Origin of the sequence: Thermomonas sp. S9, assembly GCF_024704365.1 — a bacterium.
GTDB lineage: Bacteria > Pseudomonadota > Gammaproteobacteria > Xanthomonadales > Xanthomonadaceae > Thermomonas.
The window spans coordinates 2,471,469-2,844,569 of sequence record NZ_JAJDFY010000001.1; the positions used below are offsets into that span (position 1 = coordinate 2,471,469).

Sequence of the window (373,101 nt, forward strand, 5' to 3'; positions counted from 1 at the left end):
ACTGGAAGCTGTCCGGGCGATCGGTCATGGCGGGGAACTCGGCGCGATTCCGCTAAACTGGGCCGTTCAGTTTACGCGAGTTCCCCCTGCCCCCACATGAACGCCGAACGCATCCGCCAATTGATCGAAACCGGCCTGCCCGGCGCCCGCGTCGAGGTGCGTGGCGACGACGGCGTGCATTTCGAAGCCACCGTGGTCTGCGCCGCGTTCGCCGGCAAGCTGCCGCTGGCGCGCCACCGGATGGTGTACGCCACCCTGGGCGAGCGCATGGGCGGCGAAATCCACGCCCTGCAGCTGAAGACCCTGACCCCCGACGAGGCGGCCGCCTGATGCAGAAGATCGTGGTCGAAGGCGGCCCCCGCCTGGCGGGCGAAGTCCGCATCTCCGGCGCCAAGAACGCAGTGCTGCCAATCCTGTGCGCCACCCTGCTGGCCGACGCGCCGGTGCGGATCACCAACGTGCCGCGCCTGCACGATGTGCTCACCACCGCCAAGCTGCTGGCCGGGCTGGGCGCAGGCGTCGTCCACGAGGGCGATGCGATGACGGTGGATCCGCGCAGCGTCAACCGCCACGTGGCGCCGTACGAGCTGGTCAAGACCATGCGCGCCTCGGTGCTGGTGCTGGGGCCACTGCTGGCACGCTTCGGCGATGCCGAGGTGTCGCTGCCGGGCGGCTGCGCGATCGGCTCGCGCCCGGTGGACCTGCACATCAAGGGCCTGCAGGCGCTGGGCGCCGAGATCGTGGTGGAGCACGGCTTCATCAAGGCGCGCAGCGCCGGCCGCCTGAAGGGCGCGCGCCACGTGTTCGAACTGGTCAGCGTGGGCGCCACCGAGAACGTGCTGATGGCGGCCGCGCTGGCCGAGGGCACCACGGTGCTGGAAAACGCGGCGATGGAGCCGGAGATCGTGGACCTGGCCGACTGCCTGAACGCGATGGGCGCGCGCATCCGCGGGCACGGCACGCCGCGGATCGAGGTCGAGGGCGTGGCGCGCCTGCACGGCGGCGAGCACGCGGTGATCGCCGACCGCATCGAGACCGGCACCTTCCTGGTCGCCGCCGCCATGACCGGCGGCCGCATCACCGCCACCCACACGCGCCCGGACACGCTGGACGCCGTGCTCGGCAAGCTGCGCCAGGCCGGCGCGGAGATCGCCTGCGAGGGCGACCGCATCCACCTCGACATGCACGGCCAACGCCCGCGCGCGGTGGACATCACCACCGCGCCGCACCCGGCGTTTCCCACCGACATGCAGGCGCAGTTCATGGCGCTGGACTGCGTGGCCGAGGGTGTGGGCGTGGTGACCGAGACGATCTTCGAAAACCGCTTCATGCACGTCAACGAGCTGCTGCGCCTGGGCGCGGACATCCGGGTGGACGGGCATACCGCGGTGGTGCGCGGTGTGCCGCAACTCAGCGGCGCGCCAGTGATGGCCACCGACCTGCGCGCCTCGGCATCGCTGATCCTGGCCGGACTGGTGGCCGAGGGCGAGACCACCATCGACCGCATCTACCACCTCGACCGCGGCTACGAGAACATCGAGGCCAAGCTGTCCGCGCTGGGCGCGCGCATCCGCCGGGTGGACTGAAGGCCCGCCGGCCGCGCGCCTGCCTCAGCGCGGGCGCGGCCTGGCCGGGCGCGGCTTCGGCGCCGGTGCCGGCACGTCGCGGCCCGGTACCTGCACCACCCGCAGTTCGTCGGTATCCAGCTGCAGCGCGGTGAGCTTGCCGCTCCAGACCGCGCCGGTGTCGATCGCGTGCACGCCGTTGCCGATGAACAGCCCCAGCGTGCTCCAGTGCCCGCACACGATCTTGAGGTCGCGCGCGGCATGCCCCGGCACGCAGAACCACGGGTACAGGCCCGGCAGCTGGCTGCCCGGCGGGCCCTTCTGGTCGAACGCGATCCGCCCGCGCGGGCTGCAGTAGCGCATGCGGGTGAAGATGTTGATGATCGCGCGGTCGCGGTCGTTGCCCTTCAGGTGCGGCCCCCAGTCCGGGCCGTCGCCGTACATGTTGCGCAGCAGCCGCGGGTAGTGCTCGCCGCGCAGGCGCGCCTCCACCTCGCGCGCGTGCTTCTCGGCCATCTGGGTGGTCCACTTCGGGGCCAGCCCGGCATGCACCATCATCCAGCCCAGGCCGCGGTCCACGTGGCACAGTTCGCGCCCGCGCAGCCAGGCCAGCAGCTCAGGGGCGTCCGGCGCGGACAGCACGCCCTGCAGGTCGGGATTGACCCGGCGCTGCTCCTCGGGGGTGCGCTCGGACACCGCCAGCAGCGACAGGTCGTGATTGCCCAGCACCACCTCGCAGTGGTCGCGCAGCGAGTGCACCAGGCGCAGGGTCTCCACCGACTGCCCGCCGCGGTTCACCAGGTCGCCGCAGAACCACAGGCGGTCCACCGCCGGGTCGAAACGCAGCTTCTCCAGCAGGCGCTGGGTGACGTCGTAGCAACCCTGGAGGTCGCCGATTGCCCAGACGGCCATGCGTGCGGCCTCAGTGCAGGGTGCGCGGGACGGACAGCGTGAACGCCGGGATCGGCGCCGCGAAGCGGGTGCCATCATCCGCCAGCATGTCGTAGCTGCCGCGCATGGTGCCGATGTCGGTCTCCAGCACCGCGCCGGAGGTGTACTCGAAGCCCTCGCCGGGGCGTAGCCACGGCTGCTCGCCCACCACGCCCTCGCCCGTCACCTCGCGCACCTTGCCGTTACCGTCGGTGATCAGCCAGTGGCGCCCCAGCAACCGCGCCGGCACCTTGCCCTGGTTGCGGATGTGGATGGTGTAGGCGAACACGTAGCGCCCTTCCTCCGGGGCCGACTGGTCGTCCAGGAAGCGGGCGTCCACATCGATGTCGAACTGGTAATCGTTGCTGCTCATCGGCACATTCTAGCCGCGGCCGCCTGCACGCGGGGCGCGCGCGGCGGGCGCGCAGCCGCGCCGCATGCGCAGGACGCGGGCGCAGGGTGGGCAAGCCGGGGGGCCGCGGGCGATAATCCGCCGCACGTGTCTCGCCCGACCCGGCCCGCGCCCATCGCCGCGCGCCCGGTCCTCCCCTCCGCCCGGAATCCCGCATGGCCGAAGCCGTCCGCCACGACAAGACCGCGCGCCAGCTGCGCCTGCTCAGCGATGCGCTGGACAGCGGCCGCCTCGGGCCGGTGCGGCGGCTGGTCAACACGCTGTCGCCGGCGGAAATCGGCAACCTGCTGGAATCGCTGCCGCCGGGCAAGCGCTCGGTGGTGTGGGGGCTGGTGGACCCGGAGGATGACGGCGAGGTGCTGGTCCACGTCGGCGAAGAAGTCCGCGAGTCGCTGATCGCCGACATGGACGAGGACGAACTGGTGGCCGCAGCCTCCGACCTCGACATCGACGACCTCGCCGACCTGGTGGAAGACCTGCCGGACACGGTGATCGAGGAAGTCCTGAAGTCGATGGACCGCGAGAACCGCGAGCGCCTGGAACAGGTGCTGTCCTACGAGGAGGACACCGCCGGGCGCCTGATGAACCCGGACGTGGTGACCGTGCGCGCCGACACCACGGTGGACGTGGTGCTGCGCTACCTGCGCCTGCGCGGCGAGCTGCCCGACCACACCGACCACCTGTACGTGGTGAACCGCCGCCACCACCTGATCGGCTGGGTGGCGCTGCAGGACCTGGTGACCCACGATCCCGGCACCCCGATCAACCGCCTGATCGACGACGATCTCACCGCGATCCACGTCAACGAACCGGCCGACGCGGTGGCACGCAAGTTCTCCGACCACGACTGGATCTCCGCGCCGGTGGTGGACGAAAGCAACGTGCTGCTGGGCCGCATCACCATCGACGACGTGGTGGACATCATCCGCGAGCAGGCCGAGCACCAGGCGCTGTCCGCCGCCGGCCTGGACGAGGACGAGGACCTGTTCAGCCCGGTCTGGCGCGCCACCCGCCGGCGCATGCTGTGAGCTGGGCATCAACCTCGCCACCGCGTTCCTGGCCGCCAGCGTGGTGGGCCAGTTCGAGAACACCATCCATGTCCTCACCGCGCTCGCGGTGCTGATGCCGATCGTGGCCGGCATGGGCGGCAACGCCGGCACCCAGGTGCTGGCGCTGATGGTGCGCGGCATCGCGCTGGGCCAGGTGGGCGCCTCCAACATCCGCACCCTGCTGTGGAAGGAATCGCGGGTGGCGCTGCTCAACGGCCTCGGCCTCGGCCTGGTGCTGGCCCTGGTGGTGCTGCTGTGGTTCCACGACATCGGCCTGTCGCTGGTGATCGCCATCGCCCTCACCTGCAACCTGCTGTTCGCCGCCCTCGCCGGCGTGCTGGTGCCGGTGACCCTCAAGCGCATGGGCTACGACCCCGCGCTGGCCAGCAGCATCTTCCTCACCACCGTCACCGACGTGATGGGCTTCTTCACCTTCCTCGGTCTGGCCACACTGCTGCTGCTGCGCTGAAGGCAGCGCGCCGGATGCCAGCAGGCATGTCAGACCCCGGTGGCTGGCGTTGCGCTGGCCCATGCGCTGGCCAGGGCACCGCTATGGCCCAGGGCACCGCGTTTGATAGCGTTCGTTGCGGCGGACATCTGGTCTCTCCAGCGGCTTGGAACGGTGTGGTAAGCACCAAGTCTACCGAAGGCCAGGTGTCCACCCCTCTCAGGGGCTACTGAAGGGGCGGACTGTCGGGGAAATACTCAACGCAAACGATCCAGGGTTCCGCGCCGGCCTGTCAACCGAGCAGGGCCTCCAGCGCCGCCATGCGCACGGCGACGCCGTTGGCGACCTGGGCGAGGACGCGCGACTGCGGGCCGTCGGCGACGGCGTCGGTGATTTCCACGCCGCGGTTCATCGGGCCGGGGTGCATGACGATGGCGTCCGGCGCGGCGCGGCGCAGGCGGGCTTCGGTCAGGCCGTAGGCGCGGTGGTAGTCGTCCAGCGAGACGACGAGGCCTTCGGCCATGCGTTCGCGCTGCAGGCGCAGCATCATCACCGCGTCCACGCCGTCCAGCGCGGCGTCGAGGTCGTGGCGATGGCGCAGCCGGCCAGGGTGTCGTCGTCCGGCAGCAGGGCCGCCGGGCCGCATATGCGGATCTCGCCGCAGCCGAGGGCGCGCAGGGCGTGCAGGTCGCTGCGCGCGACCCGCGAGTGCCTCACGTCGCCGACGATCACCACTTTCAACTTGGAGAAATCCTCGCCCTTGGCCTGGCGCAGGGTGAGCATGTCCAGCAGGCCCTGGGTGGGATGGTGGCTGCGGCCGTCGCCGGCGTTGAGCACGGCCACCCCTGGCTGCGCCGCCTCGGCCAGCGCCGCCACCGCGCCGTCGGTCTTGTGGCGCACCACGAAGCCGCGCACGCCCATCGCCTGGATGGTGCGGAAGGTATCGAGGTCGGTCTCGCCCTTGGTAGTGGACGCGGTGGAGGCGTCGAAATTGAGCACGTGCGCGCCCAGCCGCTGCGCGGCGAGCTGGAAGCTGAGGCGGGTGCGGGTGGAGGGCTCGAAGAACAGCGTGCACACCGCCGCCCCGGCCAGCGCGGCGGGCGCCTGCGCGCCCTCGGCGAACATCTGCGCGCGGCGCAGCAGGGTGTCGATGCGCGCGGCCGGCAGGCGGGCGAGGTCGAGCAGGTGGCGGGGGCGGTCGGCGGCGGGCGAATGCATGCGGGCGCGTGGTCGGGGCTGCGGGGAGACGGAAAAATCAGGAAAGCGGGCGGGCATCGCGCGGGGCAGCCAGCCAGCGCTCGACGATCACCGCCGCGGCCACCGCGTCCAGCACCTCGGCATCGCGCCGCTTGCGGCGGCCATCGGCGCGGGCGGCGGCGAACCGGCGCGCGGCCTCCTGCGAGCTGTTGCGTTCATCGACCATCACCACCGGCAGCCCGCTGCGGCGCTGCAGCTCCTGCGCGAAGGCGCGCGCGGCCTTGCGGATCGGCTGGTCGCCGCCGTCCAGGGTCATCGGATCGCCGACCACCAGGCCGTCCGGGCGCCACTGCCGCAGCAGGCGTTCGGCCTGCGCCCAGTCCGGGCCGGCGGCATGCACGTCGATCACCGCGACCGCGCTGGCGTTACCGGTGAGGGCGTTGCCCACCGCCACGCCGATCCGGCGCATGCCGACGTCGAACCCCAGCACGGTGCCGTCGGCGCGGATGGCGGGCGCGGCGGTGGGCGGCGTGCTCATGCGTGCCCGCTGTGGCTGGCGTGGTTCAGCAGGTCGATGCCGATGCCGCCCGCGGCGGCCTGCCAGCGCTGCGCCAGCGGCAGCTGGAACAGCACGTCGGCGCGGTTGGGTGCCAGCAGCCAGCTGTCGTCCAGCAATTCCTGCTCCAGCTGGCCGGCACCCCAGCCGGCGCAGCCCAGGGCCAGCAGCGCCTGCGGCGGGCCTTCGCCGCGCGCCATCGCCTCCAGCACGTCGCGCGAGGTGGTCAGGTACAGGCCATCGCCCACCGCCAGGCTGGAATCGTAGGGCTGCCCGCCGTCGTGCAGGACGAAGCCACGCTCCGGGTGCACCGGGCCGCCGGCCAGCACCGCCTGCGCCTGCAGCGCGGAATCCTCGCTGGCGATGCCCATCTGCCGCAGCACCTCGCCCACGGTGTATTCGGAGGCGCGATTCACGACGATGCCCATCGCCCCGTCGGCATCGTGCTGGCAGATCAGGGTGACGCTGCGCTCGAAGTAGCGGTCGCGCAGCGAGGGCAGCGCGATCAGCAGGTGGTTGCCGAAGTTCTGGCGGGGCGGTTCCATGCGCGCATTCTAGCGCGCAGCTGGCGCCCGCCCGCGCCCGCGGGCCGCCTTCAGCGCCCGACTTCAGCCACCTCCACCCCGTCCAGACCCTGCGCCAGGGTGCGCACGTCGCCGCCCTGCGCCAGCTTGATGCGCAGGCGCACCTCGTTGGCGGAGTCGGCGTAGCGCAGCGCATCCTCGTAGCTGATCTCGCCGGCCTGGTACAGCTCGAACAGGCTCTGGTCGAAGGTCTTCATGCCCAGCTGCACGGATTCCTTCATCACTTCCTTCAGCTTGTGCACCTCGCCGTCGCGGATGTAGTCCTGCACCAGCGGGGTGCCGAGCAGGATCTCCATCGCCACCCGGCGCCCCTTGCCATCCGGGGTAGGAATCAGTTGTTGCGCGATCACGCCCTTGAGATTGAGCGAAAGATCCATCAGTAGCTGACTGCGACGGTCTTCCGGGAAGAAGTTGATGATGCGGTCCATCGCCTGGTTGGCGTTGTTGGCATGCAGGGTCGCCAGCACCAGGTGGCCGGTCTCGGCGAACGCGATCGCATGGTCCATGCCCTCGCGGGTGCGGATCTCGCCGATCATGATCACGTCGGGGGCCTGGCGCAGGGTGTTCTTCAGCGCGTTCTCCCAGTTGTCGGTGTCGATCCCGACCTCGCGCTGGGTGATGATGCAGCCGTCGTGCTTGTGCACGAACTCGATCGGATCCTCGATGGTGATGATGTGGCCGGTCGAGTTCTGGTTGCGGTAGCCGATCATCGCCGCCAGCGAAGTGGACTTGCCGGTGCCGGTGGCGCCCACGAACAGGATGATCCCGCGCTTGGTCATCGCCAGGGTCTTGATGATCGGCGGCAGGCTCAGTTCCTCCACCGTCGGGATGCGGGTCTCGATCCGGCGCAGCACCATGCCCACCTGGTTGCGCTGGTAGAAGCAGCTCACGCGGAAGCGGCCGACCCCGGCCACGCCGATCGCGAAGTTGCATTCGTGGGTCTTCTCGAACTCCTCGCGCTGCTGCGGCGTCATCACGTTGAGCACGAGGTCGCGGCTCTGCTGCGAGGTCAGCGGGTTCTGGGTGATCGGGCTGATCTTGCCGTTCACCTTCATCGACGGCGGCATGCCGGCGGTGATGAACAGGTCCGACGCCTTCTGGTGCGCCATCAGCTTGAGGAACGAGGTGAAATCGATGCTGCTCATCGGAATGCTCCTGCGCGGGGGCGCTTATTCGAACAACCGCTTGTCCTTGGCGTATTCGCGGGCCTGCTGGCGGCTGACCACGCTGCGCTTCACCAGCTCCTGCAGGTGCTGGTCCAGGGTCTGCATGCCCTGACCCTGGCCGGTCTGGATGGCCGAGTACATCTGCGCCACCTTGTCCTCGCGGATCAGGTTGCGGATCGCCGGGGTGCCAACCATGATCTCCCACGCCGCCGTGCGGCCGCCACCGATCTTCTTCAGCAGCGCCTGGCTGATGACCGCGCGCAGCGACTCCGACAGCATCGAGCGCACCATCGGCTTCTCGCCGGCCGGGAACACGTCGATGATGCGGTCGATGGTCTTGGCCGCCGAGCTGGTGTGCAGGGTGGCGAACACCAGGTGGCCGGTCTCGGCCGCGGTCAGCGCCAGGCGGATGGTCTCGAGGTCGCGCAGCTCGCCGACCAGGATGTAGTCCGGGTCCTCGCGCAGCGCCGAGCGCAGGGCCTCGTTGAAGCCGTGAGTGTCGCGGTGCACCTCGCGCTGGTTGATCAGGCACTTCTGCGAGGTGTGCACGAACTCGATCGGGTCCTCGACCGAGAGGATGTGCGCATATTCGTTCTTGTTGATGTGGTCGATCATCGCCGCCAGCGTGGTCGACTTGCCCGAGCCGGTCGGCCCGGTCACCAGGATCAGGCCCTGCGGCTGCTCGATCAGCTCCTTGAACACGCGCGGACAGCCAAGATCTTCGAGCGTCAGCACCTCGGAGGGAATGGTGCGGAACACCGCGCCGGCGCCGCGGTTCTGGTTGAAGGCGTTGACGCGGAAGCGCGCCAGCGAGGGGATCTCGAACGAGAAGTCCACCTCGAGGAATTCCTCGTAGTCGCGGCGCTGCTTGTCCGACATGATGTCGTAGATCAGCGCGTGCACCTGCTTGTGGTCCAGTGCGGGGATGTTGATCCGGCGCACGTCGCCGTCGACGCGGATCATCGGCGGCAGGCCTGCGGAAAGATGCAGGTCAGAAGCCTTGTTCTTGACCGAAAATGCCAGAAGTTCGGCGATATCCATGCGTAGCTCCCCAACGCGTCCTGATCGGTAGTCGCCGCCGTGCGGCCCAGCGCACGGTAGCATCGGTGGCACCCCGCAGGCAGTATGAGCACCATCCGCGCCCGCATTCAACCTCCGTGAGCACTTCCGCCGCCGTCCCGCCGCTGCAGGCGATCCTGTCTGCGATCGCCAACGCAAAACCCCGCCCTGGCAGGCCAGCCGCCCGCCTGCTGGCGGTGTCCAAGACCCGCGGTGCCGAGGCGGTGGCGGCGCTGGCGGCACAGGGCCAGCGCGCGTTCGGCGAGAACTACGTGCAGGAGGCCCTGCCCAAGATCGCCGCCCTGCGCGGGCAAGGGCTGGAATGGCATCTGATCGGCCACCTGCAGTCGAACAAGGCGCGCGAGGCCGCGCAGGCGTTCGACTGGGTGCAAAGCGTCGACCGCGCCAAGCTGGTCGAGGCACTGGCGCGCCACCGCCCGCCGGAGGCCGGTCCGCTGAACGTGCTGATCCAGGTGAACATCGACGATGAAGCCAGCAAATCCGGCTGCCGGCCACAGGACGTATCCGCGTTGGCGGAGGCGGTCGCTGCCCAGCCCCGGCTACGCCTGCGCGGGCTGATGGCGATCCCCGCCCCGGACCCCGACATCGCGCGCCGGCGCGCGGCGTTCCGCGCGATGTCCAGCCTGTTCGACGCCCTCGCCGCGCGCCACGCCGGGGTGGATACCCTGTCGATGGGGATGAGCGAGGACTACCTGGACGCGATCGCGGAAGGTGCGACCATGGTGCGCATCGGCAGCGCCCTGTTCGGGCCGCGCGCCCCCAAGAAGGAAACGAACGCATGACTTCGACGATCGCTTTCATCGGCGGCGGCAACATGGCGCGCAGCCTGATCGGCGGGCTGGTCGCACGCGGGCACGCGCCCGCCGCGATCCGCGTGGCCGAACCCGTGGCGGCGCTGCGCGAGGCGCTGCAGGCCGATTTCGGCGTGACGGCCTGCGAACATGGCGCGCAGGCGGTGGCCGGAGCGCGGACCTGGGTGCTGGCGGTCAAGCCGCAGGTGATGCGCGCGGTGTGCGAGGCACTGGCGCCGCAGGCGCAGGCGCAGCGGCCGCTGGTGGTGTCGATCGCCGCCGGCATCACCACCACGCAGTTGGAACGCTGGCTGGGCGGCGCCCTGCCGGTGGTGCGCGCGATGCCGAACACGCCCGCCCTGCTCGGCGCCGGCGTCACCGGCCTGTTCGCCAGCCCCCGCGTGGACGCCGCCGGCCGCACCTCGGCGCAGTCCCTGCTCGACGCCGTGGGCAAGACCGTGTGGATCGACAGTGAGGCGCTGATGGATGCCGTCACCGCGGTCTCCGGCAGCGGCCCGGCCTACGTCTTCCTGCTGGCCGAGGCGATGATCGACGCCGGCCTGCGCGAAGGCCTGCCACCCGACGCCGCGCGCGCCCTGGTGCTGCAGACCGTGCTGGGCGCGGCGCGCATGCTGACCGAATCGGATGCCGACGCCGCCGAACTGCGCCGCCGTGTCACCTCGCCCGGCGGCACCACCCAGGCCGCGGTCGAGACGTTCGAGGCCGGCGGCCTGCGGGCGCTGGTTGCCGATGCCATCCACGCCGCGCGCATGCGCGGCGCCGAGCTGTCCGCCGCCAACGATTGACAGGGGGTGCCATGCCGCGGTCGTGCCTCGTCCTCCTGATGCTGAGCCTGCTCATGACGACCGGCGGCTGCAGCCGCCCGGCCACGCCCGCACCTGCCGATGGGGTACTGGCCACCAGTGCCAATCTGGTGCGCGCCCGTGCGGACGATGCCGTGTTCCAGGCCTCCGCCATGGATGTCTCCCGCCTCGATCCGGCCATCGCCGCCCGCTACGGCCTGAATCCGGGCCGCGGCGGCGCCCTGCTGCTGGTGACTTTGCGCGACGCCAACGGCGATGCGCTGGCGCCCGACGACCTGGTCCTGACCGCCACCGCCAGCGTGCTGCCGGATCCGCCGCGGGCGCTGACGCTGCAGCCGATCCGGGTGGACGGCCTGACCGACTACATCGGGGTGTTCGCCGCGCGCGCCCCGGCCAGCGTGCAGTTCCACGTGAGCGCCACAAGCCACGGCCGCCGCGCGGAGCTGGACACCAGCGCGCAGCTGTATCCGCCCTGATCCGCACCCGGCCTTCCGCCTCCGTTTGCGGAATCGGCGTGGCGGGTCGGCTAGGATGAAAGGCCGGGGAGATCGACGACCGGGAGGAAACGCATGGGGCCGCGCCCGGCATCCATGACAGCGCCAGATTCCGATGCCGCGCTGCTGGCGCAGCTCGTCGCGGGCGATCAGCAGGCGCTGCGGCAGGTTCTGCACGCACACGGCCAGGCGATTTTCGCCTATGCGCTGCGGCGTCTTGGCTCCCCCGAAGAGGCCCAGGACGTGGTCAACGACACCCTGCTGGCGCTGTGGCGGCAGGCGGTGCGCGCGCAGGCGCAGGCGTCCTCGCTGCGCGCCTGGCTGCTGGGCATCGCACGGCACAAGATCGTGGATGTCCTGCGCACGCGCGGGCAGGCATGGCGGGAAGTCGCGGACGAGGAAGGCACGCTGCTTGCCAACGCGGCCGACCCGGACCCATCGCCCCTGGAACGGCTGTGCCTGGAATGCGACGAGGCTCGACTGGCCGCCGCGCTGGACCAGCTTCCGGAAGTGCAGCGCGAAGCGCTGTATCTGTTCACCTATGAGGGCCTGTCATTGGCCGAGATCGCGTCCATCCAGCAGACGCCGCTGGCTACCGCCGGCACCCGCGTGCATCAGGCGCGGCAGCGGTTGCGCCGCCATCTGAGCGCCACCGGACAGGCCCTGCGCTGAAAATCCCTCCTTCCCTCTCCGATTCGGATCACATGAACTCCCACGACTCCCCGCCTTTGCCCTCTGACGATGCGCTGGCGCAGCGCTTGCAGACGCATTGGCAGGCCAATACCCCGCCGCTGAATCAGGACGCTGCCTGGCATCGCTTGCAGGCGCAGCTCGCACCCGCGCCAGCGCACGCGCCTGTGCGGCACGGACTGCGGCTGATGACCCGACTGGCCGAATGGCGATCCTGGTGGATGCCAACCCTCACCTTCGCCACCGGTGGCGCCTGCGCAGCACTGGTGATGGCACTGCTCGCGCCGATGACATTGGCTCCGTCGCCCCCTTCCACGCCTTTCGTGGCCCTGTCCGGCCCGGCCACGCCGGTTCCGACGGCGGGCGCCCGCCTGCAGGTCGCCTTCGCCGCAGATGCGCGCCTGGCCGACATCAACGCCCTGCTACTGCAGCTCGACGCCAGCGTGGTGGCCGGGCCGAGCGCCCTGGGGCTGTACACCCTGCAAGTCGCGCCGGACACCGCCGCGCAGGCGCTGCAGAGACTGCAGAGCAGCCCGCTGGTGGACAGCGCGGCCCAGGCCCCGGCGATGTGATCGCATGCCGCGCGCCCGCCGTCTACGCATGCTGCATCGTCCCCTGGCCCTGCTGCTGACGCTGGCCAGCCTGCCGGCGCTGGCGCAGACCACGCCCGGCGCGCCTCCCAAGCCACCCGCGCACCCCCGACCTTCCCCAGGGCGGGCATCGCGGCAGCGCCGTGGGCGTCGGCGTCGGCGTCCAGGTCGACCTGACCCAACTGTTCCGCGCGGGGCGTCGCCTGCTGCAATCGGAACCGCCCCCTGCCTATGCGCCTGGCCGCGCGCTCGTCAGTTTCGAAACCGGCAGCGGGCTGTCGGCGCAGGCGCTGGCCGCGGAATCCGGCCTGCGGCTGATCGAGAGCACCACGCTGGACGCGCTGGGCCTGACCGTGGCAGAGCTGGAAGGCGCGCCCGCGCAGCTGCCGGACGCACTGCAGCGCCTGCGCACGGCGCATCCCGAACTCACCGCCGATCTCGCGCCGGTCTGGCGCGCGCAGGACGCTGCGCCGGCGCTGGCTTCATCCTGGCCCGGCGCGCGCGTCGGCCGTCTGTACGCCACCGACCTGCTGGGCATCCGCCAGCCGTTGCCGTTGCCACTGCCGGTGCGGGTGGCGATGCTGGATGGCGCGGTCGATCCGGCAATCGGGCTGGATCTGGCCGGCTTCGAGCAAGTCGAAATCGCCAGCAACGGGGATCCCGATCCCGGCCAGCACGGCACCGCCGTCGCCTGCCTGCTGGCCTGCCGGCCGCGCGGCCCGGCGAACGCCGCGTTCTTCGGCCCCAGCCCGGGGCTGGTCCTGCTCAATGCCGCCGTGCTCGGACGCGACGCTCAGGGCCGCCCGCAGGCGCGCGCGCTGGACGTGCTGCGCGGACTGGACTGGTCGCTGCGCCAGGGCGCGCAGATCCTCAACGTCAGCCTGGGCGCGGCGCCGGATGCGGTCACCGCGCGCGCCTTCGCGCTGGCCCGGCCCAGGCTGGGTGCGATCATCGCCGCCGCCGGCAATGGCGGCGCGGACGGCGGCCTGGTGTATCCGGCGGCGCTGCCGGGCGTGATCGCAGTGACCGCGGTGGACGCACGCCTGCGCCCCTACCGCGACGGTACCCGCGGCAGCTGGATCGCCCTGGCGGCGCCTGGTGTCGATGTGTGGACGCCGATGCGCAACGACGCCCACGGGCGCTACCTGACCGGCACCTCGTTCGCCGCCCCGTTCGTCACCGCCTGGGCCGCGCAGCGCCTGGCGCGTGGCCTGCCGGTCGATGCCCCTGCGCTGTGCGCCGGCGCGCGCGACGTTCCGCCCGCCGGACGTGATGTCCAGACCGGTTGCGGGCTGCTGCAGTGGGGCGATCTTCCGCGTTGACCTGGGCCATCCCGGCGCACCGGTCACTGGCAGCTGCCGCGCATCCTGAACGAAACGCCACCTGGAGGGCCGTGTGCAGCAGGCGCGAAAAAAACACCCGCCCTGCCCACGATCTTTCCCATCGTCGGTAGCGCGATCCGGCCTGCCGGCAGAGGCCATCGACCCACACTTTCCCTGGATATCGCCATGCGTCAGTCCACCCTCGTTACGCTGTTGCTCGGCGCCAGCTTCACGCTGACCGGCAACCTCGCCCTCGCACAATCCGCGTCCACACAGGACGAAGGCAGCGCATCCGCGCAGCGCATCACCATCAAGCAGAAGAGCAGCAACGTCAAAGGCGCCACCGATCCCCGGAGCCGCGAAAACGGCGCGTGTGATCGTCCGTATGTCTGGAGCACCCTGCAGCGCAAGTGCGTCCTGCCGATCAAGCACCAGGAGATGGGCATCGATGCTGCCGCCAGCACACGCGAGGCCGCACCGGGCAATCGGGATCGTGGCTCAGGCCTGCCAACTGGCAAGCGCGCCTACCCTGACCCTCTGCAGGCTCCGGCCGCGGATGGCCGCAGTCGCCCCGGCGCCAGTGGCGGCACCGAGCCGGGCGGGATCATGGGGCCGGCGGGTTCGCCGGTGCCCCCGATGGGCGGCATCAAGCCGCCGCCTGGCAGCGCATTGCCTTCCCGCTGCCCGGTGGGGTCGCACTGGGTCGGGCCCGACCCGCGCAGCAACAAGCAAGGCCATTGCGAGCGCGACAAGGTTCCGACTGAGTGAGCTTCGGGGAGGGGTGTGATGCCGGCGCCGGCCGTCATCGCACGCCACAACGGCGCCGGAACCGCGTCGTTCGGGGGCAGGGACGCCCCACCTTCTTCGGCGATGGCCGCTGTTGCAGCGGCCGGATGCCTGCCGCGATGGACCATCCCTGCGCCGAACGCGCAGGCCGGGCAGGGACGCCCACGCTTGCCCACCCCTGTTCCGGGTGTGCGCGATCACTTGATTTGAGACAGATGGGAAGACGCGGGATAAGGCGGGAAATTTCAATCGTGACAGTGAGTTAGGGAGTTTCACCTGTCTCAAATCAATGGAAGCGATCGGACGCTGAATGGGCGCTTCCGTGGTCGATTTCTCACCTGATTTGAGACAACTACAGCCGGCGAGGCGCGCGTTCGAACAGCATTGAAGGCTGTGCAATCGGAGCCGACGTGATCTTCTGAAATCCGCACAGCAGTTAGCTTTTATGAGGGTGCATGGCTTCCTTGTCGGTGCCTGAGGACGGAAGATGAATGGCCGTTCAGGGCGACCAAGCGCGTGAAACTTCCGCATCCGAAGCTTCACGTCGAAGTTTCACTCACCGCCGAAGTTTCACTCGGGGTGCCTCGCCCGAATCAGCCCTTCTGCCGCTTCCTGGCCACCGCCTGGTAGACCTGGTTGAGCTGGTCGTCGGTCAGCTCGGTCAGGCTGCTGGCCTTGAAGGCCCGATTCAGGTAGCCGGCCAGCCAGTCATCCAGGCCGCCCGCCTGGGTGTTGATCTTGATGTAGGCGTACTTGCGCTTGCGCCAGGTCTCGTTGTCGGAGATGGCCGCCGTCGGCATGGCGTTAAGCCGGCCCAGCCACTTCAGCAGGTAGGTTTCGGCCTTCTCGAATGTTGCCGCCGGGATCAGGCGGTAGCGGGTGACGCCGCAGTGACGGTTCAAGCTGCTCCAGACGGCCCGGTGGCCCTTGGGGCGCTGCTTCAGGCGCTGCTCGTGCTCCACGATGTCGTTGACAAGGGCCGTCAGCCGGGCGGCCTGCTGCTCGGTGATGTGCTCGTCGCCAGGTTTCACCTCGGCCTTGGTGGTAGTGACGTGCCGCTGGGTGGTGATCTGGGTGATGTTCGACCCCGCCTGCGGGAACTGGACGATGTTGGCCGCGCCGGAGACCGAGATCGCCGGGGACGCGGCTGCTTCCGCCTTCGCGGAATTCGTGGAGCGCACTCCGGTGAGGACGTACTGCACGTCGATGCCGTAGCCCGCGGCGACGGCCAGGAACTCGCCATTGATGCTGCGCTGGCCGGTCTCATAGAGGCGCAGGCCCTCGCGGGACATGCCCGTCTTCTGGGCAAGGTCGGCTTGCGTGTAGCCAATTCGTGCCCGCTCTTCCACCAGGCGTAGGGCGATATCTGCGCGATCCATAGCAACACCTGTTGACAGGCCAACAATCGTTGGCATAATCAACCTGACTAATCGGATTGCAGAGGGTAGCGCAATGGCGATCGTCCCGCCTCCCGGACGTGATTTGCTGCAGCAGGTCCGCGCCGGCTTCGTGATGCAGGGCACCAGCTACAGCCGCTGGTGCAGCGAGCGCGGCATCCTCCGCTCTAGCGCTACCCAGGCCCTGCTCGGGTCATGGAATGGTCCCAAGGCACAGCGCCTGCGCGCGGAGATCGTCCGCGCCAGCGGGCTGCAGTCGGAGGCAGCATGACTTCCGGGCATTGGGTGACGGCTGCGGCTCTCGTGGAAATCCCCGGCATGCCGCGCACGCTGCCTGCGTTGCGCAACATGGCAGTTCGGAAGGGCTGGATCTGCAGGCGGCGCGCCGGCCGCGGTGGCGGGTACGAGTACGCACTCGAAAGTCTCCCAGCGGACGTGCAGGCCCGCCTGATCCTCCACCTCACCCAGGAGTCCACCCATGCAAGCCATCTCCCATATCCTGGCCGGCCCGGTGCTGGTGGCCACGGTCCTGCGGACGGGCAACGGCCGGCCGGCGAGTCCGGTGCGCTTCCGCGTGTATTGGTCGCAGGTGGCGGAGCGGATGGGGGCGCCGATGCCGCCGCCACAGTTCGCAAGCCGCTACGAGGCCGAGGCGATGGCGGTGGGCTGGGCCACGCAGCGGACGGGGTACGCCCCGCGCGTGGAGCGCGCCCGGCGCTGACCGAGGAGGCCCGCGCGGCGCTATGGCGCTGGTTCGACGGCCGCCCGGAGCCGGTGAAGGCCGAGGCGCGGCGCCGTCTGCTGCCGGTGCAGACGGTGCGCCGCCTGATCGACAGCGGCCTGCGGGCGCGCCAGGCCATCCGCGAGGCGGCGGCGGCGCACGGCGTGGCGGAGGCCACCCTGCGCCGCTGGTGGTACGGCGGCGGCAGCTGCCCCGGCGTGGACCACGCCGCGCCGGCCGACTACCTGCCGCTGCTGGCGCCGCGCCACCAGGGCAGCGGGCATGAGGCCGAGATGAGCCCCGAGGCCTGGGAGGTCATCAAATCCGACTACCTGCGGCCCGAGCAGCCGGCGCTGTGGGCCTGCTATCGCCGTCTGCGCGAGGTGGCCCCGAACCACGGCTGGGTGGTGCCCAGCTACGCCACCATCGCGCGCCGGATCGAGGCGCTGCCGTGGCAGGTGCGGGTGCTGGCGCGCGAGGGGCGCGAGGCGCTGGCGCGGCGGCTGCCGCACATCACCCGCACGAAAGACCACCTGCACGCGCTGGAGGCGGTGAACGCCGACGGCCACGTGTTCGACCTGCGCGTGCAGCTGCCCAGCGGCGGCATCGGCCGCCCGGTGCTGGTGGCCTGGCAGGACATCTACAGCGGCAAGATTCTGGCCTGGCGGGTGGCGGAGACGCTCTCCGCTCACCTGGTGCAGACCACCTTCGGCGACCTGGTGGAACGCTACGGGATCCCCGCGCACGCCTATCTGGACAATGGCCGGGAGTTCGCCGCCAAGCTGCTGACCGGCGGCAGCAAGACCCGCTACCGCTTCCGCATCCGCGAGGAAGACCCGCTGGGGCTGTTCCCGCAGCTGGGCGTGCAGGTGCACTGGACCACACCGTACCACGGGCAGGCCAAGCCGATCGAACGCGCCTTCCGCGACCTGTGCGAGGGCATCAGCAAGCACCCGGCCGCCGCCGGCGCCTACACCGGCAACAGCCCGCTGGCCAAGCCGGCCAACTACGGCAGCCGCGCGCTGCGCTGGGAGGAGTTCACGGCGCTGGTGGAGGCCGGCATCGCCGCACACAACGCGCGCGGCGACCGCCGCACGGCCACCGCGCGCGGGCGCAGCTTCGATGCCACCTTCGCTGAGAGCTTCGCCGCCAGCGTGATCCGCCGCGCCAGCCCGGAGCAGCGCCGGCTGTGGCTGCTGGCGGCCGAGGGGCTGAAGGTGCGCCGCGAGGGGTATGTGGTGCTCGCCGGCAATGCCTACTTCGGCGAGGCGGTCAGCGCCCTGGCCGGCCAGCACGTGGTGGTGCGCTTCGACCCGGACCGGCTGGACCAGCCGGTGCACGTGTACACCCTGGACGGCGCCTACGTCGGCGCGGCCGAGCGCACCACAGCGCGGTTCGACGACATCGACACCGCGCGCGAGCACGCCCGCGCGCACCGGCAGCGCCAGCGCGCCGCGCGCGAGCTGCGCGACGCCACGGTGCGGATGGAGGCGCTGGAGGCCGTGGCCCGCCTGCCGGTGCCGGACAGCCCGCCTGGCGCGCCGCCGGCGCCGGCGGCCGTGCAGCTGGTGCACGGGCCGCGGCGTGGCCGCAGGGCGGCCGCGGCAGCGGCGCTGGACACGGCGGAGTACGTGGCCGCCGCCGACCGCGCGGTGCTGGCGGCGCTGGCCGCACGGCCGCGGCCACTGAAGGCGATCGACTGACGAAAAACACCCGCCCCGCAGCTCACGGGGCGGGCGGTGCAAACGGGCCTTGCAGGCCCCTCAAACCAGGAGAAAGGGTACATGAACGACAACGTGATTGCGATGCAGGTGGATGCGGACCCGGCCGAGGTGCTGGTCCGGGTGCGCGAGGAGAGATCGCGCGCCGCGGGCTGACCCAGGCACAGGTGGCGCGCGAGGCGGGCATCAGCGCCTCCAGCCTGACGCAGGTGCTGGGCGGCCATTACGCCGCCGACCCGCGCAAGCTCGTCACGCGGCTGGCGCAGTGGCTGGCGCGGCTGGCGCAGCAGCAGGCCATGCCGGCGATGCCGGCGGCGCCGGCCTGGGTGGCCACGCCCACCGCAGAGCGCATCCTGGCCGCGCTGGCCTATGCGCACATGGCCGGCGATATCGCGGTGATCTATGGCGGCGCCGGCGTGGGCAAGACCACCGCCGCGCGCGAGTATGCGCGGCGCTACCCGAACGTCTGGATCGCCACCATGACCCGGCCACCGCCGGGGTGACGACGGCGCTGGAGGAGGTGTGCCTGGCGCTGGGCTTCCGCGAGCTGCCCGGCGGCGGCGCGCGCATGCAGCGCGAGCTGATCGCCCGGCTGCAGGGCAGCGAGGGGCTGCTGGTGATCGACGAGGCGCAGCACCTGGGCGTGGCCGCGCTGGACGCCCTGCGCGCGCTGCACGACGCCACCGGCATCGGGCTGGCGCTGATGGGCAACGAATTGATCTACGCGCGGATGACCGGCGGCACCCGCGCGGTCTGGCTGGACCGGCTGTTTTCCCGCATCGGCCGCCGCCTGCGGGTGCAGCGGGTGGCGCGCGAGGATGTGGCGCGGCTGGCCGCGGCGCACGGGGTGGAGGATGCCGGCGCGGTGCGCCGGCTGGTGGAGATCGGTGCCCAGGCCGGCGCCCTGCGCGGCGTGGGCAAGGTGCTGCGGCTGGCGCGGATGATGGCCGCCGGTCAGGGCAGCGTGCTCGGCACTGCCCACATCGAGGCCGCCTGGACCGACCTCACCGGGGGGCGGCATGAACGCGGCCATCCACGTCGACCCCGCCCGCCTGTTCGTGACCCTGCGCGCCGCCGAGCTGTTCGCCGACCGCCACGGCCTCAGCCGCCCGCATGCCCGCGCGGTGGTCGCGCTGGCGCTGCTGCGCCAGGTCAGCCCGGCGCGCGCCCTCATGGAACTGCGACAGGAGGCGCGTCATGCACGCCTGGCTCGCTGACCTCACCCCGCCGACCGCCGCCGAACGGCTGGCCGACTACTACCGCCGCGCCATCGCCGCCGGCGCCTGGCAGCCGCTGGAGGCGCACGCGCGCGGCCAGCTGGCCGTGCGCCACCTGCGCCGCTGGTGCGGCACCGCCATGCCCGCCGACCAGGACGACGACGAACTGTCGCCGTGGCTGGGCGAGCGCTACCTCGATCTGCTGCACGACATGCACCGCCGGCTGTTCCCCGCCTACCCCTACCCGACACCACAGGAGCCCGACCATGAGCGCCCCCGCTGAATCCCTGACCCCGCTGGCCGAGAGCATGGCCCTGGAGGCGCAGGCCGCGTCCCTGCGCGCCGCACGCGACCGTCTGCGCGACGTGGCCAATGCCATCCAGCAGGACATCGAGACCATCAAGCGCGCGCACCTGCCGGCGCTGCGCGATGCGCTGGCCGCCTGCGCGCAGGCGGAGACCGACCTGCGCCAGACGGTGGAGGCCAGCCCCGCCGAGCTGTGGCGGCGCACCCGCACGCGCCTGGTGCACGGCATCCGCGTCGGCTGGACCAAGAGCCGCGGCAAGGTCGAGTGGGACGATGAAGCCAAGGTGATCGAGCGCATCCGCCGCCTGCTGCCCGCCGAGCAGGCCGCCCTGCTGATCCGCGTGCGCGAGGCCGTGCACAAGCCGGCGGTCTACGACCTCACCGCCGGCGACCTCAAGCGCCTGGGCATCCGCATCGAGGACGACTGCGACGTGGTGGTGGTCAAGGACGTGGCGGGTGAACTGGACCGCATGCTGGAGCGGCTGCTGGCCGACCTGAGCGAGGAGGCCGCGGCATGAACGGCATCTGGCACACCGTGAGCGCCACCGAGCCGACACCGCTGGACGACGTGCTGGTGGTGGTCGAGGACGACCTTGGCACGTGCGTCTGGATGGCCTGGCGCCGGCACACCGAGCCGGGCCGCTGGTGCTACAGCGGAGGTGACGACGAGATCAGCGGGCGGGTCACGCACTGGATGCCGGTGCCGGAGCCGCCCGAGGAGGTGCGCCATGCATGCGGCGCGGATCGCCGCGAGTGAGCGGCTGCAGCGGGTGGCGCGGCTGCTGGCCGACGGCCGCCCGCGCACCACGCTGGACATCGTGCGCGAGGCCAACGTCTGCGCGGTGAACAGCATCGTCGCCGAGCTGCGCGCCAACGGCCTGCGCATCGCCTGCCAGCGGCAGGGGGATACCTGGTGGTACTGGGTGGAACGGGAGGGGGCATGAACGTGATCGGGAAAATGGAGCGCGGCCTCGCGGATATGGACGACGCCGCGCGCGTACAGCAGCTGCTGGCAGAGGTAGCCATCGTGCTGAGCCTGCCGGATGAGTGCTGGGAGCAGTCGCCGGGCGGTCCATCGTGCCGCATCCGCCTGGCGCGCGCGCTCGCGCGCGTGCTGGAGGACACCTGGCGCGCGGATGCGCAGGAGGGGGACGATGCCAGTGCGCCCTGACCGCCGCCGCCTGCTGGCCGCCATCCACGCCGAGGCCAAGGCGCTGGGCCTGGACGAGGACACCCGCCGCGCCCTGCAGCAGCGGGTCGGCGGGCATGCCAGCTGCGCGGCGATGTCCGACCGCCAGCTGCGCGACGTGCTGGCCGAGCTGCGCCGGCTGGCCGGCAAGCCGGCGCAGCCGCCGCGCCACGCCGACGACCGCGCGCGCCTGCTGTGGCGGATCGAGCGCGACTGCGCCGCCGCCGGCTATCCGCATCCGGCCTATCCGCTGGGGATCAGCCGCAAGATGTTCGGCGCGCTCAGCCCGGCGCGCCTGGAGTGGCACGCCCCGCGCCAGCTGCGGGCGCTGATCGCCGCGCTCGCCTACGATGCCAAGCGCAGGCCGCGCCCGGCAGGCGGTGCCGCATGAGCCAGGTCATCGAGGACCTGCTCGCCGCCGGGGTCAGCGCCGACCAGGTGGAGCGGCTGGTGCGGCAGATGGGCGGGCTGTCCGTCTATCTGCCGCGCCAGTACGACCCCGACCGCAGCGCGGTCTGCCGCGAGCTGGCCGAGACCGCTGGCGATCTGGCCGCACGCACCCTGGTGCAGCTGTACGCCGGCTGCCGAATCGTGATCCCGATGGGGCGGCAGTTCATGCGCCAGCGGCTGGCCGCCCGCATCCACGCCCTGCGCGCCGCCGGGCAGTCGGTGCCGCAGATCGCGCGGGCGCTGCATGTGCACGTGCGCCAGGTGCAGCGCCTGCTGAGCGGCGGCGCGCCAGACGCGCCATGACCAGGACGCCCAGGGCGCCTGGATGAGACGATGACACCCCCGGCCATGCGCCGGGGTTTTTCGTGCGTGCCCGACCCGGGTCGGCCTGTTGCCGCGCGCCGCAGCGCACCACGCTTGCGGCATGTCGCTCCGCCCACGCCTGCTGCCGGCGTTCCTCACACTGTCCGCCGCCGCGCTGATCGGCGTGGCGGTACACGAGGGCTATCGTGAGGCCGCCTATCGCGATCCGGTGGGCATCCCCACCGCTGGATTCGGCTCCACCGTGCATGCGGATGGCGCCACTCCGGTGCAGCTGGGCGACCGCCTGCCGCCGGTGCGCGCCCTGATCACCCTGGGCGCGCATGTCGGGCGCACCGAGGCGGCGCTGCGGCAGTGCATCGGCCCGGTACCGCTCGCCCAGCACGAGTGGGATGCCTACGTGAGCCTGGCCTACAACGTGGGCGCAAACCGCATTTGCAGCAGCAACATCGTGCGTTTGCTGCACCAGACGCCGCCCGACTACGCCGGCGCCTGCCGCCAGATCGGGCGCTGGGTCTATGCCGGCGGGCGCCGGCTGCCGGGGCTGGAGGCGCGCCGCGCCGCCGAGATGCGCCTGTGCCTGGGCGAGGAGGCCGCACCGTGAGCCTGCCGCGCCTGCTCCCCGCCTGGCCGCTGGCCACCTATGCCGAGATCGCCGTTCTCGCCGCCGGGATCGGCGGCGGCCTGCTCGGCTGGACCGTGCGCGGCTGGCGCGATGCCGGGCAGCTCGCCGGCCTGCGCACGGAGCTGGCCCGCACCCAGGCAGGCGCCGAGCGCGTCCGCGCCGAGGCCATCGCCCGCGCCCGCGCGGCCGATGCCGCCGCCATCACTGACCTGCAGCAGCGGCTCACCCGTGCCGCTGCCACCACCGAGGACCTGCGCCATGCCCTTGCCACTGCTACGACTGGCCGCGTGTGCCTGTCTGCCGATGCTCGCCGCGTGCTCCACCGTGCGCCCGCCTTCGCCGCCGTGCCCGCGCCTGCCGCCGGCCCTGCTGCAACCGGCCCCGCCACTGCCGCCGATCCCGGCGAGCGCGCCAGCACCGATGCCGACATCGCCGGCTGGGCGCTCGATGCCGCCGCGCTCTACGAGCAGTGCCGCGCCCGCATCGACGCCATCCGCCAGTGGGACGAGCAAGTGAACGGGGGAGCGCATGGAAGGTGATGTGCTGATCGGCGCGATCAACTGGCCGGCCATGCTGGCCATCGGCGGCGCGCTGCTGGGCGGCATCTTCGCGCTGCTCAAGTGGTTCGCCGGGCGGCTGCTTGCCGACATCGAGGCGCGGCTGACCCGCATCGACGACCTCGAAAACCGCTTCGAGCGGCTGATGGCCGAACTGCCGCTGCACTACCAGCGCCGCGAAGACGCCATCCGCGAATTCACCGCCATCAACACCAAGCTCGACCGCCTGTACGAGCTGCTCGCCCGAGGGGGGAACAAATGACCGAACGCCGCATCGACGCCGCCATCGACATCGCCCGCGCCGAGCGCGAGGCGCTGCGCTGGATCATGCTCACCGCGCTGTGGCACGCGCGGCCCTACGGCACCACGGAGACGGTGCTGCTGTCCTGCGCGCATGAGATCCCCATCTACGCCACTTCCGACCTTGTACGCAGGGAGCTGGGGTGGCTTGCAAGCCACAGCCTCGCAGAAATCGAGCGCGACAAATCGCCGGTGTGGGCGGCGCGGCTGACCGCCCACGGCGAAGACGTGTACGACTACCGCGCCGACGCCCCGGCGGGGCTGGCGCGCCCGCCGAGGTGGTGAGATGGCCCGGCGCAGCAAGGTGGACAGGCTCCCGCAAGGCCTCAAGGCGCAGCTGGAACGGCTGCTGGCCGACCGTAGCCACGGCGGCTACGAGGCGCTGGCCGCCTGGCTCAAGGAACAGGGCTACGAGATCGGCAAGAGCAGCCTGCACCGCTACGACCGGCGCGTGCAGGCCGTGATGCTGCGCATCAAGGCCAGCACCGAGGCGGCGCGGCTGATCGCCCAGTCCAGCCCGGACGAGGCCGACGAGCACTCGGCCGCCGTGCTGCGCATGGTGCAGTCGGCGCTGTTCGACGCCATGAGCCGGGTGGCCGAGGCGTCGGAGGAATCCGACCCTGCCGAGCAGGTCAAGGTGCTCTCGCTCGCGGCGCGGGCGATCGCCGAGGCGAGCCGCGCATCCATCGGCCAGAAGAAATGGGCCGACGAGGTGCGGTTGAGGCTCGACGAGGTGGAGCGCGTCGCGCAGAAATCGGGCAAGCGGCTCGATGCCGAGACGTTCAAGACGATCCGGGAGTGGTTGTATGGGGGGTGATCGCGTCGTGCCGTTTTTGAAATACGCAGGCGGCAAGCGCTGGCTGGCGCGGCGGATCATCGAGCGTCTGCCGCCGCACGTGTTACGTGGAGCCCTTTGGCGGCATGGGCGCGGTGCTGCTGGCAAAGCCCAAGAGCAAGGTCGAGGTGTGGAACGACATCGACGGCGGCCTGGCCAACGTCATGCGCTGCGTTAAATACCACCCGGACGCGCTGGCCGATGAGCTGGGGATGATGCTCGTGCACCGCACAGAGAGGCTGCGGTGGTTGCACGAACATCCGGGCGAGACGGACATCCAGCGCGCCGCGCGCTGGATCATGGTGCGACATTCCGGGTTTCAGGGGGGCTGGCAAAGGGTTCTTTGTCGGCCGCGCGACTGGCATTAAACCGGTCGGCACGCTCATCGAGCAGATGCGGGCGGTGGCCCGCCGTCTGTCTGGTGTGACCATCGAGCATCTGCCGTGGCAGCGCGTGTTCGACCTCTACGACGTCCCGGAGACGACGTTTTTCTGCGACCCGCCCTATGCCGATGGCGACCAGTCGATCTACGACCATGCGTTTGCGGAGGTCGACCACCGCGCCCTGCGCGAGCGGCTGCGCGCCGTCAAGGGGGGATGGATCGCAACTTATGGCGATCACCCGCTGATCCGCGATCTGTATGCCGACTGCCGCATCGAGGAGGTGCGCCGTGTGCGCGCCATCAACCAGGCGGCGCGGCGCGAATACGTGGAGCTGATCATCACGCCATGACCGCCCCCATCCTCTACCCCTACCAGCGCCGCTATCTCGCGGACAAAAGCCGCTGGAAGGCGGCGTGCTGGAGCCGCCAGACCGGCAAGACCTTCACCACCACCCTGGAGGCGGTGCTGGACGTGCTCGAGTGCCGAGGCCGAGGGCCGTATTGCCCGCTGGACGATCCTGTCCATCTCGCGCGATCGGGCGCTGGATGCCATCCGCAACGGCGCGGCGCTGCACATGCGGGCGATTGGTGCGGCCTACAAGATGATCGAGGCTGAGGACATGGGCGCCGAGGAACAGGCCGCCAGCGTGCGCCTGCCGGGCGGCAGCTACATCCGGGCGATTGCCGCCCGGCCCGAGACGGCGCGCGGCATGAGCGACAACCTGATCCTCGACGAATTCGCCCACCACAAGGACAACCGCGCGCTGTGGCGCGCGCTGGTGCCGGTGGTGAGCCGACCCGACCTCAAGCTGCGGGTGATTTCCACACCCAACGGCGTGGGCGACATGTTCCACGAGATCATGACGGCAGACGACGGGCTGTTTTCCCGCCACATCGTGACCATCCATGACGCGGTGGCCGACGGCCTGCCGCGCAACATCGACGAGCTGAAAAAGGCCGCCCGCGACCCGGACACCTGGGCGCAGGAATACGAGTGCACCTTCCTGGATACCGCCGGGCGCGAGTGGCTCACCTACGAGGAGATCCTTGCCACCCTGGAAGCGCCGCCCCTGCCGCCCTACGACGGGCGGCCGGTGTATGTGGGCATGGACATCGCCGCGCGGGGCGACCTCTCCGTGATCGCCGTGCTCGGAGGACGTGGGCGGCGGGGTGCTCGCCCTGCGCGAGATGCAGGTCATGCGCGGGGAGAGCTTCGCCGCGCAGCTGGCGCGCCTGGACGCCGTGATGCGGCAATACCGCGTGGCGCGGGTGGCCATCGACCAGACCGGCATGGGCGAGATGCCGGTGCAGGAGGCGCAGCGGCGGCATGGGCAATACCGCGTTTCCGGTGTGATCTTCACGCAGGCTTCCAAGCTGGACATGGCCGTGGCGCTCAAAGACCGGATGCAGGCCAGGCGGCTGCTCATGCCTGATGTGCATGGCAATGCACGTGATGCATTGATCGACGACCTGCGCGCCGTGCGCATGGAGCCGGGCGCGGGCGGGGTGCCCAAGCTCATGGCCGAGCGCGACGGACGGGGCCATGCCGACCGTTTTGGCGCTGGCGCTGGCCGTGGCCGCCGCCGGCGAAGGCGTGCCGGTGTATCGGTATGAGAGCGTGGCGCGCAGGAGCTTCGCGCCGCGATTCGATGATCTTGACGGGCGCGGACGCGCCCAGGAGTGGGCCGGATGGTGACCGTGAGAAAACAGGATTTGACCGGCGAAATCGCCCGCCCGTCGCAGACGGGGCTGCGCTCTGTCTGGCAATGGCGGCCGCTGGCCAGCATGACCCCGGCCATGGTGGCAGACGTGCTGCGCCGGGCGGCGATGGGCGATGCGCATGACTTCCTGATCGCCGCCGACGACATCCGCGAAAAAGACTTGCACTACCGCGCCGTGCTGCAGACCCGCGCGCTGGCGGTGGCGGGCCTGCCGGTGGACATCCAGCCCTGGGACGACTCGGCCAAGGCCAAGCGCGCCGCAGATCTGGTGCAGGATGTGCTGCGAGATGGCGACTACAGCCGGATCATCGCGCACCTCATGGACGCGGTGGCCAAGGGCTATGCCGTGGCCGAGATCATCTGGGAGACCGCTGGCGGCGTGTGGTACCCGCGCGAGATCGTGCCGCGCGAGGCGCACTGGTTCGCCTTCGACCGCGATACCGGGCGGCTGTTGCGCCTGGTGGATGGCAGCGCGGAAGGGGCCGGGATCCCGCCCTACCGCATGATCGTCCATGCCCCGCCGCTTTCCGCCGGCATTCCGCTGCTGGGCGGGGTGGCGCGCAGCGCGCTGTGGGCCTGGGTGTTCAAATCGTATGCAATGCGCGATTGGGCCCGGTTCTGCGAGCTGTTCGGCCAGCCCATCCGGGTGGGCAAATACCACCAGGGCGCCAGCCCCGACGACGTGGCCGTGCTCAAACAGGCGGCCTTCAGCCTCGGCAGTGATGCCGCCGCCGTGATCCCGCAGGAGATGGCGCTGGAACTCATCGAGAGCGGCAGCAAGTCCGCCAGCGCCGACCTCTACCACACGCTGATCGACTACCTCGACCGTCAGGTCAGCAAGGCCGTGCTCGGCCAGACCATGACCACCGACGATGGATCGAGCCTGGCCCAGGCCAGGGTGCACGCCGAGGTGCGCGCCGACATCCTGCGGGCGGATGCGCGGGCCATGGCCGCCACGCTCACCCGCGACCTGATCGCGCCCATCGTGCGGCTTAACGTTGGCGAGGACGCGCCGCTGCCCATCCTCACCCTGCGCGTGGACGAGCCGGAGGACATGGCGGCGCTGGCCGATCAGGTCGTCAAGCTCACCCAGGCCGGGCTGCCGGTGCCGCAGTGGTGGGTGCGGGAGAAGTTCGGCATCCCGGCGGCGGCGGCGGGCGAGGCGGTGCTCGTTCCGGCTCAATCCGGTCAAACCGGGTTAAACCCGACTGGCGAACCATTGGCGAACCGAATGGCGAACCGCGCCGCAACTTCGGGCTCGCCAATGGCCGTGTCCGCATTCGAGGCGACGAAACACAGTGCCGACGGCGCGCCGGACGCGCTGGACGAGCTGGCGGGCGAAGCGCTCGCGGACTGGGAGGCGCAACTTGCGCCGGCCGCCGACAGCCTGCAAGCGCTGCTCGATGAGGCGGCTGCGCGCGGAGCAAGCGCCGCCGAGCTCATCGACATCCTGGCGCAGCATCTGCCCGAGATGAATATCGACGCACTGGCCGAGCGGCTGACGCGCGCGCAGTTCGCGGCGCGGCTGGCCGGTGTGCATGGCCTGCAAGCCGCGCGGGAGAGTGAGTGATGGACGAGGCCGACATCGCCGCCGAGCGCATCGAACGCGAGATGGCGAGCCTGCTCGCTCTGCGTCGCCACACCGGCCCTGCGCCTACCGGCGCATGCCTGTGGTGCGGCGAGCCGCTCGCGCCCAGCCTGAGATGGTGCAGCGCCGAATGCCGCGACGACTGGGAGCGCAAGCATGCCCGTGCGCATCGCCGCTGATCCGATTGACGCGCCCATCATGGCGCCTGCTGCGCCGGACGAGTTCGCGCGCGCATTCCTGCTGCCGCCAGAGGAGGCGGTGCGCTACATGCAAGGGCGCGACGCGGTGCGCATCACCTACGACTGGCACGAGCTGTGGCATGACGAGCATGCGCGCGCCTTCACGGTGAGCCGCCTGGCGCGCGCCGACCTGTTGCAGTCGCTCCATGAGCAGCTCGCCCGCTCGGTGGCGGGCGACCTGACCCGCCGCGACTGGATGCGCGACGCGCGCGCTGCTCGACAGGCGGGATGGTGGGGTGAGAAGACCGTCGTCGGGCCAGAAGGCGAGGCGCGCAAGACGCGCTTCAATCCCCGCCGCCTGCAACTCATCTACGACGTCAACACCCGCATGGCGCACGCCGCCGGGCGCTGGGAGCGCATCCAGGCGGCCAAGGCGAGCCACCCATATCTGCGCTATGTCACGCGCGCCGACGAGCGCGTGCGCCAGTCCCACCGCCCGTGGCACGGCGTGACGCTGCCGGTGGACGATCCGTGGTGGCGGACGCACTACCCGCCCTGCGGCTGGCGCTGCCGCTGCGTGGCGGTGCCGATGCGGCGCGAGGAGTATGAGGCGCGCGACGATCTGAAGAAGTCCGCGCCGCAGGAGCCGGATGTGCAATGGACCAACCCGCGCACCGGCGAAGTCCGGCGCGTTCCCTGGGCCATCGACCCAGGCTTCGGCTACAACGTGGGCGACGCCAGCCTGCGCTGGCGGGGACTGATCGATGCCGCGCGCGATAAGGTGGCAGGCTACGCCGCCGCCATCGGGGCGCATATGGCCGAGGACCTTGCGCCGCTCATCGAGCGCGACTGGCAAGCCTGGGTGGATGCGGCGCTGGCCGGCACGGAGCGCAACCGTCTGGGGTGGCTCGGGGTGATCTCCGCGCGCGATCTGGCGCATCTGGCGGCCGCCGGAATCGCACCGCAAAGCGCCGAGGTCATGGTGCGCCCCGGCCTGCTCTACGGACCGAAGGCCGGCCGTCATCGCGACGACGGCAACGCGCTCGCCGATGCGCAATGGCGCGAACTGCCCAGCCTGTGGCGGCAGGCCGTGGCGCTCGTGCTCGATCTCAAGAGCGGCAAGCCATTGTGGCTGCTGCCCGGCGCGGATGCACGCACGCCGCAGTTAGCGGTGGAGGTGGATTTCGTGACAGGCCGCCCCAAGCGCGTGACCAATGCGGCCAAGTCGGCCTACCTGCAATCGGTGGATGTGCTCAACCGGCGCCTGAAGGCCGGGGAGCTGCGCGTGTTGTGGGGGGCTGGTGATGCGCGGTGGGACTCGAACCCACACATTCTCCGCTGGCGCGGTCCCGTTACCTGTCAGGGCGCAACGCACCACCACCACGGCTCAGTATAGCCTACCCGCCCGCGCGTCAAAGCGCGCCGTCTGGCTGGCATGATGGAGGCGCCATGATCAGGATCGACATCGACGACCGCGAGGTGCGCCAGGCGCTCGAGCCGCCTCCAGCAGCGCGTCTCCGACCTGACGCCCGCGATGCGGGAGATCGCCATGGAGCTCGAGGCACGGGCGCTCAACCGCTTCGAGACCGAGCGCGACCCGGCGGGCCGCCCGTGGCAGCCCCTGTCGCCCGTGACGCTGGCCAGGAAAAAAGGGCGCGGCGGCATCCTCTACCAGACCGGCGACCTGCTGGACAGCGCAACGAGCCGCGCCGGGCGCGACGTCGCCGAGGTAGGCTTCGGCCTGCGCTATGCCGTCTTCCACGAGTACGGTACGAAGAAGATGCCAAGGCGTGGCCTGCTCATGGCCGACCCCGAGGCGCGCACCCTGGGCGAGGATGACAAGCGCGCCATCCTGAGATCATCGGCGAGCACCTTTCCGGCGGCTGAGACGCAAACCCGGCGCGGCGCTATCTGCCTATCACCGAGGCTGGCCGGATGGACGAGCAGGCGCGCGCGCTGGTGCTGGAGGCCGTCCGGGCATTCCTGGCCGACGCCTGACCGCCAACCGCGTAGAACGCGCTGTGCGCGCATTTCATGCGCCGCCGCTACCAACGTACCACCCGGATCGACTAAAACGCGCCAGCGCCCGTTTAAACGCACTTCAAACGCGGTCACGGGGTGGCGCCATGGCCGGCCGTTGCCCATGGCGCACGTGGCCTGACCGCAACCCCCGTTGGCGCCCCTTCAAAGGCCGCGCCTGCGGCCTTTGTCTTTGCGGGCCGACCCGGGTCGGCCTGTTGCAGGTCGCGGCGGCACCGGATTCTGGGCGCATGGCCACGCCGTCCCACGTCCGTCCCCGATCCCCTGCCCGTCTGCTGGCGCGGGACGTGCTGGCCATGTCGCTGCATGCAGACCCTGATCCCCAGGGTGGGGCGGTATCCCCGCCGGAGTGGGTGCATCTCATCCCGGCGGGGGTGTTTTCCGGGCGCGACGGCCGCGGCCCCTACACCCTCGACGCCGCCGCCGTGCTGGAGGCCTTCGCCCGCCACGGCGCCGACCTGCCGATCGACTACGAGCACCAGAGCCTGACGGCCACCGACAAGGCCGGCCCGGTGCCGGCCGCGGGCTGGATCACGGCGCTGGACATGCGCGAGGACGGCCTGTGGGCGCGCGTCACCTGGACGCCGCAGGCGGCCGCCCTGCTGGCCGCGCGCGAGTACCGCTACCTCTCGCCGGTGTTCATGCATCGCCAGGACGGCGCCATCGTCGAGCTGGTCGGCGCCGGCCTGACCCATACCCCCCAACCTGCACCTGCGCGCGGCCGCCGCGCGCCAACTGGAGGCTCATGCCGTGGATGAACTGCTGGAACGCCTGATCTACATGCTCAACCTGCCGGTCACGGCGACCGCCGACGAGGTGGCCGCCGAGCTGCAGAAGCTGATCGACCGCCTCACTGCCGCCGAGGCCGCCGCGCAGGCGGCGCAGTCCGCGCAGCCGGCCGCGCCGGACCCGGCGCAGTGGGTGCCCATGAGCCAGCACAAAAGGGTGGCCGAGGAGCTTTCGAAGCTCCAGATGGATGTCGCCGCGGAGAAGGCCGAGGCCGCAGTGAGCGCCGCCATGAGCGCGGGCAAGCTCGCCCCGGCACTGAAAGACTGGGCCATCGCCTACGCCAGCCGCGACCCGCAGGGCTTCGCCGCCTGGGCCAAGGCCGCGCCGGTGATCGTCGCCGCCGACAAGGATGCGCATTCCGTCGCCTCGGCTGCGAGCACGGATGCCGGGCTCACCGAGGAGGATCGCATCGCCTGCCAGCTGCTCGGCATGAGCGAGGCCGAGTTCGCCGCGCACAAGCAGGAGATCGCCCGTGCGTGAAATTCTGCGCGACAACGACGCAGGCCGCCGCCTGATTCTAGAGCGGCTCTACGTCGAGCGCATGGCCGCCAGCCAGCAGGAGGTGGGCGGCTTCATCCCGCGCCGCGCGCTGGCCGATCTGGCCGCGCATGTGGACTTCCTGCTCGCCACCCTGGCCGAGCAGGGGCTCGTGCGCCGCGACGGCGACCGCTACCGCATCACCGGCGCAGGCTGCGCCCATCTCGAATCCACCGCAAAGGAGTAAACAGGCATGGCCATCATCACCCCCGCGCTGATCACCAGTCTGCGCACCGGCTTCTCGAAAGCCTTCCAGGACGCGCTGGCCGCGACCCCCACCGATTGGGAGAAGATCGCAACCCGCGTTCCGTCTTCAAACACCTCGAACACCTACGGCTGGCTCAACCAGTTCCCGAAGCTGCGCGAATGGGTGGGCGACCGGGTGGCCAAGGACATGGCCTCCAGCGCCTACCAGGTGCAGAACAAGCTCTACGAGGGCACCGTCGCGGTCAAGCGCACCGACATCGAGGATGACAACGTCGGCGTCTATACGCCACTGTTCGCCGAGATGGGGCGCGCGGCGAAGGCGCACGCCGATGAACTGGTCTTCGCCCTGCTGGCCGCCGGCGAGACGACGCTGTGCTTCGATGGCCAGAACTTCTTCGACACCGACCACCCGGTCTATCCGAACGTGGACGGCACCGGCACGGCGGCGCTGGTTGCCAACCTGCAAGCCGGCACCGATCCTGCCTGGTATCTGCTCGACGCCAGCCGGGCGCTGAAGCCGCTGATCTTCCAGGAGCGCACCACGCCGGAGCTCGAGGCCATGACCAGCTCCCAGGACGAGGGCGTGTTCATGCGCGACGAGTACCGCTACGGCATCCGCTATCGCTGCAACGCCGGCTTTGGCTTCTGGCAGCTGGCCTACAAGAGCAAGGCCGCGCTCGATGCCGCCAACTTCAACGCCGCGATGGCCGCGATGATGGGCATCAAGGCCGACGGCGGCCGGCCGATGGGCGTCAAGCCCACGCATCTAGTGGTGCCGTCCACCCTGCGCGCGCAGGCGCTCTCGCTCATCGAGGCGCAGCAGATCACCGGCGGCGAGAGCAACCCGAATTACCGCGCGGTCGAGGTCATCGTCTCGCCGTGGCTGAGCTAAGGGGTGACGCATGGCCCGCGCCGATAAAACCGCCGCCCAGCCCGCCGCCTCCACCGTGCGCCTGATGGTGCGCACCGTGGCGGCGCTGGGCGATATGCCGCGCTACCGCGCCAATCTCGGCCCCTTCGGCCGCGAGCCGAAGCTCATCGAGGCCGAGCCCTGGCAGGCCGAGGCGCTGCGCGCAGATCCGATGCTGGCCGTGGCCGAGGTCAAGGATTAAGGCATGGCCTACGCCACGCTCGCCGACCTCATCACCCGCTACGGTGAGGATGAGATCGCCCAGCGCACCGACCGCACCGGCTCGGGCGTGGTCGATGCCGCCGTGGCCCAGCGTGCGCTCGACGACGCGCAGGCCGAGATCGACGGCTATATCGCCAGCCGCTACAAGCTGCCGCTGCCGACCGTGCCGGCAGCGCTCGCGCGCATTGCCTGCGACATCGCGCGCTACCGGCTGTGGGAGGACGTCGCCTCCGACGAGGTGCGCCGCCGCTACGAGGATGCGCGCAAGCTGCTGGAGGCGATCGCCAAGGGCATCGTGAGTCTGGGCCTGCCGGCCGTTCTTCCGCCCGCGAGCCAGCCGGCGCTGTCGCTCGCCGCCGCCAAGAGCGGGCCGGCGCCGGTGTTCGGACGCGACGGCATGGAGGGCTGGTGATGCTGGCCATCGAGCGCCTGATCCGCGACCGCCTGGCCGCCATCCCGGACGTGCCGGGCGGCGTGTCATCGGTCGCCGAGCTGTCCATGGAGGCCGTGGCAGGGCGGCGCTTCCCGGCCCTGTTCGTCGGTGCCGACGGCTACCGCGTCGAGGACGACAAATCGCCCGGCGCCATCGCCGTGGCCAGCCGCTGGCTGGTCATCGTGGCCGTGCGCCATGTGGGCGACGCCAGGGGCGGCTCGGCCGCGCGCGATGCGGCCTCCGATCTGGCGACCGAGGTCATGGCGCGCCTGTACCGCTGGCAGCCGCCAGGCCACAAGCCGCTGATGGCAGCCGCTCCACCGAAGCCGGACTACGCCACCGGCGTGCTGCTCTACCCGCTGGCATTCGAGGCCATCCACATCATCAACCGCAAGGAGTAAGTCATGAGCTACTTTTCCGGACAGGGGCGCGTCTATCTCGCCGCCCGCGATACCAACGGCAACCCGCTCGCCTTGCGCTGGGTGGGCAACGTGCCGGATCTGAAGGTCTCGCTCAACGTGGAGACCATCGAGCACAAGGAGTCCCACTCCGGCCAGCGGCTCACCGACTTGCAGCTGATCAAGAGCAAGGACGGGGAGTTTTCCTGCACGCTCGGAGGAGATTTCCACCGAGAACCTGGAGCTCTCGCTCTTCGGCCAGACCTCCAGCGTGACCGCCGGCACGGTGACCGACGAGACGCTGCCGACCGGCATCGTGGCGGGCGATGGTGCGGCTGCTGGCCAATCAGTTCGTGTCGGCGGTACTGGTCACGGATTCGGCGAGTACGCCGGCGACCCTCGCGGCCGGCACCGACTACAAGGTGCATGCCGCGCAGGGCGCGATCGAGTTCCTCAACGTCACCGGCTTCACCCAGCCGTTCAAGGTCGATTACAGCTTTGGTGCGGCCAAGCGCACGGCGATGTTCAAGTCGCCGCAGCCGGAGGTGTGGCTGCGCTTCGACGGCATCAACACGGCGGACGGCAACAAGCCTGTCGTCCTCGATCTCTACCGCGTGGCGCTCAACCCGACCAAGGACCTGTCGCTGATCTCGGATGAACTTCAGCGCTTCGAGCTCTCCGGCCGGGTGCTGGCGGATGTGAGCAAGGATGCCGCAGGCCCGCTCGGCCAGTTTGGCCGGTTGATCATGCAGGGATAAGCGATGGCGACGCTCAACGTCCCGCTGCCGGATAGCGGCTGGGTGCAGGTGGCGGCGGATACCGATGCGGGGTTCCTGGCGCAGGGCGGCGGATCGTATGCGCTCGAGGGCCACCACCGATGCGCCGACGCCGCCGTCCGTGCGCGGGTTCGTGCTGCCCGCCGCGCAGCTGGTCGGCCGTGGGCTGCTGGGGCCTGGGTATGTCTGGGTGCGGCAGTACCCCACCGACACCGGCTATGCGGTGACCCTGACGGTATCGAGGTGACCCATGGCCCTCTACGATCTGGCAGGCAGCCTGTACGGCCCCGGCAGCGCAGGCGGCGCCACCGGAGTCGGCGTGCCCGTGGGCGGCGTGATCGCCCATCCTGGTCCACAGCCATCGGGGTATGCGCCGATGGCCGGCCAGTATCTGGACCTTGCGCAGTATCCGGCGCTGACCGGGTGAACGATCCGCCCCTTGGCGCGGTGTTCACTACCCGCAGCGTGGGCGCGTCGATTTATTCCGTGATCAAGGCAGGGGCGCTATATGTGGCGACCGGGGGTGCCGGCGTCGTGCGCACCAGCGCGGACGTCGTGACCTGGACGACCCGCACATCGGGGACCAGCTATAACCTCTACGCCACGGCATGGTCGGGTGCGCTGCTGGTGGCGGTGGGCAACAATGGAACGCTCGTCACCAGCGCCGACGGCATCACCTGGACGGCGCGCAGCAGCGGCACGACACAGACGCTCTACAGCGTGACGTGGTCGTCGGCGCGTGGGCTGTTCGTGGCCGTGGGCAGCGCAGGAACGCTCATCACCAGCCCCGATGGCATCACCTGGACGGCGCGCAGCAGCGGCACGACGCAGACGCTCAACAGCGTGGTGTGGGTGGCGGGCCTGGGGCTGTTCGTGGCCGTGGGCAGCGCAGGAACGCTCATCACCAGCCCCGATGGCATCACCTGGACGGCGCGTAGCAGCGGCACGACGCAGACGCTGCAGGCCATCGCCTGGTCGGGGAGCGAGCTGATGGCGGTGGGGCAAAACGTGGCGTGTGTCAGCCCCGACGGCATCACCTGGACGGCGCGCAGTCATACGCTGGGGTACATGACCCTGCTGACCTATGCGGACGGGCGCTGGGTGGCTGGCGTCAGCATGGCGTACACCGCCAGCAGCGACAGCGGTATCACATGGTCACTGCCGATGTCGGTGGGCGGCACCGTCGCCTACCAGCCTCTCGTGGAGGAGGCGATGGTCTGGCTGCCGTCAGGCACATCGCTGATTGGACTGCCGCGCTCGCGGCCGGGCTACAGGTATCTGCCGGCGCTGTCTGCAGCGCCAGGCACCACGTATTACATGCGGGTGGCGTGATGGCTGTGTACAGCTACGATGATTATGGATTCCTGTCCGACCAGCCGATCGCGGGCCGCCAGACGCCCATCGCCCCACCACCGGCCCCGTGGCCGGACGGACAGCGCCCCAATTGGACCGGCGTGGAATGGACCATGCTCGCCTACCCGCCGCCGCCAGCGCCCGTCCCGGTGCCGGATGCCGTCACGCCGCGCCAGATCCGGCAGGCGCTGAACCGTGCTGGGCTGCGGGATGCGGTGGAGGCGGCGGTCGCCGCGGCAGGCCGCGACGTGCAGGACTGGTGGGAGTTCGCACTGACCATCGAGCGCGCGCACCCCATGGTGGAGGCTATGCTGCCAGCGCTCGGGCTGACGCCGGCGCAGGCGGATGACATCTTCAGGCTTGCGGGGACGCTATGAGCACACCCTTTGCAACGCGCGTCCAGCACCTGCTCATCGCGATGGATCAGCTGCTGTGGGTGGCGCTCACGCTGGGCGATGGTCTGCCGGACGAAACAGTCAGCGCGGCTGCCTGGCGGATGGAGCGCCAAAGGAAGCTCGCCGGCCGCATCCTGCGCCCGCTGATCGACATGATCTTCCGGCCGATCGAGCGTGACCATTGCCGCGCCAGCTTCGAGGCCGAGTGCCGGCGCAGCCAGCCACCACACATCTACGACACGGAGAGCACATTGCATGACTGACATCGCCCCCGTCACCGTCCGTGACCTGCCCGCGTTCCTGGCGGCCATCGAGCCGATCGCGCGCGAGCTTGCCAGCGGCGATATCGCTGGCGCGCTGCTGCGCCATGCCGATGCGGTGATCGAGGCCACCGCCATCGGCGCGGGCGTCGATCGTGCCTGGCTGGAGGCGCAGCAGACCGATGTGCTGGTGGAACTCGCGGCGAAGGTGCTGGAGGTGAACGCGGATTTTTTCGCGCACCGCGTGCTGCCGGCGCTCCATCAGGCCGCCGATCGCCTGGCGCTGATCGCCTCTGGTGGCACGTATGGATCGCCCGGCTCGTCGGAGCAGGCTTCGGCTACCGCGACGTAATGGCCATGCCGTGGCCGCAGGCGCGGGACTTTCTCGACGCGGCGGCCCGGCTGGAGCGCGAACGGCTGATGCAGTCGGCGGTGGCCGCCCGCGCGGCGCAGGCCGACGAGAAGGGGTGGAAGGCGTGGGTGAAGGAGATGTGCCGTGGCGAGTGAGCGCCTTCAGCGCGAGTTCGGCCAGAACAGCACGGTGCGAACGCGCTTGGCCCATCGCGCACCAAGCCCTTCGGCCACGCCCAGCACCACGCACAGCACCAGAAAGGCCGCCATCAGCACCAGCCACCACCGCGGCATGAGGAACACTGCCAGCACGGCAGTGAACGCCAGGCCGAGATAAAAGAAGTACCGCACGAAGAGCGCCAGGACGTCCGCCATGACCAGAGACCTCAAAGTCGCGCTGCGGATCACGGCCAGGCGATAGCACCCAGGGGGTGCTCGGCAAGACGCGCGCCGGTCTGGAGTCGATCTCGCGCCAGCTGGAGGTGGCGCGTAATGCGTTCGTGGCATTCCAGGGTGCACTGCAGCTCAGGGCCGGCATTGCCGGCCTGGCGGCGCTGGCCGACCAAGTGCAACAGGCCAATGCGCGGCTCAGACTTGCGACCAGTTCCGTGCAGGAGTTTGCCGCCGCGCAGGCGCTGGCCTATCGCGTGGCGGCCCAGACGGGCGCAGGCTATGAGGCGGTATCGACGCTCTATACCCGTCTGGCGCAGGCCGCCGGCGGCCTGGGCATCACCCAGGCGCAGGTGGCCAGGACCACGGAAGCCACGGCGCTGGCGCTCAAGGTGTCCGGGGCGTCGGCCGGGGAGTCCGCCGCGGTCATCACGCAGCTGTCGCAGGCCTTGGGCTCCGGCGTGCTGCGCGGCGATGAGTTCAACTCCATCATGGAGAACGGCGGGCGCCTGGCGCAAGCGCTGGCCGACGGTCTAGCCTGCCGGTGGGCCGGATGCGTGAACTCGCCGAAGCTGGCTTGCTGACCACGGATGTGGTCGTGCGCGCTCTGGAGTCTCAGTCCGGCAGGCTCAAGGCAGAGGCTGCCACGATGCCTGTGACCATCGGCCAGGCGCTCTCGCAGGTGCGCGATGAGTTCGGGCGGACGATCGACAGGATCAACCAGTCGGTGGGCGCGACGTCGGCTGTGTCCAGCGCGTTTACGGCGCTGGCCCGCCACATGAAGGACGTGATCGGGGGTGTCGCCGTTGCGGCGGTGGGTGCACTGACCGTGGCGACGTTTCGCGGCGGGCAGGAGGCCGTGGCGTATGTGCAGAAGCAGCTGGCCAAAATTGCCGCAGACCGGCAGGCGGCGATTGCGGCACAGGCGGTGGCCGCGAATGAAGTCGCCAAGGCGCAGGCCATGCTGGCCGCGGCGCAGGCGGCGGTGGCCTCATCCAGCGGCATGGCGCGTCTGACGGTCGTGCAGACGCAGTTGGTGCCGGCCCAGCAGAAGCTGGCGGCCGCGCAGAATGCCTTGAACGCGGCGCAGGCGGCCGGAACCGTGACCGCCCGCGCGCTCTCGGCGGCGATGGCGGCGATCGGCGGCCCTATCGGGTTGATCCTGACGCTGCTGACCGCCGGCGCCACCGCCTGGGTAATCTGGGGCGACAAGGCGGCCGAGGCTGGCGACAAGGCCAAGGCGGCCGCCGACAAGGCCCGCGATGCCATCGAGCAGGCCAATGCGGCGCGCGACCGCCTGGCGCGCGAGCAGCGCTTCGGCAGTGGCGATGCAGGCGCGCTGCGCGAGGGGATCGCGGCCGCTGGCGCGGAGATCGCCGCCAAGACCCAGGCGCTGATCGCCGCCCAACGCGACGCCGAGAGCGCACGACAGAGAATCCTCTACGCGCAAGAGCGGGACGGGCTGGCCGCCGTGGCGGCGTATCAGCGCCAGATCGACAAGATCAAGGCGCTACGCGCGGAGATCGCGGGCCTGCAGCGCGACCGCGAGGCCAACATCCAGGCGCTGGCCAGACTACCCGCCAGTGGGGAATCTGGGGGTATGACGGCGCTGGGCCGGGAGGTGATGGGCAAGCAATTCGACGCATTCCTCGAGCAGTACCGCGCCAAGATCGACCCGCTGGCCGCCGCGCTCAAGGACCTGCGCGAGCAGGCGCAGCGCGCCGGGGTCGCGCTCGACTCTCCGAAGTTCAAGGACGCCGAAGCGCTGGTCCGGAAGGCGTTTGCCAGGAAAAGCGCGGCCGATGGTGCCTCGCCTATGGCCGCGCGCGAGCAGTTCGATGCCGAACTGACGCTGCTCAAAGACGCATTGCAGCGCCAGCAACGCGCGCTCGACGCGGCGCTGCAAGACCGCCTGATCTCGCTGCGCGACTACTATGCGCGCAAGACGGCGCTGGAGCAGCAGGAAGTCGATGCCGAGATCGCCCGCAAGCAGCAGGAACTCGCCCGCAGCCGGCAGGTCGCCGCAGGCGCCGGCAACGAGAACGAGCGCCTGCGCGCACGCGGCGAGGTCGCGCGGATCGAGGCCGAGCTGATCGTCCTCAACAACAAGCGCGCCGACATCGAGCAGGCCAACGCTAGAGCCGCCGCCCAGGCCGAGCGCGAATTGGCCGATGCGCTGGCACAGGCACGCGAGGAACTCGCCCAGCTCACCGGCACCGACACGGCGGAAGACCTGCGCGCCGCGATCGAGCGCAGCTACCGGGATCTTCGCGCACGCCTGGCGGCCGAGAACGACGCCGCGGGCGTGGCGCTGATCGACCGGCTCATCGACGTCAAGGCCGCACAGGCCAACCTCGAGGCGATCGAAGCCCAGTGGCGGCAGGTCACGGAGCGGCTGCGCAACGCCCAGGAGGCGATCCAGATCCAGACCCAGGCCGGCTTGCTCACCGAAGCCCAGGCCCGGAAGCAGATCGTGGCCCTGCAGCAGCAATCGGCGGCCGAGATGCAGCGCCTGCTGCCCGCGATGCAGCAGGCCGCGCAGGCGATCGGCCCGGAGGCGGTGATCCGCGTGGCGGCCTTCCGCAACGAGCTGGAACGCACGCGGCTGGTCACCGATGAACTCGCGCCGGTGTGGAACCGCATCGGCGAGGCGTTCGGGCAGGCGGTGCAGGGGATCGTCAGCGGCGCGCAAAGCATGCGCGAGGCGCTCTCCAACATCTTCCGCGCCATTTCCGATGCGTTCTTGCAGGAGATGGTCATCAAGCCGTTCCAGGCGTGGGTGGCGGGGCAGGCGCGGATGCTGGCGGTCAAGCTTGGCTTGCTCCAGCAGGAGCAGGCCGCCGAGACCGCCGCGGCCGCGCAGTCGGTGGCCACCAAGCAGGCCGAGACGGCGGCCAAGGTCAGCGCCAGCGCCGCCGAAGCCGGCGCCGGGGCGGCCGCCTCGCAGGCGTCGATTCCGGTCGTGGGCCCGGGGCTGGCGATTGCCGCGATGGCGGCGATGGTCGCGGCCGTCATGGCGCTGCTGGGCAACATCAAGAAGTTCGCCGCCGGCGGCTATGTCACCGGCCCGGGGACCGGCACCTCCGATTCCATCCCCGCGCGGCTGTCGGCCGGCGAGTACGTGGTGCGGGCCGCGGCCGTGCAGCGCGTGGGCGTGGCGTTTCTGGACGCCATCAATGGCATGCAGGCTCCGCCCGCCTGGGACGGCCAGCGTTTGGCCTTCGCTGCCGGTGGACTGGTGCCATCCGTGCAGCCGCCGCCGGCCGCACCGCAGGTCAACACCGCCGTGCGCATCGTCAACGCCATCGACCCGGGCGTCACCCACGACCACCTGCAAACGCCCGCCGGCGAGCGGGTGATCCTCAACATCATCGGGCGCAACGCACGCGCGGTGCGCGCCGCCCTCCAGGGATAAGCCATGGCCTTGCTCTTCATCGACGGTTTCGACCACTACGACCCGCAGACGCTGGACCCCTTCGGCCAGCCGTGGCCGGCGCGCGGCAAGGCGGCGTATCTGTCGCCGCAGGCCACGCGCATCCCAGGCCGGCGACCCTCGTCCTATGCCTTGCGCCTGCCGGCCGGTGGCGGCGGCGGGTATGTGAAGAACCTGGAGACCGGGCGCACCAGCCTCATCGTGGGTGCGGCGCTGCGCGTGGCGCCGTTCGAGAACACCGGTGAGGAGCCGGTGCTGCTCGGCGTGCGCGACGCCTCCGCGCAGGTCGCCCACCTCGTCAAAATCGGCGAGGACGGGCGGCTGAAGCTCTACCGTCGGCAATCCGGCTATGACCAGTGGATCGCGACCTCGGTCGCGACCGCCCCGCGCGCGGCTGGCACTACGTCGAGCTGCAGGTCGTGCAGGGCACCAGCGACGGCGTGCTGTCGGTGCACCTCAACGGGATACTTGCCATCCAGCTCACCGCGCAGAACACGCTGCAAGGCGGCGGCCAGCTGCTCACCGCCTTCGTGGGTGCCGTGCCGGGGCAACCCTGTCCGATCACGGTCGATGTGGACGACCTGTACCTGGCCGACACCTCTGGCACGCTCAACACCACCTTCCTGGGCGATGTGCGGGTCGATGCGCTCGAGGCGCAGGCCGATGGGGTACTGAACCAGTGGACCGTCGAAGGGGCGGCCAGCGCCTGGCAGGCGGTCAGCGACGGCGATGAGGCCAGCGGCATCCGCGCGAACACCGCCGGCCTGCGCCAGACCTTCGACGTCGAAGCGCTGCCGGTGATGGCCACGCCCGCCCTCCACGGCGTGCAGGTGACGATGCTGGCGCGCAAGACCGATGCCGGCGCGGGGGCGGTCAAGGGGCTGGTGGACAGCGCTGGGCAGACCGCCGTGAGCACCGATGTCGTCCTGCAAGAGCAGCTGGCCTGGCACACGGCGCTGTTCGAACGCGATCCGAACGGCGATGTCCCCTGGACCGAAGCCGCCTTCAACGCGGCCGAGTTCGGCGTGGAGTCGGTATGACGGATCGGCGTCTCGCCACCGGACTGACCGAGACCGCCGCCGGCCCGCAGCCGGGCGCGGCGCTGGCCCTGCTGCGCGCCGAGGCGCTGGCGCGGCCGGATTCCGGGAGCGGCGTGACCCATCTGGCGCCGGAGACGCTCGCCCGGCCGGCGCCCGGGGTGGGGCTGGCCCGGGCCGTGATCGAGGTGCTGCGCCGCGACACCGCCGCCGCGGCGATGGTCGCCGGTGCGCTGGAGGCCTTCGGCGAAGCGCCGTGGCCGCAGGCTCCGCGCGGGGTCTTCGCCTTCCGCCACGACTGGGCCGAACCCCTGGTGGAACGGCTGGAGTGGCAGACGGCCGTCACCCGGCTGGCCAGCGGCAACGAGGCGCGGCAGGCGCTGCGCCTGGTGCCGCGGCGACTGCTGACCTACCACGTCGGCCACGGACGCGCCAGCGATGCGCTGGTCGCCGACTGGCTCGCCGACCACCTCGGGCACATGGCGCTGTGGCCGCTGCCGCATCGGGCGCTGACGCTCAGCCGCCCTGCAGCGCAGGGCGATGATGCACTCGCAGTCGCATCCGTCTCCATCGTCGCCTGGGAGCGCCCGGCGGCCGATCTGCACCTGACCTATGCCGGCGTGGAGGATTGGGGAGACGATGCATGGCGGGCGCTCGTGCTCGCGCCTGACGGCTGGCAGCTGGCTCCGCTCGACTCGGTCGAGGCTGGCACGCTCTGGCTCGCCGCCCCGCTGGCACGCGCGGTGCCGGTAGGCGCGGCCGTCATGCCGCTGGTGTGGGGCATGGCCAGCGAGGCGGCCGATCTGGCGCAATGGGTGCCCGGCGTGGCCGGCGGCCGCGTGACCGCCTCCCTCACGCCCGCGCCCCTGCCGGACATGGACCTGCCGGGCGACCCGCTGCTCGACGGACTGCCGGTGTGGCCCGAAGGCAACTGGCGCGACGACCCTTCCGTCACGGCGCAGGGCATGGTCACCCGGCAGGACCTCTCACCCGCCGACCCCTGGGTGCGGCGTGACGACCCGTGGCCGACGACGACCTTCCAGCGCCGCTATTTGGCCACAGGCCCGCAGAACATCGAGCGCTGGCGGGCGCGGCTGTACCGCGCCCAGGGGCGGCTCGGTGCCTGCTGGCTGCCCGATGGGCTGGCGCCGGTGCTGCGGGTGACGGCGGAGGCCGATCCCGGCGACGGCTTCCTGCGGGTGACGGGCGAGGACATTTCTGCGTTCTGGCACCGCCCGGCGGGCGCGCTGATCCTGCACCCGGACGGCAGCCGGCAGCATGTGCTGACCGCGACCTGCCACCGCGACCAGGGCGGCGTGCTGGTATTGCGCTCGGGCCTCGATGCCGCGGTGCCTGCCGGCAGCCGCGTGGTGCGCCTGGCGCGCTGCCGGCTCGACCACGACGCCGTCGATCTGTACTGGCACACCCCCGCGCTGGTCGAGATCCCCTGACCCTGCGCCAGCTGCCCGAGCCGCGCGGCCAGCAGCGGCCCCCCGCGAGGAATACTGATGGAGATCGACCTGTACGACGTCACCCTCGGCACGCGCGTGTTGCACCTGACGCCGCACGAGACGGTGGTGCAGCTGGACGGCCCGCGCTACCTGCCGCTGCCGATCCGGCGCAATGCGCTGGCGCTCGGGGCCGAGGCGGCCAAGGCGGCGCTGGAGCTGGACGTGCCGCCGGACTGCGAGCTGGTGCGCCAGCTGCTGGCCGCCGCCGTGACCGGCGAGACCTCCATGCTCCGGCTGCGGACCGCACAGCCGGATGCCTATGGTGGCTGGACATTCCTGACGCGCTGGATGGGCCGCGTGCTCGGGGTGGAGGTGGCCGACGACTCTGCGCGCATCCGCGGCGAGTCGGCGCAGGTGAGCCTGAAGCGCATCGGCTTGCGGCGCCTGTACAGCCGCGCCTGCGCGCACGTGCTGTACTCGGCCGCGTGCGGGGCGACGCCGATCGTGGCCAGCGCCGTGGTGAGCAACAGCGCAGGCCGCACCGTCGATCTCGCCGGCGGTGTCCCCGCGGCGGTGGCCGGCATGCTCTCCGGCGGCTGGCTGGAGACGGCCAGCGGCGTGCGCCACATGATCGTGAGCGAATCGACCGCGGGCGTGGAACTGCTGTATCCGGCACCGCTGGCGCCCGGCGACGGCATCACGCTGACGGCCGGTTGCGACCACAGCACGGCCACCTGCGCCGCGCGCTTTTCCAACCTCGACAACTACGGCGGCTTCCCCTTCATCCCGACCAAGAACCCGTTTGCGACCGGAGTGTTTTAACCATGTGGTACGTCGTCGCGATCGTCGTCACCGCACTGCTGTCGGTGGCCCTGATGCCCAAGCCGCCGGCCCCGAAGCCGGCCGCCCTGGAGGATTTCGAGGCGCCCACGGCCGAGGAGGGCCGGCCGATCCCGGTCGTCTTCGGCGCGGTGCTCATCCGTGGTGCCAACGTCGTCTGGTACGGGGACCTTGCGGCCGAACCGATCAAGAAGAAGAGCGGCAAGAAGTGAGCCAGGACGTGACCGTCACCATCGCCCACGTGCGCGCCGCCGGGATGTGCGTGCACGGCGCGCGCACCTGGTTCGCGCGTCACGGCCTGGACTTCCGCGCCTTCCTGCGCGAGGGCATCCCGGCACAGGTCATGCTGGCCACCGGCGATGCGATGGCACTGCGCGTGGTCGAAGTCGCCCGGCAGGGGCATGAGGAGCCGCACTGATGGGCGGCAAGAGCAAAAAGCAGACCGTCGGCTACCGCTACCGGATGGGCCTGCACCTGGTGCTGTGCCAGGGGCCGGTGGACGCGGTGCAGGAGATCCAGGTGGGCGACCGCACCGCCTGGGGCGATGCCAGCCGCGCACCGCTGCCGTCCGGCCACGGGCTCGGGCGCATCCGGATCGATGCGCCCAGGCTCTTCGGCGGCGACGAACGCGAAGGCGGGGTGGTGGGTGATGTGGACGTGATGGGCGGCGCGCCCACCCAGGGCCGCAACGACTACCTGATGGGCCGCCTCGGCGCGGCCATCCCGGCCTTCCGCGGCGTGCTGTCGCTGGTGGCGCGCAAGATCCTGCTGGCCACCAACAACCCGTATCTGAAGCCCTGGGCGGTGCGGGTGCGGCGCTTCACGGCGGGCTGGCACGATACGGGATGGGGGCTCACCGAGGCCGAGGTGAGAGCCTGGGATGCCGACACCGGGGCCTTTGTCACCGTCGGCATGAACCCGGCGCACATCCTGGTACAGTGCCTGACCGACCCGCACTGGGGCATGGGCTATCCGCTGAGTGCCATCGGCAATGGCTTTGGCCAGGCCGCATCGGTGCTGGCCAGTGAGCAGTTCGGGCTGAACCTGATCTGGACGCGCCAGCAGCCCATCGAGAGCTTCATCGCCCAGGTGCTCGACCACATCGGCGGCATCCTCTACGTCGATCCGGAGCGGGGCACGTTCGAACTGAAGCTGCTGCGCGACGATTACTGGATCGATGACCTGCCGCTGCTGGGCCCCGACGAGATCGTGCGCATGGAGCGCTTCGAGCGCGCGCAGTGGGGGGAGTTGCCCAACGAGATCACCGTGGTCTACACCGACTGGGCCACCGGCGGCGAGGCCACCGTCTCGGTGCAGAACCTCGCGGCCATCCAGCTGCAAGGCGGGGTGATCAACCAGCGCCGTGACTATCCGGGCGTCAACTTTGGTCCGCTGGCCGCGCGGTTGGCGCTGCGCGATCTGCGCACCCTCGGCTCGCCTTTGGCGCGCATGACGTTCACCATCGCCCCTTCCGCCCTGGAGCGCCCGCCCCTGCCGGGGGACGTGTTCCTGCTGCATTGGCCGCGTCTTGGCATCGAGCGCATGGTGGTGCGCGTGACCGGCATCGACACCGGCGCGCTGGGCGCCATCGAGTGGCGCATCGAGGCGGTGGAGGACGTCTTCGGCATGACCGACACCGTTCTGTCGCCCCCGCCGCCGCCGATCGAGGAGCCGCCGCTCGCGCCGCTGCCGCCCGCCCTGGTGCTGGCGGTCGAGGTGCCGTACTGGGAACTGGCGCGCAACCTGAGCCGGGCTGACCTGGCCCAGATCACCGACACCGACACCTATGTCGGCGCGCTGGCCGCTGCGGGCGGCCAAGGGCAACTCAACTGGCGGCTGGCCACCGGCCCCGGCAGCGCAAGCCTGGAGGCGGTGGCCACCGAGGATTACGCGCCGCTGCTGCGGCTGGAGGCCGCCTTGCCGGCGAGCGAGGCCGATGCGCTCACCGTGCCGGTGACGGCCCTGGCAAGCCCCGAGCGCCTGAGCATCGGCGACTACGCCTACCTGGTCGATGCCGCAGGCCAGATCCGCGAAGCCGTGGCGATCCTCGCCTTCGATGCCACCGCGGGCACAGTGGATCTCGCCCGCGGGGTGCTCGACACCACGCCGCAGATGCATCCGGCCGGCACGCGGCTGGTGGGCGTGGGCGAGTGGCTGGCCGCCGAGACCGCCGAGCGCGCGCCGGGCGAGTCGGTGTTCGTGGCCGCCATCCCGCGCACGACCGGCGCCGAAGGGGATGCGGTGCTGGCTGCCAACGGTGCGCCCCTCGTGCTCGCCGGCCGCCAGGCGCGGCCGTACCCGCCGGGGCGCGTCCGGCTCAACGGTCAGCAGGAACCCGCCGTGATCGCCGGCGACCTGATCCTGACCTGGGCGCACCGCGACCGCACCCAGCAGACCGCCTACCTCGTGCGGCAGGACGAGGGTGACATCGGCCCCGAGCCCGGCACCTCCTACACCGTGCGCCTGCGTGACCGCAACGGCACTCTGGTGCGCACGCAGAGCGGCCTCACCGGCAACACCTGGACCTGGGACGTGGCCAGCGCCGCCGTGGACGCGGGTGCCGAAGGAGACCTCATCACCATCGAGATCGAAGCCGAGCGCGAGGGGCTTGTGAGCTGGCAGGCGCAGGTGCGCAGCGTCGAGCGCGCCGGCTACGGCCTGCGCTGGGGCCAGTACTGGGGCGGTGGATAACCCCACCGCGAATCCGGTTTGAACGCACCGCAAGGAGACATGTCATGGCATTGACCGATCCGAATCTTGGCCTCGCCTACGGATGGACCCTGGGCGAATCCGGCTGGCACACCGGGATGGACGCCAACCTCAAGCGCCTGGGGGCCATCGTCGGCCTGTCCGTCAAAGACCGCGACCTGACCGCGCCGCCCGCCAGTCCGGCCGATGGCGACCGCTACATCATCCCTGCCGGCGCGACCGGCGCCTGGAGCGGCAAGGCCGACCAGATCGCGCTGTGGATCGACGGCGCCTGGGAGTACCACGCGCCCAAGGTCGGGTGGCTCGCCTACATCGAGGACGAGGCTGTGCTCTCGGTCTGTAAGGCGACCGGATGGAGCATAGGGGCCGCAATCTGACCAAAATGCGGGTGTACCCCTGTCTCAAATCAGGTGCAAAACTGTCTCAAATCAGGTGCGCAATTACACCGGGACGAGGCGCCGCCGGCGGACGCTCCCCCTCATGCCGGCACCGGCCGCCGCGCCCAGTCGCGCACGATGCGGGCGATATCCGCCACGCCATCGGTCAGCGCGGCCGGGCCCGGCTGCAGGATGCGGGGCGACTTGATCTCGAACAGCTGCCCGTCCCGCACGGCCGGGATCTCCGCCCAGCCGGGACGGGCAGCGACCTTTTCCGGACGGAAGCGCTTGCCGCACCAGCTGCCGAGGATGATGTCCGGCGCGCGCCGCACCACTTCGCCCGGATCCTCCAGGATGCGCGCCTTCGCCAGCGATTCCTGCGCGCGCTCCGGGAAGACGTCGTCGCCGCCGGCGATGCGGATCAGCTCGGCCACCCACTGGATGCCGGTGATCGGCGGCGCGTCCCATTCCTCGAAATACACCTTCGGCCGCCGCGGCAGCGCGGTGGCCTGCGCGGCGATCGCCTCCAGCCCGCGCTGCAGTTCGACTGCATAGGCATCGGCACGCGCCGCGGCACCGACCAGCGCGCCCAGCCGGCGCACGTAGTCGAGGATGCCGTCCACGCTGCGGTGGTTGCTGATCCACACCTCCACGCCGCGGCGGATCAGCGCCTGCGCGATGTCGGCCTGGATGTCGGAAAAGCCGATCGCAAAATCCGGGCGCAGCGCCAGGATCGCCTTGATCTTCGCACTGGTGAACGCGCTCACCTTCGGCTTCTCGCGGCGCGCGCGCGGCGGCCGCACGGTGAAGCCGCTGATGCCGACGATGCGGTTCTGCTCGCCCAGCGCGTACAGGACTTCGGTGGGCTCTTCGGTCAGGCAGACGATCCGGCGCGGCCCGCTCACGGCAGCGCCATCCAGCACTCGTCCACGAAGATCGCCGGCACCTCCCACGGATGATGGGGGCGGATACCCAGTTCGATCACCCGCGCCAGCCGCTGCGGATCGCGCGGCAGGGCGAACACCAGGCGCACGCTCGCCACCTTCGCCACTTCGCCAATGCTCCCGTATGCCGGATTGGCGCCCGGCAGCGGGCGGAACTGCTCCTCGCCCACGGCATCGATCCACAGCACGCGGTCGTAGTGGCCGGCCTGCAGCGGCTCCACCGCGCAAATTCCCTCCTGCACCGCCTGCACGTGCTCCGGCGGCACCTGCACGCTCACCCGGTAAGCCGGCTGCAGGGTCACGGGTAGAGCATCCGCTCGGACCAGGCACCGTCCGCACCGCGCGCGTGCAGATGGCGCTCGTGCAGGCGGTATTGCGCGCCGTACCAGAACTCCACCGCGTGCGGCACCACCCGGAAGCCCGTCCAGCGCGGCGGACGCGGCACCTCGCGACCCTCGAATTCGGCCTCGAACTTCGCCAACCGCGCCTCGAAGGTCTCACGTGCCTCCAGCGTCTCGGACTGCTTCGAGGCCCAGGCGCCCAGCTGGCTGCCGCGCGGCCGGGTGGCGAAATACGCATCGGCCTCGGCGTCCGACACCTGCTCCACCGCGCCCTCGATCCGCACCTGCACGCCATTGCGCACGCGCGGCCAGTGGAACAGCAGCGCCGCGCGCGGGTTGGCCTGCAGCTCGCGGCCCTTGCGGCCGTCGAGGTGGCTGTAGAACACGAACCCGCGCGTGTCGTGCGCCTTCAGCAGCACGACCCGCGCCGACGGCGCGCCGTCGGGCGTGGCGGTGGCCAGGGTCATTGCGGTGGGGTCGGGCTCCCCGGCCGCCGCGGCTTCGGCGAACAGGGCATCGAAGGTGTGCAGGATGGCGTCGGGCAGCGTGCTCATGCGCCCATTGTCGCGCAGCCGAACGCGCGCCGCACGGCTGCTAGCATGTGCAGCCATGCGCGCGCGTCCACACATTCTGCTGATCGGCCCGATGGGCGCCGGCAAGACCACCATCGGGCGCCTGCTCGCGGCGCGCCTGGCGCGCCCGTTTCTGGACCTGGATGCCGATATCGAAGCCGCGGCGGGCCGCTCGATCGCGGCCCTCTTCGCCGCCGAAGGCGAAGCCGGCTTCCGCCGCCGCGAGGCGCAGGCGCTGGCCACCGCGCTGACCGGAACGCCGGCGGTCATCGCCACCGGCGGCGGCGCGGTGCTCGACGCCGGCAACCGGGCGGCGATGCGCGCAGCCGGCACGGTGGTGTACCTGACCGTCGATCCGGTGATCCAGCTGGCGCGGCTCGGCGGCGACACCGGCCGGCCGCTGCTGCAGACCGCCGATCCGGCCGGCACGCTGGCCGCGCTGCAGGCGCAGCGCGAGCCGCTGTACCGCGACGCGGCGCACCTCGTGTTCGACGCCGGCGCCCCTCGCACCGGACGCGGCCGCCGCCGCGCTCGCCGCGCGCCTGGCACAATGCGAGGCGATGCCGGCATGAGCGCGCCGATGCGCACGGTCGAGGTCGGCGGCGCCGCGCCCTACCGCATCCACATCGGCGCCGGCCTGCTCGCCGACGGCGCACTGCTGGCGGACACGCTGCGCGGCCGCCACGCGCTCGTGGTCAGCGACAGCCACGTGGCGCCGCTGTATGCGCAGGCGGTGGAGGACGCGCTGCGCGCGGCGCGGCCGGACCTCAGGATCGGCCACCACGTGCTGCCCGCCGGCGAGGCGGAAAAGACGCTGGCCAACTTCGCCGCGGCGATCGACGCCCTGGCCGCGCTCGGCGCCACCCGCGACGCCTGCGTGTTCGCACTCGGCGGTGGGGTGGTCGGCGACCTGGCCGGCTTCGCCGCCGCCTGCTGGATGCGCGGGATCGACTGCGTACAGCTGCCCACCACGTTGCTGGCGATGGTGGATTCCTCGGTCGGCGGCAAGACCGCGGTGGACATCCCGCAGGGCAAGAACCTGGTCGGCGCCTTCCATCCGCCGCGCGCGGTGGTGGCCGATACCGCCACGCTGCGCACGCTGCCGCCGCGCGAACTGCGCGCGGGGCTGGCCGAGGTCATCAAGTACGGCGCGATCGTGGATGCGCCCTTCCTCGCCTGGCTCGACGCGCACGCCGGGGCGCTGCTGGACGGCGACGACATCGCGCTGGCCGAGGCCATCGCCCGCAGCTGCGCGCACAAGGCCGCGATCACCGAACGCGATCCGCACGAGCGCGGCGAACGCGCGCTGCTCAACTTCGGCCACACCTTCGCCCACGCCATCGAGGCCGAGCAGGGCTACGGGCGCGGCCTCAATCATGGCGAAGCGGTGGCGGTGGGGATGCTGCTGGCGGCGCGGCTGGCGGCCACGCTGGGGCTGGCCTCATGGGCCGATGCGGAGGCGCTGCGCATGCTGCTGCTGCGCTTCGACCTGCCGGTGGCGCTGCCTGCCGGGCTGGCGCCCGACGCGCTGCTGGCGCGCATGCGACTGGACAAGAAGGCGCAGGCCGACGGCCTGCGCTTCATCCTCTGGAACGGCCCCGGACTGGCGCACGTGGTATCCGGCGTGGATGAAGCCGCAGTACGGTCGGTGCTGGGTGAGGACTGAAGACCGCGCCGGCCGGGGACGCGCGGGTGCCGGTCCCGCACCTTACAATGCCGCCCCATGCGCCTGCTGCTGCAACAACGCCCCGACGGCCGCGAAGCCCCACGCTTCGTCCAGCTCCAGCTCCAGTCCGACCTGCTGGGCGGCTGGGAGCTGCTGCGCGAAAGCGGCCAGACCGGCGGCCGCAGCACCCTGCGGCGCACGCTCTATCCCGACCAGGCCAGCGCGCTGGCGGCGCTGGAGAAGGAGCGCGACGCCCAGCTGCGCAAGGGCTTCCAGCTGATGTTCGCGCAGGGCGCCGATGCACCGAAATGACCGCTGCGCGGTGGCGGCTGCCCGCCGTCCCACGCACCACCGGCCTGCGCCCGCGGGCCTGCCATTCCTTCCGGAGACCCATCCGTGTCCACGCCCCTGAAGAACGATCGTTTCCTGCGCGCGCTGCGGCGTGAGCCGGTGGACTGCACGCCGGTCTGGCTGATGCGCCAGGCCGGCCGCTACCTGCCGGAATACCGCGCCACCCGCAAGGCCGCCGGCAGCTTCCTGGCGATGGCCAAGACCCCGGAGCTGGCCTGCGAAGTGACCCTGCAGCCGCTGCGCCGGTTCCCGCTGGACGCGGCGATCCTGTTCTCCGACATCCTCACCGTGCCCGACGCGATGGGGTTGGGGCTGCATTTCGTCGAGGGCGAAGGCCCGAAGTTCGAGCGCCCGCTGCGCAGCGTCGCCGCGATCGACGCACTCGCGGTGCCCGACATGGAAACCGAACTGCGCTACGTGATGGACGCGGTGCGCCTGATCCGCCGCGAACTGGACGGCGCGGTGCCGCTGATCGGCTTCTCCGGCAGCCCGTGGACGCTGGCCTGCTACATGGTGGAAGGCGGCGGCAGCAAGGAGTGGGGCAAGGTCAAGGCGCTGGCGCTCAACGAACCCGCGGCGATGCACACGCTGCTGGGCACGATCACCGACGCGGTGATCGCCTACCTCACCGCGCAGCACGCCGCGGGCGCGCAAGCGCTGCAGGTGTTCGACACCTGGGGCGGCACCCTGGGCCCGGCGATGTACCGCGAGTTCTCGTTGCCCTACCTCACCCGCATCGCGGCGGCGCTGAAGGCGCTTGGGGTGCCGGTGATCCTGTTCGGCAAGGGCAACGCCCCGCACCTCGACGCGCTGTTCGCCAGCGGCGCGGATGCGATCGGCGTGGACTGGACGGTGACGCTGGAAGATGCCGCGCGCCGCAACGGTGGCCGGGTGGCGCTGCAGGGCAACATGGACCCGGCGATGCTGTACGGCAGCCCCGACGCGGTGCGCGCGCAGGCGCGCGCGGTGCTGGACAGCTACCGCGACGGCAACGGCGGCAGCCGCGAGGGCCACGTCTTCAACCTCGGCCACGGCATGGCGCCGGACATGAACCCCGACCACGTCGCCGCGCTGGTGGACGAGGTGCACGCCTACAGCGCGCGCTGACCTGCCCCAACACAGCCCTGCGTCGCGACGAGCGCGCGGCGCGACCAGGGCAGTGCAACCGAGCGAGTATCGGGGAGCGGCTTGCGCTGCCCCGGCCGCACCGCGTGCGCGGCCGCAACCAAGCCCGCTTGCCAGCGCAGGTGCACGCATCGCGTGCCCGACACCACGAAGCGCTATGACGCCTCCGCCATCAGCGCCGACAGCGCCCGCCCCAGCATCGCGCCGGTCACCGGCTTGCGCAGGAAGCCGTCGAACCCGGCGGCGCGCGCTTCCGCCTCGGCCTGCGCATCGGAGCGCGCGGTGACCGCCAGCAGCGGCGCACTGAAGCCCTGCGTGCGCAGCATCCGCGCCAGTGCCAGGCCGTCCATCCCTGGCAGGTCGAGATCCAGCAGCGCGGCATCGAAGCGGCAGGCCGCCGCCTCCGCCAGCGCGCCCAGCCCGTGCCCGACGTGTGCGACCGCATGCCCCTGCGCCTGCAGCAGGCCGGCGATCGCCTGCGCCACGATCGGGTCGTCCTCCACCAGCAGCAGTTGCAGATCGCGTACCGGCACCACGGGTTCCGCCGGCATTTCCTCCGCTGGCGCGGCGACCGCCGGTGCCAGCGGCAGTTCCACCACGAACCGCGTGCCCTGCCCGGGCGTGCTGTCCACGGTGATGCGGCCACCCATCGCCGCCGCCAGTTCCTGCGAGATCGCCAGCCCCAGCCCGCTGCCGCCGTAGCGCGCCGCGGTGCGCGCACCCTCGGCCTGCTCGAAACGGCGAAACAGGCGCTCGCGCTGCTCCGGGTTCAATCCCGGCCCGGTATCCGCCACCACGCAACGGATGCCCTGCGGCTGCAGCGCGGCCACCTCCAGCGTCACCTGCCCGGCCTCGGTGAACTTCACCGCGTTGCCGAGCAGATTGAGCAGGATCTGCTGCACGCGGGTGCGGTCGCCGCGCAGGCCCGCAGGCACGTCATCGCCGACATGCTCGATGAACGCCAGGCCCTTGCGCGCGGCCAGCGGCGCCATCAGCGCGCCGATTTCCTCCAGCAGCGGCCGCAGGGCGAAATCGGCGGGCGCCAGTTCCAGCTTGCCGGCCTCGATCCGCGCCAGGTCCAGGGCATCGTTGACCAGCCGCAGCAGATGCTCGCCGGCGCGCCGGATCGCCTGCACGTAGCCGCGCTGCAGTTCGTCCAGCGGCCCCTCCTGCAGCAGTTCGGCCATCCCCAGCACGCCGGTCATCGGCGTGCGCACCTCGTGGCCGAGGGTGGCCAGGAAACGCGACTTCGCCTGCGAAGCCTGCTCGGCCAGCATCCGCTTTTCCTCGGCCAGCTGCCAGGCATGCCGGCGCTTCAGACGCAGACGATAGGCGCGCGCGGCCAGCACCAGCACGATCAGTCCGGACAGTACGTACGCCGCCAGCGCCCAGCCAGTGCGCCACCACGGCGGCGGGATCTCGAAGGTCAGCCTCTGCTCGGCCGCCGGATTGCCGGCGGCGTCCTGCGCGCGCATGCGCAGCACGTAGCGGCCCGGCGTCAGCCCGGCGAATACCCGCTCGCCGCTGGCACCCAGCGCGACCCAGCCGCGGTCGAAGCCCTCCAGATGCGCCCAGTAGCGGTTCGCGGCCGAATCGTCGAAATCCAGCAGGCGCGCACGGATGCGCAGCTCACGATCCTGCTGCGCCAGCTGCACACCGGCGCGCGCCGGCAGTTCCTGCCAGCGTCCGTGCCGGCGCACCGCAATGCCGTCGAAACGCAGCCGCGGCCGCCGTGGCGGCGGGTCGCCCATCGCCGTGTCCACCATGCGCAGGCCGCCGTCGGCGGTGGCGGCCACCAGCAGGCCGTCGTCGCGCAGCAGGGCCGCGCGGTCGAGGTATTCCTCGCCGCCGGCATCGTCGCGCACGCCGGCGTGGGTCAGCCGCTGCTGGGACGGGTCCCAGCGGTACAGCCCGCGGCTGGTGGTGATCCAGACCCGGTGGCGGGCATCCACCAGCAGCGCGGCCGCCGCCACCGCAGGCATGCCGTGACGGGTGTCGATGCGGGCGACGCGCTGCCACTGTTCGCCCTGCCGGCGATAGCCTTCCAGCCTCGCCAGGCGCTGCAGCCACAGGGTATCGTCGCCATCGAACGCGAGCGCGTACACCCGGCCCTCACCCATCGCCGGCACCGGCAGGAAGCGGCCGGTCGCGGGCGCGAAGCGCAGCACGCCGGTGCTGGTGGCCAGCCATGGCGCGTCATCCGCCGCCAGCACCATGTCCTCGATGTCGGCCTCGCCCAGCCCGCTGTCGCCGTCGGCGCGCAGGTCGCGCAGAACCGCGCCGCTGGCCGGGTCGCGCTGCTGCACGCCGCCACCGATCGCCGCCAGCTCACAGGCTGCCGTCGCGCGCGGGCAGCACGAACCCGACCTGGCCGGGCGGCACCGGGGCCCTGGCGTCCTCGGCCGTCCACTCATCGACGGCATCGCCGGTGATCCGGATCAGGCCGCCGCGGTGGGCGATCCACAGCCGGCCTGCGGCATCCTCCGCAATGGCTGCCGGCTTGACGCTGCGCAGGCGCTCCAGCAGGTCATCGGTCAGCGGCGCGATGCGGCCGTCCGCGCCGAGGTGCTCGACCACGCCGCCCAGCCCGCCGAGCCATACGCCGCCGTCGCCCGCGCGCCCGAGTGCGCGGTACATCGCCCCGTGCAGGCCGTCCTCCGGGCCTTGGAACAGCGCCATCTGGCGCCAGTCCGAGCGCAGGTAGCCAAGGCCGCGCCCGAGCACCGGCACCCACAGCGCATCCCCTTTCTCTCCCAGCAGGGCGCTGATCGCGCGCGGAATGGCCGGCCCGCCCAGCGGCACCGGGACCGGCGCCTGTTCGCCCTGCTGGTACCACAGGCCGCGCTGGCTGCCGATCCAGTGGTCGCCCTGGGCATCGGTGACGATCGCCAGCAGCGCGTTCGGGCGCTGGAACATCGGCGCCCACGCCGGCTGCGTCCAGCGCCCGTCGGCATGCCGCCATACCCCGAGCGCACTGCCGACCCACAGCCCGTCCGGCTGCGCGGACAGGGCATACACCATGCCCGCGCCTTCCGCGCCGGGCAGCGGCACCGCCTCGAACCCCGCCCCGCGCTGGCGCGCCAGCCCCTTGGTGGTGCCCACCCACAGCCCGCCGTCGGCATCCACCGCCAGCGCCAGCACGGTCGGCGCAGGCAGGCCCTCCGCCACGCCGTAGTGGCGCATGCCGCCATCGGGCGCGACCCGGGTCAGGCCGCCGTCGTAGGTGCCCGCTTCACACCGCATCGCCCTGGCGCGCCATCGCCCACACGTCGTCGCTGCCGAGCTGCGGATGGGTGGCCTTGCGCAGCGCGCGGAAGTGCTGGCGCGCGGCATCCAGCACGCTGACGCCCTCGCCTTCCACCGCCACCCACACCCGGTCCTGCGCGTCCACCAGCAGCGCCTGCACGTTGTTGCCGGGCAGGCCGTCGGCCACGTCCGGGTCATGCCGCCAGACGCGCATGCCGACGCCATCGTGGCGGGCCAGGCCGTCGGCGGTGCCGATCCACAGATAGCCATCGGCATCGCGCGCCAGCGCCTTGATCTCGGTCGAGGGCAGGCCCTGCGCCGGGCCCACGATGCGAAAGCGCGGGCGCTCGGGCGCGGCGGCCCAGACGCAGGCGCAGGCCAGCCACAGCAGCAGTGCAAGGCGTCGACGCATGGCGTTCTCCCGGATGGGGCGATGCTGGCAACCCTGGGCCGCGCATGCAAGCGCGGCCGCTGCCGGCACCCGCTATCCCCCCGAGCCAGCGCCGCACCGCAACCGCATCGAACGGCCAGTCCAGCTCGCGCCCGCTGCGCGGCTGGCGCAGCACCGGCACCCGCAGACCGTAGCGCGCTTCCAGCGCCGGATCACCGTCGATGAACACGCTGGTGAACGCCGGCGCGCGCGCCGCCGCCAGCGCGGCCAGGGCCTGGTCGCACAGATGGCAGTCGTCGCGCTGGTAGAGGGTCAGGCCCATACGCCCGCGTCCTATCTCGCCTCGCCTGGCGCCTAGAATACGCAATCCCCCAGCCCGGCAGCGCGCATGGCCGTCTCCACCTTCGACCTCTACAAGATCGGCATCGGCCCGAGCTCCTCGCACACGGTCGGCCCAATGCGCGCGGCCGCGCGCTTCGTCAGCCACTGGCTGGAAGAGAACGGCGTGCTGGAGCGCACCGCGCGGGTGCGCGCGGAGGTGTTCGGTTCACTGGCGCTGACCGGCCGCGGCCACGGCACCGACAAGGCGATCCTGATGGGACTGGAAGGCCACTGGCCGAACGCGATCGATCCCGACCTGATCCCGGCCGCGCTGGAGCGCATCCGCACGAGCAAGCGCCTGCGACTGGGTGGCAAGCACGAGATCGCCTTCGACGAGAAGCGCGACCTGGTCATGAACAAGCGACAGAAACTGCCCTTCCATACCAACGGCATGCGCTTCACCGCGTTCGATGCCGACGGCGGCGAACTCGCCACCCGCGACTACTACTCGGTCGGCGGCGGCTTCGTGGTCAACCAGGACGAGGCCGCCGAAGACCGCATCGTCGCCGACACCACTCCGTTGCCGCATCCATTCGCAAGCGGCGCGGAGCTGCTGGCGCAGTGCCAGCGCAGCAACCTGACCATCGCCCAGCTAATGTTCGAGAACGAGCAGGCCTGGCGCAGCGCGGAAGAGATCCGCACCGGGCTGCGTGAAATCTGGCAGGCGATGCAGGACTGCGTGGCGCGCGGCATCCGCCACCCGGGCGAGTTGCCGGGCGGACTGCACGTACCGCGTCGCGCGCCGGCGCTGCAGGCCGAGCTGGCGGCCAGGCCCGAGGCCGCCATGCGCGATCCGCTCACCGTGCTCGACTGGGTCAACCTGTACGCGCTGGCGGTCAACGAGGAGAACGCCGCCGGCGGCCGCGTGGTGACCGCGCCCACCAACGGCGCAGCTGGCATTCTGCCGGCGGTGCTGCACTACTACCACCGCTTCTGCCCCGGCGCCAGCGAGCAGGGTGTGTTCGACTTCCTGCTCACCGCCGCCGCGATCGGCATCCTGTACAAGGAAAACGCCTCGATCAGCGGCGCCGAAGTCGGCTGCCAGGGCGAGGTCGGGGTGGCCTGCTCGATGGCCGCGGCCGGGCTCACCGCCGCGCTCGGCGGCACGCCGGCGCAGGTGGAGAACGCCGCCGAGATCGGCATGGAGCACAACCTCGGCCTGACCTGCGACCCGATCGGCGGGCTGGTGCAGATCCCCTGCATCGAGCGCAACGCGATGGGCGCGGTGAAGGCGATCAATGCCAGCCGCATGGCCCTGCGCGGCGACGGCAGCCACAAGGTGTCGCTGGACAAGGTCATCAAGACCATGCGCGACACCGGCCGCGACATGCAGGACAAGTACAAGGAAACCAGCCGCGGCGGGCTCGCGGTCAACGTCATCGAGTGCTGACTGCGCCATCGCGGTCAAGTCCGCAGCCTGCCGGCCGCTACCGGTTTCAGGGTAATCTGGCAACAACCCGCTTCGGGGAGAGACGGCGATCGACCGCGCATCCACCACCCGTCATTCGGGCTGGACGCAGCAGGCGGTGCGTCTGCTGCAGGGCCTCGTGCTGCTGTTCGGCCTGGGCATCGGTGCTCCGGTGCTCGCCCTGGATCCCGACAAGCCGTATCGCGACTTCGTGGTCGATACCTGGGACGTGGCCCAGGGACTGCCGCAGATCAGCGTGATGGCCATCGCCCAGGGGCCGGACGGGCAGCTCTGGCTGGCCACCCAGGCCGGGCTGGCGCGCTTCGACGGCGTGCGCTTCCATGCCTACCCGCGTACCCGCCGCCTGGGTCTGGACAACATGATTCAAACCCTGCTGCCGGATCGGCAGGGGCGCGTCTGGCTCGGCACCGCCAACGGGCTGCAGGTGCTGCTGCCCGACGGCCGGCTGCGCGTCCTGTCCACTGGACAGATTCCCGCCATGCGCCGCTTTCCGGTCCGGGCGCTCGCCCTGCAGGGGCAGAGCGTCTTGGTCGGCGGGCCGGATGGCCTGTATGTGGTCACGGGCGAGCGGCTGCGCCGCCTGCTGGCAGTGGGCGCCGAGGTCAGCGCGCTCTCAGTGGAGGCAGACGCGCTCTGGATCGGCAGCCGAGGCCGGGTGATCCGGCTCGACCACGGCGGTCGCCGCCAGGAGTATCCCTTCCCGGACGCACTGGCCACCGCTGCGCCGGTGGCGCTGGCACGCTTCGACGGCAGGCTGCTGGCGGCGACCCGCAGCGGCCTGCTGCGCCTGCGCGGCAATGGCCTCTGGGAAACCCTCCCCGAGCGCAGCAACGGAGAGCACCGCGCCATCGACGCCATGACGGTCACCCGCGACGGCACGCTCTGGCTGGCCACACCGCGCGCTCTGGAGCGTCTGGTGCCGGGCAGGCCAGCGGAGCGCATCAGCGACCGCCCCGGTAGCCGCAACCTGCGCGCGCTCTACGAGGATCGGGAAGGCAATCTGTGGACTGGCAGCCTGACCGATGGCCTGGCGCGCATCTGGAACGGGCGCACCCGCCGGCTCTCGATGGCCGAAGGGCTGCGCGTACCGCTGCTGTGGACGATCGTGCCCGCGCCCGACGGCAGCGTGCTGGTCGGCGGCAGTGACGGTGTGGCGCGCTGGGATGGTCTGCGCTTCACTCAGGTCGCGGCAGGCGCCACGCTTCCACATCCGGATGCCTACAGCCTGCTGGCCGAGCCAAATGCGCTCTGGGTCGGCACCCGCGCCGGTGTCGCCGTGCTGCCCCGCGGCCGGATGCACCCCGATACCCCACCATGGCTGACCCCGCTGGCAGGGACGCAGGTGCACGCGATCCTGCGCGCCCGCGATGGCGCGCTCTGGTTCGGCACCACCAACGGCGCCTTCCGGCTGGCCGCTGGCCGCCTGCAGCGCTATGGCGAGGCGCAAGGGCTGCGCGATCCGCGCGTGCGCATCCTGCTGCAGACCCGCACCGGACGCCTGCTGCTGGGCACGACCGATGGCCTGTACGAATGGCGCAACGGGCGCATCCTGCCATTCGGGCGACAGACCGGATTGCCTGCCGGGGTGGGCGTCACCGCGCTACTGGAGTTGAACGATGGCCGCCTGGTGCTGGGGGGCGATGGCCAGCTCTGGCTGTACGCCGACCGGCGCTGGCATGACCTCGCCCATGGCCGAGGGCTGCCGGGAAACGTCCCCACCCATCTGGCGGAAATCGGCAACGATCTGTGGGTGGCCGGCACCCAGGGGTGTACCGCCTGCCGCTGGCGGCACTCGCTCGCATGGGACAAGGTGCCGACACCCCGCTGCGCGCGCGCATCGTGGTCAACTCCGGCTTCGCCCAGCCCGGCGGGCAGCAGGACAAGTGCTGCAACGGCGTCGGCAACGGCCGCGGCCTGCTGCGCGACGGCCTGCTGTGGCTGCCCACCCGCGACGGCGTACTGCAAGTCAGCGCGCAGCCTGCACCCATCGGACCGCCCTGGCCGCTGCGCATCGAGGAGGTTCGCACCGGCCAGCAGGCATTCGCCACCAGCGCGGGCGCACTGAAGCTGCCGCTGGATGCGCGCAAGATCCAGATCCGCTTCAGCGCGCCGATGCTCGATCCCGCCCGCCAGCCGGATCTGCGCTATCGCCTGATCGGCCTCGAACGCAGCTGGACGCCGCTGGAATCTCCCACCCAGCGCCAGATCGACTACACCGGACTGGCCCCCGGGCAGTACACCCTCGAACTGGCCGATTTCGATCCGGACGCGCCGCTGTCCGGACCGGCGCGACTGGCCCTCACCGTGCCGGCGCACTTCTACGAAACGGGCGCGTTCCGCATCGCGCTCGGTCTGCTGGGTCTGCTGCTGATCTGGCTGGGCTATCTCTGGCTGCGATATCGGCATGCCCGCCAGCGCGCCGAGCTCGAACGCCTGGTGGAAGCGCGCACGCGCGAACTCCAGGCCGCCAACGCCCGCCTGGAACAGCTGAGCCTCACCGACCCGCTGACCGGTCTGCACAACCGTCGCTACCTCACCCAGCAGATGCCGCTGGATCTATCCTTCTATGCCCGCGAGGAAGCCTTCCGCGACGGCCGCGAGGCGCTGGTGCTGGCGCTGCTGGACGTGGATCACTTCAAGCGCATCAACGACACCTGGGGCCATACCGCCGGCGACCTGGTGCTGAAGCAGCTGGGCCGGCTGCTGAAAACGCTCATGCGCAGCGGCGACTACGCCGCGCGCTGGGGCGGCGAGGAGTTCCTGCTGATGATGCGGCCGCTGCCGCGCGGCCAGCTGGCCGAGATCGGCCAGCGCCTGTGCCGGCAGATCGCAGCGCATGTGTTCGACCTGGGTCATGGCCAGACGCACCGTCTGACCGTCTCGATCGGTCTGATCGAATGTCCGCTGTTCCCGGATCACCCGCAACTGCTGGCGTGGGAGCAGCTGGTGACGCTGGCCGACCGCGCCCTGTACGCCGCCAAGAACGCCGGCCGCAACCGCTGGATGGCCTACCGTCCGGCCGCAGACGTGGCGTTCCCGGACGACATCACCGTGATCACCGGTGACCCCGGCTGGCTGGTGGAAAACGGCCTGCTGGAACGGTTTGGCACGACCGCGCCGACGCCACCGCCCGCAGGCGATGGCCGGCCGCCGCCCAAGCCAGCCGCCCCTGCCGCCGATTGAAGGAGCCGCCCATGCGCGACCTGCCGGCAATGCTGTCCAGAGGCGCGCTGCTCGCCGCGCTGTACTTCGCCGGGGCGGCGATGACCATGCTCTACCTGCAGACGCCGGCCGACGTGGCGTTGTTCTGGCCCGCCGCCGGCATCGGCTACGCGATGGTGCTGCGCTTCGGCAAGCCCTATGTGCTGGCCATCGCCGCCGGGCAGGCGCTGCTGCACCTGCTGCTGGTGCCGGCGCCGCCGCTGTTCCTGCCGTTCTCGATCGGCAGCAATGCGCTCGCGACCTGGCTGGCCGCGCTGTACGTCGGCGCGCACACGCGCCAGCTGCGCCTGCGCACCAGCGACGGCTTCCTGCTGATGCGTGGCGCCGCCCTGCTGTGCCTGGTCAGCGCCGGGATCGGCAGCAGCGGAATGCTGGTCGCCGGCATGATCCCGGCGGCGGACTGGCCGCGGGCCTTCCTGCAATGGGCGCTGGGCGACCTGCTCGGCGCCGCCGCCACCACGACCAGCATGCTGCTGCTGTTCGGGGTGCCGCGCCAGGAACAGACTCGCCTGGCACCGCCCCTGGCCGGTCGGCGCGAGCGCCTGCTGTGGTCGCTGCTGATGGCCCTGGTGCTGGCTGGCGCAATCGCGGTCGCGCATCGCGGCAGCATGTATCCGCTGGCGATCGCCACCCTGCCGCTGGCCCTGCTGCTGTGGTCGGCGGCGCGCTTCCCGCCCACCTTCACCGCGGTCGCCACCACCGTGGTGACCATCACCCTGGCCCTGATCCTGGGGCTGGGCATCGGCCTGGACGGCGTCCAGCGCCCGGAGTCGCTGCAGGACACCGCACTGCTGATGAGCTCGCTGGTGGTGGTTTCCACCATCCCGATCCTGCTCGCGGCGTCCTACCGCGAGCGCTTCGTGGCGATGGCCGCGCTGCATGAGCGTGCGACGATCGATGCGTTGACCAACCTGCTCAACCGCGATGCCTTCGAGGAACACGCGCGCCTGCGCCTGGCCGCCAACGCCGGCCCGCTCAGCCTGCTCTACATCGACCTGGACAATTTCAAGCTGGTCAACGACGCCGCCAGCCATGCCGCCGGCGACGAGATGCTGCGGCACGTGGCGCGCCTGCTGCAGGCGGAATTCGCGGCCACCGATGCGCTGATCGCGCATAGCGGCGGCGACGAGTTCACCGTGCTGGCCACGCTGCCCGGCGAACAGGCCGTGGCCGCGGCGCGCCGCCTGCTGGACGCGATCGAGGCGATGCGGGTGGCCTGGCAGGGCGGCAACCTGCGGATCACCGCCAGCATCGGCCTGGCCGGCAGCCAGCCGCCGCACACCAGCTTCGACGAACTGCTGTCGCAGGTGGACGCCGCCTGCCACGAAGCCAAGGACCTTGGCGGCAACCGCGTGCTGGCGACCGCCGAGAACGCGGAAAGCCTGCGCAATCGCAGCCGCATGATGCGCAGCGCGCTGGATGCGCGCGAGGCGCTGGACCAGCGGCGGCTGGAGCTGTGGTGCCAGCCGATCGTCCCGCTGGCGCAACCGGCGCCACCGAACCGGGTGCATTTCGAAGTGCTGCTGCGCTGGCGCGATGGTGAAGGCCTGCTGCGCCCGCCGGCCAACCTGATCGCGGCCGCCGAACGCTTCCGGCTGGGCCCGCGCCTGGACCGCCACGTGCTGGATGCCACCCTGGCGTGGCTGGAATCGCATCCGGACGCGGCCGCGCGGGTCGCGCAGTGCAGCATCAATCTCGGCGCCGCGACCCTGGTGGACGAGGAATTCGGCGAGTATCTGACGGCACGCCTGCGCCGCAGCGCGCTGCGCGCCGGGCAGCTGTGCCTGGAAATCACCGAGACCAGCGTGGTGCGCGACATGACCCGCGCCCGCCGCTTCATCCGCCGCATGCGCAACCTCGGCTGCCGCTTCGCGCTGGACGATTTCGGCACCGGCTTCTGCTCCTTCAGCTATCTGCGCGATCTGCAGGTCGACTATCTGAAGATCGACGGCAGCTTCGTGTACGGGCTCGTAAACTCGCCGCTGTCGGAGGCGGTGGTGCGCTCGATCACCGAAATCGCCCACCTGCTCGATATCCGCGCGGTGGCCGAACACGCCGAGGATGCGGCGCAGGTCGAACGGCTGCGCGCGTTGAAGGTGGACTATGCCCAGGGGTTCGCGTTCCAGCGCCCGCTGCCGATCGCGGAGTTCTTCGGAGTGAAGTCGTAAGCACAGGCCGCCTGGATCGCCAGCGCATCGTCCAGCAGGGCGGCGGCGGTGACCTCGGCGCCGGCACCGGGCCCCTGCACCACCAGCGGCTGGTGCGGATAGCGGTCGCACCAGATCGCCACCCGGTTGTCGGTGCTGCTGCCGCCGGCCAGCGGATCGTCCGCGGCCAGCGCCTCCAGCCCGACCGTCGCGCGGCCATCGGCGTGCAGACGGGCGATGAAGCACAGCACCTGCCCGCTTTTGTAGGCCGCGGCATAACGCGCGCGCAGCGGTGCATCCAGCACCGGCAGGGCCGCGTCCAGCGCCGCGCGCGGCACGCCTGCCAGGGATTCCGGAACCAGCGACTGCACGCGCACGTCCGCCGCCTCCAGCGGCACGCCGGCGGCGCGCGCCAGGATCAACAGCTTGCGCCGCACGTCCTCGCCGGACAGATCCTCGCGCGGGTCCGGCTCGGTGTAGCCCGCCGCCTGCGCCTGACGCACGAAACCGGAGAACGGCCGCAGCCCGTCGTAGTGGTGGAACAGCCACGCCAGCGAGCCGGACAGCCCCCCGGCGATCGCGTGGATGCGGTCGCCGCCCGCCTGCAGCGCGCGCAGCGTGCGCAGCAGCGGCAGCCCGGCGCCGACCGTGGCGCTGTCACCATAGAACGCCCCGCCGGCCGCGGCCGCCTCCCGGATCGCCCGCCAGCGCGCCAGCGATGTCCCCTGTCCCAGCTTGCAGGCGGTCACCACGTGGAGGCCCTGCGCCAGCCAGTGCGGGTGCCGGTCCGCCACCGCGTCGGAGGCGGTGGCGTCGATCACGATGCGGGTGCCGGCGCCCGCCAGTGCGGCTTCCACCCGCTCCAGCCGGCTCGACTGCGGCGAGTCGCCCAGCAGCTGCTGCAGGTCAACACCCGACGCCAGCGGGGCGGCCTGCGCGGTGCGCGAATTGGCCACATATGCCAATTGCAGACGATGCCCCAGCACACCGTCCTTCCAACCCGCCAGCCGCGCCCACACCGCGCGCCCCACGGTGCCGCTGCCCAGCAGCGCCACCCGCGCTGGCACCGGCTCTGACAGCGGAAATGCGCCGGCACAGGCGTTCATCGCGCGGCGCGCCGTTCGACTGCACACGCCACCTGCGCGCGCCCGAGCGCGGCGGCGAGGTCGGCCACCAGGTCGTCGGCATGCTCGATGCCCACCGACAGCCGCAGCAGGCCATCGGAAATCCCGGCCTGCGCGCGCGCCTGCGCGCTCATCGCCGCATGGGTCATGGTGGCGGGATGCGCGACCAGGCTTTCCACCCCGCCCAGCGACTCGGCCAGGGTGAACCAGCGCAGGCCGTCGAGGAAGGCGCGCACCGCCGCCTCGCCGCCCTCCAGTTCCAGGCTCAGCATCGCCCCGAAGCCATATTGCTGGCGCGCCGCGATGGCATGGCCCGGATGCGCCGGCAGCCCCGGCCAGTGCAGCGCGCTCACAGCCGGGTGGCCGTCCAGCAGCGCCACCAGCGCCTGCGTGTTTTCTTGATGCACGCGCAGGCGCGCCTCCAGCGTGCGCAGCCCGCGCAGGGTCAGGAAGCTGTCGAACGGCGCGCCGGTCAGGCCCAGCGCGTTCGCCCACCACGCAAGTTCAGCATGCAGGCCGGCATCCTTCGCCACCACCGCGCCACCGACCACGTCGCTGTGGCCGTTGATGTACTTGGTGGTGGAATGCACCACCGCGTCCGCGCCGAAATCGGCGATCGGCCGCTGCAGCAGCGGCGACAGGAAAGTGTTGTCCACCACCACGCGCGCACCGGCCGCATGCGCAGCGGCGATCGTCGCGCGCAGGTCGGTGATGCGTAGCAGCGGGTTGGATGGCGTCTCGATCCAGACCAGCGCAGGCTGCCGTGCCAGCGCCTCGGCCAGCGCGCGCTGATCGGTGAGGTCGCAGGTCAACAGTTCGAACGCGCCCTTCGATGCCAGCGCGTTGAACAGCCGCCAGCTGCCGCCGTAGCAGTCATGCGGCACCACCAGCACGTCGCCCGGCCGCAGCAGCGCGTGCAGCACCACGGTCACCGCCGCCATGCCGGTGGCGGTGACGACGCCGCCCGCGCCGCCTTCCAGCGCGGCCAGCGCCTCACCCAGCAGGTCGCGGGTGGGGTTTCCGCTACGGGTGTAGTCGTAGGTGCGCTTGTCGTTGAAGCCGGCGAAGCTGAAGTTGCTCGACAACACCAGCGGCGGGGTGACCGCGCCGAAGGCGGTGTCGCGGTCGATGCCGGCGCGCACCGCGCGGGTGGAGGCGCGCGCCGGCGCGGCGGAAAGGGAATCGCTCATGCAAGGGCTCCGTGCGGCAGTGGGGCGGAATCGGGATCAGGGGCGCGCCGGCAGCGGCGCGGCCAGCTCGCTGGCCAGCAGCGCATCCATGCGCGCGGTGTCCTTCAGGAAGGCGTCGTGGCCGTACTCCGAACGCAGCACGCGCAACCGGCCGTGGCAGCCGAGGCCTTCCTGCAGCGCCACCGCATCCGCCAGCGGCACCAGGCGGTCGCCATCCACCGCAATCACCGACACCGGCAGCCGCACCTGCGCCGGGTCCACCCGGTGCAGGTCGATGGATTCGGACAGCCGCAGCCAGGCGGTGGCGGGCATGCGCGCGACGAACTTCGCGCCGGCCGCGTCCAGATAATCCTCGGCGGCCACCCGCACCTGCCCGTTGCACAGCACCGGCGGCGCGTCGAACCGCTCGGCGAACTCCTCCGGGGTGCGGTAGCTGAGCATGGCCAGCTGGCGCGCCAGCGACAGGCCTTGCTCATCCGCACATTGCAACTGCCCCAGCGCCACCACCTTGCGCTGCAGTGCGCGCCAGGCCGCGGCATACGGATGCGGGCGATGCGCGCCGCTAACGGCGATCAGGCGCCGCAGCCGCTGCGGATGGCGCACCGCCAATTGCAACCCGACCAGTGCGCCGTAGGAATAGCCGACGAAGACCGCCAGCTGCGCGATGCCCAGCGCATCCAGCAGCAGCGCCACCGCGTCGGCCTGGTCGGCGGTGTCGATCGGGGCGTCCAGCGCGCCGTCGGCACCGACGTAATCGAACGCGAGGATGCGCCAGCGCGCCGGGTCCAGCGCGCGCCCGGCGTCCAGCAGGCCCTGGGCCCAGCCCGGGGACGGGTCCAGCACGTTCGCCGCCACGTGCCGGTGCGCGGAAATCCCGCCCGCCACCAGCGCCACCGGCGCGTCCTCGGGGCCGGCCAGCTCGTACTGCAGGTGCAGCCGGCGGGTACCGGCATAGCGGGTGGCCAGCACCGCATCGATGCTGCCGCGGCCGGCGGGAATGGCCGGGCGCGGCGGCGCGTGGGCCGCCTCCGGCGCCGGGACGGGGCGGGAAGGGGCGACGGCGCTGCGTTCGGCGGGGGAAGGATGCATGGCGGACTCCGGGCGGTGGACGGGCCATCGGAGTCGCGCGGGGGTGCGGGAAGAGAGCCGACACGTCGGCGTCGCGCGCCGCGCGTGCGGCTTCGCAACCATCTTCCGGCAGACGCTCAGGTCCCCGCAGGATTTGGCACCTCGCGGCGGCTTGCGCCGCCCGCAGGTTGCCCCGGCATCAAAGGGCCTGTCCCTCCGCCGGTCTCGATGGATGCGCGCAGTCTGCGCAGCCGCCGGCGCCGTGTCAATCGCTTCATTCGGATAAAGCGATTCATATAACGCATCGTCATGTCCCTGGCTCCGGCATACTCGCGCCGATGCCGTCCCTGCCCCGCCCTCTGCGCGCACTCCTGGTGGCCAGCCTGCTGGCGCTGCTGCCGCCCGACGTGCCGGCGGCCGACCCGCCCGCCGCCGCGCCCGGCCCGAACCCGGCCTTGGCCAGCCTGCGGGTGGAGCCGAATGGCAGCGAATACCTGGTATGGGCAGACAACCATCTGGCCGGGCCGATCGAAGTGCGGCTGGACAGCGCCGGGCCGCCGCCGGCCTGGAGCCAGCCGCCGCTGCCGGCGCGCGCCGGGGTGCCCGCCGGCGGCAGCGCGCTGCTGGCGCACCTGCGCATGCCGCCAGGCAACGGGCTGCTGCGGCTGCGGCTGGAGGCCACGCCCGGCAGTTCCAACGCGCGTCCGCGCGACGTGGCCTACCTGTTGCCGCTGGCCGACCCGCAAGCGCGCATCGACCAGGGCTTCGAGGGCGGTTTCAGTCCACCAGGACCCGGAAAACCGCTACGCGATCGACTTCGCCACGCCCGAAGGCACCCCGGTGCTGGCCGCGCGCGGCGGGGTGGTGATGCAGGTGCAGGACGGTTTCAGCGGCCACGGCCTGGACCCGCACCGCGATGCCAGCCGCGCCAACCTCATCCGCATCCTGCACGACGACGGCAGCATGGGCCTGTATGCCCACCTGGCCAACGGCGGCGCGCGCGTGCGCGTCGGGCAACGGGTGGAGGCCGGCCAGCGCATCGGCCTGTCCGGCAATACCGGCTACAGCACCGCGCCGCACCTGCATTTCGCGGTGCAGGTCAACCGCGGCATGCAGCTGCTGTCGATCCCGTTCCGGCTGGCCGGGCCCGCGCAGGGCGCAAGCGCGCCAGATTGAAGCGATGCGGCCCCCGAATGCGCCGGGTCCGAACGGATGCGGCCTATGCCTCGTCCTCGGCGACCACCGTCGGCTGCACCCATTCGCGCCACTGCGGCAGCCGCTCCAGCATGCCCACCGAGCGCAGGTAGGCCTCGTCGGGCTCGCGCCCGGCCACCAGCGCGGTGGCCACGTGCACCGCACCGGCCACCCAGAACCCGGCGGCACGCAGGTGGCCGGGACGGTGCTGGTAGGCCACCGCCTCCACGATCGGCATCGGCAGCCCCCACAGGCCCATCAGATAGGCGCCCGCTTCGGCGTAATGCGGGCCTTCCTCGCCCGGCTCGCCCGAGGACACGCCCGGCAGCAGGCGCCCGACCTCGGCCAGCAGGCTGGCGGTGGCGGCCAGCTCGGCGCTGGGCCCGGGCAGCAGGCGGCGGGCCAGGTTCGACGCGCGCAGGGCGCGGTCCTGCATGGCCTCGCGCTCCTGGCTGCTGGCCAGCTTGGGGCCGCCGAAGGCCTCGATGGTGAGCACCATCCGCAGCAGGGTCTGGTGCCCCAGGCGGGTGACCGCACCGCGCATGTCGGTGATCTCGCGCCCACCGGAGAAGTACGCCGAGTTGCACAGGCGCAGCACCTTGGCGGCGATCGCCGGGTCCTGCGACAGGGTCTGGGCGATGGCGGCGTTGCTGGCGTCCGGGTCGCGCAGCAGGCGGGTCAGCTGCAGGTACAGCCGCGGCGGCGGCGGCAGCGAGTTGATCCGGCCGAGCACCCGCTTCAGGGCTTCATTGTCGAGCAGCTCGCGCAGGTCCACCACGCTTTCCACCGCGGCCACCAGCTCGGCCGCATCCAGCGGGCGCGCCAGCACCCGGTGGGCGCCATCCAGGCCCTGCGCGATGTCCACGCTGGCTTCGTCCGGGTTCTGGTCCAGCAGCAGGATGCGCACCGCCTGCGGGTACAGCGCGGCCACCCGCGCCAGCAGCTCGGGGCCGCCGATCGGACCGGGCCGCAGCCCGCACACGAACACGTCGAAGGCGGACATCGCCGGATCCACGGTGGTGCCGGCCGGCAGCCAGTCGATGGTCCAGTCCAGGCCGTAATCGGCCAGCAAGGCGTCGAACTCCGCGGCCCGACCCGCGTCTTCCCCGGCAATCACGATGCGCACTGCGTCACCCTTTCCCTTTGGCGTACCCGTTTGGCGTGCCCGTTTGGCGTACCCCTGCCGCGCCTGCCGACGGCCGGCATCCGCCCCACCGCGCAGCCACGCCGCCCAGAGTACACCGCCACACCGGCGGGAGCGACGGCCCGCGCCCGCGATCGCGGCGGCCGTCACATCCGGGGCCACGCGCGGGGGCCGGCTATAATTCCGCGATGACAGACGTTGCAACCGAAGCCGCGCGCCGGCGCACCTTCGCCATCATCTCCCACCCCGACGCGGGCAAGACCACCCTCACCGAGAAGCTGCTGCTGTTCGGCGGGGCGATCCAGATGGCCGGCAGCGTCAAGGGCCGCAAGGCCGCGCGCCACGCGACCTCCGACTGGATGGCGCTGGAGAAGGAGCGCGGCATCTCGGTCACCAGTTCGGTGATGCAGTTCCCGTATGCCGGGCGCATCGTCAACCTGCTGGACACCCCCGGCCATGCCGACTTCGGCGAGGACACCTACCGCGTGCTCACCGCGGTGGATTCGGCGCTGATGGTGATCGATGTGGCCAAGGGCGTGGAGGAACGCACCATCAAGCTGATGGAGGTCTGCCGCCTGCGCGATACGCCGATCATGACCTTCGTCAACAAGCTCGACCGCGAGGGCAAGGACCCGGTCGAACTGCTGGACGAGATCGAATCGGTGCTGGGCATCCAGTGCGCGCCGGTGACCTGGCCGATCGGCATGGGCAGCCGCCTGAAGGGCGTGGTGCACCTCATCACCGGCGAAGTGCACCTGTACGAGCCGGGCCGCAACTTCACCCGCCAGGATTCCACCATCTTCCCGTCGCTGGACGCGCCGGGCGTGGAGGAAGCGATCGGCGCGGAGCTGCTGGCCGAGCTGCGCGAGCAACTGGAACTGGTGCAGGGCGCCAGCCATCCGTTCGATGCCGAAGCCTACCTCGCCGGCCGGCAGTCGCCGGTGTTCTTCGGCTCGGGCGTGAACAACTTCGGCGTGCAGCCGCTGCTGGACTTCTTCGTCGAGCATGCGCCGGCGCCGCGTGCGCGCACCACCACCACCCGCGAGGTGCTGGCCGACGAACCCAAGCTCACCGGCTTTGTGTTCAAGATCCAGGCCAATATGGATCCGCAGCACCGCGACCGCGTGGCCTTCATGCGCATCTGCTCCGGCAAGTTCGTGCCGGGTATGAAGGTGTTGCACGTGCGCAGCGGCAAGGAGATGAAGCTGGCCAATGCGCTGACTTTCATGGCCTCCGACCGCGAGATCGCCGAAAGCGCCTATCCGGGCGATGTGATCGGCATCCACAACCACGGCACCATCTCGATCGGCGACACCTTCAGCGAAGGCGAGCCGCTCAGCTTCACCGGCATCCCCAGCTTCGCGCCGGAGCTGTTCCGGCGCGCGCGCCTGCGCGATCCGCTCAAGCTCAAGCAGTTGCAGAAGGGCCTGGCGCAGCTGTCCGAGGAAGGCGCGACCCAGTTCTTCAAGCCGCTGATGAGCAACGACCTGATCCTCGGCGCGGTCGGCATGCTGCAGTTCGACGTAGCCGCCTACCGCCTGAAGGACGAATACGGGGTCGAGGCCGCGTTCGAGCCGGTGCAGGTGGCCACCGCGCGCTGGATCCGCTGCGACGACGCCCGCGCGCTGGAGGAGTTCCGCGAGAAGAACGCGATGAACCTGGCGCTGGATGCCTCCGGTGCCCTGGTCTACCTCGCGCCCTCGCGGGTCAACCTGCAGCTGGCGCAGGAGCGCGCGCCCAAGGTGCAGTTCCTGGCCACCCGCGAACACGCGCAGGCGGTCGCGGTCTGAGCGCCCGCACCGCCACCCGCTCGTGGTGCTCCCACGCCGCGGTCCGTTCGCGGTGAACCTGCGTCGCAGTCCGTTCGTGGTGAGCCTGTCGAACCATGAACGGGCTGCGCCGTGCGGCCTATCGACGCCCGCACGGGCGCATCGCGGTCAGGACGCGATGTAGCGCTGCAACTGGTCGAGGGTCTGCTGCTGCTCCTCGATCACCGCCTTGACCAGGTCGCCGATCGACAGCACGCCCACCACGCGGCCGCCGTCCAGCACCGGCAGGTGGCGGATGCGGCGGTCGGTGACCAGCTGCATGCAGTGCTCCACCGTATCCGTCGGTGCCACCGTGCGCACCTGCGCGGTCATGATCTCGCGCACCGGGGTGTCCTTCGAGGCGCGCCCCTGCAGCACCACCTTGCGGGCGTAATCGCGCTCGGACACGATCCCCACCAGCGCGGGGCCCTCCATCACCAGCAGCGCGCCGATCTCGCGCTCCGCCATCCGACGCAGGGCCTCGATCACCGGAGCATCGGGGCCGATCGAGACGATCTCAGCCGGTTTCGCGTCCAACAGCTGCCGTACCGTGCGCATGGCCGACTCCTTGCGGTCTGGGGCGATGCGCCGAGGATACTCCGTCCGCCGGCCGCCAGACATCCACCAGGTACAGCGGCCGCTGCTTGGATTCCTCGTACAGCCGGCCGAGGTATTCGCCGATCATGCCCAGCGCCATCAGCTGCACCCCGCCCAGCAGCAGGATCACCGCCATCAGCGACGGCCAGCCGGCCACCCGGTCGCCCCACAGCAGCGCGCGCACGACCACCCAGGCGCTGAACCCGAACGCCAGCAGCGAGGTCATCAGCCCCACGTACGTCGCCAGCCGCAGCGGCGCGGTGGAAAAGCTGGTGATGCCCTGCAGCGCGAAGTTCCAAAGTCGCCAGAACCCGAACTTGCTGCGCCCGCCCACACGCGCACCGCGCTGGTAGGGAATCTCGGCCGCGTTGAATCCGATCCAGCCGAACAGGCCCTTCATGAAACGCTGGCGCTCGCGCAGCTGGCGCAGCGCGGCCAGCGCGCGCGGCGAGAGCAGGCGGAAATCGCCGGTATCGCGCGGCACCGGGGTGGCCGACAGGCGGCCGATCAGGCGGTAGAACAGGTGCGCGCTGGCGCGCTTGAGCCAGCCCTCGCCGGCGCGCGCCACGCGCACCCCGCGCACGTCGTCGAACCCTTCCCGCCACTTCCGCACGAATTGCGGCAGCAGCTCGGGCGGGTCCTGGCCGTCGGCATCCAGCACCAGCGCCGCGCCGCATTCGACGTGGTCCAGCCCGGCGGTGAGCGCCGCCTCCTTGCCGAAGTTGCGCGACAACCGCAGCAGCGCCACCCGGGCATCCTCGCGCGCATAGCCCTGCAGCAGCGCCCAGGTACCGTCGCGGCTGCCGTCATCCACGCACAGCAAGCGCGCGCGCAGCCCTCGCGCTCGGCCGCATCCAGCGCCGCGCGCAGGCGCGGCCACAGCGCGGGCAGGGCTTCGGCCTCGTCGTAGGCCGCCACCACCAGGGTCAGCTGGCGGTCTTCGGGCGGGATCTCGTGCATGCGCGCAGTATGCCAGCGCACCGCCCGCCGCCCGTCCTCATTCCGGCGCGCTCATTCCAGCGTGCGCAGGAACCCGGTGCCGCCAAGCGCCGCCATCTGGCCCTGGATCGCCTGCGCACGCCGCTGCACATACGGCCCGGGATGCGCCGCATCGTAGCGCTTGGGACTGGGCAGCACCGCCGCCAGCCGCGCCGCCTCGGCCGCCGACAGCGCCTGCGCATCCTTGCCGAAGAAGCGCCGCGCTGCCGCCTGCGCGCCATACACGCCATCACCGAACTCGGCAATGTTCACGTACATCTCCAGGATCCGGCGCTTCGGCCACAGGGTTTCGATCAGCACCGTGTACCAGACCTCCAGCCCCTTGCGCAGCCAGCGGGTGGGGCCGCTGCCCTGCCACAGGAACAGGTTCTTGGCGGTCTGCTGGCTGATGGTGCTGGCGCCGCGCAGGCGCCTGACCGGCGTGCCGCGCCGCTCGGCCCGCGCGAGCATGCGCTCGTTGTGCGCCTGCGCCTTCTCGATGGCGTCGAAGTCGAACCCGTGGTGGCGCGGGAAGTTCTGGTCCTCGGACGCGATCACCGCCAGCGGCAGCTGCGGCGAGATCCGCGCCAGCGGACGGAAGTCATAGCGCACGCGGTAGCCGGGGTCGCCCTCCAGCGCGGCCTGCCCCCAGCGCGCCAGCATGAACGCCGACAGCGGCGGGTCCACCACCCGCAGCAGCAGCACCTGGGCCACGCTCAGGGCGATGCCCAGCAGCGGCAGCTTCCACCACCAGCCGCGCAGGCGGCGTTTCCAGCCGCCGCTCATGCCGGCCGACCTTGCGATCGCGCCGCGCGCGCCCCATGTCGTTGCATCATTTCCCTCCCCGTCGGCGCCGCCATTATCCGCGCGCGCCCGCCACCACGGAACCGCCATGCCCCAGACCCAAGACACCCTGCTGCGCTTCCTGCTGCCCGACGCCGGCGTGCGCGGCGTCGCCGTCCACCTGGACGCGGCCTGGCAGGCGATCGCCGGCCGCAGCCACTACCCTGAGGCGGCCGCCACCCCTGCTGGGCGAGGCCGCCGCCGCCGCCGCCCTGTTCACCGGCCATGCCAAGGTGGACGGGCGGCTGTCGGTGCAGCTGCGCAGCCCCGGCGCGATCGGCACCCTGTTCGCCGAATGCACCGCCAGCGGCGGCCTGCGCGGGATCGTGCGCCTGCGCGAAGACGCCGGCGCACCGCCGCAGGATCTGCGCGCGCTGGGCGAGGGCGCACTGCTGGCGATCACCATCGAGAACCCCGCGCTGGGCGATGCCGAACCGATGCGCTACCAGGGCCTGGTCAGCCTGCAGGCCAGCCGCCTGGATGCCGCATTCGAAGGCTATTTCCAGCAGTCCGAGCAGCTCCCCACGCGCCTACTGCTGGCCTGCGACGGCACCCGCGCGGCCGGGCTGCTGCTGCAGAAGCTGCCCGGCGCGGAGGGCGACGAGGACGGCTTCCGCCGCGCCAGCGCCCTGTTCGACACGCTCGGCCGCGAGGAGCTGCTGGCGCTGCCGCCGGCCGAGGTCGTACACCGCCTGTTCCACGAGGAAACCCCGCAGCTGCTGGGCGAGAAGCCGCTGGCATTCGCCTGCTCGTGCTCGCGCGAGCGGGTGGAGGCGATGCTGGTCTCGCTGGGCAGCGAGGAGGCCGACGCCGCGGTCGCCGCCGGCGACGGCGAGGCCCGGGTCACCTGCGAGTTCTGCGGCCAGGACTACCGCTTCGATGCCGCGCAGATGGCGACCCTGTTCGCCCAGGCCGCAGCCGCCCACCCCAGCCCCGCGGCCCTGCAATAAGCCTGCGCCGGCCGCACCGCGGCGCGGATGTGACGGCGCGCACGGGGCGGCGTCCGGCCAGTTGTTAAAGAAACATAAACACGCTAACCTGCTTCCCTGCCCCTTTGCGGGAACTTTGCCGTCCGCGGTCAGTCCATCTTCTACGCCATGCCGTCGCGCCTTACGCCCATCGCCGCCGCCGTGCTCGCCCTGGCCTTCGCCAGCGGCGCGGCGCACGCGCAGGCGAAGCAGGACAAGCGCAGCGATACCCGCATGGTGCCGGTGCTGAACAAGGCCAACGGCAAGCTGGAGGCGGTGCTGATGCTGGAGCCGGCCGCGGGGGCCAACGGCAACCGCTGGCGGTTCGGCAACACCTCGCTGGAGGCCACGTTCGGCCTGCAGTCCGGCAATTCGCTGGCGCTGCTGTGCGACCGCCGCGGCGGCATGGCGCCGGCGATCGGCCAGCTCGCCAGCAACTGCGTGCTCGCCTCGCTGGAAGGCGACGGCAAGAACAACGGCATCAGCCGCCATGCCAGCGCCGGCCTCAACCTCGTGCGCCCCGGCGCCAAGGCCGGCCTGAGCGTGGGCAGCGGCCACGACACCCTGCCCGCCTGGCTGAGCCCGGGCACCCTGGGCGGGGCGCGCTATACCCAGAACGACGTCTCCCTGTTCGCCGAGAAGTCCCTCGGCGGCGAAGGCTTCGTCAGCGTCGGCGGCACCGTGGCGCGCGCGCGCCTGATCCCGGCGGCGGACGTGCCGCAGCTGGCCGACCAATGGAACACCCGCAGCCTGAGCATCGGCGGCGGCTACGGCAACTTCGGCGCCAGCATCATCGGCCGGATCGTGAACGTGCCCGGCGAGAGCGAGGTGTGGAAAGGCGTGGGCCTCGGCCTGACCTGGCGCACCCCGTGGAACGGCCAGCTCAGCGTGGGCGCGGACAACGTGATCACCCGCGGCAAGAACCCATTCGCCTCGAAGAACGGCGAAAGCGACGAAGGCACCGTGCCTTACGTGCGCTACCAGCAGGACCTCTGATCCCGACGCGCCAGATACAGACGCGTACAGTGCCCCACTGCAGAAAGCCGCATCACAACAAGATGCGGCTTTTGTGCTTTCAGGGCAGGAAGGCCAGACTGGCGTCGCCGGAGAAGGTCTGCATGCGCACCTCGCCCTTGCCGGCGCCGTAGCGGGCGCGCAGGCTGGAGCCGGGCCCGAAGCCCTCCTTCTTCGGCACCGCGCCCGGGGCGCTGAGCTTGCCGCTGAAGGTTTCCGCGGACAGGTTCGCGGAGAGCGTCGCCGGCAGCTGCAGGCGCAGCTCGCCGCTGACCGATTCCAGTCGGATCTCGCCATCCTCGGCCAGTGCCGCCTTCAGCTGCATGTCGCCGGACACGCTGCTGGCGGACAGCCGCCGCAGGCGCTCGCCGAGGGTGTCCAGGCGGATGTCGCCGGACACGCTTTCCAGCGAGACCTCGCCGTTCAGGCGCCCCTGCAGGACGAGGTCGCCACTGACGGTCTCGACCTTGAGCTGCGGCGTGTTCATCGCCAGCTGCACGTCGCCGCTGACCGCGCTGATCCGCGCGCGCTGGGGGGCGCCGTTGGCGCTGATGTCGCCGCTCACCGCCTGCAGCGACAGCTCGCGCGGGGCCACGCCGCTGACGCGGATGTCGGCGCTGACCGTGTTCACTTCGAGGTCGGCCAGCCGCGGCACCTGCAGCACCAGCTGGCTGGGCTCCGGGTTCTTGCTGCGCGGCGGGTACTGGATCTTGATCCGCAGCACCCGCGCATCGCCTTCCACCGAGAGCTTGTCCACGCCGGTGCCGAGGGTGCCGGACAGCTTCACCTCCGGGCGGTCCCAAGCGATCACTTCCACCCGGCCGCGGGCGTTTTCCACTTCCACCCGCCCGCGCGGGTCCAGCGGGCGGGTCTGGTCGATCGGGGTGCCGGCCAGCGCCGGCAGGCTGGTGGCCAGCAGGGCCAGCGACAGGAAGGGGGCGAACAGGCGCATGGTCGGTGTCCTCAGGCGTAAAGGGCGCGCCGCGCCAGGGCGATGCGGCGGGCGTAGGTCTGGCGCAGGCGTTCCAGCAGCAGGCGCGAATCCGGCTGCGCGCGCAGCGCCTGGCGGATCTGCTCGGCGCTGCGGTCGAGCGCCTGCATGCCCGGCTGCCAGCTGGCCGGGACCTGGCGCAGGCCGATCTCCGCGAGCGCGGCTTCGTAATGCCGGGTGAGCAATGCTGCCTCCGGTGGCAGCGTCGCGTGCGTGTCGGCGGCCACAGTGGCGGTCGACGCGGCGGCCGACGCGGCCTGCGTCGCCGATGGCGGCGAACCTGGCCCGACCGGCGCGCCCGGGCGCAGCTGCCAGGCCAGGCCGAGTGCCAGCGCCAGCGAAGCGGCCAGCGCCAGCGGCCACTGCCAGCCGCGCCGGTGCGGCGGCAGGCGGGTGGGTGGCGGCGTGGCAGCCGCCTGCGCCGGCAGGCGCGCGGCGATTTCCGGCCACAGGTCGCGCCCGGGCTCGATCTCCCGGCGCAGGCCGCGCAGGGCCAGGCGCAGGGCGGTGTCGTCGGTATCGTGCGGGTTGCTCATGTGCAATCTCCGATGCGCGCGCGCAACAGGCCGCGGGCGCGGTGCAACTGGGCCTTGGAGCTGCCCACCGCCATGCCGAGCTCGGCGGCGATCTCCTCGTGCTTCCATCCTTCCACGTCGTGCAGCACCAGCACCGCGCGGGCGCGCGGCGGCAGGCTGGCGACCGCACGGTCGAGGTCGCGCCCGAGCTGGGCGCGGCTGGCGGTGTCGGGCGTGGCCACCGCGTCCAGCGCCGCGTCGTCCTCGTGCCAGGGCCGGTTGCGGCGGCTGCGCAGCTCCATCAGCGCGGTGTTCACCGCCAGCCGGTGCAGCCAGGTGGACAGGGCGCTGTCGAAGCGGAACGTGGGCAGGGCCTGCCAGGCGCGCACGAAGGCTTCCTGGGTGAGATCCTCGGCGCGCGCGCCGGCCTGCCCGACCAGCCGCACGATCACCCCGTGCAGGCGCCGGTGGTGGCGGCGGTAGAGCTGCTCGAACGCGGCCACGTCGGCCTGCGCGGCGCGACGGGCGAGATCGGCGTCGTCATCCTCCAGCGGAGCTGGCGGCAGGGCCTGCGGCATCGGCATGGTGGACATCAGCATAGCCACTGGGATGCCGCGCCGGCGCAAAAGGTTTAGGGACGGTCTGAACAACGCCATCCAGGCGTTGTCAGCCCACGCCGAGTCCGGCACAGGTCCGGACTCGGCTCACACGCATCCATCACTTACGTGATGGATGCGTGGCCGGCCATCCATGGCCGGCAGGAACCTCTGAGTTGTTCAGAGGTTCCTTAGACCGCTCCGGCCGGGAACGTCCCGGCCGGGCGGTGGTCTGCGGCGGGCCGGCTCAGGCCAGCAGCGGGTTGGGCTTGTCCGCGTCCAGCTTGTACAGCTTGAGCGCGCGCGCCACGTCCTTGGCGGTCAGCTTGCCCTCGGCGGCCAGGGCCGCGACCGCGGCGTGGGCGACGTGGAAGCGGTCCACCTCGAAGTGCCGGCGCAGGTTCTCGCGGGTGTCGCTGCGGCCGTAGCCGTCGGTGCCCAGCACCGTATAGCGCATCGGCACGTACTCGCGGATCTGGTTGGCGAACGCGCGCACGTAGTCGGTGGCGGCGATCGCCGGGCCCTGGCGGCCTTCCAGCTGCTGGGTGACCCACGGCTTGCGCGGCGCCTTGGCCTCGGGATGGAAGCGGTTCCAGCGTTCGGCATCGATGCCGTCGCGCGCCAGCTCGGTGAAGCTGGGGCAGGACCAGATGTCGGCCTTGATGCCGAAGTCGGCGTCCAGCAGCGCGGCGGCGGCGATCACCTCGCGCAGGATGGTGCCGCTGCCGAGCAACTGCACGCGCAGCTCGCCCTTCTTCGGCTTGCCGGCGTCCTGCAGCAGGTACATGCCCTTGATGATCCCCTCCTCGCTGCCGGCCGGCATCTCGGGATGGGTGTAGTTCTCGTTCATCAGGGTCAGGTACCAGTACTCGTCGTGCTGTTCGGCCAGCATCCGCTGCATGCCGTGCTGCACCAGCACCACCACCTCGTAGGCGAAGGTCGGGTCGTAGCTGCGCACATTCGGGATCAGCGCGCTCTGCACGTGGGAATGCCCGTCCTCGTGCTGCAGGCCCTCGCCGTTCAGGGTGGTGCGGCCGGCGGTGCCGCCGAGCAGGAAGCCGCGCGCGCGCATGTCGCCGGCCTGCCAGGCGAAGTCGCCGATGCGCTGGAAGCCGAACATCGAGTAGTAGATGTAGAACGGCAGCATCTGCAGGTCGCTGGTGCTGTAGGCGGTGGCCAGCGCCATCCAGCTGGCGAACGCGCCGGCCTCGGTGATGCCTTCCTCCAGCACCTGCCCGGCCGCGTCCTCGCGGTAGAACATCAGCTGGTCGGCGTCCACCGGCTTGTACTTCTGGCCCTGCGGGGCGTAGATGCCGAGCTGGCGGAACAGGCCCTCCATGCCGAAGGTGCGCGCCTCGTCGGCCACGATCGGCACGCAGCGCGGGCCCACCTGCTTGTCGCGCAGGATGATGTTGAACATCTGCACGAACGCCATCGTGGTGCTGATCTCGCGCTCGCCGGTGGACTTCAGCAGGCGCTCGAAGGTGGCCAGCGGCGGCACTTCCAGCGGCTTGCTGGCCTTGCGCCGGCGCTGCGGCAGGTGGCCGCCGAGCGCGGCGCGGCGCTCGCGCATGTACTCCATCTCGGGCGACTTCGCGTCCGGGCGGTAGAACGGGATCGCGCCGTCCTTCAGCTGGGCGTCGCTGATCGGCAGCTGGAAGCGGTCGCGGAACGCGCGCACCGCATCGTCGTCCAGCTTCTTGGTCTGGTGGGTGGGGTTCAGCGCCTCGCCGGCCGCGCCCATGCCGTAGCCCTTGACCGTCTTCGCCAGCACCACGGTGGGCATACCCTTCGTGTTCACCGCGGCGTGGTAGGCGGCATACACCTTGTGCGGGTCGTGGCCGCCGCGGTTCAGGCGCCAGATGTCCTCGTCGCTCATGTTGGCGACCATCGCCAGCGTCTCCGGCGACTTGCCGAAGAAATGCTCGCGGGTATAGGCGCCACCGAAGGCCTTGCAGTTCTGGTACTCGCCGTCCACGGTCTCCATCATGATCCGGCGCAGCGCGCCGCTGGTGTCCTTGGCCAGCAGCGGGTCCCAGTAGCTGCCCCAGATGGTCTTGATGACGTTCCAGCCGGCACCGCGGAACTGGCCTTCCAGCTCCTGGATGATCTTGCCGTTGCCGCGCACCGGGCCGTCCAGCCGCTGCAGGTTGCAGTTGATGACGAACACCAGGTTGTCCAGGCCCTCGCGGCCGGCCACGCCGATCGCGCCCAGCGATTCGGGCTCGTCGGTCTCGCCGTCGCCGAGGAAGCACCAGACCTTGCGGTCGGTCTTGGGCATCAGGCCGCGCGCCTCCAGGTACTTCCAGCTGCGCGCCTGGTAGATCGCCGCCAGCGGGCCCAGGCCCATGCTGACGGTGGGGGTCTGCCAGAAGTCGGGCATCAGCCACGGGTGCGGGTAGCTGGAGATGCCGCGGCCATCGACCTCCATGCGGAAGTGGTCGAGCTGGGATTCGTCGATGCGGCCCTCGAGGAAGGCGCGGGCGTAGATGCCCGGCGCGCTGTGGCCCTGGATGTAGAGCAGGTCGCCCGGGTGGCCGTCGGACGGGGCGCGCCAGAAGTGGTTGAACCCGACGTCGTACAGGGTGGCGGAACTGGCGAAGCTGGCGATGTGGCCGCCCAGCGAGCCGGGCTTGCGGTTGGCGCGCACCACCATCGCCATCGCGTTCCAGCGGATGATCGAGCGGATCCGCCACTCCATGTGCGCATCGCCCGGCATCGGCGGCTCCAGGTGGGCCGGGATGGTGTTGACGTATTCGGTGGTGGGCGAGAACGGCAGGTGGGCGCCGGCGCGGCGGGTCAGCTCGACCATGCCTTCCAGCAGCTGGTGCGCGCGCTGCGGGCCGTCATGGTCGATCACCGCCTTCAGCGATTCGATCCACTCGCGCGACTCCTGCGGATCGGGGTCGTTCTGCAGCATCTCGTTGAGCCAGTTCATCGCGCGCGTCCTCGCCGGAAACCTAAGTCGAGGGCGCAGTCTAACAAGCCCGGCGCGGCGGAAGTTGCTGCATCGCAGCTCAAACCATGTTTTATCCGGGTTTTTCAAAATCGGCACGGATGCCACCTGCGAACACACGCGCCCGGCCCGCGGGCAGGCCGGAGCGGGCGCAGGGAACAGGCGTGGCCCGGACGGCACCGACACCGGGTGCCACCCACAGGGGCGGGATACCGCGCAGACCGGCGCAGCCTCAGCCGGCGCGGGCCTTCATCTCGGCGCGGATCTGCGCGTCCACTGCGGCGAGTGCGGTCATGTTGACCACCCGCCGCGAGGACGAGGCCGGGGTGAGGATGTGCGCCGGCTGGTCCAGGCCCATCAGGATCGGGCCGATCGCCACGCCGCCGGTGGCCACGCGGATCAGGTTGTAGCCGATGTTGGCGGCGTCCAGGTTCGGCATCACCAGCAGATTGGCGCGCCCCTTCAGAGTGGTGTTGGGGAACATGCGCTGGCGCAGCGCCTCGTCCCAGGCGGTGTCGGCCATCATCTCGCCGTCCACCTCCAGCTTGGGCGCGCGCTGGCGCAGGATCTGGTAGGCGCGCGCCATCTTCTGCGCGCTGGCGTCGGTATGGCTGCCGTAGTTGGAATGCGACAGCAGCGCCACCTTCGGCTCGATCCCGAACAGCTTCAGCCGATAGCTGGCCTGCAACGTGGCCTCCGCGATCTGCTCGGCGCTCGGGTCCACCTGCACATGGGTGTCCACGAAGAACCACGCGCCCTGGTCGTTGAGCACGCCGGTCATCGCGGCGGTGCCGGTGATGCCCGGCTCGAAGTCGAACACGCTGCGCAGGTAGCCCAGCTTCTTGTGGTAGCGGCCCACCAGGCCGGTGATCAGCGCATCCGCCTCGCCGCGCTCGACCATCAGCGCCGCGATCAGGGTCGGCCGCGAGCGCATCAGGTTCTTGGCCGCGTCCGGGGTGACCCCGCGGCGCTCGGTCAGGGCGTGGTACTGGCGCCAGTACTCGTCGAAGCGCGGGTCGTCGTTGATGTTGGTGAGCTCGAAATCGACCCCGGCGCGCATGCGCAGGCCGAGCTTGGCGATCCGGCTTTCGATCACCTCGGGCCGCCCGATCAGGATCGGGAAGGCCAGGCCCTCGTCGATCACCGTCTGCACCGCGCGCAGCACCACGAACTCCTCGCCCTCGGCATACACCACGCGCTTGCGGTCGGCGCGCGCACGCTCGTACACCGGCTTCATCATCAGGCTGGTGCGGTGGATGAACTGGCCCAGCTTCTCGCGGTAGGCGCCGATGTCGGCCAGCGGGCGGCTGGCCACGCCGGAGTCCATCGCTGCCTGCGCCACCGCCGGCGCCAGCATGGTCAGCAGGCGCGGGTCGAACGGGCGCGGGATCAGGTACTCGCGGCCGAAGGTGGGCACCTCGCCGCCGTAGGCCGCGCCGAGGTCGGACGACTCCATCCGCGCCAGCTGCGCGATCGCGCGCACGCAGGCCAGCTTCATCGCCTCGTTGATGGTGGTGGCCCCCACGTCGAGCGCGCCGCGGAAGATGTAGGGGAAGCACAGCGCGTTGTTGACCTGATTCGGGTAGTCGCTGCGGCCGGTGGCGATGATCGCGTCCGGGCGCACCGCGCGCGCCTCGTCCGGCAGGATCTCCGGGTACGGGTTGGCCAGCGCCAGGATGATCGGGTTCTCCGCCATCGTGGCCACCATCTCCGGCTTGAGGATGCCGCCCGCGGACAGGCCCAGGAAGATGTCGGCCCCGGCCACGATCTCGGCCAGGGTGCGCTTGTCGGTGTCGCGCGCGTAGCGCGCCTTGTCCGGATCGAGGTTGGCGCGCCCGGTGTGGATCACGCCATCGCGGTCGAACGCCAGGATGTTCTCCGGCTTCACCCCCAGCGCCACCAGCATGTCCAGGCAGGCGATGCCGGCCGCGCCGGCGCCGGTGGTGGCCAGCTTCACTTCGTCGATCTTCTTGCCCGCCACCTCCAGCGCGTTCAGCACCGCGGCACCGACGATGATCGCGGTGCCGTGCTGGTCGTCGTGGAACACCGGGATCTTCATGCGCTCGCGCAGCTTGCGCTCGACGATGAAGCATTCCGGCGCCTTGATGTCCTCGAGGTTGATGCCGCCGAAGGTCGGCTCCAGGCTGGCGATGATGTCCACCAGCTTGTCCGGGTCCTTCTCGGCGACCTCGATGTCGAACACGTCGATCCCGGCGAACTTCTGGAACAGCACGCCCTTGCCTTCCATGACGGGCTTGCCGGCCAGCGGACCGATGTCGCCCAGGCCCAGCACCGCGGTGCCGTTGGAGATCACCGCCACCAGGTTGCCGCGCGCGGTGTATTCGCTGGCCTTGGTGGGATCGGCGGCGATCTCCTCGCAGGCGAACGCCACCCCCGGCGAATACGCCAGGGCGAGGTCGCGCTGGGTCACCATCGGCTTGGTGGCGGTGACCCGGATCTTGCCCCTCGGCTCGTGCCGGTGGTAATCGAGTGCGGCCTGCTTCAGGTCGTCTTGGGCGGCGTGGTCGGACATCGAAGCGTGTTCCCTGCTTGCGGTTGCGTGGCGGCAATTGGGGGATGATACCGGCTTCCCTCCGCCCGGTTCCCCGCGTGCCGCCCGCCTCCGCGCCTTCCTCCACGCCTTCGCGCCTGCCCCTGCCCGCGGCATGGCCGCTGCTGCTGGCGATCGCGGTGCTGCTGCTGTCGTGGCCGCTGCTGCGCAATCCCGGCTATTTCAGCCATGACGAGCTGCAGTGGGCGGTATTCGCCACCGACGGCAGCGCCGCGCCCTGGCGCGACACCCACGCCTTCCAGTACCGCCCGCTGGCGTTTTCGACGTGGATGGCGCTGTCGCGCGCGCTGTTCGCCACCCCGATGCAGTTCCACCTGGTGCTGGCGGCCTGGGGCGCGGCCAACGCGGTGCTGCTGGCGCTGCTCGGGCGCGGCTTCGGGCTGCGCCGCTGGCCGGCCGCGCTGGCCGCGCTGGGCTTCGCGCTCGGCCCGTTCGCCGCCTACGTGCACGGCTGGGTCGGCTGCATCGCCGACCTGCTGTGGCTGTCCTGCGCCCTGCTGCTGGGGCTGGCGGTGCAGCGCGCGCGCCATCCGTGGCAGGCGGCACTGGCCGCCGCCGTGCTGACCGCCGCGGCCCTGCTGGCGAAGGAGGCGGCGCTGGCGATCCCGCCGCTGCTGTGGCTGGGCGGGTGGTGGCAGGGGCGGCCGCGGGCATGGCGGGCGGCGTGGCTCGCCGCCGCAGCGGTGGCGGCGGCCTGGCTGGCCTGGCGCTGGGATGCGCTGCTGCACGCCCCGCAGGCCGGCGCGCCCTACGCGCTCTCGGCCTGGCATGTGCCGCGCCGCTGGCTGGAGTACCAGCTGTTCCCGCCGCTGCTGCCCACCTTCGAAATCGGCAACAGCCTGCGCCGGCTGCCGCTGGCGCTCGCCGCCGCGCTGGTCTGGCTGGGCGTGCTGGCGGCGCTGTGGCGCGCCGGCCGGCGTTGGCCAGCGCTGTGGCTGCTCGGCGGGCTGGCCACCCTGCTGCCGGTGCTGCCGCTGGCCACCAGCGCCAACCAGTACGGCTACGGCTATTCGGCGCTGGCCGCGCTGGTGCTGGCCGGCGCGTGGCCGCGCACGTCGCGCGCCGGACGTGCGGCGATCGCGCTGCTGGCGGTGCTGGCGGCACTGCACGGGGCGCTGGTGATGCGCCAGATCCGGCAGGTGGGCCGCATCCAGGCCGTGTTCTCGCCGGCACTGGCCGCCGCCGTGGCCGCCCGCGGCGACGGCCCGCCGCTGCGGCTGCGCCCTGCCCCCGATGCGCCGGACTGGGTATTCCGCCGGCTCACCCACGAAATCCCGCGCTATGCGTGCGTGGCGATCGGCGAGCGCGTGCAACTGGTGGGCCTGGATGCCCCGGCCGAGTTCGAGATCACTCCCGACGGCCGGTTGCATCGGCTGGGCGGAGATTGAGTGAAATGCGGGCCTTGTGCGTTATGGGCGATCAGGAAGTGAACCTGAAAATTCATATCGCCGCCTCCTGGCGATGGCGGTACGTTCGTGGTTCCTACCCTACGAGCGTGCGCCACGCACCAGGAGACGACCATGGCACTGTATGCCGCTTGCGATCTGCATTCCAATAACACGGTGCTGGCGGTGGTCGATGACGTTGGCGCGCTGCGCTACCGCCAACGCCTGCCCAACGACCTGTCCCTGCTCGACGCCGCATTGACGCCCTTCCGCGAGGAGTTGGCGGGCGTGGCGGTCGAGTCGACCTACAACGCCTACTGGCGATCGATGGTCTGCAGGCGCAGGGGTATCCGATGCAGATGGTCAACACGCTGGCGGTGCCGCAGTACGCCGGGCTCAAGCACGGCGACGACGACAGCGATACCCGTCATCTGGCCGAGCTGATGCGGCTGAACCTGCTGCCGACGGCCTACATCTATCCACGTGAGCAGCGGCCATTACGTGACTTGCTGCGACGACGCATGTTGCTTGTGCAGCAGTCGGTTCGGCTGCTGCAGTCGGTGCAGGGCTATTGGGCCCGGGCCACCGGGCAGCGGCTGTCGGCGAACGGGTTCCGTCACCTCACGCGCCAGCAGTTGACCGATACCTTCCAGGATCCGACCGAACTGTTTGCCGTGGTCAGCCTGATCCAGATGTGGCGCGCGTTGCAGGCGAAGGTGGCCGAGATCGAGACCTGGTTGGCCGAAGACACGCGCCGTCGGCGGGAGTTGATCGCGCTGCGCACCGTGCCGGGCATCGGTGCCGTACTCGGGCTGACGATCTGAGCGGAAAGTGGCGAGATCACCCGCTTCGATGCGGTCGGCCAATACACCTCCTACTGCCGCCTGGTGCCGGCGCTGCGGTTCTCCAACGGCAAGAAGAAAGGTACCGGCAATCGTAAATGCGGCAACCGATACCTCGCCTGGGCTTGGATGGAGGCGGCCAACTTCGCGATCCGCTTCGATTCCGACATCAAGCGCTGGTACCAGCGCAATACGGCGAAGAAGCCGCGTCTGGTCGCGCTGAAGGCGGTAGCGCACAAGCTGGCCCGTGCCGGCTACCACCTGCTCCGCGACGGCGGCACGTTCGACGTCCATCGCGCCTTTGCCTAAACCTGCACGACCGCATCCTGGATCAGGGGTCTGGTGCAACCATCCAATCTGGAGAGGAGCGGTCGTGCAACCAATTCCCACCGCCCGTCGTCCGAGCCAAGCAAGGGTGGTCTTCAAGACCGCGACTCTGAGGCGATCATGCCTGTGGACGGCACGACGGCAGACCGAACGAGTGTTGGGCGCAAACCGCGTGGGCCGCGCAAGCGGCTAGATCCCGAAGGGTGACGGAGGCGGTGGTCCCGCCTCGACCACGAACACAACGGAAGCCGGTGGACAGGTCAAGGCGATACCTTCAGCCCGGGAGCGGGAGAATCTTTTTCGTGCCTGTTGACACGAGCGGCGAAATGGTGACCTCTGTTTTCCCCGTTATTCCGTATGTGCTTGTTTTCGTAATTGCAGATCATTATCAGACGGCATGACTCCCTCGTGAAGACGCGAACAAAGAATCTCCATCTGAGCTTGCTGCAATTCCCGATAAGGTTTGCTTTTCATGCGGACATCTGCGTCAGCCAGGTAGTGCCATAAGAAATGGGGAATATCTGAAGCCAATCCTCCCTGCTTAAGCAGTTCCTGCTCTACGCGAAACGCCATACTGTTCCATCTCTTAAGCTCAGCCTTGTTCGCAGGCTGGAATGTTGCCAGTGGGGCAAGAAGAGTGGCCAGCAGTCTAATTTTTTCTTCAATTTCCATTTCCGCCCCTGAGCCATCGAGGATCGAAGATGACTATATGACCGGCCTCACCTCTACCGAGCGGGCCAATATTCAAATGAAGAATTGGCGTACCTGATGACCCTTTGAGGGGATGAAAATCGAGCCTCACTCCCCACTGACTTTCTTTCCATCTTAACCCTGCCACCCTTCCATTTGCATGCCATACGCCTGCACTCGGTCCATCCACGGAAGTATTTTTAGCGACGTAGCGACCACTCACAACCGCACCAACTATCGCAACTCCGGCTAGCGCTCCATATCCTTGTGCCTCATAGACATCATCAAGCTGCTCCCTGGAAATTTCGCCATTTGAGTAGCTTTCCTGTGCAGCTATTGCGGCGCAATCGGCGCGACTTTCGCAGAATCTTGGGATATTAATTCGCCCTGACGTTCTTGTACGCTCCTGTCGATCGCGTTGGGCTCTTTCTTCTTGAGATCTTCGAGCTTCATCCATTCGACGCTCTTTGTCAGCGGGGTCTTCTCCTGCTGCAAGGCGTCCATCCGGATCGGTAAACCGATAAGGATTGTTGTTGGCATAAGGTCTGTGACCCGTCGCGGCTTTCCATCGCCGACGGTGCGCTGCCTTGATGCGGCGCGGTTCTGCGATGGCCAACAGCCCTGACACGCGGTTTCCGCCCCTCGTCGAAGTCCCTTGATGCGACTTTCGACCGGCAGCACGGCGGCGTCAAGCAGGGGTTCGCCGCGTCCCGATTATCCGGTTCGGCTTCAGCCGGGATCGTGTGTCGGCTCCGGCGACATTCGGGTCAGCAGGGGAAGGGGTAGGCCCGCTAACGGGGTGTCGGGGCGGAGCCCCGACGGCGACGCTCTTCCTCGCGCCCTGGCCGGCGCCGATCCGCGTTCCAGGGCGGCGATGTTCGGGGCGCGATGACACTTCCTCCCTGCTGACCGGCGCGTGGCCGATGACCTGGCCGAAGCGACGCGCTGCCTCCACGCGCAACGCGGCGAGCCACCCGAAGGAACACGGGAGCCCCGAAGCGGCTTCGGCTTGAACCGCGCAGCGGTTAAGCCGAGCCGCCCGCAGACGATCCGGTCGCAGGCGTGGGCGCGCAGCGCGCACGCAGCTGTGTGGGCGTGCGGCAGCACGCGCACACGCGACGCGAAGCGGCGCATCAACATGCCGTGGGCGGGTGTGCGCAGCACACGCGCCCACACCCACGGTTACTTGATCTGGCTCTTGCTCTTCCGGGGGCGCCAGACATGAACGCTTGTTACGCGAAGCGCCGCGCTGGCGCGGCGCTTGCCTGCGAACACGCCACGGCCCCTTGCAGCTATGCAAGCGCCGTGACAGCGCGGCGGTTTGCGTAACGCAGCGTTATGTTAAATCGCCGAAGGCGATTTACCCCGGACAAGTACCGCCCAGCGCGCCGCGCAGCGGGGCGCTGACCGACTCGATTTCCGTTCCGATTGCGGCCCTGTTCGGCGGAGCGACGCTGTTGCTGTTCGTGTCCGCTTGCCAGAAGGTTCGGCGCAGCGATCCGGCTTCGGCTTGAACCGCGCAGCGGTTAAGCCGAGCCGGCGCGGGTTCGCGTTGTGTTTACACATCCCGGCAACGGCCTATCCTGCAATAGACCGTGTTCAGGTCATCGCATCGGTGTTTCTTCGGTTGTGTTCCCGCCGCGTGCCCGCTAGCCCGCGTCCTCCAAGCCCTCACGCCCGCGGTCGTGCAACAACTGCGCCGCCGGGTGCGTGGCCGCGTGCACGGCTTTCAGCTTGCCGATCGACACGTGCGTGTACCGCTGCGTCGTGGTGATGTCGGCATGCCCCAGCATCTCCTGCACGTGGCGCACGTCCGCGCCGTTGTCCAGCATCGCCGTCGCCATCGTGTGCCGGAACAGGTGACATGCCCCTTCCTTCGTCACCCCGGCGGCGTCGAGGTACTGGCGGATGCGCCAACTCATCGAGTTCACCGACAAGCGGCTGCCCTGCGGGTTCAGGAACAAGGCCGGTTCGTTTGGATCGTCCAGCAAGGCCGGTCGCGCCTCGCGCTCGTACTTGTCCAGCCACGCCAGTGCCCGTTCGCCCAGCGGCACGAACCGGCCCTTGCCGCCCTTGCCACGCCGCACATGCAGCGTCCCGCGCTCGCGATCGATGTCGGCCCCGTTCAGCGCGCACAACTCGAACCGGCGCACGCCGGTCGCGTAGAACAGTTCCAGGATGGCCCGGTCGCGCAGCCCCTGCGCATAGGCCAGATCGGGCAGCGCCAGCACCGCCTCAACCTCGGCCAGCGTCATCGGATCGCGCAGCCCCTTCGGCACGCGCGGTAGATCGAGGTCGGCCGCCGGGTTCGATGGCAGGTGCCGATGCTTCACCATCCAGCCGAAGAACGTGTTCACCTGGCCCAGGATGTGGCTTTGACCGCTGGCCGACAGCGGCACGCCGTTGGCCCGCCGGTAACGGAACAGATGCGTCTGGAAGGCTTCCATGTGCGCATGCGTCACGTCGTGTGGCCGCTCGATGCCGCGCTCCACGCACCAGGCGTTGAAGTGCGCCAGTTGGGATTTGCGCTGCTTCAAGCCCGGCTCCCGGATCTGGCGCACCGCCAGCGCGTCCAGATAGCGGTGGATCCACGCCGCCACGCTGTCGGGGGTGCGGATCACCGCCAGTTCCTCCGACCGCGCCGTGGGCCGTCCGGGCATTCGCAGCGGCTTCATGGCGTCACCGCCGCGCCGTTGTGGCGGGTCGTCCTGCTACGTGCGTTTGCCGGTGCGGACGGTGCCGAACGGGCGCGGGCCGCTGTTTTCAAGGGGATTTCGGCGGATTCACCACCCCGCGAGGGGGCCGCAGGGTCCCCGCAAGGTGACCGCAAGGTCCCCGCAAGGTCGGGGGTCGCACCCCGCAAGGTCGGCGTTTGACCCCGCAAGGTCGGGCCCTCGCGCAGGCCCATCAGTTGCGGCGCATCGCGGTCGCTGGCCCCGTCAAAGATCAGGCTGTAGGTGTACAGGCTGCCGTTCTGGCCGCTGTGCAGGCGCACGTATTCCAGCGCCACCAGCCGTTCCAGGTGCACGCGCAGCTGCGTGTCCGACAACCCCAGCGCCCCACGCACGCCGCGCCGGGTGAAGCGCACCGCGGGCCGGTCGAGGCCCTGCAACGCCGCCTGCGCGCTCACCCACGCATCCAGCGCGGCCAGCACCCGCCGCGTCTGCGGCGGCAACTCGTCCAGCGACCGGCCCAGCACCGCATGCGCCAGCCGGTTCGCCAGCGCGATGTCCTCACGCGTGACCTCGATGTACTCGACCGCCGCACCGTCCACGTCGAGCGTGCGCACTTTCCGCTGGTGCTGGTGCAACAAGGCGATGGCGTCGATCAGCGCCAGGTACTTCACGTGATCGCGCCGCAACCGCACCCGATCCGAGGCGAAGGTCAGTTCCTCGGCGAACGGGTTGACCACGGCCAGCGGACGCAACAGCGTTTGCGCGGCGCGGTGCGCCGCCAGCACGTGATCGCCGCGCACCCGCGCCTGCAAGCCCGCCAACGTGCGCGCCTGCCGTTGCCGCTGCTGGATCGCGGCGGTCTGTTCGGCGGTCTCGTTGATCGTCAGCACCAGACAGCGGTTCAACAATTCCTCGTCGATGTCGATGGCCGTGGTGGTCAGGCACAGCATCACCGGGCCTTCCACCCGGTATTCCGCCGTCACCAGCTTCCCGGTCGCCGGGTCTTTCCCCGTGCTGGCGATGGTCAACTCGCCCTGCGACTGCAGCAGCTTCAACGCATAGGCGGCTTGGCGCACGCCTTCTTCCTCGGCAATCGCCAGCACCTTGTGCTTCAAGTCCTTCTCGCCCAGGTAGAACAGCGATTGCCCGGTCATCGCCGAGTAATGCACGCGCTGGCTCTCCGGCAACAACGACAGCAGTGCCTCCATCAGCGTCGATTTGCCCGCCGCACTGGTGGACTGGATCAGGATGGCCAGGGGCCGATCCAGCAGCCGCGACACCATCGCCAGATAGCCCACCAGCGCGTTCGTGTCCTCGCCGATCACGCCGATGGCGGCCACGTCGGCGACGATGCGTTCGACCAGGTTTGGAGCGCGCAGCAGGGCGAGGCCTGCGGCTTCCTCGGCCTCGGTCAGCGCCGGCAGCGCCGTCGTCGTGTCCGGCTGCAACGCGCCCCGGATCGCCGCCTCCTGCAGCGGCTCCAAGGCCAGCAGCAGCGCGGTCAGGTCGCCCGTGATCGTCGTCTCCGGCACGCCCAGCGCCAGCGCCGCCGCCTTCACGAACGCGCCACGGGCGCGGGCCTGATACAGGTCGAGCGTATCCAGATGCAGGTGATCGCCCGCCGACACCCGCAACGTCACCTTCAACACCTCGGCCGACAGGTTCCGCGCCAGCCCCCGCACCCGGTAGCTGCGCGGGCCGCGCGTAAAGCGGATGTCGTCCTCGCCGACCAGCTGGGCGGTGTCCGCTGCCGGCGCAGGCAGCGGGGCGGACAGGGCAGACGTTTCCGGGGTCACGGCCATCGCGGGGTCTCCAAAACGTGTCAAGAGGTTTTTGGAAGAAAAACCTCAAAACGAATATACTCCGTTTCGGAGATTGCAGGCAAGCACACCAAAAACCGGGCCTACCGTATGCACAACATCCACGCTCCCCACCCGCACGGCATGGCCATTTCCGACGACGAGCGCGCCTTCTTCATCGCCCTGGGCCAACGCATCGCCGCCCAGCGCAAGGCGCAGGGCATCACCCAGGTCGAACTGGCCGAGACGTTGGGCGTCTCGCAGCAGGCCATGAACTCGTTCGAGAAGGGCCGGCGGCGCGTGCCGGTGTCGCTGCTACCGGTGATCGCGCAAACCTTGCAGACCACGCTCGATGCACTGGTCGCGCAGGACGCCACACCGACCCCGACCGCCGCGCCGAAGAAGCGCGGGCCACAGAAGAAGATCAGGCAGCAGCTCGAACAGATCGAAGCCCTGCCGCCGGCCAAGCAGCGTGTCATCACCCAGTTGATCGACTCGGTGATCGCGGCGCATCAGTGACCATAAGCAACAAGCCCCGCCGGAGCGGGGCTTGTGGTCAATGAACGAGCAACTGCAACGTCATCGCTAATCCGACGTGTAGTACTCAACGATATATATGGCTGAGAACATGTCTCGGCTCACTGAGAACTTCACCGATTCATATCCTGCAACCTCGACCTCTTTCGTGAAACTCTCTGAGTGCCGAGAAGCCGCTATCGATTCCCTTAACCAATCGCGCAATTCCTTGTCTACAAGAGGGAGAGCGGCTTTTGTGACACCGGATGCCGAATCTTCTTCTTGTGGAACCACGATCAGCAATCGCTTACCGAGCCTAGAACAGGACCACGAGTTGACGTGAATGTATATGCCATTTTTAAGCATGTAACTGCTGAACTCACTCCCATGAGTTTCAGCAACCGTGCTCGCCGGCTTCACCTTCGCCTGCTCCTTGAATAAGCAATCCCCTCCTGCAGCCGATGCATTGGAGATGCTTAAAAGAGTGGCTGCCAAGATGATGCCTTCAGCGAGGCTCTTTTTTCTGCGGGATTTCCACATGGATAGCAGGGTCCTTGGGAGGTGTGAGTACGTTGCTTATTCTGGAGTCCGACTTGAACTCGTTGATCAAAGAAGATTGGCTTCCTTTCACGCTAGCCGGGCTTATATCTGCGGTATTCATCTTGGCCGGGTCTTGCGAGTGCTTGTACAAGTCCGGATTACCCTCCATCTGGTTGGTAATAACGCCAGCCATCTTCGCAATCGTATCGCCGCGGTTCAGACCTTCCTTCTTTGCGTCGGCGTAGCTTTGAATAACCTCTCTACCAGATGCGCCATACAACTTCATCTGATGTTTGACGCCGTACTTTTCAGTATTTTGATACATCACCCTAGCCTGATTCTCGGGTGACCTGTACGTGCTTGTTACCGTCATGCCGGAAACGCCCGCAGCGCGCATGTTCTGACGAAGAACCTCCTCACTGTAAGAGGAAAGCGGGATCGCCTTTGGGCCGTATTCGATTGATTGCCGCCCATCCGGGTCGAAGAAACGATAGGGGTTGTTATTGGCGTAAGGTCTGTGACCCGTCGCGGCTTTCCATCGCCGACGGTGCGCTGCCTTGATGCGGCGCGGTTCTGCGATGGCCAACAGCCCTGACACGCGGTTTCCGCCCCTCGTCGAAGTCCCTTGATGCGACTTTCGACCGGCAGCACGGCGGCGTCAAGCAGGGGTTCGCCGCGTCCCGATTATCCGGTTCGGCTTCAGCCGGGATCGTGTGTCGGCTCCGGCGACATTCGGGTCAGCAGGGGAAGGGGTAGGCCCGCTAACGGGGTGTCGGGGCGGAGCCCCGACGGCGACGCTCTTCCTCGCGCCCTGGCCGGCGCCGATCCGCGTTCCAGGGCGGCGATGTTCGGGGCGCGATGACACTTCCTCCCTGCTGACCGGCGCGTGGCCGATGACCTGGCCGAAGCGACGCGCTGCCTCCACGCGCAACGCGGCGAGCCACCCGAAGGAACACGGGAGCCCCGAAGCGGCTTCGGCTTGAACCGCGCAGCGGTTAAGCCGAGCCGCCCGCAGACGATCCGGTCGCAGGCGTGGGCGCGCAGCGCGCACGCAGCTGTGTGGGCGTGCGGCAGCACGCGCACACGCGACGCGAAGCGGCGCATCAACATGCCGTGGGCGGGTGTGCGCAGCACACGCGCCCACACCCACGGTTACTTGATCTGGCTCTTGCTCTTCCGGGGGCGCCAGACATGAACGCTTGTTACGCGAAGCGCCGCGCTGGCGCGGCGCTTGCCTGCGAACACGCCACGGCCCCTTGCAGCTATGCAAGCGCCGTGACAGCGCGGCGGTTTGCGTAACGCAGCGTTATGTTAAATCGCCGAAGGCGATTTACCCCCGGACAAGTACCGCCCAGCGCGCCGCGCAGCGGGGCGCTGACCGACTCGATTTCCGTTCCGATTGCGGCCCTGTTCGGCGGAGCGACGCTGTTGCTGTTCGTGTCCGCTTGCCAGAAGGTTCGGCGCAGCGATCCGGCTTCGGCTTGAACCGCGCAGCGGTTAAGCCGAGCCGGCGCGGGTTCGCGTTGTGTTTACACATCCCGGCAACGGCCTATCCTGCAATAGACCGTGTTCAGGTCATCGCATCGGTGTTTCTTCGGTTGTGTTCCCGCCGCGTGCCCGCTAGCCCGCGTCCTCCAAGCCCTCACGCCCGCGGTCGTGCAACAACTGCGCCGCCGGGTGCGTGGCCGCGTGCACGGCTTTCAGCTTGCCGATCGACACGTGCGTGTACCGCTGCGTCGTGGTGATGTCGGCATGCCCCAGCATCTCCTGCACGTGGCGCACGTCCGCGCCGTTGTCCAGCATCGCCGTCGCCATCGTGTGCCGGAACAGGTGACATGCCCCTTCCTTCGTCACCCCGGCGGCGTCGAGGTACTGGCGGATGCGCCAACTCATCGAGTTCACCGACAAGCGGCTGCCCTGCGGGTTCAGGAACAAGGCCGGTTCGTTTGGATCGTCCAGCAAGGCCGGTCGCGCCTCGCGCTCGTACTTGTCCAGCCACGCCAGTGCCCGTTCGCCCAGCGGCACGAACCGGCCCTTGCCGCCCTTGCCACGCCGCACATGCAGCGTCCCGCGCTCGCGATCGATGTCGGCCCCGTTCAGCGCGCACAACTCGAACCGGCGCACGCCGGTCGCGTAGAACAGTTCCAGGATGGCCCGGTCGCGCAGCCCCTGCGCATAGGCCAGATCGGGCAGCGCCAGCACCGCCTCAACCTCGGCCAGCGTCATCGGATCGCGCAGCCCCTTCGGCACGCGCGGTAGATCGAGGTCGGCCGCCGGGTTCGATGGCAGGTGCCGATGCTTCACCATCCAGCCGAAGAACGTGTTCACCTGGCCCAGGATGTGGCTTTGACCGCTGGCCGACAGCGGCACGCCGTTGGCCCGCCGGTAACGGAACAGATGCGTCTGGAAGGCTTCCATGTGCGCATGCGTCACGTCGTGTGGCCGCTCGATGCCGCGCTCCACGCACCAGGCGTTGAAGTGCGCCAGTTGGGATTTGCGCTGCTTCAAGCCCGGCTCCCGGATCTGGCGCACCGCCAGCGCGTCCAGATAGCGGTGGATCCACGCCGCCACGCTGTCGGGGGTGCGGATCACCGCCAGTTCCTCCGACCGCGCCGTGGGCCGTCCGGGCATTCGCAGCGGCTTCATGGCGTCACCGCCGCGCCGTTGTGGCGGGTCGTCCTGCTACGTGCGTTTGCCGGTGCGGACGGTGCCGAACGGGCGCGGGCCGCTGTTTTCAAGGGGATTTCGGCGGATTCACCACCCCGCGAGGGGGGCCGCAGGGTCCCCGCAAGGTGACCGCAAGGTCCCCGCAAGGTCGGGGGTCGCACCCCGCAAGGTCGGCGTTTGACCCCGCAAGGTCGGGCCCTCGCGCAGGCCCATCAGTTGCGGCGCATCGCGGTCGCTGGCCCCGTCAAAGATCAGGCTGTAGGTGTACAGGCTGCCGTTCTGGCCGCTGTGCAGGCGCACGTATTCCAGCGCCACCAGCCGTTCCAGGTGCACGCGCAGCTGCGTGTCCGACAACCCCAGCGCCCCACGCACGCCGCGCCGGGTGAAGCGCACCGCGGGCCGGTCGAGGCCCTGCAACGCCGCCTGCGCGCTCACCCACGCATCCAGCGCGGCCAGCACCCGCCGCGTCTGCGGCGGCAACTCGTCCAGCGACCGGCCCAGCACCGCATGCGCCAGCCGGTTCGCCAGCGCGATGTCCTCACGCGTGACCTCGATGTACTCGACCGCCGCACCGTCCACGTCGAGCGTGCGCACTTTCCGCTGGTGCTGGTGCAACAAGGCGATGGCGTCGATCAGCGCCAGGTACTTCACGTGATCGCGCCGCAACCGCACCCGATCCGAGGCGAAGGTCAGTTCCTCGGCGAACGGGTTGACCACGGCCAGCGGACGCAACAGCGTTTGCGCGGCGCGGTGCGCCGCCAGCACGTGATCGCCGCGCACCCGCGCCTGCAAGCCCGCCAACGTGCGCGCCTGCCGTTGCCGCTGCTGGATCGCGGCGGTCTGTTCGGCGGTCTCGTTGATCGTCAGCACCAGACAGCGGTTCAACAATTCCTCGTCGATGTCGATGGCCGTGGTGGTCAGGCACAGCATCACCGGGCCTTCCACCCGGTATTCCGCCGTCACCAGCTTCCCGGTCGCCGGGTCTTTCCCCGTGCTGGCGATGGTCAACTCGCCCTGCGACTGCAGCAGCTTCAACGCATAGGCGGCTTGGCGCACGCCTTCTTCCTCGGCAATCGCCAGCACCTTGTGCTTCAAGTCCTTCTCGCCCAGGTAGAACAGCGATTGCCCGGTCATCGCCGAGTAATGCACGCGCTGGCTCTCCGGCAACAACGACAGCAGTGCCTCCATCAGCGTCGATTTGCCCGCCGCACTGGTGGACTGGATCAGGATGGCCAGGGGCCGATCCAGCAGCCGCGACACCATCGCCAGATAGCCCACCAGCGCGTTCGTGTCCTCGCCGATCACGCCGATGGCGGCCACGTCGGCGACGATGCGTTCGACCAGGTTTGGAGCGCGCAGCAGGGCGAGGCCTGCGGCTTCCTCGGCCTCGGTCAGCGCCGGCAGCGCCGTCGTCGTGTCCGGCTGCAACGCGCCCCGGATCGCCGCCTCCTGCAGCGGCTCCAAGGCCAGCAGCAGCGCGGTCAGGTCGCCCGTGATCGTCGTCTCCGGCACGCCCAGCGCCAGCGCCGCCGCCTTCACGAACGCGCCACGGGCGCGGGCCTGATACAGGTCGAGCGTATCCAGATGCAGGTGATCGCCCGCCGACACCCGCAACGTCACCTTCAACACCTCGGCCGACAGGTTCCGCGCCAGCCCCCGCACCCGGTAGCTGCGCGGGCCGCGCGTAAAGCGGATGTCGTCCTCGCCGACCAGCTGGGCGGTGTCCGCTGCCGGCGCAGGCAGCGGGGCGGACAGGGCAGACGTTTCCGGGGTCACGGCCATCGCGGGGTCTCCAAAACGTGTCAAGAGGTTTTTGGAAGAAAAACCTCAAAACGAATATACTCCGTTTCGGAGATTGCAGGCAAGCACACCAAAAACCGGGCCTACCGTATGCACAACATCCACGCTCCCCACCCGCACGGCATGGCCATTTCCGACGACGAGCGCGCCTTCTTCATCGCCCTGGGCCAACGCATCGCCGCCCAGCGCAAGGCGCAGGGCATCACCCAGGTCGAACTGGCCGAGACGTTGGGCGTCTCGCAGCAGGCCATGAACTCGTTCGAGAAGGGCCGGCGGCGCGTGCCGGTGTCGCTGCTACCGGTGATCGCGCAAACCTTGCAGACCACGCTCGATGCACTGGTCGCGCAGGACGCCACACCGACCCCGACCGCCGCGCCGAAGAAGCGCGGGCCACAGAAGAAGATCAGGCAGCAGCTCGAACAGATCGAAGCCCTGCCGCCGGCCAAGCAGCGTGTCATCACCCAGTTGATCGACTCGGTGATCGCGGCGCATCAGTGACCATAAGCAACAAGCCCCGCCGGAGCGGGGCTTGTGGTCAATGAACGAGCAACTGCAACGTCATCGCTAATCCGACGTGTAGTACTCAACGATATATATGGCTGAGAACATGTCTCGGCTCACTGAGAACTTCACCGATTCATATCCTGCAACCTCGACCTCTTTCGTGAAACTCTCTGAGTGCCGAGAAGCCGCTATCGATTCCCTTAACCAATCGCGCAATTCCTTGTCTACAAGAGGGAGAGCGGCTTTTGTGACACCGGATGCCGAATCTTCTTCTTGTGGAACCACGATCAGCAATCGCTTACCGAGCCTAGAACAGGACCACGAGTTGACGTGAATGTATATGCCATTTTTAAGCATGTAACTGCTGAACTCACTCCCATGAGTTTCAGCAACCGTGCTCGCCGGCTTCACCTTCGCCTGCTCCTTGAATAAGCAATCCCCTCCTGCAGCCGATGCATTGGAGATGCTTAAAAGAGTGGCTGCCAAGATGATGCCTTCAGCGAGGCTCTTTTTTCTGCGGGATTTCCACATGGATAGCAGGGTCCTTGGGAGGTGTGAGTACGTTGCTTATTCTGGAGTCCGACTTGAACTCGTTGATCAAAGAAGATTGGCTTCCTTTCACGCTAGCCGGGCTTATATCTGCGGTATTCATCTTGGCCGGGTCTTGCGAGTGCTTGTACAAGTCCGGATTACCCTCCATCTGGTTGGTAATAACGCCAGCCATCTTCGCAATCGTATCGCCGCGGTTCAGACCTTCCTTCTTTGCGTCGGCGTAGCTTTGAATAACCTCTCTACCAGATGCGCCATACAACTTCATCTGATGTTTGACGCCGTACTTTTCAGTATTTTGATACATCACCCTAGCCTGATTCTCGGGTGACCTGTACGTGCTTGTTACCGTCATGCCGGAAACGCCCGCAGCGCGCATGTTCTGACGAAGAACCTCCTCACTGTAAGAGGAAAGCGGGATCGCCTTTGGGCCGTATTCGATTGATTGCCGCCCATCCGGGTCGAAGAAACGATAGGGGTTGTTATTGGCGTACCAGTACCGGTTGAAGTTCCCACCGACGCTCGTCGCACTGACGGGATCGGCGCTATCGAAGATTCCCAGCTGTGGATCATAATAGCGCTGCTGCATATACGTCAGCCCGGTCGCGCTGTCCATCACGTGCCCGGTGTACCCGGGGCGGTCGTCGTTGGCGCGGTTCAGCAGCAGGCCGTAGGGCTCGTACTCGCTGGTCTCGATGACCGCGCCGGCGGCATCGGTCTTGGCAATCGGGCTGCCCAGCGGGTCGGTGTGCAAAAAGCCCACGCTCGCATTGGCACCGGACAGCGGGCGGCGGTACTCCGCCACCAGGCTGCCTGCGAGGTACACGTTGACGCTGCGCGTGCCCGCCACCTCATCGCGCTGCCACAGCAAGCGCCCGTCCTGCGCGTAGAAGCTGTACCTGCGCTGCACCCCGCCCACGTCGCTGCGCACCCGCCGGCCCTGGGCGTCGTAGCGATACCCCCTGGCCAGCGGCGCGGCGCAGGCGGTTGCCGTCATCGAACCCGTACGTGCTGCCGTTCTTGAACGCCAGATTGCCCTGCGCGTCGTACCCCAGCGCCATCACCGCCGGGCTGCCGTTGCAGTCCGGACCGCTGCGCACGAACTCCAGCTGGTTGCGCGCGTTGTAGCAGTAATAGTGATCCCGCGGCTGGCGGCCGCCGGTCACCTGCACCCGCATCAGGTTGTCCTGCGCGTCATACGCATAGGCCGCCGCCCCGAACATCGGCGAGGTGGCCGTCACCAGCCGGTCCAGCCCGTCATACCCAAGACTGCGCGTCTGCCGACCGCCGGCCGTGCCGTCGGTGATCGCACTCACATTGCCGTTCCCGTCATACGCCAGCCCCAGGTCCAGCACCGCCCCGTCCGTGCTGCGCGCCGGCAGCTGGCGGGCATTTTGCGTCATCGTGTGCACGATCCCGTTGCCATAGGTGAACTGCGCCAGCGCGCCGTTGGGATAGTACCGCGCCGCGCTCACCGTCGGCTGCTCCGCCCCTCCGTCCAGCTGGGTGGTGATCGCCGTCACCTGGCCCAGCGCGTTGCGGGTATAGCGCACCGTCGCCGCGTCCGGGTAGGTCTCCACCACCACCTGCCCCTGCCGGTCATACCCGTACCCCAGCGTGCGCGCGGGCAGCAGCGTGTCCGGCGTCATCGTCTCCGCCGTCAGCAGACGCCGCCGGTTGTAGCTGTAGGTGTTGGTGACGCTGGACCCGGCATTGGCCGTGGTCACCACCGCCGGCAAACCGTCGGGCGTGTAGGTCCAGGTCTGGTCGCCATTGCCGTCAGGAAACTGCAACCCAACCAGCCGGTTGCGTGCATCGTAGCTGCGGTTCACCGTGCGCGTGGTCGGCGTGCCGCAGGCCGTGCCCGCCGGAAGCCCCGCCGCCGTGGACGTCAGATTGCCCGCCGCATCGTACGTATACAGTGTCGTCCCCGTCTCCGGTTCCTCGCTGCGGCATAGCTGCTGCTGGCTGTCATAACCATATGTCCGGACCGTGGACCCGCGGGCTATCGCCAGCGGCTTGCCGTACGGATCGCGGGTGATCGTCGTCAGCTGCCCCTCCGGTGCGCTGATCGCCACCGGCCAGTCCGTCGTCGGCTGGTCATAGGCCTGATAGCTGGTGACCGTCTGGAACCCCCGCGGATTGGTGACCCGGGTCTGGAACCCCTGCAAATACTCCGTGGTGGTCACCAACAGCCCCTGCTCGCTGTCCTGCGCCACCGATGTCACCCGCCCCAGGGCGTCGTATTCCGTCCATGTGCCGGTCGTCGGGGTGCTAGATGTGGATGGGTAGGACTGGAACACCACATGCCCGTCCACATCGTAAGCCATACGGGTAAACCGCTGCGTCCCCTGCACATCGGCAGCATCGTACTCACGCACCAGTAGCGGCCGCCACAGCGCATCGTAATACGTCGCCTTGACCGCATTGCCCGTGGCCTCGGTCAGGCGCCAGTGACCGGCCGCAATCCCGTATTCGTCGGCATTCACCTGCACGAAGCTGCGGCTGGTCGGCGCCCACGCCGTCGTATCGCAGACCCCCCGCCACCGCTTCCGAGGGATAGGTGATCGACGACACTCGCCCCATCGGGTCATAGCCATAGCAGGTCTTGCTTCCCGCCTCATTGGTGACCGACACAATCCAGCCATTGTCATCCACGACTGCCGACTGGGAGGTTCCGTCGGCATACTGGATCGACTGCGGGATACCCCGCTTCCAGCCGCCGAACGTCGTGACATTGCCACGGCCATCGCGCCATGTGGCCAACGTGCCGTCCGCGTTGTACGTCATCGCCGATTGCAGCTTACCGAACGCATACGTGGCCACCGGCAACGCCGTCGCGGGATCGTAGGCCGTCTGCGACATCACATCATCGCCGTCGCAACTGGCACTGGCCGGCACCGAAGCAATGCAGGTCACGCTGGCGGTTTGGCCGAGAACCCATTTGCTGGTGTTGTCGTGGTAGGAAATGAGTTCCGTGCGGCGGTAGGTTTGCGCCGCAGCAGTGCCACTGCACAGCCCGCCCGTGACTAGTAAACACGCAGAAAAAGCAATACCAGTCTTCTTCATGGCGTACTCGACTTGACGATTTTGGTCGGCCGGGCCAGTGTGTCAAAGCAGTACGGCATCCCACTGCAGTCGGCAGCCACTTGCCAAGTGAATGTTTGACCTTGCTGCACCACCGTCACTTGGCGCTGTGGACGCAAAAACCCGGTAATGTCGTAATCGCCCATGTGGCGAAGGCTCCGCCCGTTTGATGGGGCATAAGGTGCCGCTTCGGGATCAGCGTAGTCAATTGTCACTGTGCGCTCAGCTGCAGCGCCATTCCAGCCATATTCTGTCTTTAGCAGCAACCCTTCGTTGACTTTGTAGCGGTTGCCAAAAGTGTGCCGCGTCACATGACCGTCGGGATCCGTGACAGCAACCGTTCGCGTCGATGGCGAATCACTACTGCATGCGACACCTCCGCCAACTGTACCTTGCGGAATTATCCAACAGTTATTGGGTGGCCCATAACTGTAATTCCAGACTTGACCAGCCGCCAGCAACCCCGGACCAGTGATAGTTCTCGATATAACCGCAAAGCCGCCAAACAGATAAGGCTCCACCGGATATTCTTGATTATCAAGCAATTTAATACATTCGCGATAAACGCCCGATCTACCAAACAATACCTGCTGCATTGCTATGGTCAGGGTCGCTCCAGATGGAGCAGTAATGCTTCCCGTGTAGACAGACCGATTCGGAGTGCTAGCGCTATCGCACGAAGTGGACAGACCTGGACTTGCCAGACTGAGCCGAGCCAGCCGGTATACCCAGACAGAGCCATCAGGTAAAGTCAATGTGTCAGGACTGTCAGTCCAGCCAAGATCGGAAGTATACGAGTAGACCCAAGTGCGACTGCCATCCGTGATCTTACTGACGCGCGCACTTGTGCCGCTCAGATAAGTGAAGTCCAGATGACGCCCATCATCAGCCTCAATCCTCAGGAGTTGCCAGGGATTGGCCGGATTCCATATGTATCTGACACTGTTTCCAAAGCGATCCGTCACCCTTGTTGGATACAGCAAAATTTCTTTACGTGGCAGATTATAGCCTGCCGACAACTGCCGATTCCCGCCATTTCCAAAGTTATAGATGCTCGCACTTTCTTTTTCCACGAGCTGCCCAAATCCGGACGACCCAACCGCGCCGGCCGTCAACGACAAAACCGGATCAGGATATGATTTACTCAAAGTGCGCTCATAGCGGGACACGTATTGATTGAGAGTGTAAATAGTGCCTTTCGTATCTACAACTTCGAAACCTTCACCACCAACAGCGCTAGACTCACTCGTTTGCGCAAGCGGGACGCAGCGTATGGCATTGCCAGATTTGGTCACAACTGGATAAACTTTCCCATCATTCGGGGCAGGCGCACCCGCCCTTTCCAGCAATTCCTGCTCCCCTTCCCCGGGCAAATAAAGAAAGCTACCACTCCAATACTCGTCTGCGCTGAAAGAACCACCCTGAACGACGACATCGGGGGGCGCGGAAAACTGCGAACAACGCGCCCCCTCGCACCCCAACCCGGCCACCCAACGGATGCAGAAAATGTGCCATGGATATGAGGCAAATCAATATCCCAGTATCGAAACAGACCTTCACCATAAGCATCGCTAGGGCGATAACGACGGCCCACTCGCATATCAGGACCGATACCCGGCAATACCACATCGGTCTGTACGATCTCCAGACTTCCAGAATTCAAATCAACTCGATCCCCGAACTGATCCTGGGCTGCCTGAATGAGGCTCCTTTGCTGTATGTGCCGCCAGTATTCAGCGGGATATGTAGTAGTATCTCCCGCATGCGATAGTCCGGCAAAAGCAATCGCCGCCGCGATAAAAGTTCGCCTAGCCAAGGAATTCATAATCACATGTCCCATAAAAATTCCCACTCGATTCAAGCTGGCAGCCATAAACTTGAGGCTGCGTCCCCGCCAACCTGTTCAAGGAAACCTGAACTCCCCGCCAGCGACGGTAGCACAACGCGATCGGGATACCAATCGATGCCACTGAGATTCGGTGACGCCGAAGCGCTGGGGCTTCGCCAGCAGACACGGCGCAAGGTGTTTCTGATTGAGATCGAGCAGGTGGTGCTGTGGCATGCGCTGCTGGCGCCGATCGCGCCGCATTACCCTAAACATCGAGCACGCCGCCATCGGTGCCCAGCTGTTCCAGCCGGATGCGGCTGGCGAACGAGGAAAACGCGAGCATCCCCGCCAGGGCGCTGGCGCGCGCCACCCAGGCCGGAAGCCAGGTGGGTTCCAGCAGGTCGCCGCTGTCGAACAGCGGCTCGAAGCGCTGCACGTCGGCCAGGGTCATCTTGCCGGCGAACAGGCGCCGGCACAGGCGCAGGCGGCCCTGCTTGAGCGCCCAGCGGAAGAAGGTGTGCACGCCGATCAGCCCGCGCAGGTACACGGTGTCCTTGGTGAACGCCGCGCCGCCGGTGGTGGGCACGCCGCGGAACACGCGCTGGGCGGAGGTGAAGCTTTCCACCTCGCTCTGCCCGGATTCGAGGAAATAGCGGAACACCTGCACGAAGTCGGCGCCTTCCAGCGCCATTGCCACCGCCTCGATGCGCAGGCTGACGCGTTTGAGGCGTTCGATATCGATGCTGCCGGTGATCTGCTCGGCGAATACCGCCAACCCCTCCTGGGTGGCGGTGATCCGCGGCGAGGACAGCGCCAGGCTGGGCAGGTTGGGCTGGCGCTGGCCGTTCAGCGCGGTCAGCGAGTGCACGTAGGCCTCGTGTTGCAGCAGCTGCTGGTAGTCGTAGTCGGAGAACGCCGCGCCCGCGCGCAGGCGGATCCGGCTGGCGCCGGCGGCGGCCTTGGCGATCAGATCCGGGTCCAGCTCCACCGCGATCACGCGGCCGCCGAAGAACTCGTCCAGCGCGGACTGCAGGCGCAGTGCCAGGGCTTCGGCCGAGACCTCCACCTCCTGCGCGTCGGCTACCAGCTCGCGGTCGAGCTCGTCGGCCACGCGCAGGAAGTGGTTGGCCGCCTCGCGGGTGGTGGCGCCGCCCGGCAGCGCCTGGTCGGGGGGTGCCGAACAGGGCGATCGACAGGTCGGTCACCTGCGGCGTGCCTAGGTGCTCCAGCAGCTCGGCCGCCAGCACCCAGCCCTGCGCCGATTCGACCAGGTACTGGCCGAGCGGATGGGTGGGATCGGCGGCGGCGGCGATGGCCGACAGCTCGCGCCGTGCCTCTGCGAAATCCAGCCTCGGATACTGGTACCGCGGCAGCTGCGGGTTGCCGCGCGCCCACCCGGCGAGGAACGCCTGCTGCTCGCTGGCCGGCCAGCTGGCCAAGCTGAGCAGCCGGATCGGCTTGGCCGCCCGCGCCAGCCGCGCATCCAGCGCTGCGTGGTGGGCGATCGCGTCAGCGCCGGCCATGCGGGCGCTCCGGCGGCCGGCGCGCGGGCTTGCCCGGCGTGCGCGCCTCGGCTTTCTGCGCCAGCCGCTGCGCGAGGCGGTCGGCGGCGCCGGCCACTTCCGCCGACAGCTTGAGGAAATTCGCCACCCGGCGGCCGTCCAGCTCGCCGCGCTCGACCGCGGCGCGCACCGCGCAACCGGGTTCGCGCGCATGCCGGCAATCACGGAAGCGGCACTGCGCGGCCAGCGCCTCGATGTCGGAAAAGCTCTCGGCCACGGCCTCCTCGCCGGTCGGCTTGAGTTCGCGCATCCCCGGCGTGTCGATCAGGCAGGCGCCGGACGGCAGCGCGATCAGCGCACGATGGGTGGTGGTGTGGCGGCCGCGCGCATCGTGCGCGCGCACTGCGCCAGTCTTCATCTTCTCGATCCCGAGCAGGGTGTTGGTGAGGGTGGACTTGCCGGCCCCGGAACTGCCCACCAGCACCACGCTATGCCCGGGCTGCAGCCAGGGCTGCAGCAGCGCCGCGCTGGCCGGGTCCTTCGCGTTCAGCGCCAGCACCGGCACCTCCAGACCGCCGAGCTGGGCCCGCGCCGTCTCGGGATCGGCGGCGTCCTTGTCCGCCTTGGTCAGCACCACCACCGGCTGCACGCCGTGACCGGCCACCAGCAGCAGGTAGCGCTCGATCCGGCGCGGGTTGAAATCGGCATCCAGCCCGCAGACCACGAACGCGGTGTCGATGTTGGCGGCGATCACCTGCTGGCGGTAATGCTCGCCGGCGGCGCCGCGCTTGATCGCCGACCGCCGCGGCAGCAGCGCCACGATCCGCAGCGACTTCGGCGCATGGCCTTCCACCAGCACCCAGTCGCCCACCGCGGGGCGCTGCTCGGGCGCCAGCTCGCCCTTGCGGTAGCTGCCGGCGCGCTGCCATTCCGGCAGCGATTCGGCCGGCTGCGCCTGCTCCGGCGCCTCGGCCACCCGATAGCCGCTGCGGTGCTGCTCCACGATCCGCGCCGGGCGCGCCTGCGGGTGCGATGCCATCAATGCCGTCCAGTCTGGCGGCAGGGTGGCGGGCGTCCAGCGCCAGCCGATCGCGGAGAGCGCGGCAGGCGGCGTCATGCAGGGCGGGTTGCGGTCATCGCCGGATTCATCGCCGGATTCTAGGCCTTCCCTTCCACCGGCGGGAAACGCGACCCGGGCGGGGCGGCCGGCAGCAGCACCCCGGCAGGCGCGGCGCAGGCCGCCCGACCCCGTATTCCCGCGGGTTTTCCGCTAGGCTTTCCGCTCCATTCCCCGCCCGCACCGCCGATGTCGTCGTTCAACCCCCGCCACAAGATCGCCACCCGCACCCGCCTGACCGAGGTCCGCTACGAGATCCGCGGCGAACTGGCGCGCCGCGCGCGCGAGCTGGAGGCCCAGGGCCGCAAGCTGATCAAGCTCAACATCGGCAACCCCGGCGCGTTCGGGTTCCGCGCGCCGGAGCATTTGCAGCGCGCGATCGCCGATCACATCCAGCGCACCGACCCCTATACCCACCAGCAGGGCCTGCCCGAGGCGCGCGAGGCGATCGCGGCGTTCCACAAGGCGCGCGGCACGCCGAATGCCAGCCCGGAGCGGGTATTCGTGGGCAACGGCGTGTCCGAGCTGATCGACATCGCCCTGCGCGCGCTGCTGAACCCCGGTGAGGAAGTGCTGGTGCCCTCGCCCGACTACCCGCTGTGGAGCGCGGCCACCATCCTCAACGACGGCCGCCCGGTCTATTACAAGCTGGACCGCGACAACGGCTTTTTGCCCGATCCCGAGCAGATCGAGTCGCTGGTGTCCTCGCGCACCCGCGCGATCGTGCTGATCAACCCCAACAATCCCACCGGTGCCAGCTATCCGCGCGCGCTGCTGGAGCGGATCGTGGAAATCGCGCGCCGCTACCGCCTGCTGCTGCTGGTGGACGAGATCTACGACGGCATCCTGTACGACGACGCCACCTTCCAGCCGGTGGCGCCGCTGGCCGGCGACCTGCCCTGCCTGAGCTTCGGCGGGCTGTCGAAGGTGCACCGCGCCTGCGGCTGGCGCATCGGCTGGGCGGTGCTGTCCGGCGACGCCCTGGCCTGCGGCGATTTCCACCACGCGATGGACCTGCTGGGCGCGCTGCGCCTGTGCGCGAACGTGCCCGGGCAGTTCGCGATCGAGCAGGCGCTGCACGGGGCCGACACCATCGGCGCGCTGGTCCGTCCCGGCGGCCGGCTGTACGAGACCCGGCGCGCGCTGATCGAATCCTGCGCGGCCAGCGAGCACCTGGCGCTGGTGCCGCCGGCCGGCGCGCTGTACGGCTTTCCGCGGGTGGTGGGCGCGGCGGCGCGCGACTTCGACGATCACGCCTTCGCGCTGGAGATGCTGGAGCAGGAGGACGTGCTGATCGTGCCCGGCACCAGCTTCAACGTGCCCTACCGCGACCATTTCCGGGTCACCCTGCTGCCCGAGGCGGACGTGCTGCGCGAGGTGTTCGCGCGGATCGAGCGCGTGCTGGCGCGCCGCGCCGAGCAGGCCGAGCGCCCCAGCGCGGTGGCCTGAGCGGGCCTGAGCGGGCCTCGAGCCCCGGCGGGCGCCCCCGCCGGGGAATGTCGCCGGCTCAGTGGCCGGCGCTTTCCGCCTTCACCGGCACCAGCCGCAGGTCCTGGAAGTCGAAGCTGAAATCGGTCAGCGGCGACACCGGCTGCATGCGCAGTTCGCGGATGCGGCCGTCGGGATCCAGACTGAAGCTGGCAAAGGCATCCGCGTTCAGGCTGCGGTCGCGCCAGCGCACGATGAAGGTGTCGTGCTGCCAGTGCTGCAGATCGCCCAGCAGCTGCGCGGTCTTGCTGAACTGCATCTCCAGCCCGTTCTTGCCCTGGCGGATGCTGACATCGCCATACCACGGGTCGCGGTAGGTGCCGGCGTACTTCGCCAGCGGCAGCGACGGCGTGCTGGCGGCGTCGCGCGCGGCGACGTGCTTCTTCCAGTCCGCATCCGCATTGCCCTGGGCCTTGGCCTGCGCCGCCGCGTAGGCGTGCAGCCAGTCGTGGCCGTCCTGGCCCAGCAGCATGTCCAGCGCTTCAAAGGTGATCGCGTTGAACGCGGCCCCGACCTCGGCGCTGGTCAGCACCACGATGCCGACGCGCTCGTCCGGCAGCAGGGTCAGCCGCGACACCTGCCCCGGCCAGCCGCCGGTATGCCAGACCAGGCGATGGCCGGCGTAATCGGACAAATACCAGCCCTGCCCGTAGCCGAGGAAGTTCGGCACCGCCGGGGCCAGCGCGGGCACCGCCGGCTTGCCGACCGGGATCGGGGTCAGCATCGTCCACATCTCGCGCTGGCGCTCCTCGGAGAACAGCCGTTTGCCGCCGCTGCCCGGGATCTCGCCGCCGGCCAGCTGCAGGTTCATCCACTTGGCCAGGTCGTGCACGCTGGAATAGATGCCGCCGGCACCGGACACGTTGCGCCAGCTGGTCGGGCTCGCGATCGGCCGCAGGTCCTTGAAGTCGTACAGCGCGTTGCCCACCGCGACGTTGTCGCCGGGCACGAGGTCATCGCTGTTGTAGCGGGTCTCGGTCATCCCCAGCGGCTGCCAGATGCGGGTCTGCAGGAACTGCCTGTAGGGCATCCCGGACGCCTGCTCGATCACCAGCTGGGCCACCCCGAACAGGATGTTGTCGTAGGCGTACTGCTCGCGGAAGCCGCCGGTCAGCGGCACGTCCTTCAGGCGCTCGGCCACCTCGCGCGTCGTATAGGTGGTGGTGGGCCAGTACAGCAGATCGCCTGCCCCCAGGCTCAGGCCGCTGCGGTGCGCCAAGAGGTCGCGGATGCGCATCTCGTGGGTGACGTACGGATCGCTCATGCGGAACCACGGCAGGTGGTCGATCACGCGGTCGGTGGTCTTCAGCCTGCCGTCGTCCTGCAGCATGTTCAGCGAGGCGGCGGTGAACGCCTTGGTGTTGGAGGCGATCGCGAACAGGGTGTGGGCATCCACCTTCGCCGGCTTGCCCAGCTCGCGCACGCCGTAGCCGCGCTCCATCACCACCCGGCCATCCTTGACGATGGCCACCGCCACGCCCGGCACCTGGAACTGCTGCTGCACCGCCTGCACGAACGCATCGAAGCGCGCCAGCCGCGCCGCGTCCGGCAGCGGCGCCGTCAGCCGGGCGCGGGTGTCGTCGATCAGGAACGGCTTCGATGCCGTGCGCTCGGCCTGCTGCGCGTGCAGCGGGAAGGCGACGGCCAGGGTCAGCGCCAGAGCAACGGCCAACGGGGCGATGCGCATGTCGGGGGTTCCTTGCGAGGGGAAAGCCCGAGTATGCCGCGTCACACCCGCGGCGCGACCGGCCATCGGTCACGCCCCGCCGCACGCGGTGGCCGCCGATAATGCGCGGATGCGAACGCCCGACACCACCCGCGCCCTCTGGCAGATCCACTTCTGCGTCCTGCTGTGGGGCTTCACCGCCATCCTCGGGAAATTGATCACACTGCCGGCGCTGCCGCTGGTGTGGTGGCGGATGCTGATCGTGGTGGCCGCGCTGGCGCTGCTGCCGCGGGTGTGGCGCAGCCTGCGCGCGATGCCACCGCGCACGCGCTGGGCCTACGCCGGGATCGGCGCGCTGGTGGCGTTGCACTGGCTCACCTTCTACGGCGCGATCAAGCTGGCCAACGCCTCGGTGGCGGCCACCTGCATTGCGTTTGCCACCCCGATGACCGCGCTGGTGGAACCGGCCCTGACCCGCCAGCGCTTCCGCCCTGGCGACCTGCTGCTGGGGCTGGCCGCGCTACCGGGAATCTGGCTGGTGGTCGGCGGAGTGCCGGCCGGGATGCACGCGGGGATCGTGACCGGAGTGGTATCGGCGTTGTTCGTGGCGGTGTTTTCCAGCCTCAACAAACGCATGGTGGAGGCTGGCGATGCGCTCACCGTCACCGCGCTGGAGCTCGGCGCCGGCGTGCTCACCCTGAGCCTGCTGGCACCGCTGATGCCGCACCTGGTGCCCGCCTTCGCCGGGCCGCTGCTGGTGCTGCCGGCCGGGCTGGACGTGCTGTGGCTGCTGGTGCTGGCGCTGGCCTGCACCCTGCTGCCGTTCGCGCTGTGCCTGGTGGCGCTGCGCCACCTGTCGGCGTTCACCGCGCAGCTGTCGATCAACCTCGAACCGGTCTATGCGATCCTGCTGGCGGCGCTGCTATTCGGCGAGCAGCAGGAGCTCTCGCCGCGCTTCTACGGCGGCGTGGCCATCATCCTGGCGGTGGTGTTCACGCAGGGCCTGCTGGCCGGGCGGCGGCAGCCGGCGCATGCCGAGCAGGCGGCGATCAGCGAAGCCCACCACGTGGCCGACTGACCCAAGCACTGCAAGACATGGCAGGCTAACGGCATGTATCTGGCGTATTACGGCCTCACCGAGCCGCCATTCTCGCTCACCCCCGACCCGCGCTTCGTGCACTTGAGCGAACGCCACCGGGACGCGCTGGCGCACCTGCTGTACGGGATCGACCAGGGCGGCGGCGGCGGCTTCGTGCAGCTCACCGGCGAAGTCGGCACCGGCAAGACCACCCTGAGCCGGCTGCTGCTGGAACAGCTGCCGGCGCACACGCGGGTGGCGCTGGTGCTGAATCCGCGCCAGACCCCGGTGGAACTGCTCGAAACCATCTGTGAGGAACTCAAGATCCCGATCGACGTCCGCCGCGGCAGCGCCAAGGCGCTGGTGGATGCGCTCAATGCCTATCTGCTGGACGCCTATGCGCAGGGCCTGCGGGTGGTGGTGCTGATCGACGAGGCGCAGAACCTGCCGCCGGACACCCTGGAGCAGGTGCGGCTGCTGACCAATCTGGAAACCGCCACCCAGAAACTGCTGCAGATCGTGCTGCTGGGCCAGCCGGAGCTGCGCACCCTGCTGGCGCGCCCGGAGCTGCGCCAGCTGGCGCAGCGGATCACCGCGCGCTATCACCTGCTGCCGCTGGATCCGGCCGAAACCGAGGCCTATCTGCGCCACCGCTGGCGGGTGGCCGGCGGCACCCGCTTTCCGTTCGATGCCGGCGCAGTGCGCCGCCTGCATGCGCGCGCCGGCGGGGTGCCGCGGCTGCTGAACGTGATCGCCGAACGCGCGCTGCTGGCCGGCTATGCGCGCGATGCGCTCACTATCGACCGCCGCCTGGTGGATGCCGCTGCCGCCGAAGTGCTGCCGCCGCCGGCGCGCCCGCAGCGCCTGCGCACCGGCGCGATCGCCGCCGGCGTGGCGGTGATCGCACTGGCCGCGCTGCTGCTGGCGCTGGCCTGGCGCCGCCCGGCGGCAAGCCCCACCGCGAGTCCTGCGCCGACCGCCGCCGCGACGCCAGCTGCACCCGCCGGCGCAACGCCTGCCGCAGCGCGCATCCCGCGGCTGGAAGCCGGCGCGCTGGCGATGCGCCTGCGCGCTGCCGAGGCCAGCCCCGCACCGGCCTGGCAGGCGCTGCTGCAGCTGTGGGAGCTGCCGGCGCGCGCGGTCACGGTCGCCCCCGACGGCCCCTGCACGCCCGCCACGGCGACGCCGGACCTGCACTGCGTGCAGGGCCGCGCGCGGCTGGACACCCTGATGGCACTGGATCGCCCGCTGCTGCTGCGCCTGCGCGACGGCACCGCCGGCGCCTGGGCGGTGCTGCTGGGCGCGGATGCCCGCAACGTGCGCCTGCGCCTGGGCGCCACCGTGTTCGACCTCGACCGCAGCCTGCTGCAGGCGCACTGGGACGGCGAGTACACCGGGCTGTGGCGCGGCCCGGCCATGCTCGAAACCCCGCCGCGCCCGGGCGCCCGGGGCGCCGCGGTGGACTGGCTGTGGCTGCGCCTGCTGCCGCAGGCCGCGCAGCCTGGCGCGCCTTACGATGCCCGCCTGCGCGCGGCGGTGCGCGAGTTCCAGAGCGCGCACGGCCTGCCGGCGGACGGCGTGGCCGGCAGCCTGACCCTGATGGCCCTGGCCAATGGCTTGCCCGGCCCGCGCCTGCAGCGGGCGCTGGAGTGATGCGATGTCGCTGATCCTGGAAGCCCTGCGCAAATCCGAAGCCGAACGCCGCCGCGACCGCGCGCCCGACCTGCGGCTGGAGCTGCCGCCGGCACCGCTCTCGCGCGCGCCCACCGCCCGCCCGCTGCCATGGCTGGGCGCGATCGCGCTGGCCGTGCTGGCGCTGGCGCTCTGGCTTACCTTGCGCGAACGCGCACCGGCCGCCAGCGCACCGCCGACCAGCGCGCCCGCCGCCCGACCCGCAGTCGAAACACCGGGCCTCGCCACGCCGCTGCCGCAGGTGGTCGCGCATCCCGCGTCCACCGCCGCCACAGCGACGACCGCACCGGCCGCACCGGCCGCGCCGATCGCCGCCGCCTCGCTCCCGTCGCCGCCATCACCAGCACCTGTCGCCCCGCCATCTCCCGCACCCGCGCCCGCACCCGCGCCGGCGGCGGATGCCATCCCCGACATCGCCAGCACCGGCCTGCCGCCGGTGAAACTGAGCATGCACGTGTGGGACGCCGACCCCGCCCGCCGCTTCGTCATCCTCGACGGCCAGCGCATGGGCGAAGGCGACCGCAACGGCAGCCTCACCGTGGTGGCGATCGACCGCAAGGGCGTGGTGATCGAACGCGACGGCCAGCGCGCCCGCATCCCCCCTGCCATGACCGCCATGCCCACCATCGACTTCACCCTCGAGCCGCGATTTCATCGAACTCAACCAGCTGCTGAAACTGGCCGGCCTATGCGCTTCCGGCGGCGCCGGCAAGCAGCTGGTGGCCAGCGGCGCGGTGCAGGTGGACGGCACGCTGGAACTGCGCAAGACCGCCAAGATCCGCGCCGGCCAGCGGGTGCGGGTGGGCGCGATCGAGATCCGGGTGGCGGCGATGGACGCCTCGCCCTGAGGGCATCGGATCCGTGTGAGGAACACCGCGCCGGTGCGAATCATGGGGCGAGAAACGCACCGACGTGCGCACCGGGAACTCCATGCACACCTCCGCCGCCATGACCGATGCCCAGCGCCGCAGCGACTTCCAGGCGCTGTTCCAGCGTCACCGCGGGATCGTGTTCAAGGTCGCGCACACCTATGCGCGGCATCCCGAGGACCGCGCCGACCTGGTGCAGGAGATCGCCGCCCAGCTGTGGCGCTCCTTCCCCGAGTTCGACCCGCTGCGCAGCTTCACCACCTGGATGTACCGGGTGGCGCTGAACGTGGCGATCAGCCACGTGCGCACGCAGGCACTGCGCCACCGGCACGACGGCGGTTCACTGGAAGCGGCGCCGCAGGAGATCGCCGATACGCAGGCCCGCGAACCCGATGAACACCACGCGCAGCAACAGCAGATCGCGCTGCTGCAACGCTTCATCCAGCACCAGCCACCGCTGGAACGCGCGTTGCTGCTGCTCTATCTGGACGAGCGTCCGCAGCGCGAGATCGCGGCCGTGCTTGGCCTGAGCGAAACCAATGTCTCCACCCGCATCGGCCGGCTGAAGCAGCGCCTGCGCGACGCGACCTGACCACGACGAATCACGGGAGAACGGGCGATGGAACCGGATGAGATCAAGGCGGCATGGCAGGCTCTGGACGCGCGCCTCGCGCGGCAGGAAGACCTGCAGCGCGAGCTGCTGCGCGGGCAGCACCAGCAGCAGGCGCAGCGCCAGCTGCGGCCGCTGCGGATCGGACTGCTGCTGCAGGCCCTGCTCGGCGTCGGGCTGGTGCTGCTGGGCGTCGGCTGCTGGCGCACCAATCCGGGCATTCCCGGCCTGCTGGCCACCGGCATCGCGCTGCACGCCTTCGGGGTGCTGCACATCGTGTTCGCGGTGGCGGTGCTGACGCTCACCGCCGGCATTCGGCCATCGTCCGCGGTGCTCACGATCCAGCGCCGGCTGCGCGCGCTGCTACGCCTGCAACGGCTCAATTCCGCCGTATGCGGAGCGCCCTGGTGGATCGGCTGGGTGCTGGTGGTGGTCGGCGTCGCCGGGCAGACGCCGGTCGCGCCGGGAACGCCGACCCCGGCCTGGGTCTGGGCCAGCCTCGCGCTGGGCCTGGCCGGCACGCTGGCGACCTGGGCCTGGATGGCGCGCTCGCTGCGCCGCCCCGACACTTCGCGCGGGTGGCTGGACGATGGCGCCGACGGCATTCGCCGCAGCCTGCGGCTGTACGAGGACGTGGCGCGCTTCGAGCGCGACTGAGGCGATGCCGGCCTAGTGCGCCGGCGATGCACCCTCTCCGCCGACGGCGTGTTCGGCCACACCGGCGCCGGCAGGCGGCGCATCCGGGATGGCCGGTGCGGGCTCCGGAGGCGGTGCGGCAGGCGGGATCGCCAGCACCGCACCGTCGAGCTCGGCCATCGGGCTTTCGATCGGGCACTTCGGGTCGGGGAAGCCGTAGCGTTCGCGCAGGGCCAGGCCGCACGCGTTGATGTCGGCGACGTCCTGGTGCGCGGCATCGGCCGGCTGCAGGCACTGCTGCTCGAAGGCGCGCCGGAAGGCGTCGCGGCGGCGCAGGAACGCGGTGCCGCAGGTCTGCGCCAGGCGGATGCGACCGAGGTCGTCCTCCACCGCATTCGCACCGGACAGACCAAAAGCCTCCAGTTCCTCGTCGGTCAGGATGCGCAGCTTGCGGTTGGGCACGGTGGTCATCAAGTCGTAGACCTCGATCGAGGCGCCATTGCGTTCGAGGTAGTTGCGCAGCTCGTCACTGATCCGGCGCAGCGCCTCGCCCAGCTCGCGCCGCGAGCGCACCAGTGACTGCAGCGCGATCATGCGGTGGATCCCCACCGGTCCGACGATCACGCGCATGTCGCCGGCGGCCAGGATCAGCACGCAGGCGCTGTAGCAGACCGAATCGCCACGCACCCAGATCGTCCAGTCGTTCTCGCCGATCGCATCGCCGGCGCGCATCGCCGCCTCCACGCTGCCGCCGCTGGAGTCGATATCGAGGATGCGCTTGCCGATCCCCAGATCACCGGCGACCTTGCCGGCGCGCTCGGCCAGCGCGGCGAAGCTGGCGGTGACCTTGCCCTTGTAGCGCAGCCGCATCAGGCCGGTGGCGCGGCAGTCCTGCATGGTCTTGCGCAGGTCGAGGTAGGCCAGCGAGAGCACCGGGCGGCCGTCGCCCTGGTGGTAGTCGGCGCTGCAGTCGATCCACGCATCGCCCGCCTCCAGCCGCTGCGGCGACCAGTCGATCTCGGCCTGCGGCTTGCGCTGCACGCGCGGAGCCGGCGGTGCGATCGGCGTAGCAGCGGCCTCGGGGGCGGGTTCCGGTGGACGGCTGCAGGCAGCGGCCAGCAGGCAGGACAGGGACAACAACCAGCGCAGGCGCATCGCGGGGATCGGTAGGAGGTCGCGGCCAGTCTAGTGGCCCGGCGCGGCGCTGCCCACAACCGCGGGTGAACCCGGCCGCGGCCGGCCTGCGCTGCAAACCTGCGATCATGGGCCATGCAGACCCCCGCCACGTTCGCCGACCTCGCACTGCCGCCCGCGCTCGCGCCCGGCCTCGACGCCCTCGGCTACACCGCGCTCACGCCGGTGCAGGCGCAGGCCCTCCCCGCCATCCTCGCCGGCCGCGACCTGATCGCGCAGGCGCCCACCGGCAGCGGCAAGACCGCGGCCTTCGGGCTGGGCCTGCTGCAGCGGATCGACCCCGCAACCGGCGGCACGCAGGCGCTGGTGCTCTGCCCCACCCGCGAGCTGGCCGACCAGGTGGGCAAGCAGCTGCGCAAGCTGGCCACCGGCATCGCCAACCTCAAGCTGTCGGTGCTGTGCGGCGGGATCCCGCTGGCGCCGCAGCTGGCCTCGCTGGCGCATCCACCGCACGTGGTGGTGGGCACGCCCGGGCGCGTGCTGGAACTGGTGCAGAAGGACGCGCTGGATCTGCGCGGCGTGCGCGTGCTGGTGCTGGACGAGGCCGACCGCATGCTGGACATGGGCTTCGACGAACCGATCCGCGCGCTGGCCAGGCGCACCCCGAAGGACCGCCAGGGGCTGTTGTTCTCGGCCACCTTTCCCGACGCCATCCGCACCCTGGCCACCGCCATGCTGCGCGCGCCGGTGGAAGTCAGCGTGGGCGGCGGCGGGCAGCCGGCGACGATCGAGGCGCGCTTCTTCGAGGCCGACCCGGCGCGGCGCGCCCCGCAGCTGGCCGCGCTGCTGCTGCAGTTCAACCCGGCCTCCACCGTGGTGTTCTGCAACATGCGCAAGGACACCGAAGAGGTCGTGGCCTCGCTGGCGCACTACGGCTTCGACGCGCTGGCCCTGCACGGCGACATGGAGCAGCGCGACCGCGAGGAAGTGCTGGTGCGCTTTTCCAACCGCAGCTGCAACGTGCTGGTGGCCAGCGACGTGGCCGCGCGCGGGCTGGACATCGACGACATCGGCGCGGTGGTGAACTTCGAGCTTCCCACCGACGTCGACACCTACCTGCACCGCATCGGCCGCACCGGCCGCGCCGGGCGCGACGGCCTCGCCCTGAGCCTGGTCGCCGAGAAGGAGCGCGGACGCGCCACCCTGATCGAGGAACGCCAGGGAACCCCGATCCGCTTCGAACGCATCGCCGCGCTGGACGGCAAGCCGCGCGGCGTGCCGCAGGCGGCGATGGCGACGCTGCGCATCGATGCCGGCCGCACCGACAAGCTGCGCCCCGGCGATATCGTCGGCGCGCTGACTGGTGAGGCCGGGCTGCACAAGGACGCGATCGGCAAGATCGACGTCTATCCCACCCGCAGCTACGTCGCCATCGCACGCGCGCAGGCCGACCGCGCGCTGGAGCGCCTGCGCGCCGGCAGGATCAAGGGCCGCCGTCTGCGCCTCCACCGGCTGTAGCCGGCGAAGGCGGTGCTCACTGCGACTGTGCGGCCAGCACCCGCCGCACCAGTGCCAACGACGCCATGGCCACCAGGCTGGCACCGGCCACCATCACCACCTCGAACGGCCACAGGTTGTGCGAGGTGGGGTCGCGCGCGGTGTCCAGCACGATGCGCAGCAGCACGAACGCCACCGCGGCCGCCGGCACCGCCGCCAGCCAGCGCCATCCGCCGCGCCAGCGCCAGAGGGCCCAAAGCGGCCAGCCGATGCCGGCCCCCGCCAGCCCGAGCATCAGCAGCATGAAGCCGCTGAACCACACCATCGCCCCGGCCGACGGCGGCACCTGCGCCGCCTGCGCACGCAGCTGGTCGGCGCGCGCATGTTCCTGCGCACGCAGCGCCGCCACCCAGCCCGGTGGCGCGCCCGGCGCCGGGGCATCGGCCTCGACCGTCACCGACAGCGGCCAGCGCGCGATTTCCGGGGTGCTCGCGGGGCGGCCATCGCCGGCACTGACGCGCACCTCGTCCACCTGCCCCGGCTTGAACAGGAAGAAGAACCCGAGCGCCTCGCCATCGCCGGAATACTGCAGCGACGGGCTGCTGCCCGCCTCCACCGGGCGTCCACGGAAATACGGACGCGCCCACAGGTGGACCGGCGCCGGCGCGGCATAGCCGATGCGCAGGTACACCGCCTGGTTCGGCGGCACCCGGATCTCGGGTCCAGGCGGGAAGGTCTCGCGCAGCTCCACCACAGGCGTTGCCGCGGCCTGCGCCCGCACCGGCCCCGCGAACACGCCCAGCAGCACCAGCCACCCGGCACACGCCACCCCTTTCCATCCGCGCATCCGCGTCCCCTCCGCCCTGCGTCGGCGCGAGTCTAACCCCGCCCGGGCCGGGTGCCTGCAGGCCGGCCGCCGCGCGACTGCCTCAGTACGGCCGGCCGTCCTTGTGGGTGAACACCCAGCCGCCCGTCGCGGTTCCGACCGCCACGAGGTCGTCGTCGGGATACACGACCGAATCGTTCGGGGGTGCGGTCGCCCACCTCGAGGTACACCGCCTCGCGGTCGCTCTCGTTGACGAGGTGGTGGGCATCGCCGCTGCCGGCCTTGAAGCCGGCGCACATGCCCGGCGCGAGCCGGGTGCGGCCGGCATCGGTGACCAGCGTCGGCTCGCCTTCCAGCACGTAGATGAACTCATCCTGCAGGGCATGCGCATGCCGCAGCGCGGACACCGCGCCGGGCGCCAGCCGGGTCAGGTTGACCCCGAAATTCGCAAGCCCGAACAGGGTTCCAAGTGGCTGTTGACCCGGCCGGCCATGCGCGCGGCGAACGGCGGCGGATACAGGGATAGCGCATTGCGCGGCGGCGCGTCGTGGGCCGCGATGGCAACGGGAGGTGTCGGCTCGCTCATGGGATGCACTCGGAAGAAGGGATTGGAAACACTGCGGAGGGAGCGAGCATCGCTCGCCGCGAGGGCGATGCCGAAGGCAGCGCCTGTCCACACCACGGGTTCACTGCGTCGCGATCTCCCCGCAGCGCGCGTTCGAACACCTCCGGCGGCTGGCCGCCGGAAATCAGGTGCCTGCGCTCCACGATCACGGCGGGCACGCTGCGGATGCCCAGGTTCTGGAAAAACTGCTCGGCGGCACGCACCGCATCTGCGAACTCGCCGCCGTCCAGAACCGCGCGCGCGCGCTGCGCGTCCAGGCCCACCCCGGCCGCGATCTCCGCCAGCACCGCGCGGTCGCTGATGTCGAGGCCCTCGCTGAAGTTGGCCACCAGCAGCGCGCGCTTCAGCGGCAGCTGGCGCTCCGGCGCTTCCACTTCCGCCCAGTGCAGCAGGCGATGCGCGTCGAAGGTGTTCCAGGTGCGGCTGCGCGCGTTGAAGTCGAAGGTGAAGCCCAACTCGGCGCCGCGCTCGCGGATGCGCGCCTGGTTCTCGGCCAGCTGCGCATCGTCCATCCCGTACTTGCGCTTGAGGTTCTCGGCCACGTCCATGCCGCCGGGCGGCATGTTCGGGTCCAGCTCGAACGGCTGGAAGTGCAGCTCCGCCGCCACCTCGCCCTGCAGCCGCCGCAAGGCCTGCTCCAACGAAGCCAGCCCCACCGCGCACCACGGGCAGACCACGTCGGAGACGAAATCGATGCGCAGCGTCTTCGGCATCGGCGCGCTCATGGCAGCATCGGCAGCTTGAGGCCCTGCTCCCGCGCGCACGCCTGCGCGATCTCGTAGCCCGCGTCGGCATGCCGCATCACGCCGGTGCCGGGGTCGTTCCACAGCACGCGGGCGATGCGCTTGTCGGCGGCATCGGTGCCGTCGCAGACGATGACCACGCCGCTGTGCTGCGAGTAGCCCATACCGACGCCGCCGCCGTGGTGCAGGCTGACCCAGGTCGCGCCGCCGGCGACGTTGAGCATGGCGTTGAGCAGCGGCCAGTCGGAGACGGCATCAGAGCCGTCGCGCATCGCTTCGGTCTCGCGGTTCGGCGAGGCGACGCTGCCGGAATCCAGATGGTCGCGGCCGATCACGATCGGCGCCTTCAGCTCGCCGTTGCGCACCATGGCGTTGAACGCCAGGCCCAGCTTGTGGCGCAGGCCCAGGCCCACCCAGCAGATGCGCGCCGGCAGGCCCTGAAGCTGATGCGCTCGCGCGCCATGTCCAGCCAGCGGTGCAGGTGCGGATCGTCCGGAATCAGCTCCTTCACCTTGGCGTCGGTCCTGTAGATGTCCTCCGGATCGCCGGAGAGCGCCACCCAGCGGAACGGGCCGATGCCGCGGCAGAACAGCGGCCGCACGTAGGCCGGCACGAAACCGGGGAAGTCGAAGGCGTTCTTGCAGCCCTCGTCGAACGCCATCTGGCGGATGTTGTTGCCGTAGTCGACGGTGGGGATGCCCTGCGCGTGAAAGGCCAGCATGGCCTCGACATGCACGCGCATCGACTGCTTGGCCGCGTCGCGCACCTTGTCCGGGTTCGACTTCTGCGCGTCCAGCCACCGCTCCACGCTCCAGCCGACCGGCAGGTAGCCGTGCACCGGGTCGTGCGCGCTGGTCTGGTCGGTGACGCAATCGGGGCGCACGCCGCGGCGCACCAGCTCCGGCAGGAGCTCCGCCGCGTTGCCGAGCAGCGCGATCGACTTGGCCTCGCCCGCCTTGGTGTATTTCCCGATGCGGGCCAAGGCGTCGTCGAGGTCGGTGGCCTGCTCGTCCACGTAGCGGGTGCGCAGGCGGAAGTCGATGCTCGACTGCCGGCATTCGATGGTGAGGCTGCACGCGCCGGCCAGCGAGGCCGCCAGCGGCTGCGCGCCGCCCATGCCGCCCAGGCCCGCGGTCAGGATCCAGCGCCCTTTCAGCGAGCCGCCGTAGTGCTGGCGGCCCATCTCCACGAAGGTCTCGTAGGTGCCCTGCACGATGCCCTGCGAGCCGATATAGATCCACGAGCCGGCCGTCATCTGGCCGTACATCATCAGGCCCTTGCGATCGAGCGCGTTGAAGTGCTCCCAGGTCGCCCAGTGCGGCACCAGGTTGGAGTTGGCGATCAACACCCGCGGCGCGTCGGGATGGGTGGGGAACACGCCCACCGGCTTGCCGGACTGTACCAGCAGGGTCTCGTCGTCGCCGAGGGTCTTCAGTGTTTCAAGGATCTTGTCGAAACACTCCCAGTCGCGCGCGGCGCGACCGATACCGCCATACACCACCAAATCTTCCGGACGCTCGGCCACGTCGGGGTCGAGGTTGTTCTGCAGCATCCGGAACGGCGCCTCGGTCAGCCACGAGCGGCAGGTCAGCGTGCTGCCGCGCGGTGCGCGGATGCGGCGGGAGGGATCGTGGCGGTTGGACATCGGTAGCGGCTCCTGGAACGAAGCAGTAATTATCGCATCGCGCCCGCCACCGGCCGGTCATGGTCGCCGGCTATCATCGACGGATGCGCGCCGTCCTCACCTCCCTGCTCACCACTGCGCTGCTGGCCGTGGCCGGCTGCGCCAGTCCTCCCGCTCCCCGCCCCGCGACCGCGGCGACCACCGCTGCCACGGCTCCCACCCGCGCCGTCGCGCCGGTGCTGTTGATCTCGATCGACGGCCTGCGCCCGGACGATCTGGCCGATGCGCCCACCCTGCAGGCACTGGCCGCGACCGGCGTGCGCGCGCAGTGGATGAATCCGTCGTTCCCGACGCTGACCTTCCCCAACCACTACACCCTGGTGACCGGGCTGCGCCCCGACCATCACGGCATCGTGAACAACAGCATGCGCGACCCGGTACTGGGGCGGTTCGCGCTGAACGACCGCCAGGCCGTGAGCGATGGCCGCTGGTGGGAAGGCGGCGAGCCGATCTGGGTCACCGCGCACAGGGCCGGGCTGCGCACCGCCACCATGTTCTGGCCAGGCAGCGAAGCCGCGATCCACGGCGTGCGTCCGGACGAATGGCATCCCTTCGACGCCGGGATCACCCCGGCCCAGCGCGTGGACACCGTGCTCGGCTGGCTGCGGGCGCCGCCTGCGCAGCGGCCCGCGTTCATGACCCTGTATTTCGACCAGGTCGATCATGCCGAGCACGATGCCGGCCCCGGTAGCCCGCCTGCGCGCGCCGCGGTCGCCGAGGTGGACGCCGCGCTCGCGCGCCTGGTCGAGGGCTTGCGCCAGCGCGGGATGCTGGACGCCCTCAACATCGTGGTGGTCTCCGACCACGGCATGGCGCGTGTGCCGGACGGCCAGGTGGTGACGGTGGACACGCTGGTGCCGGCGGACATCGCCGAGGTGGAAACCGCCGGCCAGGTGGTCGGCATCCGCCCGCGGCCCGGCCATGCGGCCGAGGCCGAGGCGCGCCTGCTCGGCCGCCATCCGCACTACGCATGCTGGCGCAAGGGCGAACTGCCGGCGCGCTGGCACTACGGCACGCATCCGCGCATCCCGCCGATCGTGTGCCTGATGGATGAAGGCTGGGACGCACTGTCTCCCGGCTGGAAGACCAAGCGCCGCCCGGGCGACCGCGGCTCGCACGGCTTCGACCCGGCGCTGCCGTCGATGCGCGCGGTGTTCATCGCGCACGGGCCGGCGTTCAATCCCGGCACGCTGCTGCCACCGTTCGACAACGTGGACGTGTACCCGCTGCTGGCGTTTCTGCTGCACCTGCCGCCGGCGGCGAACGACGGCGACCTGGCACCGCTGCGGCCGGGGCTGCGCGAGGCGCGCTGAAGTTCAGCCGCCGCGCGCCCGCCAGGCCGCGTGGGTGACGCGGTGGATCAGGCGCGCCGCCACCCGCGCGGTGGCCGCGTCGCGATCCAGGCGCGGGCACAGCTCGGCCACGTCCAGCAGGCGCAGCTTGCCGCTGGCCGCCACTGCATCCAGCAGCGGCTCTGCCACCTCCAGCGGCACCCCGCGCGCGGCCGGCGCGCTCACGCCCGGCGCCACCGCTTGTGGCAGCGCGTCGATGTCGAGGGTGAGATACACCGCATCGACGCCAGCTCAGCTTCGCCTGCAGTTCGGCCAGCCGCTGCGGCAGATCGAGCAGCCCCAACTCGTCATCGCGCACGTAGTGCACCCCGAGGGCGTCGGCGGTGTCGAACAGCACGCGCGTGTTGGCCGCAACGCTGATGCCATAGACCCAGTACTCGAGCGGCAGGCCATTGGCGCGCGCGTGTTCGATCGCCTGCAGGAACGGCGTGCCGGAACTGCCCTGCGCCTGCCGGCGCAGGTCGAAGTGGGCATCGAGGTTGACGATCGCCAGCCGCGGCCGGCGCGCGCCGACGTGCCGCGCCAGGCCCAGATAGCTGGCATAGGCGATCTCGTGGCCGCCGCCCAGGCCCACGGCCAGATGCCCCGCGTCCAGCAGGCCGGCCATGGCGTCCGCATAGCGCGCCTGCGCGGCTTCGAGGTCGCCATCGGGGCAGGCGATGGTGCCGGCGTCGTACAGCGGCGCCTCGTCCAGCACCGGCAGGTTGGACAGCATCCGGCGCAGCGCGGCCGGCCCCTCCGCCGCGCCCACGCGGCCGTGATTGCGGCGCACGCCCTCGTCGCAGGCGAAGCCCAGCAGCGCAACGCCCGGTGCGGCATCCGCCGCCATCGCGCGCACCCACTGGTGCCAGCGCCGGGTGCTAGCGTCTTCAGGCAGATCGACGCGCCCCCCAGCCTTCCAGGGACGCGGGACGGGCCGCGCTGGCGGCGTCTTGCATGGCAAACCTCCGGGCGAGGGAAGGCCGTCATTCTAGGCCTGCCTTTGCCATAATCGGGCGTCACACGCGCCCCACGGAACCCGCCGATGCCCGCCCAGCGCTGGGACCTGCTGCTGACCCACGCCACCCTCGCGACCCTGGACGGCGATGCGCCGTTCGGCCTGGTCGAGGACGGCGCGCTGGCGGTGGCCGCCGGCCGCATCGCCTGGGTCGGCCCGCTGCACGCACTGCCGCCCGGCGATGCCCTGCACACCGAGGACCTGCAGGGCCGCCTGCTGACGCCCGGCCTGATCGACTGCCATACCCACCTGGTGTTCGCCGGCCACCGCGCGCACGAGTTCGACATGCGCCTCAACGGCGCCAGCTACGCGCAGATCGCACGCGCCGGCGGCGGCATTCTCTCGACCGTGCGCGCGGTGCGCGCTGCGAGCGAGGGGACCCTGCTGGAACAATCGCTGCCGCGCGCGCGCGCTGCTGGCCGATGGCGTCACCACGCTGGAGATCAAGTCCGGCTACGGCCTGGATTTCGACAACGAGCGCAAGCTGCTGCGGGTGGCGCGCCGGATCGGCGAGCGGCTGGGCATCACCGTGCGCACCACGTATCTGGGCGCGCACGCACTGCCGCCGGAATTCGCCGGCGATCCAGACGGCTACATCGACGCGGTGATCGCCTGGCTGCCGCGCCTGCAAGCGGAAGGGCTGGTGGATGCGGTGGACGCCTTCTGCGAGGGCATCGGCTTTTCGCCCGCGCAGACTCGGCGCGTGTTCGAAGCCGCGCGCATACTGGGGTTGCCGGTGAAGCTGCACGCCGACCAGCTCAGCGACCTTGGCGGCGCGGCGCTGGCCGCCAGCTTCCAGGCGCTCTCCGCGGATCATCTGGAATACACCCGCGCCGATGGGGTGCAGGCGATGGCCGCCGCCGGCACGGTCGCGGTGCTGCTGCCCGGCGCCTTCCACGTGCTGCGCGAGACGAAGCTGCCGCCGATGGCGCTGCTGCGCGAGCACGGGGTGCCGATGGCGGTGGCCACCGACTGCAACCCGGGGACGTCGCCGCTGCTGTCGCTGCGCCAGGCCATGCAGCTGGCCTGCACCCACTTCCGGCTGACACCCGAAGAAGCGCTGCGCGGCGCCACCGTGCACGCCGCGCGCGCGCTCGGGCTTTCCGACCGCGGCCAGCTGCGTGCCGGGCTGCGCGCCGATTTCGTGCTATGGAACATCACCCATCCCGCCGAGCTGTGTTATTGGCTCGGCGGCCCGCTTGCCGAGCGCGTGTACGTCGCCGGCCGGCTACCCGACTGACCCCCGGAGATTCCCGATGCGCCTTGCCCTGCTCGCCGCCTGCCTGCTCGCTCTCCCGACCGCACATGCCCAGACCGGCAAGACCGCCGGCACCGGGGCCAGCGACGCCGCGCGCAAGCTGGCGCAGTCCGCGATCATCGTGGACACCCACATCGACGCGCCCACCCGCCTGCTGGAACACTGGGCCGACCTCGACCGCGCGCAGCCCGACCGCGAGTTCGACTACGTCAAGGCCCGCCGCGGCGGCCTCGACGTGGCGTTCATGTCGATCTACACCTCGCCCGCACAGGACGCCGACGGCAGCGCCTGGCAGGTGGCCAACGAGATGATCGACGCGGTGCAGGCGCTGGTGCAGCGGCATCCCGACAAGTTCGCGCTGCTCACCTCGCCGCGCGACGTGGCGCGCCTGCGCGCGGGCGGGCGGGTGCTGCTGCCGCTGGGCATGGAGAACGGCGCGCCGCTCGGGGACGATCCCGGCAACGTCAAGTTCTTCTTCGACCGCGGCGTGCGCTACATCACCCTGGCGCACAGCGCGGCCAACCGCATCGCGGACTCCTCCTATGCGCAGGAGAAGCGCTGGAACGGGCTGAGCCCGTTCGGCCGCCAGGTGGTGGCGGAGATGAACCGGCTGGGCATGATGGTGGACGTCTCGCATCTGGGCGATGCCTCGGCGCTGGAGGCGATCCGGCTGAGCAAGGTGCCGGTGATCGCCAGCCATTCCGCATTCCGCCACTTCACCCCGGGCTTCGAGCGCAACATCAGCGACGAGATCGCCAGGGCAGTGGCGGCGCGCGGCGGCGTGGTGCAGATCCCGTTCGGCACCGGCTTCATCAGCCCCGAGGCCGCACAGGACATGCAGGCCTTCTTCCGCGCGCGCCAGGCCTTCAACCAGCACAATGCCGAGCTGATCGCGCAGGGCAAGCCGCCGCTGGACCGCACCGCGTTCGACCGCGACTGGGCGCCCAAGCACCCGCCGCGCACCAGCACGCTGGCGCAGGTGCTGGACCAGATCGATTACGGGGTGAAGCTGATCGGCATCGACCACATCGGCATCGGCTCGGACTTCGACGGCGTGGATGGCGAATTGGCCGACGGCCTGACCTCGGTGGCCGACTACCCGAACCTGGTGGCCGGGCTGCAGGCGCGCGGCTATACCGACGCCGACATCCGCAAGCTCCTCGGCGGCAACCTGCTGCGGGTATGGGGCGAGATCGAGGCCGGCGCCAATCGCTGAGCCGCGCCTACCCCCAGACACACGAAACCCCGCCGCGGCGGGGTTTCGTCGCAAGCCTGCGATGCGGAGGGATCAGGCCGCCGACTTCTTCACCGCCTTCTTGACCACCGCCTTGCCGGCGGTCTTCTTCGCCACCGGGGCGGCGGCGGTGCCGGCCGACTTGGTGACGGTCTTCGGCCGCGCATTGCCATAGCTGGCGTTGTAGCGCTTGCCCTTGGCGGTCTTGCGGTCGCCCTTGCCCATCGTGCTGCTCCTGGATCGAATCGTGAAAAGTGGTTCGCGCCGCGCGCGAGGGGCGCAAGTCTAGCACGCGCCGTGCGCGCACGCCCGGCAATGGGCCTGCGCGTGGTTCAGGCGCAGGTTGGCCCAGTGCGCCAGTCCGACCAAGGTTCCGCCCGTGGTCATCACCACCGCATGCGGCCAGGTCGAGGCGTGCAGCGGCGGGTACAGCACCGCCCACCACAGCAGCGCCAGCCCCGGCACCAGTAGCGCCAGCGCGCGCAGCGCGCGGTGCCGGCGGTAGCTCCAGCCCAGCACCAGCAGCGCGAACACGCTGGCGAAGGCCACGAAGCCTTGCTCGAAGCCATCGCCCGCCAGCACCGCCACGCCCAGCGACGGCAGCAGGGCGATCGCCAGCGGCAGCAGCGCGCAATGGATCGCGCACAGCAGCGAGCCGGCGGCCCCGAAGCGATCCAGCCAGTGCAGGCGTTGCGGTGACATGACTTTCGGCAGATCCTCGCCCACTCGATTGATACTGTATAACATATCACATCTCCCTTCCTCCCGCCATTCACCCCATGCCCCGTCAAACCCTGCTCGCCCTCGCCCTCCTCGCCGCCCTGCCGCTGCACGCCCAGCAGGCTCCGCAAACCAGCGCGGCGCAAACCACGCCTCCCAGCAGCGACACCCGCCATCAGGAGGAGTCCAAGGACAAGCACGTGAAGGACCTGGCCGGGGTCGTGGTGACCGCCAGCGCGCTGCAGGACACCGCAGACACCCTGAGCAAGCCCGTCGAGGTGCTCGCGGGCGCGCGCCTGGACGAAAACCGCGCGGCCACCCTGGGCGAGACCGTGTCCAGCGTGCCCGGCGTGCAGAGCTCCAACTTCGGGCCCGGGGTCGGCCGCCCGATCATCCGCGGCATGGACGGCCCGCGCGTGGCCATCCTGTCCGGCGGGCTGTCCAGCCAAGACGTGTCCACCGTCAGCCAGGACCACGCGCCGGCGATCGAGCCGTTCCTGGCCGACCAGATCGAGGTGCTGAAAGGCCCCTCCACTCTGCTCTATGGCAGCGGCGCGGATCGGCGGCGCGGTGAACGTGGTCGATGGCCGCATCCCCAATGGCCCGGTCGACAACGGCTTCAGCGGTCGCGCCGAGACCCGCTTCTTCGGCGGCGACCAGGGCGGCAACACCACCATGGCCCGCATCGATGGCGGCAACGACCGCGTCGCCCTGCATGCCGACGCGGTGTACCGCCACGCCCCCGACTACACCACCCCGGACGGCCGCCAGTACAACTCGTACATTGACACCCGCAGCGGTGCGCTGGGCGGCTCGCTGCTGGGCGACTGGGGCTACGTGGGCCTGTCCGCCTCACGCTTCAACGACGAATACGGCAACCCGGGCGAGCCCGGCAATCCCGTTCTGGGCGAACGCGGGGTGTACCTGAAGATGCACCAGGACCGCTACGAAGCCAAGGGCGCGCTGCGCGACCTGTGGGGCGCGGGCAACGGGCTGCGCTTCTCGCTGGCGCACACCGGCTACGAGCACACCGAATTCGAGGGCGACCAGCCCGGGACCCGCTTCCGCAAGAACGCCAACGAAGGGCGACTGGAGGCCACCTTCGGCAACCGCGACGGCTGGCAGGGCGCGCTCGGCACCCAGCTGTCGGCCAGCACCTTCCTGGCGATCGGCGAGGAGGCCTTCGTGCCGCAGACCAGCACCCGCGCCTGGGGCGTGTTCGGCGTCGCCCGCCGCAGCTGGGACGGCTTCCAGCTCGACCTCGGCGCGCGCGTGGACAGCGTCAAGTCCAGCCCGGTGGATGCCGCCAGCCGCACGTTCCGCCCGCTCAGCCTGTCGCTGGCCGGCGGCTGGAAGCTGTCCGACGCGTGGAAGCTGACCCTCAACCTCGACCGCGCCGAGCGCGCGCCGGTGGAGGAGGAGCTGTTCTCCGACGGCCCGCACATCGCCACCCTCGCCTACGAGATCGGCAACGCCGGCCTGCGCAAGGAAGCCGCCAACCAGCTGGAGCTGGGCCTGCAGTACCAGGCCGACTGGGTGGAGGCCAAGGTGTCGGCCTACTACAACCGCTTCGACAACTTCATCTACCTGGCCGACACCGGCAACACCTGGTACTGGGCGGAAGGCGACCAGGACCTGCCGGTGCGCCAGTGGACGCAGGCGAATGCGCGCTTCCGCGGACTGGAGGGCGAGGCCAGCTTCCACCTCGCCCGCAACGACAGCGGTGACTGGGACCTGCGGGTGTTCGGCGACAGCGTGCGCGCCACCTTCGCCAACGGCGGCGGCAACCTGCCGCGGATCGCGCCGGCCCGGCTCGGTGCGCAGCTGCGCTGGCAGCATGCAGGCTGGCGCGCCGCGCTGGGCGCCACCCGCACCAGTCGCCAGAGCGACGTGGCCGCAAGCGAAACGCCCACCGCCGGCTACACCCTGGTGGACGCGCACCTGTCGCGCCACTTCGACAGCGGCAACCTCAGCTGGGAGCTGTTCGCGGACGGCAGCAACCTGACCAACCAGGTCGCGCGCGTGCATACCTCGTTCCTCAAGGACAAGGTGATGCTGCCCGGGCGCAGCGTCGGCTTCGGCGTGCGCCTGTTCTTCTGATGCCGCCGCGGCCACCCGCCGATGCGGCGGGTGGCGCGGTTTCGTCGCGGGGCCTGCTCAACCCCCTGCGGTGGCGCGTTCCTCCGCCCGTGCGCAGCGCGCGCACAGGCCGTGCACTTCCAGGGTCTGCGCCTGCGGCGCGAAGCCCAGCGCACGCGCGGCCGCGTCGAGCTGGGCGACGATGCTGGCGTCCTCCAGCTCGGTCGCGGAATGGCAGCGGTCGCAGATCAAAAACGGCACCGAGTGCTGGGCCGCGTTCGGATGGTGGCAGGCCACGAACGCGTTGATCGATTCCAGCTTGTGGATGAAGCCGTTGGCCAGCAGGAAATCCAGCGCGCGGTACACCGTCGGCGGCGCCACGCTGCCGGCGTCGTCCAGCGCGCGGAAGCGGTCCAGCAGGTCGTAGGCCTTCACCGGCTGCCCGGCCTCGGCGATCAGGCCGAGCACGCGCGCGCGCGGCGCGGTGAGGCGCAGCCCGCGCTCGCCGCAGGCGCGCTCGACCGCCGCCACGAACCCACGCGCGTCGTGCACGTGGTGGCGGGGATCGGTGCAGGCGTGCGGCTTGGCCATGGCCTTGATTTAGGTTGCCGCGGGGATCTTTGCAAGAGCGGCGTCGATCCGCGCCAGTGCCTCGGCACGCCCGCATAGATACACCGTCCAGCCGATGTCGGGGCTGACCTGGGTGCCGGTGATGGCCACCCGCAGCGGCTGCGCGATCTTGCCCATGCCGATGCCCTGCGCCTCGGCGACCGCCTTGAGGGCCGCCGTGATCTCCTCCGGGGTCCAGTCCGCCAGCGCGGCCAGGCGCGCACGCACCTCCGCCAGCGGTGCCTGCGCGGCGGGCACCAGGTGCTTGGCCACCGCCGCCACGTCGTAGTCGGCCAGCGGCTGGAACCACACCGCGGACTTCTCCGCCATTTCCTTCAGGGTCTGCACGCGCTCGCGCAGGGCCAGCACCAGCTCGGCCGGCTGCGGCCCCTTGGCGAGGTCGTAGCCGGCCTGCTGCAGGTGCCAGACGAGATGCCTTGCGACCGCCTCGGGATCGTCCGACTTCAGGTACTGCTGGTTGAGCCAGCCGAGCTTGGCCGGATCCAGGCGCGACGCCTTGGCGTTCACATCGGCCAGATCGAACAGGGCCTGCATTTCAGTGATCGAAAACACTTCCTGGTCGCCATGCGACCAGCCCAGCCGCACCAGGTAGTTCAGCAGTGCGTGCGGCAGATAGCCGGCGTCGCGGTACTGCATCACGTCGGCCGCGCCGGTGCGCTTGGACAGCTTGGCGCCGTGCTCGTCGAGGATCATCGGCAGGTGCGCGAACACCGGCACCGCCGCGCCCAGCGCCTGATAGATGTTGATCTGGCGCGGGGTGTTGTTGACATGATCGTCGCCGCGCACCACGTGGGTGATGGCCATGTCGATGTCGTCCACCACCACCGCGAAGTTGTAGGTCGGGTATCCATCGCTGCGGAAGATGACCAGATCGTCCAGCTCGCCGTTGGCGATCTCGATCCGGCCCTTGACCGCATCGTCCCAGGCCACCGTCCCGTGCAGCGGATTCTTGAAGCGGATCACCCGGTTCGGGTCGTCGCGCCAACCGGCGTTGGTGTCGCGGTAGGCGCCGTTGTAGCGCGGCTTCTCGCCGCGTGCGATGGCGGCCTCGCGCATCGCCTCGGAGTTCCTCTTTCGTCTCGTAGGCGTAATAGGCATGGCCGGAGGCGACCAATTGCTCGGCCACCTCGCGGTAGCGGTCGAGGCGCTGGGTCTGGTAGATCGGGCCCTCGTCGTAGTCCAGCCCCAGCCAGTCCATCGCCTGCAGAATGGCGTCGATCGCCGCCTGCGTGCTGCGCTCGCGGTCGGTATCCTCGATCCGCAGCACGAACTGCCCGCCGTGCCGGCGCGCATACAGCCAGCAGTACAGCGCGGTGCGCGCGCCGCCGATATGCAGGTAGCCGGTGGGGGACGGGGCAAAGCGGGTGCGGACGGTCATGGGCTGCCACGGGGCGATCGACAAGCAGGCGATTTTACCCCGCCGCCCGCAGCGGGGCTGGACGCTGCCCTACAATTGCCGGATGACCACGCTGTTCGTCTCCGACCTCCACCTCGATCCCGAGCGGCCGGAGATCACCGCGCTGTTCGGCCGCTTCCTCGATGGCGAGGCGCGCCATGCCGATGCGCTGTACATCCTCGGCGACCTTTTCGAGGCCTGGGTGGGCGACGACGACCCCTCGGAGGCCGGCGCCTTCGTGGCCGCGCGCCTGCGCGCGCTGGTGGTATCTGGCGTGCCGGTCTACTTCATCCGCGGCAACCGCGATTTCCTGCTGGGCGAGGCCTATGCCACGCGCTGCGGCATGACCCTGCTGGACGACCCGACCGTGGTGAACCTGTACGGCACGCCCACGCTGCTGCTGCACGGCGACCTGCTGTGCACGGATGACACCGCCTATCAGCAGTTCCGCGCGCAGACCCGCGACCCGCAGTGGCAGGCGCAGTTCCTGGCACAGCCGCTGGCGGCGCGGCTGGCGTTCGCGGCGCAGGCGCGCGCGGCCAGCCAGGCGCGCTACGGCGAGCTGCTGGCCCAGGGTAAGGCCGAGACCATCGGCGACGTGGCGCCGGCCACGGTGCAGGCCTTCTTCGAACGCCACGGCGTGCGCCGCATGATCCACGGCCACACCCATCGCCCGGCGATCCACGACGCAGGCCACGGCCGCACCCGCATCGTGCTGGGCGACTGGTACACGCAGGGCTCGGTGCTGCGGGTGACGCCCGACGGCTGCATGCTGGCGGCCCTCGCCCCGGCCTGACGGCGGCTGCGGTCAGTCCGCTACGGCCAGCAGGCGCTCCAGTTCCTCCGGGTCGAACCCCGCCTGCAGCCGCGCCTCGGTGTTGAACGGCCCGTGCAGCACGCCGCAGGCGTATTCGCCCAGCAGCTCGCGGAAACGCGCACGCGGCTCCACCCCGGCGCGTTCGCAGTGCCAGCGGTACCAGCGGCTGCCGGCGGCGACGTGCGCCACCTCCTCGCGCAGGATGACCTCCAGGATGTCCGCGGTGGCGGCGTCACCGAGCGCGCGCAGCTTCACGATCATGCCCGGGGTGACATCCAGTCCGCGCGCCTCCAGCACGCGCGGCACCAGCGCCATGCGGGCCAGACCGTCGTGCGCGGTCTTCTCGGCCATCTCCCACAGGCCGTTGTGGGCGTCGAAGTCGCCGTAGTCGTGGCCGAACTCACGCAGGCGCGCGCGCAGCAGGTTGAAGTGGCGGGCCTCGTCGCGGGCCACCGCCACCCAGTCCGCGTAGAACGCGGGCGGCATGCCGCGGAAGCGGTACGCCGCGTCCCAGGCCAGATCGATGGCATTGAACTCGATGTGCGCCACCGCGTGGATGAAGGCGGCGCGTCCTTCCCGGCTCCCGAAGCCACGCCGCGGCAGGTCGCGCGGATGCACCAGGCGCGGGCGCGCGGGGCGGCCCGGCATCCGGATCGGCTCCGGCGGCGGGGCGTCGCCGTCCAGCGCCAGCTCGCCGCGCGCGAACGCTTCCGCCATCGCCAGCGTCAGCGCGGGCTTTGCGTCCGGCGTGGCGGCGTCGAGGCAGGTACGGGCGGCGGTGAAGAGGCTCTTCATATCGGCAACCAGGAATGTCGCGAGGCGTGTGGCGGGGGATGCGTTTCAGTTCGCTCCCCGATACTCGCTCGGTTGAAACGCATCCGGCCACTCCCCACCAGACACTGCCGCAAGGCGACGGAGGGCAAGCCCCGCAACCAAGCGAGTATCGGGGAGCGACTTGCGGGGCTTGCCCTCCGTCGCTCCGCGATGAAACGCATCATCCGGCACGCCGTTTCTTCTTCGCCTCGTCCGAGCGCAGCTGCTTGATGCGCTCGAAATAGCCGGGATCGATCCCGGTGACGTATTCGCCGTTGAAGCAGGACGAATCGAACTTGCGGCCCGGGAACTTGGGCCCGGCGACCGCCGCCTCGAGGTCGGCCAGGTCCTGATAGATCAGCCAGTCGCAGCCCAGCAGTTGCTCGACCTCCTTCTCGCTGCGGCCGTGCGCCACCAGCTCCTCGCTGGACGGCATGTCGATGCCGTAGATGTTCGGATAGCGCACCGGCGGCGCGGCCGAGGCCAGGTACACCTTGCGCGCGCCGGCATCGCGCGCCATCTGCACGATCTGCTGTGAGGTGGTGCCGCGCACGATCGAATCGTCCACCAGCAGCACCACCCGGTTGCGGAATTCCAGCGGGATCGGGTTGAGCTTGCGCTTCACCGACTTCGCGCGCTCGCCCTGCCCCGGCATGATGAAGGTGCGGCCAACGTAGCGGTTCTTGATGAAGCCCTCGCGGTACTTCACGTCCAGCACGTTGGCGAGCTCCAGCGCGGAATCGCGGCTGGTATCGGGGATCGGGATCACCACGTCGATGTCGTGGTCGGGCCGCTCGCGCAGGATCTTCTCGCCCAGCGTCACGCCCATGCGCATGCGCGCCTTGTGCACCGAGATATTCTCGATCATCGAGTCCGGGCGCGCGAAGTACACGTACTCGAAGATACACGGCGCATGCGGCATCTCCGGCGCGCAGGCACGCGCGTGCAGCTCGCCGCGCGCGGTGATGACGATGCCCTCGCCCGGCGCCACGTCGCGCACGCGTTCGAAGCCCAGCACGTCCAGCGCCACCGACTCGGAGGCCACGATGTATTCCTCGCCGCCCGCGCTGGCGCGCCTGCCCAGCACCAGCGGGCGGATGCCGTGCGGATCGCGGAACGCCACCAGCCCCAGGCCCAGCACCGTGCACATCACCGCGTAGCCGCCGCGCGCGCGCCGGTTCACGCCCGCGATCGCGGCGAACACCGCATCCGGCGTCAGCGCCTTCTGGGTGTCCAGCTCGTGCGCGAACACATTGAGCAGCACTTCCGAATCGGATTCGGTGTTGATGTTGCGGCGGTCCTGCTCGAACACCTCGCACCGCAGCGCCTCGGTGTTGATCAGGTTGCCGTTGTGCGCCAGCGCGATGCCATAGGGCGAGTTGACGTAGAACGGCTGCGCCTCATCACTGCCCTCGCTGCCGGCGGTGGGGTAGCGGCAGTGGCCGATCCCGATCCGCCCGCGCAGCAGGGCCATCGCATGATCGTCGAACACGTCGCGCACCAGGCCGTTGCCCTTGTGCACGCGCAGCCTGCCGCCCTCGGCGGTGGCGATGCCGGCCGCGTCCTGGCCACGGTGCTGGAGGACGGTCAGGCCGTCATACAACAGCCCCGCCACTTCGCTCTGGCCGACGATACCGACGATGCCGCACATGCTGGGGATTCCTTGGGGATGCCGTGACGCTGGAAAACGGGATCGGGGCGGAGCTGGCTCCGCGGCTCAGGGATGCGGGCGCACCATGCCGTCCTTGCCGATCGCCTTCAGCCTGGCTTTGAGCGCCTCGGCCTCGGCGCGGGTGAGCACCGGCCCCACCCGCACCCGGGTGAGGGTGCCGTTCGCACCGGGCACGGTGTCGGTGAAGGCATTGAACCCGGCCTTGCGCAGGGCATCGCGCTGGGCCAGCGCATCCGGGTTCGAGGCGAACGCCCCGATCTGGACCACGAAGCCGGTGCTTGCGGGATTGGCCGGCGCGGTGGCAGGCGGCTCGGCCTTGGGCGTCTGCGCGGCGCTGGATGCGGCGGCCGGTTTGTCCGCCGTCTTCGGCGCGGGCTTGTCGGTGGACTTCTCGGCGGGCCTGGCCGGCGCGGCGGCGGTCGTGGCGGCCGGCTTGCCGACCGGCGTCGGGGCCGGCGGCACGGCCGCAGCGTCGGGTCGCACGGGAGCCGTCGGCGCAGGCGCGGCAGGAGCCGTCGTGCCGGTGGCCGCAGCGACGGCATCCAGCGCCACCACGCGGGTGTCCACGTCGGTGCGGACCTGACCGGCGCGCAGACGCGCGGACTCGGCCACGGCGCGGTCGGCGAACGGGCCGATGCGCACGCGCTGGGCCGGCTTGCCGGCCAGAGTCACCGGCTCGCGGTAGCCGGGCAATCCAACCGCGCGCAGGGCGGCGATGACCTTGTCCGCATCCGCCTCGCTGGCGTAGTTGCCGAAGCTGACCGCGTAATCGCCGGCGGCCACCGCCGCCAGCGGCGCCGCGGCGGCGGGCGCGGTGTCGGCGGCCGGCTCGCCCGGCGTCACCGGCGGCGCATCCGGCATCCCGGACACCCCGCTTGCGGGCGCCTGTCCGGGCACCACCAGCGGCAGGTCCTGGGTCAGCGTGCCGCTCTCCGGCTTCGGCTCTGCCGGCACCTTCATCGATACCCCGGTGACGCCACTGTCGGGGGCCGGGCCCTTGACCAGCATCGGCAGGAAGATGACCGCCAGCGCGACCAGCACGGCCGCGCCGACCAGGCGCTGTTTCAGCGAAGCATCCATCGGCATTCCGCGGGGCCAGGCACGGTGGGAGCGCGATTATACCGGCTTGCGCCCGCCATCGCCGGACCGTTCAGGCGTCGCCAGCCAGCAGGCGCAAGGCTTCGGCCGCGGCATGGAAGGAGCCGAACACCAGCACCCGCCCGTCCGGCGCAGCCTGCGCCAGCGCCGCGCGCAGCGCACCGGCCACCTCGAAATGAACAGCGGCATCCGCAACGATCCCGCGCAGCCGCTGCCGCAGCGCATCGCCAGTGATCCCGCGCGTACCCGCGGCCTGAGTCCCGGCCAGATGCCAGGCCGCGATGGCCGGCGCGAGCGCTGCCGCCACGCCGGCCGCATCCTTGTCGCCCAACGCGGCATACACCGCCAGGGTGCGCCGCGCAGGCGACGCGCGCAGCCAGCCGGCCAGCGCGCGCGCCGCCTGCGGGTTGTGGCCGACGTCCACCAGCACCTCCACGCCATCGTGCTCGAAGCGCTGCAGCCGGCCCGCCACCGCGGCATCGGCCACGCCGCGCGCGATCGCGGTATCGTCCAGCGGCAGGTCCAGCGCGCGCAGCGCGGCGATCGCGCAGGCGGCGTTGCGCAGCTGCACCGGCGCGCCCTGCCCGCGCATCGGATACGGCAACAGGTACTCACAACCGACCTCGCGCCAGCGCCAGTGCACCGCGTCCACCGGCTCCGCGAAGAAGTCGTTGGCGATCCGCCAGGCCGGCGCGCCGATCGCATAGGCATGCCGCAGCACGCTGGCCGGGGATCGTCGTCGCCCAGCACCAGCGGTTTGAACGGGCGCGCGATGCCGGCCTTTTCGAAGCCGATGGCTTCGGTGTCGTGGCCCAGCCAGTCCTGGTGGTCGAGGTCCACCGTGGTGATCACCGCGGCCTCGGCATCCACCAGATTGACCGCGTCCAGCCGCCCGCCGAGGCCCACCTCCAGCACCGCCAGGTCCAGCCCGGCGCGCTGGAACAGCCACAGCGCGCACAGGGTGGCGTATTCGAAATAGGTCAGCGGCACGTCCTCGCGGGCCGCCTCCACCGCCGCGAAACCTTCGATGAGCGCGGCGTCCTCGACCTCGTCACCGTCGATCCGGATGCGCTCGTTGAAGCGCAGCAGGTGCGGCGAGGTGTAGGCGCCGACCGTCCAGCCATGCGCGCGGGCGATCGCCTCGAGGAAGGCGACCGTGGAGCCCTTGCCATTGGTGCCGCCGACGGTCACCACCCGCGCCGCCGGGCGCAGCAGGCGCATCCGCGCGGCCACCGCGCGCACGCGCTCCAGGCCCATGGCGATCGATTTGGGGTGCTGGCGCTCGATGTAGGCCAGCCAGTCGGCAAGCGTGCAGGGCATCACGGGATCGCAGGAACCGGGGTGGCGCAGCTTACAGCGCGCGATGCTTGGCTTCGCCGAACAGCGCGCTGTGATGGGTGGCGTCGTTCAGGCGCACCACCTCCAGCGCGTCCACCTGCGGCCCTTCGAGCAGATTGAGGGTGGCCGGCGCCTGCCGGAAGCTCCACAGGCGCGCCAGCGGGATGCCGAGGATGCGCGCCAGCAGCACCCGGTTGACGGCGTCGTGGGCGACCACCAGCAGCACATCGTCCTCCGTCAATCCTGCGCAGGCGCGCGCCAGCGCGGGCCAGGCGCGGTCCTGCACCTGCCGTAGCGATTCACCGCCGGGGCCCGGCATCTGCACGCGGTCGGGCGCCTGCCGCCAGGCGGCCAGCCGCTGTGGGTCACGCGCGGCGATCTCGGAGGTCAGCAACCCCTCCCAGCTGCCGTGGCCGATCTCCAGCAGGCCGTCGTCGAAGGCGAGCATCCCCGCACGCGCCTCGCCCAGCGCCAGCCGTGCGGTAGTCGTCGCGCGCGCCAGCGGCGAGGCCACTGCACGGTCGATGCGCACATCGGCGAGCCGCCGCCCCAGCGCCTGCGCCTGGGCGATGCCTACCTCGGACAGCGGAATGTCGGTGCGGCCCTGGTAGCGGCCTTCGGCGTTCCACGGGGTTTCGCCGTGGCGGGCGAGCAGGATCTTCATGCGTGGGGCAGAGACGGGCTGATGACGGCGCGACAGCCTAGCAGGTCGCCCGCGCATGGCGGGCTGCGCCCAACGCAAACGCCGGCGCGTGGCCGGCGTTCGCGGGGTCACTGCATGCGCCGCGTTTACTGCTGCGGCGGTACGCCCAGCTCGCGCAGCAGCTGCGGCGCCGGCATCACCTCCTGCATGATCCAGCGCATGTAGCGCTGATCGACCGAGATCATGCGCGTCAGCACCGGGTCGAACACCCAGTTGCTGGCCACCGACTCCAGGGTGCCGTCGAACGCCAGCCCGACCAGCCGGCCGCGGGCATTCAGCACCGGCGAGCCGGAATTGCCGCCGGTGATGTCCAGATCGGCCAGGAAATTGACCGGCACCGTGCCCAGGCGCGCATCCGCCAGGCCGGCGTAGCGCTTGGCCGCCACCGCATCCAGCAGCGCCTTCGGGTTGTCGAACGGCTCGGCGCCGGTTTCCTTCGCCGCCACTTCCTCCAGCCTGGTGAACGGGGTGTAGACCTTGCCGTCCAGCCCGGTGTAGCCCTTGACGTGGCCGAAGGTGATGCGCAGGGTGGAATTGGCGTCTGGATACACGGCCTGGCCCTTGCTGCGCTTGTAGTCCACCACCGCCTGCAGGTACTGCGGGCGCGCCTGCAGTGCGATGCCGTAGCGGGCCTTGGCCTGCTGTTCCATCGCCAGCAGGGTGGGCATCACCGCCACCGCGTACTGGATGGCCGGATCATCGCTGGCCTCGAACGCGGCCCTGCCGGCCTTGAACCACTTCAGGCGCTCGTCGAGATTGCCGAGCTTGCTGCCGTCCAGGCGCGCCAGTGCGCGCTCGGCGGCGGCCTTGTCGCTGCCGCCCAGCCAGGCGTCCACCGCCGCCACCCGCTGGTCGGCCGGCAGCGCCACGTAGCGGTCCAGCCAGTACTGCCGCAGCTGGCGGTCCATGGCCGGGACGTAGCGGCGCTCCATCTGCTTCAGACCGCCTTCGATCACCGGCAGATCGCGCTGCTGGTAGCCGCTCTCGCGCTCGGCGTCCGGCTTCTGGCGCTCGATCGCCAGGCGGTAGAGATTCACCGCAACGCCAATCACCCCAGTGCGGTCGAAGCTGCCGAGCACCAGATCGCGCTCCTGCGTGCGCTCACCGTCCTCGACCAGCTTCACCAGCGTGGCGTGCGCGTCCAGCGCCGGCTTGCCGGCAGCACCGCGCTTGCGCAGCCAGTCCAGCACGGCGGCCTCCTCGCGCTGCTTGATCGCCAGCACGTCGTTGCGTTTGAAGCCTTCCAGCTGGCCTTCGAAGTTCTTGCTGGTGTTGTTCCAGCCGGCCAGCGCGCTGGCGTACTTCACCGCGATGTCCGGGTTGTCCCTGGCCGCGGCCTCGACCAGCGCGATCTGGTCATTGAAGGCCTTGACGATCGCGGGATAGCGCCAGTCCTGGGTGTTCTGGAACTCGGCGACCAGCGCATAGCGATCGGTGCGCCCGGGATAGCCGGCCACCATCACGAAGTCGCCTTCGCCCAGCGGCGTGTCGGCAATCTTCAGCCAGTGCTTCGGGCGGTAGGGCACATTGTCCTTGCTGAACGCGGCCGGCTTGCCGTCCTTGCCGACATAGGCGCGGTAGAAGGCGAAGTCGCCGGTATGGCGTGGCCACATCCAGTTGTCGATGTCGCCGCCGAATTTGCCAACGCTGGACGGCGGCGCGTACACCAGGCGCACGTCCCGGATTTCCAGGTTCTTGAACAGCCGATAAGTGATGCCGCCCATGAAGCTGTACACCCGGCAGCGGTAGCCGGGCTCGGCCTCGCAGTCGGCGGTCATTTTCTTCTCGAACGCCTCCAGCGCGTCGGCGCGCGCCACCGGGTCATTGCCGGCGGCCGCCATCGCCGCCCTGGCCTGCGCGGTGACGTCGGTGATCGCCTCCAGCACGTAGATGCGCGCATTCGGCCCGGCCGAGAGTTCGTCCGCCGTGGTCGGCGCATTGAAGCCGTCCTTGATCAGGTTCTTCTCCGCGGTGGAGTTGAGCTGGATCGCGCCGTAGGCGCAGTGGTGGTTGGTGGCCACCAGCCCGTTCGGCGAGACGAAGCTGCCGGTGCAGCCGCCGAGCGAGACCACCGCGCCCATCGGGTCGCCGGTGAGGTCGGCCAGCTGCTTCGGGTCCAGCTTCAGCCCGGCCTGTTTCAGCGGGCCGGCGATCTCCGGCAGCTGTTGCGGCACCCACATGCCCTCGCCGGCGCGCGCCGTGCCCAGGCCCATCGTCGCCACCGCCAGCGCCACCGCGGCGGCCATCATCGTCTTGCGCATGTTCTCTCCCTCCGTGCGTTCGGTCATTGGTTCGAAACGGGCGGCCATCGGCTCATTCGGCCGGCAGCTGCATCTCGTGCAGCAGGCGCGGCGCGGGGTACACCTTGGCCAGGATCCAGCGCAGGTAGCGCATGTCCACGTGGATCGCGCGCTTGTAGCGGGGGTCGTACATCCAGCTGGCGCTGACCGCTTCCCAGTTGCTGTCGAAGTTCAGCCCGATCAGGCGGCCCTGCGCATCCAGCACCGGTGAACCGGAGTTACCGCCGGTGGTGTCGAGGTTGGTCATGAAATCGACCGTCTGCGTCTTCAGTTCCGGATCCATGGTGGTGCCGAAATCGCCTTTTGCGATCGCCTCGCGCAGCGGCGCGGGCGCATCGAACGGGGCCTTGCCGGTGTGCTTTTCGAGAATGCCCGCCACCGTGGTCAGCGGGCGGTAGTCGATGCCGTCGCGCGGCGACAGCGGGCTGACCTTGCCATAGCTCACGCGCAGGGTGGAATTGGCGTCCGGGTACACCGCGCGGCCCTGCGTCTTGCGGTAGGCGATCAGAGCGCGCATGTAAGCCGGGCGCAGCCGTAGCAGCTCGCCGGCGCGCTGCTTGGCCGCGTCTTCGAGCCGCAGCAGCGCCGGCTGCAACGTGGCGGCGGCGCGCAGCAGGCTGTCGTCGGAGGCGGCAAGCTGCGCGGCATCCTGACGCATCGCCCCCAGCCGCACGCTTTCGTCGCCCTGCCGGGTGCCCGCGTACAGGGCGTCCAGCCGCTGCGCGGCCTCGGTCATATTGCGGCCGAATACCGCATCGAACTCCGGCACCCGCTGCGCGGCCGGCAGCGCGAAATAGCGCTTAAGCGCATAGCGCAGGGTGGCCTTCTCCACCTCGGGATCGAAGCGCTTCTGCAGCTGCCTCAACCCGCCCTCGATCAGCGCCTCGTCGCGCTGCTGATAGCCGGACTCGCGCTGGGCATCCGGCTTGGTGCGCTCCAGCGCCAGCCGCTGCAACTGCACCGCCGCGCCCAGCAGCCCCGGACGCAGGAACGGCAGGAGGAAATCGCGCGCGCGGGTGGCGTCCTGCGCATCCAGCTGCGCCTGCAGCGCGCGGATCCCGGCCTGCGCCGGCTTGCTGCCCGGCTGCCGCGCCAGCCAGGCCAGCATCGCATCCTCGTCGGCGCGGCGCACGCGCACCGCATCGCTGCGGCGCAGGCCGTCCAGCTCGCCCTGCGCGCGCTTGAGGTTGTTCTTCAGCGAGGCCACGGTGGAGGCGTAGCGCACGCGCTTCTCTTCGCTGCCGGCGGTGGCCGCATCGATGGTGCGGATCAGGCCGTCCAGCATCTCCACCCGCTGCGGCAGCAGTCAGTCCACCTGGGTGGCGAACTCGGAGGCGGTGCGCAGACGGAAGGTGACGCCGGGGTAGCCGGCCACCATCGCGAAGTCCCCCGCCTTCACCGGCGCGGTGGACACCGGCAGCACCGCGGGCGGCACGTAGGGCACGTTGTCCGGCGCGTATGCGGCCGGCTTGCCGTCCCGGCCGACGTAGGCGCGGTAGAACGCGAAATCGCCGCTGTGGCGCGGCCACATGAAATTGTCGATCTCGTCGCCGTAGTTGCCGATCGCCTCCGGCGGCGCGTACACCAGCCGGATGTCCTTCAGTTCCAGCTGCTTGATCAGGTAGAACTCGCTGCCGTAGTACATGTCGGCCACGCTGCAGCGGTGCCCGGCGTCCTGCTCGCATTCGGCCACCGCGGCCTTCTTCGCGGCCTCCACCGCATCGAAGTAGGCGCGCCCGGTCTTGCCGCGGGCATCCGCCAGGATGCGGTCGGTAATCGGGGTGAAGCCCACCGTCACCCAGGCCCGCGCGGCCGGCCCGGCGGAAACCTCGTCGGCCAGGGTGGCGGCGTTGAAGCCGTCCTTGATCAGGTTTTTCTCGGGCGTGGAGTTGAGCTGGATGGCGCCCATCGCACAGTGATGGTTGGTGACGATCAGCCCCTGCGGCGAGACGAAGCTGGCGGTGCAGCCGCCCAGCGAAATCACCGCCGCCAGTGGATCGGCGGTGACATCGGCAAGCCGTGCCGGATCGCCCTTGAAGCCCGCGGCCTTCAGCTGCGATGCCAGCTGCGGCAGTTGCGAAGGCATCCACATGCCCTCGTCGGCATGGGCGGCTCCGCCCGCGAGGGTCAGGGCCAGGGCGGCGGTCAGGCGGCGTTTACGCATGGGCGGCTCTCTAAAGGGCGGCAAACCGGTATTAGACCATCCCCGCCCGGCGGCGACCCGTGCCCATGGTCAGGCCCGGGCGGCACGGGGAACGGCGCTAGAATGGCCGCTTATTCCCACGGGTCACGCATATGTCGCAAGCCACCACCATGCGCGCGCTGGTCAAGCGCGAAGCCGCCAAGGGCATCTGGATGGAGGAGGTGCCGATTCCGGTGCCCGGCCCGAACGAGGTGCTGATCAAGCTGGAGAAGACCGCGATCTGCGGCACCGACCTGCACATCTACCTGTGGGACGACTGGAGCCAGCGCACGATCCAGCCGGGGCTGACCATCGGGCACGAGTTCGTCGGCCGCATCGCCGCCCTCGGCGCGGCCGTCACCGGCTACGAAGTCGGCCAGCGCGTCTCGGCGGAAGGCCACATCGTCTGCGGCCACTGCCGCAACTGCCGCGCCGGCCGCCAGCACCTGTGCCCGAACACGGTCGGTATCGGCGTGAACCGCAACGGCGCATTCGCCGAATACATGGTGATGCCGGCCAGCAACCTGTGGCCGATCCCGGACCAGATCCCGTCCGAGCTGGCGGCGTTCTTCGATCCCTACGGCAATGCCGCGCACTGCGCGCTGGAGTTCGACGTGGTCGGCGAGGACGTGCTGATCACCGGCGCCGGCCCGATCGGCATCATCGCCGCCGGCATCTGCAAGCACATCGGCGCGCGCAACGTGGTCGTCACCGACGTCAACGACTACCGCCTGAAGCTGGCCGCCGACATGGGCGCCACCCGGGTGGTGAACGTGGCCAACACCTCGCTCAAGGACGTGATGCAGGATCTGCACATGGAAGGCTTCGACGTGGGCCTGGAGATGAGCGGCAACCCGCGCGCCTTCAACGACATGCTCGACTGCATGTACCACGGCGGCAAGATCGCCCTGCTCGGCATCCTGCCCAAGGGCGCCGGGGTGGACTGGGACAGGATCATCTTCAAGGGCCTGACCGTGCAGGGCATCTACGGCCGCAAGATGTACGAGACCTGGTACAAGATGACCCAGCTGGTGCTGTCCGGCTTCCCGCTGGGTAAGGTGCTCACCCACCAGCTGCCGATCGAGGAGTTCCAGAAGGGCTTCGAGCTGATGGAAAGCGGCAAGGCCGGCAAGGTCGTGCTGAGCTGGAACTGACGAGACGGGTCGTGCATTGGGTGGCCGGGGCTGCCTGTGCACGACCATCGGCGGCATGGATGCCGCCGATGAGCCTACATGGACGTATTCACGGCGTGTCGGGCACAGGCAGCCCCGGCCGCCCAATGCGCACGGAACCCCCATGTCCCTGACCCAACGCTACGCCGATACCCTCGAGGAAATCCGCGCCGCCGGCCTGTTCAAGTCCGAGCGCATCATCACCAGCCCGCAGTCGGCCGAGATCACGCTGGCCGACGGGCGCACCGTGCTGAACTTCTGCGCCAACAACTACCTCGGGCTGGCCGACCATCCGGACATCATCGCGGAAGCCAAGCGGGCGCTGGACACCCACGGCTTCGGCATGGCCAGCGTGCGCTTCATCTGCGGCACCCAGGACCTGCACAAGCAGCTGGAACAGACCATCACCGGCTTCTTCGGCACCGAGGACACCATCCTCTATGCCGCCTGCTTCGACGCCAACGGCGGCCTGTTCGAGCCGCTGCTGGACGAGCACGACGCGATCATCTCGGATGCGCTCAACCACGCCTCGATCATCGACGGCGTGCGCCTGTGCAAGGCCCGCCGCTACCGCTACGCCAACTGCGACATGGCCGACCTCGAGACGCAGCTCCGGCAGGCCAGGGCCGACGGCGCGCGCACGATCATGATCACCACCGACGGCGTGTTCTCGATGGACGGCTTCATCGCGCCGCTGGACGAGATCACCGCGCTGGCCGCGAAGTACGGCGCGCTGGTGCACATCGACGAATGCCATGCCACCGGCTTTTTGGGCGCCACCGGTCGCGGCAGCGCCGAGGTGAAGGGCGTGCTGGACAGGATCGACATCTTCACCGGCACCCTCGGCAAGGCCATGGGCGGCGCGCTGGGCGGCTTCACCACCGCGAAGAAGGAGGTGATCGAGCTGCTGCGCCAGCGCTCGCGCCCCTACCTGTTCTCCAACTCGCTGCCGCCGCACGTGGTGGCCGCCGGGATCAAGGCGTTCCAGATGCTGGATGCCGCCGGCGGGCTGCGCGAGCGCCTGCGCGAGAACACCGCCTACTTCCGCGAGCGCATGACCGCCGCCGGCTTCGACCTCAAGCCGGGCGTGCACCCAATCTGCCCGGTGATGCTGTACGACGCACCGCTGGCGCAGCGCTTCGCCGCGCGCCTGCTGGAGGAAGGCATCTACGCGATCGGGTTCTTCTTCCCGGTGGTGCCCAAGGGCCAGGCGCGCATCCGCACCCAGATCTCGGCCGCGCATACGCGCGCGCATCTCGACCGTGCCATCGACGCCTTCACCCGCATCGGCCGCGAACTGGGCGTGCTGAAAGCCTGAGGCTCAGCCGCCGCCGAGCGCGGTGATTTCCTCCGCGGTCAACTCCCGCCACTGCCCCTTCGGCAGCGTGCCGAGGGCCAGCGGCCCGATCGCCACCCGCACCAGCCGCAGCACGCCGATGCCGAACGCCGCCAGCAGGCGCCGGATCTGGCGGTTGCGGCCCTCGGCGAGCACGATCTCGAGCCACGCGTGCTTCTCCCCCGGCGCGCAGCAGCACCGCCGACAGGGCGCGCAGTCGCTCACCGTCCGCCTCGACCCCGGCGCGCAGCGCGGCCAGGGTGGCATCGTCGGGAATGCGGTCCACCTGCACGTGGTAGGTCTTGACCGGCCCGGTCGCCGGGTCGGTGATGCGCGCGGCCCACTGCGGATCATTGCTGAACAGCAGCAGCCCCTCGCTGGCCTTGTCGAGCCGGCCGACCGGGGCGATCCAGCCCAGCCCCGCACCGTCGAAGCAGCGGTAGACCGTGTCGCGCCCGCGCTCGTCGCGCGCAGTGGTGACCAGGCCACGCGGCTTGTTGAGCATCAAGTAGCGCGGCAGCGCGGCGACCGGCTCGGCGCCATCGATGGCGATGCGCGCGGCCACGGCGTCGACGGGGTGTTCGGGATCGCGCACCACGCGCCCTTCCAGCCGGACGCGCCCAGCGCGCACCAGCCGTTCCGCTGCGCTGCGCGAGCACAGCCCGCGCTTGGACAGCACGCGCGCCAGGCCATGCCGCGGCCCGCGCACGGACCGGCTCACTTCTCCGGCGCGGCCGCGGCAGGCGCGGCGTCCGCGCCCGACTCCTTCTTGCCGACCACGCGCACGCCGCGCGCCTTCATCCAGGCATCGAACTCGTCGGCGGTCATGCGCTTGCCGTTCTGGGTCATGTTGAAGCGCCAGGGCGTATTGTCGAACGCGGTCCTGGGCTTGTACGCCGCAGGATCGGGGCCTGCATGCGCCAGCGCCGACGCCGCTTTCTTGAGCATCGCGCGGCAGCCATCGATGCGGATGCGCGCCAGCACGTTGTCCACCGACAGCGCCTCGTCGAATGATTGCGCCAGCACCCCGTCGGCACTGCCCAGCTGGGTCAGCGCAGGCGCGAACTCCGCCGCCACCGGCGCCAGGACACCGACGCGCACGGGAGCAGGAGCCTCGAGTTCCATCTGGCAGGTATCGCCCGCGGCATGCGCCATGACCGGCAGGAACAGCAGCGGCAGGACTGGGACGGCACGGATCGACGGCATGGCGGCAACTCCCCGGAAAACCGCGCACAGTGTAGGCCGCAGGCCGTCGCGCCGGCAATGTACTGCCGCCCCGAATCCGCAAGAAAGACGCATCGTCCACCACCGGAAAAACGAAGCCCGGCAATGGCCGGGCTTCGCGTGAGCACCAGACAGCTGAAATTACTGGCTGTTGAGCTCGGTGCGGCGGTTGATCTCGCTCTTGCAGGCCGGGAACTTGAAGCCCTTGTCCTCGAGCGGACGGCTGAAGCCGTAGCCGATCGGGCCGGCCAGACGGCTGGCGTCGATCCCGTTGCTGGTCAGGTAGTCATAGACCACCTTGGCACGGCGCTCGGACAGCTTCTGGTTGTAGCCTTCCTTGCCGCACTGGTCGGTGTGGCCGGCCACTTCCACCTTCAGCTCCGGATAGCGCTTCAGGATCTCGACCGCCTCGTTCAGGATCGCCACGGCGTCCGGACGCAGGGTAGCCTTGTCGAAGTCGAAGTTCACGCCCTTCAGGTCGATCGAGACCGGCACCGGGCAGCCATCCGGGCCGATGGTCTGGCCGGCCTGCGAGTTCGGGCACTTGTCGTTGCAGTTGTTGACGCCGTCGCCGTCGTCATCCATGTCGGCGCAGGTCTTGACCGGCTCCGGGGCCGGGGCCGGGGCGACCGGAGCGACCGGCTCCGGGCCGAGGGCGTAGGTCATGCCGATCGACAGCAGGCCATCGGTGAACTGATTCTGCTGGTTGCCGATGCGCGCCTGCTGGTCGTCGAAATCGACCCGGGTACCGATCTCAGTGCGCAGGTTCATGCGGCCGAAATCGAACTGCAGACCGGCACCGAGGTTGACCGCCAGGTTGGATGCCTTGTGCCGGCCCGGGCTCGGCAGCGGCGCCGCGTTGTACTCCTCCTCATGGCGCTGCACGCCGACGCCGCCACGCAGATACGGCCACCACTTGGCGCCCGCGTCGCGGAAGTGATAGCGCGCATCCAGCGAAACGCCGTACTGGCTCCAGTGGTAGTTCGGATTGATCTTCTTGTCCGGATTCTGATAGTTCAGCTCGGCATCCAGCGAAACCCGGGGGGTCAGGAACTTGCCGAAGCCCAGGGTGCCGAACAACGAGTCTTCAGTGCCACGATCCTTGTCCTGGAAATTCACGCCGGTCGAACCCGACACGTACCAGCGATCATCGAACTCCTGGGCAGACGCGGCCTGCGCCAGACCCAGACCACCCAGCAGGGCAGCGCAGAGGAGTTTCTTGTTCATGCTTCAGCTCCTTGATTCAGTGAAGAAACTTGCGACGCAAAGGTGTTGGTGTTGCTGTGTACCGGTTGTGTTCGCACACCACCTGCTTCGGACCCGATGGGCATGCGAAAGCGGGTTAACGTTAGCATAACTTCGGGCGCTTGCAAAACGTGTGAAGGCATTGCGGTTGGGACGCACATCACCCATACGCCGCGGTATGCTTCGGTGATGACGACCGCCTATCCGCACCTGCTGCGCCCGCTCGACCTTGGCTTCACCACCCTGCGCAACCGGGTCCTGATGGGCTCGATGCACACCGGGCTGGAAGACCACGCCCGCGACTTCCCCAAACTGGCGGCGTATTTCGCCGAGCGCGCGGCCGGCGGCGTCGGGCTGATGGTCACCGGCGGCTTCGCGCCGAACCTGCGCGGCTGGCTCAAGCCCTTTGCCGGCCGGATGAGCCTGCCCTGGCATGTGCGCCGACACCGCCAGGTGACCGCCGCGGTGCACGCGCACGGCGCGAAGATCTGCCTGCAGCTGCTGCATGCCGGGCGCTATGTCTACCACCCGCTGTCGGTGGCGCCGAGCGCGCTGAAAGCGCCGATCACCCCGTTCACCCCACGCGCGTTGAGCGCGCGCGGGATCGAGCGCACCCTGCGCGACTTCGCCAGCGCCGCCGCGCGCGCGCGCGAGGCCGGCTACGACGGGGTCGAGATCATGGGTTCGGAAGGCTATCTGCTCAACGAGTTCAGCGTGCCGCGCACCAATCATCGCAACGATGCCTGGGGCGGGGACGCGCAGCGGCGGATGCGCTTTGCGGTGGAGACCGTGCGCCGCGTGCGCGAGGCCTGCGGCCCGGACTTCATCCTGATCTACCGGCTGTCGCTGCTGGACCTGGTGGAAGACGGCAATGGCTGGGGCGACATCGTGGCGCAGGCGCGCGCGGTCGAGGCCGCCGGCGCGACGATCATCAATACCGGCATCGGCTGGCACGAAGCGCGGGTACCGACCATCGCGACATCGGTGCCCCGCGCGGCCTTCGCCGGCGTGACCGCCAAGCTGAAACCACACGTGGCGCTGCCGCTGGTGGCGACCAACCGCATCAACATGCCGGACGTGGCCGAGCGCGTGCTGGCGCAGGGCCATGCCGATCTGGTATCGATGGCGCGCCCGCTGCTGGCCGACCCGCAGTGGGTAGAGAAAGCCAGGGCCGGCCGCGCATATGCCATCAACACCTGCATCGCCTGCAACCAGGCCTGCCTCGACCACGTGTTCGAAAACAAGCGCGCCAGCTGCCTGGTGAATCCGCGCGCCTGCGCCGAAACCGAGCTCAACTACATGCCCGCACGCGTGCGCAAATCGGTGGCCGTCGTCGGCGCCGGGCCCGCCGGCCTCGCCTGCGCCAGCGTCGCCGCCGAGCGCGGGCACCGCGTCGTGCTGTTCGACGCGGCCGCGGAGATCGGCGGCCAGTTCAACCTGGCCAAGCGCATCCCCGGCAAGGAGGAATTCCGCGAAACCCTGCGCTATTTCGACCACCGGCTCGTGGAAACCGGGGTGGAGCGGCGGCTGGGCACGCGGGTGGGGGCGGCGGATCTGGCGGGGTTCGACGAAGTCGTCGTCGCCACCGGGGTGACGCCGCGCCGGGTGGCGTTCCCCGGTGCCGACGATCCGCGGGTGGTCGGCTACCTCGACGTGCTGGAAGGCCGGGTGACGGTGGGCGCGCGCGCCGCCATCATCGGGGCCGGCGGGATCGGGTTCGACGTGGCCGAATTCCTGGCCGAGGCCGGGCACTCGCCCAGCCTGGACCCGGAGCGCTGGATGCGGGAATGGGGCGTGGATCCGACATTCGAAACGGCCGGCGGGTTGGTGCCGGCGCAGCCCGCACCGCCTGCCCGCCAGCTTTGGCTGCTGCAGCGCTCGCCCGGCAGGCCCGGCGCCCGCCTGGGCAAGACCACCGGCTGGATCCACCGCGCCACGCTCAAGGCCAAGGGTGTGCGCATGCTGGGCGGGGTGGAGTACCTCGGGATGGACGCGGCCGGGCTGCGCATCCGGGTGGATGGGAGCGAGCAGGTGCTGGCGGTGGAGCACGTGGTGATCTGCGCCGGGCAGGAGCCGCGGCGCGACCTGTTCGATGCCCTGCAGGCGCAGGGCCGGCGCGTGCACCTGATCGGCGGCGCCAAGCTGGCGGCCGAACTGGACGCCAAGCGCGCGATCGACGAAGGCAGCCGGCTGGCAGCCACGCTTTGACCCACGCCGGAATGCTGAACAAATCCACGGGAAATCAAGGGGTTCAATCCACTCGTTCAGCTGACGTTGTGGAATCGCCCCCTACCGTGCGCCGACTTTTGGCCTGAGCGGACGCGCCCCTGCGTCTTGCTCAGGTAAACCGGCACGCCGCCCGCCCATCCCGACCGATGCGGGCCGCGCGCCCGGGCAAAGGCCGCCACAGAGCAGCCGCCCTCCCCAGTACGCCATGACGCGAATGCGCGGCATCCGCTCCACTGATGCCCCGCCCCGCGCCGCAACGGAGCAAGGAGTACGACATGAAACTGGCGTGGATCCTCTGGCTGTCGCACGTGCTGCCGCAGCCGGCCGCAGACTCGCTCTGCCTGTCCACCACCGTCTACCTGGAAGCGCGCGACCAGTCCGCGCTGGGCCAGCAGGCCGTCGCCGAGGTGGCCCTGCGCCGCCGCGACAGCGGCCTGTGGGGCAACAGCCTGTGCCAGGTGGTGACCGCGCGCAAGCAGTTCGCGCCCACCCTGCTGTCGCCGCAGACCCGGCTGTCCAACATCCAGGCCTGGACCGAGGCGGTCAGCGTGGCGCTGGATTCCGAGCGCAACTGGGCCCTGCCGCGCGACCAGCGCAAGCTGGTGGTGCCGGGCGCCAGCCACTTCGCGGCGCATGCCATCGCCAGCCCGGCCTGGAGCAATGCGGCCACGGTGGCCACCATCGGCGACCATACCTTCTACAAGGTACAGAGCCTGAAACCGCGCCGCGGCTGAGCCGCGCGCGGGCGGGCGCTCATTCCGGACCGCCGCGGTCCTGCCACAGCCGGGCCATCTCCAGATAGGTGAAGCTGGCCGACCAGGCGATCAGCATCAGCCCGGCGATCGCCTCCATCCCGGCCATGACCCGCAGCGCGCCGTCCGGCGAGATGTCGCCGAAGCTGACCGTGCTGTAGGCCATGGCCGACAGGTAAACCCCGTCGAACAGGGAGATGTCCACCGCGCCGCGCGCCAGACCGATTCCGGGCAACCGGTCCAGGCCCCAGTACGCAACCCCGTAGCAGGCGATTTCCAGCACATGCAGCCCCAGCAGGGCGAAGATGATCACCAGCATCGCCGAGCGGTGGCGCGGGTGGCGACGGCCGCTGTAGCGGCGCGCCAGCCCTTCCAGGCCGCGGTAATGCATCAGCACCACCAGTGCGGTGACTGCCAGCGTCACCAGCGCGGCCAGCGCATATCCGCCAAAACCAGATACTGGCGGCGCAGGAATCACGATGCTCAGCGCTGGTCGAGCGGCACGAAGACGCGGTCTTCCGGCCCGGTGTAGTTCGCGGACGGGCGGATGATCTTGCCGTCGATGCGCTGCTCGATCACGTGCGCGCTCCAGCCGCTGGTGCGGGCGATCACGAACAGCGGGGTAAACATCGCGGTGGGCACGCCCATCATGTGGTAGCTGACCGCGCTGAACCAGTCGAGGTTGGGGAACATCTTCTTGATGTCCCACATCACCGACTCCAGGCGCTCGGCGATGTCGAACATTTTCATATTGCCCTGCTCGGCCGACAGCCGGCGCGCGACTTCCTTGATCACCTTGTTGCGCGGATCGGACACGGTATAGACCGGATGCCCGAAACCAATGACGACTTCCTTGTTTTCGACCCGGCGACGAATGTCTGCTTCGGCCTCGTCCGGGGTCTCGTAGCGCTTCTGCACCTCGAACGCGACCTCGTTGGCGCCGCCGTGCTTGGGCCCGCGCAGCGCGCCGATGCCGCCGGCGATGCAGGAATACATGTCACTGCCGGTCCCTGCGATCACGCGCGCGGTGAAGGTGCTGGCATTGAACTCGTGCTCGGCATACAGGATCAGCGAGGTGTGCATCGCACGCACCCACGACTGCGGCGGCGGCGTACCATGCAGCAGGTGCAGGAAGTGGCCACCGATGGAGTCGTCGTCGGTTTCCACGTCGATCACCCGGCCGTTGTGGCTGTAGTGGTACCAGTACAGCAGCATCGAGCCCAGGGACGCCATCAGCTTGTCGGCGATATCGCGCGCGCCGGGGTGGTTGTGGTCGTCCTTCTCCGGCTGCACGCAGCCGAGCACCGACACGCCGGTGCGCATCACGTCCATCGGGTGCGCCGACGGCGGCAGCTCTTCCAGCGCCGCCTTCACCGCCGCCGGGATGCCGCGCAGCGCCTTCAGCTTGGCCTTGTAGGCGGCCAGCTCGGCACGATTGGGCAGCCTGCCGTGCACCAGCAGGTGCGCGATTTCCTCGAACTCGCTGGTGGTCGCGAAGTCGAGGATGTCGTAGCCGCGATAGTGCAGGTCGTTGCCGCTGCGGCCGACCGTGCACAGCGCGGTGTTGCCGGCGGCGGTGCCGCTCAGCGCGACGGACTTCTTCGGCTTGAAGCCGGGGGTGGCGGTTTCGCTCATCGTCGTGCTCCTGGACATCGAAAAATCGTGGGCTCACTTCTTCGCCGCGAACAGCGTATCGAGCTGCTGCTCGTAGGCGTGGTAGCCGATGCGGTCGTACAGCTCCTCGCGAGTCTGCATCGTCTCGATCACGTTGCGCTGGTGGCCGTCGCGGCGCACCGCCGCATACACGGCCTCGGCGGCCTTGTTGGCGGCGCGGAAGGCGGACAGCGGGAACAGCTGGATCGCCACGCCAACGCTGGCCAGCTCCTCGCGCGAGAACAGCGGGGTCTTGCCGAATTCGGTGATGTTGGCCAGCACCGGCACCTGCACCGCCTCGACGAAGCGGCGGTAGGTCTGCAGGTCGTAAGCGGCCTCCGCGAAGATGCCGTCGGCGCCGGCCTCCACGCAGGCGATGGCACGCTCGATCGCCGCCTCCACGCCATCCACCTGGATCGCATCGGTGCGGGCGATCAGGAAGAACCCGGCATCGGTCTTGGCGTCGGCCGCCGCCTTCACCCGGTCGACCATCTCGCCCTGCGGGACGATCTCCTTGCCCGGGCGATGGCCGCAGCGCTTGGCGCCGACCTGATCCTCGATGTGACAGGCGGCGGCGCCGGCCTTGATCAGGCTCTTCACCGTCGCGCGCGATGTTGAAGGCGCTGGGGCCGAAGCCGGTATCGATGTCCACCAGCAGCGGCAGGTCGCAGACGTCGGTGATCCGGCGGGTATCCACCAGCACGTCTTCCAGCGTATTGATGCCGAGGTCCGGCAGGCCCAGCGAGCCGGCCGCGACGCCGCCGCCGGACAGATAGATGGCACGATAACCAGCACGCTTTGCCAGCAGCGCGTGATTGGCGTTGATGGCGCCGATCACCTGCAGCGGAGATTCTTCGGCGAGTGCGGCGCGGAAGCGGGCGCCGGCGGAGGAAGCGTTCATGCGGGCTCCGGCAAAAACACCATTTTAGCCGATGCCGGGCGCCGCTCCGGGGCCGTGCTCACGCCGGGCCGCACACCCGGTTGCGTCCGCCCGCCTTCGCCCGGTACATCGCCGCATCCGCCGCACTCGCCAGCGCCGCCAGATCGGGCGTGGCGGCATCGCGCTGCGCGGCGCCGATGCTCACGGTCAGCGCGGTGCCCGCATCGCAACCGGCGAGCAGCCGCGCCTCCTGCACCCGCTGCCGGACGATCTCGCCCAGTGCGCGGGCTTCGGGAAGCGCGATCTGCGGCAATGCCACCACCAGTTCGTCGCCCCCATAGCGCGCGGCGATGCCGTGCCCGCCCACCACCGCCTGCAGCACCGCCGCCACGCCGCACAGCACCTCGTCGCCCACCTGGTGGCCGAAGCGGTCGTTGACCGCCTTGAACTCGTCGATGTCCACCCACAGCAGGCTGTAGGGATGCCCGGCCTCCGCGCAGTCCGCGAAGCGGCGGGCGGCCAGCAGCTCGAACTCGCGGCGGTTGTACAGCCCGGTCAGCGGGTCGTGCACGGCCATCCGCTCCAGCTCGTCCTGCAGCCGCTTGCGCTCGGTGATGTCCTGGCCGATCGCGATGGAGCCGACCTGGCCGCGCTCGTCGAAGAACCGGCGCTGGTTCCAGGCCATGGTCTTGACCTGGCCATCCCTGCACCGGATATGGGTTTCGAAGCCCTCGACCTCGGCGCCATCGTCGAGGATCGCGCGCACCCGCCGCGCGATGTCGGCGCGATAGGCCGGGTCCGGATACAGCCACTCCCAGACCGCATCGCCACCGATCACCTCCTCGCGCCGGTAGCCGCTGATCTGCTCGGCAGCCTTGTTCCAGACCGTGATCCGCGCCTGGGCATCGAGCACGTTGAGCCAGATGTTGGCGTTGTCGATGATGCTCTCGCGGAACTGGTTGAGCAGGTCCAGGTCCTCGCGCTGGCGCTGCTGGCGCAGGCGATGGGCGGCTTCGTCGCGCAGCAGCCGGTACAGCACGGCGTACAACAGCACGGCGGTGGCGGCCACGTACAGCTCAGCCCTTCCAGGTCTGCACCCGGGTCAGCTGGACGGCGTCCTGGAACAGCGCCTCGACCGCGCGGTCCGACCACAGGATCCACGCCATGCCCAGCAGCAGATAGACCAGCGCCACCAGCAGCGCCTTGTTCGCGGCCAGGCGCAGCAGGGCCGCGCCACCCCGCGCAGCCGTCGACACCGCCTCGGACGCCCCGTCCCCCATGCAACTACTTAACGCCCACGCCCCCCTGCCTGCAAGTGCAACGTCCGCACACGGAAAAGGCGGCCAGCGGCCGCCTTTCCGGTGCATGCCGTGCGGGCGCGCGGGTCAGAACAGGTGGGCGACGCCCGCGCGCTCTTCCTCCAGCTCGGCCAGGGTCTTGTCCATGCGCTCGCGGCTGAAATCGTCGATCGGCAGGCCCTGCACGCGGGTATACTCGCCGCCCGCGCAGGTCACCGGCACGCCGTAGATGATGCCCTCCGGGATGCCGTAGCTGCCATCGGACGGCACGCCCATGGTGACCCACTTGCCGTTGGTGCCCAGCGCCCAGTCGCGCATATGGTCGATCGCGGCGTTCGCGGCCGAAGCGGCCGAGGACAGCCCGCGCGCCTCGATGATCGCCGCGCCGCGCTTGCCCACCACCGGAATGAAGGTATTGGCATTCCAGTCGGCGTCGTCGATCTTGTCCTTCAGCGACACCCCGCCCGCGGTGGCGAAGCGGTAGTCGGGATACATGGTCGGGCTGTGGTTGCCCCACACCACGAGCTTTTCGATGTCGGCAACCGGCACGTTCGCCTTGGCCGCGAGCTGGCTCAGCGCACGGTTGTGGTCCAGACGCAGCATCGCGGTGAAGTTCTTCGCCGGCAGGTCGGGCGCGGACTTCATGGCGATGTAGGCATTGGTATTGGCCGGGTTGCCCACTACCAGCACTTTCACCTCGCGGCTGGCCACGGCGTTCAGGGCCTTGCCCTGCACGGTGAAGATCTCGGCGTTCTTCAGCAGCAGGTCCTTGCGCTCCATGCCCGGGCCGCGCGGCATCGCGCCGACCAGCAGCGCGTAGTCGGCGTCCTTGAACGCGACCATCGGGTCGGAGGTGCCGACCATGCCCGCCAGCAGCGGGAAAGCGCAGTCTTCCAGCTCCATCATCACGCCCTTGAGCGCGGCCTGCGCTTTCTCCAGCGGCAGCTCCAGCATCTGCAGGATGACCGGCTGGTCCTTGCCCAGCATTTCGCCGGACGCGATGCGGAACAGCAGGGCGTAGCCGATCTGGCCTGCAGCGCCGGTGACGGCGACTCGAACGGGGGCTTTCATGGACATCTCCGTAGTGCAATGAACGGGGAAAGGATGGACGCCGGCTTACCGCAGCTCGGCGAAGAATTCCTGGATGCGGGCCAGGCCCGGCGCCAGCTGCGGCGTCGGGCAGGTATAACTGATGCGCATGGCGTTGGGCTCGCCGAATGCCGAGCCCGGCACGCAGGCCACGCCCTTGGCATCCAGCAGCGCGCTGCAGAAATCGACGTCGTTTTCGATCTTCACCCCGGCGTGCGACTTGCCGAACGCGCAGCGGATGTCGGGGAACACGTAGAACGCGCCCTGCGGCCGCGGGCAGACCACGCCCGGGATCGCCGCCAGCGCCGCCATGACCTCGTCGCGCTTGGCCTGGAATTCCGCGCACTTGGCCGCCGGCACGTCCTGCGGGCCGGTCAGCGCGGCAATCGCGGCGGCCGTGGTGATCTCCGGCAGGTTGGTGATGTGGTTGGAATTGAGCGTGGTGACGGCCGTGGCCACTGCTTCCGGGCCGGCCATGAAGCCCACCCGCCAGCCGGGCATGCCGTAGGTCTTGGACAGCGAGTCGATGAAGATCGTGCGTTCGCGCAGCTCCGGGCGGACCTGCATGAAGTTCACGTACTCCAGCCCGTCGAACAGCATCCGGTTGTAGATGTCGTCGGTGATGATCCAGGTGTCGGGGTACTTCACCAGCACCTCGGCCAGCGCCGCGATTTCACCGCGGGTGTACGCCATGCCGGTCGGGTTGGACGGGTTGTTGAACAGGAACACCTTGGGCCTGGCCGCCAGCGCCGCCTCCAGCTGCGCCGGGGTGACCTTGTAGTCCTGCGACGCCGGGCATTCCAGCAGCTGCACCTTCGCGTTCACGATCTCCGCGATGTCCAGGTAGCTGGTCCAGTACGGGGTCGGGAACACGATGGTGTCGCCCTCGTCCAGCAGCGCCTCGGCCAGGTTGTAGATGACGTGCTTGGCGCCGATGCCGGTGCTGCAGTTGGCGCGGGTAAAGCCGCCCAGGCCCAGCGCCTCCATGTGCGCGAGGAATGCATCCAGCAGCGCGTCGCTGCCGCGGTTGCTGCCGTACTGCCCGCTGTCCTTGGCCAGCGCCTCGCGCGCGGCGGCATACACATGCTCGCCGGGAAGGAAGTTGGGCACGCCGATCGAGAAGCTGATGATGTCGCGGCCTTCGGCCTTCAGGCGCCTGGCCTTCTCGGCGACCTGCATGATGACGCTGGGCTTGGCGCGGCTCATGCGCCGGGCGAATTGAGGCATCGTGGGGAACCTCGGGACGGGCCGCTGGCGCGGCGTTGAACATGTGGGAAAGCCCCGGGATTCTAGCATGCTGCCCCGCGCCGACCGCCCCGTACGCATGCCCGCGGCCGGACCAGCAGCGCCCGCAAACGCGACGGGCGGCCCGTGGTCGCCCGTCGCGATACCGCTACCGCGCGTTCAGGCCGCCAGGATCCTGTTCCACTCGGCCACGCGCTCGGCCTTGGCGGCCAGCGCCGCTTCGGCGTCGCCCTCGATCGTCACCGACCTGATGCGGTCGCCCTGCTTCACGGCATCCACCACGTCCATGCCCGCGACCACCTTGCCGAACACGGTGTGCTTGCCGTCCAGCCAGCCGCAGGGCACATGGGTGATGAAGAACTGGCTGCCATTGGTGTTGGGGCCGGCGTTGGCCATCGACAGCACCCCGCGCTCGTGGCGCAGGCCGTTGCCGGTCTCGTCCTCGAAGCGGTAGCCGGGGCCGCCGCGGCCGCTGCCTTCCGGGCAGCCGCCCTGGATCATGAAATCGGCGATCACGCGATGGAAATTCAGGCCGTCGTAGAAGCCGCGCCTGGCCAGGTTGACGAAATTGGCCACGGTCAGCGGCGCCTCGGCGGCGGCCAGCTCCACGCGGATGGCACCGCGGTCGGTGTCGAAATTGGCGATCAGGCTCATTGTGGTTCATCTCCGGGGCCAGGATGGGCGCATGAAGCCGATATAATAGCCGGCTTGCCTTCCTCCACCGCGCGCGCCGCCAGCCGATCGGCCGCCGGTGCGGCCCCCACGAGCCCACCGCATGTCCGTCGAACGCCTCCGCAACATCGCCATCGTCGCCCACGTCGACCATGGCAAGACCACCCTCGTCGACCAGCTGCTGAAGCAGTCCGGCACCCTGAGCGAGCGCGCGGTCGTCCCGGAGCGGGTGATGGACAGCAACGACCTGGAGAAGGAGCGCGGCATCACCATCCTCTCCAAGAACACCGCGATCCGCTGGACCAACCCCAAGACCGGCGAGCAGTGGCGCATCAATATCGTCGATACCCCCGGGCACGCCGACTTCGGCGGCGAGGTCGAGCGCGTGCTGTCGATGGTGGATTCGGTGCTGATCCTGGTGGACGCGATGGACGGGCCGATGCCGCAGACCCGCTTCGTCACCCAGAAGGCGTTCGCGATGGGCTTCAAGCCGATCGTGGTGGTCAACAAGGTGGATCGCCCGGGAGCGCGCCCCAGCTGGGTGCTGGACCAGACCTTCGACCTGTTCGACCGTCTCGGCGCGACCGACGAGCAGCTCGACTTCACCACCGTGTACGCCAGCGGCCTGCAGGGCTACGCCGGCCTCGACGAGAGCGTGCGCGGGGGCGACATGACCCCACTGTTCGAGGCGATCTGCGACAAGGTGCCGGCGCCGCCGGTGGACCCGGACGGCCCGTTCCAGATGCGCGTCACCTCGCTGGACTACAACAACTACGTCGGCGTGATCGGCATCGGCCGCATCCAGCGCGGCAAGGTCAAGACCAACCAGGCGGTGACGGTGGTGGCCGCCGACGGCAGCCGCCGCAACGCCAAGGTGCTGCAGGTGCTGGGCTTCATGGGGCTGGAGCGGGTGGAAGTCGGCGAGGCGCAGGCCGGCGACATCATCGCCTTCAGCGGCATCGAGGGCATCGGCATCTCCGACACCCTGTGCGACCCGGCCGCGGTCGAGCAGCTGCCGGTGCTGGCGGTGGACGAACCCACCATCAGCATGACCTTCCAGGTCAACGACTCGCCGTTCGCCGGCGTGAAGGAACATTCGGGCGGCAAGTTCCTCACCAGCCGCCAACTGCGCGATCGCCTGCTGCGCGAGACCCAGCACAACGTCGCGCTGAAGGTCGAGGACACCGCCGACGCCGACAAGTTCAAGGTCAGCGGCCGCGGCGAGCTGCACCTGTCGATCCTGATCGAGACCATGCGCCGCGAGGGCTACGAGCTGGCGGTGTCGCGCCCGGAGGTCATCATCAAGGAAATCGACGGCGTGCTGTCCGAGCCGTACGAATCGCTGGTGGTCGACATGGACGAGCAGTACCAGGGCGGCGTGATGGGCCGCCTCGGCGAGCGCAAGGCACTGCTGCAGAACATGGAACCGGACGGCAAGGGCCGCGTGCGCCTGGACTACATCATCCCGGCGCGCGGCCTGATCGGCTTCCAGACCGAGTTCCGCACCCTCACCGCCGGCACCGGCCTGCTGTTCCACGTGTTCGACCACTACGGGCCGAAGTCGGAGGGCAGCATCGGCCAGCGCCAGAACGGCGTGCTGATCTCCAACGCCACCGGCAGCTCGCCGGCCTACGCGCAGGCGGCGATGCAGGAGCGCGGCCGCCTGTTCATCGAGCCGGGCGAGGAGATCTACGAAGGCCAGATCGTTGGCATCCACAGCAAGGACAACGACCTCACCGTCAATGCGCTGCGCGGCAAGCAGCTGACCAACTTCCGCGCCGCCGGCAAGGACGACGACGAGGGCCTGATCCCGCCGATCAAGTTCTCGCTGGAGCAGGCGCTGGAGTTCATCGACGACGACGAGCTGGTGGAAGTCACGCCCAAACAGATCCGCCTGCGCAAGAAGCTGCGCACCGAAACCGACCGCAAGCGCGCCAGCCGCGCGGGCTGATTCCGCCGCATGCCGCGTCCGTCTCTGCGACAATCGCGCCACGCGCCAGAGAGGACGGCATGAGCCATACCCCGCACTACAACCCGGACCCGCACGCGCATCCGGGCCTGCACGTCATCGCCGTGTTCGAGGCGTTCAAGGGCCTGCTGGCGCTGGTCTCGGCCAGCGGCCTGGCCTTGCTGGGGCCGCAGCCGATCCGCCACTTCATCATCGAGCTCACCTGGCGGCTGCACCTGCATCCCGAGCGCGGCCCGATCGCGCACGTGCTGGATGCGATCAGCCGCAATACCGTGCACCTGACCGCGCTGGTCCTGCTCGGGTACGCGCTGCTGCGCTTCGTCGAAGCCTGGGGCCTGTGGCGGGTGCGCGCCTGGGCCTCGTGGCTGGGCGTGGTATCGGCGGCGCTGTACCTGCCGCTGGACATCGGCGCGATCTTCCGCCATCCGGGCTGGCTGTCGGTGACGGTGCTGATCATCAACCTGGTGGTGGTGTACGCCCTCGCCCGCGACCTGCTGCGCAGGCGCCGGCACTGACCGCCCGCACTTGCCCGCGGGCGCGCCCTGCGCAATGCTCCGCCGGTTGCCCACGCACCGGAGTCCGCCATGCGCCACCTGCCCCTCGCCGCCGCGCTGACCCTCGCCCTGGCCGCCTGCCAGCCCGCCTCGCCCCCGCCGTCCGCGGCCGCGGCTGCGAGCGCCCAACCCGCGCAGACCACCGCGCCCGCGTTCGCCTTCGAGGAGGCCAGCATCACCGACCTGCAGGCGAAGATGGCGTCCGGCGCACTCAGCAGCTTCACGCGCTCACCCAGGCCTATCTCGACCGCATCGCCGCGATCGACCGCGCCGGCCCCGCACTCAACGCGGTGATCGAGCTCAATCCGGACGCGCTCAAGGAGGCCGATGCGCGGGATGCCGAACGCAAGGCCGGCCAGATCCGCGGCCCGCTGCACGGCATCCCGGTGCTGTTGAAGGACAACATCGACGCCACCCCGATGGCCAATTCCGCCGGCTCGCTGGCGCTGGCCGGCAACCGCCCCAAGGCCGACGCCTTCCTGGTGGCGAAGCTGCGCGCGGCCGGCGCGGTGATCCTGGGCAAGACCAACCTATCGGAATGGGCGAATTTCCGCTCCACCCGCTCCACCTCGGGCTGGAGCGGGCGCGGCGGACAGACCAAAAATCCCTACGCGCTCGACCGCAATCCCTGCGGCTCCAGCGCCGGCACCGGCAGTGCGATCGCCGCCAACCTCGCCGCCGCCGGCATCGGCACCGAGACCGACGGCAGCATCATCTGCCCTTCCGCGGTGGCCGGACTGGTCGGGATCAAGCCCACCGTCGGCCTGGTCAGCCGCAGCGGGATCATCCCGATCTCGGTCTCGCAGGACACCGCCGGCCCGATGACGCGCAACGTGGCCGATGCCGCCGTGCTGCTGACCGCGATCGCCGCGCCCGACCCGGCCGATCCGGCCGCCGGCGAGCGCAAGGACACGACCCCCATCGACTACACCGCACACCTGAAGGTCGACGCGCTCAAGGGCGCGCGGATCGGCGTGGTACGCAAGCTGACCGGCTACCAGCCGGATACCGACGCCGCGTTCGAGGCGGCGGTCGCCGCGCTCAAGGCGGCCGGCGCGACCGTGGTGGATGCCGAGATCCCCACCCTGGGCCAATGGGATGACGCCGAGCTGCAGATGATGCTGTACGAGTTCAAGGACGGCCTGAACCGCTACCTGGCCGGCACCGACACGCCGTACAAGTCGCTGGCGGAACTGATCGACTACAACAAGGCACACGCCGCGCAGGAAATGCCCTACTTCGGGCAGGAGCTGTTCGAGCAGGCGCAGGCCAAGGGGCCGCTGACCGAACCGGCGTATCTTGCCGCGCGCGACAAGGTGCGCCGGCTGGCCGGGCCGGAAGGGATCGACGCCGCCCTGCGCAAGCAGAATCTGGACGCGCTGGTGGCGCCGGCGATGTCGCCCGCCTGGCCCACCGACCCGATCAACGGCGACCACTTCACCGGTGCCGGCTACGGCGCGGCCGCAGTCGCGCGCTACCCCAGCCTGACCGTGCCGATGGGCGAGGTGCACGGCCTGCCGGTCGGCATCGTGTTCATGGGCAGCGCGTGGAGCGAGCCGCGCCTGATCGAGCTGGGCTATGCCTTCGAGCAGGCCACCCACGCACGCAGGCCGCCGCGCCTGCTGCCGACGGTGCAGCTGCCGCCTGCCGCGAAGTAAGCCGGAAATGGCCTGGCGCGCCGCCGCGTGCGGCGGCGCGCCTCAGGCCGCGATGGCGCCGCGCTTGCGCACGATCAGCATCGCGATCTCCAGCGCCTGCTCGTAGTTCAGACGCGGATCGACCGTAGTGCGGTAGGCACGCTGCAGGTCCAGCTCGGTCAGCTCGCGCGCACCGCCGAGGCACTCGGTGACGTTCTCGCCGGTCAACTCCAGATGCACGCCGCCCAGGCGCGTGCCTGCGGCCGCATGCAGGTCGAACGCCTGCTCGATCTCGCTGCGGATGTTCTCGAAGCGCCGGGTCTTGTAGCCGTTGCGGGTCGATTCGGTGTTGCCGTGCATGGCATCGCAGATCCACAGCACCCGCCGGCCCTCGCGCCGCACCGCCTCCAGCAGCGGCGGCAGCTTCCCGGCGATCTGCTGCGCGCCCATGCGGTGGATCAGCCCCAGCCGGCCCGGCTCGTTGTCGGGGTTGAGCGCATCGATCAGCGGCAGCAACTGCTCCGGCGTCACCGACGGCCCGATCTTCACCGCCACCGGGTTGCGGATGCCGCGGAAATACTCGACGTGGGCGCCGTCCAGCGCGGCAGTGCGCATGCCGATCCACGGGAAATGCGTGCTCAGGTTGAACCAGCCCGGCGCGCGCGGCACCTGCCGGGTCTGCGCTTCTTCATACGGCAGCAGCAGGGCCTCGTGCGAGGTGTAGAACTCCACCCGGTTCAGGCTCTGCATCTGGCGTCCGGCCAGGGTCTCCATGAAGCGCACGGCGTCGCCGATGTTCTCCACCATCGCCTGATACTCGGCCGCGTGCGGCGACTGCCCCACCCAGCCCAGTCCCCAGTATTCGGGGTGGTGCAGGTCGGCGAAGCCGCCGTCGATCAGCGAGCGCACGAAGTTCATCGTCATCGCCGAGCGCGCATGCGCCTTGATCATCCGCCGCGGATCGGGAATGCGCGCCTGCGCGGTGAATTCCGGGCCGTTGACGATGTCGCCGCGATAGCTCGGCAAGGCGACGCCGTCGCGGGTCTCCATGTCGGCCGAGCGCGGCTTGGCGTACTGCCCGGCAAAGCGGCCCACGCGCACCACCGGCACCTTCAGCCCGTGCACCAGCACCAGGCTCATCTGCAGCAGCACCTTGAGCCGGTTGGTGATGACCTCGGCATTGCACTCCGAGAAGCTCTCGGCGCAATCGCCGCCCTGCAGCAGGAAGCGCCGGCCTTCCTGGGCCTCGGCCAGTTGCTGCTTGAGTGCGAGGATCTCGCGCGAGGTCACCAGCGGTGGCAGCGCGCGCAGTTCCTCCTGGGCCGCCGCCAGCTCCGCCGCATCCGGGTACACCGGCATCTGCAGCGCCGGCTTGTCGCGCCAGCTGGACGGCGTCCACCCTTGCGCGGCCTGCAGCGCGGGGACGACGGGAGCGTGGGCGGGCGCGATGGACATGCTGCAACCGGAACGTGGACTGTTGCGTCGCATCATCCCGCGCGCGCGCCGCCCCTGCAACCGTTATCTGCGGAACCGATAGTTCTGGCGCTGGCGGAATCCGGCGTACAGCGCTCCCAGCCCGAGGCCGAGGAACCACAGGAAGGCCCACATCGGCATCGACAGCCCGAGGAACTGCCAGTCGATGCTGGCGCAATCCCCGGTGGCCTGCAGCACCCTGCGCGCCGCCCCCAGCTCAGGAGTACTGCTCGACGATGAAGTTCAAACCGGGCCCGCAGCTGGGCAACTCGGGCGGATGCAGCTGCACCCAGCTGTGGCGGCCGGCATAGACCAGCCCGCCCAGCGCCGGCACCAACGCCAGCAGCGCCCATGCCTTGCGCGCGCCTGCCCGGCGCGGGTCATGCAGGGCCCCGAACAGGAACACCAGGCCGAGCGCGCCGAAGCAGAGGCGCTGGAAGATGCAGAACGGACACGGCTGGATGCCCAGCTTGAACTGCACGTAGAAGGCATAGCCCAGCAGCGCGGCGCAGCAGGCGAACCCGAACAGGAACTGCGCGCGGAACGACCAGCGGAACGGATTCATGCCTGCCCCTTCATCGATCCGCCGATTATGGTGCAGAACCCGCCAAAACGAAAAACCCCGGGCAGGCCCGGGGTTTTCGTGGATGCACCGCCGTGGCGGTGCCGGCGCGCCTTACTCGGCGGCCTGCGGGCGATCCACCAGCTCGACGTAGGCCATCGGCGCGTTGTCGCCGGCGCGGAAGCCGCACTTGAGGATGCGCAGGTAGCCGCCCGGGCGCTGCGCATAGCGCGGGCCGAGCACGGTGAACAGGGTGCCCACCGCTTCCTTGTCGCGCAGGCGCGAGAACGCCAGGCGGCGGTTGGCCACACCATCGGTCTTGGCCAGGGTGATCAGCGGCTCGGCGACGCGACGCAGTTCCTTGGCCTTGGGCAGGGTGGTACGGATGATTTCGTGCTTGAACAGCGACGCCGCCATGTTCGAGAACATCACCTGGCGATGGGCGCTGGTGCGATTGAACTTGCGGCCGGCTTTCTGGTGGCGCATGGCTTGAATTCCTGAAAATGTTGGAAAGAGTGGAACGCTGAACTTCGCTGTCGCCATCCAGGCGTTGGAACTGCGGACTGCGGGTGGTCCTTGCCGGTCACTCCCTGGACCGGATGCCGCGGGCTTGGCCCGTCGGTGGATCGAGAGCCTGCCGATACCGCCGGGCAATCACCACGGCGGCATCCTGCAGAGGCGCCTGCCTGCGTGCATGGCGCAAGCGGGTGGCCCGGCGATCAGCCGAGCATGCCGTGGGTCGCGGCACCGGCCGGCGGCCAGTTCTCCAGCTTCATGCCCAGCGACAGGCCGCGCTGGGCCAGCACTTCCTTGATCTCGGTGAGCGACTTCTTGCCCAGGTTCGGGGTCTTGAGCAGCTCCACCTCGGTCTTCTGGATCAGATCGCCGATGTAGTAGATGCTCTCGGCCTTCAGGCAGTTGGCCGAACGCACGGTCAGCTCGAGGTCGTCGATCGGGCGCAGCAGCAGCGGGTCGACGCCGGCGCTGGCCTGCGGCTTGGCGCCGCGCTCGCGGTGGGTGAAATCGCCGAACACCGACAGCTGGTCGGTGAGGATGTCGGCGGCGGTGCGCACGGCCTCCTCGGCATCGATCGTGCCGTTGGTCTCGATGTCCAGCACCAGCTTGTCGAGGTCGGTACGCTGCTCGACGCGCGCGGCTTCCACCGCGTAGGCCACGCGGCGGACCGGCGAGAACGAAGCGTCCAGCACCAGGCGGCCGATCGTGCGCGCCTCGTCGTCGGGACGACGGCGGGCGGCGGCCGGCTGGTAGCCGAAGCCGCGGCTGATGGTCAGGCGGATGTTGAGCGCCACGTCCTTGGTCAGGGTGGCGATCACATGGTCGGGGTTGAGCACTTCCACGTTGTGGGTGGTCTTGATGTCGCCGGCGGTGACGACGCCCGGACCTTGCTTCTTCAGCTCCAGGGTATCGGTGTCGCCGCTATGCATGCGGATGGCGACGTCCTTGAGGTTCAGCAGGACCTCGACACGTCCTCCTGCAGGCCTTCGACCGTGGTGTACTCGTGCAGCACGCCGTCGATCTCGACCTCGGTGATGGCGAAGCCCGGGATCGACGAGAGCAGCACGCGGCGCAGCGCGTTGCCGAGGGTGTGGCCGTAGCCGCGCTCCAAAGGTTCGATCACGACCTTGGCGCGGGTGTCGGTGATGCGCTCGATCTGCGGTCCGCGCGGACGCAGGACTTGGGTGGCGGTAACCGTCATTCGGGGAGTCTCCTGCAGGCCTGCGCGCTGGGCGCAGGCCGGTGGCAATGGCTTACTTCGAGTACAGCTCGACGATCAGCGCTTCGTTGATGTCGCTGGGCAGGTCGGCGCGATCCGGCACCGCCTTGAACACGCCGGCGAACTTGCCGGCATCCACTTCCACCCAGGACGGCGACAGGTTCATCTGCTCGGCGAGGGTCAGCGACTCCTTCACGCGCATCTGCTTCTGCGCCTTCTCCGACAGCGCGATCGCGTCGCCGGCCTTGACCGTGTAGGACGGCAGATTGACCAGCTTGCCGTTCACGGTGACGCCGCGGTGGCTGACCAGCTGGCGCGCGGCCGGGCGGGTGACGGCAAAGCCCATGCGGTAGACGACGTTGTCCAGGCGGGTCTCCAGCAGCTGCAGGAGGTTTTCACCGGTATTGCCCTTCTTGGTCGCGGCCTTCTTGTAGTAGTTGCGGAACTGGCGCTCCAGCAGGCCGTAGATGCGCTTGACCTTCTGCTTCTCGCGCAGTTGGGTGGCGTAGTCGGACAGCTTGCCCTTGCGCGCGTTGGCGCCATGCTGGCCGGGCTTCTGCTCCAGCTTGCACTTGGAGTCGAGCGCGCGCGCCGGCGACTTCAGCGACAGGTCGGCGCCTTCGCGGCGGGCGAGCTTGCAGGTGGGACCGATATAACGAGCCATGTTCTTGTGCTCCCGCGCGTCAGACGCGACGCTTCTTCGGCGGACGGCACCCGTTGTGCGGGATCGGCGTCACGTCGATGATGTTGAGGATCTTGTAGCCGACGTTGTTCAGCGAACGCACGGCGGATTCGCGGCCCGGACCCGGGCCCTTGATGCGCACTTCCAGCGCCTTCACGCCGTAGTCCAGCGCGGCCTTGCCGGCCTTCTCGGCGGCAACCTGCGCGGCGAACGGGGTGGACTTGCGCGAACCGCGGAAGCCCGCGCCGCCCGAGGTCGCCCAGCTCAGCGCATTGCCCTGGCGGTCGGTGATGGTGACGATGGTGTTGTTGAACGAAGCGTGGACGTGCGCGATGCCGTCGGTGACGACGCGCTTGACCTTCTTCTTGGTCTTGTTGGCAGCAGCCGGCTTGGCCATGGTCTGGGTTCCTTACTTCTTGATGGCCTTGCGCGGGCCCTTGCGGGTGCGCGCATTGGTACGGGTGCGCTGGCCACGCAGCGGCAGGCCACGGCGATGGCGCAGGCCGCGGTAGCAGCCCAGGTCCATCAGGCGCTTGATGGCCATGCCGACCTCGCGGCGCAGGTCGCCCTCGACCACGTACTTGCCGATCTCGGCGCGCAGGCGCTCGACTTCCGGCTCGGACAGGTCGCGGATCTTGGTCGACGAATCCACGCCGGCCGCTTCGCAAACCAGCTTGGAACGGGTACGGCCAATGCCGTAGATGCTTTGCAGCCCGACCCAGACGTGCTTCTGGGCAGGCAGGTTGACGCCTGCAATACGCGCCATAAGGCGATCTCCGATATGCGTAATGACGCCGAATCACGGGATCCGGCGCGGGAAATATGAAATTGTAGCAAGACCCCGGTCATTCAGGAAGCCCGGGGCGCCTGACGGCGCCCGGACCCGGCATGGGGAGTGTGCCCATGCTCCGGCGACGGCCCCGGGCTGGCAGTGCGCCGGCCTTGCGGCCGCCGCCTGCCCGCGCGCTACTCTGGCGCGCGGATCGGCCTGGAACCACCCTTGCACGGGATCGCTGCAAGGGTCGCCCAGTTGCCGGATCGCGCATCCGTCGATCCGGCGGTTGTTGCGTCCCGCCCGTGGCGGGAGGAAGGCACGCAGTGTGCGCCTTAGCGCGCCCCGCGCCCCTTCAGGTTGGCCTTCTTCAGCAGGCTCTCGTACTGGTGCGACATCAGGTGCGCCTGGATCTGCGCGATGAAATCCATCACCACCACCACCACGATCAGCAGCGAGGTGCCGCCGAAGTAGAAGGACGTGCCCAGCTTGGTGCGCATCACTTCGGGAAGCAGGCACACCAGCACCAGGTACAGGGCGCCGGCAGCGGTCAACCGGGTCAGCACGCCATCGATGTACTCGCCGGTCGCGCGGCCGGGACGGATGCCCGGGATCAGCGCACCCGACTTCTTCAGGTTGTCGGCGGTTTCCTGCGAATTGAATACCAATGCGGTGTAGAAGAACGCGAACCCGATGATCAGCGCCGCCAGCAGGATCATGTGCAGCGGCTCGCCCGGCGACAGCATCTGGCTGACCTTCTGCAGCCACACGGTGGCGGTGCTGCCGGACTGCCCGAACCAGGTCGATGCGGTGGCCGGGAACATGATCAGCGAAGACGCGAAGATCGGGGGGATCACGCCCGACATGTTGAGCTTCAGCGGCAGGAACGAGCTCTGGTTCTGGTAGCCGCCGCGGCCGCCCTGGCGCCGCGCGTAGTTCACGGTGATGCGGCGCTGGCCGCTCTCCATGAACACCACGAACCAGGTCACCGCGATCACGATCGCCAGGATCACGAACACGGTGATCCACTGCATCTCACCGGCATTGGCCTGCTGCAGGGTATGCAGCACGGCGCCCGGCAACCCGGCGACGATGCCGGCGAAGATGATCAGCGAGATGCCGTTGCCGATGCCACGCTCGGTCACCTGCTCGCCCAGCCACATCAGGAACACGGTGCCGGCGGTCAGCGAGACCACCGCGGTCAGCACGAAGCCCGGGCCGGGGTTGTACACCACCGGGATGCCGCTACCCGCGCCCTGGTGCTGCAGCGCGATCGCGATGCCAGCTGCCTGGAAAATGGCCAGGAACACTGACCCGATGCGCGAGTACTGGGTGATCTTGCGGCGCCCGGACTCGCCCTCCTTCTGCATCGCCTTCAGGCTGGGCAGGATCTGCACCATCAGCTGCATGACGATGGAGGCCGAAATGTAGGGCATCACGTTCAGCGCGAACAGGCTGAAGCGCGAGAGGGCGCCGCCGGAGAACATGTTGAACATGTCCACCACGGTGCCCTTCTGCGCATCCATCAGCTGCAGCATGGCCTCGGGATTCACGCCCGGCACCGGGATGTAGCACCCGATGCGGTAGACGATCAGCGCCCCGATCACGAACAGCAGGCGCGAGCGGAGTTCGGTGAACTTGCCCGCACCCATCAGGCCCGACAGTGCATCCGCGGTTCGCGACATGCGCCGGTCACTCCGCCAGCTTGCCGCCGGCCGCCTCGATCGCGGCCTTGGCGCCGGCGGTCGCAGCGATGCCCTTCAGCACGAAGGCCTTGGTCAGCTCGCCCTTGGCCACGATCTTGGCGCGCTTGGCGGTGCTCGGCACCAGACCGGCGGCCTTCAGCGCCGCGAAATCGACATCGCCGGCCGGCAGCGAATCCAGCTTGTACAGCAGAACCTCGGCGGTGTCCTTGGCCATCTGCGAACGGAAGCCGATCTTCGGCAGGCGGCGCTGCATGGGCATCTGGCCGCCTTCGAAGCCGGCCTTGATCTTGCCCTTGCCGGCGCGCGCGAACGAACCCTTGTGGCCGCGGCCGCAGGTCTTGCCCAGGCCGGAACCAATGCCGCGACCGACGCGGACGCGCTCCTTGCGGGCGCCGTCAGCGGGCTTGAGCGTATTGAGCTTCATGCGATTACTCCTCCACCCGCACCAGGTAGTGCAGCTGATTGATCAGGCCACGCACCTGCGGGCTGTCCTTCAGCTCGCGGACGCTGTTGAGCTTGCCGAGGCCGAGCGCCTTCACCGACAGACGGTGGCGCGACTGGGTGCCGCGCAGGCCCTTGACCAGGCGAACCTTGATGGTCTTGCCTTCGTTAGCCATGGATCAGATCCTCCACCTTCTTGCCACGCTTGGCGGCGATCTTGGCCGGCGAGTGCATCGCCTCCAGGCCCTTGACGGTGGCGCGCACCAGGTTGATCGGGTTGCGCGAACCGACCGCCTTGGCCAGCACGTTCTTCACGCCCACCGCCTCGAGCACGGCGCGCATGGCACCGCCGGCGATCACGCCGGTACCCTCGGACGCCGGCTGCATGTACACGCGGGCGGCGCCGTGGCCGGCCTTCACCGCATGGAACAGGGTGCCGTTGTTCAGGTCCACCGTGCTCATGTTCCTGCGCGCGTATTCCATCGACTTCTGGATGGCCACCGGCACTTCGCGCGCCTTGCCATAGCCGAAGCCGACCTTGCCGGCACCGTCGCCCACCACCGTCAGCGCGGTGAAAGTGAACTGGCGACCGCCCTTGACGGTCTTGCTGACGCGATTGACGGCGACCAGTTTCTCGATCATGCCGTCATCGACTTTTTCCTCGCGGGGACCGCGATCGCGGCCGCGGGATTCGCGTTGTTCTGCCATTTCGATGTCTCGATTGATTGAAGGAATTTGCGGCGTCGCCGCTTATCGTTGTGGTGTACCGCGGGTGGATCGCCAACCCCGCAACCGGAGCTGGCGCCCGGCGCCACTTGCGCCGGCAAGCGGGCGGGCGGGCCAGGGCCCGCCGCGCGCCGTCAGAACTGCAGGCCGCCCTCGCGGGCCGCGTCGGCCAGGGCCTTGATGCGGCCGTGGTAACGATAGCCGGAACGGTCGAACGCCACCTTCTCGATGCCGGCGGCCTTGGCGCGCTCGGCGATCACGCGGCCGACCCTGGCGGCGGCTTCGGCGTTCTTGCCGCTCTTCAGGCCTTCCTTGACATCAGCCTGCACGGTCGAAGCCGATGCCAGCACCTTGGCGCCGTCGGCAGTGAACAGCTGGGCGTACAAGTGCTGGTCGGTGCGCAGCACCGACAGGCGCGGGACACCGAGTTCGCGGATGCGCGCGCGGGTGGACTTGGCACGGCGCAGGCGGGCGATTTTCTTTTCCATTGTCTTGGTCTCCGAAAGCTGAAGGACTGGGCATTTCCCGAGGAGCCCGCCGGACAGTGCGCGGCGCCTCCTGCGGGATCAACCATTAGGCCTTCTTGGCTTCCTTGCGGATGATGGTTTCGTCGGAATACTTCACGCCCTTGCCCTTGTACGGCTCCGGCGGACGATAACCACGGATCTTGGCTGCCACCTCGCCGACCAGCTGCTTGTCGGCGCCGGCGACCAGGATTTCGGTCTGGGTCGGAGTGGTAATGGTGATGCCGGCCGGCGGGGTGAACAGGATCGGATGGGAATACCCCAGCGACAGGTTCAGGTCCTTGCCCTGCATGGCGGCGCGGTAGCCCACGCCGACCAGCTCGAGCTTGCGCTCGAAGCCGGCGCTGACGCCGCGCACCATGTTGGCGACGATCGCACGCAGGGTACCGGTCAGCGGCACCAGCGAGGCATCGTTGGCGGAGAGCAGCGCGTGGCCATCCTCCACCTTGACTTCGATTCCGGCCGGCTTGGCGACGCTCAGGGTACCCTTCGGACCCTTGACGCTGATCGATTCCGGCTGGACGTTGACTTCGACACCCTTGGCCAGGGCGACGGGCTTCTTGGCGACTCGGGACATGTGTGCGACTCCCTTAGGCCACGATGCACAGGACTTCACCGCCGACGCCCTGCTGGCGCGCCTGCGAGTCGGTCATGATGCCCTTGGAGGTGGAAATGATGGCAACACCCAGGCCGCCGAGCACCTTTGGCAGCGCATCCTTGCCGCGATACTGGCGCAGGCCCGAGCGCGACACGCGCTTCAGGGTCTCGATCACCGGCTTGCCTTCGAAATACTTGAGCGCGATCTCGAGCTCGGCCTTGGCGCCGACCTGGGTCACGCGGGCATCTGCGATGTACCCCTCGTCCTTGAGGACGTTGGCGATCGCGACCTTGATCTTGGAAGACGGCATCTTCACCGCCGGCTTGCCGACCGCGGCCGCATTCTTGATGCGGACCAGCATGTCGGCGATGGGATCAGTCATGCTCATGTGGTTTCACCTGATGAGTAGCACCGATATCCGCTTTCGCGAAAATCTGTCTGGATTGTGGGCGCCGCGCCCGGCAGGCGAGGCGTTTGCAGTAGCCGCAAGCCCCGCATCGCGGCGGGGCCCGCCCTCGCTTGCGCGGAAGGTAGCTATTTAGTGTAGCAGGTTCCGGTCCGCAGGGGGAGGATCACCAGCTGGCCTTGCGCAGGCCCGGGACGTCGCCGCGCATGGTCGCCTCGCGCAGCTTGTTGCGGCCGAGGCCGAACTTGCTGTACACGGCGCGCGGGCGCCCGGTCAGGGCGCAGCGGGTGGTCTGGCGGGACGGCGAGGAATCGCGCGGCAGCTTCTGCAGCTTGGTCGCCGCGGCCATCTTCTCCTCGTAGGACGCATCCTGGCTGGAGATGACCTTCTTCAGCGCCTCGCGCTTGGCGGCGTACTGCTTGGCCAGCTTGGCACGCTTGGCCTCGCGGTTGATCATGGAAGTCTTGGCCATGACGTGTCCTTAGTTGCGGAACGGGAAACGGAAAGCCTCGAGCAGGGCCTTGGCCTCCGCATCGGTCTTCGCGGTGGTGGTGATCGCGATGTCCATGCCGCGCATCGCATCGACGGCGTCGAAGTCGATCTCCGGGAAGATGATCTGCTCCTTCACGCCCATGTTGTAGTTGCCGCGACCGTCGAACGAACGCCCCGACACGCCGCGGAAGTCGCGCACGCGCGGCAGCGAGATGTTGATCAGGCGGTCCAGGAACTCGTACATGTGCGCGCGACGCAGGGTCACCTTGCACCCGATCGGCCAACCGTCGCGGATCTTGAACGATGCCACCGAGACGCGCGACTTGGTCACCACCGGCTTCTGGCCGGAGATCTTGGCCATGTCGGCCACCGCGTTCTCCAGCACCTTCTTGTTGGTGGCGGCCTCGCCCACACCCATATTGAGCGTGATCTTGACGAGCTTGGGGACTTCCATCGGATTGGTGTAACCGAACTGCTGCATCAGCTTCGGCACCACTTCATCCTTGTAGAACTTTTCGAGTCGGGTGGTCATGTCAGATGGCCTCGCCGCTGGAGCGGAACACGCGGATGCGCTTTCCATTCTCCAGCACCTTGGTGGCAACGCGCTCGCCCTTGCCCGTCGCCGGGTTGTAGAGCATCACGTTGGAAATGTGGATCGACGCCTCACGCTCGACCACACCGCCGGACTGGCCGGCCTGCGGGTTGGGCTTGGTGTGACGCTTGACCAGGTTCAGGTTGGCAACGTACACGCGCTCGCCTTCCACGCGCAGCACTTCGCCGGTCTGGCCCTTGATCTTCTTGTTGCCGGTGGTGATCACCACCTGGTCGCCCTTGCGGATACGGTTCATGTTCTTCCTTCCTCCGCTCAGAGCACTTCGGGCGCGAGCGAGACGATCTTCATGAACTTCTCGGAGCGCAGCTCGCGGGTCACGGGCCCGAAGATGCGGGTGCCGATCGGCTCATGCTTGTTGTTCAGCAGCACCGCAGCGTTGCCGTCGAAGCGGATCAGCGAGCCGTCGGGACGGCGCACGCCCTTGCGGGTGCGCACCACCACGGCGTCGTATACGTCGCCCTTCTTCACTTTGCCGCGCGGAATGGCGTCCTTCACCGACACCTTGATGATGTCGCCGATGCCGGCATAGCGGCGCTTGGAACCGCCCAGCACCTTGATGCACATCAGTTCCTTGGCACCCGAGTTGTCGGCAACGTCGAGAAAGCTCTGCATCTGGATCATGGCTGTCTCTCCTGCTTACTCGGCGGCACGGGTGATGATTTCCACCACGCGCCAGTTCTTGGTCTTGGACATCGGCGCGCATTCGGCCACGCGCACCACGTCACCCTCGTTGCACGAGTTCTCGGCGTCGTGGGCGTGCAGCTTGGTCGAGCGGCGGATGTACTTGCCGTACAGCGCATGCTTGACCTGGCGCTCGACGAGCACCGTCACGGTCTTGTCCATCTTGTTGCTGACCACGCGGCCTTCGACCGTGTGCAGCTTCTTGGTTTGTTCGGTCATGGCGCCCGTTCCTTACTTCATCTGGCCAAGCAGCGTGTTGACGCGAGCGATCTCGCGGCGCACGCGGCGGGGCTCATGGGTCTTGGACGGAGGCAGCTGGCCAGTGGCCTTCTGCATGCGCAGCGCGAAGCGCTCCTTCTGCAGCTCGACCAGGTGGGCCTTCAGTTCGTCCGCCGACTTCTGACGCAGTTGCTTGAGTTCCATCAGCGCACCGTCCGGGTCACGAATTGGGTGGTGACCGAGAGCTTGGCCGCGGCCAGGCGGAACGCCTCGCGCGCCACCTCCTCGCTCACGCCCTCGATTTCATAGATCATGCGACCGGGTTGCACCAGCGCCACCCAGTACTCCACGTTGCCCTTACCGGCGCCCATACGGACTTCGATCGGCTTCTTGGTGATCGGCTTGTCGGGGAACACCCGGATCCACATCTTGCCGCCGCGCTTGACGTAGCGGCTGATGGAACGCCGGGCGGCCTCGATCTGGCGCGCCGTGAGCTGGCCGTGGGCGGTCGCCTTCAGGCCGTACTCGCCGAAGCTGACGGCGTTGCCGCTCCAGCTCAGGCCCTCGTTGCGGCCCTTGTGGACCTTGCGGTATTTGGTTCGCTTGGGTTGCAGCATGGTTTATTCCCTCGCTTCGCCGCGCTCGGCGCGGTCGCCACGGTCACGACGCGGACCGCGCGGACGCTCGCGGTCACCACGGTCGCCGCGCGGCGCCGGGCTATCGTCCTGCTTTTCCTGGCCGATCTGGCTGAAATCGAAGATTTCGCCCTTGTAGACCCACACCTTGATGCCGATGATGCCGTAGGTGGTCTTCGCCTCGGCGAAGCCGTAGTCGATGTCGGCGCGCAGGGTGTGCAGCGGCACGCGACCTTCGCGGTACCACTCGGAACGCGCGATCTCGGCGCCGTTCAGGCGCCCGGCCACGTTGACCTTGATGCCCAGCGCGCCCAGGCGCATCGCATTGCCGACCGCACGCTTCATGGCGCGGCGGAACATGATGCGGCGCTCCAGCTGCTGCGCAATGGACTCGGCCACCAACTGCGCGTCGAGCTCCGGCTTGCGGACCTCGGTGACGTTGATGTGCGCCGGCACGCCGAGCACATCGGACACTTCCTTGCGCAGCTTCTCGATGTCCTCGCCGCGCTTGCCGATCACCACGCCCGGGCGGGCGGTGTGGATGGTGACGCGGGCGTTGTTGGCCGGACGCTCGATCAGGATCTTGCTGATGCCGGCCTGCGCCAGCTTCTTGCGCAGCATGTCGCGGACCTTGAGGTCGCCCGACAGGAACTCGGCGAACTGTTTCTTGCCGGCATACCACTTGGAGTTCCAGTCCTTGGCGATGCCCAGGCGGATGCCGATCGGATTGACTTTGTGACCCATATTAGTTGCCCTCGCCCACGACCACGGTGATGTGGCTGGTGCGCTTGGTGATGCGCGTGCCACGGCCCTTCGCACGCGCCATGAAGCGCTTCAACGCCGGACCTTCATCGACCATGATGGTCTTGACCTTCAGCGCATCCGCATCGGCCCCGACGTTGTTCTCGGCGTTGGAGGCGGCAGAGAACACGACCTTGTAGATCATGCCGGCGGCCTTCTTGTCCGAGAACTTCAGCAGGTCGAGCGCGCGCGCCACGGGCAGGCCGCGCACCTGGTCGGCGACCAGGCGGGCCTTCTGCGGGGAGATGCGCGCGGTGCGCAGGATTGCCTTCGCTTCCATCGTCATCTCCTTACTTCGACTTCTTGTCGCCGCCATGACCCTTGAACGTGCGGGTCACGGCGAATTCGCCAAGCTTGTGGCCAACCATGTTTTCGTTGACCAGCACCGGGATGTGGTTCTTGCCGTTGTGCACGGCGATGGTGAACCCGATCATTTCCGGCAGGATCGTGGAACGACGCGACCAGGTCTTGATCGGCTTCTTGCTGCTGCCCGCGGCCTCCACCTTCTTCTGCAGGTGGTGGTCGATGAACGGGCCTTTCTTGAGTGAACGTGCCATTGCCGATTAGCTCCTGCGGTCGCGCACGATGAACTGCTGGGTGCGCTTGTTCTTGCGGGTCTTGTACCCCTTGGTCGGCACGCCCCAGGGCGTGACCGGGTGCGGGTTGCCCTGGCCGGCCTTGGCCTCGCCACCACCGTGCGGGTGATCGACCGGGTTCATGGCCGCACCGCGAACGGTCGGGCGCACGCCGCGCCAGCGCTTGGCGCCGGCCTTGCCCAGCTTCTCCAGGCCGTGCTCGTCGTTGCCGACCTCGCCGATGGTGGCGCGGCACTCGGCCGGCACCTTGCGCATCTCGCCGGAACGCAGGCGCAGGGTGGCGTAGACGCCTTCACGGGCGACCAGTTGCACGCCGGCACCGGCGGCACGGGCGAGCTGCGCGCCCTTGCCGGGCTTCATCTCGATGCAGTGCACGGTGGAACCGACCGGGATGTTGCGCAGCGGCAGGGTGTTGCCGGCCTTGATCGGCACATCGCGGCCAGACATCACCTGATCGCCCGCCTTCAACCCCTTGGGCGCGATGATGTAGCGGCGCTCACCATCGGCGTAGCACAGCAGCGCGATGTGCGCGGTTCGGTTGGGATCGTACTCGATGCGCTCGACGCGGGCGGGGATGCCCTCCTTGTCGCGCTTGAAATCGATGATGCGGTAGTGCTGCTTGTGGCCACCGCCGATGTGGCGGGTGGTGATGCGGCCGTGGTGGTTGCGGCCACCGGTCTTGCCCTGCTTCTCCACCAGCGCGGCGTACGGCGCACCCTTGTGCAGATCGGGCGTCACCACGCGGACCGCACTGCGGCGGCCGGCGGAGGTGGGCTTGAATGTCATCAATGCCATGGACTTGTTCCTCAGGCCGAGACGGTCATGACGTCGATCGCCTGGCCCTCGGCCAGGGTGACGTACGCCTTGCGCCAATCGCCGCGGCGGCCCTGGCGGAACTTGAAGGACTTGGACTTACCCTTCACGTTCACCACGTTCACCGCCTCGACCTTGACGTCGAAAATCTTCTCGACCGCGGCCTTCACGTCGGCCTTGGTCGCGGTCTTGGCGACCTCGAAGACGTATTGGTTGGAGACTTCCTGCAGGCGCGCAGTCTTTTCGGACACGCGCGGCGCACGGATCACTTCGTACAGATTGGCGCTCATGCCAGCCACTCCTCGATCTTCTTCACCGCATTGGTGGTGACCACCACGGTGTCGGCGCCGACCAGCGCAACCGGATCCAGACCCTGCACGTCGCGCACCTGCACGTACGGCAGGTTGCGGGCGGACAGGTACAGGTTGTCGGTCGCTTCCTCGGTCACGATCAGCGGACGCTTGCCCGCCTTCAGGTCGGCCAGCTTGGCCACCAGGCCCTTGGTCTTCGGCGCATCCACGTCGAAGGCCTCGACCACGGTGATGCGGCCCTGGCGGTTCAGCTCGGACAGGATCGCGGCCATCGCCGCGCGGTACATCTTGCGGTTCACCTTCTGCGCGAAGTTGCGCGGCTTGGCCGCGAAGGTGACACCACCACCGACGAAGATCGGCGCGGTCAGGGCGCCATGACGGGCGCCGCCGCCCTTCTGCTTTTTCGATTTCTTGGTGGTGCCGTGGACTTCCGAACGGGTCTTCTGCGCCTTGGTGCCCGCGCGCGCCGCATTGCGGTAAGCAACAACGACCTGATGCACAAGGTCTTCGTTGAACGCGCGATCGAACACCGCGTCAGACACGGCCAGCTTGCTACCGCCGTTGATATTCAGTTCCATGATCAGACTCCCTTGCTCGTCGGGCGCACGATCACGTCGCCACCCGGCGCACCGGGAACCGCGCCACGCACGGCGATCAGGCCACGCTCGGCATCCACCTTCACCACCTGCAGCCCCTGGGTGGTCTGGGTGACATGGCCCATATGGCCGGCCATCTTCTTGCCCGGGAACACGCGGCCCGGGGTCTGGCGCTGACCGATCGAGCCCGGCGCGCGGTGCGACAGCGAGTTGCCGTGGGTCGCGTCGCCCATGGTGAAGTTCCAGCGCTTGATCGTGCCCTGGAAGCCCTTGCCCTTGGTAACGCCCTGGACGTCGACCGTCTGGCCGACCTCGAAGATGTCGGCCTTGATCTCGCCGCCCACTTCGAAGCCACCGATCTGGTCGGCCTCCACGCGCAGCTCCCACAGCCCGCGCCCGGCTTCCACCCTGGCCTTGGCCAGATGGCCGGCGGCCGGCTTGCTGAGCAGGCTGGCGCGCTTGACGCCGGCGGTGACCTGCACGGCGCTGTAGCCGTCGGTCTCCACGGTCTTGATCTGGGTGATGCGGTTCGGCGTGGCCTCGATCAGGGTCACCGGCACAGACTTGCCGTCCTCGGTGAACATGCGGCTCATGCCGGCCTTGCGACCGACGATGCCGAGCGAATACTTCTTCGCGCTCATTCGTGGCCTCCTCAGGTCAACTTGATCTGGACGTCGACGCCAGCCGCGAGCTCGAGCTTCATCAGCGCATCCACGGTCTTGTCGTTGGGATCGACGATGTCGAGCACGCGCTTGTGCGTGCGGGTTTCATACTGGTCGCGCGCGTCTTTGTCGACGTGCGGCGATACCAGCACGGTGTAGCGCTCAATCTTGGTCGGCAGCGGGATCGGGCCGCGCACCTGCGCGCCGGTCCGCTTGGCCGTCTCGACGATCTCGCTGGCCGAACGGTCGATCAGGCGATGATCGAACGCCTTCAGCCGGATGCGAATCTTTTGGTCCGCCATGGGAGGAATGCCTCGTGTCTAAAGAGCGTCAGGCGTGGCGGCGTCATGTGCGCCACGCCCCGTGAATACGACAGGTACCACTGCGTCCTGCCCAGCCCGCCAAGCGACAGGCCATCGTCCAACCAGGCAAGGAGGTTTCCATGAACGCGCCGAAAGGCCCCGCCGATATGCCCCGGACATTTCCGGGGCGGACGAGGCCTTGCCACGCGACATCTCCCTGTCTGGCGAACACGAGGCGCGTCCTGCACCTCATTTCGCTCCCCTCCGCAACTCACATTGCGCAAGGGTCTTGCATTCTAACGGAAGAAATCAGAGCTGTGCAAGCCCTGATTCTGCTTTTCAAGCCCGCGCCCACCGGGAACCACGGGGCTGAACACCCCGGATCCCGGCATGCGCGAGGATGACGCTCGGGCCAGCCGCACGCCGGAGCGCGCGGGGCATCGCGTCACTTGAGGATCTTGGACACCACGCCGGCGCCGACGGTGCGGCCGCCCTCGCGGATCGCGAAGCGCAGGCCCTCGTCCATCGCCACCGGGTTGATCAGCGTCACCTTCATCTTCACGTTGTCGCCCGGCATCACCATCTCGGTGCCCTCCGGCAGCTCCACCGCACCCGTAATGTCGGTCGTGCGGAAGTAGAACTGCGGACGATACCCCTTGAAGAACGGCGTGTGGCGACCACCCTCGTCCTTCGACAGCACATACACCTCCGCCTCGAACTCGGTGTGCGGGGTGATCGAACCCGGCTTGCACAGCACCTGGCCGCGCTCCACCTCGTCACGCTTGGTGCCGCGCAGCAGCAGACCCGCGTTGTCGCCCGCCTGGCCCTGATCCAGCAGCTTGCGGAACATCTCCACGCCGGTCACCGTCGTCTTCTGGGTCGGACGGATGCCCACGATCTCGATTTCGTCGCCCACCTTGATCACGCCACGCTCAATGCGCCCGGTCACCACGGTGCCCCGGCCCGAGATCGAGAACACGTCCTCCACCGGCATCAGGAACGGCTTGTCGATCGCACGCTCCGGCTCCGGAATCCAGGTGTCCAGCGCATCCACCAGCTTGATGATCGACGGCACGCCGATCTCCGACTGGTCGCCTTCCAGCGCCAGGCGCGCCGAACCCGCAATGATCGGGGTGTCGTCGCCCGGGAAGTCGTACTTGCTCAGCAGCTCGCGGACCTCCATCTCCACCAGCTCCAGCAGCTCCTTGTCGTCCACCATGTCCGCCTTGTTCAGGTAGACCACGATGTACGGCACGCCCACCTGCCGCGACAGCAGGATGTGCTCGCGGGTCTGCGGCATCGGGCCGTCCGCCGCCGAGCACACCAGAATCGCGCCGTCCATCTGCGCCGCACCCGTGATCATGTTCTTCACGTAGTCGGCGTGGCCGGGGCAGTCCACGTGCGCATAGTGGCGCGTCGGGCTCTCGTATTCCACGTGCGCCGTCGAGATCGTAATCCCGCGCGCCTTCTCTTCCGGCGCCGCGTCGATCGCGTCGTACGCCTTGAACTCACCACCGAAACGCTCCGCGCCCACCTTCGTCAGCGCCGCCGTCAGCGTCGTCTTGCCGTGGTCCACGTGGCCAATCGTGCCCACGTTCACGTGGGGCTTGGTGCGCTCGAACTTACCCTTTGCCATGGTTTGAAACTCCGAAAATTGGGGATTGGAAACTGGAAATGCGAACCCGGATGCCGGAAGCACGCGCTGCGGCTCCCGGCTGCCGGACGGCGACCCTTACGCCTTCTTGATCACCGCCTCGGCGATGTTGTTCGGCGCTTCCTCGTAGTGGTCGAACTCCATCGAGAAGGTCGCGCGCCCCTGCGTCATCGAACGCAGCGAAGTGGCGTAGCCGAACATTTCGCCCAGCGGGATCATCGCGTTGATGATCTTGCCCGAGGGGCTGTCGTCCTGGCCCTGGAGCACGCCGCGGCGGCGACTCACGTCGCCCATCACGTCGCCCAGGTAGTCCTCCGGACTGACGATCTCGACCTTCATGATCGGCTCCAGCAGGACCGGATCGGCCTTGCGGAAGCCTTCCTTGAAGGCCATCGACGCGGCGAGCTTGAACGCCATTTCCGACGAGTCGACGTCATGGTACGAGCCGAACACCAGCTTCACCTTGACGCCCACCACCGGGTAGCCGGCCAGCGGGCCGCTGGTGATGGTCTCGCGGATGCCCTTCTCGACCGCCGGGATGAATTCCTTCGGAATCACGCCGCCGGTGATCTCGTTGATGAACAGGAAGTCGTTCCTGGTGTCCGGGTTGGCCTTGTCCTCGGCGGTCATCGGCGACAGCTCGATCACCACGTGGCCGTACTGGCCCTTGCCGCCCGACTGCTTGGCGTGCTTGTAGTCGCTCTTCACATCGGACTTGCGGATGGTCTCACGGTAGGCCACCTGCGGCTTGCCGACGTTGGCTTCTACGCCGAACTCGCGCTTCATGCGGTCGACGATGATGTCCAGATGCAGCTCGCCCATGCCGGCGATGATGGTCTGGCCGGACTCCTCGTCGGTGCGCACGCGGAAGGAAGGGTCTTCCTGCGCCAGGCGGCTCAGGGCGTTGCCCATCTTCTCCTGGTCGGACTTGGTCTTCGGCTCGACCGCCATCGAGATCACCGGCTCCGGGAAGCTCATGCGCTCGAGCACGATCGGGGCGTCGAGGGCGCACAGCGTATCGCCGGTGGTGACGTCCTTCAGACCTACCGCAGCCGCGATGTCGCCCGCCAGCACTTCCTTGATCTCATCACGCTGATTGGAGTGCATCTGCAGCAGGCGCCCGATGCGCTCCTTCTTGCCCTTGACCGAGTTCAGCACCTGGTCGCCGGCGTTGAGCATGCCGGAGTAGACGCGGAAGAAGGTCAGCGAACCCACGAACGGGTCGGTCATGATCTTGAACGCCAGCGCCGAGAACGGGGCCTTGTCGCTGGACTCGCGGCTCAGCTCCTTGGTCTCGTCGTCCACGTCCACGCCCTTCACCGGCGGCACGTCCACCGGCGACGGCAGCAGGTTGATCACGCCGTCCAGCATGGCCTGCACGCCCTTGTTCTTGAACGCGGAGCCGCAGAACATCGGCACGATCTCGGTCTTCAGGGTGCGCTCGCGAAGCCCGGCGATGATCTCGGCCTCGGACAGGTCGCCCTCCTCGAGGTACTTGTTCATCAGCTCCTCGGAGGCCTCGGCCGCCGACTCCACCATGAACGCACGCTCTTCCTCGGCCTTCGCCTGCAGTTCGGCCGGAATGTCGCGATATTCGAAGTTCAGGCCCTGCGAGGCGGCGTCCCAATGGATCGCCTTCATCTTCAGCAGGTCGATCACGCCCTCGAAGTTGTCCTCGGCGCCGATCGGCACCTGCATCGGCACCGGCACCGCGCCCAGGCGTGCCTTCAGCTGGTCGCGCACCTTGTAGAAGTTGGCACCGGTGCGGTCCATCTTGTTGACGAACGCGATGCGCGGCACGTGGTACTTGTTGGCCTGGCGCCACACGGTCTCCGACTGCGGCTGCACGCCGCCCACAGCGCACAGCACGAACACGGCGCCGTCGAGCACGCGCAGGCTGCGCTCGACCTCGATGGTGAAGTCCACGTGCCCGGGGGTATCGATGATGTTGAAGCGGTGCTCGGGGAAGGTCTTGTCCATCCCTTTCCAGAACGCAGTGGTGGCGGCGGACTGGATCGTGATGCCACGCTCCTGCTCCTGCTCCATCCAGTCCATGGTGGCCGCGCCATCATGCACTTCGCCGATCTTGTGGCTCTTGCCGGTATAGAACAGGATGCGCTCGGACGTGGTGGTCTTGCCGGCATCGATGTGGGCCATGATGCCGAAGTTGCGGTAACGCTCGATGGGAGTGGAACGGGCCACGGGAGCCTCTCAATGATTTCGGATTTCAGAATGACCGAAGACCGCCTCGCGGCGGCATCCGGAGTGTCGCGCCCCGTCCAGGGCCGCGGCGCGGGCGACGGACGATTCCGCCGCACCCGCAATCCCGCCGGGATTACCAGCGGTAGTGGGCGAACGCCTTGTTGGCGTCGGCCATGCGGTGGGTTTCCTCGCGCTTCTTGATCGCGCCGCCGCGGTTCTCGGAGGCATCGATCAGCTCGCCGGCCAACTTGCGCGGCATGCTGTTCTCGCCACGCTTGCGCGCGGACTCGATCAGCCAGCGCATCGCCAGCGCCATGCGACGCGAGGCGCGCACTTCGACCGGCACCTGGTAGGTGGCGCCGCCAACGCGGCGGGACTTCACCTCGACCGCTGGGGCGACGTTGCCCAGCGCCTTCTCGACCAGTTCGAGCGCGTTCGGGTTCTTTTCGCTGATGACATCCATCGCGCCGTACACGATCTTCTCGGCAACCGACTTCTTGCCGCTCTGCATCACCATGTTGATGAAGCGGGCGATGGTTTCGCTTCCGTGCTTCGGATCCGGCAGCACCGAACGCTGCGGGGTATTGCCTTTACGGGACATGTTGCTTCTCTCGTGGGGCGGGCGCCAGCCCACCGTTGATCTGCGTGGATGAACCTGTCTCCGGACGCTGCCGGGACGGCCCGCCTCTTACGACTTCGGACGCTTGGCGCCGTACTTCGAGCGCGCCTGCTTGCGCTTGGCGACGCCGGCGGCATCGAGCGAGCCGCGCACGGTGTGGTAGCGCACGCCCGGCAGATCCTTGACGCGGCCGCCACGGATCAGCACTACGCTGTGCTCCTGCAGGTTGTGCCCCTCGCCGCCGATGTACGAGATGACCTCGTAGCCGTTGGTCAGACGCACCTTGGCCACCTTGCGCAGCGCCGAGTTCGGCTTCTTCGGGGTAGTGGTGTACACGCGGGTGCAAACGCCGCGACGCTGCGGGCAGTTCGCCAGCGCCGGGGAGGCGCTCTTGTAGGTTTCCGGGCTGCGCGGCTTGCGCACGAGCTGGTTGATCGTTGCCATTTCGGGGCTCAATTGGCGGGCGCAAGGCCCATATGGAGACAAACGCAGCCGGATGCTTGCGCAAGCCGGCCGACCAAAACAAAAACACGGCCGGCGCAGGACCTTGCGGTCAAACGCAGCCATGTCGAAAAACCACGCCTTCCGCAGCAGCGACCGGACGTGATTGATCTGCGATCCCGTCCGTCCTGGACCCAACACGAGGCGCGTCCTGCGTCCTCATTTGGTGATCTGGATGGCGCCAGGCCATCAAAAGCCGCGGAAGCATACACGCTCCGCGGCCCTGAAGCAAGCCCCGCCCAGGATTCCCGGACGGGGCGCGGCGACCGGCCGGCTTACTCGCCGGCCGCCCCGCCCGCCGACGCCTCGGCCTCGACGGTCTCCGCCGCGGGTTCGCCCGCCAGCGTCGCCATTTCGGCCTCGGTCAGCCCGGAGGCCTGCTTGCGGCGCTGGCTGTGGTAGGCCAGACCGGTACCGGCCGGGATCAGGCGACCCACGATCACGTTCTCCTTCAGGCCGCGCAGGGTGTCGCGGGTGCCGCGCACTGCCGCCTCGGTGAGGACGCGGGTGGTCTCCTGGAACGAGGCCGAGGAGATGAACGACTCGGTCGCCAGCGAGGCCTTGGTGATCCCCAGCAGCACCGGCTCGAACTTCGCCGTGATCTCGCCCTTGCGCGACAGGCGCTCGTTCTCCTCGATCGCGCGCTGGCGCTCGACCTGCTCGCCGTTGAGGAACTTCGAATCGCCCTGGTCCACGATCTCGACCTTGCGCAGCATCTGGCGGATGATCACTTCGATGTGCTTGTCGTTGATCTTCACGCCCTGCAGGCGGTAGACGTCCTGGATCTCCTTGACCAGGTAGGCGGCCAACTCCTCGACGCCCTTCAGGCGCAGGATGTCCTGCGGGCTCGGCTCGCCATCCACCACGGTCTCGCCCTTCTCGACGTGCTCGCCCTCGAACACGATGATCTGGCGGTACTTCGGAATCAGCTCCTCGTGCTCGGTGCCGTCGGCACTCTTGATCACCAGGCGCTGCTTGCCCTTGGTCTCCTTGCCGAAGCTGACCACGCCGGAGATCTCGGCCAGGATCGCCGGGTCCTTTGGCTTGCGCGCCTCGAACAGATCGGCCACGCGCGGCAGACCGCCGGTGATGTCGCGGGTCTTCGATGCTTCCTGCGGAATCTTGGCGACCACGTCACCCACGCCGACCGGCGCGCCGTCCTGCAGGTTGACGATCGAGCGTGGCGGCAGCATGTACTGCGCCGGCAGGTCGGTCCCCGGGATGGTGAGGTCCTTGCCGTTCTTGTCCACGATCCGCACCAGCGGGCGCAGGTCCTTGCCCTGGTTGCCGCGGCGCTTGGGATCGGTGATCTCGCGCGACGCCAGGCCGGTGAGGTCGTCGGTCTTCTCGATCACGGTGACGCCATCGACGAAGTCGACGAAGCGGATGAAACCCGCCACTTCCGAGACGATCGGGTGGTTGTGCGGATCCCAGTTGGCGACGGTCTGGCCGGCCTTGACCTCGCCGCCGTCCTGCACCTGCAGGGTGGCGCCGTAGGGCAGCTTGTAGCGCTCGCGCTCGCGGCCGTGGGTGTCCAGCACCGACAGCTCGCCCGAACGCGAGACCGCCACCAGGTGGCCTTCCGCGTGCTTGACGAACTTCAGGTTGTTGAACTTCACCGAACCGGTGGTCTTCACCGTCACGTTGTCGATCGCCGCCGCACGCGACGCCGCGCCACCGATGTGGAACGTACGCATGGTCAGCTGGGTGCCGGGCTCGCCGATCGACTGCGCGGCGACCACGCCGACCGCTTCGCCGTGGTTCACCAGGTGGCCGCGGCCGAGGTCACGGCCGTAGCAGTGCGCGCACACGCCGAACGAGGCCTCGCAGGTGATGGTGCTGCGCACCTTGATCACCTGCACGCCGGCGTCCTCGAGCTTCTGCGCCCACTGCTCGTCGATCAGGGTGTTGCGGGTGATGAACGGATCCTCGTCGTTGCCCGGCAGGAACACGTCCTCGGCCACGATCCGGCCCAGCACGCGGTCCTTCAGCGGCTCGACCACGTCGCCGCCTTCCACGATCGGAGTCAGGGTCAGGCCGGCCAGGGTGCCGCAGTCGGACTCGGTGATCACCACGTCCTGGGCCACGTCCACCAGGCGCCGGGTCAGGTAGCCGGAGTTCGCGGTCTTCAGCGCGGTGTCCGCCAGGCCCTTGCGCGCGCCGTGGGTCGAGATGAAGTACTGCTGGACGTTCAGGCCCTCGCGGAAGTTCGAGGTGATCGGGGTCTCGATGATCGAGCCGTCCGGCTTGGCCATCAGGCCGCGCATGCCGGCCAGCTGGCGGATCTGCGCCTGCGAACCACGCGCGCCGGAGTCGGCCATGATGTAGATGGAGTTCATCGACTTCTGGTCGATGGTCTCGCCCTTGGCGTTGACCACCTTCTCGGTGCCGATGGTGTCCATCATCGCCTTGGCGACGCGCTCGTTGGTGCGCGACCAGATGTCCACGACCTTGTTGTAGCGCTCGCCGGCGGTGACCAGGCCCGACTGGTACTGCTGCTGGATCTCCAGCACCTCGGCCTCGGCCTCGTCCAGGATCGCCTTCTTCTCGAGCGGGATGGTCATGTCGTCGATGCCGATCGACACGCCCGCGCGGGTGGCGTAGGCGAAGCCGGTGTACATCAGCTTGTCGGCGAACACCACGGTGTCCTTGAGGCCCAGCATGCGGTAGCAGCTGTTGATCAGGCGGCTGATCGCCTTCTTGGTCAGCTCCACGTTCACCAGCGCGAACGGCAGGCCCTCCGGCAGGATCTCGCGCAGCAGCGCGCGCCCGACCGTGGTGTCCACGATCGAGGTCTGCTGGCTGCGGCTGCCGTCCTCGGCGATCACGGTCTCGGTGATGCGCACCTTGCACTTGGCGTGCAGCTCGACCACGCGATTGTCGTAGGCGCGCTTCACCTCGGCGATGTTGGCGAACACCATGCCCTCGCCCGCCTTGTTCTCCAGCGCGCGGGTCATGTAGTACAGGCCCAGCACCACGTCCTGCGACGGCACGATGATCGGCTCGCCGTTGGCCGGCGACAGGATGTTGTTGGACGCCATCATCAGCGCGCGCGCTTCCAGCTGGGCTTCCAGCGACAGCGGCACGTGCACGGCCATCTGGTCGCCGTCGAAGTCGGCGTTGAACGCGGTGCAGACCAGCGGGTGCAGCTGGATCGCCTTGCCCTCGATCAGCACCGGCTCGAACGCCTGGATGCCGAGGCGGTGCAGGGTCGGGGCGCGGTTCAGCAGCACCGGGTGCTCGCGGATGACCTCCTCGAGGATGTCCCACACCTCGGCTTCCTCACGCTCGACCAGCTTCTTCGCCGCCTTGATGGTGGTGGCGAGGCCGCGCGCCTGCAGCTTGGCGAAGATGAAGGGCTTGAACAGCTCCAGCGCCATCTTCTTCGGCAGGCCGCACTGGTGCAGCTTGAGGTACGGACCGACCACGATGACCGAACGGCCGGAGTAGTCCACGCGCTTGCCGAGCAGGTTCTGGCGGAAGCGGCCCTGCTTGCCCTTGATCATGTCGGCCAGCGACTTCAGCGGGCGCTTGTTAGTGCCGGTGATGGCGCGGCCGCGGCGGCCGTTGTCCATCAGCGCGTCCACCGATTCCTGCAGCATGCGCTTCTCGTTGCGCACGATGATGTCGGGCGCGTTCAGCTCCAGCAGGCGGCGCAGGCGGTTGTTGCGGTTGATGACGCGGCGGTACAGGTCGTTCAGGTCGGAGGTCGCGAAGCGGCCGCCGTCCAGCGGCACCAGCGGGCGCAGGTCCGGCGGCAGCACCGGCAGGACGGTCATGACCATCCACTCCGGGCGGTTGCCGGACTCGATGAAGGCCTCGATCAGCTTGATCCGCTTGGTCAGGCGCTTGAGCTTGGTCTCGCTGTTGGTGGAGGCGATCTCCTCCTTCAGCTGCACCATCTCGCTCTGCAGGTCGATCGTGCGCAGCAGGTCGTAGACCGCCTCCGCGCCCATCGCCGCATCGAAGTCATCGCCGTGCTCCTGGCGCGCCTTCATGTATTCCTCTTCGTTGAGGAGCGTGCCGCGCTCGAGCGGGGTCAGACCCGGCTCGGTGACCACGTATGCCTCGAAATAGAGGATGCGCTCGATGTCGCGCAGGGTCATGTCCAGCATCAACCCGATGCGCGAGGGCAGCGACTTCAGGAACCAGATGTGCGCGACCGGCGAGGCCAGGTCGATGTGACCCATGCGCTCGCGGCGAACCTTGGCCAGGGTCACCTCGGTGCCGCACTTCTCGCACACCACGCCGCGGTGCTTCATGCGCTTGTACTTGCCGCACAGGCACTCGTAGTCCTTGATCGGGCCGAAGATGGCGGCGCAGAACAGGCCGTCGCGCTCCGGCTTGAAGGTGCGGTAATTGATGGTCTCGGGCTTCTTCACCTCGCCGTACGACCACGAGCGGATCAGGTCCGGGCTGGCCAGCGCGATCTTGATCGCGTCGAAGTCCAGCGTCTGGCGCTGCTGGTTGAAGAGGTTGAGCAAATCTTTCATTGGGATTCTCCGGGTCGGGGGCAATGGGTCTTGCGGTGCGGCGCGGCTTCAACGCCGCGCCGTCGCGAAACTCAGTGCTCCTCGAGTTCCATGTTGATGGCCAGGCTACGGATTTCCTTCACCAGCACGTTGAAGGACTCCGGCATGCCGGCCACCATCTCGTACTTGCCGTCGACGATGTTCTTGTACATCTGGTTGCGGCCCTGCACGTCGTCGGACTTCACCGTCAGCATTTCCTGCAGGGTGTAGGCCGCGCCGTAGGCTTCCAGCGCCCAGACTTCCATCTCGCCGAAGCGCTGGCCGCCGAACTGCGCCTTGCCGCCCAGCGGCTGCTGGGTGACCAGCGAGTACGGGCCGGTCGAACGCGCATGCATCTTGTCGTCCACCAAGTGGTTCAGCTTCAGCATGTGCATGTAGCCGACCGTGGTCTTGCGGTCGAATGCCTCGCCGGTGCGGCCGTCGTACAGCTGGACCTGGCCGGACTTCGGCAGGTCGGCCAGCTTCAGCATCGCCTTGATCTCGGCTTCGGTAGCGCCATCGAACACCGGCGTGGCCATCGGCACGCCGTCGGTCAGGTTCTTCGCCATCGCCAGCAGCTCCTCGTCGCTGAACTGCGACAGATCCACCCGCTCGACGTGGGTCTTGCGGTCGTGGTTGTAGATCTCGTCGAGGAACTTGCGCAGCTCGGCCACCTTGGCCTGCGCGTCCAGCATGCGCTGGATCTTCTGGCCCAGCCCCTTGGCCGCCAGGCCCAGGTGCACTTCCAGCACCTGGCCGATGTTCATTCGGCTCGGCACGCCCAGCGGGTTCAGCACGATGTCCACGGTCTGGCCATCGGCCATGTACGGCATGTCCTCGACCGGCACGATCTTGGACACCACGCCCTTGTTGCCGTGGCGGCCGGCCATCTTGTCGCCCGGCTGGATCCGGCGCTTCACCGCCAGGAACACCTTGACCATCTTCAGCACGCCCGGGGCGAGGTCGTCGCCCTGCATGATCTTGGCGCGCTTGTCGGCGAAGCGCTTGTCGAACTCCTTCTGGTGCGCCTCGAGCCTGCTTGGCGGCGCGCTCGATGGCATCGGCCGCGTCGTCGTCCTTCATCCGCAGCTGCAGCCAGTCGGACTTCTTCAGCCCGTCCAGCACCAGCGACGACACGGTGTCGCCCTTCTTCACGCCGGGACCGCCGTTGGCGACCTTGCCCAGCAGCTGCTCGCGCAGGCGGGCGTAGATGGCATTCTCGAGGATGCGGTACTGGTCGTCGAAGTCCTTCTTGACGCGGCGGATCTCGTTTTCCTCGATCTGGCGCGCGCGCTTGTCCTTCTCGATGCCGTCGCGGGTGAACACCTGGACGTCGATCACCACGCCATCCATGCCCGAGGGCACGCGCAGCGAGCTGTCCTTCACGTCCGAGGCCTTCTCGCCGAAGATCGCGCGCAGCAGCTTCTCTTCGGGGGTCAGCTGGCTCTCGCCCTTCGGGGTCACCTTGCCGACCAGGATGTCGCCGGCGCGGACCTCGGCGCCGATGTACACCACGCCGGACTCGTCCAGGCGCGACAACGCCTGCTCGGAGACGTTCGGGATGTCGGCCGAGATTTCCTCCGGCCCCAGTTTGGTGTCGCGGGCCTGGACGGTCAGCTCCTCGATGTGGATCGTGGTGTAGCGATCCTCCTCGACCACGCGCTCGGAGAGCAGGATCGAGTCCTCGAAGTTGTAGCCGTTCCACGGCATGAACGCGACCAGCATGTTCTGGCCCAGGGCCAGCTCGCCGATGTCGGTGGACGGGCCGTCGGCCAGCACGTCGCCGCGCTCGACCCGATCACCCACGTTCACCAGCGGGCGCTGGTTGATGCAGGTGTTCTGGTTGCTGCGGGTGTACTTGACCAGCGAGTAGATGTCCACGCCGGCATCGGTTTCGCCCGAGATCTCGGCCTCGTTGACCTTGACCACGATGCGCGCGGCATCGATCTGCTCGACCACGCCGCCGCGGCGGGCGTTCACGGTGACACCGGAGTCACGCGCCACTGCACGCTCGATGCCGGTGCCGACCAGCGGCTTCTGCGCGCGCAGGGTCGGAACGGCCTGGCGCTGCATGTTGGCGCCCATCAGCGCGCGATTGGCGTCGTCGTGCTCCAGGAACGGCACCAGCGCCGCCGCCACCGACACGGTCTGCATCGGCGAGACGTCCATGAAGTGGATCTCGCTCGGCGGCTTCAGCAGGTTCTCGCCCTGGAAACGGCAGGCCACGAACTGCGCGGTGATATTACCCTTGGCATCGCGCGGCGCGTTGGCCTGCGCGATCACGTACTCGTTCTCCTCGATCGCCGACAGGTACTCGACCTCGTCGGTGACGCGGCCGTCCACCACCTTGCGGTACGGAGTCTCCAGGAACCCGTACTTGTTGGTGCGGGCGAACACCGCCAGCGAGTTGATCAGGCCGATGTTCGGGCCTTCCGGGGTCTCGATGGTGCACACGCGGCCGTAGTGGGTCGGGTGCACGTCGCGCACCTCGAAGCCGGCGCGCTCGCGGGTCAGGCCGCCCGGGCCGAGCGCGGAGACGCGGCGCTTGTGGGTGACCTCCGACAGCGGGTTGTTCTGGTCCATGAACTGCGACAGCTGCGAGGAACCGAAGAACTCCTTCATCGCCGCCGCCACCGGCTTGGCGTTGATCAGCTCCTGCGGGGTCAGGCCCTCGGACTCGGCCATCGACAGGCGTTCCTTGACCGCGCGCTCCACGCGCACCAGACCGACGCGGAAGGTGTTCTCGGCCATCTCGCCCACGCTGCGCACGCGACGGTTGCCGAGGTGGTCGATATCGTCCACCACGCCGCGGCCGTTACGGATCTCGCACAGCACGCGGATTACGTCGAGGATGTCGGAACCGACGCCGCCGGTCATCTCGCGCAGGCGTACCGACTCCTCGTCCTTGCGGTCGGCGAAGTACTTGGCGTCGAACAGCACCGGCGCGCCGGTGACCTCCTTGCGGCCCAGGCGGCGGTTGAACTTCATCCGGCCCACGGCCGACAGGTCGTAGCGCTCGAAGGTGAAGAACAGGTTGTGGAACAGGTTCTGCGCAGCATCCTTGGTCGGCGGCTCGCCCGGGCGCATCATGCGGTAGATCTCGACCAGCGCTTCCAACTGGGTCTTGGTCGGGTCGATGCGCAGGGTGTTGGACAGGTACGGGCCGCGGTCGAGGTCGTTCACCCACAAGGTGCCCACGCTGGCGATGCCGGCCTTGCGCAGCTTCTCCAGCGTCTCCAGGCTGATCTCGTCGTTCGCATTCGCCAGCAGCTCGCCGGTCTTCGGGTCGACCACGTCATGCGCCAGGATGCGCCCGGCGATGTAGTCGTCCGGCACCGCCAGCGCGGACACGCCGGCCGCCTCGAGTTGCTTGATGTGGCGCGCGGTGATGCGCTTGCCCGCCTCGACGATCACCTTGTCGCCATCCGCCAGGTCGAAGTCGAGGGTCTCGCCACGCAGGCGCTCGGGCACCAGCTCCAACTGCACGCCTTCCGCTTCGATGTGGAAGGTATTGATGTCGAAGAACTCCGCCAGCATCTCCTCGTTGGAGTAGCCCAGCGCGCGCAGCAGCACGCTCACCGGCAGCTTGCGGCGGCGGTCGATGCGGGTGTACAGCGCGTCCTTGGGGTCGAACTCGAAGTCAAGCCAGGAGCCGCGGTAGGGGATCACGCGCGCGGAGAACAGCAGCTTGCCCGAGCTGTGGGTCTTGCCGCGGTCGTGGTCGAAGAACACGCCCGGCGAGCGGTGCAGCTGGGAGACGATGACGCGCTCGGTGCCGTTGACGATGAAGGTGCCGTTGTCGGTCATGAGCGGGATCTCGCCCATGTAGACCTCCTGCTCCTTCACGTACTTGATCGCCTTGGTGGACGACTCGCGGTCATAGATGACCAGGCGCACAGTGACCCGCAGCGGGGCGCCGTAGGACAGGCCGCGGGTGCGGCACTCGCGCTCGTCGAAGGCCGGCTCGCCCAGCTTGTAGCCGACGTATTCCAGCGCAGCATTGCCGCTGTAGCTCACGATCGGGAACACCGACTTCAGCGCGGCGTGCAGGCCCTTGTCCTCGCGCTTGGAGGGCTCGACGTTCTCCTGCAGGAACTCGCGGTAGGAGTCCATCTGGATGGCGAGCAGGTAGGGCACCTCGAGGATCGAACGGCGCTTGCCGAAGTCCTTGCGGATGCGCTTTTTCTCGGTGAACGAATACTGCTTGGCGGTAGTCATGTCGCGTGCGCCTCGTCATGTTCGGCCGCGTATCCGCGGCCGGCGGGGAAATACAGGAACTGACAGTGGGAAGTCGCTGGTATTGCCGGCACCAGCACGCCCTCTCCCGCTACTTCCGACTGCCAACTCGGTGGTTCTGCAACAACGGTTTCCACAACGGCCAAAGGCCGGAGGCTTCCGCCCCCAGCCTTTGGTGGTCGCCAGCATGTGCAGCCCGGCGACGCAAGGACCGATTACTTGATCTCGACGGTCGCGCCGGCGGCCTCGAGGTCCTTCTTCATCTTCTCGGCGTCTTCCTTCGACACGCCTTCCTTCACGGTGCCACCGGCCTCGGTGAGGTCCTTGGCTTCCTTCAGGCCCAGGCCGGTGATGGCGCGGACAGCCTTGATCACCTCCACCTTCTTGTCGCCGGCGGTCTTCAGGATGACGTTGAACTCGGTCTGCTCTTCGACGGCGGCGACCGGACCGGCGGCGGCGACGGCCATCACCGGGGCGGCGGCGGAGACACCGAACTTCTCTTCGATGGCCTTCACCAGCTCCATCACTTCCATCAGCGACTTGGCGGCGATGGCGTCGACGATCTGCTCGTTGGTCAGGGACATTGCGATTACCTCTGGATATGTTTCGTTTGGATGGGGAACGTTGTCAGGATCGGACGCGCATCAGGCCGGCTCGGCCTGTGCCCCGGCTTCCACCGGGGCCACATCGCCACCGCCCTGCTTGTCGGCGACGGCCTTGACCGCGCGGGCGAACATCGCCGCCGGCTCGGCCAGCACGCGGGCCAGCATGGCAAGGGCCTGGTCGCGGGTCGGCAGGGATGCCAGGACCTCGACGTGGCTGGCCGGGTACTGCTGGCCACCGACGACGACGACCTTGGGCTGCAGCTTGTCGTTGCCCTTCGCGAACTCCTTGATCAGACGCCCGGCGGCGCCGGGTTCCTCGGTCGAGAACGCGTACAGCAGCGGACCCACGAGGGAATCCTTCGCCACTTCGTACTCGGTGCCGGTGACGGCGCGCACGGCCAGCGTGTTCTTCACAACCTTCAGGAACACGCCCGTCTCGCGGGCCTTCTTGCGCATCGCGGTCATCTGCTCGACCGTGGTGCCGGCGTACTCGGCCGCGACCAGGGAGTGCGCGGTGGCGGCGACTTGCGCCACCTGTGCGACAACATCCTGTTTCTGGGACAGATTGAGAGCCATAGTCACTCCTCGATTGAACGCCGCCCGCGGCTCCTGCCGCTGGCGGTCCTGGGCAATGCCGGTCCGTGGCATCGGGGATGTAAGGTCATCCCGGCGGTGGCCATCCAGAGCTGTCTTGGTCCAAAACATTCCAGAAGGGCATCACCATCTACGCAGGCCCCCCTCACGGGGGTGGATTAAGCGATCCCGCCTTCGGCAACGGCGATTCCATGCCGTGTGAGCATCCCTGCCCGTCGTTGCCACGCGCGGACCGCACCTGCGGTCTTTGACGGCTTCCGCCGCGACGGATCGCGGCGGGGCCTTCAAAATTTCGAAGCACCGCGCCGCCGGGACGACGCGGCTTGCAGCATTACTTCAGGCTCAGCGAAGCCTGGTCCACGGTGACACCGGGGCCCATGGTGGAGCTGAGCGAAATCTTCTGCAGGTAGGTGCCCTTCGAGGCCGCCGGCTTGGCCTTGATCAGGTCCAGCAGCAGCGCCTGCAGATTGCCCTTCAGCGCATCGTTCTCGAAATTGGCCTTGCCGATGGTGCAGTGGATGATGCCGGCCTTGTCGGTGCGGTAGCGCACCTGGCCCGCCTTGGCGTTCTTCACCGCCTCGGCCGGGTTCGGCGACACGGTACCGACCTTCGGGTTCGGCATCAGGCCGCGCGGGCCCAGCACCTGGCCGAGCTTGCCGACCACGCGCATCGCGTCCGGGGTGGCGATCACCACGTCGTAGTTCAGGTCGCCGGCGGTCATCTTCTCCGCCAGATCGTCCATGCCCACCACGTCGGCGCCAGCGGCCAGGGCCTCGTCGGCCTTGGCGCCCGCCGGGCAGAACACCGCCACGCGCACGGACTTGCCGGTGCCCGCCGGCAGCACGGTGGAGCCACGCACCTGCTGGTCGGACTTCTTGGCATCCACGCCCAGGCGCACGGCCACGTCGATCGCCTCGACGAACCTGGCCTTGCTGTGCTCCTTGACGATCTTCAGGGCTTCATCGATCGCATAGGCCTTGCCGGGGACGGTCGCGGCCTGGATCGCCTTCTGTCGCTTGTTCAGTGCCATCGTCTCAACCCTCCACCACCAGACCCATGGAACGGGCCGAGCCCGCGATCGTGCGCACCGCCGCGTCGAGGTCGGCCGCGGTCAGATCGGGCTCCTTCGCCTTGGCGATGTCCTCGAGCCTGCTTGCGGGTGACCTTGCCCACCTTCTCGGTGTTCGGGCGCTTGGAGCCGGAAGTGATGCCGGCCGCCTTCTTCAGCAGCACCGTGGCCGGCGTGCTCTTGGTGACGAAGGTGAAGGTACGGTCGGAATAGGCCGTGATGATGACCGGGGTCGGCAGACCCGGCTCGAGCTTGGAGGTCGCGGCGTTGAACGCCTTGCAGAACTCCATGATGTTCAGGCCGCGCTGGCCCAGCGCGGGACCGACCGGCGGGCTCGGGTTGGCCTGCCCGGCCTTGACCTGCAGCTTGATGTAGCCGACTACTTTCTTTGCCATTTTCGGGAGTCTCCGGGTGCAAACGCCTGGCGTGCAGGCTCCCCATCGGACCGGGAACGATCATCCAGCCACCGCGCGTCCCGGCATCGCACGGCGGAAATTCCATTGGCGGCAACGGCCGCACGCGGCGGCCGGCTGCGGTTGCTCCCGAGAGGGAGCCGATAAGTATAGCAGCCCCGCGGCAGCGGCGTCCAGATCAGGCCTTCTCGACCTGCCCGAACTCCAGTTCGACGGGGGTGGATCGACCAAAGATCAGCACCGCCACCCGCAGGCGGCTCTTCTCGTAGTTGATCTCCTCGACCACGCCATTGAAGTCGTTGAACGGGCCATCCACCACCCGCACCATCTGACCCGGTTCGAACAGGACCTTCGGCTTCGGCTTCTCGACGCCGTCCTGCACGCGCTGCAGGATGGCATCGGCCTCCTCGTCGCGGATCGGCAATGGGCGGTCGGCGGTGCCGCCGATGAACCCCATCACCTTCGGGGTTTCCTTGACCAGATGCCAGGACTCATTGTCCATGCGCGGGATGCCATCCTCGACATGGGTGGCGATCTGCACCAGCACGTAGCCCGGGAAGAACTTGCGCTCGGAACGGCGCTTCTGCCCGGCACGCATCTCCACCACTTCCTCGGTGGGCACCAGCACCTCGCCGAAGCGATCCTGCATGCCCATCCGCGCGATGCGGTCGCGCAGGGCCTGCGCCACCGACTTCTCGAAGCCGGAATAGGCGTGCACCACGTACCAGCGCTTGTGGACTTCGGTATTGCTCACGGCATTCTCCATCAGGAACCAAGCAGCGTCTTGACGCCAAGCTGGATGACCCAGTCGAAGGCCGCCAGGATCAGGCTGATGGCGATGACCGCGATGACCACGATCCACATCGTCCGGGTCGCCTCCTGACGGGTCGGCCAGACCACCTTGCGCAGCTCGAAGCGGGACTCGGACAGGAACTCGCGCACCCGCCTGCCCGCGCCGGTCAGCAGGAACACCCAGCCACCCAGCCCCAGCCCCGCCAGCACAGCCAGTACCCGCACCACGCCTGGCAGCACACCATCATCGAACCAGTAATAGACGAACACGCCCGCCGCGACCAGCAGCGCGGCCAGCACGTACTTGACGATGTCCGCGGAACCTGCGGACGGACGGGGCAGCGAATTGCTGGTCAAGGCGCGACTCTCTCTGGGCTTACTGGCCCGGAATGCGCGGGCGCTCCGGGAGGTGGCACGCCAGGAGGGACTCGAACCCCCAACCTGCGGTTTTGGAGACCGCTGCTCTGCCAATTGAGCTACTGGCGTATCGAAACTGCACTGTTCCCGAAAAAGGCAACGGCGGCTTGCGCCGCCTGCCTTCACCCCAGCCCGTTCCCGCAGGCGGAAACGGGGGAAACGCAGGGGCTCACTTGAGGATCTTGGACACCACGCCGGCGCCGACGGTGCGGCCGCCCTCGCGGATCGCGAAGCGCAGGCCCTCGTCCATCGCCACCGGGTTGATCAGCGTCACCTTCATCTTCACGTTGTCGCCCGGCATCACCATCTCGGTGCCCTCCGGCAGCTCCACCGCACCCGTAATGTCGGTCGTGCGGAAGTAGAACTGCGGACGATACCCCTTGAAGAACGGCGTGTGGCGACCACCCTCGTCCTTCGACAGCACATACACCTCCGCCTCGAACTCGGTGTGCGGGGTGATCGAACCCGGCTTGCACAGCACCTGGCCGCGCTCCACCTCGTCACGCTTGGTGCCGCGCAGCAGCAGACCCGCGTTGTCGCCCGCCTGGCCCTGATCCAGCAGCTTGCGGAACATCTCCACGCCGGTCACCGTCGTCTTCTGGGTCGGACGGATGCCCACGATCTCGATTTCGTCGCCCACCTTGATCACGCCACGCTCAATGCGCCCGGTCACCACGGTGCCCCGGCCCGAGATCGAGAACACGTCCTCCACCGGCATCAGGAACGGCTTGTCGATCGCACGCTCCGGCTCCGGAATCCAGGTGTCCAGCGCATCCACCAGCTTGATGATCGACGGCACGCCGATCTCCGACTGGTCGCCTTCCAGCGCCAGGCGCGCCGAACCCGCAATGATCGGGGTGTCGTCGCCCGGGAAGTCGTACTTGCTCAGCAGCTCGCGGACCTCCATCTCCACCAGCTCCAGCAGCTCCTTGTCGTCCACCATGTCCGCCTTGTTCAGGTAGACCACGATGTACGGCACGCCCACCTGCCGCGACAGCAGGATGTGCTCTCGGGTCTGCGGCATCGGGCCGTCCGCCGCCGAGCACACCAGAATCGCGCCGTCCATCTGCGCCGCACCCGTGATCATGTTCTTCACGTAGTCGGCGTGGCCGGGGCAGTCCACGTGCGCATAGTGGCGCGTCGGGCTCTCGTATTCCACGTGCGCGGTCGAGATCGTAATCCCGCGCGCCTTCTCTTCCGGCGCCGCGTCGATCGCGTCGTACGCCTTGAACTCACCACCGAAACGCTCCGCGCCCACCTTCGTCAGCGCCGCCGTCAGCGTCGTCTTGCCGTGGTCCACGTGGCCAATCGTGCCCACGTTCACGTGGGGCTTGGTGCGCTCGAACTTACCCTTTGCCATGACTGCGTCTCGTTGGGTTTGCCTGCCGCGACAGGCGTGAGGTTGCGAATAATGGTGCTCACGAATGGAATCGAACCATCGACCTCCTCCTTACCAAGGAGGTGCTCTACCGACTGAGCTACGTGAGCAGGTTTTACGACAGGGCCGTGCAATGGTGGAGCGGGAGACGGGAATCGAACCCGCGCTAGTAGCTTGGAAGGCTACAGTTCTACCATTGAACTACTCCCGCACCGGGAGCCCTGCTTGTTGCATCCCCGGCTGGTAAGGCCGGCGATCTTGGAGCTGGTGGAGGGAGGTGGATGGCGGCGGCGCTACGCGCCTTGGCCCTCCGGGCCGCGCCTTCGGCGCGCTCAGCAAGGCTGACGCCTTGCTGTCGAACCAGCGGTGGCTCTCATCCACCTCCAGTCCGCACCCTGCTACAACCCGACACCTGGTCCAGCGACAATCCCTTGAGGCTGGTGGAGGGAGGTGGATGGCGGCGGCGCTACGCGCCTTGGCCCTCCGGGCCGCGCCTTCGGCGCGCTCAGCAAGGCTGACGCCTTGCTGTCGAACCAGCGGTGGCTCTCATCCACCTCCAGTCCGCACCCTGCTACAACCCGACACCTGGTCCAGCGACAATCCCTTGAGGCTGGTGGAGGGAGGTGGATTCGAACCACCGAAGGCGTAAGCCAGCAGATTTACAGTCTGCCCCCGTTGGCCGCTTGGGTATCCCTCCGTACATCTCTCGATGCGGGGCGGTGAAGCCCCTCAAAGAGCCCGTTATTGTTGCCGCCACTTGCAGCCATGTCAACACGGCGCACCGGGATTTTTCGCGGATGCCCCGCAGGCCGGCCCAGGCGCCTCAGCTGGCCGCGGGCGGCGCACGCACGTAATCGACGAAGGCGAAGGCCAGCGGGTGCGCGGCATCCGCCGGATGCACGCTGCGCCCGACCTCCCGCCAGCGTCCCGGCGGCAGCGGCGGGAAGAACGCATCCGCCCCTCCACCGCCGTCTCGACATAGGTGAGATGCAGGTGGGTGGCCTGCGGCAGGGCCAGCGCGTACACCTGCGCCCCGCCGATCACGCACAGCTCGCTGGCGCCCGCCTCGGCGGCGAGCGCGCGCGCCTGCTCCAGCGAGGCCACCGCCTGCATCTCGGGGAACGGCACCTGCCCGCCACGGGTCAGCACCAGGTTGCGCCGCCCCGGCAACGCCCGCCCCAGCGACTCGGCGGTACGCCGCCCCATCAGCACCGGCTTGCCCAGCGTGAGCAATCTGAACCGCTTGAAATCGTCCGGCAAATGCCAGGGCAAGGCGTTGCCGCGACCGATGGCCCGGTTGCGGTCCAGCGCGGCGATCAGCGAGAGGCGCATATCGGCAGCAGGCATGGTCGGCTCACACCGCCACCGGCGCCTTGATCGCCGGCCACGGATCATAGCCTTCGATCGCGATGTCCTCGTAGCGGAAGCCGAAGATGTCACGCACATCCGGATTCAGCCTCAGCACCGGCAGCGGGCGCGGCTGGCGCGCCAGCTGCGCGCGCGCCTGGTCGAAGTGGTTGGTATACAGGTGGGCATCGCCCAGGGTATGCACGAAATCGCCCACGCCCAGCCCGCACACCTGCGCCACCATATGGGTCAGCAGCGCGTAGCTGGCGATGTTGAACGGCACGCCGAGGAAGATGTCGCCGCTGCGCTGGTACAGCTGGCAGCTCAGGCGGCCATCCGCGACATAGAATTGGAACAGGGTGTGGCAGGGCTGCAGCGCCATCTTCGGCAGGTCGGCCACGTTCCAGGCGGAGACGATCAGACGGCGCGAATCGGGATTGCGGCGGATTTCCTCGACCACCCAGCGGATCTGGTCGAAGGTCTGCCCGTTAGCGCCTTCCCAGCTGCGCCACTGCTTGCCATACACCGGCCCCAGCTCGCCGTCCGCATCCGCCCACTCGTCCCAGATCGAAACCTTGTTGGCCTTCAGGTAGGCGATGTTGGTGCTGCCCTGCAGGAACCACAGCAGCTCGTGGATGATCGAGCGCAGGTGCAACTTTTTGGTGGTGACCAGCGGGAAGCCTTCGCGCAGGTCGAAGCGCATCTGCCAGCCGAACACGCTGCGAGTGCCGGTGCCGGTGCGGTCGGCCTTGTCGGTACCGCGCTCCAGCACGTGGCCCAGCAGGTCGAGGTACTGCCTCACCGCGCCGTCTCCGCGCCGGCGGCCGGCCTCAGGGTCGGCGCCGTGCGCGACTTCCACAGCCAGAACAGGCCGAGCAGGATCAGCGGCAGGCTGAGCAACTGGCCCATGGTCAGCCAGCCGAAGGCGAGGTAGCCGAGCTGGGCATCCGGCTCGCGCACGAACTCGACCAGGAAGCGGAAGCAGCCGTACAGCAGCGCGAACAGGCCGGACACCGCATAGCGCGGGCGCGGCCGGCGCGAATACCACACCAGCACGCAGAACATCACCAGCCCCTCCAGGGTGGCCTGGTACAACTGCGAGGGATGGCGCGCGAACGCATCCAGCAGCCCGGCCTCGTACTGGGCGCGCAGGGTGGTCGCGTCCATCGAGGCGAACGGCTCCGGCAGCGAACGCGGGAAAATCACGCCCAGACGCTCGAACGCGGTGCCGTAGGTCGGCTTGCCCCACAACTCGCCGCCGATGAAGTTGCCGATGCGCCCGAACCCCAGCCCGGCCGGTACCAGCGGCGCGATGAAATCGACCGTGTCGAAGAAGTGCAGGTGGTGCCGGCGCGACCACCAGGCGATCGCCGCGAGCACGCCCAGCAGGCCGCCGTGGAAGCTCATGCCGCCCTCCCAGACCCGCAGCAGCAGCAGCGGGTCATGGATGAACGGGCCGAAATCGTAGAACAGCATGTAGCCGACCCGGCCGCCCACCACCACGCCGAGCATGGCGTAGAACATCAGGTCGGAGAACCCGTTGTCGTCCACCCCCGGCAGGCGCCCGGCACGCACCCGGCGGCGCCCCAGCCACCAGGCCACGGCGAAACCCAGCAGGTACATCAGTCCGTACCAGTGGACCTTCAGCGGTCCGAGCGAGAGGGCGATGGGGTCGATCTGGTGCAGGTACGGCATAGGAACCATGGGCAGTAGGTCATGAGGGACCGGCGCGCTACCACTCGCCGGCGCCGGGAATGCGGTGGGCCGCCGCGCGGCGCCGCATCAGCAGGTTCAGCCACTCCACCAGGACCGAGAAGGCCATGGCGAAGTAGATGTAGGGCTTGGGCACGTGCACCTCGAGCCCGTCGAGCACCAGCACGGCGCCGACCAGCAGAATGAAGGCCAGCGCCAGCATCTTGACCGTGGGGTTGGCGTCGATGAAGCGCCCCAGCGGGTTGGCCGCCAGCAGCATGATCCCCCACCGCCACCAGGATGGCGAAGACCATGATCGGGATGTGCTCGGCGATCCCCACCGCGGTGATCACCGAGTCCAGCGAGAACACGATGTCGATCACCGCGATCTGCGCGATCACCAGCGCAAACACCGCAGAGGCGCGCGTGGTGCGCGGATCCTCGTCCTCGCCGCCGGTGATCAGGTCGCGGATCTCCAGCACGCCCTTCACCAGCAGGAAGGCGCCGCCCAGGATCAGCACCAGATCGCGGATGGAGATGCCCTGGCCGAACAGTTGGAACAGGTCCTGCGACATCCGTGCCAGGAACGCCAGCGTCACCAGCAGCAGGATGCGGGTGACGCAGGCCACCGCGATCCCTAGCCGGCGCGCCAGCGGCTTGCGCTCCTCCGGCAGGCGGCTGACCGCGATCGAAATGAACACCAGGTTGTCGATGCCGAGCACGATCTCCAGCGCACTCAGGGTCACCAGGGTCAACCAGGCATCCGGCGAAGCCAGGAAACTCAAGTCCATTCCCATCCCTCGATCACAGCCAGCGGGACAGGCATCACAGCCAGCGGGGCAGCAGCAGGGCGCCCCAGACCAGCAGCACGTTCATCATCAGCACGAACACCGCGGCCGAGCCCATGTCCTTGGCGCGCCCGGCCAGCTCGTGGTGCTCCGGCCCGAAGCGTTCGATCACGGCCTCCATCGAGGAGTTCATCAGCTCCATCGCCAGCACCAGCAGGCAGCTGCCGATCAGCAGCACGCGCTCTACCGGGGTCTGACCCAGCCACCAGCCCAGCGGGCCCAGCAACAGGAACAGGCAGACCTCGAGCCGGAACGAGGATTCATGCAGCCAGGCCGCGCGCAGGCCGAGCAGCGACCAGCGCGCCGCGCGCAGCACGCCGACCGGTCCGCGCGGGAGGTGCCCGTACAGGTCAGCCATGCGTGCAATTCCTGAGCTGGGAAGCGCGGCGGGAGTCGGCCATCGAACGGAACATCAGGTGGAACGGCCTGTCATTCTGCCACAAGCCCCCGGCCCGCCCCGGCGTGCGGGGAGGCGCCGGCTACTGCGAGCGCAACGCTTCGATCGGATCAAGCCGCGAGGCCTTGCGTGCCGGGTAGTAGCCGAAGAACAGCCCGGTGGCGATCGAGAACGCCGCTGCCAGCCCCACCACCTGCGCATTCAACTGCACCGGCAACCCGCTGAACTTGCCGACCAGCAGCGCACCGATGATCCCGATCACGATCCCGATCACCCCGCCGATCAGTGAAATCAGCATCGCCTCGGCCAGGAACTGCGCGCGGATATCGCGCGGGCCTGCGCCCACCGCCAGCCGCAGCCCGATCTCGCGGATCCGCTCGGTCACCGAGACCAGCATGATGTTCATGATGCCGATGCCGCCGATCACCAGACAGATGCCCGCCACCGCGCCCAGCAGCTTGGACATCAGGTTGGTGGTCTGGGTGCGGGTCGCCACGATCTGGCTGATGTTGCGTACCACGAAATCGTCATCCGCGCCCGGCTGGATCTTGTGCCGCTGGCGCAGCAGCGCCTCGATCTCGGACTGCGCCGCGTCGAGGTTGCGGGCGTCGTCCACGCCGACCGAAATCTGCTGGACCGCACCGGGCGGCATGCCCTGCGCGGTGGACAGGCGCCGGCGCGCGGTCTCCAGCGGCACCACCACGATGTCGTCCTGGTCCTGGCCGAAGCCGCCCTGGCCCTTGGGCTTGAGTACGCCGACCACGGTGAACGGCACCCGCCCGAGGCGGATGGTCTGGCCGATCCCGTCCTGGTCACCGAACAGCGTGCGGCGCACGGTCTCGCCGAGGATCACCGGCTTGCTGGCGCCGCCGTAATCGTTCGGCTGGAAGCCGTCGCCGCTGGCGATCTCCCAGCCGTTGATCGGGAACCAGTCGGCCTGCACGCCCTGCCACTGGGTGGAGGCGTTGTTCTCGGCGAACACCGCCTGGGTGCCGCCGCGCAGCGAGCCGGCCACGTACTGGACTTCCGGCACCTCGTTGCGGATCGCCTCCACGTCGCCTTCATTCAGGCTCCAGCGGCTGCCCTGCGCCAGCCGCACACCGCCCGGGCCCATGCCGCCGGCGCTGGAGATGTCCAGCCGCTGCGAGCCGAGGCCCGACACCAGCTTGTCGATCTCGGCCTGGGTACCCTGCCCGATCGACACCATCACGATCACCGCGGCGATGCCGATGATCACGCCCAGCGAAGTCAGCGCGCTGCGCAGCCAGTTGCCGCGCAAGGCGAACAGCGCGGTACGCAGGATTTCCAGCGGCCTCATGCGCGGCTCCCGGCACGCCGCGCACCCAGCACGCCGTCGTGGATTTCGTAGATGGCGTCGGCGTGCTCGGCCACGTGCGCATCGTGGGTGATCAGCACCACGGTATGCCCGTCCGAACGCAGGCGCTTGAACAGGGCCAGGATCTCCTCGCCGGTCTTGCTGTCCAGCGCGCCGGTGGGTTCGTCCGCCAGCAGCAGCGGCGGCGCATTGATCAGCGCGCGCGCGATCGCCACGCGCTGCTGCTGGCCGCCGGACAGCTCGGTCGGCTTGTGCCCGGCGCGGCTGCCCAGGCCGACTGCCTCCAGCATCGCCAGCGCGCGGTCGCGGCGCGCGTGGCGGTGCATGTGGACGTAGCCCAGCGGCATCATCACGTTCTCCAGCGCAGTCATCCGCGGCAGCAGGTTGAACTGCTGGAACACGAAGCCGATCTTGTGCAGGCGCACCTGCGCCAGCTCCTCGGCGTGCAGGGTGGACACGTCCACCCCGTCGCAGTGGTAGGTGCCCGAGGTCGGCGTGTCCAGGCAGCCCAGCAGATTCATCAGCGTGGTCTTGCCGGAGCCGGACGGCCCCATGATCGCCACGAACTCGCCGCGGCGCACGGTCAGGTCCGCCCCGTGCAGCGCCGCCACCTCGGCCTCGGTGCCGGCCAGGTACACCTTGCTCAGCTGGCGGGTCTCGATGACCGGCGCGAGCGGGTTGGCGATCACGGCGCCCCCACGGCACGCTCGCCGCTGATGATCTGGTCGCCCTCGTGGATGTCGCCCATCACCTCGGTGGCGCTGCCGTCGCTGGCGCCCAGGCGGATGTTGACCAGCTCCGGCTTGCCGCCCTTGGCCAGCCGGTACACGCTGACCCGCTTGGCATTGAGCTGTGCCTCTACCGCCGCATCCCACTGCGCGCGCTGGGCGTCGCTCAGGCTGGCGCGAAAGGCCGCGAACTGCTGGTTGAGGCGCTCGCGCAAGCGCGCCCGGATCTGCGCCTGCAGGCTGGCATCCGGCCCGCCGGCGCCGCCGCCCATGCGCATACCACCGCCGAACAGGCGGTTGCCGCCCTGCTGCGGCGACTGCGCCGCCTGCTGCCGGAACTGCGCGGCGCGCTCGGCCTGGCGCTTCAGCATCTGCGCCAGGGCCTCGTCGAACGCCGCCTGCTGCTGGGCGGTCAGGCCCAGCCCGGCCGCCGCGGCGCGCAGGCCGTCGGCCATCCCGTTGCCACCGCCCGGGCCGCCCTGGCCCGGCGTCTGCGGCTGCAGTGCCGCCAGCGGCGAACTGTCACCGGGCTTGAAACGCAGCGCGGCGTTGGCCAGCTTGAGCACGCCGGCCTTCTTGCTGACCTCGATCTCGGCGTTCACCGTCAGCCCCGGCAGCAGGATGCCATCGCTGTTGTCCACGGTGACCACCACCGGATAGGTCACCACGTTGTTGCTGGTGGTGGCCGCCAGCCGCACCTGCTCCACGGTGCCGCGGAAGCGGCGGTCGGGAAAAGCATCGACGGTAAAACTGACCGCCTGCCCGACCTTGACCTGGCCGATGTCGGATTCGTCCACCGCCAGCTCGATCTTCATCTTCGACAGGTCTTCGGCGATGGTGAACAGCTCCGGTGCCTGCAGGCTGGCGGCGACGGTCTGGCCCGGCTCGATCTTGCGGGTCAGCACCACGCCATCCACCGGCGAACGGATCACCGTGCGCTCCAGGTTGACCCGGGTGGTCTGGGTGGCCGCGGTCTGCTGGCGGATCGCGGCCTGGGCCGAGTTGACCTGCGCCTGCGCCTGCTCCATCGCGGTGCGGGCCAGGTCCACGTCGCTGCGTGCGACCAGCTGCTGGCGACCGAGGTCGGCCTTGCGCTGGTAGTCCAGCGTCGCGTTGCGCAGCGTCGCCTGCGCCTGCGCAAGCTGGGCCCGGGCACTGGCGATCTGGGCCTCGCCCTGGCGGATCTGCGCCTCGTAGATGGACGGGTCGATGACCGCCAGCACCTGGCCCTTCTTCACCGGCGCGTTGTAGTCGGCCAGTACCTGGGTCACCAGGCCGGAAATCTGGCTGCCGACGGTGACCGTGGTGATCGCGCTGAGGGTGCCGGTGGACGAGATCGCCACCCGGATGTCACCGCGCTGCACGGTGTCCGTGCGATAGCCGCCCTCGGCCGCCTGCCCGCGCTTGTGCCAGAGCTGCCAGCCCACGACCAGGGCGGCGATGACGACGACGGCAATGCCGGCGTTGCGCAAGGGGGAACGGCGGGGGCGACGGGGCTGGCTCATGCGGAGGGAGTCTGCGAGGTCAGGGATCAAGCGGGAACGCGCGGGTGCGCGCCGGGTTGACGGGCATTCTCGCCCGTCCGGATGACGCCCGACCGTGCCGTCAGTCCTGCGCGACGCGCCCGAACAGCAGGCTGGCACAGGTGCCCTGCCCGAGCGTGCTGTCCAGCCGCAGCGTCCAGCCGCAGCGCTGGGCCAGCCGGTGCGCCACCGACAGCCCGAGCCCGCCACCGCCAGGCGGCGTGCCCAGGCCGCGGTAGAACGGCTCGAACGCGCGCGCCAGGGTGGCCGCATCCATCCCGACCCCGGTGTCCTCGATCTCGACCCGGTCCGGCAGCACCCGCACCCGCACCTGCCCGGCATCGGTGTAGCGGACGGCGTTTTCCAGCAGGTTGCCCAATACCACCGCCATCGCCCGCGGCGGCGCGTGCAGCAGCGGATCGGCCTGCTGTTCGAGGGCAAGCGCCAAACGCTTGCGCTGCAGCTGCGGGCGCACCTGTTCCAGCACTTGCTCCAGCAGCTCGCCGAGGTGGAAGTCCTCGGCCTCCAGCGGCACATCCTGCCCGCGCGCCAGGAGCAGCAGGGCATCGATGGTGGCCTCCATCCCCGCCACCGCCTCGCGGATCCGCGCCAGCGAGCGCCGCGATGCCTCCGACAGGCCGTCATCGTGCGCGATCAGGTCGCTGGCCATGCGGATCACGGTCAGCGGCGTGCGCAGCTCGTGGCTGGCGTCGCGGGTGAAGGCCTGCTCGCGCGCGAGGCGCTCGGCGGGTGTCGGCGCGCGTGCAGGGTCAGGGCCGGGCAAGGGACTGGGCATGCGCGGCCGGCGGCATCAGGCCGCCAGATCGGCGATGCGGTAGCCCGCGCTCTGCACCGTGTGCAGCAACGGGCGGTCGAACGGCTTGTCGATCACCTTGCGCAGGTTGTACAGGTGGCTGCGCAGGGTATCGGAATCCGGCAGGTCGTCCCCCCAGATCTCGCGCTCGATCTCCTGGCGCGACACCACCCGCGGCGATTCCCGCATCAGGATCGCCAGCAGGCGCAGCGCGATCGGCGACAGTGCCAGTTCCTGCCCGGCGCGGGTCGCGTGCAGCGCGGCCGGATCCAGCACCAGGTCGGCCACCTGCAGCACGCCGCCGCCGACCTGGCGGCGGTCGCGCCGGATCAGGGCATGCAGGCGCGCTTCCAGTTCGCGGATCGCGAACGGCTTGGTCAGGTAGTCGTCGGCGCCGGACGAGAGCCCCCGAGCTTGTCGTCGAGGGTGTCGCGCGCGGTCAGCATCAGGATCGGGGTGGCCTTGCGCGCCTCGTTGCGCAGGCGGCGGCAGACCTCCACGCCATCCAGCCGCGGCAGCATCAGGTCCAGCACGATCGCGTCGTACGCGTTCTCCGCCGCCAGCCGATAGCCATCCAGCCCGTCCATCGCGTAGTCCACCTCGAACCCGCGGCCTTCCAGGTATTCCCCCACCATCTCGGAGATGTTGCGATTGTCCTCGACGATCAGCACCAGCCCCGCCTGTCCGTTTTCACGCATGCCTACGACCCCGTCCGTCATGCTGGCACCATGCCCGGCCGCCGGTGGATGCTGCGTGAAGGGCTATCCTGCACCCCCGCCCCTGCCCCCAGACCGCCGATGCCCTACGCCCGTCTGCTCGCCCCGCTGCTGCTGGTGTTTTCCAACATCTTCATGACTTACGCCTGGTACGGGCATCTGAAGGACCGCAGCACTGCACTGCCCAAGGTCATCCTGATGAGCTGGGGCATCGCCTTCTTCGAATACCTGCTGATGGTGCCGGCCAACCGGATCGGCAGCACGGTGTACAGCGCGCCGCAGCTGAAGGGCATGCAGGAGGTCATCACCCTGCTGGTGTTCGCCGGGTTCTCCACCTGGTACCTGGGCCAGCCGCTGAAGTGGAACCACTGGGCCGGCTTTGCGCTGGTGGTGTGCGCGGCCTGGCTGATCTTCATGGAGTGAAGGCGCCGGCCGGCCTTCAGAACGGAATCTTCCCGGTCAGAATGTCCTTGTACATCACCCAGTCGCCCATGAACGAATACAGCGGGTGACGGAAGGTGGCCGGGCGGTTCTTCTCGAAGAAGAAATGCCCGATCCAGGCAAAGGCATAGCCGGAGACCAGCGCCGCCAGCAGCCACCACGGGTTGGCCCGCACGATCGCCAGCAGCACGCAGCCGATGGCCAGGCTGCTGCCGGTGAAATGCAGGCGCTGGCAGGTGCGGTTGCGGTGCTCGCCCAGGTAGAACGGATAGAACTCGCGGAAGCTGGAGAAGCGCGGGGCGTCGTTCATGGCGCGGACTCCTGGTGGACATCTTGCTTTTCGGCGGCCTTGGCCAGGTCCCAATAGCGATCCTGCGCCTCCAGCGGCTGGCCGGCAAGCCCGCCATCGGCGGTGGCCAGCGCCTCCATCGCGCGGAAGCGGCGCTCGAACTTGGCGTTCGCGCGGCGCAGCGCAGCGCCGACATCCACCTTCGCGTGGCGCGCGAGATTGGCGCAGACGAACAGCACGTCGCCGATCTCGTCCTCCAGGCGGTCACGCGCGGCGGCATCGCCCGGATCGGCGGCGACGGCGGCGAACTCCGCGCGCACTTCCTCGATTTCCTCGTGCAGCTTGGCGATCACCGGCTCCGGGCCCGGCCAGTCGAAGCCGACCCTGGCCGCTTTTTCCTGCAGCTTCACCGCGCGCAGCCATTCCGGCAGCCCGCGCGAAATGCCGGCCAGCGCGGAGGTGTCGGCCTCGCCCCTGGCCGCGCGCTCGGCGCGCTTGAGCGCGTCCCACGCGCGGGTCTGCTGCCGGGCATCCGCCACCGCGGCAGCGCGCGCGGCCGGATCGAGCGGGCGGCCCGCCGCATCGAACACGTGCGGATGCCGGCGCACCAGCTTGTCGCAGATCGCCGCGACCACGTCGCCGAACGCGAACGCACCGGCCTCTTCGGCCATGCGCGCATGGAACACCACCTGCAGCAGCAGGTCGCCCAGCTCGTCCTTCAGGTCGTCGAGGTCGCCGCGGTCGATCGCATCGGCGACTTCGTAGGCCTCCTCGATGGTGTACGGCGCGATGCTGGCGAAGGTTTGCTGCACGTCCCATGGACAGCCGCCGGCGGGGTCGCGCAGGCGCGCCATGATCGCCAGCAGGGTGCGGAGATCGCGTGGGTCGGCGGGCGCGTCGGTCATGCGGGCAGGCGGGCAGGCAGGGCGGGATCGCCGACGGCGATGAAGTCGCCGTTGAGCAGGGTGTCGCGCTGGTTGTAGCGCAGTGGGCGGCCGCGCGCATCCAGCACCGCGCCGCCGGCAGCTTCCACGATGGCCTGTCCGGCGGCGGTGTCCCACTCGCTGGTCGGGCCGAAGCGCGGATACAGGTCGATCGCGCCTTCCGCGATCCGGCAGAACTTCAGCGCCGAGCCGTAGCCCACCACCTCGCTACCGGGCAGCGCGTCCAGCAGCGCCTGCGTGCGCGCGTCGCGGTGCGAGCGGCTGGCGGCGATCCGCAGCGGCGCGGCGGCGGGAATGCGCGCATGGATCGCCCGGTCACTGTCGCCTTCGCGGCGGAATGCGCCGCGACCCGGCATGCCGTACCAGAGCCGCCCGGTCACCGGCTGCTGGATCAGCCCGAACACCGCCACGCCATCTTCGACGAGCGCGATGTTGATGCAGAACTCGCCGTTGCGCTTGACGAACTCGCGGGTGCCGTCCAGCGGATCGACCACCCACAGCCGGCGCCAGCGGCGGCGCTCGGCGATGTCGAGCGCGCGCGACTCCTCCGACAGCACCGGAATGCCGGGGGTCAGCGCCTGCAATCCGTCGACGATGCAGCGGTGCGCGGCCAGGTCGGCGGCGGTCAGCGGCGAGCGGTCGTCCTTGTGCTGCACCGCGAACTCGCCCTCGTACACCGCCAGGATCGCGGCGGCCGCGCGCTGCGCGATGCCGATCACGCTCTCGCGCAGCGTCTCATCCATGCGCCTGCTGCTCCAGCCACTCGCGCACCAGGAACAGCGCGGCGATGCTGCGCCCTTCCGAGAACTCCTCGCGCAGGATCAGCTGGCCGAGATCGGCCAGCTTCCACGGCACCACCTCCAGCTCCTCCGGCTCGTCGCCGGGCAGGCGCTGCGGGTACAGGCCGCGCGCCAGCACCAGATGGGTCTGATGGCTCATATAGGTCGGCGCCAGACTCAGCCGGCGCAGCACGCGCAACTCGCGCGCGCCGTAGCCGGCTTCCTCCATCAGCTCGCGGTTGGCCGCCTGCTCCGGGGTCTCGCCGGCATCGATGCGGCCCTTCACCAGCCCCAGCTCGTAGCGATGCACCCCGGCCGCGTATTCACGCACCAGCAGCACCGTGTCGGCATCCAGCAGCGGCACCACCGCCACCGCGCCGTGGCCGCGGCTATGCAGGCGCTCGTACAGGCGGCGCTCGCCGTTGCTGAACTCGAGGTCCAGCCGCTCCATGCGGTAGGGGCCGGCGTCGTGCTCGGTGATGCCATGGATGACGGGCAACGGGCGGCTCATGCGGCCGCCCCGGCAGCGATAATGACGGGATGAAGGACGTTCACGACCCCATGATAGCCGCGGCCGATGACTGGCGCGCGCGCGACCTGGCGGTGCTCTGGCACCCCTGCACCCAGATGCGCGAGCACCCGCAGGCGCTGCCGCTGTTTCCGGTGGCGCGCGGCGAGGGCGCCTGGCTGGTGGGCATGGACGGCCGCCGCGTGCTGGACGGCATCAGCAGCTGGTGGACCAACCTGCACGGGCACGCCGAGCCGCGCATCGCCGACGCCATTGCCAGGCAGGCGCATACGTTGGAGCAGGTGATCCTGGCCGGCTTCTCGCATGCGCCCGCGGTGGAGCTGGCCGAGCGCCTGCTCGCCCTCGCCCCGCGTGAGGCCGGCCGCGCGCCGCTGGCCAGGGTGTTCTATGCCGACAACGGCTCCTCGGGTGTGGAGGTGGCGCTGAAGATGGCATTCCACTGGTTCCACAACCGCGGCGAACACCGGCGCACCCGCTTCATCGCCCTGACCGGCAGCTACCATGGCGAAACCCTGGGCGCGCTGGCGGTCGGCGACATCCCGCTGTACCGCCGGGTGTACGCGCCGCTGCTGCTGGAAGCGCTGTTCGCGCCCTCGCCCGACGCGTTCGGCGCGCGCGATGCCGCCGCGGCCGAGGCGCGCGCGCATGCCGCGGCCGATGCCTTGGCGGCGCTGCTGGAGGCGCACCCGGGCGAAGTCTGCGCGCTGATCCTGGAACCACTGCTGCAGTGCGCGGGCGGGATGCGCATGCACCACCCGGCCTACCTGCGCCGTGTGCGCGATCTCTGCGATACCCACGGCGTGCTGCTGATCGCCGACGAGATCGCGGTCGGTTTCGGTCGCACCGGCACCCTGTTCGCCTGCGAGCAGGCGCCGGGCGGTGGCATCCAGCCGGACCTGCTGTGCCTGTCAAGGGCCTGACCGGCGGCTTTTTGCCGCTGTGCGCGGTGCTCGCCACCCAGGCGATCTACGACGGCTTCCTCGACGACTCGCGCGAGCGCGCCTTCCTGCACTCGCACAGCTACAGCGGCAACCCGCTGGCCTGCGCCGCGGCGCTGGCCTCGCTGGACATCCTGCAGCAGGACGCGGTGCTGGCCCGCAACCGCGGCATCGCGGCGCAGATGGCCGAACGCGCCGCCCGCTTCTCCACGCATCCGGCGGTGGCCGAGGTGCGCCAGACCGGGATGGTGGTCGCGATCGAGCTGCACCCGGAGGCCGGCAATGCCGAGGACGGCCACGCGGTGGAGATCGCCGGCCGCCGTGGCCTGCGCATGTACCGCGCCGCGCTGGAGGCCGGCGCGCTGCTGCGGCCGCTGGGCGACGTGCTGTACTGGATGCCGCCCTATTGTGTGGGCGATCGTGAGCTGGACGTGCTGGTCACAGCCACCGAGGCCGCGCTGGCAGAGGCCGCCGGATGCGCCTGACCCGCTGCCACATCGCCCAGCCGCTCGCGCCCGGCAGCGAGATCACGCTGCCCGAGGACGTTTCCGCGCATCTGCTGCGGGTGCTGCGGCTTTCGCCCGGCGACGCCTGCGTGCTGTTCAACGGCGACGGCCACGACTACGACGCCCGCCTGCTCGTCGCGGACAAGCGCGGGGCGCGCGCGGAGATCCTCGCCGCACGGCCGGTGGCGAACGAATCGCCGCTGCGGATCACCCTGCTGCAGGGCATCGCCCGCGGCGAGAAGATGGACTTCATCCTGCAGAAGGCCACCGAGCTCGGCGTAGCGCGGATCGTGCCGGTGGACAGCGAACGCAGCGAGGTCAGGCTTCCCACCGCGCGCGCCGGGAAACGCCTGGTGCACTGGCGGCAGGTGGTGGTATCGGCCTGCGAGCAGAGCGGGCGCGCGTGGGTGCCGGAGGTGCTGCCACCGCAGCCGCTGGCCAGCGCCGCGGCGCAGCGGGAAGGCCGCGGATTTCTGCTCGATCCGCAGGCCGACGCTTCGCTGGCCGCGCTGCGCGGGACGCCGCTGGCGGCCTGCACGCTGGCGATCGGGCCGGAAGGCGGCTGGTCGCCGCGCGACCGCGCGCAGCTGGACGCCGCCGGCTTCAGCGGCCTGCGCCTGGGGCCGCGGGTCTTACGCACCGAGACCGCGGGGCTGGCGGCGATCGCGGTGCTGCAGGCGCTGGCCGGGGATCTCGGCTGAGCCGCCCCCCGGCCAGGCGCGACGGGCAGGCTCAGGCCGCGGCCGCCAGCGCCTCGCGCAGGGTGTCCTCGAGCGCCTCGAGATCCGGCACCACCGCTTCGTCCTCATTCAGGCGCACCCGCGCCAGCACGCCGGGCGGCAGCGCCTCGCCCTCCGCCTCCAGGGTCGCCAGCGCCGCCTCGGTCACCGTCACCAGGCGCGGGAAGCCTTGCGTGAGCAGCGCGAAATAGGGGCGCCGGGCGTCGCCACCGAGCGCCTTCAGCACCACCACCTTGCTGCCCAGGCCGCCCTGCTCCTCGGCCAGCCCCGCGAACCGCGAGAACGACAGCAGCGGCAGCTGCCAGCCGCGCCAGCGGATGCGGCCCAGCAGCCAGGCCGGCGTGTTCTCCACCGGCTCCGGGGTGGCGAACGACAGCACCTCGGCGATGGTGGCGTTCGGCAGCAGCAGGCGCGCCTGCGCGACCTGGATCAGCACGCCGCGGATGATCGGGGCAAGTTCGGAAGACATGGGCTACCTCAGGCGGACCAGCGGTGCAAAAGTTCGCGGGACATCTCGGCCAGGCTGCGCGACTCGCCGCCGCGCGTCACCAGCATGCGGCTGCTGGCCGGATCGAAGCAATTCTCGGGGGCCTGGCCGTACGCCATAGCGCCGGCCAGGCGCAGCGACAGCGCGGCGTCCACCCCCGACGGATCGGCCCCGCTCAGCAGCAGGATGGCGCTGTCGGCCGCCGGCAGCCCGGCAAAGCGCGGCTCGCCTTCGCAGGTGGCGAAGATCGCCCCGGCCGGCGCGCGCACCACGTCCAGCCCGTCCGGCATGACGTGCACGCAGCCCGCCTGCAGCGGCTCGCCGGGCTGGGCCAGCACCACCTGCATCAGGGTGGCGCGCTGCATCTGCCGCACCAGCTTGTCGTACTGCCCGCCCTCGAGCTTCTGGCGCAGCAGCACCGGCCGCGGGAACCGCGCCGGCAGGCTGGCCAGCAGCTGGCGCACCGCATCCGGGCCGCCGATTCCGGCCACGATCGCCACCGCCCCGGTCGGCGCGGCGGGGGCGTGCGACGGCGCCTGCGGCACCTCCGGCAGCGCCGCCACCTGCAGCGCCAGTGCCTGCATTTCCTCGACGAATCCGATCCGCGCGCTGTGCCCGGGCGCCGCGGGCAGCACGTCGCCATGGCCGTCCAGCTTGGCCGCCAGGTGCCGGGCCCAGCGCGCGGCCTCCCAGCCGTCGCGCCTGGCGGCGACCTCGGCCTCGTCGAACACCACGTCCAGCCCCGGGTCGGCCAGCAGCGGATCGAACCGGTCCAGCACGCCTTCGGTGGCCGCATCCAGCACCACTACCAGCGCCTGCGGTGCCTGCGCGCGGACCGCCGCCTCGTCGGCCTCGGCCGGATCCAGGGAGGCGGCCAGCGTCGCGCCTGCCGCGTGCACCGCCTGTTCGGTGCGCTCGCGCGCGGCGCCCGGGCGCGCCAGCACCACCACGCGGCGCCCGCTCATTGCGCCAGCCCGTCACCCACGTACTCGAGCTTGAGCAGCTCGAACACGTTGCGCATCAGTTCCGGCTCCTGGTAGGGCTTGCCCAGGTAGCGCTCGACCCCGATCTCCATCGCGCGTTGGCGGTGCTTCTCGCCGGTCCGCGAGGTGATCATCACGATCGGCACGTCGCGCAGGCGCACGTCGGCCTTCATCGCGGTGGCCAGCTCGTAGCCGTCCATGCGCGGCATTTCGATGTCGAGCAGCATCAGGTCGGGCACCAGCTCTGCCATGCGCTCCAGTGCGTCCAGGCCGTCCTTGGCGGTGGCGACCTCGAAGCCGTGGCGTTCCAGCACGCGGCCGGTGACCTTGCGCATCGTCACCGAATCGTCCACCACCATCACCAGCGGGACGCGGCGGGTCTCGACCGGCGCCGCCACGCCATGCTGCAACGCACCGGACGCCGCCAGGGTCGCCTGGCGACGCACCAGCGGGGCCACGTCGAGGATCACCACCACGCGGCCATCGCCCATGATGGTCGCGCCGAAGATGCCCGGCACCGAGGCCAGCTGCGGGCCACCGGTCTTGACCACGATTTCGCGGCTGCCCAGCACCTGGTCGATCGCCACCGCCGCGCGCAGTTCGCCCGAGCCGACCAGCAGCAGCGGCATCTGCAGATGCCCTTCGGCCTTGGCCGGCGCGGTGCCGACCAGCACGCCGAGATCGTGCAGGGCATAGTCCTCGCCGCCGTAGCGGTAAACCGCCCCGGCCTGCGCGAGCTCTTCGCGCGCGATGCGGCCGACGCCACGCACGGCTGCGATCGGCACCGCGTATTCGGTCTCGCCGATCTTGACGAACACCGCCTGGGTCACCGCCAACGTCTGCGGCAGGCGCAGGGTGAAGGTGGTGCCGGCGCCGGGGCGCGAGGCGATGTCGATCGAGCCGCCGAGCTGGCGCACTTCGCTGGCCACCACGTCCATCCCGACCCCGCGGCCGGCGAGCCGGCTGACGGTCTCGGCGGTGGAGAAGCCCGGCTGCATGATCAGCTGGTACAGCTCGGCATCGGTGAGCTCGGCATCGGCGGCGATCAGGCCGCGCTCGATGCCGCGCGCGCGGATCGCGGCGCGATTCAGGCCGGCGCCGTCGTCACTGATCTGCAGCACCACTTCCGCCCCCTCGCGGCGCACCGCGACCCGGATGCTGCCTTCCTCCGGCTTGCCGGCGGCCTGGCGCGCCTGCGGGGTTTCCAGCCCGTGCGCGATGGCGTTGCGCAGCATGTGCTCCAGCGGCGCGGTCATGCGCTCCAGCACGTTGCGGTCGAGCTCGCCCTGCGCGCCCTCGACCCGCAACTGGGCCTGCTTGCCGGTCTCGGCGGCGGCCTGGCGGATCACCCGGCGCAGGCGCGGCACCAGCGAATCGAACGGCAGCATGCGCGTGCGCATGAGGCCTTCCTGCAGCTCCGAGCTCACCCGCGACTGCTGGGTCAGCAGGGTCTCGTACTGGCGGGTGAGGTCTTCCATCGAGCCGTGCAGGCTCTGCAGGTCGGCCGCGGACTCGGCCAGCGCGCGCGAGAGCTGCTGCAGGGTGCTGAAGCGGTCGAGTTCCAGCGGGTCGAACGCCTCGCGCCCGCTGTCGCTCTCGCGCTGGAAGCGCGCGATGATCTGGGCCTCGGTTTCGGCATCCAGCCGCCGCAGCTGGTCGCGCAGGCGCAGATTGGTCTGCTCCATTTCCGCCGCGGTGCTGCGGAAGGCCGACAGCTGCTGCTCCAGGCGCGCGCGGTAGATCGCGACTTCGCCGGCGTAGTTGACCAGGCGGTCGAGCAGGTCGGCGCGGATGCGCACCTGCTCCTGCGGCGCACGCACGCCGATCTCGTCGTCCTCGAACGCGCCTTCCGGCCGGATCGGGGGCGACAGCGGCGCGAGCACGGGCCTGGGCGCCGGGGCCTCTGGACGGGGAGCGGCAGCCTCGGAGGATTCCGCCGCTGGCACAGCCGCCGCCGGCGCGCGGTTCTCGGCGCGGGCGTTGAACTCGTCGATCAGGCCGTCCGGCATGCCGATGGCACGCCGCGCGGCGATCCGGGTGATCATGGTGTGCAGGCGGTCGAAACCGCGTTCCAGCAGCGCCACGCCGGCGTCGCCCAGCTCCACGCGCTGCGCCGCCACCGCTTCCAGCAGGGTCTCCATGGCGTGACCGAGTTCGCCCGCCGCCATCACGCCAGCCATGCGCGCGCCGCCCTTGAGGGTGTGCAGGTCGCGCTGCAGGCCGACGATCAGCTCGTTGTCGTCCGGCGTCTCGCGCAGCTGCGCCAGCAGGCCGTCGGAATGGTCGAGCAGGTCGCCGGCCTCCTCCACGAAGACGTCCACCAGCTCGGAGATCGAGCTCGCGGGTGTCGAGGGCTTCGTCCGGGTCCTCGGCCGCCGCCGCGGTGGACTGCAGCGCCGCCAGCGCGGCCAGCTCGCGCGCCTTGGCGGCAGCAGCCGCCTCGGCGGCGCGCCGCTCGGCCTCGCGGCGCTCGGCCTCGGCGCGGGCTGCCGCGATGCGTTCGGCTTCGAGGCGCTCGGCTTCAGCTCGGGCCGCCGCGATGCGCTCGGCTTCCAGCCGCTCCGCCTCGCGACGGGCCGCCTCTTCCGCCGCGGCCTGCTCGGCGGCAATCCGTTCGGCTTCGGCGCGAGCAGCTTCCTCCGCAGCCAGCCGCTCGGCCTCCGCCTGCTCGGCTGCCAAGCGTTCTGCCTCCAGCAGCGCCGCCTCGGCAGCCGCCTGTTCGGCCGCCAGCCGTTCGGCTTCCTGACGCGCCGCTTCCTCCGCGGCCAGCCGCTCGGCTTCCTCGCGCGCGGCCTGCTCGGCCGCAAGCCGCTCCGCTTCCTGACGCGCCGCTTCCTCCGCGGCCAAGCGTTCGGCTTCCTCGCGCGCGGCCTGCTCGGCCGCAAGCCGTTCGGCTTCCTGACGCGCCGCTTCCTCCGCGGCCCGACGCTCGGCCTCTTCGCGCGCCGCCTGCTCGGCCGCAAGCCGCTCGGCTTCCTGACGCGCCGCTTCTTCCGCGGCCAAGCGTTCGGCTTCCTCGCGCGCCGCCTGCTCGGCCGCCAGCCGTTCGGCTTCCTGACGCGCCGCTTCCTCCGCGGCCAAGCGTTCGGCTTCCTCGCGCGCGGCCTGCTCGGCCGCAAGCCGTTCGGCTTCCTGACGCGCCGCTTCCTCCGCGGCCCGACGTTCGGCCTCCTCGCGCGCCGCCTGTTCGGCCGCCAGCCGCTCGGCTTCCTGACGCGCCGCTTCCTCCGCGGCCTGGCGTTCGGCCTCCTCGCGCGCCGCCTCCTCTTCCGCCGCCTGGCGCGCGGCGTCCTCGGCTGCCAGCTGGGCGTGATCGACGAACGGCAGGCTGGCTTCCGGCAGGGTATCGCGCAGGGCCGCCATCCGCGCCGCCAGCGCGGCATACACCGGCACCTGTATCGGGGTGGCCTGCAGCGCGAGGGTGGAGACGCGCACCGCCTCGGCCACCTCGGCCAGCGCGGCCAGGCCAGCGGCATCGGCCGGCTGCTGCGCGGCCAGCAGGCGCTTGATGTAGCCCTCGGCGGGCGCGGTGAACGCGGTCACCGTCGGCACCTCGCTCATCGCAAAAGCGCCGTTGAGGGTATGGATCGCGCGCAGCAGGCTGCTGTCGGCCTGCGCCTCGCCGGCGCGCGCGCCGGCCAGCCAGGCCTGTATGGTCTCCAGATGGCTGCCGACTTCGGCGCCCAGAATCTCCAGCAGCACCGGATCCACCAGCACCACCGCCGTTTCCGGCGCGGCGGGCGCGGCCGGTGCCGGCTCCTCGACCGGCGCGGCGGCCCCATCCGCTTCGACCACGGCTACTGCAGCCGCCTCGATCAGCACATCCTCGCCGGCCGCCAGGCGGTCGGCCACGGCTTCCATCGCCGGGATGTTGGCCGCGACCGCGGCCCCGTCGCGCAGGGCCGCATGCAGGGCCGGCAGCAGTTCGCGCGCCTGGCCGACGAAGGCCACCACCGCCGGACTGGCCGGGCGCGAGCCGTCCAGCACGCGGTTGAGCATGTTCTCCACGTGCCAGGCGAACTCGCCCAGCACCCTGGCGCCGACCAGCCGGCCGCTACCCTTCAGGGTGTGGAACACGCGCCGGATCGGACGCAGGGCTTCGGCATCCTCGGGCGTCATGCGCCAGGCCGGCAGCAGGGCGTCGAGGTTGGAAATCTCGTCCTGGAACTCCTCCAGGAAGATTTCGCGGATCTCGTCGTCGATCTCGTCCCCGGCGGATTCGAACCCGGCCGCCATCGTGGTGCCGGCCGGCACCACGTCCACCGCCACCGCGGCGGGCCTGGCCGCCTCCGCGGCCGCGCTGGCCTCCGCGGCGAGGCCGGCGGCGATCTCCGCCGCCGCATCGGCTTCGTCCACGGCATCCGTTCCGGATACGGTGGCGGTATCGGCTTCGACCGCTGCCGCAGGCGCGTCCGCGACCGGCTCGGCCGGCGGTGCCGCTTCGGCCACGGCCGGCAGCGGCCAGTAGCGCAACGCCTCCAGGCTGGCGCGGGTCTTGTCGAGCAGGTCCAGGCGCTGGCCGAGCGGGTCGTGCAGCGACTCGAGGAAATACTCCATGCTGGCCAGCGCATCGGCCAGGGTGTCCAGGGTCTGGCCACCCGGCACCTGCCGGCGCTCGACCAGCTCGCGCTGGGTGAACTGGCGCAGCGCGTCCAGATAGCCCGCCGGCAGCGGCTGCTCGAGGATGCGCAGGGCGCCGGCGACTTCGGTCAGCAAACGCGGCACCGGCTCCAGGGTGGCGTGGTCCCAGTCGGTTTCCACGAACGCGACGAACGCGTTGCGCACGTCCGAGAAATTGCTGATGGCGGCGCGGGTGAGCGCGCCCATGACCTTGCGCGATTCCTGCGCCAGCAGGTCACCGGCCTCGGCGTCGCGCCCGCCGGCGCCGAGGTGGGCCACCTGATCGTCCAGCGAATGGTCGATGTAGATCAGCGCGCCGGCCACGTCCAGCAGCGCGCCTTCGTCGAACGGACGCGCGCCGCTGGCGATCGCGTGCACGATCCGGCGCTGCTCCTGGACCACGCCGCGGGCGCTGTCCAGGCCGAGCATGCCGAGGGTTTCGCCGATCCGGTCCAGCGCCTCCACCTGCGGCTGCAGTTCCTGCACGTTGCCGTGCCCGGCGCGCAGAAACAGATCGAGCGCGTCCTTCACCTTCAGCAGGTCTTCCTTGATCGCCGCGGCCACGGTGTCCAGCAGCGCGCGGTTGCGCCCGGCCAGGCTGCCGCGCGCATGCTCGAGTTCGGCCTCGGTCGGCGCCACCAGCAGCGAGGGCAGCGCGTCCTGGCCCAGCTCGGGCGCGCCGCGCGCCGCGCGCAGGGCGTTGATCAGCGGCAGCAGCACGATCGGGATGTCGCGATGGCCGCCCTGCAGGCGTTCCAGGTAGTCCGGCAGCTGCACCACGCCGCGCATCAGCACGGCCAGCGCCTCGTCGCGCGCGGGCACGCCGCCGGCGTGCAGCGCTGCGGCCAGTTGCTCCATCTCGCCCGCCACCATCGCCGGGGCCTGCAGTTCGAGCATGCGCAGGGTGCCCTGCACCTGGTGCAGGTGGTCGATGCAGGTCTGCATCGGTGCCGGGTCGCCGGGGGCCTCGGCGAACGCCTCGAGCTCGATCCGCGCCTGCCGCAGCGCCTCGTCGATCTCCGGCTTCACCCAGCCGAGCGCGGTGTGGTCGATGGCATCCCGCAACGCCGTGGTCATGACGTCGCTCCGATGAAGCCCGGCGATGCGGGACTGGCCTGGAGGCTGTTGTTCATCCGGATCCCCGTCTCAGCCCGGCGTCAAGCAGGCAGCTTGAAGTCGGCGACCGAACGGCGCAGGTCCGCCGCGAGTTGGGCCAGGTTGCCGATCGACTCGGCGGTCTGGCTGGCGCCCCGCGAGGTCTGTGCGGTGATCGACTGGATGGTGTTCATGGTCTGGGTGATGTTGGAGGCCGCGCTGGACTGCTCCTGCGCCGCCACCGAGATGCCTTCGATGAGGCCCGACAGGTCGGACGACACCTTTTCGATCTCACCCAGCGCGGTGCCCGCGTCCTCGGCCAGGCGCGCACCGGCGACCACTTCGGAGGTCGTCTGCTCCATCGACGACACCGCTTCGTTGGTATCGGCCTGAATCGTCTGCACCAGCGACTCGATGCGCTTGGTCGCGCTGGAGCTGCGTTCCGCGAGGCGCTGCACTTCGTCCGCCACCACCGCGAAGCCGCGGCCCGCCTCGCCGGCCGAGGCCGCCTGGATGGCCGCGTTCAGCGCGAGGATGTTGGTCTGCTCGGAGATGTCGTTGATCAGCTCCACGATCGAGCCGATTTCCTGCGAGCTTTCGCCCAGGCGCTTGATGCGCTTGGAGGTTTCCTGGATCTGGTCGCGGATGCTGTCCATGCCGGCGATCGTCTGCCGCACCACGCCGGCACCGTTGGTCGCGATCTGCACCGAGCGCCGCGCCACCTCGGCGGAGTCGGCGGAGTTGCGCGACACCTGGTTAATGCTGGCGGCGATCTCGTTGATGCGGTCGGTGGCGGAGTTGATCTCCTGCGCCTGGTGCTCGGCGGCCTCGGCCAGGTGCATGGCGGTGGCCTGGGTTTCCTGGGCGCTGGCCGCCACCTGCACCGAGGTGTCGTTGATGGTGGCCACCAGGGTGCGCAGCTGCTCTACCGCGAAGTTGATCGAGTCCGCGATCGCGCCGGTCATGTCCTCGGTGACAGTCGCCTTCACGGTGAGGTCGCCTTCCGCGAGCGAACCCATCTCGTCCAGCAGGCGCATGATCGCCTCCTGGTTGCGGTCGTTCAGTTCCTTGGTGGTCTGGTAGCGGATGCGCTGGGCGCGGTTCAGGGCCCACAGCAGGCCGCCGATCGAGAACAGCGCCAGCGCGCCGGACAGGATGCTGACCCAAACGCCGCCGATGATGCTGGTGTCCTTCAGCGAGCCGAACGAGGTGAACGCCGCGAACAGGCTCTCGCTGTCGCCCAGCAGCTTGTCCGAGCCGCCGGCCAGGGCGGCGGCCGAAGCCTGCGCACCGATCAGCTTGCGCGAGTCGCCGACGATCGCATCGAGGTCTTTCTTCATGCCCTGCCACAGGGTGTTGGCCTGGGCCAGCGGGCCGATCGCGCCAACCGCGGTGACCTTGGCGATGTCCTGGCCGCCGTTGAGCAGCACGTTCATCTGGCGATCGAACACCGCCGCGTCGCGGCCGAGCGCATCGGCCGCCACCTGCGCACCGTCGCCGCCGGCGCGCAGTTCCGCGATCCGGCGCGCCATGGCGGCCGAGGTCACCACCTGGTTCAGCGCGGTGAACACCTGCGCCGAGCTGGCGCCGCCCGAGGCCAGGCCGCGCACCACTTCGTTCAGCTGCGCCTGCAACTGCGGCACCTTGGCGGTGAAGCTGTCGGCGCGCCCGGCCAGCGTCAGCACCGCCTGCTGCGAGCCCAGCACTTCCTCCGCACGCTTGGCCAGCGGGGCCCAAGTCGCCGTCACGGTGCCGATCGGGCCGGCCACGTCGGGCGAATCGCCGAAACGGTCGTTCAGCTCATTTGACGTCGGCGTCCACCTCGCTCTTGGTGGCCTTGAACGCCTCGAACGCCTGCGCATTGCCGTCGATCGCCTCGCGCGCCTGGTTGGCCAGGCGCTGCGAATTCAGCTGCAACCGCGAGGCCGCCGTGCTGGCGCCGCCGAGGCGCGAGGCCTTGGTGGTGGCGTACAGGGTGTTGCCGGCGAACACCACCAGCGAGCCGACCAGCAGCCAGATCCAGAAGTTGGTGCTGAGATTGCGGCCCTTGCCGGCGGCGGAATCCATCAAACTGCTCATCGTGCGACCTCGGCTTGCTTGTTGTCCGCCATTCAGGCGGCGGTTTGGCGGAATTCGGGGGGTGCGGGACAGGCGTTCGAGGCTGAACACGCCCCAATCCTGGTCGTTCATGCGGTAGGCGCGCTCGACGAAATGCGCATAGCGCCCGTCCATCAGCGCGCTGGCGTCGATCGCCTGCGCCTCGATGAAGCTGCGCTGGCCGTACAGCTCGTCGATGGTGACGGCGACGTCGCCGCCCGGCTGGCGCACCACCAGCACCCGCTGGCGCTCGTGCAGCACGGTGCGCTCGCCCTCGAGGAACTGCTTGAGGTCCACCACCGGCAGCAGGCTGCCGCGGATGTTGGCGATGCCCAGCAGCCACGGCAGCGCGCCGGGCACGTGGGTCAGCGCCGGCAGCGGCAGGATCTCGACCACCTCGCCGAAGCCGGAGGCCAGCCGGTGGCGGCCGACGCGATAGGCCACGCCGCGCCACAGGCCGGGCGCGTCCAGCTGCTCGGGCAGGCCGGCGACGTGCGCCAGACTGCGCTGCTCGTAGTCGGCCAGCGCCAGGAACGGCGAGCGCAGCAGGCGCGCGGGGCGCACCGGCACGCGCGCGGGCGCGATCGGCGCGGCGTCGGCCGCCTCCGCGTCCGGCGCGGAGGGGCTGCGGCCGCTGTCATGTGGCCGCCATCCAGCGCCTCCGTGCCCGACACCTGCCTGTCGGCCTGCGCGTCGGTCTCCACGCCCGCGTCCACGCCGGCGGCCGCCGGCGAAGCAGGCGCAGCCGCCGCAGTGGGTGCCGCGGCGAACGGCGGACGCCCCTTGTGCTTGTGCTTGCCTCGCTTGCCCATGACGTTCCTGCTCAGTGCCCGATGAGTGCGTTGATCCGCGCCACCAGATCGCTTTCGCGCGGCGGCTTGGTGATGTAGTCCTTGGCCCCTGGCGCAGGCCCCAGACCCGGTCGGTATCCAGCCCCTTGGTGCTGATGATCAGGATCGGAATGTGCCCGGTCTCGGCATCGCGGGTCAGGGTGCGGGTGGCCTGAAGCCGTTCATGCCGGGCAGGATCACGTCCATCAGCACCAGGTCGGGCTTTTCGCGCCGGCACGCGGCGATGCCGTCCTCCGCGCTGGCGGACGCGATCACCTCGTGGCCGTTGCGCTCCAGCAGCTGGGTCATCACCGCGGTTTCGGTCGGTGAGTCCTCGATCAGCAAAATGCGAGCCATGAAAGCCTTACCCCCCGGTCAGGCATTGACGTAAGTGCGGATTGCCCCGAGCAGCTCTTCGCGCGTGAAGGGCTTGGTCAGATACTGCTCGGAGCCAACGATACGGCCACGCGCCTTGTCAAACAAACCGTCCTTCGACGAAAGCATGATCACCGGCACGGTTTTGAACGTCTGGTTGTTCTTGATCAGCGCGCAGGTCTGATAGCCGTCCAGGCGCGGCATCATGATGTCCACGAAGATGATCTGCGGGTTGTGGTCGGCGATCTTGGCCAGCGCCTCGAAGCCGTCGGTGGCGGTGACGACCTCGCAGCCCTCGCGCGCCAGCAGCGTTTCCGCCGTGCGCCGGATCGTCCGCGAATCGTCGATGACCATCACCCTCAGCCCCTGTAGGTTGATGCCTGCCCCATCCTGCTGCGCCATGCCTGCCCCTTGCGCGCCTTGCGCGATTGCCAACCGCCGCGTCTGCGCGCGTTGCGGACTGCCTTTATCCAAGCCTGCGGGCAAGCTGTCAAGCATTCGCGCACGCACGGCGCCGGCCGCGGCGGGGGCTGCTACCATCCTGCGCTCCCCCGCCCGCGAGGCTGCCATGCCGCATTCCGGCCCGCTCGACGTGGTGGTCGTGATGGACCCGATCGCGGCCATCAAGATCGCCAAGGACTCCACCTTCGCCATGCTGCTGGAAGCCCAGCGCCGCGGCCACCGCCTGCACTACGTGCGCCCCGGCGGGCTGGCCGTGCGCGACGGCCGCGCCGTCGCCACGGCGGCGCCGCTGCAGGTGCGCGATGCCGCCGGCGAGCATTTCCGACTGGATGAATGGGCCGAGCTCGACTTCGGCCCCGGCCAGGTGGTGCTGATGCGCAGCGACCCGCCGGTGGACGCCGATTACCTGCACGACACCCAGCTGCTCACCCTGGCCCAGCGCCAGGGCGCCTTCGTGGTGAACGACCCGCAGGGCCTGCGCGACTTCAACGAAAAGCTGGCCGCACTGCTGTTCCCGCAGTGCTGCCCGCCGACCCTGGTCAGCCGCGACGCCGGCGCGCTCAAGGCCTTCGTGGCCGAACACGGCGAGGCGGTGCTGAAACCACTGGACGGCATGGGCGGGCGCTCGATCTTCCGCGCCCGCGCCTTTGATCCCAACCTCAACGTGATCCTGGAGACGCTGACCGCCGGCGGCCGCCACCTGGCCATGGCCCAGCGCTACCTGCCGGAGATCGCGCAGGGCGACAAGCGCATCCTGCTGGTGGACGGCGAGCCGGTGGACTACTGCCTGGCGCGTATCCCGCAGGGCGATGAGTTCCGCGGCAACCTCGCCGCCGGCGGCCGCGGCGAAGGCCGCCCGCTGTCCGAACGCGATCGCTGGATCGCAGCGCAAGTGGGCCCGGAAATGCAGCGCCGCGGCATGCTGTTCGTGGGGCTGGACGTGATCGGCGACTACCTGACCGAGGTCAACGTCACCAGCCCGACCTGCATCCGCGAGCTGGACGCCCAGTTCGGCCTGAACATCGCCGGCATGCTGCTTGACCGCATCGAGGCGGTGCTCCGGGCGCAATGACGACACCGGCCGCTCCCGCCGTACCGCCGGGCCCGCGCATCGGCGAGACCGAGCGCCTGCGCGCCACCGTGGTGCTCTCCCTGCTGCTGCACGCACTGGTGATCTTCGGCGTGGGCTTCGCGGTCGAGGACGCCGCCCCGCTGGTGCCGACCCTGGACGTGATCCAGACCCGCACCCAGACCCCGCTGACTCCGGCCCAGGCCGATTTCCTCGCCCAGGCCAACAACCAGGGCGGTGGCGAACAGGACAAGAGCAGCCGCCCGGGGGCACCCCAGGCCGGCCCGGTGCCGCAGGCGACCGAGGGGCTGGCCCCGCGCCCGCTGCGCGCGCAGTCGCCCGCGCCCAGCCCGCCGCAGGATGACCGGATCGCCGCCTCCACCCGCGGCCGGCAGGCCCTGCCGCAGCCGCGGGTGCAGCCGCAATCGCCGCCCGACGAGCGCCCGCCCGGGCGCGAGAAGATCGACCACGACATCGAGATGGCGCGGCTGGCGGCCGAGATCCAGCTGCGCTCGGCCGAATACGCCAAGCGCCCGAAGCGCAAGTTCGTCTCCGCCAGCACCCGCGAATACGCCTGGGCGCAGTACCTGCGCGCCTGGGTGGACCGGGTGGAGCGGGTTGGCAACCTCAACTACCCGGACGAAGCGCGCCGCCGCCACATCGGCGGGGTGGTGGTGATCAGCGTGGGCGTGCGCCGCGACGGCCGCGTGGAAAGCATCCGGATCGTGCGCTCCAGCCACATCCCGATGCTGGATGCCGCGGCCGAGCGCATCGTCAGGCTGGCCGAGCCGTTCCCGCCGCTGCCGAAAACCGCCGAGGACCCGGACATCCTGCACGTCACCCGCACCTGGCAGTTCCTGCCCGGCGGCGAGCTGATAGACCGCTGAACACCTCCCGCGACGCAGCCGCTTCAGCGGTACATGCAGTCGATCAGCGCATCCTCGTGCTTGACCAGCGCATCAAGCGCCTTCTCCCACGGCCCGCTGGACTGCCCCAACGGCACGAAGCCGCTGCCGTCGGTCTGCGCCAGTTCCGGTGCGGACTGGGTGATGTGGAAATAGCCATCGCCCACCTCCATCGCCAGCTGCGTGCGCAGGGTCTGGGTGGCGAAGCTGGCGCGGAAACCGGTCAGCATGGTGGCCGCAAGCTGCCCCTGCTCGGCATCCACCGCCCCCACGCTCACGCCCTCCTGCGCGGCGAGACAGGCGCGCGCCTTGGCCACCAGCTGTTCGCGGCTGCCCGGCACCACATAGCGCGACCCGTCCACCTTCAGGATCGGCCTGGCCTCCTGGCCAGTGTCGACCTCCAGTGTCCTGCCCTTGAATGGCATCTCCTCGGCGGACACCGACACCGCGACCAGCGCCGCGGCCAGCATCAGGATCCGAACCTTCACTCTTCCCCCCTTGCACGTGGAACCTACCGGGGAGAATAGCCAAAAGTCACGGCGCGGGAAGTGAAGTCACCCGCGCCTTGCCTGCTGCTGGGCCAGGGTGAGGGCGACATCGTTGCGCAGGTAGGCCGGCTCCACCCGCTCCGGCGGCAGGCCTTCGCCGCGGGCGAAAGCGGCGGCGGCCAGGCGCGCCACGTCGGCCGCGTGCGGCAGGGCGGCGGCATCGGCGGTGTGCAGGCGCGCCCCCATCCGCGCGCCGAGCGCGCCGCCGGCGACCGCGAAGCCGGTGCCGGCGCCGTACCAGCCCGCGCCCTCGGGCAGGGCGATCGCCTCCGGCGTGCCCACCGCCTCGGGGGCCAGCGCCTGCAGCGCATCGCCGTCTCCGGCGAACGCGCCCAGGTAGACCTCGCCCATGCGCGCATCGATCGCGGCCAGCCGGCGCGGGCCTTCGGCCTGCAGCGCCAGCGCGGCGAGGGTGGACACCGGCAGCAGCGGGCGGTCGAGGCCGAGCGCGATGCCCTGCGCGATCGCCACCGCCAGGCGCACCCCGGTGAACGCGCCCGGGCCACGGCCGAGCGCGATCGCATCCAGCTGGCGGCGTGTCAGCCCGGCCTCGGCCAGCAGCGCCCCGGCCCAGGGCAGCGCCAGCTCGGCGTGCCGGCGCGGGGCGATGGCGAAGCGCTCGCGCACCTCGCCGCCGATGTAAAGCGCCACCGAACAGGCTTCGGTGGCGGTTTCGAAGGCCAGTAATTTCATGGCGCGGAATTATCCGCGAAGAACGCCTGCACGTCGGCCAGCGCGCGCGTGCGCGGCAGCGGCGGCAGCGAGTCGAGGAAGATCCGGCCATAGGATTTGCCCAGCAGGCGCGGGTCGCACAGCACCAGCACGCCGCGGTCGCTCTCGCTGCGGATCAGGCGGCCGGCGCCCTGCTTGAGCGCGATCACCGCCTGCGGCACCTGCTCGTCGTGGAACGGGCGCCCGCCGGCACGGCGGATCGCCTCCAGCCGCGCCTCGAACACCGGGTCGTCCGGCGCGGCGAACGGCAGCTTGTCGATCACCACCACGCTCAGCGCCTCGCCGGCCACGTCCACGCCCTCGCGGAAGCTCGCGGTGCCCAGCAGCACGCCGTTGCCAGACTCGCGGAACTGCTGCAGCAGGACGTGGCGCGGCGCGCTGCCCTGCACGAACAGCGGCCACGGGCCGTCGGCCAGCGCCGCCGCCGCCTCGCGCAGGGCGCGGTGCGAGGCGAACAGCAAAACGCGCGCCCGCCCGAGGCCTCCAGCACCGGCCGCACCGCCGCCAGCACGGCCTGGCCATACCCGCGCGCGGCCGGCTCCGGCAGCCCCGGCGGCAGGTAGCACAGCGCCTGCCGCGGCCAGTCGAACGGGCTGGGCACGATCAGCGTGCGCGGCGCCTCGATCCCCAGTTTCTGCGCCAGATGATCGAAGCGGCCATCGACCGCCAGCGTCGCCGAGGTGAACACCCAGGCCGCCTGCGACTGCTCGCGGTGCGCGCGCAGCGGGGCGGAGACATCCAGCGGCGTGCGCTGCAGGCGGAACCCGCGCGGCGAAAGTTCATACCAGCGCACTGCCGGCGAAGCACCGTGCGCCTCTTCCGATGCCGATGCTTCCAGCCAGCGCTGCAGGCGCCCCAGCTGCTCCTGCGCGCGCGCATGGCAGGCCTCCAGCCCGGGCGCGCCCTCGCGCAGCGGCGCCAGTGCCGCCTGCAGCCCCTCCAGCGCGGCCTGCAGCGCCTCCAGCGCCGGTTCCACATCCACCGCATCGCGCGCGCGCCCGGCGGCGCCACGCTGCGGCAGGCTGTCCATCGCCGCCCGCAGTGCGCGGGTGGCCTGCTCCAGCGCCTGCGCCGGGGCCTGCAGCGCGGCCAGCGCGCCGGGCACGGCCCTGGCCTCGGCGAGCGCATCGCGCGCCAGCTCCACCAGCGGCCGCGCGCCCAGCCCTTCGCCGAAGAACTGCGCCGCCAGTTCGGGCAGCTGATGCGCCTCGTCCACCACGAACGCCTGCGCGCCGGGCAGGATTTCGCCGAAGCCTTCCTGCTTCAGCGCCAGATCGGCCAGCAGCAGATGGTGGTTGACCACCACCAGGTCCGCCGCCTGCGCGCGCTGGCGCGCCTGCACCACGAAGCATTCGCTCCAGAACGGGCATTCGGTGCCCAGGCAGTTGTCGGCGGTGGAGGTCACCAGCGGCAGCAGCGGCGAATCCTCGGGCAGTGATTCCAGCTCGGCCATGTCGCCGCTGCGGGTGCGCCCGCTCCAGGCCACGATGCGCTGGAACTGGCCGACCTGCTCGCGCGCTGTGAGCCGCGGCTCGCCCTTGGCCTGCTCCAGCCGGTAGCGGCACAGGTAGTTGGCGCGGCCTTTCAGCAGCGCGGTCTTCAGCCCCACGCCCAGGGCCTGGCGCACGCGCGGTAGGTCGCGCTGGTAGAGCTGGTCCTGCAGCGCGCGGGTACCGGTGGAGACGATGGTCTTCAGCCCCGACAGCAGCGCCGGCACCAGATAGGCGAAGGTCTTGCCGGTGCCGGTGCCGGCCTCGGCCAGCAGCACCGCGCGCTGTTCGAACGCCTCCGCCACCGCCGCCGCCAGCCGCTGCTGCGCCGGACGCGGGCGGAAGCCAGGCAGCGCCGCGGCCAGCGCGGCCTGCGCACCGAGCGCCTCGAAGGCGGCGCGGGCCAGCCGCGAATCCGTTCCGGTCACGGCCCGGTCACGGCGTGGGCTGCGCCGGGCTCGGCGCAGCGGGCGCGGGCGGCGGGGTCTTGGCCGGATCACCGCCGCCGAAGAAATGCCGGAGGGCCTCGCCGGCACGCTGCAGCAGATTGCCGCCAGGGTCCTCCGCGGGCGGGGCGATCGGGTTGCCGAACTCGTCCAGCTCCACCGGCGGCGCGTACTGGCAGGGCTGGTAGGCCGGCGCGTAGCCGGCCACGAACGGGAAGCGGCGCGCGCCCGGGCAGTCCTCGTCGGTGCTCTGCCCGTCCAGCACCCAGCGCCATTCGATGCCCTCGGAGGACAGCCGCAGCGGGGCGCTGGGCAGGCGCCGGAACACTTCCGACCATACCCGCATGCCGCCGGTCGCACCGTACAGCCCGGTGGGCTGGTTCTGGTCGTTGCCCACCCATACCACCAGCAGGTGGTCGCCGGTGTAGCCGGCGAACCAGCTGTCGCGGCTGTCGTTGCTGGTGCCGGTCTTGCCCGCCGGCGCCAGGTGGCCCAGCCCCTGCGCGAGCAGGGCGCGCGCGGTGCCCGCGGTCACCACGTACTGCAGGGCATTGCCGACCAGGCGCGCGGCCACTGCATCGCCCTTCTGCGCCGGCGGGGCGTCCTTGTCGTAGCGCCTGAGCGCGCGCCCCTGCGCATCCAGCACGCCGCGCACCGCGTGCAGCGGCTGGATCTCGCCGCCGGACGCCAGGAACTGGTAGAGCTGCGCCATCGCATACGGGCTCTGGTCCAGCGCGCCCAGGATCAGCGAGGGCTGCGGCTCGGCCTCGATCCCCGCCAGCGTGCGCAGCAGGGCGGCCAGCCGCGGCAGGCCCACCGCCATCCCCAGCCGCACCGTGGCCTGGTTGTAGCTTTGCGCCAGCGCGTCCATCAAGGTGACGTCGCCGTGGCTGCGGCCATCGGAATTGCCGGGCGTCCAGCGCCGGCCGCCGCCGAGGCCCACCGTCACCGGCGCATCGCTGACGGTGCTGGCCAGCGACCACTGCGCCGGCTGCGCCAGCGCCAGCAGGTACACGAACGGCTTGAGCAGCGAGCCCACCGGCCGCCGCGCATCCACCGCGCGGTTGAAGCCGGGCTCGGTGTACTGCCGGCTGCCCACCACCGCCAGCACGTCGCCGTCGTGCACGTCGGTCATCACCAGCCCGGCCTGCAGCGGCGGGCGGCCGCGCGTCTGCAGCGCGTCCAGGGTGCCGGCCACTGCCTGCTCCGCGGCCCGCTGTGCGGACGGCGCCATCCCGGTCATCACGCTCAGCCCGGCGCCGGAGATGGAGTCGGCCGGGTAGTCGCGCGCCAGCTGCTTGCGCACCAGATCGACATAGGCCGGGTAGCGGTTGGCGGCGAGGTTGCCGGCGTCGCGGGTGACCCCCAGCGGGGCCTGCAGCGCGCGCCGGTATTCGGCCTCGCTGATCAGGCCGGTCTCGCGCATCTGCGCGAGGACGACGTTGCGGCGCTCCAGCGCGCGCTCCGGGTTGCGCCGCGGGTTGTACCAGGACGGCCCTTTGACCATGCCGATCAGCAGCGCGATCTGCTCGGTGGAGAGGTCTTTCAGGTCGCGGCCGAACCAGAACTCGGAAGCCGCCGCCACCCCGCGGATCGACTGCGCCCCGCGCTGGCCCAGGTCCACCTGGTTCAGGTAGGTCTCCAGGATGGTGCGCTTGTCGTAATGCGCCTCCAGCAGCAGTGCGAACAGGATTTCCTTGAACTTGCGGGTGAAGGTCTGCTCGCGGCCGATGCCCAGCAACCCGCTGCGCGCCAGCTGCTGGGTCAGGGTGCTGCCGCCCTGGCGGGTGTCGCCGCCGGAGGTCAGGTTGACGAGGGCGGCGCGCAGCATGCCGCTGAAATCGATGCCGATATGGTGGTTGAAATCGCGGTCCTCGACCGCCTGCAGCCCGGTGACGAGCAGCTCCGGCACTTCCTCCAGCCGCACCAGTCGGCGCTCTTCCTGGTTCTGGCCGTACAGGGTGGCGATCCGCGCCGGATCCAGACGCGCGCTGCGCAGGGCCTGGCGGCGGCGCAGGTCGCGGATCGCCACCACCCGGTCGCCGGACAGCGCCACGTCCAGCACCGCGGGCGCCACCCGTCCGTCCACGTCGGCGTAGCCGCGGCTGGAGATCCGCCAGCGCCCGCCGTCGCGCGCATAGGTGCCCGGGCGCAGGCCATCGCCCGGGTGATAGGCCGCCGCCTCCAGCTCGTACTGCAGGGTGGGCGCATCCAGCGCCAGCCCCTGGCGCAGCACCAGCGGGCGCGCGTACACCCGGGTCGGCAGCTGCCAGCGCAGCTGGCCGAAGCGCTCGACCACCTGCTGGTTGAGGTACAGCAGATACGGGATCAGGAAGCCGAGCAGCAGCGCCAGCGCAGCCAGCGCGGCGCGCAGCAGCCAGTCGCGCCAGTGCGGGCGAGCGGGCGCCGATCCGGGTGCGGGCAGGTCGTCGGCGTCTTCGTCCGGGATTCGGGGCATGGGGCGGGCGCGGGTCGATGCGACAATCGGAGTCTGTCGAGTCTACCCCAGCCCTACCCGCCGGACGCCGCCGGCGGCGTCCGCGTGATGCAGGAGTTCAGCCGCATGCAATGGCCCGCCGATGCGCAGTTTCTGTGGCAGCGCGCGCTGGGCTGGCTGCAGCGCGGCCTGGCCAGCCTGCACGTGCGCGGGCTGGCCGGCAGTTGGCGGCATCTGCGCCAGCGCCGCCGCGCGCTGTACACGCCGCTACCGCTGTGGCAGCCGCCCGAGGCCGCATTCGCGCCGTTCACGCTGGCCACCTCCGCCGCGCCGCGCGCCAGCCTGGTGATTCCGGTGCACGGCGGCTTCGCGCATACCCTGCGCTGCCTGCGCGCGCTGGCGGCGCATCCGCCGGCAACCCCGTTCGAGGTGATCGTGGTGGACGATGCCTCGCCGGATGACACCCTCGACAAGCTGCGCCGGATCGGCGGCTTGCGCGTGCACGCGCGCGCGGCGAACGGCGGCTTCATCGCCGCCTGCAACGACGGCGCGCAGCTTGCGCGCGGCGAGTATCTGGTGCTGCTGAACAACGACACCGTGCCGCAGCCGGGCTGGCTGGAGGCGCTGCTCGGCACCTTCGCGGCGCACCCGGACGCGGGGCTGGTCGGCGCGCGGCTGGTGTATCCGGACGGCCGCCTGCAGGAGGCCGGCGGGGTGGTGTTCGCGGACGGCTCGGCATGGAATTACGGGCGTGGCGAAGACCCGCAGGACTGCCGCTTCACCTACCTGCGCGAGGCCGATTACGTGAGCGGCGCGGCGATCGCGCTGCCCACCGCGCTGCTGCGCCAGCTCGGCGGGCTGGATGCGCGCTATGCGCCGGCCTATTACGAGGACACCGACCTCGCCTTCGCGGTGCGCGCGGCCGGACGGCGCGTGCTGTACCAGCCGGCGTCCACGGTCGTGCACGTGGAAGGCGCCACCGCCGGCACCGATCCGGGCGCCGGCGCCAAGGCCGCGCAGGCGCACAACCGCGGCGTGTTCGCGGCGAAATGGGCGCAGGCGCTCACCGCGCAGCCTGCGCCCGGCCTGCTCCCGACCCCGGCGCGGCTGCATGCGCGGCAGCCGCAGGTGCTGGTGATCGACGCCAATACCCCGCGTCCGGACCACGACTCCGGCTCGCTGCGGATGTTCGAGCTGCTGCGCCTGCTGCGCGAGGAAGGCGCGCACGTGGTGTTCTGGCCGGCCAACCGGCAGGCCGACGGCGATTACACCCGCGCCTTGCAGCAGCTGGGCGTGGAGTGCTGGCATGCGCCGTGGGCGCCGCCGCTACCGGCCTGGCTGCGCACGCACGGCGCGCGCTTTGCCAGCGTGCTGGCCAGCCGCCACTACATCGCCGCCGAGTGCCTGCCGCCGCTACGCCGGCACGCGCCGCAGGCGCGGCTGCTGTTCGATACCGTGGACCTGCACTTCCTGCGCGAGCAGCGCCAGGCCCGGCTGGCCGGTGATGCCGCCGGCCTGCGTGCAGCCGCGCGTACGCGCCGGCAGGAGCTGGCGCTGGCGGCGGCGTTCGACTGCACCCTGGTGGTGAGCCCGGCCGAGCGCGCGCTGCTCGAGGCCGCCCTGCCCGGTGCACGGGTCGAGGTGCTGTCCAACCTGCACCGCGCGGTGCCGCCCGGGCCGGGATTCGAGCCGCGGCGCGACCTGCTGTTCATCGGTGGATTCCGGCATCCGCCCAACGTGGATGCGGTGTGCTGGTTCGTGCAGGCGGTGTGGCCGCTGCTGCATGCCGCCGACCCGCTGCTGCGCTTCCACTGCATCGGCGCCGACGCGCCGCCGGCGGGTGCAGGCGCTGGCCGCGGTGCCGGGCGTGCAGGTGCACGGCCACGTGCGCGACCTGCAGCCCTGAGCGGACGGCTGCCGGGTGGCGGTGGCGCCGCTGCGGGCCGGCGCCGGCGTGAAGGGCAAGGTGAACCTGGCGATGGCGCACGGCCTGCCGGTGGTGGCCACGCCGCTGGCGGCCGAAGGCATGGCGCTGCGTGACGGTGAGCATGTGCTGCTGGCAGAAGACGCGCCCGCGTTCGCGCAGGCGGTGCTGCGCCTGCATACCGATGCCGCGCTGTGGCAGCAGTTGGCCGACAACGGCCGCGCGCACGTCGCCCGCCACTTCTCGCCCGAGGTGGCACGACCGCTGGTGCGCCGTTTGCTGCTGGGTTGATCGCCCGCGGCGGCGAGGCGGCGCGCTTGCCGTCCATGGTTCGACAGGCGCGCCACGAATGGGGCGCCGGGTCCGTGCCGTGCTGGAGTCGTTCAGCGCAGGTCCTGCTGCACCCGCTGCAGGCGCTGCGCCAGCGCAGCGATGCCGGGGACGCTGGCGTCCACCTGGCGCGCGCGTTCAATGCTTCGCGCGCGCCGGGCACGTCGCCGCCGCGCAGGCGTTCGTCACCCACCGCCAGCCAGCGTTCGGCCAGCCGGCGCTGTGCCGGCAGCAGGCCGGGATCGTTCGGATCCAGCAGCCGCCAGACCTCCAGACAGCGCGCGCGCGCCAGGGCGTTATCACGCAGGGCGCGCATCTGGCACTCGCGCGAGGCCGCGCGCATCGCCTCTGCCGCCGCCCGTACGTCCGGGTCCTGCGGGGCCAGCGCGCGCGCGGTGCGCAGGCGATCCCAGGCGCTCTCGCCAGGGGGCGTGAGCCAGTGCCCGCGCGCCTGGGCGTGCGCGGCCTGCCGCAGCAGGCGCTGCACGCGCGCGCGGGTGCGCGGCGTCAGCGGCGACGCCGCGGGCGGCAGTGCGGGCGGCGCCGGGTGCAGGCGCTGGCGCAAGACCTGCAGGCGATCGTCGGGCACGCCGGCGGCGGCGGCCAGCGCCAGCAGATGCCGCGCCTGCGCGATACGTCCGGCGCCGGCATCCGCTCTCGCCGCGCGCAGCAGGGCATCGCCGAGGGCATCGCCGCACGGCTCGGGCAGCGGCGCCGGCAGCGCCGCCCGCAGGCCATCGCAGAGCCGCGCCGCCGCGTCCGGCTGGTGCCGGGCCAGACGCGCACGCGCCTGGCGCAGGCGCTGCTCGACCGCGCGCGAGAGCCCGGCATGCAGGGCCGGCAGCGCCGGGAAGCCGGGATCGAAGCGTTCCGCGCGCCGGATCAGGTCGGCGGCCTGGGCCAGGTCGCCGCGTGCCAGCGCCGCCGGGGCCGGTCGCAGCAGCGCCTGCAGGGCGTCCTCGCGCCCTTCCAGCGCATGCTGGCTGCGCGGCGCCCGCTGCAGCACCTGCTGGTACAGCGGCAGCGCGGCCTGCGGGCCATCGTCCAGGTGCCCCTCGGCCTGCGCCCGGCGCGCGCGTTCCAGCAGCTCGCCGAGGTCGTCCTCGGCCTGGCGCGCATCCAGCCTCGCCTGCAGCGCGTCCACCTGCGGTTTCGGGGCCTGCAGTTCGCGCGCCAGCTGCAGCGCGGCCTGGGCCGCGGCGAGGTCGCCGGCATCGAGGCGCGCGCCGGCACGTGCCAGCGCCGCCTGCGCCACCCGGTCCAGGCCGTCGCGGGCCTCCATCTGGTCGGGCTGCAGCGCCAGCGCGGCCTCGAACAGCTCGCGCGCGCCGCTGCCATCGCCGGCGCTCAGGTTTCCCGCGCGCAGGGCGCGCTCGGCGCGCTGGCGCAGGGCGTCGTAGCGCGGGTCCGGCCACAGCCAGCGGCCGAGCGGATCGCGCAGCAGGGCCAGCACCACGGCCAGCAGCAGCGCGCCGGCGACGGCCAGCAGCAGCGTCCGCGCGGTCCGCGGCAACGCCTGCCAGCGCGCGCGCAGGGCCGGCTTCATGCGCGCCGCGCGGATTCCACGCCCGGCAGCGATTCCAGCCGCGCCAGCAGCAGCCCCAGCTGCTCGAAATCGACGATCCTGGCCTGCAGCCGGATGCGCACGCGCGCCGCGCCGGCACGCAGTGGGTCGGTGTGCAGGCCAAGCACGTTCACGCCCAGCTGCGCCAGCAGGGTGGTGATGTCCTTCAGCAGCCACTTGCGGTCCACCGCCTCGATCCGCAGCGCCACCTCCTGCGCCGCCTGCGCACGCCCCCATTCCACCGGCAGCACCCGCGCCGGCTCCTTGCCGGCCAGGCGCAGGAAGGCCGCGCAGTCGGGGCGATGCACGCTCACCCCGCGTGTGCGCGTGAGGTAGCCGGTGATGGCCTCGCCCGGCAGCGGCTGGCAGCAGCGCGCCACCTGCACCAGCAGGTTGTCCACGCCCTGCACGGTGACCACGCCGGCTCCCGGCGCGGCAGGCGTAGCGGCACGCGGCGGCGCAGCCGGCAAGGCCGGCTCGGGCGACGATGCAGGCTTGTCGGCTTCCTGCAACGCGCGCGCCGCCTGGGCGGAGGTGATGTCGCCCAGCGCCACCGCCACCAGCAGGTCGTCTTCGCTGTGCAGGTTGAACCTGGCCAGCACCGGCGCGAGGTCGGCGTGCAGCAGTCCCAGCCGGCGCAGGTCGCGCTCCAGCAGGGCGCGGCCTTCCTCGATGTTGTGGGCGCGGTCGAGCTTGTTGAACCACGCCCGCACCTTCTCGCGCGAGCGGCTGCTGGCAAGGAAGCCGGCGCTCGGCTGCAGCCAGTCGCGCCTCGGCTCGGGGGTTTTCCCGGTGAGAATCTCCACCCGCTCGCCGGTGCGCAGCACATGGGTCAGCGGCACGATGCGGCCGTCCACCTTGGCGCCGCGGCAACGGTGCCCGACCATGCTGTGGATGGCGTAGGCGAAGTCGAGCACGGTGGCGCCCTGCGGCAGGTCCACCACCTCGCCCTTCGGGGTCAGCGCGTACACCCGGTCCTCGACCAGCTCGCTGTCGATGCCCTGCAGCGGGCTGGGATCGCCCGCGCCCGCCGCGTCGGCGGCCTGCTCCAGCAGCTTGCGCATCCAGGCGATGCGCTTGTCCATCGCCGCCCCGCCGGCGCTGCCGCCTTCCTTGTAGCGCCAGTGCGCGGCCACGCCGAGCTCCGACTGCGCGTGCATCTCGCGGGTGCGGATCTGCACCTCCAGGGTCTTGCCCTCGGGGCCGATCACCGCGGTGTGCAGCGAGCAGTAGCCGTTCGGCTTCGGGCGTGCGATGTAGTCGTCGAACTCGCTGGGGATCGGTACCCACAGCGCATGCACCAGCCCAAGCACCGCATAGCAGGCGGGGATGTCCTCCACCAGCACCCGCACCGCGCGCAGGTCGTACAGCTCCTCGATCGGCAGCCCCTTGCGCTGCATCTTCTTCCAGATGCTGTAGATGTGCTTCGGGCGCCCGGCCACGTCGGCCCGCACGCCCTGCGCAGCCAGCGCCTGCCGCAGCTGGCGCAGGACCGCGTCGATGTAGCGTTCGCGCCCGGCGCGGCTGTCGTCCAGCGAGCGCGCGATGCGCTGATAGTCGGCCGGCTGCAGGATGCGGAACGCGAGGTCTTCCAGCTCCCACTTCAGCTGCCAGATGCCGAGCCGGTTGGCCAGCGGGGCGTGGATGTCGCGGGTCATCGCCGCCAGCGCCTGCTGCTCCGCGGCCGGCAGCCGCCACGCCGCGCGCATGCGCGAGAGCTGGCGCGCCAGCACGATCGGGATCACCCGCAGGTCGCGCACCAGCGCCAGCAGCAGCCGGCGCATGCCCTCGGGATTGCGGCCGCCGCCGTGATCGCGGTGCAGCGCCCACACCCGGCTGGCGGCGCGCTGGCCTTCCAGCAGCGCGCGCAGGCGCTCGGGCAGGGCGATCGCGGCCTCCGCGACCTGCGCCTGCACATCCACCAGCGCATCCAGCAGCGCCGCCGCCAGCACCTCGGCGTCGGCGTTGAGGGTGGCCAGGATCGCGAGGGTATCGGCCAGCACCTCGGGGCGGTCGCGCATCGGCGCACCCGCCTGCGCGCGCGCCAGCCACAGCTGCGCCAGCGGCGCGGGCAGCGCGTCCGCGGGCAGCTGCGCGAGCGCATCGGCGAAACCGGCAGGGGCAAAGGCGGCGGTCGACATGCGCCTACAGTAGCCGCAGCCTCCGGCAGCGACCAGCGTGCGCCCCGCATCGTCATGCCGGGTGGCCTAGACTGTCCGGGTTCCGACCACCCCGGTGCCCTCACCGCCTCCATGTCGCTCCACACCGACCTGCTGTCCGCGCGCCAGCGCGTGCGCTCGCTGGCCTCGCGCATGCGCGAGGGTTTCCGCACCCGCGACGACGCCTTTTTGCTGTTGGCACTGCTGGTCGGCCTGCTGGCCGGCGGCCTGGCGCTGCTGCAGGAGCATCTGGCGCACGCGCTGCAGGCCTGGTGGTATGCGCTGCCGGACGACACCAGCCGCCTCAGCGCTCTTCCGCACGTGGCTCCGCCGCTGCTGCTGGCCCTTCCGCTGTCCGGGCTGCTGGTCGGGCTGATCGGCCTGTATGCGCACCGGCGCCGCCGGCAGCTGGTGGACGCGGTGGAGGCGAATGCGCTGCACGGCGGGCGCATGTCGATGCGCGACAACCTGATCGTGTCCGCGCAGACCCTACTGTCGAACGGCAGCGGCGCCTCGGTGGGGCTGGAAGCGGCGTACGCGCAGATGGGCGCGGGCGCCGGCTCGCAGCTCGGGCGCGTGCTGCGGCTGCGTCGCGCCGATCTGCGCACCCTGGTCGGCACCGGCGCAGCGGCGGCGATCGCGGCGGCGTTCGACGCTCCACTGGCGGGCGCGTTCTACGGCTTCGAGGTAGTGATCGGTGCCTACACCCCGGCCGCGCTGGCGCCGGTGGCGGTGGCGGTGCTGGGCGCGGTGGCGGTGCGCGCGGCGCTGGGCGAGCAGCTGCCGATGCTGCCGGCGCCGGCCGGAATCGGGCTGGAGTTCGAGGACTACGCCCTGTACGCGCTGATCGGAGTCGCCAGCGCGCTGGTCGGGGTGGCGGTGATGCGCCTGGTCAGCCTGATCGAAGCCGGGGTGGAACGCACCCGCCTGCCGCGCTGGCTGCGCCCGGCTACCGGCGGCCTGCTGCTCATTCCCCTGGCAATGGTGACGCCGCAGGTGATGTCGGCCGGGCACGGCGCGCAGCACATCGACCTGACCGTGCAGCAGCCGCTGCAATGGCTGGCGATCCTGCTGGTCCTGAAGTGCCTGGCCTCGGCGATCTCGCTGGGCTTCGGCTTCCGCGGCGGCCTGTTCTTCGCCTCGCTGTTCACCGGCACTCTGCTGGGCGCGGTGTTCGCCAAGCTGGCCGCGCTGGCGCTGGGGCAGCCGCCGCTGAACGAAATCGGCGCGGCGCTGATCGGGATGGCGGCGCTGTCAGCCGCGATCGTCGGCGCACCGATGACGATGGCGATGCTGGTGCTGGAAAGCACCCACGACTTCGCCCTCACCAGCGCCGCCATCGCCGCGGTGCTGGTCTCCAGCACGGTGACCCGGCGCATCTTCGGCTATTCGTTCTCGACCTGGCGTTTCCACCTGCGCGGCGCCGACATCAAGAGCGCGCGCGACATCGGCTGGGTGCGCACGCTCACCGCCGGCACCATGATGCAGCGCGCGCCGGATACCCTGCCCGCCACACTGACGGTGGCGCAGGCGCGGGCGCGGCTGCCGCTGGGTTCGGTGCCACGGGTGGTGCTGGTGGACGAACACCAGCACTATGCCGGCCTCGTCGCGCTGGCCGACCTGTACGCCGATCGGGTCAAGCCCGAGGCGGCCGTGCTGGACTATGCCCAGAACCGCGGCGTGGCGCTGCCGGCGCATGCCGACGCGCTGGCGGCGATGCGTCATTTCGATAGCACCCAGAGCGACGAACTGGCGGTGGTGGACGGCGACGGCCACGTGCTCGGAGTGCTGTCGGAGCGCTTCGTGCGCAAGCGTTACGCCGAGGAACTGGAACGCCGCCAGCGCGAGCTGCTGGGCGAGCGGGTGGACGATTGAGCGCGCCCGGCGCGCCTCACCCGCGCAAGCGCAGCTGCGGCAGCCGCACTGCCATCCGCTTGGGTGAAACGGCACCTTTCACGCCCAGCTCCTGCGCGAACAGCTGCACGCGCAGCTCTTCCAGCTCCCAGCGCAGCGCGCGCGCCTGCGGATCAAGCGGATCGGCGGCCGCCAGCGCCTGCTGAAACGGCGCCAGTTCCAGCATCCGCGCTTGGTCCTTGCCGGGGTCGCGCTGGGCGCGCTCGGCGCGCAGCGCCAGCGCCTTCAGGTAGCGCGGGTATTCCGCCAGCGCGTCGGCCGGGGTGTCGCGCAGGAAGCCCGGCGCGGCCAGCGCCTCCAGCTGCGCCTGCATGTCGTCGAGGTTGGCGCGCGCCCAGCCGATCAGCTTCGATTCCAGCTTCGCGCGCACCTCGGCAATCAGGCCGAGGATGGTTTCGGCCTGGCGCAGCCGCTGCATCGCCTCGCCAAACAGCGCCCGTGCGAGCGCGTCGCGGCGCTGCGCGAATGCCTCGGCATCGCGAATCCCCAGCAGGCCGTCGGCACCCAGCGCGACGAACGCGCCATCGACCAGGTCCGCGCGCAGGCGGTCGGCGTCCTTGAGCCCATCCTTGCGTGGCGACGCCGACTCGATGGCGGCATACAGCAGCGAGAGCTTCGGCGGCACCGGCAGCTGCTTGCGCGCCTGCTTGAGCTTGTCGGCCAGCGCGATCGCCAGCAGCCGGCGCACGCCCTGCGGATGCAGGCGCTCGGCCACCTCGCGCTGCGCGTGCAGCACCAGCGACACGCTGTCGCCGTCGTCCTGCAAGGCCGGGTACGCCGGCACGCCACCCGCGCCCGGCACCGACACCGGGATCGGCGTGTCGGGGAACGCGGTCAACCCGGCCTGCGCCATGCCCTGCGCGGCGTGGCGCGCGAACGCCCCCGCCGCGCGTTCGCCGAAGCGGGCGCGCAGGTCGTCGAGGTCGCGCGATTCGGCCAGCACCGCCTTGCCGTCCAGCAGGCGCAGATTGGCGCGCAGGTGCGGCTCCAATGCGGCCAGGTCGAAATCGGTGGCGGCGACCTCCACCCCGGACAGCTTCTTCAGGAAGCGCGCCAGTGCGCCTTCGAGGCTGTCGGCGTCCGGCTGCGGGAAGGCCTCCGCGAACGCGCGCGCGAACTCCGGCGCCGGCACGAAATTGCGCCGCAGCGCCTTCGGCAGCGACTTGATCAGCGCCGTCGCCTTGTCCTCCACGAAGCCCGGCGCCAGCCACGACAGGCGCGCGGCATCCAGCGCGTCGAGCAGGTACAGCGGCACCGCCACCGTCATGCCGTCGTCGGGCTCGCCCGGCGCGAAGCGGTACTGCACCGCCAGCCGCGCCTCGCCCAGCGCGAGGTAGGCCGGAAAGCGCGCGGCGTCGCTCTGCTCGGCCACCAGCAAATCGTCGTGCGACCATTCCAGCGCGGCCTTCGCGTCCTTCGGCAGCTTCGCGTACCAGGCATCCAGCGCCTGTGCGTTGTGCACGTGCGGCGGCAGCCGGTCCAGGTACCAGCGCGCCTGCCAGTCCTCGTCCTGCACCAGCCCCACCCGGCGTTGCTTGGCCTCTTCCTGCCGCGCCAGTTCCAGCGTGCGCAGGTTGCGCGCGAGGAAGCCGCTGCGGGTGTTGATCTCGCCGGTCAGCAGCGCTTCGCGCACGAAGATCTGCCGCGCTTCCTCGGGATACAGCGCGCCATAGTGGATCGGTTTCTTCGGCGCCAGCACCAGCCCGAACAGGCTGATCTGCTCGCTGCCCAGCACGCGTCCCTGCGCGCGCGACCAGTGCGGGTCGTGATGGCGGCGCGCCAGCAGGTGCGGCAGCTCGGCGATCGCCCAGTCCGGCTCGATGGCGGCGTTGGTGATCGCCCAGACCTTCTCGGTGTCCAGCAGCGTGGCCGACAGCAGCCACGGCGGCGGCTTGCTCGCCAGCTTGGAACCCGGGAACAGCTGGAACTTGCGGCCACGCGGGCCGTCGTACAGCCCCTTGTCACCGCGATGGCCCAGCTGCGTGGGCAGGCCGGCGATCAGCGCGCGATGGAGCGCCGCGTAGGAGGCTGCGGAAAGGGCGTCAGGCTCACTGTTTGCGGAAACTGAACCTGCCTCCCTTTGTGGCCACAGCTCCTCGCACTGCAGCTTCAGCTGCCGGTGCAGCTCCCACCATTCGCGCAGGCGCAGGAAGCCGAGGAAGTGCTTGTCGGCCCATTTGCGCAGCTGCGACTGGGTCAGTTCCTCGTGCGCGGCGCGGTAGCCCGCCCACAGCTTGAGGATGCCGATGAATTCGGATTTCGCGTCGGCGAACTGCGCGTGCGCCGCATCGGCGGCGGCGCGCGCGTCGGCCGGGCGCTCGCGCGGGTCCTGGATGCCGAGGAAGCTGGCGATCACCAGCATCTCGCGCAGCACCCCGTGCGCCTGCGCGGCCACCAGCATGCGCGCCAGCTTCACGTCCACCGGCAGCTTCGCCATCGTCCTGCCGATGGTGGTGAGCCTGCGGTAGGCGTCCACCGCGCCCAGTTCATTGAGCTGTTGCCAGCCGTCGGCGATCGCGCGCGGATCCGGCGGTTCCAGGAACGGGAAATCCTCGATATTGCCCAGCCCCAGCGCCAGCATCCGCAGGATCACCCCGGCCAGCGCGGCGCGGCGGATCTCCGGGTCGGTGAACGCGGGGCGCGCGGCGAAGTCGGCCTCCGAATACAGGCGGAAGCAGGTGCCCGGCGCGATCCGGCCGCAGCGCCCGGCGCGCTGGTTGGCGCTGGCCTGCGAAACCGGCTCGATATGCAGGCGGTCGAGCTTCTGGCGCGGGCTGTAGCGCTTGACCCGGGCCAGACCGGGGTCGATGACGTAATGGATGCGCGGCACCGTCAGCGAGGTCTCGGCGACGTTGGTGGCCAGCACGATGCGGCGCTGCGGGCCTGGGTGGAACACACGGTCCTGATCCCTGGCCGAGAGCCGCGCATACAGCGGCAGGATTTCGGTGTGGCGGTACTTGCGGCGTTCCAGGGCCTGGTGGACCTCGCGGATCTCGCGCTCGCCCGGCAGGAAGACGAGGGTGTCGCCGATGCCCTTGTCGCGCAGGATCTCGTCGCAGGCGGCGACGATGCCGTCCACCAGCGTGCGCTGGCCAGCGTCCTCGCCGTCCTGCGCGCCCTCCCCCTCGAGCGGGCGGTAGCGCACTTCCACCGGATAGCCGCGCCCCTCCACGCACACCACCGGCGCGCCGCCGAAGTGCGCGGCGAAGCGCGCGGTGTCGATGGTCGCCGAGGTCACCACCAGCTTCAGGTCGGGCCGGCGCGGCAGCAGCTGCTTGAGGTAGCCGAGCAGGAAGTCGATGTTGAGGCTGCGCTCGTGCGCCTCGTCGATGATCAGGGTGTCGTACTGCGACAGCCAGCGGTCGCCCTGGATTTCCGCCAGCAGGATGCCGTCGGTCATGAACTTGATCGCGGTCTGCTCGCCGACCGCCTCGTTGAAGCGGACCTGGAACCCGACCGCGCCCCCAGCGGCACCTGCAGCTCCTCGGCGACGCGGCGGGCCACCGAGCGCGCGGCCAGCCGCCGCGGCTGGGTGCAGCCGATCATCCCGGCGGCACCGCGCCCGGCCCGCAGGCACAGCCGCGGCAACTGGGTGGTCTTGCCGCTGCCGGTCTCGCCGGCCACCACCACCACTTGATGGGTACGGATCAGGGCGACGATCTCGTCGGCGTGTGCGGCGATCGGCAGCGCCGGGTCCACCGCGCCCGGCGCCGGCAGCGCGGCGACGCGGCGTTCACGCGCGGCCAGCGATGCTTGCAGGCACGCCAGGAATGCCTCGCGCGGCGCGTCCGCCCCGGGCTTGGCCTGCCACTTCGCCAGCAGGCCGAGCAGGCGGCCACGGTCCCGCGCCAGCGCGGCCTCGATGGCGCGCCGGGCGTGGCGTGGGTCGGCGGGAAGCGCCGGCATGGGCGCGTGCTCGATAGGTTTCATGTATCGCGGGCAGCGGGCATTCCGATTTCAGATCGACCGGCAACCGGCGTATTGTCGCCGCAAGCCCACCCCACGCCCACCACGGGCACGACGAGGAGTCCGCCATGGCCAAGAAGAAGTCCGACCACAAGTCCACCAAGACCGCCGCGCATGCCGACGGCAGCCGCGGGATCGACATCGGCATCGCCGCCGGCGACCGCCGCAGGATCGCCGAGGGCCTGGGCCACGTGCTGGCCGATGCCTTCACCCTGTACCTGAAGACCCACAACTTCCACTGGAACATCAGCGGGCCGATGTTCAACAGCCTGCACCTGATGTTCGAGACCCAGTACACCGAGCAGTGGAACGCGCTGGACGACATCGCCGAGCGCATGCGCGCGCTGGGCTACAACGCGCCGGGCTCGTACCACGAATTCATCCGCCTCAGCTCGATCCGCGAGGAGCCCGGCCAGGCGGCCGCGCCGGCCTGGCACGACATGGTGCAGCAACTGGTGGACGGCAACGAGGCGGTCTGCCGCACCGCGCGCAAGGTGCTCAAGACCGCCGACGGCGCCGGCGACGACCCCACCGTGGACCTCATGACCCAGCGCCTGCAGACCCACGAGAAGTACGCCTGGATGCTGCGCTCGCTGCTGGAATAAACCGCGGCCGGCGAGCCTGCGCGCAGGGCCGGATGGCCCGGCCCTGCTCCCTTGCGCGGCCCGGCTTGCTACCCTAGCCAGATGCCGTCGTCCGCCCTTGCAACGCTCCGCCGCGTGTTCGGCCATTCCGGATTCCGCGGCGAACAGGGCGCCATCGTCGAACACCTGCTCGCCGGCGGCGATGCGCTGGTGCTGATGCCGACCGGCGGCGGCAAGTCGCTGTGCTACCAGCTGCCGGCGCTGCTGCGCGAGGGCACCGCGGTGGTGGTGTCGCCCTTGATCGCGCTGATGCAGGACCAGGTGGAATCCCTGCGCCAGCTGGGCGTGCGCGCCGCATTCCTGAACTCCAGTCTGGAGGCTGCCGAGGTCGCGGCGGTGGAGCGCCAGTTCGCGGACGGCGCGCTGGACCTGCTGTACGTCGCCCCCGAGCGCCTGCTCACCCCGCGCTTCCTCGGCCTGCTGGAACGCGTGCGGATTGCCCTGTTCGCAATCGACGAGGCGCACTGCGTCTCGCAGTGGGGCCACGACTTCCGCCCCGAATACCGCCAGCTCACCCTGCTGCACGAACGCTGGCCCGAGGTGCCGCGGATCGCGCTCACCGCCACCGCGGACGCGCCCACCCGGCGCGAGATCGTGGAGCGGCTGGCGCTGCAGGAGGCGCGCCAGTTCGTCAGCTCGTTCGATCGCCCGAACATCCGCTACGCGGTGGCGCCGCGCGATGGCGGCCACCGCCAGCTGCTGGAGTTCCATCGAGACCCACCGCGGCGAGAGCGGGATCGTGTACTGCCTGTCGCGGCGCAAGGTGGAGGCCACCGCCGGGCTGCTGGCCGGGCATGGCCTGCGCGCGCTGGCCTACCACGCCGGCCTGGACGCCGCCACCCGCGCCGAGCGCCAGCGCCGCTTCCTGCGCGAAGAGGCCATCGTGATGGTGGCGACGATCGCGTTCGGGATGGGCATCGACAAGCCGGACGTGCGCTTCGTCGCCCACCTGGACCTGCCGAAATCGCTGGAAGGCTATTACCAGGAAACCGGCCGCGCCGGCCGCGACGGCGAGCCGGCCGAGGCGTGGATGGCCTACGGGCTTGGCGATGCCGTGCTGCTGCGGCGGATGATCGAGGACGGCGAGGCCAGCGACGAGCGCAAGCGGCTGGAACACGGCAAGCTGGACGCGCTGATCGGCTATTGCGAATCCACCGGCTGCCGCCGGCAGTCGCTGCTGGCCTACTTCGGCGAAGCCCATCCCGGCGCCTGCGGCAGCTGCGACAACTGCCTGTCGCCGCCGCGCACCTGGGATGCCACCGAGGCCGCGCGCAAGGCGCTGTCCTGCGTGTACCGCACCGGCCAGCGGTTCGGCGCCGCGCACGTGATCGACGTGCTGCGGGGCGCGGATACCGCCAAGGTGCGCCAGTTCGGGCATGCCGCGCTCAGCACCTATGGCATCGGTCGCGAGCTGGATGCCGCCCAGTGGCGCGGCGTGTTCCGCCAGCTGGTCGCCGCCGGCCTGCTGGCCACCGATCTCGACAGCCACGGCGCCCTGCGCCTGACCGCCGCCGCCAAACCGCTGCTGCGCGGCGAGCGCGCGCTGCACCTGCGCGCCGAACCGCCGCGCCGCGAACGCCGCCGCGGTGCGAACGCCAGCGAGCGCCGTACCGGCGCCGCCGCGATCGAACTCCCGGCCGACGCCGTCGCCCGCTTCGCCCGTCTGCGGCAGTGGCGGGCGGACGCCGCGCGCACCCAGAACGTGCCCGCCTACGTGATCTTCCAGGACGCCACCCTGCGCGCGATCGCACTCGCCGCCCCACGCGACGTCGGCGCCCTCGCCGGCATCGGCGGCGTCGGCGCCGCCAAGCTCGAACGCTACGGCCGCGAGGTGATCGCGACGCTCGCGCAGGCGTGAGTGCGGCAAGCCCTGATTCGGAAACCGACTGCCCGCAGGCTTTCGGGGATGGTGGGCCGCGCTGGAATCGAACCTGCGACCAGCGGGTTGAGTCCGATTCGGAGACCGACTGTCGCGAGGAACATGGTGGGCCGTGTTGGAATCGAACCTGCGACCAGCGGGTTGAGTCCGATTCGGAGACCGACTGTCGCGAGGAAATGGTGGGCCGTGTTGGAATCGAACCTGCGACCAGCGGGTTGAGTCCGATTCGGAGACCGACTGTCGCGAGGAAATGGTGGCCGTGTTGGAATCGAACCTGCGACCAGCGGGTTGAGTCCGATTCGGAGACCGACTGTCGCGAGGAAATGGTGGGCCGTGTTGGAATCGAACCAACGACCAGCGGGTTGAGTCCGATTCGGAGACCGACTGTCGCGAGGAAATGGTGGGCCGTGTTGGAATCGAACCAACGACCAGCGGATTAAAAAGTCCGATGCTCTACCGACTGAGCTAACGGCCCACGAAGGATCGCCGCGGCGTTGCGCCGGGGCGCGCATTCTAACCGATGCCGGCGTAGCGGGTGGGATCGGGCACGCCGGCCTCGGCAAAGCCCTGCGCGCGCAGGCGGCAGGCGTCGCAATGGCCGCAGGCGCGGCCTTCGGCATCGGCCTGGTAGCAGCTCACGGTCTGCGCGAAGTCCACGCCCAGGCGCAAACCTTCACGCACGATGTCGGCCTTGGACATGCGCATCAGCGGCGCGTGCACGCGGAAGCGGCGGCCTTCCACCCCGGCCTTGGTGGCCAGGTTGGCCAGCGCCTCGAAGCCGGCGATGAACTCCGGCCGGCAGTCGGGATAGCCGGAATAGTCCACCGCATTGACCCCGCAGAACAGGTCGGTCGCGCCCAGCACCTCGGCCCAGCCCAGCGCCACCGCCAGCATGATGGTATTGCGCGCCGGCACGTAGGTGGACGGGATGCCCTGCCCGATCACGTGGCCGTCGGCATCGGTGGGCACGTCGATGTCGTCGGTCAGCGCGGAACCGCCGATGCTGCGCAGGTCCACGTGCACGGTCTTGTGCGCCACCGCACCCAGTGCCTGGGCGACGCGCGCGGCAGCGTCCAGCTCGGAGGTATGGCGCTGGCCGTAGCGCACGCTCAGCGCATGCGGGGCGAAGCCGGCCGCACGCGCGATGGCGAGCACGACGGCGGAGTCCATGCCGCCGGAGACGAGCACGACGGCGGGTTTGGCGGGTGCGTTCATATCAATGTCCGTGCTCTAGCGCATTCGCGCCTCAGCGGCCCGGTTCGTCGTTCCATAGCAGCTTGTGCAGCTGCATCTGGAAGCGCACCGGCAGGCGGTCGGCCACGATCCAGTCGGCCAGCGCGCGCGCCTCGACTTGCCCCGCGCTGGGCGAGAACAGCACGTCGCAGACCTCGGGCAGGCGATGCCCGGCCAGTACCTCCTTGGCCCAGTCGTAATCGGCGCGCGAGCAGATCACGAACTTGACCTGGTCGCGCGCAGTCAGCAGTGCGAGATTGGACCACAGGTTGCGGTGCCCCTCATCCGAGCCGGGCGTCTTCACGTCCACCACCCGTGAGACACGCGGATCGACGCCGGCGATGTCGAGCGCGCCGGAGGTTTCCAGCGAGACCACGTAGCCGGCGTCGCACAGCTTCTCCAGCAGCGTCAGGCAGCGCTTCTGCGCCAGCGGCTCGCCGCCGGTGACGCACACGTGGCGCGCGCCGTGGCGGGCCACCTCCTGCAGGATGGCGTCGATCTCCCACCACTGCCCGCCGTGGAAGGCATAGGCGGTGTCGCAGTACTGGCAGCGCAACGGGCAGCCGGTGAGGCGCACGAACACCGTGGGCCAGCCGGCATCGCGGGCCTCGCCCTGCAGCGAGAGGAAGATTTCGGTGAGCTTGAGGCGCTCGGGCTGGACGGCCGCCGATGCGGCGGCCGCATCGGCGACGTCGTTCATGCGCGCATTTTAGCGACTGCCGGCCACCTGCATCGCGCGCAGGCGGTCCTCGGCGGTACGCGCCAGATCGGTGCCGGGGTAGCGCTGCAACACCTGGCGCAATGTGGCCTCGGCCTGCCCGTACTGCTTGAGCCCGTACTGCGTCAATCCCAGCTTGAGCAGCGCGCCGGGGGCCTTGTCGTGAGCTGGGATAGCGGTCCAGCAGGGCCTGGAACTGCTGCGCGGCGAGCGCGTAGTTCTGGGTGACGTAATAGCTTTCGCCCAGCCAGTACAGCGCATTCGGGGCCAGGCTGCCGCCGGGATAGGTGGCCAGGAACTCGCGCAGGCGGCGCGCGGACTCCACGTAGTCGCCCGCCTTCAGGGCATCCAGCGCATAGCCGTAGGCGCCCTGTTCATCGCGCTCCGGGGTGGCGGCCGGCGCCGGCGGTGCGGAGGTGGCAGGCGCAGCGGCGGCCGCCGCAGGCGTGGCCGGGGTGGCGGCCCCCGGCGGAGCCGCACCGGCCTGCCCCGACTCCAGGCGATCGAGGCGGCCGCTGAGATCGAGATACTGCGCGCGCTGGCCCTGCCGGGCCTGCTCCAGCTGGTGCTGCAGCTCTTCCAGCTGGCCGCGCAGGCTCTGCACCTCGCTGCGCAGCTGGCCGATCTGGTTGACCAGCTCCACCGAGCTCTGATCGCCAGCCGCGCGCTGCTCGAGGGCCGCCACGCGGTCGGCCAGGCTGGGGGCACGCTGGGCGAACGCCGCTGGCGGCGCCAGCAGCGCCGCCGCAGCCAGCCACGTGATGCAGCAGTACGTGCGCATCACTTGTCGGTGTAGATCAGCTCGACGCGGCGGTTCTTCGCCCAGCACTCCTCGTTGTGCTCGGTGCAGACCGGGCGCTCCTCGCCATAGCTGATGACGGTGAGCTGGGTCGGCGAGCCGCCGCTCGCCTGCAACGCGGCCGACACCGCATTGCCGCGGCGTTCGCCCAGGCCCATGTTGTACTCGCGGCTGCCGCGCTCGTCGGCATTGCCTTCCAGGCGCAGACGCGCGGACGGACGGTCGCGCAGGTACTTGGCATGGCAACTGATGATGGTCTGGAACTCCGGCTTCAGCGCATCCTTGTCGAGGTCGAAATACACCACGCGCTGGCGCAGGCAGGCATCGGTGTCGAGGTCGGCCGGGGTGTACACGCCCGGCCGCGGTGCCTCGACCGGGGCGGTGGTGGCACCGGTATCCACCGGGGTCTGCACCGGCGGAGTCTCCTTGACCTTCTTGGAGCAGCCCACCGCCACGGCGGAGGCCAGGGCGGCGACGGTCAGGACGCGGGCGATATGCGGAATCGAAACAGCCATGGTGGTGTCCTCGGTACGGTTGGTGTGAATCACGGAAAAACGACAGCACGAATCCGGAGCGCGCGCCTCGGTCGGGGTCAGCGCTTGCGCAGTGGCGACCAGGCCGGCTCGCGCACGTCGCCCTCGGCGAGGTTCAGGCGCTGGCGCACCCGGCCATCGGCGGAGACTGTATAGAGTACGCCGCGGCTGCCTTCACGGGCGGCGTACACCAGCATCGCGCCGTTCGGGGCGAAGCTGGGGGATTCGTCCAGCGAGCCGGGCGAGAGCATGCTCCAGCGGGCGCTGCCGGTGCTGCGGTCCATCAGCGCGATCCGGTACACGTTGCCGGCGCCCTGCGCGGTGGCCAGCTTCTTGCCGTCCGGTGACAGCGACGGGCTGGCGTTGTAGCTGCCCTCGAAGGTGACCCGGCTGGCGCTACCGCCACTGGCCGGCATCTGGTACACCTGCGGACGGCCGCCGCGGTCAGAGGTGAAATAGAGGGTGCTGCCGTCGGCGCTCCACACCGGCTCGGTGTCGATGCCGTACTGGTGGGTGAGCTGGGTGAGGTGGCGGCTGGCCAGGTCCATCACGTAGATGTCGGGGTTGCCGCCCTTGGACAGGCTCATCGCCAGCCGGGTGCCGTCCGGGGAGAAGCTGGGCGCGCCGTTGATGCCGCGGAAGCGGGTGATCCGCTCGCGGCTGCCGGTGGCCACGTCCTGGATCCAGATCCCGGAATTGCCGCCCTCGAAACTGACGTAAGCCAGCTTGCGGCCGTCCGGGCTCCACGCCGGGGACAGCAGCGGCTCGGTGGAATTGACCACCGCGCGCGGGTTGTAGCCGTCGGCGTCGGCCACCATCAGGGCGTAGCGGGTATTGCGGCCGAGGCCGCTGGCGGTGACGTAGGCGATGCGGGTCCAGAACGCGCCCGGCACCCCGAGGATCTTCTCGTACACCGCATCGCTGATCTGGTGCGACACGTCGCGCATGGCGCTGCCCGGCGCGGTCAGCGCCAGACCCAGCAGGCGCTGCTGCCTGGCCACGTCGAACAGCTCGAACTCGGTGCGGTAGCCATCGCCACTGGGAATGCAGCGCCCGATCAGCAGGAAGTCCTGCTTGAGCATGCGCCAGGTCGGATAGGCCACTTCGCTGCCCTGGGTCGGCCGCTCCGGCAGGCTGGCCGGATCCGGGCTGCGGAACTGGCCGGAGCGGGCCAGATCGGCGCGCACCACCCCGGCCACGTCGGTCTGCCCGCAGTCGCCGCCGAACGGGACGACCGCGATCGGCAGCGCGGCCGCGTTGCCACCGACGATATCGATCTCCAGCCCCTTGGACTGGCCGAAGGCCGCCAGCGGCGACAGCGCGCACAGCAGCAGGGCGAGGCGGGCGGACGAACGGCGTCGGGATGCAGGCATGGGCAAGGCGAGGAGTCCGCGAAGATGAACAGAGTGGCGGATAACCATAGCAGCAGGATGAACGCAGGCAGACCGTGAAGGCAGCGTCGCGGGCGTTGCGGCAGGCGCAGCGCGCATTTGCTCCGTCAGCGATCCTCGGCCACGAAGTTGAGCTCGAGGATGCGGCTGAACACGCTCTCGAAGCCGGCGTACGGCAACGGCGAGGCCTTCAGCACCGCCGCCTCCACCGAGCGCCGGCCGAGCGCGTCGTAGGGGCAGCCGGGCGAGATGTTCACGCTGGTGACCTCTCCGCCCGGGATCTGGTGGATGGTCAGGCGGCAGCGCTGGCCCAGCGGCACCGATTCGGGACGGGTCCACTGGCGCGCGATGGCCTGCTGCAGCGCGGCGGCGTAGCGCGCCTGCAGGCCGGGATCGGCGCCGCGGTTGCCCGGCGGCGGCGGCGCCGGGCTGGCCGTGGCCGCACGCGCATCCGCCAGCTGCTGGGCGCGCATCTCGGCCTGGGTGCGCTCGCGCGCGACCTGCTCGCGCAGCCGCCGCAGCGCCTCGATCTGGCGCAGCCGCTGGCGCTCCGCTTCCGCCTGCTGCTTCGATTCCAGCTCGGCCTGGTCGGGCTGGCGGCGCTTTTCCTCCTGCTCGCGCGGGACCCTGGCCACCTGCGGCGAGGGCGCGTCGCGCTGGACTTTTTCCTGCTCCACCGTTGACGGCTCCGGCACCGGCGGCGGCAGCGCCTTCTGCGCCGGCGGCGGGGTCGCGGGGATGTCTTCGGGCAGCGGTTTGGGCAGTGGTTTTGGCAACGGCTCGGGCGCGGCGGTCGGGGTGCGGCGCAGGGCGCGCTGCAGCGGCGCGCCGAGGTCGGAGACCGCCACCAGATCGGCCTCGATCGGATCGCCTTGCGCGGCCAGCGTGACGTTGCGCTGCGACCAGCGCAGGCCGGCCAGCAGCAGCGCCAGCAGCAGCACGTGCAGCAGCACGGCCTGCGCGATCGCGATGCCGGTGTCGGCGCGGGTCTGCTTCACGCGTGGTCCGTCATTTCCTGGGGTCGCCCATCAGCCCCGCGCGCGGCACTCCGGCCTGCTGCTGCAGCAGCGAGAGCACCTCGTACACGCGCTGGTAGCTGACCTCACGGTCGCCGGCGACGTACACCGGCACGTTCGGGTCGGCCGCGACGAAGGCGCGCACCTTGGCCACCAGCTGCGCGGCATCCACCGCCTGCGGCCGGTCCAGCCCCTCGTAGGTCAGCGCCAGCGCTCCGTCCTTGCGCACCTGCACCACCACCGGCTGCCTGCGCTTCTGCTCCAGGCTCTTGGCATCGGCCTGCGGCAGGTTTACGTCCACGCCCACGTTGAGCAGCGGCGCGGTGACCATGAAGATGATCAGCAGCACCAGCATCACGTCGATATAGGGGACGACGTTGATCTCGGCCTTGAGGCGGCGCTTGCGGCTGCGGCGGGCGTGGGCCTGGGCCACGGCTCAGCCCTCCTGGGCCTGGCGCTGCAGGACCGAGGCGAACTCCTCGCCGAAGGTGTCGTAGCGCACCGCCATGCGCTCCACGCGGGTGGCGAAGCGGTTGTACGCCCACACCGCCGGGATCGCCGCGAACAGGCCCATGGCGGTGGCCACCAGCGCCTCGGAGATGCCCGGCGCGACGGTGGCGATGGTGGCCTCCTTCATCGAGGCCAGGCCCTGGAACGAGATCATGATCCCCCACACGGTGCCGAACAGGCCGACGTAGGGGCTGATCGAGCCGACGTTGGCGAGGAACTCGAGGTTGCGCTCCAGCCCGTCCAGCTCGCGCGAGGTGGCCGCGCGCATGCCGCGCTGGGCGCTCTCCAGCGGCGCCCGCGGGTCGCCGCCACGGCGCTGGCGGGCGCGGTTGAACTCGCGCATGCCGGCTTCGAAGATCGCCTCCATGCCTTCGACCGTGCGATGGCGTTCGCTGGCGGCAGCGTACAGCTTGGGCAGCTCGACCCCGGACCAGAAAGTCTCCTCGAAGCGGTCGGCCTCGCGCTCGGCGCGGTCCAGCACCCGCTTCTTGCGCAGGATGATGACCCACGAGGCCAGCGAGGCCAGCAGCAGCAGCGCCATCACCAGCTGCACCGGCAGGCTGGCGTGCAGCACCAGCTGCAGGATGTCCAGGCCGTGGTCCGCCGGCGCGGCGGCCGCGGGCGCGCCGCTGGCCGCCAGTTCCACCGGGGTGGCCGCGGCAGTGTCGGGCAGGGCTTGCGGCAGCGATTGCAGCAGGGCGGACGGCAGCATCAAGGACTCTCCGGGGATGGCGTGAGGTGCGGCGACAGGAACGCGGGGGATGCGGCAGGGGCGGAAATCCGCGGCGCGCAGGGCGGCAATCTTCACCTTCGCCGCGACCAGTAGCGTGCCCGCGCGCGCGATCCGCTGCGCCAGCACGAGGCTGGCGCCGCCGCATTCAAGCAGGGCCACACTGACCGACAGCTGATCGTCCAGGCGCGCCGGGGCGCGGAAATCGACCTCCATCGCGCGCACCACGAACACTAGATCGTGATTCCGTCGCAGGACGTCCTGATCCAGCCCGGCAGCGCGCATCCACTCGCTGCGGGCGCGCTCCATGAAGGCCAGGTACTGGGCGTGATAGACCACGCCGCCGGCGTCGGTGTCTTCCCAGTAAACCCGCACCGGCCAGGCGAACGGCTCAGCCATCGCCGGCCTCGAACAGCCCCGGCGTGCCCGCCTTCGGCTGGAACCCGAGGTGACGGTACGCCTTGGGCGTGGCCATGCGCCCGCGCGCGGTGCGCACCAGGAAGCCCTGCTGGATCAGGTAGGGCTCGACCACGTCCTCCAGCGTGCCGCGCTCCTCGCTCAGCGCCGCGGCCAGCGATTCCACCCCGACCGGGCCGCCGTCGAAGGCGTCGATGATCGTGCCCAGCAGGCGGCGGTCGAGCTCGTCGAAGCCCTCCGGGTCCACTTGCAGCATGTCCATCGCCGCGCGCGCCATGGCGGCATCGATCACGCCGTCGCCCCTGACCTGGGCGAAGTCGCGCACGCGCCGCAGCAGGCGGTTGGCGATGCGCGGGGTGCCGCGCGAGCGCCGCGCCAGCTCGCCCGCGCCGTCGCCATCGCAGGCGATCCCGAGGATCTGCGCGGAGCGGCGCACGATCCGCGCCAGCTCGTCCGGCGAGTAGAACTCCAGCCGCTGCACGATGCCGAAGCGGTCGCGCAGCGGCGCGGTCAGCAGGCCGGCGCGGGTGGTGGCGCCGATCAGGGTGAACGGCGGCAGGTCGAGCTTGATCGAGCGCGCGGCCGGGCCCTCGCCGATCATGATGTCGATCTGGCAGTCCTCCATCGCCGGGTAGAGGATTTCCTCGACCACTGGCGAGAGGCGATGGATCTCGTCCACGAACAAGACATCATGCGGCTGCAGGTTGGTGAGCAGCGCGGCCAGGTCGCCGGCCTTCTCGATCACCGGGCCGGACGTCACCCGCAGGTTCACGCCAAGCTCGTTGGCGATCACGTGCGAGAGCGTGGTCTTGCCCAGGCCCGGCGGGCCGAAGATCAGCACGTGATCGAGCGCCTCCCCGCGCCCCTTGGCGGCCTCGATGTAGATCTGCATCTGCTCGCGCACCGGCGCCTGGCCGAGGTATTCGTGCAGGCGCTTGGGGCGGATGCTGGCGTCTTGCGCGTCTTCTTCGCGGCGGGCGACGGGGGCGACGAGGCGGTCCTGGCTCATGCGCCTATGGTATAGGAGCCGCCGCGACTGGCGGCCTCCGCCGGGCGGCTAGGGAACCTCTGATCAACTCAGAGGTTCCCGCCGGCCATGGAGGGCCGGCCACGCATCCATCACGCAAGTGATGGATGCGTGTGAGCCGAGTCCGGGCCTGTACCGGACTCGGCGTGGGCTGACAACGCCTGGATGGCGTTGTTCAGACCTTCCCTAGATTTCGACCTGCGCACCCAGTTCCACCAGCCGGTTGCCGGGGATGCGGAAGAAGTTGCTGGCCGGGGCGGCGTTGCGGTGCATGAACGCGAACAGCTTGTCGCGCCAGATCGGCATGCCGCGGTGGCGGCTGGCGACGATGCTTTCGCGACTGACGAAATAGGTGGTGTCCATCGGGTTGAACACCAGCTCGCACTGGTCGCAGGACTGCATCAGCGCCAGCGGCACGTCCGGGGTCTCCATGAAGCCGTAGCGCACGATCACCCGGTAGAAGTCCTCGCCGCCGATCGACTCGATCTTCAGCCGCCCGTCCTTTGGCACGTACGGCACGTCGAGCGTCTCCACGGTCAGGAAGACGTTGTGCTCGTGCAGCACCTTGTTGTGCTTGAGGTTGTGCAGCAGCGCGTGCGGCACCATGTCCGGGCTGGCGGTCAGGAACACCGCGGTGCCGGGCACCCGCACCGGCGGCGCCAGCATCAGCCCCGGCAGGAAGGTGTCGAGCTGGATGCCTTCCTTGCGCACCTCGGCGCTGAGCAGCTCGCGCCCGCGGCGCCAGGTGCGCAGCATGGTGAACACCAGCAGCCCAAGCACGATCGGGAACCACGCCCCATCGAAGAACTTGGCGCCGTTGGCGACCAGGAAGCCGATGTCGATCACCACCACCACCATCGCCACCGGCAGCACCCACCAGCGATCCCGGGTCCACTTCGCCTTCGCCAGCAACGCCAGCAGCAAGGTGTCGATCAGCATCGTGCCGGAGACCGAGACACCATAGGCGGCCGCCAGCGCGGTCGAGCTCTGGAAGATCAGCACCAGCGCCATGACCAGCACCATCAGCGTCCAGTTCACCCCTGGCACGTAGATCTGGCCGATGGTGTCGCTGGATGTATGCCGGATCTGCATGCGCGGGATGTAGCCGAGCTGCATCGCCTGGCGCGCGACCGAGAATGCCCCGGTGATCACCGCCTGCGAAGCGATCACGGTGGCGGCGGTAGCCAGCACGATCACCGGCCAGCGCGCCCAGTCGGGGACTCCGAAATAAAACGGGTTCTTGATCGCGGACGGATCCTCCAAAACGAGCGCACCTTGACCGAGATAGTTGAGCATCAGCGCGGGCAGCACCACCGTATACCAGCCGTAACGGATAGGCCGCTTTCCGAAATGCCCCATGTCGGCATACAGCGCTTCGCCGCCGGTCACCGCCAGCACCACAGCGCCGAGAATGAACACACCATGCCAGCCATGCGCGAGGAAGAACTGCACGCTCCACCAGGGGTTCAGTGCCTTCAGCACCTCCGGCGCATGCCAGATGTTGACCACTCCGAGCATCGCCAACGCCAGAAACCACAGCAGCATGATCGGCCCGAATACCTTGCCCACCCGTTCGGTGCCATGGCGCTGGGTAGCGAACAGCGCCAGCAGGATGATCACCGCCAGCGGGACGATCCAGTGGTGCAGGTCCGGGGCGGCCACCTCGATGCCTTCCAGCGCAGACAGCACCGAAATCGCGGGCGTGATCACGCCATCGCCAAAAAACAGCGAGGCGCCGAAGATGCCCAGGATGCCCACTGCATAGGCGGAGCGCGACTTCGATGGCAGCGTGCGCTGGGCCAGCGCCATCAGCGCCATGATGCCGCCTTCGCCTTCGTTGTCGGCGCGCATGATGATGACCACATATTTCAAGGTCACCATGATCATCAACGCCCAGAACACCAGCGACAGCAGGCCCAGCACCGTGTCGTGGTCCGGGACCAGCCCGTAATGCGGGATGAAGGCCTCCTTCACGGTGTACAGCGGGCTGGTGCCAATATCGCCGAACACCACCCCGATGGCGCCGACCACCAGCGCGACCAGCCCGGTCTTGCCGCTATCGCCATGTCCGCCACTAGCGGACTGCGGAGTGGAAAATGCAGATTGCGTGGTCATGGAATCCCCTGTCCGGGCGCGCGCGGGCGCCACTGGTTCAACGCAGCGCGGACTGTAGCGCTTTGCGGATGATGGTTTCGGCCGCATCGCCGTCGCCGGCGACCTTCTTCGCCATGCGCTCGGCCTCGGCCGGCTTGTAGCCCAGCGCCTGCAGGGCGGTGATCGCCTCCGCCAGCGGGTCGCCCGCCGCTACCGCGGCACCGGGCGCGCCGCCCGTGAGGTCGGCGGCGCGGTCGCGCAGTTCCACCACCATGCGCTCGGCGGTCTTCTTGCCGATCCCGGGGATGCGCGTGAGCGCGGCGACGTCGCCGGCCTGCACCAGCCGCGCGAACTGGTCCACGCTGGTGCCGGACAGCACCGCCAGCGCGATCTTCGCCCCGATCCCCGACACTTTCTGCACATCGCGGAACAGGCGGCGCTCGGCCTCGCGCAGGAAGCCGTACAGCGCCACGCTGTCCTCCTTCTGCGCGTAATGGGTGAACAGGAACACCTCGCGCCCCACCTCGGGCAGGTCGTAGAAGGTGCTCATCGGCGCCTCCAGCTCGTAGCCGACGCCGTGCACGTCGATGACGAGCCACGGCGGCGCCTTGTGGATGAGGATGCCCTTCAACCGTCCGATCATCGCCGCCCCCTGCCCTTGCGTCCCCACGCCTCGCGCGCCGCCACGCCCAGCCGCTGCGCGCTGGCGCGCACGTGGGCGTGGGTGATCGCCACCGCCAGCGCGTCGGCGGCGTCGGCCTGCAATTTGCCGCTCAGCCCCAGCATCGCGCCCACCATGTGCTGAATCTGCCGCTTGTCGGCGCTGCCGCTGCCCACCAGCGCCAGCTTGATTTCCTTCGCCGCGTATTCGCTCACCGGCAGGTCACGCGCCACGCAGGCGGCGACCGCGGCGCCGCGCGCCTGGCCCAGCTTGAGCGCACTCATCGCGTTGTTGGAGAGGAACACCTGCTCCACCGCCACCTCGTCCGGCCGGAACTGCGCGATCAGCGCCCACAGCCCGTCCAGCAGCTTGCGCAGGCGCAGCGGGAACGATTCCGCGTCCAGCAGCACCAGCGGCTGATGGTGCACATGCGCCACCCTGCCGTCCGCGGCCACGTCCACGATGCCCACGCCGGTGCGCTGGGAGCCGGGGTCGATCCCGAGGATCCGGATCGGGGCCGGGCGCGGCGCGTTGGCGGACAGGGGAAGCGGCATGGCGATCGGGGCCGGCGGGTGGCGCGGCGGGTCAGCCCAGCCCGGCCGCGTTGGAGTACACGTTCTGCACGTCGTCCATGTCCTCCAGCCAGCGCAGCAGCTTCTGCACCTGCTCGGCGGCCTCGCCTTCCACGGCGGTGTCGTTGTCCGCGCGCATGGTGATCTCGGCGAAGCCCGGGGGCAGGCCCGCGGCATCCATCGCCGCCTTGACCTGCACAAAGGCCTCCGGCGAGGTCAGCACGTCGATCGCACCGTCCTCGGGATACACCACCACGTCGTCGGCACCGGCCTCGATCGCGGCTTCGGTGATGCGCTCCTCGTCCGCGCCGGGGGCGTAGCTGAGCACGCCCAGCTTCCTGAACATGAACGCCACCGACCCTTCGGTGCCGAGGTTACCGCCGAACTTGCCGAACGCATGGCGCACGTCCGCGACGGTGCGCACGCGGTTGTCGGTGAGGCAGTCCACGATCACCGCCACGCCGCCCGCGCCGTAGCCTTCGTAGCGGATCTCCTCGTAGGTGACGCCTTCCAGCTCGCCGGTGGCCTTCTTGATCGCGCGCTCGATCACGTCCTTGGACATGTTCACGTCCAGGCCCTTGTCGATCGCCGCGCGCAGGCGCGGATTGCCGGCCGGGTCGCCACCGCCGGCGCGCGCCGCGACCGAAATCTCGCGGATGATCTTGGTGAAGATCTTGCCGCGCATGGCGTCCTGCGCGTTCTTGCGGGCTTCGATGGAAGGTCCACGTCCCATGGCGGTATCCGGGCGGTTGAACGAAGCCGCGGATTATACGGCCGGCGGTGCGGCGGGGCGGTGGTAGATGAATTCGCGGTCGCGCTGGGCGCCCACGATGAATTCGTACTCCCCGGCGAAGGCGAAACCGTAGCGGGCATAGAAGCGCTGGGCGCCGACGTTCTCCGACCACACGCTGACCCACAGCGGGCGCGGGCCATCGCGCAGCAAGCCAGGCCATCGCCGCGTCCATCAGCGCGCGCCCGGTGCCGCCGTTGTGGTGGCCGGCGCGCACGTACAGCCGCTTCAGCTCGCCGTCCTGCGGGCGCACGCCGGCATGCGGCAACCCGCACGGGCCGGCCTGGGCATAGCCGATGGCGCGGCCGGTGGCGTCCTCGGCGATCCACAGCGCGTAGCGGGGGTCCGCCAGCGTCTCCTCGTAGGCCGCGATGCCGTGGCTCTCGTCCAGGAAGGCGCACAGGTCCTCGGGCGTGTACAGGTGCCCGAAGGCCTCGACGAAGGTGGCCGCGCCGAGCTCCGCCAGCACGGTGGCATCGGCAGGCGTGGCGCGGCGGATCGTCGCGCTCACGCCTGCGGCCGCACCTGCACGTGCACCTCGGCCAGCTGCGCGTCCGGGATCGGGCTGGGCGCATCGGTCATCAGGCACTGCGCGCTGGTGGTCTTGGGGAAGGCGATCACGTCGCGGATCGAGTCGGTGCCGGCCATCAGCGCGGCGATGCGGTCGATGCCGAAGGCGATGCCGCCGTGCGGCGGCGCGCCGTACTTCAGCGCGTCCAGCAGGAAGCCGAACTTGGCGCGCTGCTCGTCGGCGCCGATCCCCAGCAGGTCGAACACCGCCGCCTGCATCTGCGGGCGATGGATGCGGATCGAGCCGCCGCCGATCTCGTTGCCGTTGAGCACCATGTCGTAGCCGCGCGACACCGCGGTCTTCGCATTCGCGCGCAGGTCCTCGATCGAATCCACCGCCGGCGCGGTGAACGGGTGGTGCAGGGCCACGTAACGCTGCTCCTCGGCATCCCATTCGAACATCGGGAAGTCCGTCACCCACAGCGGCTTCCAGCCGTCCTGCACGAGGCTGAAATCCTTGCCGGCCTTCAGGCGCACCGCGCCCATGAAGTCGGACACCTGGGCGTACGCGCCGGCGCCGAAGAACACGATGTCGCCGTTGCCGGCGCCGACGTGCTGAAGCAGCGCGGCGAACGCGTCCTCGGCGAAGAATTTGGCGATCGGTGAATTGACCGCGCCGGCGGCGTCGATCCTGGCGTAGGCCAGGCCCTTGGCGCCGAATTTGGCGGCGTGCGCGGCGTAGTCGTCGATCTGCTTGCGCGACAGCGCCGCACCGCCGGGGATGCGCAGCGCGGCGACGCGCCCGTCGGGATCGTTCGCGGCCGCAGTGAATACCGCGAAGCCGCAGTCCTTCACCCGCTCCGCCACGTCCACCAGCTCGAGCGCGATGCGCAGATCAGGTTTGTCGGAGCCGTAGCGGCGCATCGCCTCGGCGTAGGTCATGCGCGGGAACGGCGCCTCCAGCTCCACACCCACCACCTCGCGGAACACGCTGCGGATCATGTCCTCGGTGAGGTCCTGCACGTCGCGCTCGGTCACCCACGCAAACTCCATGTCGAGCTGGGTGAACTCCAGCTGGCGGTCGGCGCGCAGGGCCTCGTCGCGGAAGCAGCGGGCGATCTGGTAGTAGCGGTCGAAGCCCGCCATCATCAGGATCTGCTTGAACAGCTGCGGGCTCTGCGGCAGCGCGTAGAACTCACCGGGATGCATGCGCGCCGGCACCAGGAAGTCGCGCGCGCCCTCGGGCGTGGCCTTGGTCAGGATCGGCGTTTCGATGTCCTGGAAGCCGCGCGCGTCGAGGTAGTGGCGCAGCGCCGACACCAGCCTGGTGCGGGTGCGCAGCTTGCGCTGCATGTCGGGGCTGCGCAGGTCGAGGTAACGGTACTTCAGGCGGATGTCCTCGCCCGGGTTCTCGTGGTGGTGGAACGGCAGCGGCTCGGCCTTGTTCAGCAGCTCGATGCTCTCCGCCACCACTTCCACCTGGCCGGTCTTGAGCCTGTCGTTCACCGACTGCCGGCGGCGCACGGTGCCGGTGATGCGCAGGCAGTCCTCGTAGCCCACCGCGGCGGCGGCGGCCAGCATGGCGGCGTTGCCGGCGACATCGGCCGGCTCGGCCACGACCTGCACGATGCCCTCGTGATCGCGCAGGTCGATGAACACGATCTGGCCCATGTTGCGGGCGACATCGGCCCAGCCGCATAGGGTCACGCTCTGGCCGATCAACGCCTCGTCGATCAGGCCGCAGAAATGGGTACGCATGGGAACTCCGGAACGGGCTGCCCGGCGCGGCGGGGCACCGGGGCTTGGACACGCCATTTTAACGATGCACGGCGCTAATGTGCCGAACATGGCGGGCCGCAGCCCCGGCCCGGACCCCATCCCGCCGCAACCCATCACCGGAGGTTCGCCATGTCCCGCCTGCTCGCCGTCCCCCTGCTTGCCCTGGCCGCCGCTTCCGCGCTGGCCGCCCTGCCCGCTCCCGTCCACGCCCAGGCCCAGCAGCGCGCCTACGCGCCCGAGGACCTGTGGACCCTGAGCCCGGCCGAGCAGAGCCGGGTGATCGCCCTGGAATACCGCGAGCAGTCACGCGGCCGCCAGATCCCCGACGACCAGCTGCGCTTCTATCTGGACCAGGTGCGGCTGTCGCGCTGGACCTTCAGCCAGGTGAAAAACGACATCGCCAAGTCGCTGGGCGGCGCCGGCGCGCCCCCGCCGCCGCCGGGCCCGGGGATGCAGACCGCCCGCTGCGAGAGCACCGATGGCCGCACCAGAACCTGCAGCATGCCGTGGCAGGGGCCGTCGCGGCTCACCCGCCAGCTCTCCAGTGCCGCCTGCATCGAAGGCCGCAGCTGGTTCAACGGCAATGGCCGGGTGATCGTATCCAGCGGTTGCCGCGGCGAGTTCCGGCCCGGCACCGGTCCGGTCGGCGCGCAGTGGACCACCCTGCGCTGCGAAAGCATCGGCGGCCGCTTCGCCAGCTGCGGCCACGACGTGGTCGGTCGCGCGCAGCTGGTGCGCCAGCTCTCCAGCGGGCGCTGCATCGAAAACCGCAACTTCGGCGTGCGCAACCGCCAGCTGTGGGTCAGCGACGGCTGCCGCGGCGAATTCCGGGTGCGGGTGGGCGCCGCCCCGGGCAGTGGCTACAGCGTCACCTGCACCAGCCGCGGCGGCTATGCCACCTGTGCCTAGGATGCCCGCCGCGGGCGGCCCTATCTGATCCAGCAACTTTCCGGCATGTCCTGTCGCGAGGGCATCAGCTGGGGCTACGACGCGCGCAGCGGGCTGTGGGTGAACCACGGCTGCAGTGCGCGCTTCGGGGCGCGCTGACGGCGCGCGCCGGGATCCGGATCAGCCTGCGGAGGGAGGCGCAGCTACCGCCGTAGACGCCGCGGCGGCCGGCCTGGAATCGGCCTTCGTGTCCGGTTTGGCATCGGCCTTGGCCGCGCCGCCTTCCCCCCTTCACCAGCGAGGTTGCGCTTCTTGTCGCCGTCCTGCTTGAAATCGGTCTCGTACCAGCCGCTGCCCGCCAGCCGGAACTGCGGGGCGGTCAGCTGGCGGTGCACGCGCCCCTGCACACCGCAGGCCGGGCAGGCGCTGGGGTCGGCATCGGAGAGCTTCTGCAGACGGTCGAAGGCATGCCCGCAGGCATCGCAGGTGAACGCATAGATCGGCATGGCGGTGATCGGCCTCGAAACGCAACAAACCGGCTGGCATAGTGTGGCCGCCCGCCGCGATTTCAAGCCGGCAACGGCTTTCCCACTACCGGAGATCCTCGTATGCAGCCGCGCACCGCTTTTGCCGCCCTGTTGATCGCCCTCGGCCTGGTCGGGGCCGGCTGGCTGGCCGCCCGCGGCATGGCCCAGCTGCGCACCGCCGACCGCTACGTCACCGTCAAGGGCTCGGCCGAGAAGATCGTGGACGCCGACCTGGTGGTCTGGCCGCTGGCGCAGAGCGTCGGCGGCAACGACCTGGCCGCGGTGCAGGCGCAGCTGGAGGCCAACACCCGTACCATCCGCGACTTCCTCACCCAGGCCGGGTTCAAGGCCGACGAGATCGTGGTCAGCCCGCCGCGGCTGGAAGACCGCTGGGCCTACGCCTACGGCAGCAATCGCCCGCCGGAGCGCTACAACTACTCCAACACCGTCACCCTGCGCACGGCGAAGGTGAAGGAGGCGCTGGCCGCGGTGCGCCGCAGCGGCGACATCGTGGCGCGCGGGGTGATGCTCAATGCCGAGCAGGGCGGCGGTCCGCAGTTCGACTACACCCGGCTGAACGACATCAAGCCGGCGCTGATCGCCGAGGCCACCGCCGCCGCGCGTAAATCGGCCGAGCAGTTCGCCAAGGATTCCGGCGCCCGCCTCGGCGGCATCCGCACCGCCAACCAGGGCGTGGTGAGCATCGAGAACCGCGATGCCGGCAGCCCGCAGATCAAGAAAATCCGGGTGGTCAGCACGGTCGAGTATTTTCTGAAGGATTGATCCATGGCCAAGGCGCGCCTGTTCGCTGCGACGCTGGGATTGCTCGCCGTCTCGGCGCTCGCACTGCAACTCGTCCTCACGCTGCAGGCCACCCACTCCCAAAGCCGCAACATATGGTCGGGGGTGTGGCTGTTCGTCGGCTACTTCACCATTCTCAGCAACATGCTGGTGGCGTGGGTGGCGCTGCGCGGGGCCTTGCGGGCGGATGGGGGGCGCGACCTGCAGTGGCGCGGGTGCGCAGTCACCGCGATCGTGCTGGTCGGGATTGGCTACCACCTGCTGCTGCGCAACATCTGGGATCCGCAGGGTGCGGCGCTGCTTGCCGATCTGCTGCTGCACTATGCGGTCCCCGCCGGCGCACTGCTATGGTGGCTGGCGTACCCCCCGTTGCGACACATCCCCTCGCGGTCGCCGCTGCACTGGCTGGCCTGGCCAGTGGGATATGCGATCTATGCCCTGACCCGCGGCGCGCTGACCGGCTTCTATCCGTATCCCTTCGTCAACGTGATCCAATTCGGGATGGCACGGGTGCTGGTCAATGTCGTCGCCCTGTGCGCGGTGTTCGTGGCCACCGGGTACCTGCTGCGGGCGCTGGCCCACGCCCGCCAGCGGCAGGTCTAAGCCTGCTCAGGCGCCTTCGTACAGCGCCAGCAGCTCCGCTTCGGCCGCGTCCAGCTCCGCGCGCAGCTGCAGCTGGGTGCGGCCGAGGTCGGCCAGCCGACCCGGATCGGTATAGACTGCGGGATCGGCCAGCTGCGCCTCGCATTCGGCCAGCTTGCCTTCCAGCCGCGCGACGCGCTCCTCGGCCTTCTGCAGCTTGTGCGGGTTGGGCTTGGGCTTCGCCACGGGCGCCGGGGCTGGCGTGGCGGCGACCGGCGCGGACTTCGGCACCGGGGTCTTGGGGTTGTCGGCGCCGGGCCGGGCGCGCAACCACGCCGCGTAGTCGTCGAGGTCGCCGGCGAACGGCTCGACGATGCCGTCGTGCACGCGCCAGTACTGGTCGCAGACCAGGCCGATCAGGTGGCGGTCGTGGCTGACCATCACGATCGCGCCGTCGAAATCCGACAGCGCCTCGGCCAGCGCCTCGCGCATCTCCAGATCGAGGTGGTTGGTGGGTTCGTCCAGCAGCAGCAGGTTGGGCCTGGTCCACGCCAGCAGCGCCAGCGCCAGCCGCGCCTTCTCGCCGCCGGAGAAATTGTCGATCACCTCGAACGCGCGGTCGCCGGGGAACTGCCAGCCGCCGAGGAAATTGCGGAACTCCTGGGTCGCGGTGTCGGGCGAGAGTGCCTTGAGGTGGTCGATCGGCGAGGTGCCGGCCACCAGCGACTCCACCGTGTGCTGGGCGAAGTAGCCGATCCGCAGGTCGGGGTGCGCCATACGCTCGCCCGACATCGACGGCAATTCGCCGACCAGGGTCTTCACCAACGTCGACTTGCCGGCGCCATTGACGCCGAGCAGGCCGATGCGGTCGCCGGCCTCCAGCCCGAAGCCGACCTTGCGCAAAATGGTGGCGCCCGCGCCGTACCCGCAGTCCGCATCGCGCAGCGACAGCAGCGAATTCGGCAGGCGCAGCGGCGCCGGCAGCTGGATGCTGACCCCGCGCTCCACCCGCACGGCTTCGGTGCCGGCCAGCTTCTCCAGCCGTTTCATCCGCGACTGCGCCTGCCGCGCCTTGCTGGCCTTGGCCTTGAAGCGGTCGATGAAGCTTTGCAGGTGGGCGCGCTCCGCCTGCTCCTTCTCGAAGGCGATCTGCTGCTGGCGCAGGTGCTCGGCGCGCTGGCGCTCGAACGCGGTGTAGTTGCCTGCGTACAGCTTCGCCGTGCCGTCGTGCAGGTGCAGGATGTGGGTGGTGACGTTGTCGAGGAACTCGCGGTCGTGGCTGATCACCAGCAGCGTGCCGTCGTAGCGCTTCAACCATTCCTCCAGCCAGACCACGGCGTCGAGGTCGAGGTGGTTGGTGGGCTCGTCGAGCAGCAGCAGGTCGGAGGGCGTCATCAGCGCGCGCGCCACGTTCAGGCGCACCCGCCAGCCGCCGGAGAAATCCGCGACCGGCTTTCCGTGGGTCTCGGCGGGGAAGCCCAGGCCGTGCAGCAGGCGGCCCGCGCGCGCCGTGCCGTCGTAGCCGTTCACTTCCTCCAGGCGCTGGTGCGCCGCGGCCACCGCCTCCCAGTCCTCCGCCGCGAAAGCGTTGGCTTCCATCTGGATCGCCGCGTGCACCGCAGCATCGCCGGACAGCACGAAGTCGATCGCCGGGTCCGGCAGGTGCGGGGTTTCCTGCGCCACGCTGGCGATGCGCGCCTTGGCGGGCAGATCGAGATCGCCCGTGTCGGGCTCGACTTCGCCCATCAGCGCGGCGAACAGCGAGGACTTGCCGGCGCCGTTGCGGCCGACCACGCCCACGCGCCAGCCGGCGTGCAGGGCCAGGTCGACGTTGGACAGCAGCAGGCGTTCGCCGCGGCGCAGGGCGAAATTGCGGAAGGAAATCATGGGGGGCGGTTCCAGCGGGCCGGTGGCAGGCACGGTCGTCGCCCGCCGCCGTGGCCCGCAAAGCCGCTCACGATACCGCATAACGACATGCCCGGTGCGCGTTTGCGACTGCGGTGAACGGGTGTTAAACAAGAGTTATTCCACCCACCCCGGAGGTCGCCATGCCCCGCCTCACCCCGCTTGCCCTGGCCCTGTCGTCCCTGCTGGCCGCCACCCCGGCGCTGGCACAGCAGGCCGAGAAGGCGCCCGACCAGAAGAAAGACGCGCGCACCCTGGACACCCTGATCGTCACCGGCACCCGCGTCACCGACCGCACCGTGGCCGAATCGCAGTCGCCGATCGACATCATCACGCCGGAAGCACTGGAGTCCACCGGCACCACCGAGCTCGCCACGGCGCTGTCGCGCGCCCTGCCTTCCCTGAACTTCCCGCGCGCGGCGATCAACGACGGCACCGACGCGATGCGCCCGGCCCAGCTGCGCGGTCTGGCCCCGGACCACGTACTGGTGCTGGTGAACGGCAAGCGCTACCACCTCGGCGCACTGGTGAACGTCAACGGCAGCCAGGGCCGCAGCTCCTCGCCCGCCGACCTCAACAGCATCCCGATCGCCGCCATCGAGCGGGTGGAAGTGCTGCGCGACGGCGCCTCGGCCCAGTACGGCTCGGACGCCATCGCCGGCGTGATCAACATCGTGCTCAAGAGCTCGGCCAGCGGCGGCAGCGCCACCGCCACCTACGGCAAGTACAAGGAAGGCGACGGCGGCAAGTATCAGGTGATGGCGGATGCCGGCCTGGGGCTGGGCAACGCCGGCAAGGTGCACCTGGCCGCCCAGTTCGGACACCAGAACCAGACCAACCGCGCCACGCCCTACGCCGGCCCGCAGACGCCGACCTCGCCGCCGGTCGGCCAGACCGTGCAGCGCCTGGGCGACCCCGAAGTGGACAACCGCTCGCTCACCTACAACTGGGAGATGCCGGCCGCGGATTACCTGAAGTTCTATTCCTACGGCATCTACACCCACCGCGAGACGCTCTCCAACGGCTTTTTCCGTCCGGCCGGCGACTCGCGCAACATCCCGTCGATCTATCCCAACGGCTTTCTGCCCAAGATCTTCAACACCAGCAACGACTACCAGTTCGTGATGGGGATGCGCTCGTCGATCGGCGAGACCCAGTTCGATGCCAGCTATACCTACGGCTACAACGACCTGCGCTTCGACGTGAAGAACTCGCTCAACCGCAGCCTGGGACCGAGCTCGCCCACCCAGTTCTATGCGGGCGCGCTGAAATACACCCAGCACGTGCTGAACCTGGACCTCAACCGGCAGGTCGACATCGGCCTGGCTTACCCGGCCACGCTGTCCTATGGACTGGAGTGGCGTGGCGAGCAGTTCGAGATCGCGCCCGGCGAGCCGAACTCCTACATCAACGGCGGCGTGCTGTTGGGCGGCCAGCCGACCCCGTCCGGTGCCCAGGTGTTCCCGGGCTTCCGTCCCAGCGACAGCGGCACCTTCGACCGCCACAGCACCTCGTTCTACGTGGGCCTGGAAGCCGACCTGACCGACAAACTCTCCGGCGGCATCGCCGCCCGCCACGAGCGCTACAGCGACTTCGGCAACACCACCACCGGCAAGCTGAGCCTGCGCTACGTGTTCAGCGATGCCGTCGCCCTGCGCGCCACCGCCAGCACCGGCTTCCATGCGCCGTCCTTGCAGCAGCAGTACTACCAGACCACCTCCACCAACTTCATCGGCGGCATTCCGTTCGATCTGGTGACGTTCCGGGTCACCAACCCGGCCGGCATCGCCCTCGGCGCCGAGCCGCTGAAGCCCGAGAAGTCGCGCAATCTCAGCCTGGGCCTGGTGCTGACCCCCGCCGACGGCCTGTACCTGACCGCCGACGCCTACCGCATCAAGGTCACCGACCGCATCAGCCTGTCCGAGAACCTGACCAGCGCCGCGGTGCGCAACTACCTCAACACCCACGGCTTCCCGGCGGTGGCCGGCGGCCGCTACTTCACCAACGCACTGGACACCACCACCACCGGCATCGACCTGGTCGGCACCTACACCTGGAAACTGGCCGCAAGCAGCGTGGACTGGACCCTGAGCTACAACTACAACAAGACCACGGTGGACCGGGTGGCGCCGAACCCGCCCGCGCTGACCGCGATCGACCCCACCGCACTGCGCTTCGGGCGGGTCGAGCTGGGCCGGTTCGAGGTCGGCGCGCCGCGCGACAAGTTCGTGCTCGGCGCGCAGTGGAACCTCGGCGCGTGGAAGCTGGGCGCCAACCTGAGCCGCTACGGCAAGTTCACCATCCGCAACAGCAACCCGGCGCTGGACCAGACCTTCGGCGCGAAGTGGCTGACCGACCTCAGCGCCAGCTACCGCACCGGCGGCTGGGAGTTCGCGCTGGGTGCCGACAACGTGTTCGACACCTATCCGGACCAGGTGATCCCGCCGAACACCAACTCCGGCCAGCTGATCTGGCCGACCCAGAGCCCGTTCGGCTTCAACGGCGCCTATTACTACGGCCGCGTGTCGTACAAGTGGTGAATTGATGCGCAGGGCGTCGGCCACGCGCACCGTCTCCACACGACGCCCCGGTTCGCCGGGGCGTCGCCGTTTGCGGGCCCGGCGCGGAGTCCCACGCCGCGCGCATGCGATCATGCCCGCACCATCGCACGGGGGCCGCATGCCGCACCACACCTCGCTGATCGCCCTGCTCTGCATCGGGTTCGTGATGGCCTTCGCGCTGGGGATGCTGGCGCGCCGGCTGCGGCTGTCACCGCTGGTCGGCTACCTGCTGGCCGGCGTGCTGGTGGGGCCGTTCACGCCCGGCTTCGTGGCCGACCAGACGCTGGCGCCGCAGCTGGCCGAGGTGGGGGTGATCCTGCTGATGTTCGGGGTCGGCCTGCATTTCTCGCTGAAGGACCTGATGTCGGTCCGCGCGATCGCCCTGCCGGGCGCGATCGCGCAGATCGCGGCGGCCACCGCGATGGGCTGGGCGATGGCGCACTACTGGCTGGGCTGGAGCCATGCCGCCGGCCTGGTGTTCGGGCTGGCGCTGTCGGTGGCGAGCACTGTGGTGCTGCTGCGCGCGCTGGAGGACCGCCGCCTGCTGGATACCGGCAAGGGCCGGGTGGCGGTGGGCTGGCTGATCGTCGAGGACCTGGCGATGGTGCTGGCGCTGGTGCTGCTGCCGGCGCTGGGCGACCACGACGCCGGCGCCGGCCGGCTCGGGCTGGCCCTGTTGCTCACCCTGCTCAAGGTGGGCGGGTTCGTGGCACTGATGCTGCTCATCGGGCGCCGCCTGGTTCCGCGCCTGCTGGAAAGCGTGGCGGGTACCGGCTCGCGCGAGCTGTTCACTCTGTGCGTGCTGGCGGTGGCGATGGGCGTCGCGTTCGGTGCCGCCGAGCTGTTCGGGGTCAGCTTCGCGCTCGGTGCGTTCTTCGCCGGCATGCTGCTGAACGAGAGCGAGTTCGGCCACAAGGCAGCCAACGATTCGCTGCCGCTGCGGGATGCGTTCGCGGTGCTGTTCTTCGTCTCGGTGGGGATGCTGTTCGACCCGCTGATCCTCATCGAGCATCCGCTGCACGTGCTCGCCACGCTGCTGATCATCGTGCTGGGCAAGTCGCTGGCGGCATGGGCGATCGTGCGCGCGTTCGGCAAACCGAACGACACCGCGCTCACCATTTCCGCCAGCCTGGCCCAGATCGGCGAGTTCTCGTTCATCCTCGCCGGACTCGGAATCGGCCTCGGCCTGCTGCCGGCGGAAGGGCGCGACCTGATCCTGGCCGGCGCGCTGCTCTCGATCATCCTCAATCCGCTGCTGTTCTCGTGGCTGGAGCGGCAGGGTGCGCGCAGCGCGGCGCGGCGCGAGGATGTCGCACCGCTGCCGGAGGGCCTGGCCGGGCATGTGATCCTGGTCGGCTACGGCCGGGTCGGGCGCCACCTGGCGCAGCTGCTGCGCGAACGCGGGGGTGCCGCTGGTGCTGGTGGAAGCCGACCGCGAGCGCGCGCTTGCCGCCCGCGCCCGTGGCCTTCCCACCGTGCACGGCAACGCCGCCGACCAGCGCGTGCTGCAGGAAGCGCACCCGGAGCGCGCGCAGCTGGGTATCCTGGCGGTGCCGAACGCGCTGGAAGCCGGCGAGGTGGTAGCGCGGATGAAGGCCACCAATCCGATGATCAGCGTGCTGGCGCGCGCGCACAGCGATACCGAGGTGCAGCACCTGCTGGCGCATGGCGCCGATGCGGCGGTGCTGGCCGAGCGCGAACTGGCCTATTCGCTGGTGGACATGGTGATGTCCGCCCCGCCCTACCGTCCGCCACGCACCGCGCCCCCGCCGCCTGACCGCCCCTGCACGCGGGGGCCGGCGGGCGTAGAGTGCGGGCTTCCCCTGCCCCGGATGCCCGCCATGTCCCTGCGCACCGCCCTGCTCTTGCCGCTGCTCGCCGTCGGCCTGTTCGTCCACGCCCAGGCCACCCAGCCGCAACTGCGCGTGCAGCTGCCGGCGACAGCCACCGCCCCGGCCTCCGGGCGCCTGCTGGTGTTCGCGGAGCCCGCGGCGAGCGCACTGGCGAAGGCCAAGGGCAATCCCGTCACCGCGGTGGACGCCAGCCCGTTCGGTGGCCAGGACGCCAGCGCCGCCGGCATGGACATCGTGCGCCTCGCCCCCGGCCAGGCGGTGGCGATGGACACCGAATCGCTGGCGTGGCCGCGGCCGTTCTCGCAGCTGCCGGCCGGCGACTACTACGTGCAGGCGGTGCTGGACACCGCGCGCGACGACAACTACGCCGGCCGCGGTCCCGACGACCTGCTGAGCGCCCCGGTAAAAATGGCCCTGGGCGGCGACGCTGGCGCGGCGACGCTGGTGCTGGACCAGCGGCTGCCGGAAGCGGGTGACCCCTGGCAACTGCCGGAACGTGCCCCGCAGGCCCTGCGCGCGGCGGCGAAAGCGGCGAAGGCCGCGACCCACGCGATCGACTTCACCAGCCCCGCGCTGAGCGCGTTCTGGGGCCGGCCGATCCAGATGCGCGGCTGGGTGGTGCTGCCGCCCGGCTACGACGCCGATGCCGAGGCGCGCTACCCGGTGCTGTATTTCACCCACGGCTTCGGCGGCAGCCAGCGCGCGCTGGTATCCACCGCGATCTCCGCCTACGCCGGCATGCGCGACGGCAGCCTGCCGCCGATGATCTGGGTGCTGCTGGACGAATCCAGCCCCACCGGCACCCACGAGTTCGCGGATTCGGTGAACAACGGCCCATGGGGCCAGGCCCTGACCGAGGAGCTGATCCCCGACCTGGAACGCCACTACCGCATGGACGCGCGGGCCGAGGGCCGCTTCCTCAATGGGCACTCCTCCGGCGGCTGGGCCACGCTGTGGCTGCAGGTGCGCTATCCGAAGGTGTTCGGCGGCACCTGGTCCACCGCGCCGGACCCCAGCGACTTCCACGATTTCACCGGCGTGGACCTGTACGCCGACGGCGCCAACGTGTATCGCCGCGCCGACGGCAGCGCCTACCCGCTGGTGCGCGACAAGGGCCAGGTGGTGGCCAGCTTCGAGCAGTTCGCGCGGCTGGAGGAAGTGATCGGCCCGGTGGGCGGGCAACTGGCCTCGTTCGAATGGGTGTTTTCCCCGCGCGGCGCCGACGGCCGCCCGCTGCCGCTGTTCGACCGCGGTACCGGCGCGGTCGATCCGCAGGTGGTCGCCTACTGGCGCGACCATTACGACATCGCGCACATGATCCAGTCCGACTGGGCGCGCCTGCGCCCCGACCTCGACGGCAAGCTGCACGTATACGTCGGCACCGCCGACACCTTCTACCTCGACGGCGCGGCGCGCCGGCTCAAGGCGGTGCTGGACGGCGTGGGCGCGAAGAGCGATTTCCGCTTCGTGCCCGGCCGCACCCACTTCGACCTGTACGTCGAGGGCGACGACCGCAGCGCGCTGCTGAAGGACATCGCCTGGCAGATGTACGCGATCGCCCGCCCCGGCGCACAGCGCCCGGCGGCGGCTGCGCCGGCCGCCTCCCGCTGAAGCCGACGCGCCCGGCCGCGACAGCGACCGGGCGCGCGCAGCGTTTACTTCACGAACACCAGCCTGCCGCCCCCGGCGTCCACCTTCACCACGTCGCCGCTGGTGAAGCGGCCGGACAGGATTTCCTGCGCCAGCGGGTTTTCGATCTGCTGCTGGATGGCACGCTTGAGCGGGCGCGCGCCGTACACCGGGTCGAAGCCGACGTTGCCGAGCAGCTCGTAGGCCTTGTCGGACAGCTCGATGCGGATGCCGCGCTCGGCCAGCCGCTTCTCCAAACCAGCCAACTGGATGCCCGCGATCTGCTTGATCTGCGCCTTGTCCAGCGGGTGGAACACCACGATGTCGTCCAGCCGGTTGACGAACTCCGGGCGGAAGTGCGCCTGCACCACGCCCATCACCGCGGCCTTCATCTTGGTGTAAGCCTCGGGGGAATCGTCGCCGGCCATCTCCTGGATCATCTGGCTGCCGAGATTGGAGGTCATCACGATCACCGTGTTGCGGAAGTCCACGGTGCGGCCCCTGGCCATCGGTCAGGCGTCCGTCGTCCAGCACCTGCAGCAGGATGTTGAACACGTCCGAATGCGCCTTCTCCACCTCGTCCAGCAGGATCACGCTGTACGGGCGGCGGCGTACCGCCTCGGTCAGATAGCCGCCCTCCTCGTAGCCGACATAGCCCGGAGGCGCGCCGATCAGGCGGCTGACCGCGTGCTTCTCCATGAACTCGCTCATGTCGATGCGCACCATCGCATCGCTGCTGTCGAACAGGAACTCGGCCAGCGCCTTGCACAGCTCGGTCTTGCCCACGCCGGTCGGGCCCAGGAACAGGAACGAACCGCTGGGGCGGTTGGGGTCGGACAGCCCGGCGCGCGAGCGGCGCACCGCATCCGACACCACCTTGATCGCCTCGTCCTGGCCGACCACGCGGGCGTGCAGCGCGTCCTCCATCTTCAGGAGTTTCTCGCGCTCGCCCTCCAGCATCTTGCTGACCGGGATGCCGGTCCAGCGCGACACCACTTCGGCGATTTCCTCGGCGGTGACCTTGTCCTGCAGCAGGCGGAAGCCCTTCTGCTCGGCCTCCTGCGCCGCCTTGAGCTGACGTTCCAGCTCGGGAATGCGGCCGTACTGGATCTCGCTCATCTTGGCGAAATCCTGCCGGCGCTGCGCGGCCTCCAGCTCCAGCTTGGCCTGCTCGATCTGCTCCTTGATCTTGGTCGCGCCCTGCAGGGTCGCCTTCTCGGCCTTCCAGATTTCCTCGAGATCGGCGTACTCGCGGCTCGAGCACGTCGATCTCCTTCTCCAGGTCGGCCAGACGCTGCTTCGACTCGGCATCCTTCTCCTTCTTCAGTGCCTCGCGCTGGATCTTGAGCTGGATCAGCCGGCGCTCCTTGCGGTCGAGCTCCTCCGGCTTGGAGTCGATCTCCATGCGGATGCGGCTGGCGGCCTCGTCCATCAGGTCGATCGCCTTGTCCGGCAGCTGGCGGTCGGGGATGTAGCGGTGGGACAGGGTGGCCGCGGCCACGATCGCCGGGTCGGTGATCTCCACGCCATGATGCACGGCATAGCGCTCCTTGAGCCCGCGCAGGATGGCGATGGTGTCCTCCACCGTCGGCTCACCCACGAACACCTTCTGGAAGCGGCGCTCCAGCGCGGCGTCCTTCTCGATGTACTTGCGGTATTCGTCCAGCGTGGTGGCGCCGATGCAGTGCAGCTCGCCGCGCGCCAGCGCCGGCTTGAGCATGTTGCCGGCGTCCATCGCGCCCTCGGCCTTGCCGGCGCCGACCATCGTGTGCAGCTCGTCGATGAACAGGATGATCTGGCCCTCGTTCTTGGCCAGGTCGTTCAGCACCGCCTTCAGACGCTCCTCGAACTCGCCGCGGAACTTGGCGCCGGCGATCAGCGCGCCCATGTCGAGGCTGAGCAGGCGCTTGCCGCGCAGACCCTCCGGCACCTCGCCATTGACGATGCGCTGGGCCAGGCCTTCCACGATCGCGGTCTTGCCCACGCCGGGCTCGCCGATCAGCACCGGGTTGTTCTTGGTGCGCCGCTGCAGCACCTGCACGGTGCGGCGGATCTCCTCGTCGCGGCCGATCACCGGGTCGAGCTTGCCGGACTCGGCGCGGGCGGTGAGGTCGATGGTGTATTTCTCCAGCGCCTGGCGCGCGTCCTCGGCGTTCTCGTCGGTGACCTTCTCGCCGCCGCGCAACCTGTCGATGGCTGCCTCGAGCTTCTGCTTGTTCGCGCCCGCGGCTTTGAGCGCCTTGCCGGCCTCGCCGGAATCCTCCAGCGCGGCGAGCGGGAACAGCTCGCTGGCGATGTAGGCATCGCCGCGCTGCTGCGCCAGTTTGTCGGTGACGTTGAGCAGGCGGACGAGGTCATTGCCGGCCTGCACGTTGCCGGCCTGGCCGCTGACCTTGGGCAGGCGCTCCAGCGCCTCGGCCAGGCGTTCGCGCAGCACCGGCACGTTGACGCCGGCCTGCGCCAGCAGCGGGCGGGTGCCGCCGCCGGGCTGGTCGAGCAGGGCCAGCAGCAGGTGCACCGGTTCGATGATGGTGTGGTCGCGCCCCACGGCCAACGACTGCGCGTCGGCAATGGCCTGCTGGAAGCGCGAGGTGAGTCTGTCCATGCGCATGGGAGGGGTTCCTGTAAGGAGGGCCGCGGTGCGGCCAATGTTCCCCACATGCGGTTGCGGCGGCGTGATTCAAGTCAAATCGCAGCCGGCATTGAGACGCGGTTATGCTGCCGGCATGCCCGTCTGGCACCTCTACCTGCTGCGCTGCCGCGACGGCAGCCTGTATGCCGGCATCGCCACCGACGTGCAGCGCCGGTTCCGGGAACATGCTGCCGGCACCGGCGCGAAATACACCCGCGCGCATCCGCCCGACTGCGTGCTGGCCAGCCGGCCCTATCCCGACCGCGCCAGCGCGCTGCGCGCGGAATACCGCCTCAAGCGCCGCCCGCGGGCGGAGAAACTGGCCTGGTTGCTGGCGCAGGACTCAGACGAAGGGCGCGATCCAGGCCAGGGTGGCCATGCGCCCGCCGCGGCCGTCGCGGCGGTGCGAATAAAACCGCGCCCGGTCTGAAATGGTGCACAGCCCGCCGCCGTGGATCGCGTCCATCGCCAGCCCGGCCGCGGCCAGCCGCCGCCGCGCCAGCGCATAAAGATCCACCCGCCAGTGCCCGGGCCGGGTCGCCACGAAGGCCGCATCCGCGACGGGATCGACATCGACGAACGCCGCGCGCACCTCCGCGCCGATCTCGTAGGCCTGCGGGCCCGCCGCCGGTCCCAGCCAGGCCATCAGGCCCGCGGGCGGGGTGCGCATCGCCGCCACCGTCGCCTCCAGAACGCCGGCCGCCAGCCCGCGCCAGCCGGCATGGGCGGCGGCGATCTCGCCACCATCGCGGGCCGCCAGCACCACCGGCAGGCAGTCGGCGGTGAGGATGGCCAGCACCCGGCCCGGGATCGCACTGACCGCGGCATCGGCCTCGGGCTCGTCCTCCGCAGGCTCGACCGCCACGGCCACGCCGTGCACCTGACGCAGCCAGCGCGGCACGGACGGCAGGGCCAGGGCGGCAGCCAGCTGGCGGCGGTTTTCGGCCACCGCCTCCGGCGCATCGCCGCAGCGGACGCCGAGGTTGAAACGGTCGAACGGCGGCGCCGACACCCCCAGGCCGTGGCGCAGCGTGGTCAGCGCGTGCACGCCGGGCGGCGCCGGCCAGTCGGCGCGCAGGAAGGCGTTCATCGCCGCGCGCGCTCCGCCTCGGCGTGGGCGGCGGCGTCCTCGCGCAGCAGGTGCAGCAGCTGCTGCATGTCCTCGGGCACCGGCGCCTGGCAGCGGACCGGTTCGCCGCTGACCGGATGCGGAAACTCCAGCACTTCGGCATGCAACGCCTGCCGCCTGAAGCCGCGCAACGCGGCAATCAACGCCTCGGAGGCGCCCTTCGGCAGCTTCAGCGACCCGCCGTACAACGGATCGCCCACGATCGGATGCTTCAGATGCGCCATGTGCACCCGGATCTGGTGGGTACGCCCGGTCTCCAGCCGGCATTCCAGCGCGGTGTGGGCGCGGAAGCGCTCGCGCAGGCGGTAGTGGGTGATGGCCTCCTTGCCGTCTTCGCGCACCGCCATGCGCAGGCGGTCGCGCGGGTGACGGTCGATCGCCACGGCGGCGGTGCCGCCGGCGACCAGCGCCCCGACCACGATCGCCAGGTACTGCCGGTGCACCTGGCGCGCGGACAGCTGCGCCACCAGCGCGGTATGCGCTTCCAGGGTACGCGCCACCACCATCACGCCGCTGGTGTCCTTGTCCAGGCGGTGGACGATGCCGGCGCGCGGCAGCCGGTCGAGGCCGGGGTCGCGGTGCAGCAGCGCGTTCACCAGGGTGCCGGCCGGGTTGCCGGCACCCGGATGCACGACCAGCCCGGCCGGCTTGTCCAGCACGAACAGGTGCGCGTCCTCGTACAGCACGCAAAGCGGGATGTCCTCGGCCACGGCGTGGGTCTGCACGTCCTCGACCACGGTCAGCGCCACCGCCTCGCCGCCGCGCACGGGGTCGCGCGGGCGCGCGGGCGCGCCGTCCACCTGCACGGCGCCGGACTTGATCCAGGCCGACAGGCGCGAGCGCGAATAGGCGGGGAACAGCTCGGCCAGCACCGCATCCAGGCGGCGGCCGGCGGCCTCGTCGGGGATGCGGGCGATGCGGGGGGATGCGTCGTTCATGGGGCTGGCGCCGGACGGCGCATTCGGGCCTGATTAAAGCGCGGGACTGCTATTATCCAGCCTTCATGCCCCCGGCGCCCGTTCGATGCCCATGACCGCCCGTTCCAGCCTGCTGCGCACCGCCATCGTGCTCATGCTCGTCCTCGTCGTCGCCGGCTGCTCCGGCGGCAAAGGCCTGTTCAAGAGCAAGAAGAACCGCAACGAAGGCGTGCCGGTGGCCGAGCTGTACGACCGCGCGCATGGCCAGATGGAGCACGGCAACTGGTCCTCGGCCAGCGAGACCTTCGGCCGCCTGATCGCGCAGTATCCGTACGGCCCCTACGCCGAGCAGGCGCTGATGGAGCAGGCCTACGCCCAGTACAAGGCAGGCAAGCACGAGGACGCGATCTCCACCATCGACCGCTTCATCCGCACCTACCCGACCCACAAGAACATCGCCTACATGTACTACCTGCGCGGCCTGAACAACATGGCGCGCAATACGGTGTTCCTGGCGCGCACCTTCAACCTGGACACCAGCAACCGCGACCTCGACGCGCCGATGCAGGCGTACAACGACTTCAACACATTGATCACCCGCTACCCGAACAGCCGCTACGTGGACGACGCGCGCCAGCGCATGGTGTTCCTGCGCAACCAGTTCGCCCGCTTCGAGCTGACCACCGGCCTGTACTACCTGCGCCGCGGCGCCTGGGTATCGGCCGCCGATCGCGCCATCTACCTGCTGGAAACCTATCCGCAGAGCGAATCCCAGGACGATGCGGTGGCGCTGCTGGGCGAGGCCTATACCCGCATGGGCGAAGCCAAGCTGGCCGCCGACGCCCGCCGCGTGCTGGAGCTGAACGACCCGCAGCATCCGTGGCTGAGCGGGCGCTGGCCGAAGTTCCCCGGCCTGATCAAGCGCCTGAATCCGCTCTCGCCTGACGTGCGCTGATCCCGGCGCGACGGCTCCACGATGCAGCAAAGGCCGGCCGCAACGCCGGCCTTTGCCGTTTTGCGCGCATCACTCCCGCCAGCCGCTGGTCACCGGATAGCGGCGCTCGCGCCCGAACGCGCGCCGGCTGACCTTCGGCCCGGGCGCGGCCTGATGCCGTTTCCATTCGCTGATCCGCACCAGATGCAGTACGCGATCGACGGTAGCGGCATCGAAGCCGGCGGCGAGGATCTCGGCGCGCGACTGCTCCTGGTCCACGTGCCGCAGCAGGATGGCGTCGAGCACGTCGTACGGCGGCAGCGAATCCTGGTCGCGCTGGTTCTCGCGCAGCTCGGCCGAAGGCGGGCGGTCGATCACCGCCTGCGGGATGATGCGGTCGCCTACTGTATTGCGCCAGCGCGCCAGCGCGAACACCTCGGTCTTGTACAGGTCCTTGATCGGCGCATAGCCGCCGCACATGTCGCCATAGATGGTGGCATAGCCGACCGCGTACTCGCTCTTGTTGCCGGTGGTCAGCAGCAGGCCGCCGAACTTGTTGGCCAGCGCCATCAGCAGCGCGCTGCGGGTGCGCGACTGCAGGTTCTCCTCGGTGGTGTCCACCTGCTGCCCGGCAAACACCTGCGCCAGCGCATCGAGATAGCCCTGGAACGGCTTTTCGATCGGCAGCGTCACCATCGCCACCCCCATCGCGTCGCACTGCTCCTGCGCCAGGTCGTTGGACAGGCCCGCAGTATAGCGCGACGGCAACCGCACCGCGGTGACGTTCTCCGTTCCCAGCGCGTCGGCGGCGATCGCCAGCACCACCGAGGAATCGATCCCGCCCGACAGGCCCAGCCAGACCTTGCCGAAGCCGTTCTTGCGGCAGTAGTCGCGGGTGCCGCGGACCACCGCGCGCCAGGCCAGCGCATCGCGACTCTCGTCGCCGTCCACCGTCCACTGCAGCGGCACAAAACGGCGGCTGCCGGGGTCGAACTCGACCACCAGCCACTGTTCCTCGAACGCCACCGCCGCCGGATGCACGCCGCCGTCGCCATCGGCCACCACCGAGGCCCCGTCGAACACCAAGGCGTCCTGCCCGCCGACCAGGTTGAGGTAGGCGATGCCGGCGCCGGTCTTGCGCGCCCGCTGCGCCAGCAACGCATCACGCGCGGCGTGCTTGTCATGCTCGAACGGCGAGGCGTTCGGCACCAGCACCAGCTGCGCGCCCTTGCCCACAGTGGAGGCGATCGGCTCGGGGAACCACAGGTCCTCGCAGATCAGCAGCCCCACCTGCACCCCGCCCACCTCGAACACGCAGTCCCCGCAGTCGGGATCGACGTCGAAATAGCGGCGCTCGTCGAACACCGCATAGTTGGGCAGCTCGCGCTTGCGGTAGGTGTGCGCGATGCCGCCGTCGCGCAGCACGCTGGCCGCGTTGTACACCACTGCGCCTGCCGGCTGCGGCCAGCCCACCACCGCGGTGATCCCGCGCGCGGCCTCGGCCACCCGGGCCATCGCTTCTTCGCAGGCGCGCAGGAAGGCCGGGCGGTACAGCAGATCCTCCGGCGGATAGCCGCTCAGCGCCAGTTCCGGGAACAGCACGAGGTCGGCGGCGTATTCGTCGCGTGCCAGCGCGATCATCTCCGCGATCCGCGCCGCGTTGCCGGCCACGTCGCCGACCGGGAAATCGAACTGCGCCATCGCGATGCGGAGGGGCTGCGTCATCGGGCGTTCTCGCAAGGAAGGGGCGCGCGCTGCACGGCGGGCGCCAAGGCGTGGCAAGGATACAGGCTGCGCGTCACGGCATCCGGCCAGCGAGAGTAAAATGTGCCGATTTCCTCCCCGCTTCCCGCGCCCGCACGGGCGCATCCCCACATTCGGAGACCCTCCATGGGCCTGGACCTCGTCAGCACCGGCAAGAACCCGCCGGATGAAATCAACGTCATCATCGAAATCCCGAAGGACGCCGAACCCGTCAAGTACGAGGTGGACAAGGCCTCGGGCGCGATCTTCGTAGACCGCATCCTGTCCACCCCGATGCGCTATCCCTGCAACTACGGCTACGTGCCGCACACCATCTGCGACGACGGCGACCCGGTGGACGTGCTGGTGATCCTGCCGCTGCCGCTGGTGCCGGGTTCGGTGATCCGCTGCCGCCCGGTGGGCCTGCTGAAGATGACCGACGAGGCCGGCGGCGACGAAAGATCCTGGCGGTGCCGGTGGACAAGGTGTTCTCCGGCTACAGCCACATCGACGACATCCAGAAGGTCAGCCCGCACTGGCTGCAGCGCATCGGCCACTTCTTCGAGCACTACAAGGACCTGGAGCCCGGCAAGTGGGTGAAGCTGGCCGGCTGGGAAGGCGCCGAGCAGGCGCGCCGGGTCATCGTCGAATCGATCCAGCGCTACGACGGCAGCAGCAACAAGCCGAACTTCTGACGCCCGCGCCGTGCCGCATGCTGCGGCACGGCGGGGCCGACGCGCGGCTGGAAGGCGTCAGCCGCCCGCGCGTCCCGGATACTTCGCAAAGATGGCGCTCACCGCCTGGTCGATATCGGCCATCTTCTGCTCGGGCGTCCGCTTGGAGACTTCCGCCGCGCTGGCCGAGCCGGTCCAGACCAGGCGGTTGCGCTTTCCATCGACCAGGTCCACGGTCAGCACCCCCTCGCGATAGCGGCTGACCTGGGGCTCGTCATACCAGATGGGCACCGACACGAAGGCGTGATAGCGATAGCTGTAGGCCCAGCCGAAATCCACGCGCGGCACGTTCCACACCTGGCTGCGCTCGCGCTGGCGGGTCTGGAAATTCACCAGCAGATCGCCCCCTCGGGGACGAAGTGATACCCACGGGCCTCCATCTCGCGGCGCACATCCTCGCGGATGCGGTCGGACACCCAGGAGGTGTACCCGGCCTGCTCCATCGAAATCGGTTTGTAGAAGCTCCAGGTCTGGTAGCGGGCGAAATCGGCGGTCGGATCGCGGTCGGTGCGCACGGTGGGGCCGGTCGCACAGGCCGACAGCGCGAGCATGGCCGCGGCCAGCAGCGCGCTGGCCAGCAACTTGAACGATCTGGACATGGCAGGTCTCCGGCGACGGGATGCCATGATCATCGCACCGCCAACCGTATCCGGCCTGAACGGCAGGCAGCCAGAAACGCAAGCGGGCCCGGCGTCGCCAGGCCCGTGAAGCCGGTCACACTCGAAGACCTGCCCTCAGTGCTTGAGGTTCTTGCGCAGGCGCTCCAGCGCCTGCAGCTGCGCGGTGACCTCGGCCAGGCGCTTCTGCGCCTCGGCGATCTCCATCGCCTCGCCGCGGCGGGCGATGATGCGTTCGGCCTCTTCCTTGGCGGCGCGCACCGCCGCCTCGTCGATCGCGTCGGCGCGCACCGCGGTGTCGGCCAGCACCGTCACCACCGTCGGCTGCACCTCGAGGATGCCGCCGGAGATGGCGAAGTCCAGCGTGTCGCCATTTGCCAGGGTGAGCACGACCTTGCCGGGCTTGAGCCGGGTGATCAGCGGGGCGTGCTTGGGCGCGATGCCCAGCTCACCCATCTCGCCGGTCGCGACCACCAGGGTAGCCTCGCCGTGGAAGATCTCGGCCTCGGCGCTGACGATGTCGCAGCGGATGGTGGATGCCATCGTGATTCCTTCCGTTCAGTCGAACGCGTCAATCGAAGCGACGGCTCAGGCCGCCAGCTTCTTCGCCTTCTCGACGGCCTCGTCGATCGAGCCGACCATGTAGAACGCCTGTTCCGGCAGGTGGTCGTAGTCGCCGTCGACGATGCCCTTGAAGCCGCGGATGGTCTCCTTCAGCGGCACGTACTTGCCCGGGCTGCCGGTGAACACCTCGGCCACGTGGAACGGCTGGCTGAAGAAGCGCTCGATCTTGCGCGCGCGGGCCACGGCCAGCTTGTCCTCCTCGGACAGCTCGTCCATGCCCAGGATCGCGATGATGTCCTTCAGCTCCTTGTACTTCTGCAGGGTCTGCTGGACGCGCTGGGCGGTCTCGTAGTGCTCGTTGCCGATCACCAGCGGATCCATCTGGCGGCTGGTCGAATCCAGCGGATCCACCGCCGGGTAGATGCCGAGCGAGGCGATCGAACGCGACAGGGTGACGGTGGAGTCGAGGTGGGCGAAGGTGGTCGCCGGCGACGGGTCGGTGAGGTCGTCCGCGGGCACGTACACGGCCTGGATCGAGGTGATCGAACCGGTCTTGGTGGAGGTGATGCGCTCCTGCAGAACGCCCATTTCCTCGGCCAGGGTCGGCTGGTAGCCCACCGCCGACGGCATACGGCCCAGCAGCGCGGACACCTCGGTGCCGGCCAGGGTGTAGCGGTAGATGTTGTCGATGAACAGCAGCACGTCGCGGCCTTCATCGCGGAAGTACTCGGCCATGGTCAGGCCGGTGAGCGCCACCCGCAGGCGGTTGCCCGGCGGCTCGTTCATCTGGCCGTACACCATCGCCACCTTGGACTTGGCGTGCTCCTGCACGTTGACCACACCCGATTCCTGCATCTCGTGGTAGAAGTCGTTGCCCTCGCGGGTACGCTCGCCCACGCCCGCGAACACCGACAGGCCGCTGTGCTCGGTGGCGATGTTGTTGATCAGCTCCATCATGTTCACGGTCTTGCCGACGCCGGCGCCGCCGAACAGGCCGACCTTGCCGCCCTTGGCGAACGGGCACATCAGGTCGATCACCTTGATACCGGTCTCCAGCAGCTCGGTGGTGGCCGCCTGGTCCTCGTAGCTCGGGGCCGCGCGGTGGATTTCCCAGGTGGTGTCGGCCTGCACCGGGCCGGCCTCGTCGATCGGGTTGCCGAGCACGTCCATGATCCGGCCCAGGGTGCCCTTGCCCACCGGCACCGCGATCGCGCGACCGGTGTTCTCGGCCACGAGGCCACGCTTCAGGCCGTCGGTGGAGCCCAGCGCGATGGTGCGGACCACGCCGTCGCCCAGCTGCTGCTGCACTTCCAGCGTGATGCCGGTGCCTTGCACCTTCAACGCGTCGTACACCTTCGGCACGCTCTCGCGCGGGAATTCGACGTCGACGACCGCGCCGATGATCTGTACGACCTTGCCCTGGTTGCTCATGAGTTGTTTCCTCGGGAACTCTTGGATGCTGCTTCGATGCTGCTTCGTTGGATCAAACCGCCGCCGCGCCGCCGACGATTTCCGAAATTTCCTGGGTGATCGCCGCCTGCCGGGCCTTGTTGTAGACCAGGTTCAGGGTGCCGATCAGCTTGGTCGCGTTGTCGCTGGCCGCCTTCATGGCCACCATGCGCGCGGCGTGCTCGGAGGCCACGTTCTCCATCACCGCCTGGTACACCAGCGACTCCACATAGCGGGTGAGCACGTGCTCCAGCACGCTCTCCGCATCCGGCTCGTAGATGTAGTCCCAGTCGTGGCGCGCCACCGGCACCTGCGCCGCCGGCAGCGGCAGCAGCTGGTCGAAGGTGGCGCGCTGGGTCATGGTGTTGACGAAGTCGTTGTAGGCCAGGAACACCTTGTCCACCGCGCCGCCGGTGTAAGCGTCCAGCATGACCTTAATCACGCCGATCAGCTGCTCGACCCTGGGGGGTATCGCCGAGGTGGGTGACCGAGGCCAGCATCCCGACCTTCAACCGGCGGAAAAACACCGAGGCTTTCTGGCCGATGGTGACCACGTCCACCTCGATGCCCTGCTGCTGCAGGGTGCGGAACTCGGCCAGCAGCTTGCGGAACATGTTGTTGTTGAGGCCGCCGGCGAGGCCGCGGTCGGACGACACCACGATGTAACCCACCCGCTTCACGTCGGTGCGCTGCACCAGGTACGGATGGCGGTACTCGGAATTGGCCTGCGCCAGGTGCCCGATCAGCTGCTTCATCGCCCGCGCGTACGGGCGCGAGGCCTTCATCCGGTCCTGCGCCTTGCGGATCTTGGAGGCCGAGACCATCTCCAGCGCGCGGGTCACCTTGCGGGTGTTCTGCACGCTCTTGATCTTCGTCTTGATTTCGCGTCCGCCAGCCATGCTCGTCTCGTCAGTGTGGATCGACTGCGCGGGTCAGCGACCCGCGCGGGTGCTTCCGGGGCTTACCAGCTGCCGGTCGCCTTGAAGTCCTCGATGCCCTTCTTGAACGCGGCCTCGATCTCGTCGTTCCAGTCGCCGGTCGCGTCCACCTTCTGCATCAGCTCGACGGCGGTGTTGGCGAAATGCGCCTGCAGGCCGGACTCGAATGCCAGCACCTTGCCCACCGGCACATCGTCCAGGTAGCCCTTGTCGACCGCGTAGATCGACAGCGCCTGCTGCGCCACCGACATCGGGGCGTACTGCTTCTGCTTCATCAGCTCGGTGACACGCTGGCCGCGCTCCAGCTGCTTGCGGGTGGCGTCGTCGAGGTCGGAGGCGAACTGGGCGAACGCCGCCAGCTCGCGGTACTGCGCCAACGCGATGCGGATGCCGCCGGACAGCTTCTTCATGATCTTGGTCTGCGCCGCGCCGCCCACGCGCGACACCGAGATGCCGGCGTTCACCGCCGGGCGGATGCCCGAGTTGAACAGGTCGGTCTCGAGGAAGATCTGGCCGTCGGTGATCGAGATCACGTTGGTCGGCACGAACGCGGACACGTCGCCGGCCTGGGTCTCGATGATCGGCAGCGCGGTCAGCGAGCCGGTCTTGCCCTTCACGGCGCCGTTGGTGAAGCGCTCCACGTAATCCTCGGACACGCGCGCGGCGCGCTCCAGCAGGCGGCTGTGCAGGTAGAACACGTCGCCCGGATACGCTTCGCGGCCCGGCGGGCGGCGCAGCAGCAGCGAGATCTGGCGGTAGGCCACGGCCTGCTTGGACAGGTCGTCATAGATGATCAGCGCGTCCTCGCCGCGGTCACGGAAGTACTCGCCCATGGCGCAGCCGGAGTAGGCGCTGATGTACTGCATCGCGGCCGACTCGGAGGCGGAGGCGGCAACCACGGTGGTGTAGGCCATCGCGCCGTGTTCCTCGAGCTTGCGCACGATGTTGGCGATGGTCGAGTTCTTCTGGCCGATCGCCACGTAGATGCACTTGATGCCGGAGTGCTTCTGGTTGATGATCGCGTCCACCGCCAGCGCGGTTTTGCCGGTCTGGCGGTCGCCGATGATCAGCTCGCGCTGGCCGCGGCCGATCGGGATCATGCTGTCCACCGACTTGTAGCCGGTCTGCACCGGCTGGCTGACCGACTTGCGCCAGATCACGCCCGGGGCGATGGTCTCCACCGGCGAGCTGGTCTTGGCGTCGATCGGGCCCTTGCCGTCGATTGGCTCGCCCAGCGCGTTGACCACGCGACCCAGCAGCTCGGGGCCGGTCGGCACCGACAGGATCTGGCCGGTGGTCTTGGCGGTGTCGCCCTCGCGCAGATGCTCATAGTCGCCCAGCACCACCGCGCCCACCGAGTCGCGCTCGAGGTTCAGCGCCAGCGCATAGGTGCCGCCCGGCAGTTCGATCATCTCGCCCTGCATCACGTCGGCCAGGCCGTGGATGCGCACGATGCCGTCCGAGACCGAGGTGACGGTGCCTTCGTTGCGCGCCTCGGCGGCGAGCTTGACCTTCTCGATGCGGGTCTTGATCAGTTCGCTGATTTCGGACGGGTTGAGCGTGGTGGTGGCCATCTTGGTTTCCTTGGGAGCCTGCGTCGCCGCCGGCCTGTTTCTAGAATTCGGGATAAACGGATTAGTGCGCCAGCGCCGCCTGCAGGCGGGCCAGCTTGCCCTTCAGCGAGCCATCGATGACGACGTCGCCGGCGTCGATCACTGCACCGCCCAGCAGCGCGGGATCGACCGCGGTTTCGACCTCGACCTCGCGCCCGAACCGGCGCCGCAGTGCGGTCTTGATCGTCTCCAGCTCGGCCGCCGGCAGCGCCACCGCGGAGGTGACCCTGGCGCGCACCACGCGCTCCGCCTCGAAGCGCAGCTCGTCGAACAGCCCGGCGATCTCCGGCAGCAGCGTGAGCCGGCGGTTGTCGAACAGCAGACCGAGGAAGTGCGAGAACTCCTCGCCGGCCGCGTCCGGCGCCAGCAGTACCAGGGCATCGTCGCGGGTGAGCTTCGGGTTGCCCAGCAGCGCCGCCACCTGCGGGTCGGCGGCCACGCGCGCGGCGAAGGCGAGCGCGTCCGACCACGCCGGCAGGCGCGCGGCATCGCGCGCCACCGCGAAGGCGGCGCGGGCGTAGGGACGGGCGAGGGTCATGGCCTGGCTCATGGGTCTTCCCTCAGAGTTGCGCGGCCAGCTCGTCGATCAGCGCCTTCTGGTCGTTGGCGTTGACTTCGCGCTGCAGCAGGCGCTCGGCGCCGCTCACGGCCAGCGCCGCCACCTGCTTGCGCAGGTCCTCCTTGGCGCGGTTGGCGGCGGCCTCGATTTCAGCCTCGGCCAGCGCCTTCTGACGCGCGGCCTCGGCGATCGCCTCGCTCTTGGCGGCGTCGATCAGCTGGTTGGCGCGCTGGTGCGCCTGCTCGATGATCTCGTTGGCCCGGGCACGGGCGGCCTTGAGCTCCTCGGCCACCTTGGCGTCGGCCTGCGCGAGGCTCTTCTGCGCGTTGTCGGCGGCGGCCAGGCCCTCGGCGATCCTCTGCTGGCGCTCTTCGATCGCCTGCATCAGCGGCGGCCAGATGAACTTGACGGTGAACCAGATGAGGATCGCGAACGAGATCATCTGGCCCAGCAATGTCATGAAGGTCGGGTTCATGTCGTACCTTGCGTGTCGAGCGGACGCCTTGCATCGGCGCCCGCCTGGGCAGCGCCACGGCGGCATGCCGCGGCGCGGTGCAGCAGACGCGCGCGGACCTGCCGCGCGCGCCCCGGGCGGCCGGTCAGGCGCCGGTCGCCGCCTGGACGGCGGCCAGCAGCGGGTTGGCGAACGCGAACATCATCGCCACGCCCACGCCGATCAGGAACGCCGCGTCGATCAGGCCGGCGAGCAGGAACATGCGGCCCTGCAGCATCGGCACCAGCTCCGGCTGGCGGGCGGCGGCCTCGAGGAACTTGCTGCCCATGACACCGATGCCGAGGGCGGCGCCCAGCGCACCCAGGCCGACGATGATGCCGATGGCGACGGCGGTGAAAGCCTGGACGTTGGCGATGAATTCCATGGTGGATCTCCGGTTTTGGTACTGAACTGTTGTGAAGGGGTGGAACGGTGGAAGGTAGAACGCGATGCCCGGCGGGCCTTTGGTGTCAGTGGTGCTCGTGCGCCATCGCCAGGTAGACGACGGTCAACACCATGAAGATGAAGGCCTGCAGCAGGATGATCAGGATGTGGAAGATCGCCCACACCGACTGGAACAGCACGCCGGGCAGGAAGGTGACCCAGGACATGAACAGGCCGGCGATCAGCATGAACACCAGCTCGCCGGCGTACATGTTGCCGAACAGTCGCATCCCGAGACTGACCGGCTTGGACAGGTACTCGACCAGGTTCAAAAACAGGTTCGGCACCGCCAGCACGATCTTGCCGAACAGGCCATGGGCGTGGAATGGCGCGGTGAAGAGTTCCTTGATGAAGCCCCAGCCGCCCTTGACCTTGACCGAATAGAAGATGATCAGCAGGAACACGGTGATCGACAGCGCGAACGTGGTGTTGACGTCGGCGGTCGGCACCCAGCGGAAATAGGTGTGGTGCGCGGCCTCTTCACCGGCGACGGCCTGCACTGCGGCATTTGGAATGTCCAGCGGCAGCAGATCCATCGCGTTCATGAACACGACCCAGACGAAGATCGTCAGGGCCAGCGGCGCGATGAAGCGGCGGTCGCCGTGGAAGGTGTCCTTGACCTGGGAGTCGACGAACTCGACCACCAGCTCGACGAAGGCCTGGCCTTTGCCCGGCACGCCCGAGGTCGCCTTGCGCGCATACAGCCACAGCCACAGGCAAGCCAGCAGGCCCAGGCCCAGCGCGATCGCCCAGGAATCCAGGTGGAACCCGGCATCGCCGGCGACGGTGATGGTGTTGTGGGTGAGGTGGTGAACGATGTAGCCGGTCAGGCCACCGCCGCCTTCGCCACCTTCGGGAACCAGCCCCATTGCTTCCAGGATCACGCGTTCGTCCTCGTCGTACTGCGCCTTGCCACGAATCTCATCGACACCAGGAATGCCGCCGCGGCCATCGCCGCACCGGCCAGCACCGGCACCGCCGGCAGCTTCCAGATCGCCATCGCCAGATACAGCCCGGCCATCACGACCAGCCACTTCGCCGCCGTTCCCAGCAGCAGGCGCGCCAGCGCTACGCCACCGCCCGAGACGCCGCCACCAAACGCCCCCCAGGCCGCGACCAGGCTGCCCAGCGCCAGCGCCCCGCCCCCGGCCAGCGCCGCCAGGGCGGCGCGCGGCCCGATGGTCATGCAGGCAGCGGCGGTCGCCAGCGTGGCGGCGGCCTGGAAAGCCACCGCCCGCAGCGCCAGCCGCCAACCTGCTTTGGCGGAGTTCAGCACGCGGATGATTCCCGAGCAGGACCAAACGGAAGGGTTCGGCATGCCCGCAGGCCGCCGGAGCGCCCCGCGAAGCCGCAGAAGTCTAGCAGCCCGCCCCCGCCCCGGGCAACCGCCAAAGGCGGGCCCGCCAGCCGCGGCGCGGAGCGGGAACCTGGCCCGGTCCGCGCGCGGTCACAGCATCCGCAACCGCCTCTCCTCGTCGATCCCGGCGGCTGCCAGACTCCCCGGCGCCCACCGGCCCAGGGCGCTCCGTCGGAGCATCTTCAACCGCGTTGCGGGCGGCTACTTGCGCCTGGGCAGGTAGAGGTCGGTGATGGTGCCGTCGTACACCTCCGCCGCCATCCCCACCGATTCGCTCAGGGTCGGGTGCGGATGGATGGTGTGGCCGATGTCCTCGACCTCGCAGCCCATCTCGATCGCCAGCGCGATCTCGGCGATCAGTTCGCCCGCGTGCACGCCCACGATCCCGCCGCCGATCACGCGGCGGGTCGCCTCGTCGAACACCAGCTTGGTGAAGCCTTCGGTGCGCCCCAGTCCGATCGCGCGGCCCGAGGCCGCCCACGGGAACCTGCCCACGCCGACCTTCAGGCCCTTGGCCTTCGCCTCGGTCTCGGTGACGCCGACCCAGGCGATCTCCGGATCGGTATAGGCCACGCTCGGGATCACTCGCGCCACCCATTCCTTCTTTTCGCCGGCGGCGACTTCGGCGGCGAGCTTGCCCTCGTGGGTGGCCTTGTGCGCCAGCATCGGCGGGCCGACCAGGTCACCGATGGCGAAGATGTGCGGCACGTTGGTGCGCATCTGCGCATCCACCGGGATCAGCCCGCGCTCGCCGACGCGCACGCCCGCCTTGTCGGCATCCAGCTTCGCACCGTTGGCGCTGCGCCCCACCGCCACCAGCACGCGGTCGAACAGCTTCGCCTCGGGGATGGACTCGCCCTCGAACGTGCAGGCGATGCCGTTCTTCTGCGCCTTCGCCTCGACCACCCTGGTCTTGAGGTGGATCGCCACGCCCTGCTTTTTCAGGCGCTCGGCCAGCGGCTTGACCAGGTCGGCATCCGCGCCGGGGATCAGCTGCGGCATGAACTCGACCACGGTCACCTCCGCGCCCAGCGCGCGATACACGGTGGCCATCTCCAGCCCGATGATGCCGCCCCCCACCACCAGCAGCGTTTTCGGCACCTCGGCCAGCTGCAGCGCATCGGTGGAATCCATGATGCGCGGATCGCCCCACGGGAAGCCCGGCAGCTTCACCGGCTGGCTACCGGCGGCGATGATGCACTGGGCGAAGCGCAGCACCTGTGCCTTGCCGTCTTCGCCAGCCACCTCGGAGTTCGTGCGCGGACAGGAATTTCGCGGCGCCCTGCACGACCTGCACCTTGCGCTGCCTGGCCATGCCGGCCAGGCCCTGGGTGAGCTGGCCGACGACCCTGTCCTTGTACGCGCGGAGCTTGTCGAGATGCAGCTTCGGCTTGCCGAACTCGACACCGTAGTCGCTGGCGTGCGCCGCCTGCTCGATCACGTCGGCGGCATGCAGCAGCGCTTTCGAGGGAATGCAGCCGACGTTGAGGCAGACGCCGCCGAGGGTGGGGTAGCGTTCGACCAGCACGGTGTCGAGCCCGAGATCGGCCGCACGGAAGGCCGCGGTATAGCCGCCGGGACCGGCGCCGATCACCACCAGCGCGCATTCGATATCGGCCTTGCGGCCCGAGGAAGCGGCCGCCTGCGGCGCCGGTGCAGCCGATGCCGCCTTCGCGGCCGGCGTTTGGGCCGCCGCGGGCGCTTGGGCCTTCGCCGGCGCGGGCGCCTTCTCCGCATCGCCGCTCGCCGTAGCTTCAATGACCGCGATCACACTGCCTTCCGACACCGTATCGCCCAGCTTCACCTTCAGCGCCTTGATCACGCCGTCGGCGGCCGCCGGCACTTCCATGGTCGCCTTGTCGGACTCCAGCGTGACCAGCCCCTGGTCCTTCTTCACGCTGTCGCCCACCGCCACCAGCAGCTCGATCACCGGCACGTCGCCGTGGCCACCGATGTCGGGCACCCTGCTTTCGATCTCAGCCATGCGCCTTCTCCTTCGATTCAGAGCATGGCCCGACGCAGGTCGGCCAGCAGTTGCCCCAGGTAGCTGGTGAAGCGCGCCGCGGCGGCACCGTCGATCACGCGGTGGTCGTAGCTCAGCGACAGCGGCAGCATCAGGCGCGGCTGGAACTGCTTGCCATCCCACTGCGGGCGGATCTCGGATTTCGATACTCCGAGGATGGCCACTTCCGGCGCGTTGATGATGGGCGTGAACGCAGTGCCGCCGACCCCGCCCAGCGAGCTGATGGTGAAGCAGCCGCCCTGCATCTGCTCGGGCTTGAGCTTGCCCTCGCGCGCCAACGCGGCCAGCTCGCCCATCTCGCGCGCGATCTCCAGCACGCCCTTCTGGTCGGCATCGCGCAGCACCGGCACCACCAGCCCGTTGGGCGTGTCGGCGGCGAACCCGATGTGGTAGTACCGCTTGAGAACGAGGTCATCGCCCTCCAGCGAGGCGTTGAAGGTCGGGAACTTCTGCAGCGCCGCCACGCAGGCCTTGATCAGGAAGGCCAGCAGGGTGACCTTGCCCGCCTTGCCGGCGGCAATGGCCTTGGCGTTCTCGTCGTTGAGCACGACGCGCAGCGCCTCCAGCTCGGTGATGTCGGCCACATCGTGCTGGGTGACGTGTGGGATCATCGCCCAGTTGCGCGCGAGGTTGGCGCCGGAAATCTTCTGGATGCGCGACAGCAGCCGGGTTTCGATCGGGCCGAACCTGGCGAAATCCACCTTCGGCCACGGGATCAGGTTCAGCCCGCCGCCCGCGGCCACCGCCGCGCCGTCCGCAGACGCCGCGCCACCGGCCAGTGCCGCCTTCACGAAGGCCTGCACGTCCTCCTTCAGGATCCGGCCGCCGCGCCCTGTGCCGGCCACCCGGGCCAGCTCCACGCCCAACTCGCGCGCGAACAGGCGCACCGCAGGACTCGCATACGGCACTTTCTCGGGCAGCACCGCCTCGGCCGCAAAGCGCATCGGCGGGATGCCGGGCTGGCCGGGCTCGGCCACCGGCGCCAGCGCCGGCACCGGCGCGCCGCTTTCGGCGGGTGCCGCGGGCGCGGGCTTCGGCGGCTCCTGCGCCACCGGCTTGGCGGGCGCGGGCTTCGGCGGCTCCTGCGCTGCCACCGCCGGCGCCGGTGCGGGCGCCGGCGCGGATGCGGGCGACGGTGTCGCCTCCGCCACTTCGATGACGGCCACCACCGCGCCCTCGGACACGCTGTCGCCCAGCTTCACCTTCAGCTCGCGCACCACGCCGGCGAAGGGCGAGGGCACTTCCATCGTCGCCTTGTCCGACTCCAGGGTGACCAGGCCCTGATCCTTGGCCACGGTATCGCCCGGCTGCACCAGCAGCTCGATCACGGGGACATCGGTATGCCCGCCGATGTCGGGGACGCGCGCTTCCTTCAGTTCGGCCATGGCCGCCACTCCGCAGCAGGGAAAGCGCTATGGGAACACATCCCGCCGCGTCCGACAAATCGAACGCGCCGGAATTTCAATTTTCACCCGGGTCATTTATTCATCGGCGCAAAAATGCTCCGAAAACCCACCGAAATGACCCGCGGCAGGTATTCCACCCCCGGCAAAACCCACCCACGCCGACCGTCGCCGACGAGGCAGACCCGTTCAGCGCGCGCCCAGCGCGCGCACCTGGAAGCGCACCGGCACCGCGCCGGCATGCTCGAAAACGAGCGTGGCCGGCACCTGCATCCCCGGGGTCAGCGGCTGGCGCGGCTGGATGAACATCAGGTGGTAGCTGCCGGGCTTGAGCTCCACCTGCCCATGCGCGGGCACCGCCAGGCCATCGGGCAGGGCGCGCATGCGCATGACCCCACCCTCGGCGAAGGTTTCGTGCAACTCCACCCGCGCCGCCTCGGGGCTCTCCACCCGCAGCAGGCGGTCGGCCTGGTCGCCGGGATTGACCAGGGTGGCGAACCCGCCGGCCACCTGCGCGCCCGGTGGGGTGGCGCGCAGCCAGGGCGACTGCACCTGCACGGACGCCGGATCGGCGGCCCCGCGCCGGCAGGCTCAGCAGCAGGGCCAGTAGTGCGGTCGTGATCGCTCGCATCGCATCGCTCCTCACGTGACGTGTCGATTCGCCAAGCATCGCATGGCCGCGGCTGGCCCGACCTGAACCCGGGCCACTCACAGCGCGCGCGCCGCCTCGACGAGGCGCTCGACAGTGAGGCCGAAGTGCGGGAACAGCGCCTCGGCCGGTGCGCTGGCGCCGAAACTGTCGATCCCCACCACCGCGCCGTCCAGGCCCACGTACTGGCGCCAGAAGCCGGTGACGCCGGCTTCCACCGCCACCCGCCTGCGGCAGGCCTTCGGCAGCACGGATTCGCGATACGCCGCATCCTGGCGGTCGAACACATTGGTCGAAGGCATCGATACCACGCGCACCGCATCGCCCAGCGTTTCCGCCGCCCGCATCGCTAGCGCCACTTCGCTGCCGGTGGCGATCAGGATCAGCTCCGGCGCGCCCACGCTGTCCTTCAGCACGTAGCCGCCGCGCGCGATTGCCGCCCGCTGCGCCTCGCTGCGCGCCTGGTGCGGCAGGGTCTGGCGGCTGAACACCAGGCAGGACGGACCATCGGTGCGGGCAACCGCCATTTTCCAGGCCACCGCCGACTCCACTGCATCGCAGGGACGCCAGACGTCGTTGTTCGGGATCTGGCGCAGCGAGGCCAGGTGCTCCACCGGCTGATGGGTGGGGCCATCCTCGCCCAGGCCGATGGAATCGTGGGTGTAGACGTGGATCGCGCGGATGCCCATCAGCGCGCTCATGCGCACCGCGTTGCGGGCGTAGTCGGAAAACACCAGGAAGGTGGCATCGAACGGAATGAACCCGCCGTGCAAGGCCAGGCCATTGCTGATCGCGCTCATGCCGAACTCGCGCACGCCGTAATAGACGTAGCGGGCGTCGGCGTCCGCGCGGGTCACCGATTGGCAGCCCTTCCAGAGCGTCAGGTTGGAATGCGCCAGATCCGCCGAGCCGCCCACCAGCTCCGGCAGCAGCGGCGCGAAGGCTTCGATCGCGTTCTGCGAGGCCTTGCGGCTGGCGATGGCCGGCCCCTCCTGCGCGGTGCGGGCGATGAAGGCGTCGGCCGCCGCCTCGAGCCCGGCCGGCAGCGCGCCGGACAGGCGGCGCTCGAACTCGGCCGCCGCGTCCGGATATGCGGCCTTGTACGCGGCAAAGCGGGCGTTCCAATCCGCCTCGGCAGCGGCACGATCGCGCGCGCGCCAGCCGGCGTAGATCTCGGCCGGGATCTCGAACGGCGGGGATGCCCAGCCCAGCGCCGCGCGGGTGGCGGCCACCTCGTCCTGGCCCAGCGGCGCACCGTGGCTGGACTCCTTGCCGGCCTTGTGCGGGGAGCCAAAACCAATCGTGGTGCGGCAGCAGATCAGGGTCGGCCTGCCCTCGGACTTCAGCGCGGTCTCGATGGCGGTCTTGATCTCCACCGGGTCGTGCCCGTCCACTCCGCGGATCACGTTCCAGCCGTAGGCCTCGAAGCGCTTCGGGGTGTCGTCGGTGAACCAGCCGGCGGTGTCGCCGTCGATACTGATGCGGTTGTCGTCCCAGAACGCGACCAGCTTCTCCAGGCCCCAGGTGCCGGCCAGCGAGGCGGCCTCATGCGAGATGCCCTCCATCAGGCAGCCATCGCCCAGGAACACCCAGGTGCGATGATCGACGATGGTATGTCCGTCGCGGTTGTAGCGCTGCGCCAGCAGCCTCTCCGCCAGTGCCATGCCCACGGCGTTGGCCAGGCCCTGCCCCAACGGGCCGGTGGTGGTCTCCACGCCCGGGGTGACGTGGTTCTCCGGATGGCCCGGGGTGCGGCTGCCGAGCTGTCGGAAGCGCCTGAGCTCCTCGATCGGCAGATCGAACCCGGCCAGGTGCAGCAGCGCGTACTGCAGCATCGAGCCGTGGCCGTTGGACAGCACGAAGCGGTCGCGGTCGGCCCAGCCGGGGTTGGCCGGGTTCACTTTCAGATAATCATTCCACAACACCTCGGCGATGTCGGCCATGCCCATCGGCATGCCCGGATGGCCGGAGTTGGCCGCCTGCACGGCGTCGATGGCGAGAAAACGGATGGCGTTGGCAAGATCGCGGCGGCTGGGCGTCGTCATGGCGGAAGGCGAAGCGGAAGGAAGTACCCATTGTCCCATCCCGGACGGGGCAGTGTCTTCGGCCTGCCTCGGCGGCCACCCTCAGGCGGAAGCGCCCATTGGAAACCGGCAGACGCCCAGCCCGGAGCGTCGCGGCCATGGATCCCGGTGATGCCGCAGGGCGACGCCGCCGGATTTGATCGAGCCGGCGGACTGGCGAACCGGTGGCAAACCGAAGCCCTCCCCACCAAACTCCCACCCGAACGCGCGGCACGCGCCGATGCCGTGGACAGGCGCTGCGCAGCAGAGTCGCCACATGCGAACTGCCGCCCCCGCCGCAATGCCCCCATCCCCTCCATTCGACATGAAACCAAAACGGTTGTATTTTGGTTCCATGTCGAATGGAGGCACCTCCATGCCCACCACCCTGACTCTGAAGAACATCCCCGACGAGATCTACGCGCGGCTCAAGACCGCGGCCGCACTGCATCGGCGCAGCCTGAACAGCGAGGCGATCCTCTGTCTGGAAACGGTGCTGGCGCCCGGCAGCATCACGCCCGGCGAGCGGCTGGCGCGCGCACGCGCATTGCGCGCCGGGCTGCAGCCGGACGCGTTCGACGCGGACGACATCGATCGAATGAAACGCGAAGGCCGCGCGTGATTGTGGTGGACTCCAACGTGCTGGCCTATCTGTACCTGCCGGGGGCGTTCACCGGCGCGGCGGAACGCCTGCTCGCCAGGGATCCGGACTGGCATGCGCCCGTGCTGTGGCGCAGCGGGTTCCGCAACATCCTGGCCGGCTACATGCGGCGCGGCACGCTGGATTTCGCCCAGGCCTGCGCCATCCAGCGGGAGGCGGAATCGCTGCTCGACGGCGCCGAGCACGAGCCCGACTCCAGGCAGGTCCTGCAGTTGGCGCGCGACAGCGGCTGCTCCGCCTACGACTGCGAGTTCATCGCCCTTGCAGGAGTGCTGGGAACCCGGTTGCTGACCATGGACGGCCAGTTGCTCCGGGCATTCCCGGACATCGCAATGCCGCTTGCCGCGGAATGAAGGACAACATCCCGAGCCTCAGCGCACGATGTCGTCCAGCTTCTCCACCGCGGGATCGTCCAGATCCTGCGCGCCGCTGCGCTTGGCCACCACCACCGCCATCGCCAGGTCGCCGGTGACGTTCAGCGAAGTGCGGCACATGTCGAGGAAGGTATTGACGCCGAGGATGATGCCGATGCCCTCGGGCTTGAGGCCGACGATGCCGGCGATCATCGCGATCACCGGCAGCGAGCCGGACGGGATGCTGGCGGTGCCGATGCCGCCGAGGATGCACAGCACCAGCACCAGCACCTGCTCGCCCAGCGGCAGGTGCATGCCGTAGACCTGCGCCAGGAACAGGATGGTGATGCCCTCGAACAGCGCCGAACCGTGATGGCTGGCGGAGGCGCCCACGGTCAGCACGAAGCGGCTGATCTTGCGCGGCAGCTTCAGGTTTTCCTCGGCCACCCGCAACGTCACCGGCAGCGTGGCTGCCGAGGACGCGGTGGCGAACGCGGTCAGCGAGGCTTCCTGCGAGCCGCGGAAGAACTCGCGCACGCCCATCCCGCCCATGAATTTCACCCACAGCGGCAGCACCACGAAGCCGTGGATGGCCAGCGCCAGCACCACCGTCACCACGAACCAGCCCAGCCCGACCAGCACGTCCCAGCCCAGCTGCGCGCACAGGATGAACATGAAGCAGGCCACCGCGTAGGGCGCCAGCTTCACGAACATCCCGATCAGGTGCATGCACACCTCGAACAGCCCGTGCATGGCGTTCTTGAACGCCTGCGTGCCCGGCGTTGGCCGCATCACCAGGCCGATGCCGAACATCAGCGCGAAGAACACGATGCCCAGCTTCTTGCTGTCGTCGCCCATGGCGCCGACGATGTTGTGCGGAACGATGTCCACGAGGATGTCGACGATGTGCAGCTCGCGGCCCTTCTCGACGATCGCGCCGGTCTTCGCCGCGTTGCTGCTCAGCGCCTGCTCCACCAGCGCCGGATCCATGTGGGTGCCGGGCTGCAGCAGGTTGGCCATCACCAGCCCGATCAGCACCGCAATGCCGGTGACCACCGCGGTATAGACCAGCGTGCGCCAGCCCAGCCGGCCCAGGCTGGCGACATCGCCCAACTCGGCCACGCCCAGCACCAGCGCCGAGAAGATCAGCGGCACCACCATCATGAACAGCAGGTTGAGGAACACCGTGCCGAACGGACGCGCGACGTACTGGATCACGTCGTTCACCCAGTCCGCACCCGGCGCGACCACGTGCACGGCCAGCCCCAGCAGGGTGCCGAGCAGGAAACCGATGCCGACTTTCAGATGCAAAGGCAGGCCCTTGGCGGGCGCAGCGGGCGCGGAATCGGTCGGGTGCATGCAAGGCTCACGGAATCAGACAGAATCCGCAGCTTAGCAAAGCCTCAGCGCGACTCCGGGTAGAGCGGCGGCAACGGGTCTGCCGTCGCCCGTGCCACCGCGCGCCAGCGCGGGCCTGCGGCAAACGCCGGCCGCAGCGCACGCAGCGCCGCCTCCGGCGCGCCGCCGCCCCAACGCGCGGCCTGCAGGGCGCGCACGGCCTCGACCTGCGCCGGATCCTGCAGGCGCGCCGCCACGGCATCGAGATCCTCGCCCGTGCATCCCGCCGCGCCGGTCAACGCACGCGCGATCGCCGCCAGATCGCCGCTGGCAAGCGCCACCGGCAGCGCCGGCGCCTCCGCCGCGGGCGCGGGCCCATGCGCGCGACGCGCGCGCCAGCGCCGCACGCCAGCCACGCCCGCCGCCAGCAGCGCCAGCGCGAGCACACCGCCCCAGAGCCACAGCGCAAGGACATCGCCGGCCCCACGGGAGATGGCCGGCCGTGCCGGCACCTGCGGCGCGGCGGCAGGCGGCGAGGCCGGCGCGACCGCGGATGCCGCCGTGGACATGGCCCCACCCGCGGCGGGCGCAGTGGCAGCGGGCGTGCCCGGTGCCACCTGCAGCCGCAGCGGCGGCAGTATGGACCGCTGCGCGCGGCCGGCATCGGCATCCCACCACGCCAGCTGCGGCCCCGGCAGCGACAGCGCGCCCGGCTGCTGCGGCACCAGCGCGAACACCCGGCGCACGCTCACCTGCGGCCGGCCATCGACGAAACGTTCCTGCACCTGCGCCGGCTCCGGGAACACCTGCACCCCGGGCGCGGCCGGCCACTCGAGCGCCGGTGCCTGCGCGGCGGTGGCGCCATCCGCCTCCAGCGCGACCTCGACCATGGCCGCCGCACCGGCGAAGGCCTGGGTCGGCGCCCGCAGGTAGCGCAGCCGCAGGGCATGCAGCGGCAGCCACGGCGACGGGGCCTCCGCCGGAATCGGCCGCACCTGCAGCAGCCGCGCCGGGGCCGCTGCGCTCACCGGCGTGCGGTCGTCCTCGAACAGCGGGCCGGCGAACCCGGGGCCACGGATCGCGGTCAGGCGCGCGCCGGGCAGCAGCAGCGGGCCGCTGCGCTCCGGCACCAGCAGGTAGCGCCGCTCCAGCACCTGGTAGCGGCGCCCGCCGAGCATGCGCTGGTAGCTGATGTCCTCGCCCACCCGCTGCAGGCTGGCGCCGGCCGGCGGATCCAGATCGAGCTCGCCGGACAGCAGCGGAATGGCGTAGTTCAACCGCACGATGACGCCCACCGTCTGCTGCACGTAGGGATGCTCGGCATCGACCGTGGTTTCCACGAACACATCCGAGTCCGGCGTGGCCGGCTGCACGGTGGGTGCGCGCACCACCAGCTGCAGCGGCGCGGTGCTGGCATGGCCCACCCGCAGCGCCGGCACCGTCCAGGTGCCCGGGCCGCGCGGCCGCAGCCCCACCGAGAACACGGTCTGCCGGCGCGCCTGCCCGTTCACCCATTCGAACTGGCGGCGCACGCTCTGCCCGCCGAGGGCGAACTGCGCGCGCAGCGGGGCATAGTCGATCTGGTCCACGGCCTGGTCGGTGGCGATGTTCAGCGCCACCGTCTCGCCCCTCGCTGATCTCGCCGCGATCCAGCCAGGCGCGGGTCTGCGCCGCCGCCGGCAGCACGGCCCAGGCCAGCAGCGCCAGCAGGCCGATGGCCAGGCGCCGGATCACGGCCCACCCGCCTCGACCCGGCGCCGGGCCTCCAGCTGCAGGCGTGCGCGCAGCAGCGCGCCGGGATCGTCCGGCACCCGCTGCAACCAGGCCTGGTTGGCGAGCCGGCGCTCGCGCTCTTCAGCAGTCTCCGCACGCTGCGCCGGCGCGCTCTGCACTGGCCCGGCTCCAGCCGGGCGGCCCTGCAGCGCCTGCTGCATGCGCGCGCGCTGGGCGGCATCGGCCTGCGCCTGCGCGCGCGCCTGTTCTGGGGACAGCTGCGATGGCTGCGGCGGGCCGTCCAAGGTCTTCCCGGCGGTCTGCGGCCCGGAGCGGCCCTGCGCGGGCGGCGGAGACGCGCCGTCCTTGCCCGCCGCGTCCTTGCCGCCCTTGTCCCGGTCTTGCGCGTTCTGGCCGGGCGACGGCTGGCCGCTGCCGGAGCGCGGCGGCGTGGCGTTGCCGGACGCAGACGAGGACGCAGGAGGCGGCGACCGCCGCTGGCGGGCCGCCTCCACCAGCTTGCGGTTGTAGAGCGCATCCGGCATGCCGGGGCGCAGGCGCAGCGCGCGGTCGTAGGCGGCGATCGCCTCGTCGTAGCGCCCGGCCTGCGCCAGCGCGTTGCCGAGATCGTATTGGCCGTCGGCATCGGGCAGGCCCGAGAAGCGCGCGATGGCGGTGGCGTAATCGCCGCGCCGGTAGGCCGCCACGCCCTCCCGCCGGCGCGCATATGCGACCTGGTCGGCGCGCTGCCAGAGCGTGCCGCGCGGCGGCTGCGCGGCGGCCGGCGGGACCGCGGCCTGTGCGACAGCCGGAGGCGCCGGCCAGCCCGCCGCGACCACCAGCAGTACCGCCAGCGCGGCCCCGCGCCGGAACAGCGGCAGCACGCACAGCATGACCAGCGGCAGCAGCCAGTAGCCATCGTCGCGCCACACCTGCGCCGCCTGCCCCGACGCCACGCCCGCGGCACGCCCGGGCTGCAGCACGCCCAGCGCGCGCAGGTCGGCATCGCCCACGGTAATCGTCTGGTAGCGGCCGCCGCCGGCCGCGGCCAGCGCCTGCAGCGAGCCCGCATCCAGCCGCGCCTGCGCGAGCCCGCCCGGCCCCGCGAACACGCCGCCTTGCGCGCTGCCCACGCCCAGCGCGGAGACCGCATGGCCGGCCGCGCGCGCCTGCGCGGCGGCGGCCAGCGCCGCCGCATCCGCGTGGTCGGTGAACAGGAGGATGTCACCGTGGGCGAAGCCGGCCTGCTGCAGCAGCCGCTGCGACCAGGCGATCGCACGCGCGGGCTGCTGACCATCGGCGGGCATCACGTCCGGGGCCAGCGCATCGAGGAACAGGGCGACGTTCGCGGCATCGTCGGTCAACGGCGCCACCGTGTAGGCATCCTGCGCGAACACGACCAGGGCCACCTCGCCGCCGCTGCGCTCGCGCAGCAGGGTGGCGAGCTTGGCACGCGCCTGCACCAGCCGGCTCGGCGGCAGGTCGCGCGCCAGCATCGCCGACGACAGATCGAGCGCCACCACCAGCGGCTGCCGGCTCTGCCACAGCGGCTGCGCGCGCTTGCCCAGGCCCGGCCCGGCCAGCGCCAGCAGGGTCAGGGCCAGCCCCAGCAGGCCCGCCCATTGCGCCCAGGCGCGACGCGCGCCGGCGCCGCCTTCCAGCAGATGCGGCAGCAGATGCGGATCCACCGCCTGCTGCCAGCCATCGCGCCGGCGCTGGGCGCGGCGCAGCCACAGTGCCAGCGGCGGCAGCGCCAGCAATCCCAGCAGCCACCACGGGCGCAGGAAGTGCAGCGTGCCCAGCAGCGTCAGCGTCGCGCTCATGCCCGCCTCCGCGCGCCGACCAGCGCCAGCAGGCCCAGCGCCAGCGCCGCCGCCAATGGCAGTGGGTAGCGCTCGATCCGCGGCCGCACTGCCTGCCCGGCGCGCGGCACCGGCTCCAGGCGGTCGATGCGGGCATAGGCATCGGCCAGCTCGTCGGTGGCACGGGCGCGGAAGAAGGCGCCGCCGGTCAGCTGCGCGATCCGCTTCAGCCCGGCCTCGTCCACGTCGTCGCCACCCCCCAGCAGCAGCCGGAAGCCGAACACCGAGGCGGTGCCGCCCTCGCCCCCGAAAGCGATGGCGTAGATGCGCAACCCGGCATCGCGTGCGATCCGCGCGGCCTTCTCGGGGTCCAGCACCCCGGCGGTGTTCACGCCGTCGGTGAGCACGATCAGGACGCGCTTGCCGGGCGGCGCCTCCTGCAGCCGCTTCACCGCCAGCGCGATCGCATCGCCCAGCGCGGTGGCGCGCCCGGCCAGGCCGAGCACCGCATCCCCCCAGCTGCTGGCGCACGCTGGCGAGGTCGGCGGTCAGCGGGGCCAGGGCATAGGCGCGGTCGCCGAACACGATCAACCCGACCCGATCCCCGCTGCGCCGGCGCAGAAAATCTGCGAGCACCGCGCGTGCGGCGGTCAGGCGGTCCACCGGGCGGCCGCCGAGTTCCATGTCCTCCTCGCCCATGCTGGCGGACAGATCCAGCGCCACCATCAGGTCGCGCCCGCTGTGCGGCGGCAGCACTGGCGCTCCCCATTGCTGCGGCCGCGCCGCGGCCACGCACAGCAGCGCCCAGGCCGCCCATCCCAGCCAGGCCACGCCCGGTGCACGCGCGCGCCCCGGCGCACCTGCCGCGACCTGGCGCAGGCGCGTGCCCCACGGCACCCGCAGCGCCGCCCCGGCCGCCGCACGCACCGGCCACAGCAGGTGCACCAGCAGCGGCAGCGGCAGCGCCAGCAGCAGCCACGGCCAGGCGAATCCATCGAATGGCCATCCTCCCGCGAACATGCTCATGCCCGCTGCATCCACTGCAGGAACCGCCGCCGCGCCAGTATGCGTAACGCCTCCAGCGCCGCCGGGTCCACCTCGCGCCGGTACAGGCCCTCCACCAGCAGCGCTCCCGGCCCGGCCGCGAAGGCGGGCGACTTGCTGTCCGCATCCAGCAGGCGCAGCCAGTCCTCGCCCTGCAGCCGGTCGGCCGCCGGATCGATCCGGCGCGCCGCGCGCCGCAGCAGTTCGAGATCGCCGCCACCTGGTCCGGGCCCGGAGCGGCCTGCGCCAGGCGGGCATCGAATACCTGCGCCCAGCGGCGCAGGCGCTGCCGCCGCCAATACCAGATGCCAAGCCCTGTCAGTACCAGCAGCAACCCGCCAGCCAGCCCCCACCAGCCGGGCGCGGGCGGCCACCAGGACGGCGCCAGCCCGGGATGCACGTCGCGCAGCGGCAGCGGCATGCCCGGCGTCATCGCACCCTCCGCCGCCAGGGTGTATCCAGCAGCGGCAGCCAGACATCGCTGGGCGCTGCCGCGGACAGCGCTTGCACGCGCAGACCCGCCTGCTGCAGCCGTGCCTGCGCCTGCGCCAGCGGCTGCGCGAAGGCCTGCTGCCAGCGCCGGCGTACGCCCTCGGCGTCCAGCGCCAGCGCCAGGCGCGCGCCCTGCGCCGGAGCGAACGCCAGCGTCGCGCGCGGCGGTGCTTCCTCCAGCGGGTCGGTGAACAGCAGCACGCTGGCATCGAAGCGTCCGAGCGCCGCCCACAGCGTCGGCTCCACCCCGCCCACGCTGGCGGCATCCGCCAGCACCAGCACGCGCGCACCGGGCCGCAGCAGGCGGCGTGCATGCTCCAGCGCCAGCGTCAGCCCGGCGTCGTCCTGCGGCGGCCGCGCATACCAGCGCACCAGCGCATCCAGCACGCGCAGGACGCCGCGGGTGCCGGTGGCCGGCGGCACCGGCGCTTCCTGCACGCTGCCGCGCAGGGCCGCCACCCGGTCGCCGTCGCGCAGCGCCAGCCATGCCATCAGCGCCCCCGCGCGCGCCGCCTGCACCGACTTGAAGCGCACCCGGGTGCCGAAATACAGCAGCGGCGAGGTGTCTGCCACCAGCAGGGTGAGGCGTTCGCGTTCGGCCTGGAACAGCTTGGTGTGCGGCTTGCCGCTGCGCGCGGTGAGCCGCCAGTCGATATGGCGGGCATCGTCGCCGGGGCTGTACTCGCGTGATTCGGCATATTCCATCCCGCGCCCGCGCAGGGTGGACAGGGCGTGCCCCTGCACGCCGTGCGCCCCGCGCCGCGGCGGCCGCCGGCCCTGCACCCGCGCGCGCAGGGCCAGCAGCTCGGCCAGCTGCGGGGCGATGCCCGTCCCGCCGTCTGCCGCCTGAGCGCCCCGCTGCATGGCCCTGTGCACCTCCATCGGCTTACGGCAGCGGCACCCGCTGCAGCAGTTCCTCTACCAGCCGGGCGCCGTCCCAGCCTTCCGCGGTGGCCTCGAAGCTGGGCAGCACCCGGTGCCGCAGCACGTCGGGCGCAACCGCGCGCACGTCCTCGGGGGTGACGAAATCGCGCCCGGCCAGCCAGGCGCGCGCGCGCGCGCAGCGTTCCAGCGCGATCGAGCCGCGGGGACTCGCGCCCCAGGCGATCCGGCGCGCCAGTGCGGGGTCGTAGCGGCCGGGATCGCGCGAGGCCAGCACCAGTTCCACCAGATAGCGTTCCAGCGCGGGCGCCAGGTGCAGATCGAGCACCGCCTTCCGCGCGGCGAACACCTCGTCCTGAGCTGATCCGCGCCTCTGGCGACGACGGCGATGGCTGCAGCGCATCGCGGGCGCGCAGGCGCGCCAGCTGCAGGATCTGGGCTTCGGCCTCGGCCTGTGGGTAGCCGATCCGGACATACATCAAGAAGCGGTCGAGCTGGGCTTCCGGCAGCGGGAAGGTGCCCTCCTGCTCGATCGGGTTCTGGGTGGCCATGACCAGAAACAGCGCCGGCAAGCGATAGGTCTGACGGCCGACGGTGACCTGATGTTCGCCCATCGCCTCCAGCAGCGCCGATTGCACCTTGGCCGGGGCGCGGTTGATCTCGTCCGCCAGCAGCAGGGAGTGGAAGATCGGGCCGGGCTGGAACTCGAAACGCCCGTCCTGCGGGCGCCAGACCTCGGTGCCGGTGAGGTCGGCCGGCAACAGGTCGGGAGTGAACTGGACGCGCGCGAAATCCGCCTCCAGCCGCGCCGCCAGCGCCCGGATCGCGCTGGTCTTGGCCAGCCCCGGCGCGCCTTCCACCAGCAGATGGCCGTCGGCCAGCAGCGCGATCAGCAGGCGTTCGACCAATGAGGCCTGCCCGATGATTTCCTGCTGCAGGGCCTGCTGCAGCTGCTGAAAACGGTCATGCAACGACGGGGGTGACGCGTGTGGGGTGTCCATGGCGGGGCATCCTGCAGGTGGCGGTTTGACCGCACGACGCGGCAAAGGTTCGCCCATGGTGCCGCCGCGCAAACGAAAACGGGAGCCCTGCGGCTCCCGTTTCCCTGGCATCGACAGCGCGGCTCAGCGCTGGGCGACGCGCATGACCTTCGGGGTCACGAAGATCAGCAGTTCGGCCTTGGTCTTGGAGCGGCTCTTGTTCTTGAACAGGTTGCCGAGGATCGGGATATCCCCCAGGAACGGCACCTTGGAGATATCGGTGGAGTCATTGAACTCGTACACGCCGCCGATCACCACGGTCTGGCCGTCGTCCACCAGCACCGCGGTATTGACCTCGCGGCGGGCGATCTGCGGCACCTGGCCGAAGCTGCCGAGGCTGATGAAGCCGTCGAGCTCGTCCTTCTTCACGCCCATATTGAGGAACACGCGACCATCGTTGGTGATGGTCGGGGTCACCTTCAGCTCCAGCAGCGCTTCCTTGAACTGCACGGTGGGCACGTTGCCGCCCTGGCCGCCGGACACGGTGAGGTAGCCGATTTCCTTGCCCTGCCGGATCGTCGCCTCCTTCTGGTTGCTGGTCACCACGCGCGGGTTGGAGATCACCTCGGCGCGGCCCTGCTCCTGGATCGCGGACAGCTCCACGTCCAGTGCGTAGCCGGCATTCAGGATCGACAACGCCAGCGAGCCGCCCGGATTCTGCAGCACGGCCGGCATGTTCCAGTTGAGGCCGCGGGTGATGGTCGGCACCGCCGGCGGGCTCGGCGGCGGGGTCGTGCTGTTGGCCAGCGCCGCGTTGGTGATCGCATTCTGGTTGGCGATGTTGTTGCCGATGCTGCTGCTGTAATAGATCTTGTTGTTGTTGCCGGTGCCGGTGATGCCGAACTTGGCGCCCAGCTCGCGCGCCACGTTCTCGTTGGCGATCACGATGCGGGCCTCGATCACCACCTGGTCGACCGGCTTGTCCAGCTCCTGCACCAGCTTCTTGATCCCTTCCACCTTCTGCGGGATGTCCACCACCAGCAGGGTGTTGGTGCGCTTGTCGAAGCTGATGCTGCCGCGTCCGGACAGGAAGCCGCGGTCCATGGCATTTTGGCCACCCTGCTGGCCACCGCCCTGCTGGTTGCCCTTGCTCTCCTCGGTCAGCAGGCGGGCGATATCCTCGGCGTTGGCGTAGTTGACCGGGATGTACTCGGTCACCTTGGCGGCGCGCTCCTCGAGGTTGATGCGGGCCTCTTCCTTGGCCAGTTCGAAGTCGGCGATCTCCTTCTGCGGGGCCACCCACACCACGTTGCCGTTGCGGCGCTTGTCCAGCGACTTGGCCTGCAGCACCAGGTCCAGGGCCTGGTCCCAGGGCACGTTCACCAGGCGCAGGGTGACGTTGCCCTGCACGGTGTCGGCGGCGACGATGTTGAGGTTGGATTCCTCGGCGATCAGCTGCAGGACGGTGCGCACCGGCACGTCCTGGAAGTTGAAGGTCACCGGCTTGCCGCTGTAGCGCACGGACGCGCTGGCGCTGGCATCGCCGCTGCTGGCGGCGCCCATGGCCTTGCCGCCAGTGCCGGCAGCGGCGGCGACCGGATTCGCGCGCGGCACGATCTCGACGATGTACTCGTTGCCGCTCTGGTAGGCCATCGACTCGAACATGCCCTTGGTGCCGAGCACCAGCTGCGCGCCGCTGCTGGTGGCATGCGCCTCGACGCGCTGCACCGGGGTGGCGAAATCGACGACGTTGATCGGACGCTGCAGCGAGGCCGGCAGCTGGGCGTTGCCGATGTCGATCACCACGTTGGAGCCCATGGTGCGCAGGTCCGGGGCCGCGCCGCTGCCGGAGAAGCGCAGGATCAGCTTGCCGGAACCGCCGTCGCCGCGCTTGAAGTCGATCGCGGACACGGACACCGCATCGGGCAGGCGCTTGGCGGGATCCGCCATGCCTCCGGTGGCGGACTGGCCGATGCCGGCCGCGCGCACCGGGGACGAGGCGGTGCCCGCGCCCACCGTGACCAGACCGAGCGCAAGGGCGACGGCAAGGGCCCGCGAGGGCAGGTGGCGCCGGACAGGCTGCATTTGCTTGGCGTTGGTGAAGGTCATCTGTCTAGTCCCCAATCAATTGTCGAGCGCCATCTTGGCAGGGCGTTCCGGCCAGCCACCCGCGCCATCCGGTACCAGTTCGACCAGTTCAATCCGGTCTTCGAACACGCCGGTCACCCGGCCATCGCTTTGCCCCATATAGTCACCGGGCTTCACGCGGTAGGTGACCTTGTCGGGCGCCATCACCAGCGCGACCAGGTTCTTGCCGGTGCCGAGCGAGCCCACCATCTTCAGGCTGTCCAGCGAGAACATCTCCAGCGTCTGCTTGCGCCGGCCCGGGTCCGGGCGCGGGCCGCCGGCGCCCTCGCCGGTGAACGTCTGGTCGAACGGGTCGCGCATGTTCTGCGCGGTGTACTCGAAGGTCTCGAACTGCTGCATGGTCGGCAGCGGCTCCAGCGCCGGCGCCGGCCGGGCCTTGACCTCGGCCACCCATTTTTCGAGATCCCCGCGGCTGCCGCCGCAGGCGGCCAGGGACAGGGTGACCAGCAGCAGGGCAAGCGCGCCGGCGACGCGACGAAGCATTGACGTGCGCATGCTCACTTGCCCCCTTCTTGTCGCCGGCCTTGCTGGCGTCGGCCTCGGCCTGGGCGGACTCGTCCTCGTCCAGGTAGCGGTAGGTCTTGACCGTGCCCGCCAGTTCCAGCGGGGTGTTCGGACCGATCCGGGCGTTCGGATTGTCCTTGCTCTTCTTCGGCTGCAGGGAGATGTCATGCATGGTCATGATCACCACCCGCGGCAGCGACGCCACGCCGCTGACGAAAGCCCCGAACTGGTGGTAGGTGCCCACCATCCGCAGCATGATGGGCTTCTCGGCATAGAAATCCTGCTTGGCCTCCGGGCCAGGCTGGAACAGGTCGTTCTGGATGCCGGTCGCCAGCGCGGTCTGCGAGATATCCACGATCAGGTCGGGCATCTCGGTCTTGCTGGGCAGCTGGCGCAGCATCTGCTGCAGCTGTTGTTCCATCTGCGCCAGCTGCTGCTTGAGCGGCTCGAGGTTGGCGGCACGGCCCTGCTTGGTCTCGAACTCGGTACGCAGGTCGGACTCCTGGGCCTGCAGGCGCTTGAGCTCGTCGCGCTGGCCGCTGATGGCCACGAACCAGGCGATCACCACGATCACCAGCGCAAGCAGACCGCAGAACACCAGCTGCGCCTCGCGCGGCCAGCTGCCGATGTTGTTGATGTCGAGTTCGCGGAGATTGATTTTCTTCTTCGTGCTCACGACGCATTCCCTCCGGCGGCGGGCGTGGCCGGCGCGGCGGCCGGCGCCTGCGGGCTGGCATCCTGCCCGTCCTTGGCCGCGCTGGGATTGGCCAGCTTGACCTTCAGGTTGAACTCGTACGGCAGGGCCGGGTTGCCTTCCTTCGCCTCGATCACGTTGAGATCGGGGTTGGTCATCCAGCCCGAGCTCTCCAGGTTGCGCATGTAGGTGGACACCCGCGCGTTCGACTGCGAACGCCCGTTGAGGGTCAGGATGTCGCCTTCCTGCTTGATCGAGGTCAGCGCCACCCCATCGGGGATGGTGCGCACCAGCGAGTCGAACAGGTGCACCATCTGCGAGCGGTTGGCCTGCAGCTGCTCGATCACTTCCTTGCGCGCCAGCAGCTTTTGCTTCTTTTTGTCCAGCTCCTGGATTTCCTTGATCTGGCCGTCGACCTTGGCGATCTCGCCGCGCAGGTACTCATTGCGCGCGTTCTGGCCGGCGATCCAGCCGCCGTAGAGGCTGTAGATCAGGATCGACAGCAGGATGCCGGCCAGCACCGCCAGCCCGAGCATGCCGTAGAACTCCTTCTGCCGGGCCTTGCGGCGCTCTTCGCGCCAGGGGAGAAGATTGATGCGTGCCATCAGTCGAAGCTCCTGAGTGCGAGCCCGCAGGCGATCATGAGTGCCGGCGCGTCCTGCGCCAGGGCGTTGGCCTGCACGCGCGGCCCCAGGGTCATCTGCGCCAGCGGGTTGGCCGTCACGCTGGGGATGCCCAGCTGTTCCTCGACCATTGCGGCGATGCCGGGGATGGAGGCGCAGCCGCCGGCCAGCACGACCTGGTCGACCCGGTTGAATTCACTGCCCGCGTAGAAGAACTGCAGCAGGCGGCTGACCTGCTGGACCATCGCTTCCTTGAACGGCTCCAGCACCTCGATCTCGTAGCTCTCCGGCAGGCCACCCTGGCGCTTGGCCAGGCCGGCTTCCTCGTAGCTGAGGCTGTAGCGGCGCATCACCTCGTCGGTGAGCTGCTTGCCGCCGAACACGTTCTCGCGGGTGTAGATGCTGCGGCCACCGCGGAGCACGTTGAGCGTGGTCATGGTGGCGCCGACATCGACCAGCGCCACCAGGCCGTCGCGCGGGATGTTCAGGGTCGGGGCGATCAGCGCGAAGGCGTTCTCGATGCAGAAGGCCTCGACGTCGATCACCTTGGCCACCAGCCCGCCGAGTTCGAGCGCCGAGGCGCGCACCTCGACGTTCTCGGAGCGCGAGGCCGCCAGCAGCACCTGCACCATCTCGTTGTTGCCGGGCACCGGGCCGAGCACCTCGAAATCGAGATTGACCTCCTCGACCGGGTACGGGATGTAGTTGACCGCCTCCAGCTCGATCTGGGACTCCATCTCGTCTTCGTCCAGCGCGGCCGGCATGGTGATGACCTTGGTGATCACCGACGAACCGGACACCGCGGCGGCGGCATGCTTGACCCGCGAGCCGGAGCGCGCGATGGCGCGACGGATCGCCTCGCCGACGGCCTCGACCTCGACCAGATTCTTCTCGACCACGGCGTTCGGCGGCAGCGGCTCCACCGCGTAGTGCTCCACGCGGTAGCGGTCGCCGGTGCGCGCCAGCTGCAGCAGCTTGACCGCAGTCGAACTGATGTCCACGCCGATCAACGGCGCTTGCGTCTTCGTCCCCAGCCCCACGGCATCTCCCCTTCCCACGGGCGTTTACACGCGCCTAGTGCAGTACTACATGAATAACGGAGTTTTCACTTCAAGGCAAGCCCCGACCGCCGGCGTTGCCCGCGCCACTGCCGTCTTCCGTCCCGCTCGACCGCACCAACGCTGTCGTCGATGCCGGCCGGCCACCCCCGTGGGCCGGTGGATACCGGCGTGACCATCATATACTCCGCGACCTCGCTTGCTGCAATCGGATTTCCGTGACCATGCTCCGCTTTCCCCGCCTGCTGCGCTGGCTGCTGCTGGCTGGACTCGTCATTTGCCTTTTGGGTGCCGGGGTCGTCGGTGCGATGGTGTACGCCGTCAACGCGCGCCTGCCGGACGTGCAGGCGCTGCGCACCATCGAGCTGCAGGAGCCGATGTACGTGTACGCGCGCGACGGCGAGCTGATCGGCCTGTTCGGGGAGATGCGGCGCTATCCGGTGCGGCTCCAGCAGGTCCCGCTGCGGGTGCGGCAGGCCTTCCTGGCCGCCGAGGACGCCAATTTCTACGAACACGGCGGGGTGGACCCGAGCGGGATCGCGCGCGCAGTGTGGCTGCTGATCAAGACCGGCGGCCAGGAACGCGTCCCCGGCGGTTCCACCATCACCCAGCAGGTGGCCAAGCAGTTCTTCCTCAGCTCCGAGTACAGCTTCCGGCGCAAGTTCGCGGAAATGCTGCTGGCGATGAAGATGGAGCGCGAGCTGAGCAAGGACGAGATCTTCGAGCTGTATCTGAACAAGAGTTTCTTCGGCAACCGCGCCTACGGCGTGGCCGCCGCGGCCGAGTACTACTACGGCAAGACCCTCGACCAGCTCACCCTGGACGAGGCCGCGACCCTGGCCGGCATCCCCAAGTTTCCGTCCAGCGGCAACCCGATCAGCAACCCCGAGCGCGCGCGCCTGCGCCGCGACAACTACATCCTGCCGCGCATGGCCGAGCTGGGCTTCGTGACGCGCGCGGAGATGGAGGCGGCGCGCCAGGTCCCGATGCACGCCGCGCCGCACGAGCCGAGGGTCGAGGTGCATGCCCCCTACGTGGCCGAGATGGTGCGCCAGCAGATGGTGGACCGCTTCGGCGGCGACGTGCTGAACAAGGGCTACCGGGTCACCACCACCATCGACCCGGTGCTGCAGGCCGCCGCCGACCGCGCGGTGGTGGATGGCCTGCGCGTGTACGACCGCCGCCACGGCTGGCGCAGGCCGGAGCAGAGTGTGCAGATCCCGGCCGGCGCCGACCCGCGCGCGATCGGCCAGCTGATCCGCAACATCCCGCCACAAGGCGGGCTGGTGCCGGCGGTGGTGGTGGACAACGGCGGCGGCGCGCTGCACGTGGTGCTGGCCGATGGCCGCGAGTTGACGCTGGCCGGCCGCGCCCTGGCCTGGACCGGCAAGCCGGCGGCGGCCCTGGCCCAGCGCGGCGACGTGGTGCGGGTGCGCCCGCTGCCGACCGACAAGCCGGACGCGCCGCCGCAGTGGGAGCTGGACCAGATCCCGCGTGCGCAGGCCGCACTGGTGTCGCTGGAGGCCGACACCGGCGCGCTGCGCGCGCTGGTGGGTGGCTACAGCTTCGCCGGCAACAAGTTCAACCGCGCCACCCAGGCGCGCCGCCAGCCCGGTTCCAGCTTCAAGCCGTTCCTGTACGCGGCGGCGTTCGAGCGCGGCTTCAACCCCGCCTCGATCGTGCTGGACGCGCCGGTAGTGTTCAAGGACCGCAAGGGCCACGAGTGGCGGCCGCAGAACGACACCGGCAACTTCGCCGGCCCGATGCGCATCCGCGAGGCGCTGGTGCAGTCGCGCAATCTGGTCTCGGTGCGCCTGCTGGATGCCATCGGGGTGGACTACGCGCGCCGCTACATCAGCCACTTCGGCTTCGACGAGGCCAGCCTGCCGCCGAACCTGTCGATGTCGCTGGGCACCGCCTCGCTGACCCCGCTGTCGGTGGCGCGCGGCTACACCGCGTTCGCCAATGGCGGCTTCCTGGTGACGCCGTGGGTGATCGACAGCGTGCGCGACCGCGACGGCAAGATGGTGTTCCAGGAGCATCCGGCCATCGCCTGCCCCACCTGCCAGACCGCCGCGGTGCCGGGGCAGCCGGCCACCACCACCAGCGCCGGTGGCAAGGTGGACGGCTTCGACCTCGGACCGGCCAGCCCCGCACCGGCAGCCGCCGGCCCAGGCGCGCCCGCCGCCCGCCCCGCGCCGGCACCTCCCGATGCGGAACAAGCCACGCAGCCGCTGGCGCCGCGCGCAATCGATCCGCGCGTCGCCTGGCAGCTGGCCTCGATGATGCGCGACGTGGTCAAACGCGGCACCGCCACCGCCGCGCGGGTGCTGGGGCGCGACGACGTAGGCGGCAAGACCGGCTCCACCAACGACCACCGCGACGCCTGGTTCTCCGGCTTCGGCGGCCCCTACGTCACCACCGTCTGGGTCGGCCGCGACGACTTCCAGTCGCTGGGCTACCGCGAGTACGGCGGCAAGGCCGCGCTGCCAATCTGGATCAGCTACATGCAGGCGGCGCTGAAGGACCAGCCGCTGCGCCTGCCCGATCCACCGCCCGGCATGGTGAAGGTGGTGGTGGGCGCCAACGGCCGCCTGCTGCCCGGCGGCGACGGCGATGGCGGGATCGTGGAATGGATCAAGGCCGAGGACCTGCAGCGGATGCAGGAGGACGCGCTGACCGAGCCGGAGCCGCAGGACAGTCAGCAGACGCCGGCCGAACAGGCGTTCGATATCTTCTGACCGCGGGCCTGCCATCCGCCGCGGGTGACGGCCCGCCCCCGGCTCGGGTACAGTCGGAGCCGGCCACCGCGGAGGATCCGATGATGCCTGGACCGCGCCCGCATGCCGCCGCGCATGCCCACACCCACGCCGTCACCCGGGTGCGCGAACGCCGCCACCGACTCGCCACGGAAGCCGCCCGGCTGATGGTGGAAGGCGGCATCCGCGATTACCGCCTGGCCAAGCGCAAGGCCGCGCAGCGGCTGGGGATCTTCGACGACGCCTCGCTGCCCGGCAACCGCGAGATCGAGGACGCCCTGCGCGAATACCAGCGCTTGTTCCAGCGCGCGCAGCGACCGGATGCCCTGCGCCAGCGCCGGGAAGCCGCGCTGCCGGCGCTGGAGTTCTTCGCGGCGTTCCAGCCGCGCGTGGTCGGCCCGGTCTGGGACGGCACCGCGGATGCCCACTCCGCGATCGCCCTGCACCTGCACAGCGACGATCCCGATGCGGTGCCGCGCTGGCTGGCCGAGCACGCGATCCCGGCGCGCCCGCGCCACCACCGCCTGCGGCTGGACCACGAACGCGAGGTGGACGTGCCAGCCTGGCTGTTCGCCGCCGACGGGCTGGAGTTCGACGCCACCGTGCTGCCGCTGGACTGCCTGCGCCAGGCCCCGCTGTCGGGCGTGGACGGGCGGCCGATGCGGCGCGGCAGCGCCCACCAGCTGCGCGCACTGCTGGCCGCGGACGAAATCGCCGGGCACGAGGCCGAGGCGCTGGCGCGCTGATCCGGGAAAGCCCCCTCCGTACCGGCCCGAAAGCGCGAACGCCCCGCGCGGGGCGGGGCGTTGCGTGGACCTGCCAGGCGCTTGCGCGCCGGCCTCAGCGCCTGTCCACCGGGACGTAGTCGCGCACGCCGCTGCCGGTGTAGAGCTGGCGCGGGCGGCCGATGCGGGCGCCGGGGGTTTCGTGCTGCTCGATCCAGTGCGCGATCCAGCCGGCGGTGCGCGCGATCGCGAACATCACCGTGAACATCTCGGTCGGGATGCGCAGCGCCTTGTAGATGATGCCGGAGTAGAAATCCACGTTCGGGTACAGCTTGCGCTCGACGAAGTACTCATCCTGCAGCGCGGCCTCCTCCAGCTTCATCGCCACTTCCAGCAGCGGGTCGTTGACGCCCAGCTCGGCCAGCACCTTATGGCACATCTCGCGGATGATCTTCGCGCGCGGATCGAAGTTCTTGTAGACGCGATGGCCGAAGCCCATCAGGCGGAAGCTGTCGTTCTTGTCCTTGGCGCGCCGTACCGCGGATTCCACATTGTCCGGGCTGCCGATCTCCTCCAGCATCTTCAGCACCGCTTCGTTGGCGCCGCCATGCGCTGGGCCCCACAGCGCGGTGATGCCGGCCGCAACCGAGGCGTACGGGTTGGCGCCGGTGGAGCCGACCAGGCGCACGGTGGAGGTGGAGGCGTTCTGCTCGTGGTCGGCGTGCAGGATGAACAGCAGATCCAGCGCCTTGGCCGCCACCGGGCTCAGCTGCAGCGGCTCGCTGGGCACCTCGAACATCATGTGCAGGAAGCGGCTGACATACTCCGAGATTGTTGCGCGGATAGCGGAACGGCCAGCCGATCGAATAGCGGTAGCAGGCCGCGGCGATGGTCGGCATCTTGGCGATCAGGCGGATCGCGGCCATCTTGCGGTCGGCCGGATCCTCCACATCCAGCTTGTCGTGATAGAACGCCGACAGCGAGGCCACCGAGGCCGCCAGCATCGCCATCGGATGCGCATCGTGATGGAAGCCCTGGAAGAAGTTCTTCAGGGACTCGTGCATCATCGTGTGGTGGGTGATCTGATGCTCGAACTCGACGAACTGCTGCTTGCCGGGCAACTCGCCATTGAGCAGCAGGTAGGCCACCTCCAAGAAGCTGGACTGCTCGGCCAGCTGCTCGATCGGATAGCCGCGATACAGCAGCACGCCGGCGTCGCCGTCGATGTAGGTGATCGCGCTCTTGGTGCTGGCGGTGGCGCCAAAGCCCGGATCGAAGGTGAAGCAGCCCGATTCCTTGGGCAGCGCGGCGATGTCGATGCAGGGCTGGCCCAGGACGGGCTGCAGCACGGGCAGGTCGAACGCTTTGCCGCCCGCGGCCAGGGTGATCTTGTCGAATTCGGACATGGCGCAACTCCTTGTGGGGGTGCGGGGCGCCGGCGCAAGCGCGCCATGCGCCTGCGCATGGGAAGCGCGAATTATCGCACAGGCCATCCGGCGACGAACCCCGACCATCGTCCAGCCTTTTCCTTTCCGGACCGACGCCTCGGCGGCCGGCGGACGGTGCCCATTGCCCATCGCCACGCAAAGCCCTGAAAACGCGAAAGCCACCCGCAAGGGTGGCTTTCGGAGTCGCTCCGGCGCGCGGCCGGGCGGACGGCAAGCCTGCGACGGCTTACTTCTGGTAGCGCTTGCGGAACTTGTCCACGCGACCGCTGGTGTCCACGATCTTGTTCTGGCCGGTGTAGAAGGGGTGCGAGGACGACGAGACTTCCACCTTGACCAGCGGGTACTCGTTGCCGTCTTCCCACTTGATGGTCTCCTTGCTGGAGAGGGTCGAGCGGGTCAGGATCTTGAAGTCCGAGGTCACGTCCTGGAAGACGACGTCGCGGTATTCGGGATGGATGCCGGCTTTCATGGGGCAGACTCTGGGAAATGGAGCAGGAAAGAGCCGCGCATTATAGCGGTGCGCCGACGTCAGTTGCAAGCCGCGCTCGCGGCGGGTCGGCTCAGGCCGCCAGCGCGGCGGCGATCATGCCCTCGAACCGGGCCTGGTCGTAGCGCAGCAGGATGTCCACGTTGTCGGCCTGGCCGGTCTGGCGGTTCCAGTCCACCACCGTGGCGCCGCGGGTATGGATGCCTGCCACCTCCACCGCCAGCGGGCGCGGAACCGACTCCAGCACGCCTTCCGGCTGCAGCGCCAACGCCATCGCCAGCGCATCGGCGGCATGCCAGCGCTCGCCGCGGCCGGCGCGCGACCAGGCCCGTGTATGCGCGGAGATGCCGGCGTAGAAGCGCGCGCGCGCGGAATCCGCCGCCAGCCAGCGCTCCACGTCGGTATGCAGGAACCCGTGCGCCAGCACCGCCTCCCAGTCGGCCAGCTCGATTCTCGGGAACTGGCTGAACACCACGTGCGCCGCCTCCGGGTCGAAGGCGATGTTGAACTCGGCGGCCGGGGTGATGTTGCCGTGCGCGGTGACCGCCGCGCCCATCACCACGCAGCGCGCGACCCGCTGCGGCAGGCTGGGGTCGAGCTTGAGCGCCAGCGCCAGGTTGGTCAGCGGCCCCAGCGCCACCAGCACCAGGCGCCCGGCATGCGCGTGCGACAGGCGCAGGATCGCCAGCGCCGCGTGCTCGGCCTCGGCGCGCCGCGCGGCCGGCGCATAACCGGTATCGCCGAAGCCGTCGCGGCCGTGCACGTAGGCGGCATCGCGCGCGGGGTGCACCAGCGGCGCGTCGGCGCCGGGAAACACCGGCACCTCGACGCCCGCCACCTCGCACAGCTTGAGCGCGTTGGCGATGGTATGGCGCAGGCCGACGTTGCCGGCGGCGATGGTCAGGCCGACCAGGTGGTGGCGTGGATCGGCGAAGGCCATCAGCAGGGCCAGCGCGTCGTCCACGCCGGGGTCGGTATCGATGAGCAGCGGGATGCGGGCGTCGTGCATCGCCGGATTATGCGGCAGGCGCGCGCCTGCGCGCAGGCCCCACAAACGCCAACGCCCTCCCCACATGCGGGAAGGGCGTCGGAAACGTGCGTCGCGGTGGATTAGCCGGCCAGGCGCCGCGCCATCGCTGCACCGAGATCGCCCGGCGAACGCACGGTGGTGACGCCCGCCTTCTCCAGCGCCGCGAACTTGCCCTCGGCGGTGCCGGAACCGCCCGAGGCGATCGCCCCGGCATGGCCCATGCGCTTGCCCTTGGGTGCGGACGCGCCGGCGATGAAGCCGACCACCGGCTTGGTGACGTACTGGGCGATGAACCCGGCCGCCTCTTCCTCGGCGCTGCCGCCGATCTCGCCGACCATGATGATGCCCTCGGTCTGCGGATCGTCCTGGAACCAGCGCAGGGCGTCGATGAAGCTGGTGCCGTTGATCGGGTCGCCGCCGATGCCGATGCAGGTGCTCTGGCCGAGGCCGACATCGGTGGTCTGCTTGACCGCCTCGTAGGTCAGGGTGCCCGAGCGCGATACGATGCCCACCTTGCCCGGCATGTGGATGTGGCCCGGCATGATGCCGATCTTGCACTCGCCCGGGGTGATCACGCCGGGGCAGTTGGGGCCGATCAGCACGGTGTGCGGGTGGCTCTTGAGCACGTTCTTGACGCGCAGCATGTCCAGCACCGGGATGCCCTCGGTGATGGCCACGATCACGCGGATGCCGGCGGCAGCCGCTTCCAGGATGGCGTCGGCCGCGAACGGCGGCGGCACGTAGATCACCGAGGCATCGGCGCCGGTGGCGTCCACCGCCTGCTGGACGGTGTCGAACACCGGCAGGCCCAGGTGCTGCGTGCCGCCCTTGCCGGGAGTGACGCCACCCACGACCTGGGTGCCGTAATCCAGCATCTGCTGGGCGTGGAAGGTGCCTTGCGCGCCGGTGAAGCCCTGCACGATCACCTTCGTGTTCTTGTTGATGAGGACGGACATGGAATGATTCCTTCGTGCGGGGTCAGGCGGCGTTCTTGACGGCGGCAACCGCCTTCTTCGCGCCATCGTTGATGTCGTCGGCCGGGATGATGGCCAGGCCGGAGTTCGCCAGCAGGGCCTTGCCGGCCTCCACGTTGGTGCCTTCCAGGCGCACGATCACCGGTACCTTGACGTCCACCTCCTTGACCGCGGCGATGATGCCCTCGGCGATCATGTCGCAGCGCACGATGCCGCCGAAGATGTTGACGAAGATCGCCTTCACCTTGTCGCTGGACAGGATCAGCTTGAACGCCTCGGTGACCCGCTCCTTGTTGGCGCCGCCGCCGACATCCAGAAAATTGGCCGGCTCGCCGCCGTTGAGCTTGATCACGTCCATGGTCGCCATCGCCAGGCCGGCACCGTTGACCATGCAGCCGATGTCGCCGTCCATGGTGACGTAGTTGAGATCGTGCTGGCTGGCCTTGACCTCGGTCTCGTCCTCCTGGCGGATGTCGCGCATCGCGGTCAGCTCGGGATGGCGGAAACCGGCGTTGTCGTCGGAATTGATCTTGCCGTCGAGCACCGCCAGGCTGCCGTCGGTGAGGATCGCCAGCGGGTTCAGCTCGACCAGCGCCAGGTCCTTGTCGTTGAACAGCCTGAACAAGCCCAGCATGATCTTGGTCAGCTGGCCGACCTGCTTGGCGTTCAGGCCCAGCGCGAAGCCGAGGTTGCGGCACTCGTACGGCTGCAGACCCTGGACGTAGTTGACGTGCAGGGTCTTGATCGCCTCCGGCTTCTCGTGCGCGACCTGCTCGATGTCCATGCCGCCTTCGGCCGAGGCGATGAAGGTGATCGCCTTGCTGCCGCGATCGACCAGCACCGACAGGTACAGCTCCTTGGCGATGTCGGTGGCCTGGGTCACCAGCACCGCATCGACCGGCAGGGCGACGCCCGCGGTCTGGTAGGTGGCCATGCGGGTGCCCAGCATCGCCTTGGCGTACTCGCGCACCTCGTCGAAGGTCTTGGCCAGCTTCACGCCGCCGGCCTTGCCACGGCCGCCGGCATGGATCTGGGCCTTGACCACCCAGAAGTCGCCGCCGATCGCCCTGGCCGCATCCACGGCCTCCTCCGGCGTGCGCGCGACGCGCCCGGCCGGCACTGCAATGCCGTAATCGGCAAACAACTGTTTCGCCTGGTACTCGTGAAAATTCATGGATCACCCGGGGAGAGGATGGGGACGCCGGGCCGCCGGCGTTCCCGGCCCGACCCGGGCAGACCGCCATTTTAGCGTGTTGCGCCGCATCATGCTTCGCCCCGGGACCGCTTGCCGCATACTCGGCCCACGATGGCCCGCGATCGCACCCCGGACGACCCGCCCGCCCTGCACGCGGCCATGCGCCGCGAGCTGCATTTCTTCGCCCTGTACCGGGTGTTCGAGGCGGCGCTGCTGTGCCTGACCGTGTTCAGCCCGCTCGCCGGGCTGTTCGCCGCGCCGCGCCACCCGCAGCTGGCGATGGCGGTGGCGGTGGGCTACCTGCTGCTGGCCTGCGGGCTGTTCGTGCTGCGCCGGCGCGGCGCGATCGCGGCCCAGGTGGCGGCGGGGGTGGCGATCGACATCGCGGTGACCGCGCTGGCCATGCACGCCCTGCCCGACCTGGCCTCCGGCATCGCGATGATGCTGCTGTTCAACGTGGGCGCGGCGGCGCTGCTGCTGCCGCTGCGCGGCGGGCTGGCGACGGCCGGGCTGGCCGGGCTGGCGCTGGCGCTGGAATACGTCTGGAGCGCGCTGGCCGACACCCCGCAGCGGCCGGCCGCGGAAGTGCCGATGTTCGTGGTCAGCTACCTGGCGATCGCCACCCTGACCAGCCTGCTCGGCCGCCAGCTGCGCGCCAGCGAAGAGCTGGCCGAGCAGCGCGGCAGCCAGGCCGCGAACCTGGCCGAGATCAACGAGCTCATCATCCGGCGCATGCGCACCGGCGTGCTGCTGGTGGACGGCGGCGACGAGATCCGGCTGGCCAACGAGGCGGCCATGCTGCAGCTGGGCGAGGCCGGCGAGGGCCGGCGCCTGCTGGCCACCGCCGCGCCCGCGCTGGAGGCCCGCCTGCGCCGCTGGCTGCGCGACGGCCAGCACGACCCCACCCCGTTGCAGCTGGCGCCCGACCTGCCGGACGTGCTGCCGCGCTTCGCCCGTCTGCTGGCCGGCGGGGAGCAGGTGCTGGTGTTCCTGGACGATGCCGAGCTGGCCTCGCGCCGCGCCGAGACCCTGACCCTGGCCACCCTCGGCCGCTTCTCGGCCAGCCTGGCCCACGAGATCCGCAACCCGCTGGCGGCGATCAGCTACGCCACCCAGCTGCTGGAGGAATCGCGCGAGATATCCGAGGCCGACCGCCGCCTGCTGGAGATCATCTATCAGCAGACCCGGCGCATGAACGGGATCATCGAGAACGTACTCGGCCTGGCCCGGCGCGAGCGCGCCCAGCCCGAACCGGTGGAGCTGGGCGAGTTCGCCCGCCAGTTCGTGGCCGATTACCGCCAGAGCCACCCGCTGGAGGACGACCAGCTGGATGCGCGCACCCCGACGCAGCCGGTGCACTGTCTGGTGGACCGTCGCCAGCTGCAGCAGGTGGTGACGGTGCTGGTGCACAACGCGCTGATCTACGGGCGGATGCCGGACGCACCGGCGCGGGTGGCCCTGCACGTCCACCGCGACGACCGCGGCGCCCCGCTGCTGGACGTGGTGGACCACGGCCCCGGCATCCCGGAAGGCGTGGCCAGCCAGCTGTTCCGCCCGTTCTTCACGACCTCCGCCCACGGCACCGGGCTGGGCCTGTACATCGCCCGCGAAATCTGCACCGCCAACCAGGCCGAGCTGCGCCACGTCCCGCTGCCGGCCGGCGGCGCCTGCTTCCGCATCCGCCTGGCCGGGGCGCGCGCGATCGCCACCGCCTGACGGCCCTCCCGGGGCCCACCTGCCGCTGTGCGTCGCACTTGGACGCAGCGCGGCAAGCGGGTATCGTGATTCCGCCATGAATTCCCCGCCCGCAGCCCGCAGCCCGCCAGCGTCCTGATCGTCGATGACGAGCGCGACATCCGCGACCTGCTGGTACTCACCCTCGGCCGCATGGACCTGCACTGCGACACCGCCTCGTCGCTGCGCGAGGCGCGCACCCTGCTCAAGCGCGCCCAGTACGCCCTGTGCCTGACCGACATGCGCCTGCCCGACGGCTCCGGGATCGAGCTGGTGCAGGAAATCGCCCAGCTCTACCCCTACACCCCAGTGGCGATGATCACCGCGTTCGGCAACCAGGAGGCCGCGGTGGAGGCGCTGAAGGCCGGCGCCTTCGACTTCGTCAGCAAACCGGTGGACCTGGCAGTGCTGCGCGGGCTGGTGCAGCACGCCCTGAACCTGGCGCCGCCGCGCCCGGGCGGCAGCGAGGCGGGCCGCCCGGCCAGCGGCGTGGCCGCGCGCCTGCTCGGCCAGTCCGCCGCCATGCAGGCGCTGCGCGCGACCCTGGCCAAGGTCGCGCGCAGCCAGGCCCCGGTGTACATCGCCGGCGAATCCGGCAGCGGCAAGGAACTGGTGGCACGCACCATCCACGCCGAGGGCGCGCGCGCGGCCGGCCCGTTCGTGCCGGTCAACTGCGGCGCGATTCCGGCCGAGCTGATGGAAAGCGAATTCTTCGGCCACAAGAAGGGCAGCTTCACCGGCGCCCACGCCGACAAGACCGGCCTGTTCCAGGCCGCGCAGGGCGGCACATTGTTCCTGGACGAGATCGCCGAGCTGCCGATGGCCATGCAGGTCAAGCTGCTGCGCGCCATCCAGGAGAAATCCGTGCGCCCGGTCGGCGCCAATGCCGAGGTGCCGGTGGACGTGCGCATCCTCTCGGCCACCCACAAGAACCTCGCGGCGCTGGTGGAAGAGGGCAGGTTCCGCCACGACCTGTACTACCGCATCAACGTGATCGAGCTGCGGGTACCGCCGCTGCGCGAGCGCCGCGAAGACCTGCCGGCGCTGATCGACGCCATCCTGACCCGGCTGGCCACCGCCCAGGGCCGGCCGCGGCCGCCGCTGCACCCCGACGCGATGGAAGCGCTGGCGCACTATACCTTCCCCGGCAATGTGCGCGAGCTGGAGAACATCCTGGAGCGCGCGTTCGCCCTGGCCGACGACGACGGCATCCGCGCGGCCGACCTGCACCTGCCCGAGAACCGCCCGGTACCCCCGCTGCCAGCGCAGGCCAGCGCTGCCGCCGCCACCCTCGACCCCAGCAAGATCGACCCGCGCGAATCCGCCGCCAGCGCCCTGCCCAGCTTCATCGAGGAAATCGAGCGCAAGGCCATCGAGCAGGCGTTGCAGGACAACCGCTACAACAAGACCAAGACCGCCGCGCAATTGGGCATCACCTTCCGCGCCCTGCGCTACAAACTCAAGAAGCTGGGCATCGATTGATCGTTAGGGAACCTCTGATCAACTCAGAGGTTCCCGCCGGCCATGGAGGGCCGGCCACGCATCAATCACGCAAGTGATGGATGCGTGTGAGCCGAGTCCGGGCCTGTACCGGACTCGGCGTGGGCTGACAACGCCTGGATGGCGTTGTTCAGACCTTCCTTAGCGGGGGTCCCAGCCGATCCCGGAATGCCGACATTCACGCACCCGGCGTCTCACGTTTCGTGACGCTTCCGGCCGCATCGGCAGGAACTGACGCATCACGTCAACAACTGACACAGAGTGTCGTAAACTTCACCCGCGCCCGCCCTGCGATTGCGTGACGGAGGTCGCAAATGCAGGCGCGCCGCGGGATTGACCGCTTTTGGCACGATTCCTGCGTTATAAACACCGCACGTGTCGCCACCCGTGTCGGGACCGGTACCGGCGGGCAACGCAGCACGTGAACCACCCAACCACACCCTAGGGGATACACCATGAACAAGCAGCAAGGCTTCACCCTGATCGAACTGATGATCGTGGTCGCGATCATCGCCATCCTGGCCGCCATCGCGCTGCCGGCCTACAACAACTACCGCATCCGCAGCGCCGAAGGCGCCTGCCAGGCCGAGGCCAAGGCCTACATGAACTCGGCCGTGGCGGCGGTCGTGTCGCAGTTCTCCAGCATCCCGTTGCCGCAGGCCAAGGCCTGCACCAGCCCGACCACCGCCCTCACCTCGGCTCAAGTCACCAGCAGCGCCGCCATCACCTTCGCGCCCAAGAGCCCGGGCGTGGCGTCGACCATCTGCTACGCCGATTCGGCCACCTGCTCGATGACCCCGTCGGTCTGAGCGCAGCGCAACGCCGCAACGGGAACCCCGCCTTTCGGCGGGGTTTCTTTGCTTCCTCAGCTTGTTTGCTTCCTCAGCTTGCCCAAGCATGGCCCGATATTTGCTTTGAAACCGTCGCCAGACCACCAGGGGTGACCTATGCGCCGCGCAGCCGCCGGTTTCACGCTGATCGAACTGATGATCGTGGTCGCGATCATCGCCATCCTGGCCGCCATCGCGCTGCCGGCCTACAACAACTACCGCATCCGCGCCGCCGAGGGTGCCTGCAATGCCGAAGCCAAGGCCTATATGAACCAGGCGGTGGCGGCGGTGATCGGGCAGTACTCCGGCTTCCCGGCGCCGGCCAACAAGGCCTGCGCCTCGATGACCGGCACCATCGACTCGGCTGCCGTCTCCAGTGGCGCCACCATCACCTTCGCGCCACGCGCGCCGGGCAGCGCCTCGACCTACTGCAAGGCCGACACCACCAACTGCTCGCTGACACCGTCGGTGTGAAGCCCGCGCGCTCCCGCACCCGCAGCCCCAGGCGCGCCTCGCCCGCCCTGATGGCTGGCATACTGCACCGATGACTCTGTTCCGCCGCCTGCTGGCCTCCGATCTGCCGCGCTATTTCCTCGCCTCGCTGATCGCCCTGGCGGCGGATACCGCGATCTTCTCGGCAAGCCTTCGCCTGCTGCACCTGCCGCTGGCGCTGGCCGCGACCGCCGGCTTCACGCTGGGCGCATTCGTCGCCTATCTGCTGAGCATCCACTGGGTGTTCCGCCAGCGCACCCTTGCGCGCGCGCCGATGCTGGAGTTTCTGACCTTCGCCGCGATCGGTATCCTTGGCCTCGGCGTGACCCAGCTGGTGCTGTGGATCGGCGTCACCCGGCTGCACCTGCTGCCGGAAGCGGTCAAGCTGGCCGCTGCCGGCATCACGTTCGCCTTCAACTACCTGGTGCGCAAGGCCCTGCTGTTTGCCACCGCACGCCGAATCCAGCCCGCCACGGAGAGCCCGGTTTGAACCTGCAAGGAAACGGAAACAGCGAGCACACCAGCGAGCACGCCATCGTCATCATCGGCGCCGGCCCCGCCGGCCTGACCGCCGCCCTGGAACTCCAGGCCGCTGGGATCCACGACATCACGGTACTGGAAGCGGATGCGCAGGTCGGCGGCATCTCGCGCACCGTCGCCCACCACGGCAACCGCATCGACATCGGCGGCCACCGTTTCTTCTCCAAATCCGACTGGGTGATGGACTGGTGGCGCCACCTGCTGCCGGTCGCCACGCCCGCCGACCCCAACCTGGGACGCGAGCTGCGCTATCAGGGCGCCAACGCCGCCGTGCCGGCCGCCGAGGCGCGCGAAAGCGACGAAAACGTGCTGCTGATCCGCAGCCGGCTCTCGCGCATCTACTTCAACAAACGCTTTTTCGACTACCCGCTCAAGCTCAATCCCGACACCCTGCTCAAACTCGGCCCCTGGAAGACCTTCACCTTCGGCCTGAGCTATGTCTGGGCGCGCCTGCATCCGCGCAAGCCGGAAACCTCGCTGGAGGATTTCCTGGTCAACCGCTTCGGCAACAGGCTGTACCGGCAGTTCTTCAAGGAGTACACCGAGAAAGTCTGGGGCGTTCCCTGCAATGAAATCAGCGCCGCCTGGGGTGCGCAGCGCATCAAGAGCCTGTCGGTCACCAAGGCCATCGCACACGCGCTGAAGAAGCTGCTGGGGCTGGGCGACAAGGCCGAACAGACGTCACTGATCGAAAGCTTCCTGTATCCCAAATACGGCCCCGGCCAGATGTGGGAAACCGCCGCCCGCAAGTTCGTCGCCCAGGGCGGCCGCTTGTTGATGCAGTGCCGGGTGGACGGCCTGGACATCCGCGAAGGCCGCGTGCACGGCGTGCGCTATCGCGACGCGCAGGGACAGACGCATGCGCTGGCCTGCACGCACGTGCTGTCCACGATGCCGATCAAGGAACTGGTGCAGGCCGCCGGCGATGCCTTCCCGCCCTCCGCGCGCACGATTGCAAGCCAGCTGTCCTACCGCGACTTCATCACGGTCGGCCTGCTGTACCCGCGCAGCGCCCTGCCACGCCAGCTCGACGACAACTGGATCTATATCCAGGAGCCCGGGGTCAACGTCGGCCGCGTGCAGATCTTCAACAACTGGAGCCCGTACATGGTGGCCGATCCGTCCACCGTGTGGATGGGCCTGGAGTTCTTCTGCAAGGAATCCGATCCGCTCTGGCAGATGGACGATGACGCCCTGAAGGCGCTGGCCCACCGGGAGATGGTGCAGATCGGCCTGATCCGGGCCGAAGCACCCAAGGATTCCCTGGTGCTGCGCGTGCCCAAGGCCTACCCTGGCTACTTCGGCGAAGCCTATGCCCGCTTCGGTGAACTGCAGGCCACGCTGGACGCCATCCCCAACCTGTTCCTGATCGGCCGCAACGGCATGCACCGCTACAACAACCAGGACCACTCCATGCTGACCGCGCGCGAAACCGTCCGCCAGATCGTCAGCGGGACGCTGGACAAGGCGGCGATCTGGGCGATCAACGTGGACGACGAGTACCACGAAGAGAAGTCCTGACATGGCAGCCCCGGCCACACCCGCGATCCGGCAGTCGCGCGGCCTGCTGGCACTGACCGTCGCCCTGGCGGCGCTGGCGCCCGTCGCGCTGTGGCTGGGCCGCCTGCCCGGTCTCGGCACACACGACTACCTGATCTACTACCGGCTGCTGTTCTATAACGATGTCGCCAACGGCCTTGCGATGCTGGCGGCGCTGCTGGCCGCGCTGCTGATCCCGGGCCTGCGCCGTACGGCGACGCGACTCGCCGACGCGCTGTCACGCCATCCGGTCGCGGGCAGCATGCTCGCATTCGTGGGATTGGCGCTGTTCGCGCGCATCGTCTACCAGGGCTTCCCGCTGGCCACGGACGAATACGCACCGGTGCTGCAGGCGCGGATCTTCGCCAACGGGGAATTGGCGATCCGCTACCCGCCGGCGCTACTCGACCGGATCGTGCCGAGGAGCTTCCAAGGCTGGTTCATCCTGGTCAACCCGACGACCGGACAGGCGGCGTCCGCCTATTGGCCGGGGTTGGCCCTGCTGATGACGCCTCTGGCGCTGTTCGGCGGCGAATGGCTGCTCAACCCGCTGTTCGGGGCGCTCGGGCTATGGCTGCTCGGCGATCTGGCCGTGCAGGCCAGCCGCCAGCCGCAGGCCCGCGGCTGGGCGATGCTGGCAGCGCTCGCCAGCCCGCAGTACACGGTCAATGCGCTGTCCTACTATGCGATGCCGGGGCTGCTGACCCTCAACCTGCTGTTCCTATGAGCGGTGCTGCGGCCTAGCCACAAGTCGGCGGCACTGGCCGGCGCCGTGGGCAGCCTGGCGCTGGTGCTGCACAACCCCTTGCCGCACGCGCTGTTCGCGCTTCCGGTCCTGCTGTGGCGACATGGGACCCACAGCGCCGCCGACGTCTGCCCGCGCTCGTGCTCGGCTACCTGCCCCTGCTGCTCGTGTTACTGCTCGGCTGAGCTGCTGGCGACCGACGCCATGGGGCTGCGCCAAGCCCCGACTGGCGCCCAGCACCTGACGCTGATCGGAGCATGGACACGCAAGCTGGCCGGCCTGTTCGTACTGCCGACTCCGGCGCTGCTGACGGTGCGCGCTTATGCACTCTGGAAGACCTTGATCTGGACCGCGCCCGGGCTGGTGCTCCTGGCCTGCGTGCAGCGGCCTGCCTCGGCGATCGAACGGCTGCTGCTGGCGGCGTTCGTCCTGATGTTCGCGTTCTATTTCTTCATCCCGTTCGACCAGGGGCATGGCTGGGGCTACCGCTATCTGCATCCCGCTTGGGGGCTGATCCCAGTGGCGACCGCGGTCGCCGCCACCCGCGCCATGCCCGGCAAGATCGCGCTGCCTGCGCTTGCACTTGCCGCCGGCTTGCTGGCCACCCCCGTCTTCCTGTGGACGACGCGCGCCACGATTTCCGAGGCCATCGCGATGCAGCCACCAGTCTCTGGCGACGCCATGTCCTATGTCTTCGTCGCCGATCGCCCGAACCTGTATACCATGGACCTGGTTCGCAACTACCCCGCCGACCGTGGGTACGTGCTGCGCATGGTCGGCACCGACTTCGCCGCGGATCGCGCGCTGGTGCGCAAGCTGGCCCCGAACGCCAGACTGCTGCACGCAGACGAGCGCGGCGCGACCTGGTCTGCCCCCATCGTGCGCGATTCGCCCTCCCATGCGGACTGACGACAGCCTCGAACTGACCATCCTGATGCCCTGCCTCAACGAGGCGGAGACGCTCGCCACCTGCATCCGCAAGGCACGCGCCTTCCTCGCCCGCGCCGGGGTGGACGGGGAGGTCCTGATCGCGGACAACGGCAGCAGCGACGGCTCGCAGGCGATCGCCGCGGCCGAGGGCGCGCGCGTCGTCGCGGTCGCCGAGCGTGGCTATGGCGCGGCACTGATCGGCGGGATCGCGGCGGCGCGCGGGCGCTACGTGATCATGGGCGATGCCGACGACAGCTACGACTTCTCCCGACTCGACGAGATTTTGGGCAAGCTCCGCGAGGGGCATGAACTGGTGATGGGCAACCGCTTCCGCGGTGGGATCGCCAAAGGCGCGATGCCCTTGCTGCACAAATACCTCGGCAACCCGGTCCTGAGCTTCCTCGGCCGGCTGTTCTACCGCATCCCGGTCGGCGACTTCCACTGCGGGCTGCGCGGCTTCGACAAGGCTGCGATCAGGCGCCTGGACCTGCGTACGCCCGGGATGGAATTCGCCAGCGAGATGATCGTCAAAAGCGGCCTGCACGGCCTGCGGATCGCCGAGGTCCCGGTCACCCTGTCGCCGGACGGGCGCTCGCGCCCGCCACACCTGCGCACCTGGCGCGATGAGCTGGCGGCACCTGAAATTCCTGCTGCTCTACAGCCCGCGCTGGCTGTACCTGCTGCCTGGCAGCATGCTGTTCGCGGCCGGCGGCATCGCCATGGCCCTGATCGCGGCACACCGGGTCGCGCTCGACATCCATACGATGGCCTATGCCGGGGCCGGCATGATCTTGGGATTCCAGATGCTGCTACTGGCTGCCTTCACCAAATTCCTAGGCATGCGCGCCGGCTGGCTGCCCGCCGACGCGGTCCAGGAACGCTGGGCGGCGCGCTTCACCTTGGAGCACGCGCTGATCGCCGGCGGCCTGCTGTTCCTGGCCGGGCTGGGGATGGCGCTGCACGCGTTGCAGCTGTGGGCCGGCGTGGATTACGGTGCTCTCGACCCGCGGGCGACCATGCGCTGGGTCGTGCCCTCGGTCACTGCGATGGCCATGGGCGGGGAACTGGCGCTCGCCGGGTTCTTTTTCGAGGCCCTGCGGCTGATCCCGACCAAACCGCGCTGATGGTACCCCGGCATGCCTTCGTCGTCGCCGCCTACGGGCATTCGCCCCACCTCGAGGACTGCCTGCGTTCGCTGGATGCCCAGACGCCGCGCTCACCGGTCATCATCAGCACCTCCACCCCGTTCGCAGGGCTGGACCAACTCGCCGGACGCCATGGCGCGCGGCTGCAGGTGCACGCCGATCGCGGCGGCATCGGCGCCGACTGGAATGCGGCGCTGACAGCGGCCAGTAGCACGCTCGTCACCATTGTCCATCAGGACGACGTATATCTGCCTGGATTTGCAGCGACTGTCGTGACCGCGCATGCACAGCACCCGGATGCCGCGCTGTCCTTTTGCGGCGCGCGGGAAATCTTCGCCGACGGCCGCCCGCGCTGCGGGCGGCTGAACCAGTGGGTGAAGGCGGCACTGGTCGGGGCCGCGAGCTTGGGCAGCGATCGTATCGGCGGCTCCCTGCGCAAGCGCGTACTGCTCGGTTTCGGCAACCCCATCCTATGCGCCGGGGTCACCTTCAACCGCGGGGTCGCACCGGATTTCCGCTTCCGGTGCGATCTGCGCACCAACATGGACTGGCTGGCCTGGATCGAACTGGCGCGCCAACACCCGCTGCTGCGGATCCGGGAGGAGCTGCTGCTGCGGCGCGTGCATGCCGCGAGCGAAACCCAGCACTGCATCCAGGATGGATCCCGCGAACGCGAGGACCGGTTGGTCTTCGAACAGCTGTGGCCGCGACCCGTCGCCCAGGCCCTGCTGGGGCTGTACCGTTTCAGCTACCCGGCCTACTCGAGATGACGCGGCAAACGCCAGGACCTGCCCGATGGACAGCAATACGCTGCGCTACACCCACTTCGAACGCCTGCCGATCCCGGCGCCGGTGGATCGGCTCGCATACATCGCCGAGCGCTGCCGCGGACGACGTGTGCTCGACCTTGGGTGCCTGGACGAAACCGCGCTGGTCAAGCGCGACACCGAGCACTGGCTGCACGGACGAATCGCCGCCGTGGCCAGCGAGGTGCTCGGGATCGACCTCTCGGAAAGCCTGCCCGGCGATGGCCTGCGCACCGCGAACAATGCGAGGATCATCCGTGCGGATGCGAGCGACCCTACCCCAGCCGCGACCGGTGGATTCTCGCCGGAAGTGATCGTCGCCGGGGAATTCATCGAGCATCTGCCCTGTCCGCTGGCCTTCCTGAGTGCGATCAAGCGCCACTATCCCGGCACATCCCTCATCCTTTCCACCCCGAACGGCTGCAGCCTATCCAACTGCCTGCTCGGTGCCCTACGCCGCGAAGTACAGCACCCAGACCACCTGCATGTCTTCACCTTCAAGACCCTCAACACGCTGTGCATGCGTGCCGGCTTTGCTGACTGGACGATCCTGCCCTACCGATTCTTCGCCACCGAAATGATCCTGCGCAGCCGGGCCCCACTGAAATACGCCGCGATAACCGCCGAAAGAACCCCCCCGCGGGCTGGAGCGGATCGTCCCGGCCCTCGGGTTCGGCTACATCGTCGACATCCACGTCTAGGAGCGTCTGCATGGCACTGGGAGCGATCATCCGCAGGCTGGCCGGCCCCCTCGAGCGGCCGCTATGCGATGCCTATCGCGCCCTGTTCATGGACGTGCGCCGCTGCGCGCAGCAACTGCAGGCCGCAATCCCCGTCGACTGCCACCTGATCGACGTCGGCGGAGGAGACGGTGCCGTGCTCGATGCCATCCTGCGCATGCGGCCGGATGTGACCGCCACCATGCTCGATCTCAAGGATGCGGTCGGCAAGTTTTTGACTCCCGAGATCGCCTCGCGAATCGAAATCCACACGCGCACCAGCATTGATGCCTACTTGACACAGGGCGGGGCACCAGCCGCCTGCATCCTCGTCAGCGATGTTGTCCACCATGTCCCGTCCGAAGCAAGAATGGCATTCCTGCGCGACTGCATCAGGCTTATGCAGCCCGGTGGAACCTTGATCATCAAGGATGTGGCCCCCGGCCACCTGGTCTCGGTGGCGAGCGTGTATGCCGACCGTTACATCACCGGCGATCGCCACGTCCAGCTGATCGCCCCGGTCGATCTGGTCAGGCTGATGCGCGGACTTGGCCTGAACGCCTCAGAAGCGCTGCTCGCGCCGATGGAGCGCCCGAACTATGCATTCGCGTTCCGCGTCGCCGACGCCACGCCGCCACGCGCATGACTCCGCCCACGCCTTTGCCAGAGACTGACCGGTCCTCCGCGGATGGCAACCTGCCGGACATGTCCTCCCGCCCTCACTTGTGCGTGCCAAGGCCCATCTGCAATGCATGTCGCGCGGCAGTCTGATGCGTTTCATTGTGATCGGTGGTTCGTCTGCCGCTCTCTCCATCTCCCTGCTCTACATCGCCGTCGATCTACTCGGGATCCCCTACCTACTGGCCTTTGCCGCGATCTTCGTCGGCATCAACACGACGGCCTACCTCGCCTCGCGGCGGATGGTGTTCCCCTCCACCCGGGTCGGACTGCACAGCGGCCTGCTGCGTTATTTCGCAGTGACCAGCATAAGCCTGACAATCAATTCGCTTGCGCTGATCCTGTTGGTCGAAATCACCGGAATCGCTCCGGTGCCAGCAAACATGATCCTGAGCCTGGCCAATGCCCCGCTGAACTATTTTCTGCACAAGCGCGTGACATTCCGGATCCGTCATCCGGGGCAGACCGGGAAGATATGAGGGACCAATGACCGTTGGGATCACGCCGCTCCACGATGCGTGTCGCGTATTGCAAGGCATGCTGCAGGCGGCCCGGCGCCTGCAGCCGTGGAGTTCCACGCGCCTGCGGCATATCTGGATCACCCGTCTGACTGCGCCCTTGCTAGGCAGACGGGAGCAGGGCAGCTACGCGACAGGCGGGGGTGGCGACGGCACCAGGCCGTCCTCAACGTCCGGCCGAGGTGGCGCGCCCGCCCTCTGCTACTCCTGGAGGCGCCTCCGTCGCAGCGCGAACCTCCCCACCTTGCTGCCGAAGCCAAGGATCGCTGCATGACGCCACAGGCACCGCGTCAATGGGCTTCATCGGGCCCGTTGCAGACTGCCGCAGCCGCTGCGATCGGCATCGGCATGCTACTGCTGATCCACCGCTATCCCGGCGTGAATCACGACGGCTCGATCTATTTCGGGCTGACCCTGTTCCGGCTGCGCCCGGACATCTTCGGGCAGGATCTGTTCTTCGCCTTCGGCAGCCAGGGCAGCTACACCCTGCTGCCCTGGCTGCTGGCGCAGTTGACGCCCCATGCCGGACTGCCTGCGCTGTTCATGCTCGGCGCGCTGCTGGGGCTGCTCGCGTTCGCCGCGGCCGCATGGCTATTCCTGCGGCGCCTGCTGCCATTCCCGCAGCGCGCCTGGGCCTGGCTGGCGGTGATCACCCTGCACGGCATGTACGGGGTCATCGTGGTCTTTACCTACGGCGAGCCGTTCCTCACCGGACGTCCGCTGGCGGAAGCCCTCAGCCTGCTGGCACTGGCGCTGCTGGTGGATCGCCGCTGGGGATGGGCGGGGCTCGCGCTCGGCTTGGCCGGTGCACTGCACCCATTGCAGGCGCTCGGCGCCGGCCTGATCGCCTGGTCCTGGCTGGTGCTGCAGGACCGCCGCTGGTTGCACCTGGCCTGGCTGGGGCTGCCGGTGCTGCTGCTCGGCTTCACACCGATCAAACCGTTCGCCGATCTGTACCGGGTGCTGGATCCGGGCTGGTATCGGGATCTTGCCGATTTCACACGGCAGTTGTTCATCACCCACTGGTACCCCACCGACTGGGCGACGCTTGCATTCGACGTGCTGCTGCTGGGCTACGCCGCCTGGCAGTGCCGCGACGCGTTTGGGCGCTGGTGCCTGGCGGCGCTGATCGGGCTGCTGCTGGGCTGCGCGGCCAGCCTGGTGCTGGCGGATCTGTTGCACCTCGCCCTGCCCACCGCACTGCAATTCTGGCGCGTGCAGTGGTTGGCACATCTGCTCGCCAATGCGGCCGTGGGCGTACTGCTATACCGCGACCTGACGCAGCGTGCGGGCAGCCGCGCCTCGGTGCTAGCACTGGCTGTCCTGATGGCCAACAGCGGCTTTCTGTGGACCTGGATTCCGATCCTGGCGATGCACGCCGCCTGGCCGTCGCTTGCACCGCGGATGACGCCGGGGTTCCGCAGGATGCTCGTCGCGCTGGCCTGGCTGACCATGCTCGGCCTGCTGACCTATTACGTGGCCGAAGAGTGGCTGCCGTTCCGGCTGGCGCACTACCGCTTCGACCTGTACGCCATCGACCGCCGCATCCTGGCCTTCCCACTCGTCGGGATGGGGCTGGGCTTGAGCGGACTCTGGCTATGGCAGCACGCCCGGCGCCGTTGGCAGCAGATCGGTATGCTGCTGCTTGCGGTCACCGCCCTGCTGGTCGCCGCCCTGCGCTGGGATGCACGCTCCCCGTCGCCCGCGCGCTGGAGGCGCAGTCCTTCAATCCGGCCCTGTTCGGCACGCCGCTGCCGGAACGGGCGCAGGTGTTCTGGGATCTGCCGATGTATCCGGCCGTATGGGTCGTGCTGCAGCGCGCCGATTACTTCAGCCCCTGGCAGCTGGCAGGCTCGGTATTCAACCGCGGCACGCCCGAGGAGGGCCGCCGCCGCCTCGAACGCATGCGCCCGGTGATCGAGGAAGACATGTACTGTCAGGACCGCTCGGTGCCGGCGCGGGAACGGGCACATTGCCGGATCAGCAATGCGACGCTGTATCAGGCCTGCCGCCCGGGCTCCACTCCTCCGCCCGATTACCTCGTCCTGCCGTATCGGCAGGATCCCCCGGCGCTGGGGCAGTGGCGCATTCCCGACCCAGTCAGTGGCGGCACGGCCGTCACGTTCTGGCTGTATGCCTGTCCGACCATCCTGCAATCGCTGTCTCACGCCACTTCTACCTCCAAGGAGCCGGAGCCGCCCCGATGAACGTGCATGCCGATCGCTCCGTCCTGACTCCCGTGGCGGGGGCCGCGCTCGGGCTGGGCCTGCTGTTCATGATCCAGGCCTACTTCGGGATCGATCACGATTCCGTGCTGTACCTGGGCGAGGCGTTGCGCCTGCGCCTGCCGGACATCCTCGATCACGATCTGTTCTTCGCCCACGGCAGCCAGGGCCGCTATACCGTTTTCCCACACCTGATCGCCGCGTTGCTCGGCGGGGGATTCGACGCCTCGACGCTGTTCATGGCAGGCACCGCCCTCGGCCTGCTCGCCTTCGCGGGCGGCAGCTGGTATGCCCTGCGCGCCCTCCTGCCGGAGGGCCGGCGCTGGCTGCCCTGGCTGGCGCTGCTGTGCCTGCCGACCGCCTATGGTGCCTATCGCATCTTCGGCTACGGCGAGCCTTTCTTCACCCCGCGGGTGTATGCCGAATCGCTGTGCCTGCTGGCGCTGGCGCTGCTGACCCGGCAGCGTCTGTGGTCCGCGGCGGTGTGCCTGCTGGCAGCCGGGCTGCTGCACCGCTGCAGGCGCTCGGCGCAGTGCTCGTGTTCTGGCTGTGGCTGGTGCTGGCGGATCGCCGCTGGCTGCATGCGCTGTGGCTGGTGCCGGTTCCGTTCGCGCTGGGGCTGCTGGGGCTCGCGCCTTTCGATGGGCTGCTGCATGCGCTGGACGGGGCCACCTACAAACTGGCCTATCAGTTCAGCCGGCACCTGTTCGTCGGCGGCTGGCGCGCCGAGGATTTCCAGACCCTGGCATTCGATCTTTTGATACTGCTGCATGTGGCGCGGACACAACCGCCTCCCGCTGCGCCGCTGGAGTCTGGCCGCTGCGATCGCCATGCCGCTGGCATTGGCGACCAGTCATGTCCTCGCGGATCTATTGCGGCTCGCGCTGCCGGCCGGCCTGCAGCTCTGGCGCGCCCACTGGCTGGCACACTGGCTGGCGATGGCCGCCGTCGGCGTGCTGATCCAGCGCGACCTGAGCGCACGCGACACGCCGCGCCTGCTGCTTCTGGCACTGGTCGTGACCCTCGCCTACGGTCGCCCGGGCTGGGCGTGGATCCCGTTCGGGCTGCTCTACGTCTTCTGGCCACACGTCCAGTCCCGCCTGCGCCCCGCCCTCCAGCGGCTGGTCGCTGCCGGGTGCCTGCTGGCCGTGCTCCTGCTCTTCCTGGATTACATCGCAGAAGTCCATGCGGAATTCGTGAAAGCGCATTGGCAGCTGGCCCAGGTGCCTTTCGATCGCGCATTCTTCACGTTCCCAGCCCTGACATTGGGGCTGGCCCTGGCGGCGACGGCGCTATGGCAGCGCGCCGCGCGCGCGGGCCGGCTCATCCTGCTGGCCCTGCTGCTGCCCTTCTGCGCCTACGCCGGACTGCGCTGGGATGCCCGACCTGCCCTGTACAAGGCCCTGGAAGCCCACCCCTTCCAGCCGGATCTATTTGGAGTGCATCTGCCGGAACATGCCCAGGTCTATTGGGAGCGCGCCAGTTCGGTCGCCAACTGGCTGGTCATCAACCGGGCCGATTACCACAGCCCGCAGCAGCTCAGCGGGCTGGTGTTCAGCCCGGGTGCGGCGGCCGATGCGCGCGCCCGCATGGATCGCCTGCGCCCTCTCCGCCAGGACGTGCAGAAATGCCTGGATGCCCCCGCGCTGCCTGCCACACCGAAAGCAAAGGCGCCGTGCCGGATTTCCGATGCCGCCCTGCGCACAGTCTGTGCGCCGGGAACCGCCGCCGCGCCGGCGCCGGATTACCTGATCCTGCCCTATCGCCAGTCGCAGCCCGCGCTGGGGCAGTGGACGGTAACGCTCGGACTGGTGGAAGAGCCTGCCCGCACCTACTACCTGTACGACTGCCGCGACCTGCGCTGATGCCTGCGTGAGACATTGCCCGCCTGGGGCCTGCCCTTTCCACGATTACATGCGGGATTCCTGGCGTTTACGCTAAAGTCTTGCCGTCCCCGGGGAGCCCGCCTACCGATGAACGCCGCCACCACCCCCAACCTGATGGGCATCACCGGCATCGCCCGCCGGCTGGTGCTGGACGGAGCGCTGGACGAGGCCACCGCGCGCCGCGCGATGGAGGCCGCCACCGCCGAGCGCACGCCACTGGCGATGTATCTGGCCCAGCACCGGCTGGCCACCCCTGCCGCGCTGGCGGCGGCCAATTCCATCGAGTTCGGGATGCCGCTGGTGGACGCGCTGGCGATCGACCCGGCGCAATCCGCAATCACCCTGGTCAAGGAGGACCTGCTGCGCAAGCATCAGGTGCTGCCGCTGTTCAAGCGCGGCAACCGCCTGTTCGTGGGCACGTCCGACCCCACCAACAACCAGGCCCTGGAAGAGCTGAAGTTCCACACCAACCTCACGGTGGAACCGATCCTGGTGGACTCCGAGCAAATCCGGCGCTGCCTGGAGCAGTGGCAGGAGGCCGCCGAGGCGCTGGGCGACGACCTGGACGATGCCGAGGGTATCGAGGGGCTGGAAGTCAGCGGCGGCGAGGATGAGTTCGCCAACGACACCGGGGTGGACGCCAAGGGCGAGGACACCCCCACGGTCAAGTTCGTCAACAAGGCGCTGGTGGATGCGATCCGCCGCGGCGCCTCGGACATCCATTTCGAGCCTTACGAAACCGAATACCGGGTGCGCTACCGTATCGACGGCATCCTCAAGATCTTCAAGAAGGTGCCGGTGAAGCTGCATGCCCGCATCGCCGCGCGCCTGAAGGTGATGGCGCAGCTGGACATCGCCGAGAAGCGGGTGCCGCAGGACGGCCGGATCAAGCTGAACCTCAGCAAGGGCAAGCAGGTGGACTTCCGCGTCAGCACCCTGCCCACCCTGTTCGGGGAGAAGGTGGTGCTGCGCATCCTGGACAGCAGCGCCGCCAAGATGGGCATCGAGAAGCTCGGCTACGAGCCGGCGCAGCAGAAGCTGTTCCTGGACGCCATCCACAAGCCCTACGGCATGGTGCTGGTGACCGGCCCCACCGGCTCGGGCAAGACCGTGAGCCTGTACACCGCGCTGGGCATCCTGAACGACGAGACCCGCAACATCAGCACGGTCGAGGACCCGGTGGAAATCCGCCTCCCCGGCGTCAACCAGGTGCAGCAGAACGCCAAGCGTGGCATGACCTTCGCCGCCGCCCTGCGCAGCTTCCTGCGCCAGGACCCGGACGTGATCATGGTCGGCGAAATCCGCGACCTGGAAACCGCCGAGATCGCGGTCAAGGCGGCCCAGACCGGCCACATGGTGCTCTCCACCCTGCACACCAACGACGCCCCGCAGACCATCGCGCGCCTGATGAACATGGGCATCGCGCCCTACAACATCACCAGTTCGGTGAACCTGGTGATCGCCCAGCGCCTGGTGCGGCGCCTGCACGACTGCAAGCGCGCGGTGCACCTGCCCGAGCACGCCCTGCTGGCGGAGGGGTTCACCGCGGACGAGGTCCACGCCGGCATCACCGTGTATGAGCCGGTGGGCTGCCCGGACTGCACCGAGGGCTACAAGGGGCGCGCCGGCATCTACCAGGTGATGCCGATGACCGAGGAAATCCAGCAAATCGTGCTGGCCGGTGGTAATGTCCAGCAATTGACCGAGGCCGCCCTGCGCAGCGGCGTCCGCGACCTGCGGCGTTCCGCGCTGGACAAGGTGAAACAGGGGATCACCAGCCTGGTCGAGATCAACCGCGTCACCAAGGATTGAAGGGGAGCCCCATGTCCGCACGCAGAGCCGCGATCAACAAGGCCCGGGAGAAAGCCGATACCCGCCGCCTGAACCCCCTGGAAGAGTTCGTCTGGCAGGGCCGCGACCAGCGCGGCAAGGTGATGAAGGGCGAGCAGCTGGCGCGCAATGCCAACCTGCTGCGCGCCGAACTGCGCAAGCAGGGCATCAACCCGATTGTGGTCAAGCCCAAGCCGAAACCGCTGTTCGGCGGCGCGACCAAGAAGATCAGCGCGCGCGATATCGCGGTGTTCAGCCGCCAGATCGCCACCATGATGAAATCCGGCGTGCCGATCGTGCAGGCGCTGGAGATCATCGGCGGCGGCAACAAGAACCCGGCCATGAAGAAGATGGTCAACAGCCTGCGCAACGACATCGAGGGCGGCGCCTCGATCTACGAGGCGATGAGCCAGTTCCCGGTGCAGTTCGACGAGCTCTACCGCAACCTGGTGCGCGCCGGCGAGGCCTCGGGCGTGCTGGAAACCGTGCTGGAGACCATCGCCGACTACAAGGAAAACATCGAGAGCATCAAGGGCAAGATCAAGAAGGCGCTGTTCTATCCGGCGGCGGTGATCGCGGTCGCCATCATCGTCTGTGCGGTGCTGATGATCTACGTGGTGCCGATCTTCAAGGAAACCTTCGCCGACTTCGGCGCCGACCTGCCGGCCTTCACCAATCTGGTGTTCGGCATTTCCGACATCCTGGTCAAGTGGTTCTGGCTGATCGGCATCATCGTCGGCGCCGGGATCGGCTTCTTCATCTACAGCTACAAACGCTCCGACCGCCTGCGCTACACCGTCGACCGGCTCATGCTCAAGCTCCCGGTGATCGGCAAGGTGCTGCACGAATCGGCCATCGCCCGCTTCGCCCGCACCCTGGCGGTCACCTTCAAGGCCGGCGTGCCGCTGGTAGAGGCGCTGGACAGCGTGGCCGGCGCCACCGGCAGCGTGGTGTACGAGCAGGCCGTGCTGAAGATGAAGGACGACGTGGCGGTGGGCTACCCGGTCAACGTGGCGATGAAGCAGATTGGCCTGTTTCCGCACATGGTGGTGCAGATGACCGCGATCGGCGAGGAGGCCGGCGCGCTGGACTCGATGCTGTTCAAGGTCGCGGAGTTCTACGAGGAAGAGGTCAAGAACACGGTGGACGCCCTGTCCAGCCTGATCGAGCCGATGGTGATGGTGGTGATCGGCGGCCTGGTCGGTTCGATCGTGGTCGCCATGTACCTGCCGATCTTCAAGATCGCGATGACCGTGATGTAAGCGGGGCACACGCGGCAGATGGCATTCCTCGACGCGCATCCCGGCCTCGGCTATCCCGCCGCGGCCGGGCTCGGACTGCTGGTGGGCAGCTTCCTCAACGTGGTGATCCTGCGCCTGCCGCGCCGGTTGGACTGGCAGTGGAAGCGCGAGGCGCGCGAGATCCTGGAGATTCCCGAGCTGTACGAGCCGCCACCGCCCGGAGTGGTGGTGGAGCGCTCGCACTGCCCGCGCTGCGGCCACCAGCTGGCGTGGTACGAGAACATCCCGCTGCTGAGCTGGTTGGCGCTGCGCGGGCGCTGCCGCAGCTGCAAGACCCCGATCTCGCTGCAATATCCGCTGGTCGAACTGCTGACCGGGCTGCTGTTCCTGGCCTGCGTCTGGCGCTTCGGGTTCGGCTGGAAGGGCTTCGGCGCGCTGCTGTTCACCGGCTATCTGGTCGCGCTGGCCGGGATCGACCTGCGCACCCGCCTGCTGCCCGACCAGCTCACCCTGCCGCTGCTGTGGCTGGGGCTGGTGGCGGCGATGGAGCATCTATATGTGCCGCCCAAGCCGGCCGTGCTGGGCGTAATGGCCGGCTACCTCAGCCTGTGGTCGGTGTACTGGCTATTCAAGCAGCTGACCGGCAAGGAAGGCATGGGCCACGGCGACTTCAAGCTGCTGGCCGCGATCGGGGCCTGGACCGGGCTTTCCGGGGTGCTGCCGACGATCCTGCTGTCCTCGCTGGTGGGTGCGGTGGTCGGCTCGCTGTGGCTGCTCGCCCAGGGCCGCGACAAGGCCACTCCGATCCCGTTCGGCCCGTACCTGGCCATCGCCGGCTGGATCAGCTTCATGTGGGGCAACGACCTGGTGCGGCTGTACCTGCACTGGGCCGGGCTGGCGTAAGCGCGCCGGCGCGGCACTCCATAATGCCGGCATGAGCGACTACCTCATCGGCCTGACCGGCGGCGTGGCCTCGGGCAAGAGCCTGGCCGAATCCGCATTCCGCGAGCTGGGCATCGGCGTGGCGGATGCCGATGCCGCCGCGCGCGCGGCGCTGGCGCCAGGCAGCTCAGGGGCTGCGCGAGGTGGTCGCGGCCTTCGGTCCGAATGTGCTCGGCGCAGACGGAAGCCTCGACCGTGCGGCAATGCGGCGGCGGATCTTCGAGGATGCGGAGGCCCGACACGTGCTGGAGGGCATCGTGCACCCGCGCGTGCGTGCTGCCTTGCACGCCGCATGCCAGACTGCCGCCAGCCCGTATGCCATCGCCTCGATCCCGCTGCTGGCCGAGGTCGGCGGGCGCCGCGCCTATCCAGGCTGCGCCGCATCCTGGTGATCGACGCCGACGAGGCGGCGCGCCTGGCGCGCCTGCAGGCGCGCGACGGCATCGAGGCCGGGCTGGCCCGCCGCATGCTGGCGGCACAAACCAGCCGCACGCAGCGGCTGGCGATCGCCGACGACGTGATCCGCAACGACGGCACGCCGGAGGCCTTGGCCGCGCAGGTCGCGGCGCTGGACCGGCTGTACCGGCGGCTGGCCGCGACCTGAGCGCGCCTGCCGCGAACGCCGCGTCAGCCCGCTGCCCCCTTGAGCAGAAGCTCGACCACCGGCAGATCCGCCGGCGGCATCGGGTAGTCCGGCAGCTTGCGCAGCGGCACCCAGGCCAGCGCCTGGCCCTCGACACCGCGCGGCTTGCCGCGGAAGCGCACCTCGCGCACGTCCAGCCGCACCCGCTTGCCGGGACTGTCGGCCTCCACGCAGGCGACCGGCGCGCCGATCTCGGCCTCGATCTCCAGCTCCTCGCGCAGCTCGCGCACGAGGGCGGCCTCCGGCGCCTCGCCCGGCTCCACCTTGCCACCGGGGAATTCCCACAGGCCGGCGAGGTCGCGCCCCTCGGTGCGCCGGGTCAGCAGGATGCGCCCGCGCGCATCCCGCAGCACCGCGGCCACCACGTGTACCGAGGGCGCGCTCATCGCGGCCGCCCGCGCCCCCGGCATGGCGCCGGGCGCATCCGCATGGCCCGTGGCTCAGGCCAACTGTCCATGGCAGTGCTTGAACTTCTTGCCGCTGCCGCAGGGGCAGGGATCGTTGCGCCCGATCCGGCCGGAGGCGATCAGCCGCTGCAGCTGGACATCCGCCGCTTCCTCGTCGGCGCCCAGCCCGCCCATGTCGGGATGCTGGAACTGCATCTGCCGGGCCACCGCCTCGGCGCGGGCGCGCTCCTGCGCTTCGGCCTCGGCCACTTCCTGCTCGCTGCGCACGCGGATGCGCGCCAGCAGCGAGATCACCTCGCGCTTGACCCGCTCCAGCAGCTCCGAGAACAGCTCGAACGCCTCGCGCTTGTACTCCTGCTTGGGCTGCTTCTGGGCATAGCCGCGCAGGTGGATGCCCTGGCGCAGGTAGTCCATGCGCGCCAGGTGTTCCTTCCAGTTCTGGTCCAGCACGTTGAGCATCACGTGCTTTTCCAGCATGCGCATGGTCTCGCTGCCGGTCTGCGCTTCCTTCTCGGCAAACAGCGCGTCCATCGCCTCCTGCACGAACTCCAGCACCTGGCCGGCGTCCAGCTCCTCGCGCCCCTTCTGCAGGCCCACCAGGTCCAGCTGCAGCCCGAATTCGGCGGCCAGCTCGGCCTCCAGCCCCGGCAGGTCCCACATCTCGTCGATCGACTCCGGCGGCACGAAACGCGCCACCGTGTCGGCCACCACGTCGCGGCGGATGCCTTCGATGTTCTCCTGGATGCTGTCGGCTTCCAGCAACTCGTTGCGCTGCTGGTAGATCACCTTGCGCTGGTCGTTGTTGACGTCGTCGAAGTCCAGCAGGTTCTTGCGGATGTCGAAGTTGTGGGCCTCGACCTTGCGCTGGGCATTGGCGATCTGGCGGGTCACCAGCGGCGACTCGATGATGTCGTCCTCCTTCAGGCCCATGCGCTCCATCACCTTCTTCACCCAGTCGGCGGCGAAGATGCGCATCAGGTTGTCTTCCAGCGACAGGTAGAAGCGCGACGACCCCGGGTCGCCCTGGCGCCCGGAACGGCCGCGCAGCTGGTTGTCGATGCGGCGCGACTCGTGGCGCTCGGTGCCGATGATGTGCAGGCCGCCGGCGGCTACCACCGCGTCGTGGCGCTGCTGCCATTCGGCCTTCACCCGCTCCTTCTCGGAGACCGGGGCATCCTCGCCCAGCGCCGCCAGCTCCGCTTCCAGCGAGCCGCCGAGCACGATGTCGGTACCACGACCGGCCATGTTGGTCGCAATGGTCACCGCACCCGGGCGGCCGGCCTGCGCCACGATGTGCGCCTCGCGCTCGTGCTGCTTGGCATTCAGCACCTCGTGCGCGATCCCGGCCTTGGCCAGTTCGTTGCTGAGCAGCTCGGACACCTCGATCGAAGTGGTGCCGACCAGCACCGGCTGGCCACGCTCCACGCACTCCAGGATGTCGCGAATCACCGCGCGATACTTGCCGGCCTTGTTGAGGAACACCAAATCGGAATGGTCCTTGCGGATCATCGGGCGGTGGGTGGGGATCACCACCACTTCCAGCCCGTAGATGTTCTGGAACTCGTAGGCCTCGGTGTCGGCGGTGCCGGTCATGCCCGAGAGCTTCTTGTACATGCGGAACAGGTTCTGGAACGTCACCGACGCCAGGGTCTGGTTCTCGCGCTGCACCGGCACGCGCTCCTTGGCCTCCACCGCCTGGTGCAGGCCGTCCGACCAGCGCCGCCCCGGCAGGGTGCGGCCGGTGAACTCATCGACGATGATCACCTCGCCGTCGCGCACGATGTAGTCCACGTCGCGCTGGTAGATCGAGTGCGCGCGCAGCGCCGCGTTCAGGTGGTGCACCACGTGGATGTTCTGCGCGGCGTACAGGCTCTCGTCCTCGCCCAGCACGCCGGCCTGGCGCAGCAGCGCCTCGGCGTGCTCCTGGCCGGCTTCGGACAGGTGGACCTGCTTCTGCTTCTCGTCCACCCAGTAGTCGCCTTCGGACTCCTCGGTCTCCTGGCGCTTCAGCGCCGGGACGATGGCATCCACCTTGATATACAGCTCTGGGGATTCATCGGCAGGACCTGAAATGATGAGCGGCGTACGCGCCTCGTCGATCAGGATCGAGTCCACCTCGTCCACGATCGCGAAGTTGAGGCCGCGCTGGAAGCGGTCCTCCTTGGCCAGCGCCATGTTGTCGCGCAGGTAGTCGAAGCCGAATTCGTTGTTGGTGCCGTAGGTGATGTCGCAGGCGTAGGCCGGGCCCTTGTCGGCATGGCTCATGCCGGGGTAGATCACGCCGACCGACAGCCCCAGCCAGTTGTAGAGCTTGCCCATCTGGGCGGCGTCGCGGCGGGCCAGGTAGTCGTTCACGGTGACCACGTGCACGCCCTTGCCTTCCAGCGCGTTCAGGTACACCGCGAGGGTCGCGGTCAGGGTCTTGCCCTCGCCGGTGCGCATCTCGGCGATCTTGCCGGCGTGCAGGACCATGCCGCCGATCAGCTGCACGTCGAAGTGGCGCATGCCGAACACGCGCACGGACGCCTCGCGGCAGACCGCGAACGCCTCGGGCAGCAGCTTGTCGAGCGACTCGCCCTTGCCGATGCGCTCCCGGAACTCGGCGGTCTTGGCCTTCAGCGCCTCGTCGGACAGCGCCTGCATCTGCGGTTCCAGCGCGTTGATCTTCCTGACCACGGCGCCGTACTGCTTGAGCAGGCGCTCGTTGCGGCTGCCGAAAATACTAGTGAGCAAACTATTGAGCATCGGTTGGGCAATCCCTGCGGGATGGGCGCCTGCGGCGCGGCATCGTAGATGTGGACGGCAACGCGCCCGACCGCGGGAGGCCCGGCGATCGGGAATCGTCAAGTTTAGCTGGTGGCGGCCCGCCGTGTTGGCAAGCCCCGGCCGTTGTCAGCCGCGGGCGGGCCCGTGCCGGGCCAGAGCATCGTTGTGGCCCAGGAACTTGCGCGGATTGCGCACCACCCCGTCCTGCCACAGCTCGAAATGGACGTGGGCACCGGTGGAGCGGCCGCTGGAGCCGGCGCGGGCGATCTCCTGCCCGGCGCGCACCAGATCGCCCACCTGCTGGGTCAGGCGCGAATTATGGGCATACCGGGTGACGTACCCGTTGCCATGGTCCACCTCGATGGTGTTGCCGTAGCCGTTGCGGACCCCGGCGAAGCTGACCATGCCGTCGGCGACCGCCAGCACCGGATCGCCGACGTTGGCCTGGAAGTCGATGCCTTTGTGGAACTGGCCGCCACCACCGAACGGATCGGCGCGGTCGCCGAAGCCGGAGGTGACGTAGCTGCCGGCGATCGGCAGGCGCGAGGGCAGCGCGTTGCGGTCCAGCTGACGGTTGAACAGCAGGGCCTCGAGCACGCCCAGCTGGGTGTCGGCGCGGCGGTAGTCGGCCTCCAGCGCGGACAGCCGCGCCTGCAGCTCGGCCGGCGGCATGTCGTGCGCGGCCTCGCCGCCGCCCTGGCCCGGTTCCTGGTCGAAATCGAACTCGCCGTCGTCCAGCTGGCCGGCGCGCGCCAGCCGGCTGCCCAGTGCGTTCAGGCGGTTGGCCTGCGCCTGCAGCTCGGCCAGGCGTGCCGCCAGTGCGTTGACCTCGCGCTGGGCATCGCGGCGCAGCTTGTCCAGTTCGGCCTGGCGCGCGGAATCCGCGGCCTGCAGGGCCTCGACCTCGGCCAGCCCGATCGCGCTGCGGACCGCGGCGCCGCACAGCATGCCGGCGCCCAGCAGCAGGGCCAGGGTGGCCCACGGCCTGCGCCGCATCCATGCGCGCAGGCGGTACGCCTGCGCGATCGCGCGCCGCGGAGTATCGTGTGGGTGGTCCGTTCCTGCCATGCCTCGATGCCTGATTCCCGCTCCGCCCCCCGGCGCCGGCCCGCGCGTCGCGCTGGACGCGCTGCTCGCCGGCCCCTCCGGGGGGGACGTTGCGCCGTGCCCAATGGCTCGCCGCGGTCGATCAACTGCTGCGTCCCCACCTGCCGGCGGGGCTGGCGGCGCATGCGCGCCTGGCCAACGTCCGCGGACGCCGGCTGGTGTTCCTCGTCGATGCCCCGGCCTGGCATGCCCGGCTGCGGCTGGCCTCGCCCGGCCTGATCGACGCCGCCCGTTCCCTCGGGCTGGAGGTGGAGGCGGTGGGCATCAAGGTGGCCGCCCAGCCGCTGGACCCGCCCGCCGCGCCGCGCCCCGCCGCCGGCCGCTGGCCCTTCGCCGGGCCTGCAGGCGGCATTGGCGCTGCTGCGCTCCGGTGCGGACGACGCGCCGGAGCCGCGCTGAGCAGGGCCCGCCGCAGGGACCCCCGGTCCGCCGCGGCGAGGGGGCATCCTAGCGGCACAAGCCGGTGATTGTAATTGCGCACCTGATTTGAGACAGTTTTGCACCTGATTTGAGACAGGGGTACACCCGCATTTTGGTCAGATTGCGGCCCCTATGCTCCATCCGGTCGCCTTACAGACCGAGAGCACAGCCTCGTCCTCGATGTAGGCGAGCCACCCGACCTTGGGCGCGTGGTACTCCCAGGCGCCGTCGATCCACAGCGCGATCTGGTCGGCCTTGCCGCTCCAGGCGCCGGTCGCGCCGGCAGGGATGATGTAGCGGTCGCCATCGGCCGGACTGGCGGGCGGCGCGGTCAGGTCGCGGTCTTTGACGGACAGGCCGACGATGGCCCCCAGGCGCTTGAGGTTGGCGTCCATCCCGGTGTGCCAGCCGGATTCGCCCAGGGTCCATCCGTAGGCGAGGCCAAGATTCGGATCGGTCAATGCCATGACATGTCTCCTTGCGGTGCGTTCAAACCGGATTCGCGGTGGGGTTATCCACCGCCCCAGTACTGGCCCCAGCGCAGGCCGTAGCCGGCGCGCTCGACGCTGCGCACCTGCGCCTGCCAGCTCACAAGCCCCTCGCGCTCGGCTTCGATCTCGATGGTGATGAGGTCTCCTTCGGCACCCGCGTCCACGGCGGCGCTGGCCACGTCCCAGGTCCAGGTGTTGCCGGTGAGGCCGCTCTGCGTGCGCACCAGAGTGCCGTTGCGGTCACGCAGGCGCACGGTGTAGGAGGTGCCGGGCTCGGGGCCGATGTCACCCTCGTCCTGCCGCACGAGGTAGGCGGTCTGCTGGGTGCGGTCGCGGTGCGCCCAGGTCAGGATCAGGTCGCCGGCGATCACGGCGGGTTCCTGCTGACCGTTGAGCCGGACGCGCCCCGGCGGGTACGGCCGCGCCTGGCGGCCGGCGAGCACGAGGGGCGCACCGTTGGCAGCCAGCACCGCATCCCCTTCGGCGCCGGTCGTGCGCGGGATGGCGGCCACGAACACCGACTCGCCCGGCGCGCGCTCGGCGGTCTCGGCGGCCAGCCACTCGCCCACGCCCACCAGCCGCGTGCCGGCCGGATGCATCTGCGGCGTGGTGTCGAGCACCCCGCGGGCGAGATCCACTGTGCCCGCGGTGGCATCGAAGGCGAGGATCGCCACGGCTTCGCGGATCTGGCCTGCGGCATCGACCAGGTAGGCGTAGTCGCCGATGCTCAGGCGCTCGGGGCTTGCCAGGGCCGTCACCGGCACGGTGAGCGCATCGGCCTCGCTCGCCGGCAAGGCGGCCTCCAGCCGCAGCAGCGGCGCGTAATCCTCGGTGGCCACCGCCTCCAGGCTTGCGCTGCCGGGGCCGGTGGCCAGCCGCCAGTTGAGTTGCCCTTGGCCGCCCGCAGCGGCCAGCGCGCCGACATAGGTGTCGGTGTCGGTGATCTGGGCCAGGTCAGCCCGGCTCAGGTTGCGCGCCAGTTCCCAGTACGGCACCTCGACCGCCAGCACCAGGGCGGGCGGCAGCGGCGCGAGCGGCGGCTCCTCGATCGGCGGCGGCGGGGGCGACAGAACGGTGTCGGTCATGCCGAAGACGTCCTCCACCGCCTCGATGCGCCACTCGATGGCGCCCAGCGCGCCGGTGTCGATGCCGGTCACGCGCACCACCATGCGCTCGATGCCAAGACGCGGCCAATGCAGCAGGAACACGTCCCCCGGCAGGGGCGGGCGCTCCAGGGCGGAAGGGGCGATGGTGAACGTCATGCGCGCCAAAGGCGAGCCGAGGGTGCGCAGATCGCGCAGCGCCAACCGCGCGGCCAGCGGACCAAAGTTGACGCCCGGATAGTCACGGCGCTGGTTGATCACCCCGCCTTGCAGCTGGATGGCCGCGAGGTTCTGCACCGAGACGGTGGCCTCGCCGCCGGTGGCCCAGTCGGTGTAGACCACGGTGATCTCGTTGGGCAACTCCCCCCACTGCGCGCGCTCGAAGCGCTCCATGCGCACGATCTCGTCGGGGCCCAGCAGCGGCAGGTCATCGATCCAGTAATCGTCGCGCAGCAGCTTCAGTTCGAACGTGCCCCGCTCCGGATCGACGTAGAGGATGCCGCCGATGTGGTCGAGCACCTGGGCGATGAAGCTCTCGATGGGCTGCTGGCGCGTCCAGATCAGGTTCAGCCCGAACTGCTCACTGGCCAGCACCGATGCGGCCTGGCCAAAGCCATTGCCGATGGCACTCAGCGGATAGCCCATGCCCCAGTGCGGGTCGGTCAGGCACTGTACCAGGATGTGCGCCGGGTTCATGCCGACGGTGACAAAGGCCCCGGTGTCGGCATCCCAGGCTCTCACCTCGGCCTCGGTGAGCCCCCATCCCGTATCGTGCCAGCCCGCCGTGAAGCGCCGCACCCGCACCGCCCAGGGCTTCAGATACGGGTTGTTGGTGGCCAGCAGGATCTTGCGCGCCACCAGCGACAGCACGCCGCGGAAGGCCGGGATGGCCGCGCCGAGGCGGCCCATCAGGTAGTCGTTGCGGCCCTGGGTGGGCGCGCCGCCCATCACGTCCACATCACCCACCACCCCGCCTTCGCGTTCGTCGCCGCCGAAGAGCCTGGGCGCATCGATCCGGATGCGCCCGAGCCCGTGGCCGGACGGCAGCGGTGCGCGGCTGGCATCGCCCCAGGCGGTGCGGTCGCCCACCTGGATCTCCTGCACCGCGTCCACCGGCCCCTGGCACAGCACCAGGTGCAGGCCCATCCGGTAGCGGTAGCCGACGGTCTGCTTTTTGCTCTTGCCGCCCATCAGTGCGGCTCCTCATGCCCCTGCCGGGCGACTTCGACCACGCGCAGTGCCATCGCATCGCCGGTGGCCAGCATGACCTGTGCCGGGATGCCCTCGCGCAGGAAGGCGCGGAAGTCCAGGCCGTGACGCGCGAACCAGGTGCGCGCGCCGTGCACGCACATCCCGGCGGCGCGCACGTGGGCGATGGTGACGGTCACGTCCTGGCTCACTTCTTGCCGCTCTTCTTCTTGATCGGTTCGGCCGCAAGGTCCCCGTACCAGACGACGTTGGCACCACGGATGAGCACCGCGCCGAAGACGACCGGGATCGGCCGGCCCTCCTCGGCCGTGGGCGCCTCGAAATCCTCCAGGGCGGCCGGCTTCGGGGCCGGCGGCTTGGGCATCAGGGCCACCGACAGCAGTGCGGTGACGACGATCGCGACGACGTACCACATGGTTAAAACACTCCGGTCGCAAACGGGTTCTTGGTCGGGATGAAGGGGAAGCCGCCGTAGTTGTCGAGGTTGGAAAAGCGCGCGGCGCAGGTGGCCGTGCTGTGGTCGCAACCGGCCGTCAGCGTGATGCCGTCGCCGGGCGCCAGCGGTGCCGGATACAGCAGTTCCACGCCCGCGGTCGATTCGCTCACGATCATGTGGCGCACGCCGCTGGCCGTCTCCAGCCAGCCGCCGGAGAGCATGCCGGCCACCGCCGCGGGGACACCGCCGGCGAGATCGACGGTGCGGCCTGCGCTGTTGCTCACCACGGCGCTGGCCACGATCGGCGTCGCCCCGCACGCGGCCGAGTACAGCACGTGCGCGCAGGCGCGGCTGTACAGGCGCCGCAAGCCGATGCGCTTCAGGCTCACCTGCGCCGACTCGCCGCGGATGCGCGCAGAGTCGTCGGCCACCTCCACCCCGAGCACGCGGCCCATCCAGCGCGTCAGGAATGTCCAGCCACCATAGGCATCCGGCTGTGCGGTCCGCAGCCGGAGCATGGAGGTCTCGCCGGTCACGGCGGCGGCCAGCAGCTGGCGCACCAGCTCGCAGTCCGGCGGCACGTCCAGCTCCAGCGCCGCCTTGGCCGCCTCGGCCCCGAGCGCCAGCGCATTGCGCCGGATCGGCAGCGGCAGGTAGCGCGGGCCGTCCAGCTGCACCACCGTCTCGTGCGGCGTCAGGTGCAACACGCGCGTGCCGAGGGTGACGTCGTACAGGTCGATCTCCATCAGTATTCCTCGCGGGGGGGCCGCTGCTGGCCGCGCGGCTCGGGCAGCTGGCGCAGGGTCAGGGGGATCTCGACCAGCGCGGGGGTGTGCCAGTACAGATCGACGGCGTCGTGGTCGAGCCGGCAGCGCGCCAGGCGCACCACGCGGCTGCCGGCAGGCACCGCGGCATCGAGGCCCGAGCGCAATACCAGCACGCCGCCCTGGTCGCGGTGGCAGGTCGCGGTCAGCACATGCTGCCGGCTGCCGTCCGGGTGCAGGATCAGCGCGCCCGCCGGGCGGTGCCAGAACGCAGAAATGTCCTCGCCCGTCACCCGCAGGAAGCCGTCGCCGGGATCGGCCTCCGCCGTCACCCGCAGCACCGGCGCCAGCCCATCGGGCAGCCAGCAGGCACCGAGCCGCCCCTGGGCGCGGTACAGCCGCGCCCGCCAGCGCTCGATGTTCTGCGGGCCTGTGGCCAAATAGCGGCGCTGGAAGGTCGTCGTCGGCCACGGGTCGTCACGCCGCACCCAGGGGTCGGCGGGTGAGAGGTCCTGCCGGGTGACCATGCCCTGCGCCGTGACGGAAGGGTCGTCGCGCCAGTTGCCTTCGGGCCACACCGGCAGTCCGTCGAGCAGCGGGTCGCCCGGCAGGTCCATGTCCGGCAGGGGCGCGGGCGTGAGGGAGGCGGTCACGCGGCCGCCGGCCACGCCGGGCACCCATTGCGCCAGATCGGCCGCCTCGCTGGCCATGCCCCACACCAGCGGCATGACGGCCGCGCCTACCGGCACCGCGCGTGCCAGCGGGGCGGCGAGCCAGAGCGTGCCAGCCTCGACCGAGTCGAGCGGAGCCAGCTGCCAGCCGTCAGGCGCGAGCACGAGCGCCCGCCATGCATCGTCTCCCCAATCCTCCACGCCGGCATAGGTCAGGTGCAGATCGGCCGCCGGGCGCTCCCAGGCGACGATGGAGACGGATGCGACTGCGAGTGCATCATCGCCCTGCGCTGCAGGGCGGCTGAGCGTCAGCGCCCGATGCGGCAGCGGCCACAGCGCCATGTGCCCGAGGTGGTCGGCGAGCCAGTCGGCGACCAGCGCATCGCTGGCGCGTCCGTGGCCGACGTGGTAGGTCAGCAGTCGCCGCGGCACCAGGCGCAGCGCCTGCCGCGCCTCGTTGCCGCTGGCCAGCCGGGTGACGGCCGTCTGCCACTCCAGCCGTTCCACCAGGGGTTCGGCCCAGTCGTGGCGGAAGGCGAAGACCCCGCGCGGAGCCTGCGGCCACGGCGCTTCGCCGAAGGCCTCCAGCGCACCGGCGACCATCGCCGCGGCGGCGGTGTCGCGGCGCAGCACCTCGATCACGGCCCGGGCCAGCCCCACCCCGGGCGCCGGCCGGGCGAGCGTCTCCGGCGCCAGATGGGTCACGCCGCTCCCGGAATCCGGCCGCGCCAGCGCCTCGGCGCGCAGCAGGGCCAGCGCCGCGCCCGGCTGCGGGCCGGCGGCGGTCTCGGTCAGTCCGGTGGCGAGACGCCGATCCGTCATACCGACTCCACGCCGAACTCGGCCGCGTTGAAGGCGGCTTCGGTCCAGGGGACATCGCCGTTCGGATCGCGTTCGAACAGCGCCGTGTGCCAGGCCAGCTGCTCTTGCAGGACGACATCGGTGCTCACGGCGGTCTGCCCAGCGCTGTCCACCAGCCCCTTGACCGCCCCCGCGCCGGCATCGGTCTTGCGCGCCAGCATCGTCACCTGCACGCCGTGGAGGGCGGGCGTGGCCATCACCGGCAGCGCTTCGACGTCGAAGGTCTGGCGCAGGCCGGCGGTGTTCGCGCGGATGCCGCTGGCCTCATCGCCGTCGCTGACCGCCTGCCAGGCGCTGGCCGCCCCTTCGACGGTCCACTGGTTCAGTACCCCATCGGCCTGCGCCTCGAGCCGCATCGACCCGCACATCGCCCAGGAAGGTGGTGTTGAGCGTGCCAGAGGTGTCGGCCAGGTACAGGTCGTCCACATCGACCGTGATCGGACAGGGTTGCCCCGGCACGGCACCCACGAAGGCGGTGAGCAGCTGGCCGCCGCCTTGCAGCGTGTTCTGCGCGGTGAGCTGGATGGCAAGTATCCCGTTGAGGTGCACCGACAGCACGCCGTCGCTGGTGCCCTGCACGACCTGCAGCTCGACGTAGTGCCAGCCGCGCGCGGGGGCGGTCGCGACCGAGGTCGCGATCCACTGGTCATAGCCGGATTGCCGACGGTAGAGCTTCAGCCGCCCGTCCTCGCCGATTTTGACGAGGTGGGCGACCTGCGCGGAGGCGTCGCGCACGCCGAGCAGCACCGGCTCCTCACCGGTGTTCTCGAACGGCGCCACGCGCAGCGCCGCACCCACGATGAGGCTGGTGCGCCCGGTCTCCAGGTTCTTCACATACCCGCCGCCGCCACCGGCCGGCAGGCGCAAGGCATAGGACGAGGGTCGCCGGCCTGGGATGCGCGTGGCCTGCGGCGACAGATACGCCGCCTTGCCGCGCGCCAGCTCACGGCTGGCCGAAGGGGTCCAGCGTCTGCGGGTCGTAGTGGTCGAAACCGTCGATGAAGAGCAAGGCCATGGCTTATCCCTGGAGGGCGGCGCGCACCGCGCGTGCGTTGCGCCCGATGATGTTGAGGATCACCCGCTCGCCGGCGGGCGTTTGCAGGTGGTCGTGGGTGACGCCCGGGTCGATGGCGTTGACGATGCGCACGGCGGTGTTGACCTGCGGTGCGGCCGGCGGCGGCTGCACGGATGGCACCAGTCCACCGGCAGCGAAGGCCAAACGCTGGCCGTCCCAGGCGGGCGGAGCCTGCATGCCATTGATGGCGTCCAGAAACGCCACGCCCACGCGCTGCACGGCCGCGGCCCGCACCACGTACTCGCCGGCCGACAGCCGCGCGGGGATGGAATCGGAGGTGCCGGTCCCCGGGCCGGTGACATAGCCGCCGGCGGCGAACTTCTTGATGTTGCCCAGCAGCGCCATGACGGCCGCGACCATCGCCGCCATCGCGGCAATCGCCAGCCCCGGGCCCACGACCGGAATCGACGCCTGCGAGGCGGCCGCCCCGGCGCCGGCTTCGGCGGCGCTGGCGCTGACCTTGGCCGCCGTCTCGGCCTGCTTGGTGGCCACCGACTGCGCGGCCGCGGCGGTCTCGGCGGCCTGCTCCTGCTGGAGCAAGCCAAGCTTGACCGCCAGCATCCGCGCCTGCCCCGCCACCCACGCCTGGAACGGCTTGATGACCATCTCCTGCAAGAACGCATCGGAAATGGCGCGGAAGATGTTGGAGAGCGCCTCGCGCATGCTTTGCGCGCCGCTGACGATCCCCTGCACCGCCTGCCCGAACGCCTCGCCGATGCGGTTCCACACCGGCGCGAGTTCATCGGTGACCAGCCGCGTGCGTTCCAGCTCGTTGCGGAAGGCCGCCACGCGGATCACCGCCTCCGGGCCGATCGCCTGCGCGGCCTGCTGCATCGCGGGCAGCAGGCGCTGCATCTCGGCCGCCGATTGCTGCTGCAGGGCCACGATCTGCTTCCGGGCCTGGGCTTCGGTGAGCAAGCCGGCCTGGGTCTGGATCTGGATCGCCTCCTGGGCGTTGCGCAGCCGCTCCGTGACCTGCCGCCACTGGGCTTCGATCGCCTCGAGGTTGGCCTGTGCGGCCTTGACGTCGATGAGCCGGTCGATCAGCGCCACGCCCGCGGCGTCGTTCTCGGCCGCCAGGCGTGCGCGAAGATCCCGGTAGCTGCGCTCGATCGCGGCGCGCAGGTCTTCCGCCGTGTCGGTGCCGGTGAGCTGGGCGAGTTCCTCGCGTGCCTGTGCCAGCGCATCGGCCAATTCGCGCTCGGCCTGGGCGGCGGCTCTAGCGTTGGCCTGCTCGATGTCGGCGCGCTTGTTGTTGAGGACGATCAGCTCGGCCTCGATCCGCGCGACCTCGCCGCGTGCGCGCAGGCGCTCGTTCTCGTTGCCGGCGCCTGCGGCGACCTGCCGGCTGCGGGCGAGTTCCTGCTGCTTGCGGGCGATCTCGGCATCGACTTCCTGCTGCTCCAGCGCCGTCTTGCGCGCATAGTAGTCGCGCAGCGAGATCAGGCGGTCTTGCAGCGCCGCGTCGAGCGCGCGTTGCTGGCGCTGCAATGCGTCTTTGAGCAGCGTCAGTTCGGCATCGAACTGCTCGCGCGCGGCCATAGGCGAGGCACCATCGGCCGCGCTTTTCCTGGCAAACGCCTTCCGGACCAGCGCTTCGGCGTCCTTGAACTTCGGAGAGTCGAGCGCGACCCCGGCGCGCTGCGCCTGCTCGCGCAGGTCCTTGAGCGCGGCGGCCAGCGGGTCGATCTTGGCGCGGTACTGCTCGAGGAATGCGTCGAATTGCTTGCCCATCACCTCCCGGCCCAGCGCCGTCATACCCCCAGATTCCCCACTGGCGGGTAGTCTGGCCAGCGCCTGGATGTTGGCCTCGCGGTCGCGCTGCAGGCCCGCGATCTCCGCGCGTAGCGCCTTGATCTTGTCGATCTGGCGCTGATACGCCGCCACGGCGGCCAGCCCGTCCCGCTCTTGCGCGTAGAGGATTCTCTGTCGTGCGCTCTCGGCGTCGCGTTGGGCGGCGATCAGCGCCTGGGTCTTGGCGGCGATCTCCGCGCCAGCGGCCGCGATCCCCTCGCGCAGCGCGCCTGCATCGCCACTGCCGAAGCGCTGCTCGCGCGCCAGGCGGTCGCGCGCCGCATTGGCCTGCTCGATGGCATCGCGGGCCTTGTCGGCGGCCGCCTTGGCCTTGTCGCCAGCCTCGGCCGCCTTGTCGCCCCAGATTACCCAGGCGGTGGCGCCGGCGGTCAGCAGCGTCAGGATCAACCCGATAGGGCCGCCGATCGCCGCCATCGCCGCCGAGAGCGCGCGGGCGGTCACGGTTCCGGCCGCCTGCGCCGCGTTCAAGGCATTCTGCGCGGCCGCCAGCTTCTGCTGGGCCGGCACCAACTGCGTCTGCACGACCGTCAGACGCGCCATGCCGCTGGATGAGGCCACCGCCGCCTGCGCCGCGGCCAGCATGGCCTGCGCCTTGGCGACTTCATTCGCGGCCACCGCCTGTGCCGCAATCGCCGCCTGCCGGTCTGCGGCAATTTTGGCCAGCTGCTTCTGCACATACGCCACGGCCTCCTGCCCGCCGCGAAACGTCGCCACGGTCAGTGCACCCACCGCCGCAACGGCGACACCCCCGATCACGTCCTTCATGTGGCGGGCCAGCGCCGTAAACGCGCTGGACACAGCCGACGTCGCGCCCACCGACTGGTTGATCCTGTCGATCGTCCGCCCGAACTCATCGCGCACCTGCGAGAGCGCCTGGCCGATGGTCACAGGCATCGTGGCAGCCTCTGCCTTGAGCCTGCCGGACTGAGACTCCAGAGCGCGCACGACCACATCCGTGGTCAGCAAGCCAGCTTCGGCGAGTTCACGCATCCGGCCCACCGGCAGGCCTAGACCGTCGGCCAGCGCTTGCGCCAGGCGCCCGCCGTTCTCCATGATGGAGTTGAACTCATCGCCGCGCAGCACGCCGGAGCCCAAGGCCTGCGACAGCTGCGTGATGACCGCGGCGGACTCCCCGGCCGACGCCCCGGACACCTTGAGCGCCAGCGCCGTGGCTTCCGTGGTCCTGGCCACCTGCGCCTGGGTGATGCCCAGGCCGCCGGCGGCCTGCGCCAGACGGGTATAGAGCGTCGATACCGCCTCATAGCCTGCGCCCGTCTGGGCCGCCACGCGATAGGCCAGCGCCTGCGCGGCGGCAAACTCCTGCACGGAACTGGTCGCAAGTCTGAGCCGCGCATTGGCCTGTTGCACTTGGTCGGCCAGCGCCGCCAGGCCGGCAATGCCGGCCCTGAGCTGCAGTGCACCCTGGAATGCCACGAACGCATTACGCGCCACCTCCAGCTGGCGCGAGATCGACTCCAGACCGGCGCGCGTCTTGCCGAGCACCCCTGGGTGCTATCCTTGGCCGTGATCCGCAGCGCGACTTTGAGGTCTCTGGTCATGGCGGACGTCCTGGCGCTCTTCGTGCGGTACTTCTTTTATCTCGGCCTGGCGTTCACTGCCGTGCTGGCAGTGTTCCTCATGCCGCGGTGGTGGCTGGTGCTGATGGCGGCCTTTCTGGTGCTGTGCGTGGTGCTGGGCGTGGCCGAAGGGCTTGGTGCGCGATGGGCCAAGCGCGTTCGCACCGTGCTGTTCTGGCCGAACTCGCGCTGAAGGCGCTCACTCGCCACGGCACATCTCCTTCACCCACGCCTTCCACCCCTTCTCGTCGGCCTGCGCCGCGCGGGCGGCCACCGCCGACTGCATCAGCCGTTCGCGCTCCAGCCGGGCCGCCGCGTCGAGAAAGTCCCGCGCCTGCGGCCACGGCATGGCCATTACGTCGCGGTAGCCGAAGCCTGCTCCGACGAGCCGGGCGATCCATACGTGCCACCAGAGGCGATCAGCGCCAGGCGATCGGCGGCCTGATGGAGCGCCGGCAGCACGCGGTGCGCGAAAAATCCGCGTTCACCTCCAGCACCTTCGCCGCGAGTTCCACCAGCACATCGGTCTGCTGCGCCTCCAGCCAGGCACGATCGACGCCCGCGCCGATGGCGGTGGCCTCGATCACCGCATCGGCATGGCGCAGCAGCGCGCCAGCGATATCGCCGCTGGCAAGCTCGCGCGCGATCGGCTCGATGGCCGCCAGGAACGCGGGCAGGTCACGGACGGTGACGGGGGCGATGTCAGTCATGCAATGTGCTCTCCGTGTCGTAGATGTGTGGTAGCTGGCTGCGCCGGCACTCGGCCTCGAAGCTGGCGCGGCAATGGTCACGCTCGATCGGCCGGAAGATCATGTCGATCAGCGGGCGCAGGATGCGGCCGGCGAGCTTCCTTTGGCGCTCCATCCGCCAGGCAGCCGCGCTGACTGTTTCGTCCGGCAGACCATCGCCCAGCGTGAGCGCCACCCACAGCAGCTGATCCATCGCGATGAGCAGGTGCTGGACGCGCGTTGCAAAGGGTGTGCTCATAGCGTCCCCGCAAGCCTGAAGATGTCATCCGCCTGCGCCGGCGTCAGCCCGAGCGCTGGCAGCATAGCCTCCACCATGGGGTGCGCGCGCTCGATGGTCAGTGCGAACTCCCACCAGTCCTGCACGTCGCGGCCTGCCGCGGCGACCGCCGCCTCCACCGCATCCCGCAGCCCAGCACGGTTCAGCGCCTGCCGGATCTGGCGCGGCGTGACGGCATCCGGCACCGGGACGGGCGCTGGCGGCGGCGGGTAGGCGAGCATGGTCCATTCCACGCCGGTCCAATTGGGGCGCTGTCCGTCCGGCCACGGGGCCGGTGGTGGGGCGATGGGCGTCTGGCGGCCCGCGATCGGCTGGTCGGACAGGAATCCATAATCATCGTAGCTGTACACAGCCATCACGCCACCCGCATGTAATACGTGGTGCCTGGCGCTGCAGACAGCGCCGGCAGATACCTGTAGCCCGGCCGCGAGCGCGGCAGTCCAATCAGCGATGTGCCTGACGGCAGCCAGACCATCGCCTCCTCCACGAGAGGCTGGTAGGCGACGGTGCCGCCCACCGACATCGGCAGTGACCATGTGATACCGCTGTCGCTGCTGGCGGTGTACGCCATGCTGACGCCAGCCACCCAGCGCCCGTCCGCATAGGTCAGCAGGGTCATGTACCCCAGCGTATGACTGCGCGCCGTCCAGGTGATGCCGTCGGGGCTGACACACGCCACGTTTTGCCCCACCGCCATCAGCTCGCTCCCCGACCAGGCGATGGCCTGCAGCGTCTGCGTCGTGCCGCTGCTACGCGCCGTCCAGGTGATGCCATCGGGGCTGGTGATGAGCGTTCCTGCGCTGCCCACGGCCACGAACAGCCCCAGGCCCGCCACCCACACCACGCTGTTGAGCGTCTGCGTCGTGCCGCTGCTGCGCGCCGTCCAGGTGATGCCATCGGGGCTGGTGATGAGCGTTCCTGCGCTGCCCACGGCCACGAACAGCCCACGCGCCGACGACCACGTCACGCTGTAGAGCGTCTGTGTCGTGCCGCTGCTGCGCGCCGTCCAGGTGATGCCGTCGGCGCTGGTGACGAGCGTTCCATTGTTGCCCACCGCCACCAGCAGCGCACCCGACCATGCCGTGGCGTAGAGGTTATAGCTGGTCCCCGATGTGCGGGTCGTCCAGGTCACGACGTCCGCGCTGGTGCGCACGACGCCGGCACCCCCGGTCGCCACATATAGCGCCCCTGCCTTGATCACGGAATAAATCGACGCGCCCACGCTGCGGGTAGTGAACACCGCGCCAAGGGGCGGATCGTTCACCCCGGTCAGCGCCGGATACTGCGCAAGGTCCAGATACTGGCCGGCCATCGGCGCATACCCCGATGGCTGTGGACCAGGATGGGCGATCACGCCGCCCACGGGCACGCCGACTCCGGTGGCGCCGCCTGCGCTGCCGGGGCCGTACAGGCTGCCTGCCAGATCGTAGAGGGCCATGGGTCACCTCGATACCGTCAGGGTCACCGCATAGCCGGTGTCGGTGGGGTACTGCCGCACCCAGACATACCCAGGCCCCAGCAGCCCACGGCCGACCAGCTGCGCGGCGGGCAGCACGAACCCGCGCACGGACGGCGGCGTCGGCGCATCGGTGGTGGCCCACTCGAGCCGCATACGATCCGCCGCCCTGCGCCAGGAACCCCGCATCGGTATCCGCCGCCACCTGCACCCAGCCGCTATCCGGCAGCGGGACGTTGAGCGTCGCCATCGCTTATCCCTGCATGATCAACCGGCCAAACTGGCCGAGCGGGCCTGCGGCATCCTTGCTCACATCCGCCAGCACCCGGCCGGAGAGCTCGAAGCGCTGAAGTTCATCCGAGATCAGCGACAGGTCCTTGGTCGGGTTGAGCGCCACGCGGTAGAGATCGAGGACGACAGGCTTGTTGCCGTCCGCCGTGTTGATGCCGTCGAAGCGCAGCTCACACCTCCGGCTGCGGCGACTTGAACATCGCCGTGCGCTTGGCCGCACCAAAGCTGTAATCGACCTTGAACGGCTGGGTGAAGCCGGTGACGTTGAGGAACTCGATCGCGCCCTGCGCGGCATGCACCTTGTAGTCGGTGCCGGCCGCGAGGGTCGCCGGCGTACTCGCCGAATCCGTGACCAGTACCGCCGACACGAACTGATTGGCCAGCAGCCGCACCTCGCCCGCCACGATGCCGGTCGGCAGCGTCTCGTCGGTCACCGTGCCGGCGGTCACGCTGGAGGTCTGGCCGAAGAGCGAGAGCTCCAGGTTCTCGGTGGAAATCTCCTCGAGCGTGCAGGAAAACTCCCCGTCCTTGCTCTTGATCAGCTGCAAGTCGGTGAGCCGCTGGCCGGAGTGGGACTCCTTGTGCTCGATGGTCTCCACGTTGAGCGAGACCTTCAGATCCGGCACGTTGCCCACCCAGCGCAAGGCGAGCGGGTTGCCGTTGGTATCGCGGGCGGCGAGATAGACGCGCCCCTGTCCGGAAAAGTAGCTCATGACTTACTCCTTGCGGTTGATGATGTGGATGGCCTCGAATGCCAGCGGGTAGAGCAGCACGCCGGTGGCGTAGTCCGGCTTCGGTGGAGCGGCTGCCATCAGCGGCTTGTGGCCTGGCGGCTGCCAGCGGTACAGGCGCGCCATGACCTCGGTCGCCAGATCGGAGGCCGCATCGCGCGCGGCCGAGCCGCCCCTGGCGTCGCCCACATGGCGCACGGCCACGATGACCAGCCAGCGGCTGGCCACGGCGATGGCGCCGGGCGATTTGTCGTCCTCGACGCGGTAGCCGTCGGCACCGACGAACAGGGCCGGGAAGCGCCGCCCTGCCACGGCCTCCATGGACAGCTCGGCGACCGATGACACGCCGCCCGGCACGTCCGGGATGGCGGCCAGGCGGTCGCGGATCAGGCGCTCGATGGCCAGCATCACCAGCCCTCCATGCCGTCGCGTCCGAACACCGGCGCCGGCCCGCTCTTGGCGGCGGCGAGCGACAGCGCCGGCTGGCTCGCGGGCGGAAGAACGGCCGGCAGGCCCAGACTCACGATGCCCTTGGCGATCGCCTCCAGCAGCTTGCGCGCATCCTCGTAGCGGCGGCGCACCTCGTCGGAGGCGACGTCCTCCCACAGCCGGTAGCGCGCGATGTCGCAGGCAATGCGCGCGAGCGCTGCCGGCACGGTCGGCAGCGGCAGCTTGTAGCGGCTGGCGATATAGCCGTCGATCTCGGCCTGCGCGTCGTCGAGCGCACGCTGGGCCACGGCGGCATCGACCACGCCCGAGCCGGTGCGGTCGGTGCGCTGGGCGATCTCATCCTCACCGTAGCGGGTGATGAGGTCGGCGAGCGTGGCGTAGGCCATGCCTTAATCCTTGACCTCGGCCACGGCCAGCATCGGATCTGCGCGCAGCGCCTCGGCCTGCCAGGGCTCGGCCTCGATGAGCTTCGGCTCGCGGCCGAAGGGGCCGAGATTGGCGCGGTAGCGCGGCATATCGCCCAGCGCCGCCACGGTGCGCACCATCAGGCGCACGGTGGAGGCGGCGGGCTGGGCGGCGGTTTTATCGGCGCGGGCCATGCGTCACCCCTTAGCTCAGCCACGGCGAGACGATGACCTCGACCGCGCGGTAATTCGGGTTGCTCTCGCCGCCGGTGATCTGCTGCGCCTCGATGAGCGAGAGCGCCTGCGCGCGCAGGGTGGACGGCACCACTAGATGCGTGGGCTTGACGCCCATCGGCCGGCCGCCGTCGGCCTTGATGCCCATCATCGCGGCCATCGCGGCGTTGAAGTTGGCGGCATCGAGCGCGGCCTTGCTCTTGTAGGCCAGCTGCCAGAAGCCAAAGCCGGCGTTGCAGCGATAGCGGATGCCGTAGCGGTACTCGTCGCGCATGAACACGCCCTCGTCCTGGGAGCTGGTCATGGCCTCGAGCTCCGGCGTGGTGCGCTCCTGGAAGATCAGCGGCTTCAGCGCCCGGCTGGCGTCGAGCAGATACCAGGCAGGATCGGTGCCGGCTTGCAGGTTGGCAACCAGCGCCGCCGTGCCGGTGCCGTCCACGTTCGGATAGACCGGGTGGTCGGTGTCGAAGAAGTTCTGGCCATCGAAGCACAGCGTCGTCTCGCCGGCGGCCAGCAGGGCGAAGACCAGTTCATCGGCGTGCGCCTTCGCCGCGCGCCCCATCTCGGCGAACAGTGGCGTATAGACGCCGACGTTGTCATCCTCGATGTCGGTGCGCTTGACCGCGACGGTGCCCTCGTAGAGCTTGTTCTGCACCTGGTAGGCGCTGGAGGCCATGTCCTTGGCCACCCGGTCGCCCACCCATTCGCGCAGCTTCGGGAACTGGTTGAGCCAGCCGTAGGTGTTCGAGGTGTTTGAAGACGGAACGCGGGTTGCGATCTTCTCCCAATCGGTGGGGGTCGCGGCCAGCGCGTCCTGGAAGGCTTTCGAGAAGCCGGTGCGCAGACTGGTGATCAGCGCGGGGGTGATGATGGCCATGCCTGTTTACTCCTTTGCGGTGGATTCGAGATGGGCGCAGCCTGCGCCGGTGATGCGGTAGCGGTCGCCGTCGCGGCGCACGAGCCCCTGCTCGGCCAGGGTGGCGAGCAGGAAGTCCACATGCGCGGCCAGATCGGCCAGCGCGCGGCGCGGGATGAAGCCGCCCACCTCCTGCTGGCTGGCGGCCATGCGCTCGACGTAGAGCCGCTCTAGAATCAGGCGGCGGCCTGCGTCGTTGTCGCGCAGAATTTCACGCACGGGCGATCTCCTGCTTGTGCGCGGCGAACTCGGCCTCGCTCATGCCGAGCAGCTGGCAGGCGATGCGATCCTCCTCGGTGAGCCCGGCATCCGTGCTCGCAGCCGAGGCGACGGAATGCGCATCCTTGTCGGCGGCGACGATCACCGGCGCGGCCTTGGCCCAGGCGGCGAAGCCCTGCGGGTCGCGGCTGGCGTAGGCGATGGCCCAGTCTTTCAGTGCCGGGGCGAGCTTGCCCGCGCTCATGGCGGCGCTCACTGCGGCCTCGGCCTTCTCCGCGGCGACATCCATCTGGAGCTTCGAAAGCTCCTCGGCCACCCTTTGTGCTGGCTCATGGGCACCCACTGCGCCGGGTCCGGCGCGGCCGGCTGCGCGGACTGCGCCGCCTGCGCGGCGGCCTCGGCGGCAGTGAGGCGGTCGATCAGCTTCTGCAGCTCGGCGGCCACCTCGTCGGCGGTCGCCGTGACCGGCAGGTTGAGCATGTAGATCAGGCGTTCCAGCAGTTCATCCACGGCATGAGCCTCCAGTTGGCGCGCGGCGGCCGCGCGCAGGTGCAGGTTGGGGGTATGGGTCAGGCCGGCGCCGACCAGCTCGACGATGGCGCCGTCCTGGCGATGCATGAACACCGGCGAGAGGTAGCGGTACTCGCGCGCGGCCAGCAGGGCGGCCGCCTGCGGCGTCCAGGTGACGCGCGCCCACAGGCCGTCCTCGCGCATGTCCAGCGCCGTGATCCAGCCCGCGGCCGGCACCGGGCCGGCCTTGTCGGTGGCCGTCAGGCTCTGGTGCTCGTAGTCGATCGGCAGGTCGGCGCCGTGGCGGGCGAAGGCCTCCAGCACGGCGGCGGCGTCGAGGGTGTAGGGGCCGCGGCCGTCGCGCCCGGAAAACACCCCCGCCGGGATGAGATGCACCCACTCCGGCGGGGATACCGCCCCACCCTGGGGATCAGGGTCTGCATGCAGCGACATGGCCAGCACGTCCCGCGCCAGCAGACGGGCAGGGGATCGGGGACGGACGTGGGACGGCGTGGCCATGCGCCCAGAATCCGGTGCCGCCGCGACCTGCAACAGGCCGACCCGGGTCGGCCCGCAAAGACAAAGGCCGCAGGCGCGGCCTTTGAAGGGGCGCCAACGGGGGGTTGCGGTCAGGCCACGTGCGCCATGGGCAACGGCCGGCCATGGCGCCACCCCGTGACCGCGTTTGAAGTGCGTTTAAACGGGCGCTGGCGCGTTTTAGTCGATCCGGGTGGTACGTTGGTAGCGGCGGCGCATGAAATGCGCGCACAGCGCGTTCTACGCGGTTGGCGGTCAGGCGTCGGCCAGGAATGCCCGGACGGCCTCCAGCACCAGCGCGCGCGCCTGCTCGTCCATCCGGCCAGCCTCGGTGATAGGCAGATAGCGCCGCGCCGGGTTTGCGTCTCAGCCGCCGGAAAGGTGCTCGCCGATGATCTCCAGGATGGCGCGCTTGTCATCCTCGCCCAGGGTGCGCGCCTCGGGGTCGGCCATGAGCAGGCCACGCCTTGGCATCTTCTTCGTACCGTACTCGTGGAAGACGGCATAGCGCAGGCCGAAGCCTACCTCGGCGACGTCGCGCCCGGCGCGGCTCGTTGCGCTGTCCAGCAGGTCGCCGGTCTGGTAGAGGATGCCGCCGCGCCCTTTTTTCCTGGCCAGCGTCACGGGCGACAGGGGCTGCCACGGGCGGCCCGCCGGGTCGCGCTCGGTCTCGAAGCGGTTGAGCGCCCGTGCCTCGAGCTCCATGGCGATCTCCCGCATCGCGGGCGTCAGGTCGGAGACGCGCTGCTGGAGGCGCTCGAGCGCCTGGCGCACCTCGCGGTCGTCGATGTCGATCCTGATCATGGCGCCTCCATCATGCCAGCCAGACGGCGCGCTTTGACGCGCGGGCGGGTAGGCTATACTGAGCCGTGGTGGTGGTGCGTTGCGCCCTGACAGGTAACGGGACCGCGCCAGCGGAGAATGTGTGGGTTCGAGTCCCACCGCGCATCACCAGCCCCCCACAACACGCGCAGCTCCCCGGCCTTCAGGCGCCGGTTGAGCACATCCACCGATTGCAGGTAGGCCGACTTGGCCGCATTGGTCACGCGCTTGGGGCGGCCTGTCACGAAATCCACCTCCACCGCTAACTGCGGCGTGCGTGCATCCGCGCCGGGCAGCAGCCACAATGGCTTGCCGCTCTTGAGATCGAGCACGAGCGCCACGGCCTGCCGCCACAGGCTGGGCAGTTCGCGCCATTGCGCATCGGCGAGCGCGTTGCCGTCGTCGCGATGACGGCCGGCCTTCGGTCCGTAGAGCAGGCCGGGGCGCACCATGACCTCGGCGCTTTGCGGTGCGATTCCGGCGGCCGCCAGATGCGCCAGATCGCGCGCGGAGATCACCCCGAGCCACCCCAGACGGTTGCGCTCCGTGCCGGCCAGCGCCGCATCCACCCAGGCTTGCCAGTCGCGCTCGATGAGCGGCGCAAGGTCCTCGGCCATATGCGCCCCGATGGCGGCGGCGTAGCCTGCCACCTTATCGCGCGCGGCATCGATCAGTCCCCGCCAGCGCAGGCTGGCGTCGCCCACGTTGTAGCCGAAGCCTGGGTCGATGGCCCAGGGAACGCGCCGGACTTCGCCGGTGCGCGGGTTGGTCCATTGCACATCCGGCTCCTGCGGCGCGGACTTCTTCAGATCGTCGCGCGCCTCATACTCCTCGCGCCGCATCGGCACCGCCACGCAGCGGCAGCGCCAGCCGCAGGGCGGGTAGTGCGTCCGCCACCACGGATCGTCCACCGGCAGCGTCACGCCGTGCCACGGGCGGTGGGACTGGCGCACGCGCTCGTCGGCGCGCGTGACATAGCGCAGATATGGGTGGCTCGCCTTGGCCGCCTGGATGCGCTCCCAGCGCCCGGCGGCGTGCGCCATGCGGGTGTTGACGTCGTAGATGAGTTGCAGGCGGCGGGGATTGAAGCGCGTCTTGCGCGCCTCGCCTTCTGGCCCGACGACGGTCTTCTCACCCCACCATCCCGCCTGCTCGAGCAGCGCGCGCGCGTCGCGCATCCAGTCGCGGCGGGTCAGGTCGCCCGCCACCGAGCGGGCGAGCTGCTCATGGAGCGACTGCAACAGGTCGGCGCGCGCCAGGCGGCTCACCGTGAAGGCGCGCGCATGCTCGTCATGCCACAGCTCGTGCCAGTCGTAGGTGATGCGCACCGCGTCGCGCCCTTGCATGTAGCGCACCGCCTCCTCTGGCGGCAGCAGGAATGCGCGCGCGAACTCGTCCGGCGCAGCAGGCGCCATGATGGGCGCGTCAATCGGATCAGCGGCGATGCGCACGGGCATGCTTGCGCTCCCAGTCGTCGCGGCATTCGGCGCTGCACCATCTCAGGCTGGGCGCGAGCGGCTCGCCGCACCACAGGCATGCGCCGGTAGGCGCAGGGCCGGTGTGGCGACGCAGAGCGAGCAGGCTCGCCATCTCGCGTTCGATGCGCTCGGCGGCGATGTCGGCCTCGTCCATCACTCACTCTCCCGCGCGGCTTGCAGGCCATGCACACCGGCCAGCCGCGCCGCGAACTGCGCGCGCGTCAGCCGCTCGGCCAGTGCGTCGATATTCATCTCGGGCAGATGCTGCGCCAGGATGTCGATGAGCTCGGCGGCGCTTGCTCCGCGCGCAGCCGCCTCATCGAGCAGCGCTTGCAGGCTGTCGGCGGCCGGCGCAAGTTGCGCCTCCCAGTCCGCGAGCGCTTCGCCCGCCAGCTCGTCCAGCGCGTCCGGCGCGCCGTCGGCACTGTGTTTCGTCGCCTCGAATGCGGACACGGCCATTGGCGAGCCCGAAGTTGCGGCGCGGTTCGCCATTCGGTTCGCCAATGGTTCGCCAGTCGGGTTTAACCCGGTTTGACCGGATTGAGCCGGAACGAGCACCGCCTCGCCCGCCGCCGCCGCCGGGATGCCGAACTTCTCCCGCACCCACCACTGCGGCACCGGCAGCCCGGCCTGGGTGAGCTTGACGACCTGATCGGCCAGCGCCGCCATGTCCTCCGGCTCGTCCACGCGCAGGGTGAGGATGGGCAGCGGCGCGTCCTCGCCAACGTTAAGCCGCACGATGGGCGCGATCAGGTCGCGGGTGAGCGTGGCGGCCATGGCCCGCGCATCCGCCCGCAGGATGTCGGCGCGCACCTCGGCGTGCACCCTGGCCTGGGCCAGGCTCGATCCATCGTCGGTGGTCATGGTCTGGCCGAGCACGGCCTTGCTGACCTGACGGTCGAGGTAGTCGATCAGCGTGTGGTAGAGGTCGGCGCTGGCGGACTTGCTGCCGCTCTCGATGAGTTCCAGCGCCATCTCCTGCGGGATCACGGCGGCGGCATCACTGCCGAGGCTGAAGGCCGCCTGTTTGAGCACGGCCACGTCGTCGGGGCTGGCGCCCTGGTGGTATTTGCCCACCCGGATGGGCTGGCCGAACAGCTCGCAGAACCGGGCCCAATCGCGCATTGCATACGATTTGAACACCCAGGCCCACAGCGCGCTGCGCGCCACCCCGCCCAGCAGCGGAATGCCGGCGGAAAGCGGCGGGGCATGGACGATCATGCGGTAGGGCGGGATCCCGGCCCCTTCCGCGCTGCCATCCACCAGGCGCAACAGCCGCCCGGTATCGCGGTCGAAGGCGAACCAGTGCGCCTCGCGCGGCACGATCTCGCGCGGGTACCACACGCCGCCAGCGGTCTCCCCAGATGATCTCGGCCACGGCATAGCCCTTGGCCACCGCGTCCATGAGGTGCGCGATGATCCGGCTGTAGTCGCCATCTCGCAGCACATCCTGCACCAGATCTGCGGCGCGCTTGGCCTTGGCCGAGTCGTCCCAGGGCTGGATGTCCACCGGCAGGCCCGCCACCGCCAGCGCGCGGGTCTGCAGCACGGCGCGGTAGTGCAAGTCTTTTTCGCGGATGTCGTCGGCGGCGATCAGGAAGTCATGCGCATCGCCCATCGCCGCCCGGCGCAGCACGTCTGCCACCATGGCCGGGGTCATGCTGGCCAGCGGCCGCCATTGCCAGACAGAGCGCAGCCCCGTCTGCGACGGGCGGGCGATTTCGCCGGTCAAATCCTGTTTTCTCACGGTCACCATCCGGCCCACTCCTGGGCGCGTCCGCGCCCGTCAAGATCATCGAATCGCGGCGCGAAGCTCCTGCGCGCCACGCTCTCATACCGATACACCGGCACGCCTTCGCCGGCGGCGGCCACGGCCAGCGCCAGCGCCCAGAAGCGGTCGGCATGGCCCCGTCCGTCGCGCTCGGCCATGAGCTTGGGCACCCCGCCCGCGCCCGGCTCCATGCGCACGGCGCGCAGGTCGTCGATCAATGCATCACGTGCATTGCCATGCACATCAGGCATGAGCAGCCGCCTGGCCTGCATCCGGTCTTTGAGCGCCACGGCCATGTCCAGCTTGGAAGCCTGCGTGAAGATCACACCGGAAACGCGGTATTGCCCATGCCGCCGCTGCGCCTCCTGCACCGGCATCTCGCCCATGCCGGTCTGGTCGATGGCCACCCGCGCCACGCGGTATTGCCGCATCACGGCGTCCAGGCGCGCCAGCTGCGCGGCGAAGCTCTCCCCGCGCATGACCTGCATCTCGCGCAGGGCGAGCACCCCGCCGCCCACGTCCTCGAGCACGGCGATCACGGAGAGGTCGCCCCGCGCGGCGATGTCCATGCCCACATACACCGGCCGCCCGTCGTAGGGCGGCAGGGGCGGCGCTTCCAGGGTGGCAAGGATCTCCTCGTAGGTGAGCCACTCGCGCCCGGCGGTATCCAGGAAGGTGCACTCGTATTCCTGCGCCCAGGTGTCCGGGTCGCGGGCGGCCTTTTTCAGCTCGTCGATGTTGCGCGGCAGGCCGTCGGCCACCGCGTCATGGATGGTCACGATGTGGCGGGAAAACAGCCCGTCGTCTGCCGTCATGATCTCGTGGAACATGTCGCCCACGCCGTTGGGTGTGGAAATCACCCGCAGCTTGAGGTCGGGTCGGCTCACCACCGGCACCAGCGCGCGCCACAGCGCGCGGTTGTCCTTGTGGTGGGCGAATTCGTCGAGGATCAGGTTGTCGCTCATGCCGCGCGCCGTCTCGGGCCGGGCGGCAATCGCCCGGATGTAGCTGCCGCCCGGCAGGCGCACGCTGGCGGCCTGTTCCTCGGCGCCCATGTCCTCAGCCTCGATCATCTTGTAGGCCGCACCAATCGCCCGCATGTGCAGCGCCGCGCCGTTGCGGATGGCATCCAGCGCCCGATCGCGCGAGATGGACAGGATCGTCCAGCGGGCAATACGGCCCTCGGCCTCGGCCTCGAGCACGTCCAGCACCGCCTCCAGGGTGGTGGTGAAGGTCTTGCCGGTCTGGCGGCTCCAGCACGCCGCCTTCCAGCGGCTTTTGTCCGCGAGATAGCGGCGCTGGTAGGGGTAGAGGATGGGGGCGGTCATGGCGTGATGATCAGCTCCACGTATTCGCGCCGCGCCGCCTGGTTGATGGCGCGCACACGGCGCACCTCCTCGATGCGGCAGTCGGCATACAGATCGCGGATCAGCGGGTGATCGCCATAAGTTGCGATCCATCCCCCCTTGACGGCGCGCAGCCGCTCGCGCAGGGCGCGGTGGTCGACCTCCGCAAACGCATGGTCGTAGATCGACTGGTCGCCATCGGCATAGGGCGGGTCGCAGAAAAACGTCGTCTCCGGGACGTCGTAGAGGTCGAACACGCGCTGCCACGGCAGATGCTCGATGGTCACACCAGACAGACGGCGGGCCACCGCCCGCATCTGCTCGATGAGCGTGCCGACCGGTTTAATGCCAGTCGCGCGGCCGACAAAGAACCCTTTGCCAGCCCCCCTGAAACCCGGAATGTCGCACCATGATCCAGCGCGCGGCGCGCTGGATGTCCGTCTCGCCCGGATGTTCGTGCAACCACCGCAGCCTCTCTGTGCGGTGCACGAGCATCATCCCCAGCTCATCGGCCAGCGCGTCCGGGTGGTATTTAACGCAGCGCATGACGTTGGCCAGGCCGCCGTCGATGTCGTTCCACACCTCGACCTTGCTCTTGGGCTTTGCCAGCAGCACCGCGCCCATGCCGCCAAAGGGCTCCACGTAACACACGTGCGGCGGCAGACGCTCGATGATCCGCCGCGCCAGCCAGCGCTTGCCGCCTGCGTATTTCAAAAACGGCACGACGCGATCACCCCCCATACAACCACTCCCGGATCGTCTTGAACGTCTCGGCATCGAGCCGCTTGCCCGATTTCTGCGCGACGCGCTCCACCTCGTCGAGCCTCAACCGCACCTCGTCGGCCCATTTCTTCTGGCCGATGGATGCGCGGCTCGCCTCGGCGATCGCCCGCGCCGCGAGCGAGAGCACCTTGACCTGCTCGGCAGGGTCGGATTCCTCCGACGCCTCGGCCACCCGGCTCATGGCGTCGAACAGCGCCGACTGCACCATGCGCAGCACGGCGGCCGAGTGCTCGTCGGCCTCGTCCGGGCTGGACTGGGCGATCAGCCGCGCCGCCTCGGTGCTGGCCTTGATGCGCAGCATCACGGCCTGCACGCGCCGGTCGTAGCGGTGCAGGCTGCTCTTGCCGATCTCGTAGCCCTGTTCCTTGAGCCAGGCGGCCAGCGCCTCGTAGCCGCCGTGGCTACGGTCGGCCAGCAGCCGTTCCAGCTGCGCCTTGAGGCCTTGCGGGAGCCTGTCCACCTTGCTGCGCCGGGCCATCTCACCACCTCGGCGGGCGCGCCAGCCCCGCCGGGGCGTCGGCGCGGTAGTCGTACACGTCTTCGCCGTGGGCGGTCAGCCGCGCCGCCCACACCGGCGATTTGTCGCGCTCGATTTCTGCGAGGCTGTGGCTTGCAAGCCACCCCAGCTCCCTGCGTACAAGGTCGGAAGTGGCGTAGATGGGGATCTCATGCGCGCAGGACAGCAGCACCGTCTCCGTGGTGCCGTAGGGCCGCGCGTGCCACAGCGCGGTGAGCATGATCCAGCGCAGCGCCTCGCGCTCGGCGCGGGCGATGTCGATGGCGGCGTCGATGCGGCGTTCGGTCATTTGTTCCCCCTCGGGCGAGCAGCTCGTACAGGCGGTCGAGCTTGGTGTTGATGGCGGTGAATTCGCGGATGGCGTCTTCGCGGCGCTGGTAGTGCAGCGGCAGTTCGGCCATCAGCCGCTCGAAGCGGTTTTCGAGGTCGTCGATGCGGGTCAGCCGCGCCTCGATGTCGGCAAGCAGCCGCCCGGCGAACCACTTGAGCAGCGCGAAGATGCCGCCCAGCAGCGCGCCGCCGATGGCCAGCATGGCCGGCCAGTTGATCGCGCCGATCAGCACATCACCTTCCATGCGCTCCCCGTTCACTTGCTCGTCCCACTGGCGGATGGCGTCGATGCGGGCGCGGCACTGCTCGTAGAGCGCGGCGGCATCGAGCGCCCAGCCGGCGATGTCGGCATCGGTGCTGGCGCGCTCGCCGGGATCGGCGGCAGTGGCGGGGCCGGTTGCAGCAGGGCCGGCGGCAGGCGCGGGCACGGCGGCGAAGGCGGGCGCACGGTGGAGCACGCGGCGAGCATCGGCAGACAGGCACACGCGGCCAGTCGTAGCAGTGGCAAGGGCATGGCGCAGGTCCTCGGTGGTGGCAGCGGCACGGGTGAGCCGCTGCTGCAGGTCAGTGATGGCGGCGGCATCGGCCGCGCGGGCGCGGGCGATGGCCTCGGCGCGGACGCGCTCGGCGCCTGCCTGGGTGCGGGCCAGCTCCGTGCGCAGGCCGGCGAGCTGCCCGGCATCGCGCCAGCCGCGCACGGTCCAGCCGAGCAGGCCGCCGCCGATCCCGGCGGCGAGAACGGCGATCTCGGCATAGGTGGCCAGCGGCCAGGCGGGGAGCAGGCGCGGCAGGCTCACGGTGCGGCCTCCTCGCCCAGGCACAGGCGCATCTCGGCGGCGCGGCGCGCCTCCAGCCCCGGCAGCCGGCGCCCGCCGGCATAGACCCAGCGCCCGATCTGGCGGCAGGCGCCGGCGTAGTCGGGCGGCGTCTGGTGCAGCAAACGCACGATGTTGCTGCTGCAAATGCGGTTTGCGCCCACGTTGTAGGCCAGGCTCACGTAGGCATCCCACTCGTGCTGGGCGAGCGGTACCGGGCCGATGCACTGCCGCAGCGCCGCCTCGGTGCGCCCGACATGCGCGCCCAGGGTGATCAGGGCGCGCACCGGCGGCAGGCGGTCGCCCAGCTGCACCGGAGTGGCGCCATCCGCATGCACGGTGGAGCCGAATCCAGCGGTGGGGATGCCCACCGGATCGCGATAGGCGGCCTCACGATAGCCCTCGTGTACCGCCACGCCGATCAGCGCGGCGGCGGACAGTGTGAGGAACGCCGGCAGCAGGCGTGGGCGGAGCGACATGCCGCAAGCGTGGTGCGCTGCGGCGCGCGGCAACAGGCCGACCCGGGTCGGGCACGCACGAAAAACCCCGGCGCATGGCCGGGGTGTCATCGTCTCATCCAGGCGCCCTGGGCGTCCTGGTCATGGCGCGTCTGGCGCGCCGCCGCTCAGCAGGCGCTGCACCTGGCGCACGTGCACATGCAGCGCCCGCGCGATCTGCGGCACCGACTGCCCGGCGGCGCGCAGGGCGTGGATGCGGGCGGCCAGCCGCTGGCGCATGAACTGCCGCCCCATCGGGATCACGATTCGGCAGCCGGCGTACAGCTGCACCAGGGTGCGTGCGGCCAGATCGCCAGCGGTCTCGGCCAGCTCGCGGCAGACCGCGCTGCGGTCGGGGTCGTACTGGCGCGGCAGATAGACGGACAGCCCGCCCATCTGCCGCACCAGCCGCTCCACCTGGTCGGCGCTGACCCCGGCGGCGAGCAGGTCCTCGATGACCTGGCTCATGCGGCACCGCCTGCCGGGCGCGGCCTGCGCTTGGCATCGTAGGCGAGCGCGGCGATCAGCGCCCGCAGCTGGCGCGGGGCGTGCCACTCCAGGCGCGCCGGGCTGAGCGCGCCGAACATCTTGCGGCTGATCCCCAGCGGATAGGCCGGATGCGGATAGCCGGCGGCGGCGCAGTCGCGCTCGATCCGCCACAGCAGGCGCGCGCGGTCGTCGGCGTGGCGCGGCGGCTGCGCCGGCTTGCCGGCCAGCCGGCGCAGCTCGGCCAGCACGTCGCGCAGCTGGCGGTCGGACATCGCCGCGCAGCTGGCATGCCCGCCGACCCGCTGCTGCAGGGCGCGGCGGGTGTCCTCGTCCAGGCCCAGCGCCTTGGCCTCGGCGTGGATGGCGGCCAGCAGGCGGCGGCGGTCAGGGCGCACTGGCATCGTCCCCCTCCTGCGCATCCGCGCGCCAGGTGTCCTTCCAGCACGCGCGCGAGCGCGCGCGCCAGGCGGATGCGGCACGATGGACCGCCCGGCGACTGCTCCCAGCACTCATCCGGCAGGCTCAGCACGATGGCTACCTCTGCCAGCAGCTGCTGTACGCGCGCGGCGTCGTCCATATCCGCGAGGCCGCGCTCCATTTTCCCGATCACGTTCATGCCCCCTCCCGTTCCACCCAGTACCACCAGGTATCCCCTGCCGCTGGCAGGCGATGCGCAGGCCGTTGGCGCGCAGCTCGGCGACGATGCTGTTCACCGCGCAGACGTTGGCCTCGCGCACGATGTCCAGCGTGGTGCGCGGGCGGCCGTCGGCCAGCAGCCGCGCCACCCGCTGCAGCCGCTCACTCGCGGCGATCCGCGCCGCATGCATGGCGCACTCCTCGGGCGGCTCCGGCACCGGCATCCAGTGCGTGACCCGCCCGCTGATCTCGTCGTCACCTCCGCTGTAGCACCAGCGGCCCGGCTCGGGTGTGCCGGCGCCAGGCCATCCAGACGCACGTGCCAAGGTCGTCCTCGACCACCACCAGCACGTCGTCCAGCGGTGTCGGCTCGGTGGCGCTCACGGTGTGCCAGATGCCGTTCATGCCGCGGCCTCCTCGCTCAGGTCGGCCAGCAGCCGCTCCAGCATGCGGTCCAGTTCACCCGCCACGTCCTTGACCACCACCACGTCGCAGTCGTCCTCGATGCGGATGCCCAGGCGCTTGAGGTCGCCGGCGGTGAGGTCGTAGACCGCCGGCTTGTGCACGGCCTCGCGCACGCGGATCAGCAGGGCGGCCTGCTCGGCGGGCAGCAGGCGGCGGATGCGCTCGATCACCTTGGCTTCATCGTCCCACCTCGACCTTGCCGCGGCTCTTGGTCCAGCCGACGCGGATGCCGTGCACCAGGCGCGTGCGGGTGCGCCGCCACAGCTCGGCGGGGCTGGCCTCCACCGTCTGGCGCAGGTCGGTCTCCGCCTGCGCGCAGGCGGCCAGCGCATCGCGCAGCGCCGGCAGGTGCGCGCGCTTGATGGTCTCGATGTCCTGCTGGATGGCATTGGCCACGTCGCGCAGACGGTCGCGTGCGGCGCGCAGGGACGCGGCCTGCGCCTCCAGGGCCATGCTCTCGGCCAGCGGGGTCAGGGATTCAGCGGGGCGCTCATGGTCGGGCTCCTGTGGTGTCGGGTAGGGGTAGGCGGGGAACAGCCGGCGGTGCATGTCGTGCAGCAGATCGAGGTAGCGCTCGCCCGCGCCACGGCGACAGTTCGTCGTCGTCCTGGTCGGCGGGCATGGCGGTGCCGCACCAGCGGCGCAGGTGGCGCACGGCCAGCTGGCCGCGCGCGTGCGCCTCCAGCGGCTGCCAGGCGCCGGCGGCGATGGCGCGGCGGTAGTAGTCGGCCAGCCGTTCGGCGGCGGTCGGCGGGGTGAGGTCAGCGAGCCAGGCGTGCATGACGCGCCTCCTGTCGCAGTTCCATGAGGGCGCGCGCCGGGCTGACCTGGCGCAGCAGCGCCAGCGCGACCACCGCGCGGGCATGCGGGCGGCTGAGGCCGTGGCGGTCGGCGAACAGCTCGGCGGCGCGCAGGGTCACGAACAGGCGGGCGGGGTCGACGTGGATGGCCGCGTTCATGCCGCCCCCCGGTGAGGTCGGTCCAGGCGGCCTCGATGTGGGCAGTGCCGAGCACGCTGCCCTGACCGGCGGCCATCATCCGCGCCAGCCGCAGCACCTTGCCCACGCCGCGCAGGGCGCCGGCCTGGGCACCGATCTCCACCAGCCGGCGCACCGCGCCGGCATCCTCCACCCCCGTGCGCCGCGGCCAGCCGCGCCACATCCTCGCGCGCCACCCGCTGCACCCCGCAGGCGGCGGCCGATGCGGGAAAAACAGCCGGTCCGGCCAGACCGCGCGGGTGCCGCCGGTCATCCGCGCGTAGATCAATTCGTTGCCCATCAGCGCCAGCCCGATGCCGGTGGCGTCGTGCAGCGCGCGCAGGGCGTCCAGCGCGGCCACGCCCAGGTGCTGCGCCTCGTCGATCACCAGCAGCCCCTCGCTGCCCTGCAGCCGGGCGATCAGCTCGCGCTGCATGCGCCTTGCCGCCGCCGGGCAGCTCGCGGAAGCCCAGCGCCAGGCACACCTCCTCCAGCGCCGTCGTCACCCCGGCGGTGGCCCGGGGTCATGGTGGCGATCCAGACGTTCGGGTAGCGCCGCGCATACTCGCGCGCGGCGGTGGTCTTGCCCACGCCGGCGCCGCCATAGATCACCGCGATATCGCCGGCCATGTGCGCATAGGCCAGCGCGGCCAGGATGCGCTCTGCGGTGGGCGTGGCCACCCAGGCCGGCGCCGCCGGCATCGCCGGCATGGCCTGCTGCTGCGCCAGCCGCGCCAGCCACTGCGCCAGCCGCGTGACGAGCTTGCGCGGGTCGGCGGCGTAATGGCCGCCCAGCACCTGCGTCAGGCTGGAGGCGCTGATGCCCGCCTCGCGCGCCACCTGTGCCTGGGTCGGCCCGCGGCGCGCGATCTCCTCGCGCACCCGGACCAGCACCTCGGCCGGGTCCGCATCCACCTGCATCGCAATCACGTTGTCGTTCATGTACCCTTTCTCCTGGTTTGAGGGGCCTGCAAGGCCCGGTTGCACCGCCCGCCCCGTGAGCTGCGGGGCGGGTGTTTTTCGTCAGTCGATCGCCTTCAGTGGCCGCGGCCGTGCGGCCAGCGCCGCCAGCACCGCGCGCGGTCGGCGGCGGCCACGTACTCCGCCGTGTCCAGCGCCGCTGCCGCGGCCGCCCTGCGGCCACGCCGCGGCCCGTGCACCAGCTGCACCGGGCCGCCGGCGCCGGCGGCGCGCCAGGCGGGCTATCCGCCGCCGGCAGGCGGGCCACCTCTGCCAGCGCCTCCATCCGCACCGTGGCCGCGTGCAGGTCCGCGCGCGGCGCGCTGGCGCGCTCGGTGGGCGCGGGCATGCTCGCGGGCGGTGTCGATGTCGTCGAAGCGCGCCGTGGTGCGCTCGGCGGCGCCGACGTAGGCGCCTCCGGGGGTGTGGACGTGCACCGGCTGGTCCAGCCGGTCGGGATCGAAGCGCACCACCACGTGCTGCCCGGCCAGGGCGCTGACCGCCTCGCCAAAATAGGCATTGCCGGCCAGCACCACATACCCCTCGCGGCGCACCTTCACGCCCTCGGCGGCCAGCAGCCACAGCCGGCGCTGCTCCGCGCTGGCGCGGCGGATCACGCTGGCGGCGTAGCCCTCATCGAACGTGGCATCGAAGCTGCGCCCGCGCGCGGTGGCGGTGCGACGGTCGGGGCGGGCGTTGTGCTCGGCGATGCCGGCGTCCACCAGCCGCACGAACTCGTCCCACGCCAGCGTCCGGCTGCCATAGTTGGCCAGGGCTTGGCCAGCGGGCTGTTGCCGGTATAGGCGCCGGCGGCGGCCGGGTGCCTGCTGATGCCCTCGCACAGGTCGCGGAAGGCGCGCTCGATCGGCTTGGCCTGCCCGTGGTAGGGCGTGGTCCAGTGCACCTGCACGCCCAGCTGCGGGAACAGCCCGAGCGGGTCTTCCTCGCGGATGCGGAAGCGGTAGCGCGTCCGGCTGCCGCCGGTCAGCAGCTTGGATGCGAACTCGCGGCCGTTGTCCAGTAGGCGTGCTCGGGAATGCCGTAGCGCTCCACCACATCCCCGAAGGTGGTCTGCACCAGATGGCTGGAGAGCGTCTCCGCCACCCGCCAGGCCAGAATCTTGCCGCTGTAGATGTCCTGCCAGGCCACCAGCACCGGGCGCCCCACCGTGCCGCTGGGCAGCTGCACCCGCAGGTCGAACACGTGGCCGTCGGCATTGACCGCCTGCAGCGCGTGCAGATGGTCTTTGGTGCGGGTGATGTGCGGCAGCCGGCGCGCCAGCGCCTCTTTCCCCCTCGCGCGCCAGCACCCGCACCTGCCACGGCAGCGCCTCGATCCGGCGCGCGATGGTGGCGTAGCTGGGCACCACCCAGCCGTGGTTCGGGGCCACCTCGCGCAGGCGGCGGTAGCAGGCCGCCAGCGCCGGCTGCTCCGGGCGCAGATAGTCGCTCTTGATGACCTCCCAGGCCTCCGGGGCTCATCTCCGCCTCGTGGCCGCTGCCCTGATGCCGCGGCGTCAGCAGCGGCAGGTAGTCCGCCGGGTCTGCATGCGCCACCCCGGGGAAGCGGCCGGCGCCGTACCACCAGCGCCGCAGCGTGGCTTCCGGCAGGCCATGGCGCTCGGCCACCACGCGCAGCGCCTGCCGCGCCCGCGTCCCGCCGTCGATCAGACGGCGCACCGTCTGCACCGGCACCAGCCGGCGCCGGGCTTCGGCCTTCACCGTCTCCGGGCGGCCGTCGAACCAGCGCCACAGCGCCGCGCGGTCGGCCTCGCTCAGCGCGCGGCGCGCTCCACGCGCCCGGCGTACCCGTCCGCTGCGTGGCCCAGCCCATCGCCATTGCCTCCGCCTCCCAGCGGGAGTGCAGCGGCGCCAGGGCGTCGCGCCCAGCCGGACGGCGATCTCGCTCCACTGGACGTGGTAGCGCACCGGCGTCGCCGGCCGGCCGTTGCCCGTGCGCAGGATCGTGGCCACCAGCACCGGGCCGGCCAGGATGTGGGAGATGGCTTTCATGGGTGGACTCCTGGGTGAGGTGGAGGATCAGCCACGAGCTTTAACGTCGGCGGGCAGGTCGGCCAGCCGGTACACCCGCCGCCGTCCGCTGACGGGGGTCGGTGTGGGCCAGTTCTCAGCGGCGGCCCTGCGCCGCACTGAACCGCCGTCAGGCCCAGGCGCGCGGCCGATGGCCTCGGCCTCAACCAGCTCGATCATTGAGCACCCCTCCCTTCAGACCGAGCAGGACGGCGATGTTGTGGGCCTGCCCCAGCGCCTTTTTGCGCCCGCTGACCTCGTGGACGAGCCGCTCCTGAGAACCCGTGTTCTTGGGCCCAGCCGCGGACGGTCATGCCGCCGCTCAGGCTCGCGCCCGCCTCATCAGCGCGACACGGCCTGGACTCGGTTGCCATTTCGGGACTACTCTGTAGTGCCCATACGGTGGCACCCTAGATGCAAATATGCATCCTGTCAATAGCCCCTAGTTGCCTTTTTGCGACTTTTGCAGCGTCCGACTTTCGGTTAGGCTGGCTCAATGAGGATTCGCCTATGTTGTCATTGAATATCAATGAGTTAAGAAAAGTCGGACGCGGCGATCAGCGTCCGACTTGTAAAACCGACTTTCGGCCATGAAGTCGGACGCGGAACTTGGTCAGCGGCTCCGCGCATGGCGCCAAACGCTTGGCCTCACGCAGGCACAGATGGCCGAGCGCCTTGGGTTGCACATTGGTGTCCTCAAAAGTATGAGACCGGGCAGAACACGCCCGGAGGAGAGGCCCTCGCCGCCTACGCCCGCACGGGAGTCAACATGAACTGGTGCTCACCGGCGAGGGCGAAATGTTCCCCGCAAAGCGCCCGGGCCGCAGCCAGAAACATCGCAAGAACAGGCGTTTGCGGGCTTTCTGCCGCCCGACCACCCCATGCCAGGCGCTGGGCCGCTGATCCAGCTGGTCGAGGAAGAGGCCGGACGAAGCCCGCCGCGATGCCATCCTCGCCGAGCTGCTGACGCGCGCTCAGGAGGCGCTTCTGCGAGCTGTCCGAGCTGCGCCGGGCGGTGCACGCGCTGCGCGCGCCGCCTCGAAAGCCGCCCAGGGCTGATTTGCAGGCCGTTTGAATGGCCCTAGAACGCGGCGCCTGCTGCGCGCGGTCTAATATAATCAGTTGCACGAATCGGCCCAAACCACGCAAAACCGATCCATCGGCGCTTCACTGATCTGAGACAGCTTGTCCATGTCAACCATTGATCTTCCTGCAATTTCCCGCCTTATCCCGCGTCTTCCCATCTGTCTCAAATCAAAGTGATCGCGCACAGTGATTTTGTTAAGGGAATGCGTAGCAGCACCGAGAAACCGTGACTGCGGTCGCGACGAGACCACCTCAGGCGGCGCTGGCGACCAGCCCGTAGCCCAGCGTCGGGGCCGGCAGCGCCGGATCGGTGGCTTCACCTCTTCCCAGGCCTCGGCATCGGCCAGCGGGCGCGCACCAGCTGGTTGTTCAGCGCCGCATGCGGACTTGTAGCCCTCCTCGCAGAGGCGCCGAGGATGGGGTGCCCGGCCAGATACAGATCGCCTACCGCATCAAGGATCTTGTGGCGCACGAACTCGTCCGCGTAGCGCTGGGCGTCCTCGTTCAGCACCCGGAAGTCGTCCAGCACGATGGCGTTGTCCATCGAGCCGCCCAGGCCAAGGTTGCGCTCGCGCATGCTCGGATGTCGCGCATGAACCCGAAGGTGCGCGCGCGGCTGATCTCGCGGATGTAGTCGCCGGTGGAGAAGTCAGGGTGGCGCGCGGGGGCGCCTCCGGGATGGCCGGATGGTCGAACGACCGTGAACTCCAGAAGAAGCGGAAGCCATCGTACCGGCAGGTGAAAGCGCGCGAGTTTGTCGCCGTCGCGCACCTCCACCGGCTTGCGGATGCGGATGAAGCGCTTGGGCGCGTTCTGTTCGACGATCCCGGCCGATTCCAGCGGGAACACGAACGGGCCAGCCGAGCCGTCCATGATCGGGACTTCCGGCGCGGTCAGCTCCACGTAGGCGTTGTCGATGCCCAGCCCGGCCAGCGCCGACAGCAGGTGCTCGACCGTCTGCGCTTAAGCAGCCTGCGCAGCTGCAGGCCCGTGCACAGGGTGGTCTCGGCCACCAGGGTGGCGCGCGCGAGGGTTTCCACCACCGGCTGCAGATCGACCCGGCGGAACACGATCCCGGCATCCACCGGCGCCGGGCGCAGGGTCAGGAAGACTTTTCGCCGCCATGCAGGCCCACGCCGGTGGCGCGGATGACGTTCTTGAGGGTGCGCTGGCGCAACATCGGCGCAATTTACCACGCAGCAGGCTGAACCTGAACGTAAACACTGCGCATTGCGCGGGGGATGCGGCAGCGGCCACGGCCCGGCGCGTTCCCGGCACTGCGTGGAAAGGCCGGCCAGCGCGAGGCTGGCCGACTGCAAGCCGGCCGGGGTGGCGCCCCGGCGGGTGATCGGACACGGTACCGGCGCCCCGCGGGCGCCGCGGCGGAATCAGTCCGCCTGCCGGCGCAGGGCAAGGGCTCGCGCCGCGGAACATTGCCCCGCGTGCCCAAGCGCCCAGCCCTGGATGGCCGGGCAGGGCCATCCAGGTCGATTGCCTGCGCCATGGACGGCCTTCGGTCGCCTGCCGGCGCAGGAACGCCGGAATATCCAGGTAATCGTCCTTCGGCAGCTCGGCCGTCATCGGCGCGGCGTCCGCGTTGCGGCGCAGGCTGCCGGCGAGACTGGACCCGGCGGCAGCGTGGCATACCCGTCGGCGACCGCATCGATCCGGCAGGCCGGTGGTGCCGTCGCGCTTGGCCTGGGTGTTGATCCAGCTCCACCTGCGGGCGGCGCGGACGCTCCTGAGCAGCCTCGAAGCGGTTGCCGCGCTGAACAATCTCAGCGGTGCCTGGCGCACCGCCGCGCGGCCTGAGGCCGGTGGCGACCACGGTGACCTTCACCTCGTCCGCCATCGCCGGATCCAGCAAGGTGCCGATGATGACGGTGGCATCTTCCGAGGGCGAATTCGCCGACCACGCGGCGGCCGATCTCGTCAGACTCGGCCATGGTCAGATCGGTGCCGGAGGTGATGTTGACCAGCACCCCGTTGGCGCCGTGCAGGTTGACGTCGTCCAACAGCGGGTTGCGGATCCCCGCCTCGGCCGCGGCCTGGGCGCGGTCGTCGCCGCGGGCCACGCCGGTGCCCATCATCGCCAGGCCCATCTCGCTCATCACCGTGCGCACGTCGGCAGAAGTCCACGTTGATCAGGCCCGGGCTGACGATCAGGTCGGCGATGCCCTGCACCGCGCCCCACAGCACCTCGTTGGCGGCGCGGAAGGCCTGGATCATGGTCGCGTTGCGGCCGAGCACGGTGATCAGCTTCTCGTTCGGGATCGTGATCAGCGGAGTCGCAGTGCTGGCTCAGCTCCTCGATGCCCTTCTGCGCCACCTGCATGCGGCGGCGGCCCTCAGAGACGGGAACGGCTTGGTCACCACCGCCACCGTCAGGATGCCCATCTCCTTGGCCAGCTGCGCCACCACCGGCGCCGCGCCGGTGCCGGTACCGCCGCCCATGCCGGCGGTGATGAACACCATGTCCGCCCCTGCAGCGCGTCCCACTTGATCGCCTCGCGATCCTCCAGCGCAGCCTGGCGGCCGACCTCCGGGTTGGCGCCCACGCCCAGGCCCTTGGTGACATTGCAGCCGAGGGTCAGCTGCAGGTTAGCGCCGCAGTTCTTGATCGCCTGCGAGTCGGTGTTGGCGGTGATGAACTCCACGCCCTCCACGCCGCTGTTGACCATGTGCGCCACGGCGTTGCCGCCGCCGCCGCCCACGCCCCACGACCTTGATGACCGCATTGGGTGCCACTTGGTTGATCAGTTCGAAATGTGCCATTCCGTGTCCTTTGTTGTTGTCGATACCTTGCCAATCCCCTGACCCGCCTGCCGTCCCTCGACCGCCTCGCCTACCGCGCGCCGGCGCTCAGAACTCTCCGCGGAACCACTTCAACGCCTTGCCCAGAACCCCGCCCACCTTGCCGGTGGAGCAGCACCCGCGCGCTTCGGGCTCTCCATGCGCGCGCCCATCAACGCAACAGACCAATGCCGGTGGCATGCACCGGAGTTGCCCACCACCTCGCCAAGTCCGCCGACGTGCTGCCGGGATGCCGATCCGCACCGGCATCTGCAACGTTTCCTCGGCCAGCTCGACCACGCCCTCCATCTTCGCGGCGCCGCCGGTAAGGCACCATGCCGGCGCGCACCCGCTGCTCAAAGCCGCTGCGCCGCAGCCGCCTGCACCATCTCGAAGATTTCCTCGTAACGCGCCGCCTGCACCGCCTGCGCCAGCGCGTCCAGCGGCAGCCGCCGCGGCGGGCGATCGCCCGCTCTCTCCACCTGGATGCTGTCACTCCGCGCGCGCCAGCTGCGCCAGCGCGCAGGCGTATTTGACCTTGATGTCCTCGGCGTGCGGCGTCGGCGTGCGCAGCATGTGCCGCGATGTCCTCGGTCACCTTGTCGCCGGCGATCGGCAGGCTGGCGCTGTGGGCGATCGCGCCACCCACGAACACCGCGATGTCGGTGGTGCCCGCGCCCATGTCCACCGGCACCACGCCCAGCTCGCGCTCGTCGTAGGTCAGCACCGCGTGGCGGACGCCAGCACGCCCAGCAGCAGCTCGTCCACCTGCAGCCCGCACTTCTGCACGCACTTGCTGATGTTGGCGGCCGCCGCCGCGGCACCTCGATATCACCAGGTGCGCATGCACCTCCAGGCGCACGCCGGTCATCCCGATCGGATTGCGGATGCCCTCCTGCGAGCCGTCCAGCACGTAGTCGCGCGGGACCGCGTGCAGGATCCGCTGGTCGGCCGGGATCGCCACCGCCTTGGCCGCGTCCAGCACGTGCGCGAGGTCGGCGTGGGTCACCTGCCGTCGCGGATGGGCGCCACGCCCTGCGAGTTGCGGCACTGGATGTGGCTTGCCGGAGATCGAGACATACGCGCTGCTGACCTCGCAGCCGGCCATCAGCTCGGCCTCCTCCACCGCGCGCTGG

Annotated in this window: 338 protein-coding genes, 7 tRNA genes, 58 pseudogenes and 1 riboswitch (1 of these 404 cut by a window edge); of the genes and pseudogenes, 148 read left to right on the forward strand and 255 right to left on the reverse strand. The window is 69.9% G+C overall.

Going from position 1 to position 373,101, the window contains the following annotated elements; genetic code table 11:
- Window positions 1-28 carry the start of a KpsF/GutQ family sugar-phosphate isomerase gene (locus LJB71_RS12425; RefSeq protein ID WP_259304428.1) on the reverse strand. The gene continues 959 nt to the left of window position 1, outside the view, so 28 of the gene's 987 nt are visible here — the first part of the coding sequence; its start codon is at window positions 26-28; its stop codon lies beyond the left edge, outside the window.
- Between the two features lie 68 nt (window positions 29-96).
- On the opposite strand from LJB71_RS12425, the gene LJB71_RS12430 reads away from it, so the two are divergent.
- Window positions 97-330: a BolA family protein gene (locus LJB71_RS12430; RefSeq protein ID WP_259304429.1), complete on the forward strand. Its 234-nt coding sequence runs from the start codon at window positions 97-99 to the stop codon at window positions 328-330.
- Entirely contained in the window at window positions 330-1,586 is a 1,257-nt protein-coding gene (gene murA, locus LJB71_RS12435) for a UDP-N-acetylglucosamine 1-carboxyvinyltransferase (protein ID WP_259304430.1), read from the forward strand. Before LJB71_RS12430 ends, murA begins: the two co-directional genes overlap by 1 nt.
- A gap of 24 nt (window positions 1,587-1,610) precedes the next feature.
- Here murA and LJB71_RS12440 read toward each other — a convergent pair whose 3' ends face one another.
- Complete coding sequence (locus LJB71_RS12440; protein ID WP_259304431.1) at window positions 1,611-2,477, reverse strand: symmetrical bis(5'-nucleosyl)-tetraphosphatase; 867 nt, start codon at window positions 2,475-2,477, stop codon at window positions 1,611-1,613.
- 10 nt (window positions 2,478-2,487) lie between these two features.
- Complete coding sequence (gene apaG / locus LJB71_RS12445) at window positions 2,488-2,868, reverse strand: Co2+/Mg2+ efflux protein ApaG (protein ID WP_259304432.1); 381 nt, start codon at window positions 2,866-2,868, stop codon at window positions 2,488-2,490.
- 194 nt (window positions 2,869-3,062) lie between these two features.
- On the opposite strand from apaG, the pseudogene mgtE reads away from it, so the two are divergent.
- A pseudogene (gene mgtE, locus LJB71_RS12450) lies at window positions 3,063-4,425 on the forward strand (magnesium transporter).
- 271 nt (window positions 4,426-4,696) lie between these two features.
- Here the strand turns inward: mgtE and LJB71_RS14610 are convergent.
- Genes LJB71_RS14610 through LJB71_RS12475 form a run of 6 tightly spaced genes read right to left on the reverse strand, consistent with a single transcriptional unit; the run spans window position 4,697 to window position 8,948 of the window.
- Entirely contained in the window at window positions 4,697-4,966 is a 270-nt protein-coding gene (locus tag LJB71_RS14610; RefSeq protein ID WP_310649421.1) for a hypothetical protein, read from the reverse strand.
- The gene (locus LJB71_RS12455; RefSeq protein ID WP_310649422.1) at window positions 4,954-5,622 is read right to left on the reverse strand and encodes a hypothetical protein; all 669 of its coding nucleotides are present in this window, start codon (window positions 5,620-5,622) and stop codon (window positions 4,954-4,956) included. The genes LJB71_RS14610 and LJB71_RS12455 overlap by 13 nt, the downstream gene beginning before the upstream one ends.
- A 37-nt stretch (window positions 5,623-5,659) precedes the next feature.
- Entirely contained in the window at window positions 5,660-6,139 is a 480-nt protein-coding gene (ruvX, locus tag LJB71_RS12460; RefSeq protein ID WP_259304433.1) for a Holliday junction resolvase RuvX, read from the reverse strand.
- Entirely contained in the window at window positions 6,136-6,702 is a 567-nt protein-coding gene (locus LJB71_RS12465; protein ID WP_259304434.1) for a YqgE/AlgH family protein, read from the reverse strand. The genes ruvX and LJB71_RS12465 overlap by 4 nt, the downstream gene beginning before the upstream one ends.
- 50 nt (window positions 6,703-6,752) lie before the next feature.
- Entirely contained in the window at window positions 6,753-7,886 is a 1,134-nt protein-coding gene (locus LJB71_RS12470) for a PilT/PilU family type 4a pilus ATPase (RefSeq protein ID WP_259304435.1), read from the reverse strand.
- A 24-nt stretch (window positions 7,887-7,910) separates the two neighbouring features.
- Window positions 7,911-8,948, reverse strand: coding sequence for a type IV pilus twitching motility protein PilT (locus LJB71_RS12475; protein ID WP_259304436.1), 1,038 nt, complete (start codon window positions 8,946-8,948; stop codon window positions 7,911-7,913).
- Window positions 8,949-9,091: 143 nt separating this feature from the next.
- Between LJB71_RS12475 and LJB71_RS12480 the strand changes: the two genes are divergently transcribed.
- The 7 genes from LJB71_RS12480 (at window position 9,092) to LJB71_RS12510 (ending at window position 14,466) form a co-directional block, all read left to right on the forward strand.
- A complete protein-coding gene (locus tag LJB71_RS12480; RefSeq protein ID WP_259304821.1) occupies window positions 9,092-9,769 on the forward strand; it encodes a YggS family pyridoxal phosphate-dependent enzyme in 678 nt (225 codons plus the stop codon).
- A complete protein-coding gene (gene proC, locus LJB71_RS12485; protein WP_259304437.1) occupies window positions 9,766-10,584 on the forward strand; it encodes a pyrroline-5-carboxylate reductase in 819 nt (272 codons plus the stop codon). The genes LJB71_RS12480 and proC overlap by 4 nt, the downstream gene beginning before the upstream one ends.
- Before the next feature lie 38 nt (window positions 10,585-10,622).
- Complete coding sequence (locus LJB71_RS12490) at window positions 10,623-11,078, forward strand: DUF4426 domain-containing protein (protein ID WP_259304438.1); 456 nt, start codon at window positions 10,623-10,625, stop codon at window positions 11,076-11,078.
- Window positions 11,079-11,192: 114 nt separating this feature from the next.
- Window positions 11,193-11,768: an RNA polymerase sigma factor gene (locus tag LJB71_RS12495; RefSeq protein WP_259304439.1), complete on the forward strand. Its 576-nt coding sequence runs from the start codon at window positions 11,193-11,195 to the stop codon at window positions 11,766-11,768.
- Between the two features lie 206 nt (window positions 11,769-11,974).
- Window positions 11,975-12,358, forward strand: a complete 384-nt coding sequence (locus LJB71_RS12500; protein WP_259304440.1) for a hypothetical protein — start codon at window positions 11,975-11,977, stop codon at window positions 12,356-12,358.
- A gap of 161 nt (window positions 12,359-12,519) precedes the next feature.
- Window positions 12,520-13,698 carry a S8 family serine peptidase gene (locus tag LJB71_RS12505; protein WP_259304441.1) on the forward strand — a complete coding sequence of 393 codons (1,179 nt, stop codon included), beginning with the start codon at window positions 12,520-12,522 and terminating at the stop codon, window positions 13,696-13,698.
- A 186-nt stretch (window positions 13,699-13,884) separates the two neighbouring features.
- The gene (locus tag LJB71_RS12510) at window positions 13,885-14,466 is read left to right on the forward strand and encodes a hypothetical protein (RefSeq protein WP_259304442.1); all 582 of its coding nucleotides are present in this window, start codon (window positions 13,885-13,887) and stop codon (window positions 14,464-14,466) included.
- 611 nt (window positions 14,467-15,077) lie between these two features.
- Here the strand turns inward: LJB71_RS12510 and LJB71_RS12515 are convergent.
- The gene (locus LJB71_RS12515) at window positions 15,078-15,899 is read right to left on the reverse strand and encodes a helix-turn-helix domain-containing protein (RefSeq protein WP_310649423.1); all 822 of its coding nucleotides are present in this window, start codon (window positions 15,897-15,899) and stop codon (window positions 15,078-15,080) included.
- A 37-nt stretch (window positions 15,900-15,936) separates the two neighbouring features.
- Between LJB71_RS12515 and LJB71_RS12520 the strand changes: the two genes are divergently transcribed.
- The 4 genes from LJB71_RS12520 to LJB71_RS12535 all read left to right on the forward strand — a co-directional run bounded on the left by LJB71_RS12520 (window position 15,937) and on the right by LJB71_RS12535 (window position 18,826).
- Window positions 15,937-16,152, forward strand: coding sequence for a hypothetical protein (locus LJB71_RS12520; protein WP_259304444.1), 216 nt, complete (start codon window positions 15,937-15,939; stop codon window positions 16,150-16,152).
- A 207-nt stretch (window positions 16,153-16,359) separates the two neighbouring features.
- A complete protein-coding gene (locus tag LJB71_RS12525; RefSeq protein WP_259304445.1) occupies window positions 16,360-16,602 on the forward strand; it encodes a hypothetical protein in 243 nt (80 codons plus the stop codon).
- 53 nt (window positions 16,603-16,655) lie between these two features.
- Window positions 16,656-18,305 carry a transposase domain-containing protein gene (locus LJB71_RS12530; protein WP_259304446.1) on the forward strand — a complete coding sequence of 550 codons (1,650 nt, stop codon included), beginning with the start codon at window positions 16,656-16,658 and terminating at the stop codon, window positions 18,303-18,305.
- A gap of 185 nt (window positions 18,306-18,490) precedes the next feature.
- Window positions 18,491-18,826, forward strand: coding sequence for a hypothetical protein (locus LJB71_RS12535; RefSeq protein ID WP_259304447.1), 336 nt, complete (start codon window positions 18,491-18,493; stop codon window positions 18,824-18,826).
- On the opposite strand, the gene LJB71_RS12540 is transcribed toward LJB71_RS12535, so the two are convergent.
- On the reverse strand, window positions 18,778-19,356 hold the full coding sequence (locus LJB71_RS12540) for a hypothetical protein (RefSeq protein ID WP_259302635.1): 579 nt from the start codon (window positions 19,354-19,356) through the stop codon (window positions 18,778-18,780). The genes LJB71_RS12535 and LJB71_RS12540 overlap by 49 nt on opposite strands.
- Here LJB71_RS12540 and LJB71_RS12545 point away from each other — a divergent pair.
- The 20 genes from LJB71_RS12545 (at window position 19,343) to LJB71_RS12640 (ending at window position 27,993) form a co-directional block, all read left to right on the forward strand.
- Window positions 19,343-19,540, forward strand: coding sequence for a hypothetical protein (locus tag LJB71_RS12545; RefSeq protein WP_259302633.1), 198 nt, complete (start codon window positions 19,343-19,345; stop codon window positions 19,538-19,540). The two genes, LJB71_RS12540 and LJB71_RS12545, sit on opposite strands and share 14 nt — an antisense overlap.
- Window positions 19,521-19,823 (forward strand): hypothetical protein, encoded by a 303-nt coding sequence (locus LJB71_RS12550; protein WP_259302632.1) that lies wholly within the window; start codon window positions 19,521-19,523, stop codon window positions 19,821-19,823. The genes LJB71_RS12545 and LJB71_RS12550 overlap by 20 nt, the downstream gene beginning before the upstream one ends.
- Entirely contained in the window at window positions 19,807-20,364 is a 558-nt protein-coding gene (locus LJB71_RS12555; RefSeq protein WP_259302630.1) for a host-nuclease inhibitor Gam family protein, read from the forward strand. Before LJB71_RS12550 ends, LJB71_RS12555 begins: the two co-directional genes overlap by 17 nt.
- Complete coding sequence (locus LJB71_RS12560) at window positions 20,361-20,603, forward strand: DUF551 domain-containing protein (protein ID WP_259302629.1); 243 nt, start codon at window positions 20,361-20,363, stop codon at window positions 20,601-20,603. Before LJB71_RS12555 ends, LJB71_RS12560 begins: the two co-directional genes overlap by 4 nt.
- The gene (locus LJB71_RS12565) at window positions 20,575-20,790 is read left to right on the forward strand and encodes a hypothetical protein (RefSeq protein WP_259304448.1); all 216 of its coding nucleotides are present in this window, start codon (window positions 20,575-20,577) and stop codon (window positions 20,788-20,790) included. The genes LJB71_RS12560 and LJB71_RS12565 overlap by 29 nt, the downstream gene beginning before the upstream one ends.
- Window positions 20,787-21,017 carry a hypothetical protein gene (locus LJB71_RS12570; protein ID WP_259304449.1) on the forward strand — a complete coding sequence of 77 codons (231 nt, stop codon included), beginning with the start codon at window positions 20,787-20,789 and terminating at the stop codon, window positions 21,015-21,017. The genes LJB71_RS12565 and LJB71_RS12570 overlap by 4 nt, the downstream gene beginning before the upstream one ends.
- Window positions 21,001-21,426 (forward strand): regulatory protein GemA, encoded by a 426-nt coding sequence (locus tag LJB71_RS12575; RefSeq protein WP_259302627.1) that lies wholly within the window; start codon window positions 21,001-21,003, stop codon window positions 21,424-21,426. Before LJB71_RS12570 ends, LJB71_RS12575 begins: the two co-directional genes overlap by 17 nt.
- Window positions 21,423-21,788 (forward strand): helix-turn-helix domain-containing protein, encoded by a 366-nt coding sequence (locus tag LJB71_RS12580; protein WP_259302624.1) that lies wholly within the window; start codon window positions 21,423-21,425, stop codon window positions 21,786-21,788. The genes LJB71_RS12575 and LJB71_RS12580 overlap by 4 nt, the downstream gene beginning before the upstream one ends.
- Before the next feature lie 121 nt (window positions 21,789-21,909).
- On the forward strand, window positions 21,910-22,410 hold the full coding sequence (locus tag LJB71_RS12585; RefSeq protein WP_259302623.1) for a lysozyme: 501 nt from the start codon (window positions 21,910-21,912) through the stop codon (window positions 22,408-22,410).
- Complete coding sequence (locus LJB71_RS12590) at window positions 22,407-22,970, forward strand: hypothetical protein (RefSeq protein WP_259304450.1); 564 nt, start codon at window positions 22,407-22,409, stop codon at window positions 22,968-22,970. The genes LJB71_RS12585 and LJB71_RS12590 overlap by 4 nt, the downstream gene beginning before the upstream one ends.
- The gene (locus LJB71_RS12595) at window positions 22,960-23,250 is read left to right on the forward strand and encodes a hypothetical protein (protein WP_259302621.1); all 291 of its coding nucleotides are present in this window, start codon (window positions 22,960-22,962) and stop codon (window positions 23,248-23,250) included. Before LJB71_RS12590 ends, LJB71_RS12595 begins: the two co-directional genes overlap by 11 nt.
- Window positions 23,247-23,573, forward strand: coding sequence for a cytoplasmic protein (locus LJB71_RS12600; protein ID WP_259304451.1), 327 nt, complete (start codon window positions 23,247-23,249; stop codon window positions 23,571-23,573). Before LJB71_RS12595 ends, LJB71_RS12600 begins: the two co-directional genes overlap by 4 nt.
- A gap of 1 nt (window position 23,574) precedes the next feature.
- Window positions 23,575-24,105 (forward strand): DUF3486 family protein, encoded by a 531-nt coding sequence (locus tag LJB71_RS12605; RefSeq protein WP_259304452.1) that lies wholly within the window; start codon window positions 23,575-23,577, stop codon window positions 24,103-24,105.
- Window positions 24,106-24,209: 104 nt separating this feature from the next.
- On the forward strand, window positions 24,210-24,491 hold the full coding sequence (locus LJB71_RS12610; protein WP_259304453.1) for a hypothetical protein: 282 nt from the start codon (window positions 24,210-24,212) through the stop codon (window positions 24,489-24,491).
- A gap of 25 nt (window positions 24,492-24,516) precedes the next feature.
- Window positions 24,517-24,855 carry a DNA adenine methylase gene (locus LJB71_RS12615; protein ID WP_259304454.1) on the forward strand — a complete coding sequence of 113 codons (339 nt, stop codon included), beginning with the start codon at window positions 24,517-24,519 and terminating at the stop codon, window positions 24,853-24,855.
- Window positions 24,852-25,121, forward strand: a complete 270-nt coding sequence (locus LJB71_RS12620; RefSeq protein WP_259304455.1) for a hypothetical protein — start codon at window positions 24,852-24,854, stop codon at window positions 25,119-25,121. The genes LJB71_RS12615 and LJB71_RS12620 overlap by 4 nt, the downstream gene beginning before the upstream one ends.
- Window positions 25,081-25,938 carry a terminase family protein gene (locus tag LJB71_RS12625; protein WP_259304456.1) on the forward strand — a complete coding sequence of 286 codons (858 nt, stop codon included), beginning with the start codon at window positions 25,081-25,083 and terminating at the stop codon, window positions 25,936-25,938. Before LJB71_RS12620 ends, LJB71_RS12625 begins: the two co-directional genes overlap by 41 nt.
- A gap of 110 nt (window positions 25,939-26,048) precedes the next feature.
- On the forward strand, window positions 26,049-26,201 hold the full coding sequence (locus LJB71_RS12630; protein WP_259304457.1) for a hypothetical protein: 153 nt from the start codon (window positions 26,049-26,051) through the stop codon (window positions 26,199-26,201).
- Window positions 26,195-27,796: a DUF935 domain-containing protein gene (locus LJB71_RS12635; RefSeq protein ID WP_259304458.1), complete on the forward strand. Its 1,602-nt coding sequence runs from the start codon at window positions 26,195-26,197 to the stop codon at window positions 27,794-27,796. The genes LJB71_RS12630 and LJB71_RS12635 overlap by 7 nt, the downstream gene beginning before the upstream one ends.
- Window positions 27,796-27,993: a hypothetical protein gene (locus LJB71_RS12640; RefSeq protein WP_259302612.1), complete on the forward strand. Its 198-nt coding sequence runs from the start codon at window positions 27,796-27,798 to the stop codon at window positions 27,991-27,993. The genes LJB71_RS12635 and LJB71_RS12640 overlap by 1 nt, the downstream gene beginning before the upstream one ends.
- A gap of 1,299 nt (window positions 27,994-29,292) precedes the next feature.
- Here LJB71_RS12640 and LJB71_RS12645 read toward each other — a convergent pair.
- Window positions 29,293-29,369 (reverse strand) — tRNA-OTHER (locus LJB71_RS12645).
- A gap of 128 nt (window positions 29,370-29,497) precedes the next feature.
- Here LJB71_RS12645 and LJB71_RS12650 point away from each other — a divergent pair.
- From LJB71_RS12650 to LJB71_RS12725, 16 genes and pseudogenes are all read left to right on the forward strand, one after another.
- Window positions 29,498-30,154: pseudogene (locus LJB71_RS12650) on the forward strand (phage virion morphogenesis protein); the annotation flags it as partial.
- A gap of 109 nt (window positions 30,155-30,263) precedes the next feature.
- Window positions 30,264-30,791: a phage protease gene (locus LJB71_RS12655; protein ID WP_259304459.1), complete on the forward strand. Its 528-nt coding sequence runs from the start codon at window positions 30,264-30,266 to the stop codon at window positions 30,789-30,791.
- On the forward strand, window positions 30,784-31,302 hold the full coding sequence (locus LJB71_RS12660; protein ID WP_259304460.1) for a phage protease: 519 nt from the start codon (window positions 30,784-30,786) through the stop codon (window positions 31,300-31,302). The genes LJB71_RS12655 and LJB71_RS12660 overlap by 8 nt, the downstream gene beginning before the upstream one ends.
- A complete protein-coding gene (locus LJB71_RS12665) occupies window positions 31,295-31,546 on the forward strand; it encodes a hypothetical protein (protein WP_259304461.1) in 252 nt (83 codons plus the stop codon). The genes LJB71_RS12660 and LJB71_RS12665 overlap by 8 nt, the downstream gene beginning before the upstream one ends.
- A 6-nt stretch (window positions 31,547-31,552) precedes the next feature.
- Window positions 31,553-32,458: a Mu-like prophage major head subunit gpT family protein gene (locus LJB71_RS12670; RefSeq protein ID WP_259304462.1), complete on the forward strand. Its 906-nt coding sequence runs from the start codon at window positions 31,553-31,555 to the stop codon at window positions 32,456-32,458.
- A gap of 10 nt (window positions 32,459-32,468) precedes the next feature.
- The gene (locus LJB71_RS12675; protein WP_259304463.1) at window positions 32,469-32,678 is read left to right on the forward strand and encodes a hypothetical protein; all 210 of its coding nucleotides are present in this window, start codon (window positions 32,469-32,471) and stop codon (window positions 32,676-32,678) included.
- A 3-nt stretch (window positions 32,679-32,681) separates the two neighbouring features.
- On the forward strand, window positions 32,682-33,110 hold the full coding sequence (locus LJB71_RS12680) for a phage protein Gp36 family protein (RefSeq protein WP_259304464.1): 429 nt from the start codon (window positions 32,682-32,684) through the stop codon (window positions 33,108-33,110).
- The gene (locus LJB71_RS12685) at window positions 33,110-33,532 is read left to right on the forward strand and encodes a hypothetical protein (RefSeq protein ID WP_259304465.1); all 423 of its coding nucleotides are present in this window, start codon (window positions 33,110-33,112) and stop codon (window positions 33,530-33,532) included. The genes LJB71_RS12680 and LJB71_RS12685 overlap by 1 nt, the downstream gene beginning before the upstream one ends.
- A gap of 326 nt (window positions 33,533-33,858) precedes the next feature.
- Window positions 33,859-34,287, forward strand: a complete 429-nt coding sequence (locus LJB71_RS12690) for a hypothetical protein (RefSeq protein ID WP_259304466.1) — start codon at window positions 33,859-33,861, stop codon at window positions 34,285-34,287.
- A 97-nt stretch (window positions 34,288-34,384) separates the two neighbouring features.
- Complete coding sequence (locus LJB71_RS12695; protein WP_259304467.1) at window positions 34,385-34,552, forward strand: hypothetical protein; 168 nt, start codon at window positions 34,385-34,387, stop codon at window positions 34,550-34,552.
- Window positions 34,553-34,555: 3 nt separating this feature from the next.
- Complete coding sequence (locus LJB71_RS12700; RefSeq protein WP_259304468.1) at window positions 34,556-34,732, forward strand: hypothetical protein; 177 nt, start codon at window positions 34,556-34,558, stop codon at window positions 34,730-34,732.
- Window positions 34,729-35,637 (forward strand): hypothetical protein, encoded by a 909-nt coding sequence (locus tag LJB71_RS12705; protein ID WP_259304469.1) that lies wholly within the window; start codon window positions 34,729-34,731, stop codon window positions 35,635-35,637. The genes LJB71_RS12700 and LJB71_RS12705 overlap by 4 nt, the downstream gene beginning before the upstream one ends.
- Window positions 35,637-36,035, forward strand: a complete 399-nt coding sequence (locus LJB71_RS12710) for a hypothetical protein (RefSeq protein ID WP_259304470.1) — start codon at window positions 35,637-35,639, stop codon at window positions 36,033-36,035. The genes LJB71_RS12705 and LJB71_RS12710 overlap by 1 nt, the downstream gene beginning before the upstream one ends.
- Window positions 36,032-36,316 carry a hypothetical protein gene (locus LJB71_RS12715; protein WP_259304471.1) on the forward strand — a complete coding sequence of 95 codons (285 nt, stop codon included), beginning with the start codon at window positions 36,032-36,034 and terminating at the stop codon, window positions 36,314-36,316. Before LJB71_RS12710 ends, LJB71_RS12715 begins: the two co-directional genes overlap by 4 nt.
- Window positions 36,309-36,665: a hypothetical protein gene (locus LJB71_RS12720; protein WP_259304472.1), complete on the forward strand. Its 357-nt coding sequence runs from the start codon at window positions 36,309-36,311 to the stop codon at window positions 36,663-36,665. Before LJB71_RS12715 ends, LJB71_RS12720 begins: the two co-directional genes overlap by 8 nt.
- A gap of 5 nt (window positions 36,666-36,670) precedes the next feature.
- Window positions 36,671-36,820 (forward strand): hypothetical protein, encoded by a 150-nt coding sequence (locus LJB71_RS12725; RefSeq protein ID WP_259304473.1) that lies wholly within the window; start codon window positions 36,671-36,673, stop codon window positions 36,818-36,820.
- 6 nt (window positions 36,821-36,826) lie between these two features.
- Here LJB71_RS12725 and LJB71_RS12730 read toward each other — a convergent pair whose 3' ends face one another.
- Window positions 36,827-37,015, reverse strand: a complete 189-nt coding sequence (locus LJB71_RS12730) for a hypothetical protein (protein WP_259304474.1) — start codon at window positions 37,013-37,015, stop codon at window positions 36,827-36,829.
- Between the two features lie 80 nt (window positions 37,016-37,095).
- On the opposite strand from LJB71_RS12730, the gene LJB71_RS12735 reads away from it, so the two are divergent.
- The 9 genes from LJB71_RS12735 to LJB71_RS12775 all read left to right on the forward strand — a co-directional run bounded on the left by LJB71_RS12735 (window position 37,096) and on the right by LJB71_RS12775 (window position 46,901).
- Window positions 37,096-37,638, forward strand: a complete 543-nt coding sequence (locus LJB71_RS12735; RefSeq protein WP_259304475.1) for a tape measure protein — start codon at window positions 37,096-37,098, stop codon at window positions 37,636-37,638.
- Window positions 37,608-40,469 carry a hypothetical protein gene (locus LJB71_RS12740; RefSeq protein ID WP_345779456.1) on the forward strand — a complete coding sequence of 954 codons (2,862 nt, stop codon included), beginning with the start codon at window positions 37,608-37,610 and terminating at the stop codon, window positions 40,467-40,469. The genes LJB71_RS12735 and LJB71_RS12740 overlap by 31 nt, the downstream gene beginning before the upstream one ends.
- Before the next feature lie 374 nt (window positions 40,470-40,843).
- Complete coding sequence (locus LJB71_RS12745) at window positions 40,844-41,527, forward strand: hypothetical protein (protein ID WP_259304477.1); 684 nt, start codon at window positions 40,844-40,846, stop codon at window positions 41,525-41,527.
- Window positions 41,524-42,975, forward strand: a complete 1,452-nt coding sequence (locus LJB71_RS12750; protein WP_259304478.1) for a hypothetical protein — start codon at window positions 41,524-41,526, stop codon at window positions 42,973-42,975. The genes LJB71_RS12745 and LJB71_RS12750 overlap by 4 nt, the downstream gene beginning before the upstream one ends.
- A gap of 57 nt (window positions 42,976-43,032) precedes the next feature.
- Window positions 43,033-43,797: a phage BR0599 family protein gene (locus LJB71_RS12755; protein ID WP_259304479.1), complete on the forward strand. Its 765-nt coding sequence runs from the start codon at window positions 43,033-43,035 to the stop codon at window positions 43,795-43,797.
- Window positions 43,798-43,799: 2 nt separating this feature from the next.
- The gene (locus LJB71_RS12760; protein WP_259304480.1) at window positions 43,800-44,027 is read left to right on the forward strand and encodes a hypothetical protein; all 228 of its coding nucleotides are present in this window, start codon (window positions 43,800-43,802) and stop codon (window positions 44,025-44,027) included.
- Complete coding sequence (locus tag LJB71_RS12765) at window positions 44,024-44,233, forward strand: hypothetical protein (protein ID WP_259304481.1); 210 nt, start codon at window positions 44,024-44,026, stop codon at window positions 44,231-44,233. The genes LJB71_RS12760 and LJB71_RS12765 overlap by 4 nt, the downstream gene beginning before the upstream one ends.
- Window positions 44,233-46,506 (forward strand): phage tail protein, encoded by a 2,274-nt coding sequence (locus LJB71_RS12770; RefSeq protein WP_259304482.1) that lies wholly within the window; start codon window positions 44,233-44,235, stop codon window positions 46,504-46,506. The genes LJB71_RS12765 and LJB71_RS12770 overlap by 1 nt, the downstream gene beginning before the upstream one ends.
- A gap of 44 nt (window positions 46,507-46,550) precedes the next feature.
- Window positions 46,551-46,901: a DUF2793 domain-containing protein gene (locus LJB71_RS12775; protein WP_259304483.1), complete on the forward strand. Its 351-nt coding sequence runs from the start codon at window positions 46,551-46,553 to the stop codon at window positions 46,899-46,901.
- 101 nt (window positions 46,902-47,002) lie between these two features.
- On the opposite strand, the gene LJB71_RS12780 is transcribed toward LJB71_RS12775, so the two are convergent.
- Genes LJB71_RS12780 through pdxH form a run of 3 tightly spaced genes read right to left on the reverse strand, consistent with a single transcriptional unit; the run spans window position 47,003 to window position 48,740 of the window.
- Window positions 47,003-47,806: an ABC transporter substrate-binding protein gene (locus LJB71_RS12780; RefSeq protein ID WP_259304484.1), complete on the reverse strand. Its 804-nt coding sequence runs from the start codon at window positions 47,804-47,806 to the stop codon at window positions 47,003-47,005.
- Window positions 47,803-48,147 carry a hypothetical protein gene (locus LJB71_RS12785; RefSeq protein WP_259304485.1) on the reverse strand — a complete coding sequence of 115 codons (345 nt, stop codon included), beginning with the start codon at window positions 48,145-48,147 and terminating at the stop codon, window positions 47,803-47,805. Before LJB71_RS12785 ends, LJB71_RS12780 begins: the two co-directional genes overlap by 4 nt.
- A complete protein-coding gene (pdxH, locus tag LJB71_RS12790) occupies window positions 48,144-48,740 on the reverse strand; it encodes a pyridoxamine 5'-phosphate oxidase (RefSeq protein ID WP_259304486.1) in 597 nt (198 codons plus the stop codon). The genes LJB71_RS12785 and pdxH overlap by 4 nt, the downstream gene beginning before the upstream one ends.
- 91 nt (window positions 48,741-48,831) lie before the next feature.
- Between pdxH and LJB71_RS12795 the strand changes: the two are divergent.
- The 4 genes and pseudogenes from LJB71_RS12795 to hemE all read left to right on the forward strand — a co-directional run.
- Window positions 48,832-49,245: pseudogene (locus tag LJB71_RS12795) on the forward strand (shikimate kinase); the annotation flags it as partial.
- Window positions 49,246-49,326: 81 nt separating this feature from the next.
- A complete protein-coding gene (gene aroB, locus LJB71_RS12800) occupies window positions 49,327-50,424 on the forward strand; it encodes a 3-dehydroquinate synthase (RefSeq protein WP_259304822.1) in 1,098 nt (365 codons plus the stop codon).
- Window positions 50,425-50,481: 57 nt separating this feature from the next.
- Complete coding sequence (locus tag LJB71_RS12805; RefSeq protein WP_259304487.1) at window positions 50,482-50,736, forward strand: WGR domain-containing protein; 255 nt, start codon at window positions 50,482-50,484, stop codon at window positions 50,734-50,736.
- A gap of 84 nt (window positions 50,737-50,820) precedes the next feature.
- Window positions 50,821-51,882 (forward strand): uroporphyrinogen decarboxylase, encoded by a 1,062-nt coding sequence (hemE, locus tag LJB71_RS12810; RefSeq protein WP_259304488.1) that lies wholly within the window; start codon window positions 50,821-50,823, stop codon window positions 51,880-51,882.
- 173 nt (window positions 51,883-52,055) lie between these two features.
- Here the strand turns inward: hemE and LJB71_RS12815 are convergent, their stop codons facing one another.
- The 4 genes and pseudogenes from LJB71_RS12815 to LJB71_RS12830 all read right to left on the reverse strand — a co-directional run.
- Window positions 52,056-54,206 (reverse strand): hybrid sensor histidine kinase/response regulator, encoded by a 2,151-nt coding sequence (locus tag LJB71_RS12815; protein ID WP_259304489.1) that lies wholly within the window; start codon window positions 54,204-54,206, stop codon window positions 52,056-52,058.
- Window positions 54,207-54,228: 22 nt separating this feature from the next.
- Complete coding sequence (locus LJB71_RS12820) at window positions 54,229-55,143, reverse strand: two-component regulator propeller domain-containing protein (RefSeq protein ID WP_259304490.1); 915 nt, start codon at window positions 55,141-55,143, stop codon at window positions 54,229-54,231.
- Window positions 55,133-55,558, reverse strand: coding sequence for a two-component regulator propeller domain-containing protein (locus LJB71_RS12825; protein ID WP_259304491.1), 426 nt, complete (start codon window positions 55,556-55,558; stop codon window positions 55,133-55,135). Before LJB71_RS12825 ends, LJB71_RS12820 begins: the two co-directional genes overlap by 11 nt.
- An 82-nt stretch (window positions 55,559-55,640) precedes the next feature.
- Window positions 55,641-55,859, reverse strand: a pseudogene (locus LJB71_RS12830) (glutaredoxin family protein); the annotation flags it as partial.
- 66 nt (window positions 55,860-55,925) lie between these two features.
- Between LJB71_RS12830 and LJB71_RS12835 the strand changes: the two are divergent.
- From LJB71_RS12835 to LJB71_RS12850, 4 genes are all read left to right on the forward strand, one after another.
- Complete coding sequence (locus LJB71_RS12835; RefSeq protein WP_259304492.1) at window positions 55,926-57,308, forward strand: L-serine ammonia-lyase; 1,383 nt, start codon at window positions 55,926-55,928, stop codon at window positions 57,306-57,308.
- Window positions 57,309-57,444: 136 nt separating this feature from the next.
- Window positions 57,445-59,412 (forward strand): two-component regulator propeller domain-containing protein, encoded by a 1,968-nt coding sequence (locus tag LJB71_RS12840; protein ID WP_259304493.1) that lies wholly within the window; start codon window positions 57,445-57,447, stop codon window positions 59,410-59,412.
- Window positions 59,413-59,459: 47 nt separating this feature from the next.
- Window positions 59,460-60,530, forward strand: a complete 1,071-nt coding sequence (locus LJB71_RS12845) for a diguanylate cyclase (protein WP_259304494.1) — start codon at window positions 59,460-59,462, stop codon at window positions 60,528-60,530.
- A gap of 11 nt (window positions 60,531-60,541) precedes the next feature.
- On the forward strand, window positions 60,542-62,737 hold the full coding sequence (locus LJB71_RS12850; protein ID WP_259304495.1) for an EAL domain-containing protein: 2,196 nt from the start codon (window positions 60,542-60,544) through the stop codon (window positions 62,735-62,737).
- A gap of 8 nt (window positions 62,738-62,745) precedes the next feature.
- Here the strand turns inward: LJB71_RS12850 and LJB71_RS12855 are convergent.
- From LJB71_RS12855 to LJB71_RS12865, 3 genes and pseudogenes are all read right to left on the reverse strand, one after another.
- Window positions 62,746-63,822: pseudogene (locus tag LJB71_RS12855) on the reverse strand (homoserine dehydrogenase); the annotation flags it as partial.
- Window positions 63,819-65,030 (reverse strand): cystathionine gamma-synthase, encoded by a 1,212-nt coding sequence (gene metB, locus LJB71_RS12860; protein WP_259304496.1) that lies wholly within the window; start codon window positions 65,028-65,030, stop codon window positions 63,819-63,821. The gene metB and the pseudogene LJB71_RS12855, both read right to left, overlap by 4 nt.
- Window positions 65,031-65,066: 36 nt before the next feature.
- Window positions 65,067-66,119: a homoserine O-succinyltransferase gene (locus LJB71_RS12865; RefSeq protein WP_259304497.1), complete on the reverse strand. Its 1,053-nt coding sequence runs from the start codon at window positions 66,117-66,119 to the stop codon at window positions 65,067-65,069.
- A 95-nt stretch (window positions 66,120-66,214) separates the two neighbouring features.
- Window positions 66,215-66,333, reverse strand: a riboswitch (SAM riboswitch).
- A 605-nt stretch (window positions 66,334-66,938) separates the two neighbouring features.
- On the opposite strand from LJB71_RS12865, the gene LJB71_RS12870 reads away from it, so the two are divergent.
- Window positions 66,939-67,274 (forward strand): M23 family metallopeptidase, encoded by a 336-nt coding sequence (locus LJB71_RS12870; RefSeq protein WP_259304498.1) that lies wholly within the window; start codon window positions 66,939-66,941, stop codon window positions 67,272-67,274.
- A 43-nt stretch (window positions 67,275-67,317) separates the two neighbouring features.
- Here the strand turns inward: LJB71_RS12870 and LJB71_RS12875 are convergent, their stop codons facing one another.
- Complete coding sequence (locus LJB71_RS12875) at window positions 67,318-68,418, reverse strand: HDOD domain-containing protein (RefSeq protein ID WP_114960165.1); 1,101 nt, start codon at window positions 68,416-68,418, stop codon at window positions 67,318-67,320.
- Between the two features lie 206 nt (window positions 68,419-68,624).
- On the opposite strand from LJB71_RS12875, the gene LJB71_RS12880 reads away from it, so the two are divergent.
- Window positions 68,625-70,226: a peptide chain release factor 3 gene (locus tag LJB71_RS12880; RefSeq protein ID WP_114960166.1), complete on the forward strand. Its 1,602-nt coding sequence runs from the start codon at window positions 68,625-68,627 to the stop codon at window positions 70,224-70,226.
- A 147-nt stretch (window positions 70,227-70,373) separates the two neighbouring features.
- Here the strand turns inward: LJB71_RS12880 and LJB71_RS12885 are convergent, their stop codons facing one another.
- From LJB71_RS12885 to mtgA, 3 genes and pseudogenes are all read right to left on the reverse strand, one after another.
- Window positions 70,374-70,802 (reverse strand): CBS domain-containing protein, encoded by a 429-nt coding sequence (locus LJB71_RS12885; RefSeq protein WP_114960167.1) that lies wholly within the window; start codon window positions 70,800-70,802, stop codon window positions 70,374-70,376.
- A pseudogene (locus tag LJB71_RS12890) lies at window positions 70,762-71,801 on the reverse strand (glycosyltransferase family 2 protein). Before LJB71_RS12890 ends, LJB71_RS12885 begins: the two are co-directional and overlap by 41 nt.
- A 51-nt stretch (window positions 71,802-71,852) precedes the next feature.
- Window positions 71,853-72,605: a monofunctional biosynthetic peptidoglycan transglycosylase gene (gene mtgA / locus LJB71_RS12895; protein ID WP_114960168.1), complete on the reverse strand. Its 753-nt coding sequence runs from the start codon at window positions 72,603-72,605 to the stop codon at window positions 71,853-71,855.
- Between the two features lie 106 nt (window positions 72,606-72,711).
- Here mtgA and LJB71_RS12900 point away from each other — a divergent pair.
- Together LJB71_RS12900 and LJB71_RS12905 are read left to right on the forward strand one after the other, a co-directional pair.
- Window positions 72,712-73,612: pseudogene (locus tag LJB71_RS12900) on the forward strand (Hsp33 family molecular chaperone HslO).
- A gap of 180 nt (window positions 73,613-73,792) precedes the next feature.
- A complete protein-coding gene (locus LJB71_RS12905; RefSeq protein WP_205388059.1) occupies window positions 73,793-74,626 on the forward strand; it encodes a hypothetical protein in 834 nt (277 codons plus the stop codon).
- A gap of 79 nt (window positions 74,627-74,705) precedes the next feature.
- On the opposite strand, the gene LJB71_RS12910 is transcribed toward LJB71_RS12905, so the two are convergent.
- The 5 genes from LJB71_RS12910 to LJB71_RS12930 all read right to left on the reverse strand — a co-directional run bounded on the left by LJB71_RS12910 (window position 74,706) and on the right by LJB71_RS12930 (window position 82,235).
- Window positions 74,706-75,596 carry a DUF4097 family beta strand repeat-containing protein gene (locus tag LJB71_RS12910; RefSeq protein WP_114960171.1) on the reverse strand — a complete coding sequence of 297 codons (891 nt, stop codon included), beginning with the start codon at window positions 75,594-75,596 and terminating at the stop codon, window positions 74,706-74,708.
- A gap of 11 nt (window positions 75,597-75,607) precedes the next feature.
- Complete coding sequence (locus LJB71_RS12915) at window positions 75,608-76,171, reverse strand: hypothetical protein (RefSeq protein ID WP_114960172.1); 564 nt, start codon at window positions 76,169-76,171, stop codon at window positions 75,608-75,610.
- The gene (locus tag LJB71_RS12920; RefSeq protein WP_114960173.1) at window positions 76,168-76,749 is read right to left on the reverse strand and encodes a sigma-70 family RNA polymerase sigma factor; all 582 of its coding nucleotides are present in this window, start codon (window positions 76,747-76,749) and stop codon (window positions 76,168-76,170) included. Before LJB71_RS12920 ends, LJB71_RS12915 begins: the two co-directional genes overlap by 4 nt.
- A 244-nt stretch (window positions 76,750-76,993) precedes the next feature.
- Window positions 76,994-79,684, reverse strand: a complete 2,691-nt coding sequence (aceE, locus tag LJB71_RS12925) for a pyruvate dehydrogenase (acetyl-transferring), homodimeric type (RefSeq protein ID WP_114960174.1) — start codon at window positions 79,682-79,684, stop codon at window positions 76,994-76,996.
- A gap of 250 nt (window positions 79,685-79,934) precedes the next feature.
- Complete coding sequence (locus LJB71_RS12930) at window positions 79,935-82,235, reverse strand: NADP-dependent malic enzyme (RefSeq protein WP_114960175.1); 2,301 nt, start codon at window positions 82,233-82,235, stop codon at window positions 79,935-79,937.
- Window positions 82,236-82,312: 77 nt separating this feature from the next.
- Between LJB71_RS12930 and LJB71_RS12935 the strand changes: the two genes are divergently transcribed.
- From LJB71_RS12935 to LJB71_RS12950, 4 genes are all read left to right on the forward strand, one after another.
- On the forward strand, window positions 82,313-83,662 hold the full coding sequence (locus LJB71_RS12935) for a hypothetical protein (RefSeq protein WP_162797695.1): 1,350 nt from the start codon (window positions 82,313-82,315) through the stop codon (window positions 83,660-83,662).
- 132 nt (window positions 83,663-83,794) lie between these two features.
- Complete coding sequence (locus tag LJB71_RS12940; RefSeq protein WP_259304499.1) at window positions 83,795-84,103, forward strand: hypothetical protein; 309 nt, start codon at window positions 83,795-83,797, stop codon at window positions 84,101-84,103.
- Window positions 84,013-84,483 carry a hypothetical protein gene (locus LJB71_RS12945; protein WP_259304500.1) on the forward strand — a complete coding sequence of 157 codons (471 nt, stop codon included), beginning with the start codon at window positions 84,013-84,015 and terminating at the stop codon, window positions 84,481-84,483. Before LJB71_RS12940 ends, LJB71_RS12945 begins: the two co-directional genes overlap by 91 nt.
- Window positions 84,484-84,543: 60 nt before the next feature.
- Complete coding sequence (locus LJB71_RS12950; RefSeq protein ID WP_310649450.1) at window positions 84,544-84,810, forward strand: hypothetical protein; 267 nt, start codon at window positions 84,544-84,546, stop codon at window positions 84,808-84,810.
- Window positions 84,811-85,176: 366 nt separating this feature from the next.
- Here LJB71_RS12950 and LJB71_RS12955 read toward each other — a convergent pair whose 3' ends face one another.
- The 4 genes from LJB71_RS12955 to LJB71_RS12970 all read right to left on the reverse strand — a co-directional run bounded on the left by LJB71_RS12955 (window position 85,177) and on the right by LJB71_RS12970 (window position 89,995).
- A complete protein-coding gene (locus LJB71_RS12955) occupies window positions 85,177-85,500 on the reverse strand; it encodes a hypothetical protein (RefSeq protein WP_259304502.1) in 324 nt (107 codons plus the stop codon).
- A 351-nt stretch (window positions 85,501-85,851) separates the two neighbouring features.
- Complete coding sequence (locus tag LJB71_RS12960; protein WP_259304503.1) at window positions 85,852-86,199, reverse strand: hypothetical protein; 348 nt, start codon at window positions 86,197-86,199, stop codon at window positions 85,852-85,854.
- Window positions 86,200-87,167: 968 nt separating this feature from the next.
- Window positions 87,168-88,139, reverse strand: coding sequence for a tyrosine-type recombinase/integrase (locus tag LJB71_RS12965; protein ID WP_259304504.1), 972 nt, complete (start codon window positions 88,137-88,139; stop codon window positions 87,168-87,170).
- A 50-nt stretch (window positions 88,140-88,189) separates the two neighbouring features.
- Window positions 88,190-89,995, reverse strand: coding sequence for a hypothetical protein (locus LJB71_RS12970; RefSeq protein ID WP_259304505.1), 1,806 nt, complete (start codon window positions 89,993-89,995; stop codon window positions 88,190-88,192).
- 141 nt (window positions 89,996-90,136) lie between these two features.
- Here LJB71_RS12970 and LJB71_RS12975 point away from each other — a divergent pair, with 141 nt between their 5' ends.
- Entirely contained in the window at window positions 90,137-90,511 is a 375-nt protein-coding gene (locus LJB71_RS12975) for a helix-turn-helix transcriptional regulator (protein ID WP_259304506.1), read from the forward strand.
- 66 nt (window positions 90,512-90,577) lie between these two features.
- On the opposite strand, the gene LJB71_RS12980 is transcribed toward LJB71_RS12975, so the two are convergent.
- The 4 genes from LJB71_RS12980 to LJB71_RS12995 all read right to left on the reverse strand — a co-directional run bounded on the left by LJB71_RS12980 (window position 90,578) and on the right by LJB71_RS12995 (window position 95,497).
- Window positions 90,578-91,048: a hypothetical protein gene (locus LJB71_RS12980; protein WP_259304507.1), complete on the reverse strand. Its 471-nt coding sequence runs from the start codon at window positions 91,046-91,048 to the stop codon at window positions 90,578-90,580.
- Window positions 91,014-91,646 carry a hypothetical protein gene (locus tag LJB71_RS12985; RefSeq protein ID WP_259304508.1) on the reverse strand — a complete coding sequence of 211 codons (633 nt, stop codon included), beginning with the start codon at window positions 91,644-91,646 and terminating at the stop codon, window positions 91,014-91,016. The genes LJB71_RS12980 and LJB71_RS12985 overlap by 35 nt, the downstream gene beginning before the upstream one ends.
- 1,022 nt (window positions 91,647-92,668) lie before the next feature.
- Entirely contained in the window at window positions 92,669-93,640 is a 972-nt protein-coding gene (locus LJB71_RS12990; protein WP_259304504.1) for a tyrosine-type recombinase/integrase, read from the reverse strand.
- 162 nt (window positions 93,641-93,802) lie between these two features.
- On the reverse strand, window positions 93,803-95,497 hold the full coding sequence (locus tag LJB71_RS12995) for a hypothetical protein (protein WP_259304509.1): 1,695 nt from the start codon (window positions 95,495-95,497) through the stop codon (window positions 93,803-93,805).
- A 141-nt stretch (window positions 95,498-95,638) separates the two neighbouring features.
- Here LJB71_RS12995 and LJB71_RS13000 point away from each other — a divergent pair, with 141 nt between their 5' ends.
- Window positions 95,639-96,013 carry a helix-turn-helix transcriptional regulator gene (locus LJB71_RS13000; RefSeq protein WP_259304506.1) on the forward strand — a complete coding sequence of 125 codons (375 nt, stop codon included), beginning with the start codon at window positions 95,639-95,641 and terminating at the stop codon, window positions 96,011-96,013.
- 66 nt (window positions 96,014-96,079) lie between these two features.
- Here the strand turns inward: LJB71_RS13000 and LJB71_RS13005 are convergent, their stop codons facing one another.
- Genes LJB71_RS13005 through LJB71_RS13025 form a run of 5 tightly spaced genes read right to left on the reverse strand, consistent with a single transcriptional unit; the run spans window position 96,080 to window position 100,824 of the window.
- Complete coding sequence (locus tag LJB71_RS13005; RefSeq protein WP_259304507.1) at window positions 96,080-96,550, reverse strand: hypothetical protein; 471 nt, start codon at window positions 96,548-96,550, stop codon at window positions 96,080-96,082.
- Complete coding sequence (locus tag LJB71_RS13010) at window positions 96,516-97,439, reverse strand: RHS repeat-associated core domain-containing protein (protein WP_259304510.1); 924 nt, start codon at window positions 97,437-97,439, stop codon at window positions 96,516-96,518. Before LJB71_RS13010 ends, LJB71_RS13005 begins: the two co-directional genes overlap by 35 nt.
- Entirely contained in the window at window positions 97,420-99,057 is a 1,638-nt protein-coding gene (locus tag LJB71_RS13015; RefSeq protein WP_259304511.1) for a hypothetical protein, read from the reverse strand. The genes LJB71_RS13010 and LJB71_RS13015 overlap by 20 nt, the downstream gene beginning before the upstream one ends.
- Complete coding sequence (locus tag LJB71_RS13020; protein WP_259304512.1) at window positions 98,942-99,637, reverse strand: RHS repeat domain-containing protein; 696 nt, start codon at window positions 99,635-99,637, stop codon at window positions 98,942-98,944. Before LJB71_RS13020 ends, LJB71_RS13015 begins: the two co-directional genes overlap by 116 nt.
- A complete protein-coding gene (locus LJB71_RS13025; protein WP_259304513.1) occupies window positions 99,634-100,824 on the reverse strand; it encodes a hypothetical protein in 1,191 nt (396 codons plus the stop codon). Before LJB71_RS13025 ends, LJB71_RS13020 begins: the two co-directional genes overlap by 4 nt.
- Before the next feature lie 794 nt (window positions 100,825-101,618).
- Here LJB71_RS13025 and LJB71_RS13030 point away from each other — a divergent pair.
- A pseudogene (locus LJB71_RS13030) lies at window positions 101,619-101,750 on the forward strand (IS5/IS1182 family transposase); the annotation flags it as partial.
- On the opposite strand, the pseudogene LJB71_RS13035 reads toward LJB71_RS13030, so the two are convergent.
- Both LJB71_RS13035 and rsgA read right to left on the reverse strand, forming a co-directional pair.
- Window positions 101,749-103,006: pseudogene (locus LJB71_RS13035) on the reverse strand (flavohemoglobin expression-modulating QEGLA motif protein). The pseudogenes LJB71_RS13030 and LJB71_RS13035 sit on opposite strands and share 2 nt — an antisense overlap.
- Window positions 102,993-104,102: a ribosome small subunit-dependent GTPase A gene (gene rsgA / locus LJB71_RS13040; protein ID WP_114961122.1), complete on the reverse strand. Its 1,110-nt coding sequence runs from the start codon at window positions 104,100-104,102 to the stop codon at window positions 102,993-102,995. Before rsgA ends, LJB71_RS13035 begins: the two are co-directional and overlap by 14 nt.
- A gap of 189 nt (window positions 104,103-104,291) precedes the next feature.
- Here rsgA and LJB71_RS13045 point away from each other — a divergent pair, with 189 nt between their 5' ends.
- Window positions 104,292-105,551, forward strand: coding sequence for an aminotransferase class I/II-fold pyridoxal phosphate-dependent enzyme (locus tag LJB71_RS13045; RefSeq protein ID WP_259304514.1), 1,260 nt, complete (start codon window positions 104,292-104,294; stop codon window positions 105,549-105,551).
- Between the two features lie 58 nt (window positions 105,552-105,609).
- On the opposite strand, the gene LJB71_RS13050 is transcribed toward LJB71_RS13045, so the two are convergent.
- Complete coding sequence (locus LJB71_RS13050) at window positions 105,610-107,277, reverse strand: serine hydrolase (RefSeq protein ID WP_259304515.1); 1,668 nt, start codon at window positions 107,275-107,277, stop codon at window positions 105,610-105,612.
- Window positions 107,278-107,386: 109 nt separating this feature from the next.
- On the opposite strand from LJB71_RS13050, the gene LJB71_RS13055 reads away from it, so the two are divergent.
- The 6 genes and pseudogenes from LJB71_RS13055 to LJB71_RS13080 all read left to right on the forward strand — a co-directional run bounded on the left by LJB71_RS13055 (window position 107,387) and on the right by LJB71_RS13080 (window position 112,162).
- A complete protein-coding gene (locus LJB71_RS13055; protein WP_259304516.1) occupies window positions 107,387-108,334 on the forward strand; it encodes a DMT family transporter in 948 nt (315 codons plus the stop codon).
- Between the two features lie 33 nt (window positions 108,335-108,367).
- Window positions 108,368-109,987, forward strand: coding sequence for an AAA family ATPase (locus LJB71_RS13060; RefSeq protein ID WP_259304517.1), 1,620 nt, complete (start codon window positions 108,368-108,370; stop codon window positions 109,985-109,987).
- Between the two features lie 4 nt (window positions 109,988-109,991).
- A pseudogene (locus LJB71_RS13065) lies at window positions 109,992-110,615 on the forward strand (general secretion pathway protein GspB); the annotation flags it as partial.
- A 27-nt stretch (window positions 110,616-110,642) separates the two neighbouring features.
- A pseudogene (locus LJB71_RS13070) lies at window positions 110,643-110,874 on the forward strand (RNA-binding S4 domain-containing protein).
- Window positions 110,875-110,956: 82 nt separating this feature from the next.
- The gene (locus tag LJB71_RS13075) at window positions 110,957-111,487 is read left to right on the forward strand and encodes a sigma-70 family RNA polymerase sigma factor (protein ID WP_259304518.1); all 531 of its coding nucleotides are present in this window, start codon (window positions 110,957-110,959) and stop codon (window positions 111,485-111,487) included.
- Between the two features lie 27 nt (window positions 111,488-111,514).
- Window positions 111,515-112,162: a hypothetical protein gene (locus LJB71_RS13080; protein WP_259304519.1), complete on the forward strand. Its 648-nt coding sequence runs from the start codon at window positions 111,515-111,517 to the stop codon at window positions 112,160-112,162.
- A 12-nt stretch (window positions 112,163-112,174) separates the two neighbouring features.
- Here LJB71_RS13080 and LJB71_RS13085 read toward each other — a convergent pair whose 3' ends face one another.
- Window positions 112,175-113,278 (reverse strand): hypothetical protein, encoded by a 1,104-nt coding sequence (locus LJB71_RS13085; protein ID WP_259304520.1) that lies wholly within the window; start codon window positions 113,276-113,278, stop codon window positions 112,175-112,177.
- Between the two features lie 132 nt (window positions 113,279-113,410).
- Between LJB71_RS13085 and dbpA the strand changes: the two genes are divergently transcribed.
- The gene (dbpA, locus tag LJB71_RS13090; protein WP_259304521.1) at window positions 113,411-114,793 is read left to right on the forward strand and encodes an ATP-dependent RNA helicase DbpA; all 1,383 of its coding nucleotides are present in this window, start codon (window positions 113,411-113,413) and stop codon (window positions 114,791-114,793) included.
- Window positions 114,794-114,809: 16 nt separating this feature from the next.
- On the opposite strand, the gene LJB71_RS13095 is transcribed toward dbpA, so the two are convergent.
- The 4 genes and pseudogenes from LJB71_RS13095 to hutU all read right to left on the reverse strand — a co-directional run bounded on the left by LJB71_RS13095 (window position 114,810) and on the right by hutU (window position 118,611).
- On the reverse strand, window positions 114,810-115,601 hold the full coding sequence (locus LJB71_RS13095; RefSeq protein WP_259304522.1) for a hypothetical protein: 792 nt from the start codon (window positions 115,599-115,601) through the stop codon (window positions 114,810-114,812).
- 100 nt (window positions 115,602-115,701) lie between these two features.
- A pseudogene (locus tag LJB71_RS13100) lies at window positions 115,702-116,184 on the reverse strand (cupin domain-containing protein).
- Window positions 116,181-116,948 (reverse strand): DsbA family oxidoreductase, encoded by a 768-nt coding sequence (locus tag LJB71_RS13105; protein WP_259304523.1) that lies wholly within the window; start codon window positions 116,946-116,948, stop codon window positions 116,181-116,183. Before LJB71_RS13105 ends, LJB71_RS13100 begins: the two are co-directional and overlap by 4 nt.
- Window positions 116,945-118,611: pseudogene (gene hutU, locus LJB71_RS13110) on the reverse strand (urocanate hydratase). Before hutU ends, LJB71_RS13105 begins: the two are co-directional and overlap by 4 nt.
- An 83-nt stretch (window positions 118,612-118,694) precedes the next feature.
- Here hutU and LJB71_RS13115 point away from each other — a divergent pair.
- Entirely contained in the window at window positions 118,695-119,963 is a 1,269-nt protein-coding gene (locus LJB71_RS13115) for an ectonucleotide pyrophosphatase/phosphodiesterase (protein ID WP_259304524.1), read from the forward strand.
- A 3-nt stretch (window positions 119,964-119,966) separates the two neighbouring features.
- On the opposite strand, the gene LJB71_RS13120 is transcribed toward LJB71_RS13115, so the two are convergent.
- A complete protein-coding gene (locus LJB71_RS13120; RefSeq protein ID WP_259304525.1) occupies window positions 119,967-120,218 on the reverse strand; it encodes an arginase family protein in 252 nt (83 codons plus the stop codon).
- Here LJB71_RS13120 and LJB71_RS13125 point away from each other — a divergent pair.
- The 3 genes and pseudogenes from LJB71_RS13125 to LJB71_RS13135 all read left to right on the forward strand — a co-directional run bounded on the left by LJB71_RS13125 (window position 120,208) and on the right by LJB71_RS13135 (window position 123,473).
- Window positions 120,208-120,993, forward strand: a complete 786-nt coding sequence (locus LJB71_RS13125; RefSeq protein WP_259304526.1) for a hypothetical protein — start codon at window positions 120,208-120,210, stop codon at window positions 120,991-120,993. The genes LJB71_RS13120 and LJB71_RS13125 overlap by 11 nt on opposite strands.
- Window positions 120,994-121,026: 33 nt before the next feature.
- Window positions 121,027-122,239 (forward strand): annotated as a pseudogene (gene hutI, locus LJB71_RS13130) (imidazolonepropionase).
- Between the two features lie 16 nt (window positions 122,240-122,255).
- Window positions 122,256-123,473 (forward strand): dipeptidase, encoded by a 1,218-nt coding sequence (locus tag LJB71_RS13135; protein ID WP_259304527.1) that lies wholly within the window; start codon window positions 122,256-122,258, stop codon window positions 123,471-123,473.
- 72 nt (window positions 123,474-123,545) lie between these two features.
- Here LJB71_RS13135 and LJB71_RS13140 read toward each other — a convergent pair whose 3' ends face one another.
- Together LJB71_RS13140 and LJB71_RS13145 are read right to left on the reverse strand one after the other, a co-directional pair.
- A complete protein-coding gene (locus LJB71_RS13140; RefSeq protein ID WP_259304528.1) occupies window positions 123,546-123,716 on the reverse strand; it encodes a 30S ribosomal protein THX in 171 nt (56 codons plus the stop codon).
- A gap of 60 nt (window positions 123,717-123,776) precedes the next feature.
- Window positions 123,777-124,193, reverse strand: a complete 417-nt coding sequence (locus tag LJB71_RS13145) for a MerC domain-containing protein (RefSeq protein WP_259304529.1) — start codon at window positions 124,191-124,193, stop codon at window positions 123,777-123,779.
- Between the two features lie 77 nt (window positions 124,194-124,270).
- Between LJB71_RS13145 and LJB71_RS13150 the strand changes: the two are divergent.
- A pseudogene (locus LJB71_RS13150) lies at window positions 124,271-126,311 on the forward strand (TonB-dependent receptor).
- A 57-nt stretch (window positions 126,312-126,368) separates the two neighbouring features.
- On the opposite strand, the gene LJB71_RS13155 reads toward LJB71_RS13150, so the two are convergent.
- The gene (locus LJB71_RS13155) at window positions 126,369-126,881 is read right to left on the reverse strand and encodes a transcriptional repressor (RefSeq protein WP_259304530.1); all 513 of its coding nucleotides are present in this window, start codon (window positions 126,879-126,881) and stop codon (window positions 126,369-126,371) included.
- Between the two features lie 9 nt (window positions 126,882-126,890).
- Window positions 126,891-128,298 (reverse strand): annotated as a pseudogene (gene gltX / locus LJB71_RS13160) (glutamate--tRNA ligase).
- Window positions 128,299-128,380: 82 nt separating this feature from the next.
- Between gltX and LJB71_RS13165 the strand changes: the two are divergent.
- Complete coding sequence (locus LJB71_RS13165; RefSeq protein WP_259304531.1) at window positions 128,381-129,112, forward strand: UDP-2,3-diacylglucosamine diphosphatase; 732 nt, start codon at window positions 128,381-128,383, stop codon at window positions 129,110-129,112.
- A gap of 12 nt (window positions 129,113-129,124) precedes the next feature.
- Here the strand turns inward: LJB71_RS13165 and LJB71_RS13170 are convergent, their stop codons facing one another.
- The 7 genes and pseudogenes from LJB71_RS13170 to LJB71_RS13200 all read right to left on the reverse strand — a co-directional run bounded on the left by LJB71_RS13170 (window position 129,125) and on the right by LJB71_RS13200 (window position 139,221).
- Window positions 129,125-129,928, reverse strand: coding sequence for a ferritin-like domain-containing protein (locus tag LJB71_RS13170; protein WP_259304532.1), 804 nt, complete (start codon window positions 129,926-129,928; stop codon window positions 129,125-129,127).
- A 199-nt stretch (window positions 129,929-130,127) separates the two neighbouring features.
- Complete coding sequence (gene purF, locus LJB71_RS13175; protein ID WP_259304533.1) at window positions 130,128-131,597, reverse strand: amidophosphoribosyltransferase; 1,470 nt, start codon at window positions 131,595-131,597, stop codon at window positions 130,128-130,130.
- Between the two features lie 66 nt (window positions 131,598-131,663).
- Window positions 131,664-132,698 carry an SPOR domain-containing protein gene (locus LJB71_RS13180; RefSeq protein WP_259304534.1) on the reverse strand — a complete coding sequence of 345 codons (1,035 nt, stop codon included), beginning with the start codon at window positions 132,696-132,698 and terminating at the stop codon, window positions 131,664-131,666.
- 70 nt (window positions 132,699-132,768) lie between these two features.
- Window positions 132,769-134,036 (reverse strand): annotated as a pseudogene (folC, locus tag LJB71_RS13185) (bifunctional tetrahydrofolate synthase/dihydrofolate synthase).
- A 31-nt stretch (window positions 134,037-134,067) separates the two neighbouring features.
- Entirely contained in the window at window positions 134,068-134,718 is a 651-nt protein-coding gene (locus LJB71_RS13190; RefSeq protein ID WP_259304535.1) for a histidine phosphatase family protein, read from the reverse strand.
- A 125-nt stretch (window positions 134,719-134,843) separates the two neighbouring features.
- Window positions 134,844-136,937 (reverse strand): S46 family peptidase, encoded by a 2,094-nt coding sequence (locus tag LJB71_RS13195; RefSeq protein ID WP_259304824.1) that lies wholly within the window; start codon window positions 136,935-136,937, stop codon window positions 134,844-134,846.
- 133 nt (window positions 136,938-137,070) lie between these two features.
- A pseudogene (locus tag LJB71_RS13200) lies at window positions 137,071-139,221 on the reverse strand (S46 family peptidase).
- Between the two features lie 149 nt (window positions 139,222-139,370).
- On the opposite strand from LJB71_RS13200, the gene tdh reads away from it, so the two are divergent.
- The gene (gene tdh / locus LJB71_RS13205; RefSeq protein WP_259304825.1) at window positions 139,371-140,393 is read left to right on the forward strand and encodes an L-threonine 3-dehydrogenase; all 1,023 of its coding nucleotides are present in this window, start codon (window positions 139,371-139,373) and stop codon (window positions 140,391-140,393) included.
- A gap of 142 nt (window positions 140,394-140,535) precedes the next feature.
- The gene (gene kbl / locus LJB71_RS13210) at window positions 140,536-141,729 is read left to right on the forward strand and encodes a glycine C-acetyltransferase (protein WP_259304536.1); all 1,194 of its coding nucleotides are present in this window, start codon (window positions 140,536-140,538) and stop codon (window positions 141,727-141,729) included.
- 3 nt (window positions 141,730-141,732) lie between these two features.
- On the opposite strand, the pseudogene LJB71_RS13215 reads toward kbl, so the two are convergent.
- From LJB71_RS13215 to LJB71_RS13225, 3 genes and pseudogenes are all read right to left on the reverse strand, one after another.
- A pseudogene (locus LJB71_RS13215) lies at window positions 141,733-142,468 on the reverse strand (pseudouridine synthase).
- A complete protein-coding gene (locus tag LJB71_RS13220; RefSeq protein ID WP_259304537.1) occupies window positions 142,465-142,953 on the reverse strand; it encodes a hypothetical protein in 489 nt (162 codons plus the stop codon). Before LJB71_RS13220 ends, LJB71_RS13215 begins: the two are co-directional and overlap by 4 nt.
- A 159-nt stretch (window positions 142,954-143,112) precedes the next feature.
- A complete protein-coding gene (locus LJB71_RS13225; RefSeq protein WP_310649424.1) occupies window positions 143,113-144,198 on the reverse strand; it encodes an OmpA family protein in 1,086 nt (361 codons plus the stop codon).
- A gap of 207 nt (window positions 144,199-144,405) precedes the next feature.
- Between LJB71_RS13225 and LJB71_RS13230 the strand changes: the two genes are divergently transcribed.
- Window positions 144,406-146,424, forward strand: coding sequence for an NADPH-dependent 2,4-dienoyl-CoA reductase (locus tag LJB71_RS13230; RefSeq protein WP_259304538.1), 2,019 nt, complete (start codon window positions 144,406-144,408; stop codon window positions 146,422-146,424).
- 296 nt (window positions 146,425-146,720) lie between these two features.
- Window positions 146,721-147,179, forward strand: a complete 459-nt coding sequence (locus LJB71_RS13235) for a cell wall hydrolase (RefSeq protein WP_259304539.1) — start codon at window positions 146,721-146,723, stop codon at window positions 147,177-147,179.
- 19 nt (window positions 147,180-147,198) lie between these two features.
- On the opposite strand, the gene LJB71_RS13240 is transcribed toward LJB71_RS13235, so the two are convergent.
- The 8 genes and pseudogenes from LJB71_RS13240 to LJB71_RS13275 form a co-directional block, all read right to left on the reverse strand.
- Window positions 147,199-147,621: a potassium channel family protein gene (locus LJB71_RS13240; RefSeq protein WP_259304540.1), complete on the reverse strand. Its 423-nt coding sequence runs from the start codon at window positions 147,619-147,621 to the stop codon at window positions 147,199-147,201.
- 59 nt (window positions 147,622-147,680) lie between these two features.
- Window positions 147,681-148,832 (reverse strand): 2-methylcitrate synthase, encoded by a 1,152-nt coding sequence (gene prpC, locus LJB71_RS13245; protein ID WP_259304541.1) that lies wholly within the window; start codon window positions 148,830-148,832, stop codon window positions 147,681-147,683.
- Window positions 148,833-148,865: 33 nt separating this feature from the next.
- Window positions 148,866-149,751: pseudogene (prpB, locus tag LJB71_RS13250) on the reverse strand (methylisocitrate lyase).
- Window positions 149,752-149,809: 58 nt separating this feature from the next.
- Window positions 149,810-150,799, reverse strand: coding sequence for a sensor domain-containing diguanylate cyclase (locus tag LJB71_RS13255; protein WP_259304542.1), 990 nt, complete (start codon window positions 150,797-150,799; stop codon window positions 149,810-149,812).
- Window positions 150,800-150,806: 7 nt separating this feature from the next.
- A complete protein-coding gene (locus LJB71_RS13260) occupies window positions 150,807-150,986 on the reverse strand; it encodes a hypothetical protein (protein ID WP_259304543.1) in 180 nt (59 codons plus the stop codon).
- A 129-nt stretch (window positions 150,987-151,115) separates the two neighbouring features.
- Window positions 151,116-152,099: a malate dehydrogenase gene (locus tag LJB71_RS13265; RefSeq protein WP_259304544.1), complete on the reverse strand. Its 984-nt coding sequence runs from the start codon at window positions 152,097-152,099 to the stop codon at window positions 151,116-151,118.
- Between the two features lie 45 nt (window positions 152,100-152,144).
- Entirely contained in the window at window positions 152,145-153,323 is a 1,179-nt protein-coding gene (locus tag LJB71_RS13270) for an aminotransferase class I/II-fold pyridoxal phosphate-dependent enzyme (protein WP_259304545.1), read from the reverse strand.
- 198 nt (window positions 153,324-153,521) lie between these two features.
- A complete protein-coding gene (locus tag LJB71_RS13275; protein WP_259304546.1) occupies window positions 153,522-154,016 on the reverse strand; it encodes a peptidylprolyl isomerase in 495 nt (164 codons plus the stop codon).
- Between the two features lie 121 nt (window positions 154,017-154,137).
- On the opposite strand from LJB71_RS13275, the gene typA reads away from it, so the two are divergent.
- The 3 genes and pseudogenes from typA to LJB71_RS13290 all read left to right on the forward strand — a co-directional run bounded on the left by typA (window position 154,138) and on the right by LJB71_RS13290 (window position 158,215).
- Window positions 154,138-155,985: a translational GTPase TypA gene (typA, locus tag LJB71_RS13280; protein WP_259304547.1), complete on the forward strand. Its 1,848-nt coding sequence runs from the start codon at window positions 154,138-154,140 to the stop codon at window positions 155,983-155,985.
- Window positions 155,986-156,044: 59 nt separating this feature from the next.
- Window positions 156,045-156,518 (forward strand): DUF2127 domain-containing protein, encoded by a 474-nt coding sequence (locus tag LJB71_RS13285; RefSeq protein WP_259304548.1) that lies wholly within the window; start codon window positions 156,045-156,047, stop codon window positions 156,516-156,518.
- A 234-nt stretch (window positions 156,519-156,752) separates the two neighbouring features.
- A pseudogene (locus LJB71_RS13290) lies at window positions 156,753-158,215 on the forward strand (amidase).
- A 42-nt stretch (window positions 158,216-158,257) separates the two neighbouring features.
- Here LJB71_RS13290 and LJB71_RS13295 read toward each other — a convergent pair.
- The 56 genes and pseudogenes from LJB71_RS13295 to LJB71_RS13570 form a co-directional block, all read right to left on the reverse strand.
- Window positions 158,258-159,649, reverse strand: a complete 1,392-nt coding sequence (locus LJB71_RS13295; protein ID WP_259304549.1) for a 3-deoxy-7-phosphoheptulonate synthase class II — start codon at window positions 159,647-159,649, stop codon at window positions 158,258-158,260.
- A 63-nt stretch (window positions 159,650-159,712) separates the two neighbouring features.
- Window positions 159,713-160,232 (reverse strand): annotated as a pseudogene (locus LJB71_RS13300) (disulfide bond formation protein B).
- A gap of 111 nt (window positions 160,233-160,343) precedes the next feature.
- Window positions 160,344-160,715: a 50S ribosomal protein L17 gene (gene rplQ / locus LJB71_RS13305; RefSeq protein WP_259304550.1), complete on the reverse strand. Its 372-nt coding sequence runs from the start codon at window positions 160,713-160,715 to the stop codon at window positions 160,344-160,346.
- A gap of 233 nt (window positions 160,716-160,948) precedes the next feature.
- A pseudogene (gene rpoA / locus LJB71_RS13310) lies at window positions 160,949-161,946 on the reverse strand (DNA-directed RNA polymerase subunit alpha).
- Between the two features lie 52 nt (window positions 161,947-161,998).
- Window positions 161,999-162,628 carry a 30S ribosomal protein S4 gene (gene rpsD / locus LJB71_RS13315; RefSeq protein WP_259304551.1) on the reverse strand — a complete coding sequence of 210 codons (630 nt, stop codon included), beginning with the start codon at window positions 162,626-162,628 and terminating at the stop codon, window positions 161,999-162,001.
- 19 nt (window positions 162,629-162,647) lie between these two features.
- Window positions 162,648-163,043, reverse strand: coding sequence for a 30S ribosomal protein S11 (rpsK, locus tag LJB71_RS13320; protein WP_259304552.1), 396 nt, complete (start codon window positions 163,041-163,043; stop codon window positions 162,648-162,650).
- 12 nt (window positions 163,044-163,055) lie between these two features.
- Window positions 163,056-163,412, reverse strand: a complete 357-nt coding sequence (rpsM, locus tag LJB71_RS13325) for a 30S ribosomal protein S13 (protein WP_259304553.1) — start codon at window positions 163,410-163,412, stop codon at window positions 163,056-163,058.
- A gap of 341 nt (window positions 163,413-163,753) precedes the next feature.
- Window positions 163,754-165,103, reverse strand: a complete 1,350-nt coding sequence (gene secY, locus LJB71_RS13330; protein ID WP_259304554.1) for a preprotein translocase subunit SecY — start codon at window positions 165,101-165,103, stop codon at window positions 163,754-163,756.
- Between the two features lie 7 nt (window positions 165,104-165,110).
- The gene (rplO, locus tag LJB71_RS13335; RefSeq protein ID WP_259304555.1) at window positions 165,111-165,548 is read right to left on the reverse strand and encodes a 50S ribosomal protein L15; all 438 of its coding nucleotides are present in this window, start codon (window positions 165,546-165,548) and stop codon (window positions 165,111-165,113) included.
- A 4-nt stretch (window positions 165,549-165,552) separates the two neighbouring features.
- Window positions 165,553-165,741: a 50S ribosomal protein L30 gene (gene rpmD / locus LJB71_RS13340; protein ID WP_114959688.1), complete on the reverse strand. Its 189-nt coding sequence runs from the start codon at window positions 165,739-165,741 to the stop codon at window positions 165,553-165,555.
- Window positions 165,734-166,273 (reverse strand): 30S ribosomal protein S5, encoded by a 540-nt coding sequence (gene rpsE, locus LJB71_RS13345; protein WP_259304556.1) that lies wholly within the window; start codon window positions 166,271-166,273, stop codon window positions 165,734-165,736. The genes rpmD and rpsE overlap by 8 nt, the downstream gene beginning before the upstream one ends.
- A gap of 152 nt (window positions 166,274-166,425) precedes the next feature.
- Window positions 166,426-166,779 (reverse strand): 50S ribosomal protein L18, encoded by a 354-nt coding sequence (gene rplR / locus LJB71_RS13350; RefSeq protein WP_259304557.1) that lies wholly within the window; start codon window positions 166,777-166,779, stop codon window positions 166,426-166,428.
- Window positions 166,780-166,864: 85 nt separating this feature from the next.
- Window positions 166,865-167,392 carry a 50S ribosomal protein L6 gene (gene rplF, locus LJB71_RS13355; protein ID WP_259304558.1) on the reverse strand — a complete coding sequence of 176 codons (528 nt, stop codon included), beginning with the start codon at window positions 167,390-167,392 and terminating at the stop codon, window positions 166,865-166,867.
- Between the two features lie 13 nt (window positions 167,393-167,405).
- Window positions 167,406-167,801 carry a 30S ribosomal protein S8 gene (rpsH, locus tag LJB71_RS13360; protein WP_114959692.1) on the reverse strand — a complete coding sequence of 132 codons (396 nt, stop codon included), beginning with the start codon at window positions 167,799-167,801 and terminating at the stop codon, window positions 167,406-167,408.
- A gap of 184 nt (window positions 167,802-167,985) precedes the next feature.
- Window positions 167,986-168,291, reverse strand: coding sequence for a 30S ribosomal protein S14 (rpsN, locus tag LJB71_RS13365; RefSeq protein ID WP_259304559.1), 306 nt, complete (start codon window positions 168,289-168,291; stop codon window positions 167,986-167,988).
- A gap of 9 nt (window positions 168,292-168,300) precedes the next feature.
- On the reverse strand, window positions 168,301-168,843 hold the full coding sequence (rplE, locus tag LJB71_RS13370) for a 50S ribosomal protein L5 (RefSeq protein ID WP_259304560.1): 543 nt from the start codon (window positions 168,841-168,843) through the stop codon (window positions 168,301-168,303).
- Window position 168,844: 1 nt separating this feature from the next.
- Window positions 168,845-169,159: a 50S ribosomal protein L24 gene (gene rplX / locus LJB71_RS13375; RefSeq protein WP_114959695.1), complete on the reverse strand. Its 315-nt coding sequence runs from the start codon at window positions 169,157-169,159 to the stop codon at window positions 168,845-168,847.
- Window positions 169,160-169,176: 17 nt separating this feature from the next.
- Window positions 169,177-169,545, reverse strand: coding sequence for a 50S ribosomal protein L14 (gene rplN / locus LJB71_RS13380; RefSeq protein ID WP_114959696.1), 369 nt, complete (start codon window positions 169,543-169,545; stop codon window positions 169,177-169,179).
- Between the two features lie 15 nt (window positions 169,546-169,560).
- Window positions 169,561-169,824: a 30S ribosomal protein S17 gene (rpsQ, locus tag LJB71_RS13385; protein WP_114959697.1), complete on the reverse strand. Its 264-nt coding sequence runs from the start codon at window positions 169,822-169,824 to the stop codon at window positions 169,561-169,563.
- 12 nt (window positions 169,825-169,836) lie between these two features.
- A complete protein-coding gene (rpmC, locus tag LJB71_RS13390; protein WP_259304561.1) occupies window positions 169,837-170,028 on the reverse strand; it encodes a 50S ribosomal protein L29 in 192 nt (63 codons plus the stop codon).
- A complete protein-coding gene (gene rplP / locus LJB71_RS13395) occupies window positions 170,028-170,441 on the reverse strand; it encodes a 50S ribosomal protein L16 (protein WP_259304562.1) in 414 nt (137 codons plus the stop codon). Before rplP ends, rpmC begins: the two co-directional genes overlap by 1 nt.
- Window positions 170,442-170,444: 3 nt before the next feature.
- Entirely contained in the window at window positions 170,445-171,203 is a 759-nt protein-coding gene (gene rpsC / locus LJB71_RS13400; protein WP_259304563.1) for a 30S ribosomal protein S3, read from the reverse strand.
- A 1-nt stretch (window position 171,204) separates the two neighbouring features.
- On the reverse strand, window positions 171,205-171,540 hold the full coding sequence (gene rplV / locus LJB71_RS13405) for a 50S ribosomal protein L22 (protein ID WP_114959860.1): 336 nt from the start codon (window positions 171,538-171,540) through the stop codon (window positions 171,205-171,207).
- A 10-nt stretch (window positions 171,541-171,550) separates the two neighbouring features.
- Entirely contained in the window at window positions 171,551-171,817 is a 267-nt protein-coding gene (gene rpsS, locus LJB71_RS13410; protein WP_259304564.1) for a 30S ribosomal protein S19, read from the reverse strand.
- A gap of 6 nt (window positions 171,818-171,823) precedes the next feature.
- A complete protein-coding gene (rplB, locus tag LJB71_RS13415) occupies window positions 171,824-172,651 on the reverse strand; it encodes a 50S ribosomal protein L2 (RefSeq protein ID WP_114959702.1) in 828 nt (275 codons plus the stop codon).
- 11 nt (window positions 172,652-172,662) lie between these two features.
- Window positions 172,663-172,959: a 50S ribosomal protein L23 gene (gene rplW / locus LJB71_RS13420; protein WP_240126757.1), complete on the reverse strand. Its 297-nt coding sequence runs from the start codon at window positions 172,957-172,959 to the stop codon at window positions 172,663-172,665.
- Entirely contained in the window at window positions 172,956-173,558 is a 603-nt protein-coding gene (gene rplD, locus LJB71_RS13425) for a 50S ribosomal protein L4 (RefSeq protein WP_259304565.1), read from the reverse strand. Before rplD ends, rplW begins: the two co-directional genes overlap by 4 nt.
- Window positions 173,559-173,560: 2 nt before the next feature.
- Window positions 173,561-174,217: a 50S ribosomal protein L3 gene (gene rplC, locus LJB71_RS13430; RefSeq protein WP_259304566.1), complete on the reverse strand. Its 657-nt coding sequence runs from the start codon at window positions 174,215-174,217 to the stop codon at window positions 173,561-173,563.
- A gap of 11 nt (window positions 174,218-174,228) precedes the next feature.
- Window positions 174,229-174,540 carry a 30S ribosomal protein S10 gene (rpsJ, locus tag LJB71_RS13435; RefSeq protein WP_005408208.1) on the reverse strand — a complete coding sequence of 104 codons (312 nt, stop codon included), beginning with the start codon at window positions 174,538-174,540 and terminating at the stop codon, window positions 174,229-174,231.
- Window positions 174,541-174,985: 445 nt separating this feature from the next.
- Complete coding sequence (gene tuf, locus LJB71_RS13440) at window positions 174,986-176,176, reverse strand: elongation factor Tu (RefSeq protein ID WP_259304567.1); 1,191 nt, start codon at window positions 176,174-176,176, stop codon at window positions 174,986-174,988.
- A gap of 96 nt (window positions 176,177-176,272) precedes the next feature.
- Window positions 176,273-178,396: an elongation factor G gene (fusA, locus tag LJB71_RS13445; RefSeq protein ID WP_259304568.1), complete on the reverse strand. Its 2,124-nt coding sequence runs from the start codon at window positions 178,394-178,396 to the stop codon at window positions 176,273-176,275.
- Between the two features lie 133 nt (window positions 178,397-178,529).
- Window positions 178,530-178,997, reverse strand: coding sequence for a 30S ribosomal protein S7 (gene rpsG / locus LJB71_RS13450; RefSeq protein ID WP_114959708.1), 468 nt, complete (start codon window positions 178,995-178,997; stop codon window positions 178,530-178,532).
- An 87-nt stretch (window positions 178,998-179,084) separates the two neighbouring features.
- On the reverse strand, window positions 179,085-179,459 hold the full coding sequence (gene rpsL / locus LJB71_RS13455) for a 30S ribosomal protein S12 (RefSeq protein WP_114959709.1): 375 nt from the start codon (window positions 179,457-179,459) through the stop codon (window positions 179,085-179,087).
- A 332-nt stretch (window positions 179,460-179,791) separates the two neighbouring features.
- A complete protein-coding gene (gene rpoC, locus LJB71_RS13460) occupies window positions 179,792-184,009 on the reverse strand; it encodes a DNA-directed RNA polymerase subunit beta' (protein ID WP_259304569.1) in 4,218 nt (1,405 codons plus the stop codon).
- Window positions 184,010-184,080: 71 nt separating this feature from the next.
- Window positions 184,081-188,245, reverse strand: a pseudogene (gene rpoB / locus LJB71_RS13465) (DNA-directed RNA polymerase subunit beta).
- A 233-nt stretch (window positions 188,246-188,478) separates the two neighbouring features.
- Window positions 188,479-188,847: a 50S ribosomal protein L7/L12 gene (rplL, locus tag LJB71_RS13470; RefSeq protein WP_259304570.1), complete on the reverse strand. Its 369-nt coding sequence runs from the start codon at window positions 188,845-188,847 to the stop codon at window positions 188,479-188,481.
- 60 nt (window positions 188,848-188,907) lie between these two features.
- The gene (rplJ, locus tag LJB71_RS13475; RefSeq protein WP_259304571.1) at window positions 188,908-189,444 is read right to left on the reverse strand and encodes a 50S ribosomal protein L10; all 537 of its coding nucleotides are present in this window, start codon (window positions 189,442-189,444) and stop codon (window positions 188,908-188,910) included.
- 349 nt (window positions 189,445-189,793) lie between these two features.
- Window positions 189,794-190,492 carry a 50S ribosomal protein L1 gene (gene rplA, locus LJB71_RS13480; RefSeq protein ID WP_259304572.1) on the reverse strand — a complete coding sequence of 233 codons (699 nt, stop codon included), beginning with the start codon at window positions 190,490-190,492 and terminating at the stop codon, window positions 189,794-189,796.
- Between the two features lie 4 nt (window positions 190,493-190,496).
- Window positions 190,497-190,926 (reverse strand): annotated as a pseudogene (gene rplK, locus LJB71_RS13485) (50S ribosomal protein L11).
- Between the two features lie 196 nt (window positions 190,927-191,122).
- On the reverse strand, window positions 191,123-191,698 hold the full coding sequence (gene nusG / locus LJB71_RS13490; RefSeq protein WP_259304573.1) for a transcription termination/antitermination protein NusG: 576 nt from the start codon (window positions 191,696-191,698) through the stop codon (window positions 191,123-191,125).
- An 11-nt stretch (window positions 191,699-191,709) separates the two neighbouring features.
- Window positions 191,710-192,093 (reverse strand): preprotein translocase subunit SecE, encoded by a 384-nt coding sequence (gene secE / locus LJB71_RS13495; RefSeq protein ID WP_259304574.1) that lies wholly within the window; start codon window positions 192,091-192,093, stop codon window positions 191,710-191,712.
- Between the two features lie 53 nt (window positions 192,094-192,146).
- Window positions 192,147-192,222: transfer RNA gene (locus LJB71_RS13500), tRNA-Trp, on the reverse strand.
- Window positions 192,223-192,322: 100 nt separating this feature from the next.
- A complete protein-coding gene (tuf, locus tag LJB71_RS13505; RefSeq protein ID WP_259304567.1) occupies window positions 192,323-193,513 on the reverse strand; it encodes an elongation factor Tu in 1,191 nt (396 codons plus the stop codon).
- 52 nt (window positions 193,514-193,565) lie between these two features.
- Window positions 193,566-193,641: transfer RNA gene (locus tag LJB71_RS13510), tRNA-Thr, on the reverse strand.
- A gap of 27 nt (window positions 193,642-193,668) precedes the next feature.
- Window positions 193,669-193,742, reverse strand: a tRNA-Gly gene (locus LJB71_RS13515).
- Between the two features lie 400 nt (window positions 193,743-194,142).
- Window positions 194,143-194,228 (reverse strand) — tRNA-Tyr (locus tag LJB71_RS13520).
- Window positions 194,229-194,354: 126 nt separating this feature from the next.
- A pseudogene (locus LJB71_RS13525) lies at window positions 194,355-194,863 on the reverse strand (dihydrofolate reductase).
- A gap of 22 nt (window positions 194,864-194,885) precedes the next feature.
- A complete protein-coding gene (locus LJB71_RS13530; RefSeq protein WP_259304575.1) occupies window positions 194,886-195,680 on the reverse strand; it encodes a thymidylate synthase in 795 nt (264 codons plus the stop codon).
- On the reverse strand, window positions 195,677-196,573 hold the full coding sequence (gene lgt / locus LJB71_RS13535; RefSeq protein ID WP_259304576.1) for a prolipoprotein diacylglyceryl transferase: 897 nt from the start codon (window positions 196,571-196,573) through the stop codon (window positions 195,677-195,679). The genes LJB71_RS13530 and lgt overlap by 4 nt, the downstream gene beginning before the upstream one ends.
- Window positions 196,574-196,610: 37 nt before the next feature.
- A pseudogene (locus LJB71_RS13540) lies at window positions 196,611-197,361 on the reverse strand (TerC family protein).
- A gap of 34 nt (window positions 197,362-197,395) precedes the next feature.
- Complete coding sequence (locus LJB71_RS13545) at window positions 197,396-197,776, reverse strand: diacylglycerol kinase (protein ID WP_259304577.1); 381 nt, start codon at window positions 197,774-197,776, stop codon at window positions 197,396-197,398.
- A gap of 121 nt (window positions 197,777-197,897) precedes the next feature.
- Entirely contained in the window at window positions 197,898-199,133 is a 1,236-nt protein-coding gene (locus tag LJB71_RS13550) for an ABC transporter permease (RefSeq protein WP_259304578.1), read from the reverse strand.
- Complete coding sequence (locus tag LJB71_RS13555) at window positions 199,130-199,840, reverse strand: ABC transporter ATP-binding protein (RefSeq protein ID WP_259304579.1); 711 nt, start codon at window positions 199,838-199,840, stop codon at window positions 199,130-199,132. The genes LJB71_RS13550 and LJB71_RS13555 overlap by 4 nt, the downstream gene beginning before the upstream one ends.
- On the reverse strand, window positions 199,837-201,384 hold the full coding sequence (locus tag LJB71_RS13560) for an efflux RND transporter periplasmic adaptor subunit (RefSeq protein ID WP_259304580.1): 1,548 nt from the start codon (window positions 201,382-201,384) through the stop codon (window positions 199,837-199,839). Before LJB71_RS13560 ends, LJB71_RS13555 begins: the two co-directional genes overlap by 4 nt.
- A 100-nt stretch (window positions 201,385-201,484) precedes the next feature.
- Window positions 201,485-202,186 carry a HAMP domain-containing sensor histidine kinase gene (locus LJB71_RS13565; protein ID WP_259304581.1) on the reverse strand — a complete coding sequence of 234 codons (702 nt, stop codon included), beginning with the start codon at window positions 202,184-202,186 and terminating at the stop codon, window positions 201,485-201,487.
- Between the two features lie 27 nt (window positions 202,187-202,213).
- A pseudogene (locus LJB71_RS13570) lies at window positions 202,214-202,914 on the reverse strand (response regulator transcription factor).
- Between the two features lie 99 nt (window positions 202,915-203,013).
- Here LJB71_RS13570 and LJB71_RS13575 point away from each other — a divergent pair.
- The gene (locus tag LJB71_RS13575) at window positions 203,014-203,355 is read left to right on the forward strand and encodes a DMT family protein (protein ID WP_259304582.1); all 342 of its coding nucleotides are present in this window, start codon (window positions 203,014-203,016) and stop codon (window positions 203,353-203,355) included.
- Between the two features lie 16 nt (window positions 203,356-203,371).
- Here the strand turns inward: LJB71_RS13575 and LJB71_RS13580 are convergent, their stop codons facing one another.
- From LJB71_RS13580 to nudE, 4 genes are read right to left on the reverse strand one after another with little or no spacing between them, the layout of a single operon-like run.
- A complete protein-coding gene (locus LJB71_RS13580; RefSeq protein ID WP_259304583.1) occupies window positions 203,372-203,683 on the reverse strand; it encodes an Mpo1-like protein in 312 nt (103 codons plus the stop codon).
- Window positions 203,680-204,567, reverse strand: a complete 888-nt coding sequence (gene mazG / locus LJB71_RS13585) for a nucleoside triphosphate pyrophosphohydrolase (protein WP_259304584.1) — start codon at window positions 204,565-204,567, stop codon at window positions 203,680-203,682. Before mazG ends, LJB71_RS13580 begins: the two co-directional genes overlap by 4 nt.
- Window positions 204,564-205,349, reverse strand: coding sequence for a 3'(2'),5'-bisphosphate nucleotidase CysQ (cysQ, locus tag LJB71_RS13590; RefSeq protein WP_259304585.1), 786 nt, complete (start codon window positions 205,347-205,349; stop codon window positions 204,564-204,566). The genes mazG and cysQ overlap by 4 nt, the downstream gene beginning before the upstream one ends.
- Window positions 205,342-205,896, reverse strand: a complete 555-nt coding sequence (gene nudE, locus LJB71_RS13595; RefSeq protein WP_259304586.1) for an ADP compounds hydrolase NudE — start codon at window positions 205,894-205,896, stop codon at window positions 205,342-205,344. The genes cysQ and nudE overlap by 8 nt, the downstream gene beginning before the upstream one ends.
- A gap of 29 nt (window positions 205,897-205,925) precedes the next feature.
- Here nudE and bioA point away from each other — a divergent pair.
- A pseudogene (gene bioA / locus LJB71_RS13600) lies at window positions 205,926-207,337 on the forward strand (adenosylmethionine--8-amino-7-oxononanoate transaminase).
- A complete protein-coding gene (locus LJB71_RS13605) occupies window positions 207,328-208,059 on the forward strand; it encodes a 16S rRNA (uracil(1498)-N(3))-methyltransferase (protein WP_259304587.1) in 732 nt (243 codons plus the stop codon). The pseudogene bioA and the gene LJB71_RS13605 overlap by 10 nt, the downstream one beginning before the upstream one ends.
- 31 nt (window positions 208,060-208,090) lie before the next feature.
- Here the strand turns inward: LJB71_RS13605 and LJB71_RS13610 are convergent, their stop codons facing one another.
- The 7 genes and pseudogenes from LJB71_RS13610 to pilG form a co-directional block, all read right to left on the reverse strand.
- Entirely contained in the window at window positions 208,091-208,567 is a 477-nt protein-coding gene (locus LJB71_RS13610) for a chemotaxis protein CheW (protein WP_259304588.1), read from the reverse strand.
- A gap of 8 nt (window positions 208,568-208,575) precedes the next feature.
- The gene (locus tag LJB71_RS13615; RefSeq protein ID WP_259304589.1) at window positions 208,576-209,550 is read right to left on the reverse strand and encodes a chemotaxis protein CheB; all 975 of its coding nucleotides are present in this window, start codon (window positions 209,548-209,550) and stop codon (window positions 208,576-208,578) included.
- Window positions 209,547-215,265 (reverse strand): annotated as a pseudogene (locus LJB71_RS13620) (Hpt domain-containing protein). Before LJB71_RS13620 ends, LJB71_RS13615 begins: the two are co-directional and overlap by 4 nt.
- An 80-nt stretch (window positions 215,266-215,345) precedes the next feature.
- Window positions 215,346-217,362, reverse strand: a pseudogene (locus tag LJB71_RS13625) (methyl-accepting chemotaxis protein).
- 32 nt (window positions 217,363-217,394) lie between these two features.
- A pseudogene (locus LJB71_RS13630) lies at window positions 217,395-217,926 on the reverse strand (chemotaxis protein CheW).
- A gap of 277 nt (window positions 217,927-218,203) precedes the next feature.
- A pseudogene (locus tag LJB71_RS13635) lies at window positions 218,204-218,567 on the reverse strand (response regulator).
- A gap of 18 nt (window positions 218,568-218,585) precedes the next feature.
- A complete protein-coding gene (gene pilG, locus LJB71_RS13640; protein ID WP_259304826.1) occupies window positions 218,586-218,987 on the reverse strand; it encodes a twitching motility response regulator PilG in 402 nt (133 codons plus the stop codon).
- 166 nt (window positions 218,988-219,153) lie between these two features.
- Between pilG and gshB the strand changes: the two genes are divergently transcribed.
- Together gshB and LJB71_RS13650 are read left to right on the forward strand one after the other, a co-directional pair.
- On the forward strand, window positions 219,154-220,119 hold the full coding sequence (gene gshB / locus LJB71_RS13645) for a glutathione synthase (RefSeq protein WP_259304590.1): 966 nt from the start codon (window positions 219,154-219,156) through the stop codon (window positions 220,117-220,119).
- Complete coding sequence (locus tag LJB71_RS13650; protein ID WP_259304591.1) at window positions 220,116-221,003, forward strand: TonB family protein; 888 nt, start codon at window positions 220,116-220,118, stop codon at window positions 221,001-221,003. The genes gshB and LJB71_RS13650 overlap by 4 nt, the downstream gene beginning before the upstream one ends.
- Window positions 221,004-221,026: 23 nt before the next feature.
- On the opposite strand, the gene LJB71_RS13655 is transcribed toward LJB71_RS13650, so the two are convergent.
- The 4 genes and pseudogenes from LJB71_RS13655 to mrcB form a co-directional block, all read right to left on the reverse strand.
- Window positions 221,027-221,509, reverse strand: coding sequence for a hypothetical protein (locus LJB71_RS13655; protein WP_259304592.1), 483 nt, complete (start codon window positions 221,507-221,509; stop codon window positions 221,027-221,029).
- 66 nt (window positions 221,510-221,575) lie between these two features.
- Window positions 221,576-222,262, reverse strand: coding sequence for a tRNA (adenosine(37)-N6)-threonylcarbamoyltransferase complex dimerization subunit type 1 TsaB (gene tsaB / locus LJB71_RS13660; RefSeq protein WP_259304593.1), 687 nt, complete (start codon window positions 222,260-222,262; stop codon window positions 221,576-221,578).
- Window positions 222,259-224,219, reverse strand: a pseudogene (locus LJB71_RS13665) (ATP-dependent DNA helicase). The gene tsaB and the pseudogene LJB71_RS13665 overlap by 4 nt, the downstream one beginning before the upstream one ends.
- A gap of 7 nt (window positions 224,220-224,226) precedes the next feature.
- A complete protein-coding gene (gene mrcB, locus LJB71_RS13670) occupies window positions 224,227-226,695 on the reverse strand; it encodes a penicillin-binding protein 1B (protein WP_259304594.1) in 2,469 nt (822 codons plus the stop codon).
- Window positions 226,696-226,800: 105 nt separating this feature from the next.
- On the opposite strand from mrcB, the pseudogene LJB71_RS13675 reads away from it, so the two are divergent.
- A pseudogene (locus tag LJB71_RS13675) lies at window positions 226,801-228,889 on the forward strand (glycosyltransferase).
- Window positions 228,890-230,470: 1,581 nt separating this feature from the next.
- On the opposite strand, the gene LJB71_RS13680 reads toward LJB71_RS13675, so the two are convergent.
- Window positions 230,471-232,633 carry a bifunctional (p)ppGpp synthetase/guanosine-3',5'-bis(diphosphate) 3'-pyrophosphohydrolase gene (locus LJB71_RS13680; protein WP_259304595.1) on the reverse strand — a complete coding sequence of 721 codons (2,163 nt, stop codon included), beginning with the start codon at window positions 232,631-232,633 and terminating at the stop codon, window positions 230,471-230,473.
- Window positions 232,634-232,804: 171 nt separating this feature from the next.
- Between LJB71_RS13680 and LJB71_RS13685 the strand changes: the two genes are divergently transcribed.
- Window positions 232,805-234,526, forward strand: a complete 1,722-nt coding sequence (locus tag LJB71_RS13685) for a chloride channel protein (RefSeq protein WP_259304827.1) — start codon at window positions 232,805-232,807, stop codon at window positions 234,524-234,526.
- A 16-nt stretch (window positions 234,527-234,542) separates the two neighbouring features.
- On the opposite strand, the pseudogene hrpA reads toward LJB71_RS13685, so the two are convergent.
- Window positions 234,543-238,471: pseudogene (hrpA, locus tag LJB71_RS13690) on the reverse strand (ATP-dependent RNA helicase HrpA).
- A gap of 128 nt (window positions 238,472-238,599) precedes the next feature.
- Between hrpA and LJB71_RS13695 the strand changes: the two are divergent.
- Complete coding sequence (locus LJB71_RS13695; RefSeq protein WP_259304596.1) at window positions 238,600-239,136, forward strand: Dps family protein; 537 nt, start codon at window positions 238,600-238,602, stop codon at window positions 239,134-239,136.
- An 81-nt stretch (window positions 239,137-239,217) separates the two neighbouring features.
- A pseudogene (recQ, locus tag LJB71_RS13700) lies at window positions 239,218-241,033 on the forward strand (DNA helicase RecQ).
- 419 nt (window positions 241,034-241,452) lie between these two features.
- On the opposite strand, the gene LJB71_RS13705 reads toward recQ, so the two are convergent.
- The 17 genes and pseudogenes from LJB71_RS13705 to aspS form a co-directional block, all read right to left on the reverse strand.
- Window positions 241,453-241,529 (reverse strand) — tRNA-Lys (locus LJB71_RS13705).
- A 38-nt stretch (window positions 241,530-241,567) separates the two neighbouring features.
- Entirely contained in the window at window positions 241,568-242,269 is a 702-nt protein-coding gene (gene queC, locus LJB71_RS13710) for a 7-cyano-7-deazaguanine synthase QueC (RefSeq protein ID WP_259304597.1), read from the reverse strand.
- 31 nt (window positions 242,270-242,300) lie between these two features.
- Window positions 242,301-242,987, reverse strand: coding sequence for a 7-carboxy-7-deazaguanine synthase QueE (gene queE / locus LJB71_RS13715; protein ID WP_259304598.1), 687 nt, complete (start codon window positions 242,985-242,987; stop codon window positions 242,301-242,303).
- Between the two features lie 9 nt (window positions 242,988-242,996).
- A pseudogene (gene ybgF / locus LJB71_RS13720) lies at window positions 242,997-243,786 on the reverse strand (tol-pal system protein YbgF).
- A complete protein-coding gene (gene pal, locus LJB71_RS13725) occupies window positions 243,786-244,319 on the reverse strand; it encodes a peptidoglycan-associated lipoprotein Pal (RefSeq protein ID WP_259304599.1) in 534 nt (177 codons plus the stop codon). The pseudogene ybgF and the gene pal overlap by 1 nt, the downstream one beginning before the upstream one ends.
- A gap of 77 nt (window positions 244,320-244,396) precedes the next feature.
- The gene (tolB, locus tag LJB71_RS13730; RefSeq protein WP_259304600.1) at window positions 244,397-245,710 is read right to left on the reverse strand and encodes a Tol-Pal system beta propeller repeat protein TolB; all 1,314 of its coding nucleotides are present in this window, start codon (window positions 245,708-245,710) and stop codon (window positions 244,397-244,399) included.
- A 125-nt stretch (window positions 245,711-245,835) separates the two neighbouring features.
- Window positions 245,836-246,726 carry a protein TolA gene (locus LJB71_RS13735; protein ID WP_259304601.1) on the reverse strand — a complete coding sequence of 297 codons (891 nt, stop codon included), beginning with the start codon at window positions 246,724-246,726 and terminating at the stop codon, window positions 245,836-245,838.
- Window positions 246,727-246,736: 10 nt separating this feature from the next.
- The gene (tolR, locus tag LJB71_RS13740; RefSeq protein WP_259304602.1) at window positions 246,737-247,177 is read right to left on the reverse strand and encodes a protein TolR; all 441 of its coding nucleotides are present in this window, start codon (window positions 247,175-247,177) and stop codon (window positions 246,737-246,739) included.
- 3 nt (window positions 247,178-247,180) lie between these two features.
- The gene (tolQ, locus tag LJB71_RS13745; protein ID WP_259304828.1) at window positions 247,181-247,951 is read right to left on the reverse strand and encodes a protein TolQ; all 771 of its coding nucleotides are present in this window, start codon (window positions 247,949-247,951) and stop codon (window positions 247,181-247,183) included.
- A gap of 69 nt (window positions 247,952-248,020) precedes the next feature.
- Window positions 248,021-248,383: pseudogene (ybgC, locus tag LJB71_RS13750) on the reverse strand (tol-pal system-associated acyl-CoA thioesterase); the annotation flags it as partial.
- A complete protein-coding gene (gene ruvB / locus LJB71_RS13755; protein WP_259304603.1) occupies window positions 248,376-249,410 on the reverse strand; it encodes a Holliday junction branch migration DNA helicase RuvB in 1,035 nt (344 codons plus the stop codon). The pseudogene ybgC and the gene ruvB, both read right to left, overlap by 8 nt.
- A 204-nt stretch (window positions 249,411-249,614) precedes the next feature.
- Entirely contained in the window at window positions 249,615-251,543 is a 1,929-nt protein-coding gene (locus LJB71_RS13760) for a potassium transporter Kup (RefSeq protein WP_259304604.1), read from the reverse strand.
- A 37-nt stretch (window positions 251,544-251,580) separates the two neighbouring features.
- Window positions 251,581-252,165, reverse strand: a complete 585-nt coding sequence (gene ruvA / locus LJB71_RS13765; protein ID WP_259304605.1) for a Holliday junction branch migration protein RuvA — start codon at window positions 252,163-252,165, stop codon at window positions 251,581-251,583.
- Window positions 252,162-252,737 carry a crossover junction endodeoxyribonuclease RuvC gene (ruvC, locus tag LJB71_RS13770; protein WP_259304606.1) on the reverse strand — a complete coding sequence of 192 codons (576 nt, stop codon included), beginning with the start codon at window positions 252,735-252,737 and terminating at the stop codon, window positions 252,162-252,164. Before ruvC ends, ruvA begins: the two co-directional genes overlap by 4 nt.
- 31 nt (window positions 252,738-252,768) lie before the next feature.
- Window positions 252,769-253,488 carry a YebC/PmpR family DNA-binding transcriptional regulator gene (locus LJB71_RS13775; RefSeq protein WP_259304607.1) on the reverse strand — a complete coding sequence of 240 codons (720 nt, stop codon included), beginning with the start codon at window positions 253,486-253,488 and terminating at the stop codon, window positions 252,769-252,771.
- A gap of 33 nt (window positions 253,489-253,521) precedes the next feature.
- Window positions 253,522-254,056, reverse strand: a pseudogene (locus LJB71_RS13780) (GNAT family N-acetyltransferase).
- The gene (gene aspS / locus LJB71_RS13785) at window positions 254,053-255,813 is read right to left on the reverse strand and encodes an aspartate--tRNA ligase (protein ID WP_259304608.1); all 1,761 of its coding nucleotides are present in this window, start codon (window positions 255,811-255,813) and stop codon (window positions 254,053-254,055) included. The pseudogene LJB71_RS13780 and the gene aspS overlap by 4 nt, the downstream one beginning before the upstream one ends.
- A gap of 150 nt (window positions 255,814-255,963) precedes the next feature.
- Between aspS and LJB71_RS13790 the strand changes: the two are divergent.
- Window positions 255,964-256,881: pseudogene (locus LJB71_RS13790) on the forward strand (DUF3011 domain-containing protein).
- 44 nt (window positions 256,882-256,925) lie between these two features.
- On the opposite strand, the gene LJB71_RS13795 reads toward LJB71_RS13790, so the two are convergent.
- Window positions 256,926-257,228 carry an FmdB family zinc ribbon protein gene (locus LJB71_RS13795; RefSeq protein ID WP_259304609.1) on the reverse strand — a complete coding sequence of 101 codons (303 nt, stop codon included), beginning with the start codon at window positions 257,226-257,228 and terminating at the stop codon, window positions 256,926-256,928.
- Window positions 257,229-257,330: 102 nt separating this feature from the next.
- Here LJB71_RS13795 and LJB71_RS13800 point away from each other — a divergent pair, with 102 nt between their 5' ends.
- Window positions 257,331-258,032 carry an SIMPL domain-containing protein gene (locus LJB71_RS13800; protein ID WP_259304610.1) on the forward strand — a complete coding sequence of 234 codons (702 nt, stop codon included), beginning with the start codon at window positions 257,331-257,333 and terminating at the stop codon, window positions 258,030-258,032.
- Window positions 258,033-258,035: 3 nt separating this feature from the next.
- Window positions 258,036-258,653: a Pr6Pr family membrane protein gene (locus LJB71_RS13805; RefSeq protein WP_259304611.1), complete on the forward strand. Its 618-nt coding sequence runs from the start codon at window positions 258,036-258,038 to the stop codon at window positions 258,651-258,653.
- A gap of 6 nt (window positions 258,654-258,659) precedes the next feature.
- Here the strand turns inward: LJB71_RS13805 and LJB71_RS13810 are convergent, their stop codons facing one another.
- Window positions 258,660-260,519 (reverse strand): ATP-binding cassette domain-containing protein, encoded by a 1,860-nt coding sequence (locus LJB71_RS13810; RefSeq protein WP_259304612.1) that lies wholly within the window; start codon window positions 260,517-260,519, stop codon window positions 258,660-258,662.
- Window positions 260,520-260,680: 161 nt separating this feature from the next.
- Here LJB71_RS13810 and LJB71_RS13815 point away from each other — a divergent pair, with 161 nt between their 5' ends.
- The 3 genes and pseudogenes from LJB71_RS13815 to LJB71_RS14685 all read left to right on the forward strand — a co-directional run bounded on the left by LJB71_RS13815 (window position 260,681) and on the right by LJB71_RS14685 (window position 266,562).
- Window positions 260,681-263,077: a TonB-dependent receptor gene (locus LJB71_RS13815; RefSeq protein ID WP_259304613.1), complete on the forward strand. Its 2,397-nt coding sequence runs from the start codon at window positions 260,681-260,683 to the stop codon at window positions 263,075-263,077.
- Between the two features lie 139 nt (window positions 263,078-263,216).
- Window positions 263,217-264,846 (forward strand): annotated as a pseudogene (gene ybaL, locus LJB71_RS13820) (YbaL family putative K(+) efflux transporter); the annotation flags it as partial.
- Window positions 264,847-264,939: 93 nt separating this feature from the next.
- On the forward strand, window positions 264,940-266,562 hold the full coding sequence (locus tag LJB71_RS14685) for an alpha/beta hydrolase-fold protein (RefSeq protein WP_345779468.1): 1,623 nt from the start codon (window positions 264,940-264,942) through the stop codon (window positions 266,560-266,562).
- 44 nt (window positions 266,563-266,606) lie between these two features.
- Here the strand turns inward: LJB71_RS14685 and clpB are convergent.
- Window positions 266,607-269,191 (reverse strand): annotated as a pseudogene (gene clpB / locus LJB71_RS13830) (ATP-dependent chaperone ClpB).
- 115 nt (window positions 269,192-269,306) lie between these two features.
- On the opposite strand from clpB, the gene LJB71_RS13835 reads away from it, so the two are divergent.
- Window positions 269,307-269,642, forward strand: a complete 336-nt coding sequence (locus LJB71_RS13835; protein ID WP_259304614.1) for a GIY-YIG nuclease family protein — start codon at window positions 269,307-269,309, stop codon at window positions 269,640-269,642.
- Here LJB71_RS13835 and pgeF read toward each other — a convergent pair.
- Window positions 269,556-270,302, reverse strand: coding sequence for a peptidoglycan editing factor PgeF (pgeF, locus tag LJB71_RS13840; protein ID WP_259304615.1), 747 nt, complete (start codon window positions 270,300-270,302; stop codon window positions 269,556-269,558). The genes LJB71_RS13835 and pgeF overlap by 87 nt on opposite strands.
- A complete protein-coding gene (gene rluD, locus LJB71_RS13845; RefSeq protein ID WP_259304616.1) occupies window positions 270,299-271,279 on the reverse strand; it encodes a 23S rRNA pseudouridine(1911/1915/1917) synthase RluD in 981 nt (326 codons plus the stop codon). Before rluD ends, pgeF begins: the two co-directional genes overlap by 4 nt.
- 91 nt (window positions 271,280-271,370) lie before the next feature.
- On the opposite strand from rluD, the gene LJB71_RS13850 reads away from it, so the two are divergent.
- Window positions 271,371-272,213, forward strand: a complete 843-nt coding sequence (locus LJB71_RS13850) for an outer membrane protein assembly factor BamD (RefSeq protein ID WP_259304617.1) — start codon at window positions 271,371-271,373, stop codon at window positions 272,211-272,213.
- Between the two features lie 69 nt (window positions 272,214-272,282).
- On the opposite strand, the gene LJB71_RS13855 is transcribed toward LJB71_RS13850, so the two are convergent.
- Window positions 272,283-273,917 (reverse strand): NAD+ synthase, encoded by a 1,635-nt coding sequence (locus tag LJB71_RS13855; RefSeq protein WP_259304618.1) that lies wholly within the window; start codon window positions 273,915-273,917, stop codon window positions 272,283-272,285.
- A 165-nt stretch (window positions 273,918-274,082) separates the two neighbouring features.
- On the opposite strand from LJB71_RS13855, the pseudogene ppa reads away from it, so the two are divergent.
- Window positions 274,083-274,630 (forward strand): annotated as a pseudogene (ppa, locus tag LJB71_RS13860) (inorganic diphosphatase).
- Between the two features lie 57 nt (window positions 274,631-274,687).
- Here the strand turns inward: ppa and LJB71_RS13865 are convergent.
- The 15 genes and pseudogenes from LJB71_RS13865 to tkt all read right to left on the reverse strand — a co-directional run bounded on the left by LJB71_RS13865 (window position 274,688) and on the right by tkt (window position 288,823).
- Window positions 274,688-275,002 (reverse strand): DUF4136 domain-containing protein, encoded by a 315-nt coding sequence (locus tag LJB71_RS13865; RefSeq protein WP_259304619.1) that lies wholly within the window; start codon window positions 275,000-275,002, stop codon window positions 274,688-274,690.
- Entirely contained in the window at window positions 274,999-275,268 is a 270-nt protein-coding gene (locus LJB71_RS13870; RefSeq protein WP_259304620.1) for a DUF4136 domain-containing protein, read from the reverse strand. The genes LJB71_RS13865 and LJB71_RS13870 overlap by 4 nt, the downstream gene beginning before the upstream one ends.
- Window positions 275,269-275,403: 135 nt before the next feature.
- On the reverse strand, window positions 275,404-275,829 hold the full coding sequence (locus tag LJB71_RS13875; protein WP_259304621.1) for a F0F1 ATP synthase subunit epsilon: 426 nt from the start codon (window positions 275,827-275,829) through the stop codon (window positions 275,404-275,406).
- A 45-nt stretch (window positions 275,830-275,874) separates the two neighbouring features.
- Window positions 275,875-277,281, reverse strand: a complete 1,407-nt coding sequence (gene atpD / locus LJB71_RS13880) for a F0F1 ATP synthase subunit beta (protein ID WP_259304622.1) — start codon at window positions 277,279-277,281, stop codon at window positions 275,875-275,877.
- A gap of 52 nt (window positions 277,282-277,333) precedes the next feature.
- A pseudogene (gene atpG / locus LJB71_RS13885) lies at window positions 277,334-278,198 on the reverse strand (F0F1 ATP synthase subunit gamma).
- 62 nt (window positions 278,199-278,260) lie between these two features.
- The gene (gene atpA, locus LJB71_RS13890; protein WP_259304623.1) at window positions 278,261-279,811 is read right to left on the reverse strand and encodes a F0F1 ATP synthase subunit alpha; all 1,551 of its coding nucleotides are present in this window, start codon (window positions 279,809-279,811) and stop codon (window positions 278,261-278,263) included.
- Window positions 279,812-279,872: 61 nt separating this feature from the next.
- Window positions 279,873-280,400 carry a F0F1 ATP synthase subunit delta gene (locus tag LJB71_RS13895; RefSeq protein ID WP_259304624.1) on the reverse strand — a complete coding sequence of 176 codons (528 nt, stop codon included), beginning with the start codon at window positions 280,398-280,400 and terminating at the stop codon, window positions 279,873-279,875.
- Window positions 280,401-280,410: 10 nt separating this feature from the next.
- Window positions 280,411-280,884 (reverse strand): F0F1 ATP synthase subunit B, encoded by a 474-nt coding sequence (locus LJB71_RS13900; RefSeq protein ID WP_259304625.1) that lies wholly within the window; start codon window positions 280,882-280,884, stop codon window positions 280,411-280,413.
- A gap of 124 nt (window positions 280,885-281,008) precedes the next feature.
- The gene (atpE, locus tag LJB71_RS13905; RefSeq protein WP_240095780.1) at window positions 281,009-281,287 is read right to left on the reverse strand and encodes a F0F1 ATP synthase subunit C; all 279 of its coding nucleotides are present in this window, start codon (window positions 281,285-281,287) and stop codon (window positions 281,009-281,011) included.
- Between the two features lie 85 nt (window positions 281,288-281,372).
- Window positions 281,373-282,215 carry a F0F1 ATP synthase subunit A gene (atpB, locus tag LJB71_RS13910; RefSeq protein WP_259304830.1) on the reverse strand — a complete coding sequence of 281 codons (843 nt, stop codon included), beginning with the start codon at window positions 282,213-282,215 and terminating at the stop codon, window positions 281,373-281,375.
- A gap of 11 nt (window positions 282,216-282,226) precedes the next feature.
- Window positions 282,227-282,622: a hypothetical protein gene (locus LJB71_RS13915; RefSeq protein ID WP_259304626.1), complete on the reverse strand. Its 396-nt coding sequence runs from the start codon at window positions 282,620-282,622 to the stop codon at window positions 282,227-282,229.
- Window positions 282,623-282,904: 282 nt separating this feature from the next.
- Window positions 282,905-284,687, reverse strand: a pseudogene (gene lpdA / locus LJB71_RS13920) (dihydrolipoyl dehydrogenase).
- Between the two features lie 17 nt (window positions 284,688-284,704).
- Window positions 284,705-286,111 carry a dihydrolipoyllysine-residue acetyltransferase gene (locus LJB71_RS13925; RefSeq protein WP_259304627.1) on the reverse strand — a complete coding sequence of 469 codons (1,407 nt, stop codon included), beginning with the start codon at window positions 286,109-286,111 and terminating at the stop codon, window positions 284,705-284,707.
- Window positions 286,112-286,318: 207 nt separating this feature from the next.
- A complete protein-coding gene (locus tag LJB71_RS13930) occupies window positions 286,319-286,687 on the reverse strand; it encodes a copper chaperone PCu(A)C (RefSeq protein ID WP_259304628.1) in 369 nt (122 codons plus the stop codon).
- Between the two features lie 150 nt (window positions 286,688-286,837).
- A complete protein-coding gene (gene tkt / locus LJB71_RS13935) occupies window positions 286,838-288,823 on the reverse strand; it encodes a transketolase (protein ID WP_259304629.1) in 1,986 nt (661 codons plus the stop codon).
- Between the two features lie 394 nt (window positions 288,824-289,217).
- On the opposite strand from tkt, the gene LJB71_RS13940 reads away from it, so the two are divergent.
- Window positions 289,218-289,463, forward strand: a complete 246-nt coding sequence (locus LJB71_RS13940) for a hypothetical protein (RefSeq protein WP_259304630.1) — start codon at window positions 289,218-289,220, stop codon at window positions 289,461-289,463.
- Window positions 289,460-289,855: a type II toxin-antitoxin system VapC family toxin gene (locus LJB71_RS13945; protein WP_259304631.1), complete on the forward strand. Its 396-nt coding sequence runs from the start codon at window positions 289,460-289,462 to the stop codon at window positions 289,853-289,855. Before LJB71_RS13940 ends, LJB71_RS13945 begins: the two co-directional genes overlap by 4 nt.
- Window positions 289,856-289,873: 18 nt before the next feature.
- On the opposite strand, the gene LJB71_RS13950 is transcribed toward LJB71_RS13945, so the two are convergent.
- The 12 genes and pseudogenes from LJB71_RS13950 to LJB71_RS14005 form a co-directional block, all read right to left on the reverse strand.
- A complete protein-coding gene (locus tag LJB71_RS13950; protein WP_259304632.1) occupies window positions 289,874-291,214 on the reverse strand; it encodes a dicarboxylate/amino acid:cation symporter in 1,341 nt (446 codons plus the stop codon).
- 44 nt (window positions 291,215-291,258) lie between these two features.
- The gene (locus tag LJB71_RS13955) at window positions 291,259-292,812 is read right to left on the reverse strand and encodes a BatD family protein (RefSeq protein WP_259304633.1); all 1,554 of its coding nucleotides are present in this window, start codon (window positions 292,810-292,812) and stop codon (window positions 291,259-291,261) included.
- Between the two features lie 111 nt (window positions 292,813-292,923).
- Window positions 292,924-294,729 carry a tetratricopeptide repeat protein gene (locus LJB71_RS13960; protein WP_259304634.1) on the reverse strand — a complete coding sequence of 602 codons (1,806 nt, stop codon included), beginning with the start codon at window positions 294,727-294,729 and terminating at the stop codon, window positions 292,924-292,926.
- Window positions 294,726-295,734, reverse strand: a pseudogene (locus tag LJB71_RS13965) (VWA domain-containing protein). Before LJB71_RS13965 ends, LJB71_RS13960 begins: the two are co-directional and overlap by 4 nt.
- Window positions 295,731-296,185, reverse strand: a pseudogene (locus LJB71_RS13970) (DUF4381 domain-containing protein). The pseudogenes LJB71_RS13965 and LJB71_RS13970 overlap by 4 nt, the downstream one beginning before the upstream one ends.
- Window positions 296,182-297,108 (reverse strand): DUF58 domain-containing protein, encoded by a 927-nt coding sequence (locus tag LJB71_RS13975; RefSeq protein ID WP_259304635.1) that lies wholly within the window; start codon window positions 297,106-297,108, stop codon window positions 296,182-296,184. The pseudogene LJB71_RS13970 and the gene LJB71_RS13975 overlap by 4 nt, the downstream one beginning before the upstream one ends.
- Window positions 297,109-297,130: 22 nt before the next feature.
- Window positions 297,131-298,127: pseudogene (locus LJB71_RS13980) on the reverse strand (MoxR family ATPase).
- A 123-nt stretch (window positions 298,128-298,250) separates the two neighbouring features.
- Window positions 298,251-300,215, reverse strand: coding sequence for a type IV pilus secretin PilQ family protein (locus LJB71_RS13985; protein WP_259304636.1), 1,965 nt, complete (start codon window positions 300,213-300,215; stop codon window positions 298,251-298,253).
- A gap of 15 nt (window positions 300,216-300,230) precedes the next feature.
- Window positions 300,231-300,737 (reverse strand): pilus assembly protein PilP, encoded by a 507-nt coding sequence (locus LJB71_RS13990; protein WP_259304637.1) that lies wholly within the window; start codon window positions 300,735-300,737, stop codon window positions 300,231-300,233.
- Window positions 300,738-300,774: 37 nt separating this feature from the next.
- Window positions 300,775-301,434: pseudogene (gene pilO, locus LJB71_RS13995) on the reverse strand (type 4a pilus biogenesis protein PilO); the annotation flags it as partial.
- 74 nt (window positions 301,435-301,508) lie between these two features.
- A pseudogene (locus LJB71_RS14000) lies at window positions 301,509-302,057 on the reverse strand (PilN domain-containing protein); the annotation flags it as partial.
- Window positions 302,057-303,115, reverse strand: a complete 1,059-nt coding sequence (locus tag LJB71_RS14005; RefSeq protein ID WP_259304638.1) for a pilus assembly protein PilM — start codon at window positions 303,113-303,115, stop codon at window positions 302,057-302,059. The gene LJB71_RS14005 and the pseudogene LJB71_RS14000, both read right to left, overlap by 1 nt.
- A gap of 242 nt (window positions 303,116-303,357) precedes the next feature.
- On the opposite strand from LJB71_RS14005, the gene LJB71_RS14010 reads away from it, so the two are divergent.
- Complete coding sequence (locus LJB71_RS14010; protein ID WP_259304639.1) at window positions 303,358-305,874, forward strand: penicillin-binding protein 1A; 2,517 nt, start codon at window positions 303,358-303,360, stop codon at window positions 305,872-305,874.
- Window positions 305,875-305,957: 83 nt separating this feature from the next.
- On the forward strand, window positions 305,958-306,638 hold the full coding sequence (locus LJB71_RS14015) for a hypothetical protein (protein ID WP_259304640.1): 681 nt from the start codon (window positions 305,958-305,960) through the stop codon (window positions 306,636-306,638).
- A gap of 94 nt (window positions 306,639-306,732) precedes the next feature.
- On the opposite strand, the pseudogene LJB71_RS14020 reads toward LJB71_RS14015, so the two are convergent.
- The 5 genes and pseudogenes from LJB71_RS14020 to sucC all read right to left on the reverse strand — a co-directional run bounded on the left by LJB71_RS14020 (window position 306,733) and on the right by sucC (window position 311,730).
- A pseudogene (locus tag LJB71_RS14020) lies at window positions 306,733-308,023 on the reverse strand (citrate synthase).
- 268 nt (window positions 308,024-308,291) lie between these two features.
- Complete coding sequence (locus LJB71_RS14025; protein ID WP_259304641.1) at window positions 308,292-308,534, reverse strand: type B 50S ribosomal protein L31; 243 nt, start codon at window positions 308,532-308,534, stop codon at window positions 308,292-308,294.
- Between the two features lie 91 nt (window positions 308,535-308,625).
- On the reverse strand, window positions 308,626-309,561 hold the full coding sequence (locus tag LJB71_RS14030) for a nucleoside hydrolase (protein WP_259304642.1): 936 nt from the start codon (window positions 309,559-309,561) through the stop codon (window positions 308,626-308,628).
- Window positions 309,562-309,662: 101 nt separating this feature from the next.
- Window positions 309,663-310,538 (reverse strand): succinate--CoA ligase subunit alpha, encoded by an 876-nt coding sequence (sucD, locus tag LJB71_RS14035; protein WP_259304643.1) that lies wholly within the window; start codon window positions 310,536-310,538, stop codon window positions 309,663-309,665.
- Window positions 310,539-310,560: 22 nt separating this feature from the next.
- Window positions 310,561-311,730, reverse strand: coding sequence for an ADP-forming succinate--CoA ligase subunit beta (sucC, locus tag LJB71_RS14040; RefSeq protein WP_259304644.1), 1,170 nt, complete (start codon window positions 311,728-311,730; stop codon window positions 310,561-310,563).
- Between the two features lie 132 nt (window positions 311,731-311,862).
- Between sucC and LJB71_RS14045 the strand changes: the two genes are divergently transcribed.
- The 23 genes and pseudogenes from LJB71_RS14045 to LJB71_RS14155 all read left to right on the forward strand — a co-directional run bounded on the left by LJB71_RS14045 (window position 311,863) and on the right by LJB71_RS14155 (window position 332,655).
- The gene (locus LJB71_RS14045; protein ID WP_259304645.1) at window positions 311,863-313,467 is read left to right on the forward strand and encodes an ATP-binding protein; all 1,605 of its coding nucleotides are present in this window, start codon (window positions 311,863-311,865) and stop codon (window positions 313,465-313,467) included.
- 114 nt (window positions 313,468-313,581) lie between these two features.
- Window positions 313,582-314,967 carry a sigma-54 dependent transcriptional regulator gene (locus LJB71_RS14050; RefSeq protein WP_259304831.1) on the forward strand — a complete coding sequence of 462 codons (1,386 nt, stop codon included), beginning with the start codon at window positions 313,582-313,584 and terminating at the stop codon, window positions 314,965-314,967.
- 473 nt (window positions 314,968-315,440) lie between these two features.
- Window positions 315,441-315,530: pseudogene (locus LJB71_RS14055) on the forward strand (prepilin-type N-terminal cleavage/methylation domain-containing protein); the annotation flags it as partial.
- A gap of 402 nt (window positions 315,531-315,932) precedes the next feature.
- Window positions 315,933-316,289: a prepilin-type N-terminal cleavage/methylation domain-containing protein gene (locus tag LJB71_RS14620; RefSeq protein WP_310649425.1), complete on the forward strand. Its 357-nt coding sequence runs from the start codon at window positions 315,933-315,935 to the stop codon at window positions 316,287-316,289.
- A 70-nt stretch (window positions 316,290-316,359) separates the two neighbouring features.
- Window positions 316,360-316,797 carry a GtrA family protein gene (locus LJB71_RS14065; protein WP_259304646.1) on the forward strand — a complete coding sequence of 146 codons (438 nt, stop codon included), beginning with the start codon at window positions 316,360-316,362 and terminating at the stop codon, window positions 316,795-316,797.
- Entirely contained in the window at window positions 316,794-318,368 is a 1,575-nt protein-coding gene (locus tag LJB71_RS14070) for an NAD(P)/FAD-dependent oxidoreductase (protein ID WP_259304647.1), read from the forward strand. Before LJB71_RS14065 ends, LJB71_RS14070 begins: the two co-directional genes overlap by 4 nt.
- A 1-nt stretch (window position 318,369) precedes the next feature.
- Complete coding sequence (locus tag LJB71_RS14075) at window positions 318,370-319,113, forward strand: hypothetical protein (RefSeq protein ID WP_259304648.1); 744 nt, start codon at window positions 318,370-318,372, stop codon at window positions 319,111-319,113.
- 78 nt (window positions 319,114-319,191) lie between these two features.
- The gene (locus tag LJB71_RS14080) at window positions 319,192-320,040 is read left to right on the forward strand and encodes a hypothetical protein (protein WP_259304649.1); all 849 of its coding nucleotides are present in this window, start codon (window positions 319,192-319,194) and stop codon (window positions 320,038-320,040) included.
- Between the two features lie 713 nt (window positions 320,041-320,753).
- Window positions 320,754-321,185: a hypothetical protein gene (locus LJB71_RS14085; RefSeq protein WP_259304650.1), complete on the forward strand. Its 432-nt coding sequence runs from the start codon at window positions 320,754-320,756 to the stop codon at window positions 321,183-321,185.
- 170 nt (window positions 321,186-321,355) lie between these two features.
- Complete coding sequence (locus tag LJB71_RS14090) at window positions 321,356-321,976, forward strand: hypothetical protein (RefSeq protein ID WP_259304651.1); 621 nt, start codon at window positions 321,356-321,358, stop codon at window positions 321,974-321,976.
- 25 nt (window positions 321,977-322,001) lie between these two features.
- Window positions 322,002-322,862: a class I SAM-dependent methyltransferase gene (locus LJB71_RS14095; protein ID WP_259304652.1), complete on the forward strand. Its 861-nt coding sequence runs from the start codon at window positions 322,002-322,004 to the stop codon at window positions 322,860-322,862.
- Window positions 322,802-323,377, forward strand: coding sequence for a methyltransferase domain-containing protein (locus LJB71_RS14100; RefSeq protein WP_259304653.1), 576 nt, complete (start codon window positions 322,802-322,804; stop codon window positions 323,375-323,377). Before LJB71_RS14095 ends, LJB71_RS14100 begins: the two co-directional genes overlap by 61 nt.
- A 106-nt stretch (window positions 323,378-323,483) precedes the next feature.
- Complete coding sequence (locus tag LJB71_RS14105) at window positions 323,484-323,888, forward strand: GtrA family protein (RefSeq protein WP_259304654.1); 405 nt, start codon at window positions 323,484-323,486, stop codon at window positions 323,886-323,888.
- Between the two features lie 387 nt (window positions 323,889-324,275).
- The gene (locus tag LJB71_RS14110) at window positions 324,276-325,844 is read left to right on the forward strand and encodes a hypothetical protein (protein ID WP_259304655.1); all 1,569 of its coding nucleotides are present in this window, start codon (window positions 324,276-324,278) and stop codon (window positions 325,842-325,844) included.
- Entirely contained in the window at window positions 325,841-326,134 is a 294-nt protein-coding gene (locus LJB71_RS14115; protein WP_259304656.1) for a hypothetical protein, read from the forward strand. The genes LJB71_RS14110 and LJB71_RS14115 overlap by 4 nt, the downstream gene beginning before the upstream one ends.
- A complete protein-coding gene (locus LJB71_RS14120) occupies window positions 326,131-326,913 on the forward strand; it encodes a hypothetical protein (RefSeq protein ID WP_259304657.1) in 783 nt (260 codons plus the stop codon). Before LJB71_RS14115 ends, LJB71_RS14120 begins: the two co-directional genes overlap by 4 nt.
- Before the next feature lie 69 nt (window positions 326,914-326,982).
- Entirely contained in the window at window positions 326,983-328,017 is a 1,035-nt protein-coding gene (locus LJB71_RS14125; RefSeq protein WP_259304658.1) for a hypothetical protein, read from the forward strand.
- A gap of 108 nt (window positions 328,018-328,125) precedes the next feature.
- Window positions 328,126-329,850 (forward strand): type IV-A pilus assembly ATPase PilB, encoded by a 1,725-nt coding sequence (pilB, locus tag LJB71_RS14130; protein ID WP_259304659.1) that lies wholly within the window; start codon window positions 328,126-328,128, stop codon window positions 329,848-329,850.
- Window positions 329,851-329,861: 11 nt separating this feature from the next.
- On the forward strand, window positions 329,862-331,130 hold the full coding sequence (locus tag LJB71_RS14135; RefSeq protein ID WP_259304660.1) for a type II secretion system F family protein: 1,269 nt from the start codon (window positions 329,862-329,864) through the stop codon (window positions 331,128-331,130).
- Between the two features lie 18 nt (window positions 331,131-331,148).
- Window positions 331,149-332,012 (forward strand): A24 family peptidase, encoded by an 864-nt coding sequence (locus tag LJB71_RS14140; protein ID WP_259304661.1) that lies wholly within the window; start codon window positions 331,149-331,151, stop codon window positions 332,010-332,012.
- A gap of 31 nt (window positions 332,013-332,043) precedes the next feature.
- Window positions 332,044-332,117, forward strand: a pseudogene (locus LJB71_RS14145) (dephospho-CoA kinase); the annotation flags it as partial.
- Window positions 332,118-332,137: 20 nt separating this feature from the next.
- The gene (locus tag LJB71_RS14150; protein ID WP_259304832.1) at window positions 332,138-332,443 is read left to right on the forward strand and encodes a dephospho-CoA kinase; all 306 of its coding nucleotides are present in this window, start codon (window positions 332,138-332,140) and stop codon (window positions 332,441-332,443) included.
- The gene (locus LJB71_RS14155; protein WP_259304833.1) at window positions 332,440-332,655 is read left to right on the forward strand and encodes a dephospho-CoA kinase; all 216 of its coding nucleotides are present in this window, start codon (window positions 332,440-332,442) and stop codon (window positions 332,653-332,655) included. Before LJB71_RS14150 ends, LJB71_RS14155 begins: the two co-directional genes overlap by 4 nt.
- A gap of 6 nt (window positions 332,656-332,661) precedes the next feature.
- On the opposite strand, the pseudogene LJB71_RS14160 reads toward LJB71_RS14155, so the two are convergent.
- From LJB71_RS14160 to LJB71_RS14170, 3 genes and pseudogenes are all read right to left on the reverse strand, one after another.
- Window positions 332,662-333,080, reverse strand: a pseudogene (locus tag LJB71_RS14160) (NUDIX domain-containing protein); the annotation flags it as partial.
- Between the two features lie 54 nt (window positions 333,081-333,134).
- The gene (secA, locus tag LJB71_RS14165) at window positions 333,135-335,846 is read right to left on the reverse strand and encodes a preprotein translocase subunit SecA (RefSeq protein ID WP_114959825.1); all 2,712 of its coding nucleotides are present in this window, start codon (window positions 335,844-335,846) and stop codon (window positions 333,135-333,137) included.
- 147 nt (window positions 335,847-335,993) lie between these two features.
- A complete protein-coding gene (locus tag LJB71_RS14170) occupies window positions 335,994-336,863 on the reverse strand; it encodes a M23 family metallopeptidase (protein ID WP_240311073.1) in 870 nt (289 codons plus the stop codon).
- Window positions 336,864-337,024: 161 nt separating this feature from the next.
- Here LJB71_RS14170 and LJB71_RS14175 point away from each other — a divergent pair, with 161 nt between their 5' ends.
- The gene (locus tag LJB71_RS14175; RefSeq protein WP_259304662.1) at window positions 337,025-337,441 is read left to right on the forward strand and encodes a DUF721 domain-containing protein; all 417 of its coding nucleotides are present in this window, start codon (window positions 337,025-337,027) and stop codon (window positions 337,439-337,441) included.
- Between the two features lie 69 nt (window positions 337,442-337,510).
- Here the strand turns inward: LJB71_RS14175 and LJB71_RS14180 are convergent, their stop codons facing one another.
- The 9 genes from LJB71_RS14180 to LJB71_RS14220 form a co-directional block, all read right to left on the reverse strand.
- A complete protein-coding gene (locus LJB71_RS14180) occupies window positions 337,511-337,861 on the reverse strand; it encodes a DUF2793 domain-containing protein (RefSeq protein ID WP_259304483.1) in 351 nt (116 codons plus the stop codon).
- Between the two features lie 44 nt (window positions 337,862-337,905).
- Window positions 337,906-340,179 carry a phage tail protein gene (locus tag LJB71_RS14185; protein ID WP_259304482.1) on the reverse strand — a complete coding sequence of 758 codons (2,274 nt, stop codon included), beginning with the start codon at window positions 340,177-340,179 and terminating at the stop codon, window positions 337,906-337,908.
- Complete coding sequence (locus LJB71_RS14190) at window positions 340,179-340,388, reverse strand: hypothetical protein (RefSeq protein WP_259304481.1); 210 nt, start codon at window positions 340,386-340,388, stop codon at window positions 340,179-340,181. The genes LJB71_RS14185 and LJB71_RS14190 overlap by 1 nt, the downstream gene beginning before the upstream one ends.
- On the reverse strand, window positions 340,385-340,612 hold the full coding sequence (locus LJB71_RS14195; RefSeq protein ID WP_259304480.1) for a hypothetical protein: 228 nt from the start codon (window positions 340,610-340,612) through the stop codon (window positions 340,385-340,387). Before LJB71_RS14195 ends, LJB71_RS14190 begins: the two co-directional genes overlap by 4 nt.
- Before the next feature lie 2 nt (window positions 340,613-340,614).
- Window positions 340,615-341,379: a phage BR0599 family protein gene (locus tag LJB71_RS14200; protein ID WP_259304479.1), complete on the reverse strand. Its 765-nt coding sequence runs from the start codon at window positions 341,377-341,379 to the stop codon at window positions 340,615-340,617.
- Window positions 341,379-342,890 carry a hypothetical protein gene (locus LJB71_RS14205; RefSeq protein ID WP_259304663.1) on the reverse strand — a complete coding sequence of 504 codons (1,512 nt, stop codon included), beginning with the start codon at window positions 342,888-342,890 and terminating at the stop codon, window positions 341,379-341,381. The genes LJB71_RS14200 and LJB71_RS14205 overlap by 1 nt, the downstream gene beginning before the upstream one ends.
- The gene (locus LJB71_RS14210) at window positions 342,887-343,285 is read right to left on the reverse strand and encodes a hypothetical protein (protein WP_259304664.1); all 399 of its coding nucleotides are present in this window, start codon (window positions 343,283-343,285) and stop codon (window positions 342,887-342,889) included. The genes LJB71_RS14205 and LJB71_RS14210 overlap by 4 nt, the downstream gene beginning before the upstream one ends.
- Window positions 343,194-343,796 carry a hypothetical protein gene (locus tag LJB71_RS14215; protein ID WP_259304665.1) on the reverse strand — a complete coding sequence of 201 codons (603 nt, stop codon included), beginning with the start codon at window positions 343,794-343,796 and terminating at the stop codon, window positions 343,194-343,196. The genes LJB71_RS14210 and LJB71_RS14215 overlap by 92 nt, the downstream gene beginning before the upstream one ends.
- 151 nt (window positions 343,797-343,947) lie before the next feature.
- A complete protein-coding gene (locus LJB71_RS14220) occupies window positions 343,948-347,322 on the reverse strand; it encodes a tape measure protein (RefSeq protein ID WP_259304666.1) in 3,375 nt (1,124 codons plus the stop codon).
- Between the two features lie 15 nt (window positions 347,323-347,337).
- Between LJB71_RS14220 and LJB71_RS14225 the strand changes: the two genes are divergently transcribed.
- Entirely contained in the window at window positions 347,338-347,589 is a 252-nt protein-coding gene (locus LJB71_RS14225; RefSeq protein ID WP_259304667.1) for a hypothetical protein, read from the forward strand.
- 6 nt (window positions 347,590-347,595) lie between these two features.
- On the opposite strand, the gene LJB71_RS14230 is transcribed toward LJB71_RS14225, so the two are convergent.
- From LJB71_RS14230 to LJB71_RS14305, 16 genes are all read right to left on the reverse strand, one after another.
- Window positions 347,596-347,745: a hypothetical protein gene (locus tag LJB71_RS14230; protein ID WP_259304473.1), complete on the reverse strand. Its 150-nt coding sequence runs from the start codon at window positions 347,743-347,745 to the stop codon at window positions 347,596-347,598.
- Between the two features lie 70 nt (window positions 347,746-347,815).
- On the reverse strand, window positions 347,816-348,106 hold the full coding sequence (locus LJB71_RS14235) for a hypothetical protein (RefSeq protein ID WP_259304668.1): 291 nt from the start codon (window positions 348,104-348,106) through the stop codon (window positions 347,816-347,818).
- Entirely contained in the window at window positions 348,099-348,383 is a 285-nt protein-coding gene (locus LJB71_RS14240) for a hypothetical protein (RefSeq protein WP_259304669.1), read from the reverse strand. Before LJB71_RS14240 ends, LJB71_RS14235 begins: the two co-directional genes overlap by 8 nt.
- Entirely contained in the window at window positions 348,380-348,778 is a 399-nt protein-coding gene (locus LJB71_RS14245) for a hypothetical protein (RefSeq protein WP_259304470.1), read from the reverse strand. Before LJB71_RS14245 ends, LJB71_RS14240 begins: the two co-directional genes overlap by 4 nt.
- Window positions 348,778-349,860, reverse strand: a complete 1,083-nt coding sequence (locus LJB71_RS14250) for a hypothetical protein (protein WP_259304670.1) — start codon at window positions 349,858-349,860, stop codon at window positions 348,778-348,780. The genes LJB71_RS14245 and LJB71_RS14250 overlap by 1 nt, the downstream gene beginning before the upstream one ends.
- Window positions 349,861-349,863: 3 nt before the next feature.
- Window positions 349,864-350,034: a hypothetical protein gene (locus LJB71_RS14255; RefSeq protein WP_259304671.1), complete on the reverse strand. Its 171-nt coding sequence runs from the start codon at window positions 350,032-350,034 to the stop codon at window positions 349,864-349,866.
- Window positions 350,035-350,131: 97 nt separating this feature from the next.
- Entirely contained in the window at window positions 350,132-350,275 is a 144-nt protein-coding gene (locus tag LJB71_RS14260; protein ID WP_259302603.1) for a hypothetical protein, read from the reverse strand.
- Between the two features lie 64 nt (window positions 350,276-350,339).
- On the reverse strand, window positions 350,340-350,882 hold the full coding sequence (locus LJB71_RS14265; RefSeq protein WP_259304672.1) for a hypothetical protein: 543 nt from the start codon (window positions 350,880-350,882) through the stop codon (window positions 350,340-350,342).
- A gap of 3 nt (window positions 350,883-350,885) precedes the next feature.
- Entirely contained in the window at window positions 350,886-351,308 is a 423-nt protein-coding gene (locus tag LJB71_RS14270) for a hypothetical protein (protein ID WP_259304465.1), read from the reverse strand.
- Window positions 351,308-351,736, reverse strand: coding sequence for a phage protein Gp36 family protein (locus LJB71_RS14275; RefSeq protein ID WP_259304464.1), 429 nt, complete (start codon window positions 351,734-351,736; stop codon window positions 351,308-351,310). Before LJB71_RS14275 ends, LJB71_RS14270 begins: the two co-directional genes overlap by 1 nt.
- A 3-nt stretch (window positions 351,737-351,739) precedes the next feature.
- Window positions 351,740-351,949: a hypothetical protein gene (locus LJB71_RS14280; protein WP_259304463.1), complete on the reverse strand. Its 210-nt coding sequence runs from the start codon at window positions 351,947-351,949 to the stop codon at window positions 351,740-351,742.
- 10 nt (window positions 351,950-351,959) lie between these two features.
- Entirely contained in the window at window positions 351,960-352,865 is a 906-nt protein-coding gene (locus tag LJB71_RS14285) for a Mu-like prophage major head subunit gpT family protein (protein ID WP_259304462.1), read from the reverse strand.
- Window positions 352,866-352,871: 6 nt separating this feature from the next.
- Window positions 352,872-353,123, reverse strand: coding sequence for a hypothetical protein (locus tag LJB71_RS14290; protein WP_259304461.1), 252 nt, complete (start codon window positions 353,121-353,123; stop codon window positions 352,872-352,874).
- Window positions 353,116-353,412 carry a phage protease gene (locus LJB71_RS14295; RefSeq protein ID WP_259304673.1) on the reverse strand — a complete coding sequence of 99 codons (297 nt, stop codon included), beginning with the start codon at window positions 353,410-353,412 and terminating at the stop codon, window positions 353,116-353,118. Before LJB71_RS14295 ends, LJB71_RS14290 begins: the two co-directional genes overlap by 8 nt.
- Window positions 353,376-354,152, reverse strand: coding sequence for a phage protease (locus LJB71_RS14300; protein WP_259304674.1), 777 nt, complete (start codon window positions 354,150-354,152; stop codon window positions 353,376-353,378). Before LJB71_RS14300 ends, LJB71_RS14295 begins: the two co-directional genes overlap by 37 nt.
- A gap of 384 nt (window positions 354,153-354,536) precedes the next feature.
- Window positions 354,537-354,974, reverse strand: a complete 438-nt coding sequence (locus LJB71_RS14305; RefSeq protein WP_259304675.1) for a phage virion morphogenesis protein — start codon at window positions 354,972-354,974, stop codon at window positions 354,537-354,539.
- Between the two features lie 73 nt (window positions 354,975-355,047).
- Between LJB71_RS14305 and LJB71_RS14310 the strand changes: the two genes are divergently transcribed.
- Window positions 355,048-355,124: transfer RNA gene (locus LJB71_RS14310), tRNA-OTHER, on the forward strand.
- 1,302 nt (window positions 355,125-356,426) lie between these two features.
- Here the strand turns inward: LJB71_RS14310 and LJB71_RS14315 are convergent.
- From LJB71_RS14315 to LJB71_RS14365, 11 genes are all read right to left on the reverse strand, one after another.
- Window positions 356,427-356,624 carry a hypothetical protein gene (locus LJB71_RS14315; protein WP_259302612.1) on the reverse strand — a complete coding sequence of 66 codons (198 nt, stop codon included), beginning with the start codon at window positions 356,622-356,624 and terminating at the stop codon, window positions 356,427-356,429.
- A complete protein-coding gene (locus LJB71_RS14320) occupies window positions 356,624-357,919 on the reverse strand; it encodes a DUF935 family protein (protein ID WP_310649426.1) in 1,296 nt (431 codons plus the stop codon). Before LJB71_RS14320 ends, LJB71_RS14315 begins: the two co-directional genes overlap by 1 nt.
- A gap of 300 nt (window positions 357,920-358,219) precedes the next feature.
- Window positions 358,220-359,569, reverse strand: a complete 1,350-nt coding sequence (locus tag LJB71_RS14325; protein WP_259304677.1) for a terminase family protein — start codon at window positions 359,567-359,569, stop codon at window positions 358,220-358,222.
- Window positions 359,566-359,904, reverse strand: a complete 339-nt coding sequence (locus LJB71_RS14330; RefSeq protein ID WP_259304454.1) for a DNA adenine methylase — start codon at window positions 359,902-359,904, stop codon at window positions 359,566-359,568. The genes LJB71_RS14325 and LJB71_RS14330 overlap by 4 nt, the downstream gene beginning before the upstream one ends.
- Window positions 359,905-359,929: 25 nt before the next feature.
- Window positions 359,930-360,328 (reverse strand): DNA adenine methylase, encoded by a 399-nt coding sequence (locus LJB71_RS14335; protein ID WP_259302618.1) that lies wholly within the window; start codon window positions 360,326-360,328, stop codon window positions 359,930-359,932.
- Entirely contained in the window at window positions 360,318-360,848 is a 531-nt protein-coding gene (locus LJB71_RS14340; RefSeq protein ID WP_259304452.1) for a DUF3486 family protein, read from the reverse strand. The genes LJB71_RS14335 and LJB71_RS14340 overlap by 11 nt, the downstream gene beginning before the upstream one ends.
- A 1-nt stretch (window position 360,849) precedes the next feature.
- The gene (locus LJB71_RS14345; protein ID WP_259304678.1) at window positions 360,850-361,059 is read right to left on the reverse strand and encodes a hypothetical protein; all 210 of its coding nucleotides are present in this window, start codon (window positions 361,057-361,059) and stop codon (window positions 360,850-360,852) included.
- Entirely contained in the window at window positions 361,037-362,014 is a 978-nt protein-coding gene (locus tag LJB71_RS14350; protein ID WP_259304679.1) for a hypothetical protein, read from the reverse strand. The genes LJB71_RS14345 and LJB71_RS14350 overlap by 23 nt, the downstream gene beginning before the upstream one ends.
- Window positions 362,011-362,511, reverse strand: a complete 501-nt coding sequence (locus LJB71_RS14355; RefSeq protein ID WP_259302623.1) for a lysozyme — start codon at window positions 362,509-362,511, stop codon at window positions 362,011-362,013. The genes LJB71_RS14350 and LJB71_RS14355 overlap by 4 nt, the downstream gene beginning before the upstream one ends.
- A 120-nt stretch (window positions 362,512-362,631) precedes the next feature.
- Complete coding sequence (locus LJB71_RS14360; protein ID WP_259302624.1) at window positions 362,632-362,997, reverse strand: helix-turn-helix domain-containing protein; 366 nt, start codon at window positions 362,995-362,997, stop codon at window positions 362,632-362,634.
- Window positions 362,994-363,419, reverse strand: coding sequence for a regulatory protein GemA (locus LJB71_RS14365; RefSeq protein WP_259302627.1), 426 nt, complete (start codon window positions 363,417-363,419; stop codon window positions 362,994-362,996). The genes LJB71_RS14360 and LJB71_RS14365 overlap by 4 nt, the downstream gene beginning before the upstream one ends.
- Window positions 363,420-363,687: 268 nt before the next feature.
- On the opposite strand from LJB71_RS14365, the gene LJB71_RS14370 reads away from it, so the two are divergent.
- Window positions 363,688-363,924 (forward strand): hypothetical protein, encoded by a 237-nt coding sequence (locus tag LJB71_RS14370; RefSeq protein WP_259304680.1) that lies wholly within the window; start codon window positions 363,688-363,690, stop codon window positions 363,922-363,924.
- Here LJB71_RS14370 and LJB71_RS14375 read toward each other — a convergent pair.
- The 12 genes and pseudogenes from LJB71_RS14375 to ftsA form a co-directional block, all read right to left on the reverse strand.
- Window positions 363,910-364,059: a hypothetical protein gene (locus LJB71_RS14375; protein ID WP_259304681.1), complete on the reverse strand. Its 150-nt coding sequence runs from the start codon at window positions 364,057-364,059 to the stop codon at window positions 363,910-363,912. The genes LJB71_RS14370 and LJB71_RS14375 overlap by 15 nt on opposite strands.
- The gene (locus LJB71_RS14380; protein WP_259304682.1) at window positions 364,056-364,289 is read right to left on the reverse strand and encodes a hypothetical protein; all 234 of its coding nucleotides are present in this window, start codon (window positions 364,287-364,289) and stop codon (window positions 364,056-364,058) included. Before LJB71_RS14380 ends, LJB71_RS14375 begins: the two co-directional genes overlap by 4 nt.
- Window positions 364,290-364,296: 7 nt before the next feature.
- Window positions 364,297-364,668: a hypothetical protein gene (locus tag LJB71_RS14385; RefSeq protein WP_259304683.1), complete on the reverse strand. Its 372-nt coding sequence runs from the start codon at window positions 364,666-364,668 to the stop codon at window positions 364,297-364,299.
- Window positions 364,610-364,900, reverse strand: a complete 291-nt coding sequence (locus LJB71_RS14390) for a hypothetical protein (RefSeq protein ID WP_259304684.1) — start codon at window positions 364,898-364,900, stop codon at window positions 364,610-364,612. Before LJB71_RS14390 ends, LJB71_RS14385 begins: the two co-directional genes overlap by 59 nt.
- The gene (locus LJB71_RS14395) at window positions 364,881-365,078 is read right to left on the reverse strand and encodes a hypothetical protein (protein WP_259302633.1); all 198 of its coding nucleotides are present in this window, start codon (window positions 365,076-365,078) and stop codon (window positions 364,881-364,883) included. Before LJB71_RS14395 ends, LJB71_RS14390 begins: the two co-directional genes overlap by 20 nt.
- 438 nt (window positions 365,079-365,516) lie before the next feature.
- The gene (locus LJB71_RS14400) at window positions 365,517-366,038 is read right to left on the reverse strand and encodes a hypothetical protein (protein ID WP_259304685.1); all 522 of its coding nucleotides are present in this window, start codon (window positions 366,036-366,038) and stop codon (window positions 365,517-365,519) included.
- Window positions 366,039-366,298: 260 nt separating this feature from the next.
- On the reverse strand, window positions 366,299-366,898 hold the full coding sequence (locus LJB71_RS14405) for a Mu transposase C-terminal domain-containing protein (RefSeq protein WP_259304686.1): 600 nt from the start codon (window positions 366,896-366,898) through the stop codon (window positions 366,299-366,301).
- Window positions 366,899-367,040: 142 nt separating this feature from the next.
- Window positions 367,041-367,259, reverse strand: coding sequence for a transposase domain-containing protein (locus LJB71_RS14690; protein WP_345779457.1), 219 nt, complete (start codon window positions 367,257-367,259; stop codon window positions 367,041-367,043).
- An 836-nt stretch (window positions 367,260-368,095) separates the two neighbouring features.
- Window positions 368,096-368,266: a hypothetical protein gene (locus LJB71_RS14415; protein WP_259304688.1), complete on the reverse strand. Its 171-nt coding sequence runs from the start codon at window positions 368,264-368,266 to the stop codon at window positions 368,096-368,098.
- A gap of 1,223 nt (window positions 368,267-369,489) precedes the next feature.
- Window positions 369,490-370,352: pseudogene (lpxC, locus tag LJB71_RS14420) on the reverse strand (UDP-3-O-acyl-N-acetylglucosamine deacetylase); the annotation flags it as partial.
- 531 nt (window positions 370,353-370,883) lie between these two features.
- Window positions 370,884-371,947, reverse strand: a pseudogene (gene ftsZ, locus LJB71_RS14425) (cell division protein FtsZ); the annotation flags it as partial.
- A gap of 87 nt (window positions 371,948-372,034) precedes the next feature.
- A pseudogene (gene ftsA, locus LJB71_RS14430) lies at window positions 372,035-373,101 on the reverse strand (cell division protein FtsA); the annotation flags it as partial.

Bases quoted from the DNA above. Each gene is read 5' to 3' on its own strand.
- LJB71_RS13650 (WP_259304591.1), top strand. From the start codon at position 220,116: ATGACGACACCGGCCGCTCCCGCCGTACCGCCGGGCCCGCGCATCGGC.
- LJB71_RS13685 (WP_259304827.1), top strand. From the start codon at position 232,805: ATGCGCGAGGGTTTCCGCACCCGCGACGACGCCTTTTTGCTGTTGGCA.
- LJB71_RS14230 (WP_259304473.1), bottom strand. From the start codon at position 347,745: ATGCCGTGGCCGCAGGCGCGGGACTTTCTCGACGCGGCGGCCCGGCTG.
- rpsH (WP_114959692.1), bottom strand. From the start codon at position 167,801: ATGAGCATGACTGATCCCATCGCCGACATGCTGGTCCGCATCAAGAAT.
- LJB71_RS13925 (WP_259304627.1), bottom strand. From the start codon at position 286,111: ATGGCCGAACTGAAGGAAGCGCGCGTCCCCGACATCGGCGGGCATACC.
- LJB71_RS12880 (WP_114960166.1), top strand. From the start codon at position 68,625: ATGACAGACGTTGCAACCGAAGCCGCGCGCCGGCGCACCTTCGCCATC.
- LJB71_RS14400 (WP_259304685.1), bottom strand. From the start codon at position 366,038: ATGAACGACAACGTGATTGCGATGCAGGTGGATGCGGACCCGGCCGAG.
- LJB71_RS14255 (WP_259304671.1), bottom strand. From the start codon at position 350,034: ATGCGGCTCGAGTGGGCCACCACCGATGCGCCGACGCCGCCGTCCGTG.
- gshB (WP_259304590.1), top strand. From the start codon at position 219,154: ATGCCGCATTCCGGCCCGCTCGACGTGGTGGTCGTGATGGACCCGATC.
- rpsQ (WP_114959697.1), bottom strand. From the start codon at position 169,824: ATGACCGAACAAACCAAGAAGCTGCACACGGTCGAAGGCCGCGTGGTC.
- secA (WP_114959825.1), bottom strand. From the start codon at position 335,846: ATGCTCAATAGTTTGCTCACTAGTATTTTCGGCAGCCGCAACGAGCGC.
- LJB71_RS14235 (WP_259304668.1), bottom strand. From the start codon at position 348,106: ATGACTGACATCGCCCCCGTCACCGTCCGTGACCTGCCCGCGTTCCTG.
- rplL (WP_259304570.1), bottom strand. From the start codon at position 188,847: ATGTCCCTGACCAACGAGCAGATCGTCGACGCCATCGCCGCCAAGTCG.
- LJB71_RS12655 (WP_259304459.1), top strand. From the start codon at position 30,264: ATGGCCACGCCGTCCCACGTCCGTCCCCGATCCCCTGCCCGTCTGCTG.
- LJB71_RS13220 (WP_259304537.1), bottom strand. From the start codon at position 142,953: ATGCCGTCGATCCGTGCCGTCCCAGTCCTGCCGCTGCTGTTCCTGCCG.
- LJB71_RS12970 (WP_259304505.1), bottom strand. From the start codon at position 89,995: ATGGCCGTGACCCCGGAAACGTCTGCCCTGTCCGCCCCGCTGCCTGCG.
- LJB71_RS14685 (WP_345779468.1), top strand. From the start codon at position 264,940: ATGTCCCTGCGCACCGCCCTGCTCTTGCCGCTGCTCGCCGTCGGCCTG.
- LJB71_RS12610 (WP_259304453.1), top strand. From the start codon at position 24,210: ATGGGCGCGGTGCTGCTGGCAAAGCCCAAGAGCAAGGTCGAGGTGTGG.
- LJB71_RS12720 (WP_259304472.1), top strand. From the start codon at position 36,309: ATGACTGACATCGCCCCCGTCACCGTCCGTGACCTGCCCGCGTTCCTG.
- LJB71_RS14360 (WP_259302624.1), bottom strand. From the start codon at position 362,997: ATGAGCCAGGTCATCGAGGACCTGCTCGCCGCCGGGGTCAGCGCCGAC.
- rplF (WP_259304558.1), bottom strand. From the start codon at position 167,392: ATGTCCCGAGTCGCCAAGAAGCCCGTCGCCCTGGCCAAGGGTGTCGAA.
- LJB71_RS14205 (WP_259304663.1), bottom strand. From the start codon at position 342,890: ATGACGGATCGGCGTCTCGCCACCGGACTGACCGAGACCGCCGCCGGC.
- LJB71_RS12515 (WP_310649423.1), bottom strand. From the start codon at position 15,899: ATGCCAACGATTGTTGGCCTGTCAACAGGTGTTGCTATGGATCGCGCA.
- LJB71_RS13000 (WP_259304506.1), top strand. From the start codon at position 95,639: ATGGCCATTTCCGACGACGAGCGCGCCTTCTTCATCGCCCTGGGCCAA.
- LJB71_RS13060 (WP_259304517.1), top strand. From the start codon at position 108,368: ATGTATCTGGCGTATTACGGCCTCACCGAGCCGCCATTCTCGCTCACC.
- LJB71_RS12495 (WP_259304439.1), top strand. From the start codon at position 11,193: ATGACAGCGCCAGATTCCGATGCCGCGCTGCTGGCGCAGCTCGTCGCG.
- rplO (WP_259304555.1), bottom strand. From the start codon at position 165,548: ATGAAGCTCAATACGCTCAAGCCCGCTGACGGCGCCCGCAAGGAGCGC.
- LJB71_RS12675 (WP_259304463.1), top strand. From the start codon at position 32,469: ATGGCCCGCGCCGATAAAACCGCCGCCCAGCCCGCCGCCTCCACCGTG.
- LJB71_RS12700 (WP_259304468.1), top strand. From the start codon at position 34,556: ATGGCCCTCTACGATCTGGCAGGCAGCCTGTACGGCCCCGGCAGCGCA.
- LJB71_RS14395 (WP_259302633.1), bottom strand. From the start codon at position 365,078: ATGAACGCGGCCATCCACGTCGACCCCGCCCGCCTGTTCGTGACCCTG.
- LJB71_RS13230 (WP_259304538.1), top strand. From the start codon at position 144,406: ATGACGACCGCCTATCCGCACCTGCTGCGCCCGCTCGACCTTGGCTTC.
- murA (WP_259304430.1), top strand. From the start codon at position 330: ATGCAGAAGATCGTGGTCGAAGGCGGCCCCCGCCTGGCGGGCGAAGTC.
- aspS (WP_259304608.1), bottom strand. From the start codon at position 255,813: ATGCGTACCCATTTCTGCGGCCTGATCGACGAGGCGTTGATCGGCCAG.
- rpoC (WP_259304569.1), bottom strand. From the start codon at position 184,009: ATGAAAGATTTGCTCAACCTCTTCAACCAGCAGCGCCAGACGCTGGAC.
- LJB71_RS12510 (WP_259304442.1), top strand. From the start codon at position 13,885: ATGCGTCAGTCCACCCTCGTTACGCTGTTGCTCGGCGCCAGCTTCACG.
- LJB71_RS13805 (WP_259304611.1), top strand. From the start codon at position 258,036: ATGGCCAAGGCGCGCCTGTTCGCTGCGACGCTGGGATTGCTCGCCGTC.
- LJB71_RS13165 (WP_259304531.1), top strand. From the start codon at position 128,381: ATGACCACGCTGTTCGTCTCCGACCTCCACCTCGATCCCGAGCGGCCG.
- atpD (WP_259304622.1), bottom strand. From the start codon at position 277,281: ATGAGCAACCAGGGCAAGGTCGTACAGATCATCGGCGCGGTCGTCGAC.
- LJB71_RS12525 (WP_259304445.1), top strand. From the start codon at position 16,360: ATGCAAGCCATCTCCCATATCCTGGCCGGCCCGGTGCTGGTGGCCACG.
- LJB71_RS14390 (WP_259304684.1), bottom strand. From the start codon at position 364,900: ATGCACGCCTGGCTCGCTGACCTCACCCCGCCGACCGCCGCCGAACGG.
- rplR (WP_259304557.1), bottom strand. From the start codon at position 166,779: ATGGAAAAGAAAATCGCCCGCCTGCGCCGTGCCAAGTCCACCCGCGCG.
- aroB (WP_259304822.1), top strand. From the start codon at position 49,327: ATGAGCGCGCCGATGCGCACGGTCGAGGTCGGCGGCGCCGCGCCCTAC.
- LJB71_RS12755 (WP_259304479.1), top strand. From the start codon at position 43,033: ATGGAGATCGACCTGTACGACGTCACCCTCGGCACGCGCGTGTTGCAC.
- LJB71_RS14200 (WP_259304479.1), bottom strand. From the start codon at position 341,379: ATGGAGATCGACCTGTACGACGTCACCCTCGGCACGCGCGTGTTGCAC.
- rpmD (WP_114959688.1), bottom strand. From the start codon at position 165,741: ATGGCTAACGAAGGCAAGACCATCAAGGTTCGCCTGGTCAAGGGCCTG.
- LJB71_RS13870 (WP_259304620.1), bottom strand. From the start codon at position 275,268: ATGTCCAGATCGTTCAAGTTGCTGGCCAGCGCGCTGCTGGCCGCGGCC.
- LJB71_RS14030 (WP_259304642.1), bottom strand. From the start codon at position 309,561: ATGCACGACGCCCGCATCCCGCTGCTCATCGATACCGACCCCGGCGTG.
- LJB71_RS13075 (WP_259304518.1), top strand. From the start codon at position 110,957: ATGCACACCTCCGCCGCCATGACCGATGCCCAGCGCCGCAGCGACTTC.
- rpsK (WP_259304552.1), bottom strand. From the start codon at position 163,043: ATGGCCAAGCCGGCTGCTGCCAACAAGACCAAGAAGAAGGTCAAGCGC.
- rplP (WP_259304562.1), bottom strand. From the start codon at position 170,441: ATGCTGCAACCCAAGCGAACCAAATACCGCAAGGTCCACAAGGGCCGC.
- LJB71_RS13235 (WP_259304539.1), top strand. From the start codon at position 146,721: ATGAAACTGGCGTGGATCCTCTGGCTGTCGCACGTGCTGCCGCAGCCG.
- atpB (WP_259304830.1), bottom strand. From the start codon at position 282,215: ATGGGGCTGGTTCCCGAAGGTGGCGAAGGCGGCGGTGGCCTGACCGGC.
- LJB71_RS14195 (WP_259304480.1), bottom strand. From the start codon at position 340,612: ATGTGGTACGTCGTCGCGATCGTCGTCACCGCACTGCTGTCGGTGGCC.
- LJB71_RS13575 (WP_259304582.1), top strand. From the start codon at position 203,014: ATGCCCTACGCCCGTCTGCTCGCCCCGCTGCTGCTGGTGTTTTCCAAC.
- pal (WP_259304599.1), bottom strand. From the start codon at position 244,319: ATGGCTGTTTCGATTCCGCATATCGCCCGCGTCCTGACCGTCGCCGCC.
- rpsC (WP_259304563.1), bottom strand. From the start codon at position 171,203: ATGGGTCACAAAGTCAATCCGATCGGCATCCGCCTGGGCATCGCCAAG.
- LJB71_RS12760 (WP_259304480.1), top strand. From the start codon at position 43,800: ATGTGGTACGTCGTCGCGATCGTCGTCACCGCACTGCTGTCGGTGGCC.
- pdxH (WP_259304486.1), bottom strand. From the start codon at position 48,740: ATGAGCACGCTGCCCGACGCCATCCTGCACACCTTCGATGCCCTGTTC.
- LJB71_RS14275 (WP_259304464.1), bottom strand. From the start codon at position 351,736: ATGGCCTACGCCACGCTCGCCGACCTCATCACCCGCTACGGTGAGGAT.
- LJB71_RS12565 (WP_259304448.1), top strand. From the start codon at position 20,575: ATGCATGCGGCGCGGATCGCCGCGAGTGAGCGGCTGCAGCGGGTGGCG.
- metB (WP_259304496.1), bottom strand. From the start codon at position 65,030: ATGAGCGATTCCCTTTCCGCCGCGCCGGCGCGCGCCTCCACCCGCGCG.
- LJB71_RS13140 (WP_259304528.1), bottom strand. From the start codon at position 123,716: ATGGGCAAGGGCGACCGCAAGACCGCCAAGGGCAAGCGCTACAACGCC.
- purF (WP_259304533.1), bottom strand. From the start codon at position 131,597: ATGTGCGGCATCGTCGGTATCGTCGGCCAGAGCGAAGTGGCGGGGCTG.
- LJB71_RS13850 (WP_259304617.1), top strand. From the start codon at position 271,371: ATGACCGCCCGTTCCAGCCTGCTGCGCACCGCCATCGTGCTCATGCTC.
- LJB71_RS14620 (WP_310649425.1), top strand. From the start codon at position 315,933: ATGCGCCGCGCAGCCGCCGGTTTCACGCTGATCGAACTGATGATCGTG.
- secY (WP_259304554.1), bottom strand. From the start codon at position 165,103: ATGTCGCGAACCGCGGATGCACTGTCGGGCCTGATGGGTGCGGGCAAG.
- queC (WP_259304597.1), bottom strand. From the start codon at position 242,269: ATGAACGCACCCGCCAAACCCGCCGTCGTGCTCGTCTCCGGCGGCATG.
- LJB71_RS12455 (WP_310649422.1), bottom strand. From the start codon at position 5,622: ATGCATTCGCCCGCCGCCGACCGCCCCCGCCACCTGCTCGACCTCGCC.
- LJB71_RS14095 (WP_259304652.1), top strand. From the start codon at position 322,002: ATGGACAGCAATACGCTGCGCTACACCCACTTCGAACGCCTGCCGATC.
- rpsE (WP_259304556.1), bottom strand. From the start codon at position 166,273: ATGGCAGAACAACGCGAATCCCGCGGCCGCGATCGCGGTCCCCGCGAG.
- LJB71_RS13545 (WP_259304577.1), bottom strand. From the start codon at position 197,776: ATGGCTGACCTGTACGGGCACCTCCCGCGCGGACCGGTCGGCGTGCTG.
- LJB71_RS13135 (WP_259304527.1), top strand. From the start codon at position 122,256: ATGCGCCTTGCCCTGCTCGCCGCCTGCCTGCTCGCTCTCCCGACCGCA.
- LJB71_RS12920 (WP_114960173.1), bottom strand. From the start codon at position 76,749: ATGCTGATGTCCACCATGCCGATGCCGCAGGCCCTGCCGCCAGCTCCG.
- LJB71_RS12430 (WP_259304429.1), top strand. From the start codon at position 97: ATGAACGCCGAACGCATCCGCCAATTGATCGAAACCGGCCTGCCCGGC.
- aceE (WP_114960174.1), bottom strand. From the start codon at position 79,684: ATGAACTGGCTCAACGAGATGCTGCAGAACGACCCCGATCCGCAGGAG.
- LJB71_RS13005 (WP_259304507.1), bottom strand. From the start codon at position 96,550: ATGTGGAAATCCCGCAGAAAAAAGAGCCTCGCTGAAGGCATCATCTTG.
- pilG (WP_259304826.1), bottom strand. From the start codon at position 218,987: ATGGCGCAGCAGGATGGGGCAGGCATCAACCTACAGGGGCTGAGGGTG.
- LJB71_RS14010 (WP_259304639.1), top strand. From the start codon at position 303,358: ATGCTCCGCTTTCCCCGCCTGCTGCGCTGGCTGCTGCTGGCTGGACTC.
- LJB71_RS12465 (WP_259304434.1), bottom strand. From the start codon at position 6,702: ATGGAACCGCCCCGCCAGAACTTCGGCAACCACCTGCTGATCGCGCTG.
- LJB71_RS12695 (WP_259304467.1), top strand. From the start codon at position 34,385: ATGCGCTCGAGGGCCACCACCGATGCGCCGACGCCGCCGTCCGTGCGC.
- LJB71_RS12995 (WP_259304509.1), bottom strand. From the start codon at position 95,497: ATGGCCGTGACCCCGGAAACGTCTGCCCTGTCCGCCCCGCTGCCTGCG.
- LJB71_RS14015 (WP_259304640.1), top strand. From the start codon at position 305,958: ATGCCTGGACCGCGCCCGCATGCCGCCGCGCATGCCCACACCCACGCC.
- LJB71_RS12555 (WP_259302630.1), top strand. From the start codon at position 19,807: ATGAGCGCCCCCGCTGAATCCCTGACCCCGCTGGCCGAGAGCATGGCC.
- LJB71_RS14180 (WP_259304483.1), bottom strand. From the start codon at position 337,861: ATGGCATTGACCGATCCGAATCTTGGCCTCGCCTACGGATGGACCCTG.
- rplQ (WP_259304550.1), bottom strand. From the start codon at position 160,715: ATGCGCCACCAGAAAGCCGGCCGCAAGTTCAATCGCACCAGCGCCCAT.
- LJB71_RS12520 (WP_259304444.1), top strand. From the start codon at position 15,937: ATGGCGATCGTCCCGCCTCCCGGACGTGATTTGCTGCAGCAGGTCCGC.
- rpsM (WP_259304553.1), bottom strand. From the start codon at position 163,412: ATGGCGCGTATTGCAGGCGTCAACCTGCCTGCCCAGAAGCACGTCTGG.
- LJB71_RS14375 (WP_259304681.1), bottom strand. From the start codon at position 364,059: ATGAACGGCATCTGGCACACCGTGAGCGCCACCGAGCCGACACCGCTG.
- LJB71_RS13580 (WP_259304583.1), bottom strand. From the start codon at position 203,683: ATGAACGACGCCCCGCGCTTCTCCAGCTTCCGCGAGTTCTATCCGTTC.
- tolB (WP_259304600.1), bottom strand. From the start codon at position 245,710: ATGCCTGCATCCCGACGCCGTTCGTCCGCCCGCCTCGCCCTGCTGCTG.
- LJB71_RS14305 (WP_259304675.1), bottom strand. From the start codon at position 354,974: ATGATCAGGATCGACATCGACGACCGCGAGGTGCGCCAGGCGCTCGAG.
- LJB71_RS13795 (WP_259304609.1), bottom strand. From the start codon at position 257,228: ATGCCGATCTATGCGTTCACCTGCGATGCCTGCGGGCATGCCTTCGAC.
- ruvX (WP_259304433.1), bottom strand. From the start codon at position 6,139: ATGAGCACGCCGCCCACCGCCGCGCCCGCCATCCGCGCCGACGGCACC.
- LJB71_RS12490 (WP_259304438.1), top strand. From the start codon at position 10,623: ATGCTGAGCCTGCTCATGACGACCGGCGGCTGCAGCCGCCCGGCCACG.
- LJB71_RS13045 (WP_259304514.1), top strand. From the start codon at position 104,292: ATGTCGTCGTTCAACCCCCGCCACAAGATCGCCACCCGCACCCGCCTG.
- LJB71_RS14325 (WP_259304677.1), bottom strand. From the start codon at position 359,569: ATGACCGCCCCCATCCTCTACCCCTACCAGCGCCGCTATCTCGCGGAC.
- LJB71_RS12640 (WP_259302612.1), top strand. From the start codon at position 27,796: ATGGACGAGGCCGACATCGCCGCCGAGCGCATCGAACGCGAGATGGCG.
- rplX (WP_114959695.1), bottom strand. From the start codon at position 169,159: ATGAACCGTATCCGCAAGGGCGACCAGGTGGTGATCACCACCGGCAAC.
- LJB71_RS12625 (WP_259304456.1), top strand. From the start codon at position 25,081: ATGCGGGCGATTGGTGCGGCCTACAAGATGATCGAGGCTGAGGACATG.
- LJB71_RS12595 (WP_259302621.1), top strand. From the start codon at position 22,960: ATGGAAGGTGATGTGCTGATCGGCGCGATCAACTGGCCGGCCATGCTG.
- LJB71_RS14065 (WP_259304646.1), top strand. From the start codon at position 316,360: ATGACTCTGTTCCGCCGCCTGCTGGCCTCCGATCTGCCGCGCTATTTC.
- rpsG (WP_114959708.1), bottom strand. From the start codon at position 178,997: ATGTCCCGTAAAGGCAATACCCCGCAGCGTTCGGTGCTGCCGGATCCG.
- LJB71_RS12930 (WP_114960175.1), bottom strand. From the start codon at position 82,235: ATGTCCGACCACGCCGCCCAAGACGACCTGAAGCAGGCCGCACTCGAT.
- LJB71_RS12600 (WP_259304451.1), top strand. From the start codon at position 23,247: ATGACCGAACGCCGCATCGACGCCGCCATCGACATCGCCCGCGCCGAG.
- LJB71_RS14140 (WP_259304661.1), top strand. From the start codon at position 331,149: ATGGCATTCCTCGACGCGCATCCCGGCCTCGGCTATCCCGCCGCGGCC.
- LJB71_RS14100 (WP_259304653.1), top strand. From the start codon at position 322,802: ATGGACGTGCGCCGCTGCGCGCAGCAACTGCAGGCCGCAATCCCCGTC.
- LJB71_RS14250 (WP_259304670.1), bottom strand. From the start codon at position 349,860: ATGGCCCTCTACGATCTGGCAGGCAGCCTGTACGGCCCCGGCAGCGCA.
- rluD (WP_259304616.1), bottom strand. From the start codon at position 271,279: ATGAACGACGCATCCCCCCGCATCGCCCGCATCCCCGACGAGGCCGCC.
- LJB71_RS12685 (WP_259304465.1), top strand. From the start codon at position 33,110: ATGCTGGCCATCGAGCGCCTGATCCGCGACCGCCTGGCCGCCATCCCG.
- LJB71_RS14240 (WP_259304669.1), bottom strand. From the start codon at position 348,383: ATGAGCACACCCTTTGCAACGCGCGTCCAGCACCTGCTCATCGCGATG.
- LJB71_RS13105 (WP_259304523.1), bottom strand. From the start codon at position 116,948: ATGAGCGCGCCGATGCCGAAGACGCTGCGCATCGATTTCGTCTCCGAC.
- LJB71_RS13775 (WP_259304607.1), bottom strand. From the start codon at position 253,488: ATGGGACGTGGACCTTCCATCGAAGCCCGCAAGAACGCGCAGGACGCC.
- dbpA (WP_259304521.1), top strand. From the start codon at position 113,411: ATGCAGACCCCCGCCACGTTCGCCGACCTCGCACTGCCGCCCGCGCTC.
- LJB71_RS12680 (WP_259304464.1), top strand. From the start codon at position 32,682: ATGGCCTACGCCACGCTCGCCGACCTCATCACCCGCTACGGTGAGGAT.
- LJB71_RS12545 (WP_259302633.1), top strand. From the start codon at position 19,343: ATGAACGCGGCCATCCACGTCGACCCCGCCCGCCTGTTCGTGACCCTG.
- LJB71_RS12865 (WP_259304497.1), bottom strand. From the start codon at position 66,119: ATGCATCCTTCCCCCGCCGAACGCAGCGCCGTCGCCCCTTCCCGCCCC.
- LJB71_RS14125 (WP_259304658.1), top strand. From the start codon at position 326,983: ATGCCGCTGGCATTGGCGACCAGTCATGTCCTCGCGGATCTATTGCGG.
- LJB71_RS13190 (WP_259304535.1), bottom strand. From the start codon at position 134,718: ATGAAGATCCTGCTCGCCCGCCACGGCGAAACCCCGTGGAACGCCGAA.
- LJB71_RS13895 (WP_259304624.1), bottom strand. From the start codon at position 280,400: ATGAGCCAGGCCATGACCCTCGCCCGTCCCTACGCCCGCGCCGCCTTC.
- LJB71_RS13055 (WP_259304516.1), top strand. From the start codon at position 107,387: ATGCGAACGCCCGACACCACCCGCGCCCTCTGGCAGATCCACTTCTGC.
- rsgA (WP_114961122.1), bottom strand. From the start codon at position 104,102: ATGACGCCGCCTGCCGCGCTCTCCGCGATCGGCTGGCGCTGGACGCCC.
- ruvB (WP_259304603.1), bottom strand. From the start codon at position 249,410: ATGAGCCAGGACCGCCTCGTCGCCCCCGTCGCCCGCCGCGAAGAAGAC.
- apaG (WP_259304432.1), bottom strand. From the start codon at position 2,868: ATGAGCAGCAACGATTACCAGTTCGACATCGATGTGGACGCCCGCTTC.
- LJB71_RS13950 (WP_259304632.1), bottom strand. From the start codon at position 291,214: ATGCACCCGACCGATTCCGCGCCCGCTGCGCCCGCCAAGGGCCTGCCT.
- LJB71_RS12500 (WP_259304440.1), top strand. From the start codon at position 11,975: ATGACCCGACTGGCCGAATGGCGATCCTGGTGGATGCCAACCCTCACC.
- LJB71_RS12570 (WP_259304449.1), top strand. From the start codon at position 20,787: ATGAACGTGATCGGGAAAATGGAGCGCGGCCTCGCGGATATGGACGAC.
- LJB71_RS13195 (WP_259304824.1), bottom strand. From the start codon at position 136,937: ATGTGGGTGCCGCAACAGCTGCCGGAGATCGCCGGCCCGCTGAAACAG.
- LJB71_RS13155 (WP_259304530.1), bottom strand. From the start codon at position 126,881: ATGGCCAAGCCGCACGCCTGCACCGATCCCCGCCACCACGTGCACGAC.
- LJB71_RS12630 (WP_259304457.1), top strand. From the start codon at position 26,049: ATGCCGACCGTTTTGGCGCTGGCGCTGGCCGTGGCCGCCGCCGGCGAA.
- LJB71_RS14330 (WP_259304454.1), bottom strand. From the start codon at position 359,904: ATGCGGGCGGTGGCCCGCCGTCTGTCTGGTGTGACCATCGAGCATCTG.
- LJB71_RS13680 (WP_259304595.1), bottom strand. From the start codon at position 232,633: ATGTCGACCGCCGCCTTTGCCCCTGCCGGTTTCGCCGATGCGCTCGCG.
- LJB71_RS14340 (WP_259304452.1), bottom strand. From the start codon at position 360,848: ATGGCCCGGCGCAGCAAGGTGGACAGGCTCCCGCAAGGCCTCAAGGCG.
- LJB71_RS13225 (WP_310649424.1), bottom strand. From the start codon at position 144,198: ATGAACAAGAAACTCCTCTGCGCTGCCCTGCTGGGTGGTCTGGGTCTG.
- LJB71_RS13295 (WP_259304549.1), bottom strand. From the start codon at position 159,649: ATGTCCATCGCGCCCGCCCACGCTCCCGTCGTCCCCGCGCTGCAGGCC.
- LJB71_RS12820 (WP_259304490.1), bottom strand. From the start codon at position 55,143: ATGCGGTGTGAAGCGGGCACCTACGACGGCGGCCTGACCCGGGTCGCG.
- LJB71_RS12835 (WP_259304492.1), top strand. From the start codon at position 55,926: ATGGCCGTCTCCACCTTCGACCTCTACAAGATCGGCATCGGCCCGAGC.
- LJB71_RS13265 (WP_259304544.1), bottom strand. From the start codon at position 152,099: ATGAAAGCCCCCGTTCGAGTCGCCGTCACCGGCGCTGCAGGCCAGATC.
- sucD (WP_259304643.1), bottom strand. From the start codon at position 310,538: ATGTCCGTCCTCATCAACAAGAACACGAAGGTGATCGTGCAGGGCTTC.
- mrcB (WP_259304594.1), bottom strand. From the start codon at position 226,695: ATGCCCCGAATCCCGGACGAAGACGCCGACGACCTGCCCGCACCCGGA.
- LJB71_RS13020 (WP_259304512.1), bottom strand. From the start codon at position 99,637: ATGAAGAAGACTGGTATTGCTTTTTCTGCGTGTTTACTAGTCACGGGC.
- LJB71_RS12470 (WP_259304435.1), bottom strand. From the start codon at position 7,886: ATGAGCAGCATCGATTTCACCTCGTTCCTCAAGCTGATGGCGCACCAG.
- LJB71_RS13275 (WP_259304546.1), bottom strand. From the start codon at position 154,016: ATGAGCCTGATCGCCAATTTCGACACCGACCGCGGTGCCATCCGCGTG.
- LJB71_RS12725 (WP_259304473.1), top strand. From the start codon at position 36,671: ATGCCGTGGCCGCAGGCGCGGGACTTTCTCGACGCGGCGGCCCGGCTG.
- atpE (WP_240095780.1), bottom strand. From the start codon at position 281,287: ATGGAATTCATCGCCAACGTCCAGGCTTTCACCGCCGTCGCCATCGGC.
- LJB71_RS13940 (WP_259304630.1), top strand. From the start codon at position 289,218: ATGCCCACCACCCTGACTCTGAAGAACATCCCCGACGAGATCTACGCG.
- ruvA (WP_259304605.1), bottom strand. From the start codon at position 252,165: ATGATCGGACGGTTGAAGGGCATCCTCATCCACAAGGCGCCGCCGTGG.
- LJB71_RS12615 (WP_259304454.1), top strand. From the start codon at position 24,517: ATGCGGGCGGTGGCCCGCCGTCTGTCTGGTGTGACCATCGAGCATCTG.
- LJB71_RS13815 (WP_259304613.1), top strand. From the start codon at position 260,681: ATGCCCCGCCTCACCCCGCTTGCCCTGGCCCTGTCGTCCCTGCTGGCC.
- LJB71_RS14150 (WP_259304832.1), top strand. From the start codon at position 332,138: ATGCCGATGCCGCCGCGCGCGCGGCGCTGGCGCCAGGCAGCTCAGGGG.
- rplB (WP_114959702.1), bottom strand. From the start codon at position 172,651: ATGGCATTGATGACATTCAAGCCCACCTCCGCCGGCCGCCGCAGTGCG.
- LJB71_RS13855 (WP_259304618.1), bottom strand. From the start codon at position 273,917: ATGACGCAGCCCCTCCGCATCGCGATGGCGCAGTTCGATTTCCCGGTC.
- LJB71_RS14110 (WP_259304655.1), top strand. From the start codon at position 324,276: ATGCTACTGCTGATCCACCGCTATCCCGGCGTGAATCACGACGGCTCG.
- LJB71_RS14045 (WP_259304645.1), top strand. From the start codon at position 311,863: ATGGCCCGCGATCGCACCCCGGACGACCCGCCCGCCCTGCACGCGGCC.
- LJB71_RS12825 (WP_259304491.1), bottom strand. From the start codon at position 55,558: ATGCGTCGACGCCTTGCACTGCTGCTGTGGCTGGCCTGCGCCTGCGTC.
- LJB71_RS13960 (WP_259304634.1), bottom strand. From the start codon at position 294,729: ATGAGCGCGACGCTGACGCTGCTGGGCACGCTGCACTTCCTGCGCCCG.
- LJB71_RS14245 (WP_259304470.1), bottom strand. From the start codon at position 348,778: ATGGCTGTGTACAGCTACGATGATTATGGATTCCTGTCCGACCAGCCG.
- LJB71_RS12670 (WP_259304462.1), top strand. From the start codon at position 31,553: ATGGCCATCATCACCCCCGCGCTGATCACCAGTCTGCGCACCGGCTTC.
- mtgA (WP_114960168.1), bottom strand. From the start codon at position 72,605: ATGAGCGGCGGCTGGAAACGCCGCCTGCGCGGCTGGTGGTGGAAGCTG.
- LJB71_RS14270 (WP_259304465.1), bottom strand. From the start codon at position 351,308: ATGCTGGCCATCGAGCGCCTGATCCGCGACCGCCTGGCCGCCATCCCG.
- tkt (WP_259304629.1), bottom strand. From the start codon at position 288,823: ATGACGACGCCCAGCCGCCGCGATCTTGCCAACGCCATCCGTTTTCTC.
- LJB71_RS12580 (WP_259302624.1), top strand. From the start codon at position 21,423: ATGAGCCAGGTCATCGAGGACCTGCTCGCCGCCGGGGTCAGCGCCGAC.
- LJB71_RS12975 (WP_259304506.1), top strand. From the start codon at position 90,137: ATGGCCATTTCCGACGACGAGCGCGCCTTCTTCATCGCCCTGGGCCAA.
- LJB71_RS12805 (WP_259304487.1), top strand. From the start codon at position 50,482: ATGCGCCTGCTGCTGCAACAACGCCCCGACGGCCGCGAAGCCCCACGC.
- LJB71_RS14105 (WP_259304654.1), top strand. From the start codon at position 323,484: ATGTCGCGCGGCAGTCTGATGCGTTTCATTGTGATCGGTGGTTCGTCT.
- kbl (WP_259304536.1), top strand. From the start codon at position 140,536: ATGTCCCTGACCCAACGCTACGCCGATACCCTCGAGGAAATCCGCGCC.
- LJB71_RS14385 (WP_259304683.1), bottom strand. From the start codon at position 364,668: ATGCACCGCCGGCTGTTCCCCGCCTACCCCTACCCGACACCACAGGAG.
- LJB71_RS12540 (WP_259302635.1), bottom strand. From the start codon at position 19,356: ATGGCCGCGTTCATGCCGCCCCCCGGTGAGGTCGGTCCAGGCGGCCTC.
- LJB71_RS14265 (WP_259304672.1), bottom strand. From the start codon at position 350,882: ATGAGCTACTTTTCCGGACAGGGGCGCGTCTATCTCGCCGCCCGCGAT.
- LJB71_RS12940 (WP_259304499.1), top strand. From the start codon at position 83,795: ATGGCACTGTATGCCGCTTGCGATCTGCATTCCAATAACACGGTGCTG.
- LJB71_RS13605 (WP_259304587.1), top strand. From the start codon at position 207,328: ATGCGCCTGACCCGCTGCCACATCGCCCAGCCGCTCGCGCCCGGCAGC.
- LJB71_RS14280 (WP_259304463.1), bottom strand. From the start codon at position 351,949: ATGGCCCGCGCCGATAAAACCGCCGCCCAGCCCGCCGCCTCCACCGTG.
- LJB71_RS12945 (WP_259304500.1), top strand. From the start codon at position 84,013: ATGCAGATGGTCAACACGCTGGCGGTGCCGCAGTACGCCGGGCTCAAG.
- LJB71_RS12635 (WP_259304458.1), top strand. From the start codon at position 26,195: ATGGTGACCGTGAGAAAACAGGATTTGACCGGCGAAATCGCCCGCCCG.
- LJB71_RS13760 (WP_259304604.1), bottom strand. From the start codon at position 251,543: ATGACCACGCAATCTGCATTTTCCACTCCGCAGTCCGCTAGTGGCGGA.
- rpsS (WP_259304564.1), bottom strand. From the start codon at position 171,817: ATGGCACGTTCACTCAAGAAAGGCCCGTTCATCGACCACCACCTGCAG.
- mazG (WP_259304584.1), bottom strand. From the start codon at position 204,567: ATGACCGACGCGCCCGCCGACCCACGCGATCTCCGCACCCTGCTGGCG.
- pilB (WP_259304659.1), top strand. From the start codon at position 328,126: ATGAACGCCGCCACCACCCCCAACCTGATGGGCATCACCGGCATCGCC.
- rpsL (WP_114959709.1), bottom strand. From the start codon at position 179,459: ATGGCAACGATCAACCAGCTCGTGCGCAAGCCGCGCAGCCCGGAAACC.
- rpsN (WP_259304559.1), bottom strand. From the start codon at position 168,291: ATGGCCAAGACTTCCATGATCAACCGCGAGGCCAAGCGTGCCAAGCTG.
- LJB71_RS13975 (WP_259304635.1), bottom strand. From the start codon at position 297,108: ATGCAGCGGGGCGCTCAGGCGGCAGACGGCGGGACGGGCATCGCCCCG.
- LJB71_RS12775 (WP_259304483.1), top strand. From the start codon at position 46,551: ATGGCATTGACCGATCCGAATCTTGGCCTCGCCTACGGATGGACCCTG.
- LJB71_RS13145 (WP_259304529.1), bottom strand. From the start codon at position 124,193: ATGTCACCGCAACGCCTGCACTGGCTGGATCGCTTCGGGGCCGCCGGC.
- rplJ (WP_259304571.1), bottom strand. From the start codon at position 189,444: ATGGCTCTCAATCTGTCCCAGAAACAGGATGTTGTCGCACAGGTGGCG.
- rpsD (WP_259304551.1), bottom strand. From the start codon at position 162,628: ATGGCTCGTTATATCGGTCCCACCTGCAAGCTCGCCCGCCGCGAAGGC.
- LJB71_RS12440 (WP_259304431.1), bottom strand. From the start codon at position 2,477: ATGGCCGTCTGGGCAATCGGCGACCTCCAGGGTTGCTACGACGTCACC.
- tuf (WP_259304567.1), bottom strand. From the start codon at position 176,176: ATGGCAAAGGGTAAGTTCGAGCGCACCAAGCCCCACGTGAACGTGGGC.
- LJB71_RS12550 (WP_259302632.1), top strand. From the start codon at position 19,521: ATGCACGCCTGGCTCGCTGACCTCACCCCGCCGACCGCCGCCGAACGG.
- rpsJ (WP_005408208.1), bottom strand. From the start codon at position 174,540: ATGGCGGACCAAAAGATTCGCATCCGGCTGAAGGCGTTCGATCATCGC.
- lgt (WP_259304576.1), bottom strand. From the start codon at position 196,573: ATGCCGTACCTGCACCAGATCGACCCCATCGCCCTCTCGCTCGGACCG.
- LJB71_RS13270 (WP_259304545.1), bottom strand. From the start codon at position 153,323: ATGAGCCGCGCCAAGCCCAGCGTCATCATGCAGGTCGCCGAGAAGGCC.
- LJB71_RS12475 (WP_259304436.1), bottom strand. From the start codon at position 8,948: ATGGATATCGCCGAACTTCTGGCATTTTCGGTCAAGAACAAGGCTTCT.
- LJB71_RS13080 (WP_259304519.1), top strand. From the start codon at position 111,515: ATGGAACCGGATGAGATCAAGGCGGCATGGCAGGCTCTGGACGCGCGC.
- rplA (WP_259304572.1), bottom strand. From the start codon at position 190,492: ATGGCACTGAACAAGCGACAGAAGGCGATCCAGGCCGCGACCGTCCCC.
- LJB71_RS12910 (WP_114960171.1), bottom strand. From the start codon at position 75,596: ATGCGCCTGTTCGCCCCCTTCCTGTCGCTGGCCCTGCTGGCCACCAGC.
- LJB71_RS13550 (WP_259304578.1), bottom strand. From the start codon at position 199,133: ATGAGGCCGCTGGAAATCCTGCGTACCGCGCTGTTCGCCTTGCGCGGC.
- tuf (WP_259304567.1), bottom strand. From the start codon at position 193,513: ATGGCAAAGGGTAAGTTCGAGCGCACCAAGCCCCACGTGAACGTGGGC.
- LJB71_RS13610 (WP_259304588.1), bottom strand. From the start codon at position 208,567: ATGTCTTCCGAACTTGCCCCGATCATCCGCGGCGTGCTGATCCAGGTC.
- LJB71_RS13985 (WP_259304636.1), bottom strand. From the start codon at position 300,215: ATGACCTTCACCAACGCCAAGCAAATGCAGCCTGTCCGGCGCCACCTG.
- LJB71_RS13170 (WP_259304532.1), bottom strand. From the start codon at position 129,928: ATGAAGAGCCTCTTCACCGCCGCCCGTACCTGCCTCGACGCCGCCACG.
- LJB71_RS13875 (WP_259304621.1), bottom strand. From the start codon at position 275,829: ATGGCATCCACCATCCGCTGCGACATCGTCAGCGCCGAGGCCGAGATC.
- LJB71_RS14120 (WP_259304657.1), top strand. From the start codon at position 326,131: ATGAACGTGCATGCCGATCGCTCCGTCCTGACTCCCGTGGCGGGGGCC.
- rplN (WP_114959696.1), bottom strand. From the start codon at position 169,545: ATGATCCAGATGCAGAGCTTTCTCGACGTTGCCGACAACTCGGGTGCC.
- LJB71_RS14415 (WP_259304688.1), bottom strand. From the start codon at position 368,266: ATGATCGAGCTGGTTGAGGCCGAGGCCATCGGCCGCGCGCCTGGGCCT.
- LJB71_RS13180 (WP_259304534.1), bottom strand. From the start codon at position 132,698: ATGGATGCTTCGCTGAAACAGCGCCTGGTCGGCGCGGCCGTGCTGGTC.
- LJB71_RS14210 (WP_259304664.1), bottom strand. From the start codon at position 343,285: ATGCGGCTCGAGGCGCAGGCCGATGGGGTACTGAACCAGTGGACCGTC.
- LJB71_RS13560 (WP_259304580.1), bottom strand. From the start codon at position 201,384: ATGAGCCAGCCCCGTCGCCCCCGCCGTTCCCCCTTGCGCAACGCCGGC.
- sucC (WP_259304644.1), bottom strand. From the start codon at position 311,730: ATGAATTTTCACGAGTACCAGGCGAAACAGTTGTTTGCCGATTACGGC.
- LJB71_RS12770 (WP_259304482.1), top strand. From the start codon at position 44,233: ATGGGCGGCAAGAGCAAAAAGCAGACCGTCGGCTACCGCTACCGGATG.
- LJB71_RS12885 (WP_114960167.1), bottom strand. From the start codon at position 70,802: ATGCGCACGGTACGGCAGCTGTTGGACGCGAAACCGGCTGAGATCGTC.
- prpC (WP_259304541.1), bottom strand. From the start codon at position 148,832: ATGAGCGAAACCGCCACCCCCGGCTTCAAGCCGAAGAAGTCCGTCGCG.
- LJB71_RS12740 (WP_345779456.1), top strand. From the start codon at position 37,608: ATGCGTGAACTCGCCGAAGCTGGCTTGCTGACCACGGATGTGGTCGTG.
- LJB71_RS14365 (WP_259302627.1), bottom strand. From the start codon at position 363,419: ATGCCAGTGCGCCCTGACCGCCGCCGCCTGCTGGCCGCCATCCACGCC.
- ruvC (WP_259304606.1), bottom strand. From the start codon at position 252,737: ATGCCGCTTCCCCTGTCCGCCAACGCGCCGCGCCCGGCCCCGATCCGG.
- LJB71_RS14170 (WP_240311073.1), bottom strand. From the start codon at position 336,863: ATGCGGCGCAGGCCGTGGGCCACCCTGGCCCTGCTGCTGGGCGCCGGC.
- LJB71_RS14075 (WP_259304648.1), top strand. From the start codon at position 318,370: ATGGCAGCCCCGGCCACACCCGCGATCCGGCAGTCGCGCGGCCTGCTG.
- LJB71_RS12715 (WP_259304471.1), top strand. From the start codon at position 36,032: ATGAGCACACCCTTTGCAACGCGCGTCCAGCACCTGCTCATCGCGATG.
- rplW (WP_240126757.1), bottom strand. From the start codon at position 172,959: ATGAGCGCCAATCTGTACGAAGTGATCCGTGCGCCGCGCGTGTCCGAA.
- LJB71_RS14085 (WP_259304650.1), top strand. From the start codon at position 320,754: ATGCTGTTCGCGGCCGGCGGCATCGCCATGGCCCTGATCGCGGCACAC.
- LJB71_RS12955 (WP_259304502.1), bottom strand. From the start codon at position 85,500: ATGGAAATTGAAGAAAAAATTAGACTGCTGGCCACTCTTCTTGCCCCA.
- LJB71_RS13050 (WP_259304515.1), bottom strand. From the start codon at position 107,277: ATGCGCATCGCCCCGTTGGCCGTTGCTCTGGCGCTGACCCTGGCCGTC.
- LJB71_RS12850 (WP_259304495.1), top strand. From the start codon at position 60,542: ATGCGCGACCTGCCGGCAATGCTGTCCAGAGGCGCGCTGCTCGCCGCG.
- rplV (WP_114959860.1), bottom strand. From the start codon at position 171,540: ATGGAAGCGAAGGCAATCCTGCGCACCGCGCGCATCTCCCCGCAGAAG.
- LJB71_RS12560 (WP_259302629.1), top strand. From the start codon at position 20,361: ATGAACGGCATCTGGCACACCGTGAGCGCCACCGAGCCGACACCGCTG.
- LJB71_RS14300 (WP_259304674.1), bottom strand. From the start codon at position 354,152: ATGGCCACGCCGTCCCACGTCCGTCCCCGATCCCCTGCCCGTCTGCTG.
- LJB71_RS13810 (WP_259304612.1), bottom strand. From the start codon at position 260,519: ATGATTTCCTTCCGCAATTTCGCCCTGCGCCGCGGCGAACGCCTGCTG.
- rplC (WP_259304566.1), bottom strand. From the start codon at position 174,217: ATGAGCGCGAAGAAGTATTCGCTCGGCATCGTCGGTCGCAAGGCCGGC.
- LJB71_RS12620 (WP_259304455.1), top strand. From the start codon at position 24,852: ATGACCGCCCCCATCCTCTACCCCTACCAGCGCCGCTATCTCGCGGAC.
- LJB71_RS13835 (WP_259304614.1), top strand. From the start codon at position 269,307: ATGCCCGTCTGGCACCTCTACCTGCTGCGCTGCCGCGACGGCAGCCTG.
- LJB71_RS13695 (WP_259304596.1), top strand. From the start codon at position 238,600: ATGGCCAAGAAGAAGTCCGACCACAAGTCCACCAAGACCGCCGCGCAT.
- LJB71_RS12845 (WP_259304494.1), top strand. From the start codon at position 59,460: ATGCTCGATCCCGCCCGCCAGCCGGATCTGCGCTATCGCCTGATCGGC.
- LJB71_RS14025 (WP_259304641.1), bottom strand. From the start codon at position 308,534: ATGAAAGCCGGCATCCATCCCGAATACCGCGACGTCGTCTTCCAGGAC.
- proC (WP_259304437.1), top strand. From the start codon at position 9,766: ATGACTTCGACGATCGCTTTCATCGGCGGCGGCAACATGGCGCGCAGC.
- rplE (WP_259304560.1), bottom strand. From the start codon at position 168,843: ATGACCACCCGACTCGAAAAGTTCTACAAGGATGAAGTGGTGCCGAAG.
- LJB71_RS12750 (WP_259304478.1), top strand. From the start codon at position 41,524: ATGACGGATCGGCGTCTCGCCACCGGACTGACCGAGACCGCCGCCGGC.
- LJB71_RS12605 (WP_259304452.1), top strand. From the start codon at position 23,575: ATGGCCCGGCGCAGCAAGGTGGACAGGCTCCCGCAAGGCCTCAAGGCG.
- atpA (WP_259304623.1), bottom strand. From the start codon at position 279,811: ATGGCCACCACCACGCTCAACCCGTCCGAAATCAGCGAACTGATCAAG.
- LJB71_RS12915 (WP_114960172.1), bottom strand. From the start codon at position 76,171: ATGAGCAACCCGCACGATACCGACGACACCGCCCTGCGCCTGGCCCTG.
- LJB71_RS13900 (WP_259304625.1), bottom strand. From the start codon at position 280,884: ATGAACCCGACCTTCATGACATTGCTGGGCCAGATGATCTCGTTCGCG.
- LJB71_RS13285 (WP_259304548.1), top strand. From the start codon at position 156,045: ATGAGCCATACCCCGCACTACAACCCGGACCCGCACGCGCATCCGGGC.
- queE (WP_259304598.1), bottom strand. From the start codon at position 242,987: ATGAACGACGTCGCCGATGCGGCCGCCGCATCGGCGGCCGTCCAGCCC.
- LJB71_RS14335 (WP_259302618.1), bottom strand. From the start codon at position 360,328: ATGGGGGGTGATCGCGTCGTGCCGTTTTTGAAATACGCAGGCGGCAAG.
- LJB71_RS12710 (WP_259304470.1), top strand. From the start codon at position 35,637: ATGGCTGTGTACAGCTACGATGATTATGGATTCCTGTCCGACCAGCCG.
- LJB71_RS12980 (WP_259304507.1), bottom strand. From the start codon at position 91,048: ATGTGGAAATCCCGCAGAAAAAAGAGCCTCGCTGAAGGCATCATCTTG.
- LJB71_RS14315 (WP_259302612.1), bottom strand. From the start codon at position 356,624: ATGGACGAGGCCGACATCGCCGCCGAGCGCATCGAACGCGAGATGGCG.
- LJB71_RS13990 (WP_259304637.1), bottom strand. From the start codon at position 300,737: ATGCTTCGTCGCGTCGCCGGCGCGCTTGCCCTGCTGCTGGTCACCCTG.
- LJB71_RS14135 (WP_259304660.1), top strand. From the start codon at position 329,862: ATGTCCGCACGCAGAGCCGCGATCAACAAGGCCCGGGAGAAAGCCGAT.
- LJB71_RS12585 (WP_259302623.1), top strand. From the start codon at position 21,910: ATGTCGCTCCGCCCACGCCTGCTGCCGGCGTTCCTCACACTGTCCGCC.
- pgeF (WP_259304615.1), bottom strand. From the start codon at position 270,302: ATGAACGCCTTCCTGCGCGCCGACTGGCCGGCGCCGCCCGGCGTGCAC.
- LJB71_RS14295 (WP_259304673.1), bottom strand. From the start codon at position 353,412: ATGGATGTCGCCGCGGAGAAGGCCGAGGCCGCAGTGAGCGCCGCCATG.
- LJB71_RS14285 (WP_259304462.1), bottom strand. From the start codon at position 352,865: ATGGCCATCATCACCCCCGCGCTGATCACCAGTCTGCGCACCGGCTTC.
- LJB71_RS14355 (WP_259302623.1), bottom strand. From the start codon at position 362,511: ATGTCGCTCCGCCCACGCCTGCTGCCGGCGTTCCTCACACTGTCCGCC.
- typA (WP_259304547.1), top strand. From the start codon at position 154,138: ATGTCCGTCGAACGCCTCCGCAACATCGCCATCGTCGCCCACGTCGAC.
- rplD (WP_259304565.1), bottom strand. From the start codon at position 173,558: ATGGAACTGAATATCAACGGCGGTAGCAAGCTGGCCGTGTCTGACGCG.
- LJB71_RS14320 (WP_310649426.1), bottom strand. From the start codon at position 357,919: ATGTGCTGCGAGATGGCGACTACAGCCGGATCATCGCGCACCTCATGG.
- tsaB (WP_259304593.1), bottom strand. From the start codon at position 222,262: ATGAAATTACTGGCCTTCGAAACCGCCACCGAAGCCTGTTCGGTGGCG.
- LJB71_RS13615 (WP_259304589.1), bottom strand. From the start codon at position 209,550: ATGAGCGGGCGCCGCGTGGTGGTGCTGGCGCGCCCGGGCGCCGCGCGC.
- LJB71_RS14185 (WP_259304482.1), bottom strand. From the start codon at position 340,179: ATGGGCGGCAAGAGCAAAAAGCAGACCGTCGGCTACCGCTACCGGATG.
- LJB71_RS14370 (WP_259304680.1), top strand. From the start codon at position 363,688: ATGCGCAGGCCGTTGGCGCGCAGCTCGGCGACGATGCTGTTCACCGCG.
- tdh (WP_259304825.1), top strand. From the start codon at position 139,371: ATGCGCGCGCTGGTCAAGCGCGAAGCCGCCAAGGGCATCTGGATGGAG.
- LJB71_RS13115 (WP_259304524.1), top strand. From the start codon at position 118,695: ATGCGCGCCGTCCTCACCTCCCTGCTCACCACTGCGCTGCTGGCCGTG.
- cysQ (WP_259304585.1), bottom strand. From the start codon at position 205,349: ATGGATGAGACGCTGCGCGAGAGCGTGATCGGCATCGCGCAGCGCGCG.
- nudE (WP_259304586.1), bottom strand. From the start codon at position 205,896: ATGAGCCGCCCGTTGCCCGTCATCCATGGCATCACCGAGCACGACGCC.
- rpmC (WP_259304561.1), bottom strand. From the start codon at position 170,028: ATGGAACTCAAGCAACTGCGTCAGAAGTCGGCGGACGAACTGAAGGCC.
- LJB71_RS12575 (WP_259302627.1), top strand. From the start codon at position 21,001: ATGCCAGTGCGCCCTGACCGCCGCCGCCTGCTGGCCGCCATCCACGCC.
- LJB71_RS13800 (WP_259304610.1), top strand. From the start codon at position 257,331: ATGCAGCCGCGCACCGCTTTTGCCGCCCTGTTGATCGCCCTCGGCCTG.